This is a genomic window from Streptomyces violaceoruber, assembly GCF_033406955.1.
Lineage (GTDB): Bacteria > Actinomycetota > Actinomycetes > Streptomycetales > Streptomycetaceae > Streptomyces > Streptomyces violaceoruber.
In genome coordinates this window covers 5858386-6313941 of record NZ_CP137734.1, presented here as the reverse complement: position 1 = coordinate 6313941, position 455556 = coordinate 5858386, and the positions used below count along the sequence as shown (strand labels likewise).

Below are 455556 nucleotides of genomic sequence, written 5' to 3'. Positions count from 1 at the left end.
ACGCCACGGCGGCCGCGTCCACGGCGTCGTCGGTCCCTGGAACGGCGACGCCTGGCGCACCGCCCGGCCGGTCGCCCCGTACCACAAGGGCGACGGGCACGTCACCGACGACACCCTGATGACGCACGCGCTGGTGCGCGTCTACGGCACGGTGCGCGACCACCTCGACGCCTACGCGGTCGCCGAACACCTGGTCCCGGACCTGATCACGAACCCGCGCTGGATCCCGGAACTGGAGGCCGAGGCGCTGCCGCTCCAGCGGATCTTCCTCGCGGAGAAATGGCTGGTCGCGCGGATCCACTACGGCCACGTGGACCCGCGCGAGGCCGGCACCGGCAACATCGTCAACTGCGGCGCCGCGATGTACATGGCCCCGGTCGGCCTGGTCAACGCGGCCCACCCCGCGGCCGCCTACGCCGAGGCGCTGGACGTCGCGGGCGCGCACCAGTCGTCGTACGGCCGGGAGGCGGCCGGTGTCTTCGCGGCGGCGGTGGCCGCGGCCTGCGCGCCGGGCGCGACCCCGGACTCGGTGGTCGCCGCCTGTCTGGCACTGGCCAAGGACGGCACCCGGGCCGCGATCGAGGCCGTGTGCGAGGTGGCCGCACGCCACTCGGACTTCGAGTCGGCGCTGGCACCGCTGCGCGCGGCGGTGGCCCCGTACGACACGGTGGGACCCGACTACCGCGCCCCCTCGCTCGGCGCCCGCCGCCCCTCGCGCCTGCACGCGATCGAGGAACTGCCCGTCGCCCTCGGCATGCTGCTCGTCGCCGGCGGCGACTTCCGGCACGCGGTGCTCGGCGCGGTCAACTACGGCCGCGACTGCGACTCCATCGCCACGATGGCGGGCGCGCTGGCCGGGGCGCTGGGATCGCTGGTCCCGGAGGACTGGGCCAAGACCGTCGCGGAGGCCAGCCGCCTGGACCTGTGGGAACCGGCGGCGGTGCTCACCGCGGTCGCGCGGGAGGTCTTCGCGCGGGACGTACGGCGCCGCCGGGCCCACGAGGAGGCGTTCGCCGCGATCGGGGGCGTCGGATGCTCCGGCTGACCTGGGTCCAGCCCGAGGACCTGGTCGGCCACGAGCTGCGCCAGGCGCGGCTGGACGGCCGCGACGCGTCGGCGGTCGCGGCCCGCTGGCGGGCGGCGGGCGGCGGCGAGCCACCGGCCCGGGCGGGTGCCTCGCCCGGCCCCGCTTCCCCCCGCCTGAGCCGCCTGGCGGAAGACCTGCTGGACGAACTGGCCGGCCTGCCCAGTCCCCTGGCGGCGGCCGAGCCCACGGAACTCGACCGGATCAGGGCGCTGTGCCCCGACTGGCCCGCCCCGCGCCTCGGAGCCCGTGTGTCGCCCGGCCGGCTGGAGGCCGCCTGGCTCGGCCGCGCCGTCGGCTGCCTCCTCGGCAAGCCCGTCGAGAAGCTCCCCCTCACCGGTATCCGGCTGCTCGGCCGGGCCGCCGGGAACTGGCCTCCGACCGCGTACTTCACCGCCCGGGGCGTCCCCCGCGACCTGCTCACCGCACACCCCTGGAACCGCCGCTCCGCGCCGACCTCCCTCGCCGAGAACATCGACGGCATGCCGGAGGACGACGACCTCAACTACCCGCTGCTCGGTCTCCTGCTCCTGCGGCGCCACGGCAAGGCCTTCACCACCGGCGACGTGGCCCGCGTCTGGCTCGACGAACTCCCGCCCGGCCGCACCTTCACCGCCGAACGCGTCGCCCTCCGCAACCTCCTCACCGGCCTCGAACCCCCGCACACCGCCCGCCACCGCAACCCCTTCCGCGAGTGGATCGGCGCCCTGATCCGCGCCGACGTGCACGGCTGGACCAACCCGGGCGACCCGGGCGCCGCCGCCGAGCAGGCGCACCGCGACGCGACCCTCAGCCACACGGCCAACGGTGTCCACGCGGCGATGTTCGCGGCGGCCGTCGTCGCCGCCGCCGCCCCCGACGACGCACCCGACGTCCACGCCTGCCTGCGCGCCGGACTCGCGGTCGTCCCGCCCGGTTCCCGCCTCGCCGGCGCCGTCCGGCACGCCGTACGGCTCGCGGGCGCGCACGACGACTTCGACACCGTCGTGGACCGGCTCCACGCCGTCCACTCCCCGGCCCACCACTGGGTGCACGCGGTCCCCAACACCGCCCTGATCGCCGCCGCGCTCACCCACGCGGACGGCGACTTCACCGGCTCGGTCTCCCGGGCCGTCTCCGGCGGCTGGGACACCGACTCCAACGGCGCCACCGTGGGCGGCGTCGCCGGACTGCTGGCCGGTTCCCCCGCCGCGCTGCCCGCGCACTGGACGGCCCCGCTGAAGAACCGCCTCGCCACCTTCGTCGGCGACTTCGACGGCACCGGCTTCGACACCCTCGCCCACCTCACCCACCGGGAGGCCACCCGCCCATGCCCGAGCCCGCCGCCCCCGCCCCCGTCTCCCCTCCCCTGACCGGCCTGCGCGTCCTCGACCTCGCCACGCTCTTCGCGGGACCGCTCGCCGCCACCATGCTCGGCGACTTCGGCGCCGAGGTGATCAAGGTCGAGCACCCCACCCGGCCCGACCCCTCCCGGGGACACGGTCCCTCGAAGGACGGGGTGGGCCTGTGGTGGAAGCTGCTGGGCCGCAACAAGCACACGATCACCCTGGACCTGTCGAAACCCGCCGGGCGCACCACCCTGCTCCGCCTCGCCGCCACCGCCGACGTCGTCGTCGAGAACTTCCGGCCGGGCACCCTGGAGAAGTGGGACCTGGGCTGGGACGAGCTGTCCGCCGTCAACCCGCGCCTGGTCCTCACGCGGGTCACCGGCTTCGGCCAGTTCGGACCGTACGCGCGCCGTCCCGGCTTCGGCACCCTCGCCGAGGCCATGAGCGGTTTCGCCGCGATGACCGGCGAGCCGGACGCGCCGCCGACGCTGCCGCCGTTCGGCCTCGCGGACTCGATCGCGGCGCTGGCGACGGCGTACGCCGTGATGACGGCGCTGGCCGCCCGGGAGCGCACCGGCGAGGGCCAGGTCGTCGACATGGCGATCATCGAGCCGATCCTGACCGTGCTGGGCCCGCAGCCCCTCTGGTACGACCAGCTCGGCCACGTCCAGCCGCGCACCGGCAACCGCTCGCAGAACAACGCCCCGCGCAACACCTACCGCACCGCCGACGGCACCTGGGTCGCCGTCTCCACCTCGGCCCAGTCGGTCGCCGAGCGGGTGATGCGGCTGGTGGGCCGCCCGGAGCTGATCGACGAGCCCTGGTTCGCGACGGGCGCCGACCGGGCCCGGCACGCCGACGTGCTGGACGCGGCGGTCGGGGACTGGATCGCCCGGCACGGCCGGGCCGACGTGCTCGCCGCCTTCGAGAAGGCCGAGGCGGCGGTCGCGCCGGTCCAGGACGTGCGGGACGTGATGAGCGACCCGCAGTACCAGGCGCTGGACACGGTCACCACGGTCGACGATCCCGAGCTGGGCCCGCTGCGCATGCAGAACGTCCTCTTCCGGCTCTCCGCCACCCCGGGCGCGATCCGCTGGGCGGGCCGCCCGCACGGCGCCGACACCGAGGAGGTGCTGACCGGGCTGGGACTCACCCCGGCGGACGTGAAGGAGCTGCGTGAGGAGGGCGTCGTATGACCGCACCCCCGCTGACCTGGCTGTACGTGCCGGGGGACCGGCCGCGGGTGGTGGCCAAGGCGCTGGCCGCCGGTGCCGACGTGGTGGTCGTCGACCTGGAGGACGCGGTCGCCGCCGACCGCAAGGAGTACGCCCGCGACGCCACGGCCGAGCTGCTCACCGAGCCGCAGCCGGTGCCGGTGCACGTCCGCGTCAACGCCCTGGACGGTCCGCTCGCCGCCGGGGACCTGGCGGCGCTGGCCGCGCTGCCGGGGCTGTCCGGGCTGCGGCTGCCCAAGGTGACGGCGCCGGAGCAGGTGACCGGCGTCGCCGCGCTGACCGGCGGACCGCCGCTGTACGCCCTGCTGGAGACGGCCCTGGGGGTGGAGCGGGCGTACCGGATCGCCGCGGCCCATCCGGCACTGCGCGGGATCGCTCTCGGTGAGGCGGACCTCCGTGCCGACCTGGGCGTGCGCGGGGACGCGGGCCTGGACTGGTCGCGCTCGCGCGTGGTCGTGGCCGCGCGGGCGGCGGGCCTGGCGCCGCCGTCCCAGACGGTGCATCCGGACACCCGGGACCTGGAGGGCCTGGCGGCGTCCTGCGCCCACGGCCGCGCCCTGGGCTTCCTGGGGCGGGCCGCGATCCACCCGCGCCAGCTGCCGATCATCGAGCGGGCCTATCTGCCCACCGAACGGGAGCTGGAGGAGGCGGAGACGATCGTCAAGGCGGCCACGGTCCAGCCGGGTGCGCAGGCGCTGCCGGACGGCCGGTTCATCGACGCGGCGGTGGTGGCGACGGCCCGGCGGACGCTGTCGCTGGCCCGGCGGCCCACCCTGTCCTGAACCCCGGCCCCGGCATACGCCGAGGGCGCCCGGAGAGTACCGGGCGCCCTCGGCGGTGTGTCTTGCGGGCGGGTCAGCCCTTCTTGGCGGAGTCGGCGCCGTTCGTCACGCCCTCGGCGTCCTTCGCGGCGTCCGCTTCGTCCGCGCCCGACGTGTCCTCCGGGGCCTCGGTGGCGCCGGAGGCATCGGTCTTCTCCGCGCCGTCCTCGGCGCCCTCGGCGTCCTCGGCGTCCTTCGTGCCCTTGACGTCCTTGTCCGCCGCGGACCCGCTGTCACCGGCGGCGGTCTCCGCACCCGGCTCCACCACGGCCTCCCGGCCCGGCCGCTTCCGCGCCGAGAGCACGATGTACAGCACGGCGAGCAGGAACACGAACAGCGCGGTCCAGTTGTTCAGCCGGAGACCCAGGATGTGATGGGCGTCGTCGACGCGCATGTACTCGATCCAGAACCGGCCCGCGCAGTACGCCGCCACGTACAGGGCGAAGGCGCGCCCGTGGCCGAGCTTGAAGCGGCGGTCGGCCCAGATGACGAGCAGCGCGACGCCGATGCACCAGAGCGACTCGTACAGGAAGGTCGGGTGGTAGGTGCCCGGGACCCGTCCGTCGGCCGTCGAGGTGATCTCCACGGCCCACGGCAGGTCGGTCGCCTTGCCGTACAGCTCCTGGTTGAACCAGTTGCCCCAGCGGCCGATGGCCTGTGCGAGGGCGATGCCGGGGGCGACCGCGTCGGCGTAGGCGGGCATCGGGACACCCCGGCGGCGGGCACCGATCCAGGCACCCACCGCGCCGAACGCGATGGCGCCCCAGATGCCGAGGCCGCCCTCCCAGATCTTGAAGGCGTCGACCCAGTCACGGCCCTCGCTGAAGTACAGCTGGTAGTCCGTGATCACATGGTAGAGGCGTCCGCCGATCAGGCCGAAGGGAACGGCCCAGACCGCGATGTCGGCCACCGTGCCCGGCCGCCCGCCCCGGGCGACCCAGCGCTTGTTGCCGAGCCAGACGGCAACGAAGACGCCGATGATGATGCAGAACGCGTAGCCGCGCAGCGGGACGGGACCGAGGTGCAGCACCCCGCGCGACGGGCTGGGAATGAAGGCAAGTTCCATGGCAGGGTCGACGCTACCGTGTCGGACGGGGGGCGCGGCGGGCGGCCCGGCTACGGGTCCGTAACGAGCGGGCGCGCTACTTGTTGGCGTCCTCCACCATCTGCTTGAGCTTGGCCGGGGTCATGGAGCGGTCCTGGTAGATGTTCTTGCCGTCCAGGAGCACGGTCGGGGTGCCGCTGAAGCCGCCGTTCTGGAAGGCCTTGTTGGACTTCTCCACCCAGCTGTTGTGCTTGCCGTTCTTCACGCACTCCTGGAACAGGGTGGTGTCGAGGCCGTCGACCTTGCCCGCCAGGTCGAGCAGCTTGTTCTCGTCGGCGAAGGCGTCGTCGGTCTCCGGCGGCTGGTTGTCGTACAGCACGTCGTGGTACGGCGGGAACTTTCCGGCGTCCTGGGCGCAGGCCGCGGCGTTGGCGGCCTTGCGGGAGCCGGTACCGCCCATGTTGCCGTCGATGATGGTCGCCAGGTGGTACTCGACCTTGAGCTGCCCGGCGTCGGTCAGCTCGTGAATGGTGTTGCGGTACGCCAGCTCGAAGGCCTTGCAGGCCGGGCAGCGGAAGTCCTCCCAGACGGTGAGCGTGGACTTGGCGCTCTCCTCGCCGACGGGGATCGCGAGGCCGTCCTTGCCCTGCGCCCCCGAAGGGGCCACGACCGGGCCGGCCGACTCGCTGCCGTCGTCCTTGCCCGCGTTCGCGGCGACCACGCCGATCACCGCCGCGAGTCCCAGCACGCAGACCACGCTCGCGCCGACGATCAGCGCCCGGCGGCGCTTGTCCCTGGACCGCTGCTTCTCGCGCTCGGCCGCCAGCTTCTCGCGGGCGCCGCGCTTTCCCTGTCGGTTCTTCTCGCTCACACCCCGCAGAACGAACCGGGGAGGCGCAGCGCGCCTCCCCGGTCCCAGGTCCACTCGTACGAGGGACCTCCGTCATGTGCTCGTGCGTCCCACGGCGACGGTCAGGCCTGTCCGCGCACGCCCTTCGCCAGGTCGGCGGCGAGCGCGCGGACGCCCTCCAGGCCGGCCGCGTCGTCGGGCGCGTCCAGCATCCGCTTGACGAAGGCCGAGCCGACGATCACGCCGTCGGCGAAGCCGGCCACCTCGGCGGCCTGGGCGGCGTTGGAGACTCCGAGGCCGACGCAGACCGGGGTGTCGGTGGTGGCGCGGGTGCGGCGCACCAGGTCCTCGGCCTGCGCGCCGACCGACGCGCGGGTGCCGGTGACGCCCATGAGGGAGGCGGCGTAGACGAAGCCGCTGCCGACCGCGGTGATCTCGGCGAGGCGCGCGTCCCTGCTGCTGGGCGCGACCACGAAGACCGTGGCGAGCCCGTGCTTGTCCGCGTGCTCCCGCCACAGCGCCGACTCCTGGACGGGCAGGTCGGGCAGGATGCACCCGGCGCCGCCGGCCTCGGCCAGCTCGGCGGTGAAGCGCTCCACGCCGTAGCGGTCGATGGGGTTCCAGTACGTCATGACGAGGATCGGCTTGCCGGTGGCCTCGTGTGCCTCGCGGACCGTGCGCATCACGTCGGCGATCCGCACGCCGCCGCGCAGCGCGATGTCGTCGGCGGTCTGGATCACCGGGCCGTCGAGCACCGGGTCGCTGTGCGGCAGGCCCACCTCGACGACGTCGGCGCCGCCGTCGAGCGCGGCCTTGACCGCCTCGATGCCGCCCGTCACGGTCGGGAACCCGGCCGGGAGGTAGGCGATCAGGGCGGCGCGGCCCTCGGACTTCGCCGCGGCGAGGGTGTCGTTCAGCAGCTGTACGTTCCCGCTCACTTGGCGTCCCCCTCGATCTCCGCGGCGCCGGTCCCGTCGGCGGCGACCTCGGCGTCGGTGTCGTACAGCCCGAAGTAGCGGGCGGCGGTGTCCATGTCCTTGTCGCCGCGGCCGGACAGGTTGACGACGAGTAGCCCGTCCCTGCCCAGCTCCCTGCCGACCTCCAGGGCGCCGGCCAGCGCGTGGGCGCTCTCGATGGCCGGGATGATGCCCTCGGTGCGCGACAGCAGGCGCAGGGCCTGCATGGCGGCGTCGTCGGTGACCGCGCGGTACTCGCCGCGGCCGGAGTCCTTGAGGTAGGCGTGCTCCGGGCCGATGCCGGGGTAGTCCAGACCGGCCGAGATCGAGTACGGCTCGGTGATCTGGCCCTCGTCGTCCTGGAGGACGTAGGACCGGGAGCCGTGCAGGATGCCGGGCTCGCCCGCGGTCAGGGTGGCCGCGTGCTCGCCGGTCTCCACACCGTGCCCGGCGGGCTCGCAGCCGATGAGGCGGACGTCCGCGTCGGGGATGAAGGCGTGGAAGAGGCCGATGGCGTTGGAGCCGCCGCCGACGCAGGCGATCGCGGCGTCGGGCAGGCGCCCGGCCTGCTCCAGGAGCTGGCGCCTGGCCTCCACGCCGATGACGCGGTGGAAGTCGCGGACCATCGCCGGGAAGGGGTGCGGCCCCGCGACGGTGCCGAACAGGTAGTGGGTGCGGTCGACGTTGGCGACCCAGTCGCGGAAGGCCTCGTTGATCGCGTCCTTCAGGGTGCGGCTGCCGGACTTCACCGCGATGACCTCGGCGCCGAGCATGCGCATGCGGGCCACGTTGAGGGCCTGGCGGCGGGTGTCGATCTCGCCCATGTAGATGGTGCAGTCGAGGCCGAAGAGGGCGCAGGCGGTCGCCGTGGCCACACCGTGCTGGCCCGCGCCGGTCTCGGCGATGACGCGGGTCTTGCCCATGCGCTTGGTGAGCAGGGCCTGGCCGAGCACGTTGTTGATCTTGTGTGAGCCGGTGTGGTTCAGGTCCTCGCGCTTGAGGAAGATCCGGGCCCCGCCGGCCTCGGCGGCGAAACGGGGGACCTCGGTGAGGGCCGAGGGGCGGCCCGTGTAGTGGACGAGCAGGTCGTCCAGCTCGCGGGCGAACTCCGGGTCGGACTTGGCCTTGTCGTACTCGACGGCGACCTCGTCGACCGCCGCGACGAGGGCCTCGGGGATGAACTTGCCCCCGAAGGCGCCGAAGTAGCCCTCGGCGGAGGGGACTTGACCCTCCGGATCGGGGATGAAGAAGTTACTGGGCATGCGTGAACCTCACGGTGAGTGTCTGATGTGGACAGAATCGCCGTGGGGGCGGGGTGGATCAGACCGCTCCGGGCCGTGTGCGGCTGCTCGCGCACACACGACGGAGTCGCAGATTCAATACAGCCCCGCGCCCCTGATGGGGCGCTTGAGCCATCGCATGCCGTTGACCTGCCCGGGCTCGTCTCCGATGACGTACCGCACCCGGCGGCCGTGGACCCGGCGGGCGGGTGCGCGGCAGCCGCGGGGGCGGCAGCCGCGCGCCAGGCGCGCGTACGGGTCCCGGGCCGGGACGAGCGGGAGCGTCATGGGAGACAGCCTACCGGGGGTCAGCTCCGGCCGTGGCGGAGTGCGGGATGCTCGCCGGCCGCCACCAGGTCGGAGACCGCCGTCTTCGGGTCCCGGCCGGTGACCAGGGACTCGCCGACCAGCACGGCGTCGGCGCCCTCGTTGGCGTAGGCGATGAGGTCGTGCGGGCCGCGGACCCCGGACTCGGCGACCTTGACGATGTGCGCGGGGATCTCCGGGGCGACCCGCTCGAACGTGCCGCGGTCGACCTCGAGCGTCTTCAGGTTGCGCGCGTTGACGCCGATGACCTTGGCGCCCGCGTCCACGGCGCGCTCGACCTCGTCCTCGTCGTGCACCTCGACCAGCGGGGTGAGACCGATGGACTCGGCACGCTCGATCAGCGACTCCAGGGCCGGCTGCTCGAGGGCCGCGACGATCAGCAGCACGAGGTCGGCACCGTGGGCGCGGGCCTCCCACAGCTGGTACGAGGTGACGATGAAGTCCTTGCGCAGCACGGGGATGTCCACGCGCGCGCGGACCGAGTCCAAGTCGGCCAGCGAGCCGCCGAAGCGGCGCTCCTCGGTGAGGACGGAGATGACGGCGGCGCCGCCCGCCTCGTAGTCGGCGGCGAGCCCGGCCGGGTCGGCGATGGCCGCCAGCGCGCCCTTGGAGGGGCTGGAGCGCTTGACCTCGCAGATGACCTTGACGCCGTCGCCGCGCAGCGCGGCCACGCCGTCCTTGGCGGGGCGAGCCTTGGCCGCGCGCTCCTTGAGCTCGTCGAGGCTGACGCGCGCCTGCCGCTCCGCGAGGTCGGCACGGACTCCGTCGATGATCTCGTCGAGCACACTCACGCGAGCGGCCCCCTTTCAGACGGCAAAACGTGTGGTCACTGTGATGGTATCCGCAGCCGGGCACCGGTCCCGAATCCGGCCGATCCGGGTCCCACTACCTGGACGTTCCATGAATGATCAAGGGAGGAGCCAGCCGCCGAACGGCAGGTTCCGGACAACGGTGAAGACCAGCAGCAACGCCCCCAGCGTCCACAGGTGGACCGGCCCGAGGTCGACGCGTACGGGACGGCCCCGGGCCGTGCGGATCACCCAGACGGTCCACAGGACGGCGAAGCCCAGATAGGCGAGGACGGCGGGCGCGTTGGCGTGCAGCGCGGCCGTCAGGTCGCCGTGGACGAAGGCGTGGGCGCTGCGCAGGCCGCCGCAGCCGGGACAGTAGACGCCCGTGAAGCGCAGCAGGGGGCAGACGGGGTAGTGGCCGGGCTCGTAGGGGTCCACGCTCCCCACGTAGGCGAAGGCCCCGGCGACGGCCGCGAGCACTCCGGCCGGGACGGCGAGGCGCAGGGCCGCGCCGCGCGGCAGGGGGATGCTGGTCCGGCCGGGTTTCCCGCTCTCGACGTCCACTCCCGCATTCTGCCTCCGGCGGCCCCCGCACGCACGTGAGGGGCGGTCCCGGCACGGTGGTGCCGGTCCGCCCCTTCGGAGGTCCGTGACCGCCGCGCCCGGTCAGCCCTTGGCGCCGGCCTCGGCGCGCTCGCCCGCGACCTGGTGCACGGGGTGGTTCTGCTTCGGCTGGCCGAGGCCCATCATCTTCATGATGTAGCCGACGACACCACCGAGGAGCACGACCGCCATGCCGGCCCAGAAGCCCCACGGCTGGGCCGCCACCATGAACATGCCCGCGATGCAGAAACCGATGAAGGCGATGATGACACCGGTCCAGGCGGCCGGGGTGTGACCGTGGCTGCTGCCCGCCATTGCTTGCTCCTCGTTGCTGTGTGCCATGTCTGAGCAGGACGCTCGCACCCATTGTCCCGCACGGGGGCACGCGCCGTGAGCGGGGGTGCTCCAGTGGGTGGACGCGGGTCGGGACGCGGGTCGGGACGCGGGGCGGGAGGCGGGCCCGGGCGCCGGTCAGGCGCTGGTGGGGTCCTCGCCCCGGTCGATGGCCTTCCACAGGTCCTCGGGGCGGTCCGGGTCGACGGTCTGCGGCCTGCGCCGCGGGGCGCCGCTGCGTTCGTAGCGTCCGGACATCGCGGGCCACTGGCGGCCGTAGCGCAGCGCGAGCAGCCCGGCCAGCAGGAGCAGGGCGCCGCCCACGGCCGCGACGTACGGCCAGGCGGTGTGGGAGAGCGCGTCGACGGTGGCCGAGGTGTCGCCTGCCGCCTTCGCGGCCTGGTCGTCGAGCGCGGAGCTGTCGGAGGCGCCTGCCAGGGCGGCGGCGACGGTGCCCGCGCCGCTCAGCGCGAGCAGCGCGGCGACGGCGAAGCGGCCGGCCCGGCGGACGGCGAAGACGGCGACGAGCGCGGCGAGGCCGACTATGGCGAGCGACGCGGGTACGCCCGTGACGTCGCTGCCCTTGGCGGTCAGGGTGAACGCGCCGCCGGCCACCGTCGCGGTGCCCTCCGCCCACTCCTGCCGGGTGGCGAGCAGGGCGACGGCGGCGCCGAGCGCGCCGCACAGCAGGGCGACGGCGAGGCTCCGGCGGCCGGCCCGGGCGGGTCCTGCGGCTGGGGTACGGGGGTGAGGAACGGCTGTCACGTACTCCACTATCACCCGAACCCCGGGCGAACCGTCACCCGGGGTTCCCATTGAGGGCGTGAGAATCGCCCCACCGGTCCGACCGGTTGGCCCTATTGCGCCAGCCGGTTGGCCGTGTGTACGGCCCTCAGCACGGCCGCTGCCTTGTTGCGGCACTCGGTGTCCTCGGCGACCGGGTCGGAGTCGGCGACGACGCCCGCGCCCGCCTGGACGTAGGCGGTGCCGTCGCGCAGCAGGGCGGTGCGGATGGCGATGGCGGTGTCGGAGTCGCCGGCGAAGTCGAGGTAGCCGACGCAGCCGCCGTACAGGCCGCGCCGGGAGGGCTCGAGTTCGTCGATGATCTGCAGGGCGCGCGGCTTGGGCGCGCCGGAGAGGGTGCCGGCCGGGAAGCAGGCGGTGAGGACGTCGAAGGCGGTGCGGCCCGGGGCGACCCGGCCGGTGACCGTCGAGACGATGTGCATGACGTGCGAGTACCGCTCGACGGACATGAAGTCGACGACCTCGACGGACCCGGGCTCGCAGACGCGCCCGAGGTCGTTGCGGCCGAGGTCGACCAGCATCAGGTGCTCGGCGCGCTCCTTGGGGTCGGCGAGCAGTTCGTCGGCGAGGGACTGGTCCTCCCGCGGGGTGGCGCCGCGCGGGCGGGTACCGGCGATGGGGTGCACCATGGCGCGCCCGTCCTCGACCTTGACCAGCGCCTCGGGGGACGAGCCGACGACGTCGAAGCCGTCGAGACGGAGCAGGTACATGTACGGGGAGGGGTTGGTGGCCCGCAGGACCCGGTAGACGTCGAGGGCGCTCGCCGTGCAGGGCGTCTCGAAGCGCTGGGAGGGGACGACCTGGAAGGCCTCGCCCGCGCGGATGCGCTCCTTGATGTCCTCGACGGCGTCCTGGAAGTCGGGGCCGCCCCACAGCGCGGTGTACTCGGGCAGCTCGGAGGGGGGCAGCGCGGCCGGGGGCTGGGCGACGGCACGCGTGAGGTCGGCCTCCATGACGTCGAGGCGGGCGATCGCGTCGGCGTAGGCCTCGTCGACGCCGGTCTCCAGGTCGTTGTGGTTGATCGCGTTGGCGATCAGCAGGACCGAGCCCTCCCAGTGGTCCATGACGGCGAGGTCGCTGGTGAGCAGCATGGTCAGCTCGGGCAGCTTCAGGTCGTCGCGCTCCCCCGGGCCGACCTTCTCCAGGCGGCGCACGATGTCGTACCCGAGGTAGCCCACCATGCCGCCGGTGAAGGGCGGCAGGCCCAGGTCGTGGGCGAGGTCGCGCGGGGTGTGCAGGGCCTCGACGGTGGCGCGCAGGGCGGCGAGCGGGTCGCCGTCGGTGGGGACGCCGACGGGCGGGGTGCCCTGCCAGTGCGCCTGGCCGTCCTTCTCGGTGAGGGTGGCGGCGCTGCGGACGCCGACGAAGGAGTACCTGGACCAGGAGCGTCCGTTCTCCGCGGACTCCAGCAGGAAGGTGCCGGGGCGCGAGGCGGCGAGCTTGCGGTACAGCGCGACCGGGGTGTCGCCGTCGGCGAGGAGCTTGCGGCTCACCGGGATCACCCGGCGGTCGGCGGCGAGCTTGCGGAAGGTGTCGAGGTCCATGTCATGCGTGACGTCCATGACGGCAGACCCTACTGATCCGCGAGGAGCACGTCGGTGTCGAAGCAGGTGCGGGTGCCGGTGTGGCAGGCGGCGCCCACCTGGTCGACCTTGACGAGCACGGTGTCGGCGTCGCAGTCCAGGGCGACGGACTTCACCCACTGGAAATGTCCCGAGGTGTCGCCCTTGACCCAGTACTCCCCGCGGCTGCGCGACCAGTAGGTGCAGCGGCCGGTCGTCAGCGTGCGGTGCAGCGCCTCGTCGTCCATCCAGCCGAGCATCAGCACCTCTCCGGTGTCGTACTGCTGGGCGATGGCGGGCAGGAGGCCGTCGGCGCTGCGCTTGAGGCGGTCGGCGATCTCGGGGGCGAGCGCGCTGGGCCGCCCGGGGCCGCCGCCGGTGGGGGAGCTGCTGGTCATGCGCCCATTGTGCCGCGTGGGGCGGACACTCCCCCGGGATGTCCATTGGGCGGACCCGGCCGGCCGCCGTAGGCTGACCCCATGTCGACTTTCGCCAAGCGTGAACGACTTCTGCTCGCGGACCTGTTGGAGACGGCGGGTCCGGACGCCCCGACTCTGTGCGAGGGCTGGCGGACCCGTGACCTGGCCGCGCACGTGGTGGTGCGCGAGCGGCGTCCGGACGCGGCCGGGGGCGCCCTGATCAAGCCGCTGGCGTCCCGCCTCCACCGGGTGAGGGAGGAGTACGGCGCGAAGCCGTACGAGGAGCTGCTCCAGCTGATCCGCACCGGTCCGCCCCGCTTCTCCCCCTTCCAGCTCAAGCAGGTCGACGAGGCGGCGAACACGGTGGAGTTCTACGTCCACACCGAGGACGTCCGCCGGGCACAGGACGACTGGTCGCCGCGCGAGCTGGACCCGGTCTTCCAGGACGCCCTGTGGTCCCGCCTGGAGCGGGTCGCCCGCCTGATGGGCCGGGGCATCCCGACGGGCCTGGTGCTGCGCCGCCCGAACGGCCAGACGACGGTCGCCCACCGGGGTACGCCGGTGGTGACGGCGACGGGCGAGCCGTCCGAGCTGCTGCTGTTCGCGTACGGCCGGCAGGGCGCCGCGAAGGTGGAGCTGGAGGGCGAGGAGAACGCGATCGCCAAGCTGCGGGAGACGAAGCAGCTGGGCATCTGACCTCCGCCGCTCACTTCGGCAGCTCGGCCCGTCGTACGCCCGGCGCGCACAGGGCGACGACCCCGCCGAGGCCGCAGACCACGGCGCTGACGGCGAAGACCGGGCCGGTGCCCCAGAGGCCGATGGCGGCGGCGGACAGGGGCATGCTCAACGGGGCGATGCCCAGGCTGACGATCCCGGACACCGCCGTGACGCGGCCCAGCAGGGCGGGAGCGGACTGCGTCTGGAGCAGGGCCCCGCAGAGCGCGCCGCTGAGGCCCGCGAGCAGCCCGATGAGCAGCGCCGTCCCGACGGCCACCGGAAGGGCGGGTGCCTGCGCCAGCGCGCCGATCGCGACCGCGCCGGGGACGAGGGCGCCGGCGACGACGTACCCGGCGTGCGGCACGCGTCCCCGGACGGTCAGCAGCAGGGCGGCCGTGCCGGCGCCGGCCCCGAAACCGGCGAGTACCCAGCCCATGCCGGAGGCTCCCCAGCCGCGTTCGTCGGCGAGCAGGGTCAGGCCGATGTTGAGCGGGCCGACGAAGCCGAGGTCGCCGAGGGCGATGACCAGCATCAGCGGTCCGAGGACGCGGTGCCGGCGAATGTACCGGAGCCCGTCCCGCAGGTCCCGCCACGCGGTGCCGCCCTCGGCGGTGGCCGTGTCGTCGGGGGGCAGCTCGCGCATCCGTACGGAGACCAGCAGCGGCACCGACACGGCGATCAGCACACCGGCGAGGGCGAAGGCCGCCGCCGCGCCGCCGAGCGCCACGCCGAGGCCGCCGAGCGGGGCGCCCACGACGGAGGACAGGCGCACGGCGAGGCCGCGCATGCCCTGGACGCGGGCGAGCTGGTCCTTGGCGGTGATGCGCGCGGGGAGCGCCCCGACGGCGGGCATGAAGAGGGCGTCCACCGCACCGAAGACCAGGGCGAGCAGGGCCAGGAGCCACAGTCCGGGGTCGGTGGCGAAGAGCAGCGCGGCCACCGTGAGGACCGCCGCGCACCGTACGGCGTCGCTGCCGATGACGACCCTGCGCGGTCCCAGCCGGTCGACGACCACTCCGCCGCCGAGCATGAGCAGCGCACGCGGCACCGCGCTCACGGCCGTGACGATCCCGGCCTCGGCGGGGCTGCCCTGCCGCACGGCGGCCCAGGACAGCGCGAGGAAGAAGACGCTGTCGCCGAGCATCGACGCGGTGTAGGCCCCGACCCAGCGCAGGACGTTGCCGTCCCGGTGGGCGGGACGTGCCGGGTCGGCGACCGGGGGTGTGCGCGTGGCCGGCAGGGGCGTGGTCCGCTCAGACACGGAACGGGAACCCGTACACGTGGAGCGCGACGTTCTCGCGTGCCTCGGTGTCACCGGCGGCCTCGGCGGCGCGGCCCTTCTCGTCGTACTTCTTCGCCAGGGCGAGCAGTTCCTCGCCCAGTTCGCCCAGCTCGGCGGGGGTGAGCCGGAGCAGGGACTCGTTGTCGGGGGCGGCGGAGTTCCACTCGGGGCCCCAGGTGGGACGCTCGTCGAGGTAGCGGCGGTAGAGGTCGGCGCGCTGCTCGTGGAAGAGCCGGGTGGCCGCGAGGTGGGCCGCGGCGCGCTCGGGGGCGTCGCGGAAGTTCTCGTCGCGGATGCTCACCCCGTCCGAGGAGGGCTGCCACCAGCGCTCCCGGCCGTCCGCGCTCTGCGGGTCGGCCTGCTCGACCAGCCCGTGCTCGGCCAGCTTGCGCAGGTGGTAGCTGACCAGCGAGACGGCCTCGTCCACCTGCTCGGCGAGCTGCGAGGCGGTCGCGGTGCGCGCCACGCACAGCCCGCGGTAGAGCTGCATGCGCAGCGGATGGGCCAGGGCTTTGAGGGTGCCCAGATCGGTGATGGGGTGGTTCTCCTGACGCGGCATGCGGCCAGGCTAGATTACGAAAGAAAAATTGCGCAATGGATGTTGCGCAATTTTTCTTTCTCGAATCGCCGTCCGCTCCACCTCTACCTGACGGGGTGACCCGCCTCGCGCAGGGTGGTCTTCACCTCGCCGATCCGCAGGTCGCCGAAGTGGAAGACGGACGCCGCCAGTACCGCGTCCGCGCCCGCCTCGACCGCCGGGGCGAAGTGGGCGAGGCTGCCCGCGCCGCCGGAGGCGATGACCGGGACACTGACGTGCTTGCGGACCGCCGCCAGCATCTCCAGGTCGTAGCCGTCCTTCGTGCCGTCCGCGTCCATCGAGTTGAGCAGGATCTCCCCCGCGCCCAGCTCGGCGGCCCGGTGCGCCCACTCCACGGCGTCGATGCCGGTGCCGCGCCGGCCGCCGTGGGTGGTCACCTCGAAGGTGCCCGCCTCGGTGCGCCGGGCGTCGACCGACAGCACCAGGACCTGGCGGCCGAAGCGCTCGGCGATCTCACGGATCAGGTCGGGGCGGGCGATGGCGGCGGTGTTGACGCCCACCTTGTCCGCACCGGCCCGCAGCAGCTTGTCGACGTCCTCGGCGGTGCGCACCCCGCCGCCGACGGTCAGCGGGATGAACACCTGCTCGGCGGTGCGGCGCACCACGTCGTAGGTCGTCTCGCGGTTGCCCGACGAGGCGGTGATGTCCAGGAACGTCAGCTCGTCGGCGCCCTCGGCGTCGTACACCTTGGCCATCTCGACGGGGTCGCCCGCGTCGCGCAGGTTCTGGAAGTTGACGCCCTTGACGACCCGGCCGTTGTCCACGTCCAGGCAGGGAATGACTCGGACCGCCAGGGTCATGAATCCACGGCTCCTCTATACGCTTCCACTTCGACCGACACGAGGACCCGCGAGTCGATGAAGCCCTGCACGACCAGCAGGGTCGTGACCGGGCGCACGGAGTCGAACAACTCCTTGTGGGCGCGGCCCACCGCATCGACGTCTCGGGAATGTGCCAGGCACACACGGGTCCGGATCACGGACTCGATGCCGAGCCCGAACTCGGCGATCGCCTCGACGGCGGTGCCGAAGGCCACCTTGGTCTGTTCGTACGGGTCGCCCTCGCCGTAGAGCATGTCGCCCTTGAAGGCGGTGGTGCCCGCCACGATGACCCGATCACCCGCCGCCACGGCGCGGGCGAAACCGAAGGACTCTTCCCAGGGACTCCCGCTCTGCACGCGCCGCACGGCTTCGGATGTCATGACACGGTGTCCGATTTCACGACGTAGCCTCCAAGGCTTCTTCCAGGGTGAACGCCTTCGCGTACAGGGCCTTCCCGACGATGGCCCCCTCGACACCGGCCGGGACGAGCCCGGCGATCGCGCGCAGGTCGTCCAGGGAGGAGACGCCGCCCGACGCCACGACCGGGCGGTCGGTGGCCGCGCAGACGTTCTTCAGCAGCTCCAGGTTGGGGCCCTGGAGGGTGCCGTCCTTGGCGATGTCGGTGACGACGTAGCGGGCGCAGCCCTCCTTGTTCAGGCGGTCCAGCGTCTCGTAGAGGTCGCCGCCGTCGCGGGTCCAGCCGCGGCCGCGGAGCGTGGTGCCCCGTACGTCCAGGCCGACCGCGATCTTGTCGCCGTGCTCGGCGATGACCTTGGCGACCCACTCCGGGGTCTCCAGGGCGGCCGTGCCCAGGTTCACCCGGGTACAGCCGGTGGCGAGCGCGGCGGCGAGGGTGTCGTCGTCGCGGATGCCGCCGGACAGCTCCACCTTGATGTCCATGGCCTGCGCGACCTCGGCGATCAGCGCGCGGTTGTCCCCGGTCCCGAACGCCGCGTCCAGGTCCACCAGGTGCAGCCACTCGGCGCCGGAGCGCTGCCAGGCGAGGGCGGCCTCCAGCGGGGAGCCGTAGGAGGTCTCGGTGCCGGACTCGCCGTGCACGAGGCGGACGGCCTGGCCGTCGCGGACGTCGACGGCGGGGAGGAGTTCGAGCTTGCTCATCTCTACCGGGCTCATCTCTAGAGGGTTTCGATCCAGTTGGTGAGGAGCTGGGCTCCGGCGTCGCCGGACTTCTCGGGGTGGAACTGGGTGGCCCACAGCGCACCGTTCTCCACGGCGGCCACGAAGGGCTTGCCGTGGGTGGACCAGGTGACCCTGGGCTCGGCGATCAGCGGGTTGTGCGACTCCTGGGTCCACTCGTGGACGGCGTAGGAGTGCACGAAGTAGAAGCGGGCGTCCGCGTCCAGGCCGGCGAAGAGCTGGGAGTCGGCCGGTGCCTCGACCGTGTTCCAGCCCATGTGGGGCACGACGTCGGCCTCGAGGGGTCCGACCGTGCCGGGCCACTCGTCCAGGCCCTCGGCCTCCACGTCGTGCTCGATGCCGCGCGAGAAGAGGATCTGCATGCCGACGCAGATGCCCATGACCGGGCGCCCGCCGGACAGGCGGCGGTCGACGATCCAGTCGCCCCGGGCGGCCTTGAGGCCCTCCATGCAGGCGGCGAAGGCGCCGACGCCGGGGACCAGCAGTCCGTCGGCGTTCATGGCCTTGTCGTAGTCACGGGTGATCTCGACGTCGGCCCCCGCGCGCGCGAGGGCGCGCTCGGCGGAGCGGACGTTGCCGAAGCCGTAGTCGAAGACGACGACCTTCTTGGCGCGGCCGGTGGCGCCGGCGGGGACTGCGGCGGTCAACTCCAGACCTCCAGCCTCAGGACGCCCGCGAGCAGGCACATGCCCGCGCCGATGGAGAGCAGCACGATCAGGCCCTTGGGCATCTGCTGCTTGGCGAAGGAGTAGATGCCGCCGAGGAAGAAGAGGCCGACGACGATCAGTGCGGTGGACGTACCGTTCATGGGTTACAGCGCGCCCTTCGTGGAAGGCAGGATGCCGGCCGCGCGCGGGTCGCGCTCCGAGGCGTAGCGCAGGGCCCGGGCCAGCGCCTTGAACTGGCACTCCACGATGTGGTGCGCGTTGCGCCCGTAGGGCACGTGGACGTGCAGGGCGACCTGGGCCTGGGCGACGAAGGACTCCAGGATGTGCCGGGTCATCGTCACGTCGTACTCGCCGATCATCGGCGCCATGTTCTCGGGCTCGGTGTGCACGAGGTAGGGGCGGCCGGAGAGGTCGACGGTGACCTGGGCGAGGGACTCGTCCAGCGGGACCGTGCAGTTGCCGAAGCGGTAGATGCCCACCTTGTCGCCGAGGGCCTGCCTGAAGGCGGCGCCCAGCGCGAGGGCGGTGTCCTCGATGGTGTGGTGGGAGTCGATGTGCAGGTCGCCGTCGGTCTTCACGGTCAGGTCGAACAGACCGTGCCGGCCGAGCTGGTCGAGCATGTGGTCGTAGAAGCCGACGCCGGTGGCGATGTCGGTCTTGCCGGTGCCGTCGAGGTCGATCTCGACGAGGACCGAGGTCTCCTTGGTGGTGCGCTCCACGCGCCCTACGCGGCTCATGTGTGCTGCTCCTTCTTGACTTCACGTACCGCGTCGAGGAACGCGTCGTTCTCCTCCGGAGTGCCGGCGGTGACCCGCAGCCACCCCGGCACGCCGTTGTCCCGGACCAGGACGCCCCGGTCGAGGATCTTCCGCCAGGTCGCGTGGGAGTCCGCGAACCGCCCGAACTGCACGAAGTTCGCGTCGGACTCGGTCACCGCGTAGCCGATGGCGCGCAGTTCGGCGACCAGCCGGTCCCGCTCGGTCTTCAGCTGCTCGACGTACTTCAGCAGCGTGTCCGTGTGCTCCAGGGCGGCCAGCGCGGTCGCCTGCGTCACGGCCGACAGGTGGTACGGCAGCCGTACGAGCTGGACCGCGTCGACGACGGCCGGGTGCGCGGCCAGGTAGCCGAGGCGCAGGCCCGCCGCGCCGAACGCCTTCGACATCGTGCGGGAGACGACGAGGTTCGGCCGCCCGTCGAGCAGCGGCAGCAGCGAGGCGCCGTGGCTGAACTCGATGTACGCCTCGTCCACCACGACCATGGACGGCTTCGCCGCCTGGGCGGCCTCGTACAGGGCGAGGACCGTCTCGGCCGGGACCGCGGTTCCCGTGGGGTTGTTGGGGGTGGTGATGAAGACGACGTCCGGGCGGTGCTCGTCGATCGCCCGCGTGGCGGCGGGCACGTCGATGGTGAAGTCCTCGTGGCGCGGCCCGGAGATCCAGCCGGTGCCGGTGCCGCGCGCGATGAGGCCGTGCATCGAGTACGACGGCTCGAAGCCGATCGCGGTGCGGCCCGGCCCGCCGAAGGTCTGCAGCAGTTGCTGGATGACCTCGTTGGAGCCGTTGGCCGCCCAGACGTTGCTCACGTCCAGCGGGTGTCCCGAGGTGTCCGTCAGGTACCGGGCCAGTTGAGTGCGCAGCTCGACCGCGTCCCGGTCGGGGTAGCGGTTGAGGTCGCGGGCGGCCTCGCGGACCCGCTCGGCGATCCGCTCGACCAGCGCCTCGGGCAGCGGGTAGGGGTTCTCGTTGGTGTTCAGCCGTACCGGCACGTCCAGTTGGGGCGCGCCGTAGGGGGACTTGCCGCGCAGCTCGTCCCGTACGGGGAGATCGTCGATGCCGAACGTCACTTGCTCTCCGGGACCTTCCACTCGAACCTCGCCTTGATCGCCGCGCCGTGCGCGGGCAGGTCCTCCGCCTCGGCCAGCGTCACCACGTGCCGTGCGACCTCGGCGAGCGCGTCGCGCGTGTAGTCGACGATGTGGATGCCGCGCAGGAAGGACTGCACGGACAGGCCCGAGGAGTGGCAGGCGCAGCCGCCGGTGGGCAGGACGTGGTTGGACCCGGCCGCGTAGTCGCCGAGCGAGACGGGCGCCCAGGGGCCGACGAAGATCGCGCCGGCGTTCTTGACGCGGTCGGCGACGGCCGCGGCGTCGGCGGTCTGGATCTCCAGGTGCTCGGCGCCGTAGGCGTCCACGACCCGCAGGCCCTCGTCCAGGCCGTCGACGAGGACGATCGCGGACTGGCGGCCGGCCAGGGCCGGACGGATCCGGTCCTCGATGTGCTTGGTGGCCTCGACCTGCGGCTGGAGCTCCTTCTCCACCGCGTCCGCCAGCTCCACGGAGTCGGTGACCAGGACGGCGGCGGCCAGCGGGTCGTGCTCGGCCTGGCTGATCAGGTCGGAGGCGACGTGCACCGGGTCGGCGGTCGAGTCCGCCAGGACGGCGATCTCGGTCGGTCCGGCCTCGGCGTCGATGCCGATCTTCCCGGTGAAGAAGCGCTTGGCGGCGGCGACCCAGATGTTGCCGGGGCCGGTGACCATGTTGGCGGGCGGGCAGGACTCCGTGCCGTACGCGAACATCGCGACGGCGGTGGCGCCGCCGGCCGCGTACACCTCGTCCACGCCGAGCAGGGCGCAGGCGGCCAGGATGGTGGGGTGTGGAATGCCGCCGAACTCGGCCTGCGCGGGCGAGGCGAGCGCGATCGAGCCGACCCCGGCCTCCTGCGCGGGCACCACGTTCATGACCACGGACGACGGGTAGACCGACCGGCCGCCGGGCACGTAGAGCCCGACCCGCTCGACCGGGACCCACTTCTCGGTGACCGAACCGCCGGGCACGACCTGGGTGGTGTGCGTGGTGCGGCGCTGCTCGCGGTGGACGAGGCGGGCGCGGCGGATGGACTCCTCGAGGGCCGCGCGCACCTCCGGGTCGAGCCCCTCCAGGGCGCGGGTCAGCTCCTCGGCCGGAACGCGCACCCGCTCCAGCCGGACGCCGTCGAACTGCTCGGTGAAGTCGATCAGCGCCGCGTCCCCGCGATGATGCACGGCCTCGCAGATCGGACGCACCTTCTCCAGGGCGACCGAGACGTCGAAGTCGGCTCGGGGCAGCAGGTCGCGCAGGGCGGGGCCCTCGGGGAGGGCGTCGCCGCGCAGATCGATTCGGGAGATCACGGAACCAATTCTCTCAGACCCGCGTCCGGCACGGTCCGCGCGTATCAATGGCTGATACAGAACGCGACGGACCTCACGGCCCACGGTGAACTCGTGCGATCCGTGCTCACTTTGAGTGTTCGGACGGTCACGCAGTGGGCATGAACGGTTGTACGAAGAGTGAGCGACCGGCGAGTAGATGGGGAGGGAGGGAAGCACCGTGACCGAAGGGGCCGGCCACCGTGACGGAGAGCTGCCGGACGACCTGACCACGGCGGAGGCCGGCATGTGGCAGGCCTTCCGCAACGGCAGCGTGTACGACCTCAGCAGCGGCGACGCGCTCGTCGACGACCCGCACGGCGGGCATCCGTGGGGGCCGGAGCGGACCGTGCGGGCCCGCGTCGTGTGCTGGCTGCTTCTCGACGGCCCGCCGGCGCTCGCGGGCCGGGTGTCCTCGCTGCAACTGGTGGGGGTGCGGATCAGCGACACGATGGATCTGGCGGGCGGCACGGTGGTGCCCTACGTCGAGCTGCGCCGCTGTCGCTTCGAGCGGGAGGTGCTGCTGCCGGAGACCCGGTTCACGACGGTTCGGCTGGTGGACTGCGCGGTGCCGCGCCTGGAGGCGGCCCGGCTGCACACCGAGGGCGACCTGCACCTGCCGCGCTCCCGCTTCCCGGGCGGCATCCGGCTCACGGACGCGCAGATAGGCACCGACCTGCTGCTCAACCAGGCGATCGTGCACCGGGACCGCAGCGGGCGTTCCATCGCCGCGGACGGCATGACGGTGGGGCAGGACCTCCAGGCCGAGATGCTGGAGTCGCACGGCGAGGTGAGCCTGCGCAGCGCCCAGGTCGGCGTGTCGCTGAGCCTGCGCGGCGCCCGGCTCCTGAACCCGTACACGCGGCACGCGCTGAACGCCCCGCAGCTGACGGTGGAGCGCACGCTGTACCTGACCCCGGCGGGCCTGGGCAGCCCGCTGCTGCGCGGCACCACGCCCGCGCAGGGCACCAGGATCCAGCACTTCGAGTGCGAGGGCGGGGTGCGGCTCGACGACGGGCGGTTCGGCGACGCGCTCGACCTGGAGCACGCCCGGTTCACCTTCACCGACGACCAGGAGCTGTCGCTGCGCCGGGTGCAGACGCCCGAGCTGCGCTTCCTGGGCGAGCGTCCGGCGCGCGGGCGGGTGGTGCTGTCGGGGGCGCGGGTGGTCAACCTGATGGACCGGGCGGACAGCTGGCCGGGCCCCGGCCGGCTGCACATGGGCGGCTTCGCCTACGAGAACCTGGTGCCGCGCGGGCCGTTCCCGCTGGCCAAGCGGCTGCGCTGGGTGGGCGCCGCGACCGCCGAGTACCACCCGGAGCCGTACGAGCGCCTGGCTGCCGTGCTGCGGGCCGGCGGCGAGGACGAGGACGCCCGCGAGGTGCTGCTCGCCAAGCACCGCAGGCGCCGGGAGAGCCTGCCGGTCGCCGCGAAGCTGGTGGGCTACGCGCAGGACTGGACGGTCGCCTACGGGTACCGGCCGGGCCGGGCGGCGGTGTGGATGGCGGTCCTGTGGGCGGCCGGCTCCCTCGCCTTCGCCCGCGCGGACCCTCCCCCGCTGAAGAGCGGCGAACACCCGGACTGGAACCCGGCCCTCTTCGCCCTCGACCTCCTCCTCCCGGTGATCGACCTGGGCCAGGCCGGCTCCTGGCAGCTGCACGGCGGCTGGCAGTGGCTGTCGACGGCCCTGGTCCTGCTGGGCTGGGTCCTGGCGACCACCGTGGCAGCGGGCGCCACCCGCCTCCTCCGCCGAAGCTGACCCCTCCGGCCGCGGACACGCCCCACCCACGACGACAGGACCGGCTCCCGGCACCCCCCGGCTCCACCCGGCAGAGGCCCGGGCCTCGCCGCGAACCCGACGCTCCCGCGCGACCGGGCACGCGGTGCCGGGCGCCCGTCCTCACCCGTCCCTCGCCACGCAGGGCGCGCCCCCAACCGCCACCGGAACGCCGCCGACGGCGGGGCGAGCCGCCGGGGTCACCCGCACGAGTGGCGCGGGCGGTGCGGCCGGGAACCCGAACGGCCGATGGCGGAGCCCAGGCCGCACAACCATCCCGAACCCTCGGCCGTCGTACTGGCCATGCTGCGCGCGTTCCTGCGGACCGCGGCTGCCCGGGCCCGCTCCCGGGCGCCCCGGCCCGCCCAAGACGACGACGTGCTCCTCGACGCCCCCGACGACCGCCTCGCCCCGGCCCTCGTCGCCGCGGCCCACGGCGAGCACGGCCCCGCGGCACGCCTCCTCGCCGGTACCCGCGACGACTCCGAATGGGACCACCGCGACCGTTACGCGACCCGGCTCGCCGCCTTCGCGCGCTTCCGCTCCGAGTGGCTCGACACCTGGCGCGCCACCGCCCCGGACGATCCGGACGCCCTGCTGGTCGCGGCCCGCCTGGCGGTCCACCGCCACTGGGACTCACCGGCCCGCACCGAGCTCCTGCGCCAGGTGATCCCCAGCGTGGTCGCCGCCGCCGAAACCGCCGGCCCCGCCGACCCGGTGCCCTGGCGCACCGCGCTGGACGCCGCACGGGGCGCGGGCGCCGAACACGCCGAGTTCGAGCGCCTGTGGGAGCAGGCGGTCCGCCGCAGCCCGCACCACTACGGCAGTCACGTCGCCGCCCTGGAGTACCTGGCCGCCGCCTCGTCCGACGGCCACGGCGAGTGCCTCGACTTCGCGGAGACGGCCGCCCAGGAGGCGCCCGAGGAGGCGCTCGTACGGGCGCTGCCGCTGCACGCGGCCTTCACCTGTCTGACTGCCACCGGCACCGGCACCGGCACCGGCACCGACGCCCGCACCGGCGGCGCGACCACGGCCGCCGTGCGCACCCACCGCCCCCGTCTGGACGCCGCCGCCGACCGCGCGATCACCCTCTCGGCGGCCCACCCGGCGGCCGATCCCTGGGCGGCGGAACTGCGCAACCTGCTCGTCTACGTCCTCGTACGCCTGGAACGCCACCAGGACGCGGCGGAGCAGCTGCGGCTGACCGGCCCGTACGTCACGTCCTTCCCGTGGGACCGGGACACGGACGACCCGCTCGGCGGCTTCCTGCGGGTGCGCGCGGACGTCCGTGCGCACCCCGGGGAAGCGGCCGCCGCGACCGGTACGGCGGCTCCGGGGCGTCCGCGGAACGGGTACGGCGAACGCGTCCGCCCCGGCGACCATTAGGCTTCTGCGTCGTGACCACCGTCCGGCTCCCCCTCTTCCCCCTGAACTCGGTCCTGTTCCCGGGGCTGGTGCTCCCGCTCAACATCTTCGAGGAGCGCTATCGCGCCATGATGCGCGAGTTGCTGAAGACCCCCGAGGACGAACCACGCCGGTTCGCCGTCGTGGCGATCCGCGACGGCTTCGAGGTGGCCCAGACCGCCCCCGGCCTGCCCGACCCGACGGCCACCCTCGAGCGCGGGCCGACCGCCGGGTTCGGGACCGACCCGCTCAAGGCGTTCCACAAGGTGGGCTGCGTCGCGGACGCGGCGACGGTCAGGGAGCGGGCCGACGGCACCTTCGAGGTGCTGGCGACCGGCACGACCCGGATGCGGCTGCTCTCGGTGGAGGCCTCGGGACCGTTCCTGACGGCCGAACTGGAGCCGCTGCCCGAGGAGCCGGGCGACGAGGCGGGCGCCCTGGCGGAGGGCGTGCTGCGGTCCTTCCGGCAGTACCAGAAGCGGCTGGCGGGGGCCCGCGAACGGTCGCTGGCGACCGGCGCCGACCTGCCGGACGAACCGGGTGTGGTCTCCTACCTGGTCGCCGCCGCGATGATGCTGGACACGCCGACGAAGCAGCGCCTGCTCCAGGCCCCGGACACCGCCTCGCGGCTGCGGGACGAGCTGAAACTCCTTCGCTCGGAGACCGCCATCATCCGTACGCTGCCGTCCCTGCCCGCGCAGGAACTGACGCGCGGCCCGACGAGTCTCAACTGAGGTACTGGCCCGCATGGCGAAGAAGCCGAGCAAGGCGAAGAAGCAGCAGCCGGGCGGCACACCCGCGACGGTGGCGCTCACGGCGGCCGGGGTGACGTACACGGTCCACGCCTACGAGCACGACCCGGCCCACCCGTCCTACGGCGAGGAGGCGGCCGAGGCGATGGGCGTCTCGCCGGAGCGGGTGTTCAAGACGCTGGTGGCCGACGTCGACGGCGCCCTCACGGTCGCGGTGGTGCCGGTGGCGGGCCAGCTGGACCTCAAGGCGCTGGCGGCCGCGGTGGGCGGCAAGCGCGCGGCGATGGCCGACCCGGCCCTGGCCGAGCGCACCACGGGCTATGTGCGCGGCGGCATCTCCCCGCTGGGCCAGCGCAAGCGGCTGGCGACGGTCCTGGACGCGTCGGCCTCCGGGCACGCCACGATCTGCGTCTCGGCGGGCCGCCGCGGCCTGGAGGTCGAGCTGTCCCCCGACGACCTGGCCAGGCTCACGGACGCGGTTCTGGCGCCGATCGGGCGTGCCTGACCCGAGCGGACGTGCGGGCCCTCTCGACGGATGTCCCGTTGTCGGACCGTCTGACAGGACATGTCGAAGCGCACACGCACCCGCCGGTGGCGCACCGGGAGAGGCCGGGCGAACCACGGCCGCCGCCCGGCCTAGGCCGGCTTGTCCCCGTAGGGCACCGACGGGTACTGCCCCGGTGCGGGCCACGGATCCGGGTCCCGGGGCCCGAACAGTCCCGTCAGCCCCAGGTGGACCACCAGTGCCGCGAGCGACCAGGCCAGCAGCGCGCCCTTGGCGCCCAGCTTGAGCGGGGCGGAGAACGTCACCCCTTTGCCGACGTCCTTCGCGTGCGCGATCACGTCCTGCGCCGGCCCGAGCCACACCCCGAGCCGCCACGCCAGCAGCGATCCGAGCAGCCCGCCGACGCCGAGGGCCACCACCAGCGGCACGCCCCCGCGCCGCCGCAGCAGGAACACCACGACCGCGCTGAGCGCCCCGAACGCCAGCGCGAGCAGCGTGAACGTTCCGTCGACGCCGATCGCCTGCTCGCCCTCGGAGTCCTTGAGGTAGACGACCCAGCTGTCGTCGAGGATCTCACCCACCAGCGGCACGCTCGGTGCCAGCTTCCACCACAGCACGCCCAGCAGCGCACCGGAGAGCGCGACCGCCAGCGCGGTCACGGCGGCCTGCCGCACTTCGGTCAACATCCCGGGGCCGTCCTGTTCGCCGTACGTGCCGTAAGGGTCGTGGGAACCGCCGGGCGCGGCTCCCACCGCGTGGGCGCCGACGGGCGGCGGCACCGGCCCGCCCTGGTACGACGGGCGTTCGTTCGGCGGCGGTGGCGGGGTCAAGGGTGCGGTCACCGTGCCATCGTGCCAAACCCGCCTGTGCGGCGCGTCACCGGACGGCGGCCCGGCGGTACGCCCAGGTGGCCACGGCCAGCGAGATCACCCCGACCGCGGCGCACACGGCGAGGTCGCCGAGGACGAAGCCCCAGTCGGGGCGCTCGCCGAAGGTGCGCGCGAAGGCCTCCACCCCGTACGTGGAGGGCAGCAGGTCCCGGGCCAGGCGGACCACCTGGGGCATCCGTTCCGGGGGCAGAACGCCGAGCAGCAGGGCCGCCGACATGCCGAGCTGGCCGAGGAGGGTGGCGAACTCGGGCCGGGGGGCGAGCAGCCCCAGCGCCGCGCCCAGCCCCGCGAGGGCGGCGCCCGCCAGCGGGATCACGGCCACCAGCACCCACAGGTGGGTCATCGGCAGCCCGAACAGCAGACATCCGAACACCGCGGTCACCACGGTCCCGGGCACGGTGAAGGACGCGTAGGCGCCCGCCGCGCCCAGCACCACGGCGGCCGGCGGGACCGGCAGCGTCGCGTAGTGGTCGAGGCCGCCGCTGGCGCGCAGCTGGCCGAAGTACTGGGCGAGGAGGTTCAGCGCGACGAAGGCCACGACGAGTACCGCGGAACCGGCGACCACGGCCCGCGCCTCGCCGCCGCCGTCGACGACGCCGCGCATCAGGATCATGATGCCGACGGACTGGAAGGTCGCCACGAACAGCAGCGGGATGCGCGCGACCCGCGCCCGGGACAGCTGCGCCCGGTACACGGCCACCAGCGAGGGCCACAGCCGTGCCTTCGGCCCCAGCTCGGCCGGACCGGCCGCGCGCCGCCCCTCGGCGGCCGGGGCGGCACCCCGCAGGGCATCGGCGGGTACGACACTCACGTCGCGCAGCTCCCCTTCGCTCGGGTCGTTCGAAGCGGTCGCCCGGGCGGGGGCACTCGCCCCGACGGGTACGGATGCGGCAGCCGGTGTTCTCATCGCTCGCGCGCTCACGTCCTCACCAGCCCCTGCCGCGCGGCGCCGCCCAGCGCCAGGTACACGTCCTCCAGGCTGGGCGTGGCCAGGGTGAAGTCGTCCAGGGCGGCGAAGGCGGCGCCGCCGGTGACGGTGGCGACGACCGCGCGGGCCTCCTCGGGGGCGAGCCGCAGGGTCCAGCGGCGTCCCGACTCGACGACGCGGTCGCGCAGGGCGGCGACCTCCGGGACGTTCAGCGGCGCGCTCTCGCGCCACACCAGGTCGACGCGGACCTCTCCGGCGACCTGCTCCTTGAGCCCGGCGGGCGTGTCGCAGGCGATCACGCGTCCCCGGTCGAGGACGGCGACCCGGTCGAGCACGGTCTCGGCCTCGATGACGTTGTGGGTGACGAGCAGCACGGTGGCGCCGTGCTCGGCGCGCCGCCGGTCGACGGCCGACCACACCGCGCGCCGGGCCACCGGGTCCATGCCGGTGGTCGGCTCGTCCAGCACGAGCAGCGGCCGCTCCCCCACCAGGGCGGCGGCGAAGCAGGCCAGGCGGCGCTGGCCGCCGGAGAGCTTCTTGATCGGGCGGCCGGCGAGTCCGGTCAGGCCCAGTTCCTCGAGCACGGCGTCCCGCTCGGCGCGGGCCCGGCGCACCTCGAGGCCGCGCAGCCGCCCGGTGGTCTCGGCGGCGAGCGACACGGTCAGCTCGTCCAGGGCGCTGGACTCTTGCCCCAGGTAGGCGAGGATCCGCGCGGCCCGCTCCGGGTGGCGCACGATGTCGTGCCCGAGGATCTCCACGCTGCCGCCGTCGGGCCGCATCAGCCCGGTGAGCTGGCGGACGAGGGTGGACTTGCCGGCGCCGTTGGGTCCGAGCAGTCCGAAGATCTCACCGCGGCGGATGTCCAGGGTGACGTCGTCGGTGGCCCGCACCTCGGGGGCGGCGGGCACCCCGCGCCTGCCGCGCACCGCCGGATAGGTCTTGGTCAGTGAGCGCACCACGCACACGGCATCGCCACCGGGTCGAGGTGCCTGTGCCGCGCGCGTACTCACAAGGGAGGAGACTACGGGGTCGGTCCCCCCGGCCCGCTCCCGGGTCCGCCCATAAGTGTCGATTCAGCCGGTGTCGGTCCGGCCCGGGGAGCGCCGGGAAGCACCGGGAGCGCAGGGGCGTCTCACTCGGCGGCGGGCGTGCGTTCGGTCGCCGTGCGCACGTCGATCTCCCGCCAGAACCCGGCCCGGATGGCGTACCGGTCGTGCTCGTCGATCTGGTCGTCCTTGTGCGCGAGCAGTCCGAAGCGGGCCGCGTAGCGCAGCAGCTCGCCGTCGACGCGGTGCGGGATGCGCGGGTACATCCCGGACAGTTTCTGCAGGTGGCCGTGGTCGCCGAGCCGTTCCAGCCAGCGCCGGGCGAAGACCTGCCCCACCTCGTACGGGTCGCCGCCGACCGTGGTGATGTCCTCCTCGCGGTCGGCCCAGCGCTGCTCGGCCGTGGTGAGCTGGGCCAGCGTCGGCAGGGTGGCGGCCTCGGAGGGCTCGGCGGCGGGCCGGTCGACCCAGCCCTTGTCGGAGGACCAGCGCAGGGTGGCGTTGGCCGGCTGCGGGGCGGGGTGGGCGCCGGGGGCGCGCAGGGCGGCGAGGTCCTTGGGGGTGGGGACGCCCTTGGCGGGCGGTACCCGTTCCTCGGTGCCGGTCGGTCCCGCGGCGGCCGTGGTGGGGTGTTCGGGCGTCTCGGCGGGGCGCTGGGCGGCGGAGAGCGCGGACTCGGGCAGCGGCGCGGAGAGGATCGCGGCGATCTCGGGGCGGGGTACGGGCGGCGGCGCGCAGATGCCGCCGAGTTCCTTGGCGCGTACGGCCTTGGTGATCCACGTACGGTCCAGGACGCGGCGTTCGTCGGCCTCGGCGACCAGGTCCTCGGACTGGTTGTAGTCGCCGTCGGCAGCCTGCACGGCCCACAGGTGGACGGCGACGCCGTGCTCCTTGGCGGCCATCATCCCGGGCAGCAGGTCGCCGTCGCCGGTCACCAGGACGACGTCGGAACAGGCGCGGTTGCGGGCCAGTTCGGTCAGTTCGGCGTGCATGGCGGCGTCCACGCCCTTCTGCGCCCACCGTCCGTCACTGCGGGTGAGTGCGCCGAGCCGGACGGTGACCCTGGGCATCACGCGCAACCGCCGGTGCTCGGGCTGCGGGACGCGGTCGGGGGCGCCGTCGAACCAGTAGATGCGCAGCAGGGGCTGCTGGGTGTCGGACTCGGCGCGGTCGCGCAACCCCTGGATGAGGGCGGCGTGGTCGACGGTGATGCGCGAACGCGAGGGTTCCCCCGCCAGGAGACTCGCGGCGGCCCCCAGCAGATACCCGGCGTCCACCAGGACGATGCAGCGGTCCACGCGGTCCACCCTCTTTCCGGGAGGTTTGCTTCGGGCTTCCTTCGAGTCTGCCCGACCACGCGGAGGTTAACGGCCCGAACTCGATCTTCGGCGTGGCGTTTCGGCACCCCGTGTCCGCTCGGACCGCGTCACGGACGGTAATTGCCCGATATGCGTTCTTTGTTGGCCTATGTGAATCTGGTTCCGGCCCTGGCCCCTAGATCCCCCTCAGGAGGTAGATCACCATGGCCAAGAACAAGAACAACCGTGATCGTAAGCACCCGCAGGCCGAGCGCTCCCCGCAGGCCGCCGAGTCGGCCGTACTGGACCGCGAGGAGCAGCACTCCCCGCAGCTGACGACGCCCGGCGACGCGGCCGCCCGCAAGCGGAACAAGCGCTTCGGCCACAACTGACAGCCACGACGAAGGGCGCACCCGGCAACCGGGTGCGCCCTCGCTCGTCGTGGTCCGGGATGCCGCTCAGCCGGCCAGGCAGGACGGCCCGAGCAGCACCTTCAGGTCGCCGAACAGCGCCGGATCGGGCTTCACCCGGTGCCGGTCCAGGCGCAGCACCGTCGTCTTCGTGGGCCCCTGGAGCTTGATCCGCACCTCGCTGTCGCCCCGGTGGTGGGTGAGGATCTCACCGAGCCTGCTGACCATCGGCGGCGTGATGCGGGTCGCCGGGATGGTGAGGACGACGGGGGCGTTGGTGCCCGCGTTGGACAGGTCGGGAATCATCAGCTCCATCGCGACCAGCCGGGGCACGTCCTCCCGCTTGTCGAGGCGCCCCTTGACGAACACCACGGCGTCCTCGACCAGTTGCGTGGACACCAGCTGGTACGTCGCCGGGAAGAACATGCACTCCAGCGAGCCGGCCAGGTCCTCGACGGTGGCGATGGCCCAGGCGTTGCCCTGCTTGGTCATCTTGCGCTGGAGGCCCGAGATGATGCCGCCGATGGTGACGACCGCGCCGTCACCGAAGTCACCGCCGGTGAGCTGGGAGATGCCCGCGTCGGCCTTGTCGGACAGCACGTGCTCCAGGCCGAAGAGCGGGTGGTCGGAGACGTAGAGACCGAGCATCTCCCGCTCCTGGGCGAGCAGATAGGTCTTGTCCCACTCGTCCTCGCCGAAGACCACGTCGAGTCCGAAGCCGGGCTCGTCGCTCTGCTCGTCGCCCATGCCGCCGAAGAGGTCGAACTGGCCCTCGGCCTCCTTGCGCTTGACCGCGACCACGTTGTCGATCATCGGTTCGTACTGCGCGGTGAGGCCCTTGCGGGTGTGCCCCATCTCGTCGAAGGCGCCCGCCTTGATCAGCGACTCCGTCGTCCGCTTGTTGCAGACGACCGCCTCCACCTTGTCCAGGTAGTCGGGGAAGGACGCGTACTTCCCCTTGGCCTTGCGGCACTTGATGATCGACTCGACGACGTTGGTGCCGACGTTGCGCACGGCGGAGAGCCCGAAGAGGATCACGTCGTCGCCCTGCGCGGCGAAGTTCGACATGGACTCGTTGACGTTGGGCGGCAGCACCTTGATGCCCATGCGCCGGCACTCGTTCAGGTAGACGGCCGACTTGTCCTTGTCGTCCTTGACCGAGGTGAGCAGGGCGGCCATGTACTCGGCCGGGTAGTTCGCCTTCAGGTATCCGGTCCAGTACGAGACCAGGCCGTAGGCGGCCGAGTGCGCCTTGTTGAAGGCGTAGCCGGCGAACGGGACCAGGACGTCCCACAGGGCCTGGATGGCCTCGTCGCTGTAGCCGTTCTTCCTGGCTCCGGCCTGGAAGAGGACGAAGTTCTTCGCCAGTTCGTCGGGCTTCTTCTTGCCCATCACGCGGCGCAGGATGTCGGCCTCGCCGAGCGAGTAGCCCGCGATGATCTGGGCGGCCTTCTGCACCTGCTCCTGATAGACGATCAGGCCGTAGGTGACCGCGAGGACCTCCTGGAGGGGCTCCTCCAGCTCCTTGTGGATCGGCGTGATCTCCTGGAGGCCGTTCTTGCGCAGCGCGTAGTTGGTGTGCGAGTCCATGCCCATCGGGCCGGGGCGGTAGAGCGCGGAGACGGCGGAGATGTCCTCGAAGTTGTCGGGCTTCATCAGCCGCAGCAGGGAGCGCATCGGGCCGCCGTCGAACTGGAAGACACCGAGCGTGTCGCCGCGCTGGAGCAGTTCGAAGGTCGTGGGGTCGTCCAGCGGCAGCGACAGCAGGTCGAGGTCGATGCCCTTGTTGGACTTCACCATCTTGACGGCGTCGTCCATGATCGTGAGGTTGCGCAGGCCGAGGAAGTCCATCTTCAGCAGGCCGAGCGACTCGCACTGCGGGTAGTCCCACTGCGTGATGGTCACGCCGTCCGTGTGCCGGACCCAGATCGGGGCGTGGTCGACGATGGGCTCGCTGGACATGATCACGCCGGCCGCGTGCACGCCCATCTGCCGGACCAGGCCCTCGACGCCCTTGGCGGTGTCGATGACCTTCTTGACGTCCGGCTCGCTCTCGTACATCGAGCGGATCTCGCCGGCCTCGCTGTAGCGCGGGTGCGTCGGGTCGGTGATGCCGTTGAGGTCGATGCCCTTGCCGAGGACGTCGGCGGGCATGGCCTTGGTGAGCCGGTCCCCCATCGCGTACGGGTAGCCCAGCACGCGCGCGGAGTCCTTGATGGCGTTCTTCGCCTTGATCTTGCCGTAGGTGCCGATCATGGCGACCTTGTCGGCGCCGTACTTCTCGGTCACGTACCTGATCACCTCGACGCGCCTGCGCTCGTCGAAGTCGATGTCGACGTCGGGCATGGAGACGCGCTCGGGGTTCAGGAAGCGCTCGAAGATCAGGCCGTGCGGGATGGGGTCGAGGTCGGTGATGCCCATCGCGTAGGCGACGATCGAGCCGGCCGCGGAGCCTCGGCCGGGGCCGACCGCGATGCCCTGGTTCTTGGCCCACATGATGAAGTCGGCGACCACCAGGAAGTACCCCGGGAACCCCATCTGGATGATGACGTCCATCTCGTACTCGGCCTGCTTCTGGCGGTCCTCGGGGACGCCGCCCGGGAAGCGGCGCTCCATGCCGCGGCGGACCTCCTCCTGGAACCAGGTGATCTCCGTGAAGCCCTCGGGGATGTCGAACTTCGGCATGAGGTCGCGCTTCTCGAACATGCCGGTGGTGTCGATCATCTCGGCGATCAGGCGCGTGTTGGCACAGCCCTCCTGCCAGGCGTCGGAGGAGTCGATGGCGTACATCTCGTCCGTCGACTTCAGGTAGTAGCCGGTGCCGTCGAAGCGGAAGCGGTCCGGGTCGGAGAGGTTCTTGCCGGTCTGGATGCACAGCAGCGCGTCGTGGGCGGTCGCCTCGTGCGCGTAGGTGTAGTGCGAGTCGTTCGTCACCAGCGGCGGGATGCCGAGCTTCCTGCCGATCTCCAGGAGTCCGTCGCGGACCCGGTGCTCGATCTCGATGCCGTGGTCCATCAGCTCCAGGAAGTACCGGTCCTTGCCGAAGATGTCCTGGTAGTCGGCGGCGGCCTTCAGGGCCTCGTCGAAGTGGCCGAGGCGCAGCCGGGTCTGCACCTCGCCGGAGGGGCAGCCGGTGGAGGCGACGATGCCCTCGGACCACTGGCTGATGGTCTCCTTGTCCATCCGCGGCCATTTCTGCAGCCAGCCCTCGGCGTAGGCGTCGGAGGAGAGGCGGAAGAGGTTGTGCAGGCCCTTGCTGTTCGTCGCCCACATGGTCTTGTGGGTGTAACCGCCCGAACCCGAGACGTCGTCCCGCTTCTGGTGCGGCTGGCCCCACTGGATCTTGCGCTTGTTGCGCCGGGACTCGGGGGCGACGTACGCCTCGATCCCGATGATCGGGGTGACTCCGGCCTTCTTCGCGGAGTGGAAGAAGTCGTACGCCCCGTGCAGGTTGCCGTGGTCGGACATGGCGATGTGCGACATGCCCATCTCGTTGCACGCGTCGAACATGTCCTTGAGCCGCGCGGCACCGTCCAGCAGCGAGTACTGGGTGTGGACGTGCAGGTGCGTGAACGGCGGCTTTGACACGTGCGGCCTCCTGAGAAAACTGGGGACGACTGGCGGCGGTCGATCCGGGGGGTCAGCGTCGAAGTCTATGCCTCGGGACTGACACTCGAAGGCTCCCCACGCGTACCTTCTGGGGCGGGCACTCCCGCTCCCTTTCGAACGTTGGCCCGAGTGGAGATCCGCTCCATCCGTGAGGCACCACCCGCACCAGGAGGCACCAGGCATGTCGGTCCCGCAGCTCAACGAGGAGCACCGCGGCGAGGAGATCCTCGCCGTCTTCGACACCGCCTTCGGCCAGCTGCTGGCCGCGGATCCCGCGGCGTTCCGGGTGAAGTTCCGCAAGATGGCGGCCTCCGCCTTCGCGTTCTACCGCGGCACCGCAGGTCTCTTTTACCGCGATTTGACCGAGGATCCGGACTTCGGTGATCAGCACGGCGGCGCCTACCTGGACGAGCGGACCTCCCGGGTGTGGATCCACGGCGACCTCCACGCGGAGAACTTCGGCACGTACATGGACTCCACCGGCCGGCTGATCTTCAACGTCAACGACTTCGACGAGGCCTACGTCGGCCCCTTCACCTGGGACCTCAAGCGCTTCGCCGCCTCCGTCGCGCTGATCGGGTACGCCAAGGCGTTCAGCGACGAGCAGATCACCGAGCTGGTGCGGGTGTACGCGGGCGCGTACCGCGAGCGGATCCACGCCCTGGCCACCGGCGCCAAGAGCGACGAGGTGCCGCCCTTCACGCTGGACACCGCGGAGGGCCCGCTGCTCGGCGCGCTGCGGGTGGCCCGCTCGCTGACCCGCTTCGGGCTGCTGGACTCGATGACCGAGATCCGTGACTTCGAGCGCCGCTTCGCCCCCGGCGGCGGCTCCATCGAGCTGGACGCCGCCACGCGCTACAAGGTGCTCGCGGCCTTCGACGGCTACCTGGAGACGCTGCCCGAGTCCTCCCTGGCCCGCCCCGACTCCTACCGCGTGAAGGACGTCGTCGGCCGCCGGGGCATCGGCATCGGCTCGGCCGGCCTGCCGTCGTACAACATCCTCCTGGAGGGCAACAGCGACGCCCTGGAGAACGACGTCGTGATCTACATCAAGCAGGCCCAGACCCCGGCCGTCTCCCGGCACATCACCGACCAGGCGATCCGGGACTACTTCCGGCACGAGGGCCACCGCACGGTGATCTCCCAGCGCGCCCTCCAGGCGCACGCCGACCCGTGGCTGGGCTGGACCGAGCTGGACGGCGCCGGACAGCTGGTCGCCGAGGTCTCGCCGTACGCGGTCGACCTGGACTGGGGCGACATCGACGACCCGGAGGAGATCGCCGAGGTCGTCGCCGACCTGGGCCGGGCCACCGCGACCATGCACGCGGCGGCCGACGACCAGTCCGGGGAGTCCCTGGTGCCGTTCTCCACGGAGCGGGCCATCGACGCGGCCATCGCCGCCGACGAGGAGGGCTTCGCGCCGCTGCTGGTCGACTTCGCGCACCGCTACGGCGCACGCGCGCGTGCCGACCACCAGACCTTCGTCGACCTGTTCCGCAACGGCCGGATCCCGGGTCTGTGACCATTCCGGTTCGGTAACCGTCGGCCGTCTCACAGGAACCCTTTAGGGGTCCCTTACCGGACCCCGTGACACACTCTTCTACTGCTATGGACATATCCGGAACCCCGCTCAGAGCCGTACGCGCGGCGCTGTTCACGGCACTCGCCGTGACCCTCAGCACCGCGTCGCACGTGCTGCTGTCCGGGGTTCCGCTGCCGCTGCCCACGGTGGCCGCCGTCGCCGCCGCCGTGTTCCTGATCGCGTACGCCCTGGCCGGGCGGCGCGAGCGCGGTTTCGGGCGGATCGCCGCCCTGCTGATCCCGCTGGAGCTGGCCGCCGACACGGTCTTCACCACCGGCCAGCACGTCTGCTACGGCCGGGCGGGCGGCCCGGTCGCGGGCCCGCTGCGCTCGGTCGGCTTCGACGTGCTGTGCGGCGACGGGACCGGCGTCCACGCCGGGGTGACCGCGCCGCTGACCCGGGTGACCGGGGCGGAGACCGACCGGATGGCGTCGGTGCTGGCCCAGGCCGACCCCGGCACCGCCTGGCTGCTGCTTGCCGCGCACGTCGGGGTCGGGCTGCTGGCGGCGGCCTGGCTGCGGCGCGGCGAGCGGGCGCTGGCCCAGCTGCTCGGCGCGGTGGCCGCGACCACCTTCCGGCCGCTGCTGCTCGCCGTCGCGGCCGTGGGCGTACGCCGGGCCCCGGCGGTGCGTCGCCCGACGCCCCCGGCCCGCCGCACCACCGGTGCCCGTGAGCGGATCCTCACGCACTCCCTGGGACGTCGCGGACCGCCGTGCCCGGTGGCCACCCTCGTCTGACCCGGCACCGGCCGCGTCGTGCGAGCACCACCGAGCACCGCAGTCCCCCGTACGTACTTCCGCACACCCCCGTGTGCGCGTCCCCGGAGAGATCATCATGAGCAAGCGGAACAGCCAGGCGGCGAAGACGGCGGCCCGTGAGCGCCTGCGCCAGGAGCGCGAGCGCCAGGCCAAGCGCGACAAGGTCAGGCGCCAGGTCATCGTGGCCGCCTCCATCGTCGGCGTGCTGGCGATAGCCGGCGGCATCAGCTACGCCGTCGTGCAGGGCAACAAGCCCAGCGGCTGGGACAAGGCCGCCGAGGCGAAGGTGGTGGCCCCGGCCAACACCTCCGGCAAGGACGGCACCACCGTCGTCATCGGCGAGTCCAAGTCCGACCACGTCATCCACCTCTACGAGGACCCGCGCTGCCCCGGCTGCGCGGCGATGGAGCAGAGCATCGGCGAGACCGTCAACAAGGGCATGGAGGACGGCGACTACAAGCTCTCCTTCACCGTCGGCACCTTCCTCGACGGCAACCTGGGCGGCGAGGGCTCCAAGAACGCGCTGAGCGCGCTGGGCGCCGCGCTGAACGTCAGCCCCGAGGCGTTCGTCGACTACAAGACCGCGCTGTACTCCACGAAGTACCACCCCGAGGAGTCGACCGACGAGTTCGCCAAGGACGACTACCTGATCAAGGTGGCGGACTCGGTCGACGCCCTGAAGGGCAACAAGAAGTTCCAGGACGCCGTGGAGAAGGGCACCTACGACGCCTGGGCGATGCGGATGAGCAAGTCCTTCGACAAGGCCGAGGGCGTCGAGTCGACCCCGACCATCAAGATCAACGACAAGGTGGTCGAGACCCCGAGCACGCCCGACGCGTGGCAGAAGGCGCTGAAGGACGCGGGCGTCACCAAGTGACCCGGTGATCCCGCCGCCGGTCCCGGTGGCCGGCCCCGGTGGCCGGTTCCGGTGATCGCCGGCTGACGAGTGGGCGAACTTTTGCGAGTTCGCCCACTCGCGCGCGTACCGATCAGTAACCTGATCGGCCGTGACCAGTCGACACAGAGCCTCCGAGAACTCCCGCACCCCGAGCCGCCGTACGGTCGTCAAGGCCGCGGCGGCCGGTGCCGTGCTCGCCGCCCCGCTCGCCGCGGCGCTGCCCGCCGGCGCGGCCGACGCGGCCCCCGCCTTCCTGCACGGCGTCGCCTCCGGCGATCCCCTGCCCGACGGGATCCTGCTGTGGACCCGGGTGACCCCGACGCCCGAGGCCATACCGGGCTCCGGGACCGGTCCGGACACCGCGGTGAGCTGGGTGGTCGCCACGGACAAGGACCTCACGAACGTGGTCGCCAAGGGGTCCGTCACGGCCACGGCCGCCGCCGACCACACCGTCAAGGCGGACGTCCGCGGCCTCGCGCCCGCCACGGACTACTGGTTCCGCTTCTCCGCGGGCCCCACCGACTCCCCCGTCGCCCGCACCCGCACCGCCCCCGCGCACGACGCGGCCGTCACCGGCCTGCGCTTCGGGGTGGTCTCCTGCGCCAACTGGGAGGCCGGGTACTTCTCCTCGTACCGCCATCTCGCGGCCCGCGGCGACCTGGACGCCTGGTTGCACCTGGGCGACTACATCTACGAGTACGGCACCGGCGAGTACGCCAACCGTGACACCGTCGTACGCCCGCACGCCCCGGCCCACGAGATCCTCACCCTCGCCGACTACCGGATCCGGCACGGCCGCTACAAGACCGACCCCGACCTCCAGGCTCTGCACGCCACGGCGCCGGTGGTGGCGATCTGGGACGACCACGAGATCGCCAACGACACCTGGTCGGGCGGCGCCGAGAACCACACCGAGGGCGCCGAGGGGACCTGGGCGGAGCGGCAGAGCGCCGCCAAGCGGGCCTACTTCGAGTGGATGCCGGTGCGCCCGGCGATCGCCGGCACCACCTACCGGCGGCTGCGCTTCGGCAAGCTCGTCGACCTCTCGCTGCTCGACCTGCGCACCTTCCGCTCGCAGCAGGTGGCGCTCGGCGACGGCGAGGTCGACGACCCGGACCGCACCCTCACCGGCCGCGCCCAGCTCGACTGGCTCAAGTCGGGTCTCGCGTCCTCCGACGCCACCTGGCGCCTGGTCGGCAACCCGGTGATGATCTCGCCGTTCGCGGTCGGCTCACTCCCCGCGTCACTGCTCGGGCCGCTCGCCGAGCTGCTCGGGCTGCCGAAGGAGGGCATCGCCCTCAACACCGACCAGTGGGACGGCTACACCGACGACCGCCGCGAGCTGCTGGCCCACCTGCGCGCGCACGCGATCCGCAACACCGTGTTCCTGACCGGCGACATCCACATGGCCTGGGCCAACGACGTGCCGTACAACGCCGGGACCTACCCGCTGTCCGCCTCCGCGGCCACGGAGTTCGTCGTCACGTCGGTGACGTCCGACAACCTCGACGACATCGTGAAGGTCCCCGAGGGCACCGTCTCGGCGATCGCCGCGCCGGTGATCCGGGCCGCGAACCGGCACGTGCGCTGGGTCGACACGGACCGGCACGGCTACGGCGTGCTGGACATCACCGCGGACCGGGCGCAGATGGACTACTACGTGGTCTCCGACCGCACCGACCCGCGGGCCACCTCCGAGTGGACCCGCTCCTACCGCACCCGCAGCGGCACGCAGCGGGTCGAGCGCGTCTACTCCCCCGCCTGAGCCTCCTGAAGGGACTCGAGGAAGCCGAGCGCCACCCGCCAGGTGGCCTCGGCCGCCTCCGCGTCGTAGTCGTCCAGACCGGGGTCGGTGTACAGGTGTCCGGCGCCGGGGTATCTGTGCACCTCGACGTCGGCGCCGATCCGGCCCATCTGGAGGTACCAGGCGCTGAGCCAGTCGTCCGTCTCGAAGGGATCCGGCTCGGCCACGTGCAGCTGGACCGGCAGTTCGTCGACCGAGGCGTTCGGTGCGAGGTCCGAGGTGCCGTGCAGGAGCAGCAGCCCGCGCGCCCGGTGGTCGCCGAGGGCGAGGGTCTGGGCGATGGAGGCGCCGAGCGAGAACCCGGCGTAGACCAGTCCCCGCTCGGAATAGGGCGCGGCGGCCAGCACGGCCCGCTTCAGCAGCTCCTCGCGGCCGATCCCGTCCTGGTGGGCCATGCCCTCCTCGACCGTGTCGAAGGTACGGCCCTCGAAGAGGTCCGGGGTCCACACCTGGTGCCCGGCGTCGCGCAGCCGGTCGGCGGCCTGCCGCACCGCGGGCCTCGGGCCGAGGGTCGAGTGAAAGAGCACGATGTTCATGGGGCCATGGTGCCAGCCGGGTGTGACAGGCCCGCGCCCGGCGATACCCCGGGCGGGAGATACCTCACAGGTTCACAGCACCGCGCGGCCGGTTACGTTCGAGGGATGGAGACGATACTCCGCCCGCTGATCGTGGTCGGCGGCTCGGTGCTGCTGACCGTGGTCATCGGCTGGGCCACCGACCTGTTGCTGCGCAAGGCCGACGGACGACACCCCGAGACACCGCTGTGGGGGCTGCTGCGCCGTGCCCGCGTCCCCTACCAGATCGTGCTCTGCTCGGGCCTGCTGAGAGGGTCGTACGTCGAGGCCGGGGTGTTCCCGGAGCACCGCACCGGGGTCGGCCGGACGCTGACGTTGCTGCTGATCGGCTCGGTGGCCTGGCTGGTGGTCCGGATCGCCGCGGCGGTCGTCGAGACGTCCTACTCCCGTTACGCGCACGCCCACGCCGAGCGGGATCCGGCCCGGGTGCGCCGGGTGCGGACTCAGGTGTCGCTGATCATGCGGGTGGTCACGGCGGTCGTCGGCGTGGTCGCGGTGTCCTCGATGCTGCTGACGTTCCCGGCGATGCGGGCGGCGGGTGCCTCGCTGCTGGCCTCGGCCGGCATCATCGGCATCGTCGCCGGTGTGGCGGCCCAGTCCACGCTGGGCAATCTGTTCGCGGGGTTCCAGATCGCCTTCGGCGACATGGTGCGCATGGGCGACACGGTCGTGGTGGACGGCGAGTGGGGCACCGTCGAGGAGATCACGCTGACGTATCTGAGCGTGCGCACCTGGGACGAGCGCCGGATCACGATGCCGGTGTCGTACTTCACCTCCAAGCCGTTCGAGAACTGGTCGCGCGGCACCCCGCAGATGACCGGGACCGTGTTCTGGCACCTCGACCACTCGGCACCGATGGATTTGATGCGCGAGCGGCTGCGCGACATCCTCCGCGAGTGCCCGGCCTGGGACGGGCGCAACTACAACCTGACCGTCACGGACACCACCCCGACCACCATGGAGGTGCGGGCCCTGGTGACGGCGAAGGACGCGGACGACATCTGGACGGTGCGGGTCACGGTCCGCGAGGGAATGCTGCGCTGGCTGGCCGACGAGCACCCGTACGCGCTGCCGCGGGTCAATACGGCGGACGCGGCCCTGCGCCCGCCCCGCGCCGGCCTCCCGCACGCCCGCCACGCCCCGGACCCGGCCGCCGGCCGCTCCTCCGACGGGGACGCCCGCCGCTTCCCGGGCCGCCCCGCCAAGAGCCTGTGACCGCGCGGCCGCGCGCCAGGGTCAGCGCAGGCTGCGCACGTCCAGGTGGCGCAGCACCCGGTCGACGATCTCCGGGTCGGCGCCGGGCTCGCTGCGGGCGGCCAGCACCTCGTGCCGGGCGGCGCTGAGCATCTCGCCCTGGATGCGCCGGACCCGTTTGATCCGCCGCGCCCGCTGCTCCTGCGCCTCCCGCCGTTCCTCGTCGCCGAGGTCCGGGCTGATGCGTATGCCGATGTCGAAGGCGCGCCGCAGCATCTGCTCGGACAGCTCCTCCGGCAGCTCCTCCACCGACTCGATCTCCTTGAGCCGCTGTTTGGCCGCCTTGGCCGCCCGCAGCGCCAGGTCCCGCTCGAACTCCTGCTCCCGCTCGGTGTCCGCCCGCACCCCGAGCCGGCCCACCAGCCAGGGCAGCGTCAGTCCCTGCAGCAGCAGCGTGCCCATGATCACCCCGAACGCGATGAAGACGATCTCCTCCCGGTGCGGGAAGGCCGCCCCGTCGTCCGTCTCCAGGGGAATCGCCAGGGCCAGCGCGACCGAGGCCACGCCCCGCATCCCCGCCCACCACATGACCACCGTCTCCCGCCAGCTGGTCGGGATGTCCTCGTCCTGGTCGCGCCGGGCGTGCAACCGCTGGGTCAGCCAGGTGGCCGGCAGCAGCCACAGCAGCCGCACCAGGACGACGACGACGAGGATCGCCGCCGCCCAGCCGAGCAGTTCGGTCCACCGGCCGGAGGCGGTGCGCACGGCGTTGTGCAGCTCCAGTCCGATCAGGCCGAAGGCCACCCCGGTGACCAGGGTGTCGACCACGTCCCAGACGGTGTGGCCGCCGAGCCGCGTCATCACGTCGTCGGCGTCCGAGGCGTACTCGGCGAGGAACATGGCGGTGGTGAGTACGGCGAGCACGCCCGAGCCGTGCAGTTCGTCGGCGGCGACGTAGCTCACGAACGGCACCAGCAGGGTCAGCCCGATCTGGAGCGTCGGGTCGCCCAGCACGCTCATGAGCTTGTTGGAGCCCCAGCCCAGGACGAGCCCGATCGCGACGGCGACGACGGCGGAGAGCACGAGGTCGAACCCGGCCCGCCACGGCGAGAAGGAGCCGCCGACCGCCGCGGCGATGGCCACGTGGTACAGGACGATGGCCGTCACGTCGTTGAAGAGCCCCTCGCCCTCCAGGATGGACACCAGGCGGCGCGGCAGCCCCAGTTGCCCGGCGACGGCGGTCGCGGCGACCGGATCGGGCGGCGCCACCAGGGCGCCCAGCGCGAAGGCGGCGGCGATCGGCAGCCCCGGCACGATCGCGTGGGCCACCGAGGCCACGCAGACCATGGTGACGAAGACCAGGGCGACTGCCAGCAGGAAGATGGGGCGCTTGTTGGCCGCGAACTGCCGCCAGGACGTGCGCCGCACGGCGGCGTACAGCAGCGGCGGCAGCAGTCCGGGCAGGATCAGTTCGGGCGGGATGTCGACGTTGGGCACGAAGTCGAGCAGCGCCAGGACGATCCCGAGGAGCGTCATCAGCACCGGCGCCGGCAGCCCGAGCCGGGCGCCGATCGGGACGCTCAGCAGGGCCCCGAGCAACAGCATGAACAACAGGGCCAGCTGATCCACGGTCACCGCTCCGGTGGGGTCTCGGCGTTACACGGCGGACCTCAAGCGTGCCACGCGACCGGTCTCACCAGCCCGTTCGCCGCCCCGGCTACAGGGCTCGCCGCATCGCGCGGTGCGGAATCCCGGCGTCCGGGAACTCGGGTCCGTATGCCTCGTACCCCAGACGTTCGTAAAATCCCAGGGCGTGCGTCTGCGCGTGCAGGTCCACGGCGGTGAGTCCCCGTGCGCGCGCCGCCTCCTCGACGGCCCGGACCAGCGCGGCCCCGACGCCCAGGCCGCGGGCCGCGGCGGTCACCGCGAGCCGGCCCAGGGAGCCGACGGCCGGGTCGCCGTCGCCGTTCTTCGCGGCGGCGGCCGCGCCGTGCAGCAGCCGGCCGGTGCCGAGCGGCACGCCGTCCTCCCGGACGGCCAGGACGTGCACCGCGTCGGCGTCGTAGGCGTCGTACTCGATGTCCTCGGGGACCTTCTGCTCGGCGACGAAGACGTCCTTGCGCACGGCGAAGCACGCCTCGCGGTCGACGGGGTCCTCGGCGACGCGCACCTCGTAGGCGGCCGGGGCCCGGCTCGGCACGCTCATCCGTAGGTCTCCTCGCGCACCAGGTCGAGGGCCTGCTGGAGGTCGTCGGGATATTCGCTGGCGTACTCCACCCAGTCGCCGGTGCCGGGGTGCTCGAAGCCGAGCCGCACGGCGTGCAGCCACTGGCGGGTCAGCCGCAGCCGCTTGGCGAGGGTGGGGTCCGCGCCGTAGGTCAGGTCGCCGACGCAGGGGTGGCGGTGGGCTGCCATGTGGACGCGGATCTGGTGGGTGCGGCCGGTCTCCAGCTTCACGTCGAGCAGGGAGGCGGCGCGGAAGGCCTCGATGAGGTCGTAGTGCGTGACGGAGGGCTTGCCCTCGGCGGTGACGGCCCACTTGTAGTCGTGCTGCGGGTGGCGGCCGATGGGGGCGTCGATGGTGCCGCTGGTCGGGTCGGGGTGGCCCTGTACGAGCGTGTGGTAGCGCTTGTCGACCGTGCGCTCCTTGAACTGGCGCTTGAGCGAGGTGTAGGCGCGCTCCGACTTGGCCACCGCCATCAGACCGGAGGTGCCGACGTCGAGGCGGTGCACGATGCCCTGGCGCTCGGCGGCGCCGGAGGTGGAGACGCGGTACCCGGCGGCGGCCAGTCCGCCGATGACGGTCGGCCCGCTCCACCCCGGCGACGGATGCGCCGCGACGCCCACCGGCTTGACGACGACGACCACGTCCTCGTCGTCGTGCACGATCTCCATGCCCTCGACGGGCTCGGCGACCACCTGCACGGGAGCGGGCGCCTGCGGCATCTCGACCTCGAGCCAGGCACCGCCGTGGACGCGCTCGGACTTGCCGACCACCGATCCGTCGACCTGCACCTTGCCCGCCGCGGCGAGCTCCGCGGCCTTGGTACGGGAGAAGCCGAACATGCGGGAGATGGCGGCGTCGACGCGCTCGCCCTCCAGGCCGTCCGGCACGGGCAGGGTACGGATCTCGGGAATCGTGCTCACCCGTCGAGTATGCCGGACGGACCGGACACTCCCGAACGCGCGCCCGGTCCCTGTGGACAACCGGTCCTCGTGCCCAGCCGGTCCCTGTGGACAACCAGTCCCTGTGGACAGCCGGACCGGAGGGGTCAGTCCTTGTGGACGGTCCCGTCCGGGTCCAGGCCCCGGAAGGAGAGGATCACGATCAGGATGCCGCCGCACACGATCGCCGAGTCGGCGAGGTTGAAGACGGCGAAGTGCTTGGGGGCGATGAAGTCCACGACCGCGCCCTCGAAGACCCCGGGAGCACGGAAGATCCGGTCGGTGAGGTTGCCGAGGGCACCGCCGAGCAGCAGGCCGAGCGCGATCGCCCAGGGCAGGCTGTGCAGCTTGCGCGCGAGGCGGGCGATCACGACGATCACGGCAGCGGCGATCACCGTGAAGATGATCGTGAACGCCTCGCCGAAGCCGAAGGCCGCGCCCGCGTTGCGGATCGCGGCGAACCGCAGCCAGTCGCCGATGATCTCGATCGGCTCGTGGTGCTCCAGCTTGGCGACCACCAGCATCTTGCTGCCCAGGTCGAGCAGGTACGCGAACAGGGCGACCGCGAACAGCACGGCGACCCGCCGCTTGCCCCGCGTGCGCTCAGGAGCCTGCTCCTGCTCCTGCTGCTCAGGGTCGGCGTCGGGCCGCTCCTGCCCCTCCCCCGCCGCGTCCGGGATGTCCGGAGTACCGATGATGCGCTCCGCCTCTGCCACGTGAGTCCCTCAGCCTAGGTCCTTGACTGAGCACGAGGGTACGGCACACTTCCCGTCCCGGCTGCGGCTCAGTACCGGCGCTCCTGCTTCTGCTTGCACTCGACGCAGAGGGTGGCCCGCGGGAACGCCTGCATCCGCGCCTTGCCGATCGGGTTGCCGCAGTTCTCGCACAGGCCGTAGGTGCCCGCGTCCAGGCGGTCCAGGGCACGCTCGGTCTGGCTGAGCACGTCGCGCGCGGTGGCGGCCAGCGCCAGTTCGTGCTCGCGCGTGATGTTCTTGCTGCCGGTGTCCGCCTCGTCGTCGCCCGCGCCGTCGCCGGAGTCCCGCATCATGCCCTGCAGCGACCGCTCGGAGGTGTCGATCTCGGTGCGCAGCCGGTCGGCCTCGGACTGAAGCTCGCCGCGCGCCTCCTCGACCTCCTGCGGGGTCCAGGGTTCCTCGCCGGGGCGTACCGCGAGGTCGCCGGGGACCGCGGCGGTGCCGCGGGCCTTGGGAACAGCGGTCTTGGCCGCCGTGGCCGTGCCAGGAGTCTTCTTCGCAACCACCGTCGTGGCTCCCGTCTGCTCCGCGGCCTCGGCCGCGCCCACTTTCTTGGCCGTGCTCTTCTTCGCCGTGCTCTTCTTCGCCGCGGTCTTCTCCGCCGGGCTCTTCTTCGCCGCGGTCTTCCTTGCCGGGCTCTTCTTCGCCGCGGTCTTCCTTGCCGCCTTCTTCCTCGCCGGGTCCTGCTCGGCGGCGCTCTCCTCGGCGGCGCTCTGTTTCGCGGCCGTCGTCTTCTTCTTCGCCACCATGGCCGCGGCCCCTTCACATATTGTGATCTTGCGCGCGAATCGTGCTGGGACGATAAATCGACTCCGGTCCCGCGGCAACGGGGCACGCCGCCCGATTCGCCCGCCCACCGTGCGCCGCGCGGCGAGCATGCATGCGTTGTGCCCAGCTCCCCGCCCGGTAATCCGCCGGAACGCCCCCGGGCCGCACGTGCGGGGACCGACCCCCGGACGGCGGCATTCGGGTCACCCCGAAACCGGTCGGCCGTTGTCCGCGCGGCGCCGTACACTGGGCGCAGCGAACGGCATGGATGGGGACGAGTAGCGGCGTCAGCAGCCCAGAGCGACCCGGGGACGGTGTGAGCCCGGGGGCGAGCGCGACGTGAAGATCACCCCGGAGCCGCCGGAAGAAAGCCGTGGCAGGACAGTCACGGCGAGTAGAACCGGCTCGCGACCCCAATGAGGGGGCTCGCCGGAGCACACGACGCACCGGCCGGGCCAAGGAGGGTGGTACCGCGGGAGCACGGCTCTCGTCCCTCCGACGGAAGGCAGCACGTCCGCCGGAGGAAGCTCGCTGATGACAACGCCTCAGTACCGCCAGGTACCCGCCCAGGTCGACCTGCCCGCGCTCGAACACGCGGTGCTCGACTTCTGGCGCGAGCAGAAGATCTTCGCCAAGAGCCTGGAGCAGTCCGAGGGCCGCCCCGAGTGGGTGTTCTACGAGGGCCCGCCCACCGCCAACGGCATGCCCGGCGCCCACCACATCGAGGCCCGCGTCTTCAAGGACGTCTTCCCCCGCTTCCGCACCATGCGCGGCTACCACGTGGGCCGCAAGGCCGGCTGGGACTGCCACGGCCTCCCGGTGGAGCTGGCGGTGGAGAAGGAGCTGGGCTTCTCCGGCAAGCAGGACATCGAGGCGTACGGCATCGCCGAGTTCAACGCCAAGTGCCGCGAGTCGGTGACCCGCCACACCGACGCCTTCGAAGAGCTCACGACCCGCATGGGCTACTGGGCCGACCTCCAGGACCCGTACCGCACGATGGACCCGGAGTACATCGAGTCCGTCTGGTGGTCGCTGAAGGAGATCTTCAACAAGGGCCTGCTGGTCCAGGACCACCGCGTCGCCCCCTGGTGCCCCCGCTGCGGCACCGGCCTGTCCGACCACGAGCTGGCCCAGGGCTACGAGACGGTCGTCGACCCGTCCGTCTACGTCCGGTTCCCGCTGACCTCGGGACCGCTGGCCGGCGAGGCCGCGCTGGTCGTCTGGACCACGACCCCGTGGACGCTGGTCTCCAACACCGCGGTCGCGGCGCACCCCGACGTCACCTACGTCGTCGCCACGGACGGCGAGGAGAAGCTGGTCGTCGCGGAGCCGCTGCTCGCCAAGGCGCTCGGCGAGGGCTGGGAGACCACCGGGCAGTCCTTCACCGGCGCCGAGATGGAGCGCTGGACGTACCAGCGCCCGTTCGAGCTGGTGGAGTTCCCGGAGCCGGCCCACTACGTGGTGAACGCCGACTACGTCACCACCGAGGACGGCACCGGCCTCGTCCACCAGTCCCCCGCCTTCGGTGAGGACGACCTCAAGGTCTGCCGCGCGTACGGACTGCCCGTGGTCAACCCGGTCCGCCCGGACGGCACCTTCGAGGAGGACGTCCCGCTGGTCGGCGGCGTCTTCTTCAAGAAGGCCGACGAGAAGCTGACCGAGGACCTGGAGACCCGGGGCCTGCTCTTCAAGCACATCCCGTACGAGCACAGCTACCCGCACTGCTGGCGCTGCCACACGGCGCTGCTCTACTACGCGCAGCCGTCCTGGTACATCCGCACCACGGCGATCAAGGACCGACTCCTCCAGGAGAACGAGAAGACCAACTGGTTCCCGGACGCGGTCAAGCACGGCCGGTACGGCGACTGGCTGAACAACAACATCGACTGGGCCCTGTCCCGCAACCGCTACTGGGGCACCCCGCTGCCGATCTGGCGCTGCGCGGAGGACCACCTCACGGTCGTCGGCTCCCGCGCGGAGCTGACCGAGCTGTCCGGCACCGACCAGTCGTCCCTGGACCCGCACCGTCCGTTCATCGACGACGTGACCTTCACCTGCGCCCAGGAGGGCTGCTCCCTCGAAGCGGTGCGCGTGCCCGAGGTCATCGACGCCTGGTACGACTCGGGTTCGATGCCGTTCGCGCAGTGGGGCTACCCGTACAAGAACAAGGAGCTGTTCGAGAGCCGCTACCCTGCGCAGTTCATCTCCGAGGCCATCGACCAGACGCGCGGCTGGTTCTACACGCTGATGGCGGTCGGCACCCTGGTCTTCGACAAGTCGTCCTACGAGAACGTGGTCTGCCTCGGCCACATCCTCGCCGAGGACGGCCGCAAGATGTCCAAGCACCTGGGCAACATCCTGCAACCGATCCCGCTGATGGACCAGCACGGCGCCGACGCGGTCCGCTGGTTCATGGCGGCCGGCGGCTCCCCGTGGGCGGCCCGCCGGGTCGGCCACGGCACCATCCAGGAGGTCGTCCGCAAGACGCTCCTCACCTACTGGAACACGGTCGCCTTCCAGGCCCTGTACGCCCGAACCACGGGCTGGGCCCCGAGCGAGGCCGACCCGGCACCGGCCGACCGCCCGGTCCTGGACCGCTGGCTGCTCTCCGAGCTGCACGCACTCACCGACCAGGTGACGCAGGCGCTGGACGCCTACGACACCCAGCGGGCCGGCAAGCTGCTGTCCGCGTTCGTCGACGACCTGTCCAACTGGTACGTGCGCCGCTCCCGCCGCCGCTTCTGGCAGGGCGACAAGGCCGCGCTGCGCACCCTGCACGAGGTCGTCGAGACGGTCACCAAGCTGATGGCCCCGCTGACCCCGTTCATCACCGAGCGGGTCTGGCAGGACCTGGTCGTGCCGGTCACCCCGGGCGCGCCCGAGTCGGTCCACCTGTCCTCCTGGCCGGAGGCCGACCTGACGGCGATCGACCCGGAGCTGTCGAAGCAGATGGTCCTGGTCCGCCGCCTGGTCGAGCTGGGCCGTGCCACGCGCGCGGAGTCCGGCGTCAAGACCCGGCAGCCGCTCAGCCGCGCGCTGATCGCGGTGGCGGGCTTCGACACCCTCTCCCCCGAGCTGCACTCGCAGATCACGGAGGAGCTGAACGTGGCGTCCCTCGCCTCGCTGAGCGAGGTCGGCGGCTCCCTGGTCGACACGACGGCGAAGGCCAACTTCCGGGCGCTGGGCAAGCGGTTCGGCAAGCGGGTCCAGGACGTGGCGAAGGCCGTCGCGGCCGCGGACGCCGCCGCGCTGTCCCTCGCCCTGCGCGAGGGCACGGCCTCGGTGGAGGTCGACGGCGAGACGGTCACCCTCGCTCCGGACGAGGTGATCATCACGGAGACGCCGCGTGAGGGCTGGTCGGTCGCCTCCGACTCGGGCGCGACGGTGGCGCTCGACCTGGAGCTGACGGAGGAGCTGCGCCGGGCGGGCCTCGCCCGGGACGCGATCCGCCTGATCCAGGAGGCCCGCAAGAACAGCGGCCTCGACGTCGCCGACCGGATCGCCCTGCGCTGGACGGCCACGGACCCGGCGACGATCGCCGCCCTGACCGACCACTCCGGCCTGATCTCCGACGAGGTCCTGGCGACGGACTTCGCCCAGGGCGAGGCGGACGACTCGTACGGGGCGCCGTTCACGGACGAGGGCCTGTCCCTGGTGTTCCGCCTGCGCAAGCAGTAGCCACCTGGCAGCATCTGGGCCCGGCCTCCCTCGCCTGAGGGGCGCCGGGCCCCGTGCTTTCCGTCGCGGGGCACCTCCCAGGCCGTTCAGGCACTGGGGGAGGCACGACTGCCCGCAGCTGCATGGACACAAGGGCGGGCCCCGGGTTCAGAAACCCGGGGCCCGCCCTGAACGTTGCCGAAGGCTACGCCGTACTACAGATCAGTTGTCGTCCTCGTCGATCAGGAACCCGCGCATCGGCGAAGGCGCCTGCCCCATCGGCGACGGGCCCTGCGGCCGCACCGGTGCCATCGGCTGGGTCATCGCGGGCGACATCTGCTGCTGGCCGCCGTAGGACGGACCGGACTGGCCCGGGCCGCCACCCATCGACTGGTTGCCGCCGTAGGACGGAGCGCTAGCGCCGGCCGGTGCCATCGAGGGCGCCGGGGACGGCGGCAGAGAGGCGGTCGCGGGCGTGCGCGGCGGGGCGAGCGAGTCGTCGGCCTGGGTCTCCAACTGGCGCAGCTGCGACTCCAGGTACGACTTCAGTCGCGTCCGGTACTCGCGCTCGAAGCCGCGCAGGTCCTCGACCTTGCGCTCCAGCGTGGCGCGGGCGGACTCCAGGGAGCCCATCGCGACACGGTGCTTCTCCTGCGCGTCCCGCTCCAGGGCGTCCGCCTTGGCACGGGCGTCCCGCTCCAGACCCTCGGCACGCGAACGAGCCTCGCCGACGATCTTGTTGGCCTCGGAACGGGCCTCGGCGATCGCCTGGTCGGCGGTCTGCTGAGCCAGCGAGAGCACGCGGGCGGCACTGTCGCCGCCGGGGCCGCCCTGACCGGGCATGCCGGGACCACCGGGGCCACCGGGGCCCTGCGGGCCGCCCATGGGGCCACCCATCGGGCCGGGACCCATCTGGCCCTGCATCGGACCCGGACCCTGACCCATCGGCCCGGGACCCTGGCCCATCGGGCCGGGACCCTGCGGGCCACCCTGTCCGCCGGGGCCGGCGGGCAGCTGCGGGGCACCGCTCGGCAGCTGGGGCGGACCACCCATGGGGCCACCCATCTGCTGCTGCGGCGGGCCCGATATGCCGGCGGGCACCGGAGCGCCGGGACCTCGCATGCCCTGCTGCGGCATACCGCCCTGCTGCGGCGGGCCCTGCTGGTGCTGCGGCGGACCCTGCTGGTGCTGCTGATCCTGCGGAGGTTCCGGAGGCTTGCGCATGTTCTGCTGGTTCTGCGCGGCCGCACGCGTGGCCGCGGCCAGCTTGGCGCGCAGGTCCTCGTTCTCGCGGAGCAGTCGGGTCAGTTCGGCTTCGACCTCATCGAGGAAGGCATCGACCTCGTCCTCGTCATAGCCTTCTCGGAGGCGGACGGTCGTGAACTGCTTGTTCCGCACGTCCTCGGGGGTCAACGGCATCTCTTCACCTCAACGTTGTCGTCGGCATTCGGCAAGCCCGTATCTCTCTCATCGCTCACAGCTGGCTCACGATCGAGATCAGGATGTAGACGATGATCATCAGTACGAAGAAGGACAGGTCGAGCGCCACGCCCCCGAGACGCAGCGGCGGGATGAACCGCCGCAGAAGCTTCAACGGTGGATCGGTGACAGTGTAGGTGGCCTCCAGAACGACCACCATCGCCTTGCCGGGTTGCCACGAGCGGGCGAACTGGAACACGTAGTCCATGACCAACCGGAAGATGAGCACGATGAGGAAGCACATCAGCGCGATGTAGACGACATCCAGGACCACGCTCATGACCTGTGCTTCCCTCTCCCCTGAACCATCTCTCGGGCCCTGTCCCGGGCCCGTGTTCTTGCTCTGTACCGGTAGTGCGTCTCAGCTCTGGTTGAAGAACCCGCCCTCTGCGATACGGGCCTTGTCCTCCGCCGTGACATCGACGTTAGCAGGAGACAGCAGGAACACCTTCTGCGTCACCCGCTCGATACTGCCGTGAAGACCAAACACCAAACCGGCCGCAAAGTCGACAAGTCGCTTCGCATCTGTGTCATCCATCTCAGTGAGATTCATGATCACCGGAGTGCCCTCACGGAAGTGTTCCCCGATGGTACGGGCCTCGTTGTAGGTCCGGGGGTGAAGCGTGGTGATCCGGTAGGGCTCTCGTTCGGACACGACCTTGGGCATGATGACCGGTGCGCTCTTTTCCAGGCTTGCGCGTTCTTGTGTGATGGACGCCACGGGCGCGATGCGCGCCGGACGGCTCGATTCCGCCGCGAGCGAAGCGGCACGGGGCATCGGCTCGCGCTGCGCGGGCGGTTGTACGACTCGTACCTCTTCGTCCCTTTGGGACTGATGCGCACCATGCGACTGGTGCGCCGGTTCGTGGCGCCGGTGATCCCGCTCGGGTTCCGGGTCCAGTTCGGGTTCGAAGTCGTCGTCGGGGTCGAACCCCCGGCCGTCGTACCCATCGTCCTCCACGAGGCCGAGGTAGACCGCCATCTTGCGCATCGCGCCGGCCATGCTCTGAGTCCTCCGCTCTGTGGTGGATCTGCTGACGACTCCAAGTGCCTGCGATCCACGAGGTCGTTGCGTCCGCCTTTCGGCGGTAATGACCATATTTTCTGCTGTGGTCCGACTTCTTGGCGACGTTACCCGAGCCTGGGTCGGACTCCGAGTACCGCAGTGCCGACGCGTACATGTGTCGCTCCGGCGGCCACGGCCTGTTCGAGGTCCGCACTCATCCCCGCGGAGACCATGTTCGCAGCCGGATGGGTCCGGCGCACGCGGGTCGACAAATCCATGAGGTGCTCGAACGCCGCCTGTTGGCGTCCGGCGTACTCGCCGCTGAGCGGGGCCACGGTCATCAGTCCGTCGAGGCGCAGCCCCTCCGATCCGGCGACCAGGTCGGCCAACTCTTCGATTCCGGCGGGCGGGACACCGCCGCGCTCCCCGCGCCCGCCCTCCTCCGCGTCGAGGGCCACCTGGAGGAGACAGCCCACCTCACGTCCGGCCCGTACGGCCTCCTTCGACAGCGCCGTGACCAGCCGGGCCCGGTCGACGGACTGCACGACATCCGCGTAACCGACCACGGAACGCACCTTGTTCGTCTGCAACTGTCCGACGAAATGCCAGGAAAGCGGCAGATCCGAGCAGGCGGCGGCCTTGGGCGCCGCGTCCTGGTCGCGGTTCTCCGCGACGTGGCGCACCCCGAGTTCCGAGAGAATGCGCACATCGTCCGCCGGGTAGGTCTTGGTGACCACGATGAGGGTCACGTCCTGGCGCGGGCGGCCCGCGGCCGCGCACGCGTCGGTGATGCGCTGTTCCACTTTCGCCAGGTTCGCGGCGAGTTCGTGCTTACGGTCCGTCATGCCCCATCAGTCCAGCCACACATAGCCCGCGAGCCGCCCGGTGGTGCGGTCGCGTCGGTACGAGAAGTGGTCCGCCGACTCCCGGGTGCACACCGGCGACTGCGCCCGGTCGTGCACCCCGAGGCGCTCGAGCTGCGCGTGCACTCCGGCGCTCACGTCGAGGGCCGGAGTGCCCCAACCGGTCTCGGCGTACGCCGCCGGCTCGACGGCGGCCACCTCGGCGCGCATCTCCTCGGGCACCTCGTAGCACCGGCCGCACACGGCGGGCCCGGTGCGGGCGACGATCCTGGCGGGGTCCGCGCCGAGTTCGGCCATGGCCCGTACGGCGGCGGGGACGACCCCGGCGACCAGGCCCGGCCGGCCCGCGTGCGCCGCGGCGGCGACACCGGAGACCGGGTCGGCGAGCAGGACCGGCACGCAGTCGGCGGTGAGGACGGCGAGGGCGAGACCGCGCTCGGCGGTGACGACGGCGTCGACCCGCGGGACCGGGCGGTCCCCCCAGGGCGCGTCGACCACGGCGACGTCGGCCCCGTGCACCTGGTTCATCCAGACCACCCGGGCCGGGTCGACGCCCAGCGACTTGGCCGCCAGCTCCCGGTTGGCGGTGACGGCGCCGGGGTCGTCACCGACCGCGCCGCCGAGGTTGAGCTCCTCGTACGGAACGGCGCTCACTCCGCCCCACCTGTCGGTGAAGCCGAAGTGCGCGCCGTTCACGGTGTCGCGCTGTCCTATCACTTCAGGAAGTCCGGCACGTCCAGTTCCTCGGCCGCGCTGTCCGAGTAGGTGCGCGACGGCGGGACCGGCGGCGGGGAGACCGGCAGGTCGGCGACCGGCTCCGGCACGGGGGCCGGCTCCGGCTCCTCCTTCGGCTTGACGCTGCCGAGCGAGCCGAAGGACGGACGGCTCTCGGACGGCCGGGCCGGGGTGGGCTCCTCGCGCTTGGCCGAGGAGGACCCGAGGACGTTGTCCCGCTTGGACGGCGGCTGGCCCCCGTCGAAGCCGGCCGCGATCACGGTGACCCGCACCTCGTCGCCGAGGGCGTCGTCGATGACCGCGCCGAAGATGATGTTGGCCTCGGGGTGCGCGGCCTCGCTGACCAGCTGGGCGGCCTCGTTGATCTCGAACAGGCCGAGGTCGGAGCCGCCGGAGATGGAGAGCAGCACGCCGCGGGCGCCGTCGATGGACGCCTCGAGCAGCGGCGAGGAGATCGCCATCTCGGCGGCGGCCACCGCGCGGTCGTCGCCGCGGGCGGAGCCGATGCCCATGAGGGCCGAACCCGCCTCGGACATGACCGACTTCACGTCGGCGAAGTCCAGGTTGATCAGGCCGGGGGTGGTGATGAGGTCGGTGATGCCCTGCACACCGGAGAGCAGCACCTGGTCGGCGGACTTGAACGCGTCGAGCACGCTGACCTGGCGGTCCGAGATGGACAGCAGCCGGTCGTTGGGGATGACGATGAGGGTGTCGACCTCTTCGCGGAGTTCCGCGATGCCGTCCTCGGCCTGGTTGGCCCGGCGCCGTCCCTCGAAGGTGAACGGGCGGGTGACCACGCCGATGGTGAGGGCGCCCAGCGAGCGGGCGATGTTGGCCACGACGGGCGCGCCGCCGGTGCCGGTGCCGCCGCCTTCACCGGCTGTCACGAAGACCATGTCGGCCCCCTTGAGGACCTCCTCGATCTCCTCGCGGTGGTCCTCGGCGGCCTTGCGGCCGACGGCCGGGTTGGCTCCGGCGCCGAGTCCGCGGGTGAGTTCGCGGCCGACGTCGAGCTTGACGTCGGCGTCGCTCATCAACAGCGCCTGCGCGTCGGTGTTGATGGCGATGAACTCGACGCCCTTGAGACCGACCTCGATCATCCGGTTGATGGCATTGACACCACCGCCGCCGACACCGATGACTTTGATGACTGCGAGGTAGTTCTGCGGTGCTGCCACGTCGAAGGCCTCTCGCCTCGAGTTACGTGTCGCCCGGCCGCCGAAGCACTGATGCCCCCGCGACCCGACGACTGATGCCGATTGGGACGGTCCGTAGCGCCGACCCGAACCCTAACGCTGAAGTTTAGGGTTACCAGTGTGTCTGTTCCTTGGACTCTTCCGAACAGGACACTAAGTCGACAAGTGGCGCACGTTCAACGAACACGCCGAACCTCCCGTTTTTCTTTTCACCCTATGTGATCAGCCGTAGCGCTGCCCAACCAGGGTGCTGGCCTGCACGTATACCCGTCAACTCCCGGATGACGCCGGGGCGGTGGCAACACTCACGTCGAAGTGCCGCGCGTCGGGCGTCGCTTTCATGAGGGCGGTGAGTGCCCGGGCCTTCCGCACACCCTGCTCACCACTCCCCCACGACACGGTCCGACCGCCGCTCAACTCCAGCGAGATGTCGTCGTAGGAACGGACCTTGACGACCCGTGTGTCCCGGGCGACCTTGCCCGGGAGCCGGCCGGCCACCCGCACCGCCTCGCGCACCAGGCGGTCGTCGTCGAAGCGGCGCAGGCTCGCCGCGGCTGAGCCGGAACGGGCCGGTTCCAATTCCAGCGTGGGTACGTCTTTCGGGGCCTTGGAAACCGTGGCGAAACGGACGCCTTCATCGTCCACTTCCACGAAGTTTCGGCCCTTTTGCACAATCAGGACCGGAGTACGCTCCGTCACTTTCAGTCCGATTCCGTGCGGCCAGGAACGCTCCACGTCGACCTCGTCAATGCGGGGCAATTTCCGGCGCAGCCGGGCCTCGACCGCCTCCGTGTCGACCGAGACCAGCGGGTCCCCGACCGGCACGTCGGCGGCCTCGCGCACCTGTGCGGGCGTCAGGACATCCGTTCCCGAGACCGACACCCGTTCCAGACGTGTCCAGTTCGAGCCGTAGAGCACCCAGACGGTTCCGCCCGCGACGAGCACGAGGGCGACGGCGAGGATGATGATCGTACGAAGGCGGGGCCGGCGGAACCGGCGTACCCGGGGCGGGCCGGACGACTCCTGCTGGCGTGCACCGCGCTCGGCGGTGGTCGGTCCGGCCACGCTCCCTGCCTTCCGTCAGACGTGTCTAGCGGCGCGCACGGGCGGCGATCGCCTCGTACACCATGCCGACGAGGAGGTCGTCGGCGTCCCGGCGGCCGAACTCGGCGGCGGCGCGGGACATCTCGTACAGCCGGTGCGGGTCGGCGAGCACGGGCAGGACGTTCTGCTGGAGCCACTCCGGCGTGAGTTCCGCGTCGTCGACCAGCAGTCCGCCGCCGGCCTTGACCACCGGCTGGGCGTTGAGCCGCTGTTCGCCGTTGCCGATGGGCAGCGGGACGTAGGCGGCGGGAAGCCCGACGGCGGAGAGCTCGGCGACGGTCATCGCGCCCGCGCGGCAGAGCATCATGTCGGCGGCGGCGTACGCGAGGTCCATCCGGTCCAGATAACTTACCGGGATGTACGGGGGCATTCCCGGCATCTGGTGGACCTGCGGCAGTTCGTTCTTGGGTCCGACCGCGTGCAGGATCTGGATACCGGCCTGCTGAAGCCAGGGCGCGACCTGCTGGATGACCTCGTTGAGACGGCGGGCGCCCTGCGAGCCGCCGGTGACCAGCAGCGTCGGCAGGTTGGGGTCGAGACCGAACATCGCGCGGGCCTCGGGACGGGCGGCGGCCCGGTCGAGGGTGGCGATGGAGCGGCGCAGCGGGATGCCGATGTAACGGGAGTTGCGCAGCTTGCTGTCGGGAGTGGAGACGGCGACCTGTGCGGCGTACCGCGAGCCGATCTTGTTGGCCAGGCCGGGGCGGGCGTTGGCCTCGTGCACGACGATCGGCACGCCGAGCCGCTTGGCGGCGAGGTAGGCGGGCAGCGCCACGTAGCCGCCGAAGCCTGCTACCGCGTCCGCCTTGGTGCGCTCCAGGATCTGCTCGGTCGCCTTGATCGTCCCGCGCAGCCGGCCCGGGACGGTGATCAGCTCGGGGGTGGGCTTGCGCGGCAGCGGTACGGCCGGGATCAGCGCCAGCTCGTAACCCCGCTCGGGCACCAGGCGGGTCTCCAGGCCGCGTTCCGTGCCCAGGGCCGTGATCCCCACGGTCGGATCCTGCCTGCGCAGGGCGTCCGCGAGGGCGAGCGCGGGCTCGATGTGGCCCGCGGTTCCTCCGCCGGCGAGTACGACATGCACCGAAATTCACCGCTCTCCGGACGAACGCGCCGCCGAGGCGCGCCGTCGCATCGTGTTCCAACTCCCAGGGCTCCGCTTGGCCGCGGGTCCCCCGGCTCCCCGCTTTCTACCAAAGCGAGGTTGCCGCAGCGCAAGCGCCGCCCGCGCACCGGGTTCGTCACGCGCGAAGGCGATCAGCAGACCGATGGCGAACATGGTCGGCAGCAGGGCGGAACCCCCGTAGGAGAACAGCGGGAGCGGGACACCGGCGATCGGCAGCAGCCCGAGGACCGCACCGATGTTGATCACGGCCTGGGCCGTGATCCAGGTGGTCACGCCTCCCGCGGCATACCTCACGAAGGGGTCCTCCGTGCGTCCGGCCACGCGGATACCCGCATAGCCTAGAGCCGCGAACAGGGCGAGCACCGACAGCGTCCCCGCCAGGCCCAGTTCCTCACCGGTGACGGCGAAGATGAAGTCGGTGTGTGCTTCGGGGAGTTGGCCCCATTTCTCCACACTGGCACCGAGCCCGGAACCGAACAGTCCGCCGGAGGCCAGGGCGTAGATGCCGTGCACGGCCTGCCAGCAGGAGTCGCCGGGACCCGGGTCGGTGGCGCCGAGGCAGTTGAGCCGGGCCATCCGGTTCGCGCTGGTCTTGATGAGGATGAAGCCGAGCAGCAGGGCGATCGAGAGCACGCCCGCGAACAGCCGGGTGGGCGCGCCGGCCAGCCAGAGCAGGCCGAACAGGATCGCCGTGAGGATGATCGCGGTGCCCATGTCACCGCCGATCATGATCAGCCCGAGCAGCATGAACGCGGCGGGCACCAGCGGTACCAGCATGTGCTTCCACTGGGTCAGCAGCTTCTTGTCGTGCTTGCGGGCGAGCAGGTCCGCACCCCACAGCACCAGGGCCAGCTTGCCGAACTCGCTGGGCTGGATCTGGAAGGAGCCGCCCAGCGAGATCCAGTTCTGGTTGCCGTTGACCGCGACTCCTATCCCGGGCACCTGGACCAGGATCATCAGGAAGACGGCACCGGCGAGGATCGGGTAGGCGAGCGCCCGGTGCAGCTTGACCGGCATCTTCATCGCGGCGACCAGGAGACCGGCGCCGATGAGCGCGGCGAGGGCCTGCTTGCGGAAGAAGTACGAGCCGGGCAGCGACAGCTGGAGCGCGGTGATCTGGGACGCCGAGTAGACCATCACCAGGCCGAGCACGGTGATCAGCGCACTGCCGCCGAAGATCAGGTAGTAGGCGGTCAGCGGCCGGTCCCAGGCGCGGCGCAGCCGGTGGTAGAGGCGGAGCACGCCGTTGTCGTGCGGCGGCCCGGGTGCGGCGGGCCGCTTGACGGTCCGCTGCACGGGCGGACGTCCGGTACGGCTCTGGGGACTACCGGGCATCGCGGCCTCCGCTGTACGTCGGCATGGACCGTCCCACGCGTCCTCCCGAGTTCACCCGGCGGCAGGAGGCGGCCGGGTCAGGCGCCGAGTTCGCGAACGGCCTGCGCGAACGCGTCACCGCGCTGGTTGTAGTTGGTGAACATGTCCATGGAGGCACAGGCCGGGGCCAGCAGCACCGTGTCACCGGGCCGGGCGAGCCGCCGCGCCTCCTGGACGGCCTGGAGCATCGCACCAGTGTCGGTCCGGTCGAGGTCGACCACGGGTACTTCGGGCGCGTGTCGCGCCAGGGCTTCGCGGATCAGGGCGCGGTCGGCGCCGATGAGGACGGCGCCGCGCAGCCGCTTCGCCGCGCCCGCGACCAGCTCGTCGAAGGTCGCGCCCTTGGCCAGCCCGCCGGCGATCCACACGATCGACTCGTAGGCCGCCAAGGAGGCTTCGGTGGCGTGGGTGTTGGTGGCCTTGGAGTCGTCCACGTAGGCCACGCCGTCCACGTCGGCGACGTGCGCGATGCGGTGGGCGTCCGGTGTGAAGGCGCGCAGCCCGTCCCTCACGGCGGCCGCGGAGACGCCGAAGGCGCGGGCGAGACCCGCGGCGGCAAGGGCGTTGGCGATGTTGTGCGGGGCGGGCGGATTGACGTCGGAGACCTCGGCCAGTTCCTGGGCGTTCTTCTGCCGGTCCTCGACGAAGGCGCGGTCGACCAGCAGGCCCTCCACGACGCCGAGTTGCGAGGGGCCGGGGGTACCGAGGGTGAAGCCGATCGCCCGGCAGCCCTCCTCCACGTCGGCGGCGCGGACCAGGTCCTCGGTGGCCTTGTCGGCGACGTTGTAGACGCAGGCGACGTGATTGCCCTCGTAGATGCGGCCCTTGTCGGCGGCGTAGGCCTCCATGGAGCCGTGCCAGTCGAGGTGGTCCGGGGCGAGGTTGAGCACGGCGGCGGAGTGGGCGCGCAGCGAGGGCGCCCAGTGGAGCTGGTAGCTGGACAGCTCCACGGCGAGGACGTCGTACTCCTGCTCGCCGGTGACCGCGTCCAGGAGCGAGACGCCGATGTTGCCGACGGCGGCGGTGCGCAGACCGGCCGCCTTCAGGATCGACGCGAGCATCTGGACGGTGGTGGTCTTGCCGTTGGTGCCGGTGACGGCGAGCCAGGGCGCGGGCTTCCGGCCGTTCAGGCCGCGCAGCCGCCAGGCCAGTTCCACGTCGCCCCAGACCGGGACGCCGGCCTGTCCGGCCGCCGCGAACAGCGGCTTGGTGGGCTTCCAGCCCGGTGCGGTGACGATCAGCTCGGTGCCCTCGGGAAGCGTGTCCCCGTCCCCCAGGCGCACGGTGACGCCGAGCGGCTCCAGCTCCGCCGCCTGCGTCCGGGCCCGCTCGTCGTCGCCGTCGTTGACGACGGTGACCTGCGCGCCGAGCCCGTGCAGCACCTTGGCCGCCGGGACGCCGGAGACGCCGAGTCCGGCGACGGTGACGTGCTTGCCGCTGAATTCCGAAGGCACCGAGGAGGTCACTTGTCCGTTGCCCATCCCGCGTAGAAGAGGCCGAGTCCGACGATCACACAGATGCCCTGGATGATCCAGAAGCGGACCACGACAAGGACTTCGGACCAGCCTTTGAGTTCGAAGTGGTGCTGGAGTGGCGCCATCCGGAAGACCCGCTTGCCGGTGAGGCGGAAGGAGCCGACCTGGATGACCACCGACATGGTGATCAGCACGAACAGGCCGCCGAGGATGGCCATCAGCAGTTCGGTGCGCGAGCAGATCGCCAGACCCGCGAGCACACCGCCGAGCGCGAGCGAACCGGTGTCGCCCATGAAGATCTTGGCCGGCGAGGTGTTCCACCACAGGAAGCCGAGGCAGGAACCCATCAGCGCGGAGGCGACCACCGCGAGGTCGAGCGGGTCTCTCACCTCGTAGCAGGCACCCGGGTTGGTCAGGGTCAGCGCGTTGGCGCAGGACTCCTGGAACTGCCAGACGCCGATGAAGGTGTAGGCGCCGAAGACCAGGACGGAGGCGCCGGTGGCCAGTCCGTCCAGGCCGTCGGTCAGGTTCACGCCGTTCGACATCGCGAGGATCATGAACAGCGCCCAGACGACGAACAGCACCGGGCCGATGGTCCAGCCGAAGTCGGTGATGAACGACAGCTTCGTGGACGCCGGGGTGTTGCCCCGGTTGTCCGCGAACTGAAGCGAGAGCACGGCGAAGGCGATGCCGACGGTGAGCTGGCCGATCATCTTCGCCCTGGCCCGCAGGCCCAGCGAACGCCGTTTGACGATCTTGATGTAGTCGTCGAGGAAGCCGACCAGGCCCATGCCCACCATCAGGCCGAGCACCAGCAGGCCGGAGAAGGTCGGCCCCGCGTCGATGTCGGGGTCCAGGTAGCTGGTGATGCCCTTGGCGAGGAAGTACGCGGCGACCGTCGCCAGGATGAAGGCGATACCACCCATGGTCGGCGTACCGCGCTTGCTGGCGTGCTCGCGCGGTCCGTCGTCGCGGATGTACTGGCCGTAGCCCTTGCGGGCCAGGAGCTTGATCAGCAGCGGGGTGCCGACCAGCGTGAGGAAGAGGCCAATGACTCCTGCGAACAGGATCTGCTTCATCATCGGGCGGCAACCTCACCCTCGGCGCCGGTCTCGAGGAGCGCCGTGGCGACGCTCTCCAGACCCACCGAACGGGACGCCTTCACGAGCACGACGTCTCCTGGGCGCAACTCGCTGCGCAACAGGTCGACCGCCGCCTGTGCGTCGGACACGTGCACCGACTCCTCACCCCACGAACCCTCGTTATATGCGCCCAGTTGCAGCCATCGGGCTTCCCTGCCCCCGACCGCGACGAGCTTGCTGACGTTGAGCCGGACGGCGAGCCGTCCGACCGCGTCGTGCTCGGCGAGCGCCTCGTCCCCGAGCTCGGCCATCTTGCCGAGCACCGCCCACGTACGACGCCCCTTGCCCATGGCGACCAGCGCACGCAGCGCGGCCTTGGTGGACTCGGGGTTCGCGTTGTAGGCGTCGTTGACGACCGTCACGCCGTCCGGGCGCTCGGTGACCTCCATCCGCCAGCGGGAGAGGGAGCCCGCCTCGGAGAGCGCGGTGGCGATCTCGTCTGCGGACATGCCCAACTCGTGGGCGACGGCGGCCGCGGCGAGCGCGTTCGACACGTGGTGCTCACCGTACAGGCGCATGGTCACATCGCTTGCACCGGAGGGTGTGTGAAGGCTGAAGGAAGGCTGTCCGGTGTCCGTGAGTCGCACGTTCTCGGCGCGAACGTCCGCTTCGCCGGACTCTCCGAAAAGGATCACCTTCGCCTTCGTTCGGGAGGCCATGGCCCGTACGAGCGGGTCGTCCGCGTTGAGGATCGCGGCGCCGCCCTCCTCGGCCGGCGGCAGGGCCTCGACGAGTTCGCCCTTGGCCTGGGCGATCTGCTCCCGGCCGCCGAACTCGCCGATGTGCGCGGAGCCGACGTTGAGGACCGCGCCGATCTTCGGCGGGGTGAGTTCGGTGAGGTACCGGATGTGGCCGATGCCGCGGGCGCCCATCTCCAGGACGAGGAACTTCGTCTCGTCGGTGGCGGTGAGCGCGGTGAGCGGCAGCCCCACCTCGTTGTTCATGGAACCGGGCGTGAAGACCGTGGGCGCCTTGCGGCGCAGTACCTGGGCGATCAGGTCCTTGGTGCTGGTCTTGCCGGCCGACCCGGTGAGGGCCACGAGGGTGGTGCCGAGGCGTCGCACGACGTGCCGGGCGAGGGCGCCCAGGGCGGCCTGGACGTCGTCCACGACGATCGCCGGCACGCCGACGGGACGGGAGCCGAGGACGGCCACCGCACCCGCTTCGACGACCCGCGCGGCGAAGTCGTGGCCGTCGGCCCGTTCGCCCACGAAGGCGACGAAGAGGCTGCCGGGCCCGGCTTCCCGGGAGTCCCGGACGACCGGCCCGGTGACCTCGGCGGACGCGTCCGGTATGTCGTGCATCCGCCCGCCGACGACTTCTGCGATCTCGGCGAGTGAGAGGGTGATCACAAGTTCGTCCCCTGGATCAGGATCAGGATCGGCTGGATCGTTCGGGATCTCATCGGGATCTCATCCCTGGGTCTTCTTGATGGCTTCGCGCAGCACCTGGCGGTCGTCGAAGGGACGGACGACGCCGGCGATGTCCTGGCCCTGCTCGTGGCCCTTGCCCGCCACCAGCACCGTGTCGCCGGGCTCGGCCCGGGCGACGGCGGCGGCGATCGCGGCGGCCCGGTCCTCGAAGACCTGCACCTCGCCGCGCTCGTGCGCGGGCACGGACGCCGCGCCCTGGAGCATGGTGGCGAGGATCGCGAGGGGGTCCTCGGAGCGGGGGTTGTCGGAGGTCAGTACGGCGGTGTCGGCGAACCGGGCCACGGCGGCGCCCATCGGCTCCCGCTTGGTGGTGTCCCGGTCGCCGCCGCAGCCGAGCACGGCGTGCAGCTTGCCCTCGGTGACCTTGCGCAGGGCCCGCAGGACCGACTCGACGGCGTCGGTCTTGTGGGCGTAGTCGACCACCGCGAAGAAGGGCTGGCCCTCGTCCACGCGCTCCAGGCGGCCCGGCACGCCCGGTACGGCGGCGACGCCGTCGGCGGCGCTCTGCGGGTCGAGCCCGGCGGCGGCCAGGGCGACGATCGCGGCGAGGGTGTTCGCCACGTTGAAGGGTCCTGCCAGCGGCGACTTGGCGGCGATCCGCTCGCCCTTCGGCCCGAGCACGGTGAACGTCGAGTCCAGCGGGCCGACCTCGACCTCGTCGGCGCGCCAGTCGGCGTCCGGGTGGCCCTCGGCGGAGTAGGTGACGACCGGGACGGTGGCCTCCTTGGCCAGGCGGCGCCCGTACTCGTCGTCCACGTTGACCACACCGAGCCTGCTGCGCTTCGGGGTGAAGAGCTGCGCCTTGGCCTGGAAGTAGTCCTCCATGCCGGAGTGGAACTCCATGTGCTCCGGGCTGAGGTTGGTGAAGACGGCGATGTCGAAGACGCAGGCGTCGACGCGGCCGAGCACCAGGGCGTGGCTGGAGACCTCCATGGCGACCGCCTCGGTGCCGCGCTCGCGCATCACCGCGAACAGCGCCTGGAGGTCGGTGGCCTCGGGCGTGGTGCGCTCCGACTTGATGCGCTCGTCGCCGATGCGCATCTCGACCGTGCCGATCAGCCCGGTGGACTTCGCCGTGCGCAGGCCGCCCTCGACGAGGTAGGCGGTGGTCGTCTTGCCGGAGGTGCCGGTGATGCCGATCTGGAGCAGGTCGCGGCCGGGGTGGCCGTAGATCGTGGCCGCCAGCTCGCCCATCCGCGCGCGCGGGTCGTCGACGACGAGGGCCGGCAGACCGGCGGCGGCGGCCCGCTCCGCGCCGGCCGGGTCGGTCAGCACGGCGGCGGCGCCGAGACCGGCGGCCTGGGTGACGAAGTCGGCGCCGTGCAGGCGGGCTCCGGGAAGGGCGGCGTACAGGTCACCGGGGCGGACGGCGCGCGAGTCGTGGGTGATCCCCGTGATCTCGGCGGAGCCGTCCGGCGCGGCGACACCCAGCTGATCGGCGAGTTCCGCGAGGGGTGTGGCGGAGATCCGCACCGGCCGGGGCGGTCCCGGGTATGTCACGGGGTGGCCCTTCTGGGTGGTTTGGGACTGATCAGGGTGTGGCACGGCGGTGAGCGTACCGGCAGTACCCGCCTGGGGGCGAAGCGAGGGGGAAGGGCTGTTCTGGTTCCCGGGGTCGGGGGTGATCGTCGTCACGGATGGTTCCTGGTGGCTCGGTACTGAATCGGCGCTGGTTCGGTACGGCTCGGTGCGGCTCGGTGCGGCTCGGTGCGAGGGGGCGGTACGGCTCAGGGTTTGAAGGTGACCGGGAGCCTCGCGGGGGCGGCCCCGGTCGGCGGGACCTGAAGGGTCTTCAAGGCGAACTCCATGACCTGCTTGTAGATGGGGCCGCAGATCTGGCCGCCGAAGTAGCTGCCCTCGGTGGCGTTCTGGATGGCGCAGTAGACGGTGACCCGGGGCTTGTCGGCGGGGGCGAACCCGGCGAAGGACGAGGTGTAACCGTGGTACTTGCCGGTGGCCGGATCCACCCGGTTGGCCGTGCCCGTCTTGCCCGCCACCCGGTAGCCGGGGATGCGGGCCTTGGTGCCGGTGCCCTCCTCGTCGTCGACGACGGACTCCAGCATCTGCGAGAGGGTCTTCGCGGTCCTCTCGCTGGTCACGCGGGTCTTCTTGGGTTCCGGGGCCGGAGTGAAGCGTCCGTCGGCGCCCTTCGTACCGCGGACCAGCGTGGGTTCGATGCGGACGCCGCCGTTGGCGACGGTCGAGTAGATGGAGGCCGCCTGGAGCGCGTTCACGGAGACGCCCTGGCCGAAAGGGATCGTGTACTGCTGCGAGGTCGACCACTGGTCGGGCGGCGCGAGGATGCCCTTGGTCTCGCCGGGGAAGCCGAGCCCGCTGTAGCCGCCGAGGCCGAACTTGCGCAGGTAGGAGTAGAGCACCTTGTTGGCCTCGGCCTGGGTCTTGCCCAGCTCGCCGGTGGCCATGATCGTGCCGATGTTGCTGGACTTGGCGAGCACGCCGTTGAGCGTGAGGTACCAGGTCGGGTGGTCGATGTCGTCCTTGAAGAGCCGGTCGCCGCGCTTGAGCCGGTTGGGGACCGTGATGTGGGTGCCCGGCGTGGCGACGTTCTCCTCCAGCACGGCCGCCATGGACAGCACCTTGGCGGTGGAGCCCGGCTCGAAGGCGTCCTGGAGCGCGGCGTTGCCCAGCGCCGCGGGGTCGGCGTGGGCGAGGTCGCCCGGGTCGAAGCCGGGCGAGTTGGCCATGGCGAGGATCTCGCCGGTGGTGGTGTCCTGGACGATGACGTAGCCGCCGTCCGCCTTGGACTTCTCCACCTGCTCGCTGATGGCGTGCTGCGCGGCCCACTGGATGTCGCGGTCGATGGTCAGCTCGACGTCGCTGCCCGGCACGGCGGGCGTCTCGGTGGAACCGGCGGTGGGCACCTGGCGCCCCCCGGACTGGGCGTAGCGGATCTTGCCGTCCTCGCCGGCCAGCGTCGTGTCCAGCTTCCGCTCCAGGCCGCCGCCGCCCTTGCCGTCGGCGCCGACCCAGCCGAGGATGCCGGCGGCGAGGTCGCCGCCCGGGTACACCCGCTTGCTGCTGGGGTCGGCGAAGACGCCCGCGAGCACGTTGACCGTCGCCCTGTCGGTCTCCGCCTTCGCGGTGAGCGCGGTCTTCAGGTCCTTGATCTGGTTCCAGACCTGGGGGGTCTGCCGGCGCGCGAGGCGGACGTAGCGCAGTTCCCTGTTCTTCGGGCGGAGCACCTTGGCCAGCTGCTCCTGGTCCTGGCCGAGGATCGGTGCGAGGAGCGCCGCCGCCTGCTCGGGTCCGTCGTCGACCTTCAGCTGCTCGCGGGTGAACATCGTGGGGTCGGCGGTGATGTCGTAGGAGTCCACGGTGGTCGCGAGGGCGACGCCGTTGCGGTCGGTGATCCCGCCGCGTTCGGCGGGCAGGGTGTGCACGACGTAGCGGTTCTGCTCGGCCTTCGCCGAGTAGGTGCCGGCGTCGACGGCCTGCACCTGGAGGAGCCGTACGACGAAGGCGGCCAGCACCAGGGTCAGGGCGAGGCCGATCATGCGCAGCCTGGGGCGCGGACTGCCCAGCCGGAAGGCGCGGGGCGCCGGGCGGGGCGGTCCCGGCCTGCGGGCGGGCCGGGCGCCGGGTCCCGGGCGGCGCCCGCCGCCGGAGCGGACGGGCCTCGCGGGTCCGGGCACCCGGCGGCGCGGCGGTTCCCTGTCGGACACTTCCGTCACCTGCCGGGAGTCGGGGTCGGGGTGGGCGGCGCCGCGGTGGTGGGGGTGGCGGCCGTGCCGGACGGGGCCGCGGTGGGGGGCGGGCCGGAGGGCTCGCTGTAGGGGGACGGTGTGACCGTGGACGCGCCGGCGGACGTCGAGGCCAGCGCCTCGGGGGCGAGGACGAGCGGGGTGGCCGCGGCGGGGGCGGGGCTCGGCACGCCCTTGACGGTGCCGTCGGGGTCGAGGAAGGCGGGGTCGCCGCCGGGCACCATGCCCAGTTCGCGGGCGCGGCGCTGGAGGGCCCGGGGGGCGGAGTAGGCGTCGATGTCCCGCTGGAGCGCCTGTTCCTCGTCGGTGAGCTCCTTGGTCCGCTGCTTGAGGTCGTCCAGCTGGAAGGAGCCCTCGCTCAGGGCGGAGTTCAGCACGAGGAGCCCGATGAGGCCGCCGCCGAGGAGGACGACGACCAGGAGGACGAACGGCGCCCGGGCCGCCTGGCCCCGGGATCCGCCGGTGGGCAGGAGCCGGGCCAGCCGGGCCGCCCTGCCCTTCAGTTCGGGTTTCCTGCTCACACGCCCTCCCCTGGGGGGTGTCGTCTGGATCTTGCCGGGGTCGCGGGGGCCGCTCGGGTCCGCCACGAGGCACCGCCTCCCGGAGCCGGCCTGATCCGGACGACACCCCCTTGGGGCCGTCGTCCGCACCGGTGCCCGGCCTGCCTCGCTCGCTCCGCCCGAGGGACTCCCTTCACCCGAGGGACTCCCTGATGCGCTCGGCGCCGCGCAGCCGTGCCGGTGCCGCGCGGCGGTTCTCGGCGATCTCCTCCTCGGTGGGGAGTTCGGCACCGCGGGTGAGCAGCTTGAGCCGCGGTGCGTACTGCTCGGGGACGACGGGCAGGCCGGGCGGCGCGGTGTTGGCGGCGCCGGCCGCGAACACCTGCTTGACCAGCCGGTCCTCCAGCGAGTGGTACGACAGCACGGCGATCCGCCCGCCGACCGCGACGGACTCGACGGCGGCCGGGATCGCCCGCTCCAGGACGGACAGCTCGCCGTTGACCTCGATGCGCAGGGCCTGGAAGGTGCGCTTGGCCGGGTTGCCGCCGGTGCGCTTGGCGGCCTGCGGCAGCGCCGCGCGGATCAGCTCCACCAGGCGGGCGCTGTTGGTGAACGGCTCCTTCTCGCGCTCGCGCACGACGGCGGACACGATCCGCTTGGCCTGCTTCTCCTCGCCGTACGCCCGCAGGATGCGGACGAGTTCGCCGGGCGGGTAGGTGTTGAGCACCTCGGCGGCGCTCATGCCGGTGCTCTGGTCCATCCGCATGTCGAGCGGGGCGTCCTGGGCGTAGGCGAAGCCGCGGTCGGCCTCGTCGAGCTGCATGGAGGAGACGCCGAGGTCGAACAGAACGCCCTGGACGCGGGGGACGCCGAGCCGGTCGAGCACGTCGGGCAACTCGTCGTAGACGGCGTGCACGAGGGTGGCGCGTCCGCCGTACGGGGCGAGCCGCTCGCCGGACAGGCGCAGAGCCTCCTTGTCGCGGTCGAGGGCGACGAGCCGGGCCTCGGGGAAGCGTTCGAGGAGCGCCTCACTGTGCCCGCCGAGCCCCAGCGTGCAGTCGACGACCACGGCTCCCGGCTCCTGGAGGGCGGGTGCCAGCAGGTCCAGACACCGCTGGAGCATCACCGGGACGTGTCGACTCTGGCTCAAGTGGGGCGGCCTCTCAGGTCCGGCGCGGCGTCACGCACTGCCGGGTCCCCTCCCGCTCGCATCTGAAGGGGAGGCCTGCCGGCGCCAAAAGCGTCGGCCGGCCAGGAGCGGGAGGAGGCCGAGCCGTACGTACGCGCCGCGCACGTGGGGAGATCTGGCGGGACGTCGCCCAGGTCTCCGGGGAATTCAGTCCAGCAGGGAGGCCTCGCCTCCCGCTTCGCGCCACTTTAGTCCACGGTGTCGCCCGGTCAATCAACCGGCCTGCGCGTCGCGGACACCGGTGTCAGCAAACCGGCATCGCACGGCTTTTCACTCGTACGGCCGCAATCCCGCCACCCTGTGGGTTGGCTCACAACAAGCGTCGATGACGTTCTTTGTCCCGCTTCACAGCGGGCCACGGGCCGGGACGGCCAGTAACGTCATGGATATGACGACTTCTGCATCGGTACCCGCCGCCTCCGAATCCGCCACAGTGGCCGACCACACCGTCACCGACCGGCTCGTCGAGGCGAACGAACGCTACGCCGCGGCGTTCGCCGACCCGGGCATGGACGCCCGTCCCGTACAGCGCGTCGCCGTCGTGGCCTGCATGGACGCCCGCCTGGACCTGCACGCCGCGCTCGGCCTGAAGCTCGGCGACTGCCACACGATCCGCAACGCGGGCGGTGTCGTCACCGACGACGTGATCCGGTCCCTGACGATCAGCCAGCGGGCGCTCGGCACCCGCAGCGTGGCCCTCATCCACCACACGGGCTGCGGCATGGAGACCATCACCGAGGAGTTCCGGCACGACCTGGAGCTGGAGGTGGGCCAGCGTCCCGCGTGGGCGGTGGAGGCATTCCGGGACGCCGACCAGGACGTGCGGCAGTCGATCGAGCGGGTGCGCACCTCGCCGTTCCTGCTGCACACCGAGGACGTGCGCGGTTTCGTCTTCGACGTGAAGACCGGGCTGCTGCGCGAGGTCGACCCCGCCTGATCCGGCGGCCCGCCCCGACGATCCCGCCGTGCAAGCTCCGCAAAGGCCGTAAGCGCCGACATATCGCGGCCAGTTGTCCACAGGCGAGTGACACGAATCGGTAACGGCGGCAAGAATGCGGGAAGTGGTGTCGCGCGGAACTTTTTCGGCGCGGTGTCCGTGATTCGGGGTGGGCCGGTCCGCGGTGCGGGGCCGGCCGGCAAGTTGGGGTACCTCCACTTCCCAGGAAGTGCGGGGAAAGGCCGAGGAGGGCCGGGTGACGACCTATGACGATCAGGCGAGCCGTGGAGGCACCGCCGCGCGAGCGTACGGGAGCGTGGGGGAAGATCTGACCGCCGTGGTCGAGCGGGTCCGCGGTTCGGTGGAGGACGTGATCGAGGGCAAGCCCGAGGTCGTCCGGCTCTCGCTGACCGTGCTGCTGGCCGAGGGGCACCTGCTGATCGAGGATGTGCCGGGCGTCGGCAAGACCATGCTGGCCAAGGCGCTGGCGCGGTCCATCGACTGTTCCGTGCGCCGGATCCAGTTCACGCCGGACCTGCTGCCCTCGGACATCACCGGGGTGTCGATCTGGGACCAGCAGCGGCGGGACTTCGAGTTCAAGCCGGGCGCGATCTTCGCCCAGGTGGTGATCGGCGACGAGATCAACCGCGCGTCGCCGAAGACGCAGTCGGCGCTGCTCGAGTCGATGGAGGAGCGCCAGGTCACCATCGACGGCCAGACCTACGAGCTGCCCAGTCCCTTCATGGTGGTGGCGACGCAGAACCCGGTCGAGATGGAGGGCACCTACCCGCTTCCGGAGGCCCAGCGGGACCGCTTCATGGCCCGGGTCTCCATCGGCTATCCGAGCCCGGAGGCCGAGTTGCAGATGCTCGACGTGCACGGCGGGGCCAGCCCGCTGGACGACCTCCAGCCGGTGGCGCACGCGCACGACATCCTGAAGCTGATCGAGGCGGTCCGCGGCGTCCACGTGGCGGATCCGGTCCGGCGGTACGCGGTGGACCTGGTCGCCGCCACCCGCACCCACCCGGACCTCAGACTCGGCGCCTCGCCGCGTGCCACGCTGCACCTGCTGCGCGCGGCGAAGGCGTCCGCCGCCCTGAGCGGCCGGGACTACGCGCTGCCGGACGACGTGCAGGCCCTCGCGGTCGCCGTCCTGGCCCACCGGCTGCTGCCGACCGCGCAGGCCCAGCTCAACCGCCGCACCGCCGAGCAGGTCGTCCAGGAGATCCTGCAGCGCACCGCGGTGCCCGCGGAGCCGCAGCAGCAGACGGGCTTCGGCGTGGGCCGCGGCACGCCGGCGTACGGTCAGCAGCCGCCGCGGAGGGTGTGATGGACGCCGGGGGGACGGACCGGTCCGCGGCCGACGGGGGCGAGGGCGGCGGCATCCGGACCGCCCTTTCCGGTCTGACCACCCGAGGGCGCTCCTTCCTGGCCGCCGGCATCGCGGCCGCGGTCTGCGCGTACGTCCTGGGCCAGAGCGACCTGCTGCGGGTCGGGCTGCTCCTGGGTGCCCTGCCCCTGGTCTGCGCGGCCGTGCTCCACCGCACGCGCTACCGGGTCGCGGGCAGTCGCCGGCTCTCCCCCGGGCGGGTGCCCGCGGGCAGCGAGGCCAGGGTGCACCTGCGCGTCGACAACGTCTCCCGGCTGCCCACGGGTCTGCTGATGCTCCAGGACCGGGTGCCCTACGTACTCGGTCCGCGTCCCCGCTTCGTGCTCGACCGGGTGGAGCCGGGCGGTCGCCGCGAGGTGTCCTACCGGGTCCGCTCGGACCTGCGCGGCCGCTTCCCGCTGGGCCCGTTGCAGCTGCGGCTGACCGACCCGTTCGGCCTGTGCGAGCTGACCCGCTCCTTCTCGACGTACGACACTCTGACGGTGATCCCGCGGGTGGCGGCGCTGCCGCCGGTGCGGCTGAGCGGTGAGGCGAAGGGGTACGGCGAGGGACGGCAGCGCTCGCTCGCGCTGGCCGGTGACGACGACGTGATCCCGCGCGGGTACCGCTACGGCGACGACCTGCGCCGCGTGCACTGGCGCTCCACCGCGCGCTACGGCGAGCTGATGGTGCGCCGCGAGGAGCAGCCGCAGCGGGCCCGCTGCACGGTGCTGCTCGACACCCGGGTCGTGGCCTTCGAGGGCGCGGGCCCCGACTCGGCCTTCGAGTGGGCGGTGTCGGGCGCGGCGTCCGTGCTGGTGCACATGCTGGAGCGGGGCTTCTCCGTCCGGCTGCTCACCGGCAACGGCGACGCGGTGCCGGGCGAGGGCGCCGACGGCTTCGCGGGCGCGAGCCAGGGGACGGCCGACGCGGCCGGTCTGATGATGGACACCCTCGCCGTGATCGACCACTCCGACGACACGAGTCTGTCGCGGGCGTACGACATGCTGCGCGGCGGGAACGAGGGGCTGCTGGTGGCGTTCTTCGGCGACCTGGACGAGGAGCAGGCCACGGTGGTGGCGAAGATGCGGCAGCGGGGCGGCGGCGCCGTCGCCTTCGTCCTGGACAGCGAGACGTGGGCCCGGGAGCCGGCCGACGTGCCCGGCCCGCCGGCCGGGAGCGACGAGCGGCTGCGGATGCTCCGTGAGGCGGGCTGGACCGCCGTGGCGGTCCCCCGGGGCGCCACCGTGGAGGAAGTGTGGCGCATGGCCGACCACGAACGCACCACCCTCGCGGCGCCGGCCGGCGGAGAGGGGGCGTGATGAGCGGGCGCGCGCGGTTGGCGGTGTGTGCCTGGGCGGCCACGTTGATGGCGGCCTGTGCGTTGTTGCCGTTGGTCGAACCGGCCACGTGGATCCTCCAGGCGGCGGTCCTGCTGGCGGTGCAGTCGGGGGTGGGCGCGGTGGCCCGGCGGGTGCCGCTGGCCCGGCCGCTGACCATCGCGGCGCAGGCCCTGGTGACGCTGGTACTGCTGACCCTGGTCTTCGCCCGGCAGCAGGCGCTCGCCGGGCTGGTCCCCGGCCCGCAGGCCTTCCAGCGCTTCGCCGATCTGCTCCAGCAGGGCGGCGACGACATCGCCCGGTACGCGATCCCGGCGCCGCTGGAGTCCGACGGCATCCGGCTGATGCTGGTCGGCGGCGTCCTGGTGATCGGGCTGCTGGTGGACACGCTCGCGGTGACCTTCCGCAGTGCCGCCCCGGCCGGCCTTCCCCTGCTCGCCCTGTACTCGGTGGCCGCGGGGCTGTCCGAGGGCGGCGCCGACTGGTTCTGGTTCCTGGTCGCGGCGGTCGGCTATCTGATGCTGCTGCTGGCCGAGGGGCGGGACCGGCTCTCGCAGTGGGGCCGGGTCTTCGGCGGCTCCCCGCGCCCACCGGGCCCGGAGCAGGGGCGCGCCCTGGCCCCGGTCCGCACCGGCCGGCGCATCGGCGCCTTCGCGCTGGGCATCGCACTGGTGGTGCCGCTCGCCCTGCCCGCGATGGACGGCGGGCTGCTGGACGGCGCCGGCGGCGGCGTGGGCTCCGGCACCGGTGGCGGCGGCACGATCTCCGCGGTGAACCCGCTGGTCTCCCTGCGGGACAGCCTGAACGTCAACGAGGACCGCCAGGTCCTGTCCGTCCAGACGGACTCCGAGGACCTGTCCGACCTGTACCTGCGCATCGTGTCCCTGGACGACTTCGACGGCACCACCTGGAAGCCGTCCAAGCGGCGCATCACCGCCGTGCCGGACGGCACGTTCCCCACCCCGGTCGGGCTCGGTCCCGACATCAGGCGCACGGAGACCCGGGCCCTGATCTCGGCCGCGGACTGGTACGCGCAGGACTGGCTGCCGATGCCCTATCCGCCCAGCGGCGTGCGCGTCGCGGGCAACTGGCGCTTCGAACCCGTCGGCATGACCCTGGTCGGCGACCACGGCCAGAACACCCGCGGGCTGAAGTACGAGGTACGCAGCCTGAACGTGCAGCCGACGGCGGAGCAGCTCGCCGCGGCGCCGCCGCCGTCGGCGGCCCTCACGCGCGAGTACACGGAGCTGCCGGACTCGCTGCCCGACGTGGTCTTCCGGACCGCCCGCGAGGTCACCGCCGGCGCCGCGAACCCCTACGAGCAGGCGGTCAAGCTCCAGGAGTACTTCGCGGTCAACGGCGGCTTCGAGTACGACACCCAGGTCAAGGTCGGCAGCGGCTCGGAGGCGATCGCCCGGTTCCTGAAGGACAAGGAGGGCTTCTGCGTCCACTTCTCCTTCGCCATGGCGGCGATGGCCCGCTCCCTGGGCATTCCGGCCAGGGTCGCGGTCGGCTTCGCGCCGGGCTCCCCGCAGGCGGACGGCTCGGTGTCGGTGGGGCTGCGGGACGCGCACGCGTGGCCCGAGGTGTACTTCGAGGGCGTGGGCTGGACCCGCTTCGAGCCGACGCCGACGCGTGGCTCGACCCCGTCGTACACCATCACGGACCGGCCGGGCAGCTCGGTGCCGGACCCGGCCGTCCCGTCGCAGAGCGCGGAGGCGGAGCCGTCCGCGGCACCCTCGTCGAGCGACACCTGCGCCCCGCAGGACAAGAAGCTGGACGCCTGCCCCAACGAGTCCGCGGTGGCCGTGCCCGTCACCGGGGACGACGGACCGAAGTGGTACGCGCTGCCGGCCTGGGCCCTGGCCGGGCTTCTGGTGCTGCTGCTCCCGCTGGCACCGATGCTGTGGCGGCTGCGCGCGAGGGCGGTACGGCTCGGGGCACACGGCCGGGGGGCGGCGGACGTCGGCCCGCACACGCTCGCGGTGTGGCAGGAGCTGACCGACGCCGCGTGGGACCTCGGCATCCTGCCCCAGGAGTCGCAGACCCCGCGCAAGGCCGCGGCCCGCATCGTCCGGCTGGGCGGGCTCGAGCCGACGGCCGCACAGGCGGTGCACCGGGTGGCGGACGCCGTGGAGCAGGTCCTCTACGCGCCCCACCCGCGCCCGGCGGCGGGGCTGGCGGAGGATGTGCGGCTGGCGACCGCCGGGCTGCGGGCCGCGGTCGGCCGCGGAACGCGGCTGCGCGCACGGTTCGCCCCGCGTTCGGCCATCCGGGTGACCTGGACGGTGTCGGCCCGGTGGACGGCCCTGAAACGGCGGGCCGCGGCCGCCCGGCCCCAGTGGCGCAGGACATCGGACCAGCAGGGCTGAGCCGAACGGGCGCCGACCCCACGCGGGTCGGCGCCCCGGCCGGTGTCTCGGGGCGTCGACGGGCGCTCATGGGTACGCGTGAGGGGGTGACCACCCGGACGGTGGTCACCCCCTCACGCGCATGTGCTGGTGAGCGGCTGCTCGGACGGTGCTACTGACCGCCCTGCTGCTCGTCCCTGCGGCGCTGCCAGCGCTCGTCGATGCGGTCCATCATCGAGCGTTTCTGTCGTCCTTGGCGGCGCGCGGCCTGCGGTCCGGCACCGGCCGCCTGCTGCTGCTCGCCCGGTTTGGGGGCCTTGCGCCAGCCGGTCACGGCGAGTACCGCGCACCCCAGCATGACCAGGAAGCCCACCACGCTGAGCCACACCTGCTGGGCGACCATACCGGCCATGAGGAGCGCAATACCTACAAGGAAGCCCGCGACCGCCTGGTAGACCCGTCGCCGGGTGTACGTACGCAGCCCGCTTCCCTCGAGCGCTGTCGCGAACTTGGGATCTTCGGCGTACAGCGCTCGCTCCATCTGCTCGAGCATGCGCTGCTCGTGCTCCGAGAGCGGCACGGAGTCCTCCTCATCGTGCAGTCGCCGGGGCGACCCGGGGGGTCCCTTCAGGATAGGCAGGGAATCGCCCCCGTGAAACCCGCCCCTCTGCGCCAATTGACCAACCGGACTCCGTCATGGCCGTACCGGCTCGCTGAAGTTCCCATTCCCCAGCGGCCGACCCGTCATGCCGGGCCGTCTCCCTCGATCATACGGCGACTGCCCCCCGTTCGGGGGGCCTGTGGCGTACTCCATCTGCAGTCGCGTCCCTGATCAGCGCCTTACCCCACCGGACGCTCAGGCCTCGCCGGCCCCTCGCGTCTCGCCGAGCACATGGAGCTGGGTGGCCACGGAGTGGAACGCGGCGAGTTCGGCCGCCGCGGCCTCCAGCTTCAGCAGGGCGTCCATGGCACCGGGCTCGGTGTCCACCAGCACGCCGGGAACGAGGTCGGCGAAGACCCGTACCCCGTGCACGGCACCGATCCGGAGCCCGGCGGCCTCGACCAGCCCGGTGAGCTGCTCGGCGGTGAACCGGCGCGGCACCGGGTCACCCGTGCCCCAGCGGCCGTCCGGGTCGGCCAGGGCCTGCCGGGCCTCCGTGAAGTGGCCGGCGAGGGCGCGCGCGAGCACGGCCCCGCCCAGGCCCGCGGCGAGCAGGCTGAGGACGCCGTCCTCGCGCAGCGCCGCCACCGCGTTGCGGACGCCCTCCGCGGGGTCGTCGACGTACTCCAGGACGCCGTGGCACAGCACCGCGTCGTAGCCGCCGCGCTCGGCCACGTCGAAGAGGCCGCGGGCGTCGCCCTGGACGCCGCGCACGCGGTCGGCGACCCCGGCCTCGGCGGCCCGGCGCTCCAGGGCGAACAGGGCGTTGGGACTCGGGTCCACGACGGTGACGCGGTGGCCGAGTCCGGCCACCGGCACCGCGAAGTTGCCGCTGCCGCCGCCGGTGTCGAGGACGTCCAGCGTCGGCCGGCCCGTGGCCTTCACCCGGCGGTCCAGCGCGTCCTGGAGGACGTCCCAGACCACGGCGGTGCGCAGCGCGGCCCGGGAACGCGAGGGCTCGGAGCGCGAGACGGCCGTGTGCGGCCGGGGGTGGGAGGCGGGCGGGCGCATCGGGTCCGACACGGCAGTTGACTCCTCGGCGCGGCACCGCCTCGGACACGGGCGGAGCGAACGGGCTGCCGCCCCCGCCCGGTGCGGGGAGGGGGAGGCTTCAGGCGACTCCCACCCTATTGCCTGCGCCGCGGGCACCGGGCACCCGTACGTCTCCTGCTCAGCCGGCGTCCGGCAGGTCCCGGCCCGGGTGACCGGCGTCGGAACGGCGGGGCCGCTCGGAGCCCTGGCCCGGTGGGTCCGTGTCGGGGCGGGGCTGGGGCAGGACCGGCTGGAGGACCAGCATCCGCTCCACCAGGCGCAGGAACATCGCCACGTCGCGTATCAGGTCGTCGGCGTCCCGGCTGCCCGCCGCGCCCCGGATGCCCGCCTCGGCGCGCGCCCGGCGCGGCGCGCCGGAGGCGAACAGCGCGCTCCACTCGGACAGCTCGGGCGCGATCTCGGGCAGCACCTCCCAGGCGCTGCGGATGCGGGCCCTGGCCCGTGGGCCGGTCTCCGGGCGGCCGCGCGCGGCCAGCACCGCGGCGGCGGTGCGCAGGGCGGCGAGGTGGGCCGTCGCGTAGCGCTCGTTCGGCGTTTCGAGGGTGGTGGCCTCCTCCAGCCCGGCCCGGGCCTGGGCGAGCAGGTCGAGGGCGGCGGGCGGGGCGGTCGTCCGGCGGAGCACGGGGTGCACGTCGCTCGCCGGTCCGGTCAGTGAGGGTGCAGGGCCGGCGGCGCGGTGCCGCCGGGCGGCGGCTGCGGACGAGTGGGCCATGACGATCCTCCTGTCGTCTCCGTGACGGCACGTCCTGGCAGGAGGTGCCGTATGTGCCCATCGTGAGGTATGGCACTGACAATCCGTTCTGACCTGGACTTTCGATTCGATCGGCCGTTCGGTACGGGGCGTGCGCCGGCTGCGGTGACGCCGCCGTGCGGGGGTGCTGTGAGAATCGGGACCATGGAAAGCAGCAGCACCGCCTCGCAGAGCGGCAGCCGTCGCGAGGCCACCCGGCAGAAGCTCTACGAGGCGGCGGTCACCCTCATCGCCGAGCAGGGCTTCTCCGCCACCACCGTGGACGAGATCGCCGAGCGGGCCGGGGTCGCGAAGGGCACGGTCTACTACAACTTCGCCAGCAAGTCCGTCCTCTTCGAGGAGCTGCTGCGGCACGGTGTCGGCCTCCTGACCGCCTCCCTGCGGCAGGCCGCGGAACGGACCGCCCGGGAGGGCCGCGGCCGGGTCGACGCCCTGGACGCGATGATCCGCGCGGGGCTCGTCTTCATCGACCGCTACCCGGCCTTCACCCAGCTGTACGTCGCCGAGCTGTGGCGCACCAACCGGGCCTGGCAGTCCACGCTGCTGGTGGTCCGGCAGGAGGCCGTGGCGGTGGTGGAGGGCGTCCTGCGCGAAGGCGTGGCGAGCGGTGAGTTCAGCGAGGACATCGACGTGCCGCTGACCGCCGCCGCGCTGGTCGGCATGGTCCTGGTGGCGGCGCTGGACTGGAAGGCGTTCCAGCCGGAGCGCTCGCTCGACGACGTGCACGCCGCGCTGTCCCGGCTGCTCCAGGGACGCGTGAGCGGCCGGGGCTGAGCGGCCGAGGCGGAGCGGCCGGGGCGGAGCGGCCGGAGCCGGCCGGCGGGCGGGGAACGGCGGTGCACGAAGAACGCCGGTCCGTGGTGGCCGCGTCCCCCGCGGGCCGCCGTCGGACCGGCGCCTTCTCCTGCTCCCCCGTACGTCCCCGCGTCGGGACTCCCGTCACCGGTCGTCCCTCCGGGCTCCCCCGTGTCTCGCTCCCGCCGGCCCCGGCCGGCGGAAGGAGCGGATCGCGGGCCCGGCTCCGTTCCGGCGCCCCGTGCCGCCGGTACCGGAGCCGTGCCCCTCTCCGTGTCTCCACTCTCTCGTTCACGCAGGTCGCGGCCCATCCGCGCGCGTACTCATCTACCGCACTAGGTACGGCTACTCAGTCCTGCGCACCCGGCCCCACGGCGCGGCGCCGCCGACCGGTCACCTGGACGTCCGTTCCGGTGCTCAGCCCTCGCACGGGGTGCCGGTGGCGGCGGATAAAGTCCCTGGCATGGCACGGATTGCGGTGATCGGCGCCGGGATGGGCGCGATGGCGGCGGCCGCCCGGCTGGCCGTCGCGGGCCACCGGGTGGTGGTGTACGAGCGGGCGGGGACCTACGGCGGAGCACTGGGCCGTGTCGAGCGGGACGGGTTCCGCTTCGACACCGGCCCCGGCCTGCTCCCGCTGCCCGCGGTCTGGCGCGATCTGTTCGTGAAGACCGGCAAGGAGCCGCTGGAGTCCCGCGTCGAGCTGGTCCAGGTCGACCCGTCGTCCCGGCACGTGTTCGCGGACGGCACGGAGGTCGCGCTGCCGAACGCCTCGCGGGCGGGTGTCGTCGCCGCCCTGGACGCGGTGCTCGGTGCGGGCGCCGGGCGGCGCTGGGGCGACTTCCTGGTGCGGGCCCGGGAGACCTGGGACCGCACGCGCCGTCCCCTCCTGGAGGAGCCGCTGTGGCCCAACTGGCGGGTGCTGGCCGAGCGCGAGCCCTATCCGGCGGTCCCGCACAAGCGGCTGCTGCGCACCCGCCGGGCCGGCACGCTCGCCGAGGTCGGCGCGTGGGAGCTGCGTGACGCCCGGCTCGCCGCCCTGCTGGAGAGCCACGCGCTCGCCCACGGCCTGGATCCCCGCACCGCCCCGGCGAACGCCGCGGTCCTGCCGTACATGGAGTACGCGTTCGGAGTCTGGTACGTGCGCGGCGGCGGTCTGCGGGAGCTGGCGCGGGCGGTGTACGAGCGGTGTCTGGCCCGCCGGGTCGAGTTCCGCTTCGGGGCCGAGGTCACCGGGATCGTCGAGAAGGACGGCCGGGTGGCGGGCGTGGAGCTGGCCGAAGGGGCCGTGGCGGAGGCCGAGTTCGTCGTCTCCGGCGTGGCGCCGGGCGTGCTGGACCGCCTGTGCGGTGGGGCGCCGGTGCGCGGCGGGGGCGAGGTGCCGCCGCAGCGCGGTGGGGCGAGCCGGCTGACGGTGCTGCTGGCCCTGCGCGGCAGCCGCCCGGCGGGCACCGCGCACCGGACGGTGGTGCACGCGGCGGACCGCGAGACGGAGTTGGACCGCCTGTTCGGCGCCGCTCCCGGGATGGCCGCGCGGCCGACCGTCACCGTACTGCGGCCCGACGATCCTGCGCTGGTCCCCGACGCGGACCACGAGGCGGTGACGCTCAGCGCTGCGGTGCCCGCCCTGGACGGTGCCTCCGACCGGGCCACGACCGAGGTGTTCGCCCACTGGGCCGGGCAGTTGATGGAGGTCGCCGAGCGGGCCGTGCCCGGTCTGCGCGACCGTCTCCTGTGGCACGAGGTGCGCACCCCGGCCGAGGTCGCGGCGGACACCGGTACGGCGGACGGGGCGATTCCGGTGCCGTCGCTGGCGGGCGCCGACGGACGGCTGCTGCACCCGGCGAACGGCACGCGCACGGACGGCCTGTTCACCGTCGGCGGCTGGTCCCACCCCGGCGGGGGGCTGCCGCACGCGGGCATGTCGGGCGCGCTGGTCGCCGGACTCGTGGTGGAGGGGCCGGAGTTCCGCGGCTCCCAGTGAGCGGCTCCGGCTTCCTCTTCCTCAGAAGCGGTACTGCTCGTCGTAGCCCTGGCCCTGCGTCTGGCCGTCGCCCTGGTAGGGGTAGGGCTGCTGCTCGGGAGGGAGTTCGCCGCCGTAGGGGTCGTCGGTGCTGCGCTGCTGCGGCACCCACACTCCGCCGGCCGGGGTCTCGCCGCCGTAGCCGCCGGGCGCGCCGGGGGCGCCGGGGGCGTACTGGTCCTGCCCGTAGCCCTGCTGGCCGTAGTTCTGCTCACCGGTCGTGTCGTAGCCGCCGGTGTCGTACGTCCCGCCGCCGTAGGTGTGGGTGCCGATGTACGGGTCGGAGTAGGCGGCGTACTGCTGCTGGGCGCCGGTGTCGTAGCCGTACTCCTGCTGCTGGCCGTAGCCGGAGTAGTCGTAGGCGTACGCCTGGTCGGCGCCCGGCGCGGCGGCCGCCTGCTGCTGGCCGGTGCCGTAACCGGGGTCGGTGTAGACGCCGTACGAGTTGGTGTCGTCCGGCATGGGCTGCGGTTCGTAGACGGCGGTGGTCTCCGCGGCCGAGGGGTCGGCGGTGGGCCGGGCCGGGGTGAAGACGTCGTCGCGGTCGTAGTCGTCGTGCCCGTACGAGCCGGTGCCGTCCTGGCCCGGGGCGTGGCCCGGGGCGTGGCCCGGGGCGGGCTCGTCGTAGCCGTCGTGGTGGTCCTGGCCGCCCTCGGCGGGTTCGAGCCCGGAGACCTCCAACGTCGGTTCCCGGCGGCCCCGTTCGGGACGCCCGCGCTTGCCGACGAGGCTCGCCGGGGCGTTGACCGCCCAGCCGGCCTCGAAGCCGCGGCGGAACGACAGGGTGACGTAGGTCTGGCCGACCGCGAAGGCGGCGGCACCGACGCCGATGACGAGCACGTTCGACATCAGCACACCGGCCACGACGCCGACGAAGCCGGCGAAGGCCAGCAGCCGCCAGCGCAGCCGCGCCTTGTACTGCAGCAGCACCTCGCCGAGCAGCCACAGCGCGACGACGCCGAACGCGATGTAGAGGACCGTCCAGCCCATGTACGCCCCTCTCCCAGTGGCCGTTACGCAGTGTGTCGCAAATACGTGCGGCCGGTCTAGGCCCGCGGTGGGTGGTGCAGGCCCAGGTTCTCGTAGATTTCCAGCGTCGCCGTGGAGTTGTTGAGCGTGATGAAGTGCAGTCCTGGCACACCCTCGGCCAGCAGCCGCGCGCAGAACTCCGTGGCGAACTCGATGCCGATCGAGCGTACAGCCGCCGGATCGTCCTTGGCTGTGAGGATCCGCTCTTTCAGCTCCGCCGGGAACGAGGCGTTGCTGAGCTTCGGCAACCTCTCCAGCATCTTCACACTGGTCACCGGCATGACCTCGGGAATGACCGGGGTCGCGCAGCCGGCCGCGGCGACCCGGTCGCGCAGCCGGAGGTAGGAGTCGGGCTGGAAGAACATCTGGGTGATGGCGTAGTCGGCGCCGGCCCGGCACTTGTCGACGAAGTTCGTGACGTCCGTGTCCCAGTCGGCGGAGCGCGGGTGCATCTCGGGGAAGGCCGCGACGCCGACGCAGAAGTCGCCCGACTCCTTGATGAGCCTGACCAGTTCGGCCGCGTAGGTCAGGCCCTCGGGGTGCGCGATCCAGTCGGCGTTCGGGTCGCCGGGCGGGTCGCCGCGCACGGCCAGCATGTTGCGGATCCCGGCGTCGGCGTACTGGCCGATGATGTTGCGCAGCTCGGCGACGGAGTGGTCGACGGCGGTGAGGTGGGCCACCGGCGTCAGCGTGGTGTCGGCGACGATCTGCTGGGTCTCGCGGACCGTGCCGGCGCGCGTGGAGCCGCCGGCGCCGTAGGTCACGGAGACGAAGTCCGGGGCCACGGCCTCGACCCGCCGCAGCGCGCTCCAGAGGTTCCTCTCGCCCTTGGGCGTCTTCGGCGCCGAGAACTCGAACGAGTACGTCGTCTTGCCGGTGGCGAGGATGTCACGCACCGTGCGGGCGCGATCCGTCCTCGTGCTTGCGGTTCCGAGGGCCATATGGGCAGGTTAGCCAGGGTGCGGCGGTCACCCAACCGGATGCGGGACTTTTGTCCACATTGTCGAGTTGTTGTCCACCCTTTGGACACCTGCCCGCCGCAGACGACGGCCTGCGACGACGTCGGTGGCGAGGTGCGGCTACCCGTGTGCCGGAGCCTGCCGCAGCCGCCGGGCGAACTCGGCCGCCGCCGCGCCCGGGTCCTCGGCGGCGGTGATCGCGCGCACGACGACCACGCGCCGGGCGCCCGCCTCCAGCACCTCGTCCAGGTTGCCGAGGTCGATGCCGCCGATCGCGAACCAGGGGCGGTCGGTATCCAGCGCCGCCGTGCGGCGGACCAGGTCGAGGCCGGGTGCGTGGCGGCCGGGCTTGGTGGGGGTCGGCCAGCACGGGCCGGTGCAGAAGTAGTCCACACCCTCCTGGGCCGCGGCCGCGGCGGCCTCGGACTCGGCGTGCGTGGAGCGGCCGATCAGCACGTCGTCGCCGAGGATCGCGCGGGCGGCGGGCACCGGCAGGTCGCCCTGGCCGAGGTGGAGCACGTCGGCGCGGGCCGCGTGCGCGACGTCCGCGCGGTCGTTGACCGCGAGGAGCTTTCCGTGGCGGGCGCAGGCGTCGGCGAAGACCGCCAGGTGCTCCAGTTCCTCCGCCGCCTCCATTCCCTTGTCCCGCAGCTGCACGATGTCGACGCCGCCGGCGAGCACGGCGTCCAGGAACTCGGGCAGGTCGCCCTGGCTCCGGCGGGCGTCCGTGCACAGGTAGAGCCGGGCGTCGGCGAGCCGGGCGCGGGCGGCGGTCGGGGCGGTGTCGGGCATGCGGGTGTCCCCCGGTCGTTCGGTGGCGTGGGCCCAGGACGGACCCCGCGGTGGTGGCGTGGGCCCACGACGGACCCCGCCATGGTGGCGTACTGGCACGGCGCCCGGCGTGCGTGGCCGCACGCCGGGCGGTGTGGCGGATCGGCGGTGCGGGTCAGACGGCGAGCGCCTGGGCGCGGCGCTTCACCTCCGTACCGCGGTTCTCACTCAGTGCCTGGGCGGGGGTGCCGGGCAGGCTCGGGTCGGGCGTGAAGAGCCACTCCAGCATCTCCTCGTCCGTGAAGCCGTCGTCCCGCAGCAGCGTCAGGGTCCCGACCAGGCCCTTGACGACCTTGTCCTCGTCGATGAAGGCCGCGGGGATGTGCAGCGCGCGGTTCTCACCGCGGCGTACGGCGATGAGCTGGCCCTCCTTGATCAGCTGGCGTACCCGGGTCACCTCGACGCCGAGCATCTCGGCGATGTCGGGAACGGTGAGCCAGGCGGGCACGAGAGCATCGGTCTTTGCGTCAATCTCGGTCACGCCTCCAGCCTGCCACCTGGCACTGACAGTCGGAAACCTGGCTACGCCGTGGCCGCCGTCGCCGCCTTCAACGGCTTCGCCGGGTCGGCCAGCAGGTCCGGGTCCATCGGCGTGCCCGCCTGGATCAGGCGCCTGCCCTGCGCCAGGTCGCGGGGGCGGCCCACCGCGAGCAGGGCGACCAGGCGGCCCTCGCGCAGCCAGCAGACTGTCCACGCCGGGCTCGCGGGCTCGCCGCGCCACAGGGTGGTGTCGGCGGCGGTGTGGTGACCGGCGTACTGGACGAAGCGGCCGAACTGCTCGGACCAGAAGTAGGGCACCGGGTCGTAGGCCGCCGGGGTCTCGCCGCCCGGGGCGCCGACGATGTCGGCGGCGACCGTGCGCGGGCCCTGGAGGGCGTTGTCCCAGTGGTGCACCAGCAGCCGCTCGCCGTAGCGGGCAGAGGGGAAGGAGGCGCAGTCGCCGACCGCGTGGACGTCCGGCGCGGACGTGCGCAGGAGGTCGTCGGCCAGCACCTCGCCGTGCGCGCCGAGGGCGATGCCGGACCCGGCCAGCCAGCCGGTGGCCGGGCGGGCGCCGATGCCGACGACGACCGCGCCCGCGGCCAGCCGGGTGCCGTCGTCGAGGACGACCCGGCCGGACTCACCGGGGCCGCCGGACTCGACGCGCTCCACACGTGCGCGGGTGCGCAGTTCGGCGCCGGCGTCGGCGTACCAGGCGGTCATCGGCGCGGCGACCTCGGCGGGCAGCGCGTCGGCCAGCGGCCGGTCGGCGGCCTCCACCACGGTCACCGCGCAGCCCGCCTCGCGCGCGGCGGTGGCGAACTCGGCGCCGATCCAGCCCGCGCCGACGACCACGACGTCGTGCTGCCGGGCGAGTACCGGCCGCAACCGTTCCGCGTCGTCCAGGGTGCGCAGCAGGTGCACGCCGGGCACGCCCTCCGCGCCGGGGAGCCGCACCGGTTCGGCGCCGGTCGCCAGAACGAGGACGTCGTAGGGCACGGGCCCCTCGGAGGTGTCCAGGACGTGCTCCGCGGGGCGCACGCCCAGGGCCTCGCAGCCCAGCCGCAGGGTGATGCCGAGGGCCTCGAAGTCGACGTCGAAGGCGGAGCCCTCGGCGGTGCCGAGCAGGACGGCCTTGGACAGCGGGGGGCGGTCGTACGGCTGGTGCGGCTCCGCACCGATCAGGGTCACCGGGCCGGTGAAGCCCTGTTCCCGCAGGGCGACCGCGGTCTGCACGCCCGCCATCCCGGCGCCCACCACGACCACACGGCGCTCCGCGTCCGCCGCCGGCCGCCGTCCCCGTTCGCGTCGGTCCCGCTGTTCTCGTTCCCGCGTCTGCTCGCTCACCCGATCACCATAGACACCCGGCGTTTCGCCGGTCGGTGCCCGCACCCCGCGGGCTGCCCGGCGACGCCCCCGGCCCCGGGAGGCTCCCTTACAGGGGCGCCGCCCGGCGGGCTAGGGTGGCCGGAGCAAGGCACTCGCGGGAGCCCGGACGCACCGGGCTGAGAGGGAGGCTGGCGGCCTCCGACCGTACGAACCTGATCCGGGTCATGCCGGCGAAGGGAGGGGCTGGACGCCCATGTCGTCTCCATCACACACGCCTCCGCACACACCTCGTACGTCCCGTACGCCCGACGTTCTCGTCGTCGGCGGCGGGATCATCGGGCTCGTCACCGCCTGGCGGGCCGCGCGGCGCGGGCTGGTCACCGCCCTCGTGGACCCCGAGCCGGGCGGCGGGGCGGCCCAGGTGGCGGCCGGGATGCTGGCCGCCGTCACGGAGCTGCACTACGGCGAGGAGACGCTGCTCGCGCTGAACCTCGCCTCGGCCCGCCGCTACCCGGAGTTCGCGGCCGAGCTGACCGAGCTGACCGGCCACGACCTCGGTTACCGGCGGTGCGGCACACTCGCCGTCGCGCTGGACGCCGACGACCGCGCCCACCTGCGCGAACTGCACGCGCTCCAGCAGCGCTCCGGCCTGGAGTCCGAGTGGCTGTCGGGGCGCGAGTGCCGACGCCTGGAGCCGATGCTCGCGCCGGGCGTGCGCGGGGGGCTCCGGGTGGACGGCGACCACCAGATCGACCCCCGCCGCCTCGCCCGCGCGCTGGTCGCCGCCTGCGAACACGCGGGTGTGGTCTTCCACCGCGTGTGGGCCGAGCGGCTCACCGTCGGGCGCGGGGACCGGGCCACGGGCGTCGTCGGCGCCGACGGCACCGCCCTGGAGGCCGGGCAGGTGGTGCTGGCCGGGGGCAGCCTGAGCGGGCGGCTCGGGGGCGTGCCGGAGGCCGTGCTGCCGCCCGTGCGGCCGGTGAAGGGGCAGGTACTGCGGCTGACCATGCCGCGGACGCCGGGGCCGCTGCTGAACCGGACCGTGCGCGCCGTGGTGCGCGGCAACCACGTCTACCTGGTGCCCCGGGAGAGCGGCGAGCTGGTCGTCGGCGCCACCAGCGAGGAGCTGGGCTGGGACACGACGGTCACCGCGGGCGGCGTCTACGAACTGCTGCGCGACGCCCACGAGCTGGTGCCCGGCATCACGGAGCTGCCTCTGACGGAGACCCGCGCGGGTCTGCGTCCCGGCTCCCCGGACAACGCCCCGCTGCTCGGCCCGACCGCTCTGGACGGCCTGCTGCTGGCCACCGGTCACTACCGCAACGGCGTCCTGCTCACCCCCGTCACCGGCGACGTCATGGCGGAGGCCCTGACCGGCGGGGAGCTGCCGGACGTGGCCCGCCCCTTCGGCCCGAGGCGCTTCAGCGCCGTCCCCGCACGCTCGGAGCAGCCCGCATGAACATCTCCGTCAACGGCGAGCCGCGCGAGGTGGCTCCCGGCACCGCCCTGGACGCGCTGGTGGGCACGCTCACCGCGGCCCCGTCCGGAGTGGCCGCCGCCCTGAACGAGACCGTCGTCCCGCGCGCGCGGTGGTCCGCCACCGCCCTGGCCGACGGTGACCGTGTCGAGATCCTCACCGCCGTCCAAGGAGGCTGACCATGGCCGACGATCCCTTCGTCCTCGGCGGTACGACGTACGCGTCCCGCCTGATCATGGGTACGGGCGGGGCGCCCAGCCTGGACGTGCTGGAGCGCGCGCTGGTGGCCTCCGGGACGGAGCTGACGACCGTCGCGATGCGGCGGGTGAACGCCTCGGTGCACGGCTCCGTGCTGTCCGTGCTGGAGCGGCTCGGCATCCGGGTGCTGCCGAACACGGCCGGCTGCTTCACCGCCGGGGAGGCGGTGCTCACGGCCCGCCTCGCGCGCGAGGCGCTCGGCACGGACCTGGTCAAGCTGGAGGTCATCGCGGACGAGCGCACCCTGCTGCCGGACCCGGTCGAGCTGCTGGACGCGGCGGAGACGCTGGTGGACGACGGGTTCACCGTGCTGCCGTACACCAACGACGACCCGGTGCTCGCGCGGAAGCTGGAGGACGCCGGGTGCGCGGCGATCATGCCGCTGGGCTCGCCGATCGGGTCAGGCCTCGGGATCCGCAACCCGCACAACTTCCAGCTGATCGTGGAGCACGCGCGCGTACCGGTGATCCTGGACGCCGGGGCCGGTACGGCGTCGGACGTGGCGCTGGCGATGGAGCTGGGGTGCGCGGGTGTGATGCTGGCCTCGGCGGTGACGCGGGCGCAGGAGCCGGTGCTGATGGCTGCGGCGATGCGGGCGGGGGTGGAGGCGGGGCGGTTGGCTCGGCGGGCCGGGCGGATTCCGCGGCGGCATTTCGCCGAGGCGTCGTCTCCTGCGGAGGGCCTGGCGGTGCTGGACCCGGAGCGGCCTGCCTTCTAGCGGACCGGTGCTGGGGCTGGGGAGTGCGCGACCCGGCGTTGCGGGGTGCCGCTGCGCCCACCCGTGCCGCCCCAGCGACACGACTGCCCGCAGCTGGGTGCGTTGCGTACGTCACAGGTGCGCTGCAGTACCGGTCCCATTCCGCTCGGCGGCGCGGGGTGTCGGTGGCGGCTCGTACACTCACCTGCGTGGACACGACCCTTCAGGACCCTCTCGTCGGGCAGGTGCTCGACGGCCGGTACCGCGTCGAGGCGCGGATCGCGGTCGGCGGGATGGCCACGGTCTACCGGGCCGTGGACACCCGCCTGGACCGCGTGCTCGCGCTGAAGGTGATGCACCCGACGCTCGCGACCGACGCCACCTTCGTCGAGCGGTTCATCCGCGAGGCCAAGTCGGTGGCCCGGCTCGACCACCCCAATGTCGTCCAGGTCTTCGACCAGGGGGCCGAGGGGGCGTACGTCTACCTGGCGATGGAGTACATCGCGGGCTGCACCCTGCGGGACGTGCTGCGCGAGCGCGGGGCGCTCAGGCCGCGGGCGGCGCTGGACATCCTGGAGCCGGTCCTCGCCGCGCTCGGCGCCGCGCACCGGGCGGGGTTCGTGCACCGGGACATGAAGCCGGAGAACGTGCTGATAGGTGACGACGGCCGGGTCAAGGTCGCCGACTTCGGCCTGGTCCGGGCCGTGGACACCGTGACCAGCACCACCGGCGCCGTCCTCGGCACCGTCTCCTACCTGGCGCCCGAGCAGATCGAGCACGGCACCGCCGACCCCAGGGTCGACGTGTACGCGTGCGGTGTCGTGCTGTACGAGATGCTGACCGGCGCCAAGCCGCACGACGGGGACTCCCCCGCGGCGGTGCTCTACAAGCACCTCCACGAGGACGTGCCGCCGCCCTCGGCCGCCGTGCCGGAGCTGGCGTACGAGCTGGACGAGCTGGTGGCCGCGGCGACCGCGCGGAACCCGGAGATCCGGCCGCACGACGCCGTGGCGCTGCTCGCGCGGGCCCGCGAGGCGCGTGAGTCGCTGAGCGCGGCCCAGCTGGACGCGGTGCCGCCGCAGGCGCTCGCCGCGGAGCACGACAACGCCGAGGACCGCACGAGCGTGATCCCGCGCGCGCTGACGATGCCCCGGCCGCTGCCCGTCAACGAGGACGACGGGTCCGCCGGCCCGGACGGCCGCTTCGCCTCGGACGGCGGGTTCGGCGCGGACGGGGTCAACCGCACCAGCCGGCTGGCCGCTCCCCCGCCGGCCCCCTCCCCGTCCCGGCGGCTGCGCCTGCGCCGCGGGCCGCTGACGATCGTCGTGGCCGTCCTGCTGGTGTTGGGGATCGGCACGGGCGTCTGGTACATCAACTCCGGCCAGTTCACCAAGGTGCCGCCGCTGCTGTCCAAGACCGAGGCGCAGGCCCGGGACCGGCTGGACGACGCCGGTCTCGACGTCGGCAAGGTGCGGCACGCCTACAGCGACACCGTGGAGCGCGGCAAGGTCATCAGCACCGACCCCGGGGTGGGCGACCGCATCCGGAAGAACGACTCCGTGTCCCTCACGGTCTCCGACGGCCCCGACACCGTGAAGCTGCCGGACGTGACGGGCTACAAGCTGGACAAGGCCCGCACGCTGCTCGAGGACGAGGGGCTGGAGCCGGGCATGGTGACCCGGGCGTTCAGCGACGAGGTGGCCAGGGGCTTCGTGATCTCCACCAAGCCCGGGTCGGGCACCACGGTGCGCGCGGGCTCCGCGGTCGCCCTGGTCGTCAGCAAGGGCAGCCCGGTCGACGTCCCGGACGTCACGGGCGACGACCTGGACGAGGCGCGGGCCGAGCTGGAGGGGGCCGGCCTGAAGGTGAAGACCGCCGACGAGCGGGTGAACTCGGAGTACGACAGCGGCCGGGTGGCCCGGCAGACGCCGGAGCCGGGCGGCCGGGCCGCCGAGGGGGACACGGTGACGCTCACGGTGTCCAAGGGGCCCCGGATGATCGAGGTCCCGGACGTGGTCGGGGACAGCGTGGACGACGCCAAGCAGAAGCTCGAGGACGCGGGCTTCGAAGTGGACGAGGACCGCGGTCTGCTCGGGCTGTTCGGCGACACCGTGAAGAAGCAGTCCGTGGACGGCGGGGACACGGCTCCCGAGGGGTCGACGGTCACCATCACGATTCGCTGATCCGGCCCCGGCCCCGGCGCCGGACGCCGGACCGGCCGCCGCGCGCGGCAAGCGGCCGGTCGGGGCCTGCGGTGGCGGGCGGGGAGGCAGGGCCTCTTGACGGCGGCAGCGCCGGTGCGCCGGTACACCAGCGCGGTCCTACCCTGGTCCGGGGTCCGTCCACACGTCCTGGCATCCTTGGTGCCGACATGAGCACCGCATCCTCCTCCTCTTCCCTGCCGCGCAATCCCGTCGGCGGCCACGTCCCCGTGGCCGGCGGGCTGCACTCCGTCGGCCTGTCCTACGCCCGCGAGCTGAAGGCGGAGGCCGTGCAGGTCTTCGTCGCCAACCCGCGCGGCTGGGCCACCCCGGCCGGCAACCCGAAGCAGGACGAGGCCTTCCGCGAGGCCTGCGCGGCCGGGTCGGTCCCGGCGTACGTGCACGCGCCGTACCTGATCAACTTCGGCTCGCACACCGAGGCGACCGTGGAGCGGTCGGTCGAGTCGCTGCGGCACTCACTGCGCCGCGGGCGCGCCATCGGGGCACTCGGCGTGGTGGTGCACACCGGGAGCGCGACCGGCGGACGGGAGAGGCCGGTGGCGCTGAAGCAGGTGCGCGAGCACATGCTGCCGCTGCTCGACGAGCTGACCCACGACGACGACCCGTACCTGCTGCTGGAGTCGACGGCGGGGCAGGGCGCCTCCCTGTGCTCGCGGACCTGGGACTTCGGGCCGTACTTCGAGGCGCTGGACGCCCACCCGAAGCTGGGCGTGTGCCTGGACACCTGCCACATCTTCGCGGCCGGCCACGACCTGACCGGACCGTCCGGCATGCACCAGACGCTCGACCTGCTGGTGGACACCGTCGGCGAGGGCCGGCTGCGGCTGATCCACGCCAACGACTCCAAGGACGTGGCCGGCGCGCACAAGGACCGGCACGAGAACATCGGCGCCGGTCACATCGGCGAGGATCCGTTCCGCGCGCTGATGACGCACCCGGCGACCGACGGCGTGCCGCTGGTCATCGAGACGCCCGGCGGCAAGGAGGGGCACGCGGCGGACGTGGCGCGGCTGAAGAAGCTGCGCGACGGCTGATCCGCGAGGGCCCGCGACGGCTGACCCGCGCGGGCCGTACGGCGGGTCACGGCTCGGGGCCGTCCCCCGGCTCCTCCTGGTAGGAGTAGCGCTGCTCCCGCCAGGGGTCGCCGATGTTGTGGTACCCGCGCTCCTCCCAGAAGCCGCGCCGGTCGGCGGTCATGTACTCGATGCCGCGCACCCACTTCGGGCCCTTCCAGGCGTACAGGTGGGGCACCACCAGCCGCACCGGGAAGCCGTGCTCGGCGGTGAGCAGCTCGCCGTCCTTGTGGGTGGCGAAGAGGGTGCGCTCGGCGGCGAAGTCGGACAGCCTGAGGTTGGAGCTGAAGCCGTACTCGGCCCACACCATCACGTGGGTGACGGCGGGCGCGGGCGGGGCCAGCTCCAGGATCGTGGTGGCCGGGACGCCGCCCCACTCGGCGCCGAGCATGCTGAACTTCGTGACGCAGTGCAGGTCGGCGACGACCGTGGTGTAGGGCAGGGCGCCGAACTCGTCGTGGGTCCAGCCGTGCTTCTCGTCGTCGGTGGTGGCGCCGAAGACCCGGAACTCCCAGCGCTCGGGGCGGAACTTGGGAACCGGTCCGTAGTGCGTGACGGGCCAGCCGCGCTGCAGCCGCTGGCCGGGCGGGAGCTCGGACCATGACGCTCCTTGCGAACCGTCTTCTCCCGATCCGTGTTCCACCGGCTGACCCATGCCTCCATCCTGACAGACCCGGACCGATGCCCCTGACCCACCCCACTTACATTCGGGCGAAAGCCCGCAATACCGACTAAACCGACTAAGCCTGCACTTACTCACTAAGTCTAGACTTACTGGACGATCTTCGACGCCGGTGCAATCATGCCGCGCAACACGCCTGTTCCCGTTCGAAGGAGCGTCAAGCGATGCAGGGCGACCCGGAAGTCATCGAGTTCCTCAATGAGCAGCTGACCGCCGAGCTCACGGCCATCAACCAGTACTTCCTGCACGCGAAGCTGCAGGACCACAAGGGCTGGACCAAGCTCGCGAAGTACACGCGCGCGGAGTCCTTCGACGAGATGCGCCACGCCGAGGTGCTGACCGACCGCATCCTGCTCCTGGACGGCCTGCCGAACTACCAGCGGCTCTTCCACGTGCGGGTCGGCCAGAGCGTGACCGAGATGTTCCAGGCCGACCGGGAGGTCGAGCTGGAGGCGATCGACCGGCTGCGCCGGGGCATCGAGGTGATGCGGGCCAAGCACGACATCACGTCGGCCAACGTCTTCGAGGCGATCCTCGCCGACGAGGAGCACCACATCGACTACCTGGAGACCCAGCTCGACCTGATCGAGAAGCTGGGCGAGTCGCTGTACCTGTCGACGGTCATCGAGCAGACCCAGCCGGACCCGTCGGGACCGGGCTCCCTCTAGAGCCGGACATACGGGGCTAGGCCGCCTCGGGAAGCTCCGCGAGGACCGGGGCGCCCTGGTCGGCCAGCTGCCGGCGGGGGCAGGCGCCGCGCCCGAGCAGGGCCTGGATGCGGCGTACGCAGCCGCCGCAGTCGGTGCCCGCCTTGCAGGCGGAGGCGATCTGCCGGGGCGTGCACGCACCGGCCTCCGCGTGGCTCTTCACCTGTTCCTCGGTGACACCGAAGCAGCTGCAGACGAACACGCGGTTCACCTCCCGGGCGGGGTACAAGGTCGTGCCGTACCGACGACCGGAGGGCCCGACTGGTCGGTGAGGCAAACCTAACCTTACCCATGGCGCAAGGTCGGCAAAAGTGCGAGGGGCGCGGATCCCGTGTGACCCGCGCCCCATTTCACCGCCCCGCGATCATGCCCGCGGGGTCGGACCGTCACTGGTCCCGGTACATCTCCGCCACCAGGAACGCCAGGTCGAGCGACTGGCTGCGGTTGAGCCGCGGGTCGCAGGCCGTCTCGTAGCGCTGGTGCAGGTCGTCCACGAAGATCTCGTCGCCGCCGCCCACGCACTCGGTGACGTCGTCGCCGGTCAGTTCCACGTGGATGCCGCCCGGGTGGGTGCCGAGCGACTTGTGCACCTCGAAGAAGCCCTTGACCTCGTCGAGCACGTCGTCGAAGCGGCGGGTCTTGTGACCGGAGGCCGCCTCGTAGGTGTTGCCGTGCATCGGGTCGGTGATCCAGGCGACGGTGGCGCCGGAGGCGGTGACCTTCTCCACCAGCTCCGGGAGCTTGTCGCGGATCTTGTCCGCGCCCATCCGGACGATGAAGGTCAGCCGCCCGGGCTCGCGCTCCGGGTCCAGCCGCTCGATGTACTGCAGCGCCTCCTCGGCCGTGGTGGACGGGCCGAGCTTGATGCCGATCGGGTTGCGGATCCGCGAGGCGAACTCGATGTGCGCGTGGTCCAGCTGCCGGGTGCGCTCACCGATCCACACCATGTGGCCGGAGACGTCGTACAGCTGCCCGGTGCGCGAGTCGACGCGGGTGAGGGCCGACTCGTAGTCGAGCAGCAGCGCCTCGTGCGAGGAGAAGAACTCGACGGTCTGGAACTCGGCCGGGTCCGTGCCGCAGGCCCGCATGAAGTTCAGCGCGTTGTCGATCTCCCGGGCGAGCTGCTCGTAGCGCTGGCCGGAGGGGGACGACTTCACGAAGTCCTGGTTCCAGGCGTGCACCTGGCGCAGGTCGGCGTAGCCGCCGGTGGTGAAGGCGCGCACCAGGTTCAGCGTGGACGCCGAGGCGTGGTACATGCGCTTGAGCCGCTCGGGGTCCGGGATCCGGGCCGCCTCGGTGAAGTCGAAGCCGTTGACGGAGTCGCCGCGGTAGGTCGGCAGCGTCACGCCGTCGCGGGTCTCGGTCGGCTTGGAGCGGGGCTTGGAGTACTGCCCGGCGATCCGGCCGACCTTCACCACGGGCACGGACGCGGCGTAGGTGAGGACGGCGCCCATCTGGAGGAGGGTCTTGAGCTTCGCCCTGATGTGTTCGGCGGACACGGCGTCGAACGACTCGGCGCAGTCGCCGCCCTGGAGGACGAACGCCTCCCCCCGGGCGACCGCGGCCATGCGGGCACGCAACTGGTCGCACTCTCCGGCGAACACGAGCGGCGGATACGATTCGAGCTCGGCGATCACATCGCGCAGAGCCTCGGCATCCGGGTACTCGGGCTGCTGCGCCGCGGGCAGGCTTCGCCATGTCGCCTGAGCGGCGACGCTTCGGGAATCAGCGTTCACGGTCACGCGCTCAACAGTACGCGGTCGGCCGGAGCGTCCATTACCACGCCCAGTCCGTGAGACGGGCGTACCCCGTCGGCGGGGTACGCCCGTCAGCCCCGTGCGTGCGGGGAGCAAACCGCGCCCGTCTGCAGCAGTGTCGTGAGCTTCGGGCCATCCCCGCACGAGCGGGGAGCACGACGGGACCGACGACGCGTCGGTGCTCCGCGACACGGCTTCTCGCCTGGCACGACAAGCGAGACGCACCCCCGGCGCGGGCCGCCTCGACCGGCTTGGTAACCTCACCCGCCTTCCGAGTTCGCGTCACAGCCGACTCGCGGACATATTCATATCGAGCGCACACCGGGGTGGGGTTTTGAGCGCGGAGCACCGAAGAAACCGCAACAAGAAGAGACTGCTCGTCTACGGCGTCGCCTCGGCGGTGGTCGTGGCCGCCACGACGGGCACCCTGGCCCTGGCCTCGCCGGGCCTCCTCGGCCTGGACGCCGACCAGGCCGCGGCCGCGCCTGCCGGGGCCCGGCTGCAGAGCGAGTTCGAGCAGGCCGCCGAGGAGTTCGACGTTCCGCAGAGCGTGCTGATGGCGGTCTCGTACCGGCAGACGCGCTGGGAGGACCACGACGGGCTGCCGAGCACCACCGGCGCGTACAACGTCATGGGGCTCACGGACGTCGACGCGGACAGCCTGGAGAACGACGGCGCCGCCGAGGAGCGCGAGCACCGGCTCGAGCACATGAACCGCAGCGGCGACCCGGTCGTCGAGAAGCACTTCGACGCCGACAAGGCGCTCGAGAGCCTCGACGAGAAGCCCGTCGACACCGACGACCCGCGGCTGCACACCCTGGACGAGGCGGCCGGCCTCATCGACGCCTCCACCGAGAAGGTGCAGAGCGACACCGGCGAGAGCATCCGGGCGGGCGCCGCTCTGCTGGCCCAGTACCAGAAGGACGCCACCGGCTCGCTGCCCGAGGACCCCGGCGCGTGGTACCCGGCCGTGGCCCGCGCCAGCCAGGCCCCGGACACCAAGGGCGCGCAGCTCTTCGCGCAGCGCGTGTTCGAGTCGATCAAGACCGGTGAGCAGCGCGTCACCGTGGACGGCCAGGCCCTCACCCTGCCGGCCGACCCGGCGGTGAAGCCGAAGAAGACGACGGACCTGGAGCTGGCCGCGGCCTCCGCCGCCCCGGCCCCCGAGTGCCCGTCCGGCCTGAACTGCGACTTCCGTCCCGCCGCCTACAAGCAGAACGGCGGCATCGACGACTGGGGCAACTACAACGTCGCGAGCCGCCCCACGGCCGGCCACGAGATCACCTCGATCGTGATCCACGACACCGAGGGCAGCTACAGCAGCGCGCTCGGCGTCTTCCAGAACTCCCTGTCGTACGCCAGCGCCCACTACCTGATCCGCGCCTCCGACGGTCTGGTCACCCAGATGGTCGAGACGAAGAACGAGGCCTGGCACGCGGCCAACAAGACCCTCAACATGCACTCGATCGGCATCGAGCACGAGGGCTACGCGATCAAGGACGGCAGCTGGTACACCGAGCCGCAGTACGAGTCCTCGGCCGCGCTGGTGAAGTACCTGGCCGGCAAGTACGACATCCCGCTGGACCGTGAGCACATCCTGGGCCACGACGAGGTCCCGGGCGTCCTGGACGGCAACGTGAAGTCCCAGCACTGGGACCCGGGCCCCTTCTGGGACTGGAACCACTACATGGGCCTGCTGGGCGCGCCCACCGGCGCCGGTGGCGCGGGCGGCCCGTACAAGACGGGGCAGGTGATCCGCGTCGTCCCGCCGTTCACCACGGCGAACCAGCCGAAGATCACCAACGGGGGCTCCTCGGTCCCCGCGCAGCCCGCGAACTTCACCTACCTCTACACCTCTCCGTCCACCGGCTCGGCCACGCTCACCGACCCGTACCTGGGCAGCCAGACCTGGACCGAGGGCTGGAACTGGGGCAACAAGGTCCTGGCCGGCGGCGAGTACGTGGTCGCCGAGGCACGGCGGGACTGGACGGCCATCTGGTACGGCGGCAAGAAGGCCTGGTTCTCCAACCGGAACGGCGGCTTCGCCACCGCCGTCGGCACCCCGGACGTGGTCACGGCCAAGGCGGGAGCCAGCTCGGTCCCGGTGTACGGACGCGCCTACCCCGAGGACGGCGCGTACGCCGGCACCGGAGTGCCGGTCCAGAGCAGGAACAACGAGTCGCTGACGAAGTACGGCGTCCTCGCCGGGCAGAAGTACGCCCTGGCCGGCGGCGCCATGAAGGGCTCCTACTACAACAGCGGCAACATCGACGGTTCGGGCGAGGGTTCGCGCACGGTGGTCGTGGGCGACACCTCGTACTACCCGATCCGCTTCAACCACCGCATCGGCTACGTCCGCACGGCCGACGTCCAGCTGGTCAAGGGCACCGCGCCCGACCCCGGCACCGACCGGTACAACCTCCTCGGCCGGGACGCGTCGGGCGTGCTGTGGCAGTACCAGGGCACCGGCAGCGCCTCCTCGCCGTTCTTCGGCCGCTTCCGCGTCGGCGGCGGCTGGGACACCTACAACGCGATAACGACGCTGACGGCGCTGCGCGCCGACGGCACCGGCGACATGGTGGCCCGCGACAAGAGCGGTGTGCTCTGGTACTACAAGGGCAGCGGCAACCCGTCCGCGCCGTTCGAGCGCCGCACCAGGGTCGGCGGCGGCTGGTCCGTCTACGACGTGATCACCGGCGCCCGGGACATCACGGGTGACGGAAAGCCGGACCTGATCGCCCGCGACAAGAGCGGCGGGCTCTGGCTCTACCAGGGCACCGGCAACGCCTCCGCCCCCTTCCGGACCAAGTCCGCCATCGGCAGCGGCTGGAACACGTACACCGCGCTGACCGACACCGGCGACCTCACCGGCGACGGCAGGCCCGACCTCGTCGCCCGCGACAAGAACGGTGTCCTGTGGCTCTACAAGGGCAAGGCCAACGCGGCGTCCCCGTACGAGCGCCGCACCAGCATCGGCAGCGGCTGGAACACCTACAACGTGCTGCGCGGCCCCAGCGACCTGAACCGGGACGGCAGGCCCGACCTCGTCGGCCGTGACAAGAACGGCGTGCTCTATTTCTACAAGGGCACCGGCAGCGCCTCGGCGCCGTTCGAGCGCCGCACCACGATCGGCACCGGCTGGAACACGTACGGCCTGATCATCTGAGGCGTCCGCCGGTGATCCACCGGCGATCCGGCGCACCGTCCGCGGCGTCGCGGCCGTCCCGCATCGCGGGATGTGCCGCGGCGCCGCGCGCGCATGCGCTAGGGTCGGCGGCATGTTCGCGCACTCGACCCGGAACTGGTGGTGGACCGCTCACCCGGCGGCCCACTGACTGCGCGCGACTCAAGACTCGCGAAGGCCGCCCGAGGGGCGGCCTTCGGTGTTTTCGAGCCCGGGTCCGTTCCTCCTCACCGACGAACCGAGAAGGACACGGACCCATGACACCGCTCGACAGCCTGCTGACCGGCACCCGACCCTTCGCCCTGCTGCGCCGCCGCGCGCCCGGCCGCGACCACGACGTCGTGGAACTGCTCCTCGGCCCGGTCACGGAGCACGGCAGACTCGCCGACCTGCCCGACGAGGGGCTGGCGCTCGTCCCCTTCCGGCAGATCCGCGAGCGCGGCTTCGACGTCCGCGACGACGGCACCCCCCTGCTGGTGCTCACCCCCGAGGAGCGCCACGACATCCCGCTCGGCGAGGCGTTGGCGCAGCTGCCCGCGCACGAGGTGAGGGTCGAGGGCGGCGGCTTCGACGTCGGCGACGAGGAGTACGCGCGGATCGTCGGCCGGGTGCTCGACGAGGAGATCGGCCGCGGCGAGGGCGCCAACTTCGTGATCCGGCGGACGTACGAGGGGCGGATCCCCGGGTTCGGGCGGGCCGACGCCCTGGCCCTGTTCCGGCGGCTCCTGGCGGGCGAACGGGGCGCGTACTGGACGTTCGTCGTGCACACCGGGGACCGCACGCTGGTGGGGGCCAGCCCGGAGGTGCACGTGCGGATGTCCGGGGGCACGGTCGTCATGAACCCGATCAGCGGCACGTACCGCTACCCCGCCGAGGGGCCGACGCCCGAGCACCTGCTCGACTTCCTGGCCGACGGCAAGGAGATCGAGGAGCTGTCGATGGTCGTCGACGAGGAACTGAAGATGATGTGCACGGTCGGCGACATGGGCGGGGTGGTGGTCGGCCCGCGGCTCAAGGAGATGGCGCACCTCGCGCACACCGAGTACGAGCTGCGCGGGAAGTCGTCCCTGGACGCGCGGGAGGTGCTGCGGGAGACCATGTTCGCGGCGACGGTCACCGGCTCGCCGGTGCAGAACGCCTGCCGGGTCATCGAGCGGCACGAGACCGGCGGGCGGGGCTACTACGCGGGCGCGCTCGCGCTGCTGGGCCGGGACCCGGGTGACGGGCCGGGGCAGCCGGGCCCCCAGACCCTGGACTCCCCCATCCTGATCCGCACCGCCGACATCGACGCGGCCGGGCGGCTGCGGGTGCCGGTCGGCGCCACGCTGGTGCGCGGCTCGGACCCGGCGGGCGAGGTCGCGGAGACCCACGCCAAGGCGGCCGGCGTGCTGGCGGCGCTGGGCGTACGCCCGTCCCGGCCGCGTACGGAGGCCGGGCGTCCGCGGCTGGCCGACGACCCCCGGGTGCGGGCCGCGCTGGACGGGCGCCGCGCCTCCTTGGCCCCGTTCTGGCTGCGGATGCAGGAGCCGTCGGCCGAGCTGTCCGGGCACGCCCTGGTCGTCGACGCGGAGGACACCTTCACGGCGATGCTCGCGCACGTGCTGCGCTCCTCGGGGCTCGCGGTGAGCGTACGGCGGTACGACGAACCGGGGCTGCGCGAGGCGGTGCTCGGGCACCAGGGCGGTCCGGTGGTGCTGGGGCCGGGTCCCGGTGACCCCTCCGACCCGGCCGACCCGAAGATGCGCTTCCTGCGGTCCCTGACCGCCGAGGTGCTCGGGGCGAACCGGCACGGCGTCCTCGGCGTCTGCCTCGGGCACGAGCTGATCGCGGCGGAGCTGGGGCTGGACATCGTCCGCAAGGAGGTGCCGTACCAGGGGGCGCAGACGGAGATCGACCTGTTCGGGCGGCCGGAGACGGTCGGCTTCTACAACAGCTTCACCGCGCGCTGCGACGACGGAACGGCCCGGGAGCTGGCCGCCCGCGGCATCGAGGTGAGCCGCTCGGCGGCCGGCGAGGTGCACGCGCTGCGGGGCGGCGGCTTCGCGGGCGTCCAGTTCCACCCCGAGTCGGTGCTGACCCTGAACGGCACCGCGATCGTGCGGGAGCTGGCCGGTCAGCTGCGCGGTACGAGCACGTTCTCCGAGCGGCGGCCCTCCCGGTAGTCGAGGACGTTGCGCACCGTCGTGCCGACGATCTGGCCGACGGCGTCCTCGGTGTAGTAGGCCTGGTGCGAGGTGACCAGGACGTTCGGGAAGGTGACGAGGCGGGCCAGGGTGTCGTCCTCGACGGCCTCCAGGGACTTGTCGAGGAAGAACAGGCCCGCCTCCGCCTCGTACACGTCCAGGCCGACGCCGGCGAAGCGGCCCGCGCGCAGTTCGCCGACGAGGGCCGCGGTGTCGATCAGGCCGCCGCGGCTGGAATTGATCAGGATGGCGTCGTCGCGCATCGCCTTCAGGGCGGTCGCGTCGATCAGGTGCCGGGTCTCGGCCATCAGCGGGACGTGCAGGGTGATCAGGTCGGAGCGGGCCAGCAGCTCGTCCTTGGCGACGTAGCGCATGCCCAGTTCGGCGCAGGCCGGGTTCTCGGCGACGTCCCAGCCGAGCAGCCGCATGCCGAAGCCGTGGGCGATCCGGGCGAAGGCCTCGCCGATCTTGCCGGTGCCGAGGACGCCGGCGGTGCGGCCGTGCAGGTCCCGGCCCATCAGTCCGTCGAGCCGGAAGTCGAAGTCGCGGGTGCGGATGGAGGCGCGCACGATCCGCCGGTTGACGGCCATGGCGAGGGCCCAGGCGAACTCGGCGACCGAGTGGGGCGAGTAGTACGACACCCGGGCGACGGTCATGCCGAGCCGGTCGGCGGTGTCCAGGTCGACGTTGTTGAAGCCGGTGGAGCGCTGGGCCACCATCCGGGTGCCGCCGGCCGCGAGGATCTCCAGAACGGCCGCGCCGAGGTCGGCGTTGACGGACGTGGAGACGATCTCGTGGCCGGCCGCGATGGGGGCGGTGTCCTCGTTGAGGAAGACGTCCAGGCAGCGGACGTCCTCGTGGTCGCGGAAGGCCCGCTCGATCAGGGGCTTCTCGTCGGCCTGGACGCCGAAGGCAAGGATCTCCATGACCGCTCCCGTCGTGGTGGGCTCCGGGCCGAATATACGGCCCTCGGACCGCCGTCGCCGGTCAGCGGCCGTTCCGCCGGACGTCAGCCGAAGAACACGCCGACCTCCTCGTACAGCGCCGGGTCGACGGTCTTCAGCCGGGCCGTGGCCTCGGCGATCGGGACGCGGACGATGTCCGTGCCGCGCAGGGCGACCATCTTGCCGAAGTCCCCGTCGTGCACGCAGTCGACGGCGTGCAGTCCGAAGCGGGTGGCGAGCCAGCGGTCGAAGGCGCTGGGCGTGCCGCCGCGCTGGACGTGGCCGAGGACGGTGGTGCGGGCCTCGTTGCCGGTGCGCTTCTCGATCTGCTTGGCCAGCCATTCGCCGACCCCGGACAGCCGGACGTGCCCGTAGGAGTCCAGCGACTCGTCCTTGAGCACCATGTCGCCGTCGCGCGGCATCGCGCCCTCGGCGACGACCACGATCGGGGCGTAGGAGGCCCGGAACCGGGAGGTCACCCAGGAGCACACCTGCTCGACGTCGAAGCGCTGCTCGGGGATGAGGATGACGTTGGCGCCGCCGGCCAGGCCCGAGTGGAGGGCGATCCAGCCGGCGTGCCGGCCCATGACCTCGACGACCAGGACGCGCATGTGGGACTCGGCGGTGGTGTGCAGCCGGTCGATGGCCTCGGTGGCGATGCCGACGGCGGTGTCGAAACCGAAGGTGTAGTCGGTGGCGGACAGGTCGTTGTCGATGGTCTTGGGGACGCCGACGCAGGGCACGCCGTACTCGTCGGCGAGGCGGGTGGCGACGCCGAGGGTGTCCTCGCCGCCGATGGTGATGAGGGCCTCGACGCCGAGTGCGGCGAGGTTGTCCTTGATGCGCCGGATGCCGTCCCGCTGCTTGAGCGGGTTGGTGCGGGAGGAGCCGAGGACGGTGCCGCCGCGGGGCAGGATGCCGCGGACGGCCGGGATGTCGAGCGGGACGGTGTCGCCCTCCAGGGGGCCGCGCCAGCCGTCCCGGAAACCGGTGAAGTCGTAGCCGTACTCCTGGACGCCCTTGCGGACGACGGCCCGGATGACGGCGTTGAGCCCGGGGCAGTCGCCGCCTCCGGTCAGTACTCCGACCTTCATCGCACAACCCCTTTGCCAGGGTGGGTGGTTGAGGCCAATGTCCCGCGTGGGTCAGGCGTCGTCCAGACCCCGTTCGATCGCGTACCGCACCAGCTCCACCCGGTTGTGCAGCTGGAGCTTGCCGAGGGTGTTCTGGACGTGGTTCTGCACGGTGCGGTGGGAGATGACGAGGCGTTCGGCGATCTGCTTGTAGCTCAGGCCCTTGGCGACCAGGCGCAGCACCTCGGTCTCCCGGTCGGTGAGCCGGGGCGCGCCGGGGTCGTCGGAGCCCGCGGCGGGGGCCGGTTCGGAGGCCAGGCGGCGGTACTCCCCGAGGACCAGCCCGGCGAGCCCGGGGGTGAAGACCGGGTCGCCCGCGGCCGTGCGGCGCACCGCGTCCCTCAGTTCCTCGGTGGAGGCGGACTTCAGCAGGTATCCGGTCGCGCCGGACTTGACCGCCTCCAGTACGTCGGCGTGCTCCCCGCTCGCCGAGAGCACGAGCACGCGCAGCTTCGGGTCGGTGCCGACGGCCTCCTTGCAGACCTGGACGCCCGGCCTGCCGGGCAGGTTGAGGTCGAGGACGAGGACGTCGGGGGCGGCGGCCCGGGCGCGGCGCACCGCCTGGTCGCCGTCGCTCGCGGTGGCGACCACGTCGAAGCCGGACTCGGCGAGGTCCCGGGCGACCGCGTCGCGCCACATCGGGTGGTCGTCGACCACCATGACCTTGATCGGGTCCCGGCGGCCGGGGTCCCGCCGCTCGGGGTCGTGTCGTTCGGGGTCGTGTCGTTCACTCATGGTCCGCTGCCTTCCCCCGCGCGGTGGTACCGGCGTTCTTCTTCGGTGCCTTCAGTTCGACCTCCGTGCCCTGTCCGGGCACCGAGATCAGCTCGGCCGTGCCGCCGAGGTCGCGCAGCCGCCCGCGGATCGACAGGGCCACGCCGAGCCGTCCCTCGCCCTCGGCCTCGGCGAGCCGCCCCGGCGGGATGCCCGGCCCCTCGTCGCGGACGGTGACGATCACCTCGTCCGGTTCGTCCTCGACCAGGATCCAGGCGCGGGCCCGCTCGCCGACGTGCTCGCGGACATTGTCCAGCGCGGCGCCCACGGCGGCGGCCAGTTCCCGCGCGGCACCCGGAGCCAGGAGGACCGGGGCGCCCGGATCGGCGAGGTTCACCAGGGAGCCGGCGTACGGGGCGAGCAGGGCACGCAGGTCGACGGGACCGTCCGGGTCCGTCCCCTCCCGTTCCTCGACCACCCGTACGAGCGCGCCGTCGGCGGCGTCCTCGGAGACCCGGGAGACGGGCACCAGGCCGCCGGAGACCAGGGTGCGCAGGGCCACCTCCTGCTCACCGGCCAGCCGGCCCAGCTCGGCCGCCTCGCCGCCGATGACGGCGCCCCGGCGCTGCACCATCGCCAGCACCTGGAGGACGCTGTCGTGGATGTCCCGGGCCAGCCGCTCGCGTTCCCTGGTCGCCGCCTCGATCTCCAGGGCGCGGGCGAGGGTGCGCTCGGAGGCGCGGGCGACCTCGACGACGTAGCCGATGGCGATGGAGGCGACCCAGACGAGGATGACGTTGTGGACGGTGTCGCGGGCCGGGGTGCCGCGTTCGACGAGGTTGGCGACGGCGACGAGGGTGGAGGCGACGGCCGCCCAGCGCCAGCCGCCCTTGACGGCGAAGGCCAGCACGGACCCGGCGGTCCATATCGACGGCAGGGTCGGGCCGCCGTCCGCGACGCGTTGGTGGGCGTCGGCGAAGGGTGTGAGCAGGATGCCGGCCAGCGCGATGGTGAGGTCGGCGGTGAGGAAGCGCTTGGTGCAGCTCGCCGCGTTGGCGAGCTTGGGGAGGGTGGCCAGGGTCCACACGAAGAGGACCGCGTAGTAGGCGACGGCGAGCCAGGGGCGGGCGAAGCCGGAGTAGGCGGTGGCGAAGAAGCCGATCGCGTACAGCATGGTGAGCACGCGGTAGCCGGCGAGCGCGCGCCACAGCGGCTGCTCGACCGACATCCTCATGACTCTCTCGCGCCTGGCCATGTCCCCCCCTCCCCGGGCCCCCGTGTCCGGTGCCGTCCGAACTACGTGCCGGCCCGGTCCGTCCCGGCCTTCGCCGCCTTGTCGTTCTTGGCCGCCTTGTCGTTCTTGGCCGCCTTCTCGGCCTTCGCCGCCTTCTCGGCCTTCGCCGCCTTCTCGGCCTTCGCCGCCTCCGCGAGCTGCCGCTTCATGGCGGTCGCGTACATGTCGACGTACTCCTGGCCGGAGAGCTTCATGATCTCGTACATGACCTCGTCGGTCACCGCGCGGAGTACGAAGCGGTCGTGCTCCATGCCCTGGTAGCGGGAGAAGTCCAGCGGCTTGCCGATGCGGATGCCGGGCCGCATCAGCTTCGGCATCACCTGGCCGGGCGGCTGGATCTTCTCGGTGTCGATCATGGCGACCGGGACGACGGGCGCCCCGGTGGCGAGGGCCACGCGGGCCAGCCCGCCCGGCTTGCCGCGGTAGAGGCGCCCGTCCGGGGAGCGGGTGCCCTCGGGGTAGATCCCGAACAGCTCGCCGCGCTCCAGGACCTCTATGCCGCTCTTGATGGCGGCCTCCCCCGCACCGCGCGCGCCGGAGCGGTCCACCGGGAGCTGGCCCACGCCCTTGAAGAAGGCGGCGGTCAGCCGGCCCTTGACCCCGGGGGTGTTGAAGTACTCGGCCTTGGCGATGAAGGTCACCTTGCGGTCGAGGACGGCCGGCAGGAAGAACGAGTCGGAGAACGACAGGTGGTTGCTCGCCAGGATGGCGGGTCCGTCGGCCGGGATGTGCTCCAGGCCCTCCACCCAGGGCCGGAAGGCGAGCTTCAGCGACCCCCCGACGGTGACCTTCATCGCGCCGTACAACAACCCAGTGCCTCCCGTGTCCGTGGGTCAGACCTTATCCCGGGACACCGTCAATGGCCCCGACGGCCCTGGTCGGTGTCCGTGCGGTCGCGTACGGTGAAAGACCCGCGAGTACCCCTGACGACAGGAGACCGAGACGTGTCGGTCCTGCCCGGAGCCGAGCCGTTCCGCCACGAGGGCGGTGACGTCGGCGTCCTCCTCTGTCACGGTTTCACCGGTTCCCCGCAGTCGCTGCGCCCCTGGGCCCGGTACCTTGCCGCGCGCGGCCTGACCGTGTCGCTGCCGCTGCTGCCCGGGCACGGCACGCGCTGGCAGGACATGCAGGTCACCGGCTGGCAGGACTGGTACGCGGAGGTGGACCGCGAGCTGCGTGCCCTGCGCGAGCGCTGCGAGCGCGTCTTCGTGGCCGGTCTGTCCATGGGCGGCGCGCTGGCACTGCGGCTGGCCGCCAAGCACGGGGACGCGGTGTCGGGCGTCGTCGTCGTCAACCCGGCGAACAAGATGCACGGCGTCGCCCAGCACGCCCTTCCGGTCCTGCGCCACCTGGTGCCCGCGACGAAGGGCATCGCCAGCGACATCGCCAAGCCGCTCAGCACGGAGCTGGGGTACGACCGGGTGCCGCTGCACTCGGCGCACTCGCTGCGCGCCTTCTTCCGGCTGGCCGACGGCGACCTGCCGCAGGTGACCCAGCCGCTGCTGCTGCTGCGCAGTCCGCAGGACCACGTGGTGCCGCCGGCCGACTCGGCGCGGATCCTGGGCCGGGTGTCGTCGACGGACGTGACGGAGATCCTGCTGGAACAGAGCTACCACGTGGCGACGTTGGACCACGATGCGGACCGGATCTTCGCTGAGAGCGTCGCGTTCATCGGCCGGCTCGCGCCCGGTTCCGTCGGGGAACCGGAGTCCGGTCTCGGCAAGGAAGGGACGGCCGCAGGTGGCTGAGCACGACTCCGACCGCGAGGACCGCGAGGAGCGGGACCTGGAGCGGGAGCACCGCGAGGGACGGGAGCGCGCGGCGGACGGCGGGCCCGAGGCGCAGGACGCGCCGTTCGACGAGGACGCCGCCTGGGCCTCGATCGTCGCCGGGTACGGGGAGGAGCCCCCGGACCCGCCGGGCGCCAAGCCGTTCAAGTCGGTCGAGGACCTGGCGCTGCTCGAACCCGAGGTGAACGACGAGAAGCCCTCGGCGGACCGGCCCTCCTCGGACCGGCCGCTGGGGAGTTCCGTCGCGTTCGCCCCCGGCGTCGGCCCCCGCGACCACGCGCCCGCAGAGCCGTCCGACGACGACTTCGACGCGGACGACGAGGGCCACTTCGTGCCGCCCGAGCCGCCGCCGCTGCCCGAGACCGATCCCACCTCGAAGTTCGCCTGGCTGGGCGTGCTCGGCGGCCCGGTGCTGCTCCTGCTGGCGGTGGTGCTCGGCTGGGACATGACCTGGTGGCTGACGACCCTGAGCATCGGCGGTTTCCTCGGCGGCTTCGCCACCCTGGTCGTGCGGATGCGGACGGGCGACGAGGACGACGACGATCCGGGGCGGGGCGCGGTGGTGTAGCCGGGTGGCCGGCCGGACCCCGGGTCAGGCGGTCGCGGGTACGCGGAGGGCGGTCAGGACCGGAAGGTGGTCCGTGGCCGCCCTCAGGTCGTCCTCGGCCACCCCGGCCAGTCCCGACGGCACTCCGCAGCCCAGCACCTCGATGCCCTCGGTGACGAAGACCGCGTCGATCCGGCGGTCCGGGGCGGTCGCGGGGAAGGTGTACTCGCCGCCCCAGGGCGCGGCGGTCCAGCAGTCGCGCAGCCCTTCGCCGAGCCGCCGGAAGGTGCGGCCGCCGGGGCGCTCGTTCAGGTCGCCGCCCGCCACGGCGTGCTTCACGCCGAGGGCGGCCAGGTGGTCGAGGAGCAGCCCGGCCTGTTCGTGGCGCTCGTCCGCGTCCAGGGACAGGTGGGAGCTGAGTACGCCGATGCGGGCGCCGCCGATCCGGACCACGGCGGCGGCCATGCCCCGGCGGTGCCGGCCGGGGGTGAGCGGGAGCAGCACGTCCTCGGTGCGCTCCACGGTGGCCCGCAGGGAGCAGAGCAGCGCGGGGCCGGCGGCGGTTCCGCCGCCGGAGAGCAGGACCAGATCGCCGGCGGCGGCGAGCCGGGTGATCTTCTTGCGCCAGCGGAAGAAGCGGGGGGCCTCCTGGAGGAGGACCAGGTCGGGCGCGCAGGCCTTGATGACGCGGGCGAGGGCGTCGGTGTCGTCGCGCAGTGAGCGGATGTTGTAGCTCAGGACGCGGATGACCGCGGAACCGTCGGGTTCCGTGCGGGAGTTGGGGAGCGCCGGGAGGGATGTTGCCATGCCGTCAATTTACGGGAACGCATGATCAGGCGCCTCATGGGTCGGGGCGCGGGGTTCCTGGGCGACTGCCGGTTCGTCGTGGCTGGTCGCGCAGTTCCCCGCGCCCCTCGGGTGAGCGCAGCTCCCGGAGTCGGGAAGTGATCGTCACATGATCGGGTCGGGTTCTCTCGCCAGGTCGGCGGCGCCGACCAGGCCGGCCTTGTTGCCGAGTTGGGCGGCGATCACGTCGGCGACCGGGCGCCAGTTGCCGCCGACCAGCCAGCGCTTGTAGGACTTGCGGATCGGGTCGAGGACCAGGTCGCCCTCGTCCGAGAGGCCGCCGCCGACGATGAAGGCGGACGGGTCGAAGAGCGAGGCCAGGTCGGCGAGACCGGCCCCGGCCCAGCGGGCCAGCTCCCGGTAGGAGTCGACGGCGACCGGGCAGCCCTGGCGGGCGGCGACCGAGATGTGCTTGCCCTCGATGCCGTCGGGGGTGCCGTCGCCGAGGGCGAGCAGCACCTCGGCGCGCTCGGGGGTGGCGTTGGCGCGCTGCTTGGCGTACCTCACCAGCGCCCGCCCCGACGCGTACTGCTCCCAGCAGCCCTGCGAGCCGCAGCCGCACAGCAGGCCGTCCGGCACCATGCGGATGTGGCCGAACTCCGCGGCCACGCCGAAGTGGCCGCGGCGCAGCTTGTTGCCGATGATGATGCCGCCGCCGAGGCCGGTGCCCAGGGTGATGCAGATGACGTTGCGGTGGCCCTTGCCGCCGCCGAACTTGTACTCGCCCCAGGCCGCGGCGTTGGCGTCGTTCTCCACGACGACCGGGAGGCCGACGCGGGCCTCGACCTTCTCCTTGAGCGGCTCCTGGCGCCAGTCGATGTTGGGCGCGAAGTAGACCGTGGAGCGCTGGCGGTTGACGTATCCGGCGGCGCCGATGCCCACTGCGACGATCTCGTGCCCCACTCGCGCGCCCTCGACCGCGGAGGCGATGGCGTCCACGATGGCCTCGGGTGTGGTGGGGGTCGGCACCTTGTGGGTCGAGAGGATGTTGCCTTCCTCGTCGACCACGCCGGCCGCGATCTTCGTGCCGCCGATGTCGACGCCGATGGTGAGTCCCATGAATCCCTCAGTTCGGTCGAGCCCCGCTAAGGGCAACCGTACCCGAGGCAGGACTCAGTCCAGGTCGATGCGCTGCCCCGGGCCGGTGCCTCCGTCGCCCTCGTCGCGGCCGTCGGTGCCGCGTTCGTCCAGGTCACGTGGGTCGCTCGGGTCCTTGGGCGCGGTGTCCCCGGTGGTCCAGCGGCGTTCCTGGTTCTGGACGGCGGAGCGGTAGGCGGCGAGCAGTTCACCACCGGCGGCGGCGAGGTGGTCGAACAGGTCCGGGTTGCGCTCGATGACCGGTTCGACGGCGGCCTTGGCCTGCTGGACGACCTGCCGGACCACCTGCTGGGCGGCGGGTCCGGCGACCTGGCCGAGCAGGGGGGACTGGAGACCGGACAGCTTGTCCGCGACGGTGTCGACGAGCCGGCGCAGCTCCTCGGCGGCCGAGCCGGGCGGAGGCCCGTACGCGGCCCGGCGGCGGGCCTTCTCGGCCTCCAGGTCCTCGGCGCACGCGGTCGCCCAGGCGTCGGCGTCGCTCGCACCCGGCTCCTGTGCCGCCCCGCGCGTCTCGCCGGTCGCTCGCGTCTCGCCGGTCGCTCGCGTCTCGTCGGTCGCTCGCGTCTCGTCGACCGCGTCGGCCTCGTCGGGGCGGGGGGCCTCGGACGGGGGGAGCTCTTCGCTCATGACGGACTCCTGACTACGGTTCGTCCTTACGACGTTACCCGAACGGGCCCGCGCTCCGGGGCTCCGCGGGTCATCGCCCCCGCGGCCACAGTTCCGGGTCGGGCGCGAACCGGACGGCGAGCGTGCCGTCGCGCAGGGCGGCCCCGTCTACGGTGCAGCGGCGCAGCGCCGACGGCAGCGGGACGGTGCGGCGGAACGGCCCGGCGGCGACGGCCAGTTCGTCGCCGCGGCGGACCAGGTCGAGCTCCTCGCGTACGGCGCCGGGCAGCGGGATGTGCCAGACCAGCACGCCGTCCTCGGCCAGCCGGTCGGTGACGGGCCACTCGACCGGGGAGGCGTCCGGGTTGACGCCCGGCACGGCGAGGGCCGCGAGGTCGTCCGTGCCGCGCGGGTCGTGGCCGAGATGGGCCACGGCGCGGACGTCGTACGCCCCCCGCCACTCCTCCAGGGTCTTGCGCTGCTGGGCGAGGGGGCCGCTGAGCCAGCTGTCCGCCGGGGTGTCCTCGGGCAGCACGCGGTTGGCGACGAGCAGGTCGGTGCGCAGTCCGCGCAGGGCCAGGCCGAGGGTGGTGGTGCGGACGGCGTCGGCTCCGGCGGGTCCGGGCTCGGCGACCAGCCGTACCACGGTGTTCCGGTCGGCCAGGACGGATTCGGCGGCGGCGAGTTCCAGGTCCCAGCGGGCGGCGGCCTCGTACAGCGCCTCGGTCGGCATGGGGACGCCGGCGAGCCGGCCGAGGACCGGGCGCAGGGCGCGGGCGGCCTGCCGCTCGGGCGGGAGCAGGCGGCGCAGGGCGCGGCGCAGTTCCTCGGGGGCGGCGAGCAGGGCGAGGGCGCGCGGGGCGGGCGGCAGGTCGACGACGAGGAGGTCGTGCGCCTCGGCGAGGGCGGCCTCGCGCAGAGCACGCAGCAGGGCGAGGTCGTCGGCCCCGGGCAGCGGGGTGAGTTCCTCGGGGTCGAGGCGGGCGGCGCCGAGGAGGTCGAGCGCGGAGGCGGCGCGGTCCTGGAGGGCGGCGAGGGCGTCCCGGAAGCCCTGGGCGGCGTCGGGGCGCCAAGCGGTGAGGCCGGGTTCGACGGAGGTCGGGGCCGGGCCGGTGCGCACGCCGAGTGCGGCGCCGAGGGTGTCGTCGCGGTCGGTTCCGAGGACGAGGGTGCGGGTGCCCTGCCGGGCCGCGGTGAGCGCGGTGGCGGCGGCGACGGTGGTACGGCCGGTGCCGCCGGGGCCCGTGATCAGGAGGGTGCGCATGGGGGTGAACGGTACCGGTGCGTCGGCGGTGCCGGGGTGCCGCTGCGGAGGAGGGTTCGCAGCCCGGCGGCGCGGGGTGCCGCTGCGGCCCACCCGCGCCACCCCCGGGGGTGCCTCCCGGGCCGCTCAGGCGCTGAGGCAGGCCCGACTGCCCGCAGCTACGGCGGGCTCGGCCGCCCGCGGTTGCGTCGGCGGCGGCGGTCCGCGGCCGCGTTACTTCGACTCGACCCGCTTCTTCAGGCCTGCCAGGGCCCGGTCGATGATGACCTTCTCCGCCTTGCGCTTGATCATGCCGAGCATCGGGATCTTGACGTCCACCGTGAGCCGGTAGGTGACCTCCGTGCCGGTGCCCGCCGGGCGGAGCAGGTAGGAGCCGTCGAGGGAGCGCAGCATCTGGGACTTCACCAGCGTCCAGGACACCTCGTGCTCACCGGTCCAGGTGTACCCCAGCGTCTGGTCGTCCTTGATCGCTCCGGCGTCCATGACGAGCCGGACCTGCTCGGCACGCCCCTGTTCGTCGGTCGCGAGGACCTGCGCCTCCTTCACCTCGCCGGTCCAGTCCGGGTAGCGGGCGAAGTCGGCGATCACCGCCATCACGTCGGCCGGTGCCGCCTCGATGGTGATGCTCGAGCTGGTGTGTTCCGCCATCGCCGTGGCTCCTCCGGATGCGGGCCGCTACTGAGGTCGTCGTGCGCCCGTCGCGCGCACGTGTGTGCCGCGTGAAGGCTATCGCGCACGGGGAGGCCGCATGCCACCACCCACCTGCGCGGCTGAACCGCACCCGGTCACCACTCCAGCGCCCACGGCCGCCCGCTCGACGCGAAGTGGCCGACGTTCACGCATTCGGTCGCCCCGACGCGCATCCGCCGTACCAGCGGCTGGTGGACGTGCCCGAACAGGGCGTAGCGCGGGCGGGTGCGGCGGATGGCGTCCAGCAGCGCGCGGCTGCCCCGCTCGAAGCGCCGGGCGACCGTGTCGTAGACCAGTTCCGGCACCTCGGGCGGGATGTGGGTGCACAGCACGTCCACCTCGCCGACGGCCTCGATCTTCGCGGCGTACTCCTCGTCGCTGATCTCGTACGGCGTGTTCATCGGGGTCCGCAGGCCGCCGCCGACGAACCCGAAGACGCGGCCGCCGATCTCCACCCGCTCCCCGTCGAGCACGGTGGTGCCGGGCCCGGCGTACTCGGGCCACAGCGGGGGCACGTCGACGTTGCCGTAGGTGGCGTACGTCGGGGTGGGGAAGGCGGCGAACAGCTCGGCGTACTGCTTGCGCACCGCCCGCTCGATCAGCTCGCGCGGCTCCCCGCCGGCCTCCGCCCACAGCCGCCTGCCGAACTCCCGCGCCTCCTCGAAGCGGCGGGCGGTGCGCAGCGCGACGATGCGGTCGGCGTTCGCGACGCCGAACAGGTCGGGGAAGATGCCGCGCGAGTGGTCGGCGTAGTCGAGGAAGAGGACCAGGTCCCCGAGGCAGATCAGGGCGTCGGCGCCGTCGCCGGCCCGGGCCAGGTCGCGGGCATTGCCGTGGACGTCGCTGACCACGTGGACGCGCGTGCTCGTGTTACGGGGCGGTGTGGGTGCCATGGCGATCAAGCGTAAGCAGCGCGCGCGTGCTGTGAACAGTGGCGGTCGGACCTGCGGTTACTGGCTGGTCCGTTGATCCGTCGACTACTGTGCGCAAAGCAAACCCCGTCCGTGTGACGCAGCGAACATCTCGCGGGGACCCCCTGTCGGAGAACGTATACCGGCGGGTAACGTCCGGGCAGTCCAGTCGTGCTCTGGATTTCAACATGTGAATCCCGCATGAGTCCTCCGGAGCCACAGCCCGAGCCTTGGACCGCACCGTCGCATCGCACAACGTCGTGGCGCCGGCGCCTTATGAGGAGCAGCAGTCTTGCGCGAGTTCAGCCTTCCGGCCTTGTACGAGGTCCCCACGGACGGAAACCTGACCGACATCGTCCGCAGAAACGCCGCGCAGCATCCCGATGTCGCCGTCATCGCCCGCAAGGTGGGAGGCGTCTGGCAGGACGTCACCGCGCGCGCCTTCCTCGCCGAGGTGCACTCCGCCGCCAAGGGGCTCATCGCCTCCGGTGTCCAGCCGGGCGACCGGGTCGGCCTGATGTCCCGCACGCGCTACGAGTGGACGCTGCTGGACTTCGCGATCTGGAGCGCGGGCGCGATCACCGTGCCGGTGTACGAGACCAGCTCGCCGGAGCAGGTGCAGTGGATCCTCGGCGACTCGGGCGCCACGGCGTGCGTGGTGGAGTCGGCCGGGCACGCCGCCGCCGTCGAGTCGGTGCGCGAGCAGCTGCCCGCCCTCAAGAACGTCTGGCAGATCGACGCCGGCGCCGTGGAGGAGCTGGGGCGGCTGGGCCAGGACGTCACGGACCGCACCGTCGAGGAGCGCGGCTCGATCGCGAAGGCGGACGACCCCGCGACCATCGTGTACACCTCCGGCACCACGGGCCGCCCCAAGGGCTGCGTCCTGACCCACCGCAGCTTCTTCGCGGAGTGCGGCAACGTGGTGGAACGACTGCGTCCGCTCTTCCGTACCGGTGAGTGCTCGGTCCTCCTCTTCCTGCCGCTCGCCCACGTCTTCGGCCGCCTGGTCCAGGTCGCGCCGATGATCGCGCCGATCAAGCTGGGCAACGTCCCCGACATCAAGAACCTCACCGACGAGCTGGCCGCCTTCCGGCCCACGCTGATCCTCGGCGTGCCCCGCGTCTTCGAGAAGGTGTACAACTCGGCGCGCGCCAAGGCCCAGGCGGACGGCAAGGGCAAGATCTTCGACAAGGCCGCCGACACCGCGATCGCGTACAGCAAGGCCCTGGACGCCCCGTCGGGCCCGTCCGTCGGCCTGAAGATCAAGCACAAGGTCTTCGACAAGCTCGTCTACAGCAAGCTCCGCACGGTCCTCGGCGGGCGCGGCGAGTACGCCATCTCCGGCGGCGCCCCGCTCGGCGAGCGGCTGGGTCACTTCTTCCGCGGCATCGGCTTCACGGTCCTGGAGGGCTACGGCCTGACCGAGTCCTGCGCGGCCACCGCCTTCAACCCCTGGGACCGGCAGAAGATCGGCACGGTGGGCCAGCCGCTGCCCGGCTCGGTGGTGCGTATCGCGGACGACGGCGAGGTGCTGCTGCACGGCGAGCACCTGTTCAAGGAGTACTGGAACAACCCGGGCGCGACCGCGGAGGCGCTGGCCGACGGCTGGTTCCACACCGGCGACATCGGCACCCTGGACGAGGACGGCTACCTGCGGATCACCGGCCGCAAGAAGGAGATCATCGTCACCGCCGGCGGCAAGAACGTCGCCCCGGCCGTCATGGAGGACCGCATCCGCGCGCACGCGCTGGTCGCGGAGTGCATGGTGGTCGGCGACGGGCGGCCCTTCGTGGGCGCGCTGGTCACCATCGACGAGGAGTTCCTCGGGCGCTGGTGCGCGGAGCACGGGAAGCCGGCCGGCTCGACGGCGGTGTCACTGCGGGAGGATCCGGAACTGCTCGCGGCGATCCAGGACGCGGTCGACGACGGGAACGCGGCGGTGTCCAAGGCGGAGTCGGTGCGGAAGTTCCGGGTGCTGGGGGCGCAGTTCACCGAGGACTCGGGGCATCTGACTCCGTCGTTGAAGCTGAAGCGGAATGTCGTCGCGAAGGACTATGCCGACGAGATCGAGGCGATCTACTCCAAGTAGGGGCGCCTTCCGGGGTGCCGGGTCCGGTTCGTCGGCGGCCCGACGTTGTCCGTGGCTTGTCGCGCCCGCGCGGCGGAGCCGCACATGTCACAGCCCCGCGCCCCTGGCGGAGCCGCCCTGCAGCAGCGTTCTCAAGTGCTCTGCCAGTAGGTCCCAGCGCCATTTCTCCTCCACCCAGGCCCTGCCCCGCTCGCCCATCCGGCGGCGCAGTTCCGGGTCTGCGAGGAGGGTGGTGATGCGGTCGGCGGACTCGTTCGGGTCCTCGCCCCGGACCACCCAGCCCGTCTCGCCGTCGAGTACCGCGTCGGGTGCGCCGCCCGAGTCGCCGGCGACGACGGGCAGGCCGGTCGCCGAGGCCTCCAGGTAGACGATGCCGAGGCCCTCCACGTCGAGGCCGCCCCGGCGGGTGCGGCAGGGCATGGCGAAGACGTCCCCGGCGCCGTAGTGCGCGGGCAGTTCGGACCAGGGCACGGCGCCGGTGAAGTGGACGGCGGCGGCGACGCCGGTCTCCTCGGCGAGGCGGCGCAGGTCCTTCTCGTAGGGGCCGCCGCCGACGATCAGCAGGACGGCGTCCGGCTCGGCGGCGAGGATGCGCGGCATCGCCCGGATCAGGGTGTCCTGACCCTTGCGCGGGACCAGGCGGGAGACGCAGACCACGACGGGGCGGTCGGTGAATCCGAGGCGGGCGCGCACCTCGTCGCCGCCGCTGGCCGGGTGGAAGGTCTTCTCGTCGACGCCGGGCGGCAGTTGCACCATCCGGGCGGCGGCCCCGGGGGTGAGCGCGCCCGCGATCCGGGAGCGCGTGTACTCGCCGAGGTAGGTGATCGTGTCCGTCGACTCCCCGATCCGGCGCAGCAGTTGCCGGGTGGCGGGCAGCTGGGCCCAGCCCGCCTCGTGGCCGTGGGTGGTGGCGACCAGCCGCTCGGCGCCCGCCCTCCGCAGGGCCGGGGCCATCAGGCCGAGGGGCGCGGCCGCCCCGAACCACACCGAGGTGCAGCCGTGCTCGCGCAGCAGGCCCACTGCCCGCCGGGTGGCGCCCGGCGTCGGCAGCAGCATCGTCGTGCGGTCCCGTACGACGGTGAAGGGCTGCTCGGCGTCGAAGGCGGCGGTGGCCTCGATGCCCTCGCGGCCGCGCTTCCAGGTGGAGGCGTAGACGACCAGCCGCTCGGGGTCCAGGCGCAGCGCCATGTTGTGCAGGAAGGCCTGGATGCCGCCCGGGCGGGGCGGGAAGTCGTTGGTCACGATCAAGGTCTTGCGCACGCCGCCGACCCTACCGAACCGGCCGCCGGGAGCCTGGCCCGGCCGCCTCCTGTGGCACGCCCACAGGGGTCCGGGTCATCATGGCCGCACCGGGGGACAAGCGGGTACGAGGCGGGGACAGGCAGGTGCGGGCGGGCACGGACGGGCAGGGAGCACGTGGAGACGAGGGACGCGGGGCGGTCACGGATGTGGCTGCCGACGGTCTGGGGCGCCACCCGGCTGGTGCTGCTGCTGTTCGTGCTGAAGGTGCTGGTCTTCCCCGGTCCGGACGTCACCGGCGACGTGTCCGTCATCTACCGGGACTGGGCCGACGTGCTGCGCACCGGAACGTTTCCGCTGAACGACGTCACCTGGCAGTACCCGCCGGCGGCGGCCTTCGCGGTCCTCTCCCCCGGCCTGCTGCCCTTCCTGGAGTACGCGACGGCCTTCTTCGTCCTCGCGTGGGTCACGGACGCCGCCGTCCTGGCACTGCTGTGGCACGCCGGCCGGGGGACGGGGCGGTCGCCGCGCGGGGCGTGGGTGTGGGTGGCGGGCGTACCGCTGCTCGGCCCCACGGTGTACGCCCGCTACGACGTGATGGTCACGGCCGTCGCGGTGGCCGCACTGCTCGCCGCCGGGCGGCATCCGCGCGTGGCGGGGGCCCTGGCGGCGGTCGGGGCGCTGCTGAAGGTGTGGCCGGCGCTGGTGCTCGTCGGGATGCGGGGGCGCGAGCCCTGGGTCGCCGCCGCGGTGAGCGGGGCCGGGCTGGCCGCGCTGTTCGCCGTGTCGATGCCCGGGGCGTTCGCGTTCCTGACGTTCCAGCGCGAGCGGGGCGTCGAGGTGGAGTCGCTGGGCTCGCTGGTCTTCCACGTCGCCCGGCACTTCGGCTGGGAGGGCGGGGTGCTGCTGAACTACGGCTCGATGGAGTTCCTGGGCCCGCACGTGGACACCGTGGGCACGGTCTCGCTGGGGCTGAGCGCGGTGGCGTTCGGCTGGCTGCTGCTGTGGCGGGTGCGGGCCTCGCGGTCGGCGTCCCACCGGTTCGCGGCGCACACGGCGGCGGACGCGGCCTTCGTGGCGGTGCTGATGTTCACGGTGACCAGCCGGGTGATCAGCCCGCAGTACCTGGTGTGGCTGGTGGGCCTCGGCGCGGTCTGCCGGTGCTTCCGGGCGAGCCGGATGCGGGTGCCGGTCGCCCTGGTGCTGGCGGCGACCCCGCTGACGGCGCTGGAGTTCCCGCTCCTGTTCGCGGACGTGGTGGCGAGCACCCCCTTCGGCATCACGCTCCTGTCCGTCCGCAACGGTCTGCTGGTGGCCGCCACGCTCCTCGCCGCCCGCGCGCTGTGGCGGGGCACGGTGCGCGGCGGGACCCCGGCCCCGGCCGGACAGCCCGCCCCCCTCACCCGAGCCGCACCCGCGGACACACCCACCGGCGCGCCCTGAAGCCCTCCGGCGGCGAGCCCGCGCGGCTCATCCGAGCCGGGTCCGCAGGTACGACCGCCAGCGGGCCGTGAAGTCGTCCGGTGTCGTTCCGAGCACCTCGTGCAGCGCGGCTTCCACCGCGCCCGCGCGGTCGTCGTGGGTGCCCACGGAGCGGTAGAACGCGTCCAGCCGGTCCTCGCCCCACTGCTCGGCGATCATCCGGCAGGCCAGCCAGCCGCCCTCGTAGGCGCGGGCCAGTGCCTCAGCGTCGGCGGTGAAGCCGAAGTCCTCGTCGGTCGGCAGCCGGGCGGGCGCCCGGCCCTCGGCGACCGCGCCGGCCAGTTCGGGGGCGGCCTGGGCGGCGGTGCGTCCGCTGCCGCGGTAGCCGACCCAGTCGGCGTAGCCCTCGGAGAGCCACAGCGGGGTGGCGGAGGTGGTGTCGGCGCGGGTGGCGACGTGGGTCGTCTCGTGGGTGAGCACGACCTGCTTGCCCAGGCTGCCCAGCAGGCCGTACGCGTCGGGGTTGACGATGATCCGGTCCGCGGGGGCGTGTTCCCGGCCGCCCGTCTCCCCGGTGGTGACCGCGGCGATGCCCCGGTAGGACGAGGCGGGCGAGCCGAGCAGGCCCGCCATGCCCTCCAGCGACCGGGGGACGACCACGACCACCCGGCGGGACCAGTCGCCGTCCCAGGCGTCCGAGACGGCCGGCACCGCGCGGTCGGCCAGGTCGGCGAAGCGGCGCAGGGCGGTGGTGGACTGCCCGACGCCGAGGACGAGGCTGTGCGTGCCGCGCACGACCCGGACCGCGCCCTGGTCCCAGGGCTGCTGGCCGGACTCCTTGGCGGGGCGGTCGGAGTCGACGGTCCAGGTCCCGGCCGTGCCGTCCCGGCTCAGCCGCACGGTGCGGCCCGCGGAGACGGGGCCCCGGTCGTAGCCCCGGACGCGGTAGCGCAGCTCGACGTCGGCGGTGGCGGTGTCGCCGCTGCGCTCCACGCCCCGTACCCGGTAGGACCAGGCGGCGAGCGGGATCGCGCTCAGGTTGCCGAAGCCGGTGGCGGTGCCGGTGCGCGCGTAGGCGGCCGCGTCGTGGGCGAGGACGGCAGCGGCCCGCCGGTCGAGCACCCGCTGGACGTCGGTCGAGGACGGGTCGGTCGCGGTCCGGCCGCCGCAGCCCACGAGCGCGACCAGCAGCAGGCACAGCGCCACCACCGAGAACCCCGACACCCGCCTTCGACCAGCCACGTTCCCGATCGTACGGGCGCCGGGCCGCGGAAGGCAGCGGGCGATGCGGACGCGGCGGAGGCGGCGGGCCGAAGGGGCCGGGGAGTCACACCCTGGTGATCGAGGAGATCGGCATCATGCCGACCGGGTCGTAACGCACCGGCGCGCCGGGGTAGGGCGCGTGGATCACCTGGCCGTTGCCGGCGTACATGCCGATGTGGCTGGCGTCGTCGCGGTAGGCGACCAGGTCGCCGGGGCGGGCCTCGGCCAGGGACACGTGCCGCCCGGCGCCGGTCTGCGCCTGGGAGGTGCGCGGGATGCCCACTCCGGCCTGCGCGTAGGACCACTGGGTCAGGCCCGAGCAGTCGAAGCCGGAGGGGCCGTTGGCGCCCCAGACGTAGGGCTTGCCGAGGGCGGAGCGGGCGGCGGCGAAGGCGGCTCCGGCCCGGCCGGAGGCGGGCGCGGCGGCACCGGCGAGGGCGGTCAGGTCCTCGCGGCCGGAGCGGGATCCCCGCTGGTAGGCGGTGCGTTCGTCGTCCGGCAGGGCGGCGAGCAGCGCGCGGGCCTTGGCCAGCTTGCGCTCCACGGTCTTCTTGTGGGCGGCCACGGCCTTGCGGCCCCGCTCCAGCTCGGTGAGTTTGCGGGCCGCCTCGGCACGGTCCTGGGCGAGGTCGCGCATCGCCTGCTGGAGTTCCCTCAGCTCACCCGCCTGGCGGGTGGTGATCCGGTCGAGCACGGAAGCCCGGTCGAGGTAGTCGTCCGGTTCGGCGGAGAGCAGCAGCGCCAGCGACGGGTCGATGCCGCCGGAGCGGTACTGCGCACCGGCCAGCGAACCGAGCGCGTCCCGCATGGTGTTGACGCGTTCCTGCTGCCGGGCGATGGACTCCTGAGCGGTGGTGACCTCCTCGCGCAGCGCGTCGGTGCGCGCGTCGGCCTTGTTGTAGGCCTCGGTCGCCTGCTCCGCCTCGGTGTGGAGCCGGTCCACCTCCGCCCGCCGGTCGTCGTGCGGGGCGGCCGTGGCCGGTACGGCGCCCAGCAGTGCGGCGACCACGGAGAGCAGGCCGACGGCGGCGGTGGAGCCACGGTCGAACCCGGATGGTGCAAGGCGGCGATGGGACCCCACGGGAAGCCGCACTCCTTCCGCTGGCGGACGGGGAAACGCGGCAGACAGTAACCCTCCGGCGGGGCACCGGCCAACGACCTCCGGCGCCGCGCAACACGACGCCCCGCCGCTGACGCAGGTCACCGGCGGGGCGGGGGTCACAGGGCCCGGACGTGATTCGCCCGAACGGGCGGCACGGCGGGGGTGACTTCGGGTGGCGCGGGTCGTCCGGGCCGACCCCGGACGCGGGGCACGGTCAGACCCGTACGCCGAACATGAACGGACCGCCGATGGTGCTCATCGACTCGTAGCGGACGTTCGTGCCGGTGCGCGGCGCGTGCAGGACCTGGCCGTTGCCGGCGTAGAGGCCGACGTGGTGCAGGTCACTGAAGAAGAAGACGAGGTCGCCGACCTGCAGCTGGCTCGACGACGAGATGCGCGTGCCGTAGTTGGCCTGCGCCTGGGAGGTGCGCGGGATGCCGACGCCGGCCTGCGCGTAGGCCCAGGAGGTCAGGCCGGAGCAGTCGAAGGAGGACGGGCCGGTGGCGCCGTAGACGTAGGGCGTGCCTATCTTGCCCTGGGCGGCGGCGAAGGCCGCCCCCGCACGGCCGGAGGCGGGGGTGGACTTGCCGCCGGTGAGGACCTGGCGCTCGCTGGCGCGGTTGGAGCGCTGCTCGTCCTGCTGGAGGGCGGCCTTCTCCTGCGCGGTGAGCGTGTTGAGCAGCTTCTGCGCGGAGGAGAGCTTGCCCTGGACTTCCTTCTTCTTCTTGCCCAGCTCGGTGCGGGTGGCGGAGAGGTCCTTGAGCTTCTCGGAGGCCTCGGAGCGCTGCTGCGCGAGGTCGCGCTGCTTGACCTGGATCTTCTTCAGCGCCTCGACCTGCTGACCGCTCAGCTGGTCGAGGGTGGAGGCCTTGTCCAGGTAGTTGTCCGGATCGGCGGACAGGAAGAGCTGGAGGGAGGGGTCGATGCCGCCGGAGCGGTACTGGGCGCTGGCCATCGAACCGAGGCCGTCGCGCAGCTCGTTGAGCTCCTCCTGGCCGCGGGCGACGTTGTCCTGGATGGTGGAGATCTCCTTCTGGAGCTTCTCCTGCTTCTCCTTGGCGCCGTTGTACTTCTCGGTGGCCTGCTCGGCCTCCTCGTAGAGCTTGTCGACCTTGGCCTTGACCTCGTCCTTGCTCGGCTTCTCGCTCGGGGCGGCGTTGGCGGCCTGGGAGCTGAGAACGACAGCGGCGGCGGCAGCGGTGGTGAGCACGGTCACGCGCGTGCGGCTCGGCTGCTTGGGACGACGGTGGGACGCCACGGAGACGAGCTCCTTCTTGAGAGGGATCACCCGTTCGAGGGTTCGAAGGGTGACCCTAGTGACCCACTCGTGATCAGTTCAAATCCTCCGCCGAAAAATCACGGTTACGCACCGCGTTTTCCGCCACAACTCACCTGCAGTGACGCCTTCCTGACACCACGTTGCGTGACGGTTCCGTCAATTCGGGCATAGGGTGCCTACGTTGCGGTTGGTACGGAAGTGAGTGAGGGGCTAGGAAAGCCGCTTGAGGAGCACCACGGACGCCACCGGGCGTGCGCCCGCGCGCGCCACTCCGTCGGCGACCTCGCGGTCGGTGGAGACGACGATGACCGGACGGCCCGGCGGCTCGGCCCGCACCAGCTGGCGGATCAGCTCGTCGGCGGTGACACCCGGCTTGGAGAACAGCACCCGCACCCCGCGCGGCGGCGCGAGCAGCACCGGCGCGACGAGTTCGGCCCCGTCGAAGACACAGGTCATCTCGGCGCCGGTCTGCGCGGCGAGCTGGGAGAGCTGGCCGAGCAGCCTGAGCCGCTGCTTCTCCAGGGGCATCTGCGGATAGCCGGTCTTGGTCACGTTGTAGCCGTCGACGACCAGATGCGCCTGGGGCAGCGCCAGCAACTGGTCGAGGATCGCCGGGTCGTTCTCGGACAGGGCCCGGTTGGCGATGTCCTTCGGCGTCATCCGGCCGGGCTCGACCGCGTCCACGGTCTCGGCGGGCCGCACGGACACCGGGGGCAGCGCCAGCTCGCGGCGCAGCCCCTGGGTGGCGTCGAGGAGGGTGTCAAGCAGCAGCCGTACGCGCATGTCCTCGACGCTGCGCCCCTCGCGGGCGGCCCTGCGGGTGGCCTCCAGGGCCGCCTCGGCCTCCCCCAGGCGGGCCTTGAGCCGCCGGGTCTCGCTCTCGGCCGCGGACACCTGGGTCTGCCCCTCGGCCCGTACGGCGTCCAGCTCGGCCTGGACCTTGCGCAGCGCCGCCTCGCCGCGCTTGACGTCGCTGAGGGCGGAGCGCAGCTTGCGGTGCAGCGACTCGGTCTCCCGCTTCGCCGCGTCCAGCTCGCCGCGCAGCCGCTCGGTCTCGGTCCTGGTGTGCTCCCGGGCCCGGGACAGCTCCTCGTGCAGCCGCTCCAGCTCCGCGCGGCTCTCCTCGTCGGCGCGCTCGGCGTCCGCGCGCTGCGCCTCCTCACCGGCGGCGGTGACCAGCTTCACCCAGCCGTGCGGGCGCAGTACGTAGGCCGCGGCGGCCACGTCCAGCGGGTCGGCGGCCGGCAGCGCGGACCCGGCGTCCAGCGCGTCCGCCAGCTCGGACTGGGCGTCGCGGAACTTCTCGCCGATGCGCTGGCGGAAGAGCGGGTCGGTCTCCACCGCGGTGGCCATGGCGTTGCCGGCGAACTTGATCCGGCGGTTCGGGGCGAACCTGGCGTACTGCCTCAGCTGTGCGGGCAGCTCGCCGAGGGTGAGCGAGCCGAAGCCGTCGGACACGATCTGCACGACCCGGCGGCGCACGCCGTCGGGCAGCGGGCGGTCGAGCACCTCAGCGGCGCCGTCGCCCGGCCCCCCGCCGTGTGTCTCCACCATCCGTCACCCCAATGTCTCAGGGCGATCCCGGGCCGGAATCGCCTGGTGCGGGGCCGCTTCCCTCAGGAGGCGGCACCCGGCCTGTCCACGAGTTCCACCTGGTCCACGGCGTTGCACCAGCGGCACCGCACCGACTCGACGGTCTCACTGAGCACCTCGCGCTCCTCGACCGTCGGCTCGCCGGCCAGGTCGAGGTGGACGTACTCGACGACCTTCGAGGCCCGGGTCACGTCGAAGCGGGTGAGGTTGCCGCAGAGGGTGCAGCGCCACCGCGTCGTGTCGGTCGGCAGGGGAACCGTCATCGTGGCTGTTCACTCTCTTCCAGTGTCGGTGACGCGCCGGGCTCCCCCCGGTGCGTGTGGCACGTAACCCTACGGCCTGGCGGGTACCCGACGCCCGCGTGTCCACGGCGGCGAGGCGCTATGAGCCCTCGCGCCCGTTACGTCATGCTCTGTGTCCATGATCCGCAACTGGAGCACGGCGGTCCGCAGAACGGTCACGGCGGTCGGCGGGCTGGTCACGGCCCGCCCGTCCCGGCGCCGGACGGCGCCCGTGACGTACACGCTGATCACGCTGTGCTGTCTGCTGTTCCTGATCAGCCCGGCGGCGGGCCTGAATCCGGTGTACGGCACCGGGGAGGAGGTGCTGGCGGCGCAGCGCGCCTACTTCCGGCGCTGGGGCGTGATCCCCGCAGAACTGTTCGAGGACTCCCCCGGGTCGGCGCTCACCCCGGCCACGGCGCTGTTCGTCCACGGCAGCTGGGTGCACCTGCTGGGCAACATGCTCTTCCTCTACGTCTTCGGCGCCATGACCGAGGAGCGGATGGGCCGGCTCCAGTTCGCCCTGTTCTACCTCGGCTGCGGCTACCTGGCCCTGGTGGGCTACGCGGGCGCCAACGCCCACTCCCAGGAGTCCCTGGTCGGCGCCTCGGGGGCGATCTCCGCCGTCCTCGGCGCGTTCCTGTTCCTCTTCCCGCGGGCCCGCGTGACCAGCCTGCTGCCCTTCCTCTTCTTCCTGCCGCTGCGCTTCCCGGCCTGGGTCGTGCTGCCGTTCTGGGTTTCCCTTCAGTGGCTGGCCGCCGGGCGGGCCGGTGACGGGCCGGGGGTGGCGTACCTGGCGCACCTGGTGGGCTTCGGCCTGGGCTTCGCCTTCGCCTGGGTGCGGTTCGGACGTACGACTAGAGTTGGTGGCGTTCCAGTGGCGGCGCCCGAGGGAGAGAACCAGCCGTGATCAGCGCGATCGTCCTCATCAAGACCAGCGTGGACCGCATTCCCGAGATCGCGGAGCAGATCGCCGCGCTGGAGAGCGTCAGCGAGGTCTTCTCCGTCACCGGCACCTACGACCTGATCGCCATGGTGCGGGTGAGCCGGCACGAGGACCTGGCCGACGTCATCCCCGGCCGGATCAGCAAGATCCCGGGCGTGGAGGGCACCGACACCCACGTGGCCTTCCGCACCTACTCCCAGCACGACCTGGAAGCGGCGTTCGCCATCGGCCTGGACAACTGAGACACCGCGAGTCGGACGCGCCCCCAAAGGGGCGCGGGGAACTGCGCGACCAGCCACAGCGGACCCGCAGCAGTCCGACGACGGGCAGATGAAGCCTTCTTCATCCAGAACTCATCGGAACCGCCGGGTACCGGACCCACCATCGCGGCATGGTCTTCTCCCGCCGCATGGCGGCCCTCGCGGCCGTCGTCCTGATCCCCCTCGGCATCGCCGCGACCAGCTTCGCCCTGACCGACAGCCCGCAGGAGCCCAAGGTCCCGGCCAAGGTGGAGCTGGAGAGCGGCTCCCCCACCCCGGCGCCGACCTCCTCCTCGCCCGAGCCGACACCCAGCGACCAGGTGGTGACGCGGCCGCCGGTCACCGACGGCCCTTCGGATGACGACGATGACGACGACCGGGGCGGCCGGGACGCCGGAGAGTCCGCGGACTCCGCGGACGACGCGGCCGGGGACGACGGGCCCGGCGACGGGTGAGCGCGAGCGCCGCCGGATCTCGGCCCGGGTCCGCATCCTGCTGTGGCTGCTGCTCGTGATGGCGGTCGCGCTGGCCTCGGTGGCGGCCACCACCCGCTCGATCCTGCTGCGCGACACCGACCAGCGGATCAACGGCCTGCTCGCGCAGGAGGCGGGCGAGTTCGCCAACTTCGAGGAGCAGGGCTTCGATCCGGAGACGGGCCGTCCGTTCACCGACCCGGGCCGGCTGCTGCGGGTGTTCCTGGAGCGGCAGTACGCCGACCTGGACGAGGAACTGGTCGGCCTGGTCGGCGAGGTGGGCAGCCGGCCCACGCAGATCATCCAGCAGCGGGAGATCCCGGTCGGCCGGCCCCTGCACGAGGACGCCGACGCCCGGCGCCGCATCTACGCCTCCCCGGACTCCACCGGCACCCTGGAGCGGCCGGAGGGCGAGATCCGCTGGGCCAAGGTCACCGTGGCCCGCTACGGCGGCGAACCGGCGGCCGCCTTCGTGGTCGCCTTCCACCCGGGGCGCGAACAGGCGCGCGCGGACGAGGTGTTCCGCGTCCTGCTCGCCATCTCCGGCGTCGCCCTGCTGATGACGACCGGCATCGCCTGGGTGGTGGCGGGCCGCATCCTGAAACCGGTGCGGCTGGTGCGCACGACCGCCGCCCAGCTCACCGAGCAGGACCTGACCCGGCGCATCCCGGTGCACGGCCACGACGACGTGGCGGCCCTCGCCGAGACGTTCAACGCCATGCTGGACCGGCTGGAGCGCGCCTTCGCCACCCAGCGCAGGTTCGTCGACGACGCGGGGCACGAACTGCGCACCCCGATCACCATCGTGCGCGGCCATCTGGAGCTGATGGGCGACGATCCGGCCGAGCGCGAGGAGACCGTCCGCCTCGTCACCGACGAACTGGACCGGATGAGCCGCATCGTCGAGGACCTGCTGCTGCTCGCCAAGGCCGAACGCCCCGACTTCGTCACCCCCGAGCCGGTGCAGCTCGCCGAACTCACCGCCGACGTCTTCGTCAAGGCCCGCACCCTGGGCGAGCGGGAGTGGGTGCTGGACGGGGTCGCCGACCGGGAGGTCCACCTCGATCCCCAGCGCATCACCCAGGCGATGGTGCAGCTCGCGCAGAACGCCGTGCAGCACACCACGGCGGGCCAGCGGGTCCGCATAGGGTCCCGCGCCGACGGTTGGCGGATCGAGCTGTACGTCGCCGACTCGGGACCCGGCGTCCAGCCGCAGGACGCCGAGGTGATCTTCGAGCGGTTCCGGCGCGGCACGGCCCGGCGCGGGGTGCGCGGCACGGGCGCGGGGCTCGGGCTGTCGATCGTGCGGGCGATCGCCGAGGGCCACGGCGGCCGGGTCGACCTGCGCACCACCGCCGGCGGCGGCGCCACCTTCGTACTCACCCTGGAAGAGGCACGACCATGAACCGCATCCTCATCGTCGAGGACGAGGAACGCATCGCCTCCTTCGTCCAGAAGGGCCTGCGCGCCAACGGCTTCACCACCACCGCGGTCGCCGACGGCGACGCCGCCTACGAGTACGCCCTCACCGGCGGCTTCGACCTCGTCGTCCTGGACATCGGACTGCCCGGCCGGGACGGCTTCACGGTCCTGCGCGAGCTGCGCGAGGCCCGGGTGACGACCCCGGTGATCGTGCTGACCGCACGGGACTCGGTACGGGACACGGTGGCCGGCCTGGAGGGCGGCGCCGACGACTGGATGACCAAGCCGTTCCGCTTCGAGGAGCTGCTCGCCCGGGTCCGGCTGCGCCTGCGGACGGCGGCCAGGGCGCCGGAGGTGACGGTGCTGAGGTCGGGGCCGCTCAGCCTCGACCTGCGCACCCGCCGCGCCCGGTCCGAGGGCCGCACGGTGGACCTGACGGCGCGTGAGTTCGTGCTCCTGGAGCTGTTCCTGCGCCACCCGGGGCAGGTACTGTCCCGCGAGCAGATCCTGTCGCACGTGTGGGGCTACGACTTCGACCCGGGCTCCAACATCGTGGACGTCTACGTGCGGGCCCTGCGCAAGAAGCTCGGCGCGCGGCAGGTGGAGACCGTGCGCGGGATGGGGTACCGGCTGCCGACCTGGTGAGGCCCGCGTCCGGCGCGCCCCGGTGAAGTTTCCTTCATGTGACCCTCATTGAGGGCTCACCGCGCCCGTGGACGCTCGAGGGCGTGACGTTGAACCTCCGCCTCGCGGCGGCCCTGTGCGCGGCGCTGTCCCTGTGCGCCGTGCTGGCGGTCCCCGCCAACTTCCCCGCCCTGGGCGGCGACGCGCGCCTGACCCTCGCCGTGTTCGCGCTGGCCACCTGTGCCTGGATCGGTACGCCGATCGACGACACGTACATCGCGCTGGGCGCCGGGCTCGCGCTGACCGCGACCGGTGTCATCAGCAGCGACACCCTGTTCGGCACCCTCGGTGAGGACACGGTGTGGCTGCTGATCTGCGCCTTCGTGCTGGCCGCCGCGGTCGCCAGGACCGGGCTCGCGGGGCGGGCGGCGGCGTTCCTGGTGGGCGGGGCGCGCACGGTGCGGCAGCTGGTGCACCTGACGACGGCCGCGCTGGTCGTCACGGCCTTCGCGATGCCGGCCACCTCCGGCCGGGCGGCGCTGGCGCTGCCGGTGTTCCTCGCCCTCGCCAAGGTGCTCGCCGACCGGAAGCGACTGGTCGTGATGCTGGCGCTGCTGTTCCCGACCGTGATCCTGCTGTCGGCGGTGGCGACCCTGATCGGAGCCGGTGCGCATCTGATCACGGTGTCGGTGCTGTGGGAGGCGACCGGGGACCGGATCGGGTTCACCCAGTGGCTGCTGCTCGGCCTGCCGCTGGCGGTCGCCTCCTCCCACCTCGCCGCCGAGACGGTCCTGCTGACGACCACGCGGCGCGCGGACCGCGCGGGCCCGGTCCGCATCACCGCCGAGGAGATACAGCGGCACAGCGAGAGCCCGGTCACCGGCCCCTGGACGCAGGCCGAGAAGCGCTGCGCGCTGCTGCTGGCCACGGTGGTGGCCCTGTGGTGCAGCGAGCCCCTGCACCGGGTCTCCCCCGCAGTGGTGGCGCTGATCGGCGCGGTCGTCGCCTCCTCCCCCGCGCTGGGCACCGTACGGCTCAAGGACGCGCTGAAGACCGTGCCGTGGTCCCTGCTGCTGTTCATGGCGGCGACGATGGCGATGGGCGTCGCGCTGGCCGACTCCGGTGCGGCGGGATGGCTGGTGTCGGGCCTGCCCGCGGACGTCGCCCCGGCCGTCTTCCTCGGCGTGGTGGTCGCGGTGAGCACGACGGCCCACCTGGTCCTCCAGTCCCGTTCCGCCCGCTCCTCGGTGCTGGTCCCGCTGGTGATCGCCGCGGCCGTCGGCGCCGGGGTCAACCCGGTCGCCGCCGCGCTCGCCTCGACGGCGGCGGCCGGGTTCTGCCACACGCTCCCGGCCTCCGCCAAGCCGGTCACGCTCTTCTCCGACGTGCCCGGCGTCCCCACCTACACCCCGCGCGACCTGCTGCGGCTGTCCGCCGTGCTGGCGCCGCTGACCGCCCTGCTCGTGCTGTTCTTCGCCGCCGCGGTCTGGCCGCTGCTCGGCGTGCCCGTGACCCGCTGAAGGAGCCCACCATGTCTCATCCGTCCCCCGTGCTGAACCGAGTGGTCGTGGCCCCCAGCGGATTCAAGGAGTCCCTGTCCGCCCGCGCCGCCGCCGACGCCATCGCGGCGGGCGTCCGCCGGGTGCTGCCGGACGCCGAGATCGACCGGATCCCGCTCGTGGACGGCGGCGAGGGCACCGCCGTCGCGCTGGCGTCGGCGACCGGCGGGCGGCTGGTGGCGCTGGCCGCCACCGGTCCGGTCGGCGACCGGGTCGGCACCCACTTCGCGCTGCTCGGCACCGGGGACACGGCGGTGGTGGAGATGGCGGCCGTCGCGGGCCTGTCCCTGGTCCCCCGCGCTCTGCGTGACCCCGGCGCCACCACCACGTACGGCGTCGGCGAGCTGATCCGCGCCGCTCTCGGCACCGGGGTGCGGCGCGTGCTGGTCGGCTGCGGCGACTCGGGGACGTCCGACGGGGGCGCGGGCGCGCTCCAGGCGCTCGGGGCCCGGCTGCTGGACGCGGACGGCTTCGAACTCGGCCCCGGCGGACGGGAGCTGGACCGCCTCGTCCGCATCGATCCGTCCGGTCTCGACGCCCGGCTGAAGGACACCGAGCTGCTCGTCGCCTGCAACCCGTACAACGTGCTGTGCGGCGAACGGGGCGTGGCCCGGGTGTTCGGCCCGCAGAAGGGGGCGACGCCCGCGCAGGTCGAGGAGTTGTCGGCCGGGCTGGAGAACTGGGCGCGCGTCCTCACCCGCGACCTCGGCGTCGTCGGCACCGACCTGCGGACGGGGTCCGGCACCGGCGCCTCCGGCGGTCTCGGCGCGGGGCTCGCCGCCGTCGGGGCCCGGCTGCTGCCCCGCTTCGACGTGCTCCTCGGCCACCTCGACCTGGACGCCCGGCTCGCCCGGGCCGACCTGGTGCTCACCGCCGAGGGCGCCCTGGACCACCAGACGCCGCGCGGCAAGGTCCCGGCCGAGGTGGCCCGGCGCGCCAAGCTCTCCGGCAGGCCCGTCCTCGCCCTGGCGGGCACCCTCGGCGAGGGCGCGCACGACGTGCCGGGGGTGGACGCCTGCCACGGGATCATGCCGGCGCCGATGGCCCTGGCGGACGCGTTGCTGCGCGCCTCCGAGCTCCTCACGGACGCCACGGAACGGGCGCTGCGGATGGTGCTGCTGGGGGCCCGGTTGCCGGCCGGAACGGCTCAGGCGGCGGTGCCGGTCACCGGTGCCGTCCCGCGGGACGCCGGGTCGCCGGACGCGTGGTCGCCGGACGCCGTGTCGCCGGACGCCGGGTCGGGCACGCAGCGGCCGTCCTCGGTGCGGTAGTTCCAGCGGGCGCCGTCGCTCACCAGCTCCCGGACGGCGCTCACGAACCGCTCCACGTGCTCGTCCGGGGTGCCCGCGCCGAAGCTGACGCGGATGGCGTTGAGGGACTTCTCGCCGGGTGCCGCCTCGGGCGCGCCGCACTCGCCCTGCGTCTGCGGGTCGCTGCCGAGCAGGGTGCGCACCAGCGGGTGGGCGCAGAACAGGCCGTCGCGCACGCCGATGCCGTACTCGGCGGAGAGCGCGGCGGCGAAGTGCGAGCTGTTCCAGCCCTCGACGACGAAGGAGAGCACCCCGACGCGCGGCGCGTCGTCGCCGAAGAGGGACAGGACGCGCACCTCGGGCACCTCGGCGAGGCCCTCGCGCACCTTCCGGATCAGGTACTCCTCGCGGGCGACCAGCGAGTCGAATCCGGCCTCGGTGAGCGCCTTGCAGGCGGCGGCGATCGCGTAGGCGCCGATGACGTTGGGCGACCCGGCCTCGTGCCGGGCGGCGCTGTCGTGCCACCGCACGTCCACGCCGCCGTCCGCGCGCCGGGAGACGCTGCGGCTGGCGCCGCCGCCGGCCAGGTACGGCTCCGCCTCGCGCAGCCAGTCGGCGCGGCCGGCCAGCACGCCGGAGCCGAAGGGCGCGTACAGCTTGTGCCCGGAGAAGGCGACCCAGTCCACGTCCAGGTCGCGCACGCTCACCGGGTGGTGCGGGGCGAGCTGGGCGGCGTCCAGCACGATCCGGGCACCGTGCGCGTGCGCGGCGGCGGCCAGCTCCCGCACCGGCCACAGCTCGCCGGTGACGTTGGAGGCGCCGGTGACGCAGACCAGGGCGGGCCCGTACGGCTCGCGGGCGGCGAGGGCCCGCTCCAGGGTCTCGACGGCCTCGGCGGGGGTGCGCGGGGCGTCCAGGTAGGTCACGTCCGCAGCCCGCCAGGGCAGCAGCGAGGCGTGGTGCTCGGTCTCGAAGACGAAGACCCGGCAGTGGGCGGGCAGCGCGGCGGCGAGCAGGTTCAGGGAGTCGGTGGTGGACCGGGTGAAGACGACCTGGTCGTCGTCCCGGCAGCCGAGGAACCCGGCGACGGTCCCGCGGGCGTTCTCGAACAGGTCGGTCGACAGCTGCGAGAGGTACCCGGCGCCCCGGTGGACGCTGCCGTAGTACGGGGCGTAGGCGGCCACGTCGTCCCAGACCCGCTGGAGCGCGGGCGCGCTGGCGGCGTAGTCGAGCGCGGCGTAGGCGACCTGACCGCCGGTGACGAGCGGCACGGTGACGTCCCGGCCGAGGACGGGCAGCGGGGTGGCGACAGCGGTGGGTACGGACATGGCGGACTCCCGTGAGGACCAGCGCGCGGCAGGGCGCTGTGAAAGAGAAGAAAAGGGGTGTGCGGAGGCGGGGCTCTGCGGCCAAGGGCCTGTCCTACGGACCGGCCCTATCGCATTCGCTGGTTCACGGGAGACTCCCTCGGACGACCCAGGACCCCTGGACCCACACTCTTGGAAGCGTGCGAGGGGTCCGCGCTTGCCGTGGACCTTGCTGTCCACGACCTGGTCTTCACCCGGGGCACCCCGCCACGGACGGAGGGTTGCCGGACAGTCGGCCGGGGCCTCATGACTGTCACTCATGACCTGTCGAAAAACCTAGGGGAAATGATCGGCGTCCCGCAACCCGGGTCCGGATCGCGGGACGCACGTCACATGTACTGCCTGCCGTACTGCCGCTCAGGCGTTGCTGACGGCCACCCAGCGCTCCAGCACCCGCCGGGCCGCCCCGGAGTCGATCGCCTCGGCCGCCCGGTCCATCCCGGCCCGCAGCCGCTCGGCCAGCGCCCCCTCGCCGGGCTCCAGGGCCTCCAGGGCCGCCGCCGAGTTCAGCAGGACCGCGTCCCGCACCGGACCCTTCTCGCCGGCCAGCAGGCGGCGGGCGACGTCGGCGTTGTAGGAGGCGTCGGCCCCGCGCAGCGCCTCGACCGGCACCAGCTCGATGCCGACGTCGCGCGGGTCGAAGGTCTCCTCGGTCACCCGGCCGTCGCGCACGACCCAGACCCGGGAGGTGGAGGTCGTGGTCAGCTCGTCGAGTCCGTCGTCGCCGCGGAAGACCAGGGACGAGTGGCCGCGCTCGGCGAAGACACCGGCGACGATCGGCGCCATCCGGGCGTGGGCGACCCCGACCGCCTGGGCCTTCACCCGGGCGGGGTTGGTCAGCGGACCCAGGAAGTTGAACACCGTACGGATGCCGAGCTGACCGCGGGCCGTCGCCACGTGGCGCAGCGCCGGGTGGAACTTCACGGCGAAGCAGAAGGTGATGCCGGCTTCCTCGGCGACCTCCGCCACCCGCTGCGGCGTCAGCTCCAGGTTGACCCCGAGCTTCTCCAGGACGTCGGAGGCCCCGGACGCCGAGGAGGCGGCCCGGTTGCCGTGCTTGACGACCTTCGCCCCCGTGCCGGCCAGGACGATCGCCGACATGGTGGAGATGTTGACCGTCTTGGCGCCGTCGCCGCCGGTGCCGACGATGTCGACGGTCTTCCCCGGCACCTCGATCACGTTGGCGTGTTCGTACATGGTGCGGACCAGTCCGGAGATCTCCTCGACCGTCTCCCCCTTGAACCGCAGGCCCACCGCGAACCCGGCGATCTGCACGTCGGTCGCCTCGCCGCGCATGATCACGTCCAGCGCCCAGGCGGTGTCGTCCGCGCTCAGGTCGCGGCCGTCCAGCAGTCCGTTCAGCAGGGCGGGCCAGGAGCGGTCCGCCGTGGTGTCGCCTCCAGCGGGGGTCACAGCGCTCATAGCCGCTCCTGAATCGTGTGGGTCGTCGACGGGGATCGTGCTCCCACCCTATCCAGCCCCGGACACGGCGAAGGGCCCCGTCCGCAGAACGGAACGGGGCCCTTCGACCGTGGTGTGGCGACGCTGGAGGGTCAGTGGTGGCCGTGGCCGCTCGTGATCTCCTTGTACTCCTCGACGGTCGGCTTCGGAATCTGCGACTCCTCGCCGTAGTACGACTCGCTGAGCTTGGCACGGAGCTTCTGCGTGCCGCTCACCTTGCGCTCGACGCCGTTCTCGTCGACCGTCGGGCCGATCTCCGCCGGCTGGTACTGCTCGTGCGCCGTGAGCGTGTGCAGCTGCTCCTGGCTGAGCGGCTCGTGCACCTCGATGAACTCACCGTGCGGCAGGCGCTTGATGATGCCGGACTCGCGTCCGTGCAGCACCTTGTCCTTGTCCCGGCGCTGGAGGCCGAGGCAGATCCGCTTGGTGGCGATGAAGGCGACGACCGGTCCGACGAAGAACGCGATGCGGACGAACCAGGTGATCGCGTTGATCGACAGGTGGAAGTGGGTGGCCCACAGGTCGTTGCCGCCACCGATCAGCAGCACGAAGTAGACGGTCAGCCAGGCGACACCGAAGGCCGTACGGGTCGGGGCGTTGCGCGGGCGGTCCAGGATGTGGTGCTCGCGCTTGTCGCCGGTGACCCAGGACTCGATGAACGGGTAGACCGCGATCGCCGCCAGGACCAGCGGGAAGATCAGCAGCGGGACGAACACGCCCAGGACGAGTGTGTGACCCCAGGCGTTGATCTCCCAGCCGGGCATCACCCGGATCAGGCCCTCGGAGAAGCCCATGTACCAGTCCGGCTGGGCGCCGGTGGAGACCTGGTCGGGCCGGTAGGGCCCGATGGCCCAGATCGGGTTGATCGTGGCGATGGCCGACACGACGGAGATCACACCGAAGACCAGGAAGAAGAAGCCTCCGGCCTTCGCCGTGTACACCGGCAGCAGCGGCATGCCGACGACGTTCTTGTTGGTCTTGCCGGGACCCGCGAACTGCGTGTGCTTGTGGTAGAAGACCAGGATCAGGTGGCCCACCAGCAGCCCGAGCATGATGCCCGGCAGCAGCAGGATGTGGATCGAGTAGAACCGGGACACGAAGTCGTGGCCGGGGAACTCGCCGCCGAACAGGAAGAACGAGATGTACGTGCCGACGATCGGCACGGACAGGATCGCGCCCTCCATGAAGCGGATACCGGTGCCCGAGAGCAGGTCGTCCGGGAGCGAGTAACCGGTGAAGCCGGTGAACATGCCGAGGACGAGCAGCAGGAAGCCGAACAGCCAGTTGACCTCGCGCGGCTTGCGGAACGCGCCGGTGAAGAAGACGCGCATCATGTGCACGAACATGCCGGCCAGGAAGATCAGCGCGGCCCAGTGGTGGATCTGCCGGATCAGCAGACCGCCGCGGACGTCGAAGCTGATGTCCAGAGTGGAGGCGTAGGCCTCACTCATCATCTGGCCCTGCAGCGGCACGTACGAGCCGTGGTACTCGACCTCGGCCATCGACGGGTGGAAGAACAGCGTCAGGTACACACCCGTGAGGATGATGATGATGAAGCTGTAGAGGCAGACCTCACCCAGCATGAACGACCAGTGGTCGGGGAAGATCTTGCGCATGTTGGCCTTGGCCAGGGAGTAGATCCCCAGCCGGCCGTCGGCCCAGTCGGCGACGCGCTCGCCGGCCGGTGCCTTCCCGCGCGAGCGGGACGGTTCGTTTGCTGCAGTACTCATCCGCGCTCCCAGTAAGCAGGACCGACGGGCTCCTCGAAGTCGCCGAGCGCTTCGAGGTAACCCTCGTCGTTCACGCCGATGCGCAGCTGCGGCAGGGCGTGACCGGCGGGACCGAAGATGACCCGGGCACCGTCGGCAAGGTCGAAGGTGGACTGGTGGCAGGGGCAGAGCGCGTGGTGCGTCTGCTGCTCGTACAGGGAGATCGGGCAACCGACGTGGGTGCAGATCTTCGAGTACGCCACGATGCCCTCGTGCGACCACTCGAGCTCGCGCTTGTCCTTGATGGAGTCCGGCTCCAGCCGGATGATCATCAGGGCGGCCTTGGCGATCTCGTTCTGGAAGTCCTCGTCGTGCTCCTCCAGGCCCTCGGGCATGGCGAAGGTGAGCGAGCCCACCGCGACGTCGGAGGGACGCAGCGGCTCGTTGGTGTTCATGTTGACGAGGAGCTTGCCCTTGGACCACAGGGTGTGGCGGAGCTTGGTCCCGGGCAGCGGACCGAGGTCGCGCAGCAGGACGACGCCGGAGAGCGGCACCAGGGTGAGCGCGCCCAGCATCGTGTTGCGGATCAGCTTGCGGCGCCCGATCACGGACTCCTTGGCACCCTGCTTGAAGTCCGCGTGGACCTTGGCACGGACCTCGGGGGACGCCTCGATCGGGTGACGCTCGTCGGCGACCTCCTCGTCGGACATCAGGGTGCGGGCCCAGTGGACCGCGCCCGCGCCGATGGCGAACAGCGCGACGCCGAGCGTCATGCCGAGCGCGAAGTTCAGCGCACTGATGTGACCGAGCGGGAAGATGTAGACCGACTTATCGACGTCGATCGCCACGAAGGCGGCGATGAAGGCGATGGTGGCCAGCATCGACAGCGTGAACAGCAGGGCGACCGTGCGCTCGGACCGCTTGGCGGCCCGCTCGTCGACGTCCTGGACCCGCGGCTCGTGGGGCGGCAGACCCGGGTCGGCGAACGGGTTGGTCTCGTCCGCGGGCCGGGCGGCCGCGCCGTGCGGGCGGTCCTGCTCTGCCGGCAGGTTCTCTTCTGGAATGTCTTGGCTACTCATGACTTCTTGGCCTTTGCGGTCCGAGCGGCGACCCAGACGGCGACGGCGATCAGCGCGCCCAGTCCGAACACCCAGGCGAACAGACCCTCACTGACCGGGCCGAGTCCGCCGAGGCTGAGACCACCGGGGCTCTCGGTGTCGTCACCGTTGACCGCGTCCAGGTAGGCGATGATGTCCTTCTTGTTCTGCTCCGACAGCGTGGTGTCGGGGAAGGAGGGCATGTTCTGCGGGCCGGTCTGCATGGCCTCGTAGATGTGCTTCGGGTCGACACCCTCGAGGCTCGGCGCGTACTTGCCGTGCGTCAGGGCGCCGCCCTTGCCGGTGAAGTTGTGGCACTGCGCGCAGTTGGTGCGGAACAGCTCACCACCCTTGGCGATGTCCGCGCCCTCGGGGCCGTACTTCTCCTCCGAGGGGATCGCCGGACCGGCGCCCAGCGACGCGATGTACGCCGCGAGCTGGTCGATCTCCGCCTGGGAGTAGATGACCTTCTTCTTCGGGACCTGCGCGCCGGGCTGCTGGGCCGGCATGCGGCCGGTGCCCACCTGGAAGTCGACGGCCGCGGCGCCTACGCCGACCAGGCTCGGACCGTCACTGGTGCCCTGCCCTCCGGTGCCGTGGCAACTGGCACAGCCGACGGCGTAGAGCTTCTTGCCCTCGTCGATGGCGAGGGACTGGGCGGATTCATCGGCCTGCGCCTTGCTCGCGGGTGCGAACGCGGCGTACAGCCCCCCTGTGCATGCCAGCGCGAGGAGTAGGACGACGAGGGCCGCCAGCGGATGGCGTCGTCGTGCGGAGAGCTTTTTCACGGATTACCCCGGTGTCAGGATCTTCTGCGTCGATGCTGTCGATGCTTCTGGTGTTGCGCGGGTGCGCGCCGCGACTACTTGATCAGGTAGATCGTGGCGAACAGGCCGATCCAGACGACATCGACGAAGTGCCAGTAGTAGGACACGACGATGGCGGCGGTCGCCTGCTCGTGGGTGAACCTCCGGGCCGCGTAGGTGCGGCCGAGGACCAGCAGGAAGGCGATCAGTCCGCCCGTCACGTGCAGTCCGTGGAAGCCGGTGGTCAGGTAGAACGCCGAGCCGTACGGGTCGGACGAGAGCGAGATGCCCTCGTGCTTGACCAGCTCGGTGTACTCGAACACCTGACCGCCGATGAAGATCGCACCCATCACGAAGGTGACGATGAACCACATCCGGAGCTTCTTCACGTCACCGCGCTCGGCCGCGAACACGCCGAGCTGACAGGTGAGGGAGGAGAGCACCAGGATCGTGGTGTTCGTCGCGGAGAACGGGATGTTCAGCGCGTCGGCCTTCTCGGACCAGAAGTCCGGGCCGGTCACCGATCGCAGGGTGAAGTACATCGCGAAGAGGGCCGCGAAGAACATCAGCTCGGAACTCAACCAGATGATGGTTCCGACGCTGGTGAGGTTCGGCCGGTTGACCGACGGGTGCGCGTGCCCGGTTTCTACTGTCGTTGCTGTCGCCACGACCGACATTATGTCGGTCGCTTATCCCGCCCTCACCCCGGGGGGTGCCGTTCGGTGTGTTCCCCCTGCTTGTACGGCCCGGATGGCCCATCGAACGGCCCGTCGGAGGCCTGTCGAAGGCCTGTCCGAACCAGTGCTGACGGGACGTTCGAGGGAGTAGCATCCGCCCCAACGGGCTACGACAGCCTTCACCGGTCTCACCGCGTATCGGAGGAAGCATGCAGGCGACCGCCACGGTGCTGGTCTACAGCGACGACTCCAACACCCGCGAACAGGTGCGGCTCGCGACCGGCCGCCGGCCGGCTCCGGACGTGCCCGTGGTCGAGTTCGTGGAGTGCGCCACCCCGGCCGCCGTGCTCAAGGAGCTGGACCGGGGCGGGATCGACGTCTGCGTCCTGGACGGCGAGGCCGTGCCCATGGGCGGCATGGGCATGTGCCGCCAGATCAAGGACGAGGTCTTCCAGTGCCCGCCGGTGCTGCTGCTCATCGCCCGGCCGCAGGACGCGTGGCTGGCCACGTGGAGCCGCGCGGAGGCGGCTGTGACGCTGCCGGTGGAGCCGGTGGAGTTCGCGTCCGCGCTGGCCGCGCTGCTGCGGGAGAAGCGGCTGCAGAGCGCCTGAGAGCTCGGCTCTCGACGTCGTTCGGCGGCTGCCGGCCGGTGGGGGTTGCTCGCGCTCACGCGGCGGAGCCGCACATCGGTGCGGCCCCGCGCCCCTTTCGGGGCGCTACACCGCCGTCGGTCGCAGCCTTGCCGTCTCCTGATTGTCCGACGCGCCCGCGGTGCCCGTCAGGGCGCTGCCCGTGCGCCATTTGGTCCAGTCCATGTTCCAGTCGCCGAAGCCGTTGCCGAAGGGTTCCATCGTTTCGCCGCCGGAGTTGACGACCTCGACGAGGTCGCCCTCCTGGACCGTGTTGAAGAACCACTCCGCGCTGTCGGTGCTCATGCCGACGCAGCCGTGGCTGACGTTGGCGATGCCCTGGGAGCCGACGGACCAGGGGGCGGCGTGCACGTACTCGCCGCTCCAGGTCACCCGGGTGGCCCAGTAGACCGGCAGGTCGTACGCCTCCGAGGAGCCCTCGGCGATGCCGACGGTGCTGCTGCGCATGCGTACGAAGGATTCCTTGCCGAGGACGACCTTGACGCCGTTGCGGGTCTCGAAGCCGGGCTTGCCGGTGGTGACCGGGATCTCCCGGATCGCCTCGCCGTCCTGGTAGACCGTCAGGGTGTGCGCGGCGGCGTCGGTGACGGCCACCACCCGGTCGTCCGTGGTGATCTTCAGGGGCTTGGCCTTGCCGCCCCACATCCGGTCGCCGATCTTGATGCCGTCCAGGGTGCTGTGGACCTTGACGGTGGCGTGGGCGGGCCAGTACTCCTCGGGCCGGTAGTGGAGCTTCTTGTCGTCCACCCAGTACCAGGCGCCCCGCACGGCGGGCGTGGAGTCGACCTTCAGGGCGCGCTCCACTATGGCCCGCTGCGCCGGGTCCCGGACCGGCTGGCTCAGCTCCGCCGTGATGGGCTGCCCGACGCCGTACGCGCCCGCCTTGGGCCCGAAGGCGACGTCCAGGGTCTTCTTCGCGCCGGGCTTGCCGGTCTCGAAGGTGAGCACCTTGCGGCCGGGCGCGCCGTCGCCGTCCTCGGTGCTGACCCGCACCGTGTAGCTGGCGTTGGCCGCCAGCGGCGAGGTGCTGTGCCAGCGGGCGCCGTCGGCGGACAGCTCGCCCGCGACGTGGCGTCCGGCCGCGTCCATGGCCGTGACGTCCGTGATGCGCCCGTCGGCGCCCTCGGCGACCACCTCCAGGGGTTTGTCCGGGTCGGCCTTCTTCCCGGCCTCCGTGGGGCCGTTGAAGGAGATCTGGCCGGCCGCGTCGTAGGGCGTGGCCGACAGCGGGTTGTCGTCGTCGCCGAGGCAGGCGGTGACGCTCGCGCCGAGGGCGATCACCAGCAGGGTGCAGCCGACGACCGTACGCCCCCGCGCCTGGAAGTGAACCGTGTTGCTCATGGCCTCACGCTAGGGAGAGACGTCAGCGGCGGCGCGGTGGGTAAGCCGGAAGGGTGAGCGGCCGTACGGCAGACGAAGGGGCCCGGACGCTCCTGGCGGAGTGTCCGGGCCCCTTCGTGCTCGACGCGTGCTACTGGGTCCGCGCGCTACTGGGTGCGGTTCTCACCGCGGTAGTACTCGAAGACCCAGCCGAACAGGCCCACCATGAGGATCGGTGCCGAGAAGTACATGACCCACCAGCCGACGGCGATGCCCAGGAAGGCGAGGGCGCCGCCGACGGCGAGGGACAGCGGCTGCCAGCTGTGCGGGCTGAAGAACCCGACCTCGCCGGCCTCGTCCGCGACGTCCGCCTCCATGTCGTCCTGCGCACCCGCGTCGACCCGCCGCGCCGTGAAGGCGAGGTAGAAGCCGATCATGATGGCCAGGCCGAAGGCCAGGAAGAGCGCCGTGGTACCGGCCGGCTCCTTGGACCAGTAGCCGTAGACAACCGCCACGGCGAGGATGAAGACGCTCAACCAGATGAACATCTTGCCCTGGATCTTCACTTCCCGGCCTCCTTGCCGCCGGCGAGGGCCTTCTCACCGTGGCCGACGTTCTCCAGCTGGTCGATCGCGGAGATCTCGGGGTGGTGCAGGTCGAAGGCGGGGGATTCACTGCGGATGCGCGGCAGCGTGAGGAAGTTGTGCCGCGGCGGCGGGCAGGAGGTCGCCCACTCCAGCGAACGGCCGTAGCCCCACGGGTCGTCCACCTCGATCTTCTTGCCGTACTTGGCGGTCTTCCAGATGTTGTAGAAGAACGGCAGTATCGACATGCCGAGCAGGAACGAGCTGATCGTCGAGATCGTGTTCAGGGCGGTGAAGCCGTCGGCTGCCAGGTAGTCGGCGTAACGCCGCGGCATGCCCTCGGCGCCCAGCCAGTGCTGGACCAGGAACGTGCCGTGGAAGCCGACGAACAGCGTCCAGAAGGTGATCTTGCCCAGGCGCTCGTCCAGCATCTTGCCGGTGAACTTCGGCCACCAGAAGTGGAAGCCGGCGAACATCGCGAACACCACGGTGCCGAAGACCACGTAGTGGAAGTGCGCCACCACGAAGTACGAGTCGGAGACGTGGAAGTCCAGCGGCGGCGAGGCGAGGATGACACCGGTCAGACCACCGAAGAGGAAGGTGATCAGGAAGCCGGTGGACCACAGCATCGGTGTCTCGAAGGACAGCGAGCCCTTCCACATGGTGCCGATCCAGTTGAAGAACTTCACACCGGTCGGGACCGCGATCAGGAAGGTCATGAAGGAGAAGAACGGCAACAGCACGCCGCCCGTGACGTACATGTGGTGGGCCCACACCGTCACCGACAGACCCGCGATCGCGATCGTCGCGCCGATCAGACCCATGTAGCCGAAGATCGGCTTGCGGGAGAAGACCGGGATGATCTCACTGACGATGCCGAAGAACGGCAGCGCGATGATGTACACCTCTGGATGCCCGAAGAACCAGAACAGGTGTTGCCACAGCAAGGCCCCGCCGTTGGACGAGTCGAAGATGTGGGCACCGAACTTGCGGTCGGCCTCCAGCGCGAACAGGGCCGCGGCCAGCACCGGGAAGGCCAGCAGGACCAGCACACCGGTCAGCAGCACGTTCCAGGTGAAGATCGGCATGCGGAACATGGTCATGCCGGGCGCGCGCATGCAGATGATCGTGGTGATGAAGTTGACCGAGCCGAGGATGGTGCCGAAGCCGGAGAAGGCCAGACCCATGATCCACAGGTCTCCGCCGATGCCGGGCGAGTGCACCGCGTCGGACAGCGGCGAGTAGGCGAACCAGCCGAAGTCGGCCGCGCCCTGGGGGGTCAGGAACCCGCCCACCGCGATGGTCGAGCCGAACAGGTACAGCCAGTAGGCGAACATGTTCAGCCGGGGGAACGCCACGTCCGGCGCGCCGATCTGCAGCGGCATGATCCAGTTCGCGAAGCCCGCGAACAGCGGCGTCGCGAACATCAGCAGCATGATCGTGCCGTGCATCGTGAACGCCTGGTTGAACTGCTCGTTCGACATGATCTGCAGACCAGGTCGAGCCAGCTCGGCGCGCATGAAGAGCGCCATCACGCCGCCGATCACGAAGAACGCGAACGACGTCACCAGGTACATCGTGCCGATCGTCTTGTGGTCAGTGGTCGTGAGCCACTTGATCACGACGTTGCCGGGCTGCTTGCGCCGTACCGGCAGCTCGTTCTCGTACGAGTCCTCCGCTGCCGAGGCACCCTGGGGTTCGTTGAGGATGCTCACAGGTTGTTCGTCTCCCGGTTCTTCTCGTGGCTCGTCTGAGCGATGCCCGCGGGAACGTAACCGGTCTGCCCCTTCTTCGCGAGGTCCTGGAGGTGCTGCTCGTAGCGCTCCGGGGAGACGACCTTGACGTTGAACAGCATCCGGGAGTGGTCCACGCCGCACAGCTCGGCGCACTTGCCCAGGAAGGTCCCCTCCTTGTTGGGGGTCACCTCGAAGGCGTTGGTGTGGCCCGGAATCACGTCCTGCTTCATGAGGAACGGCACCACCCAGAAGGAGTGGATGACGTCACGCGAGGTCAGGACGAAGCGGACCGTCTTGCCCTTGGGGAGCCAGAGGGTCGGGCCGGGGTTGCCGGTCTGCGGGTTCTCCGTACCGGGGGTACCGCAGTCGTAGACACCGCCGGCGTTGGCCGGGAAGTCCTCGATGAACCGGTCCGGGATGCCGGCCAGTTCCTTGGAGGTCTTGGCGTCGCCGGTGGAGCCCGGGACGTCCTCGATGTGGTTGAAGCACCAGCTCCACTGGAAGCCGACCACGTTGACCGTGAGGTCGGGCTTCTTGTTGAGGCTCATGAGATCGGACTCGTCACGCGCGGTGAAGTAGAACAGCACCGAGACGATGACGAGCGGAACCATGGTGTACAGCGCCTCGATGGGCAGGTTGTACCTGGTCTGTGGAGGGACCTCGACCTTGGTGCGGCTGCGCCGGTGGAAGAAGACACTCCACAGGATCAGGCCCCACACCAGCACGCCGGTGGCCAGCGCGGCTGCCCATGAGCCCTGCCACAGGGAGAGGATCCGCGGAGCCTCTTCCGTGGTGGGGGTGGGCATGCCGAGGCGGGGGAAGTCCTCGTATGTGCAACCGGTGGCGGTCGCCAGGACCAGGCCCGCGGTCAGTGCCTGCAGCAGCTTCCGCCGCATCGGGCGCCGCGGCGAGCGGTCGGAGCCGTTGGGACTCACGTAGCGCCTTCCCGAGAGTCTCGCCCGCGCGGTTGGCTGCGGCCTGCCTTCTCGCTGGTCGGTCGCCGCCCTGCGTCGGGCAGGGGTTTGATGTTTATGCGGACCAAACCCTAGCCGACGCCCTCCGGGGGGTCGCGGGGAGGGTGGCATACGCGCCGGGGGTCACTCCCAAGGGTGCGGTCGGGCGCCTACGGGGGTGGATGCCAGGGGTTGTTCGGCGGCTGACGGTTCGTTGTGGTGACTCGCGCCCACGCGGCGGAGCCGCACATGTCACAGCCCCGCGCCCCTTGGCGGCGCTTTCCTGCCCTGCGTCATAGCGTTGGGCTGTGGCCTACTTCGACGCTGCTTCCGCTGCTCCCCTTCATCCCGTTGCCCGGCAGGCGCTGTTGGCGTCTCTGGACGAGGGGTGGGCCGATCCCGCTCGGCTGTACCGCGAAGGGCGGCGGGCGCGGTTGCTGCTCGATGCCGCCCGGGAGGCGACGGCCGAGTGTGTGGGGTGTCGGCCGGACGAGTTGGTGTTCACTCCTTCGGGGACGCGGGCGGTGCATTCAGGGGTGGCGGGAGCACTGGCCGGGCGGCGGCGCGTCGGACGCCACCTGATCGTGTCAGCCGTCGAACATTCCTCCGTCCTGCATGCGGCCGAGGCGCACGAGGCCGGCGGCGGGAGTCTCACGCAGGTGGGCGTGGACCGCGCGGGCGCGGTGGATCCCGCGGCGTACGCGGCGGCCCTGGGCGAGGACACGGCGCTGGCCTGTCTCCAGTCGGCCAACCACGAGGTGGGCACCGAACAGCCGGTGGCCCGGGTGGCGGAGGCCTGCCGGGCCGCCGGTGTGCCGCTGCTGGTGGACGCGGCCCAGTCGCTGGGCTGGGGCCGGGTCGAGGGCGACTGGTCGTTGCTGACGGGCAGCGCCCACAAGTGGGGCGGGCCCTCGGGGGTGGGGCTGCTCGCCGTGCGCAAGGGTGTCCGGTTCGCGCCCCAAGGGCCGGAGGACGAGCGGGAGTCGGGGCGGGCGCCCGGTTTCGAGAACCTGCCGGCGATCGTGGCCGCGGCGGCGTCGCTGCGGGCGGTGCGGGCGGAGGCGACGGCGGAGGCGGCCCGGCTGCGGGAGCTGACGGAGCGGATCCGGTCCCGGGTGCCGGAGCTGGTGCCGGACGTGGAGGTGGTCGGCGATCCCTCTCGGCGGCTGCCCGGGATCGTCACCTTCTCGTGTCTCTATGTCGACGGGGAGACCTTGCTGCACGAGCTGGACCGCGCCGGTTTCTCCGTGTCGTCCGGTTCGTCCTGCACCAGCAGCACGCTGACGCCGAGCCACGTCCTGCGGGCGATGGGGGTGCTCAGCGAGGGCAACGTCCGGGTGTCGCTGCCGCCGGGGACGGCGGCCGAGGACGTCGAGCGGTTCCTGGAGGTGCTTCCGGGCACGGTGGCCGCGGTGCGCGAGAAGCTGGGGGCGCCGGCCGCGACGGAGAACGTCCGCGCGGCCGGCCCCGGCCTCGTGGTGGACGCGCTGGGCCGGCGCTGCCCCATTCCGGTGATCGAACTGGCCAAGGTCATCGGCGACGTCCCCGTCGGCGCCACCGTCCGCGTCCTCTCCGACGACGAGGCGGCCCGCCTGGACATCCCGGCGTGGTGCGAGATGCGGGGCCAGGAGTACGTGGGAGAGGAACCGGTGGAAGGAGGAACGGCTTACCTGGTCCGCCGGACGAGGTAATGCCGATAAGGGGCCGCGGGGCTGTGTCGATTCGCGGCTCCGCCGCGCGGGCGCGACAAGCCCCGACGCACCCGCACACGACTCCGCTCGTCAAGGGGCGCCTCGGTGGTCGCCCCCTCCGCTTCAGCCCAGGTGCGCCTGGACCTCCCCCGCGGCCTCGTCCCCGTACGCCTTCGTGAACCGCTCCATGAAGTGCCCGCGCCGCAGCTGGTACTCCTGTGTACCGACCGTCTCGATGACGAGGGTCGCCAGCATGCACCCGACCTGCGCGGCCCGCTCCAGCGACACGCCCCACGCCAGTCCCGACAGGAACCCCGCGCGGAAGGCGTCGCCGACGCCCGTGGGGTCGGCCTTGCGCTCCTCGTCGGGGACGCCGACCTCGATGGTCTCCCCGCCGGCCCGCTCGATGCGCACGCCCCGCGCGCCGAGGGTGGTGACGCGGTGGCCGACCCGGTCGAGGATCTCGGCGTCGCTCCAGCCGGTCTTGGTCTCGATGAGCCCCTTCTCGTACTCGTTGGAGAAGAGGTAGGTCGCCCCGTCCAGCAGTATCCGGATCTCGTCGCCGTTCATCCGGGCGATCTGCTGGGAGAAGTCGGCGGCGAAGGGGATGGACCGCGCGCGGCACTCCTCGGTGTGCCGGAGCATCGCCTCCGGGTCGTCCGCGCCGATGGAGACCAGGTCCAGGCCGCCCACCCGGTCGGCGACGGTCTTCAGCTCGATGAGGCGGGCCTCGCTCATCGCGCCCGTGTAGAAGGAGCCGATCTGGTTGTGGTCGGCGTCGGTGGTGCAGACGAAGCGGGCGGTGTGCAGGGTCTCGGAGATACGGACCGAGTCGGTGTCGACGCCGTGCCGGTCGAGCCAGGCCCGGTACTCGTCGAAGTCCGAGCCGGCCGCGCCGACCAGGACCGGACGGGTGCCGAGCTGACCCATGCCGAAGGCGATGTTCGCGGCTACGCCGCCCCGGCGTACGTCCAGCTGGTCGACCAGGAAGGAGAGCGAGACCGTGTGCAGCTGGTCCGCGACGAGCTGGTCCGAGAAGCGGCCGGGGAAGGTCATGAGGTGGTCGGTGGCGATGGAGCCGGTGACTGCGATGCGCACGGCGTGGACTCTCTCCTGAGGGGAGGCGGGTTGACGGTTCACGCTACCCGGCGGTGCCGCCAGGCTGAAGCAGGCGAAACTACCCGGTAGTACAACTTTCTTCGCGGCGCGGGACGTGCCTACGGTTCTGTTATGACGAACCCGAGGACCGTCGACCCCGCTCCGGCCGACCTGGACGGCGACCTGGCGTCGCTGCGCGGTGACTGCGCCCGGATGACTCCGCGCTGGTCGGCTCCGGCCGACGCCTCCGCCCGGCCGGTGCCGCTCGCGCTCATCCACGGCGTCCGGGTGCCGCCGGCCTCGGCCCGGTTGCTGGACGCGATGTCCGACTACGGCGACTGAGCGCCGCCGCCGGGCGGCCGCACGGCCGTTCGGGCGACGCGCGCCGTCACCGGGAACCGGATCCCGGCCCGCCGCGTCTCATCGCTGTCCCCAGGAGCAGCCGAAGGAGCGATGCGGTGAACACCGAGCGACCCGACAACGACGACGCCGCCGACGAGGCCGGCGGCGGGCGTCCCGCGCGGCGGCGCCCCCGGGCGGTCGCGGTCGCGTCGGTCGCCGCCGCCGTGCTGCTGATGGGTGGCGGCGGCGCCTACCTGGCCACGTCCGCCACCGGCGACGACGCGGACGGCGGTACGGCGTCCGGGGCCCCGGGCGACGACACTCCCCCGCCGCTCCCGCTCGACGACCACGGGGCGTCGTCCCCGGAGGGCGGCCCGAACGGCATCGCGCCGGGCGAGCCGGACCCGCACGGCGTCACCTACCGCGCCGACGGGCCGCTCCCCGAGGGCCCCGGCTCGGCGCCCGTGTACCGGGCGAAGGGCGACGTCACGGAGGCCGAGGTGGCCCGGCTGGCCGAGGCGCTGGGCGTCGAGGGCGCGCCCCGTACGCAGGGCGAGGCGTGGAAGGCCGGCAACGCGAAGGACGGTTCCGGGCCGCTGCTCACGGTGAGCCGTCGGGCGCCGGGCACCTGGACCTTCCACCGCTACGCACCCGGCACCGACAACTGCAAGAAGGGGCCGGTCTGCAAGGCTCCCTCCGCCGACGGGACCCCGGTGGGCGAGGCGGCCGCGAAGAAGGCGGCGGCACCGGTGCTGAAGGCGCTGGGGCAGGACGACGCCAAGCTCGACGCGAGCCAGGTGATGGGCGCCGGACGCGCCGTGAACGCGGAACCCGAGGTGGGCGGGCTGCCCACGTACGGCTGGACGACGGGGATCGTCGTCGGGGCGCAGGGCGAGGTGATCGGCGGCAGCGGCCGGATGAAGGCGCCGGTCAAGGGGGACGCGTACCCCGTCCTGAACGCGGAGGAGACGCTGGCGCTGCTGAACGCGCCGGGTGCCGGTTCCGGCGCGGACGCCGGGGGCGTCGGTGGTGTCGGGGGCATCGGCGGCTGCGCGAGTCCCGTACCGCATCAGGACGGGGCGGACACGCCCTGCGGGCCGCCGACCGGTGCTCCGGAGCGGCCCGGGGCGGGGAAGAGGCAGACCGCCACGGTCGAGGACGCGGTGTTCGGCCTGGTCGCGCATCCGGTGCGGGGGCAGCAGACGCTGGTGCCGTCCTGGCTCTTCCAGGTGCGGGCGCCGGGGGCGCGGGACGCGGTGACGGTCACGTACCCCGCGGTCGAGCCGAGGTTCCTGACCACGGCGGCCCCCGCCACGCCGCCCACCTCCCCGTCGGCCCCGGACGAGCCGACCGCCGGGCCCGGGGAGCCGCGGGACGTCCGCGTGAGCGGCTACACGGCCGCCGACGGCGAGCTGACCGTGCACTTCACGGGCGGGGTGTGCTCCGACTACGACGCGAAGGCGAAGGAGAGAGGCGGGAAGGTGACCGTCACGGTGACCGAGACCCCGCATCCGGACCAGGTGTGCATCCTGATCGCCAAGGAGTACGAGCGGACGGTGCCGCTCGACGAGCCGCTCGGCGACCGGACGGTCGTGGGCTCGGACGGCAAGGACGTCCCGGTGCACAAGCCGGGCGCGCGGCTGCCGGCCCCCTCCGGGGCCGGGTGACACCGCACCGAGGCATGGCAGAAGGGCGGTGGCCCGGGGACGAACCCCGGGCCACCGCCCTTCACGCGCACTCGGACGCGGCGCGACTCCGCCTGCCGGCTGTCAGCTGAAGGAGTCGCCGCAGGCGCAGGAGCCGGTCGCGTTCGGGTTGTCGATCGTGAAGCCCTGCTTCTCGATGGTGTCCACGAAGTCGACGGTGGCGCCGCCCAGGTACGGGGCGCTCATGCGGTCGGTGGTGACCTTCACGCCACCGAAGTCCTTGACCACGTCACCGTCGAGGGAACGCTCGTCGAAGAAGAGCTGGTACCGCAGGCCGGAGCAGCCGCCGGGCTGGACGGCGACGCGCAGCGCCAGGTCGTCACGGCCTTCCTGGTCGAGCAGGGCCTTGACCTTGGCCGCGGCGGCGTCGGTCAGGATGATGCCGTCGGTGACGGTGGTGGTCTCGTCCGATACGGACATCTACATCTCTCCCGGGTTGTACGGAGACTGCTTGCCGACGGTTCCAACCGGCGGGACCGCGGATTCATTCCGGGACGGGCCCGTGTCTTGCCCCTCGGCCTTCCCTTCATGCTCGCACACGCCGCGGGGAGCGGACAGCGCCTGTGGACGGAGGCCGTGCACGGGGCTTGCGCAAGGGGCTGTGCATGGGCGCCGGGCGGAGCGCCCTGCGGGGCCGCTCGGGCACCGGGATTCATGTCACACCGACACTATGAACATCGTCAAAGTGACGTGAACCGGTTATGATATATAGCGTCAGTTCGACGAAAAGGGTCGACGAGAGTAGAAAGGGTGCGTGTCGTGACCACCGCCCAAACCCAGGAGCTCGACGTACAGCCGACGCCCCTCGCCCTGCTGCTGCTCGGCCGCGAGGCCGACCCGAGGAGCGAGCGCGGTGTGGAGTGTCCCGGTGACCTGCCCTCGCCCTCCGACCCGGACCTGGTCGCACGCGCCCGTGCGGCCAAGGAGAAGCTCGGTGACAAGGTCTTCGTGCTCGGTCACCACTACCAGCGCGACGAGGTCATCCAGTTCGCCGATGTCACGGGCGACTCCTTCAAGCTGGCCCGGGACGCGGCGGCGCGCCCGGAGGCCGAGTACATCGTCTTCTGCGGTGTGCACTTCATGGCGGAGTCGGCCGACATCCTGACCTCGAACGACCAGAAGGTGGTCCTGCCCGACCTGGCGGCCGGGTGCTCCATGGCCGACATGGCCACGGCCGAGCAGGTCGCCGAATGCTGGGACGTGCTGACCGAGGCCGGAATCGCCGAGCAGGTCGTGCCCGTGTCGTACATGAACTCGTCGGCGGACATCAAGGCGTTCACCGGCAAGCACGGCGGCACCATCTGCACCTCCTCCAACGCCGAGCGCGCCCTGAACTGGGCGTTCGAGCAGGGCGAGAAGGTCCTCTTCCTGCCCGACCAGCACCTGGGCCGCAACACGGCGGTGCGGGACCTGGGCATGTCCCTGGAGGACTGCGTCGTCTACAACCCGCACCGGCCGAACGGCGGGCTGACGGCGAAGGAGCTGCGCGACGCGAAGATGATCCTGTGGCGGGGTCACTGCTCGGTGCACGGCCGCTTCAGCCTCGACTCGGTCAACGACGTGCGCGAGCGCATACCGGGCGTGAACGTCCTGGTGCACCCGGAGTGCAAGCACGAGGTCGTCGCCGCCGCGGACTACGTCGGCTCGACCGAGTACATCATCAAGGCCCTGGAGGCGGCCCCGGCCGGTTCCAAGTGGGCCATCGGCACCGAGCTGAACCTGGTCCGCCGCCTGGCGAACCGTTTCGCCGCCGAGGACAAGGAGATCGTCTTCCTCGACAAGACGGTCTGCTTCTGCTCGACCATGAACCGCATCGACCTCCCCCACCTGGTCTGGACGCTGGAGTCCCTCGCCGAGGGCACCCTGGTCAACCGCATCGAGGTGGACCAGGAGACGGAGGCCTTCGCCAAGCTGGCGCTGGAGCGGATGCTGGCGCTGCCGTAGGCGGTTCCCGCGGCGCGAGAGCACTGAGGGTGTCCCCACCGAGCGGTGGGGACACCCTCCTGCGTTCTGCCGCCGCCGTCAGACCTGCGCCGGCTCCGGCTCGTCCGACGCCGCCGGCTGCGGCGGCACGTCGCCGCCGCCCTTCTTCGCGGCCCGCTTCTTCGCCCGGCGCTCCTTGCGCAGCTCCAGCATGGCGTAGAGGGTCGGGACCAGGAGGAGGGTCAGCAGGGTCGACGTGATCAGGCCGCCGATCACCACCACCGCGAGCGGCTGGGCGATGAAGCCGCCCTCGCCGGTGACGCCCAGCGCCATCGGGAGCAGGGCGAAGATCGTCGCCAGGGCCGTCATGAGGATGGGGCGCAGTCGGTGGCGGCCGCCCTCGACGACGGCCTCGACGACGCCGTAGCCCTGCTTGCGGTACTGGTTGATCAGGTCGATCAGCACGATCGCGTTGGTGACCACGATGCCGATCAGCATCAGCATGCCGATCATCGCCGGGACGCCCATCGGGGTGCCCGTGGCGATCAGCAGGCCGATCGCGCCGGTCGCCGCGAACGGGATGGACACCAGCAGGATCAGCGGCTGGGCCAGCGACCGGAAGGTGCCCACCAGCAGCATGAAGACGATCGCGATCGCCGCGAGCATGGCCAGGCCCAGGTTGACGAAGGCATCGTCCTGGTCCGCGGTGACGCCGCCGATCTCGGCGGTGGCGCCGGCCGGCAGGTCCAGGCCGTTGATCTTCGACTGGAGGTCCGCACCGACCGCGCCGGTGTTGTCGCCGGTCGGCTTGGCGGTGATGGTCGCCGCGCGCTGGCCGTCGATGCGGGTCATCGAGACCGGGCCGTCCACCAGCTGCACGGTGGCGATGTCGCCGAGCTTGGCCGCGCCCAGGTTCAGCGCCTTCAGCTCGGCCATCGTCCGGGCGGGCTGCGCCGACTTGATGACGACGTCGCGCTCGGTGTCGTTCAGGGTCGCCTTGGCCGCCGGGGTGCCGCGCACCGCCTGGGCGACGGCCGCGCCGAGCGTCTGGTCGGTGAACCCGGCGTCGGCGGCCTTCGCGTTGGCCTTGACCGAGATGCGCGGGACGCTCTGCGCCAGGTCGCTGGTGACGTCGGTGACGTCGTCGAGGCCGGCGACGGTCTTGCGGACCTGCTCGGCGGCGTCGCGGAGCACCTGCGCGTCGGCCGCCTTGACGACGACGCTCAGGTCCTGGCTGCCGAAGCCGTCACCGGCGGCGAGGGTGGTGGTGCCGATGCCGTCGCCGAGCTTGGCCAGCCCGTCCTCGATGTGGTCCTGGACGTCGTCGGCGTTCGCCGAGTCCTCCAGCATCAGCTGGTACGAGGCCTGGTTGGTGTCCGTGCCGCCGCCGAAGGCGGCCATGAACCCGGACGAACCGATGGTGACCTGGTAGTCCTTGACGCCCTCGGTGTCGCCGAGCAGCTTCTCGACCTTCTTCACCTGCTCGTCGGTCGCGCCGAGGCTGGTGCCGGGCTTCAGCTCCTGCTTGACGCTGAGGACCTCCTGCTCGCCCTGGTCGAAGAAGTTGGTCTTCAGCAGCGGCGCCATGCCGAAGGTGCCGACCAGCACGACGATCGCGATGGCCACACTGGTCAGCCGACGACGGGTGGCGAAGCGCAGGACGGGGACGTAGAAGCGCTGGAGGCGGCTCCTGGCCTCCTTCTCCTCGGCGAGGCGGCGGGCCTCGGCCGCGTCCTGAGGCGTGCCCTTCGGGGGCCGCAGGAACCAGTACGACAGCACCGGGACGACCGTCAGCGACACCAGCAGGGAGGCCAGCAGCGCCGCGGTGACGGTGAGGCTGAAGGAGCCGAACAGCTCGCCGACCATGCCGCCGACCAGACCGATCGGCAGGAACACGGCGACCGTGGTGAGGGTGGACGAGGTGACCGCCCCGGCGACCTCGCGGACGGCGTTCAGGATGGCGTCCTTGCGCTCCTCGCCGTAGCCGAGGTGCCGCTTGATGTTCTCCAGGACCACGATCGAGTCGTCCACGACGCGGCCGATGGCGATGGTCAGCGCGCCCAGGGTCAGCATGTTGAGCGACAGGTCGCGCGTCCACAGCACGATCAGCGCCAGCACCACCGACAGCGGGATGGAGACGGCGGTGACCAGGGTGGAGCGGATCGACGCCAGGAAGACCAGGATGACCAGGACGGCGAAGAGCAGACCGAGCCCGCCCTCCGTGGTCAGGCCGGAGATGGCCTTGGAGACGGCCGGGCCCTGGTCGCTGACGACGGTGAGGGTCGCGCCGGAACCGAGCTGCTCGCGCAGGTCGGGGAGCTTGTCCTCGACGGCGTTCGAGATGGAGACCGCGCTGCCGTCGTGGTCCATCGTCACGGCGACCGCGAGGGACGGCTTGCCGTTGGTACGGGTGAGGGAGTCGGCCTTGGCCTCCTCCTCCTTGACGGTGGCGACGTCGCCGAGGCGGACCGGCTCGTCGACGCCCTCACCGGTGACCATGAGGTCCTGGATCTGCTTGACCGAGGTGAAGCCGCCGCCGACCTGGACGGTGCGGTTGGCGCCCGCCTCGTCGAAGGAACCGGCCGGGACGGTCGCGCCGCCCGCCTGGAGGGACTGGGCGAGCGCCTGCGGGCTCACCTTGGCCGCGGCCAGCTTCGCCGGGTCCGGCGTGACGGTGACCTGGACGTCGCGGACGCCGTCGACGACGACCTGGGCGACGCCGTCGATGTCCTTCAGCTCGGAGACGACCGTCTTGTCGAGCTGGTCGGCCAGCGCCTGCTGGTCCTTGTCCGAGGTCACGGCGAGGACGACGGTCGGGATGTCGTCCGTCGAGCCGGAGATGACCTGCGGGTCCACGTCGTCCGGGAGCTGGGCGCGGGCCCGGTTCACGGCCTGCTGGACGTCGGCGACGAGCTGCTGGTTGTCCGGGCCGTAGTCGAAGGACGCCATGATGACGGCGTTGCCCTCGCTGGCCGTGGCGGTGACGCCCGAGATCCCGTCGACGGCCTCGAGGCTGTCCTCGATCGGTTCGACGACCTGCTTCTCGACCACGTCCGGCGAGGCGCCCTGGTACGGAGCCAGCACGGACACCATGGGCAGTTCGATGGTGGGCAGCAACTGCTGCTTGAGCTGGGGGATGGCGATCGCGCCGAAGACGAGCGCGACGATCGACACCAGGCCTATCAGGGCCCGTTGCGCGAGGCTGAATCTCGACAGCCAGGACATGGGTCAGGGTCTCTCTTCTGTGGCCGAGCGGGGGACGGGGCACATGGCAGCGCCGGTCGCGGGCACACAGCTGAGCGCCCACCCCAACACCCTGGGCCATGCGGGACCCCGTATCCCTAGGCCCCAGGTCCATTTCCTTATCCCGCGCCTACTCCCTCCGCAGTACACGCGGGCGGAGGTCACTCCACCCTTGGACGGACCAGCCCGGATTCGTAGGCGATGACGACCAGCTGGGCCCGGTCGCGGGCGCCCAGCTTGGCCATGGCCCGGTTGACGTGGGTCTTCACGGTGAGCGGGCTGACCTCGAGGCGCTCGGCGATCTCGTCGTTGGAGTGCCCGCCGGCCACCTGGACCAGGACCTCGCGCTCGCGCACGGTCAGCGACTCGAGGCGCTCCGCCCGGGCCGGGTCGCGGTCCTCGTCGGTGGTGTCCTGCTGGGCGAGGAAGCGGGCGATCAGCCCCTTGGTGGCGGTCGGCGACAGCAGCGCCTCGCCCCCGGCCGCGACCCGGATCGCGCTGAGCAGTTCCTCGGGCTCCGAGCCCTTGCCGAGGAAGCCGGAGGCCCCGGCCCGCAGCGACTGCACCACGTAGTCGTCGACCTCGAAGGTGGTCAGTATGACCACGCGGACGTGGGCGAGGGAGGGGTCGGCGCTGATCATGCGGGTGGCGGCGAGACCGTCCGTGCCGGGCATCCGGATGTCCATCAGCACCACGTCGGCCCGCTGCTCGGCGGCCAGCCGCGCCGCCTCCGCGCCGTCGGACGCCTCCCCCACCACCTCCATGTCGGGCTCGGAGTCGACCAGCACCCGGAAGGCGCTGCGCAGCAGCGCCTGGTCGTCGGCGAGCAGGACACGGATCGTCATACGGGGTCCCCCGTGGCTTCGGTGGCTTGGGCGGCGGCGTCGGCGCGGCTCTTGACCGGAAGGATCGCATGCACGCGGAAACCGCCGCCGTAGCGGGGACCGGTGGTGAGGGTGCCGCGCACGGCGGTGACGCGCTCGCGCATGCCGAGCAGCCCGTGTCCCCCGCCCTCGGTGGTGCCGTCGGGGACCTCGCCGTCGGCGGTGCCGTCGTCGAGGACGGTCACCTCGATGTCCGGCCCGACCCGTACGACGCTGACCTCGGCCTTCGCCTGCCGTCCCGCGTGCTTCTGCACGTTGGTCAGCGCCTCCTGGATGATGCGGTAGGCGGCCAGGTCGACGGCGGCCGGCAGCTCGGTGCCCTGGTCGGTGCGGGCCACCTCGACCCGCAGTCCGGCGTGGTGGAAGGTGGCGACGAGTTCGTCGAGGCGGGCGAGGCCCGGGGCGGGCTCGGTCGGTGCCTCCGGATCGCCCGACTGGCGCAGCAGGCCGACGGTGGCCCGCAGCTCGTCCAGCGCGGAGCGGCTGGCCTCCCGTACGTGGGCGAGCGCCTCCTTGGCCTGGTCGGGCCGCTTGTCCATGACGTGCGAGGCGACCCCGGCCTGCACGTTGACCAGGGCGATGTGGTGGGCGACCACGTCGTGCAGGTCGCGGGCGATGCGCAGCCGTTCCTCGGCGACGCGGCGGCGGGCCTCCTCCTCCCGGGTGCGCTCGGCCTTCTCCGCCCGGTCCCGGATGGCCTGCACGAAGGCGCGGCGGCTGCGGACGGCGTCCCCGGCGGTGGCACCGATGCCGGTCCAGGCGAAGACGGCGAGGTTCTCCTGCGCGTACCAGGGCAGCGGGCCGGCCAGCATGGCGGCGCCGGTGAGCACGGTCATGGTGAGCAGGCCGACCCGCCAGGTGGTGGGCCGGTCGGTGGAGGCGGCGACGGTGTAGAGGGCGATGACGGCCGACATGACCACCGGGGCGCGCGGGTCGCCGGTGATGCTCTCGACGACGGAGACGCAGCCCGTGACGACGAGGACCGCCATCGGCTGGCGGCGCCGGAAGACGAGCGCGGCGGCGCCGGCGGTCATCAGGGCGAGGCTGAGCGCGTCGGGGGTGCGCAGCCCCCAGCTGACGCTCTCCGGGCCGTGCGGGTCCACGAAGGAGCCGGCGACCATGCAGACCAGGACGACCACCGCGAGGACGGTGTCCATGGCGGAGGGGTGGGCGCCGAAGACGCAGCGGGCTCTCGCGAGGGTGCTCACGGTCTTTTACGGTAGCCGGAGTACGGGTCTCCCATGAGCGGGCCTGCGTTTCAGTGATCGTTGGCCGGGGGCTGCGGCCCCCGGACCTCCGCTTCGGCCCTGAACGGGCCTCGTCCTCAAGCGCCGGACGGGCTGTTCGTCGCCTGCCTGCGAAGCAAGGCGCCGTCACGCACCGCCCGGAATGAGGCCGTCGTCGCTCAGGAGCTCCTGGACCTCCTCCAGGGTGGCGTCCGGGGACGGGAGGATGAGGTCGGACGGTTCCAGGGTGTCGTCCGGGAGGGGCTCGCCCAGTTCGCGGACCTTGGCCAGGAGGGCCTGGAGGGTCGCGCGGAAGCCGGGGCCGTCGCCGTTCTCCATCTCGGCCAGGAGTTCGTCGTCCAGCTTGTTCAGCTCACCGAGCCGGCCGTCGGCCAGCGTCAGCTGTCCCTCCCCCATGATCCGTACGATCATGTCGGCCCTCCTAGCCGTGGGCTACTGCTTGTCGAAGCGCGGGGTGTCCTGCGGCTGCTGGGACTGCGACGAGGCCTGGCCCTGTCCCTGGCCGCCCTCGATGGCCTGGCGGTCGGAGGTGGAGCCCCCGGCCAGCTCGGCCTTCATCCGCTGCAGTTCCAGCTCTACATCCGTACCACCGGAGAGCCGGTCCAGCTCGGCCTGGATGTCGTCCTTGTGCATGCCGGACTGGTCGTCGAGGGCGCCGGAGGCGAGCAGCTCGTCGATGGCGCCGGCCCGGGCCTGGAGCTGGGCGGTCTTGTCCTCGGCCCGCTGGATGGCCAGGCCGACGTCGCCCATCTCCTCGGAGATGCCGGAGAACGCCTCGCCGATGCGGGTCTGCGCCTGGGCCGCCGTGTAGGTGGCCTTGATGGTCTCCTTCTTCGTGCGGAAGGCGTCCACCTTGGCCTGGAGGCGCTGAGCCGCAAGGGTGAGCTTCTCCTCCTCGCCCTGGAGGGTGGCGTGCTGCGTCTCCAGGTCGGTGACCTGCTGCTGGAGCGCGGCGCGCCGGGAGAGCGCCTCGCGGGCCAGGTCCTCGCGGCCCAGCGCCAGCGCCTTGCGGCCCTGGTCCTCCAGCTTGCCCGACTGGGACTGGAGCTGGTTGAGCTGCAGCTCCAGCCGCTTGCGGCTGGTCGCCACGTCGGCGACGCCGCGGCGCACCTTCTGCAGCAGCTCCAGCTGTTTCTGGTACGAGTAATCGAGGGTCTCGCGCGGGTCCTCGGCCCGGTCAAGGGCCTTGTTGGCCTTCGCGCGGAAGATCATCCCCATACGCTTCATGACACCGCTCATGGGCTTCGCGCGCCCCCTTCTGACCGACTCCAGCTCCAGCGACTGCAACAGAACCCACAGTACGGGCCCTGCATCCATTACCGCACTGTTCGGGGACGGATGCGCTCATCCCCAAGGACGACTGCGTACGTTCCCCGTCCGGCGCAGGGAGTAGGTGCTCCCCGGGTTGTCCGGAAAATCCCGGTGTCCGGGGCTGTACGCGGCATCCGCTCCGTACATCCGCTCTGTCCCCATACAGACGACCGGCGTTGCCGGATCGTTCCCCACCGGACTGGGGTCCACACCCCCGCACCCCGTACCCTTGGGTTTTGTGTTCCGTAGCCGTGCCAAGGATGAGAAGGCCCAGAGCGCCGTCAGCGCGCAGGTGACCGACTCCAATCAGCCCCGTGACCCGCAGGCCCCGAAGGGCAGGCCCACACCCAAGCGCAGTGTGGCCCAGTCCCAGCGCCGCAGCGTCGCCAATACGCCGATGACCCGCAAGGACGCCGCCAAGCGGCAGCGCGAGGAGCGGCGGACCGCGATGGCCCGGCAGCGCGAGGCGCTGGCCAAGGGCGACGAGCGGTACCTGCCGGCCCGCGACAAGGGCCCGGTCCGCAAGTTCGCGCGCGACTTCGTCGACTCGCGGTTCAACATCGCGGAGTACTTCCTGCCGATGGCCGTGATCATCCTCGTGCTGAGCATGATCCGGGTGGCGTCGTTGCAGAACGTCGCGCTGCTGCTGTGGCTGGTCGTGATCGTGCTGATCGTGCTGGACTCGATCGTCACCGGCTTCCGGCTGAAGAAGCGGCTCGCGGAGCGCTTCCCGGACGAGCGCCGCCGCGGCGCGGTCGCGTACGCGCTGATGCGCTCGCTCCAGATGCGCCGGCTGCGGCTGCCCAAGCCCCAGGTCAAGCGTGGGGAGCGGCCCTGAGCACGACGCCGTTCACCGAGGGCGCGGCCGAGGCCTGGACAGCGGGACTGTCCGGGCTTCGCAACGTCGTACGGCAGGAGCTGGTGGCCCGGCAGCTGGACGAGCAGATAGCCGGGCGTTTCGCCGTGGGGCGGCGGCTGCGCGTGCTCGACGTCGGAATGGGCCAGGGCACCCAGGCGCTGCGGCTGGCACGGGCCGGGCACCAGGTGACCGGCGTGGAGCGGGACGCGACGATGATCGCCGCCGCGCGTGACGCCCTGGCCGGCCAGCCCGAGGGCATCCGGGAGCGGATGCGGATCGTCGAGGGCGACGGCCGGGACACCGGCGTGCACTTCCTGCCGGGCAGCTTCGACGTGGTGCTGTGCCACGGCGTGCTCATGTACGTCGAGGAGCCCGACCCGCTGCTCGCGGGACTGGCCCGGATGCTCGCGCCCGGCGGCCTGCTGTCGCTGGTGGTGCGCAACGGCGACGCGCTCGCGCTGCGCCCGGGCCTGCACGGCGACTGGCCGGGCGCGCTGGCCGCCTTCGACACCACGAGCTACCGCAACCGCCTGGGCCTCGACGTCCGCGCGGACCGGCTGGCGACGCTGACGGCGAAGCTCGCGGGCATCGGCGCGCCGCTGCACACCTGGTACGGCGTGCGGGTCTTCACGGACACGGCGCCCGACGGTGCCCCGCCCCCCGCCGACCTCGATGCCCTGCTGGCCGCCGAGGAGCGGGCCGGCCGGACGGACCCGTACCGCTCGGTCGCGGCGCTGCTGCACCTGTGCGGGGTGCGCGGCTAGCTGTCGCCCCACCCGGCCCGGTGCCACCACCCGCCCGGCCGCGGCGCCCGTTCGGGTGTGCACGGGGCGCCGGGCGCCGGGGACGCGGTGAGACTCGGGCCATGGACACTTCCCGCACCCGTCTGCGCCGTCTGCTCGCTCCGGTGGCCGTACCGGCCTGCGTCCTGTTGCTGGCGACCGGCTGTTCCGACGCCGGTGCGGGGACCGACCGGGGTTCGGGGAGCGCGCGGGAGGGCGACACGGCGCAGGCCGCGGCGCCGCGCGCGGCCAGTGAGCTGGAGGCCGACTACGAGCGGGTGATCAAGGACGTACTGCCGTCGGTGGTGCAGATCCAGGCGGGCGACTCCCTGGGGTCGGGGGTCGTGTACGACGACAAGGGCCACGTCGTCACCAACGCGCACGTCGTCGGGGACGCGAAGTCGTTCCGGGTGACGACGGCCCGCACCGAGGGCGCCCTGACCGCGAAGCTGGTCTCCTCCTACCCGGAGCAGGATCTGGCGGTCATCAAGCTCGACAAGGTGCCCGAGGGCATGAGGGCGGCCCGCTTCGCGGACTCCGCGAAGGTCGAGGTGGGGCAGATCGTGCTGGCGATGGGCTCGCCGCTCGGCCTGTCCTCCAGCGTGACGCAGGGCATCGTGTCGGCGACCGGGCGCACCGTGACGGAGGGCAGCAGCGGCGGCGGCACGGGCGCGACCATCGCCAACATGGTGCAGACGTCGGCGGCCATCAACCCGGGCAACAGCGGGGGCGCCCTGGTGAACCTGGACGGGCAGGTGATCGGCATCCCGACGCTGGCGGCGACCGATCCGGGCCTCGGCGACAGCGCGGCGCCCGGCATCGGGTTCGCGATCCCGGCGTCGATGGTGACGACGGTGGCCGGGCAGATCGTCCGGGACGGCAAGGTCACCGACTCGGGCCGGGCTGCGCTGGGCATCACCGCCCGCACGGTCGTGGACGACAGCTACCGCCCGGCCGGGGCGGCCGTCGTCGAGGTGAGCGACGGCGGGGCCGCCGACGACGCCGGCCTGCGCCCCGGGGACGTCCTCGTGAAGCTCGGCGACACGGACATCACCACCATCACCTCGCTGTCCGAGGCGCTGGCGTCGATGCGGCCGGGCGACCGGACGAAGGTGACCTACACCCGGGACGGCAAGGAGCACACGGCCGAGGTGACGCTCGGCGAGCAGTGACGGGGGCGGGGCCGCCCCCGCCCCCGGGCCTCAGGCCTCGGTCCCCGCCTCGGCCTCGGCATCGGCCTCCGCCTCCTCGGCGTGCAGGCTCATCGGGCCGTAGATCTCGGTGGAGTCCTCGAAGAGCCGCACCTGGTCGGTGCCGCCCGCCCGGAGGTCCTTCCACTGCTCCCCGATCCAGGACTCGGCGTCCCCTTGCGTGGTGAACTCCTCGGGCTGCACCGCGGGCTGGACCTCCGTCCCGTCGGCCGTCTCGAACCGCCACGTCCATGCCGCCATGTACGCCTCCAAGGTGTGAGCACATGCAGAGCGGAAGCCGGACCTTGATCCGTCCTCCGCCCGCAGCCTATGCGCTGAACCGGGCGCACCGTAGAAGGCCCGGGGAGAAGGCCCCGCAGGGGGCCCCGGGGGCGGGAACGGTCGCGGCATCCGCCCCTCGGGGGGACTCGGGCGCGCAGGTCGCCGGGTGACCGGCGAAAATCGGTGCGTGGACGTGACTCTGCTCGGCACCGGTGCCCCCGCGGGACTCCCCCGCCCCGACTGTCCCTGCGCGGCCTGTGCCGCGGCACAGGGCGAGGACGCGCGTGCGGCGACCGCGCTGCTGGTGGACGGCGCGCTGCTGCTCGACCTGACGCCCGGCGCCGCGTTCGCCGCCGCGAGGGCCGGGCACTCCCTGTCCGGCGTACGGCAGGTGCTGCTCTCCCACCCGCACGACGGCCCCGCCGTGGAGGTGCCGGCCGGGCTGCCGCAGCCGGGCCGGGTGCCGGACGGCCGGGAGCTGGCGCTGCTGACGGGGCACCGGGTGCGGGCGGTGGCGCTGGACGCGCCGGGCACGGGCTACGCCGTGACGGGACCCGACGGCCGGCGGCTCCTCTACGTGCCGCCGGGCGGCGCCCCGGCGGGCCTGGAGGAGCCCGTGGAGCCGTACGACCTGGTCCTCGCGGACGTCGTGGGGCGGCCGGACGCGCTGGCGCGGCTGCGGGCGGTGGGTGCGGCGGGCCCGACGACGGACGTCGTCGCCGTCCACCTGGACCACGACGCGCCGCCGGGCCGGGAGCTGGCGCGGCGGCTCGCGGCGGCGGGCGCACGGACGGTGCCGGACGGCACGACGCTGGCGGTGGGCTCGTACGAGGACGTGCCCGACGTCCCGCGGCGCACCCTGGTCCTGGGCGGCGCGCGGTCGGGCAAGTCGGTGGAGGCGGAACGCCGCCTCGAGCCCTTCCCCGACGTCCTCTACGTGGCCACCGGCGGCTCCCGCAACGGCGACACCGAATGGGCGGCCCGGGTCGGCGCGCACCGGGAACGCCGCCCCGGTTCGTGGCGGACCGCCGAGACCTGCGACCTGGTCCCCCTCCTGAAGGACGAGGGCCCGCCCCTCCTCGTCGACTGCCTGTCCCTGTGGCTGACGGACGCGATGGACGCGGTCGGCGCGTGGGACGACGAGGAGTGGGCCGACGGCGGCGAACGGGCGCTGAGGGACCGGGTGCGGGAACTGACCCAGGCGGTCCGCGGTACCCGCCGCACGCTGGTGGCGGTGTCGAACGAGGTCGGTTCGGGCATCGTCCCGGCCACGGCGTCCGGCCGCCGCTACCGTGACGAACTCGGCCGCCTGAACGCGGCGTTCGCGGCCGAGTGCGAGCAGGTGCTGCTCGTGGTGGCGGGCCAGGCGCTGGTGCTACGGGGCTGAGCCGTCCTTGCGCGCGACGACGCGGTGCCCGCGGGAGCCGGTCAGGATCGTGCAGCCCTGGGCCACGAGTTCGGCGCCCAGTCCGAGGGGGTGGACGGGCAGCAGGCGACGCGGGTCGGCCACGTCGACGAGCAGATGCCCGCCGGGCCTCAGCACTCGCAGCGCGGCCCGCAGTTCCGCCCGGGGGTCCACAACCCGCTCCAGATACTGGAAGAGGCTCACGACGTCGTAGCGTTCCCGCAGCCGGGCCGCGATGTGCGGATCCGTCAGCCGCCCGACGAACGCCTCCTCGACCCGTTCGACGGCGCGGGCCCGCAGCACGCGGTGGGTGGCGTCCAGGCCGTCGAACGCGGTGTACGGGAAGTGCGTACGGGCGGCCCGGGGGAATTCGGCGTCGCCGGTGCCGACGTCCAGCCAGCTCTCGGGCTCGGGACAGTGGCGGTACAGCGCCCGGGCGGCCAGCCGGTGTCTGAACCGGACACCCGCCCGGACCAGGGGATGCTCCGGGCCGGGGGTGAGCGGCGGGTTCCGGAAGACGTGGCGGCAGTCCGCGCACCGCTCGACCGGAGACCGGTGGGGTGCCCCCTGCCGCGGCCCGTCACCGCGCAGCCGGGCCCGCAGCCGCCGCGAGCCGCACCAGGGGCAGTCCTCGCGGTACGGCCCGTACGGGGGGACGGGAGGCACCGAGGGGGCGGAGGTTGCGGACACGAGCGGCTCCCGACACGAGACGTACGCGGGCACGTAAGACATTCAAGGCAAAACGTTACGTAGGTGAACGCGATCCGGGGCGCAACGACGCCGCCCGGACGTGCCGCCCACGGGCCCTCCTTCGCGTTCGACCGGGGCCGGTACTGTTCGGCGAATGAGCTCGCTGAATCTCGACGACTTCACCGACCTGATCGAGCGCCCCGACGGCGGGGTACGTCGCGACGCGGAGGCGCGCCGGGAGCGTCAGGTCGTCCCGCCCGGATCGCTGGGCCGCCTCGACGACCTGGGCGAGTGGCTGTCGGCGGCCCAGTCCGCCGTACCGGTACGCCCTGTCGTACGCCCCCGGGTGGTGCTCTTCGCCGGCGACCACAAGGTCGCCGAGCTGGGCGTGTCGGCGCGGCCCGCGGGCAGTGCCGGTGAGCTGGTGCGCGAGGTACTGGAGGGCGGCCGGCCGGTGTCGGTGCTCGCCAGGCGCCTGGACGTACCGGTGCGCGTCGTCGACATGGCCCTGGACTGCGATCCGGAGACGTTGCCGGCCGAGGTGGCGGGACACCGGGTGCGGCGCGGCGGCGGCCGCATCGACATCGAGGACGCGCTGACCCCCGAGGAGGCGGAGGCCGCCTTCCGCGCCGGGATGGCGGTGGCCGACGAGGAGGCCGACTCGGGCACCGACCTGGTGGTGCTGGGTGACGTGAGCGTGGGCGGTACGACGGCGGCGGGGACGCTGGTGGCCGCGCTGTGCGGGACGGACGCGTCGGTCGTCACCGGCCGGGGCGGGCTGCCGATCGACGACCTGGCCTGGATGCGCAAGTGCGCGGCGATCCGCGACGCGCTGCGGCGCGCGCGACCGGTCCTCGGCGACCAGCTGCAACTCCTCGCCACGGTCGGCGGCGCGGACCTCACCGCCATGACGGGCTTCCTGCTGCAGAGCGCGGTGCGGAAGGTGCCGGTGATCCTGGACGGCGTCGTGACGGCCGCGTGCGCGCTGGTCGGGCAGCGGGTCGCGTTCCGGGCACCGGACTGGTGGCTGGCCGCGCACGACAGCGGGGAGCCGGGGCAGGCGAAGGCGCTGGACCGGATGGCCATGGAGCCGCTGCTGACCCAGGGCGTGAAGGTGGGCGAGGGCGCGGGTGGACTGCTGGCGCTGCCCCTGGTCCAGGCGGCGGCGTCCTTGGCAGCGGAGCTGCCGACGACCGCCGACGGCGAGGCCGTGACCGACGGCGAGTAGCCCCGGTCCGGTGGACCGGGGTGGCTTGGTTCCCCGGCATGGGTGCGGGCGCGAGGGGGGACGCGGCCCGGCGTAACGGGGTGCCGCTGCGCCCACCCGTGCCGCCCCAGCGGCACGACTGCCCGCAGCTGCGGCGGCGTGGCGGCGGCGGCCCGCAGCCGGGGCGGGGACGGGCGGTCAGCCGCGTACGGCGAGAAGCGGGACGCGGAGCGAGAGCGGGCCGCAGCCGCGTACGGCGAGGAGGGAGACGCGGAGCGAGGGCGGGGAGAGCCGCGTACGGCGAGGAGGGGGCGTGTCGGGGGGTGTCCGCCCGCAGCGGTTGGCGCGTCAACGGAGTTCGCTTCTGCGGCCGACCGATTCCGCGCCGTTCCGAGGACGGACACCCCCCGGCGCGACCCCGACCCACCCACCGCACCCACCGCGCAACGCGCACCCCCACCGCACCCGCACAGGCCGCCGCAGGCATCCTCACCGCGGATCCGGGCGCCCGCCGATCCAGTCCTGGACGACCCGGCGCGGTCCGGACCAGCGGCGGTCGTGGCGTTCGGCGCGCAGCCGGGCCCGAGCGCGGGCCCGCGGCCGGCGGGCGTAGAACCGGCGGGCCCACGGAGAGCCCGGCCGGGCCAGGCGAACCGCGCCGACCAGAGCGATCAAGGGCACGATGACCCCGAAGATCGCCAGCCGTGCCTTGCCCTTGGCCAGGGCGAGGAGGGAGAACAGGAAGTTCCCCGCGACGGTCGCGATGACGTTCGCGCGGTCCTGCAACTCGTCCTGGGACATCCCGTCGACACCGAACGGCGTGAACCCCGCCAGCACCAGCCCGACCAGCGCCGCGGTGAGCACCACGGCCTCCACGCTCTTGCGCCCCGCCTCGCTCCAGTACACGTCGTCGAGGTGCAGGATCAGCGCGAACTCGTCCAGGACCAGCCCCGCCCCGATACCGAAGACCACCGCCGCGAGAGCCGACCAGACCCCGTGCCGGCCCCCCGCGACCGCGCCGAAGCCGCCGACGACGGTGAGCACGACCCCCGGGACGACGTGGTGGATGTGCACCCCGCCCGCCTTGACGTTCCCGAAGGGCCCCTTGCCCGCCCGGATCAGACGGGTGATCACCCGGGTGACCGCGAACGTCAGCACGAACGCCGCCAGCGCGAGGAGCAGCGGCAGCTTGCCCGGCTCCATGATGTTGCGCTGCCACCAATCTCCCATATGCGCACTTTATCCCCAGCACCCGCCCGCACCCCGCCGACCGCCGGGTAGTCTGCGCCGGTGCTCAGGACCCCCTCCCCCGACGGCCTCCGTTTCGCCTTCGGCACCCTCACCGTGCTCCCGGTCAAGGTGACCCGCTGGGACCGGGACGCCGCGCGCGGCGGCATGCTGTGCGCGCCGCTGGCCGGGCTGGCCGTCGGTGCCGCCGCCGCGGCCGCCGGGCTCCTGCTGCTCGCCCTGGGCGCCGGGACCCTGCTCGCCGCGGTCGCCACGGCCGCCGTCCCCGCCGTACTCACGCGCGGACTGCACCTGGACGGACTGGCCGACACCGCCGACGGACTGGGCAGCGGCAAGCCCGCCGAGGACGCCCTGCGGATCATGAAGCAGTCGGACATCGGACCGTTCGGCGTGCTCGCCCTGCTGTTCACGCTCCTCGCCCAGGTGGCCGCCCTCGCGCAGGCCTACGACGGCTCGTGGGCGCGGGGCGCGCTCGCCGCCGTGGTGTCGGCGACCGCCGCCCGGCTGGCGCTCACGACGGCGGCCCGCACCGGAGTGCCCGCCGCCCGCCCGGAGGGCCTGGGCGCGGCGGTCGCCGGGGTGGTACCGGCCGGCGGGGCGCTGGCCGCGACGGCGGCCGTCACCCTCGCCGGCGCGGCGGCGGGCGCGTACCTGGGCCCGTACGACGCGCTGCGCACGGCGCTCGCCGTGGTGTGCGCCGTCGCGGTGGCCGAACTCCTCCTGCGCCACTGCGTCCGCCGCTTCGGCGGGGTCACGGGCGACGTCTTCGGCGGCGTGGCGGAGACGGCGGCCACCACCGCCCTCGTGGTCCTCGTCCTCGGCTGAGCCGCGGGCTCACGGGCTCAGCAGGCCTCCCGCCACGCGTCCAGTTCGTACTTCTTCAGCATCGAACTGAGCCGCAGCTCGCGGGAGTCGGCGCAGAAGCGCTCGGTCGGCAGCTCGTACTCGACGTGGAACACCGCCTTGTCCGCGTCGACGAACGGCCGGTTGTCGGCGCACTCGCCGTACTGGGCGCACTGTTCGTTGACGGCGAAGTCGAAGTCGTCGACCAGGTCCGGGATCTGGTCCAGGTCGTTCTTCAGCCCGACGGCCATCCCGCGGTCGTGGGCGAGCTTCGCGATCAGCCGGTTGTAGCGGAGCTGGTCGTCGCCGGTGAGCGGGAAGCCGGTGTCGTTCTTGTAGCCGTCCATGTTGTCCGGCTCCACGGCGTCGAAGCCCTTGTCGCGGCACATGTCGAGGCGCTCGGCCATCAGCGGCTCCAGGACGTCCGTCGCGCGGATGTCCAGCCACCGCTCGCCCTCCCAGCCGTTGCCCTTGCCCAGCACCTTCTTGGGGAACGCGTCGGCGTCGGGCCGGAAGTCCTCCCAGGCGCCGGTGGAGACGTAGCAGATGACCTTGCGCCCGTCGTCGTGCAGGCCGGCGACCGTGGCTTCGTCGTGGTCGAAGCCGTCGATGTCGTAGACCGGTACGTCGACGGAGGTGTCCAGCCTGCCGCTGAGCTGCCACTGCCAGGCGGTGCCGGGCGTCGGCCGCCAGTGGCCGGCGGTCGCGCCGACGCCGCCGTCACCGCCCTCACCGCCCTCACCGCCGACGCCGCCGACGCCGCCGTCACCACCGGGTGCCGACGTGCAGCCGGCAAGCAGCAGCAGGAGAAGGGCTGTCGGCAGGACCGGACGTCTCACGGGAAGTGCTCCAGAGTGCGGAAGGGGGGTGGGCGGCATGCCCCCCGGAATGATCCCCCACCCGCACAGCCGCGGGGAAACCACGGCCCCGCGGGAGGGAGCGCGCCCGTGCGCGAGCGTAGGCTCGTGCCGAGTGTTCGCCTGCCCAGGCGAGGACCGCATCGCAGGAGGGATCTAGGGTCGGATGTCGGGCCCGGTCGACCCACCCGCATTCGGCCACACCAGACTTCATACGGAAGCGAGATTTCACCACCGTGACTGCTCTCACTCTCTCCACCGCCGCGGCGCCCGGCCTGCGGGCCGACGCGATCGTGATCGGCGTCGCCAAGGGCGCAGGCGGCCCGTCCGTCGCCCCGGGCGCCGAGGCCGTGGACAAGGCGTACGACGGCCGGCTCGCCGCCGTCCTGGAGACCCTCGGCGCCTCAGGTGCCGAGGGCGAGGTGACGAAGCTGCCCGCTCCGTCCGGCTTCAAGGCTCCCGTCGTCGTGGCGGTGGGCCTCGGTGCCGAGCCCGAGAAGGACGCCGGTTTCGACCCCGAGGCGCTGCGCCGGGCCGCCGGCGCGGCCGCCCGCGCCCTGGCCGGCGCCAAGAAGGCCGCCTTCGCCCTGCCGCTCGCCGAGGCCGCCGACGCCGGTGTCGTCGCCGAGGGCCTGCTGCTCGGCGCGTACTCCTTCGACGCGTACAAGGCGTCGGCCAAGGAGGCCAAGGAGGCCAAGGGTGCCAAGGCGAAGGCCAACGGCAACGGCAAGGCCCCGCTGGCGGAGGCCGCGCTGCTCGGCGGCAAGCCCCGCGACAAGGCGTACAAGGCGGCGATCGAGCGTGCCACGGCCGTCGCCGAGGAGCTGAACCGCGCCCGCGACCTGGTCAACACCCCGCCGAACGACCTCGACCCGGAGGCCTTCGCGGCGGTGGCGCAGGCGGCCGCCAAGGAGCACGGCATCAAGGTGCAGGTGCTCGACGAGAAGGCGCTCGTCAAGGGCGGCTACGGCGGCATCCTCGGCGTCGGCGCCGGTTCGGCGTCGGGTCCGCGGCTGGTGAAGCTGTCGTACACCTCGCCCAAGGCGAAGAAGTCCCTCGCCTTCGTCGGCAAGGGCATCACCTACGACTCGGGCGGCATCTCGCTGAAGCCGGCCGGCCACAACGAGACGATGAAGTGCGACATGGCCGGCGCCGCCGCCGTGTTCGCCGCGGTGGTCGCCGCCGCGCGGCTCGGCCTGGAGGTCAACGTGACCGGCTGGCTGGCGCTGGCCGAGAACATGCCGTCGGGCTCGGCGACGCGCCCGGGTGACGTGCTGCGCATGTACAGCGGCAAGACGGTGGAGGTGCTCAACACCGACGCCGAGGGCCGGCTGGTGCTCGCCGACGCGCTGTGGGCGGCCTCGCAGGACGAGCCGGACGCGATCATCGACGTGGCGACGCTGACGGGCGCGATGATGCTGGCGCTGGGCAGCCGCACGTACGGGATCATGGCGAACGACGACGCGTTCCGCTCCGCGGTGCACGAGGCGGCGGAGGAGTCCGGCGAGCCGGCCTGGCCGATGCCGCTGCCGGAGCACCTGCGCAAGGGCATGGACTCGCCGACCGCGGACATCGCGAACATGGGCGAGCGGATGGGCGGCGGCCTGGTGGCCGGTCTCTTCCTGCGGGAGTTCGTCGGCGAGGGCATCACCTGGGCGCACCTGGACATCGCGGGTCCGGCCTTCAACGAGGGCGGGCCCTTCGGGTACACGCCGAAGGGCGGTACGGGGACGGCGGTGCGGACGCTGGTGCGGGTTGCCGAGCTGGCGGCCGCGGGTGAGCTGGGCTAGCCGGGCCGGAGGCGCCTGAGGGGTTGCCGGGCGCGGGTGACCGTGCGGCCGCGGGTCCGTCGTGGCTCGTCGCGCGGTTCCCCGCGCCCCTGACGGGGTGTCCTGGCGTGGGTGACAAGTGCAGCCTGCTGTTCCGCTCACGTGAACGTGGGGTGTCTCACACCCCGGCCCCACGTCTCGTTCGCCTCTCACAAGTGCGAAGATGGAGCCCGGCAGGACAGGGCCCACCCAAGGGCCGAGAACAATGAGCGGCCGGACACCAGCCGCCGACCGGTCACTGGAGACCGGCGTGGCGCACATGCATGGAGGACGTGACGTGGCGAACGACGCCAGCACCGTTTTCGACCTAGTGATCCTCGGCGGTGGCAGCGGTGGTTACGCCGCGGCCCTGCGCGGGGCGCAGCTGGGCCTGGACGTCGCCCTGATCGAGAAGAACAAGCTCGGCGGCACCTGCCTTCACAACGGTTGCATTCCCACCAAGGCCCTGCTCCACGCGGGCGAGGTCGCCGACCAGTCCCGCGAGAGCGAGCAGTTCGGCGTCAAGACGTCCTTCGAGGGCGTCGACATGGCCGGCGTGCACAAGTACAAGGACGAGGTGATCGCCGGCCTGTACAAGGGCCTGCAGGGTCTGGTCGCCTCCCGCAAGATCACCTACATCGAGGGTGAGGGCCGGCTCTCCTCCCCCACCTCGGTGGACGTCAACGGCCAGCGTGTCCAGGGCCGCCACGTCCTGCTGGCGACCGGCTCCGTGCCGAAGACCCTGCCGGGCCTGGAGATCGACGGCAACCGGATCATCTCCTCGGACCACGCCCTCACGCTCGACCGCGTGCCGAAGTCCGCGATCGTGCTGGGCGGCGGCGTCATCGGCGTCGAGTTCGCCTCCGCGTGGAAGTCCTTCGGTTCCGAGGTCACGGTCATCGAGGGCCTCAAGCACCTCGTTCCGGTCGAGGACGAGAACAGCTCCAAGCTCCTGGAGCGCGCCTTCCGCAAGCGGGGCATCAAGTTCAACCTGGGCACCTTCTTCCAGAAGGCCGAGTACACCCAGGACGGCGTCAAGGTCACCCTCGCCGACGGCAAGGAGTTCGAGGCCGAGGTCCTGCTCGTCGCCATCGGCCGCGGCCCCGTCTCGCAGGGCCTGGGCTACGAGGAGAACGGCGTCGCGACGGACCGCGGCTTCGTCCTCGTCGACGAGTACATGCGGACCAACGTCCCGACCATCTCCGCCGTCGGTGACCTCGTTCCCACCCTCCAGCTCGCGCACGTCGGCTTCGCCGAGGGCATCCTGGTGGCGGAGCGGCTCGCCGGCCTCAAGACCGTGCCGGTCGACTACGACGGCGTGCCGCGGGTGACGTACTGCCACCCGGAGGTCGCCTCCGTCGGTCTCACCGAGGCCAGGGCGAAGGAGGTCTACGGCGCGGACAAGGTCGTCTCGATCAAGTTCCCGCTGGGCGGCAACGGCAAGAGCCGCATCCTGAAGACCGCGGGCGAGATCAAGCTGGTCCAGGTCAAGGACGGCGCCGTGGTCGGCGTCCACATGGTCGGCGACCGCATGGGCGAGCAGGTCGGCGAGGCGCAGCTGATCTACAACTGGGAGGCGCTGCCGGCCGAGGTGGCCCAGCTCATCCACGCCCACCCGACGCAGAACGAGGCGCTCGGCGAGGCCCACCTGGCGCTGGCCGGCAAGCCGCTCCACATGCACGACTGACCGCTTCGGTCTTCGGGCGCGACGACACAGACTTCCGCAATTTCGTAAGGAGCAACCGAAACCATGGCGGTTTCCGTAACCCTTCCGGCGCTCGGCGAGAGCGTCACCGAGGGCACCGTCACCCGCTGGCTGAAGGCCGAGGGTGAGCGCGTCGAGGCCGACGAGCCGTTGCTCGAGGTCTCGACCGACAAGGTCGACACCGAGATCCCGGCCCCCGCCTCGGGCGTGCTGTCCTCCATCAAGGTCGCCGAGGACGAGACCGTCGAGGTCGGCGCCGAGCTGGCGCTGATCGACGACGGCAGCGGCGCCCCCGCCGCCGCCCCGGCCCCGCAGGCCGAGCAGGTCGCCGAGCCGGCCCCCGAGCCCGCCCCGGCCGCCCCTTCCACCGAGCAGGCCGCCCCGGCGCCCGCCCCCACCGCCGACGCCGCCGCCGGCGGCTCCGCCGAGGGCACGGACGTGGTCCTGCCCGCGCTCGGCGAGTCCGTCACCGAGGGCACCGTCACCCGCTGGCTGAAGTCGGTCGGTGACAGCGTCGAGGAGGACGAGCCGCTGCTCGAGGTCTCGACCGACAAGGTCGACACCGAGATCCCGGCCCCCGCCTCCGGCACCCTGCTGGAGATCGTGGTCGGCGAGGACGAGACGGCCGAGGTCGGCGCCAAGCTCGCCGTCATCGGTGCGGCGGGTGCCGCCCCGGCGGCTGCCCCGGCCGCCCCCGCGGCCCCGGCCCAGGAGGCCCCGGCCGCCCCGGCCCAGCCCGAGCCCACCCCGGCTCCGGCGGCTCCGGCCCCCGCTCCCGCGCAGGCCGCTCCGGCTCCGGCCCCGCAGGCGCCGGCGGCTCCGGCCCCGCAGCCCGCCGCTCCGGCGCCCGCGCCGGCCCCGGCCGCCGCTCCGGCTGCCCCGGCCGCCGCCCAGCCGGTGGACGACGGCGCCTACGTCACCCCGCTGGTGCGCAAGCTCGCCGCCGAGAACGGCGTCGACCTGTCCACCGTCAAGGGCACCGGCGTCGGCGGCCGCATCCGCAAGCAGGACGTCGCCGCCGCCGCCGAGGCCGCGAAGGCCGCCGCCCCGGCTCCGGCCGCCGCCCCCGCCGCGCCCGCCGCGAAGAAGGCCCCCGTCCTGGAGGCCTCCCCGCTGCGTGGCCAGACCGTCAAGATGCCGCGCATCCGCAAGGTCATCGGCGACAACATGGTCAAGGCGCTGCACGAGCAGGCCCAGCTGTCGTCGGTCGTCGAGGTCGACGTCACCCGTCTGATGAAGCTGCGCGCCCGTGCCAAGGACGCGTTCGCGGCGCGCGAGGGCGTCAAGCTCTCCCCGATGCCGTTCTTCGTCAAGGCCGCGGCCCAGGCCCTCAAGGCCCACGCCCCGGTCAACGCCAAGATCAACGAGGCCGAGGGGACCATCACCTACTTCGACACCGAGAACATCGGTATCGCGGTGGACTCCGAGAAGGGCCTGATGACCCCGGTCATCAAGAACGCCGGTGACCTGAACCTGGCCGGCATCGCCAAGGCGACCGCCGACCTGGCGGGCAAGGTGCGGGCCAGCAAGATCAGCCCGGACGAGCTGGCCGGTGCGACCTTCACCATCAGCAACACCGGTTCGCGCGGCGCGCTGTTCGACACGATCATCGTGCCGCCGGGCCAGGTCGCCATCCTCGGCATCGGTGCCACGGTCAAGCGTCCGGCCGTCATCGAGACGGAGGACGGCCCGGTCATCGGCGTCCGCGACATGACGTACCTGACCCTGTCCTACGACCACCGTCTGGTGGACGGCGCCGACGCCGCCCGCTACCTGACGGCGGTCAAGGCGATCCTGGAGGCGGGCGAGTTCGAGGTCGAGCTCGGCCTGTAGTCACCCTCGCCAGTGGGCCTGTACGGTGCCCCCGCCCGGAAGTTCCCGGGCGGGGGCATCGCCGTGTTTCGACCGGGGCACGCTGTGTAAGTCTCGTCTCACCTGCGTCAAAGCGCCCCCGTGCGCCCTTCCCGCCCCCCGTGACGGCCGTATTGTCTAAACGTCAGTCCCCCAGGGGGCCGAAGGGGCCCTCTCCCGAAGGAGCTCTCATGACCGCGCCCGTCGTCCACTCGCTGCGCGAACAGATCCGCGAGCACATCCTGGAAGGGATCATCAGCGGGCGCTGGCAGCCGGGCGAGCGGATCGTGGAGCGGCGGATCGCGACCGAGCTGGAGGTCAGCCAGACGCCGGTGCGGGAGGCACTGCGGGAGCTGGAGTCGCTGCGGCTGATCGAGTCGGCGCCGAACAAGGGCGTGCGGGTGCGCAACCTGACCGCCGCCGACCTGGAGGAGAGCTACCCCGTCCGGGCCGGTCTGGAGGCCATCGCGGCCGAGCTGGCGGCGGACCGGCTCGCCCTGGACTGCTCGGCCCTGGAGCCGCACGTCGCCGCGCTGTACGAGGCCGACCGGGTCTCCGACGGCACCGGCCAGGTGCGGCACACGGTGGGCTTCCACCGGGAGCTGGTGCGGGCGGCGGGCAACTCGGTGCTGCTGCACACCTGGGAGGGGCTGGGGATCGAGGTGTTCACGGCGCTGTCGATACGGTGGCTGGGGACGGTGCAGCAGTCGTACGCGGAGGAGCACGAGGAGCTGGTCGCCGCGTTCCGGCGCCGCGACCCGCGCATCCCGGAGATCGTGAAGTCCCACGTCCTGGGCTGCGCACCCCGCCCCTGACGGCCTCCTTCGCCCCGTTCCCGCGCAGTTCCCCGCGCCCCTGGAGAAGGGCTGCGGACACCACTCGGCCGGCCCCCGAGCTCATCCGCGCCCACCCCCTCTCACCTGCACATATCCCCGACGGGACCGTCACCCCGTGCCACCGCCGGAGGCACCCCGTGCCGACTTTCTCGTGATCAAGAGGTTTTGCCCCTCAACCCTTTGATCGATCATCGATCAACGAGTTACAGTCACAGACGGGCTTCCACCCAAGCCCCAGCCCTGTCCTGCCAAAGACCTAGGGCACCCCCGAACCCTTGCCGATGAGGGAACCCCCTTCGACTGAGGAAGGCGGCGACATGACGACCGACCCGAAAGCCATCCAGCCGAGCGAGCTCGACCAGCTCCCGGACCGCGACCCCGAGGAGACCGCCGAGTGGCAGGCCTCCCTGGACGCCGTCACCCAGGCGGCCGGGCCGCACCGTGCCGCGTACCTGATGCGCCGCACGCTGGAGCGCGCCGAGGGCGCGGGCCTGGCGCTGCCCAAGCTGCTGGAGACCGACTACGTCAACTCCATCCCGACCGCCGACGAGCCCACCGTGGACGGCGACGAGGCGATGGAGCAGCGGATCACCGCCTGGAACCGCTGGAACGCGGCGGCGATGGTGACCCGCGGCAGCAAGTACGGCGTCGGCGGCCACATCGCCACCTTCGCCTCCGCGGCCTGGCTCTACGAGACCGGCTTCAACCACTTCTTCAAGGGCAAGGAGGGTGACGGCTCCGGCGACCAGCTCTACATCCAGGGCCACGCCTCCCCCGGCATCTACGCCCGCGCCTTCCTCGACGGCCGCCTGAACGAGGAGCAGCTGGACAACTTCCGCCGCGAGGCCGGCGGCAACGGCCTGCCGTCCTACCCGCACCCGCGCCGCCTGCCCTGGCTGTGGGAGTTCCCGACCGTCTCCATGGGCCTCGGCCCGATCTCCGCGATCTACCAGGCGCGGTTCAACCGCTACCTGACCAGCCGCGGGATCAAGGACCTGACCAACTCCCACGTGTGGGCGTTCCTCGGCGACGGCGAGATGGACGAGCCGGAGTCCACCACCGCGCTCACCCTCGCCTCCCGCGAGGGCCTGGACAACCTGACCTTCGTCATCAACTGCAACCTGCAGCGCCTCGACGGTCCGGTCCGCGCCAACTTCAAGATCGTGCAGGAGCTGGAGGCCCAGTTCCGCGGCGCCGGCTGGAACGTGATCAAGTCGCTGTGGGGCACGGCCTGGGACGAGCTGTTCCAGCTCGACACCACCGGCGCCCTGGTACGCCGCCTGCGCGAGGTACCGGACGCCCAGGTCCAGACGTACCAGACCCGCGACGCCGCCTACATCCGCGAGGACTTCTTCAACAAGGACCCGCAGCTCGCCGAGATGGCGAAGCTCCTGTCCGACGACAAGATCCTCGACTGCTTCCACTTCTCCCGCGGCGGTCACGAGTCCCGCAAGGTGTACGCCGCCTACCGCGCCGCGCTCGCCCACAAGGGCGCGCCCACCGTGATCCTGGCCCAGACGGTCAAGGGCCACACCCTCGGCCGCGGCTTCGCCTCCAAGAACGCCAACCACCAGATGAAGAAGCTCTCGGTGGACGAGTTCAAGGACATGCGCGACCTGCTCGGCCTGCCGATCGCGGACAGCGCCTTCGTCGACGGCGTGGTCCCCTACGGCCACCCGGGCGCCGACTCCCCCGAGGTGCGCTACCTCCAGGAGCGCCGCGCCGCCCTCGGCGGTCCCGCCCCGGCCCGCCGCGTGCACCCCCTCGCACCGCTGCCCGCCCCGGCCGACAAGGCGTTCGCGTCCTTCGACAAGGGCTCCGGCTCGCAGAACGTCGCGACGACCATGGCCTTCGTCCGCCTGGTCAAGGACCTGGTCCGCGACAAGGAGACCGGCAAGCGCTGGGTGCCGATCGTCCCCGACGAGGCCCGCACCTTCGGCATGGAGAGCCTCTTCCCGTCCCTGGGCATCTACTCGCCCAAGGGCCAGACGTACGAGCCGGTCGACCGCGACCAGCTGATGTACTACAAGGAAGCCAAGAACGGCCAGATCCTCAACGAGGGCATCACCGAGGCCGGCTCGATGGCCGACTTCATCGCCGCGTCCACCGCGTACGCGACGCACGGCGAGGCGATGATCCCGTTCTACATCTTCTACTCGATGTTCGGCTGGCAGCGCACGGCCGACCAGATGTGGCAGCTCGGCGACCAGCTCGGCCGCGGCTTCCTGGTGGGCGCCACCGCGGGCCGCACCACCCTCACCGGTGAAGGCCTTCAGCACGCGGACGGCCACTCCCCCGCCATCGCGGCGACCAACCCCGCCGCCCTCTCCTACGACCCGGCGTTCGCGTACGAGATCGCGGCGATCGTCAAGGACGGTCTGCGCCGCATGTACGGCGAGGCGGCCCCGGGCGAGGACCCGAACGTCTTCTACTACCTGACGGTCTACAACGAGCCGATGCCGCAGCCGGCCAAGCCGTCCGGTGTGGACGAGGGCATCGTCAAGGGCCTGTACCGCTTCAACACGGCGGAGACGGCGGGCCTGACCCCGGCCGCGAACGCCCCGCGCATCCAGCTGCTCGGCTCCGGCACGGCGATCCACTGGACGCTCAAGGCGCAGCGGCTGCTCGCCGAGGAGTGGGGCGTGGCCGCCGACGTGTGGTCCGCGACCTCCTGGACGGAGCTGCGCCGGGACGCCATGGACGCCGACGCGGCGCTGCTGCGCGGCGAGGACCGGGTGCCGTACGTCCGCCGGGCGCTGCAGGGCGCCGAGGGCCCGGTGCTCGCGGTCTCCGACTACATGCGCCAGGTCCCGGACCAGATCGCGCAGTGGGTCGAGCAGGACTACTCGTCGCTCGGTGCCGACGGCTTCGGCCTGTCGGACACCCGGGACGCCGCCCGCCGCCACTTCGGCGTGGACGCCGAGTCCATCGTGGTCGCGGCGCTGGCCCAGCTCGCCCGGCGCGGCGAGGTCAAGGCGACGGCCGTGAAGGAGGCGCGCGAGCGCTACGGCCTGTAGAGGCACGTCACGACGAACGGAAGGCCCCCGCCCCGGCGGGGGCCTTCCGCGTCTCCTGCATCATGTGGGAATGCGCGCTGCCCGCCTCATCAAGATGGTGCTGCTCCTCCAGTCCCGCCCGACCATGACCGCCGCCGAGCTGGCCCGGGAGCTGGAGGTGTCGGAGCGGACCGTGACGCGGGACGCGCAGGCACTGTCGGAGGCGGGCGTGCCGGTGTACGCGGAGCGCGGCCGGGCCGGCGGCTACCGCCTCGTCGGCGGCTACCGCACCCGCCTGACCGGCCTGGCCCGGGGCGAGGCCGAGGCTCTGTTCCTGTCCGGAGTCCCCGGGGCGCTGCGCGAGATGGGCCTGGAGGACGCGGCCTCGGCGGCCCGCCTGAAGGTGTCGGCGGCCCTGCTCCCTTCCCTGCGGGACGCCTCCCGTACGGCGGCCCAGCGCTTCCACCTGGACGCGCCGAACTGGTTCCGCGAGCCGGAGACGCCCGAGCTGCTGCCCGCGGTGGCGGACGCGGTCTGGGACGACCGGCGCGTCGCCGCGCGCTACCGGCGCGGGACGGACGAGGTCGTCCGGGAGCTGGAGCCGTACGGGCTCGTACTGAAGGCCGGGGTCTGGTACCTCTGCGCGCGGGTCGCCGGGACGGCGGGCGACGGACCCTTCCGCGTGTACCGCATCGACCGGTTCACGGCGGTGGAGGCGGGCGAGGAACGTTTCGTCCGGGACGACGGCTTCGACCTGCCCGCGTTCTGGGCCGAGCGGGCCGAGCAGTTCGCGCGGTCGATCCTGCGGGCCGAGGTGGTGGTGCGGCTGTCGGGGCGGGGGGTGCGTGGGCTGCCGTACGCGGTCGACGCGCTGTCGGCCCGGGAGGCGCTGGAGGCCGCGGGGGCGCCGGACGCGGACGGCTGGGTGACGGTGGCGCTGCCGGTGGAGTCGGAGGAGGTCGCGCACGCGCAGCTCAGGGGGCTCGGGCCGGAGGTGGAGGTGCTGGCGCCGGCGGCGCTGCGGGAACGGTTCGCGCGGGAGGCGCGGCGGTTGGCGGAGCTGTACGGGGGGTGAGTGCGGGGTGCCGCGGGCCGGCGTGGTCCGGGGGGTGGGTCACGTGACCCGGCGTGGTCTTGGCACCCGGGGTGGGTGCGGGCGCCAGAGGGACGCGGCCCGGCGTTGCGGGGTGCCGCTGCGCCCACCCGTGCCGCCCCAGCGGCACGACTGCCCGCAGCTGCGGCGGCGTGGCGGCGGCGGCCCGCAGCCGGGGCGGGGACGGGCGGTCAGCCGCGTACGGCGAGAAGCGGGACGCGGAGCGAGAGCGGGCCGCAGCCGCGTACGGCGAGAAGCGGGACGCGGAGCGAGAGCGGGCCGCAGCCGCGTACGGCGGGGCGGGGGACGCGGAGCGTGGGCGGGGAGAGCCGCGTACGGCGAGGAGGGGGCGTGTCGGGGGGTGTCCGCCCGCAGCGGTTGGCGCGTCAACGCCCCGAGCCTTTTCAAGTGACCGATTCCGCGCCGTTCCGAGGACGGACACCCCCCGGCGCGCCCCCGACCCACCCACCGGACAAGCCGCGCTACGCGCACCCCCACCGAACCCGCACAGGCCGCCGCAGGCATCCTCACATAACGATCCGCCGCACTCCGCGTGCGCCGCCCCCGCCCAGGGCCGATGCTGGACCCGTGATGGACGAGACGGAGTTCTGGGAGCTGATCGACGCCGCCCGGCAGCGCGCCGACGGCGATTCCGAGGACCAGGCCGACCTGCTCGTGGAGCGGCTGCTCGGCATGGACCCGGACCTGGTGCTCGACTTCGCCCGCCACTTCGAGGCCCGCTACAACCGCGCCTGCACCTGGGACCTGTGGGCTGCCGCGTGGGTGCTGCTCGGCGGGGCGAGTGACGACGCCTTCGACTTCTTCCGGTGCTGGCTCATCGGCCAGGGCCGTGAGGTGTACGAGGGCGCGGTGCACGAGCCCGACTCGCTCGCCGAGCTGCTGGACGACTTCGACGAGGAGCTGGACGGCGACGGCGAGGAGCTGGGCTACGCGGCCGACGAGGCCTACGAACAGCTCACCGGCACCGTCGCCCCGGACCTGGGCATCGCGCCCGCGCCCCCCGAACCGCTGGGCGTACCGATCGACCTGGAGAACGACCGCGCCCTCGCCGAGCGCCTGCCCCGCCTGTGGGCGAGGTTCGGACCGGAGTGACGCGCGGACTCGGGCGCACCGCCCGCCCGGGCGGTCAGGCCCGGCCCTGGAGGCGGGCCGCCGTGTCCCGGATGTCCGCGAGGCGGGCGGAGAGAGCCGCGCCCGGGCAGCTGGTCTGGTAGCCGTCGTCGTGCCCCGCGACGGCGGGCAGCATGGCGGTGGCACCCGCGGCGTACCGGCTGAGGCCGTTGCTGGAGACCAGGGCGACCTTCGCCCGCGGGTCGGTGCCGGTCTCGCCCAGCTTCCAGGCTGCCACGGCGGCGATCGCGTCGGTCAGCTCGTCGGGCACGGGCACCCCGGCGGTGTAGGTGCCGAGGGCGGCGATCCCGGTGGTGCGGTGGTTGAAGCCCTGGGTGTGGGCGCCGGTGACGGGCCGGTCGATGCCGCCGGCGCGGCCCTCGTAGACGGTGCCGCAGCGGTCGACGACGAAGTTGTAGCCGATGTCGTCCCAGTCCCGGGCTCCGGTCTGGCCCTGGTACACCCCGCGGAGGATGGCCGGCACGTCGGCGCAGTCGTAGCCGTTGGGCGTGTCCGTGTGGTGGACGAAGACGGCGACCACCTCGTCGTCGTAGCGGGGGGCGGGCTGGGCGCGGGCGGCGTCGCCCAGCCAGACCGACCGGGGCACGATGTCGGGCCGGGGCGCGGCGTACCGGTCGGTGGCGGCGGCCGGAACGGCCTCGGCGTCGGCGTCGGCCGCCCGTTCCACCCCGTTCGCGCACAGGAAGAGCGCGGCGACGGCGGCCAGCCCGGGCAGGGCGCCGAGCAGCGCCCGTGCCGCGGTCGGCATGCGCACGGCGCCGGGTATGCGGGCGGCCCGTCGCTCCCGGGCCCGGCGCGGTCCTCGGAAGACTCGCATGGTCCCACTGTCCGGCGGATCCGCTCTGTCCGCGATGTGTGCTGTGCCACCCGGTGGAACCATCGTCCCGGTGCACGGCGTTTCACCCTTGACCGGCCCGCACACACTCGCTCGCCCAGGTGGCCGTTTTCCGGACAGTCGTGCGCACCGGGCTGATCACCGGCCCGGTACGGCACGTACTGGGGGTCCCGGGCCCGGCAGAAAGGCGGTTCGCGCGTGGACCTGCTCGACATCGTGCTCGCGCTGGTGGTGCTGGCCTACGCCGCCTCCGGCTACCGGCGCGGCCTGGTGGCCGGCTGTGTGTCGCTGGCGGGCTTCGTGGGCGGTGCGGCACTCGGCGTGTGGGTCCTGCCGTGGGTGATGGACCTGGTGGAGCGGGGCTCGACGGCGGCGACGGTGGTCGCGGTGGTCACGGTGCTGCTGCCGGCGATGGCGGGCCACGAACTGGCGGGACGCCTCGCGCTGCGGCTGCGCGGCGAAATGACCGCGGGCCCGCTCCGGGTGGCCGACGGGGTCGGCGGCGCGGTCGCGAACTCGGCGGCGGCGCTGATCGTGGCGTGGGTGGCGGCGAGCGTGCTCGCGGCCTCCTCGTCCTCGCTGCTCACCTCGGCGATCCGGGACTCGACGCTGCTGGGCGCGGTGCAGCGGGTGATGCCGGACACCACCCCGGCGTGGTTCTCCCGGGCGACGTCCGCGCTGGCCGACGCCGGGTTCCCGCAGGTCTTCAACCCGTTCGAGAACGAGTCGGCCGCCGAGGTCGCCGAGCCCTCCGGCGACAGCGTCACGCCCGCGGCCACCCGTGCGGCCCAGCTCAGCACGGTGAAGGTGGAGGGCGTGAGCGGCACCCAGGGCCGGGAGGGCAGCGGCTTCGTGTACGCGCCGGAGCACGTGATGACCAACGCCCACGTGGTGGCCGGCATCGACGACCCGAGTGTCCGGGTGGGCGGCGTGGGCCCGGCGTACGACGCGCGGGTGGTGCTGTTCGACCCGGACAAGGACGTCGCGGTGCTGTACGTCCCGGACCTGAGCGCGCCGGTGCTGCGGTTCGACGAGGACGCCGCGCGGGGCGACGCCGCGGTGGTGGCGGGCTATCCGCAGAACGGCGACCTGGATCTGCGGGCGGCGACGGTGGCCAACCGGGTCCGCGCCACCGGCCAGAACATCTACAGCGACGAGAGCGTGACCCGGGAGATCTACTCGATCCGCTCCACGGTCCGCCCCGGCAACTCGGGCGGACCGCTGCTGACCACCGACGGCCGGGTGTACGGGGTGGTGTTCGCCCGTTCCACCTCCGACGCGGAGACCGGCTACGTGCTGACGGCGGCCGAGGTGGCCCCCGAGGCCCGCGACGCGGCGGACGCCACGCGGGCGGTGGACACGGGCGAGCCGGTCACGTCGTGAGCGCGGTCACGAGGTGAGCGTGGTCACGACGTGAGCGCGGTCAGCATCTGTCCCATCAGCACGTCGTCGACGTACCGGCCGTCGAGGTGGAACTCCTCGGGCTGTACGCCCTCCACGACGAAGCCCTCCGACTCGTAGAGGCCCCGGGCGGCCGTGTTGTGGCCGAGGACCCGCAGGGTGATCCGGCGGAAGCCCTCGTGCCGGGCCTCGTCGACGGCGGCCCGGACCAGTGCCCGCCCCACGCCGTGGCCGCGGGCCGCGCCGGCGACGGCGAGGCCGCGGATCTGCCGGACGTGGGTGTTGGAGGCCAGCGGAGTGGGAAACCCGAGGCGGACGTAGCCGACGACGGCACCGTCGAGTTCGGCGACCAGGTGGGCGTCGGGGCCGCAGGTGTCCCGGAAGAAGGGGTCGTCCGGTCCCGGTGGGGGCGAGACGGCGTGCAGGTAGGACCAGGTCTCGAGGTCGATCCGGCGCAGCGGGTGCTCGTCCTCGGACCTGGCGCGGCGTATGTGCGGGGCTGGCATGGCGATCACTGTACGACGCGGTGTCGGAGACCGGTCCGGGGTTTTTCCGGGGTCACCCGGCAGGATGGCCCCCTGGAGGACGGCCACGTGGGCGGCGGGCACGTGGCCGCCGGTCACATGGGCGGCGGGCACCTGGGCGGCAGGCACATGGCCGCCGGACACATGGGCGGCAGGCACATGGACGACGGACACACGGACGGCGGACGGGACGGCAGGCACATGGGCGACAGGCACATGGACGACGGACACACGGACGGCGGGCACACGGACGCCCGACGCACACACAACGGACGCACGAACAACGGACGCCCGCCCAGGGACCGTCCCCGCATCGTGGTGGCCGGCGCGTCCGGTCTGATCGGCGGCGCCCTGGCGCGGTCCCTGACCGCGGACGGGTACCGGGTGGTGCGCCTGGTGCGGCGCGCGCCCGAGGGCCCGGACGAGGTCCGCTGGGACCCCGAGAACGGGCGGGTGGACGCCGCCGGACTGGAGGGCTGCGACGCGGTGGTCAACCTGGCCGGGGCCGGGGTGGGCGACCGCCGCTGGACCGACGCGTACAAGACCCGCATCCGCAGCAGCCGGGTGCACGGCACGACGGCGCTCGCGGAGGCCGTCGCCGCGCTGGAGCGGCCGCCGCGGGTCTTCGTGAACGGCAGCGCGATGGGTTACTACGGGGAGACCGGCGACCGTCCCGTGGACGAGAGCGCCCCGCCGGGCGAGGGCTTCCTGCCGGGCCTGTGCGTGGAGTGGGAGGCCGCGGCGGCCCCCGCGCAGAAGGCGGGCGTGCGGACGGTGTTCACGCGCACCGGCCTGGTCGTCGCGCGCGGGGGCGGTGCCTGGGGACGGCTGTTCCCGCTCTTCCGGGCGGGGCTCGGCGGGCGGCTGGGCGACGGGTCGCAGTACTGGTCCTTCGTCGCGCTGCACGACGAGGTGGCGGCGATCCGGCACCTCCTGGACCGGGACGACCTCTCCGGCCCCTTCAATCTGACCGCCCCTCAGCCGGTGACGAACCGTGAGGTGACGGTGGCCATGGGCCGGGTGCTGCACCGCCCGACGCCGTTCGCCGTGCCCGCACCGGTCCTGCGCGCCGCGCTCGGTGAGATGGCGGGCGACGTCCTCGGCAGCGCCCGGGTGCTCCCCGCCCGCCTCATGGAGTCGGGCTTCCGCTTCGCGTTCCCGGAGATCGACGGGGCGATCCGGGCGGCACTGTGATCCACGCGCCGCCACGCGCCGCCACCCGCCGCCACGCGTCACCGCACTCCGACCACTCGATGGCCATATCGCACCCGCATGCGACCGCTGTGCGACCGTGTGCCGCCCCCGGGTGATTCCCGTTGACCGTTTCGCACCCTAACCTCGTCTCGAACTCGAGTATTCCTCAAGCCTGTTGGGGGCATGACGTCTCCAGCGGCCGCGCAACCTCGAGGAGGGGCACGTGCTTGAGCCCGCGTACCAGGCGGACGTCGTCGTCGTGGGGGCCGGGATCGCCGGACTCGCCGCGGCGCAACGGCTGACCAGCGCAGGAGTGACGACCACGGTCCTGGAGGCCGCCCATGCGGTGGGCGGCCGGATGGCCACCGAGAAGGTCGACGGTTTCCGGCTCGACAGAATCGGACAGCTGCTGTCCACGGCGTATCCCGAACTGCGCCGCACCCCCGGGCTCGACGGTCTCGCGCTGCTGCCCTTCGCCCCCGGGGTCCTGCTGCACAGCGAGGGCCGCCACCATCACGCGGGCGCCCCGTCGGGCGTACGGAGCGCACGGGGCGCACTCCATGCGGTGCGCGCCCTCGCGAGCGCCCCTCGCTCGATGCCCGCGCCCCGGCGCACGGTGAACGCGCCCGGCACGTCCGGCAGGCCGGCCGCCGCGCCCCGCAGCCGCGCCGGCGCCCCGCTCGGCACCGCCGTGGACCAGGCCCGGCTCGGTGCCGCGCTGGCCCGGCTCGCGCACACGCCGGCCGAACGGCTGCTGGCCCGGCCGGAGCTGCCCGCCGCCCGGGCGCTGGCGGCCCGCGGGCTGCCGGCCCGCACGATCGACGGCTTCCTGCGCCCCCTGCTCGCCGCCCTGCTGTACGACCCGGACCTCACGACGTCCAGCCGGTGCGCGGACCTCGCGCTGCGCGCCTTCGCCGGCGGACGGCTCACGCTGCCCGAGGGCGGCGCCGAGGCCCTGCCGGAGCACATGGCGCGGTCGCTGCCGCCGGGCACCGTGCACACCGGAGTCCGCGTCACCTCGGTCGCGACCAACGCGGTGACCACCGCGGAGCACGGCGTCATCCGCTGCCGGGCCGTGCTGGTGGCGACCGACGCCCGCGCGGCGGCCGAGCTGCTGCCGGGCCTGCGGGTGCCGGACTTCCACCCGGTGACGGTGGTCCACCACACCACCGACGAGCCGCCGACGACCGGCGCGGCCCTGCTGCTCGACGCCGACCGGGGCGGCCCGGTGGCCCACACGGCGCAGGTCAGCCAGGTGGACCCGTCCCGCGCGCCGGCCGGCCGCACCCTGGTCTCCTCGACGGTCCTCGGCCCTCCCCCGCCCGACCTCGACACCGCCGTACGCATCCACCTGTCCCGCCTCTACGGCACCCCGACCACCCGCTGGGAGACCCTCGCCGTGCACCACACGCCCGAGGCGGTGCCCGCGATGCGCCCGCCGCACGATCCACGCAGGCCGGTACGGCTGCTGGCCGGGCTGTACGTGTGCGGCGACCACCGCGACACCAGCACCGCCCAGGGCGCCCTGCACTCGGGCCACCGGGCCTCGGCGGCGATCCTGAGGGACCTCGGCGCGGGCCGTCCGATGCACTCGGCGGAGCCGGCGCCGACGGCCCACGCGGCCTAGGACCGGGCCGTTCGGGGCCGTTCGGGGCCGTTCGGGGCCGTTCCGATCCGGTCCGGGCCGGCGCCGCCGCTACCCCAGGGCGGCGACCTTGTCCCGGTACCCCCGGACCGGGGCGGCGTCCCGGTACGGCTCCAGGCGGCGCTCGAAGTCGCGGACGTACTCCGCGGCGCGCACCGAGCGCATCTCGGCCGCCTGCCCCGCCGCCTCGGCGGCCAGCTGGCAGGCCTGGTCGAGCTCGCCGAGGCCGAGCCGGGCGGTGGCGAGGACGACCCGGCAGAAGAGCCGGCTGCGGGCGTAGACGGGGGCGCGCAGTTGCAGCGAGCGTTCCGCGTGCTGGGCGGCGGCGCGGAACTGCTGCAGGTCGCGGTGGCAGTGCCCGAACTCGTCGGCGAGCTGCGCCTCGTCGAAGAAGCGCGCCCAGTGCGGCACCTCGTCGCCGGGCCGGGCGGCCTCCAGCGCCCGCTCGGCCCGCACCAGGGCCGCGGTGCAGGCCCGCACCTCGCCGAGCAGGCCGTGCGCCCGCGCCTCGGCGGCGTGCAGCAGGGTCTGCACGACCGGCGGCGCGGAGGTCCCCACGCCCTGCTGCGCCACCCGCGCGAGCTGCACGGCCTCGCGCCCGTGGCCGAGGTAGACGGCCTGCCGGCTCATGGTGACCAGCACGTACGAGCCGTACGCCCGGTCCCCGGCCGCCTGCGACAGCCGCAGCGCCTGCACGAAGTAGCGCTGGGCGAGGCCGTGCGCGGCGATGTCGTACGAGGTCCAGCCGGCGAGCCGGGTCAGGTCGGCGGCGGCGGCGAAGAGGCGGCGGCCGGTCTGCTCGCCGTAGGTGCCGCGCAGCATCGGTTCCAGTTCGTGCTCCAGGTAGCGCACGAGGGCCTGGCGGGCGTGTCCGCCTCCGTAGCGGTCGTCGAGGCTGCGGAACAGCTCGCCGACGGAGCGCAGCGCGGCGAGGTCGCCCCCGCTGACCTTCTGGCCGGGGCCGCGCTCGGCCGGGGCCCGGCGCCTGGACGGGTCGAGCGGGACGGCGAGCCGCGGGGTCGCCGGGCGGCCCTGCGCGGGGATGCGGACCGGCACCTCGGCGCGGGCCACCTTCTCGTCGGGGCGGCCGATCAGCCAGTCGCGGCTGGGTACGACGAGCCCGGCCGGGGTGAAGGCGATCTTCCGCAGCTCGGCGTGGCTGCCGGAGTCCTTGCGCCACAGCCCGCCGACGATGTCGACCGCCTCCTCCGGGCTCCCGGCGAACTCCAGGCCCGCGTAGACGGGCGCGCAGGCGTCCAGGCCGAGGTCCTGGGCGGTCAGGCGGCGGCCCAGGCGCCGGGTGAAGACCTCGGCGATCAGGGCCGGGGTGGTGCCGCGGGGCTGCTGACCGCGCAGCCACCGGGTGACGGACGTCTTGTCATATCTCAGGTCCAGGCCGTGTTCGAGTCCGAGCTGGTCGACGCGACGCGCGAGACCCGCGTTCGAGAACCCCGCTTCGGCGATGAGCGCGGCGAGCTGGCGGTTGGGGGTGCGCTGCGCGGGTCGTTCCGTCATGGTGCGGTGCGGTCTCCTGCCTTCCGGGCGTTCGATTGCCCGGAGCGCCTGTGAGCAGCCCTTATGGCCTCGTGAACGGCGTGAATGTAGCGGAGAGTAAGCACCCGATCGCACAATTCGCCCGGCATTCATCCGATCGTGTGAGAATTGCCCGCCCGGCTGACGACGCGCGGACGGTCGTACAGTGGCGTGGGCACGCTTCGTGCCTTACGACCTTGCAGGGAGGCACGTGCCGTGAGTGAGCTGCGCTTCGTCCGGATGGGGTTCGGTGCCGATCGCGTCGAGTACCAGGAGGCGTGGGACGAACAGCGCCGGGTGCACGCCGCGCGGTTCGTCGACGAGGTCCCCGACACCGTGCTGCTCCTCGAACACCCCCCGGTCTACACCGCCGGCCGGCGCACCGAGGACAGCGAGCGTCCGCTGGACGGCACCCCGGTGATCGACGTGGACCGCGGCGGCAAGATCACCTGGCACGGCCCGGGCCAGCTGGTGGGCTACCCCATCCAGAAGCTCCCGCGCCCGGTCGACGTGGTGGCCCACGTCCGCCGGCTGGAGGAGGCCCTGATCCGCACCTGCGCGGAGTTCGGCCTGGAGACCTCCCGAGTGGAGGGCCGCAGCGGTGTCTGGGTCCTCGGCGACCCGGTAGAGCAGCGCCCCGTGCTCGGCGGCCTCTCCCTGGACTTCGACCCCCGCCTGAGCGACGACGAGTTCGACCCCCGCCTCAACGGACCCGAGTACGCCCCGTCCAACGCGGGCCAGCGCCGCGAGGACCGCAAGATCGCCGCCATCGGCATCCGGGTCGCCAAGGGCGTCACGATGCACGGTTTCGCACTGAACGTGAACCCCGACAACAAGTGGTTCGACAAGATCATCCCCTGCGGCATCCGCGACGCGGGCGTCGCCTCCCTGGCGAACGAACTCGGCCGCGACGTGACCATCGAGGAGGTCCTCCCGGTCGCCGAACGCCACCTGAGGGACGTCCTGGAGAACGCGGAACTCAAGCCCCGGGTCATCGAGAAGACACCGGCATAAATCCAGCCTGTCCGGCGTTTGGGGACAAGGCCCGTTCAGGGCCGAAGCGGGGGCCTGGGGGCGGCAGCCCCCAGAGCCAGCACCCTCGCCGGGCATTCAAATCCACGGGCGTACGCTTAAAGGCGCCGAAGAATCAAACGCTAGGGAGCCGGTCGTGTCCGCAGTCGCACCCGACGGACGCAAGATGCTGCGCCTGGAGGTCCGCAACAGCCAGACCCCCATCGAGCGCAAGCCCGAGTGGATCAAGACCCGGGCGAAAATGGGCCCCGAATACACCAAGATGCAGAACCTCGTGAAGAGCGAGGGCCTGCACACGGTCTGCCAGGAAGCCGGCTGTCCCAACATCTACGAGTGCTGGGAGGACCGCGAGGCGACCTTCCTCATCGGCGGCGACCAGTGCACCCGGCGCTGCGACTTCTGCCAGATCGACACCGGCAAGCCCGAGGCGCTCGACCGCGACGAGCCGCGCCGCGTCGGCGAGTCCGTGGTCACCATGGACCTGAACTACGCCACCATCACCGGCGTCGCCCGCGACGACCTCCCCGACGGCGGCGCGTGGCTGTACGCGGAGACGGTGCGCCAGATCCACGAGCAGACCGCCGGCCGCGAGGCCGGCCGCACCAAGGTCGAGCTGTTGGCCCCGGACTTCAACGCCGTTCCGGAGCTGCTCCGGGAGGTCTTCGAGTCCCGCCCCGAGGTCTTCGCGCACAACGTCGAGACCGTCCCGCGGATCTTCAAGCGCATCCGCCCGGGCTTCCGCTACGAGCGCTCCCTGAAGGTGATCACCGACGCCCGCGACTTCGGCCTGGTCACCAAGTCGAACCTGATCCTCGGCATGGGCGAGACCCGCGAGGAGATCAGCGAGGCGCTGAAGCAGCTGCACGAGGCCGGCTGCGAGCTGATCACCATCACGCAGTACCTGCGCCCGTCCGTGCGCCACCACCCGGTGGAGCGCTGGGTCAAGCCGCAGGAGTTCGTCGAGCTGAAGGAGGAGGCCGAGCAGATCGGCTTCTCCGGCGTGATGTCGGGCCCTCTGGTCCGCTCGTCGTACCGGGCCGGACGGCTCTACGGAATGGCCATGGAGCAGCGCCGGTCCGCCACCGTGTGAAGTCCCGCACAAGTCACTACTGGCCAGTAACGGCCGATACGCCGCGGCTCCGACCGTCCTCGCTGATGAGGGCACCGGTCGGGGCCGCGAGTCCGTTCCAGGACCCGGCGACGCGACTTCATGTGCGTTTGACCGGCGGGTCACGCCCTGGTAACACCAATCAGTGACCCTGGAATCACAGCACGTACACCATCACGTACACCCGTCTCCGTACCCGGAGCCGTACCGAGGGGGGACCTCCACGATGCAGGCCGCGCCCGTTCGCCCCACCACCGTCCGCGCCACCGCCATCCCGTCGTTCACCACCGCCCTGCGGGCCGTCGAGTCGCTGCTGATGAGCGGCGGCCAGCGCACCGCCCGGCGCAACGCCTGGAACTCCGTCCTGGAGGACCGTCGCCGCGCCAAGGACCGGATCGAGACCGAGCGCGCGCTGCGGCAGTCCGTCGCCGGCCGCCCCTGACCGCGTCCCGCCCGCCCCCCGACGGGCACGGCCGGGCACTGCCGTCGTCGGCGCTTTCGGGGACACGTAGACTTCGTGCCATGGCGAGGAAGGAACCTGCAGCGGACGCTGCGAATCCCGGGCGACTGAAGCAGATCGCTCTGACCTACAAGATGACCCGCAAGGCCGACAAGAAGATCGGTCTTGTGCTCGCGGGTGTCGGCATCGTCGTCTTCGGTGTCCTCCTCGCGATCGGTTTCTGGATCGGTCACCCCATCTATCTCGGCATCCTGGGCCTGCTGCTCGCCTTCCTCGCGACGGCGATCGTCTTCGGGCGCCGGGCCGAGCGGGCGGCCTTCGGGCAGATGGAGGGACAGCCCGGCGCCGCGGCGGCCGTGCTGGACAACATCGGCCGGGGCTGGACGACGACCCCCGCGGTGGCGATGAACCGCAACCAGGACGTGGTGCACCGCGCGGTCGGCAAGGCCGGCATCGTGCTGGTCGCGGAGGGCAACCCGAACCGGGTGAAGTCACTGCTGGCGGCCGAGAAGAAGAAGATGAACCGCATCGTCGCCGACGTCCCCGTGCACGACCTGCTCGTGGGCACCGGCGAGGGGCAGGTCGAGCTGAAGAAGCTGCGCACGACCATGCTCAAGCTCCCCCGCGTCCTGAGCGGCCCGCAGGTCACCGTGACCAACGACCGGCTGCGCGCCCTGGGCGACCTGATGAGCAACATGCCGCTGCCGAAGGGCCCGATGCCGAAGGGCATGCGGATGCCCCGCGGCGGCAACCCCAAGCAGCGCTGACCCGCAGGACTCCGGAACGCCGGTACGGCGAGGGGGGCGGCCCGATCACTCGGGCCGCCCCCCTCGCCGTACCGGCGTCGTACCGCGCGAGACGTGCGGCGCGCGGCGGGTCAGATCCGGACTTCCACGGTGCGCGCCAGCCGGTCGTGCAGGCCCCGGCCGTCGCGGTCCCAGATCAGGGCCGGGAGGGCGAGGCACAGCAGGACCGAGCGGAGCAGGGCGCGCAGCGGGCTGGGGCGGCCGGTGGCGAGGTCCACGACGCGCAGGCCGAACAGGCGCTTGCCCGGGGTGAAGCCGACCGTGCCGACGGTCAGCACGCTCAGCACGAAGAAGATCAGCAGGGCCCAGTTGCTCGCCGTCTGCCCGTAGCTGCCCGTGATCAGGCCGTATGCGATCAGGGAGCACAGGGCCCAGTCGACGGCCAGGGCGCCGAGCCGCCTGCCCGGGCGGGCGATCGAACCCGGTCCCTCCTCGGGCAGGCCGAGCTGTTCGCCGCGGTGTCCGAAGTCGGCGCCGGCCTCTTCCACGGCCGCGCGGGGGCCGGAGAGCCACGATCCGATTGCTTGCCTGTTGTCCACCCGAACACGGTACTGCGCCCGTATACGTACCGGGAAAGGCGGGGTGTGCGGGCCCCCGATCCGGCCTAGGCTGGGGAGGGAGCCGGTTAACTTCTGCGAAACAAATGGGTCACGCCCGAGAAATCACCCGTCCCTAGGGTCGAGGAAGCGTGTGCCACCCGCACTGGCCGCACGAACGATCTACCAACCCGGCGGGACGGTCGGGAGTAGGAGGAGCTGGATGTTCCAGAACGCCGACGACGTCAAGAAGTTCATCGCGGACGAGGACGTCAAGTTCGTCGATGTCCGGTTCTGCGACCTGCCGGGCGTCATGCAGCACTTCACGCTGCCCGCCACGGCGTTCGACCCCGACGCCGAGCAGGCCTTCGACGGATCCTCGATCCGCGGCTTCCAGGCCATCCACGAGTCGGACATGTCCCTGCGCCCCGACCTGTCCACCGCGCGCGTCGACCCGTTCCGCCGGGACAAGACCCTCAACATCAACTTCTTCATCCACGACCCGATCACGGGCGAGCAGTACTCCCGCGACCCGCGGAACGTGGCGAAGAAGGCCGAGGCGTACCTGGCCTCCACGGGCATCGCCGACACGGCGTTCTTCGGTCCCGAGGCCGAGTTCTACGTCTTCGACTCCGTCCGCTTCGCCACCCGCGAGAACGAGTCCTTCTACCACATCGACTCCGAGGCCGGCGCCTGGAACACCGGTGCGCTGGAGGACAACCGCGGTTACAAGGTCCGCTACAAGGGCGGCTACTTCCCGGTCCCGCCGGTCGACCACTTCGCCGACCTGCGCGCCGAGATCTCCCTGGAGCTGGAGCGGTCCGGCCTCCAGGTCGAGCGCCAGCACCACGAGGTGGGCACCGCGGGCCAGGCGGAGATCAACTACAAGTTCAACACGCTGCTCGCGGCCGCGGACGACCTCCAGCTCTTCAAGTACATCGTGAAGAACGTGGCCTGGAAGAACGGCAAGACGGCGACCTTCATGCCGAAGCCGATCTTCGGTGACAACGGCTCGGGCATGCACGTCCACCAGTCGCTGTGGTCGGGCGGCGAGCCGCTCTTCTACGACGAGCAGGGCTACGCCGGCCTGTCGGACACCGCCCGCTACTACATCGGCGGCATCCTCAAGCACGCCCCGTCGCTGCTGGCCTTCACCAACCCGACGGTGAACTCGTACCACCGCCTGGTGCCGGGCTTCGAGGCGCCGGTGAACCTGGTGTACTCGCAGCGCAACCGCTCGGCCGCGATGCGGATCCCGATCACGGGCTCGAACCCGAAGGCCAAGCGCGTCGAGTTCCGCGCCCCGGACGCCTCCGGCAACCCGTACCTGGCGTTCTCGGCGCTGCTGCTGGCGGGCCTGGACGGCATCAAGAACAAGATCGAGCCGGCCGAGCCGATCGACAAGGACCTCTACGAGCTGGCTCCCGAGGAGCACGCGAACGTGGCGCAGGTCCCGACCTCGCTGGGCGCGGTCCTCGACCGCCTGGAGGCCGACCACGAGTTCCTGCTCCAGGGCGACGTGTTCACGCCGGACCTGATCGAGACGTGGATCGACTTCAAGCGCGCCAACGAGATCGCGCCGCTGCAGCTGCGTCCGCACCCGCACGAGTTCGAGATGTACTTCGACGTGTGATCGGCTCACCGGGGGTGACCAGGGATGTTCTCATTCCGGGTCACCCCCGGTCCGCACAGAGTCCGCAAGACTAACGATCTTGCCGTTCATGGCGCGCTCGACTGCGGTCCGCGTCGACTCGTCGGAGTCGGGCCACAAGTGCCCGTAGGTGTCGAGCGTCGTCTTCGCCGAGGCGTGCCGCAGCCGGTGCTGCACGACCTTGACGTCCGCGCCGGACGCGATGAGCAGCGACGCGTAGAAGTGCCGCAGGTCGTGGAAGCGGAACCCCGCTGGCAGACCGGTGACCTTCCCCCGGATGCGCCGCATCTCCCGCTCGACCTGCCACGGCCCGAGCTGGGCGCCGTCCTCGTCGACCAGGACGTGCGCGCGGTCCGCGCACAGCGGCTTCAGCACCGTGACGAGACTGTCCGGGATCGGTACCGTCTCCCCGCTCATCTCCGTCTTCAGCGGCGCCGCCGGGTACTGCACCGCCGGCGTGATGGCACGGCCCTCGAGGTCGACGTCCTGCGGCCGTAGCCCGCACGCCTCCGCCGTCCGCAGACCGACGAACGCGCCCAGCAGCAGCGCCGGACGGAACGGCGCGCCTGCCCGCTCGTACAGCTCCCACAGCTGCGCCTCGGTCGCGACGTAGGCCCGCGGCTTGCCCGCGCCCGGCGACGTCCGCCGCGAGCACGGATTCGCCGGCACCTTCCGGTCGATGACCGCGTCCTGCATCACCTGCGACAGGCGGGAGTGCAGCGCGAACAGGTACGACGCCGAACGCCCCTCGTTCCGCAGGCGCGCGAGCCAGGCCCGGACCATGGACGGCTGCACCGCCGTGAGCGGCAGCGGCCCGAACTCCTGCCGGATGCGCGCCAGATGCACGCGGGCCTGCCGCACGGTGGACGGCCGGTTCGAGGCGTAGCCCTCAAGCCAGGTGTCGCACCACTCGTCGACCGTGGTCTTCCGGGCCTGCGGGTCGACGTACTGGCCGGTGACGATGCTCGCCGTCTCCTCGTCGAGCCACCGCTGCCCGTCGACCTTCCGCTCGAAGTGCCGCGCGTGCTCGCGGCCGGCCGCGTCCCGGTAGCGGGCGCGCCATTTACCGTTCGGGCGCTTCTTCAGGCTCGCCACCGTGCCCCCTTCCGACGATGTCGGGGTTGCCGTAGCCGCCGTATCCGGCGCGTGCCCACTTGTGCAGGTCCCCGATGGGGGCGTCCGGGTCGGCGTCCTTACTGACCAGGACCCATCGGTGCCCCCATTCCCAGGCCGGCACTTCCGAGAAGAAGGTGCGCAGGTCCGTACCGGGGAGGTTGGCCAGTCCGCGGATCCACGCGCGGGCCTGGTAGCGCGGAACGGTCTCACCGGGCGTTACGTCGTAGGGGAGCGCGGCCTGGTCGTCCGCGTCGGGCCCTGGCACTTCCGGCTCGATGAGCAGATGCACCGGGGCGACGTCGAGGACGCGGGCGAGGGCCAGCCATTCGACCAGGGTCACGTTCTGCCGGCGCCCCGTTTCGAGTTTCGTCACGGTCGCGCGGTCCCACGGCACCCCGACGTCCCGGAGTCGGTCGGCGAGTTGCTGCGCTGTGATCTCGCGGCGGGAGCGTACCTGCCGCACCCGGCGGGCTAGGACGTCGACCGGGGCCGACGGGCTTGGATGTTCCATGAGGGAACCATATGAGCACGTTGCGGAACACGCAAGCGTCGTGCATCATCGGGCTTACTCGGAACTCTCATGGCACCTGATGTGCCATTGAAGAACATTCGGTACTCAGGGAGATCGCATGTCCCGTCGCCCACTCGCCACCCTCGAACAGATCGCCGCGTTCACCGGCCTGCCGAAACGCACTCTCTACGACCAGCGGCACCGCGGTGTCGGCGTCGGCGCGCTCGCCTTCAAGGTCGGCACGCAACTCCGCTGGGACTGGGCAGACGTCGACGCCTGGGTCACCCAGCAGAAGGGGCAGGCCGCGGCATGAGCGCAAAGAAGAACGCCCCGGCGGCAACCGGGGCGCACAACGACCAGCAGGCGGGCGGGTCTGAAGCCACTGTAGCGACCGGCGACCCGATCGCGCTCTGCCGCGCGAAGGACACCCGCACCATCGGCGGCGGGCACGTGTGGCTCCTCGTCGTCCGACGCTGCCCGCACTGCCGCCGCTCGCACACCCACGGCGGCGGCTCCGGCGACGAACCGTTCTACGGCCACCGCACAGCCCACTGCACCACCGCACGCCCGGGCGCCGGCTACTGGCTCCAGCCCGCCGAGGAGCCCCAGTGAACGCCGACGACATGACCACGCTGTGGGCAGAGCAGCAGGTAACCAACCTCCTGCCGGACGACGTCGCCGTACCGGTCTACGGCACGCGCGAGTGGCTGCTGCTCCCCGCCGGTGACGCACGGAAGGCCGCCGCCCTGATCACGGCCGCCGAGATGTGGCGCCGCTACGGCGACGAGCAGGCCCTCCTCGACTGGTTCCGCGAAGCGCACCGCGCCCGCCCGGCCATCGCCGACCGCAGGACGCGCGCCGAACTGGACGCCGCAGCAAAGCCGCATCCCCCGCACCAGCTGCGAGCCACGCCCGGCTGGCCGCCGATCGCCGTCCCCGGCCAGCCCGGCCGCTATCTCGTCGCCCAGGAGACCGCCGCATGACGACTGACAACCTCGCCCAGCAGCTCACGGGCGGCCCCATGGACGCTGATGACGACCCGTTGGCGTACATCCCCGACGACGGCCCCGCCGAGGACGACGACAAGAAGGGCCGCGGACCCTCGCAGGCCGCCCAGCTCGTCGCCATCGCCCGCAAGCGGTACGAACTGTTCATGTCCGAGGACGGCCGCCCCTACGGCGTGAAGACCGACGGCGCGAACATCGCCCTCCCGCTCCGCGGAAAGGCCGGCCTGCGCTCCCAGCTCGCCCGCATCTACAACGACGAGCACAAGGGCGCCGTGCCGTCGCAGGGCGCCCTTTCCGACGCCATGACCGTGCTGGAAGGCGTCGCCCAGGACGCCGACCCGCGCGTCCCGCACGTCCGCGTGGCCCGGGACGGCGCCCGCATCGTCGTCGACCTAGCGGACGCCGACGGCCGGTGCGTCGTCATCCGCCCGGACGGGTGGGAGCGCGTCGCCCGCTCCCCCGTCCTCTTCCGCCGCTCCGGCGCCATGAAGCCGTTGCCCGCGCCGGTCCGCGACGGCGACGGCCTGGCCAAGCTGCAAGCACTGCTCAACACCGACGAGGACGGGTTCCGTCTCCTCGTCGCGTGGCTCGTCGCCACGTTCATTCCCGACCTGCCGCACCCCATCCTCACGTTCCGGGGCGAGCAGGGCACCGGAAAGTCGTACTCCGCGAAGATGGTCATCGGCATCGTCGACCCATCCGGGGCGCCGAAGCGCACCGCGCCGCGGGACGTGAAGTCGTGGGCTACGCAGGCGTTCAACTCGTGGGCGCTGTGCCTGGACAACGTGTCGATCATCCCGGATTGGCTGTCCGACGCACTGTGCCGCGCGGTCACCGGTGACGGCATCGTCGACCGCGCCCTGTACACCGACGACGATGTCGTCGTCCTCGAGTTCCGCCGCGTCCTCGCCATGACGACGATCGACGCGGGCGCGCTCGCCGGGGACCTGGCCGAGCGGCTGCTGACCATCGAACTGCACACCATCCCGGACCGCCGGCGCCGTGAGGAAGCCGAGTTGGACGCGGCCTACGCCGAAGCGCACGCGTCCATCCTGGCCTCGCTGTTCGATCTCCTCGCCGACGTCCTGGCCGTCCTGCCCGACGTGCAACTGGCCGAACGCCCGCGCATGGCCGACTTCGCACGCGTCCTCGCCGCGGTCGACAAGGTCAAGGGATGGAACACCCTGGACAGCTACAAGGCGACCGCCCGCGACGCGGTGGCCGACGTCCTGGACGGCGAGCCGTTCGCCCAGGCCGTCGTGGCGCTCGTCGACCGCGCGGGCGCCGACGGCATCACCCTGACCGCCTCCGAGTTGCTGGAGCGGGTGCCCGCTCCCGAGCGGCTGCCGAAGAAGTGGCCGAAGGATCCGACGCGCGCCGGCGGACAGCTCAAGCGGCTCGCCCCGGTGCTGCGGTCGATCGGTATCGAGGTGGACGACAGCAAGCGCACCCCGGACGCGAAGCGTAAGCGCCTGTACACGCTGACCGCGCTTGCGGAGAGAAGGTACGAGACAGCGTCCGCAGCGTCCGCAACCGACCCCGGCACGGTGTCTGACCAGGGGAAACAGGGTGGACGCTGGGGGGTGGACGCTAGCGTCCGCAACCCGACCGGGCCGGACGCTGCGGACGCTGCACCGGACGCTACGAACGTTGCAGCGTCCGGTGTGCTCACCCTGCCTGACCAGGGTGAACGCCAGCGTGCGGACGCTGCGGACGCTGCGGACGCTGGAATGCAGCCACTCTCCGGCCCGAACGTCGGCCCGTGCGTCCAGTGCCGCAAGCCCACCATCCGCTACGGCCAGCACGGCGCACCCCGCTGCCCCGACTGCCGCACCACCACCCCCTGACCCCCTGGGAGGCCCCTGTGCCCACTGCCCGCGTCGCGCTCTGTCCGGCCTGTCGATGCGAACGCGTCACCCGACGAGTCGGCGGCGCCACTGTCCATGGTCAGCCGCAAGATCTCGTGCAATGCCCCGACCCCGCATGCGAACTCATATGGGCAGTCCGACCCGACCACACCCCCCGCCTACGGGCCGCCTGACCACACACACCACGCCGCTTGGCCTGCGACACGTCGTCGCAGGTCAGCGGCGTTTTTGGTGAGCGCTCAATCCCTACCCCGCGCCCCCCTGCCTTTTTTCTCTCCCCGGACCGATCGCGACGGGGTGATCATGGCGGGCGCCGTGCCGGTGCACACCTGTGCACCCGTTCGCCTCCCGCGTGCCGCCTACCCGAGTACAATTCACCACATGATGAATTACTCCGGTGCGTGCGCTCAGTGCGGCCGGTCGCTGCCCGCCCGGTCCGGCCCCGGCCGGCCTCGCCGGTACTGCGGCCGGCGGTGCAGCAGCGCGGCGGAGCGGGAGCGGATGGCGCGCCGGCTGCTGCTGGGCGCGCTCGTCGAGCAGCGGACGCTGAACGAGGAGGACGGGAATGGCTGAGGTACTGGTGACCCTGCAGGAGATCGCGACGGCGACGGGCCGGAAGGCGGACAAGGTCCGCGAGGAGTGCGCCGCCCTGGGCGTGACCGTGCGGGACGATTGGGCGGGGCGGCCGGCCGTCTCCGTGGACGACGCGCGAGGGCTGGCGTCGGGGTCGACGCGGCGGGCGCGGGAGCATGCGGACGAGCAGGCGCGGGTGAAGGCGGCGTGCAAGCAGTGGGTGGAGGACCGCAAGGCGGCCGCCATGGCCGGTGCGGACGCGGCCGAGGAGAAGGTGAAGCGGGGCGGGGTCCGGTCGTTCCTGCCGGGCGCGTTCGTGCGGCAGGGGGAGGTGTCCCCAGGCGAGATCCACGCGGCGCGCCGTGAGGGCTACCAGCATGCGGGGGCGCAGTTCGAGCGGCGCAACCGGCGGCCCGGCCCGTATGTCGGTCTGGTCTTCGTCGACGAGGGCGAGGAGGGCTCGCTGATGGCGTCCGCGGTGGGGGCGCTGCGCGGTCCGGCCAAGGCGCAGGCGCCGGTGCGGGAGGTGGCGTGATGGCTGGAGACGTCGAGCAGTCGGAGATCGGCCGCGGAATGGGTGTCTTCCCGACGGAGTGGGGGGTGCCCGCGGGAAGCCAGTTCTCCGAGGAGCGGAAGCGGTGGGTGGCGGCGCGGGTGCAGGAACACAGCTCCCTGCAGCGGCTGCGCCGCAAGGCCGCGTCGATGGCCTCGCGCAGCGGCGGGACGAGCGACGGTTCCGCCGCGCGGGCGCGGGTCGAACTGCTGGGCAAGCGCTGGTGATACGCGGATAGACTGACTCCTGGTCGACCGGGGCGCATACAGCACCGAACCGGTCGCCATGGGGTTGGAGGGGTCCGCCGGCAGTCCACCGGCGGGCCCTTTCGCTTGCCGTGCCCGTAGAGGGCCCCCGCTACGCCGGTAGCGGGGTGGGTAGTGCCCTCCGACCTGCGCGGTAGTGGGGGTAGAGGGGGTGCGGACGCCACCCCCGAAACCCGAAACTTCGCAGGCCAGCCCCGACACCGGGGGCGAAACCGGTTTCGGGTGGAGGCGATACCGGTTTCGCCTGACGTCGCCTGACGTCAGGGCTGGCCTGACACCCGTTGCCCTAGGCGGGAGCGGGTGTCACGGGGGCTGACGGCGGGCGTGACGTTGCCCTGACGTCAGCAGTGAGGCAGTGACTTTCCACTGGTTGCTTCACTTCGTCGGGTCACTGGCCGTGGCCTGCGGGAACGACCGCTTCAGTGACCCAGTGAGGTGGTCATGTCGCGGCCCGCCGAGGTGGTCATGCGGGCCTGCGGGCGGGGGCTCACTGCCTCACTCACTGGCTGGCGGATTCGCGGGGAGCGCGATCACGAACACGCCTTTCCCCTGCACCCCCTGCACCAGGCCCTCGTCGGCGAGCACCTCGAGGGCGGTCTTGATGGTGCGGCGCGAGACGGCGCCGCCCGTCTCCGCTTCCAGTTCGGACTGGGAGGGCAGGCGCCGGCCTACCGGAATCTGCCCGTGCCGGATGCGGTCGCGGAGCACGTTGGCGAGCTGCACGTACATCGGCGTCATGGCGTCCCGGTCCAGCTCGATCATGCTGTGACCGTAAGAGCGCCTCATGGGCTGGCATAGATCTGCCTAGGCCGTCCGAGGACGTACCAAGACGTACTAAGTTGCCGTACAGTCCCGGACACAGAGAGCCCCCGCGACCGCGCGAACGGCCCGGGGGCTGGCCGACGCTTCGAGGGAGCACCGACATGACCGAGAGTACGCAGAACGACGACGCCACCGACACCCCCATGAGTTACGGGTTCTGTTCGTGGCACAACCGCTTCGCCGCCGACGTGCGGCTGATCGTGGTCATCGAGCAGGGATCCGGGCCCGGCGGCGCGCAGTACGCGTGCCGCCCGTGCCGCGAGGAGCACCGCCTGGTGCCGTTCGCCGATCGGCCGTGACCGCCGAGCTGCCCGACGCCGCGTCGCTGCCTCGTGACCGCTACTCGGGGTGGGCGTGCGTCTGGTGCGGCGCCTCGCTCGCGGTGACGGGCGGGGTGTCCGCCGGCCGGGCACGGGGGCGGTCCGGTGTTCACGTCCTGGACGTCGAGGTGTACGAGTGCGCACCGAAGTGCCCGCGTCGGCCGGCCAGCCTGAACGCGTGAGACCGTGTGTCCGGCACGGTCGGCGCGTCTGCGCGAGGTGCGCCACCCCCGCCCGGATGGCGGGGCCCGGCCACACAGCCGCCCCCGACCCGATTCTGCGGGTCGGGGGCGGCTCCTTGTACGGCCCGGGGAGGCGGGGAGTTCTCCCTACTGCCTCCCTCCGGCGCCTCCCCGTGGGCGACCTGCGCCTTTACCCCGCGAGGGAGGCGAGGGAGGTACCGGCGGGCGGCGCCTGAACGGCCGCCGGGGCGGTGTTCGCCTCCCTCACGGTGGTTCCCTCCCTCACCTGGACGAGCAGCAGCCACACCAGCGGCCACGGGAGGCTGTCGGCCTTCGCGTTGTTGCACCCCTCGCAGGCCGGCACAAGATTCTCGATCTCCCAGGCGGGCCAAATCCGGTACGGGATGTAGTGGTCCAACGTCCTCCGGCGGAGCCGGGTCTTCCCGAAGTTCCGGCGGCAGTAGAAGCAGCGCTTACCGTGCAGCTCCTTCAACCGGCAGTGGAGGAAGCACCGCACGTCGGTCGGCAGGTCCTCGCGGCGACTCATCGGACCCCCCGGCGACTGCGACCGTCGGCGCGGGCCTGCCACGCGCGCACGTGGCGTGCGGCCTGGTGGACCGCGAAGCGTGCTGCGTCCTCCGGCCGCGCACCGTATGCGGCCGTGAGCACGGCCAGGTCGCCGCGCAGCTGCGCGCCGTCGGGCAGCAGCAGACCGGACGCAACCGGCGCCGCAGGCTCGTCGGCGACGGCAGGTGCCGGCGGTGCGCCGTCCCGCAGGTCCCTGCGCACGGTGTCGGCGGATACGCCCAGTTCAGCGGCGATCTCCTGCGGGCTCATGCCGCGGTCGGTGAGGTGCGCGACGATGACGCGTCGCGTAGCACGGGACAGTGCAGCCATCACGCACCACCCTCGTGGGCGTCCTGGCCGTCCTCGCGGAGCAGCGCGGCCAGTCCCTCGTCGACGGCGCGCGCGTGCCCGGCCCGCGCCTTCACCAGGTGCTCGCGGGCAACCCGCAAGGCGCCGGTGTACTCGTCGAGGGCGAGCAGCAGTTCGTCGACCTGGTCGACGTCGAGGCCCGGCCAAGAGCCGTCCCCGAAGAACGCGAGCTGCGGCTGCTCGCCGTCCCAGTGGGCGAGCTCGAACGGCAGCAGCGGCTCGTCGACGAACGAGACGCGCAGGCCGCGTTCGGGCCCGTAGTGCACCCGCTCGCACCCGGTCTGGCAGTCCTGCCCGCGGCACTGCCTGTCGAGGGCGGGGCAGCCGGTGACCTGCGGCGCATCAACGCGCATCAACGGCGCATCAACGGCGGCCGGGGCGTCGTCGGTCTCCTCCGGCTCTCCCGCGTTCCACGCGGCGAGCAGCGCGGCCTCAAGCGGGTCCGGTCGGCGGTATCCGACGGAGTCGTCCGGACGGTGGGGCTGTACGTTGTCCTGCATGGTCGGACTTCCTTGTCGCTGAAGGGGTCTGATCCAGGCGCCGTTCCGGTGGTGACACACCGGGCGGCGCCGTCCTGCTTGAGGGGTGCGGTGCGCAAGGCGGGGGGCCTCGCGCGGTCCGCACACGGTCCGCAGGACAGTCAGAAACCGCCGCCAACGGCCGGTAATGGCCGGTAGGGAATCCGCAGGTCAGACGGCATACGCCGAACGTTTGTGCAGGTCGCAGATGTGCCCGTTTAGTTCGAGATGTACTTCGACGTGTGATCGACGGGTCACGCCGATCCGACCGGCGCCCCCGTCCCCGTTTCCCGGGGGCGGGGGCGCCGTCGTGCGTGGCCGAAAACCCTTCACAGGGTGCGGGCGGGCCGGGATCATGTGTACTGACACGGTTGTTCGAGTCAGGTTGACGCCGGGGGACGGGGAGAGTGCCGGAGATGCCGGATCGCGACGACGAGGAGCGCGAGTACGACCTGAGGTGGGCGGAGGGTGCCGAGCACAAGGAGCCCTCGGCGCGCGCCCGGATGCTCGCCGCGCGCTGGAAGGAGAACCCGCCCGGCCCGGTCCCCTTCCGCGCCGACCCCGACCACGTGGGCTCACGGCGCCGGTCGTCGTGGGTGTCCACCGTCGTGGTGCTCGGCTGTGTGGCCGCGGTGATCGTGCTGCTCGGTTACGTCAACTTCCGGGCGCCCTACTAGTACCGCCCCGCCCGCTGGTACCGCCCCGCCCGCCCGGGACCGCCGCCCCTCAGCGGAACGCGTCGGCGTTGCGGGCCGCCCAGTCGGCGAAGGGCCGCGGGGCCCGGCCCAGGACCCGCTCGATGTCCGGGCTGACGCGCAGCTCGGCCGGACTCGGGTTGCCGAGGATGTCGAGGGTGTCGTCGGCGAGCTCCGCCGGCATGCTCCGGGCCATGGCGGTCCTGGCCTCCTCCCGGGTCAGCTCGTGGAAGGCCACGGGCGCGCCCAGTGCGGCGGCGATGGCCTCCGTCTGCCCGCGCGGGGTGATCACCTCCGGGCCGGTCAGCTCGTAGGCCCCGCCGGTGTGCCGGTCCTCCAGCAGGCAGGCCGCCGCCACCGCGGCGATGTCCGCCGGGTCGACGACCGGCACTCCGACGTCGCCGAAGGGGGCGGCGACGACCCGTCGCGCGCGGACGGACTCGGCCCACCACAGCGCGTTGGAGGCGAAGCCGCCCGGCCGCAGGACGGCCCATTCCAGGCCGGACTCCCGCAGCGTGTCCTCCAGCTCGCGCATCGCGATCCGGGTCGCCCCGAAGGGCCTGGTCACCACGCCGAGCGTGGAGAGCAGGACGACGCGGCGGACCCCGCTCCGCGCGGCTTCGCCGATGAGGTCGGCGGGGTTGGCGCCGAGGGCGTGCAGGTCGCCGGACAGCAGCAGGAACAGCGACTTGGCCCCGGTCAGCGCGGGCCGCAGCCCGGCCGGCTCGGCGAGGTCGGCCACCAGGTGGCGCACGCCGTCCGGTACCGCCGCCGGGTGCCGTGACACCGCCGTCACCTGCTCGCCCGCCTCTGCCAGCGCCCGCGTCAGCGGGCGGCCGATGTTCCCGGTGGCCCCGGTCACGACGATCATGATGAGCTCCTTGTCGGATGTCCTCTGTGGATCTTCACGCTAGGAGCACCGGCTAACTCTTGGTAAGGGCATACCTGAAGGTAAGCTCATGACATGACAGAAGGTTTGCAGCCCGGACGGGTCGAGCCCGGCGCACGGTATGACGTGTTTCACACCGACTGCCTGGCGCGCGACATGGTCGACCACGTGACCAGCAGGTGGGGCATCTGGGTGCTGATCGCCCTGCGGCGCAACGACCTCCGGTTCTACGAGCTGCGCGAGAGCATCCAGGGCATCAGCGAGAAGATGCTCGCCCAGACCCTGCGCGTGCTGGTCGAGGACGGCCTGGTCTGGCGGGAGGTCGAGCCGACGACACCGCCCCGGGTCACGTACGGGCTGAGCGAGTTCGGCCGGGACATCGGCGAGCCGCTGACGGAGCTGTTCGACCGCATCACCCGCCGGCTGGCGCCGTTCGACACCGCCTAGCCTCCGGGGTGCCTGGCCTCCGGGGTGCCGGGTGCACACTGGACAGCGGGACGAGTGCCCGACTGCGAGGTGGTACAGATGCAGAGCCGCTTCCGGAGCGACCGGCGGTTGACCGTGCGCATGGGGGTCACCCTCTTCCTGCTCGGCCTGTTGTACGTGGGTTTCGTCGCCGCGCTGATCGCGCTGCTGAAGTCCTGGGTCCTGGTCGTGGTGATCGTGGCGCTGGTGTTCGGGGCGCAGTACTGGTTCTCCGACCGGATCGCGCTGTTCGCGATGCGCGGCCGGGTCGTGGAGCGGGAGGAGTATCCGGAGCTGCACGGGGTGGTGGACCGGCTGGCGGCGATGGCCGACATGCCGAAGCCGGTGGTCGCGGTGTCGGAGATGGAGATGCCGAACGCCTTCGCCACCGGCCGCAATCCGGACAACGCGGTGGTCTGCGTCACGACCGGGCTGCTGCGGCGGCTGGAGCCCGCGGAGCTGGAGGGGGTGCTGGCGCACGAGCTGTCGCACGTGGCGCACAAGGACGTCGCGGTGATCACGGTGGCGTCCTTCCTCGGCGTGATCGCGGGCCTGATCGTGCGGTTCGCCTTCTACTCCCAGCTCTTCGGCGGGCGCCGGGACCAGAACACGCTGGCCGTGCTGGCGGTCGTGATGGGCGTCTCGGCGGCCGTGTACGCGCTCAGCTTCCTGCTGATCCGCGCCCTGTCCCGGTACCGGGAGCTGGCGGCCGACCGGGCCGCGGCCCTGCTCACCGGACGCCCCTCGGCGCTTGCGTCGGCGCTCACCAAGGTCACCGGCGACATCGCCCGCATCCCGACCAAGGACCTGCGCACGGCCCAGGCCTTCAACGCCTTCTACTTCACCCCGGCCTTCGGCAGCGACCCCGGCCTCGGCCGGTTCTTCGCGACCCACCCCAGCCTGGAGCAGCGGCTCGACCAGCTGGGCCGGATCTCCACCGAGCTGGGCGAGGCACCGGCCCCCGGCAAGGCCTGAGGCGCGGGCATGGGACTGCTGGACATCCTGCTCGGCCGCTCCAGGGCCGTGGGCCCGGATCTGGACCGGCTCTTCGCGCTGCCCTCGGCGGCGGTGGGCCTGGAGGCCGCCGCCGGGTTCCGTCCGACCGGGCAGGGGGCGGTGTGCTTCGCGACGGTCGAGGGCGCCGCCTTCGAGCGCACGCACCGCGAGATCCGCGCCCTGCTGGACGCGGACGCCGGCCGCACCCCGGTGGAGCCGACCCACGACTCCTACGGCTACTCCTGGCTCGTCTCGCAGCGTTCCCCGGACGAGCTGCCCCTCCTGGTGAACGACCTGCACGCGGTGAACAGCACCCTGGAGGCGGGCGGGTTCGGCCCGCGGCTGCTGTGCTCCCTGGCCGGTTTCGTGGACGACGACGGGCGGCGGCTCGCCCTCGTCTACCTCTACAAGCGCGGCACCTTCTACCCCTTCGCGCCCCTGCCCGGCGAACGGCGACGGCGGGACAACGCGCTGGAGCTGCGGGTACGTGCGGTGCTCGGCGACGAACTGCCGGTGGAGGGCGACTTGGGCCGCTGGTTCCCGGTGTGGGGCGCGCCCGGACTCTGACCGCCGTGCGCCGCCGCCTGTCAGTGGGGTCGGGCACGATGTCCGTACCGAGGACGCTACGGACGTGAGGACGGGCGGAGGGCCCCATGAACGACGCCGGACGACGGCACATCGGGACGGCCGAGCGGCGGCACCGGCTGGCCCTGCGGCAGCGGCTGGCGGGCGCCGCGCGGGCGGGGAGCCCGGAGGAGATCGCCGACTCGCTGGTGGCGCTGCACGGCACGGACCCGGCGGCGGTGCACCTGGCCGTGGGCGCACGGCTGGCGGACGCGACGAAGACCGTGGGCGAGACGGAGCGGGCGCTGTACGAGGACGGGGCGCTGGTCCGGATGCACGGCATGCGGCACACGGTGTTCGTGTTCCCCACCGGGCTGACGGCGGTCGTGCACGCCTCCACCGGCCGCACCGTCGCCGCCCGGGAGCGGGCCAGACTGCTCAAGAACATGGCGGCGGCCGGGGCGCCGGACGCCGCCTGGCTGACCGATGTGGAGGAGTCCGCGCTGGCCGCGCTGGCCCGGCGCGGCCAGGCCACGGCGGCCGAACTGGCCCGCGACGAGCCGCGTCTCAAGGAGCAGTACGTCTACGCGGCCGGGAAGAGCTACGAGGGGGTGCACACCGTCTCCACCCAGCTGCTGAGGGTGCTGGGCGTGGAGGGCAAGGTGGTGCGGGGGCGGCCGCTGGGCTCGTGGACGTCCAGTCAGTTCCGCTGGGCACCGGCGCCGGACCATCCCGAGCTGGACCCGGGCGAGGCCCAGGCCGAGCTGTTGCGCCGGTGGTTGACGGCATGCGGTCCGGCGACCGAGGACGACCTCAAGTGGTGGACCGGGTGGCGGGTGACGGAGGTGCGCCGGGCGCTGACCGCCATCGGCGCGGAGGCGGTCTCGCTGGACGAGGGCACCGGATACGTCGTCTCCGGTGACACCGGCCCGGTCGCCGGGCCCGCCGAGCCGTGGGCGGCGCTGCTGCCCGCGCTGGACCCCACCGCGATGGGCTGGCAGCAGCGGGACTGGTACCTCGCCCCCGAGCTGCGGCCGATGCTCTTCGACCGCAGCGGCAACGTCGGACCGACCGTGTGGTGGAACGGCCGCGTGGTCGGCGGCTGGGCCCAGCGCGCCGACGGCGAGATCGTCTGGCGGATCCTGGACGACGAGGGCCTCGGTCGCGAGGCGGAGAGCGCGATCGCGGCCGAGGCGGCGCGCCTGGCGTCCTGGGTGGGCACGGCCCGGATCACCCCCCGCTTCCGGACGCCGCTGGAACGGGAGCTGGCGGCGTAGCGCAGGCCCTCGAACGCCGGGCGCCCGCAGAGGAGAGGGCACCCGGCGTCCCGCTCACCGCGAGTACCGCATCAACGCCCGCACCATGTGGCACGTGGTGTCCGACGGCGGGTGGACCCCGATGGTCAGGGCAGCGCTCCGTATCCTCTCGTTGCGCGCCTGGTTGGGCAGGTAGACGCCGGAGTCGAGCAGGGCGATGGCGAGCCGCATCGCCTTGAGCCGGCGGTTGTGCGTCACGTACCACTCGCGGGGGCGGCCCGCCGGCAGCGGACGCTTCTCCACGGGTTCGTACGGCAGGTCGAGCAGGACGGGCCGCTTGGCGGTGGACTGGGTGGGCAACGGCTTCGGCTTCAGTGCGGCAGCGGGCACAGGCATCCTCCTGTCGCGGTCGGGGCGCCGTCCGGACCTCCCGGCGACACTCTCGAACACTGCTTCTATTTTACTGCCCACCACTGACAAAAGCCCCTGCCCACAAGGCCTTTCGGGGCCGCTGGGACCCACGTGGTGAACGAGTTTCGGCACCCTCCGGCTACCGTGTCCGGCATGGAGATCTGGATCAATCCGGCCTGTTCGAAGTGCCGCAGCGCCATCAGTCTGCTCGACGCCGAGGGGGCCGACTACACCGTCCGCCGCTACCTGGAAGACGTGCCGAGCGCGGACGAGATCCGCGAGGTGCTCACCCGGCTCGGACTCGAACCGTGGGACATCACCCGTACCCAGGAGGCGGCCGCCAAGGAACTGGGCCTGAGGGACTGGTCCCGTGACGAGGCGTCACGCGACCGCTGGATCACCGCGCTCACCGAGCACCCGAAGCTGATCCAGCGCCCGATCATCACGGCGGACGACGGAACGGCCGTGGTGGGCCGCACCGACGAGGCGGTCCGGGACGCCCTGTCCCGGTAGACCGGGGCCCGGCGGTGTGACGCAGGTTACGTGCGCGCGTCGGCGCGACCGGTGAGCAACTCCGTTCGGTATCTCGTACATAGCGGCGTACGCTCCCCTACCTCTTCAGGAGGCGCGCATGTCGCGCAGGAGAACTCTCGGTACGCAGAAGAAGATCGCGCTGCTGGTCGGCGCCGCCGCGGTGGCCGGTGGCGGCGCCTTCCTCGCGGCGACCGCGTCCAACGCCGCGCAGACCACCCCGGAAGCGCGGACCAAGGCCGCCCAGGACTCGGGCGTCTGCCAGGGCCTGGCCACCGCGCTCGGCAACAACCAGCGGTTCATCGAGGGCCAGCGGGCCGATCCCGACGCGCAGTCGCAGGCCCGGATCGAGAACCGCGAGGCCGTCGTCGCGGAGATCGAGCGCAAGCAGGCGGCGTCCGGGTGCGCGGTCGGGGAGTCGGCTCAGGACCCCCGGGCCGCGCAGCCGCCGCAGTCCGGGCAGGACACCGGGGACCAGGCCGGTGACCAGTCCGGTGACCAAGCCGGTGACCAGGCCGGACACCAGACCGGTGACCAGGCCGGGGGCGCCGCACAGGCCGGGGAGCAGGCCGGCGAGCAGGTCTGCGCCGGTTCCACCGTCACCCTCTCCGGCGAGGGCGGCGCGCCCGCCGCCTCCAGCGACCGGTTCCCGGTGGGCACCAAGCTCAGGGTGACCAACCTCGACAACGACAAGTCCACGACCGTGGAGGTGAACTCGGTCTCGGGAAGCTGTGCCCTGCTCAACAACGCGGCCTTCGAACAGGTCCGTGAGGAGGGGAAGTTCCTGATCCGGCGGGCGCTGATCGAGAAGGTCGGCTGAGCTCAGCCGGCGGGCGCGGTCAGGAAGTCGCCGAGGCGGCGGCCGAGGCCGGGCGGCGCGGACTGGGGCAGCGCGTGGTGGGACACGTCCGCCAGGACCTCCGTCTCCACGTGCGGCAGCAGGGTCCGCGCCCGGGCCGCCACCTCGGCGGCGTCGTGCGTCCTGCTGTTCTCGGCCAGGAGCAGCAGGACCGGCACCTCCAGGGCGCGCAGCGCCTCCGGGGCCGGGCGCGGTCCGGTGACCGGCCTGCGCTCCGGGAAGCCGACGGCGGCCTCCTGGAGGGCGACCCAGTCCGCGTCGAGCGGGGTCGCGCCGGTCTCCCACTCCAGGAAGGCGCGGACCCGGCGGGGCGTGGGCCGCAGCAGCATCGGCAGCGCGCGCAGCAGGTAGGCCGCCTCGAACCCGGCGAAGCACTGGGTCGGGTCCAGGAGGAACAGGCGGCGTACCCGGCCGGGCGCGTGCAGGGCGTGGTGCAGGGCGATCCAGGCGCCGTAGGAGTGCCCGCCGAGGTCGGTCTCCGCGATGCCGAGGCCGTCGAGGAGCGCGTCCAGCCAGCCGGCCAGGTCGGCGACCGTACGGGGGTGGCGGTCGCCGGCCGGGGTGCTGCGGCCCGGCGCGCCGATCAGGTCGACGGCGTGGACGCGGTGGGTGCGGGACAGCTCGGCGGCCTGGGCGTACCAGGACGCGGAGGTCGCCGCACCGCCGCCCGGCAGCAGCACGAGGGGGCGACCGTCGGCCGGGCCGGTCAGGTGGACGTGCGTCGCGCCGAAGGGGGTGGGGACGGTCACCGACTCGGTTTCCGCGGGCCACTTGGCCATGACCTTGTCGTAGGCGTCGTGGAAACGGCCGGCGTCGTACGGACCGCGAGCGCTCATGAGCGGTGCCCCCTGTTTCGCTTGCTCCCTGTTCCTGACTCTCCGCTATCATCTCGCTGAACGAGATACTTGTCGAGCGAGGCGATCGTCGCAGAGGCGGAAGAGCCGGAAGTGCCGGAAGTGCCGGAAGAGATGGCAGAGCCGGAAGAGACCGAAGGGAGCACCCGCATGTCCGACCCGGAACCGGAGCTGGAGATCGTCCATCTCCTGCGCGCGGTCACCGTCGAACTGGGCGCGCACAGCGCGCGGTTCGCGCAGCGCAACGGCATGCACCCCACCGACGTCCGCGCACTCATCGCGCTCATGGACGCCGCACGGGCGGGCGAGGCGACGACCGCCGGGCACCTGGGCGCCGCCCTCGGGCTGAACTCCGCGGGCACGACGGCGCTGGTCGACCGGCTGGAGCGGGCCGGTCACGTGCGCCGGGTGCGCGACGAACGCGACCGGCGCAGGGTCACCGTGGAGGTGGACGAACGGGCCGTGGCGCTGGGCTGGTCCCACTTCGGACCGCTGATCGGGCGGGCGGTGGAGCTGCTGCGCGGCTACGACGAGCGGGAACTGGCGGCGATCCGGGGCTTCCTGACCGGCGTGCGGGAGGCCGCCGCGGACGACGGGCGTGAGCCGCGCCACAACGAGCCCGGGTAACACGGGGTTCACCTACGGGCAACGGCCGGGAAATCGCCCGTTGGCACGCTGCACGGCAGTAGACGCGGCACCCCTGCCGCCCCCGCGCCGCCGCACCCGCACGTGCGCCGAGACCCACCCCGAAGGATGTGGCCCCGTGACCTTCAAGGCCGAGTACATCTGGATCGACGGCACCGAGCCGACGGCCAAGCTCCGTTCCAAGACGAAGATCATCACGGCTGCCCCCGCGGGTCTGGACGCCCTGCCGGTCTGGGGCTTCGACGGCTCCTCCACCAACCAGGCCGAGGGCAGCTCCTCGGACTGCGTGCTCAAGCCGGTCTTCTCCTGCCCCGACCCGATCCGCGGCGGCGAGGACATCCTGGTGCTGTGCGAGGTCCTGGACACGGACATGACGCCGCACCCGAGCAACACCCGTGCCGCGCTGGCCGAGCTGTCCGAGCGCTTCGCCACGCAGGAGCCGGTCTTCGGCATCGAGCAGGAGTACACCTTCTTCAAGGGCACCCGCCCGCTCGGCTTCCCCGAGGGCGGCTTCCCGGCCGCGCAGGGCGGCTACTACTGCGGCGTCGGCTCGGACGAGATCTTCGGCCGCGACGTCGTCGAGGCGCACCTGGAGAACTGCCTGAAGGCCGGACTCGGCATCTCCGGCATCAACGCCGAGGTCATGCCCGGCCAGTGGGAGTTCCAGGTCGGCCCGCTGGCGCCGCTGGAGGTCTCCGACCAGCTGTGGGTGGCCCGCTGGCTGCTCTACCGCACCGCGGAGGACTTCGAGGTCTCCGCCACCCTCGACCCCAAGCCGGTCAAGGGCGACTGGAACGGCGCGGGCGCGCACACCAACTTCTCCACCAAGGCGATGCGCGAGGGTTACGACGCGATCATCACGGCCGCCGAGTCCCTCGGTGAGGGCTCCAAGCCGATGGACCACGTCAAGAACTACGGCGCCGGCATCGACGACCGACTCACTGGCCTGCACGAGACCGCCCCGTGGAACGAGTACTCCTACGGCGTCTCCGACCGCGGCGCCTCGGTGCGCATCCCGTGGCAGGTCGAGAAGGACGGCAAGGGCTACATCGAGGACCGCCGTCCCAACGCCAACGTGGACCCGTACGTCGTGACGCGCCTGCTCGTGGACACCTGCTGCACGGCGCTGGAGAAGGCCGGCCAGGTCTGAGCCCGGGCCACCGCCGCCCGGCCGCGTTGTCAGTGGCCCGTGCGAGGGTGGGGACATGGAGATCGACGGTGTCCCCCCTCAGGGTCGAGACGGAGAACGGGCAGTCGCACGCCCGGATCCGGGCGGCGGAGCTGCGGGAGCTGGTGTTGCGCATCGGCCACGCCGGCGACCACTTCCTGGTGGTGCAGCGGATACCGGACATCCCCGACGTGTTCGCGCAGGTGTGGCACGAGGAGGGCGGGGAGTACCGGCTGGAGCACCGGGCCGCCGCCGACGCGTTCTTCGGGACCGACCTCGACGACGCCCACCGCGTGGCCGACCTCATGACCGGCTGGGCCCGCCAGGAGCCCGGCTGGGACGCGGGCGTCGCCTGGGAGCCGATCGACCTGGGACCCCGGAAGGACGTTCCGGAGCTGCCGGACGAGGTCGGGCAGCAGATCGAGCGGCTGATCCGGGAGCGGCTGCGCTGCGGGTACGACGGCCGCAAGGCGCTGGTCCGGGCCGCCCAGGAGCACCTCGTCGGCGGCGAGTACGGCGAGCGGCCGGTGTCCCGGGCCCAGGCCTGGCGGTCGGTGGACCGGCTGTGGCGGGAGCGGCTGGCCGAGCAGGCGGCCTGGGGCGAGGAGACCACCGACCCGGACCGCCTCACCCGGGTCTTCCAGGCCCTGGACGCGGCCGGTGTCACCGCCCGGGAGAACTTCACCTGCTGCCGGGTCTGCGGCACCGCGGAGATAGGCGCCGAGCGCGAGGGCGCCCGCGGCTTCGTCTTCTTCCACCGGCAGAGCACCGAGGCCGCCGCCGAGGGACACGGGCTGATGCTGCACTACGGCGGTTTCGACGGCTCCGAGGAGACGACGACGGCCGTCGGGCACGAGGTCGTGGCGGCCTTCGCGGGGTCCGGACTGTCCACGGAGTGGACCGGCGACCCGGGCAGCGCGATCGCCGTATCCCCGCTGAACTGGCGCAAGAGGCTGGAGGGTTGACCGCCGCGGCGGCCGGTTCCGGCCAGTCGGCGTCCACGCACTGAGAGGAGTCTCCTCTCCCCCGCCGCCGTCTGCTTCAATGAGCCCATGGCCAGCTTCCGGAAGTACGCAGCGACGGGTCGCCATGACCTCGAGCCCTTCTGGCCTTCCCGTCAGCACGACGACTTCGACCGGGTGTGTTGCCGCGCGACGACCGCGCCGGCCCGCTAGAAGCCCCGCCTCACAGGCCTTCTGCGCCTGCCGCCGGTGCGCACGACGTACGTCCCGCGACGCGCCCGACCACGAACTCGCGCCCGTCGCCCCTCCCGACGAACCTCTCGCGCGAAAGAGCTGACGTCTCATGGCGACCCCCCGTTCCCTGTCCACCGTCACCCTCGACTCCCCCACCGCCCGCCCCGACTCCGGCGGCCCCCGGCACCGGCTGCGCGCCGTCGCCCCGGACGAGGTGGCGGACGTCGTGGACCTGCTGCCACCGGGCACCACCTGGCTGCCCGCGCCCGCGCACACCCTGCCGGCACTGCCGGGACACCCGCCGATGGTCGGCTACCTCGTCCTCGTCCCCGCCGACCAGCAGCCGCCGTTCCGGGACCCGGACCGGGCCCAGGACCCCGGCCGCGACGGGGCGGAGAACCCGCTCGTCCGGATCGACCCCGCCCGGCGCACCGCCACCGTGGACGGACGCGAACTCGACCTGACCTACCTGGAGTTCGAGCTGCTCGCCCACCTCGTCGCGCATCCGCACCGGGTGCACACCCGCGACCGGCTGGTCACCACGGTGTGGGGCTACGGACACGTGGGCGACGGCCGCACCGTCGACGTGCACGTGGCCCGACTGCGCCGGAAACTCGGCGCGCAGCACCGGCAGACGATCCAGACCGTGCGGCGCGTCGGCTACAAGTACACGCCGCCCACCGGGCGCTGAGCCCGTGCCGCCGCTCTGCCGACGGCAGAGCGGCGTTCCCTCCGGCCGCCGCGCCCGGCACAGTGGCGGCATGAGGCTACTGGTGCTGGGCGGTACGGAGTTCGTGGGGCGGTCCGTGGTCGAGGCGGCGCTCGGACGCGGCTGGGAGGTGACCGTCCTGCACCGCGGACGGCACGCCCCGCCCCCCGGAGCGCGGGCGCTGCACGGCGACCGCACCGCGCCCGACGGGCTCACCGCCCTGACCGGGGCCGAGGACACGTGGGACGCCGTCGTCGACACCTGGTCGGCGGCGCCCCGCGCGGTGCGGGACGCGGCCCGGCTGCTGCGGCAGCGCGCCGGACGGTACGTGTACGTGTCGAGCTGCTCGGTGTACGCCTGGGCCCCGCCCGCCGGGTACGCCGAGGACGCCCCGCTCGTCGAGGGCGCCTCGGCGGACGCCGGGCAGCGCGACTACGCCCGCGACAAGCGGGGCGCCGAGCTGGCCGTGCTGGACGCCTTCGGCGCGGACCGCTCGGTGCTCGTGCGGGCCGGGCTGATCCTCGGCCCCTACGAGAACGTCGGCCGCCTGCCCTGGTGGCTGAACCGCCTGGCCCGCGGCGGCCCGGTCCTCGCGCCGGGCCCACGGGACCTGCCCCTGCAGTACATCGACGTACGTGACCTCGCCGACTGGGTGCTCGGCGCGGTGGAGCGGGAGCTGAGCGGGCCGTACAACCTGGTCTCCCCGCCGGGGCACACCACGATGGGCGGCCTGCTCGAAGCCTGCGCGACGGTGACGGGCGGCACCGCGGAGCTGCGCTGGACCTCCCCGGAGACCGTCCTCGCCGCCGGCATCGAGCCGTGGGTGCAGCTGCCGGTGTGGACGCCCCCGGGCAGCGACCTGCACGACGCGCTGCACACCGCGGACGTCTCCCGGGCCCTGGCGACGGGCCTGGTCTGCCGGCCCGCCCGCGACACCGCGGCCGGCACCTGGACCTGGCTGCGGAACCTCGGCGGCACGGCACCCCGACGCCCGGACCGGCCACCGGTCGGCCTGGACCCGGAGACGGAGGCGAAGGTCCTCGCCGCCGACGGACCCGGCGGGGGTGTATCTGACACCACCCCGTGATCGGGGTGCCCGGCCCCGTGCCCCGTGCCGTCGCCTCGGCGAGACTGACGCCATGAGCATCGAGACGCAGAGCAGCACACAGGGGCCACGGACACGGGGGCGAGCGGGGAACGTCGCCCTGTCGGGCGCACGGGGACTGGCGCTCATGTTCATCTCCCTGCCCGGCGCGGTGATCTGCTTCTGTTTCACCCTCGTCTCCATCGCCCTGATCCCGATCGGCGTCGGCATCGTCACCACGCCGTGGGTGCTGGCGGGGGTACGGTCCTTCGCGGACCGGCGGCGGCTGCTCGCCGCCGAGTGGGGCGGGGTGCGGATCCCGCGGGCGTACCGGCCGCTGCCCGAGGACGCCAATCCGTGGGCCCGCACCTTCGGGATGCTCCGTGACCCGGCGACCTGGCGGGACATCCGGTGGCTGCCGGTCGACATGACGGCGGGCTTCGTCACCGCGCTGGTCGCCTTCGCCCTGCCGCTCTACCCGCTGGAGGGCTTCGCCATCGCGGCCGGGCTGTGGCGGGTGCTGCCCGACGGGTACTGGTACGGCTTCGTCAAGGTCACCGACCAGACCTCCGCCTTCTACGCCGCCGGGCTGGGCGCCGTACTCCTCGTCGCCGCCCTCTGGCTCGCCCCGCTGCTGCTGCGCGCCCACTTCCGGCTCACCGGTGCGGTGCTCGGCTCCGGCCAGGGCGAACTCGCCGAGCGGGTGCGGGTGCTGACCGAGACCCGGCGCGACGCCGTCGACACCTCCGCCGCCGAACTGCGCCGCATCGAGCGGGACCTGCACGACGGGGCGCAGGCCCGGCTGGTCGCCATGGGCATGGACCTGGGCACCGTCGAGGCGCTGCTGGAGAAGGACCCGGACAAGGCCAGGGAACTGCTCGCACAGGCCCGGCGGTCCTCCGCCGACGCCCTGACCGAGCTGCGCGAACTGGTGCGCGGCATCCACCCGCCGGTGCTCGCCGAACGCGGCCTGGGCGACGCGGTGCGGGCCCTGGCGCTGCGGCTGCCCGTCACCATCGAGGTGGAGGTGGACCTGCCCGGCCGCGCCGAGGCACCCGTGGAGTCGGCCGCGTACTTCGCGGTCAGCGAGATCCTCACCAACGCCGTGAAGCACTCCGGCGCCGACCGGATCTGGATCGACATCCACCACGGCGAGGGGCTGCTGCGCGTCTCCGTCACCGACAACGGCAAGGGCGGTGCGTCGATCGGAGCGGGCTCGGGCCTGGCCGGGGTGGAGCGCCGACTGGGTACATTCGACGGCGTCCTGGCCGTCAGCTCGCCCGCGGGCGGCCCCACCATGGTCACCATGGAGATCCCTTGCGTGTTGTCCTAGCCGAAGACCTGTTCCTGCTGCGCGACGGACTGGTCCGGCTCCTGGAGGCCCACGACTTCGAGATCGCCGCGGCCGTCGAGACCGGCCCCGAGCTGTCCCGGGCCCTGGCCGAACTGCGGCCGGACGTCGCCGTGGTCGACGTGCGGCTGCCGCCCACTCTCACCGACGAGGGCCTGCAGTGCGCGTTGCAGGCCCGCCGCGACCGGCCCGGACTGCCGGTGCTGGTCCTCTCCCAGCACGTGGAACAGCTGTACGCGCGCGAGCTGCTGGCCGACGGGACCGGCGGGGTGGGCTACCTGCTCAAGGACCGGGTGTTCGACGCGGAGCAGTTCGTGGACGCCGTACGGCGGGTGGCGTCGGGCGGTACGGCGATGGACCCGCAGGTCATCCAGCAGCTGCTCAGCCGGCGCGCGGCGGAGGACCGGCCGCTGGAGCGGCTCACCCCCCGCGAGCTGGAGGTGCTGGAGCTGATGGCGCAGGGCCGGACCAACGCGGCGATCGCGGGCAGGCTCGTCGTCACCGAGCGGGCGATCGCGAAGCACACGGCGAACATCTTCGCGAAGCTGAGTCTGGAGGTCTCGGACGACGACAACCGCCGTGTCCTGGCGGTTCTGGCGTATCTGGACCGCGGCCGCTGACCCTGTGACGCGTCCCGGGGGCCCCACCGGCCCCAGCAATTCGCACGTCGGATGAACACCTCTGGAGCGGCTTCCGTATGGATGGGAGCCGCTTCACTCCTGTCGGGCGCCCTCGATGCCCCGCAAGCGATGCCCCCGCAAGGAAGTTTGAGGAGTTCCATGGGACGCAACACAAGAAAACGCCGTACACCGCTGGCGACCAAGATCGTAGCCGGGGCGGCGGCCCTGGCGGTCGGCGGGGGCGGGCTGGTCTGGGCCAACTTCTACGCTTCGGCGCACGAGGATCACGGGGGTCACAACCGGACCAGGTCGGCCGGCGCGCAGGTCGCGACGATCGACTGCCCCGACGTCGGCCAGAAGATCCGTGACGTGCCGGACCGGGCGCGCGGGGAGGTGGACGGCGAACTGGCCACGATGGACAGCCAGATCACCAACGCCTACCAGCGCCTGGCCACCACCCGGCGGGCGCAGGCGGGTGACTCGCAGTTCGTCCAGAACACCATTCTGGGCCCGCTCAAGGACCGGCGGAAGGCGATCATCGACCGGATCCAGCTGGAGATCAACCGGGCCGGCGGCAAGGCCGACGACAACCTGGACGAGCTGGCGGGCTGCCAGGGACGTCCCGCGGACCAGCAGAACGGCGGCGGCCAGAACGGCGGCCAGGACGACGGCGGTCAGGACGACGGCCAGAACGGCGGCGGTCAGGACCAGGAGGGCAACGACGACAACGGCAACGGCGTCGCGGGCCCGGTCGCCGAGGACTTCGTCGACATCAACGACGTCCGGCCGAACTCCCGCGACAGCCGCAACGGTCTGGCCGCCGACGGCGACGGCGGTTCCACCGGCAGCTTCACCACGGACTGCGGCGTCAACGAGAACAACCTGTTCAACAGCGACAACCTGATCGCCGCCCCGGGTGTCGACAACGGCGCGCACCACACGCACGACTACGTCGGCAACCAGGACAACGACGCCTTCTCCAGCGACGAGGATCTCGCCAACGCGGACACCTCGTGCCAGAACCAGGGCGACAAGTCCACCTACTACTGGCCGGTGCTGCGCCTCCAGGACGGTACGCAGGAGTTCGACGCCAACGACCAGGGCGGTGGCGCCGAGGGCAACATCGGCAAGATCCTCAAGCCGGCCGAGGCCCAGATCAGGTTCGTCGGCAGCCGGCAGGGCGACGTGGTCGCGATGCCGAAGTTCCTGCGCGTCATCACCGGTGACGCCAAGTCCTTCACCAACGGTGACGCCAACGCCAACAGCTCGTGGAGCTGCTCCGGCTTCGAGGACCGGCAGGTGACGGACAAGTACCCGCTGTGCCCCGAGGGCAGCCAGGTGCTGCGCACGGTCAACTTCCAGAGCTGCTGGGACGGCCAGAACATCGACAGCGCCAACCACCGGGACCACATGGCGTTCGTCCAGGAGGACGGCAGCTGCGCGAACGGCTTCCAGGCCGTGCCCCAGCTCCAGATCCGCCTCGCGTACGACATCCCCGCCCCGACCGTCGAGAACGGCCAGGTGCGGAACCCGTACGCCGTGGACAGCTTCCCGGAGCAGTTGCACAAGCCGATCACGGATCACAACGACTTCATCAACGTCATGGACGAGAACCTGATGAACGAGGTGGTCGACTGCATCAACCGCGGCGAGGACTGCCAGTAGCGGTACCGGCCCGGTGGCAAGGAGGGGGCCGGTGGCGGATGTCCGTCACCGGCCCCCTTCGCGCGTCCGCGTCCGGTCAGCCGGAATGCCCGGCGTGCTCGCCGTGCCCGGCCGGGTGCCCGGCGCCGCCGCCCCCGTGCTGGACGCCCTGCTCCAGGGTTCCGCCGAGGGTGCCGCGCAGGTCGGCCACCACGTCCTCGTGGCCGACGGCGACCCATTTGCGGCCGACGAGGTAGTAGCCGCCGTAGTCCTTGGCCGTGTTGATCCACTCGCGCTGGCCGCGGTCGGTGGAGAAGGTGGCCAGGACGTACTTCCCGGCGCCCTTTCCGCACAGGGCCTGGCGGATGGTGTCGGCGTCGGTCTGCATGTCCGGGGTGCACTCGGCCTCGGCGGCCAGGTGTTCCAGGCTGCCGGTCGCCGTCGCGGGCACGGTGTCCGCACCGTCCCCGCCGGCGCCGCAGCCCGTCAGCGCCAGCACCGCCGCCAGGGCGGCCGGTGCGAGCATCGGTCGGGTCAGCCTCATGTGTTCCTCCGGTCCGCTGGGGCGACATGCCGCACGGAGCCCCGGCGAGGGGCCCCGTCATCGATACGGGCGCGGGGCGCGAAGTACTCAGGAGTCCGGGTGCCGTTGTGCGGTCGCCGTGCGAGAGTGGGCCCGTGGACCAGGACTGGGAAGAGCGTGTGAGAGCCGCCTGGGCGGCGTTCGACGACTACGCCGAGGAGGACGCGGCCGACTTCCGGGCGGTCGTCGACGCCCTCGCCGACGAGTTGCCCGCGGACAGCCCCCTCGGCCTGTTCGAGCGGGCCTGCGCCTGGGACTCCACGGGCCACTCCGACCGGGCCGTGCCGCTGTACCGCGAGGCGCTGAAGCGCGGGCTCGGCGAGGCGAGCGCCTACAAGGGGCGGCGGGCGAAGATCCAGCTCTCCAGCTCGCTGCGGAACACCGGGCACCCGGAGGAGGGCGTGAAGCTGCTCTCGCCGGAACTGGTCGCCCCGTCGGACGAGTTGGACGACGCCGTGCGCGCCACGCTCGCGCTCTGCCTGTCGAGCATGGGCCGCGACCGCGAGGGCCTTTCCCTGGTGCTCGGCGCGCTGGCACCCCATCTGCCGCGCTACCAGAGGTCGATGGCCACCTACGCGCGGCTGCTGGTGGAACCGGAGGAATAGCGCACCCCCGCACCCCGGGGCGGCGCTCGTACGGTGACCATCGCCCCGTTCGCTCGTTCTGCTGAACGTGCAGCCACAGGATGTCGCCCCGCGCCCCGCACCGTCCTCCGCCTCCTCGGCCGACCCGGTCGTCGACGTCGAGCAGGCCGAGGCCGCGCTCGTCGAGCACTATCCGCGTCTGGCGCGGCTGGCCTATCTGGTGCTGCCGCCGGGCCTCGGCCGGGGCCGCCGCGTCCTGTCCGCGCACGCCCTCACCCAGCGCGCCCTGCCCCGCAACCGGACGACCACGCCGGTGATCCCGGCCCAGTCGACCGGCCGCGAGGTCGACCCCGGGTACGCGCTGGTCCGGCTGCGGGTGGTGCGTACGGCGCTGGAGGCGGGGCTCCCGTTGCGTCGGCGGGCGTGGCCCCGGCGGTCCCAGTTGCCGCCGCTGCTGCCCCACGTCAGGGGCCTCAAGCTCTTCCCGCGCTCGGGCGGCGCGGACGAACTCGCCCTGGACCAGCGGCTGTCCGCGCTCTCCGGGCCGGGCCGGGCGGCGTACGTGCTGCGCGGTCTCGAGCGGCTCCCCGACGACGGGGTGCGGCAGGTGCTGCGGGCCGCCGGCGTCGCCGACCCGGACGCCGCACTGCGCGAGGCCGACGGGGTGCCCGGTCAGTACGGGCTGCTCGGCTCCCCCGAGTTCGACCCCTGCTCGTTGCAGGCGCGGCCGACCGATCTGCTGCGCCGGCGGCAGCACACGAAGGCCGCGCTGGTCGCGGGAGCGGCGCTGGTGGTGTGCGGGGCGCTCCTCGGCCTGCCCGGGGACGGCTGGGGCCCGGACGGTGCCGCGGCGCCGCCGTACGCGCAGAACCCGGCGGCCGAGGCCGCGCTCGATCCGGGCAGGCTGACGAAGGCCGCGCCGGCCGCCTGGGAGACGTCCGCGCGCACGGACTTCTCGGTGTGGCCGGCCCGGGGCGGCCTCACCGGCGACGAGGAGCTGCTGCGCCGCGCCCTGGCCGTCTGGGCCCGGCCCGGGGAGAGCGTGGGGGTGTCCGCGACGCCGGGGACGGCGACCGGCGGTCCGGCCGGTCCGCCGCAGCTGCTGTACGCGGGGGAGGTCGACACCGCGCGGGTGGTGGTCCTGCACGACGGTCTGCGCCTGGTCCGGTACGCGGAGCCGAAGGACGGTTCCGCCGGTGCCGCCCTGGACTTCGCGCGGACCGACGGGGCCGGCCGGGCCGCGGCGACCGCGGTGGTGCTGGGTCGCGCCGACGGCAACGTGCGGTATCTGACGGCGCCCTGGGTGACGAAGGCGGCGGCGCGCGATCTCGTCGAGCCGGACTCCGGGGCCAGGGAGCTGACGCTCTCCGACGGTGTGACGTCCCCGTTGGCCAGCCCGGTGCAGCAGCGGTCCGGGGCCTGCACGTCGTGGAACGCGCTGGAGCTGACCGACGGTTCGGACACCCGGGTGGTGACCGACCTGGGCGAGCTGGTGCCGGCCCGGCTCACCACCGGGCGTCCCGGTGCGGCGAAGGACGCCTCGGGGGCGAAGGCGCTGGACGCCTGGGCGCCGTACGCGTGCTCGCTGGGCGCGGTGCGCGGGCAGGGGGTGCGGTCGGTGAACGCCTGGGAGTTCGCGACGCAGCCGCTGCCCGACGGGACGGGGTCGGGCGCCTGGGTGTGCACCCGCGCCGAGACCTGGCGCGGCGAGGGGGCCCGGGTACTGGCGCAGTTCCGGACGCCGGGCGGCGTGCAGGGCGCGGTGGCGGCGAAGGCGCAGGACGTGCCGGCCTGCGGCGAGCGTGATCCGCAGGTGCTGGCCGGGGTGCTGTGGAAGTCGGAGGGCGGGCACTGGTACCTGCTGGCGGCGGGCGGCCCCGACACCGAGTCGATCGAGGCCACGGGCGGCATCAGCGACTCCGCCGACGGCAACCTGCTGACCGCCAAGGCCGAGCAGGGCGCGCGGGCCGAGCTGAAGGGCACGCTGGGCGGCGGGCGGACGATCGGTGGCCTGCGCTAGGGCCCGCCCTCGCGTGCTCCCTCTCCACCGCTAGCTGACACTGGCGTCAACAAGTACCGGCAGGAGGGTTCCGCCGGACCGTACCCGTCAGTACATTGACGCCATGTCTAACAAGCATGTCCCGCTCAAGGCGCGGAAGGTGTCCTTCGCCTGGGAGGACACCCCGCTGCACTGCCCGCCGGGGAGCGGTGGTTCGTGCACGTCTACAAGCAGGTCCTGCCGTACATCCGGGACGAGCGGCTGCGCGAGGACGTCATCGGGTTCATCGGGCAGGAGGCGATGCACTCCCAGGCCCACGACGAGGTGCTGCCGCACCTGCGGGACCAGGGTCTCGATCCGACGCCGTACACCGCGCAGGTCGACTGGCTCTTCGAGAAGCTGCTCGGCGACCGCACCCTGCCGCCGGGCCGCCCGCTCCGCTGGTGGCTGATGGAGCGGGTGGCGCTGATCGCGGCCATCGAGCACTACACGGCCTTCCTCGGCGACTGGGTGCTGAACGCCGAGGCGCTCGACCGGCGGGGCGCCGATCCGACCATGCTGGACCTGCTGCGCTGGCACGGCGCCGAGGAGGTCGAGCACCGGTCCGTCGCCTTCGACCTGTTCGTGCACGTGGACGGGGACTACGCGCGGCGGGTGCGGACCTGGGCGACCGCGTTCGCCGCGCTGGTGTTCCTCTGGCAGCGCGGGACCCGGTTCTTCATGGCGAACGACCCGACGCTCGTCGACGGCAGGGCCACCTTCCGGGACTTCCACCGGCGCGGCCGGCAGGGCCTGCTGCCGTCCACCGGCGCGATCACCCGTTCCATACCCGGCTATCTGAGCCGCGCCTACCACCCGTCCAAGGAGTGCTCCACCGAGCAGGCCGTCGCCTACCTCGCCACCTCCCCCGCCGCCGTGGCCGCCTCGGCCGCCGAGAAGTCCCAGGAAGGTGCCGCATGAGCCCGAACCCGAGCCCGAGGCCGACTCCGAAGCGGACGACGGCCCTGCTCCTCGCCGCCGGTACGGCCGGTGCCGCGCTCGTCGTCCGCCGGGCGCTGCGGCGCCGCGTCCAGGGCTCGCCGCTGTGGCCGCTGCCCGCGCTGGACCCGCCGGTCTCCGGGCGGCCCCGCTCCCGCGCGCTGACGCTGCTGGTGACCGCGCACGAGCGGCTGGCCGACGGGGTGGTGCGGCTGCGCCTGGAGGGGACCGACCTGCCGCGCTGGGAGCCGGGCGCCCACCTGGACCTGGTGCTGCCCTCGGGGCTGGTACGGCAGTACTCGCTGTGCGGCGACCCGGAGGACACCTCGTCGTACACCGTGGCCGCGCGGCTGGTCGAGGACGGGCGGGGCGGCTCGCGCGAGGTGCACGAGCAGGTGCAGGAGGGCACCGAACTGGAGGTGCGCGGACCGCGCAACCGCTTCCCGCTGGTCGAAGCGCCCGCCTACGCGTTCGTCGCCGGGGGCATCGGCATCACGCCCCTGCTGCCGATGCTGCGGGCCCTGCCCGAGGGCACCGACTGGCGGCTGCTGTACGGCGGGCGGACGCGGGCGTCGATGCCGTTCCTGGAGGAGATCGAGAAGCTGGACCCGGACGGCGGGAGGGTCGTCCTCGTCGCCGAGGACGAGGACGGGCGGCCCGGGCTCGACGCCTTCCTGGCGGACCTGCCCGAGGGCGCGGCCGTGTACTGCTGCGGTCCGGAGGGCCTGATGGCGGCCGTGGAGGAACGCCTCCCGGCGGGCGCCGCACTGCACCTGGAGCGGTTCGCGCCGCGTACGACGGCCGACGGCGACGCGGAGTTCGAGGTGGAGCTGCGCCGCAGCGGGCGCACCCTGACCGTGCCCGGCGACTCCTCGGTGCTGGCCGCCGTGCGCACCGAGCTGCCGAACACCCCGTACTCCTGCGAGCAGGGCTGGTGCGGGACCTGCCAACAGAAGGTGCTGGAGGGCGAGATCGACCACCGGGACGAGTTGCTGACCGACTCGGAGCGCGGCGACTCGATGCTCATCTGCGTGTCCCGGTGCCTCGGCACCCGGCTCGTGCTCGACATGTGAACGCCGATGAAGGCCGATGCCCGGTCCGGCCCGTTCGGGGCCGGATTCGATCGGTAAGGTGTTCGTATGACTACCGGGGTGCGCCGCAGAATGGGCGTCGAGGAGCGACGGCAGCAGCTGATCGGCGTCGCGCTCGATCTGTTCAGCCGCCGCTCGCCCGACGAGGTCTCGATCGATGAGATAGCGTCGGCGGCGGGCATCTCGCGCCCGCTGGTCTACCACTACTTCCCCGGCAAACTCAGCCTGTACGAGGCCGCGTTGCAGCGTGCCTCGGACGATCTGGCGGACCGGTTCGTGGAGCCGCGCCAGGGCCCGCTGGGCGCGCGGCTGCTGCGCGTGATGGGCCGCTACTTCGACTTCGTCGACGAGCACGGCCCGGGTTTCTCGGCCCTGATGCGCGGCGGCCCGGCCGTGGGCTCGACCACGACCAACGCGCTGGTGGACTCCGTACGGCAGGCCGCGTATGTCCAGATCCTTTCGCACCTGGACGTCACCGAGCCGCCCGCGCGGCTGGAACTGGTCGTCCGCTCCTGGATCTCGCTCGCCGAGTCGACCGCGCTGCTCTGGCTGGACGGGCGCCGCATCCCGCGCGCCGAGCTGGAGACGCAGCTCGTGCACGACTTCGCCGCCCTGATGGCGGTGAGCGCCGCCTACGACGAGGAGATGGGCGCCCTCGTCCGCCGGGTCCTGGCCGACGAGCCGGAGGACGGCCCGTTCGGGGACCTGGTGGACCGGCTGCTCGCGCTGTCGGCCCGGTGAGCACCGCGCCGGCGTGGGGGCTGGTCGTGGAGACGACCATGGGCACCGGGGAGCGCAAGCACACGGAGGCCCAGGTGGTGGCGCACGTCGCCGGGTCCCGCGAGGAGGCGCTCGCGGAGCTGGAGCGGCGGGCGCGGAGCTACTCCCCGCCCCACCCGCTCAGTCCCCGGCGCCGTCGCCTGCTGCGGGTCGGCGACGGGTTCCTGCTCGTCGTGGACGGGGCCTGGCAGTCGTTCGTCACCCGGTTCACGGTGGCGGAGCTGCTGACGGACTCCGCGGCCCCGCGGGCACCCGAGCCGGAGCCGGAACCCCGGCCCGAGCCGGCACCCGAGGCCGAGGCGGCCCCGGAGCCGGTGGCCGCGGCGGCCCCGACCGCCCCCGCCGACGCGCGGGGGCCCGAGCTGGACGCGGACGGGGTGCCGGTGCGGCCGGCCTGGCTGGGCCGCCGCGACCTGCCGTGAGGCCCGGCGCCCGTCCGGCTACTCGGTCTCGAACTTCCGGTACGACGGGTCCAGGTCGCGGACCTCGGCGGAGGCGTGCAGGGCGAGGCCGTCGCCCGGCTTGGCGTACTGCCGCAGCAGTTCCAGGACGGCCTCGGTCAGCCGCACCTTGGTCTCGTCGGTGCGGCCGGCGAGCAGCCCGAGCGTGACGTGCACGACGGCGTGCCCCTCGGCGTCGGGGCCGACCACGGTGTCCTCGGTGCGGCGGAACTGGGTCTTGCAGGCCGGCGGCTTCGCGGCCGCGATCTCGACGACGGCCTCGTGCAGGGCCCGCGCGAAGCCGGGCCGGTCGAAGTCGCCGGCGAGCCGGCCGGAGTAGTCGACGGTGATCTGCGGCATGAGCCCTCCCGTTGTGTGAACAGCAGGGCTCACCCTAACCGCAGACCTGGCGCCGTCAGCCGGCCCGCTGGAAGACGGCGACCGTACGGGCCGGCACGGTGAACGTGCCGGTCTTCGCCGCGTACGCCGACTCCTTCACCACCGCGTCCGCGCCCGCCGCCTGCACCGGGTGCAGGCGGTAACCGGTCCCGGCCGCGGCGCCGACGCGCTGCTCCTGCCGCTCGGGCGTGGCGTTGAAGACGACCACGAGGTCCCCGAGGCGCATGGTGATCACGCCGGGGGTCTCGTCCTCGCCGGAGAGCGGGAAGGAGAGCCGGGACTGCACCCGCGCCGCCGTGGCGAGGGAGAAGTCCTGCTCACCGCTGCGGATCCTCAGCAGGTCCCGGTACGCCGCCGAGGCGCCGGTGATCTGCGGGCAGCCGACCTCGACCGCGCCCAGCAGGGGCTTGGCGTAGGGCCACTTGTCCTGGTTGTCGGCGGCGGGCGGCAGGCCCCGGCCGAAGCCGTTGCCGTCGGCGCAGTTCCAGTGCAGGGCGTTGAACCAGTCACCGCTGTCGTAGGAGTTGCGGTCCAGCGACTTGGAGCGCAGCAGGTCGGTGCCCGCCTGGGAGAGCGCCGGTCCCTGCGAGAGGGTGGCGGTCGCCATGGCGAGGACCTGCATGCGGGCCCGGTCGTCGGCGGAGGTGTCCTTGGGCAGCTTGAAGGTGAGCGCGTCGAAGAGGGACTCGTTGTCGTGCGCGTCGGCATAGGCGAGGGCGTCGCCGGGTGCCGCCGCGTATCCGGCGGGGGCGCCGTTGTAGTCGACCTCGGAGCCCTTGACCTCCTTGCCGTGGGTGTCGGTGAAGGAGTAGTCGGCGAGGTTGCCGGTCAGCCCGACCTTGATCAGGTCCTGGTAGTGCAGCAGGCGGGCCTTCTGCTCGGCCTCGGTGCCGTTGGCCGTCGAGGAGTTCGGGTCGGTGTAGAGGCCGGAGGCGAAGCCCTGGACGCCGGGGTCCTCGTCGAAGGGGCCGCCGCCGCGCACGGCGTCGCGGGCCCGGTCGGAGAAGGTGGCGATGCCGGTGCCGGCCATGTTCTTCTGGGTGGCCTGGACGAAGCGCGCGTCGTCGGCGACCTCGCCGAAGTTCCAGCCCTCGCCGTACAGGACGATCTTCTTGCCGTCGACGCCGTCCTTCCTGAGCGTCAGCTCGTCCAGCGCCTTCCTGACCGCGAGGATGTTGGCCTTCGGGTGGTGGCCCATGAGGTCGAAGCGGAAGCCGTCGACCTTGTACTCCTTGGCCCAGGTGACGACCGAGTCGACGACGAGCTTGCCCATCATGGCGTTCTCGGTGGCGGTGTTCGAGCAGCAGGTGCTGTTGGCCACCGACCCGTCGGCGAGCAGCCGCTGGTAGTAGCCGGGCACGATCCGGTCGAGGACGCTGGTCTTGGCCTGGCCGCTCGCGGCCGTGTGGTTGTAGACGACGTCCATGACGACGCGCAGGCCGTCCTCGTTGAGGGCCTTGACCATCTTGCGGAACTCGACGGTGCGCTCGGTGCCGTCCGGGTCGGTGGCGTAGGAACCCTCGGGGACCGTGTAGTGGTACGGGTCGTAGCCCCAGTTGAAGGCGTCCTTGGCGGCGGCCTTCGTCACGCACTCCTGCTGCTTCTCGGAGCCGGCCGGGAGGGCGGCGAGGTCGCAGTCGGGCGTCGTCTGCTCGGACTTCCTCTCGGGGATGGTGGCGATGTCGAAGGCGGGCAGCAGGTGCACGTAGGAGGTACCGGCCTCGGCCAGCTCGCGCAGGTGCCTGGAGCCGTCGCTCTTCTTGTCGGTGAAGGCGAGGTAGGTGCCCCGGTGGTCCGCGTCGGCGGTCCGGTCGGCGACGGAGAAGTCGCGGATGTGCAGTTCCTGGATCTGTGCGTCCTGCAGCGGTACGGCCTCGGGCTTGCGGTAGTGCTCCCAGCCGCGCGGGGCGAGGGAGCGGTCGTCCAGGTCGACGACGAGGCTGCGCTCGGAGTCGGTGGTCAGGGCGAGGGAGTAGGGGTCGGTGACCTTGTTGGTGACGACCTCGCCCGCGGTGGGCGCCCAGACCTTCACGGCGTACCGGTAGGCCTTGCCCTTCCAGGACTTCGGGCCGGTGACGGACCAGACGCCGGTGGCGTCGTCGCGGCGCATCCGCACGGTGCGGTCGCCGATCTCCAGCTTCACGTCCTGCGCGGTCGGCGCCCACACGGAGAGGGTGGGCCGCCCGTGCCGGAAGACCGGGCCGAGGTCGGCCCTGGTCGCCCGGTCCGCGTACAGGTCGTCCAGGGCGCCCGCGGTCTGTACGCCCGTCGCGGCGAGCAGGGCGCCGGTGGCGGTGCGCTGGGCGGCGACGACCTGGCCGCGCAGGGCCTCGCGGACCCGGTCGCGGTCGCGCGGGTCGACGGACCAGGCGGTGGACTCCTTCAGGTGCGGGAACTTCGCCTTCTGGGCGTCGGTGAGGGCGCTCTTGGTGAGGCGGAGCCACTGCTGGTCGTCGCCGGTGAGCCGGCCGCCTTCGGCGGTGATGGAGCCGGTGCGGGAGGCGAGCAGCTGGGTGGAGGCGGCGCCGTCGGAGCCGTTCCAGGCGACGGTGTTCCGGTCGATCCAGACCGCCTTGGAAGTGGTGAGGTCCACGGCCGCCGCCGAGCCCGCGGGCTGCGGCAGCAGGTGGTCCTCCTGCCCGCTCAGCAGCCACACCTCGTGGCCGTCGGCCTTGAGGTCCAGGGCCTGGTCGGTGGGCAGGTCCTTCTCGTCGCCCTTGTGGACGATGTAGCTGAGGCTGCTCGCGCCGTCGGTGAGGGGCACCTCGAAGACCGCGCCGTAGGGGTCGGTCCTGACCGGCTGGAGGGGCTTGGCCCAGTCGGTGGGGTTCGCGGCGTCGCCCCAGACGTGCAGGCCCCAGCCGTCGTAGTTCCCGTCGGCGCGCTTGTAGTGCAGTACGGCCTTGGTGGTGTCCTGGGCGGGGTACTCGGGCCGCTCGGTGACGAGCTGCTCCTCGCCCTGCTCGATCCACACCTCGCCGGTCTCGGTGACGTCGATGGTGCGGTCGGCGGCGACGTCCTTGTTGCCGTCCTTGTCGATGACGAGGAAGCCGACGGTGGAGGCGCCGGGCTTGAGCTTGACGTAGGCGAAGGCGCCGTAGGCGTCCCGGCCGGTGAAGGGGTGGGTGCCGGGCCAGGTGGTGGCCTCGCCGTCGGCGAGGTCGCCCCAGGCGTACAGGCCCCAGTCGTCGTAGTTCCCGTCGGCGCGCTTGTAATGGACGACCGCGTAGTCCCGGGAGGCGGCGGTGGGCACCTCCTCGGCGGGCGGGGTGCCGGTGGTGGAGGCGGCCGTGGCGCTCGCGGTGCGGCCGCCCGAGTCGACGACGACCGCCTTGTAGCGCAGGGCGGTGCCGGCCGGGGTGTCCGCGTCGACGGTGTGGGTGGCCTTGTAGGGGGCGTGGTCGGCGGTGCCGAGAGTGCGCCACTTGCCGTCGCCGGTCTGGGCGGCGAAGACGACCCGGTTGAGCTGTCCGCCCGCGACGTCGGCGCTCAGCTCGACGGTGCCGGTGGCGCCGGGGTCCGGGGCGTGCAGGCTGATCGTCGGCTCGGCGGCGGGCGCGGCGAGCCGCCCCGCGGCCTTGAGGACGACGGCCGACCGGGCCGGGACGGTGACGGTGACCTTGCTGTCGGCGCCCGACTTCACGGTGGCGTCGGTGCCGTAGAGGCCGCGGAAGGTCATGCCGGCGGAGCCGGTGGCGAAGGCGGCGCTCTTCTCGGTGCCGGCGTTGTTGAAGGCGACGACGTACTCGGTGCCGGTCTTCGCGTCGGTGCGGGAGAAGGCGTAGATCCCGGCGCCGTCGGCCGCGTAGCGCTCGGTCTGGACGCCGTCGGCGAGGGCCGGGTTGGCCTTGCGCAGCTCGGCGAGGGCGCTGATCTGCCGGTAGAGCGGGGCGCTCGTGTCGTAGGCGGCCTCGGCGTGGGTGCGGTCGGTGCCGAGCTGGTCGTCGTCGAGGTAGTCGGCGGTGCGGGAGGCGAACATCGGCTGGCGGGCGTCCTTGTCGCCGCCGGCGCCGGTGAAGCCCTGCTCGTCGCCGTAGTAGATCACCGGGTTGCCGCGGCTGAGGAACATCAGCTCGTTGGCGAGCCGGTCCTTCTTCAGCAGTTCGGCGTCGCCGGCCTCCGGAGCGTCCTGCTTCAGGAAGGTCCCGATGCGGCCCATGTCGTGGTTGCCGAGGAAGGTGACCTGCTCGTACGCGTTGGCCTTGTCGGTCGTGTACTTGTAGTCGTCGCCGAAGACCGCGGCGAGCTTCCGGGCGCTGCCGCCCTGGGAGGCGTAGGCGCGGGCCGCGTCCTGGAAGGGGAAGTCCAGGGTGGAGTCCAGGCGGCCCTGGGTGACGTAGGGCGCGGTGACGGAGGTGTCGGCGGAGTAGACCTCGCCGAACATGAAGAAGTCGTCGCGGCCCTTCTTGGCGGCGTAGGCGTCCAGCGCGGTCGCCCACTGGGTCCAGAACTCCATGTCGACGTGCTTCACGGTGTCGATCCGGAAGCCGTCGATGGCGAAGTCCTCGACCCACCGCTGGTAGATCTTCTCCATGCCGCCGACGACCTCGGGACGCTCGGTCCACAGGTCGTCGAGGCCGTTGAAGTCGCCGTAGGTGGCGGACTCGCCGGCCCAGGTGGAGTCGCCCCGGTTGTGGTACATCGCCGGGTCGTTGAGCCAGGAGGGGACCTTGAGGTTCTTCTTGGCGGCCGGGACCGTCGGGGTGCGCGGGAAGGAGCCGGAGTCCACGCGGGGGAAGCGGCGCTCGCCGTCCGCGTAGTCGGCGTCGTCGAAGGGCTGCCCGTCCTTGGTCAGGTACGGGAAGGCGCCCTTGGAGAGGTAGTCGTAGGACTTCTCCTCGTAGTCGACGACGTCGGCGGTGTGGTTGGTGATGACGTCGAAGAAGACCTTCATGCCCTTGGCGTGGGCCTTGGAGATGAGGTCCTTGAGGTCCTTGTTGGTGCCGAAGTGCGGGTCGACCTGGGTGAAGTCGGTGATCCAGTAGCCGTGGTAGCCGGCCGAGGCGTCCTTGCCGGTGCCCTGGACGGGCTGGTTCTTGAAGATGGGCGCCATCCAGATGGAGGTGGTGCCCAGCCCCTTGATGTAGTCGAGCCTCTCGGTCAGCCCCTCGAGGTCGCCGCCCTGGTAGAAGCCCTTGTCGGTGGGGTCGTAGCCGGTGGTGAGCCGGGTGCCGGTCAGGCCGCCGCGGTCGTTCCCGGCGTCCCCGTTGGCGAAGCGGTCCGGCAGGACGAAGTAGAACTGCTCACGCGTCAGGTCGTGGCGTGCGGCGGTCTTCGCCAGCTTCGCGTCGGACGGGGGCGCCGGCGGGGTGTCGGCCCGTGCGGCGAGCGGGGGAAGCAGGGCGGCGGCGAGCGCGGTCACGGTGACGGCCGCGACCCGTCTCACTCGTGCGGTACGGCGCGTGGCAGGCACCGGCCATCTCGGTATCACAGGCGTGAGCTCCTTGCGAGTACGGCTCGTTCGGGTCCGACCCCGGCGAGACCGTAACGCCGCCGCAAGACTTGCGGCAAGGGTCGTGAAAGTATCGGCAAGAACTTTCACGACCGTCGGTCGTGCCGCCGCTCGGCGTCCGGGGCGGTGGTCCACAACTCCTCGTCGTCGTGCACCTCTTCGCTCGGTTCCATGCCCAGCGACCGGGCGATCCCGGCCGACGCCCGGTGATCCGGGTGCACATGGGCCACGAATCGCGCCACTCCCCGCTGGCGCAGCCACCGCGCCATGACGGCGGCGGCCTCCTTGCCGTAGCCCTCGCCCTGGAAGTCGTGACCGACGACCCAGGCCAGCTCGGCCTCGACCCGGTCGGGGCCGGTCCGGTGGAGCGTTGCCTGCACGGTGCCGACCAGTTGGCCGTCGGTGTGCCGGCGCAGCATCCAGTTCAGCCAGCCCTGCCGGCCGTCGGGCGAGTGGCCCACGGCCTGCCGTCGATAGCGCCGCCGCAACTCCTCGCGGGTGGGCGGCGAACCGCCGATCCACCGGTGCAGGCGGACGTCGTCGAGGAAGTCCACCGCTTCGCGGGCGTGTGCGACCGTCAGGGGTTCCAGCCGCAGTCGGGCTCCCCGCAACGGGGCGGCGACCGGCCAGGAGTACGTCTCGGACATGGGGTGTGTCTACCGCACACCGGTCGCCGAGGGCCCGCCACTTCCTCGTCCGGCGAGTGGCGGGCCCTTGGGCGGTGCGGGCGGGGGAGCGTCAGGCGCGGGTCCACCACACCGTCGTGTCCGCCGGTACCTTCGCCTCGCCGGCCGCCTCGGTGATCTCCCCGCTGGCCAGCAGGACGCGTCCGTGTGCGGGCACCGCCACCGACTCGCCGGTGGTGTTGGCGACGCACACGAAGTCCCCGCGCCGGAATGCGACGACGCCCTCCGGGGCGCGCAGCCACTCGACCGCGTCGCCCGCGCCGAGGTCGGCGGTGGAGCGGCGGACGGCCAGGGCCTCGCGGTACAGCTCCAGGGTCGAGCCGGGCTCGCCGGTCTGCGCCTCGACGCTCAGCTCGCCCCAGCCCGCCGGCTGCGGCAGCCAGCTGCCGCCGTCACCGAAGCCGTACGAGGAACCCTCGCGGGTCCACGGGATCGGCACCCGGCAGCCGTCGCGGAAGCCGTCCTGGCCCGCGCCGCGGAAGTAGGCCGGGTCCTGGCGGACCTCGTCGGGCAGGTCGACGACGTCCGGGAGGCCCAGCTCCTCGCCCTGGTAGACGTAGGCCGAGCCGGGCAGGGCCAGCATGAGCAGGGTCGCGGCGCGGGCGCGGCGCAGGCCCAGGGCGCGGTCGCCGGCCAGGCGGATCTGGGTGCCGAGGCCCGCCGGGTTGGCGAAGCGGGTGGCGTGCCGGGTGACGTCGTGGTTGGACAGGACCCAGGTGGCGGGGGCGCCGACGGGACGCATGGCGTCGAGCGTCCGGTCGATGACCGTGCGCAGCTCCTCGGCGTCCCAGTGGGTGCCCAGGTACTGGAAGTTGAACGCCTGGTGCAGCTCGTCGGGGCGGACGTAGTTGGCGGTGCGCTCGACGGTCGGGGTCCACGCCTCGGCAACGAAGATGCGCTCGCCGCTGTACTCGTCGAGGATGCGCCGCCACTGGCGGTAGATCTCGTGCACGCCGTCCTGGTCGAAGAACGGCATGACATCGTTGCCCAGCAGCTTCAGCTGCTCGTGGGATCCGAGGTCGGGCAGGCCCTCCGCCTTGACCATGCCGTGGGCGACGTCGATGCGGAAGCCGTCCACGCCCATGTCCAGCCAGAACCGCAGGATGGAGCGGAACTCGTCGCCGACGGCCGGGTGCTCCCAGTTGAAGTCGGGCTGCTCGGGGGCGAACAGGTGCAGGTACCACTCCCCCGGCGTGCCGTCGGGCTCGGTGACCCGGGTCCAGGCGGGGCCGCCGAAGATGGACTCCCAGTCGTTGGGCGGCAGTTCGCCGTTCTTCCCCTTGCCGGGGCGGAAGTGGTAGCGGTCCCGGGAAGGGGAGCCGGGGCCCTCGGCCAGCGCGCGCTTGAACCACTCGTACTGGTCGGAGGAGTGGTTGGGCACCAGGTCGACGATGATGCGCAGGCCCAGCGCGTGGGCGTCGCGGATCAGCGCGTCGGCGTCCAGGAGGGTGCCGAACATGGGGTCGACGGCCCGGTAATCGGCGACGTCGTAACCGGCGTCGGCCTGCGGGGAGGCGTAGAAGGGGCTGAGCCACACGGCGTCCACGCCCAGGTCGCGCAGGTACGGCAGGCGGGTGCGGACACCCTCCAGGTCGCCCATGCCGTCGCCGTTGCTGTCGGCGAAGCTGCGCGGGTACACCTGGTAGATGACCGCGTCCCGCCACCAGTCGTGGCGCTCGGAGACGGTGGCGACGGCGGAGGTGGGGGCCGGTGCGGCGGAAGGCTGCTGGCTCATGTCGTCCTTGGTACGTAGCGAAACGAAGCGAAACGGAGCGGTACGGAGTCGAGGCGTCGGTGGCGGAGGAGGCGGCCGGCCGCGGTGCAGCGGGGTCGGATGGGCACCGCGGCCGGACGATTTCCGGGTGGGGCGGTCAGCCCTTCGTGCCGCCCGCGGTGAGGCCGGTCACCAGGTTCTTCTGCACCAGGTAGAAGAACGCGGAGACGGGTATCGCGACGAGCACGGCGGTGGCCGCCATCAGGTTGCGCTGGGCGTCGTGCTCGCTGACGAAGCTCTGGAGTCCGACGGCGAAGGTGTACTTCGTGTCGCTCAGCATGAACGTCGAGGCGAAGGCGACCTCGCCGAACGCGGTGATGAAGCTGTAGAAGCCGGCGACCGCGAGGCCCGGCCGGGCCAGCGGCAGGATCAGCCGGAAGAAGGTGCCGAACGGCGTCAGCCCGTCCACCCGCCCGGCCTCGTCGATCTCGAACGGGATGGTGTCGAAGTAGCCCTTGAGCAGCCACGCGCAGTACGGCACCGCGGTCGAGCAGTAGACGAGGATCAGGCCGAAGTAGTTGTCGATGAGCTGGAGCTTCGACAGGATCTGGTACATCGGCACGATCAGGACCGCGATGGGGAACATCTGCGTGACCAGCAGGACCCACATGAGCTTCCTGTAGCCCGGGAAGCGCATCCGCGAGACCGCGTAGCCGGTGGTGGCGGCGACCATGACGCCGATGACCGTGGTGCCCAGCGAGACGATCAGCGAGCTCTTCAGCCAGTCGAAGAAGTTGGTGTCCTGGAGCACGAACGCGTAGTTGTCGAAGGTCATCTTCGACCAGATGCGTCCGGGGTGCAGATAGTCGTTCTTGTCCGGGCCGAGGGACAGGTAGACCAGCCAGGCGACCGGGAAGAGCGCGACGAGGCTCGCGAGGGTCAGCACGCCGTGGGAGGCGAGGGACGCGGCGCGGCTGCGTTCGCCGCGGCCGCGGACCTTGCGCGGCGGCGCGGTGGGTGCGGCGATCTGCTCGGCGGGGGCCTTGGTGGGCGCGGTGCTTGTACTCATGGCGGCTCCTGCCTCAGTTCGCGAGCTGCTGCTCATTGCGGTTCAGCCAGCGGCGGTAGAAGGAGGTGAAGACGATCAGGATGGCCAGCAGCAGGATGCCGTAGGCCGCGGACTGCGCGAAGTCGCGCGGCTGCTGTCCGAAGCCGAGCTGGTACGCCCAGGTGACGAGGATCTGCGCGTCGGGGGCGGTGTTGCCGAACAGCAGGAAGATCACGGCGAACTGGTTGAAGGTCCAGATGATGCCGAGCAGGACGACCGTGGAGCTGACCGAGCGCAGACCGGGGAGCGTGACGTAGCGGAAGCGCTGCCAGGCGTTGGCGCCGTCCATCTCGGAGGCCTCGTAGAGGCTGTTGTCGATGGACTGGAGGCCGCCCAGGAGCGAGACCATCATGAACGGCACACCGCACCAGGTGTTGACCATGATCGCGGAGAAGCGCTGCCAGAAGGTGTCCTCGAGCCACGCGGGCGTCGGCAGGTGCAGCCAGTCCAGGGCGGAGTTGATGATGCCCTGGTCGGCGAGCATGAAGCGCCAGCCGAAGACGGTGACGAAGGTGGGCACGGCCCAGGGCAGGACCAGGATCAGCCGGTAGAAGGTGCGGCCGCGCAGCTTCTGGTTGAGCAGCAGGGCGAGCCCGAGGCCGATGAAGAAGTGCAGGCCGACGCAGACCGCCGTCCACACGATGGTCCAGATGAAGTGCGACCAGAAGCGGTCGTAGGCCGTCGGGCCCCACAGGATGTCGGCGTAGTTGTCCAGGCCGACGAACTTGTAGGTGGCCTCGATCTCGTTGACGCCGATGGTGCGCGCGCTGTTGAGGCTGTTGGCGTCGGTGAGGGTGAGGTAGAGGCCGTAGCCCAGCGGGTACAGCACGAGGACGCCGATCACGACGGCCACCGGCGCGATCATGGCGTAGGCGTACCAGTGCTTCTGGTAGCCGTCTTTCAGACGCCGGCCGAGGCCGGGCCGCGGGGTGCGGTCACCGCGGCGCTTGCCGGTCGCGCGGTCGATGGCGACTGTCATGGTTCGACACCTTCGGGAGCATCGGGAAGGTCAGGGGTCTGCGGTCGGGGTGCGGCGCACGGCCGGTGACCGCCGGGCCCCTCCCCCGGTGCGGGGGCCCGGCGGTCGGTGCTGCTACTTGCTGAAGTCCGGCACCAGCTTGGCGATCGCGGTCTCGGCGTCGCCCAGACCCTCGTCCAGGGACTTCTTGCCGCCGGCGATCTGGGGCAGCTCGTCGTCCAGCGGCGTCCACAGGGAGCTGTACTCGGGCAGCGCCGGGCGCGGCTGGGCGGCGGGCAGGACCGTCTGGAAGCCGGCGATGCCCGGGTCGGCCTTGACCTTCGCGGTGTAGGCGTCGTCGCGGGTCGGCAGCGTGGAGTTCTTCAGGGCGACGGTCTCCTGGGACTTCGCCGAGGTCATGAAGTTCACGAACTTCAGCGCCGCCTCCTGGTGCGCCGTGTCCGAACCGGCGTAGACCGAGAGGTTGTGGCCGCCGGTCGGGGCGCCCGCCTTGCCGGTGGAACCGGCCGGGACGGTGGCGATGCCGAGGTTGTTCTTGTCCTTGAACGCCGTGCCCTTGTAGAAGTTGGTGATCTCCCACGGGCCCTGGATGATCGAGGCGACCTTGCCGCTGACGAACGCCTCCTGGATGTGGGCGTAGGCGTCGGCGGTGGTGTCGGCCTTGTGCAGGCCCTTGCCGTCGAAGAGGCTCAGCCAGGTGCCGTAGCCCTTCTTGGCCGCGGCGGCGTTGACGGTGACCTTCTTGGCGTCGGCGTCGACCGTGTCGGTGCCCTCGCCGTACAGGAACGGCTGCGCGTAGTAGCCGGCCGTGGAGGCCCAGTAGCCGTCTACGCCGGTCTTGTCCTTGACGGTGGCGGCGGCCTTCTTCAGGTCGTCCCAGGTCTTGGGGGCCTCGACGCCGGCCTTCTCGAACAGTTCCTTGTTGTAGACGAAGGCGAGGGTGTCGGTGACCAGCGGCACGCCGTAGGTCTTGCCCTCGTACTTGGCCTGCTCGATCAGGTTGGGCTGGAACTTGTCCTGCTCGGCGAGGGCCTCGGTGCCGTCCAGCGGCAGGAAGAAGCCCTTCTTGGCGAAGGCGGGCGTCCAGCCGACCTCGGAGCGCAGCACGTCCGGGGCGCCCTTGGAGCCTGCGGCGGTGTCGAACTTGTTCTGCGCCTGGTCGAAGGGCACGTTGACGAAGTTGACCTTGACGCCCTTGTTGGCGGCCTCGAACTCCTTGACCAGGGCCTTGTAGGTCGGCGCCTCGTTGGTCGCGTTGGAGGTGTCCCAGTAAGTGATGGTGACCGGTCCGCCCGACTCGCTGTCGCTGTCGCCGTCTCCGCCGCACGCCGTCGCCGCCAGGGCGAGGGACGCCACCAGCGCGGTGGCCGCTATGCCACGCCGCATGAGTTCTCCTTGAGGGTGAAAGCCCGTGTGGTGCAGGGTGCGGGCCCGTCCGCCGCTCCTGCCGACCGCCGACCGCTTCGTTGCTGCCGTCGGGCGACGTGAACGTAACAGCGTTGAAAGCCTGGCGAAAGGTCTTGCTGCAAAAATGTGCAAGAGATCTCCGAAGTTATCCGGGCGTGACCTCTCGGCGACCGTCGTGAGACGCTTGTTTACGGGGCCCGAGCGGTATCGGGCGGGTTGTGCAAGACTCTGCAAGCTCTTGCCGCCACTTTCTCGAGGGAGCGCGATGACGCAGCAGCCCGCGCCGGGCCGTCCGACGGGCCGTCCAACAGGCCGCCCACGGCGCCCGATCGGTGTGCAAGGGAGCGGCCGACAGGTACAGTCCACCCCTGTGACCACACGGCTTGCCGACATCGCCGCCCAGGCGGGGGTGAGCGAAGCGACCGTCAGCCGCGTCCTCAACGGGAAGCCGGGCGTCGCCGCCACCACCCGCCAGTCCGTGCTCGCCGCCCTCGACGTGCTGGGCTACGAGCGCCCGGTGCGGCTGCGGCAGCGCAGCGAGGGCCTGGTGGGCCTGATCACCCCGGAGCTGGAGAACCCGATATTCCCGGCGCTGGCCCAGGTCATCGGGCAGGCGCTGACCCGCCAGGGCTACACGCCCGTCCTCGCCACCCAGACGCCGGGCGGGTCCACGGAGGACGAGCTGACCGAGATGCTGGTCGACCGCGGGGTGGCCGGCATCATCTACGTCTCCGGGCTGCACGCCGACACCACCGCCGACATGCAGCGCTACGAGCGGCTGCGCGCGCAGGGCGTGCCCTTCGTCCTCGTCGACGGCTTCTCGTCGCAGGTGCAGGCGCCGTTCATCTCCCCCGACGACCGGGCCGCGATGAGCCTCGCGGTCACCCACCTCGTCTCGCTCGGCCACACCAGGATCGGACTGGCCCTCGGGCCGAAGCGGTTCGTGCCGGTGCAGCGCAAGATCGAGGGCTTCGTACGCACCGTCCAGGACCAGTTGGGGCTGAGCGCCGAGACGGTGGAGAAGGAGCTGGTCCAGCACTCGCTGTACACCCTGGAGGGCGGCCAGGCGGCGGCCTCCGCGCTCATCGGGCGGGACTGCACGGCGGTGGTCTGCGCCAGCGACATGATGGCGCTGGGCGCGATACGCGCGGCCCGGCAGCTGGGCCTGGACGTGCCCAAGGACGTCTCGGTCGTCGGCTTCGACGACTCGCCGCTGATCGCCTTCACCGACCCGCCGCTCACCACGGTCCGCAAGCCGGTCCCGGCGATGGGGCAGGCGGCGGTGCGCACGCTCCTGGAGGAGATCGGCGGGACGCCCGCGCCGCACAGCGAGTTCGTGTTCATGCCGGAGTTGGTGGTGCGCGGTTCGACGGCGTCGGCGCCGGGCGAGCGCGGCCGCCCCTGATTCCCGTCGGGGGCCGACTCCGGGGCGGATGCGGGTCGGTTCCACCTGAGGGATGATCGGTGGAAGAAGGCTTTTCTGGCAGACTTCATGCCTATGGGTGACGCGACCGTGAGGACTCGGGAACGCCTGGAGGACGGCGTTCCGCACCCCGTCGCAGGGACGACGGGGAGGAGCCTCCTGTCCCGGCTGCGCACCCCGCGCCGGCCGCGCCTGTGGTTCGAGATCCTGCTGATCGCGCTCAGCTACTGGACGTACTCCATCGTCCGCAACGCGGTGCCGGAACAGCGGACCGCGGCCCTGCGCAACGCCGACTGGATCTGGCGCGTCGAGCAGCAATTGGGCATCGCCGTCGAGGAGTCCGTCAACCATGCGGTCAACTCGGTGACTTGGCTGGTCGTGGGCATGAACTACTACTACGCCACCCTGCACTTCGTGGTGACTCTGGGTGTCCTGGTGTGGCTCTTCCGCAGCCATCCCGGCCGCTACGCGGCGACCCGGCTGGTGCTCTTCGCGACCACGGGTGTCGCCCTCGTCGGCTACTACCTGTATCCGCTCGCCCCGCCCCGGCTGATGGACGGCGGACACTTCATCGACACGGTGATGGTCCACCAGACGTGGGGGTCGATGGCGTCGGGCGACCTGAAGAACATGTCCAACCAGTACGCCGCGATGCCGTCGATGCACATCGGGTGGTCGGTGTGGTGCGGGCTGACGATCTTCGCGCTGGCGTCGGTGCCGTGGGTGCGGGTGCTGGGGCTGGTGTATCCGGCGCTCACGCTGGTGGTGATCGTGGCGACGGCGAACCACTTCTGGCTGGACGCGGTGGGGGGTGTGCTGTGTCTGGCGTTCGGGTTCGGGGTCGCTGCCGCCTGGTACGGGAGGCTGCCTTACGCGTTGCCTCGTCTGGTGCCGGACGCTGCGCGACGGCGGAGGGTGTGGTTGCCGGGGCGCGCGTAGCCGCGGGCAGTCGTGCCTCCCCCAGTGCCTGAACGGCCTGGGAGGTACCCCCAGGCGGCACGGGTGGGCGCGGCGGCACCCGGCAGGCGCCGGGCACGCGACCCCCAGCCCCAGCAGCGGTGACGCCGGGCGGCGGAGGCACTCCGGCGGCAGCCGTTACGCGTAGAACAGCTCCTCCACCACCGTGCGGGCCCTTCTGGCCGTGCGGCGGTATTCGTCGAGCATGTCGCCCGCGTGGCCCGAGCCGTGGCCGAGGTAGCGGCCCACGGCCGCCAGCTCGCGCGGGTCGGTGGGGAAGGTGTCCCCCGCCCGCCCCCGCACCAGCATCACCGCGTTGCGGACCCGGGTCGCCAGCACCCACGCCTCGTCGAGCGTGGCGGTGTGCTCCTCCGAGATCAGCCCGGCGTCGCGGGCGGCGGCCAGCGCCGTGCGCGTCCGGGTGGTGCGCAGCCCGGCGATCTCGTGGCCGTGGCGCAGCTGGAGCAGCTGCACGGTCCACTCCACGTCGGAGAGACCGCCCGGCCCCAGTTTGGCGTGCAGCTTGGGGTCGGCGCCGCGCGGCAGCCGCTCGGACTCCATGCGGGCCTTGAGCCGCCGGATCTCCCGTACGGCGTCCTCCCCGAGCCCGCCCTCCGGGTAGCGCAGGGGGTCGATCAGCTCGATGAAGCGCCGCCCCAGCTCCTCGTCCCCGGCGACGAACTCGGCCCGCAGCAGGGCGTGCGACTCCCACCCCAGCGACCAGCGCCGGTAGTAGGCCTCGTACGACTTCAGGGTCCGCACCAGCGGCCCGGACCTGCCCTCGGGCCGCAGGTCGGCGTCGATCAGCAGCGGCGGGTCGGCGCTCGGCACCTGGAGCAGGCGGCGCATCTCGGAGACGACCTTGTTGGCGGCGTCGCCCGCCTCCCGCTCGGCCACGCCGTCGCGGGGTTCGTGCACGAACAGCACGTCCGCGTCCGAGCCGTAGCCCAGCTCGTGTCCGCCGAAGCGGCCCATGCCGATGATGGCGAACCGGGTGGGCAGGACGTCGCCCCACTTCTCCCGCACGACCGCCCGCAGCGTGCCCGCGAGCGTCGCCGACGTCAGGTCGGACACGGCGCCGCCGACCAGGTCCACCAGGGCGCCCTGGTCGGCCTCGACGGGCTGGGCCTCGGTGCCGTAGGAGCCGACGATGTCCGCGGCGGCCGTGCGGAACAGCTCCCGGCGCCGTACCCCGCGCACCGCGGTGACGGCCTGGACGGCGTCGTCGGCGCGGCGGACCGCGGCGAGGGTCTCCTGCTCCAGCTGGGCCCGGTCGCGCGGCCGCAGTCCCCCGGCGACACCGTCGCCGAGCAGCGCGACGGCCTCCGGGGCCCGCATCAGCAGGTCGGGGGCGAGCCGCCCGGCGGAGAGCACCCGGGCGAGGTTCTCGGCGGCGGCGCCCTCGTCGCGCAGCAGCCTGAGGTACCACGGGGTGGTGCCGAGCGCGTCGGAGACCTTGCGGAAGTTGAGCAGCCCGGTGTCCGGGTCGGCCGAGTCGGCGAACCAGCCGAGCAGCACGGGCAGCAGGGTGCGCTGGATGGCGGCCTTGCGGGTGACGCCGGACGCCAGCGCCTCCAGGTGCCGCAGGGCGGCGGCCGGGTCGGCGTAGCCGAGGGCGACCAGGCGTTCCCGAGCCGCCTCGGGGCTGAGCCGGGCCTCGCCGGGGGCGAGCTGGGCGACGGCGTCGAGCAGCGGCCGGTAGAACAGCTTCTCGTGCAGCCGGCGTACGACGGAGGCGTGCCGCTTCCAGGCGCGCAGCAGCCCGGTCACCGGGTCGGTGCGCAGGCCGAGCGAGCGGCCGAGGCGGCGCAGGTCGGCCTCGTCCTCGGGCACCAGGTGGGTGCGGCGCAGCCGGTGCAGCTGGATGCGGTGCTCCATGGAGCGCAGGAAGCGGTACGCCTCGTCGAGCTGGGCGGCGTCGGTCCGGCCGACGTAGCCGCCCGCGGCGAGGGCCTCCAGGGCGTCCAGCGTCGTGCCGCTGTGCAGGGAGGTGTCGGCCCGTCCGTGCACCAGCTGGAGGAGCTGCACGGCGAACTCGACGTCCCGGAGGCCGCCGGGCCCGAGCTTGAGCTGCCGGTCGACCTCGGTGAGGGGGATGTTCTCCACCACCCGGCGGCGCATCTTCTGCACGTCCGGGACGAAGTTCTCGCGGTCGGCGGCCTGCCACACCAGGGGCTGGAGGGCGGCGACGTACTCGGCGCCGAGACCGGGGTCGCCGGCCACCGGGCGGGCCTTGAGCAGCGCCTGGAACTCCCAGGTCTTGGCCCAGCGCTGGTAGTAGGCGACGTGGCTGCTGAGGGTGCGCACCAGGGGGCCGTTGCGGCCCTCGGGGCGGAGGTTGGCGTCGACGGGCCAGATGGAGCCCTCGACGGTGGTCTCGGAGCAGATCCGCATCATGTGCGCGGCCAGCGAGGTCGCGGCCCGCATCGCCTTGGCCTCGTCGGCGTCGGGGCCCGTGTCCGCCGCCTCCCCCACGAAGATGACGTCCACGTCGGAGACGTAGTTCAGCTCGTGTCCGCCGCACTTGCCCATCGCGATCACCGCGAGCCGGCACCGCGCGGCGTCCTCGGGTGCGGCGGCCTCGGCGAGGGCCAGGGCGGCGCGCAGCGTGGCGATGGCGAGGTCGGCCAGCTCGGCGGCGGTCTCGGCGACGTCGATGGTGCCGCACACGTCGCGGGCGGCGATGGACAGCAGGCAGCGCCGGTAGGCGACCCGCAGGGTGACCGGGTCGGTGGCCTCGGCGAGCCCCCGCTCGAACTCCTCGACGCCGCGGTGCAGGTCGCGCGGCTCGTACGTCACGAGGGTCTGCCAGTCCCCGGCGTGCCGGGCGAGGTGGTCGGCGAGCGCCTCGGAGGCGCCGAGCACGCCGAGGAGACGGTCGCGCAGCGGCTTGGCCGCTATCAGGGTGTCCAGCAGCTCCTGGCGGGCGGTGGCGTCGGGCTGCGCCTCCAGGAGCCGTACCAGTCCGTGCAGGGCGAGGTCCGGGTCGGCGGTGGCGCCCAGCGCCTCCAGCAGGACGGGATCGGCGCGCAGCTCGGCCAGCCCGGCCCCGTCAAGCAGCCGTTCGGCGGCCGACGGATCGGTGAAACCGTGCCGCAGCAGTCGCGTGAAGGTACTGCTCCTGCGCCCCGGCGTCATCTCGGCCTCCTGTCGGGCTGCGGGGCACGTGGGCCCGGTCGGATCAAGGTCGTACGGGCTGAGCGTAGCCGGGGAACGGCGTGCGGGCGCCGGGACGTACCGCTCCCGCTTTCCGGTGGACCGTCCCAGACTCGTACGATATCTTGTACCAGCCGAGGAAGGGAGGCACTGGTATGTCCATCACCGCCAGCGAAGCCCGTCAGAATCTGTTCCCGCTGATAGAGCAGGTCAACGAGGACCACGCCCCGGTGCACATCACCTCCCGCAAGGGGAACGCCGTGCTCATGTCCGAGGAGGACTTCACGGCGTGGACGGAGACGGTGCATCTCCTGCGCTCGCCGAGGAACGCCCGCCGTCTGCTCGACTCCATCGCGGAGGCCGAGGCGGGCGACGCAGTTCAGCACGACCTGATCGACCCGGACGCGGAGCGGGCGTGAGGATCACTTTCACGTCCCACGGCTGGGAGGACTACGTCCACTGGGCCGAGAGCGACCGGAAGGTGACCAAGCGGATCAACAGACTGATCGCCGACATCGCCCGTGACCCGTTCAAGGGCGTCGGCAAGCCGGAGCCGCTCAAGGGCGACCTGTCCGGCTACTGGTCACGGCGCATCGACGACACGCACCGTCTTGTGTACAAGCCCACCGATGACCAGCTGGTCATCGTCCAGGCGCGCTACCACTACTGACACCCGCCGGTACGGACACGACACCCGCGACCGGCGAATGCCGAAGCCGAAGGAGTCACGCCATGGACTTCACGCTCGAAGTCATCCCGCTCCCCGTCACCGACATCGACCGCGCCCGGGACTTCTACCGCGACAAGGTCGGCTTCCACGTCGACATCGACCAGGAGGTGATGCCGGGCATGCGGATCGTCCAGCTGACGCCTCCGGGCTCCGGCTGTTCGGTCGCCCTCGGCGACGCCATCTGGGACATGGCGCAGGGGCAGACCCGGCCGGAACCGGGCTCCTACCAGGGCCTCCAGCTCTGCGTCGCCGACATCAAGGCGGCCCACGCGGAGCTGACCGCCCGTGGTCTGGAGGTCTCGGAGCCGGTGCAGTACGCCCCGGACGACGGCGCCACCTTCATGTACTTCAAGGACCCGGACGGCAACGGATGGGCGATCCAGGAGTACCGGCGCCGGGTGGCGGAGCCGCTGCACAAGGTGCTGGCCGACCTCCGGCACAAGGCCTAGCCGGTCTGCGGGCCCCGCCGCCTCAGCGGCTCTCCCGCCAGCGGTTGGTGACCGGCAGGCGGCGGTCCTTGCCGAAGCCCTTGGGCGAGATCTTGGTGCCCGGCGGGTACTGCCGCCGCTTGTACTCGGCGGTGTCCACCATGCGCAGCGTCCGCGTCACCAGCTCCCGGTCGTACCCGGCGGCCACGATCTCGTCCGCGCCCCGGTCCCGGTCGACGTACAGGGCGAGGATCGCGTCCAGCACCGGGTAGTCCGGCAGCGAGTCCGTGTCGACCTGGCCCGGGCGCAGCTCCGCGCTCGGCGGCTTGGTGATCGAGTTCTCCGGGACCGGCGGGGTCTGCCCCCTGGCGGCCGCCGCGCGGTTGCGCCACTCGGCGAGCCGGAAGACCGACGTCTTGTACACGTCCTTGATGGGCCCGTAGCCGCCCACCGAGTCGCCGTACAGCGTGGAGTAGCCGACCGCCAGCTCCGACTTGTTGCCGGGGGCCAGCACGAGGTGGCCCTCCTGGTTGGAGAGCGCCATCAGCAGCGTGCCGCGCAGCCGGGACTGGAGGTTCTCCTCCGCCAGGCCGGTCAGCTCCAGCGCACCCGTGTACGCGTCGAACATCGGCTCGATGGACACGGTGCGGTAGTGCAGGCCGGTGCGGCGGGCCAGCTCGGCCGCGTCGTCCCTGGAGTGCCCCGAGGAGTACTTGGAGGGCATGGAGACGCCGTACACGTGCTCCGCGCCGAGCGCGTCGCAGGCGATCGACGCGACCAGCGCGGAGTCGATGCCGCCGGACAGTCCGATCAGCACCGAGCGGAAGCCGTTCTTCGCGACGTACGCGCGCAGGCCGGTGACGAGTGCCGAGTAGACCTCCTCGTCGTCGTCCAGCGGCTCGGCGTGCCCGCCCGACAGCCAGGGCTCACCGGCGGGCAGCGGCTGCTCCCGCCCGGCCTCACCGGGGAGCACCACCCGGTCGATGCGCAGTCCGTCGTCCACGACGCCCGTGGGCGGGTCCGCGTCCGCGGCGGGCAGGTCGAGGTCCAGCACCATGCAGCCCTCGGTGAACTGCGGCGCCCGGGCCAGGACGGTCCCGTCCCGGTCGACGACGATCGAGTCGCCGTCGAAGACCAGCTCGTCCTGCCCGCCGGTCATGGCCAGGTAGGCGGTGGTGCACCCGGCCTCCTGCGCTCGCCTGCGCACCAGCTCCAGCCGGGTGTCGTCCTTGTCGCGCTCGTACGGGGAGGCGTTGACGGAGAGCAGCAGTCCGGCCCGCGCCGAGCGGGCGGCGGGCACCCGGCCGCCGTCCTGCCACAGGTCCTCGCAGATGGCCAGCGCCACGTCCACGCCGCGCACCCGCACCACGGGCAGGGTGTCGCCGGGCACGAAGTAGCGGAACTCGTCGAAGACGCCGTAGTTCGGCAGGTGGTGCTTGGCGAAGCTCAGCGCCACCTCGCCGCCGTACAGCACGGCCGCCGCGTTCTGCGGGGCGCCGGCGGGCTGGCCGTACCTGGGCTGCGCGGTCGCCGAGCGGTCGAGGTGGCCGACGATGACGGGGACGGTGCCGAGGCCCTCGTCCGCCAGCCGCGCCGCGAGCGAGCGCAGGGCGGCGCGGGAGGCCTCGACGAAGGAGGACCTGAGGGCCAGGTCCTCCACCGGGTACCCGGTCAGCGTCATCTCCGGGAACGCCACCAGGTGCGCTCCCCGTTCGGCCGAGTGCCGGGTCCAGTGCAGGACCGACTCGGCGTTGCCGTCGATGTCGCCGACGGTGGAGTCGATCTGGTTGAGGGCGAGTCGTAGTCGGGGCACGGCCCCACTGTAATCGTCAGAACGACGCAATGGGGCGACGGGCGTGTTACCGCCTGATGTCCGAGACCTCACGCACGCCGTCTCAGCTCCGCGGTTTCGCGCCCCGCTCGGCCAGCAGGTCGGCCATCAGCCGGATCTCCGACTCCTGGGACTCCACCATCCCGCGGGCCAGCCGCTTCTCCACGCCGACGGTGCACCTCTCGACGCACCCCTTCGCCATGTGGACGCCGCCCCTGTGGTGTTCGGTCATCAGCTGGAGGTAGTAGACCTCGGCCTGCTTCCCGTCCAGCGTCCCGAGCTTCTTCATCTCGGCGTCGGTGGCCATTCCCGGCATCAGCGACCCCTCCCCGGCGGAGGGCGCGTCGCCCATGCCCATCCAGGTCATCGGCGGGTCGGACGACACCTTGGGCAGCGCCCACAGGTCGAGCCAGCCGATCATCATGCCGCGCTGGTTGGCCTGGGTCTGCGCGATGTCGTACGCGAGCCGCCGCACCTCCTCGTCGTCGGTGCGGTCGCGCACGATGTACGACATCTCCACGGCCTGCTGGTGGTGGACCGACATGTCCCGGGCGAACCCGGCGTCCGCGGAGTCGGCGGCCGGGATCCTGCTCCCGCCGTCGTCCCCGGCGACCGCGTAGGTGATCCCGCCGGCCGCGAGGAGCACGGCGGCCGCGGCCCCCGCGATCCAGCCGGCCCGTTTCGCGGTCACTGGGACAGCCCGTTGGTGCACGCGGCCCCCGGCTCGGGGGTCTGCTGTCCCTGCACGAACTTCTCGAAGAACTTGTCCACGTTCGGGTCGTCGGCGCCGGTCACCGTGCGCTGGTGCCCCCACGCGGACAGCACGATCGGGTCCTTCTGCTTGTCGTCGGGGCTCATCAGCGAGTACGGCGTCTTCTTGACCTTGGCGGCCAGCTTCTCGACGTCGGCCTCGGGCGCCTTGTCGGTGTACGTCACCCAGACGGCGCCGTGCTCCAGGGAGTGCACGGCGTTCTCGTTGTTCAGCGGCTTGGTGTAGACGTCGCCGTTGCAGTTCATCCAGACCTGGTTGTGGTCGCCGCCGACGGGGGGTTCGACGGGGTAGGTCACCTTCTTGGTGACGTGGTTGCGCCCCAGGTCGCCCTTCCAGGTCCGTACGCCGTCCGCACCGGTCTCGAACTTGCCGGAGGTCTTGCCGTCGGACGCCGTGTCGCCGGAGGAGTCGTCGGACTGCGACCGGACGAGGAAGACGCCGCCGACGACGAGACCGGCGACGACCACGGTGCTGAGCGTGACCGTGAGGATCCGGTTCCGGCGGTTGCGGGCCTCCTCGGCACGCCGCATCTCGGCTATGCGGGCCTGTCGCGCCGTGTTGCTGCTCTTCTTGGCGGAACCCATGGGGTGTTGCCCTTCTGGGAAGGAATCTGGGGAACGGACGACCGTGAGGTCCGCTGATCGTAATGGCGCGGGGCCCGTCCTTCGTAGGGCGGGCACAGGATCCGTCCCGGCCCGATCCCCGGAATGGCCCGATCGAACAGGTGGCCTCTACGCTGCGGTCACGGGGTGGGCCGGCCGACGGAGGTCCGCAACGCACACGTAACGGCGCTGTGGTGTGATGCTCAAGTGCCCGACCGCCTCCCGCCGTACCGGAGACAGGCGGCCTGACCAGCAAGGATGGGGAAGCGGAAGATGGACAAGCAGCAGGAGTTCGTGATCCGGACGCTGGAGGAGCGCGACATCCGGTTCGTACGCCTGTGGTTCACGGACGTGCTGGGCTTCCTCAAGTCCGTCGCCGTGGCCCCGGCCGAGCTGGAGCAGGCCTTCGACGAGGGCATCGGCTTCGACGGCTCCGCGATCGAGGGCTTCGCCCGGGTCTACGAGTCCGACATGATCGCCAAGCCGGACCCGTCGACGTTCCAGGTCCTGCCGTGGCGCGCGGAGGCCCCCGGCACGGCCCGTATGTTCTGCGACATCCTCATGCCGGACGGCTCGCCGTCCTTCGCGGACCCGCGCTACGTGCTCAAGCGGGCCCTGGCCCGCACCTCCGACCTGGGCTTCACCTTCTACACCCACCCGGAGATCGAGTTCTTCCTGCTGAAGGACAAGCCCGTCGACGGCTCGGTCCCGACCCCCGCCGACAACTCCGGCTACTTCGACCACACCCCGCAGAACATCGGCATGGACTTCCGCCGCCAGGCGATCACCATGCTGGAGTCGATGGGCATCTCGGTGGAGTTCTCCCACCACGAGGGTGCCCCCGGCCAGCAGGAGATCGACCTGCGCTACGCGGACGCGCTCTCCACGGCCGACAACGTCATGACCTTCCGCCTGGTCATGAAGCAGGTGGCCCTCGAACAGGGCCTCCAGGCCACCTTCATGCCGAAGCCGTTCTCGGAGTATCCCGGCTCGGGCATGCACACCCACCTCTCCCTCTTCGAGGGCGACCGCAACGCGTTCTACGAGTCCGGCGCGGAGTACCAGCTCTCCAAGGTGGGCCGCTCCTTCATCGCGGGCCTGCTGCGGCACGCCGCCGAGATCTCCGCGGTCACCAACCAGTGGGTGAACTCCTACAAGCGCATCTGGGGCGGCACCGAGCGCACCGCCGGCGCGGGCGGCGAGGCCCCCTCCTACATCTGCTGGGGCCACAACAACCGCTCGGCCCTGGTCCGGGTCCCGATGTACAAGCCCGGCAAGACCGGCTCGGCCCGCGTCGAGGTCCGCTCCATCGACTCCGGCGCCAACCCGTACCTCACCTACGCCGTCCTCCTCGCCGCCGGCCTCAAGGGCATCGAGGAGGGCTACGAGCTGCCGCCGGGCGCCGAGGACGACGTCTGGGCCCTCTCCGACGCGGAGCGCCGCGCCCTGGGCATCGAGCCCCTCCCCCAGAACCTGGGCGAGGCCCTCGCCCTGATGGAACGCAGCGACCTGGTCGCCGAGACCCTGGGCGAACACGTCTTCGACTTCTTCCTCCGCAACAAGCGGCAGGAGTGGGAGGAGTACCGCTCCCAGGTCACGGCGTTCGAGCTGCGGAAGTCGCTGCCGGTGCTGTAGGGCGGCTGTGCCGGCCCGGCGGACCCCGAGGGCTCAGGTGAGGGCGGTGGCCAGCAGGGCGAAGGCCGCGCCGATGACGGCAAGGCGGACGTAGTGCCAGCGCAACCAGCGCTGCGTCTGCTCCTTCCAGTCCTCGGGCCGGTTCTCGGGGGTCCATGTCTTGTTCCGGTTGTTGATCGGGACGAGCAGCAGAATCGACATGACCACGCTGAGGATCAGCAGTGCGCCGGCGATGACGACGAGGCCGGTGCCGTGGTGGTGCCGTCCGAGCGCCGCCCATATGGCGACGAGCACGAGCGAGCCGATGTACCAGACCGGCATCACGGCGCCGAGCATCCGGCCCCCGTGCGCGTGGCCGAGTTGACGGCTGTCCTCCGGGAGGGCGTTGAGGATCGGGTTCATGACGAAGGCGACGGCGAACTCCACCCCCACCATCACGCCGACGACGACCGTGGTGACGACCTCGAGTGCGTTGAGCATGACGACCCCTTCGGAATCTAGTGTTGCTAGCCGATGAGGCAACGCTAGTACTGCCAACGCTTCGTTGTCTAGCAATGCTAGGATCGAATCATGTCGGTACAGGAACGCAAGCAGCGGGAACGGGCGGAGCGCGAGCGCCTCATCGTGGCGACGGCCCGTGAACTCGCCGAGCAGCAGGGCTGGGACGCGGTCACCACCCGTCGGCTCGCCGAGCGCATCGAGTACAGCCAGCCCGTCCTCTACAGCCACTTCCGCGGCAAACGCGAGATCATCGGCGCCGTCGCCCTCCAGGGCGCCACCGAGATGGCCGTGGCGATGCGGGCCGCGACCGCCGCCGCCGACGGCCCGCGCGCCCGGGTGCACGCCCTCGCCCGCGCCTACCTCGCCTTCGCCGAACGCAACCCGGCGGTCTACGACGCCATCTTCCAGCTCGACGGCGGCCTGGCGTACGCGCGGGAGGACACCCCCGAACCCCTCAAGGACGCCTTCGCCGCGCTGCTGGAGAGCCTCGGCGAGGTCGCCGGGGACGGCGTCGAACCGGGGCTGTTCACCGAGGTGTTCTGGGCGTCCCTGCACGGGGTGACGACCCTGACCCGGTCGGGCCGGCTGCCGCCGGAGGAAACCGAGCGGAGGGTGCAGCTGCTGGTGGACCGGCTCCCGGTGGTCTGATCCGGGGGCAGGGGGCGGGCACGCTCAGTGAGCGGTCTTCGTCGGGACCTTCCACAGCCGGACACCGCTGTCCTTGGCGGCGTCGGCCTCGGTGGTGCCCGGGGCGGCGGTCTCCTCGGGGGCGCCGCCGCCGGTGGTGGTGCCCGCGAGGAACCGGCCGTCCGGGCTGAAGGCCAGCTCGTTGATGTCGGCGCCGAACCCGGTCTCGTCGTCGGCCAGGATGGCTCTGGGCTTGCGGTCGGCCAGGTTCCACAGGAGTACCCGGCCTTCGGCGGTGACGGCGAGCGTGCTGCCGTCGGGGCTGAACGCCAGGTCGCGGGCCTCAGTGACGAACTTGTGGGTGAGGGTGGCCTTCGGGCGGCCGGTGGCCGCGTCCCACAGCCGTACGCCGCCGCCCTGGCCGCCGGTGGCGAGGGTCTTGCCGTCGGGGCTGAAGGCGACGGCGTAGACGACGTCCTCCAGGGCGAGGTTGTGGCGCGGGTCGCCCTGGCCGTAGGGGCGCGGGTCGAGCCGGGTCAGGTCCCACAGCTTGGCCGGCTCGTTCTCCACCTGGTAGCGCTGGTCGGAGAAGTCGCCGACGGAGGCGAGCGTCCTGCCGTCCGGGCTGAACGCCAGGTCCGTCGCGTGCAGGTTCTGCGACAGGTGGGCCCGCGGGTCCTCACCGCGGCGGCCGAGATCCCACAGGTTGGCACCCGCGCTGTCGCCCAGGGCGATCCACTTGCCGTCGGGGCTGAGGGCGAGGGAGTATGCCGATTCCTCGATACGGCGGACCTCCCGGCGCCGGGCCACGTCCCAGACGCCGACCAGGTGGGTGCCGGTCCTCGTGACCAGGGTCTTCCCGTCGGCGCTGAACGTCACGCCGACCACGCGGCTCGGACCGTACCAGCCCTTCTCCACGAGCGTGGCACGCACCTTGCGCGTGGCGGCGTCCCACAGCCGCACCTTCCCGTCCTGGCCGCCGGTCGCGAGCGTCTCACCGTCCGGGCTGAACGCGACGCCGCTGGTCCCCCTGGCGAAGATGGCGGTCGCCGCGACCACGGGGTAGGGCTGCTTGCTCTTCGGGGGCTTCCCGGACGAGGGCAGCAGCGTCACGACCAGGACGACGACCAGCGCGATGGCAGCGACGACGCCGAGCAGGGCGGCGTACGGCGGTGTGGACGGGGTCTCGGGCTCGGCGTCCGGGGCGGGGGTGCGCGCCGGGGCGGTGGCGGTGGGCGCGTCCGGGCCGGTCGCCGGGGGCGTGGAGACGACGGTGGGGGTGCGGCCGTCGTCGAAGTCCCCGTTCGCGGCCCGGCCGCAGAGCCGGACGATCTCGGCGGGCGTCGGCCGCCGGGCCGGGTCCTTCTCCAGGCAGAGCGCCACGACACCGCGCACGGACTCGGGGCAGCCGTCGAGGTCGGGGGCTGCTTCCAGGATCCGGTACGCCACGCCGTGGTCACTGCCGCCGCCGAACGCGAGCCGTCCGGTGGCGGCGAAGTGGGCGACGAGGCCGAGCGCGAAGACGTCACCGGCCTCGGTGACCTCCTGCCCCCGGATGTACTCGGGTGCCATGTAGGCGGGCGTCCCGGCGCGCATGCCCGTGGCGGTCAGGGCCGTGACGTCCGCGGCGCGGGCGATGCCGAAGTCGATGACCTTGGGTCCGTCGGCGGTGAGGACGATGTTGGAGGGCTTCAGGTCGCGGTGGATCACCCCGGCGGCGTGGATCGTCTCCAGCGCCTCGGCGACCCCGGCCGTCAGCGCGAGCACCTCGGCGGCGGGCAGCGGCCCCCGTTCGCCGACGGCCTGCTGGAGGGAGGGCCCGGGGGCGTAGGCCGTGGCCAGCCAGGGCTCGTCGGCGTCCAGGTCCGCCGCGACGACGGGCACGGTGTAGAGACCCTGCACGCGCCGGGCCGCCGCGACCTCCAGCGCGAACCGCCTGCGGAACTCCGGGTCGGCGGCGTACGCCCGGTGGACGACCTTGACGGCCACGGCGCTCCCGGCGGGCGTGCGTCCGAGGTAGACGCGGCCCATCCCGCCCTCGCCCAGCAGCCCCTCCAGCCGGTAGGGACCGATCTCGGCCGGTATGCCACTGGCGGGGCGGGACATGCGGTCCGTCATTCCGCGAGCGTCCCGGCGACGAACATCGTCCAGGTCACCGAGTCGACGGCGAGGCGGGGGCCGTCCGGACGCTTGGAGTCGCGGATGTGGACGGCGGCCGGCGTTGCCGCTACCTCGACGCAGTCGCTGGGCTCGCTGGTGTCGCTGTAGCTGCTCTTGAACCATGCCAGGTCGGCGGGGTGTACGGGTGTGTCCTTACCGGTCATGTCTCCCCCAGCAGTTGTTGGATGAAGGCCACCGACTCCCTGACGGGCAGCGCCTCGGCCCGGATACTGCCATACCGCAGTTCGAGGATGCGCAGCTGCCGGGGGTCCGTGACCGGCCGAGCGCCGAACAGGTCGTCGGCCCGGCCGACCGCGGTGCCGTCGTCGAACTTGAGCACCTGCATCCGCCCGCCTCCCGGATGGTCGCCGCGAGACGTCGGCATCACCTGGATCTCCACATGCCGCAACTGCTCCACTTCCAGCAGGTGTTCGAGCTGGCGCCGCAGAACCATCATGCCTCCCACCGGGCGCCTGAGGGTCGCCTCCTCCTGGACAAAACTGAGTTCCGGAGCCGGGTCCCGTTCGAGCATCGCCTTGCGGCCCATCCGCGCGGCGACGGCGCTCTCCACCTCGTCATCGGTGAGGGCCGGTCGCCGCCTGCCCAGTAGTGCCCGTGCGTACTCCTCGGTCTGGAGAAGCCCGTGCAGGCTGTAGCTGCCGTACGAAAGCGACTCGACCGCTCGCGACTCCAGCTTCGCCAGGTCCCGCACCTGCTTGGGGTACCGGACCTTCTTCACGTCCTCCCAGGCCGCGGCGATGAGACCGTCCGCCCGCAGCACCTGGTCGGCCTTCTCCAGGTACTCCCGCCGGGGGATCCGCTTCCCGCCCTCCACCTTGTAGACGAGATCCTCCCCGTAGCCGACCGCCACCCCGAAGTCGCCCGCCCGCAGGCCCACCGCCTCGCGGCGCAGTTTCAGCTGCCTCCCCACGGTGGTGAGGACGGCCACGCCCCACTCGTCGTCCGGGTCGACCTCCCAACCCGGCTCGTCCGCCTCGCCGTTCACCGACATCCGCACCCCTCCGTCGTACGCGTCGTACCGGGACGGGCGTCACGCTAGAGGCGGAGGACCTGCTCAGTGCCGGGATACGGCCACTGTGTCACTCGGACGTGCGGCGCGGTCCCCGTTGCGCCGGACAGCGTCAGCGGCTCCCCCGTGCGCGGGCGCTCGGAAATTCGGTCGCGCGGCGGCGTCGCGGGGATTAGCCTGTCCGGGATTTCGCGTGGCAGGTTCTCTGCCGCCCCGCTCGGCGCGCTCGGCGTCGACACGCACCGCGTGCCCTGCCCGGAAGGAGGCGAGAGACATGGACCGTGCCGAATGCGTTGCGGCCATAGTTGCCTCCGGCCGTGTGCCCTCCCTCCTCTGCGGCGCGCGGTAACCCTTCCCCCTTCTTGTTTCCCGTCGTCGGCATCTCCCCGAGATGTCGCCTCACGAGACGTCCTGACCTGCGCGGTTCGCCGCCGCGCGGGCCGCGGGGGGTGTGTCGCGCCAGCATCCACTGCGCCACCCCGAAGGACCCTTCATGAAACCCCTGACCGAGCACGACATCCGCACCTCGTTCGTCAACTGCTCCAAGGGCGCGGCCAAACGCCTCCCCCTGCCCAAGAACCTGGCGGACCTCGACCACTGGGACGACCTGGACTTCCTGGGCTGGTCCGATCTGTCCGCGCCCGATCGCAGCTATCTCGTCTTCGAGCGCGCCACCGGACTCGTCGGCCTGTCCCTGCGCTCCCCCTCCGGCAACCGCGGCTTCCTGCGTCGCAGCATGTGCTCGCTGTGCCTGACCACGCATCCCGGCAACGGCGTCTCCCTCACGACCGCGGCCAAGGCGGGCCGGGCCGGCCGTGAGGGCAACTCGGTGGGCCTCTACATCTGTGCCGACCTGGACTGCTCGTTGTACGTGCGGGGCCGCAAGAAGGCGGCACCGGGCGGGCGTATCGAGGAGTCGCTCACCGTCGAGCAGCAGATCGAGCGGCTGCGCGGCAACCTCGACGCGTTCGTGGAGCGGATCCTCCGCTGAGGCCGACGGGGGTGCTGATGTGTCACACCCCCTGAGGCGGGGCCCGGCCTCGGATCGGTCCCGGAAAAGCCGTGAATCTCCACAGCGTTCATCACTCGGTCGCAGGGTCGGGGCGCGGTCCCCGGCCGCTGGGCGGACCGCGCGCGCCGGGGGCACGGGAGAGCCCTGTGCCCCCGGGGATGGCGTGAAGATCCAGACGCTTTCCCTGACCGCATTCACACACTGGTGAAGTCGGCGGCGCCGGGCGGCGGCGGGCAACGGCTCGCCGATGGTGGGCGGTTCGGCCCCGTGCTTTGATCGGTGCGCGGCACGCCGGTGGCCCGTACCGGAACCCCCACTCCGGACATCGGGCGTGCGTACCGCACCGCTCCCCTTCCCCACGAAAGGAAAGACCTGCCATGAACACTGTCCCCCAGGTCGAAACGGCCGAGATCTCCGACGCGGCCCTGGACCGGGTGTCCGGCGGCATCGGCCTCACCGCGAGCGCGGCCCTCGTCGCGGGCGACGGCGCGTTCGGCGCCGGTCTCCACGCGGAGTCCGGCCCGTTCGCCCTCACCGGCGGCCTCGGCGTCTCGGCCCCCTTCGGCGGCGCTTCGGCCCAGGGTCAGGCCCACACGACGAGCGTCTGAGCCGACCGCAACCCCGCACCACACCCGGGCCCCGGACCAGCGCGTCCGGGGCCCGGTTCGCGCGCCGGGCAACCGGGTTGTCCAAAGGGCTGCGTTGCCCGAGTGTCCGGAACTACCGTCTCGGCAAGAGTGTGCGGGCCGATGTGAGGAGACCTCATGCTGACGCCGGTCGCGGACGGTGTGCTGGTACACCAGAGCGAGTTGCTGCGGAACAACACCGTTGTCGTGCGGGGTGAGGCGGGTGTGCTGGTCGTCGATCCCGGGTTGACGACCGGCGAGATGGGCTGTCTGGCGGAGGACCTTCGCCAGTTGGGTCAGCCCGTCGTGGCAGGTTTTGCGACGCATCCGGATTGGGATCACGCGTTGTGGCACGCCGAACTCGGGCAGGTGCCGCGTTACGGCACGGCCCGCTGTTCGGCGTACCTGCGAGAGCTCCGCTCGGAAGAGGGGTGGCAGGCTCGCGTCGCAGAAGGGCTGCCGCCGGAAATCGCCGACGAGACACCGTTGGAACTGTTCGGTCTCATCGTGGGGTTGCCCGCCGGAGCAGAGCTGATTCCGTGGAACGGGCCTGAGGTACGGGTGATCGAACATCCGGCTCATGCTCCGGGCCATGCGGCGCTGCTGGTCGAGGACCGCGGGGTGCTCGTCGCCGGCGACATGCTGTCCGATCTCTTCATTCCGATGCTCGACGACACGGAGCATCCGGTCGAGGACTATCTCACCGGGCTACGGCTCCTGGAGAAGGTGGCGGACGACGTCGAAGTGCTCGTGCCGGGGCACGGATCCGTCGCCACGGCCGATCAGGTCCGGGTGCGGATCGGCCGGGACCGGGAGTATCTGCACGCGCTGAGGGACGGCCGCGCTCCGGACGACCCGAGGCTCGGGTCTTCGGTCGAGCCCGACTGGGAGTGGGTGAACGACATCCACGAAGGCCAGGCCGCGAGGATGGCGCGACGAAACGAACAGAACGGCGTGGAAGGCTAGTTGGCGGGGTCCGTTCGGCGCGGCGGCCGGGGGAAGGGAACTCGTGGTGCGGGAGTGCTGGTTCTGCGGCGAGGCCGCCCCACCGTCGTGGCACGACCATGTCCTGGGGTTGCACAAGGACGCGGACACCACCATGACCCCGTTCATCATCGTCCTGCGCTCCACCTGGCGGATGGAAATCGTGTCCGTGCCACGCTGCGCCCGCTGCCACACTGGACACCAGTTGGAGCGGACAGCGGCGGTGCTCGCCCTGGCCGCGTTGATCGCCTACGCCGCCAGTGGCCAGCTGGACCGGCTGCTCGGCATCCTGTCGTCCTCGACCGGGGAGCGGGTGGTCGCGGCGGTCTGGGCGGCCGTCGCCTGCCTGCCGGGGCTCGCCTGGATCGCGATCCGCCTGGGCCGACTGCCGTGGCAGCGCCTGGCGCCCCGTCGCAGGGGCTACGCCCGCCACCACCCGGAGTACGTGGAACTCCGGGCGGACGGCTGGAAGCCCAGGGCGGGACCTCTCCACTACTGGCGAAGCCCGCCCAACCCCCATCACCCTCCGCCCGCGAATCGCCCCCGGCGGCTGATCGGTGGCTCCTTCGAGCTGCTCGGGGCAGCCTGCGGGCTCGCCGTCCCCGTCGCCTATTTCACCGGTTACGAAGAACTGGCCGGAGTCCTCATCGCGGCAACGGCCGGGCTGCTCTTCGTGGCCTCGAAGGTCAAACCCGAGGACTGAGCGCGCCCGGCCAGGCCACGAACGTCGTCCACGTCGCCGATTCGACGGCGAGGCGGGGGCCGTCGGGGCGCTTGGAGTCGCGGATGTGGATGGTGGCGGGGGTTATCGCGACCTCGACGCAGTCGTTGCCGTCTCCGCTGCTGCTGTAGCTGCTCTTGAACCAGACGGGACCGGGGGCTTCCGAGGCTGAGGTGACGCTGTTCATGACTCTCCAAGCATCTGCTCGATGACGGCCCGCGACTCTCGGGGCGTGAGAGCCTGGGCCCGGATCATGCCATAGCGCAGCTCAAGGATCCGGAGCTGCTTCGGGTCGGACACCGGCCGCCCGTTGAACGCCCCTTCGGAGCGCCCCACCGCCGTACCGTCCGGAAACTTCAGGACCTCGATCAGGCCGCCCGTGCCGAAGTGCTCCTCGCAGTCGGTCGGCATCACCTGAATCGAGACGCTTCGCAACTCGCCCAGCTCAAGCAGTCGTTCGAGCTGCCCACGCCACGCCATTCTGCCCCCTACCGGCCGGCGAAGCGTCGCCTCCTCCTGGACAAAACTGAGGGTCGGCGCCGGGGACCGCTCGAACACCGACCGGCGTGCCAGTCGTGCCGCAACCATGCTCTCGGTCTCTTCCTCGGTGTACGCGGGCAGCCACGTGTCGAAGAGCGAGCGCATGTGTTCCTCGGTCTGCAACAGCCCGTGGATGTTGTGGTTGGCGTACAACGAGACCTCCACCGCTGTCGCCTCCAGCTTGGCGAGTTCCCGCACCTGCTTGGGATACCGGACCCTCTTCACGTCCTCCCAAGCCGCAGCGATGAGACCGCCCGCGTCGAGGACCTGGTCCGCCTTCTCCAGGTACTCCCGCCGGGGGATCCGCTTCCCGCCCTCGACCTTGTAGACGAGATCCTCGCCGTAACCGACCGCCACCCCGAAGTCGCCCGCCCGCATCCCCACCGCCTCGCGGCGCAGCTTCAGCTGCCTCCCCACCGTGGTGAGGACGGCCACACCCCACTCGTCGTCCGGGTCGACCTCCCAACCCGGCTCGTCCGCCTCGCCGTTCACCGACATCCGCACCCCTCCGCCGTACGCGTCCTATCGCGACGTACGACAAGATAGACGGGCGGACTACGCCGAGTGACGGAATGCGGCCACTCTGTCACCCGGACGTGCCGCACAGTCCCCGCTCCACCGCATCCGTCACCCTGCGCTCCGCCTCCTCCGCCTGCGGCGGACGCAGGCCGCGCAGGGGCCCGTCGGTGAGGAGTACGGCCATGCCGTGGACGGTGGACCAGACGAAGTACTCAGCGTCCGGGCGGTGTTCGGGGGGCAGGGCGCCCGCGGCGGCGAGATCGTCCAGGGCCTCGGTGAGGAGGCGGTAGGCGGTCCGGCCCTCGGCCCCGGCCGCTTCCTCCGTGTCGGTGTCGGCCATGCCGGTGGTCGCGAACGCGGCGCGGAACAGGCCCGTTTCGGCCTGGGCGAAGGCGAGGTAGCCGCGGGTCAGGGCGCGCAGGCGGGCGCGGGCCGGAGAGCCTGTCACCAACTCGCGTTCCATCGTGCGGGCCAGTTCCGCCAGGCCCGCCTGCGAGACCGCGGCCAGCAGGGCCCGGCGGTCGGCGAAGTGGCGGTAGGCCGCGTTCGGGGCGACGCCCACCCGCCGGGTCGCCTCGCGCAGGACCACCGCGTCCGGGCCGCCCTCGCGGGCCAGTTCGACACCGGCCGCGATGAGCGCGTTGCGCAGGTCGCCGTGCCGGTAGGTGTCCCGTGGCGCCATCCGTGCTCCTCTCTCCGCAGTCCTCCCGCCCCCGCGATGTGGACGGCGTTCACATCGGCGGCTAGTCTACGACGCGTCGAGGATGTGGACGGCGTCCACATATGGGCGATCGAGGGGGAGCGGGCGGGATGAGGGACGACGACGCGGTGCGGCTCGAGGCGCTGACCAAGCGGTACGGATCGGGGCGGACGGAGGCGACCGTGCTCGGGCCGGTCGACCTGGGGTTCGAGCGGGGGTGTTTCACCGCCGTGATGGGGCCCTCGGGGTCCGGCAAGTCGACCCTGCTGCAGTGTGCCGCCGGGCTCGACGGGCCCAGTTCCGGACGCGTCCTGCTGGACGGGACGGACCTGACCTCGCTGAGCGAGACCCAACGGACCCGGTTCCGCCGGACCGCCACCGGGTTCGTCTTCCAGGCGTACAACCTGCTGCCCTCCCTCACCGCCGAGCAGAACGTGGCGCTGCCCCTGCGGCTCGCCGGGCGGCGCCCGGCGCGCGGGGAGGTGCGGCGGGCGCTGGAGCAGGTGGGGCTCGGCGACCGGGCCGGGAGCCGTCCGCATCACCTCTCCGGGGGCCAGCAGCAGCGAGTGGCCGTCGCCCGGGCGTTGGTGACCCGCCCTGCCGTCCTCTTCGCCGACGAGCCGACCGGGGCGCTCGACCTGACGACGGGGCACGAACTGCTGCGTGTCCTGCGGGATCTGGTGCACTCCCCCGGTGAACGGGAGGCGGGGACCGTCGTGATGGTCACGCATGATCCGCAGGTCGCCGCGTTCGCCGACCGCGTGGTCTTCCTCGCCGACGGGCTCCTCGCGGGAGAGCTGCGCTCGCCCACCGCGGAAGCGGTCGCCGAGCGGATGACGGCGCTGGGCCGCCCCGCGGCGGAGGAGACGGCGGGTGCCCCGTGCTGAGGATCGCGCTGGGCACGCTTCGGCTCCGCTGGGTGTCGTTCCTCGGGACGGTCGTCGCGCTCGTCCTCGCGGTGGCGCATTTGACCGCTCTCGGTGTCGTACTGATGTCGGCGGCGGAGCCCGCGCAGCGGCCCCCGCACCGGTTCGCCCACGCGCCCGCCGTCGTCCTGCCCGCCGATCCGCACTGGGACTCCGCACAGCACGATCTGGGCGTACGGTCGCCCGCCGCCGCCCGCGGACTGTCCTCGCGGTTGATAAGGGACGTGTCCGCGACGGGTACCACGGTGGTCGACCGGGCCTTCTACGCGCAGCTCGCGGACGGCGGAACGAAGAAGCAGGTCGGCCACCCGTGGCCGGTGGCCCAGTTCGGCGGGTACGCGCTGCGGCACGGGCGGGCGCCGCGCGCGGGGAACGAGATCGTCGTCCCCTCCGGCCGAGCGCGCACCGGGGAGTCGGTGACCGTGCTGACGGCCGACGGGCCGGGGCGCTACACCGTCGTCGGCACGGTGACGCCGGTCGGCTGGGAGGACGCCGTCTTCTTCAGCGCGGCGGAGGCGGAGCGGCTGTCGCCCCGCGTCGACGCCCTGGTCGCGCTGGGGCCGGTGGAACGGGTGCGCGCGCTGGTCCCGGACACGGCCGAGGTGCTCACCGGGGCCGACCGGCACCGCGCCGACGCGGACGCCGCCGACGACCGGGAGGCCCTGGACAACACCCTCACCCTGCTGCCGGTGATGGCCGCGGTCGCCGGTACCACGGCCGTGTTCGTGGTGGCCTCCACGTTCGCCTTCGCGGTGGTGCAGCGGCGCCGGGAGATCGCCCTCCTGCGGACCGTGGGCGCCACCGGACGGCAGGTGCGCCGTATGGTCCGCGCCGAGGCCCTGCTGGTGGGCTGCCTCGCGTCAGCGCTCGGCGGGGCGTTGGGACTGCTGGGCACCCGGCCGCTGACCGGCCTGCTCATCGCGATGGACATCGCACCGCCCTGGTTCGCGGTGGAGATCTCCGCGCGCCCGGGAGTGCTCGCGCCGCTCGGGGCCGCCGTCCTGACGGGGCTGCTCGTGGCCCTGTGCGGTGCGGTGGCCGCCGCGCGCCGGGCCTCCCGGGTGCGGCCGGTGGAGGCGCTGCGGGAGGGTACGGCCGAGGACACGGCGGTGCCGTCCGGCCGGGCCGCCCTCGGCCTCGTGGGGCTGGCCGGCGGGGCGGGGACGGCGTGCTGGATCGGGCTCGCCGCGCCCCGGACGGTCCTCTCCCCCACCGCGTACGTGGTCTCGCTGCTGGTGCCCGTCGTCGCGATCGCCGCGCTGGCACCGCTGCTCGTGGGCCCCGTCGTCCGGGTGCTGACGCGGCCGTTGCGGCGGCTGCGCGGCCCGGCCGCCCTCCTCGTGCGGCAGAGCGCGCTCACCTCGCGCCGGCGTACGGCGGCCACCGCGGCGCCGGTGCTGCTGACGGTCGGGCTCGCCCTGTCCCTGCTCACGGCCACCGACTCGCTGGGGGCCGCCCGGGACGCGGGGTTCCGGGCGGGGGTCGGGTCGCCGTACGCCGTCGTGCCGGAGGGCGGGGCACCCGGGTTCAGCCCGCGGGTGGCGGAGCGGGTGGCCCGGGTGACGGGCGTGCGGGTGGCCGCGCCCGTGCTGACCACCGTCTACTTCCCCGACGGGGACGGGCGGCTGGCGGAGAACGACGGGCTCGCGGTGGACCCCGAGGCCCTGCGCCGGTCGTCCCGCCTCGAGGTCGTGCAAGGGTCGCTGGACGATCTGGACGAGCGGAGCATGGCCGTTGCCCAGCGGTGGGGAATGGAGGTCGGCGACCGGGTGCGTACGAGGCTCGCGGACGGCCGCGAGGTCACCCTGCGGGTGGCCGCCGTCTACGCGGCGCTGCCCGGCGAGGACGTGGCGTACCTTCCGGAACGCTTCGCCGGGACGGGCCCGTTCGCCCGCGACGGCCTGGTCCGCCGCGCCGCGCTGTCCCTGGCCCCGGGGACGGACCGTCCAGCGGCCCTGGCGCGCGTACGGGCGGTGCTCACGGACAGCGGGGCGCGGCTCACCACCCGGGACGGACTGGTCGCCGCCGAGGCCGCGCAGGCGCGCCGGCTCACCGAGACCCGGCAGCGGTCCACCGCCGTGATCGTCGTGCTGTTCTGCTTCGTGGCGATCCTGAACACCCTGCTGATGGCGACCGCGGACCGGCGCCGCGACGTGACCGTCCTCGGCCTGGCCGGGGCCACACCGCGCCAGGTCCTGCACTTCTTCGTCGCCGAGGCGCTGCTGGTCACGGCGGTCGGGGTGACCCTGGCACTGCTCGCCGCCGGGGTGAACATCCTCGGCCTCGGCGCCGCCCTCCACCAACTCTTCGGCACGGCGCCCATCGTCGTTCCGTGGGCGGCGGTCGGCGCGGTCACGGCCGCCTCGGCCTTGCTGGCGGTACTCGGCACGGTGGTACCGGTGGCGTCCGCGCTGCGGCGTCGCGCCGCCTGAGCCGTCGGCCGGATGCGCGGAGACGCCGGGCACCGGCCCACCGCCGCGCCCCGGTCACCGCCGTACCGCCTCCACCGGCTCCGGCACGTGCCCCGCGACCACCCGCTCGCGCCCGGGAACCGGGGCGAGGACCGCGCGACGCCGGTCCACCGTCCACGCCGTGGCCGCGACCGCGAGGCCGAGGACCGCCAGGGCCGCGCCCGCCGTCGCCGGGGAGGTGGCCCCGAATCCGGCGGCCAGGGCCAGGCCGCCGATCCAGGCGCCGCCCGCGTTGGCGAGGTTGAAGGCGGCCTGGTTGGCGGAGGAGGCCAGGGAGGGGGCCGCGGCGGCCTTCTCCATGACCATGAGCTGGAGGGGCGAGCCGGTGACGAAGGCGGCCATGCCGAGCAGGGCCACCGACGCGGCCGCCGTGACCGGCGTACGCATGAGGAGGGGGAACAGCGCCAGGACCACGACGAGAGAGGCGAGGCCGCCGAAGAGGGTGCCGCGCAGGGAGTGGTCGGCCAGGCGGCCGCCCAGCAGGTTGCCCGCGGTGGCGCCGACGCCGAAGAGGGCCAGCAGCAGCGTCACGCTGCTCTCGGCGAACCCGGCGGCGTCGGTCAGCATCGGCGTGATGTAGCTGTAGGCCGCGAAGAGCGCGCCGAAGCCCGCGACCGTCGTCCCGAGTGCCAGCCAGACGGGCAGGGAGCGCAGGGCGGCCAGTTCGCCGCGCAGGCCCGTGGTGGGGGCGGGGGCGCTGTCGCGCGGGATGAGGAAGGCCAGCGCCGCTATCGCCGCCACGCCGATCGCGCTCACGCCGAGGAAGGTGGCCCGCCAGCCGAGCTGCTGGCCCATGGCGGTGGCGGCCGGGACGCCGACGATGTTGGCGACGGTGAGGCCGAGGAACATCAGGGAGACGGAGCGGGCCTTGCGTTCCGGCGCGACCATGCCGGTGGCCACGACCGCGCCGACGCCGAAGAAGGCGCCGTGCGGCAGGCCGCTGACGAAGCGGGCGGCGAGCAGGGAGATCTCGCCGGGGGCGACGGCCGACAGGGCGTTGCCCACCACGAACAGCGCCATGAGGGCGATCAGGACGGCGCGGCGGGACATCCGGGTCGTCACCGCGGCGAGCAGCGGGGCGCCGATGACGACGCCGAGCGCGTAGGCGGAGACGAGGTGGCCGGCGGTGGGGATGGAGATGCCCAGGTCGTCCGCGACGTCGGGCAGCAGGCCCATCATCACGAACTCGGTGGTACCGATGCCGAAGGCGCCCACGGCAAGGGCGAGCAGGGCCAGGGGCATGAGGGGGTCTCGCCTTTCGAGAGCGGGGTTGCGTACGGGAGGCCGGGAGGGCCGGGCGGGGACGACTGTATGTTCCCGTACGGAACAAAGACTCTCAGGGCGGGTATTCCGCAGACGAATTCTAGGAAGCCGTTGTGTCGACCTTCACACGCGCGGCGATCGGCAGGTGGTCGCTGCCGGTCGCCGGGAGGGTCCAGCTGGTCATCGGTTCCACGCCGGTGACCAGGATCTGGTCGATGCGGGCCATCGGGAAGGACGCCGGCCAGCTGAAGCCGAAGCCGTCGCCCACGGCGCCCTGCGGGGAGCGCAGCTGGGAGGTGATCGCGGTGAGCGAGCGGTCGTTCATGGTTCCGTTGAGGTCGCCCAGCAGGATCTTGCGGGGCAGCTTCTCGTGGGAGATGGCCTCGCCGAGGGCGTCGGCGCTCTTGTCCCGCTGCCGCGCGGTGAAACCGGCCTCCAGCTTCACCCGTACGGAGGGCAGGTGGGCGACGTACACCGCGATCGGCCCGGAGGGCGTGGTGACGGTGGCGCGCATCGCGCGCTTCCAGCCCAGCTCGATGTCGACCGGCTTCACCCCGCTGATCGGGTACTTGCTCCACAGCCCGACGGTGCCGACGACCGCGTGGTGCGGGTACTTGGCCGCCAGCGCCTTCTCGTACGTCGGTACGGCGGACGCCTTCAGTTCCTCCAGGGCCATCACGTCCGCACCGGCGGCGGCGACGGCACGGGCGGTGCCCGCCGGGTCGGCGTTGTCGGCGTTGACGTTGTGCGTGGCCACGGTGAGGTCGCCGCCGGAGCCGGTCTTGTCGAAGAGCAGGCCGCCGAAGAGGTTGAGCCACACGCTCACCGGCACCACCAGCGCGATCAGCGCCGTCGCCGACTTGCGGACCAGCGCGATCACCAGCAGGACCGGGATCAGCAGACCGAACCACGGCAGGAAGGTCTCGGTGAGGCTGCCGAGGTTGCCGATGGCGTTCGGGATGTGCGAGTGGGCCGCCATGACCGCCGACAGGAGCAGTGCGACCGCCGCCGTGACCAGGCCCCGGCGCCAGATCCGCCGGTCGCCGCGCCAGCCGCTGACCGCCCGGTCGAACAGGCGCCGAATCCGGTTCTCCCGGCGCTCGGGGTCCGAGCCGCCGCCGTCCGTCTCCGTCATGTACGCCTGCTGCGCCATACCGTTGCCTCACTGCCTGCTGTGCACACCGTCGCCCCCTGTGACTCAGCACCATAGGGGATGATCGGTTCCGATCCCGCCGCCCTGGACGGCCGTACGGGGACGAGGACGTACGGGCCGTCCCGCGGAGTTCCGCACTGTGCCGGGACGGGCGGCTCTGTGACACAACGGGCACATTTGACCCCATGAGTCGCTCTCTGCTCCTTGACGGGGTACGTGACGGGGGTCCCCTAGCCGCCGGGGCGCGACAAGTGCCACCATGGAAGGGATCCGGGGACGCCGTCAGGGCGCCTCGAGATGACATGAAGGAGCCGTTGCCATGACGCAGCTTTCGGCTGCCCAGACGCCGCAGCCCAAGCCCGCCGACGGGAACAGGGCGCTGTACGGGGGCAAGATCAACCGCCGTATCACCGTCCGGGACATCACCGCCGCCAAGGAGCGCGGCGAGAAGTGGCCCATGCTCACCGCGTACGACGCGATGACCGCCTCCGTCTTCGACGAGTCCGGCATCCCGGTGATGCTCGTCGGCGACTCCGCGGGCAACTGCCACCTCGGCTACGAGACCACCGTGCCCGTCACGCTGGACGAGATGACGATGCTCTCGGCCGCGGTAGTCCGGGGCACCAGCCGCGCCCTGATCGTGGGCGACCTGCCCTTCGGCTCCTACCAGGAGGGCCCGGTGCAGGCGCTGCGCTCGGCGACCCGGCTGGTCAAGGAGGCCGGGGTCGGCGCGGTCAAGCTGGAGGGCGGCGAGCGCTCGCACCGGCAGATCGAGCTGCTGGTGGAGTCCGGCATCCCGGTGATGGCGCACATCGGCCTCACCCCGCAGTCCGTCAACTCCATGGGCTACCGGGTGCAGGGCCGCGGCGAGGAGGCGGCCCAGCAGCTGCTGCGCGACGCCAAGGCGGTCCAGGACGCGGGCGCCTTCGCGGTCGTCCTGGAGCTGGTGCCGGCCGAGCTGGCCGCCGAGGTGACCCGGACGCTGCACATCCCGACGGTCGGTATCGGCGCGGGCCCGGACACCGACGCCCAGGTGCTGGTGTGGACCGACATGCTCGGGCTGACCGGCGGGCGGATGCCGAAGTTCGTCAAGCAGTACGCCGACCTGCGCAAGGTCATGGGCGACGCGGCGAAGGCGTACGCCGAGGACGTCGTCGGCGGCACGTTCCCCGCGGACGAGCACTCCGTCCACTGACCTCCGTCCACTGACCTCCGCTCACCAGTAGGCCATCGCGGTACGGCCACCGGCCCCGCCGATCTTCCCCCGTCGGCGGGGCCGCGTGGTTTCCCGGACGGGCCGTCGGCGGGATGTCGGTGGCACCGGCCGGCTGTCGGTGGGATGTCGGTGCTTTGTCGGTGCCCCCTGCCATCGTCTGGGGCATGAAGCGAATCGACGACATCCCCCGGGCCGCGGACAGCGCGGTCACCGTGCGGGGGCTGGTCAAGCACTACGGCGAGACCAAGGCGCTGGACGGCGTCGACCTGGACGTGCGCGAGGGCACCGTGATGGGCGTGCTCGGTCCGAACGGCGCCGGCAAGACCACCCTCGTACGCATCCTGTCCACCCTCATCACCCCCGACTCCGGCCAGGCGCACGTCGCCGGGTACGACGTCGTGCGGCAGCCGCGGCAGCTGCGCCGCGTCATAGGGCTGACCGGGCAGTACGCCTCCGTGGACGAGAAGCTCCCCGGCTGGGAGAACCTCTACATGATCGGCCGGCTGCTCGACCTGTCCCGCCGGGACGCGCGCACCCGCGCCGACGAGCTGCTGGAGCGGTTCTCGCTCACTGAGGCGGGCAAGCGGCCCGCGTCCACCTACTCCGGTGGCATGCGGCGCCGGCTCGACCTGGCCGCCTCCATGATCGGGCACCCGGCCGTGCTGTTCCTGGACGAGCCCACCACCGGTCTCGACCCGCGCACCCGCAACGAGGTGTGGGACGAGGTCAAGCGCATGGTCGGCGACGGTGTCACCGTGCTGCTCACCACCCAGTACATGGAGGAGGCCGAGCAGCTCGCCTCCGAGCTGACCGTCGTGGACCGCGGCAAGGTCATCGCGAACGGCGGCATCGAGGAGCTGAAGGCCAAGGTCGGCGGCCGCACCCTGCGCATCCGCCCGGCCGACCCGCTGCAACTGCGCCCGCTCGCCGCCTACCTGGACGAGCTGGGCATCACCGGGCTCGCCAGCTCCACGGTGGACACCGAGCGCGGGACCGTGCTGGTGCCGATCCTCAGCGACGAGCAGTTGACGGCCGTGGTCGGCGCGGTCACCGCACGCGGCATCACCGTCTCCGCCGTCACCACCGAACTCCCCAGCCTGGACGAGGTCTTCCTGTCCCTCACCGGCCACCGCGCCAGTGCCCCGCAGGACCCCGCCCCCGTCACCGACGACACCCGCGAGGAGGTCGCCGTATGAGCGCCGCCACGTACGCCCCCGACACCCTGACCACCCCGGACGCGCGGATCACCCCGCGCGCCCACCTCCGGCACACCAGCGCGCTGATCCGCCGCAACCTGCTGTGGATCCGGCAGGACCCGGAGTCGATGTTCGACGCCATCCTCTTCCCGATCGTCTTCACGCTGCTGTTCGTGTACGTGTTCGGCGGCTCCATCGGGCAGTCCCTGGGCGGCGGCCAGCAGGCGTACGTGCAGTACGTCATCCCCGGCCTGATGGCCATGATGGGCATGAACATGGCCCAGGGGGTCGGCACCGGCTTCAACCAGGACTTCAACTCCGGTGTCATGGACCGCTTCCGGTCGCTGCCGATCGGCCGCGGCTCGGTGCTGTTCGCGAAGATCGCGGTGGAGCTGCTGCGGATGCTGTTCGCGACCGCGGTGCTGATGGTCGTCGCCGTCCTGGTCGGCTTCGACATCACCGACTGGGCGGGGCTGCTGGCCTCGGTGGGGCTGTCCGCGGTGTTCGGCTCGGCGCTGATGTGGGTGTTCCTGACCCTCGGCGTGGTCATGAAGAACGCGCAGTCCGTGCAGGCGATGGGGTTCCTGGTGCTGATGCCGTTGCAGTTCGGTTCGTCGATCTTCGCGCCGACCGACTCGATGCCGGGATGGCTGCAATCGTTCACGGACTACAACCCTCTGTCCTCGCTGGCGGACACCGCGCGCGGGCTGATGTTGGGCGGTCCCGTCGCGCACGACCTGTGGGTGACGCTGGCCTGGTCCGCCGCACTGACGGCGGTGATGGCACCGATCGCCATCCACAAGTTCCGTACGAAGTCCTGATCCGCGCCCGTGTGGCAGGCGTCAGACGAGGGCGACGGCCTCCTGCGGGGAGAGCCGGCCGCCCTCGGCGTACGCGGCGTCGTACGCCTCGCCGCCGAGCGCCCCGCGGACCCGTTCGACGGCCCGGCCGCGCGCGTCGCGCTCCATGCCGGTCGACACGTGCCCCGGCGGCAGCATCGCCTCGGCGGCGCCCAGGCACCGGGCGCCGTCCGCGGCCCGGTCGCCGCCGTCCAGGCGGGCCAGGGCCATCGCGGCGATGGTCAGGTACGCCGAGCGCATGTGCGGGGCGATGGCCGCGGACAGCGGGTCCTCGGCCCGCGCCAGCGACTTGCGGATCCGGGTCAGGCACTCCTCGTGCCGGTCCTCCAGCGTGGCGAGCCACGCCTCGGCGGCGAGGATGAAGGCGTCGAAGACCACGAAGTGCGCGATGGAGAACTCCTCGCGCAGCAGCCGCAGCTGCTCGCCCGCCTCGGCCGTACGCCCCGTCATGCCCAGGTGCCCGGCGAGGAACAGCCGGGCGGCGGGCATCGCGCCGTTGTGGCCGGTCCCGGCCGTGCGGTCGATCACGTCGCGCAGGACGCGCTCGCCCCGCTCCGTGTCGCCCGCCTCCAGGAGCACGCTGCCGAGGCGGGCGTCGAGGATGTCCACCTGGGCGTGGGCGCCGATCCGCTCGGCGTGCTGCGCGGCGGCCCGGTAGTCGGCGGCGGCCAGCCGGTACTCGCCGACGCGCTCGCGGGCCTCGGCCCGCCCGGAGAGCGCCTCGGCCATGCCCCAGGCGTCGCCGAGCCGGTCGTAGATCTCCAGGGACTCGTCGGCGTCGCGGACCGCGTCGCCCGCCCAGTCGGTGCGGTTGGCGAGCATGTTGGCGCGCATCTGAAGACCGCCGGCCAGCTCCCACTCGTAGCCCGGAGTCTCCCGGCAGGTGCGCACGGTGGCGTCCATGATCCTGCGCAGCCGGTCCATGTCACCGGTGAGCATCACGGAGTAGAACCAGAGCAGGCCGGGGCTGGAACAGGTCTGCGGCATCCCCGGCTCGTAGGTGTCCGCGATGACGCGCAGCTTGCGCTGGGCCGCCGGGTTCTGCCACGCGTCCAGCTCCGTGTCCATGCACGCCAGATGGGCCAGGTGCACCCCGCGCCGGGCCTCGGCGAGGACCTCGCCGGTCATCGGGGGCGGGGCGGACGTGCACCGCTCCCACACCGGCCGGGCGGGGGTGCCCGGTTCGGCGAAGGGATCCGGGCCGAGTGCCATCACCTCGACGAACCAGTTCCGGGCCTCCACCCGCAGGTCGCGCATCTGCCAGTACCAGACCAGCGACAGCGCCAGGCACAGCGCCTCCTGCTCGTCGCGCTCGGCGACGGCGTGGCGCAGGGCGGTGCGCAGGTTCTCGTACTCGCGCTCCAGCCGCTCGATGGCCGCGAGTTGCCGCGGACCGCGCAGCAGCGGGTCGGTGGTGCGGGCGAGTTCGCGGTAGTACGTCAGGTGGGCGCGGGCCGCGGCGGCGCGTCCGCCGGCCTCGTCGAGGCGCTCGCCCGCGTATTCGGCGACGGTCTCCAGGAGCCGGTAGCGCATGCCGTCGCCGGACAGGCGGTCCGTCACCGGCGCGGCCACGACGAGGGACTTGTCGACGAGGGAGCCGAGGGCGTCCAGCGCGGCGGGCCCGCACACGGCCTCGGCGGCGGCGAGGTCGCAGCCGCCCGCGAAGACGGACAGCCGCCCCAGCACCTCGCGTTCGTCGGCGTCGAGCAGGTCCCAGGACCAGTCGACGACCGCACGCAGCGTCTGCTGGCGGGGCAGGACGGTACGGCTGCCGGAGGTGAGCAGGCGGAAGCGGTCGTCGAGCCGGTCGGCGATCTGGCGCGGGGTGAGCATCCGGAGCCGGGCGGCGGCCAGTTCGATGGCCAGCGGCAGTCCGTCGAGGCGGCGGCAGATCTCGGCGCAGGCGGCGGCGGTCTCCTCGTCGGCGTCGACGCGGAAGCCGGGGCGGGCGGCGGCGCCCCGGTCGGCGAGCAGCCGCAGCGCGGCGGGTTCGGGCAGCGGTTCCACGGGGCGCAGCGACTCCCCCGGCACGCCGAGGGGTTCGCGGCTGGTGGCGAGGACGGTCAGGCGGGGGCAGCGGGCGAGGAGTTCCTCGGTGAGGCGGGCGGCGGCGTCGACGACGTGCTCGCAGTTGTCGAGGACGATCAGCATGCGGCGCCGGCCGCAGTGCTCGACGAGCCGCTCGACGGCGGTGTCCTGCCCCTCGGAGGCGGTGGCGGCCCGCATCTCCTCGGCACCGGCGCGGTAGAGCACGGTCTCGCGGGCGCCGACGGCCGTCAGAACGGCCTCCGGTACGTCGGCGGGGTCGTCCACGGGGGCCAGCTCGGCCAGCCACACGCCGTCGCGCGCGGCGTCCCCGGCCCCTTCCGCGGCCTCCTGCGACAGCCGGGTCTTCCCGGCGCCGCCGGGCCCGAGGAGGGTGACGAGCCGGGTGGCCGCCAGGTCGGCACGCAGTCTCTCCACGTCGCCGTCCCGCCCGACGAAGGAGGTGAGCCGGGCGCGCAGGTTGCCGCGGGGGCGGGGTCCCTCCGGGGCGGGCGAGGGGGCGGACCCGGCCGACGCCGCGGCAGCGGCTTCCGGCGGCGTCGCGGCCCCGGGCCCCGTACCGGACGCGGGACCGGCGACCGGCCGCCGCCCGTCGACGGGCTGCGGACCGGGGGCGGGGGCTGTGCCGGGGGCGGGGGCTATGCCGGGGGCGGGCGTGGAGCCCGGGGCGGGGGCCGTGCCAGGCGCCGGCGTCGTACCCGCGACAGGTGCCGTACCCGGGGCGTACGAGGTGTCACGGGCGGGGCCCGCCGTACCCGGGGCGGGCGTGGAGCCCGGGGCGGGGGCCGTGCCAGGTGCCGGCGTCGTACCCGCGACAGGTGCCGTACCCCCGGCGGGCGAGGTGCCAGGGGTGGAGCCCGCCGTACCCGGGCCGGGGGCCGCCGTGCCCGGGGCGGGCGCCGTGCCGGGGGCAGAGGTCGGGCCCGGGGCAGGCGCCGTATCAGCGGCGGATGCCGTGTCGTGGGGCGGCGCGGTTGAGCTCCCCGGCGCCGTGCCGGGAGCGGGCCACCACCCTGGGGCAGGTCCCCCACCGGAGCCGGGCGCGACGGCGGGTCCCGAGGCCGGACCGGATGCCGGGTCAGGACCAGACGCAGCCCCCGCGCCGGACGCAGGACCGGGGCCCGACGCAGGACCGGGGCCCGACGTCCAGCCCGGGGTGCGGCTCCGGCCGGGCGTCGGGGTGGGAGAGGGGCTGAGCAGCTCCGCGTGGAGGGTCCGCAGTTCCGGGCCGGGATCCGTGCCGAGCCGGTCGGCGAGGAGGCGGCGTACGGCCTCGTAGGCGGCCAGTGCCTCGGCGGTGCGGCCGGAGTCGCGCAGGGCGCGCAGCCGCAGCGCCTGGAGGGGCTCGTCCAGGGGGTGGCCGTCGCACAGGGCGGTCAGCTCGGGCAGGGAGTGCTCGGCCTGGCCGAGGTCCAGGGCGGCGGTGTGGCGGGCGCGCAGGGCTTCGAAGTGCCGGGTCTCCCAGCGGGCCGCCTCGGCGGTGCGGTCGGGCAGGTCGGCGAGGACGGGCCCGCGCCACAGCGCGAGCGCGTCGTCGAGCACGACGGCCGCCTTGGCGGGGTCGCCGTCGGCGAGGGCGCGGGTGCCCTCACCGGCGAGCCGGTCGAAGCGGTGCAGGTCGACGTCGTCGGGGGCGGCGGCGAGCCGGTAACCGCCGTCGGCCGAGGCGACCGAGTCGGCGCCCAGCGCCCGGCGCAGCCGCCCGACCAGCGCTTGCAGGGCGCCCGTCGCGTCGGCGGGCGGGTACCCGGCCCAGACCTCCTCCACCAGCAGCCCCGCGGGGACGGCGCGGCCGGCCCGGAGGGCGAGCACGGTCAGCAGGGCGCGCAGCCGCGCCCCGCCGAGCGGGACGGCCGTGCCGTCGGGACGGAGTACCTGTGTGGTGCCGAGGATGCGATAGCGCACGGGACCATTGTCCCCGCTGCCGTCGGAGCCGGTCACGGGGTTTTGTCCGCGCGGCGTGGCCGACCGCCGGTTCCGCTCCGGAACGACCGCCGCCCGCGAGACGTTTCCCCCGTGCGCCCGGTACGGTCGGGCGGTCCCGCACCCCCCGCGGGTGTCGTCACGCGTGCCCGACAGTCAGGGAGTTCCATGTCCACCGCCACCGCCCGTCCCAGCGACCGGAGGATCAGTCCCGTCTTCCTCGGGATCGTCGCCGTCGCCGCGGTCACGGGCTGGGCCACCTGGACCGGCTTCGCCGAGCAGCCGGGTCTCGCCGTGTTCCTGTTCGTCACGGCCGCGTGGGTCGTCTCGCTGTGCCTGCACGAGTACGCTCACGCCCGCACCGCGCTGCACAGCGGCGACATCTCGGTCGGCGCGAAGGGCTACCTCACGCTGAACCCGGTGAAGTACACCCATGCCCTGCTCAGCATCGTCCTGCCCGTCCTCTTCGTGATCATGGGCGGGATCGGGCTGCCCGGCGGCGCCGTCTTCATCGAGCGCGGACGGATCAGGGGGCGGTGGCGGCACAGCCTCATCTCGGCGGCGGGGCCGCTGACGAACGTGCTGTTCGCCGTCGTGTGCACGGCGCCGTTCTGGCTGGACGCGCTGGACGGCGTGCCGCGCGACTTCCGGCTGGCGCTGGCGTTCCTCGCGCTGCTCCAGGTCACGGCCGCGATCCTGAACTTCCTGCCGGTGCCGGGCCTGGACGGCTACGGCGTGATCGAGCCCTGGCTGTCGTACAACGTGCGGCGGCAGGTGGAGCCGCTCGCGCCGTTCGGGCTGCTGATCGTGTTCGCGCTGCTGTGGATCCCGGCGCTCAACGGCGTGTTCTTCGACGCGATCGACGCGCTGCTGCGGGGCCTGGGGATCGGCGAGGTCGACACGTACTGCGGCTTCGAGCTGTACCGCTTCTGGCAGACCGACCCGCTGTGCACGCCGGGCGGATGAGGCCGCTCAGCCGGTGACGGACGTGGACGAGGCGGCGCGGCGGGCGTCCCGGCCGCGCTTGGCGTAGTACCAGCACATGTTCGACGACAGCCCCGACAGCAGCACCCACACGACGCCGATCACGACGCTGCCCTGCACGAAGGAGACGACGGCGGCGGCCACGGCGAGTACGCAGACGACCAGGGCGTAGAGGGCGAGGCGGGGCATGGGAACGGCTCCTGTCGGGGGGACACTGGTACCGACCAGTGTCCCCCATCGCCTCATACGTCCGTGACGCGGAGCCCGGCGTGCGCCTTGTAGCGGCGGTTGACGGAGATCAGGTTGGCGACCAGCGACTCGACCTGGTGGGCGTTGCGCAGCCGCCCGGCGAAGACGCCGCGCATGCCGGGGATGCGGCCCGCGAGGGCCTGCACGATCTCCACATCCGCCCGCTCCTCGCCGAGCACCATCACATCGGTGTCGATCTCGTCGATCTCCGGGTCCTGAAGGAGGACCGCGGAGAGGTGGTGGAAGGCGGCGGCGACCCGGCTGTCCGGCAGCAGGGCGGCGGCCTGCTCGGCGGCGCTGCCCTCCTCGGGCTTGAGCGCGTAGGCGCCCTTCTTGTCGAAGCCGAGCGGGTTGACGCAGTCGACGACGAGCTTGCCGGACAGTTCCGCGCGCAGGAATTCGAGGGTCTTGCCGTGGCCGTCCCACGGTACGGCGACGATCACGACGTCGCTGCGGCGCGCGGTCTCGGCGTTGTCGGCACCCTCGACGCCGTGCCCGATCTCCTCGGCGGCGGCCGCGGCGCGCTCGGCGGCGCGGGAGCCGACGATCACCTTCTGGCCGGCCTTGGCGAGGCGGTACGCGAGGCCCTTGCCCTGCGGGCCGGTGCCGCCGAGCACGCCGACGACCAGCCCGGAGACGTCGGGCAGGTCCCAGGGGTCCTTGGCCGGTGCCTTGGCGGGGGCCTTCTGTGCAGCACTGTCGGTAGAGGTCATGGGCCGACCCTACGTCCGCGACGGCCTGCCCAGGGGTAGGGGTCCCGCCCGCTGGAAGGGGGTCCCCGGGCCGGGTGAATCCGGGGCGAACGCCGGACCGCGCGGAGGGGGTTGCGGCAGGATGCGACCGCATGGACGCCGTACGGGTCGCGCTGCTGCGGGAAGTGCTCGCCGGGACCGAGTGGCTCGGGGCCACCCGGCGGTTCGCGGGGGCGCTGCGGGGGTCGGTGGTGCCGCACGGGGGCGGGTTGCTGCTGGTGGGCACCCCCGAGTACGAGCCCTGGCACCTGGCGGCGCACCTGGTGGACGAGGCCGCATGGTCGGGGACGCCGGAGCTGGCGCCGACGCTGGTCCGGCACGGGGCGCGCCCCTCGGACCCGGCGCATCTCGCGGTCGGCCTCGGGCGGCTGGCGGCGGCCCGGCGCGGGGAGACGCTGCTGGTGGTCACGCCCGAGGACCCCGGTGCCCGGCTCCTGGAGCGGGTGCACGACGCCCGCCGGGCGGGTGCGACGGTGCTGGCGCTGGGCACCGACCGCGCCCCGGGCGAGCGGGAGCTGACGGCGATGGCGCACGAGACGCTGACCGTCCCGGACGGCGCCGAGCTGGACCTGGACACGGTGCAGCACCTGGTCAGCGCGTCGGCCGGGGAGAACGCGGTGCCGCCGCCCCGGGGCCGCCGCCGCTTCCGCGACCGCCTCTCCCGCCTCGCCGACCACCTGACGGCACCACCACCGTCCGGCTGGTGACGACTGCCGACCGCTCCTGTTCAGCCGGCAACGCCACACCCCGGCCGAATCCCCCGTCACCGTCCAGCCATCGGCCGCGCCCCCGACGACCAACCGCCCCGGCCGCCCGGCGCCCTCCGTACGGACCGCGCCCGGACGCCTGCCACCGCCGTCCGGCCGCGACCGACCGCGCCCCGGCACCCGGCACCCGGCACCCGGCACCCGGCCGCCGCAAGCCCGGCCCATGACCGCCGCAGTCCCGCCCGCGGCTGCCGCCTCCCTGCCAACCGCGGCCCGGCCGGCCGGGACCGGCGTGGGCCGGTCGTCCGTCGCCGCCGGGAAAACCGGTTGCCCGTGCTCGTCCCGCCGCCGGACGATGACCCCTCGTGACCGACACCTCCTCCGCCGACGCTCCCGTCGGCAAGGGCGCCGACGTGCCCGACGAGCCACCCGGCGGCCTGCGTGCCCTGCTGCCCGACCTGTCGCCCTGGCGGGCCTCCCCGGACTTCCGGCGGCTCTGGGTTTCGGGGCTGATCACGAACTTCGGCAGCTTCCTGACCTTCGTCGCGCTGCCGGTGCAGATCAAGGAGCTGACGGGCTCGGCGGCGGCGGTGGGCGCCATCGGTGCCGTGGAGCTGGTGCCGCTGGTGGTGTTCGGGCTGTACGGCGGTGCGCTGGCCGACGCCTGGGACAAACGGCGGCTGATCCTGTGGACCGAGGCCGGTCAGGGCGTGGCGTGCGCGGCGCTGCTGGTCAACGCGCTGGTGCCGAGCCCGGCCGTGTGGCCGCTGTACGTGATCGCCGCGTTCACCTCGGCGCTCGGCGCGGTGCAGCGCCCGGCCCTGGACTCGCTGATCCCGCGGATCGTGGCCCACGAGCACCTGCCGGCGGCCGCCTCGCTGAACGCGCTGCGCTGGCAGGTCGGCGGGATCGCCGGACCGGCGCTGGCGGGCGTGGTGGTGGCGTACGCGGGGCTCGGCTGGGCGTACGCGGTCGACCTGGTCACCTTCGCCGCCTCGGTGGCCCTGGTGGTGGGGCTCGCCTCCTCGCCCGCCTCGCACGAGGCGCGCAGGCCGTCGTGGGCGGCGATCGCCGAGGGCGCCCGGTACGCGTGGAGCCGCAAGGAACTGCTGGGCACCTACGCGGTCGACCTGGCGGCGATGCTCCTGGCGATGCCGCTCGCGGTACTGCCGTTCCTGGCCGACGAGTTGGACGCCGAGTGGTCGCTCGGTCTGATGTACGCGGCGATCCCGGCGGGCTCGCTGCTGGTGAGCGTGAGCAGCGGGTGGACCTCGCGGGTGCACCGGCACGGGCGGATGGTGGTGCTCGCGGCGGCCGGGTGGGGCGTGGCGATCGCCGCCGCGGGCTTCGCCGGGAACGTGTGGCTGGTGCTGCTGTGCTTCGTGCTCGCCGGTGCCTGCGACATGGTCAGCGGGGTCTTCCGCAGCGCGATGTGGAACCAGACCATCCCGGACGAGCTGCGCGGCCGGCTCGCCGGGATCGAGCTGCTGTCGTACTCGGTGGGTCCGCAGCTCGGCCAGGTCCGGGCGGGCGGCACGGCCGCGCTCACCGGGGTGCGGGCGTCGGTGTGGTCGGGCGGGCTGCTGTGCGCGGGCGCGGTGGGGGTGCTGGCGCTGTGCCTGCCGACGATGATGACGTACGACGCGCGGACGAACGAGCACGCGGTGCGGCTGCGCGAGAAGCGCGCAGCCGACGCCGCGAGCGGCTGATCAGTCGTCCCGGTCGCCGTCGGCGCCTCCCGCGGAGGGGGCGTCGTGCCACCTGGGGTCGTTCTCCCATTCGAGGTTGCGCTCGCGGGCGGTCTGCATCGCGTGCTCGGCCTCGGTCCGGGTGGCATACGGCCCGAAGCGGTCCTTGCCCGGGCAGTCCGGGCCCTCCTCGACCTTCTGGTGCTCCAGGCAGTAGAACCACTCGCCCGGTTTGCCGACCGTGCGCTTCTTGAACAGGGCCATGGGACAGCTCCTCTCGCCACCGACATGTTCCCCCATGGCCGCTGGTTAGACTCGCCGCATGTCTGGCCAGTCACTGCTCGTCCCAGGGGAGCTCTCCCCCACCCGTTCCGTGCCCGGAAACATCCGCCGGCCCGAGTACGTCGGCAAACCCGCGCCGACGCCGTACACCGGCCCGGAGGTGCAGACGCCCGAGACCGTCGAGGCGATGCGCGTGGCCGGGCGGATCGCGGCGCGGGCGATGGAGGAGGCCGCGAAGCACATCGCGCCCGGTGTGACGACGGACGCGCTGGACCGGGTGGCGCACGAGTACATGTGCGACCACGGCGCCTACCCCTCGACGCTCGGCTACCGGGGCTACCCCAAGTCCCTGTGCAGCTCGGTCAACGAGGTCATCTGCCACGGCATCCCCGACTCCACGGTGCTGCGCGACGGCGACATCGTGAACCTGGACGTGACGGCGTACATCGGCGGGGTGCACGGCGACAACAACGCGACCTACCTGGTCGGCGAGGTGGACGAGGAGAGCCGGCTGCTGGTCGAGCGGACCCGGGAGTCGCTGACCCGCGCGATCAAGGCGGTCAAGCCCGGCCGGCAGATCAACATCATCGGCCGGGTCATCGAGTCGTACGCCAAGCGGTTCGGGTACGGGGTGGTGCGGGACTTCACCGGCCACGGCATCAACACGTCGTTCCACTCGGGGCTCATCGTCCCGCACTACGACAGCCCGCACGCGACGACCGTCATCCAGCCCGGGATGACCTTCACGATCGAGCCGATGCTGACGCTCGGCACCCACGAGTACGACATGTGGGACGACGGCTGGACGGTCGTGACGAAGGACCGCAGGCGGACCGCGCAGTTCGAGCACACCCTGGTGGTGACGGACTCGGGCGCGGAGATCCTCACGCTGCCCTGACCCCTGACCCCTGACCCTGACTCCCGACCTCTGACCTCTGATCCACGTCGCGCGACGGCCCGCTCTCCCCGGAGGGCGGGCCGTTTCGCGTCCGGGTGGGTACGCTTTTACCGACAGCCCGTCGGCAAGCCTATTGACTTAGGTAAGCCTAACCATAGAAAATCATGCGCATGGACTCCTCCTTCTCGACGCTCATCCGCACCGCCTCCCACCAGCAGCACGTGGAGGCGGAGACCTCGACGTTCATGAGCGACCTGCTGGGCGGAGGGCTCGGTGTCGACGCCTACGCGCGCTACACCGAGCAGCTGTGGTTCGTCTACGAGGCCCTGGAGGCCGCCGCCGGGCGGCTGGCGGCGGACCCGGTGGCCGGGCCGTTCGTCCGGCCGGAGCTGCTGCGGCTGGCCTCCCTGGAGCGGGACCTGGCGCACCTGCGCGGCGCCGACTGGCGCACGGGGCTGACCGCCCTGCCCGCCACCGAGGCGTACGCGGCCCGGGTGCGCGAGTGCGCCGAGGAGTGGCCGGCGGGGTACGTCGCGCACCACTACACGCGCTACCTGGGCGACCTGTCGGGCGGGCAGATCATCCGGGACAAGGCCGAGCGGACGTGGGGCTTCGCCAGGAAGGGCGACGGGGTCCGGTTCTACGTCTTCGAGGAGATCTCCAACCCGGCCGCCTTCAAGCGGGAGTACCGCGACCTGCTCGACGGCATCCGCGCCGACGACCTGGAGAAGCAGCGGGTCGTCGCCGAGTGCAAGCGCGCCTTCGCGCTGAACACGGCGGTCTTCCGGGCGCTGGGCGAGGAGTTCCCGCTGTCCGCCTGAGTCTGCCCGCCTGAGTCAGCGCTCCAGGCGTACCCGGCCGCCGATCTCGACCCAGCCCTCGGGCTGCGGTGCGGTGAGGATCTGGGAGCCGACGCCCTGGGTGATGTTGAGGGCGCGGCCCAGTCGTCCGGTCAGCAGCAGCGCCGCCGCCCCCGTGGCCTCGTCCTCGTCGATGCCGTCGTCGCGCCCGGGGAAGGCGCGGGCCCGCACCCGTCCCGCCGCCTCGTCCTCCCACGCCCAGGCGTAGACCCACTCCCCCTTCGGCGGCACCGCGAGGTCGTCGACCTCGGCGACGGTGGCGTACTGGCGCAGGGTGCGCGGCGGCGCCCACTCGGGGCGGGCCTCGATCCAGCTGAACTCCCCGTCCAGCCGGGCGCCCACCACCCCGGCCCGCGTGACGAGTTCGGGCACGTCGAGCAGCCAGGCGGTGCCGACGCAGGGGTGCCCGGCGAAGGGCAGGCGCAGGGTGGGCGTGTAGATGTCGACGACGCCGCGCTCGGGGTCGTCGACGAACACGGTCTCGCTGAAGCCGAGTTTGGCGGCCAGCTCCTGCCGCCGCTCGGGCTCCGGCAGTACGGATCCGTCCCGGACGACGCCCAGTTCGTTGCCGTATCCGCCGTTCGGCGCGCAGAAGACCCGCAGTACGTCGTAGTCGGTCACCGGGGCATTCAAGCATCGTCCGCGGGCGGCCAGAGCGGGGTGGGGGCCTCGTCGTAGGGGAGGCCGGCGAGCGCGTCCGCGTACCCGCGTTCCAGGGCGGCACGTTGCCGTTCGGTCCCCGGTCCGGCGGGGCGCTCCGACAGCCGGGACATCCGCTCCGCGTGCCCCTCGGCGACCGCGTCGGCGGTCCGGCGCCACTGCGCCTCCTCCGGCAGCCGGGCGAGCACCGTGCAGGGCGGTTCGGCGCCCTCCGCCAGCGCCGCCACCGCCCGGTCGTGCCCGTCCAGGATCAGCCAGCCGTCGAGGAAGGACACCCACCACAGCAGGACCGGGGCGAGGGTGCCGTCCCGGGCGTGCTTGCGGTACGCCGTCACGCGCGGCGCGCCGGGCGGGGAGAGCGGGCGCAGGGGCAGGACGCCGTGCCAGCCGCCTCCGCAGAGCAGTGCGAGGACGGCGTCGGGCCAGTCCCGTACGAAGTCCTCGGTCCAGATGCCGGGAGCGAACGACGCGCGTGCGGTGACCGACCAGCGTCCGTCGTGCAGCGGGCCGTGGGGGGTGTCCTCCAGCCACCGGGCGCAGCGGTGGCGCCAGTCGGCGTCCGGGGTGCGCATCGACGCGGCGCGCAGGGGCGGCAGCGGGGAGCGGTGGCCGGGCAGGCGGCGCAGGTGCAGCTCGCGGCAGCAGCCGTCGCCGTGCCACCGTGCCCGGGTGAGGGGGCGGTCGCCCAGGTGGAGCGTGGGCGGGCCGCCGTCCCGGGCTCGTACGAAGCGCAGCGGCGGTGGGCCGGGGCGGCCCCGGACGTCCAGGATCAGGGGTCCCGGAGTCGCTTCCCGCACCGCCCGTTCCATCCGGACAGTATCGGGCGCGGACCGCCCCGGCCCGCAACGGATTACCCGGCGGACCGCGCCTGGGTCCGCCGCCTGCGCGTCGCGTACACCGCGCCCGCGCCGACCGCGACCGCGGCACCGGCCGCCGCGCCCAGCGCCGGGCCGGGTATGTCCGAGCCGGTGGAGGCGAGGCTGCCGCCGCCGATCGAACCGCCGGTGGTCGTTCCGGTGCCGCCGACGGTGGATCCGGTGCCTCCGGCGGTGCCCGTGCCCCCGCCGGTGGAGCCGCCGGCCGTGCCGGAGCCGCCGCCCGTGCCGCCGGACGTGTCCGAGCCGCCGCCGTCCGGCAGTTGGGCGTCGTCGCTCAGCGCCACCGAGAGGCCGACCGGGTCGAGGGCCGTGCCTGCCGGGTAGTTGCCGAAGACCTTCGCACCGGCGTCGGTGACGGTGGCGGCGATGCCGTCGACCGTGATGACGTTCTTGTCGGCCTTCAGGTCGCCGGACTTCGCCTCGAGGTCGGCCAGGACCACGCCCTCGGTCCGCGTGCCGAGGCTGTTCACGTCGGCGGTGAGCTTGCCGGTGCCGCCGTCGAGGGTGGCCTTGAGGTTGCTCAGGGTCAGGTCGAGGCCGTAGGTGCCGCCCGACTCGTGGCCCTTGAAGTTGACGGCGCCCTTGAAGGCGGCGGTCAGCCTGTCGGCGTCCGTGTCGTAGGTGCCGGTGGCGTCCTTGAAGGTGAACGCGCCGTTCCCGGCGGCCTGGCCGGCGCCGCCGGAGACGGTGACCCGGCCCTTGGCGATGTTGCCGACGACGTAGGCGCGGAAGGACTCCTTCACGCCCCAGCCGAGGGTGCCGTCGGCGATCTCGCCCCTGGTGGGGGCCGTGCTCGCGGGGGCCGAGGGCGAGGCGCTCGTGCTCGTCGCGGGGCCCGGGCCCTGGGTGGCGGGCGTGGTCTGCGGGCCGGTCGGCCCGGGTCCGGTGGAGTCCGTCCCGGTCGGCTCCGGGCCGGTCGGGCCGGTGGAGGGCTCCGTGCTCGGCCCGGTGGTGGGTTGCGTGGTGGGGCCGGTGGTCGGCTCCGTGCTCGGCTCCGGCGTCTTCCTGACCACCGTCAGCGGGTCCCCGGCCGCGCCCGCGTAGCTCGCGCTGCCGAGGTACTCGCCCGCCTCGGTGGTGAGGGTGGTCGCCATGTCCGTCATCGCGCGGGTCACGGCGACCTTGGCGAGCGGCACGTCGTCGCCCTTCTTGGTGGGCGTCGCGCCGGAGGTGTCGACCGTCGTCACGTCGGCGGTGATCTCACCGGCGCCGCTGTCGAAGCGCACGTCGGTGAGCGTGACCTCGAACCGGTGCGCGGCGGAGGCGCTCACCAGCTTGCCCTTGAAGCCGAGGTCGACGGCGTTCGTCGTGTGGTCGTAGGTGCCGGTGCCTCCGGTGAAGGTGAAGGCACCGTTGCCGGCGGCCTGGCCGGCGCCCTCCGACGCGGTGAAGCTGCCGAACATGCCGACGTACGTCCGGTAGGACTGCTTGATGCCCCACGTCAACTCGTAGTCCGAGAGCGGCGATCCGGCGGCCGAGGCTGCGGTGGCGCCGCCCAGCGCGGCGAGGGCGGTCGTGCCGAGGGCGGCGGCCGTGGCGACGGCGGCGGCGAGTGCGGTGGGGCGGCGTCGTCTGACGGGCATGGCTCGGTTCTCCTGGGGTGTCGGGGGGTGTCGGGGGTGTTCAGCCCTGCTCCGGGTCCGCGGGGGACGCGGCGGGCCGGGCGCGGTTGCGCCTGCGCTGGGCGACGGTCACGAGGGCCGCGGCCGCCAGCAGCAGGGCGCCGGCCGCGAGGGAGACGGGAAGTGCGGGGAAGTCGCCGTCGTCGGTGGTTGCGGCGGCGGGGGCGGCGGAGGGGTCCGCGCCGGTCTGCTCGGGCCGCGGGCTCGCACTCGGCGCGGGCTCGCTGCCGAGGTCGGGCAGGGCGGGCAGTTCCGCGTCGGCGGTGAGGGCGACGGCGAGGGACACCGGGTCCATCTCGGTGCCTGCCCGGTACATGCCGCCGAAGGCCTTCGCACCGCGCGCGGTGAGCTTGGCGGGGGCCTCGGTGACCTTCACCAGACCGCCGGCCGGTTTCGGTTCGCCCGCGGTGAAGGTGACCAGGGGCACCTTCGCCTCCTTGACGTCCGGGCTCGTCACGTCGGCGTACAGCGTGCCCCGGCCGTCCTCGACGACGGTCCGTACGTTGCCGAGGCTCAGGTCGAGGCCGTGGGCGCCGGTGAAGCGGACCGTGCCCCGGAAGGCGGCGCTGAGGTCGCCGTCCTCGTACGTCCCCTCACCGCCGGGGAAGCGGAAGAGCGCGCCGCCGTCCTGGGCGCCCGCGGTGAGGGCCCACTCGCCGTCGGCGATGTCGCCGGTGACGTACTCGCGGAAGGTGCGGCGCACGCCCCAGTCGACGGCGCCGTCCTGGAGCGTGCCGCCCGGCGTCTGCGCGGGCTTCGGCGACTCGGCGGACGGTGCGGGGGTGTCCGCCGGCCGCGTCTGCCGCTTCGGCGCGGGCGCCTTCACGTCGGCGGACAGGCTCACCGGGTCCAGTGCGGTGCCGGCGGTGTAGTACCCGGCGAAGGACTGGGCGCCCTCGGCGGTGAGGGTGGCGGGGAGGTTGTCCAGGGCGACGGTGCCGCCGCCGCCCCGCATGTCGATGCCGCCGAGGGAGAGGGAGGCGAAGGGCACCTGACGGGACGTCGTGACCGCCCCGGTGTCCTTCGCCCTGCTGACGACGTCCAGGTGGAGCGTGCCGGTGGAGCCGGAGATGCTCACGGTGGGACGGCTGAGGGTGAGGTCGAGCTGGTGGGCGCCGGTGCTGGTGCGGTGGCCGAGGAAGTGGACGCCACCGGAGAAGGCGGCGCGGAAGGCACCGGTGTCGCCGTCGTAGGTGCCGGTCGCCGAGTGGAAGCGGAACGAGCTGCCGCCGACGGTGGCCGCACCCCCGTTGAGGGAGTAACCGCCCTTCGCCACGGGCCCGGTGACATAGGTCTGGAACGAGGACTTGATGCCCCAGTCGAGCCGTCCGCCCTGCACGGTCCGGCTCTCGGCGTGTGCGGCGGCCGCGGGGAGCAGCGCCGCGAGGACCGCCGCGCACAACACGGTGACCAGGGCGCGAAGACGGGCGGGCATGCGAAGTCCTCCGGGTCGGGGGGCCGGTAGCGAACAAAGGTAAGGCTAACCTAAGCTCAAGCCGACTGACACTGGCGGTCGACCCGAGAGGACGGACGGAAAAGTGCGACGCTTGCGAGACCGACTGGCGGGAGCACTGCTGTCCGCGCTCGCCCTCACCCTGACCGCGACCGGATGCGCGGGCTCCTCCGACGCCTCGTCCGACGCCTCGTCCGGCGCCGGTTCCGGCGCGGCGGCCCCCTCGGCGGCGGAGCCCGTCGCGAACCGGGTCGAACCACTCGGCAGGAGACCCGAGCCCCGGCTTCCCGTCACCGTCCGCTCCGCCGACGGCGAGCGCGTGACGGTCGGTCGGGCCGAGCGGATCGTCCCCCTGTCCGGCAGCCTCAGCGAGATCGTCTTCACGCTCGGGCTCGGCGACCGGGTCGTCGCCCGGGACGTCACCGCCACCTTCGAACAGGCGGCGAAGCTCCCGGTGGTCACCCGGGGCCACGACGTCTCCGCCGAGAGCGTGCTCTCCCTCAGGCCCGACCTGGTGATCGCCGAGACCACCACGGGCCCCGAGGAGGCGGTGGGCCAGATCCGCGCCGCCGGGGTCCCGGTGCTCTTCGTCGAGGCGGCGAAGGGGCTGGCCGACGTGGGCCCGCGCATCGGGGCGGTCGCCGACGCGCTCGGCGTACCGGCGGCCGGGAAGGAGCTGACCCGGCGCTCGGAGCAGCGGATCGAGGCCGTGCGCAAGGGCGTTCCGCACGGGAAGGAGCCGCGGGTCGCCTTCCTCTACCTGCGCGGCTCGGCCTCCGTCTACCTCATCGGCGGCGAGGACTCCGGCGCCGGGTCGCTGATCGAGGCGGCCGGGGCGGTGGACGCCGGGGCCGCCTCCGGCCTCGGCAAGGACTTCACCGCCATCACCAGCGAGGCCCTGGCCGAGGCCGCGCCGGACGCGATCCTCGTGATGAGCAAGGGACTCGCATCGGTCGGCGGCGTGGACGGCCTGGTGCGGATCCCCGGCGTCGCCCAGACCCCGGCCGGGATGGACCGCCGGATCGTCTCCGTCGAGGACGGCGTACTGCTCAACTACGGCCCGCGCACCGACCAGGTGCTGAAGTCGGTCGTGGCGCAGCTGTACGGCGAGGCGGGCGCCAAGTGACCGTACGGGACAAGCCGGTCCGCGCACCGGCGCCCGCGGACCCCGCCGCCCCCCGCGCCCGGCGCACCACCGCCTGGCTGCTGACCGCCACCCTCGCCGCCGGCCTGCTGGTCCTCGTCCCGGTCGCGGCCGGTACCGGCGCCTACCCGATCCCGGTCGGCGACGTGCTCGGCTCGCTGCTGCACCGGGCGGGGCTCGGCGGCACGGAACTGGACCGGGTGGCCGAGTCGGTGCTGTGGAACGTGCGGTTCCCCAGGATCGTGCTGGCCCTGCTGGTCGGCGCCTCACTCGGGTGCGCGGGCGCGCTGATGCAGGGCGTGTTCGGCAACCCGCTCGCGGAGCCGGGCGTCATCGGCGTCTCCTCGGGCGCGGCGGTCGGCGCGGTCGGCGCCATCGCCTTCGGCCTGAACTTCCTCGGCACCTGGACGGTGTCCGTCTTCGCCTTCGCCTCCGGTCTGGTCACCGTCCTGGTCGTCTACGCGATGTCCCGCTCGGGCGGCCGCACGGAGGTCGTGACCCTGATCCTCACGGGCATCGCGGTGAACGCCTTCGCGGGGGCGCTGATCGGGCTGTTCCTGTTCTTCGCGGACACGGCGGCGGTCAACCAGATCACCTTCTGGCAGCTGGGCTCGCTCGCCCAGGCGACCTGGCCGAAGGTGCTGGCGGTCCTGCCGTGCGCGGCGCTCGGCCTCGGGCTGGCCCCGCTGTACGCCCGTCGCCTCGACCTCCTCGCGCTCGGCGAACGCCCGGCCCGCCACCTGGGGGTGGACGTGGAGCGGCTGCGGATCGTCCTGGTCCTGGTGATCGCCCTGCTGACCGCGGCGGCGGTGAGCGTGGCCGGTGTCATCGGCTTCGTCGGGCTCGTCGTCCCGCACCTGCTGCGGATGACGGCCGGGCCGGGCCACCGGTTCCTGATTCCGGGCAGCGCGCTGCTCGGCGCGCTGGTCCTGCTCGCCGCCGACCTGGCCGCCCGCACCGTCGCGGAGCCGGCCGAACTGCCGCTCGGGGTGCTGACGGCGCTGCTGGGCAGTCCGTTCTTCTTCTGGCTGCTGCGCCGCACCCGGCGCAGGCAGGGAGGCTGGGCATGAGAGGTGTGAAGCTGCCGCGGCTGGTGCCGTCCCGTCCGGTGCCCCCGCCCCCGGCCGCCCCCGGTGAGGTCCTCGCCGCCGCCGAGGGACTGCGCGTGCACCTCGGCGGCCGGCCGGTCCTCGACGGGGTGGACGTGGAGGTCCGCGCGGGCGAGGTGCTCGCCCTGGTCGGCCCCAACGGGGCGGGCAAGTCCACCCTGCTGGGCGCGCTGGCCGCCGACGTCCCGGCCGCCGAGGGGGTCGTACGCGTCCACGGGCGCCCGGTGTCGGACTGGTCGGCGCCCGAACTCGCGCTGCGCCGGGCGGTGCTGCCCCAGTCGGCGTCGCTGTCCTTCCCGTTCGCGGTGGAGGAGGTCGTCCGGATGGGCCGGGCGCCCTGGGCGGGCGGCGACCGGGCGGACGAGGACGAAGCGGCCGTGGCCGAGGCGATGGCACGCACGGAGGTGGCCGGATTCGCCGGGCGCCCGTTCTCCGCGCTCAGCGGCGGCGAACGGGCCCGCGTGGCCCTCGCCCGCGTCCTCGCCCAGCGCGCTCCCCTCCTGCTGCTCGACGAGCCGACCGCGGCCCTGGACCTGAGGCACCAGGAACTCGTGCTGCGGCTGTGCCGGGAGCGGGCGCGGGCCGGGGACGCGGTGGTCGTCGTCCTGCACGACCTCGCGCTGGCGGCGGCGTACGCGGACCGGGTGGCGCTCCTGCGCTCGGGCCGGATCGCGGCCGGGGGCCCGCCCTCGGAGGTGTTCGCCGAGGGGCTGCTGTCCGAGGTCTACGACCAGCCGGTGGAGGTGTTCCCGCACCCGCGCACGGGCGCGCTCCTCGTCGTCCCGCACCGCTCGCCGTGACGCCCGCCCCGGCGATTTCCGCCCCCGGGAGAGGCCCGTCTTTGACGCACCTTTGACCTCCCCATGAGCACTTGATTGAGCCACCGTGACCGGCCCGTGCCCATACACCGTCCATGAGATTCGGATCACCGCATGGACGGGTTTTGCTTAGGAAATCCTTAGGTATGTTAGGCCAGCCTCACCTTCCCTGCGAGGCCCGTCACGCGCACTTTCGGCCATCCCTTGGAGCCCGCATGCGAGCCGCCAGACTCTCCCTCGTCACCGCCGTAGCCACCGCCGCGGCCCTGGCCGCCGTCACGGGGTGCACGGAGAAGAGCGGCGCCGAGGACGGCGAGCACGTCGTCACGGTGACGGCGACGGACGACAAGTGCGAGGTGTCGAAGGTCCGGTTCCCGGCCGGACACGTCGAACTCGCCATCGAGAACAAGGGCTCCAAGGTCACCGAGGTCTACCTCCTCTTCCCCGACGACCGGGTGGTCACCGAGCGGGAGAACATCGGCCCCGGCACCAGGCAGCGGGTCACCGCCGAGGTGAAGGCCGGCGACTACCGGATCGCCTGCAAGCCCGGCATGAAGGGCAAGGGCATCCGCCAGGACGTGCAGGCCACCGGCGGCAAGGCCGCCGCGCGCGACCCGCGCCTCGACGAGGCCGTGGCCGCCTACCGCCAGTACGTGCAGCAGCAGGCCGACGAGACCCTGCCGAAGGCGGAGGCGTTCGCGAAGGCCGTCAAGGCCGGCGACCTGGCGGCCGCGAAGAAGGCGTACGCCCCCTCCCGCATCGGCTGGGAGCGCACCGAGCCGGTCGCGGAGTCCTTCGGCGACATCGACCCGCAGGTCGACGTCCGCGAGGACGGTCTGGAGGACGGCCAGGACCCGGCGACCGACTGGACCGGCTGGCACCGCCTGGAGAAGGCGCTGTGGCAGGACGGGAAGATCGGCGACCGGGAGAAGGAGCTGGCCACCACCCTGGTCACCGACCTGAAGGACTGGCAGAACCGGGTCGGCAAGGCCGAGATCACCCCCACCTCCATGGCCAACGGCGCCAAGGAGCTGCTCGACGAGGTCGCCACCGGCAAGGTCACCGGCGAGGAGGAGCGCTACTCGCACACCGACCTGGTCGACTTCAAGGCCAACGTGGAGGGCGCGCAGCAGTCGTACGCGCTCCTGAAGCCGGTCGCGAAGGAGAACGACGCGGCGCTGACGACGGAGCTGGACCGCCAGTTCGCGGCGCTGGACAAGCTGCTCGACCGGTACCGCCCGAGCACCTCCTCCTACGAGTTCACCTCCTACGACAAGGTCGGCAAGGCGGACCGCAAGGAGCTGTCGGACGCGGTCAACGCGCTCGCGGAGCCGCTGTCCAAGCTCGCCGCGGCCGTGGTCACGAAGTAGGCGTGGGAGACGAGATGACGGACACCGACTCCCCCGCACCGGCCCCCTCGCCCTCCCGGCGGTCGCTGATCGGCTGGGGCGGCGCGGGCCTCGCGCTCGGCGCCGCCGCGGCGGCCGGCGGGGCGGTGGCGATGGACCGCGCCGGTGCCGACGCGGACCCGGCCGGTGCCGACGCGGGCTCCGCCGTGCCCTTCCACGGGGCGCACCAGGCGGGCATCGCCACGCCGGTGCAGGACCGGCTGCACTTCGCCGCGTTCGACGTGACGACCGAGGACCGCGCCGCCTTCGTGGCGCTGCTCAAGGAGTGGACGGCGGCGGCCCGCCGGCTGACCGCCGGTCACGCGGTGGGCGAGGGCGCCTACGGCGGCCTGCCCGAGGCCCCGCCGGACGACACCGGCGAGGCCCTGGGCCTCAAGCCCTCCCGGCTGACCCTCACCATCGGCTTCGGGCCGTCCCTGTTCACGAGATTCGGCCTCGCCGACCTGCGCCCCGAGGCCCTGGCCGACCTGCCGAAGTTCCCCGGGGACAACCTCGACAGGGCCCGCAGCGGCGGCGACCTGTGCGTCCAGGCCTGCGCCGACGACCCCCAGGTCGCCGTGCACGCGATCCGCAACCTCGCCCGGATCGGCTTCGGCAAGGTCGTCGTGCGCTGGTCGCAGCTCGGCTTCGGCAAGACCTCGTCCACGACGCCCGACGAACAGACCCCGCGCAACCTGCTCGGCTTCAAGGACGGCACCCGCAACATCGCGGGCACGGAGAAGGACCGCCTGGACCGGTTCGTCTGGGCCGCCGAGAAGGACGGGACACCGTGGATGACGGGCGGCTCCTACCTCGTCGCCCGCCGCATCCGCATGCACATCGAGACCTGGGACCGGGCCTCCCTCCAGGAGCAGGAGGACGTGTTCGGCCGCGACAAGGGCGAGGGCGCGCCCGTCGGCAAGGCCAAGGAGCGCGACGAGCCGTTCCTGAAGGCGATGAAGCCCGACGCGCACGTCCGGCTCGCGCACCCCGACTCCAACGGCGGGGCGACGCTGCTGCGCCGCGGCTACTCCTTCACCGACGGCACGGACGGCCTGGGCCGCCTGGACGCCGGCCTGTTCTTCCTCGCCTACCAGCGCGACATCCGCACGGGCTTCGTCCCGGTGCAGCGCAACCTGGCGACGGACGCGCTCAACGAGTATATCCAGCACGTGGGTTCGGCGGTCTTCGCCGTGCCGCCCGGCGTCCGCGACGCGGACGACTGGTGGGGCAGCACGCTGTTCGGCAAGGAGGCGTAACGGTGTTCTCCAACTACCTGATCGGACTGCGCGAGGGCCTGGAGGCCTCACTCGTCGTCTGCATCCTCATCGCCTATCTGGTCAAGACGGACCGCCGGGACGCCCTGAAGCCGATCTGGGCGGGCATCGGCGTGGCGGTCGCGATCGCGCTCGGCTTCGGCTGCGCGCTGGAGTTCGGCTCGCAGGAGCTGACGTTCAAGGCACAGGAGGCGCTGGGCGGTTCACTCTCCATCCTGGCCGTCGTCCTGGTGACGTGGATGGTCTTCTGGATGCGCCGCACCGCCCGCCACCTCAAGACGGAGCTGCACGGCAGGCTGGACGCGGCCCTCGCCATGGGCACCGGGGCCCTGGTGGCCACCGCGTTCCTGGCGGTCGGCCGGGAGGGCCTGGAGACGGCGCTGTTCGTGTGGGCGTCGGTGCACGCGGCGAGCGACGGCACCCCGCGCCCGCTGATCGGCGTGGCCCTCGGGCTGGCCACCGCCGTCCTGCTGGGCTGGCTGTTCTACCGGGGCGCGCTGCGCATCAACCTGGCCCGGTTCTTCACCTGGACCGGCGGCATGCTGGTCGTCGTGGCGGCGGGCGTGCTGGCCTACGGCGTGCACGACCTCCAGGAGGCCGACCTGGTGCCGGGCCTGACGAACCTGGCCTTCGACATCAGCAGCACGATCGACCCGTCGAGCTGGTACGGCACCCTGCTCAAGGGCGTGTTCAACTTCCAGCCCGATCCGACCGTCCTCCAGGTCACGGTGTGGCTGCTGTACCTGGTCCCGACACTCGCGCTCTTCCTCGCCCCGGTAGGGTTCGCCTCCGGGAAGGGGAAGGTGAAGGAACCTGATGAGCCAGGATCGCGGCCCTCGAAGGCCCCGCAGGCTTGAGAAGTGCGCGCTCATATCCGCCTCGGCGACCGTTTTGTCGCTGACGGCGAGCGGCTGCGTGGTGGTGCACGGTGAGCGCGAGGTACTCCCCTCGGCCACCCGGGCCGAGGCCGCGAAGGCGCTCGAGCGGTTCACCACCGCGTACAACAAGGCCGACAAGGCGTACGACGCCTCCCTGGACGCCGACCACACCACCGGCGCCCTCGCCGCGATCGACTCGGCGCGGCTGAAGGCGGGGGCGGCCAACCACCCGGACGGCAATCCGGCGCACGAGCCGCTGGAGCTGACCGACGCGAAGTTCACGATCCCGAAGAAGGCGGGCTGGCCGCGCTGGTTCGTCGCGGACACCAAGGCCAACAAGGGCGGCACGGCACGCTGGCTGCTGGTCTTCACCCGGGACGGCCTGGAGGAGACCTGGGAGGCGGCGTACCTGACGCTGGTCGCCCCCGGCAAGGTGCCCGAGTTCAAGACCGACCAGGACGGCTGGGCCGAGGCCGTGCCCGCGAACGCCACCGACGTGAGCGTCCCGCCGGCCGGTCTGAGCAAGGACTACACGACGTACCTTCAGGACGGCGGCAAGACCTTCGCGGACGGTGTGCACACCAGCTCCTGGCGCGCACTGCGCGAGAAGCGCTCGACCCGCCCCGGCCTGGTCACCCAGTACATCGACGAGCCGCTGACGAACGGCGACTACGCGCCGCTGGCACTGCGCACCGAGGACGGCGGCGCGCTGGTGTTCTTCACCTCGCGCCACTTCGAGAAGCAGACCGCCGCGCGGGGCGCGTCCGTGCCGACGCCGAACAAGGACGTGCTGGCCCTGACGGACGGCGAGATCAAGCAGTCGCTGACGATGGAGTTCGTCTCCAACGAGGTCGCGCTCGATCCGGCGGACGGGCAGGTGTCGGTACTGGGCCGGGTCCAGGGTCTCACTTCGGGCAAGGGCGAGTAGGAGAGCCCGGGGCGCTCAGCGGCGCAGCGGCCAGGAGGCTCCCTCGTGGTCGCCCTCCGCACCGGCGTGCCGGGCGCAGGCGTCGGTGAGGGTCTCCAGCAGGGTCAGCGGATCCGGCAGCGGATGCTCGGGGCCGCGCACCCAGCGCACCGTGCGGTGTTCCCCGGGCAGCCGGGCCGGCGGTACCAGCACATAGGAACCGCGGCAGTGCCAGCGCAGCCCCGGATGCTCGTCCATGGTCTCGGGGTGGCAGTCCAGCTCGCAGGGCCACCACTCGTCCTCGTCCTCGGGGGTGCCCCGGGTGAGGGTGAACAGCAGCATGCGTCCGTCGTCGCTCTCGGCGACCGGCCCAACCTCGACACCGGCGGCGAGCAGCCGCTCCACCGCCTCCCGACCGGCCTCCAGGGGCACGTCGAGCACGTCGTGCACCATGCCGGTCGCGGTGATGAAGTTGGCCTCGGGCTGATGCCGGGCCCAGCGCTCGATCTGGGCGCGGTCGGTGGTGGACTGCGTCTGCCAGGCGAACGACACCGGGTGCCGGGCGGGGGTGGGACAGCCCACGCGGTCGCAGGAGCAACGGTATCCGGCGGGGTGCGCGGCGGGCGCCAGGGGCAGTCCGGCACCGGCGGCGGCGAGCAGCAGGTCCTCCCGGCCACCGTCTCCGGCGGCCTCCTTGGGGCGGCGTCCGCGCAGCCACGAGGAGAGTTTGCCCTGCAGACCGCTCCGACCGCCGAACTCCGCGCTCATCTATCCCCTTGCCTCGCCGTCGTGCGCACCAGCATGCCCTATCGTCGCACCATTCCCCGCTTCGGGGTCGCGAAGGGACAAACTTCCCTGGTCAGGCCTCTTCGGTCACCGCGGGGCGAGCCCGTGCAACGCGTAGTCGACGAGGGTGTCGGTGTAGGCGTGGGAGAACGGTCCCGTGTGCTGGAGCCAGCGCTGCGCGAGCGGGGAAACGAACAGCTCCAGCGCGATCCGCAGGTCGATGTCCTGCCGTACCTGGCCCGCCTCCTGGGCGGCCCGCAGCCGGTCGGCGTGCAGCTGGAGCGACGGCTCCAGAAGCCGGCTGACGAAGGTCCGGCCCAGCTCCTCGTTGACGACGCCCTCCGCGGCCAGCGCGCGATAGGGCGCCTCGAACCTCGGATCCCGCAGTTCGTCGACGGTGGCGCGCAGTACGACCTTGAGGTCGGCGGCGACGTCACCCGTGTCCGGGATGGTGTACGCCTCCTCACCGGCGGCCTCCACGAGCCGCTCACCCAGGTCGAGGAAGGCCTCCAGCAGGACGTCCGCCTTCGAGGACCACCAACGGTAGATGGTCTGCTTGCCGACGCCGGCGCGGGCGGCGATGCCCTCGATGGTGGTCTTCGGGTAGCCGACCTCGCCGACCAGGGCGAGGGCGGCGTCGTAGATGGCCTGGCGGGACCGCTGGCTGCGCCGGGTGGCGTCGGGGTGCGGCCGCTCGGCGGCGGGGTTCGTGATGCGTTTCCGGGTGGTGGCCATGCCCCGAAGCTACCAGCCCGACAAGACGGAACGTCTCGCGCCGGCCGTGGGCGGCGCTTCGCTCAGTGGCGTGGCGCCCGCGCGTTCTCCAGGTAGTGCAGGACGGCCGCCACCCGCCGGTCGACCTGGTCGGCCGGGGACAGGTCGAGCTTGGCGAAGATGCTGCGGATGTGCTTGTGGACGGCGCCGTCGGTGACCACGAGCCGCCCGGCGATGGCGCTGTTGCCCAGGCCCTCGGCCATCAGGGCGAGCACTTCCCGCTCCCGCGGGCTGAGCCGCTCCATCCGGGTGTCCTGCCGCGTCCGGGTGAACAACTGGGCGACGACCTCGGGATCGATGGCGGTGCCACCGCCCGCGACCCGCCCGAGCGCGTCCATGAACTCCTCCACCCGGCCGACGCGCTCCTTGAGCAGGTACCCCAGACCGCCCACCCCACCGGTCAGCAGGTCGGTGGCGAAGGACTGCTCCACGTAGGCGGACAGCACCAGGACGGCGAGTCCGGGGTGCCGCCGCCGCGCCTCGACGGCCGCGCGGACCCCTTCGTCGGTGTGGGTGGGCGGCATCCGCACATCGAGGATGGCCACGTCGGGCGCGTGCTCGTCGATGGCCGCGAGCACCGACTCCGCGGTGTCCGCGGTGGCGACCACGTCCAGGCCCTCGGCCCGCAGCAGCAGGGCGAGCCCCTCGCGCAGCAGCGGATCGTCCTCGGCGATCACGATCCGCAGGGCGGGCCGCACGTCACGTTCCACTTCTTCCTCAGTCCTCCCCGGGCGGCCAGGGGTCGCCCCAGGCAGCGTCGCGGGCCGCCTTGTACAGGTCGCCGTGCCGCTTGGTGACCGTACTCCGCCGCAACCGCTCGTCGGATGCACACAGGTCCAGCAGCACCTGGCCCTTGCGGATCTGCGGACGCCGGACCACCCGGGAGGCGGCGGGTTCGACGGGGAGCCGGGTGGCGGCGACGTAGCTGAACTTCTCGTCCTCGTACGCGAGGGACCCGCTCTTGACCTGCCGGTGCAGACTGGACCGGCTGACACGCGCTGCGAAGTGGCACCAGTCCGTGCCGGCCTCGATGGGGCAGGCGGCACTGTGCGGGCAGGGCGCGGCGACCCGGAACCCGGCGGCGATCAGCCGGTCGCGGGCCTCGATGACGCGGGCGTACCCGGCGGGGGTGCCGGCCTCGACGATCACGACGGCGCGCGCGGCGCCGGCGGCGGCGTCGACGAGGGCGGCGCGGTCGGAACCGGTCAGCTCGTTGAGTACGTAGGACACCGTGACGAGATCAACGCTCTCGATGTCGAGCGCCGCTCCGATCCGCGAACGCCGCCAGCGGGCCTCGCGCAGGGCGGGCAGCGAGGCGGCGATCTCCTGGCCGAGGACGAGCGCGGGTTCGGCCCAGTCGAGCACGGTCACCGAACGCGTCCCGCCCCAGGTGTCGCTGACGGCCCAGGTCGCGGCGCCGGTCCCGCCGCCCACGTCCAGGTGGCTGCCGGGCACCCAGTCCGGCACGGCCTCGGCGAACGCGGTCAGCGCCGAGCGCACGGCGGCGAAGGTGGCGGGCATGCGGTAGGCGGCGTAGGCGACGACGTCGGCGCGGTCGCGCAGGATGGGGGCGTCGGTGGGGGTGTCCCCGCGGTAGTTGGCGATCAGCCGCTCCACGGCCCGGGCGGCCTGTCGGGGCGGCAAGCCGTCGACGAGGTCGGCGAGGGTGGCGCGCAGGGTGTCGGCGGGGTCGTTCACCCGGAGATTGTACGAGGCACTCCGTGGGTGGGGCGGGGGCCCGGGGTTGCCTGGTGCCCGAGGTGGGTGCGGGGCGGGTCGTGCGGCCCGGCGTCACCCGGCCCCCCCGGGGTGGGTGCGGGCGCGAGGGTGACGCGGCCCGGCGTTGCGGGGTGCCGCTGCGCCCACCCGTGCCGCCCCAGCGGCACGACTGCCCGCAGCTGCGGCGGCGTGGCGGCGGCGGCCCGCAGCCGGGGCGGGGACGGGCGGTCAGCCGCGTACGGCGAGAAGCGGGACGCGGAGCGAGAGCGGGCCGCAGCCGCGTACGGCGAGGAGGGAGACGCGGAGCGTGGGCGGGGAGAGCCGCGTACGGCGAGGAGGGGGCGTGTCGGGGAGTGTCCGCCCGCAGCGGTTGGCGCGTCAACGCCCCGAGCCTCCGTAGCCAACCGATTCCGCGCCGTTCCGAGGACGGACACCCCCCGGCGCGCCCCCGACCCACCCACCGGACAAACCGCGCTACCCGCACCCCCACCACCCCGCACAGGCCGCCGCAGGCACCCGCCCCCGCGGACGATCAGGCCCGCACCGCCCGCGCCACCCGCGTGCACAGCGCCGCGCGGGCCCGGTTGTCCGGGGCGCGGCGGCGCGGATGGACCGTGTTGGCGAGGAGGATCGCGAAGGTGTCCGTCACCCGGTCGAGGACCAGCATCGTGCCGGTGAACCCGGTGTGCCCCGCCGCCCCGCGCCCCGCCAGCTCGCCCATGAACCACGGCTGGTCCAGGGCGAACCCGAGCCCCGGTTCGGCCAGGAGCAGTTCCACGAAGTCCGGCCCGAGGATGCGCGCGGGTCCGTGGGAGCCGCCCGCCAGCAGCGTCCGGCAGAAGACCGCCAGATCCCGCCCCGTGGAGAACAGCCCCGCATGACCGGCCACCCCGCCCAGCGCCCACGCGTTCTCGTCGTGGACGACCCCGCGCAGCATCCCCCGGTCCGCCTTGGCCCACGGCCGCCGCTGGTCCTCCGTGGCCGCGGCGCCCGGACACGGCCCGAAGCCCGTCGCCGTCATGCCCAGCGGCCGGGTGATCCCGTCCCGGACGAGGACGTCGAGCCCCCGCCCGGTGATGCGCTCCAGCACCTGTTGCAGGAGCAGCATGTTCAGGTCCGAGTAGCAGTACGTGCCCGGCACCCCCACCGGCGGCTCCGCCCGCAGCCGCCGCAGCCGCGCCTCCTTGTCGGCGAAGGCGCCGCTGTCGTACAGCGGGAGTTCGGGCCGCAGCCCGGAGGTGTGGGTGAGCAACTGCCGTACGGTGACGCGGTGCTCGGCCGCGGCCCGGAAGTCCGGCAGGTAGGCGCCGACCTCCGCGTCGATGCCGAGCGTGCCCCGCTCGATCTGCTGCACGGCCGCCACCGCGGTGAACAGCTTCGTCAGCGAGGCGAGGTCGAAGGGCGTGTCCACGCTCATCGGCACCCGCGAGCCCTCCGGCAGCTCCACGCCCGCGTCGGTGTGCGGGTCGTAGGAGGAGTAGCGCACGGCCCAGCCCGCCGCGGCCTCGGCGGCGAGCACGGGCCCGCGTCCGACGGCCACGACGGCGCCCGCCGCCCAGGGGCGTTCACCGGTGGTGAGGTCGTGCACCTGGGCGACGGCACGACGGAGCTGCCCGGGGTCGAGTCCGGCCCGCTCCGGGGTGTCGCTGCGCAGTCTCGGAGCGCTCAGTTGTCCGCTCCCTTGCCTGCTCTCTGCCCGCGGCACATGGTCACGAGGAAGCCGAGCGCCACCACCGCGGCCGTCAGCTGGACCACGGCCATCGGTACGGCGGTGTCCTCCCCCGCGATCCCGACCAGCGGCGAGGCGACCGCACCGATGAGGAAGGAGGACGTGCCGAGCAGCGCGGAGGCGGAACCGGCGGACTTCTTCACCCGCATCAGCGCCAGCGCCTGGGTGTTGGGCAGGCTGAGCCCCATCGCCGACATCAGCACGAACAGCGCGGCGGCGACCGGTCCGAGCCCGACCTCGCCGAAGACGCCCAGGGACATCAGCAGCAGCACCGTCGCCGCGGCGATCACGACGACGAGGCCGAGGCCGAGCACCCGGTCCAGCCTGACCCGTCCGACGAGGACCTTGCCGTTGATCTGCCCGACCACCACGAGGCCGATCGAGTTGAGGCCGAACAGCAGGCTGAACGTCTGCGCGGAGGCTCCGTAGATCTCCTGCACGACGAACGGCGACGCCGCGACGTAGGCGAAGAGCGAGGCGAAGGCGAAGCCGCCCGCGAGCATGTACCCGGTGAAGGCCCGGTCGGCGAGCAGGCCGCGCATCGCGCGCAGGGTGTCGCCGACGCCGCCCGCGTGCCGCTCCTCGACGGGCAGCGTCTCCGGCAGCCGGGCCCACACGACGACGCCCAGCACCACCCCGACCACCACGAGGACGACGAACACGCCCCGCCAGTCCGTCACGCGCAGGATCTGCCCGCCGATGAGCGGTGCGACGACCGGCGCGACGCCGGAGATCAGCATGAGGGTGGAGAAGAAGCGGGCCATGGCCACGCCGTCGTACAGGTCGCGCACGACGGCCCGGGCGATGACGATCCCGGCGGCGCCCGCGAGTCCCTGGACCAGCCGGAAGGCGACGAGGAGTTCCACGTTCGGCGCGACGGCGCACAGCGCGGTGGCGACGACGTAGACGGCGAGCCCGGCCAGCAGCGGACGCCGGCGCCCCCACTTGTCGCTCATCGGGCCGACGACGATCTGCCCGAGGGCCATGCCGGCCAGGCAGGCGGTGAGCGTGAGCTGGACGGTCGCGGCCGGTGCGCCCAGGGACCGGGTGACCTCCGGGAGGGCGGGGAGGTACATGTCCATCGCCAGCGGCGGCGTGGCGGTGAGGCTGCCGAGTATGAGCGTGACGAGAAGACTGATGCGCCGCCCGGCGGGCGGCGTTCGCGCTATGTGCGACGACTGAGACGTTTGCGGCGTTTGCGTGGACGGCCCGCGCTCGGGCATGTGATGTGCCCCTCCCTCTTCTGTAGATCCGCCACCTATGCTCTCAGCTCGTACGGACTTGAACGAACAAACCCGAACGACGAACGAACCTGAGCGAGGGTGGGGCAGGGTGTCAGCGGTGACCGGGCAGAAGGTGCGCTGGGGGATTCTCGCGACCGGCGGGATGGCGGCGCGATTCACGGCGGATCTGGTCGATCTGCCGGACGCGGAGGTCGTGGCGGTCGCGTCGCGGACCGAGGCGTCGGCGAAGACGTTCGCGGAGCGGTTCGGGATACCGCGGGCGTACGGCGGCTGGGAGACGCTGGCGCGGGACGAGGACGTCGACGTGGTGTACGTCGCGACGCCGCACTCGGCGCACCGGACCGCGGCCGGCCTGTGCCTGGAGGCGGGCCGGAACGTGCTGTGCGAGAAGCCGTTCACACTGAACGCGCGCGAGGCGGCGGAACTGGTCGCGCTCGCCCGCGAGAACGGCGTCTTCCTCATGGAAGCCATGTGGATGTACTGCAATCCGCTGGTGCGGCGCCTGAAGGAGCTGGTCGCCGACGGCGCGATCGGCGAGGTCCGCAGCCTCCAGGCGGACTTCGGCCTCGCGGGCCCCTTCCCGGCCGCGCACCGGCTCCGCGACCCCGCGCAGGGCGGCGGCGCGCTGCTCGACCTGGGGGTGTACCCGGTGTCGTTCGCGCAGCTCCTGCTCGGTGAGCCGACGGACGTCGCGGCGCGGGCGGTGCTCTCGGAGGAGGGCGTCGATCTGCAGACGGGCGCGCTGCTCTCGTACGAGAACGACGCGCTCGCCTCGATCCACTGCTCCATCACCGGCGGCACGCCCAACTCCGCCTCGATCACCGGCTCCGAGGGCCGCATCGACGTACCGAACGGCTTCTTCTTCCCGGACCACTTCGTGCTGCACCGCACCGGCCGGGACCCGCAGGAGTTCCGGGCCGACCCGGCCGACGGGCCCCGCGAGAGCCTCCGGCACGAGGCCGAGGAGGTGATGCGGGCCCTGCGCGCCGGGGAGACCGAGTCGCCGCTGGTCCCCCTGGACGGCACGCTGGCCGTGATGCGGACGCTCGACGCGATCCGGGACCGCGTCGGCGTCCGCTACCCGGGAGAAGCGGGATCGACGGCACAGGGAGAAGCGGCGGACCCGGTCGTCACACCGGCTTGAGCCCCGGCTCCCCCGCCTCCGTCACGAAGGACCCGGCGGTCGTGAGCGGCGCGCCCTCGGTGCCGACGTGGGACACCGTCTTGAAGTCGGCGCGCGCCGACTCGCGGCCCAGGGACACCGTGGCGTAGCCGCGCCGCCCGTTGAAGAACCTCAGGTGCGGGTTGGCGGCCATCAGGGTGTCCCAGTTGGACGGCTTCTCCGTGCCGTCGCCGCCGCTGGTGACGGACGTGGTGACGATCTCCGTACCCAGGGTCCGGGAGTCCGGGTCGTCGAAGTCGCGCTTGATGTCGAAGCCGTAGGAGACGTGCACGTCGCCGGTGAGGACCATGAGGTTCTCGATCCCGGCGGCCTGCGCGCCGGCCAGCACCCGCTCGCGGGAGGCCGGGTAGCCGTCCCAGGAGTCCATGGAGACCTTGGACGGCGTGCTCGTCGAGTTGTACCGCTGGGAGAAGGTGACCTGCTGGGGCACCACGTTCCACAGGGCGTTCGACCGGTGCCAGCCGTTGATCAGCCAGCGCTCCTGGGCGTCGCCGGTGAGCGTGCGGCCCGGGTCCTCGGACTCGGGCCCGGGGAACTGCCAGCCGTCGCCGTAGGCCTGGTTGGAGCGGTACTGCCGGGTGTCGAGGACGTCGAACTGGGCGAGCCGTCCCCAGTGCAGCCGGCGGTAGAGCTTCAGGTCCGGGCCGTCGGGCAGTTGCGGGCGGCGCAGTGGCATGTTCTCCCAGTAGGCCCGGTAGGCGGCGGCCCGGCGGATGAGGAACTCCTCGGGCGGGACGCTGTTCTCCGGTGTCTCGTCGGCGTAGTTGTTCTCGGTCTCGTGGTCGTCCCAGGTGACGACGAAGGGGTGCGCGGCGTGCGCGGCGCGCAGGTCGGGGTCGGACTTGTAGAGGGCGTACCGCAGGCGGTAGTCCTCCAGCGTCACCGTCTCGTGGTTGAAGTGCGCGGGCAGGGTGCCCGCGGGGTAGGCGCGGGAGCCGCCGGTGGCGTTCACGGCGTACTCGTACAGGTAGTCGCCGAGGTGGAAGACGACGTCCACGTCCTCCTGGGCCAGGTGCTTGTAGGCGGTGTAGTACCCCTGGTCGTACTTCTGGCAGGAGACGAGACCGAAGGCGAGGCCGGACACCCGGCTGTGCTGCGCGGGCGCGGTGCGGGTGCGGCCCACCGGGCTGACGTACCGGCCGGCGCGGAAGCGGTAGTGGTAGACGTGGCCGGGCGCGAGGTGGTCGACCTCGACGTGCACGGTGTGGTGGAACTCGGGGTGGGCGGTGGTCCGGCCTCTTCTGACGACACGGCGGAACCGTTCGTCCAGGGCCAGCTCCCAGCTCACCTCGACGCGTTTGGCGGGCAGCCCGCTGTCGGCCTGGTACGGCACCGGGGCGAGACGCGTCCACAGCAGCACCGAGCCGGGCTGCGGGTCGCCCGAGGCGACGCCGAGGGTGAAGGGGTCGGCGGTCAGCTGCGCGGCGTCCAGCTCGGCGGCGCTCGCGGTGCCGGCGGCCGGCAGGTTGACGGCGAAGGCGAGCGCGGCGGCGGCGCCGGTGACGGTCAGGAAGCGGCGGCGGCCCAGGCTGCGGGCGGCGGCGCGGAGTTCGGGCGCGTGCGAGGACTGCGACGGGGCCGGGCTCGGCGCCGAGGTCGGGGCCTGGTGGTTCGCGGGTGTCATCCGTTCCTCCCCTTGCGGTGGTTGCAAGGGGCATTCGAAGCGCCGGGAACGACCCCGGTTTGGCACGGACATGGCGATCGCGTGTCGGACGGATGAGTTCCGGATGTTCCGCGACCCGTACGCTGCCGAGTCATGAACACCGTGAGAACCACCGACGAGGAAAGCGCCGGCGCGCGGAAGGTCGCCGTCGTCACGGGTGCCGGATCCGGCATCGGCCGGGCGGTCGCCGTCGAACTGCTCACCGCCGGCTGGTCGGTCGCCCTGGCCGGCCGTCGCCCCGAGCCCCTGGCCGAGACGGCCGCGGCGGCACCGGCGGGCGGCGGCACGGCGCTCACCGTCCGCGCCGACGTGTCGCGCCCGGAGGACGTGGCGGCTCTGTTCGGCGCGGTGCGCGACCGGTTCGGGCGACTGGACCTGCTGTTCAACAACGCGGGGACGTTCGGTCCCGGCGGCTTGCCGGTCGAGGACCTTCCTTACGAGGCCTGGCGGCACGTGGTGGACACCAACCTCAACGGGGCGTTCCTGTGCGCGCAGGCGGCGTACCGGCAGATGAAGGAGCAGGACCCGCGAGGCGGCCGGATCATCAACAACGGCTCGATCTCGGCGCACACGCCGCGTCCGCACTCGGTGGCGTACACCGCGACCAAGCACGCGCTGACGGGTCTGACCAAGTCACTGTCGCTGGACGGCCGCCCCTACGGCATCGCGGTCGGCCAGATCGACATCGGCAACGCGGCGACCGAGATGACGGCCGGGATGCAGACCGGCGCGCTCCAGGCCAACGGGGAGACGGCACCCGAGCCCGTGATGGACGTCGCCGACGTGGCGCGCACGGTGCGGCACATGGCTGAGCTGCCCCTGGAGGCCAACGTGCAGTTCGCGACGGTCATGGCGACGGCGATGCCGTACGTGGGGCGCGGCTGAGCGCGGGCCGCGAACACACACGCGGACACACACATCGATTCATACATCGATTCATACAATCGGAATTTCAAGGTCCGCCGTATTGCGGCCGGTGGCGGACGTATGCTCAAATCTCCTTCACCAGACTTTCACATATGAGGCGTTGGACATCCACAACGCCCCACATGCCATACCGAGGGGGGAGGCGGCAGCCGTTCCGCCACACCGGTCGCACCGGTGGGCGGAACGGCTGCCGCACCGTTTCCCGGCTACGCCTGCCCGGTCTCGAAGCGGGCGATCCGCCCGTCCTCGTCGACGGTGAAGTCCCACCGGGTGCGCATCTCGCCCCAGGTGTCGTTGCGGTAGCGGGCGATGAGGGCGCGACCGCCGTTCGACTCGTTGTCGACCTCCATGTGGCCGTTGGAGGAGAAGATCTCCTGGTCGATCCACTGGTCGAGGTTCCGGTCGTCCCCGTCGTCGGCCATGGTGGCGCCCGGCGCGAGCAGCGCGCGGAAAGCCTCGCGGTCGTGGGCGTTGACGGCGGCGACGAAGGCGCGGACGGCCGGGTCGCTGAGTCGCGTGGTCTGAATGGTCATGGCGGCAGCGTCACACCGGCTCCACGTCCCCGCCACCGGGCGTCCCGCCCGCCGTCGCCCGCCACCACCCGAACGGCGCCCGGCGACGGGCCCGGACGCCGCGCACGGGCGACGGTGGGCAGATGAGCCGCCACCGTCCGCGAGGGAGTCGACGTGAAGTGCTGTGACCGGCGGGATCTCGGACTGCTGCTGCTCCGCCTGGGAACCGGCGGGGTGCTGGCCGCGCACGGCACGCAGAAGCTGCTCGGCTGGTTCGGCGGCGGCGGCCTCGGGGAGACCGGTCGGGCCATGGAGGCCATGGGCTACGCGCCGGGCCGGGCCAGCGCCACCGCGGCGGGTCTCGCGGAGGCGGGCGGCGGGACGCTGCTGGCGCTGGGGCTGGCCACTCCGGCGGCGGGTGCGGCCGCGGTCGGCGCGATGGCGGGCGCCGCCGCGGTGCACGCCCCCAACGGCTTCTTCGCCCAGGCGGGCGGCTACGAGTACGCCGTCTCCCTCGGCCTGACGGCGGCGGGACTCGCGGTCTCGGGCCCCGGCCGGCTCTCCCTCGACCACGCCCTCGGCCACGCGGTCAACCGGAACTGGATGGTCCCGGCCGCCTTCGCGGTGACGGCGGCGGCCGCGACGGCGGTCGTGGGGGCGCGGAACAGGCGGCTGCGCAGGGCGGCCGAGGGGCGGCAGGAGACACTCTTCGACTGACGCCCGCGGGAACGTGGCACGCTGCTCCACATGAGCGACAACCCGGACGGCGCGCGGGCCGACGACCTCTGGAACACCGTCGACGCCCTGTGGAAGTGGCTGGAGGCGGACCAGCCCGTCGGCGGCAGGGAGGGCCTGCTGCTGCGCATGCTGAAGCTGTCGGAGGAGGTCGGCGAGGTCGCCGAGGCGGTGATCGGCGCGACCGGCCAGAACCCGAGGAAGGGTGTCACGCACACCTGGGACGACGTGGAGGCGGAGCTGTGCGACGTCGTGATCACGGCGATGGTGGCCCTGCGGACGCTGACGCCCGAGGCGCGCGAGGTGTTCGGGCGGCATCTGGCGCGGGTGGCGGGGCGGTCGCTGGGTGAGTGAGTGACCGAAGGTCCGTACCCGTGGGCCTCGTCCACGGGTACGGACCCGAGGGGTCCGGGCTCGGTCAGCCCGCAGTACAGGACACGCTGGGCCAGGTCCAGTTGCCGTTGGCCTGGATGGTGGCGCCCCAGTTGTTGCCGCTGCCGTTCGACCTGGCGGTCAGCGTCTGCGCACTGGGATAACTGGCGTTGACGTTCCAGGTCGACAGGACCTTCGCCGGGGACGGCACGTTCATCGTCACCGTCCAGTCACTGGCACCGCTGACGGAGACGTTGAGGTTGTACCGGTCCCCCCACCGCTGCCCGGCGGACAGCGTCGCGGTGCAGGCACCACCGCCTCCCCCGCCGCCGTCTCCCCCGCCGCCACTGCCGTCGGGAGCGACCGCGCGGCCGGTCTGCGGCGAGATCATGCCGGAGCACAGCCCCTTGCCCGCCAGGGTCTGCGCGATGCGCGGGATGGCCGCGAGCGTGTTGGCGGGCCAGTCGTGCATGAGGATGACCTGGCCGTTGCCGAGCCGTGAGACGGCCTGCACGATCGCGTCGGTACTGGCGTTGTTCCAGTCCTGCGAGTCGACGTCCCAGATCACCTCGGTCAGCCCGTACTTGGCCTCGATCGACCGGAGCGTCGCGTTGGTCTCGCCGTACGGCGGCCGGAACAGCTTGGGCGTCCCGCCGCCGGCGCCCGCGATGGCCTGCTGGGTCCGGGAGATCTCCGAGTCCATCTGGGCCTGGCCGAGCTGGGTCATGTGCGGGTGGGTGTAGCTGTGGTTGGCGACCCACATGCCGGCGTCGACCTGGGCCCGGACCAGGGACGGGTTCTGGGCGGCGTTCTGCCCCTGGTTGAACATGGTGGCCCGCAGCCCGTTCTGCCTGAGCGCGTTGAGCAGGGACTGGGTGCTGCCGGAGGGGCCGTCGTCGAAGGTGAGCCCGACGTAACCGTTGCAGGCCGCGGCCTGGGCCGGGGCGGCGCCGGCCGCCACCGTGCCCGCGGCGGCGAGCGCGGTGACGGCGACGCCGGCGACCAGGCTGTGCAGGGGACGCGACGAGGGACGTGGTCTGGTGCGCATACGTGGTTCCTCCTCTCCGCTCTGGTGGGTCAGCCCGCGCTGCAGGACACGCTGGGCCAGGTCCAGTTGCCGTTGGCCTGGATGGTGGCGCCCCAGTTGTTGCCGCTGCCGTTCGACCTGGCGGTCAGCGTCTGCGCACTGGGATAGCTGGCGTTGACGTTCCAGGTCGACAGGACCTTCGCCGGGGACGGCACGTTCATCGTCACCGTCCAGTCGCTGGCGCCGCTGACGGAGACGTCGAGGTTGTACCGGTCGCCCCACTTCTGCCCGGCGGACACCGTGGCGGTGCACCCGCCGCCACCGCTCCCGTTGTCGCCGCCGCCGTTGTCGCCGCCGCCGGTCCCGCCGACGTTGATGCTGGAGCTGCCGCTGCTCTGGTAGCCCTCGGTGGCCATGATCATGTAGTAGCTGAAGTTGCCGAGCGGCATCCCGGCCCGGGCCCACGCGTCGAAGTGGTTGCCGGTCGTGATGGTGCCGCCGGTCCGCTTCGCCTGCCGGACGCTCCAGTACTGGTCGAAGGTGCGGGTCCCCTCGACGGAGGGCTTGTTGACGCGGGTCGTCTTGTAGATGTCGTAGGTGCCGCCGTCGCTGGTGACGGTGCCCTTGTACTCGCCCGTGGGCCGGTAGGTGCCCCAGTTGTCGACGATGTAGTACTCGACGAGCGGGTTCGACGTCCATCCGTAGAGCGCCAGGTACGCGTTGCCGGAGGGGTTGAAGCTGCCCGAGTACTGCACGGTCCGGCGGCCGCCGTTGGCCCAGCCCTTGCCCGCGACGAAGTTGCCGGTGTTGCGCCACGAGGTGCTGTACTGACCGCCGGAGCCCATGTTCATGGAGACGGTGCCCTGGCTGTCGGTCCAGAACGAGTAGTAGTAGCCGTTGTTGGTGCCCTCCTGGTTGGTCGTGACGACCGTGTCGGCCTGGGCGGTGCCCGGCAGCATCAGCGCGGCGAGCGCCGCCAGCGCGACGGCCCACGCGCTCCTGACGAGCAAGGTGACCGGACCGCGTCTGCGACGCCTCGGCTGGACGAGCAGGTTCATGGGGGGTGTTCCTCTCCTGCGGGTTCGGACAACGGCGACAGTGTTGACCTGCACCCATCAAGCGTCAACAGTTTCGGTAGAAGTTTCGAAACCTTCGACGTTCCAGAGGATGCCGCCCGGGAAAGGAAATTGCAGATCACGCACCACTCAATCCGCGTCGACACGCGGAACCCGGAATCCACTCACCGTGCCTGCCGGAAAGAAGAGGCAGCACTTCCGAAAATTTCGAAGCCACGGTCTCTGGATAGCCGCAGCGCGGACCCGCATCCTCTGGCTCTTCTTCGCGGCGGCCGCATACGGGTCCGCGACATCATGCAGCTGACCTACGGACGCTGCTGGGGGGCCTCTTCCACCTGATCACAGGGCAACGCCGCGGGGGGGCGGCAGACGAGTCGGGCTGTACGCCGGGTTCTGTTCCGACGGGGCCTCGCGGTCCCGTCGGCGACGGCCATCCATCTAGGACCGGCGTTGCCACCGGCCTCCAGCGGTCTACCCGCGGACTCGGGCGGGCAGCCCTCGAACGTCCGCGCAGAAGCACCGGGGTGCTTCCTTCTTGACCTTGCTCCGGGTGGGGTTTACCTAGCTGCCCAGGTCGCCCTGGGCACTGGTGGTCTCTTACACCACCGTTTCACCCTTACCGGGGGCCGAAGCCTCCGGCGGTCTGCTTTCTGTGGCACTGTCCCGCGGGTCACCCCGGGTGGCCGTTAGCCATCACCCTGCCCTGTGGAGCCCGGACGTTCCTCGGGAAGTCCCGTGAGGGACTCCACGCGGCCGCCCGCCCGGCTCGTCTGCCGTGTCGACCATGGTACCCGGCGAGCCTCCCGCCCCGGACCGGCCGCCGCCGTCGCGAGGACCGAGCCGGCCAGGATCAGGGTGAAGGCGACGCCGATGCCGAGGGTCAGCTCCTCGTCCAGGAGGAGGGCGCCCGCGGCGACGGCGACCGCCGGGTTGACGTAGGTGATGACGCCGGCCCGGGTCGGGCCGACCTCCTTGATCAACTCCAGGAAGGCCACGAAGGCGATCGCGGTGCAGACGAGGCCGAGACCGGCCAGGGCTGCCAGGGCCTCGCCCGAGGGGAGGGTGGCGGGCCGGGTCAGGAAGGCGGCGGGGGCGTAGACGACGGCGGCCAGGGTGAGGCAGGGGGTGATGAGCTGGAGGGTGGGGACGTCCTTGAGGTGGCGGGCGGCGATCAGGGGGGCGGTGGCGTAGCCGACGACCGTCACCAGCACCTCGGCCAGCGAGCGGGCGTCGCCGCCGGTGAGGTGCGGGACGGTGAGGACGGCGACGCCCGCGAGGCCGAGGCCGAGGCCGGTGATCCGGCGGGCGCCGACCCGTTCCTCGGCGCCGAAGAAGCGGGCCAGGAGGACGGCGACGATCGGCACGCCCGCGATCAGCAGCCCTGCGGTGGAGCTGGACAGGTGCCGTTCGGCGTCCGTCAGGGTCCACCAGGGGCCGATGATCTCGATCACGGCGAAGGCCAGCATCGGCTTCCACCGGCGCCGTACGGTCCCGAGGAGGTCTCCCTTGCGCAGGGCGAAGGGCAGCAGGAGGGCCGCGCCGAGCGCGCACCGCGCGAACACCACCCCGGACGGGGACACCTCGTCCACCGCCACCTTGATCATCAGGTAGGGGACGCCCCAGACCACTCCCATCAGGGAGAACAGGAACCAGCCGCGTGCAGTCATGCGGCGAGTCTCGGCCGCCTCACCCGGTGCGGTCTTGAACGCTGTTGCGGTACGCGGCCGGGGTCACCCCGAGGACCCGCCGGAACCAGCGGGTCAGGTGCGCCTGGTCGGCGAAGCCCACCAGCGCCGCCACCTCGGCGGGGCGCAGACCCGCGTCCAGGAGCCCGCGCGCCCTGGCCACCCGGTGCTGGGCGAGCCAGGCGTACGGCGGCATCCCCGTCGACGTGCGGAAGGCCCGCAGGAGTTGGTAGCGGGACAGGCCGAGGTCGGCGGCGAGGGCCGCCAGGGACGGCGGGGCGAGGAGTTCGTCGGCGAGCCGGTCGCGTACGACGCGGGCGACACGGCCGGCGCCGGGGACCGTGTCGTCGGCCGCGCGGGCCGTGGAGTGGCGGCGGGCCAGCGCCGTGAGCAGCCAGGGCAGACGGGACTCCGCCTCCAGCGGGTCGGGGCAGCGGGCCAGGTCCGTGTGTGCGGCGCGCAGGGCGGCGGCGAGTTCGGGATCGTCGAGGACGGGCTCGCGGAAGTGCGGGAGGACCGTGTCCGTCCGGGTGCCGTCGGTGAGGAGGTTCGGGGCGGCGTACAGGGCTCGGTAGGAGTAGCCCTCGGGGGCAGCGGGGCCGCCGGTGTGCACCTCGCCGGGTTCCAGGACGACGATGGAGCCCGGCCCGGAGTGGATGTGACCGCCCCGGTAGGCGATGACCTCGAGTCCGCCGACGGTGACGCCGACCGTGTACTCGTCGTGGGCGAGCGGGGCGTAGACGTGCCGGTCGAAGCGGGCGGTGAGGAGATCGAGGGGCGGGCCGCCCCGTCCCAGCCGGGCCCTGCTCCACCGTGCCTGCTCGCGCGCGCCCGCCATCGCTGCACACCCCCCTCTCCTCCCAGACGATCAGAGGAATCCCGCGGTGTCCAGGGCCGCGGAGCCCGTCCGCTTGACCCTGTCGCAACGTCAACGTTTCTACTGGGGGCATGCGGATCGGAGAACTCGCCGACACCGTCGGCGTCACCACGCGGACCGTGCGGCACTACCACCATCAGGGCCTGCTGCCCGAGCCGGAGCGGCTGGCCAACGGGTATCGGACGTACACGTTGCGGCACGTCGTCGTGCTGGCCAGGATCAGGCGGCTGACCGAGTTGGGGCTCGGCCTGGCGGAGGTGCGGGACGTACTGGCGGACGACGCCGGGAAGGACCTCGCCGAGGTGCTGGAGGAGCTGGACTCGGATCTCGCACGGCAGGAGGCGGCGATCCGGGAGCGCCGGACGCGGTTGCGCGCGCTGCTGGGGACGGAGGGCGGGGTGCCGCCCGAGGGGCCGGTCTCGCCCGAGCTGGCCGAACTGTTCGCCGGGATCGGGGACGTGTCCGGCTCGCCGATGGCCCTGCGGGACCGGGAGATGCTGGTGCTGCTGGAGAGCACCGTCGCCCCGGAGGAGCGGGCGGGGCTGCTGGCCGCGATGCGCGGGGCCCTGGGCTCGCCGGAGGCGGCGGCACGGGCCCGGCGTACCTATGAGCTGCTCGACGAACTGGCCGACGCCGGCGCCGACGACCCCCGGGTGGCGGAGGCGGCCCGCGTACTCGCCGACTGCATGCCCGCGGAGCTGCTGCCCGAGGAGGGTTTCGACCTCGACCCCGGCCACGGCCTGCTGCGCGCCCTGTACGCCGACTTCGCGCCGGCCCAGGCGGAGGCGGTCCGGCGGGCCATGGAGATCGCCGCCCGGGGACGGCGGTCGTGAGAGCCACCGGTCCCGCCGCGTTTCCGTACCGGCTCGCCCGGCACGAGCTGCGGCTGTGGGCGAGTCTGTGGCTGTGGGCGGCCCGGCGTACGCACGACTCGGCGGCCGGCGGGGCGGCCTTCGGGTACGCGCGGGGGCAGGGCGCGATGATGTTCGGGCTCGCGTTCGTGTGCGTCGTCGAGTCGGTGACGATGTCCGTGCTGCTGCGGGACTGGCCCGCCGCACACCATGTGGTGCTGGTGCTGGACGTGTACACCGTCGTGATGGTGGTCGGGCTGCACGCCGCGTCCGTGGTCCGGCCGCATGTCCTGGACGCGGCCGCCGGGACGCTGCGCGTCCGCCGGGCCCTCCACGTCGACGTGCGGATACCGCTGGAGCGGATCGCGTCCGTCCGGCGCGAGCTGCGCACGACGCACACCCCTGCGGACGGGGAGCTCGATCTCGCCGTGGGGTCCCAGACCTCCGTCACCGTCGAACTCACCGAGCCCGTCGCCCACCTCTCCTTCTTCGGGCGCCGGCGCGAGGTGCGCGTGGTGCGGTGCCACGCGGACGATCCGGGGGCGTTCGTCCGGGCCGTCGAGCTGGCACGGGAGGGGCACGCCGTACCCTGACCGGGGGCTGGGGAGTCAGCTCGATGTGAAGGAGTACGTGTGCTTGTCCTGCTGCCGCCGTCCGAGGGGAAGGCCGCGTCCGGCCGGGGCGCCCCGCTGAAGACCGGGTCGCTGTCCCTGCCGGGGCTCACCGCGGCCCGGGAGGCCGTCCTCGGCGAGCTGGTCGAGCTGTGCGCCGGTGACGAGGAGAAGGCGCGCGAGGTGCTCGGGCTGAGCGAGGGGCTGCGCGGCGAGGTCGCCAAGAACACGGAGCTGCTGACGGCGGGTGCGCGTCCGGCCGGGGAGATCTACACCGGTGTGCTGTACGACGCGCTGGACCTGGCCTCGCTGGACGCCGCCGCCAAGCGGCGGGCGGCCAGGTCGCTGCTGGTGTTCTCGGGACTGTGGGGTGCCGTGCGGATGACCGACCGGATTCCGTCCTACCGGTGCTCGATGGGCGTGAAGCTGCCCGGCCTGGGGGCGCTGGGCGCGCACTGGCGGGCGCCGATGGCCGAGGTGCTGCCGGAGGCGGCCGGGGACGGGCTGGTGCTCGACCTGCGGTCGGCGGCGTACGCGGCGCCGTGGAAGCCGAAGGGCGAGGTCGCCGCGCGGACGGCGACCGTGCGGGTGCTGCACGCGCCGACCCGGAAGGTGGTCAGCCACTTCAACAAGGCGACCAAGGGGCGGATCGTCCGGAGTCTGCTGGCGACCGGGACCGCGCCCGAGGGACCGGCGGAACTGGTGGAGGCGCTGCGGGACCTGGGGTACGAGGTGGAGGCGGAGGCGCCCGCGAAGGGCGGGCGGCCGTGGTCGCTGGACGTGCTCGTGCACGAGGTCCACTGAACCGTCGCCCGCAGTCGTTGCGTCTGCTGCAACGGCGATTGCAGGGAGTGCGTTTCGGCGGCACGATGAGGGCATGAGTTCTCCGCTGCCCTCCTCCCCCGCCGCTTCGGTGCTGGATCTCGCCCCCGTCGTGCCCGTCGTGGTCGTCGACGACCTCGCCGACGCCGTGCCGCTCGCCAGGGCGCTCGTCGCCGGCGGGCTGCCCGCGATCGAGGTGACGCTGCGGACGCCGGTCGCCCTCGACGCGATCCGGGCCATCGCCGGTGAGGTGCCGGACGCGGTGGTCGGCGCGGGCACCGTCGTCACGGCGGAACAGGTCGGTGAGGTCGTGGCGGCCGGGGCGCGGTTCCTGGTCAGCCCGGGGTGGACGGACACGCTGGTGGAGGCCATGCGCGGGTCCGGGGTGCCGTTCCTGCCGGGGGTGTCGACCGCCTCGGAGGTGGTGGCGCTGCTGGAGCGCGGGGTGCGCGAGATGAAGTTCTTCCCGGCCGAGGCGGCGGGCGGCACCGCCTACCTCAAGGCGCTCGCCGCGCCGTTGCCGCAGGCGCGCTTCTGCCCGACCGGCGGCATCACCCCGGCCTCCGCGCCGGAGTACCTGGCCCTGCCCAACGTCGGCTGCGTGGGGGGCAGTTGGATGCTGCCCAAGGACGCGATCGCCGGGCGGGACTGGGCGCGCGTGGAGGCGCTGGCCCGGGAGGCGGCCGCGCTCAGCGCAGGTGGGACGTCTCGTTGAACAGGCGCACGCTGGCACCGCCGTCCGCGTAGTACGCCACCGCCGACAGCGACGCCGCCGAGAGTTCCATCCGGAACAGCGACTCGGGCGGGGCGCCCAGGGCGAGGCGCACGAACGTCTTGATCGGCGTCACGTGGGAGACCAGCAGCACGGTGCGGCCCGCGTACGCCGCGACGAGCCTGTCGCGGGTGGCGGCGATCCGGGTGCCGGTGGCCGCGAAGCTCTCGCCGCCGCCGGTCGGCTCCGCGTCCGGGGAGGCCAGCCAGGCGTCCAGGTCGGCGGGGTGGCGCTCGCGCACCTCGCCGAAGGTGAGCCCCTCCCACGCGCCGAAGTCGGTCTCCCGCAGCCCCTCCTCGATGGCCACCTCCAGGCCCAGGCGGGCGGCGACGATGCCTGCGGTCTCGCGGGTGCGGGCCAGGGGCGAGGCGACGACCGCCTCGATCGTGCCGCGCCGGGCGAGGCTCGCGGCGACCCTCTCGGCCTGTTCCCGGCCGACGGGCGACAGGGACGGATCGCTGCCGCCGCTCCCGGAGAACCGCTTCTGCGGGGTGAGCGGCGTCTCCCCGTGCCGCAGGAGGACGAAGGTCGCGGGGGCGCCCATGTCGGGCGGCCCCCAGCCGGGCGAGGCCACGACCTTCGCGGCCCGCACGTCGGCCTCGCCCGAGGTCTCGGCGGCGACACCGAGGCCGGGAGCACCGGTGGCGGGTGCGCCGGTACCGGGAGCACCGGTGGCGGGTGCCCCGGCGCCGGAAGTGCCGGTGGCGGATGCGCCGGTACCGGAAGTGCCGGTGGCGGATGCGCCGGCACCGGGAGCACCGGTGGCGGGTGCCCCGGCGCCGGAAGTGCCGGTGGCGGATGCGCCGGTACCGGTAGCGGCGCGCGTCCCCGCACCGAGCGACGCGGCGTCGACGCGGTCCCGGCCCGCCCGCGCGAGGGGCTCGCCCGCCGCCGCTCCGCCCCCGTCCGGGGCGGGCTCCCCGCCGTCGCCGCCTTCGGTCCCGGCGGGAGCGACGGCCGACGCGGCCCCGGTCCGGCGGGATCCGGCCGTACGACCGGCGGGTGCGGCGCGGTCGGCGGCGGCCGCGTCCAGTTCCGCCGTCGAGTCGGACGGGGACCACGCTTCGCCGCGCGCACCCGCGTCCATCGCCTCGTTGGCCAGGCGGTCGGCGTGCTTGTTGCTCGCGCGGGGGATCCACTCGTACGTCACGCGGCCGGGCGGGAAGACGCGGGCCGCCTCGGCCGCCAGCGGCTTCATGTCGGGGTGCTTGATCTTCCAGCGCCCCGACATCTGCTCGACGACGAGCTTGGAGTCCATGCGGACGTGCACCGTGGCGTCCGGGTCCAGTTCCGCGGCCGCGTGCAGGCCGGCCAGCAGGCCCCGGTACTCGGCCACGTTGTTCGTGACGACGCCGAGGTACTCGGCGGCCTCCACCAGGGCCTCCCCCGTCACCGGGTCGAGGACCACCGCGCCGTAGCCCGCGGGCCCCGGGTTGCCCCGCGACCCGCCGTCGGCCTCGACGACGAACTCCCGCGCGGGGCGGGGCGCCTGGTCAGCCACCGGACCGCCGCCTACAGCCCGGAGTCGGCCGTGCGCACCAGGATGCGTCGGCAGTTCTCGCAGCGTACGACCGTGTCGGGGGCCGCGGAGCGGATCTCGCTCAGCTCGGTGATGGCCAGCTCCTGGCGGCATCCCTGGCAGCTGCGCTGGTACAGCTTGGCCGCGCCGACGCCGCCCTGCTGCTCGCGCAGCTTGCCGTAGAGCGTCAGCAGGTCGTCCGGGACGGAGCCCGCGACGACCTCGCGCTCCTTGGTCACCGAGGTGATCTCGGCGTCCAGCTCCTCGACGGCAGCGTCCCGGCGCGCGGTGGCGTCGTCGATCTTGCCCTGGACCGCGCCGACCCGTTCGGTCAGCTCGGCGACCCGCTCCTGCGCGGACTCGCGGCGCTCCATCACCTCCAGGACGACGTCCTCGAGGTCGCCCTGGCGCTTGGCGAGGGAGGCGATCTCGCGCTGGAGGTTCTCCAGGTCCTTCGGGGAGGTGACGGCACCGGAGTCCAGGCGCTGCTGGTCGCGGCCGGCGCGCTGGCGCACCTGGTCCACGTCCTGCTCGGCCTTGGTCTGCTCGCGGGCGCAGTCGCTCTCCTCGGTCTGCGCGGCCACGAGCAGGTCGCGCAGCTGGGTGTGGTCCTTGGTCAGCGACTCGATCTCGGCGTGCTCGGGCAGGGACCGGCGCTTGTGCGCGAGCTGCTGGAGCCGCGTGTCGAGGCCCTGGACGTCGAGGAGTCGGATCTGGTCGGCGGGCGCGGCTTTCAGTTGGGGGCTCCCATTGCGCTAGAGGTAGGGGCGGACGCCACGTGGGCGGTCCAGGGGTCGGTGACCGTCTTCGAGACGTGGACCCGGAGGTCCCAGCCGTGGCGGTCGGAGATCTCGTCGAGCTGGGCGGCGCCCAGCTCGCACCAGGGCCACTCGGTGGCCCAGTGCGCCGCGTCGAGCAGCGCCAGGGGGCTGTGGGCGCGGGCTTCCGAGACCGGGTGGTGGCGCAGGTCCGCGGTGAGGAAGGCGTCGACGCCGGCCGCCCGCACGTGGTCGAAGAGGCTGTCGCCGGAGCCGCCGCTGACGGCGACGGTGCGCACGGTCGCCTCCGGGTCGCCGGCGACGCGGATGCCCTGCGCCGTGGCGGGCAGCAGCTCGGCGGCACGGGCGGCCAGCTCGCGGACCGTCAGGGGGTGCGTCGGCTCGCACACCCGGCCCAGGCCGCGGCGCCCCTCGGGGTCGCTCGGGTCCGGCACCAGGGGCCGTACGACGTTCAGGTCGAGGGCGCCGGCCAGCGCGTCGGAGACGCCCGGGTCGGCGGTGTCGGCGTTGGTGTGGGCGACGTGCAGGGCGATGTCGTTCTTGATGAGCGTGTGCACGACGCGGCCCTTGAAGGTGGACGCCGCGACCGTCGTCGTCCCGCGCAGATACAGCGGGTGGTGGGTGACGAGCAGGTCGGCGCCCAGCTTCACCGCCTCGTCGACGATCTCCTGGACGGGGTCCACCGCGAACAGGACCCGCGTGACCTCCTGGTCGGGCTCGCCCACGACGGTGCCGACCGCGTCCCAGGACTCGGCCCGCTCGGCGGGCCACAGGGCGTCCAGCGCGGCGATGACTTCTGACAGACGGGGCACGCGTGCAAGGCTACCTGGAGGTTCTGCGCCGTTGTACCCGCGGACGCACTCCCCGCCCGCGCCCGCGACCGGCCGGTCCGGCGCAGCACACACCGTGCCCTTCCCTCAGGCGAATCGTTCCTGTGACACACGTATGTGTGATGGGGGCCGCTCCGGTCCCCCGCCCGTGCGTACGAAAACTAGCTTCGTCGCCGGAGGTGACCGAACGATGACGGCCTGTGCGATCGAGCCCTCGGCGGACCCCGGGAACAGCGGGGCCCCGCGGGCGGGCTGCAGCATCACCGCGGCGGGTGCCTACGCCGCGCGTCTCGCCCGGAGCGGGCAGGACGGCGACTCCTGGTACCCGGAGCGCTGGACCCTGGACGGCCCCGAGCCGTACGCGGTGCCGCTGCCGGGCAACCAGCCCGAGGAGGCGGGCACCGAGGTGCAGCCGATGGGCGACGGACGGGTCCTGGTCCACCGCGTCGCCGCCGGGCGGCACGTCTTCGCGCTGCTGTACCCGACCGGGCCCGGCACCGGCGAGCTGCCGCTCGGCGCGGTCGAGTGCCCGGCGGACACCACCGGACCGCGGTTGCTGCCGCCGGCCCCGGGCGGCGAGCGGGCGTACGCCCTCGCGGCCGGTCCCCGTTCGACGGTGCTGTGGGAGGTCGCGGGCGGCGCCTTCGGACCGGAGCGGGTGGCGGAGATCCCCGGCCGCTGCTCGGGCGGGGTCTGGCTGGACCGCACGGGCCGGATGCTGGCGGTGGACCAGGAGACCGGCGGGCGCACCAAGGCGGTCGTGGTGGACCTGGAACGGGGCGGCGAGGTCTCGCCGCTGCTGCAGATCGCCGCGGACAGCGACGACCGGCTCCTGCTGGCCGACCCCGACAGCGGGCTGGTGCTGATCGGCTCGGACGCCCCCTCGCCGGGGCGGCAGCGGCTCGGCTGGGGCGTGCTCGGCAGCACGCTGCCGGTGCGCTTCCCGGAGTGCCTGCGCATGCCGGACTGCGTCGTGACGCCGTTCGCGATCCAGCCGGGCCAGGTGCTGACCCCGGAGCGCTGTGCGGTGGCCCTGCGGGTGGACGGCGCGTTCGGCAGCTGGGTCGGGGTGTGGCGGCCCGCCGATCGGCGGGTGCGGCATCTTCCCGCCCCCGAGGGCTGGTTGACGGGCGCCGGGCTGTGGACCCCGGACGGGGAGCTGCGACTGCCCTGCTCCACACCGCAGTCGCCGTGCGGCGTGGCCCGGCTGGCCGCACCCGACGCGGGCGGTGGACGGACGGAGGGGGCGAACGACGCGGGGGACGAGGGAGACCCGGGAGGCCCTGGGGATGCTGCGGACACCGCGGATACGGAGGATACGGAGGAATCGGCTCATGACGGGTCCGGTGACCCCGCCGCAACGGGCCCGTCGACGCACGCCTCCGCACCCGGTCGGCCTTGCCCCGTGCCACTGCAACAGGCCCCGCTGGCACGGCTTGTAACGAAGTAGTGCCGGTTGGCGTGGCCGCCTGGATTCGGCCCGAGGTGTGCCGGTTAGACTCGCCCGGCTGTAGGAAAGATCATGTTGACGGGGTGAATTCCTTCCGATGAACGACGCCAGCACGACCCAGCCGATGCAGGCCGCCGGTGCCGACGTTTCCGAGACCGACACCGGCCACGGCAAGCACCGCGGACCGGTCTCCAGCCAGGAGGGCGTGGTGACTCCCCAGGGCCGCCACCGCAAGCCGGCCGAGGAGTCCAAGACGGCCGCCTGACGGCCCGCGCGAGGACAAGCACAGGCACAGGCACACACGAAAGCAAGCGGCTCCGGCCCCGTTCGTCGCATCCGGCGGACGGGGCCGTTGTCGTCATCCGGTTGTCGTCATCCGGTTGTCGTCAACCGGCTGCCGTCATCCGGCTGCCGTCACCCGTACCGGACGACCGTTTCGGTGAGGACGGGCGCGTCGTCGCGCTCCACGGCGTTCACCGCCACCCGCGCCTCCCCCGTCCGGGCGCCGCCGGCCCCGGCGCCCCCCGTTCCGGCGGTCCGCCACATCCGCACCCGCAGCGTCTCCCCCGGGTACACCACTCCGGCGAACCGCGTGCGGTAGTCGCGCACCCGGGTCACGTCGCCGTCCAGCAGTGTGTCGACGACCGCCTTGAGTGTGGCGCCGTAGGTGCACAGGCCGTGCAGCACGGGCCGTTCGAAGCCGGCCCGCGCCGCGAACTCCGGGTCGGCGTGCAGGGGGTTCCAGTCGCCGGAGAGCCGGTAGAGCAGCGCCTGGTCCTCCCGTACGGCCCGGTCCACGATCTGGTCCGGCGGGGCGGCGGGCGGTGGCGAGGGGCGTCCGGACGGGCCCCGCTCACCGCCCCAGCCGCCTTCCCCGCGGACGAAGACCTCGGCCTCGTCGGTCCACAGCGGCCCGTCCGCGTCGGTGACCTCGGTGCGCAGTACGAGTACGGCCGCGGTGCCCTTGTCGTACACGGCGACGATGCGCGAGGCCGCGCTCGCCCGGCCGCGCACCGGGACGGGCCGGTGCAGGCGCAGACGCTGCCCGCCGTGCAGGACGCGGGCGAGGTCGACGTCGACGCCGGGCGCGGACAGGGTGCCGATCACCCCCGGGGCGCCGCCGCCGGCCACCGTCGCGAAGCTCGGCAGGACGTGCAGCCGGGACTCCAGGGTGTAGCGCAGCTCACGCGGGTCGGTGGCGGGCCGTCCGGCGCCGATGCCCAGGTGGTAGAGCTGGACGTCCTTGTGGTCCCAGGCGATCTCACGGACCCGGGGTGCGGCGGCGAGCGCCCCGGCTGCGTCGACGGGCATGGCCCTCCTGCTCCTCCCGGACACGACGACGATCACGGACACCCCGACCGTACGGGACGCCGGCCGCCCATGACATTTGTCATCGCCAACTCCGGACAACCGCCTCTGCCGCCCGTCCGGGCCGGCTCCGTAGCGTCACCGGTATGAGACCGACAGAGGGCACCACCCCCGCCGTAGCCTTCACGGGAGCGGCCAAGGCCTACGGTGACGTCCGCGCCGTCGACGGCGTGGACCTGCGCATCGGGTGCGGCGAGACGGTCGCGCTGCTCGGCCGCAACGGCGCGGGCAAGTCGACGACGATCGCGCTGCTGCTCGGCCTGTGTCCGCCCGACGCGGGCACCGTGGAGCTGTTCGGCGGGCCTGCGGAGCGTGCCGTGCGCGCCGGCCGGGTGGGCGCGATGCTCCAGGAGGCGCGGGCGGTGCCCCGGGTCACGGTGGGCGAACTGGTGGCCTTCGTGGCCGGCCGTTATCCGGCGCCGATGCCGGTGGGGCAGGCCCTGGAGCTGGCCGGGATCGCGCAGTTGGCCGGGCGGCGCGTGGACCGGCTGTCCGGCGGGCAGACCCAGCGCGTGCGGTTCGCGCTCGCCCTGGCCGGCCGCCCCGACCTGCTGGTCCTGGACGAACCGACGGCGGCCCTGGACGTGGAGGCCCGGCACGCCTTCTGGCACTCGATGCGGGCGTACGCCCGGCGCGGCAGCACGGTCCTGTTCTCCACCCATTACCTGGAGGAGGCCGAGGCGCACGCCGACCGGATCCTGGTCGTCGACCGGGGACGGATCGTCGCGGACGGCACCGGTGACGAGCTGCGCCGGGCGGCGGGCGGCAGCCGCGTCTCCTTCGACCTGGCCGGCCGGGCCACCGAGGACCTGACGCTGCTGCCCGGGGTCCGCTCGCTGGAGGTGCGCGGGGACCGCGCGCTGCTGCGCACCGAGGACTCCGACGCGACCGTGATCGCCCTCGCGCGGCTCGGCGCGATACGCGGCCTGGAGGTCGCCCCCGCGTCCCTGGACGACGCGTTCCTGGCCCTGACGACGGCGGCACCGGTGCCGGAGAAGGAGAGCGTGCGATGAGGGACTACCTGATCCTTGAGACGCGCCGCACCCTGCGCGACCCCGGCTTCGTGGTCGGCGGTGTCGCCATGCCGGTGCTGATGTACCTGCTGTTCACCAACCTCGGGGGCGACGCGGGCGAGTGGAAGACGGGCGCGATGGTCGGCATGGCCGCGTACGGCGCGGTCGGCTCCGCCCTCAACACCGGCGGCGGGGTCGCCGAGGACCGTGCCATCGGCTGGCTGCGGCAGTTGCGGGTGACTCCGATGCGCCCCCACCAGGTGGTCGTGGGCCGCGCCCTGACCGCCTCGGTCACCGTGCTGCCCGCGATCACGGCGGTGCTCGCCGCGGGCGGTCTGCTCAACGGCGTACGGCTGGACGCCTGGCAGTGGGCGGCGCTGGCGCTGCTGCTGTGGTTCGGGTCGGTGCCGTTCACGCTGCTGGGGCTGGGCAACGGCTACCGGCTGACCGGGCAGACCACGGGTGTGGCGAACATGGTGGCCAACCTCGGTCTCGCGGTGCTCGGCGGGCTGTGGTTCCCGCTGGTGCTGTTCCCGGAGTGGCTGCGCACGGTGTCGGCGTACACCCCGACCAACCGTTTCGCGCAACTGGGCACCTCGGTCGCCACGGGGCACGCGCCCGACGCGGGTGCCATTCTCGTCCTGACGGGGTGGCTGCTGGCCTTCGGCGCGTACGCCGTCCTGTCCTACCGCCGCGGCACGGCGAACGACTGAGCGCCGCGGGCGCCGGAGTGGAAGGGAGCCGAGACCCATGACCGGGACCCGAGGGCGGCTGCGCGGGATGTCGTGCCGTCTGGACGCGTGGCAGCTGGCACGGCAGCCGGATCCGGCCGGGGCGGCGGGGGCGGGGGCGGGGGCGGGCGAGCAGCCGGAGCGGATGGGGCCGCCGCCCACCGGTTTCACGCTGCTGCCGTGGCTGCTGATGGGCCTGGGCAGCCTGGCGAACATCTTCCAGGGGAACAGCGCCAACCCCTGGATCGGCGGCCTCGGCCTGTTCGTCTTCAACTCGCTCTACATCTACGTCGCCTTCCGCTCCTTCGACAAGGAGTTGCGCCAGTCGCCGTCCACGCGGCTGGCGCTGGCCGCCATGGCGCTGGTGACCTGTGGTCTGGCTCTTGCGTACGGGGGCAGTTGGCTGCTCTTCTTCCCGCTGCTCGGCCTGGCCGCGGGGGCGGCGCTGCGCGGCCGATGGCTGGGCCGGTGGGGCTGGTCGCTGGCGGTGGTGGCCGGTGCGGTGGCGGGCATCAAGGACGGCTGGACGGGCCTGAACATCGCCTACGGGACCTTCCTGTCGACGATGGTGACGGCCGCGATCCTGAGCCTGTCCGACGCCGTACGGCAGTTGCGGGCCGCCCGGGAGGAACTGGCCACGCGGGCGGTGGCCGAGGAGCGGCTGCGGTTCTCGCGGGACCTGCACGACCTGCTGGGACACACGCTGTCGGTGATCGTGGTCAAGTCGGAGGCCGCCCGGCGGCTGGCGCCCCGCGACCTGGACGCGGCGCTGACCCAGATCACGGACATCGAGTCGGTCGGCCGCCAGGCGCTGACCGAGGTCCGCGAGGCGGTCACCGGCTACCGGGAGGGCAGCCTCGGCACCGAGCTGGACCGGGCCCGCTCCGCGCTGAGCGCGGCGGACGTGGACCCGGTGGTGCGCCGCTCAGGACCGCCGCTGCCCCCGCAGGCGGAGGCGCTGCTGGGGTGGGTGGTGCGGGAGGCGGTCACCAACGTCGTACGGCACAGCGGGGCGAGCCGGTGCGAGATCGCGGTCGCGGGCAGCGCGGACCGGGTCCGGCTGACGGTCACGGACGACGGCACGGGCGCCGCCCTCTCCCCGCAGGGGCCGGGCACCGGTCTGACCGGGCTCAGGGAACGCCTCGCCGCGGCGGGCGGGTCGCTGACGGCGGGGGTGGCACCGCGGGGCGGGTTCTCGGTGACGGCGGAGCTGCCGGTTCCGGCGGAGGGGGAACCGGTGCGCGCACCGGCGTAGCACCCGTGCCGTGCGAGGCGCCGGGCCTCCGGTGCGCCTGCCCTCCGGTGCGTGTGCCCTCCGGTGCGTGTGCCCTCCGGTGCGTGACCTCCGCCCGATGCCCTCCGACGCCTGCCCCCTCTACCCTTTCCCCGTGACCGACGAGACGCCCCGCGCCCACCCCGTTCGCGTCCTCCTCGCCGAGGACCAGGGCATGATGCGGGGCGCGCTCGCGCTGCTGCTCGGGATGGAGGACGACATCGAGGTGGTCGCTCAGGTGTCGGCCGGGGACGAGATCGTCGCCGCCGCGCTCACGCACCGCCCCGACATCGCCCTCCTCGACATCGAACTGCCGGGCCTGAGCGGCCTGGACGCCGCCGCCGAACTGCGGGAGCGGGCGCCCGGCTGCCGGGTGCTGATCCTGACCACGTTCGGCCGCCCCGGGTACCTGCGGCGGGCCATGGAGGCGGGCGCCGCCGGTTTCCTCGTCAAGGACGGCCCGGTGGAGGAGCTGGCCGGGGCGATCCGTCGGGTGCTGGGCGGCGAGACGGTCGTCGACCCGGCGCTCGCCGCCGCCGCGCTCAGCGCGGGTCCCAGCCCGCTCACCGCGCGGGAGTGCGACGTCCTGCGGGCCTCGGCGGACGGCGCGACGGTCGCCGACATCGCCGGCGCGCTGCACCTGTCCGAGTCCACGGTCCGCAACTACCTGTCCGCGGCGATCGGCAAGACCGGCACGCGCAACCGTGCGGAGGCGCTGCGCGCGGCGCGGGGGCAGGGGTGGCTCTAGGTCCGGCCCCGGGGTGAGGGTCCGTCGGGCACGGGCGGGCGTGGTTCGTCGGCCGCGGGCCGGTGGGGGTTGCTCGCGCAGTTCCCCGCGCCCCTTTGAGGGGCGCTCCAGGAACCCGGCGAGACAGGGTGCCCCGGGCAGGCCCGGGCGGGCGCGGATTGTCGGCCGCGGGCCGGTGGGGGTTGCTCGCGCAGTTCCCCGCGCCCCTTAGGGGCGCTCCAGCAGCCCGGCGAGACGGGGTGTCCCGGGCGGGCGCGGGCGGGCGCGGATTGTCGGCCGCCGGCCGGTGGGAGTTGCTCGCGCAGTTCCCCGCGCCCCTTTCAGGGGCGCTCCGGCAGCCCGGCGGCAGAAGGGGCCCCTTGGGGTGGTCAGTCTGTGCTGTGGGCCTTCAGTTCGGGCTTCGGGCGTCCTGCCGGGAGCCACGTCCACATCAGCAGGGCCGCGGCGACCAGGACCACCGCCGCCGTGCGGAAGACCAGCGCGTAGCCGTCCGTCAGGGCCACCGGGCCCGCGTCCTCGCCCCCGGCCCGAGTGGCCGCGATCGTCGACATCACCGCGAGTCCCAGCGAACCGCCCATCGTCCGGGAGGTGTTGATCAGCCCGGAGACCAGTCCGGCGTCCCCGGGTGCCGCGCCGGAGATGGCCAGCGAGGCCAGCGGGGTCGCCGCGATGCCCGCGCCCAGCATCATCAGTACGCCGGGGATCATGATCGCGGTCAGATAGCCGCCGTCGGCGGTCATCGTGGACTGCCAGCCGAAACCGACCGCCGCGACCAGCGTGCCGAGCACGGCCACGTTCCGGGCCCCGAGCACCGGCATGAACCGCGGGGCCGCCTTCGAGCCGAGGATCACCGCCAGGGAGCTGGGCACCAGGGCGACTCCGGCCTCCAGCGGCGAGTAGCCCAGCACGTTCTGCGCGTACAGGGTCATGAAGAACCACATCGAGAACATAGACGAGCCGGACACCAGCATCGCCACGTTCGCCGACGCCACCGACCGCAGCCGCAGCAGCCCGAGCGGCATCAGCGGCGCCGCCGTCCGCGCCTCGACGAGGAGGAAGAGCCCGAGCAGCGCGAGTCCGGCCGACAGCGGCACCAGGGCCGCCGGCGCCGCCCACCCCTCGGACTCGGTCTGCGAGATGCCGTAGGCCAGCGTGGCGAGACCGGCGGTCACCAGCAGCGCGCCGGGCAGGTCGAGCCGGCGCCGCGGACCGCCCGTGCTCTCGGCCAGCCACAGCGCGGCACCGGCCAGCACGACCGCGCCCACCGGCACGTTGATCAGCAGCACCCAGCGCCAGGACAGCCCGTCCACCAGGGCACCGCCCACCAGCCCGCCCGCGGCGCCGCCGCCCGCGCCCACGGCGGTCCAGGTCGCGATCGCGCGGGCCCGCGCCGCGCCCTCCGGCACCGCGGCGGTCAGGATCGTCAGCGTCGAGGGGGCGAGTACGGCCGCTCCGAGCCCTTGCAGGGCGCGCGCGACCAGCAGCTGCCAGCCCTCCTGGGCGAGGCCGCCGCCCAGCGAGGCCAGCGTGAAGAGCCCGAGCCCGACCAGGAACATCCGCTTGCGCCCGTAGAGGTCGCCGGCCCGCCCGCCGAGCAGCATGAACCCGGCGAAGGCGATGGCGTAGGCGTTGACCACCCACTGGAGCCCCTGCGCGCTCAGGCCGAGGTCGGCCCGCATCGAGGGCAGGGCGACGTTGACGACGGACACGTCGAGCACGACCAGGAACTGTCCGGCGCAGGCGAGCGCCACGACCAGCCAGGTGGGCGGAGTACGGCGCGGGGATATCCGCGCGGTGGCGGAGGCGGGGGAACCGGTGGCTTCGAGCATGAGTGTCATGGTCTCAACCCCGACCTGACCCTTGCATCGGTATTTCGACCCCCGACCGGCCTAGGTCTCACGACCTAGCCGCCTCCCTCGGTCTCTCCCCTGTGTCTGCGTCCGTCCCCCGCGTCTCTCCCGCCCGCCCCCTCCCGTGAACGCCAAGAGAAGGTCAAGAATTAGTTAGGGACTCGAAGCAACGGAATAGTTGCCCCGGCGCACGAGGTTCAGTCTGCACGTATCACGATCACGCTCACGCTCCGCACCCGCCAACTCCGGCCTGGAGGCCCCACCCCATGTCCCACACGACGACCGACGAGCCCGCGCGGCGAGCGAGCGGGGCCACCGTCCCGGTGCTCGCGTTCGCGGGCATCGTCGTCGCGGTGATGCAGACCCTGCTGGTCCCGGTCATCAAGGACCTGCCCCGACTCCTGGACACCTCGCCCAGCAACGCGAGCTGGGTCCTCACCTCCACGCTCCTGTCCGGAGCCGTGGCCACGCCGATCATGGGCCGGCTCGGCGACCTCTTCGGCAAGCGCCGCATGCTGATCGCCAGCCTGTCGGTGATGGTCGTCGGCGCGCTGCTCAGCGCGCTCACCGACGCCCTGATCCCGATGATCGTCGGCCGTACGCTCCAGGGCGTCGCGATGGGCGCGATACCCCTCGGCATCGGCCTGATGCGCGACATGCTGCCCCGCGAGCGGCTCGGCTCGGCGATGGCCCTGATGAGTTCCTCGATCGGCGTCGGCGGCGGCCTCGCGCTGCCCGCCGCGGCCCTGGTCGCACAGAACACCGACTGGCACGCCCTGTACTACGGCGCCGCCGGCCTCGGTGTCGTCTCCATCGCCCTGACGCTGCTGGTCGTGCCCGAGTCCCCGCTGCGCGCGAAGGGCTCGTTCGACCTGCCGGGCGCGTTCGGTCTGACCGCCGGTCTGATCCTCTTCCTCCTGCCGATCAGCAAGGGCAGCGACTGGGGCTGGTCCTCGCCCACCACGCTCGGCCTGTTCGCCGCCGCCGTCGTCGTGCTGCTCCTGTGGGGCCTGATGGAGCTGCGCGTCGCCGCCCCGCTGGTCGACCTGCGCACCACGGCCCGCCGCGAGGTGCTGCTCACCAACCTCGCCTCGATCATGGTCGGCGTCTCCTTCTTCGTCATCTCCCTCGTCCTGCCGCAGCTCCTCCAGCTGCCCTCCGAGACCGGCTACGGCCTGGGGCAGTCGATGGTCGTCGCGGGCCTGTGCGTGGCCCCGCTGGGCCTGACGATGATGTTCACCGCGCCGGTCTACGCCCGCCTGTCCGCCCGCTACGGCCCCCGCACCACCCTCATCGTCGGCCTGGTGATCATCGGCATCGGTTACGCCGGCGGTCTCGGCCTGATGAGCGCCGCCTGGCAGACCGTCGTCACCTCGGTGCTGATCGGCGCGGGCATCGGCCTCGCCTACTCCTCCCTGCCCGCCCTGATCATCAGCGCCGTCCCGGCCTCCGAGACGGGCGCCGCCAACGGCCTCAACACGCTGATGCGGTCCATCGGTACGTCGGTGTCGAGCGCCGTCATCGGCATGGTGCTCGCCAACACGGCGAACGACGTGGGCGGCGTCGCCGTCCCCACCCTGCACGGCTTCCGCGTCTCCTTCATGATCGCGGCGGGCGCGGTCGCCGTCGGCCTGGTCCTGGCCTTCTTCCTCCCTCGCCGCACCCCGGCGGCGGTGTTCCAGCTGCGCGCGAGCAGCGAGGAGGACGCGAACCTGGCCCGCGCCGAGCAGGCGCTCGCCGGGGCCGGGCAGCACCCGCTCGGCTTCCGGGGCCGGGTGCTGGCCGCCGACGGCGCCCCCGTCGCGCGCGCCAAGGTCACCCTGATCGACCGGCACGGACGGCAGGCGGGCGCGACCCTCTCCGCGGGCGACGGCAGCTACGCCCTCGCCGTGCCCGCCCAGGGCCCGTACGTCCTGGCCGCCCGCGCCGCGGGCCACGCCCCGCTCGCCCACGCGGCCACCCACGGCGGTGACCGCCCGGTCGACCTGGACCTGTCCCTGCCGGGCGAGACGGTCCCCGCCTGACCCTCGCCCCGTCCTCCCGGCCCCCGTACCCCCCTTTCGCGGAACGCGACCGGGGGGTTGGGAACTGCTGGCCGTTGACTGCGTACGAATGTGCTCTGGCGCGAAGGGGTGAGCACGGTGGTGGGGCGGGAAGGCTCTACCTCCGAGCAGGAACGAAAGTTCGCCTGCCGAATACGTGACCTTAGGCGAGGGCGTTCGTTGAGGGTGGTGTGCAAGGTCGCCGCGGCTGATCGGGGGTGCGGGATGGGTAGTCTGCGAGGGCTTGCGACGCCGTTCGTCGCGCTGGGCCCGTCGGGAGTGGCGGTACGTACCCGGCTGGGTCAGCTCACCACCACCGACGTGGAGGTACTGCGGCAGGTCGGCGCACATCTGGGCAAGTTGGCGTCCCGTGACCTGAGGGCGCGTTGTCGTGACGGGCTGGACCATGATGCCGGTGCGTGGGCGGTGCGCAAGCGGGAGCTGACGCCCGAATCGTCAGCCCGGTGGGCGGGTGCGATCACCAAAGCCACACACGATCAGTGGGCGCTGGCCCGCCGTGGCGCCCACGCGCACGTCCAGTCCCTGGAGGCGGGAGTGCGGACGCTGGAGCACCGGCTGTCGCTGCCCCTCGGCCAGAAGGGGACGAAGCACGCGCCGGGTGGATACAGGAGTCGGCGGGAGTGGCATGCCAAGGCCCGGCGCCTGCACGTCCTGGAGGACCGGCTCGCGCGTGCCCGCGCGGACCGGGAAGCCGGGCGGGTGCACGTGGTCCGGGGCGGCAAGCGCCTCGCCCACGCGCGGCACCACCTGACCGATGCCGGACTCACCGAGGCCGAGTGGCGTGAGCGGTGGGAAGCCGAGCGGTGGTTTGTGCAGGCGGACGGGGAGTCCGGGAAACGCTTCGGGAACGAGACGATCCGCGTCACCCCGGACGGCGAGGTGTCCCTCCGGCTCCCGGCTCCGCTCGCTCATCTGGCCAACGCGGCGCACGGCCGGTACGTCCTGACCGGCCAGGTGGTATTTGCGCACCGGGGGCAGGAGTGGGTCGACCGCGTCGCCGCGCACCGGGCCGTCGCCTACCGCATCCACCACGACACGATACGTGCCCGCTGGTACGTGACCGCGTCCTGGCAGAAACCAGTCACCCGCACCGTCCCCCTGGCGACAGCACTGGCCGAGGGGGTGATCGGAGTCGACATGAACGCCGACCACCTCGCCGCCTGGCACCTCGACCTCCACGGCAACCCCGTCGGCAATCCGCGCCGCTTCTCATACGGCCTCACCGGCCCCGCCACCCACCGCGACGCCCAGGTCCGCCACGCCCTGACCCGGCTCCTGCACTGGGCCACCACCTCCGGCGTGAAAGCCATCGCCGTCGAGGACCTCGACTTCACCGCCGACAAGACCCGCGAGAAGCACGGCCGCCGGAAACGCTTCAGGCAGCTGATCTCCAGCATGCCCACCGCACGGCTCCGCGCCCGCTTGACCTCCATGGCCGACGCAACCGGCATCACGATCATCGCCGTCGACCCCGCCTACACCTCCCGCTGGGGCGCCCAGCACTGGCAGAACCCCCTCACCAGCACCACCCGCAAGACGACCCGGCACGATGCGGCGAGCATCGCGATCGGGCGACGCGCCCAGGGCTATCCCATCCGGCGTCGGACGGCACCGCCCCGCACCCACCAGAGCGATGGATGCGGGCATCGGACCATCCAGGCCGGACCGGAGACTTCTGGGCGTGAGGGACCCCGCCCCCGTATCCCCGGACCACGGACACGATCCGTGCCACCGGACACGGCACGAACGCGGGCAACCAGGACACCCAACACCGTTCGGGATGTCCGCAGTGAGCAGGAATGGGTCCAAGACCCACTCCTGCTCACTGAATAGGAACGGTACGGCAGCATGGGGCACACCCGATACGACCACCGAAAGGCCCTCATGACTGCGGCCCCGGCCTCTACCCCTGCCCCCTCCCAGGAAGTCCTGGCCGCCTTCGAGGCCGCGAAGGGGTTCATGCCCGCGCACGAGGGCCGGGCGCTGTACGCCGCCGCCGTGGAGGCGGGCGGGCTCGGGCTGCCGCTGCTGGAGGTCGGCACGTACTGCGGGCGTTCCACCGTGCTGCTCGCCGACGCGGCCCGCCGGGCCGGGGTCACCGCGCTCACCGTCGACCACCACCGGGGCAGCGAGGAGCAGCAGCCGGGCTGGGACTACCACGACCCCGGGACGGTCGACCCGGAACTGGGCGTGATGGACACCCTGCCCACCTTCCGCCGCACCCTGCACCGGGCCGGCCTGGAGGAGCACGTGGTCGCCCTCGTCGGCCGCTCCCCCCAGGTCGCGGCGGTCTGGAACTCCCCCCTCGGCCTGGTCTTCGTCGACGGCGGCCACACCGACGAGCACGCGAACGCCGACTACGAGGGCTGGGCCCCGCACGTGGCCGACGGCGGTCTGCTGGTCATCCACGACGTGTTCCCCGACCCGGCCGACGTGTTCACCGGCCAGGCCCCGTACCGCGTCTACCTCAGGGCACTGGCGTCCGGCGCGTTCACCGAGGTCTCCGCGACCGACTCGCTGCGCGTCCTGCGGCGAACCGGCGCGGGGATCCGAGGGCGCGGTTAGAGTCGCTGACGTGTCGTACACAGGCCCGGACTTCGAACCTTCCCAGCCCCGCCGCTCCCCGCTGCGCCGCGCGCTGACCGTGGCGGTGGCCGCGCTGGTGCCCGGGGCGCTGCTCGGGTGGGGGGTGTACGCGGCCGTGGGCGGCCCCGGCGAGGGGGACGGGGGCGGCTCCGGCCGGGCGGGCGGTGCGGGGACGCCGGCGGCGCCGTCGTCCGGCGCTCCCGCCTCCGGTGCTCCCGCGTCGTCCCCGGGCGACGGCGACGGCAAGAAGCCCGCGGGTTCGTCACCCGCCCCCACCTCGAAGGCACCGTCCGCGTCCGGCCCCGCACTCCCCGCCTCCGGCCCCCTCACGGGCAAGGTCGTCGTCATCGACCCGGGGCACAACCCCGCCAACTTCCGGCACGCGTCCGAGATCAACCGCAAGGTGAACGTCGGCACGCACTGGAAGGAGTGCGACACGACGGGCACGGCCACCAACGCGGGCTGGCCCGAGGCGAAGTTCACCCTCGACGTGGCCCACCGGCTGCGCACCCTGCTTCAGGAGCAGGGCGCGACCGTGAAGCTGACGCAGGACGGCGACCGTTCGTTCGGTCCCTGCGTGGACGAGCGGGCCCGGATCGGCAACGAGGCGAAGGCCGACGCCGCGATCTCGATCCACGCCGACGGGTCGGGGGCGGGCAACCGGGGCTTCCACGTGATCATGCCCGGCTCGGTGCACGACGGAGCCGCCGACACCCGCGCGATCGTGGCGCCCTCCGCCGAACTGGGCGAGCGCGTCGCGGGCGCCTTCGTGCGCGTCACGGGCACCGCGCCCTCGAACTACCTCGGCGACGGCACCGGTCTGGTCACGCGCACGGACCTGGGCGGTCTCAATCTGTCAACGGTTCCCAAGGTGTTCATCGAGTGCGGCAACATGCGCGACCGCACGGACGCGGCCCTGCTGACCAGCGGCAGTTGGCGGCAGAAGGCGGCGCAGGGGATGTCTGAGGGAATCGTGAGTTTCCTGCGCGGGTAGTGACCGGCGTCCCGATCCCTGCGGACAGCTCCGAGGTCCGGACGATAGTGTCGTCCGTACGATGAGGGGCCACCCCCGCGCTTCACACCGGAACCTTTCGGCGCCGTCGTGACAGCGACGCCTCTACCGACGACGAGACGACCTACGAAGGACCTGAAGTGAATATCCGCTCGCTCACTCGAGGCGACGGCGTGGTGATCGGAGCAGCGGTGTTGCTGTTGATCGCGTCGTTCCTCGACATCTACTCGATCGACGGTGCGCCGGACAGCGCCGACATCCCCAGCCTGTGGGGCAGTGGCTCGGTCGTGCTCGGTGTCGTCCTGGCGGGCGTCATCGGCGCCGCGCTCGTCGTCGTGAACCGCGCCATGCCGCAGCCGAAGAAGGTGGCGGGTCTCGACCTCGGCCAGTTCGGCATCGCGTTCACGGTCTTCGCCGCCTGGTGCGCGCTCGGCAACATCTTCGACCCGGCGGGCGCCTTCGACAACGACGGGGGTGCGAGCGGCATCGGTGCCGGGATGGGCCTGATCCTCGCTCTCATCGCCACGCTGGTCATGGCCGCCGCGGCCGTGGCCACGCCGCTGCTCCCGGCCCTCAAGGGCACCCTGATCCCGGCCGCCCGTCCGGCCGCGCCGCAGCCCTACGGCGGCCAGCCCCAGGGTGGTTACGGCTACCCGGGCGCCCAGCAGCAGCCGTACGGCGGCCAGCCGGGCCAGCCCGGACAGCCGGGTCAGCCCGGTCCGTCCTTCGGCGGCCAGCCGCAGCCGGGGCAGCCGCAGCCCGGTCAGCCCCAGCCCGGCCAGCCGCAGGCTCCGCAGCAGGCGCAGGCGCAGCCGGCCGGGGACTTCGCCCCGTTCTGGTTCGCCGTGCCGGTGCCGCGTCCGCTGTTCGCGGAGGACGGCTCCCCGACGCCGATCGCCGAGCTGGCCCCGGGTACCTGGTACCTGGCCGTCGAGCAGCGCGGCGCCAACCTGGTCGCCCAGACCCAGGACGGCCGCCGCGGCGTCCTCCAGGACACCTCGGGCATCCAGCGCGGCTGACCGGCCCCGCTCACCCGTTCACCTCAACGGCCCCTCGCCCACCGGTACTTCCGGGCGAGGGGCCGTAGGTTTCGAACGCGCTTTCCGGGCCAGACGGAAGACATGTCCCCTCGAACGCGCAGTGGCTCCCACTCCGCCGGAACGGCCGTCGCGGTGATCGCGGACATCATGGCCTTCATCCTCGGACTGTGGATCCTGATGTATCTGTTGGACGCCAACCGGGCCAACGACCTGGTGCGGTTCGTCCATGACGCGGCCAACTGGCTGGCCGGCTGGTCGCACGACCTCTTCACCTTCGACGAGGCCTGGGCCCGTGTGGTCGCCGGCTACGGACTGGCCGCGGTCGTCTACCTCTTCGTCGGTCACGCCGTCGCCAACCGCCTGCACCGGGGCTGACGCCGGGCGGCCCTCAGACGCAGCAGTCGGGGTCCAGGCCCCGCGGCAGCCGCTCGCCCGCGAAGACCTGGCAGGTGGCCTCGTGGCCGCCGAGCGCGGCGACGGCCAGGAGCAGGGAACCGGCCGTCCAGGCGGTCAGTTCGCGGGGCCAGACCGTCTCGTCCTCGAAGACGTAGCCCGTCCAGTACAGGCCGCTGTCCGGGTCCCGCAGGTGCTGGATGGACTGGAGGATCTCCAGGGCGTGGTCGGACTCGCCCACCGCCCACAGGGCGAGCGCGAGTTCGGCCGATTCGCCGCCCGTCACCCAGGGGTTGGGGACGACGCAGCGCACGCCGAGGCCCGGGACCACGAAGCGGTCCCAGCTCTCCTGGATGCGGGACCTGGCCTCCGTGCCGGTCAGCGCGCCGCCGAGGACCGGGTAGTACCAGTCCATCGAGTAGCGGCCCTTGTCCAGGAACCGCTCCGGGTGGCGGCGGATGGCGTGCCGCAGCGCGCCTGCCGCCAACTCCCAGTCGGGCTGGGGTTCTTCACGCTGCTCGGCGATGGCGAGCGCGCAGCGCAGGGCGTGGTGGACGGAGGAACTGCCGGTCAGCAGCGCGTCGGTGGTGTCCGTACCGTCGTCGCCCCGGCGCCAGCCGATCTGCCCGCCGGGCTGCTGGAGGCGCAGCACGAACTCGACGGCCGCGTGGACGACCGGCCACATCCGCTCCAGGAACAGGTCGTCGCCGGTGGCGAGGTAGTGGTGCCAGACGCCGACCGCGACGTAGGCGACGAAGTTGGTCTCCCGGCCGCGGTCGGTGACGTCGGCGAAGTCCCCGTCGGCGTAGGCGGCGTACCAGGAGCCGTCCTGGTTCTGGTGCCGGGCCAGCCACGCGTAGGCCCGCTCGGCGGCCTCGTGCTCGTCGGCCGTGTCCAGGGCCATCGCCGCCTCGACGTGGTCCCACGGGTCGAGGTGGTGGCCGCGGAACCACGGGATCGCGCCGTCCTCGCGCTGGACGGCGAGGATGCCCCGGACGGTCGCGGCGGCCTCGGCGGCGGTGAGGACGCCGGGCAGGACGAGGTGTTCGGTGCGCGGGGTGCGCGGTGTGCCGGGGGTGCGGGGCGCGGTCACGCGGCGTCCACCGGCGGCAGGTGCGGCTTGGTCGCGTAGGCGACGAAGCTCTTGCCGATCAGCGGGTTCAGCGCCTGCTCGGCGACCCGCGTCGCCAGCGGCTTCTTCATGATGTCCCACACCAGCAGCTTGTGGTACGCGCGCACCGGCAGCGCCTTGTCGTTGTCGACGCCGAACGCGCACTTCAGCCACCAGTACGGCGAGTGCAGCGCGTGCGCGTGGTGGGTGCCGTACGGCTTGAGTCCGGCCTCGCGGATGCGGGTGAGGAGCTGGTCGGCCCGGTAGATGCGGATGTGGCCGCCCTCGACCTCGTGGTAGGCGTCGGAGAGGGTCCAGCAGACCTTCTCGGGGCCGTAGCGCGGCACGGTGATCGCGATGCGGCCGCCGGGCTTGAGGACGCGGACCATCTCGGCGAGGACGCCCTTGTCGTCGGGGATGTGCTCCATCACTTCGGAGATGATGACGACGTCGAAGGACTCGTCGGGGAAGGGCAGGGCGAGCGCGTCGCCCTCCATGGCGGTGGCGGTGGCACCGGCCGGGGCCTCACCGGCCTCCTCCATCGCCGCGAACCACTTGGCGACCTCGCGGATCTCCTCCGCGTTCTGGTCCAGCGCGACGACCCGTGCCCCGCGCCGGTAGCACTCGAACGCATGCCGGCCGGCGCCGCAGCCGAGGTCCAGGACGCGGTCGCCGGGGGCGAGCGGGAACCGGGAGAAGTCGACGGTCAGCACGTGGCCCTGCTTTCGGGATAGACGCCGGTGTCACTGGTGGTCGAGGTCGGGGTCGGGGCCGGCGCCGGGGCCGGCTTCTGGCCCGCCGGCACGGCACTCGGGGTGCTCGCGGCACTCGGGGTGCTCGGGGCGGAGGGGCGGCGGCCGATGGCCTCGCGGTAGCGGGCGACGGTGCCCTCGGCGGCGCGGGCCCAGGTGAAGTGGCGCAGCACGCGCTCGCGTCCGGCGGCGCCGAGCCTGGCCCGCAGTGCGCGGTCGCCGAGCAGCCGGTTCAGCCCGGCGGCCAGCGCGTCCGCGTCGCCCGGCGGCACCGCGAGGCAGGTCTCCCCGTCGGGCCCGGCGACCTCGGGAACGGCCCCGCCGGTGGTGGCGAGCAGTGCCGTGCCGGTCGCCATGGCCTCGGCGGCGGGCAGCGAGAACCCCTCGTACAGCGACGGCACGCAGGCGACCTCGGCGGACCGCACGAGGTCGACCAGCTCGGCGTCCGAGATGCCCTTGACGAACTCGACGGCGCCTGCGAGGCCGTACCGCTCGATCGCCTGGGCGACGGGCCCCTCGGCGGGCCGCTTGCCGACGACGACCAGGTGGGCCCGCGGATGCTCCGTGCGCGCCTTGGCCAGCGCCTCGACGAGGAAGACGAGGCCCTTGAGCGGTACGTCCGCGCTGGACGTCGTCACGATCCGGCCCGGCACCCGCGGCACCGACGGGTCGGGCGAGAAGAGGTCGGTGTCGGCGCCGATGTGGACGACGTGGATGCGGTCGTCCCGTACGCCGAGGTGGTCGACGATCTCCTGGCGGGAGGTGCCGGAGACGGTGAGCACGGAGGGCAGGCGGCGCGCGACGCGCTTCTGCATCCGGGTGAAGGCGTACCAGCGGCGGACCGAGTAGCGGCGCCCCCGGCTGTCGGCGGCGTCGAGTTCGAGCTGCCGGTCGACGGTGATGGGGTGGTGGATGGTGGTGACGAGGGGCGCGCCCACGTCGCCCAGGAGGCCGTAGCCGAGGGTCTGGTTGTCGTGGACGACGTCGAAGTCGCCGCGGCGGGCCCGCAGATGGCGGCGGGCGCGCAGCGAGAACGTGAGGGGCTCGGGGAAGCCGCCGGTCCACATCGTGCCGACCTCGAGCGCGTCGATCCAGTCCCGGTACTCGCCCCGCTTCGGAGTGCGGAAGGGATCGGGCTGGCGGTAGAGGTCGAGGCTGGGCAGCTCGGTGAGCGAGAGCCGGTCGCCGACGAGGGGGCCGTCGTCGAGGACGGGGTAGGGCTGGGCGCCGATGACCTCGACGCGGTGGCCGAGGCGGGCCAGTTCGCGGGAGAGGTGGCGGACGTAGACGCCCTGGCCGCCGCAGAACGGGTTCCCCTTGTAGGTGAGGAGGGCGATGCGCAGCGGTGGCAAGCCGTCGGCGGCTGGCTCCGGACGGGGACCCGTCTGACTGGCCTCGGCGGTCACTCTGGGCCCCCTCCTCACTGCGCTGTCCCGCGACACTACGTCGGGAGGTTAATCTAGAACAAGTTGCAGACTTGATCGTCAGAGGCTCCGAATCTACCGGCAGGTAGAGACCCTGTGCCGAGTGGATCAGGTGATTCACGCCACGGCACGGCACACGGTCGCGCCGGGCTCGGGGAGATCCGGACGCGGGACCCGGGGAAGCAGGTGACCAAAGTGGACAACCCGACGGCGACGGCGCCCGGTCCGGCGCACCGCTCCACCGCCCCGCCCCTCACCGAACGGCAGCGGGAGCGCCGTCGGCGCATCCTGCACGCGACCGCCCAGCTGGCCTGCCGGGGCGGCTTCGAGGCGGTGCAGATGCGGGAGGTCGCGGAGTCGTCGCAGGTGGCCCTCGGCACGCTGTACCGGTACTTCCCGTCCAAGGTGCATCTGCTGGTCGCGACCATGCACGACCAGCTGGAGCGGCTGCACGGCACCCTGCGCAAGAGCCCGCCCACCGGTGAGACGGCCGCGGACCGGGTGGCGCAGACCCTGATGCGGGCCTTCGGCGCGTTGCAGCGCGAGCCCCGGCTGGCCGAGGCGATGGCCCGTGCCCTGACCTTCGCCGACCGCAGCGTCTCCCCGGAGGTCGACCAGGTCTCGCGGCAGACCACGGCGATCATCCTGGACGCGATGGGCGGCCTGGAGAACCCGACGCCCGAGCAGTTGTCGGCGGTCCGGGTCGTCGAGCACACCTGGCTCTCGACCCTGATCACCTGGCTGGCCGGCCGCACCTCCCTCGCCCAGGTGCGGGTGGACATCGAGACGGTGTGCCGGCTGATCGACCTGACGGAGGCCGGGACGGGAGAGGCGGCGGCGCGCCCCTGAGGGCGCCGCCGGTCAGTCCAGGCGGGAGCGGATCAGCGCCTCCGCGGCGGGCAGCAGGCCCACCTCGTCCCGGCTCATGGTCGGGTTGGCCGCCCGGCGCCGCAGCGCCTCGGCGAGTCCGTCCGGCGTGAGGGCGCGGGGATCGGCGAGCAGCGCGGCCAGCGCGCCCTCGACGGGCCCGGACACCGGTCCGCCGGCGGCCGCCACCTGGGCGAGGATCACCGCGGTCATGCCCCAGTCCAGCCCGGGGTCGCCCTCCTCGGCGTTGGACCAGTCGATCACCCGGGGCCCGTCCGCCGTGAGGATCACGTTGTCCGGGTGCAGGTCCAGGTGGAGAACGCGCGCGCCCGGGTCGGCGCTGCGGTACGCGGGCACCCGGTGCAGGCGCCGCAGCAGCCCGGCGAGCATGCCGCCCGCCTCCTGGGGCGTCAACGCCCCGTCCTGCCACGCCCGCAGCATCGTCGGCCCGGTCAGCCGCTCCATGACCAGGTCCGTGCGCGGTGATTCCGTCACCCCGGGCCACACCCGTGGCACGGGGTAGCCGTGCTTGCGCACGTGTTCCATCACCGCGCCCTCGGCCACCGCGTCCCCGACGCCCTCCCGGTCGCGCCGCAGCACCCGTCCCGCGTCCGCCTCGTACACGTCGGCCGAACGCCCCGCCCCGATCAGTCTCCCCGTCCGCATGCCCGGGAACGTATCCCCCGGCCGTCGTCCCCGTCCCGGCCGCCCCTCGGCCCGGACCCGGGAGACGGGTAAAGTGGCGGCGTCGTCATCACCCGTACGGGGGGAAGCCGGTGCAATTCCGGCGCTGACCCGCAACCGTGAGCCGCCCGCCGAGCCTCCCCGAGACTCCCGGACGGTGAGCCGGACTGCCCCGCACGGATGTGACCGGCTCACGTGCCCGGCACCCGCCGGGGCACGGGCACCGTCGAGGCATACGGGGCCGAGCCGCCGGGGGTGCCCCGTGCTGCCGGACCCCGCACAGGGAAAGGCACCCGCCGATCATGAACGTCCGCCGTCGCAGCAGCGCCGCGGCTCTGGCCGCCATAGCCGTGATCGGCGCCGCCACCGCGCCCGCGGTCGCCGCCGATCCGTCGCCGTCCTCCTCCCCGTCCACGACCGCGCCGTCCGGGCTGTACGGGAGCACCGACCCCCAGTACGACGGTGTCTGGCGCCAGTCCCTCGCGCTGCTCGCGCAGGACACGGCGGGCGTGATCCCGTCCTCGACGGCCGTGAAGTGGCTCACGGACCAGCAGTGCGCGAACGGCGCCTTCGCCCCGTTCCGCGCCGACCCGGCCAAGGCCTGCGACGCCAAGACGCCGGTCGACACCAACAACACGGCCGCCGCCGTCCAGGCCCTGTGGGCCGTCGGCGGGCACGGCGACGTGATCGAGGAAGCCCTCGGCTGGCTGAAGTCCGTACAGAACGAGGACGGCGGGTGGGGCTACGTCCCCGGCACCCCCAGCGACGCCAACTCCACCTCCGTCGTCATCGGTGCCCTGACGGCCACGGAGACGGACCCCGCGAAGGTCGTCAAGGACGGCAAGTCCCCCTACGACGCCCTGCTGACCTTCGCCCTGCCCTGCGCCAAGGACAAGGGCGCGGGCGCCTTCGCCTTCCAGCCCGACAAGGACGGCAAGCTGCTCCCCAACGCGGACGCGACCGCCGCGGGTGTCCTCGGCACGCTCGGCGAGGGCCTGGTCGCCGAGGCGGGCAAGAAGACCGGTGCCGCGTCCTGCGCCGACGCGGACCAGCCCGACCGCGAGCGCGCCGCCGCCAACGCCGCCGCGTATCTCACCGACACGCTCGCCAAGGACGGCCACCTCGTCTCCGCCCTCGGCGGCTCCGCCGACCAGCCGGACTACGGCAACACCGCCGACGCGGTCGTCGCCCTCGCCGCACAGGGCGGCGCGGACAAGGCGGCCGAGCCACTGGCCTGGCTGAAGAAGAACGCCGCGAAGTGGGCCGGGGAGAGCGGTCCGGCCGCCTACGCCCAGCTGATCTTCGCCGCCCACGCCACGGGCACCGACCCGCGCGACTTCGGCGGCACGGACCTGGTGGCGAAGCTGAACGCGACGGGGCCCGCTCCGCAGGGCACAACAGCGAAGGACACCGCGACCGCGAGCGACGACGACAAGACGAAGGACGAGAAGAAGGACGACGACTCCCCCTTCGGCGTCTGGTGGTTCGTCGGCGTCTGCCTGCTCTTCGGCGTCGGCATCGGCTTCCTGCTGAGCAACCGCAACAAGAAGCAGCAGCCGTGACACCCCGCCGCATCGTCCCCCTCCTCCTGGCCGCGTTCCTGCTGATCGGGACCGCGGGCCAGGCGCAGGCCGCCGGTTACCGCTACTGGTCCTTCTGGGACCGCGACGGTGCGAAGTGGGTCTACGCCACCCAGGGCCCGTCCATGGCCCACCCCTCCGACGGCGACGTCCAGGGCTTCCGCTTCGCGGTGAGCGAGAACTCGGGCGACGCGGCCCAGCCGCGCGGCACGGCGGACTTCGCGTCGATCTGCGCGAAGACGCCGGCCGAGGACGGCACCAAGCGGGTGGCACTGGTCCTCGACTTCGGCACGGCCCCCGACGCCCCGTCCGGCGAGACCCCGCCCGCCCCGCGCACGGCCTGCGCCCGGGTCTCCCCCGACGCGACCACGGCCGACGCCCTGGCCGCCGTCGCCGGCCCGCTCCGTTACAACACCACCGCCCTGCTGTGCGCGATCGCGGGCTACCCGAAGTCGGGCTGCGGCGAACAGGTGTCACGGACGGAGAAGAAGCAGGACTCCACGGCAGCCCCGGAGGCCGCGGAGGACAAGGGAGACGAGGACGGCCCGTCGATCGGCCTCTACGCGGGCATAGCGGTGGTGGCGGCCCTGGCCGGCGCGGCAACCTGGCAGGCAAGGCGGCGCAGGAATGCCACCCGCTAACGCCGCGTCGACTGCGGGCAGTCGTGCCGCTGGGGCGATGGGGGTCCCCCCGCGCGAGCGAAGCCGAGCGTGGGGGAGGGTGGGCGCAGGCGGCACCCCGTCAGCGCCGGCAAGCGTCCCCACCCCCGCCCGCCACCAGCGCCGGGGCGCCCTGCACCCCGGCGCCTGGTGGCTCTGGGCGCTGGGCCTCGGCACCGCCGCCACCCGCACCACCAACCCCCTCCTCCTCACCCTCCTCGTCACCGTCTCCGCGTACGTGGTGGTCACCCGCCGCCCCCACGCCCCCTGGTCCCGCTCCTACGGCGCCTTCGTCAAGCTCGCCCTCGCCGTCCTCCTCATCCGCCTCCTGTTCACGACCCTCCTCGGCTCCCCCATCCCCGGCACCCACACCCTCCTCACCCTCCCCGAAGTCCCCCTCCCCGACTGGGCGCAGGGCATCCGCCTCGGCGGCCGGGTCACCGCGGAGGGCCTCACCTTCGCGCTGTACGACGCGATGAAGCTGGCCACCCTCCTCATCTGCGTCGGCGCCGCGAACGCCCTCGCCAACCCCGCCCGCCTCCTCAAGTCCCTTCCCGGCGCCCTGTACGAGATGGGCGTCGCCGTGGTCGTGGCCCTCACCTTCGCGCCGAACCTCATCGCCGACGTCCAGCGCCTGCGCGCCGCCCGCCGCCTGCGCGGCCGCCCGGACCGGGGCGTACGGGGCCTGCTCCAGGTGGGGCTCCCCGTCCTGGAGGGCGCCCTGGAGCGCTCCGTCGCCCTCGCCGCCGCGATGGACGCCCGCGGCTACGGCCGTACCGCACACGTACCGGCCCCCGTCCGCCGTACCACCGCCGCCCTCACCCTCGGCGGCCTGCTCGGCGTCTGCGCGGGGACGTACGGACTGCTGACCGCCGCGGGCGGCACGTACGGCATCCCCGTACTGCTGGCCGGTGTCGCCGCCGCCGTCGCGGGACTGTGGCTCGGCGGCCGTCGCACGGTCCGCACCCGGTACCGGCCCGACCGCTGGGACGCCCGCGCCTGGCTGGTCACCGCGTCCGGCGCGACGGTCGCCGCACTGCTCTTCCTCGCCGCCGCCCGCGACCCGGCGGCGCTGCACCCGGGCGTGGTCCCGCTGGAGGCCCCGACCCTCCCCCTGTGGCCGGCGGCGGCCGTACTCGTCGGCCTGCTCCCGGCGTTCATCACCCCCGCACCCGAGGCCGCCGTGAAGGAGCCGTCGTGATCCGCTTCGAGGACGTGTCGGTCACGTACGACGGCGCCACCGAACCCACCGTCCGGGCCGTGGACTTCGAGGTCCCGGAGGGCGAACTGGTCCTGCTCGCCGGCCCCTCCGGCGTCGGCAAGTCCACCGTCCTCGGCGCGGTAGGCGGCCTCGTCCCGCACTTCACCGGCGGCACCCTGCGCGGCCGGGTCACCGTGGCCGGCCGCGACACCCGCACCCACAAGCCGCGCGAACTCGCCGACGTGGTGGGCACGGTCGGCCAGGACCCGCTCTCCCACTTCGTGACGGACACCGTCGAGGACGAACTGGCCTACGGCATGGAGTCGTTGGGACTGCCCCCCGACGTGATGCGCCGCCGCGTCGAGGAGACCCTCGACCTGCTGGGCCTCTCCGACCTGCGCTCCCGCCCCATCGCCACCCTCTCCGGAGGCCAGCAGCAGCGGGTCGCCATCGGCTCGGTCCTCACCCCGCACCCGGACGTGCTGGTCCTGGACGAGCCGACCTCCGCCCTGGACCCGGCCGCCGCCGAGGAGGTCCTGGCCGTCCTCCAGCGCCTGGTCCACGACCTCGGTACGACGGTCCTGATGGCCGAGCACCGCCTGGAGCGGGTGATCCAGTACGCCGACCAGGTCGTCCTGCTCCCGGCCCCCGGCGAGGCCCCGCTCATCGGCGCCCCGGCGGAGGTGATGGCGGTGTCTCCCGTGTATCCGCCGGTGGTGGGCCTGGGCAGGCTGGCGGGCTGGTCCCCGCTGCCGCTGACGATCCGGAACGCCCGCCGCCGGGCCGCCCCGCTGCGCGAACGCCTGGCCGGCCGGGAGATCCCGGACCACACCCCGCCGCCGTCCGCCCCGCTCCCGGCGCCACCCGCCCCGCGCCCCGTCACCTCCCGTTGGCGCCGCCGCGGGAAGCGCCCGGAGAACCCCTCGGCCCCCACCCCGTACGCCGCCGAGGTCCGCTCCCTCGCCGTGCGCCGCGACCGCGTCCAGGCCCTGCGCCACGTGGACCTGACCGTCTCCCCCGGCGAGACGGTCGCCCTGATGGGCCGCAACGGCGCCGGGAAGTCCACCCTGCTCTCGGCCCTCGTCGGCCTGGTCGAGCCGTCGGCCGGTTCGGTCCGGGCCGGGGACGCGGTACCGCACCGTACGGCCCCCCGCGACCTCGTACGCCGGGTCGGCCTGGTCCCGCAGGAGCCGCGCGACCTGCTGTACGCCGACACGGTCGCCGCCGAGTGCGCCGCCGCCGACCGGGACGCGGACGCGGCCCCCGGCACCTGCCGCGCGCTGCTGTCGGAGCTGCTCCCCGGCATCACGGACGACATCCACCCCCGCGATCTCTCGGAGGGCCAGCGCCTCACCCTCGCCCTGTCCGTGGTCCTGACCGCCCGTCCTCCCCTTCTCCTCCTGGACGAGCCTACCCGCGGCCTGGACTACGCGGCGAAGGCCCGGCTGACCGGCATTCTGCGCGGCCTGGCGGCCGAGGGCCACGCGATCGTGCTGGCCACGCACGACGTGGAACTGACCGCCGAGCTGGCCCACCGCGTGGTGCTCCTCGCCGAGGGCGAGGTGATCGCCGACGGTCCGGCGGCGGACGTGGTGGTGGCCTCGCCGTCCTACGCCCCGCAGGTCGCCAAGGTGCTGGCGCCGCGCAAGTGGCTCACCGTGGCCCAGGTGCGGGAGGCCCTGTCATGACCGGCGGCCCCGCTCCCCAGCGCCAGGCCCGCGCCGTGCGCCTCGGCCCCCGCTCGATCGCCGCCCTCGTGCTGGTCAGCGCGGTGGGTGTGGCGGGCTTCGGGTGGCCCTTCCTGGCACCGCCGGACGCCTCGCTGAACGCGCACGCGCAGGACGCGCCGTGGCTGTTCGCGGGCGTTCTGGTGCTGCTGGTGGCGGTGGTGGCGGCGACGATCTCGGAGTCGGGGCTGGGCTCGAAGGCGGTGGCGATGCTCGGCGTGCTGGCGGCGGCGGGTGCGGCCCTGCGCCCCATCGGAGCGGGGACGGCCGGCCTGGAGCCGATGTTCTTCCTCATGGTGCTCAGCGGCCGGGTCCTGGGCCCCGGCTTCGGCTTCGTCCTCGGCTCCGTCACGATGTTCGCGTCCGCGCTGCTCACGGGCGGGGTCGGTCCGTGGATGCCGTTCCAGATGCTGGCGATGGGCTGGTTCACGATGGGCGCGGGCCTGCTCCCGGGCCCCGACCGCCTGCGCGGCCGCGCGGAGCTGCTGATGCTGGCGGCGTACGGCTTCCTGGCGGCCTTCGCCTACGGCACGGTGATGAACCTGGCGGGCTGGACCTTCATGAACACCCTCGCCTCGAACATCGCCTTCGACCCGGACGCGTCGATCGCGGACAACCTGGCCCGCTTCCTCGCCTACTGCCTCGCCACGTCGCTCGGCTGGGACGGCGGCCGCGCCGCCATGACGGTCGTCCTGACCCTCGCCCTCGGCACCCCGGTCCTGAAGGCACTGCGCCGGGCGACCCGCAGGGCGGCCTTCGAGACACCGGTCACGTTCGAGAAGCCCGACGAGGTGAGCCGCCCCACGTGAGCGGCTTCACCTACGAAGCGGGTTCGTAGGTGGAGGGCGGGCGGCGGACCGGTCACCCGGCCCCCGGGGCCGGGGCCTCGGCGCCCCACCTGCGACCACCTACGACCGCGGATAGCAAAAGCGACGATTGCGGACGACTGCCCCGCCTGTTTTTCTGAACCGGTCGCCAGGCGCCGACGCCCTCGCGGGCAGCGGCGCCGACGCATGCCGGGCCGGTGTGCGCCGACGCCCCTGTCCCCGAAGGAAGGCCCTCCGTTGACCGCCGCTTCCCTCCTCCGTACCGTCGCCACCCCCAAGAAGGCCCTCGCGGGTGCCGCCCTGGCCGCGGCCACCTGCGGCTCGCTGATCGCCGCCGCGCCCGCGCAGGCCGCGACGCCGGCCTCCTCGGCACAGGCGACCGCGAAGAAGATGATCGGCGACTCGGCCGAGTTCCAGTGCTTCTCGAAGATCGTCGACCACGAGAGCGACTGGAACATCCACGCCACCAACACCTCCAGCGGCGCGTACGGCCTGGTCCAGGCCCTGCCGGGCTCGAAGATGGCCTCGGCGGGCGACGACTGGAAAACCAACGCGGCCACCCAGATCGAGTGGGGCCTGGATTACATGAAGGACCGCTACGGCAGCACCTGCGACGCCTGGACCTTCTGGCAGTCCAACGGCTGGTACTGACCCGGCTGGTGTCCCCGGCGTCAGCGGTTCAGGTCCAGCACGGGCAGCCCGCGCTCCTCGTACGCCTTCGGAGCGACCGTGGCGATCAGCGCGTCGGCACCCCACTCGGGCAGGTGCCGAGCGGCGTGGATCGCCGCGCCGATCCCTGGCGGCACTCCGTCGCGGCTCAGCTGTGCCACCGCAAGCACTGCCGGGTAGTCGAGGTCGACGGTGTGCATCACGTCCAGCTGCCCGACGTGCTCCGTGATGCCGAGAAGCTCACGCTCCGCCTCCAGCACGGAAAGGGCCGGCACCCACAAACGGGTCTCCGTCTCGAAGTTCGCGCGGTGGATGAGAGCGGACACCTGCCGATTGCCCGACAGCGCCACGAGCGTGGGCGCGTCGAGGACTAGGTGGTGAAGGATCACGCGGCATCACTCTGCTGCCGGGCGAACGCCTCCCGGAGCCTGCGTCCCATCACCGCGCTCTCCTCGTCGTCCACCTCGACCCCGAAGTTCTCGGCCAGGTAGGCGCGCGTCCGCTCAGCCCGCTCCCGACGCTCTTCCTCCGTCAGCGTCGACTCCGCGAACTCCTGCACCAAGGATCGAATCGACGTCCCCCGCGCCTCCGCGATCACTGCCAACCGGTCCCGCACCTCGGCGGGGACCCGGATCATCGCATCGCTCATGCCCGCAGTATACGTCCGTGTATACACCGGGACTGGATGAGCTGCCCGACGAGAGGCTCCACCCTCCGCCTTGCCGTCAAGCACGGCAGCAGCCCCACCAGAAGGAATTTCCAGTGGCGCTGCTACACGTCAATCTCTCATTCCTACTCCCCTACAAACCAAAGGAATCGGTGAGGTCGCAGCAGACACTCACGACACAGCGCCACCAGCTTGTCCGCAAATTCCGATGAGATGATTTCCTGATTTGTTCTCACCTCGGAAATCTCTTCCACCAACGATTCCACTTGAAGGCGATTCAGCACCGTATCGCCATACGGATCCAAGTGACCGAGGATCGGATACCTCTTACGGTCCACTCCGCTGAGAACTGGATCAAACTCCGAGTCTGCGGCAACCGATGCCACTCGATCCCCCTTTCCTGACCTCACGTCGACTCTAATCATCAGGGTTCCAAGTCGCGCGGGAGCCCTGGATGCATGGTAATCAATTCCCCATCTCTTCCTTCACGAACGATCGTGTAGGTCTTCGTAGGAAGTCCGCGCCGATCAGCCCCCACGATTTTCTTTCCTGTAATGACGTACCGAATGTTCCCGGTGGCGGCCTGATAGCGGCCGATCTTTCCGGCGCTCCCCGCAGCCAACTCCCCGAGGTCTACGCCATCGTCAAACAGAGACTTCGTTGCATCTGCTTCCGCACCACCTCGCGTGTGACGAGGAATGACGTGGTCTTCGATGGCGTAGACGTCCTCGGCACAGCCGCTGTTATGAACCAATACCGACGCGTCTCCCGCCAGTACATAGTACGTGTGCAGGTCCGAAACACTGAGGTTGTACATGTCGGCCGAGCCAGGGCGGTTCCTGACATCGGTGACCGAGACGTGGGTGTCCGCGGCGGTGTTGAGCAGGTGACCCGATTGCAGGTCGGCGGCTCGGACCCAGGCATGGAGTGTGTCGTCCCAGAAGGGGTGGCGGGAGGTCGCCTGAATCGTCGACGTCTTACCGTCGGCGGTGCGCACGGTGACGTCAACGAGGTCGTTGTCGCGGTGCACGATGAGTGCCGTGACCGTTCTCGAACCCTCGCGGTCACCGGTGCGGGGGTCGCCCGTGGCGACCTTGTCACCCTTCTCTATCTCCCCGATGGGTTTGGTCTCTCCGGACTCCAGCAGAACCGGCGTAGCGGGGTCGAAGCTGCATGCCTCTCTCAGCAGCAGAGCGACCGCGCTCTCCTCGGCTTCCGCGGCGACGGAGCGTGAAGCCCCTCGGGCCGAAAGAGACTTGCCGACGGATCCGAAGGCCATGGTGGCCACGGTGATGATGTCGGAGACGATCGCTTCACCGCAGTCGCCCCGACCAGTAAGGCAGTGCCAGGTGGCTTTCGCACCCCACGGGTCGTTCGCGCTGCTGTGCGGGTCGGTCAGCACACCGGCGCGTGCCGCCGTGTCACAGAAGCCCTGTACCTGGGCAGTGGATGTCCTGTTGTAGCACTTGCGATCCGCCCACTTGGTCAGCATCTGGTTGTACGTGGCGGATTCGGGGTAGCCGCCGGCGAGTCCCATGGCACGGAGTTCCTTCTCCGCAGGAATCCGGATCCCGTCGACGATCGGCTGACCGTCGCCCGCGTACGTCGTGGAGGTGGTGTTGGTCCCGCCTGTGTCAGCCGTTCCACCATCGCTGTCCGGGACCTGGTGTTCGTCGGTGATACCGCCGTTCCCGCCGGGCCCGCACTCGTTCCAGCCGCCCTCGCAGGCGGCCAGCCTGGTGCCGGTGGGGTCGGACAGGGTGGTGGGGTTGTTGGCGGCGTAGCTGTAGCCGTTGAGTGTCTGTGCCTTGTCGGCTTCGAGCAGGGGGTCGACGCTGACGAACTGGCCGATGCTCGGGTCGTATTCACGGGCGTCGACGTGGGTGAGACCGGTGTTGGTGTCCCTGGTCTTGCCGAGGAAGCCCTTGTCGTCGGGCCAGGGCCCGTACTGCGTCTTTCCCCGGTCCTCGCCGAAGGGCGTGGTGTAGCGCTTGCTGAGCTGCTGGTCGGCTCGGTCGACACTCAGGTGCGAGGTGCCGTGGTGGTCGCCGACGAGGAAGGTGACCTTGTCCGTGCCGGTCTGGTTGGAGCGCATGGCCGGGGTGAGGTCGGCGGCCGCGTAGTAGCGCTGGGCCCAGGTGGTGCCGTTGGGCCGGAGGTGGAGTTCGGTGGCGCCGGCGTAGAGGACGCGTTCGCCGTTCTCTGTGGCTCGGACGAGCAGGGCGCCGTCGGCACCATAGACGTAGTCGGTGGACTGGTCGTCCTCGGTGAGGCGGGTGAGCCTGCCCTCCTCGGACCAGGTCAGGTTCTGTTGAGTGTCCGCGGCGACGCCCGGACGTGCGGTGGTGTTGCCGAGGGTGTCGTAGGTGTAGGTGCGCTCGGGCGCGGCGCAGTCGGTCGTGGTGGTGCCGGAGAGCGTGTGGGGCTGGTCCGTGTTGGTGTAGCAGTAGGTGGTCTTGCTCGACGTGCCGTCGGTGTGCTCCGTCTCCGTGGTGCGTTGGCCGGCGGCGTTGTAGGTGTAGCTGGTCCAGTACGGTGCCGGTCCCGACAGCGAGTCGGCGCCGGGTGCGTCGGCACATTTCTGGGAGGCGGGGGTCCAGGCCTCGGTCAGACGCTGGTGTGCGTCGTGGGTGAAGCACTGGGTCTCGGCGCTGCTGGTGCCGCCGAGGGTGGTGGGGTCGGCGATGGAGGTGACGTTGCCGGCCTGGTCGTAGCCGTAGTGCAGGTCCTGCAACTGGTAGGGGTGCGTCTCGTCCTGGGTGTAGCTGCGGGTCAGGCGCCTCGTGCCCGCCTCGAAGGTGTTGGCCACGTAGACGCTGTCGTCGCCGGTGCCCAGCGTCAGCATCTGCGGTTCGGCCAGGGCGGAGTAGTCGACGTCGGTCAGGTAGGTGCCGATGTCGGTGAGGTTGCCCAAGGCGTTGTAGTCGTAGCCGACGGTTTCGGCGGCCAGGCCGCCGAGAGCGGGGTCCTTGGCCTGCTTCAGCGTGCCGTCGATGTTGAAGTGGGACTCGAACGCCAGCGTTGCGGGCTGACCGGCCTTGACGAACGGGTCGCTGTCCGGCAACCGCAGTTCGGTACCGGTGGGGCGGCCCATGGTGTCGTACGCCGTGACCGCCTGTGTGTAGGCGGCGCCGGCTTTGCCGCCGAGGTAGCGGGTGGAGTCGGTGGGCAGGCCCTTGAGGAGGGTGTCGTAGGTGTAGCCGGTGAGCTGGTTGGCGTCCGTCTTCGAGCCCGCCCAGGTGCCGGTGGGACGACCCAGCTCGTCGTAGGCGCTCAGGACCGACTTCCCGCGGGAGTCGGTGGCCTTGACGATCTGGTCGAGAGCGTTGTACCCCGTGGTCGTCCGACCCTTGTCCGGGTCGTCGGCGCTGGTCTGGCGGCCGAACAGGTCATAGCCGTAGGACCACTTCGCACCGTCCGGACCGGTGATCGTCCGCTGCTTGCCGCCCGCCGTGTAAGTGAACTTCGTCGAGGTGTAGGAGGTGCCGGGGCCGGTGCCGAAGTCCGCGTCGGCCGGGCTCTCACCGGCATAGTCGCGGGTCTCGATCGTGAGACCTCGGACGTCGGTGATCGTGCGCTGCGCCGAACCGCCGTCCAGAGCGGTCGTGGCCGTGGAGTCACCGGTGTAGCTCGCGCTGGTGGCCCACTTCTTCACGCCACCGACGTACAACGTACTGGTGGTCGGGCGACCCGCACCGTCGAAGACGACCTCCGTCTGGGTGGGGGCACGGCCGAACTCGGCACGCGTGTAGGTGCCGTTCGGAGCGCTGGCGCTGTCGAACATGTCGGCGAACGTTTCGTAGGCCAGACCGCGGGTGTCGTAGTGCGTGTCCGTCAGCAGCCGGCCGCCCTGCGGTGTCGGCGCCTGCTTCTGGAGGGGCCGCAGCAGGGAGTCGTACACGGTGTAACTGGTGGTGTAGCTGCCGTCGTTGGTGAGAGTGGCGGTGGACACCCAGGACGGTTTGGCCTTGTCGATGTGGTAGGTGAACTTGACGTTCGCACTCTGGCTGGCGCTGGAGCGGTTGGGCAGCCACACCTCGGTGAGCCGGCCGAGCGCGTCGTAGTGCTGCTCGGTCTTCTTGAGGTTGATGTCGTAGCTGCGCTCCACCTGCCCGCGTCGCGGGTCGAGGAAGTTGACCGCTCGATAGCCCTTCGGGTCGGTCGAGGTCGTCTTGGTCAGGGGCCCCGTGTCGGCGGGCGTGTAGGCGGTGGAAGCCTTGTGCCCTGCAGTGTCCGTGACGGTGAGGGAACGGCCCAGGGCGTCGTACGTCGTGGTGGTGCCGGTTTGCCAGCCGGACGGCAGACGCTCTCCGTCGCTCCCTGCCGTCGCGGCGTAGCCGGTGGCACGGCCGGTCCAGGTGGGCTCGCCCTTGGTGGGCTTCTGCGTGGCCTGCCAGGTAGTGGTCCCCGCCTTGTCGTAGACGGTGGCGGTGTCGGCGAGGACGTCACCGGAAGTGGCGCTGGTCGCGGGCAGGTTCAGGGCCGAATCCGTGACCGAGCACTGCTTGGCCACGGTGCGGGTGCGGGAGACCAGGCTGGTGATGCCCAGGTCGGGGTTGCGGGCGTACCAGGTGCGCGTGCAGGTCTCGTCGCCACCCAGGCCCGCCTGTCCCCAGTCGTCGGCGGCGTACACCATGCCCAGGTCGTCGTACTTCTGGCCGGTGGTCCGGGTACGCCAGGTCTTGGAGCCGGTGAGGTAGGTGCTGGTGTAGGTGGAGGAGTTGCGCACCCACAGGGCGGCGTGGTCGGTGGCGTCGGGGACGGTCTGGGTTGCGGTGTTCTTGTAGGTGTAGTTCTTGAAGACGCTGCTGATGGGCTGGCTGCCGTTGTAGGTGACCTGCTGGCGAAGTGCTCCCTTGTACCGGTCGCTGTCGGTGGCGGCGGAGAAGTCGACGTCCGTGTCGAGCAGCGGGGGCACGGTGACGGACTTGGTGGTGCCGTCCTTCTTCTTGTCGCCGTGCATGCCCTGCATGTACAGCGAGACGGTCTTGGACCGGGTCTCGCCGACCCTGCCGGTGTAGGCGGTGACCTGACGGTAGCCGCGCCAGTCCGACCAGGTCCGCTCGTCCTTGGAAGTGAACGGGTCGTCGTTGTAGTGCCAGGCCGCACCGCTGTAGGAGTAGGCGTACTCCACCGCGGGGTTGATGGCCTGCGCGTCATGTGCCCCGACCGCGGTCACCCGGTACTTGTGGAACCAGTCGATCGCCGCGTCCTCGGCGCCGTTGATGTGCCAGTACTGCGGGAAGCAGGAGCGGGTGTTGGTGTCCGGCGCCGCGTTCAGGACCTCGCTGCGCACGCACTCCGGCGCGGACAGCGTCACCTCCGTGATCCCCCCGGTCTCCGAGGTGATGGTGGAGATGCGCGGGCGGGTCAGCGGCAGGATGTCGTCGGTGGCGTCGACCCGGTTGGGTCGCATCTGGTAGGTGAACGCGACCGGGTCGACCGTGATGGCCGTGTCGCCCGCCTTCGCCACGCGCTTGAGCGAGGTCAGGGTCAGCACCTGGTCGGAGCTGTCACCGATGTCGCCGCCGTCCAGGTACTTCTGGGTCAGGTCCCAGGAGTCCACCGGGTCGTGGGCATTGCTGTCGGCGTTGTAGGAGAAAGTGTCGATGCCGGTCAGACGCTTGCGGGTGAAGAAGGACGGGCCGGCCGCGTCGCACTCGTCGTCGTCCTTGGAACAGATCGCGTCGAACGGCACGTCCGGCCAGTTGTCCGCCGTGTCCTCGGTCAGGCTGTCGCAGTCCGAGGCGGTGCAGCGTTCTGCATAGGAGAAGGTGACCTTGGCGTCCGGCTTGTCGGTGAACAGGGCGCCCTTGCGCAGACCGTACTCGATACGGTTCAGGTAGCCGCCCCGGGTGTAGCCGGTACTGGCCTTGTCCGCCTTGTTTTTCTTGTAGTAGTTCGATTCCTTGGTGTACCAGTACGTCGCCGCGTTGCCGTGGGTGTCCTCGACGTAGTCGAGGTTCCAGCGCCAGGCCTGGACCAAGTCGCGGTCGGCGAATGCGTTTCCGCCGCCGTAGCCGGGTTCACCCGAGTCGTCGCCGAAGACCGGAGCGGTCCAGGTGGAGTTGGTGCGCTGGTCACCGGCACCCTCGAGCTTGTTCTTGCCGAACACGTACTTGGTGCCGTCACCCGTGACGACGGTCCAGTACTCGCCGTTGTCGTCCCCGTTGTCCGCCCCGGTGGACCGCGTCACCTTCGAGGCGTCGTCGTCCGCCAGATGCCAGACGCCGCTGTCGTCGTCCTTGACCAGACGGGTCGACTTGCCGTTCAGGACCAGGCTCGCGTTGTCGTACTTCCAGCACTGGTCGTAGACCTCGTCGTGACCGTCCTCGTCACACGAGCCGTAGGCGCGGGTGACGTAGGACTCCGTGAGGGCGAAACCCTCACCCACCGACGTGGTCTGGTTGTTCGTCGTCGCCGTGCGGCCGTCCACACTGCCCGAGTCGTACGACAACGACAAGGGCGGCACCGGACCGGCCGCGGCCGGCGGCATCGTGAAGTCGTAGGACCACGTGAACGAACCCGAACTGCCCCCCGCCTGCCAGGACGAGGACTCCGCCAGCTTCGTCGCCGAGTAGTCACCGGCGCCCTTGGGAGACTGCCCCGAACCCGCCGCCGCGGCCGTGACCGCCAGCACCGTCGCCCCGGAGGACGCGGCACTGCCCGCTTCCCCCAACAACTGAGTCGAGGTCCCGCCCGAAGCCTCCTCCAGCGAGACCGTCGCCGAGACCGTCTGGTCGTTGAGGTCGTTGGCCGAGGAGGCCAGCGGCGTCTGCTTGCGGCACTCCTCCTTCTCCGGAGTCGTCAGCGCACACGCCGGCAGCCGCACCAGCCGCAGCCGCTGCGACCAGCCGCCACCGATCGCCGAGGCGAAGCCTCCGTAGTCCACGCGCACGTTCGCCGTGCCGGCGCCTTCCGCCTCGGCCGTCAGCAGCACGCCGGTGACGCCTGCCCTGCGGGCCGCCTTCTGGCCCAGCACCGTGACCCGGGCCTCGCCCGACGCCGCGGCCGACGCTTTCGACCCGGCCGCCGGGCTCAGCGTCACCGGGACACCGGCCGGCTTGCCCGTGCCGTCCGCCTTCGGCTTCAGCGGTACCTTCGCCGTGCCCCCGCCCGGCCAGTCCGCGTCGCGTTCGGCCGTCGCCCGCTTCGCCTGCTCCGCGTTGGCCTTCCCTTCCTCGGCGACCTTGGCCCGCGCCTTCTTCGCTCCGTCCGCGTCGAACGGCTTCACCTTGGTCACCAGGGATTCGGGCACGTCGGGACGGCCCAGCCCGTCCTGCTCCACGGCCTGTGCCACCTGCGCCAGCCCCGTGGGCACGATCAACGCCAGGGCCAACGACTGCGCCAGCAATCGCCCCGTTCGGTGCCGGGTCCCTCCACCCCATTGCCTTGAGGTGCCTATGCCAAGTGCCATGGTTCTTGTCCCACCCAGTTCCCTTGTGTGAAGAAGAAGGCCCGGACACCGTGTGTCCGTTCGCCGCGGTGTCCGCCCGCGCCGGGAGTGAGGGCGTTCGCCGCGACGACCGCCCTCACCCCGGCTCACCCGTCGTCAGTCGCCGACGGCCTCGTCGATCTGTTGTGCGGTCGCCATCGCGCCGGTCCACAGCCGTACGTCGGCGATCCGGGCGGGCAGGTAGTGCTGCCACGTCCCGTCCGTGCTGCCCTTGCCGAGGGCGAGGTCGCCCGAGCCGGTCTTCGCCGTGTACGCCTGCGCGTCACCGTTGACGACACTGCCGAGGTAGAGACGGACCGTGCCGTCCCCGGTGTCGTAGACACCCGTCAGCCGGACCATGCCGTCCACCGAGGCACTCTCCTCGGAGGCCACCCCGCTGAACTCGCCGTCGGCGTCGAACCGGCCGAAGTACCAGAAGCCCTCCGGAACGGTCTTCTCCTCCAGCGTCTCCTCGTCCAGAACCGTGGCGCTGCCGGTCCGCTTGTACCACAGGCCCCACGCCGATCCGTCCGCCGTGCGCTGTCCCACGACCTGGCCGACGTAGCCGACGGGCTTGGCGAGGACCTTGTCCGCGTCCAGCGCCGCCAGCGCCGTGACCGTGAACGAGCCCGTGTCGTCCACCACCGGTCCCGAGGCTGTGGCCGCGTCGTCCGCACCGTCGAGGACGATCGCCCCGTCGTCCAGCGCGGCCCCGCCGGCCAGGGTCAGGGACCTGCCGTAACCCGAAAAGGCGTCCGGGACCGTGGTGCCGCTGCCCCGCTCCGGCGACCAGTCCGCGACCAGCTCCACCGCCGCGTGGTTCGGCGAGTTCATGAGCCGGGCATCGTCGGCGACCAGTTCGTCGGTCAGGGCCTGCTGCCAGACGGTGACCTCGTCGATCGAGCCGGCGAAGTAGTCGGTGTAGGCGTCCCGCCACAGGACGCGGCCAATCTGCAGACCGTCCTCCGCCGCCCAGGCCGCGGACACGGTGTCACTGCCCTGCAGCCGGCCGTTCACATACAGCCGGATCTGCTTCTTGTCCGCGTCGTACACGGCCGCAAGATGCGTCCACACACCCTTTGCTGCGGGCTGGGTGGCCGTCACCTTCTGCTCGGTGATGTTGCCGTCGGTGGCGTCCTTGGGGGACGTGCTCAGCGTCCATGTCCCCTCGGCCTCGCGGTAGGTGAGGTAGAAGCCGCTGTAGAAGCTGCCGTTCTGGCCCAGCACCGTCTGGTTGTGCGTCACGCCCGGCTTGAGCATGGCCCATGCCGAGACGGTGTAGGAGGCTCGGGTGTCCACCACGGCCGTGCTGGTGGCCGCGTAGTCGCTGGTGCCGTTCAGAGTCAGACCCTGGTCCGTGACGGGCGTCCCGAGCGCGTTGCCCTCGGCATCGTGGGTGATCAGGCCGCGGCGACCGCGGTCGTCCCGTGCCGCCCCGTACAGGGCCGCGTCGTCACGGCCGTCCACGGTGGCGGAGTCGAGGGCCGCTCCCGTGGTCTCGTCGAAGTGGTACCGGCCGACCGGGCCCGCGCCGGAGTCCACCAGGAAGTCCGTCACGGACTGCTCGCCCCAGCCCAGCGTGTCCTTCGCCCGCACGTACACGCGGTGCAGGCCCCCACGGGTGGGTGTGACCTTCGTCGTGGCGGTGGCGCCCTTCAGTTCGGACGACCACGCGGCCTGCGAGGACAGTTTGTACTGATAGGAGACGTTCGTGTCACCGGACGCCGGCTTGAACGTCAGCGTCGCCACCTCACCGGGACCGCCGGAGGCCGCGCAGGCGTTCGTCGTGCACTCCGTGTACGGCGAGGAGAGCGTCACCTGCGGGGCCTTGGGCCGGGTGGAGTCGATACGGAAGTAGCAGAAGCCGTCGGAGGCGGCGCTGCTGAGGTGGCTGGAGCCGTAGTACGACCAGGTCCAGGCGTGGTACCGGTACAGCTTGCCGTCGGCCAGGGACGACCACTTCAAGGACACCGCCCTGTCGTCGTCGACGTACCCGGTCGACGGGCCGAGGGAGCCGTTGCCCGGGTTGACGTCCGTCCAGGAGCCGTCGGCGTTCTTCACGTCGATGTCGAAGTACACCCGCAGTTGGGCGGTGTCGTCGTTGCCGCCCGCCTTGGTCTGCGCGGTGGCCTTCAGCGTGGGCGCCGGGTACGAGACGATCGACGCATCGGCCTCACGCTTGTCGCACACCGGGGCGGTACTGCTCCCGCCCCCCTGGATGCCGACGGCGGACGGCTTGTCCGGCAGACCCACGTACTTCACGGCCAGGACCGCGTCGTTCTTGAACCGCTTCCACGCCGAGGTGTCACCCTCGTCGTGCGCCCGGACCTCCAGCGTGAGCCGGGAGAACTTGCCCGCCGCGAAGCTCGCCACGGTCGGGGTCAGGTTCTCGTTGCTCTCCTCGGGATTGTCGTTGAACTCGATCGGCGCGTCCGGCGAGTCGGGGTCGCACAGCGAACCCCGACCGGCCGACACATACCGGTCGACCATCCAGTCCAGTTCCTTGGGCCGCGACGACCACGTAGTGGACGAGGAGATGTTGTTCGTACGGACCAGATCCACCCAGCGCGGATCACACTGGAACGCCCACGGCTCCGTCACCCGGAACGTGGCGTCCAGCACCTTCTTGCCCCGCAGACTCGACGGCGAGAACTCGTAGTACAGCTTCTGCACATAGCCCGGACCGCAGTAGTAGCCGCTCCAGGAACCGCACTTGCCAGCTCCCTTGCCCCGGTCGTCGTCCCCGTTGCCCCAGCCGTAGGACTCATAGCCGTCACTGCGCAACAGGGTGCGCTCCGACTCGCCCCACGTCACCGTCGGGTCGATGAACACCGGGAAGGCGTCCGCGTCGGTACCGGCCAGCATGTCCGCGTCCGGAACGACCGACAGGCTGCCCTTGCCCACCTCGACGTCCATCCGGGCCACCGTGTCGCCCTGCCCCGGCTCCAGACCGGAGCCGGACGGAGCGCCTTCCGCCGGGTCCGCCGGCTCACCCGTCGTTCCGTCCCCGCCCACCGCCTGCGACAGCTGCGCCTGCGACTTCGACAGCGACGACTCGGTCGGCGACGACTTCGACTGCTGCCGGGCCCCGTCGGAATCCGCCGCTCGGCCCGCCGAGTCCCACATCCGCGCCGGAGGCGCCCGGAACACCGTGGCACCGTTGCCGTCGATCGCCGCGAGCGCACCCGACGCGCCCTCACGCACGGACAGCCCTTCCGTCTCCAGACCGAACGTGAGCTCCTTCAGCTCCTCACTCGCCGCCGCCTCGGGCGTCTTGACCACCAGCACATGCTGGAAGCTCTCCGGCGTCGCCGTCACCTTCAGGTCGACACCCGGCAGCACCTCCGCATACACCGCACTCGAACCCTCGAGTCGCGGAGCAGGCAGACCGCCCGGCCAGTCCAGAGCCAACGAACGGCCCTCGTCCTCGATCCGGGCCAGCGGAGCGCCGTCTCCGCCGCCGGAGAACGCCATCCCCACCGCGGCGCCCTTCGGACCGACCGACCCGTCCGCCCGCTTCACCAGCGTCGCGTCCGGCGTCTGCCAGCCACCCCCCGACGCCCGCACCCGGACCGGGACCGCCGACTCCTCCAAAGTGAACGTGGCGCCGTCCGGGTTGGCGAAGACCGTCGTCCGCTCCGTCCGCTGTCCTGGCACCTCTACCCGCTCACCGGACTCCCGCGCCGCGTCAAGAGCCTTCTGCCCCTCCGACGACGACGCAGCCGGCGCCTCCTCGTCGGCCGCGTACGCCATCGGTCCCGGGACCACCGCGGCGATCACCGCCGCACACACCACCGCGACCAGGCCCGAGGACCCGCCCCGCAATCGGTTCCACATTCCCGCCGCACCCCACCCAATACGTTCACAAGATTTGCCGGAAGTAACTAATGCCTCAACGGGACGGCACGTCAACTGGTTGAAAAAGGACAACACCTCGTCAAGTTCCGCAAGCACACGTGAGGAACGCGACGTTTACCGACGGTTGTATCGACAGCGATCAAGCTTTGATCTCGTTTTCGACGACAGAAGATCAACACCGACCGGAGACAGCCACGGGTGGGCTTCTCCGCGACGGGTCGAAACCGCTCTCCGCAGGACTTGCTGCTCCATCAGCTTTCAGCCGGTGCATTAGCTTGCCGACACCCCTGAAGCGACTGGAAGGACCACCCATGCCCCGGGAAGCGCCGTACCTCGCACTGGCCGACGCGCTGCGGAGACGCATACGCGCGGGAGAGTGGGAGATCGGCGCGCGACTCCCGTCGCGAGCGCGGCTCGCAGAGGAGTACGGGGCGGACGCAACGTCGTACAGCGGGCCGTGGACCAGCTGATCATCGACGGGCTCCTGGAAGGACGTGCGGGCTCGGGCACGTACGTCCGCAGGCCGCGACGCCGGCTTCCTCGGCGCAGGCGACCGCGAAGAAGATGATCGGCGACTCGGCCGAGTTCCAGTGCTTCTCGAAGATCGTCGACCACGAGAGCGACTGGAACATCCACGCCACCAACACCTCCAGCGGCGCGTACGGCCTGGTCCAGACCCTGCCGGGCTCGAAGATGGCCTCGGCGGGCGACCACTGGAAGACCAACGCGGCCACCCAGATCGAGTGGGGCCTGGATCACATGAAGGACCGCTACGGCAGCACCTGCGACGCCTGGACCTTCTGGCAGTCCAACGGCTGGTACTGACCCGGCCGGTGTCCCCGGCGTCAGCGGTTCAGGTCCAGCACGGGCAGGCCCCGCCCCTCGTACGACTTCGGGGCCACTGTGGCGATCAGCGCGTCCGCGCCCCACTCGGGCAGGTGACGGGCCGCATGGATCGCCGCGCCGATCCCTGGCGGCACTCCGTCGCGGCTCAGCTGTGCCACCGCAAGCACGGCCGGACAGTCGAGGTCGACGGTGTGCATCACGTCCAGCTGCCCCACGTGCTCCGTGATGCCGAGAAGCTCACGCTCCGCCTCCAGCACGGAAAGGGCCGGCACCCACAAACGGGTCTCCGTCTCGAAGTTCGCGCGGTGGATGAGAGCGGACACCTGCCGATTGCCCGACAGCGCCACGAGCGTGGGCGCGTCGAGAACGAGGTGGTGCAGGATCACCCGGCATCACTCTGCTGCCGGGCGAACGCCTCCCGGAGCCTGCGTCCCATCACCGCGCTCTCCTCGTCGTCCACCTCGACCCCGAAGTTCTCGGCCAGGTAGGCGCGCGTCCGCTCAGCCCGCTCCCGACGCTCTTCCTCCGTCAGCGTCGACTCCGCGAACTCCTGCACCAGAGAACGAATAGAAGTCCCCCGCGCCTCCGCGATCACCGCCAACGGGCCGCGAGATGATCGCGCCATGACCGAGATCGTTCTGATGTCCGACCCGAAGGTCGCCGCCGTGCCCGTCCAGGAGTGCGGCGAACGACTCGTCGACGTTCTGCGGGACAGCCCGCTGCTGGTCGACCGGCGCAAGTGGCAGGACTCCGCGGGCGCCTTCGCCCACCTGCGGGAAGGCGTGCTCGCCCGGCTCCTCGAAGCCCAGGCGCAACTGCCGCCGGGACTGCGGCTGCTCTTCGTCGAGGGATACCGCCCACCCGCCCTCCAACGCCGCTACTTCGACGAGTACGCGACCCGGCTGCGCACCGAAAACCCCGAGTGGTCCCCCGACCGGATCCGCTCGGCGGCCAGCCGTTACGTCTCCCCGCCAGAGATAGCCCCCCACAGCGCGGGCGCCGCCGTCGACTTGACGCTCGCGGACCTCGACGGCCGCGAACTCGACCTGGGCACGCGCATGAACGCGACCCCGGAGGAGAGTGCGGGCGCCTGCTACACGCACGCCGACAGCATCAGCGACGAGGCCCGCTCCCACCGTGCCGTGCTGGGCACCGCACTCACCGCGGCGGGCCTGGTCAACTACCCGACGGAGTGGTGGCACTGGTCGTACGGAGACCGCTACTGGGCCCTGGCGACGGGCGCGGGCGCCGCGTGCTACGGCCCCGCGGAACTGGGCTGACTCAGGCCGCGCCCGTCCGGAAGCGGCGCCGGTACTCGGTCGGGGTCGTGTCGAGTCTGCGGCGGAAGGCTCTGACCAGGGTGTCGACGGTGCCGAAACCGCAGGCCGACGCGACGCGTTCCAGGGTCGCGTCGGTGGATTCCAGCTGCTGGCGTGCCGCCTCCACGCGCGCCGACTCGACGTAGGCGTACGGGGTCGTGCCGAGTTCGGTCTTGAAGATGCGGGTGAGCTGCCGGTCGCTGACGTGGGCGTGGGCCGCGAGGTCGGCGACGGTGAGCGGTGCGGCGATGTTGCCCAGGATGTGGTGGCGGAGGTCCTCGACGCGCCGGGTCGTGGAGACCTGCTCCAGCGGCACGCTGAACTGGCTCTGCCCGCTCGGCCGCTTCAGGTACATCACGAGCTGCCGGGCCACCCGGAGCGCCACCGCCTCGCCGAGATCGTCGGCGACGAGGGCGAGGGAGAGGTCCAGGCAGGAGCTGATGCCCGCGCCGGTCCACACGTCGCCCTCGCGGATGAAGATCGGGTCGGCGTCGACCTCGACCGCCGGATGCTCGTCGGCGAGCTGCCGCGCGGTCGACCAGTGCGTGGTGGCGCGCTTGCCGTCGAGCAGCCCGGCGGCGGCCAGGACGTGCGCCCCGACGCAGACGGACGTGACCCGCCGGGTGCGTGCCGCGAGGCGCCGCACCCACTCGACCACGACGGGGTCGGTGACCGCCCGGACCCGGCGCCGGCCGTCGATCTCGACCGCGCCGGGCACGATCAGGGTGTCGATGCGCCGCGCGGACAGGTGCTCGAAGGTGGCGTCCGGCAGGACGCGGACTCCGGCGGCGGTGGTCACCGGGTCCATGGTCACGGCGGCGAGGACCACCTCGTAGCCCGCCGCGTCCTCCGTCTCGCGCCGGGCGAGGGAGAACACCTCCGGCGGCCCGGTGACATCGAGCAGGTCGACGCCCTCGAAGAGCACGACGACGATCAGTCGTCCGACGGAGTTCACGGTTCCTCCCGCTGTCCCACGGCCATGTCGGTATCTGCAGGTTAGACGACATTGCCGACATCACCGGGCGAGCCCTAGCGTCGTAGGAGCAGGCCGACGGCCTTCACCCACACCCGGATTCGAGGAGTTCCCATGCCCAGAACCACGCTGCGCCGCCTCAGCGGGCTCGACGACACCCCCGCGAAGCTCGCCGACTCCACGCTGGTCCTCGTCGACTACCAGAACACCTACACGACCGGCGTGATGGAACTCGACGGCTGGCAGGCCGCGCTGGACGCGGGCGCCCGGCTGCTGGCCCGCGCCCGCCGGGAGGGTGCCAGGGTCGTCCACGTCGTCCACGACGGCGGCGAGGGCAGCCCGTACGACCTCGGGGCCGAGATCGGGCAGATCCACCCGAGCGTCGCCCCGGTCGACGGCGAACCCGTCGTCACCAAGAAGGCGCCGGACTCCTTCTTCGGCACCGACCTGGGCGAGCACGTCGACGCGGCAGGCAACAACGACCTCGTCGTCGTCGGCTTCATGACCCACATGTGCGTGGCCTTCACCGCCCAGGGCGCCTTCCTGCGCGGCAACCGCCCCACGGTCGTCGCCGACGCCTGCGCCACCCGCGCCCTGCCGGTCGCGGACACCGAACTCGACGCCCGCCAGGTGCACTACGGCGCCCTCGCCACTGTCGCCGACATGTACGGGGTCGTCGTGCCGTCGCAGGAGTCCCTGACCTAGGGGCCCTCGGTCAGGTCCCGGAGCGCGCGCAGCAGTTGCGCCCGCTGCTCCTCGCCGAGAGGTGCGAAGAGGTCCCGCAGGACGCCGGTCGCCAACTGCCGCCCTTCCGCGAGTGCCGCCCGCCCGGACTCGGTGAGCGCGTGATCGAGGCGTCGCCCACGGCCTGCGGACCGGGTGATGAGCCCGCGCTCCACGAGCCGGTTCGCGAGGGTGCCGAACGCCTGGTCGCTCTGGAACGTCGCGACGGCCAGTTCGTGCCCGGAGGCTCCGGGCATCCGCTCGATGGCGCGCAGTGCGTCCCACTGAACGAGGCTGACCCCGGTCTCGCGCAGTGCGGCGTCCATCGCGCGGTGGTTGCGGTACTGCGCACGTTTGATCGCCTGCCCGAGGACTTCCAGGTCGGTCGCCATGGTGTTAGCGTATCAACACTCGTATATAAACATGTTGATACGAAGCCAGCAGGAGCGTCATGAACATCTCTCTCGTCCAGGGCCTTCCCGCCCTCCGGGCCGGCTCCCCCGCAGCAGCACGCACGGCACTCGTACTGCACGGCGGCGGCGGACCCCGGACCGTCGCGCCCCTCGTGGGGCATCTCGCGGCCACGATGCACGCGTTCGCGCCCACGCATCCCGGCTGGGAGGGCACGACGCGCCCCGACTCCATCGCCTCGGTCCCTCAGCTCGCGGCCGCCTATCTCGCGCGCCTGCGCGAGATAGGCGGCCGAGACGTCGTGCTGATCGGATCCTCGATCGGCGGGTGGGTGGCTCTCGAGATGGCCGTGCAGGCCGCCGCCGACGACCGTTGTGCGGGAGTGATCGGGGGCGTGGTCGTCATCGACGGCGTCGGCGCGGTGGTGGACGGCGAACCCGTCGCGGACTTCTTCGCCCTGGACGCCCGTGGACTCGCCGAGGCCGCCTGGCACCACCCGGAGCGCGGTTACGTCGACCCCGCCCGCCTCACCGACGAGCAGCGCGCGATCCAGCAGGCGAACGGCCGCACCATCGCCGCCGTCGCGGGCCGGAGCATGAGCGATCCGACGCTGCTCGGCCGGCTCGACACGGTGGACGTCCCGGCACTCGTGGTGTGGGGCGAGAGCGACCGCATCGTCACGCCTGTCTACGGGCGAGCCGTCGCACGCGCCATACCCGGCGCGCGGTTCGTCGAGGTCCCGGAAGCCGGGCACCTCCCGCACCTCGAAGCCCCGGACGCGACCTGGGCGGCGATGGAACCTTTCCTCGCAAAGCTCTAGCCGGGCCGGTGCGGAACCGCCCCGCACTCGAACCACACCGTCTTGCCGCCCTTCGGCCCCGCCACGCCGCCGTCGCCGTCCGCGACTCCAGAACCCCGTCGGGCCGGGGACTCACCCTGACCCCCGCCGCCTTCACCGCCTTCGTCGGCTGGGCGACCGCCACCGCCGGGTAATCGGGCCCGGTCCGGGCCAACGTTTCCGTTCGAATTATCGTCTTCGCACGTGTGTCCACACCGGGCACCCTCGATGACCTCGAACGGAAACCCCGACCGTGGCCCCTGCCGAACTCACCGTCACCCGGACCGAACAGCGTCAGGACAGACGTCCGGGTGACGCCCTGCGCGCCTTCGGGCGCCGGCATCGCGTGCCGCTGCTCGCCACGCTGCCCACCGTTCCGCTGTACGTGGTGTGGTGGGCGTTTCTCGCCACCGGCGGCGGTGACCTCGCCGCGCAGGAGGCGTGGGCGGACTTCGCGTCGCGGCACGGGGGTTCGGCGTACGGGCTGTTCTGGTACGGCGGGATGCACACCGCCAACTACAGCGTCATCTCCCCGTACTTGATGGCGCTGGTCGGTGTCCGCACGGTCACGGTCGTGTCCGGGCTCGCCGCCTCCTGGCTGGCGGCCGTGCTGGTCGTGCGGTGCGGGGTGCGCCGGCCGGTGTGGCCCGCGCTGCTCGCCTCGCTCGCGCTGTGGTGCGACGTCGCCTCGGGCCGGGCCACCTTCGCGCTCGGCGTCGCGCTCGCCCTGGCGGCCTGCGTGCCGCTGGTGCGGGAGCGGCGGCTGTGGCTCGCCGCCGGGTACGCGGCGCTGGCGACGATGGCCTCGCCGGTGGCCGGGCTCTTCGTCGCCGTCGTGGGGGCCGCGTTCCTGCTCGTACGGGACTGGGGGCGCGCCCTCTGCCTGCTCATACCCCCGGCGGCCGTGGTCGGGCTGACGACGCTGTTCTTTCCCTTCACGGGGGAGCAGCCGATGGCGTTCGCCCGCATCTGGCCGCCGGTCCTGCTCGGCCTCGCCGTCACCGTGCTGGCCCCGCGTACCTGGCGGGTCGCCCGGTGGAGCGGGGCCGTTTACGCGCTCGGGACCGTGCTGACGTATCTGATCGCCTCGCCGGTCGGGACGAACGTCGAACGGTTCGCGGAGCTGTTCGCGCCCGCCGTGCTGCTGGCGGCCCTGCTCACCGCCCCGCCCGCGCTCACCGCGGACCGGGTGCGGCGGCTCGCGCGGGGGCTGCTGGCCGTCGCGCTCGCCTACTCCGTGTGGTGGGTGGGCGGCAAGACCGTCTCCGATCTGCGGGTGTCCACCGTCGTGCCCGCCTGGGCCGCCGAGACGGACGGTGTCGTGGCGGCCCTGCAAGGGCTCGGCGCCGACCGCACGCGGGTGGAGGTGGTGCCGGCCCGCAACCACCGCGAGGCCACCCTGCTCGCCCCGCACGTCAACCTGGCCCGCGGCTGGAACCGGCAGCTCGACGTGGAACGCGGCCGCCTCTTCTACGACGGCAGCTTCTCCGCGGCCACCTACCGGGAGTGGCTGGACCGGTGGGCGGTCGGCTTCGTCGTCGTTCCGCTCGGCAGGCCGGACGGCCCGGCCAGGGCGGAGGCGGAGCTGGTACGGGACCCGGAGCTGCGGCCCGACTGGCTGGAGCCCGTCTGGCGGGACCCGCACTGGCTGGTCTTCCGGGTGCGGGACGCCGTACCGCTCGTCTCCGCGCCCGGCACCGTCGTGTCCACCGGCCCCGCCGACCTCGTACTGCGCGTGGAGCGGCCCGGCGCGGTGACCGTGCGGGTCGCCTGGTCGCCGTGGCTGCGCAGCGACGGCGGGTGCCTGAAGCAGGACGGCGAGTTCACCCGGCTGACCGTCGGGGCGCCGGGCGAGTACCGGATCAGCTCCCGGTACGGTCCTTCGCCGGGGCCGGGGGATCGCTGCTGACGCCGGGCGCGGGCGCCGCGACCTCCTTCGCCGCCGCCGTCCGGGCCCGCGGGCCCTGGAACCAGTACGTCAGACCGAAGCCCGCCGCGACCACCGCCGCGCCGCCCACCGCGTCCAGGACCCAGTGGTTTCCGGTCGCCACGATCGCCGAGACGGTGAAGAGCGGGTGGAGCAGGCCCAGGGCCTTCATCCACATCCTCGGCGCGATGATCGCGATCGCCACGCCGCACCACAGGGACCAGCCGAAGTGCAGTGACGGCATCGCCGCGTACTGGTTGGTGAGGTGCGTCAGCGTGCCGTAGTCCGGCTTGGAGAAGTCCTGCACGCCGTGCACGGTGTCGATGATCCCGAGCCCTGGCATCAGCCGCGGCGGGGCCAGCGGGTAGAGCCAGAAGCCGACCAGGGCCAGCAGGGTGGCGAAGCCCAGGGAGGCACGGGCCCAGCGGTAGTCGACGGGCCGGCGCCAGTACAGGACGCCGAGGACGGCCAGCGGGACGACGAAGTGGAACGACGTGTAGTAGAAGTCGAAGAAGTCCCGCAGCCAGCCGACCTCGACCACCGCGTGGTTGATCGCGTGCTCGATGTCGATGTGCAGGAACCGCTCGATGTCGTGGATCTGCGTGCCGTGCTCCTCGGCGCGCGCCCGGCCGGCCGAGTTGCTGCCGCCGGTCGCCGCGAGGCGGACCTGGGAGTAGGCGGCGTAGGTGACCCGGATGAGGAGCAGTTCCAGGAGGAGGTTGGGGCGGGTGAGGACCCGGCGCAGGAACGGCAGCAGCGGGACGTGCTTGAACCGGGTCGGGACGGGGGGCGCGTAGGCCGTGGGGACCGGGGTGTCGAAGTAGGGCGACGTGCGCGGCAGGAAGGGCACGGCGACGGCGGCGGCCAGCGCGGCGAGCAGGACGACGTTGTCCCGCAGCGGGTACAGGGCCGACATGTCCGGCAGCATCATCTTCGCGGGCAGCGTCATCACCAGGACGACGGCGACCGGCCACACGTACCGGTCCGAGGCCCGCCTGCCGACCCGGCCGACGACCGCGGGCAGCACCCACAGCAGCTGGTGCTGCCAGGTGGCCGGGGACACGGCCACGGCCGCGCAGCCGGTGACGGCGACGGCGAGCAGCAGCTGGCCGTCGCGGGCGTAGCGCACGGCGCGGCGCAGCGCGAGGACGGCGACGGCGGCGCCGAGCAGGAGGAAGAGGGCGATCTCCAGCGGGCCGTTCAGGCCGAGGCGGAGGAGCACGCCGTGCAGCGACTGGTTGGCGAGGTCGTCGGCCTCGCCGCCCAGGCCGACGCCCGCCATGTGGTGCACCCAGTACGTGTAGGAGTCCTGGGCCATGGCCGCCCAGGCGACGGCCGTGCAGGCGGCGAACGTGATCCCGGTCGACACGGCGGCGCGTCTGCGGTCGGTGAACCACAGCAGCGGGACGAAGAGGAGAACGGTCGGCTGGAAGGCGGCGGCGACACCGATCAGCACGCCGCCCGCCCGGTCGCCCTGGGCCCCGCGTACGGCGAAGCAGCCGAGCAGGACGAGGAGGACCGGGATGATGCTGGTCTGGCCGAGCCAGAACGCGTTGCGCACCGGGAGCGACAGCATCAGCAGGCTGATGGCGACCGGCGCCGCCAGCAGCGCCGTACGGCGTCCGACCGGCTGGGGCAGGGCGCGGGCGGCGACCAGGCCGAGGGCGACGACCAGCAGCAGCGAGCCGAAGGTCCAGCCCCAGCCGAGGGCCTGCTCGGCGGCGCGGGTGAAGGGTTTGAGGACGAGACCGACGAACGGCGTCCCGGTGAACTGGGTGGAGTCGTAGAGGGACCCCTCCACGTGCAGGACGCCGTGCTCGCCGACCCAGGTCTCCAGGTCCGTCAGGCGTTCCCCGCGCGGGGTGCCGAGGACCGCGGCCACCTGTCGTACGGCCAGCACGGCGGCGATCAGCCACAGGCCGAGGCGTGCGACGCGCCATCGTGCTCTGGTCACGTCGGCGGCCGAGGCTCCGAAGGACTCCGCCGGTCGCCCACTGTGCTCCGCATTCGCCACGCCTCGTCGGCCTCCCGCCCCGTTCGTACCGTACGTACCGCGCTCGTGGACGCGGTGTGCCGTCCCTGCGAACCCTATGAGGCTCGCACCACCCCCGGAGGAAGACGCGAGCGCCCCCCACTCAACCTGACAGCCGCCCGCTTCTCGACCCGGGGAGCGAGAAGGATCACAGAGCGCGGGTGGGGGAACGGCACGCGGCGCGCGCATGTCCCCTGCGTGTACGCCATTTTGGTGCACAGTGCAACGAAAAGCATACCGGGCGTAAACGGCGCATCAGCGCCTATGGTCGCTTTTCCGCCCGTGGCCGAGTGCCGTGGGCTCTTTCCGGCCCGGCGACAGCGCCGCCGTGCGGGTCGTGGCGTTTCCCCCGCCTCCGTCCCCGTCCCCGTCGAAAGCAGGCGAGCGTAGTTTTGTCGGCCGCCCCCGTCGCCACTCCCCCGTTCCGGACCACCCCCGCATCCGCCGTGCCGCGTGCCCCCGGCGCGCCCACCGCCACCGATCCCGCCCTCGTCCGGCGTGCCGTCAAGGCGGCGGCGCTGGGCAACGCGATGGAGTGGTTCGACTTCGGCGTCTACAGCTACATCGCCGTGACGCTGGGCAAGGTCTTCTTCCCGTCGGGCAACCCGACCGCGCAGCTGCTCTCCACGTTCGGCGCCTTCGCGGCGGCGTTCCTGGTGCGCCCCCTGGGCGGCATGGTCTTCGGCCCGCTCGGGGACCGGGTCGGGCGGCAGAAGGTGCTCGCCGTGACGATGATCATGATGGCGGCGGGCACGTTCGCGATCGGCCTGATCCCGTCGTACGCGACGATCGGTGTCTGGGCGCCGGTGCTGCTGCTGGCCGCCCGGCTGGTGCAGGGGTTCTCCACCGGCGGTGAGTACGCGGGCGCGTCCACCTTCATCGCCGAGTACGCGCCGGACAAGCGGCGCGGGTTCCTCGGCAGCTGGCTGGAGTTCGGCACGCTCGCCGGGTACATCGGCGGCGCCGGTCTGGTGACGCTGATGACGGCTCTGCTGTCGGACGGCGACCTGATGTCGTGGGGCTGGCGCATCCCGTTCCTGATCGCGGGCCCCATGGGCATCGTCGGCCTGTACCTGCGGATGCGGCTGGAGGAGACCCCGGCGTTCGCGGCCGAGGTGGCGAAGGCGGAGACGGCGCGGGTGAAGGTGCCGCTGCGCGAGATGGTCACAGGTCAGTGGCGGGCGCTGCTGCTCTGCGTCGGCCTGGTGCTGGTCTTCAACGTCACCGACTACATGCTGCTGTCGTACATGCCGAGCTATCTGACCAGCGAACTGAAGTACGACGAGACGCACGGGCTGCTCGTGGTGCTGGGCGTGATGACGCTGATGATGGTCGTCCAGCCGTTCGCGGGCGCGCTGACCGACCGGGTCGGGCGGCGGCCGGTGATCGCGGCGGGCTGCGCGGGCTTCCTGCTGCTGTCCGTCCCGGCGCTGCTGCTGATCCGCGAGGGCAGCCTGCTCGCGGTGGCCCTGGGCATGGGTGCGCTGGGCCTGCTGCTGGTCTGCTTCACGGCGTCCATGCCGTCGGCGCTGCCGGCGCTGTTCCCGACGCGGGTGCGGTACGGCTCGCTGTCGATCGGCTTCAACGTCTCGGTGTCGCTGTTCGGCGGGACGACGCCGCTGGTGGTGACGGCGCTGATCGGGGCGACGGGCGACATGATGATGCCCGCGTACTACATGATGGCCGCGGCCGTGGTCGGCGGCGTGGCGGTGTGGTTCATGACGGAGTCGGCGGGCCGCCCGCTGCCGGGCTCGGCACCGGCGGTGGAGCAACGGCGCTGACCGCCCTTGTCTGCGAGACTGCCAGGATGATGGTCAGACTCGCCGAGGAGCGAGACTTCCCCGGCTTCCTGGGCCTGGCGGGCCAGGTGGAGCACTGGTTCGGCCCGATGGTCGAGGACGCCGGATTCCACGACGCGGTGCGCGAGCACATCCGCCGGGGCGCGGCCCTGGTCGCCGTCGCCCCGGACCCGGACACCGACGCCGGCCCGGGTGCGGGTACGGGCACGGAGCTGCTCGGTGGGCTCCTGTTCGGCACGGACACGGACGCGGACGCGCCGGTCCACCACGTCCACTGGCTGGTCGTGTCCCGGCAGGCCCGCGCGGGCGGCGTCGGCCGTGCGCTGATGCGGGACGCGATGCGCAGGTGGGTGCGGGAACCGGCCGGCATCGAGGTGGTCACCTTCGGCGCCGACCACCCCGGCGCCACCGAGAGCGGCGCCCGCGCCTTCTACGAGCGCCTCGGCTTCACCCCCGCCGAAGTCGTCGCCCCCGGCCCGGAGGGCGGCTCCCGCCAGCTCTTCCGTCGCGGGGCACAGGTCCGGCCCACACGCGGGGAACACGTCACGACGTACACGGGAGGCCCCGCATGAGCGAGTCGCAGGTCTGGGACGACGTCGACGCCTACTTCGTCACCCACCTCGCACCGGACGACGACGCCCTGGCGGCCGCCCGCCGGGAGAGCGACGCCGCCGGGCTGCCCCCGGTGAACGTCGCCGCCAACCAGGGCAAGCTCCTCCAGCTCCTCGCCCAGATCCAGGGCGCCCGCACCATCCTGGAGATCGGCACCCTGGGCGGCTACAGCACCATCTGGCTGGCCCGCGCCCTGCCCGCCGAGGGCCGCCTGGTCACGCTGGAGTACAGCGCCCGGCACGCGGAGGTCGCCACCCGCAACATCGCCCGCGCCGGACTCGACGCGCTCGTCGACGTACGGGTGGGTCCCGCGCTGGAGTCCCTGCCGAAGCTCGCCGACGAGAACCCGCCGCCCTTCGACCTGGTCTTCATCGACGCCGACAAGGGCAACAACCCGCACTACCTCGAGTGGGCCCTGAGACTCACCAGCACCGGCAGCCTGATCGTCATCGACAACGTGGTCCGCGGCGGCCGGGTGGCCGACGCCGGCGACACCGGCGACGACGTACGCGGCACCCGCGCCGCCATCGAGCTGATCGGCAGCCACCCCCGGCTCAGCGGCACCGCCCTCCAGACGGTCGGAACCAAGGGGTACGACGGGTTCGCGCTGGCGCGTGTGCTGGCCTGAGCTTCCGACCCGGGCACGGGGGGGCGGGCGGCCGACCCAGGCGCGGGGGCCGGGCCTACACCTCGTGGTAGAAGCCGACGTTGACGCTGCGCGGCTCGGCGCGGTCCTGCACCACCACCTCGCCGCTGCCGCCCCGGGGCAGCGGCACGGTGCCGCCGTACGGCAGAGCCTGCCGGTGTTCGCCGATGGTCAGCCGGACCTCGCTGGAGGGGTCCGCCTGGGAGCCGCGCAGCCAGCTCAGCCGCCAGGTGCCGTCGGCTCCGCAGCGGAACTCGAGATGGACCCGGGAGACGAACAGCCAGTCGTCCGGCGTCGACAGCCGGCACACGGACTTGTCCCTGCCCACCCGCAGCACCGCGTCCGGCTCGCTGGGCGCGTCGGCCATCTGCATGCCGGCCGTGGCGCCCGCGTCCGCCGCGGTGACGGCGGCCATGGTGAGTTCGAGCACGTGCGCTCCTTCGAGGTCCGTTGCCTTGTCGCCGCCGCATGATAGATCGACCGGTGAAGCCGTGTCCGGCGTCCGGCACAATGGGGTCATGACCGAGCGAAAGCCACCTGGCGTCGACTTCGAGTCCTGGGTCGACAAACAGATCCGTGATGCGGACGCGCGCGGCGAGTTCGCCGAACTGCCCGGCGTCGGCAAGCCCCTGCCGAGCGAGATGGACAGCACCTACGACGAACTGTGGTGGGTCAAGCGGAAGATGGCCCGCGAGGGATTCTCCGTACTGCCGCCCACGCTGGCCCTGCGCAAGGAGGCGGAGGACGCCCTGGAAGCGGCGGCGAAGGCACCGTCGGAGCGAGTGGTCCGCCGCATCGTCGAGGAGATCAACGTCAAGATCCGCGACGTCATGTTCAAGCCGCCGCCCGGCCCCCCGCTGGGTCTGAAGCCCTACGACGTCGAAGAGGTCGTACGGCAGTGGCGGGAGGGCCGGGCGGAGCGGTGACGCCCGTCGTTCACAGGCGCATCAGCCGGTCCGCCAGCTCGCGGTAGTCCCGCAGGGCCAGGCGGAGTTGCTCGGTGTCCGTGCTCGGCGTGCCCCGGTCCTTGTCGGCCTCCTGCCAGGAGGTGCGCAGGGTCCGGCGGCGGTGCGCCACGGCGTCCGCGAAGCGGGCGGCGATCTCCTCCAGGACCCGGTCGGCCTCCTCCACGGAGGCCCGCGGCGCGTCGACGAACCCGGCCACGGCGTGGTGCAGCCGCTCACCGAGTCGGTCGGACTCCCCGGGCGGGAGGAGCGAGCGGGCGGCCACCGGGGCCGTTTCGCCGGTGACACCGGGCTCGGTCGGGGTGCGGGGCTCGGTCGGGGTGCGGGGCTCGGTCGGGGTGCGGGGCTCGGTCGGGGTGCGGGGCTCGGTCGGGGTGCGGGGCTCGGTGGGGGTGCGGGGTTCGGTCGTCGCGCCGGGCCCGGCGCTCGTGCCGCGCTCCGGGATCACGCCGGGCTCGGGGGCCGCGCCGACACCGGCAGCGGTGCCGGGCTCGGCCAGGGTGCGGGCCTCGGTCGGGGTGCGGGGCTCGGTCGGGGTGCCGCGTTTGCCTGTCGTGTCGGACATTGCCTCAGCTCTCCTTCGGCCGGCGCTTGCCGAGCGACCATGTGTGGGACGTGCGGGCGGGCTGCGCGGGCGACGCGTCGGCTTCCGTACCGGCCCGCTGTCGGCCGTGGTCGTGGCGGTCCTGGCGTACCAGGGCCTCGAACAGCGCCCGGGCCTCGACGAGGGCCTCACGCATCTCCTCCGTGCCCGCACCCCCGTCCCGCGCGTCGTCCACGCGGGTGTGGGTCACGCGGTGCACGCGGCGGTAGCCCTCGACGTGGTGCGCGTGGTGCACGGACAGCGCCGTGAGCTGCTCCTCGTACTGGCCGCCGTCGGGGAAACCGCGGGCGCCGGCGAGTTCCGCGAGCAGCCGGTCCGCCTCGCCGACCGCCTCGCGCGGGGAGTCGACGAAGCGCTCCTGGACCGCGGCCCAACGCGCCTCGAAGCGCTCACGCTCGGCGGGTTCGAGGGGACGCGTGTGCAACGACCCGTGCCGCCGCACCCGTTCGGCCAGTTCGCGTTCGGCCGCCTTGGTGTCGCCGTCGTGCCGTGCCACGGCCAGGTCGTACTCGGGCCCGAAGCGCCGCTTCAGGCTTCCGCCGTGCTGGGGGCCCCGCGCGCGCAGGGCAAGGACGGCCGCGACGACGAGCACGACCGCCACGATCACGATCAAAGCGATGATCACGCCTGTGGACATGAGTGCCTTCCGGGATTGTCGGCCTGCCGTCTCTACGAGCGGGCCGGTTCGCCGTTCGTGTTGCCCCGCAGTCCGCGCTCAAACGGCGCACGGCGTGCGCCGACGGCACACCGGTGGGAAAATGCGCTTGCCCGGGATGCCGGTCCCCGGCCGACAATGCGGGTCATGACCTGGACCGTCGACCCGGAACCGTACGACTCCCCCGTCGCCGCCGCCCTCTGGCGCGCGTACTACACGGAGGTGAGCGACCGCTGGTACCGGCTCCACGAGGGCCGTGCGACCGACCCCGACGAGCTGGAGCGGGAGATCGCCGCCTACCCCGGTGCCGACCTCGTACCGCCCCGCGGACGCCTGCTGGTCGCGCGCTACGGCGGTGAACCGGCCGGCTCCTCGGGCGTCCGGCTGCTGGACCACACCACCGCCGAGCTGACCCGGGTCTTCCTGTACGGCCCGATGCGCGGCCGGGGCGGCGCCGCGCTGCTCGTGCGGGCCGCCGAGGACGCGGCACGGGCGCTCGGGGCGGAGCGCATGGTCCTGGACACGCGGGGCGACCTCGTCGAGGCCCGCGCCCTGTACGCGCGCCTCGGCTACACCGAGACCGAGGCGTACAACGAGAGTCCGTACGCGGAGCACTGGTTCGCCAAGCGGCTGCGCTCCGACCGCGACTACCGACGCCCGCGCTCCGACCGCGGATCCTGACGGCCGCGCTCCGACCGCGACTCCCGACGGCGTCGCTCAGCCTGCCCGCGCGGGCGTCCGCCCCTCGTGCGGGCGCTCCCGCTCCGAGCCGCACAGTTCCCCGGTCAGCTCCCGCACCAGCCGCACCAGGTCGGTCGGGCGGTCCGGCCCCCACCAGTCGCCGAGCAGTTCGGCAAGCGATTCCTCGCGGGCCAGCGCCAGCCGTTCGGCGACCTCGCGGCCCTGGCGGGTGAGGACCAGGTCGGGGCCCTCGCGGACGGCGAGATGCCGCTCCTCCACCTGCCGGGCCGCCGCCATCACGGCGGCCAGCGGGACCGGGCTGCGCTCGGCGAGCTGGGCCGGCTCGACCCGGCCGTACTTCCTGACCCGCAGCAGCATCCAGCTGGACGCGGGCAGCAGGTCGTAGCCCGCCCGCGCGGTGATCCTGCGGTAGATCTCCCGGCGGCCCTCCCGGGTGCCGAGCACCGACAGGGCGCGGCACACCTCGTCGTGCGAGGAGCGTTCCACCGGGTTGCTGGCCAGGGTCTGGGTGGCGTCCGGTGCCGTGACCGAGCCGCGCAGCCGGTCCTCCTTGAGCAACCAGGCCAGCAGGAAGGCGAGCAGGGCGACGGGGGCGGCGTAGAGGAAGACGTCGGTGATGGAGGAGGCGTAGGCGTGGATCGCCTCGGGGCGCAGCGCGGGCGGCAGGGCGCCGATGCCGCGCGGGTCGGCCTTGAGGGTGTCCACGGAGACGCCGGGCGGCAGGGCGGCGCCCCGGAAGGCGTCGGTGAGCTGGTCGCCGAGGCGGCTCGCGAAGATCGTGCCGAAGATGGCCACGCCGAACGACGCGCCGATGGACCGGAAGAAGGTCGCACCGGAGGTGGCGACGCCCAGGTCCTCGTAGGCGACGGCGTTCTGCACGATGAGGACGAGGACCTGCATCACCAGGCCGAGGCCCAGGCCGAAGACGAAGAAGTAGGCGCCCATCTCGGCGGTGGCGCTGTTCTCGTCGAGCTGGTGCAGCAGGAGCAGCCCGAGGGTGGTGACGGCGGTGCCCGCGACGGGGAACACCTTCCAGCGGCCGGTGCGGCTGACGATCTGCCCGGAGACGGTCGACGACAGCAGCAGGCCGAACACCATCGGCAGCATGTACACACCGGACATGGTGGGCGTGACGCCCCGCACGACCTGCAAGAACGTCGGCAGGTACGTCATCGCGCCGAACATCGCGAAGCCGATGACGAAGCTGATGACGGCGGAGAGCGTGAAGGTGCGGACGCGGAAGAGCTTGAGCGGCAGGACGGGCTCGGCCGCCCTGCGCTCCACGGCCACGAAGAGCACGGCCAGGACGACGGCGAGCACCGCGAGGCCGATGATCTGCGGGGAGCTCCAGGCCCAGGTCGTGCCGCCGAGCGAGGCCACCAGGACCAGGGAGGTGGCGACGGAGGCGATGAGGAGGGTGCCGAGGTAGTCGATGACGTGCCGGGTGGTGCGGCGCGGGATGTGCAGGACCGCGGCGATCACGGCGAGCGCGACGACGCCGATGGGCAGGTTGATGTAGAAGACCCAGCGCCAGCTCAGGTGCTCGGTGAAGACCCCGCCGAGCAGCGGCCCGAGCACACTGGTCGCACCGAAGACCGCGCCGAACAGCCCCTGGTAGCGGCCGCGTTCACGGGGTGGGACCAGGTCGCCGACGATCGCCATCGACAGCACCATCAGCCCGCCGCCGCCCAGGCCCTGGAGGGCGCGGAAGGCGATCAGCTGGCCCATGCCCTGCGCGATGCCGCACAGCGCGGAACCGACCAGGAAGATCCCGATCGCCAGCTGGAACAGCTTCTTGCGCCCGTACTGGTCGCCGAGCTTGCCCCACAGCGGGGTCGCGGCGGTGGCCGCCAGGAGGTACGCGGTGACCACCCAGGACAGGTGCTCGAGTCCGCCGAGATCACTGACGATGGTCGGCAGTGCCGTCGACACGATGGTCTGGTCGAGTGCGGCGAGCAGCATGCCGAGGAGCAGGGCTCCGATGGAGACGAGTACGCCGCTGGAGACCTGCTCCCGCTCCCCCGGTGCGGCGGGCCGCGCCGGGTCCGGCTCCGACTCCGTCGCCTCGCGCACGTCTCCGGCCATCCCGACCTCCACAGGTGTCACGGTCCATCCTGGTCGGTGTGACCAGTTATGGCCGTTTCAGTCCTCCGGGAAGCCGGTATTCCGGGGGCGTGTGCGCCGAAGTATGGAGAAGATCTGCATAATCTCTGGAGGTCGCGAGGGGGTCGCGAGGGGAGGGACGAACGCGTGGATCAGCAGAAGGAGCCGTCGCAGGACCGGCCGGCGGGGGCCGCCTGCCCGGAGTGCGGCACACCCAGGGCGGCGGACAACACCCCGTCGTGCGCCTGCGGAACCAGGGCGTCCGACGCCCTGCGCGACGCCCGCACGGCCCAGGCGGCAGCGGCGGAGGACTTCGATCCGCTGCGCATACGGCCGTACGTCGAACTGGACGGGACGGCCGGGGACCCTTCGGGCGCGCCCGACGCGTCCGACGCAGCCGGCGCGTCCGGCGAGCACCTCGTCCCGCCCGCGTCGCCCACACCGCCCGCATCCCCCGTACCGCCCGCATCCCCCGGGTCCGACCCGGACGCCACGATGACGCTGCGCGCCGTCGGCGCCGGAGCCGGTGCAGGTGCCGGTGCAGGTGCAGGTGCCGGTGCCGGTGCAGGTACCGGAGCCGCCTCCGGCAGCGACCCGCGCGACGGGGACATGGAGGCGGCCTCCGCGCTGCCGACGCCCCTGGCCCCCTCGGCCGGCTCCCCCAGCGCGCACGACCTGCGCCTGTTCGATGCCTCCGCCACCACACCCCTCCCCCGGGCGGACCCGGGCAGGGGAGGCGCGGGCGGCGACGGCGGGCCGCCGCGGAGGCGGCGCAGGGGCGTCCTGCTGAGTGCCGCCGGAGCGGTCGTGGTCGTGATCGGCGCGGCGGGCTTCGCCAGCGGCCTGTTCTCGTACGACACCCCGTCGCGGGACGGGGCGATGCCGGACGAGGTCCGGGCGAGCGTGCCGGATCCGTCGACCGGCGAGTCCTCGCCGAGTGCGGAACCGAGCGCGTCCTCCGCCTCCCCGTCGCCCTCCGCCTCCGCCTCCCCGTCCGCGTCCGCCTCCCCGTCGGCCAGTGACAGCGCCTCGGCCTCGCCGTCCCCGTCGGCGTCGGCGTCGAGCGCCTCGCCCACACCGTCCCGGTCGGCCGAGCCGTCGCAGAGCACGACGACGCCTGCGGACGACGCCCCGCAGGAGTCCGGGGACGACGACAGCCCCGACGGCGGCACGCTGAGCCGCGGGGACCAGGGCCCGGAGGTCGTCGAACTCCAGCAGCGCCTGAAGGAGAAGTGGATGTACTGGGGCGACCTCGACGGCGACTACGACCGCCAGGTCGAGGACGCCGTCCGCCAGTACCAGTGGGAGAACCGCATCCGCACCGACAGGGTCGGCGTCTACGGCCCGGACACCCGCCGCAAGCTGGAGTCGGAGACCCGGGAGCCGTAGGGGCGGCGGGCCGCTCGGCAGCCCCCGTCAAGCCCCCGTCAGCCGATGTGCAGGCGCAGCCCGCCGTCCGCGCCGGCCTCGACACGCACCCGCGTCAGGTCCTCCACGACCACGTCCGGCCCGTGGAACCCGGCGCGCGGTCCTACCCCGACGACCCGCATCCCGGCGGCGCGCCCGGCCGCGATGCCGGCGCCGGAGTCCTCGAAGACGACGCAGTCGGCGGGGGCGATGCCCAGTTCGGCGGCGCCCTTGAGGAAGCCCTCCGGGTCGGGCTTGCTCGCGCCGACCGACTCGGCGGTGACCCGGACGTCCGGCTGCGCGAGCCCGGCGGCGGCCATCCGCGCGGTGGACAGGGCCACGTCGGCCGAGGTCACCAGGGCGTGCGGCAGCCCGCGCAGCGAGGCGAGGAACTCCGCGGCGCCGGGGATCGCGACGACGCCCTCGGTGTCGGCGGTCTCCTCGGCGAGCATGCGCGCGTTGTCGGCGTGGTTGTGCTCCATGGGCCGGTCCGGCAGCAGCAGCGCCATCGAGGCGTAGCCCTGCCGTCCGTGGACGACCTTCATGACCTCGTCGCCGTCCAGTCCGTGCCGGTCGGCCCAGCGCCGCCAGACGCGGTCCACGGCGGCGTCCGAGTTGACGAGGGTGCCGTCCATGTCGAGCAGCAGGGCGCGGGCGGGCAGAACGGTGCTGGCGGTGGCCGTCATCGGCATACTCCAAGGGACAGGGAGGAAACAAGGCGGCCCCGCCCGCCGGTCAGGGAGAACGGGCGGGAGCCACTTTGTTCATCCACGGTACAAAATAGAGCGGCTTCGCGCCACCGGCACGCACCCACGCGCACCCGCCGCCGGCCGCTCAGCCGGCGATCGCCTCCCACAGGCTCCATACGCCGAGGCCCAGCATGAGCACGGCCGCGATCTTCGTGATCAGCCCCAGCGGCACCCGCTTCATCAGGGCCTTTCCACCGACGATGCCGAGCCCGGCCACCGCCCACAGCGCGAGTACCGCGCCGAGGCCGACGGAGAGCGGGTCGTCGTAACGGGCCGCGAGGTTGGCCGTCATGATCTGCGTCAGATCGCCGAACTCGGCGACCAGGATGAGCATGAAGCCCGCCCCGGCGACCTTCCAGAAGGACTGGTCCTCCGGCTTGCGGATCTCCTCGTCCTCGTCGTCCTTCTTCATCAGCAGCACGGCGGCGCCACCCAGGAACAGCACACCGGTGATCGCGTGCACGAGCTGCTGCGGCAGCAGGGTCAGGACGCTGCCGGCCGCGACCGCCAGCACGACGTGCAGCAGGAAGGCGGCGGCGACGCCCGCGAAGACGTACGAGGCGCGGTAGCGGGTGCCGAGGACGAGGCCGGCGAGGGCGGTCTTGTCGGGCAGTTCGGCGAGGAAGACGACACCGAAGACGAGCGCCGTCACGGTCAGGCTGATCAAGATTCCTCAATCGGTCGGGGCCACCCCACCGAGAGTGCTGATTGCGCGGACCTCACGATCTGCGCGACGCGCGACACCTCGGCACGGCAGCACACGGATCCACCCCTGCCGTACGGCACGGGCGTGCACTGCTTGCCGAAGGTCTCGCTGGCCCGCCTCGCGTACGAGGCCTGCCTCCGGGCGCCGGCTCAGGCGGGCTGAGCAGTATGTCGACGGTCCGGCGAAGAGCTACTCCCCTTCTGCGCCGTCCATAGTACGCGAACCTCCGGACGGCACCGAGGGCCGAAAGTCCCGCGCCGAGACCCGCCGGATCCCGCGCCGAGACCCGCCGGGTCCCACGACGAGGCCCGCCGGGTCCCACGACGGCACTCGTCAAAGTCCTGTGACGAGTCCCGTCGCACTCCTAGACGCGCCATGCACACGTCACTAACTTCTTACCGACCGCACACCTGTGCGCCATGCGGCGTCGCGAGCATTCCCCTGCCCGCGTCCCAACACCCCCACACCCCAAGGGAGTTCGCATGCCGAAGTTCTACGCGCGTCGACGGCTCGGTTTCCTCGCCGCGTTCACCGGGCTCATAGCCTCCGCCGGGCTCCTCAACGGCCCGGCCGCCTCCGCCGCCCTCCCCACCCCGGTCAGCGCCGCCACCGCCCGCACCTACCTCGCCTCCCTCACGGTGGCCACCGAGGACCGCACCGGCTACGACCGCGACCTCTTCCCGCACTGGATCACCCAGTCCGGCACCTGCAACACCCGCGAGACGATCCTCAAGCGCGACGGCACGAACGTCGTCACCGACTCCTCCTGCGCCGCCACCAGCGGCAGTTGGTACTCCCCCTACGACGGCGCCACCTGGTCCGCCTCCTCCGACGTCGACATCGACCACCTGGTGCCGCTCGCCGAGGCCTGGGACTCCGGCGCCGACTCCTGGACCACCTCGCGCCGGCAGTCCTTCGCCAACGACCTGACCCGGCCCCAGCTGCTCGCGGTCACCGACAACGTCAACCAGTCCAAGGGCGACCAGGATCCGGCCACCTGGATGCCCTCGCGCAGCGCCTACCGCTGCACGTACGTGCGCGCCTGGGTGCAGGTGAAGTACTACTACGACCTCTCGGTCGACTCGGCGGAGAAGTCCGCGCTGCAGGGCTACCTCGCCAACTGCTGACGCCCCGTACACCGTACGTTCGGCGCGGAACCTCCCCGCCGGCCTCCGTCGTTCCGTACCGTACGGGGCGACGGAGGAGAGGATCATCATGGCGGAACTGCGCCTTGGCCCACTGCTGAGGTACACCGACGGTTCGTGCGCGACCGTCTGGGTCGAGACGGACCGCCCCTGCACCGCCGAGGTGCGCTGCGCCGACGGCGCCCGGGGCACGGCCCACAGCTTCCGGATCGCCGACCACCACTACGCCCTGGTCCCGGTCGGCGGCCTGACCCCCGGCACGGCGACGGAGTACGAGGTGCTGCTCGACGGCACGGGCGTGTGGCCGCCGCCCGACTCCCGCTTCCCGCCCTCGGTGATCGCCACGCCCGGGGACGACGACGGCATGCGCGTCGCCTTCGGCTCCTGCCGCTGGGCGGCGCCGCCCTCGGGAGGCAAGGGCAGGGTGGGTCCCGACGCCCTGGACACCCTCTCCGCCCGCGTCGCGGCCGATCCCTCAGGCACCCGCCCGGACGTGCTGCTGCTGCTCGGCGACCAGGTGTACGCCGACGAGATCTCCGACGCCACGCGTGAGTGGATCGCCGGCCGCCGCGACGTGACGGCGGGCCCCGGCGACCAGGTCGCCGACTACGAGGAGTACACCCGCCTCTACTACGAGTCCTGGCTCGACCCCGAGGTGCGCTGGCTGCTGTCCACCGTGCCGAGCTGCATGATCTTCGACGACCACGACGTCATCGACGACTGGAACACCTCCGCCGCCTGGCTCGCCGACATGCGGGCCACCGACTGGTGGCAGGAGCGGGTGCTGAGCGGGCTGATGTCGTACTGGGTGTACCAGCAACTGGGCAACCTCTCCCCGGACGAACTGGCCGCCGACCCGCTCTACACGACCGTGCGCGAGGCGTCCGACGGCACCGACGCCGTGCGGGAGTTCGCCGCACGGGCCGACGCCGATCCGGCCTCCGTCCGCTGGAGCTACCGGCGCGACTTCGGGCGCACGAGACTGCTGATGGTCGACTCCCGCGCGGCCCGCGTCCTGGACGAGGACCGCCGCACGATGCTCGACCCGGGCGAGGCCGCCTGGCTGCGCGAGCAGGTCATGGAGGGCCGGGGCGACGGCGACAGAGACGGCGACAGAGACGGCGGCAGTGACAGCGGCAGTGACAGCGACGGCGCTTACGACCACCTGCTGATCGGCACCTCCCTGCCCTGGTTGCTGCCCCATCTGGTGCACGACGTGGAGGCGTGGAACGCCGCGATGTGCGGCGGCGAGCGGGGCGCCCGCTGGGCACGGGCCGGGGAACGGATACGGCGCGGCGCCGACCTGGAGCACTGGTCCGCGTTCCCCTCGTCCTTCGACGCCCTCGGCGACCTGATCGCCGACGCCGGTACCGGGCCCGGGGCGCCCGCGTCGGTGAGCGTGCTGTCGGGCGACGTCCACCACGCCTACGTGGCCGAGCCGTCGTGGCCGGGGCGCACGCCCGACGCGCGGGTGGCCCAGCTGACCTGCTCCCCCGTCCACAATTCGGTGCCGCTCTCGATCCGCCTCGGCTTCCGTTTCGGCTGGAGTGCTCCGGCGCGGGCCCTCGGGCGGCGCATCGCCCGGCACGGACGCTGTGCGCCGCCGTCGGTGAGCTGGCGCAGGACCGGCGGGCCCTGGTTCGGGAACCAGATCATGACGCTGACCCTGCGGGGGCGGTCGGCCCGGCTGCGCCTGGAACAGGCCCGCGCGGACCGGGACGGGACACATGTCCTGCGGACGGTCGCGGACCGGGAGTTGACGTAGCCGTATGGCGTTGTTCCGGCAGGAGTCGGTGAGGGCGGGACGGGGTATGAATCGAGTCACATCGGCGGGCCGCACCGCGGGTGTGGGAGCGCTCCCACCTGGATCTGCGGCAGCGTCGGGCAGGTGACCGCACGTCAGGTTATGGCGGAATGTTGAACTTGCAAGTACTCATTAGGCTCACCTAACGTGGGCAGCCCACTCGGTTCCGTCCCCCACCGGCCCGCCCCGGCCGGCCGACCGAAGGAGCACCCCCGCATGCCCGCACGCCTCAACAGCACCAGCGCCCAGCCGTACGTTCTCGGCCTGTTCCGCATAGTCGTCAGCCTGCTCTTCGCCTGCCACGGCGCCGCCTCCCTCTTCGGCGTCCTCGGCGGCGCCGCGATGACGGGCGGCACGATCGACGCGGGCACCTGGCCGGGCTGGTACGCGGCCGTGATCCAACTGGTCGGCGGCGGCCTCGTCCTGCTGGGCCTCGGCACCCGCCCGGCAGCGGTCATCTGCTCCGGCTCCATGGCCTACGCCTACTTCAAGGTGCACCAGCCGGACGCCCTGTGGCCTATGGAGAACGGCGGCGAGGCCCCCGCCATGTTCTGCTGGGCCTTCCTGCTGCTCGCCTTCACCGGTTCCGGCGCCTTCGGCCTGGACCGTCTCCTCGCCCGGCGCGCGTCCGAGCCGGAAGAGTCCGCCCCCGAGCGGCAGACGCCGGTCGCCGCCTGAGCGGACCGCCGCGGGCCCCCTCCCCCGTGTGAACGCCCTGCGTCGATCACACAAGCCCCCTGTGAACCCTCTGTCACACCCCGGGCGTACGCTGTATGGCTGTCATTGGCCGCTCCTGCCGTCCCCGCGTCTCGCGGCATGGCCCGGCCCACGGGGGAGTACCGGGGAGTTGTCGTGGTCGAAGGTCTGGGAAGTATCGGGTCGCTGGTCAGCAGCCCATGGATCTATGTGCTGGTGGGCGCCTCGGTGCTCCTCGACATCTTCCTGCCGGTGCTGCCGAGCGGGGTCCTGGTGATCACGGCGGCGACGGCGGCGGCCGCGGGTTCGGGAGCGGCGGCTGCCGGACGGGTCCCGGAGGACGTCCCCGACATCCTCGTCCTCACGCTCTGCGCGGCGACCGCGTCCGTCGTCGGCGACCTGGCCGTCTACCGCCTCGCCTGGCGCGGCGGGGCACGGCTGGACCGCGCGATCGCCCGTTCCCGGCGGCTGACCACCGCGCAGGAACGTCTCGGCGGTGCCCTGGCCCGCGGCGGCGGCGCCCTCGTCGTCCTGGCCCGCTTCGCCCCGGCCGGCCGCTCGGTGGTCTCACTCGTCGCCGGCTCGGCCCATCGCCGGGTCCGCGAGTTCCTCCCCTGGTCGGCCCTGGCCGGCCTGGCGTGGGCCGCGTACAGCGTCGCCCTCGGCTACTTCGGCGGCCAGTGGCTGGGCGCCACCTGGCTGGCGACGGGAGTGTCACTGGTGGCGCTGTTCGGCGCGGGCGCGGCAGCGGCATACCTGATGCGCCGCCAGCCGCGAACGACCGAGGCCTCGTAGCGCGGGCGGCACGGAGCGCGGGCGGCTCGGAGCGGCGGAGGCTCGTAGCGGCGGTGGCTCGTAACCGCGCAAACCTCGGCAGCGAGGCTTCAGGAAGCCTTTCGCGCTCCGCCGCCTCCCCGTATCTCCAGGTCGGCCAGCAGCTCGGTCGTGGCCGCGGTGACGGCCTCGACGGCGCGGTCGAAGACCTCCTGATTGTGCGCGGCGGGCGCACGGAATCCGGAGACCTTGCGTACGTACTGAAGGGCGGCGGCCCTGATCTCGTCCTCGGTGGCCTCCTCGGCCAGCACGGGCGGACGCAGGGTCTTGATGCTGCGGCACATGACGTCAGTCTCCTCCCTCGAGGTCCACCCGCCAGTCGTTCGACCTGATCCGGCGGCCCTTCGGATACTCGGCGTCGACCTGCCCGAGGAGCGTGAACCCGGCCCCTCGGCAGACCGCGTTGGAAGCGGCGTGGCCGACACCCGGGAAGGCGTGCAGATACCGGTGGGTCCCGGTGGTGCGGGCAACCTCCCGGACCGCGCGGGCCGCCCGCACGGCCAGCCCCCGCCCCTGGAACTCCGGCAGCACGCCCCACCCGGTCTCCCACACCTCGGTGTCCCGCCAGGTCCGCTGCCAGTACCCGACGGAGCCGACGGTCTCACCGCCGTCCGCCAGCGTCACCCGGTACATCTGCCCGGGTGCCGGCTCCACGTACCGCCGGTGCCGGGCCAGGAGCCGCTCCTCGCTCTCCGGGCCGCCGAGGTGCACGGTCATCTCCGGGCTGTTGGTCCTGCGCAGCAGCCACAGGTCCCCCTCCGCCCAGGGGACCAGGCACACCCGCTCCCCGCCCGGCGCGTTCCGCTCGTCCATGCCGTCCATGTCTTTCACGGTAGGGCAGGGGTCTGACAGTCGGGCCGGGCCGCGGGCCACCCGTTCGCGTGAACCACCGAAGGGAACGCGCGCCTCAAAATCGAACAGGCGTATCATTGGAACGTGGCTACGACCTATGATTTCCCCAGTGATCTCCTCGCCGGTCAGGAGGAACTGCATCAGGTCCGGGCCGAGCTGTCGGCCCTGCTCAAGAGACTTCCCTGGTCCGTCGAACCGCTCGACGGCTTCAGTGACGACAACGGCTGGCGCAAGGTCGAACGCCCGGCCTCCCCCGGCTGGTCGGCGGACGAGCAGGCCGAGGTCGAGAAGCTGCGGCAGCGCGAGCGCGAGCTGGCCGTGTTCGTCAGCACCCATCGCTACTGGTCGGAGATGACCGGTCCCGACCAGGTGAGCGCCCGGTCGGAGCTGAAGCACGCTCATGAGGGCCCGCACGCGTAAGGCCCCCGGAAGATCTCCGGGGGCCTTGGCTCCGACGACGGCGCCGGTCCTGGTGGGCGCGGACGGTTTCGAACCGCCGACATCCTGCTTGTAAGGCAGGCGCTCTACCCCTGAGCTACGCACCCAGGACGAGTCGACAGCCTACATGGCCCGGGGCGCTGCCCGGCAAACGCGTTCCCGCCGTGCTCACCCGGGGATCGGGGGTTAACCCCACCCTCGATCCGGTAGCGGCCCGGATCCCCGCGGGAGCGCCCGCTCCGTACGGTCGAAGAGCCTCACCGAGAAGGGCTCCGCCGGCGCGGATGGCCCCGGGTGCGGCGCCTCGTCGTCCGTTCCAGGGGGAGACCGCCATGCCCGCCCGTACCGTTCCCGTCCGCGCGTTCGCCGCCGTCGGCGCCGTCGCCGTCCTCGTCGCGGGCCTCAGCGCCTGCGCCTCCGCCTCGGACGACAACGCCCCCGAGCACCGGTCGTTCGCCCTCCAGGGCCGCACGCTCACCGTCGACTCCGACGACTCCGCCCTGGAGATCGTCGCCTCGGACGACCACGCCTCCGGGAAGGTCCAGGTCACGCGGTGGTTCTCCGGGTCGGTCGCCCTCGGCTCGGACCCCGAGGTGACCTGGAAGATGGACGGCGACCGGCTGGTGCTGCGGATGCACTGCTCCGGCGTGGTCGCCGACTGCGCGGCCAAGCACCGCATCGAGGTGCCGCGCGGCGTCGCCGTCAAGGTGAGGGACGGGGACGGCAGTGTGCGGGCGAGCGGGTTCGAGGACGCGCTGAACATCCGCACCGGCGACGGCTCCGTGCACGTCACCGACTCCTCCGGGCCGCTGGAACTGCGTACCGACGACGGTTCCGTACGGGCCGCGGTCTCCTCCCGCCGGGTCCGGGCGCAGACCGGCGACGGCTCGGTCCGGCTGGAGCTGGGCACCGTCCCGGACCAGGTGGAGTCCCGCACCGGCGACGGCTCCGTGACGATCTCGCTTCCCCGGGCCACGTACAAGGTGTCCACCGACACCGGTGACGGCTCGGTCGACGTGTCCGTGCCCACCGACGACACCAGCGCGCACGTCGTCGACGCCCGGTCCGGTGACGGCGGAATCACCGTGCGAACCGCGAACTGACCGGCCCGTGTGTTCGTCCCTAACGGGTGGGAGAATGAACCCGGGCAGGACGGACGACACGGGAGAGTGATGTGACGGCGACGCCATCGCAGCCGTACTCGCCGATGGTGGCGCGCGCCCAGCGCCTGCCGCACCGCTCGCGTCGGCGCCGGGCCGGCGCGGTCACCAGCACGCTCACCCTGATGGGTCTGCCCCTGCTCGCCGTGATCGCGCTCCCCGCGGCGTTCGCCGGGGGCGGTACCCGGCGCTGGTTCGGCGGGCGGGCCGAGAGCCAGCGGGCGGAGGCCCAGACCGCCAAGGACGACGCGGCCGCCGCGTTCTACGAACTGGACACCGCCCAGCGGGACCTGCGGATCTCGATAGAGACGATCGCTGCCGTCGACTCCTCCCCCGCCGCCCGGCGCGCGGTCACCGACTTCGATGCCCTGGGCCGGCGCATCGACGAGGTCAGCCACCAGTACATCAGCGCCGTCGACGCCCACGACCTGGACCGGGACGACCTGGAAGCGTCCGCCGCCGCCCACGCCCGCACGGAACTGACCGCCGCCAGGACCGAGCTGGGCCGGGTCAAGCAGGAACTCGACCACTTCGCCGAGGGCCTCGGCCCCCTGCTCGGCAAGGCGGAGACCCAGTTGGCCCGGCTGGCGCCCGCCGTCGAACGCGCCCGGCAGGCTCTGCTCGCCGCCTCCAACGCCCTGGACGCCGCACGCGGCTCCGGTCTGCGGGCGGACGACCTCGCCACCCGTCTCGCCGCCCTCGGTCCGGAGCTGACCCGGCTGAACCAGGGCGCGGGACAGCACGGCGTGCCCCAGACCCTCGAGCGGGCCGAACGGGTCACCCGTGAGGCCGAGGCGGTCCGCGCCGAGGCCGAACGACTGCCCGAGCGCGCCGCCGAGATCGGCCACCGCCTGGTCTCCCTGCGCACCCGCGCCCAGGCGCTGACCACCCGCACCGAGCAGGTCGAGCCGGTGCTGAGCGAGCTGCGGCGCCGGTTCACCGCCGCCTGCTGGCAGGACCTCCAGCACGTGCCGGACCAGGCCACCGAATCGGTCCGGCAGGCCGAGCGGAAGCTGGCCGAGGCCCAGGCCGCCCGCGACGAACAGCGCTGGCCCGACGCCACCGCCCTGCTGTCGACGGTCCGAGCGCTGCTGAACTCCACCGACGAGGCCGTATCGGCGGCCGGCGACCGGCTGCGGCAGCTCAACGCCGTGCAGAAGGACCCGCAGCAGGAGATCGAGCGCACCCGCTTCGCCATCCGCGACGCCCAGCGCCTGGCCATGGCCGGCCGCAACACCCCCGAGGCCCGTCACGCGCGTCCCCTGGACGAGGCCGTGGCCCGGCTGGAACGGGCGATCACCACGCTGGAGGGGCGGCACCCCGACTACTGGCACTTCCTCACGGAGACGGAAGCGGTCCGGCAGACGGTGGCCCATGTGGTCGCCCAGATCCGCGAGGAGCGCGGGGCCGGTCACTGATCACCGAGATCGGCCGACCGGGACCCGGGGCCGGCCCTGCCGGTTAATCTGTGCCCATGCCTCGCTACGAGTACCGCTGCCGCAGCTGCGGCGACACCTTCGAACTGAGCCGTCCCATGGCCGAGTCCTCCGCTCCCGCCGCCTGCCCGGCGGGTCACGACGACACGGTGAAGCTGCTGTCGACGGTCGCGGTCGGCGGCTCGGCCTCCGCACCGGCGCCGTCGTCGGGCGGCGGTGGCGGTGGGGGTTGCTGCGGCGGCGGCTGCTGCGGCTGAGCCCGGCGCCCTTCCGCTCCTGCCGGGTCCCCCTCGGCTCCCGTCAGCTCCCCAGGTAGCGCAGCACCGCCAGCACGCGGCGTGAATAGCCCTCCCCTCCGGTCAGCTCGAGTTTGTCGAAGATCGCGTTGGTGTGCTTCTCCACCCCGCTCTGCGAGATGTGCAGCCGACGGGCGATCGCCGCGTTGGTGTGGCCCTGCGCCATCTCGGCCAGCACGTCCCGCTCCCGCACGGTCAGCCGGGCGAGCAGGTCGGTGTGCGTCGTCCGGCCGAGCAGCTGACGGACGACCTCCGGGTCGAACGCGGCGCGTCCGGCGGCCACCCGCTCCAGCGCGTCGAGGAACTCGTCGACCTGGACCACCCGGTCCTTGAGCAGGTATCCGACTCCTTCCGTCTCCCCGGTGAGCAGCTCGGTCGCGTACCGCTTCTCGACGTACTGCGAGAGCACCAGCACTCCGACCCCTGGCCACCGCCCGCGTATCTCCAGGGCCGCGCGCAGGCCCTCGTCCGTGTGTGTGGGCGGCATCCGGACGTCGGCGACGACCACGTCCGGCGGGTCCTCGGCGACCGCCTTCAGGAGCAGCTCGGCATTGCCGACGGCCGCGAGGACCTCGTGGCCCTCCTCCGCCAGCAGCCGCACCAGCCCCTCCCTGAGCAGGGTCGAGTCCTCGGCGAGGATCACCCGCATGGCAGCTCCGCGGCCACGAGGGTCGGCCCTCCCGGGGGGCTGTCCACGCTGAGGCTGCCGTCGAGGGCGGCGACGCGCCGGGCGAGCCCGAACAGTCCGCTGCCCGCGGCGTTGGCCCCGCCGCAGCCGTCGTCCCGCACGCTCACGTACATCCGTTTCTCCTCCGCTCTGACCGCGACGCTTATACGGGTCGGCGCCGCGTGCTTGACCGCGTTGGTGACCGCCTCGCAGACGACGAAGTACGCGACGGTCGCCACGGCCTGCTCGGGCTCCTCGGCCAGCGCGTACTCCACTCCCACCGGTACCGACGCCCGCTCGGCGACCGTTTCCAGGGCCGCGCGCAGCCCCGCCTCGTCCAGCGTGGTCGGGTAGATCCGCCAGGCCACCTCGCGCAGCTCGTCCAGGGCCCGGCGGCTCTCGTCGTGGGCCTGGCCCAGCAGGCGGTCGCGGCGGTCGGCGTCCTGGCTGCGGCGGGCCCGGCCGAGCAGCATGCCGAGGGCGACGAGGCGCTGCTGCACTCCGTCGTGCAGGTCGCGCTCGATGCGGCGCCGTTCGTCGTTCACCGCGTCGACGACCGCGGCGCGGCTGGCGGACAGCTCGGCGATCCGCCGCTCCAGCTCCTCCTGGTGGCGCGGGCCGAGGAAGTGCCGGGCCAGCTGCCCCTCCAGTCCCACCACACCGAATATTCCCTGCACGGTGAGGAACACGAGGAAGAAGCCGCCCAGACTGCCCAGGACCAGCGAACCGGGGTTGCGTATGCCGTCCAGCAGGAGCCAGCCGTACACCCCGAAGGTGCCGTACGCCAGACCGATGGCGGCCGTCAGCATCACGACCCCGCCCAGGACGCCCAGGGCCCAGTGGCAGGCGACGTACCGCAGCGCCCGCACGTCCTCGTACGCGGGTGTGACGCGGAGGTCGAGCCACATCCGCAGCCGGCCCCGCTCCAGCTCCGCCAGGATCCGCGCGCCCGCGAGGACCGGGCGCAGTACGGCACGGCGCCCCTTCGGCCAGGCGGCCACCGGCAGCAGGGCCACGCCGGCCAACAGGGCGAAGAGCAGCTCGACGGCGGCCGCGGCGGTCCCCAGGATGAGGCCCGCCCCGCACCGCACTAGACGTCGCGCCATGACTCGCATGATCGTGAGGCTAGTCGGGCGCGGTGGGCGGGCACACTGCGGAAAACCGCAATTCCCGCCTGCGGTACACCGCAATCGATCATGCGGTCTTCCTCAGGGTCCCTTCAGCCGCGATTTTCTAGCGTGGTCGTCATGACAGCCATCGCAGCGCAGCCGGCCGTGGACAGCGGCGCGGCACCGCAGTGGATCAACGACCTCATGGACGCCCTCGGCGCCCCCGGCGCCGGTCTCGCCATCGCTCTGGAGAATCTCTTTCCTCCCCTGCCGAGCGAGGTGATCCTGCCGCTGGCCGGGTTCGCGGCGAGCTCCGGCCGGATGAGCCTGATCGCCGTCCTGCTGTGGACGACGGCGGGTTCGGTGATCGGCGCGCTCGCCCTGTACGGGATCGGTGCCCTGCTCGGCCGGGACCGCACGGTGGCGATAGCGGGGAAGCTGCCGCTGGTGAAGGTGTCCGACATAGAGAAGACGGAGGCGTGGTTCCTCAGGCACGGGACCAAGGCGGTGTTCTTCGGCCGGATGATCCCCATCTTCCGCAGTCTGATCTCCGTGCCGGCGGGTGTGGAGCGGATGCGGCTGCCCGTCTTCCTCGCCCTGACGACGCTGGGCAGCGCGATCTGGAACACCGTGTTCGTGCTCGCGGGCTACGCGCTGGGGGACAACTGGTCGGAGGTCTCGGGCATCGCCTCCACCTATTCGAAGGTGATCCTCGCGGCGGCCGCCCTGGCGGTGGTGGTCTTCGTCGTCATGCGGCTGCTGCGGCCGGGGGCCGGTCACCGTCGGCGGGGCCGCGGCGACGACGGGCGGCAGGACATACGGCCGCCGGCCGACGACGACGGCCACCCCGGCACCGGGGGCGGTGCCGGGGACGGGGACGGCGGGTTCAGCGAGCCGGGCGCACCGCGCGCAGGAACTCCCGGAGGATCCGCTCACCGGCCAGGACGCCGCGCTCGGGCAAGGCGCTGATCGTCGGAGCCGTCCATCCGGAGTCGGCCAGTTCGCCGTGGCCCGGGCGCCAGCCGCGGTCGGCGGCGAGGAGCAGGTCGGCGTCGAGGAGCGAGTCTCCGGCGGCGAGGGTGAGTTCGGCGCCGGTGCGGCGGGCGACCTCGTGCATGGCGGCGCTCTTGGTGAGCGGCTTGGGCACGGCGTAGATCTTGCGGCCCTGGAGGGACACGGTCCAGCCGCGGTTCTCGGCCCACACGGCGAGTTCCTTCACCCAGTCCTGGGGCAGCAGGTCGCGTTCGACGACCAGGTAGGCGAAGAGGTCCTCGGCGACCCGGTGCTTGCGCACCCACAGCGGGTCGGCGGTGTTCGTCAGGTGGTCGCGGACCTCGGCGAGCGAGGCGCATTCGTCGGCCAGCCGCGCGGTCACCCGGGCGTGCCAGCCGGGGTCGGAGACGCCGTCCACCAGCAGGTGGCCGCCGTTGGCGCAGATCGCGTACTTCGGCGCAGGGCCCGGGAGGTTGATCCGCTGGTACTGCTTGCGGGTCCGGGTGGTGGTCGGCACGAAGAGGGCCGAGTCGCCGAGGTCGGTCAGCAGTTGGGCGGCCGTCTCGGTCAGGTAGGAGAGGGGCTTGCTCTCGTAGACCTCCACGCACAGCAGGCGGGGTGCCCGCAGGTCGGGCATGGTCAGTCCGAGGGCGGCCGCGGAGTAGATGAGCGTGCGGTCGAGGTCGCTGGCGACGAGTACGGGCATCAGAGCGTCACCGCCTTGCCGTCGGCGCCGGTGGCGCCCCGCGTGTACTGGGGGTGGATCAGCCCGACACAGGTGTACGGGAGGTCGGCGACCTCCTCCACGGGCACGCCCCGCTGTTCGGCCAGCAGGCGGACGTGGTCCAGGTCGGCGCCGGCGCCGGTGCGGGCCAGCACCTTCCACGGGACGCGGCGCAGCATCACCCGCGTGGTCTCGCCGACGCCGGGCTTGACGAGGTTCACGTCGTGGATGCCGTACTCCTCGCTGATGCGCTCGACGGCGGCCCAGCCCTCCCAGGTCGGGGTGCGGTCGGCGGAGAGGAGGTCCTTCGCCTGGGCGTCGACCGTGTCCGTGACGTCGGGGAAGCGGGCGGAGACGGCGTCGAGGAAGTCCGGTGACAGGTCGACGGCGGCGAGTTCGCGGTAGAACTTCGCGCCGTGGAAGTCGTGCGGGCCGACCAGGTCGGCGCGGAGCACGGTGCGGGATATCAGGCCGGAGACGGTGGAGTTGAGGCAGGCGGAGGGGATGAGAAAGTCGTCACGGGTGCCGTAGGTGCGTACGCAGGAGCCGGGATCGGCCAGTACGGCGATCTCCGGGTCGAAGCCGGTGATGCCGTCGGTGGCCTCGAATGCGCGCAGGGCGGCGGCGAGTTCGCGGGTGATGGCGCCCTTGCCGGTCCAGCCGTCGACGAAGACGACGTCGGCGGGGTCGTGGTGGTCGGCCAGCCAGCGCAGCGCGTTGGCGTCGATGCCGCGGCCCCGGACGATCGACACGGCGTAGTGGGGGAGGTCGAGACCATGGCGGAACTGCGCCCAGCGGCGCATCAGGACGCCGACCGGGGTGCCCGCGCGGGCGAGGGAGACCAGGACGGGGCGGGGCGACCGTTCCGCGAGGACGATCTCGGTGACGGCGCCGACGGCGCGCGCCAGCCGGGCCGCGGACGTCTCGAGCGCCGCGTGGAACAGGTCCTGGTACTGCTCGCTGGGCTGGTACTCCACGGGCAGCGACTCGGCGTAGTGCGCGCCGCCGCTCTGGATGGCCTCCTCGCGTTCCTCGGTCGGTGCCTCCAGCGTCACGTCCGAGAGGTCCTGGAGCAGCCAGCCGACCTCGTCGGGCGCGTACGAGGAGAAGTCGGGGCCGCGCAGGGGCTCGGGCAGCATGGAGGGCCTTTCGGTGGCGTGCGGGGGGCGCGGGACGTACGACGGCACGACCGCGAGCAGGACGTGCGGGACGTGGGCGGCGAGCCGGGCCGGCAGTCCGTCCGGGGCGTGCAGCGCGGGGGTGTCGGCGGCCGAGTCGACGACGGCGACGACGGCGTCGAAGCCGCCGCCCGCGACGTTGTAGGCGTAGCGCTCGCCAGGGCCGTCGGCCGGGTCGTCGTGCGCGGGGAAGACCAGACGGGTGCGGATGGCGTAGCCGGGGTCGTCGACGGCGAGGACGGGAGAGCGGGTGGTGGTGGAGTAGCGCACGTCGACGTCGGCGCCGACGGTCTGCTCCAGCGCGTGGGCCAGGCGGAGGGGGGCGTACATGAGCTCCTCGAAGCCGAGGACGAGCACGCGTCGGGCGCCGGCGGGGAGCGCCTCGGCGATCCGTGCCGCCATGGCGGGCAGGGCGGCCTCCAGCCGGGCCCGGTGGGCGGCGGTGAATCCGTGCCGTCCGCCGTCGGGCACGTCGTGCGGCCAGCGCAGCCGGACGCGCTCGACGGATCCGGCCGGTGGCGCGGCCGGAGCGGGGCCGGTCGGCTCCGTGGCCGTCGCCTCGTGCCGGGCGACCAGCTCCTGCCCCTTCTCCAGTACGCCGGGCGGCAGCCGGACCGTGCCGGAGGCGGTGGTCACCAGGTCCACGCGGGCGCCGATCTCCCGGGCGAAGTCGTCCAGCCGGCCGGCGTCCGCGGGCGAGCGCATGTCGACCAGGGCGACCACGACGTATCGCTTGCGGGGGTAGCGCTCGTGCAGGGCGCGGACGGTGTTGAGCACCGTGTTGCCGGTGGAGAACTCGTCGTCGACGAGGACCAGCGGCCCGTCTCCGGCGAGCAGCGCCGGGTCCTCGGGCAGCAGGAGGTGGGAGGTCGCGTGCGAGTGGGACTCCTCGAAGCCGCCCGCCCGGGGGACGTGGGCGACCGGACGGCGGGTGGAGTGCAGATAGGGCGCGGGGCCCAGGCCGTCGGCGACGGAGTGGCCGAGTCCGGTGGCGGTCTCCGCGTAGCCGAGGACGACCGCGCGTGCGGTCTCCTCGGCGCCGAGCAGGTCGCGGACGCGTCGGCCGAGGGCGACGCCGTGGCCGTAGACGACGGCGGGCGACTGCGGGACGTGCTTGCCGAGCACGTTGGAGACGAGCAGGTGCGCCCGCTTGGGGTTGCGTCGCAGGGCGAGCCCCAGCAGGCCGGTCAGCGCCTCGTCGCCGGTGAGTCCGACGCCGAGCCGCTCGGCGACCCAGCTGCCGGACCAGACTCCGGCGTGCCCGTCGGCGTGCTCTCCGGCGTCCTTGTCGGCGTGCCCCTCGGCGTGCGCCCGCTCGGTCATCTACTCGTGCCTCCCGTTGTCCGCCGCGGCGTGGGCCCGGCGTCGGTTGTGGATCGCTTGCGTCCGGTCGCCCGGCGTTCAGTCGGAGAGTCCGGCGGCGAGCAGCTCCACGAAGCCGACGTCCTCGTTCGCCACCCCGAAGACCTCGCCGCGCAGCAGGGTCCGCTCGGCCCAGGCGCGGTGCGGCTTCACCTCGTTCATCTTGTTCGTGTAGGCCGACCTCATCACGCCTCCGCCGCAGCGTTCGGGCCGCAGGATGTCCTGGGCGTCGCTGAACTCCTCGTGGCTGACCACGGACAGTGCGTGCACGGGGAGCACGTGCGAGGGGTGGATGCAGGTCTTGCCCAGCAGGCCGTTGGCCCGGTCCAGGGAGATCTCGCGCAGCAGGCCGTCCATGGAGTGCTCGATGAGCTTCTGGCGCAGTTCGACGGCCTGCCCCTCCAGGAAGGGGCTCTGCCGCAGTTGCGGTTTGAACATCCTCTCCTGGACGCGGAAGTACTCCCACACCGGTCCGGTCACCGTGAATCCGGTGCCGTCGGCGCGGGCGAGCATGTTGACCACGTCGGCGATCACGGAGGCGACGATCTGGACGTCGTAGGCCGTCATGTCGGGGCCTCGGCGCAGCCCGTAGGAGGAGCAGAAGTCGGTCACGCCGAGCCGCAGGGCCAGCACGCGGTCGCGGTACTTGTCGACCGCCCGGGAGATGCCCTCCAGCGTCTGGACCCGGGACTCCCGGTACAGCAGGTCCGGGGACTCGAGCACGGGCATGGCGAAGAGCCTGCGGCCGCTGGTGGCCTCGGCGGCGGCGAGCGCCTCCAGGAAGGGCATGCCGCGTTCCTCGGTGAACTTCGGCAGTACGAACCCGGACAGCAGCCGCACGGCGGGGCCGAGGCGCCGTACGAGGTCGGGTATCTGCTCGGGGGTACGGACCCGGACGAACAGCAGGGGGACATCGTCGCCGGAACGTTCCGCCAGGTCCGTGAGCTGCCGTACGAGGTTCTCCTCGCCGACGGGGACGTCGGCGTCGTCGATCGAGTCCTCCAGGCACAGCACCATCGACACCAGTCCGCGCGCGCTCTGTTTCAGGATGTCGTCGGCGAGGCTGGGGCGGGTGGCCGGACTGTAGAGCGTGGCACCCAGGGCCGCGGACAGCAGCCTGGCCGGGGACTCCGCCGTGAAGGAGCAGGGCTCCTGATGAAAGAGACGCTTCCGCACATCAGGGGCTATCTGTCCGAAATGACGCATTTAAACTCCCCCGTGGTGTCTGGGCGACCTGGAATCGTCGAAAGGTGGCCGGTAATAGTACGTAGGTAGTGATGTCGGAGGTTCCCACCGGGCATGAATTCCAGGTAACCCGGCCGTGTCGGCGACGGCGACCCGGGGCGGGCGGGCACAAGCCGAGTACCCGCCCCCGCGTTGTCGTGACCAGGACCGAGAGGGCAGGATGACGACATGACGCACGCGATGCTGAAGGGGTCGAACGTCCCGCTGCAAGCCACCACGGTACGCGCCGTGCTGCGCTGGACCCCCGGGCAGGGGGTTCCCGACGTCGACGCCTCCGCGCTGCTGCTGGGGCCGGACGACCGCGTGCGTTCCGACGAGGACTTCGTCTTCTACAACCAGCCACGGCATCCCTCCGGCCAGGTCTGGCGGCTCGGCAAGAAGCGGGTCGCCGAGGGCCTGACCGACACGATCCAGACGGATCTCTCCGGCGTCGAGCCCTCGGTGGGCCGGATCCTGCTGGTCGCGTCGGCGGACGGCGTGACCTTCGACCGCGTCCGGTCGCTGCGCATCCTGCTGCACGACGCGGCGGCCGACGCGGAACCGCTGGCGTACTTCGACGTCACACCGGAGACCGGCCAGGAGACGGCGCTGATCTGCGGCGAGCTGTACCGGCGCGGGGAGGGCTGGAAGTTCCGGGCGCTGGGCGAGGGCTACTCCAACGGGCTCAGGGGCCTGGCGACCGACTTCGGCATCTCGGTGGACGAGTCGGAGGGCGCGAACGACCCCATGTCGGCCCCCCGGCCCGACGCCGCGTCGACGTCCCCCGCAGCCGCTTCCGCCGCCTCCTCGTCCGCCCCCTCGCAGGCCACGCCCGACCAGCCGACGCCTGCCCGGTCCATCCCCGCCCCGCCGGTGGTCGGCCCCGACCACCCGACGGCCGTGCAGCCGCTTCCGGGGCCCTCGCGCCCCCTGCCGCCCGAGCAGCCCACCGGCGTACCGGCGCAGCCCGCGTACGGCTATCCGCAGCAGCCGGCGACGGCCCAGCCCGCCTACGGCTACCCCCAGCCGGACGCCGGCCGGCCCGGGTACGGGTATCCGCAGGCGCCTGCGGCGGCCGGGGCCACGGGAGCGCAGTCCGGCTACGGCTATCCGCAGCCGGTCACCGGGGCGCCCGATCCGGATTTCCGGCTGCCCCCGCAGGGCCCGCAGTTCGTCGGCCGGTAGCCCCCGCGGACGGCGGCCGGTGGCGGGGGCTCAGCGCTCCGCCTTGCTCTTGTGCCCCCGGCCCCATTGCAGGCCCCAGCCGTACAGCCGGTCCAGCTCGCCCTGGAAGCCGTAGACGAACTTCACCTCGCGGCGGACGAGGATCTCGTCCTTGACGTTCTCGATCATCACCACGGCACAGGACCGGGCCTGCGGATGCCGCTCGTCGAGGCCGATCTCGATGCGGGGCCCGTTGCTCGGGTAGAGCGTGACGACGGCGTGCGTCCGGTCGAAGGCCGGGGTCTGGTCGTAGATGTAGGCGAAGAGCAGCAGGCGCTTGATCTCGTCCTTGTGGTCGAGGTTGACGTAGAGCGTCTCGCCGGAGGCCGAGCCGAAGCGGTCGTCGCCGCTGAGCTTGACGTACGGCGGGGCGTTGACGTCGCCCAGGAAGCCGCCGAGCGGCTGGACCACCCCGCGGGTGCCGTCCTTGAGTTCGTAGAGGCAGCCGAGGTCGAGGTCGACGTTGACCATGCTCTGGCTGTGGCCGACGACCTCGGGGGGCTTGAGCGCCTTGAAGGGGTGCCGCAGCAGGCTCTCCCGCTGGACGCCCGAGATGTCGGAGGTCCGCATCCGCCAGGAGAGGTTGACACGGAGATTGCCGGTCGCCGCGCCCTGCTTGGTCAGGGATACCTGACTGTGCCGTTTGGTCAGCTGTATGGAGTTGGTCGCCGCACTGCCCGAGTCGAACTCGGACTCGCGGCCGCGCCACAGCCCGTCCAAGAAGCCCATTCCCGCCCCACCTTCGCGTCACCGCCGACGGGGCGGCCCCGAGGAGTCGTCCTCGTCGGCCGCCCCGCTCAGAGCGTTCCTCGTCCGGGCCGGGTTCACACCAGGGGTGCGGGCGCACCGGGGGCGCGCCCCGGCCCGGGGATCAAGGGTTTCACACCCCGGAGGAGACCTCCGCCTTCTCCTGGTCGCCGTCTCCTCCGGCCGCCGCCAGTGCGCGGTTGCGGCGCACCGAGGAGAAGAAGGACCAGCCGATCAGGGCGACACCGACGAGGCCGGTGATGATCTCGTGGATCTCGTACTGGATGGTGACCAGCAGGATCACGGCGAGGGCGCCGATGGCGTAGTGGGCGCCGTGCTCCAGGTAGACGTAGTCGTCAAGGGTGCCCTGGCGGACCAGGTAGACCGTGAGCGACCGGACGTACATGGCGCCGATGCCCAGGCCGAGGGCCATCAGGACGATGTCGTTGGTGATGGCGAAGGCGCCGATGACGCCGTCGAAGGAGAAGGAGGCGTCCAGGACCTCCAGGTAGAGGAACATGAAGAACGCCGCCTTGCCCGCCAGCCTGACGGCCGACTTGGGCTTGCCGGTGCGCGCGGCTTCCTCTTCCTCCTCGTGCTCCCGTTCCTCCTCCTCTTCGAGTTTGTCCTCGAAGTAGCCGGAGAGACCACCGACGATCATGTAGGTGATCAGGCCCGCGATGCCCGCGAGCAGGACCGTCTCCGCCTTGTCGGCATGGGCGCCGCCGTGCTGGTGGGCGTGGGCGCCGAAGGTGATCGCGGAGACGAGCAGCACGACCAGGGCGATGCAGACCGACAGCATGTCGACCTTGCCGAGCTTGGCCAGCGGACGCTCCAGCCAGGCCAGCCACTTGATGTCCCGGTCCTCGAAGATGAAGTCGAGGAAGATCATCAGAAGGAACATGCCACCGAAGGCGGCGATCGACGGATGGGCGTCCGTCACCAGCTCCTGATAGCGGTCCTTGTCGGTGAGCGCGAGGTCGACCGCCTCGATCGGTCCGAGCGACGCGCTGATCGCCACGATCACGACCGGGAAGACCAGGCGCATGCCGAACACGGCGATGAGGATGCCGATGGTGAGGAAGATCTTCTGCCAGAAGGCATTCATCTTCTTCAGGATCCCGGCGTTGACCACCGCGTTGTCGAAGGACAGCGAGATCTCCATGATGGAGAGGATCGCCACGATGCCGAAGGCGGTCCACCCCCCGTAGAAGACCGCCGCGACCAGGCCGAGCGCGGTGACCGCGAACGACCAGCCGAAGGTTTTCAGAAGCACTGGCTACCCAATCGTGTGTGTACGGGGCTCCCCCGCGCCGTACTCGGCTTTACGAAACGTTGACTCCGAAGTCTAGAGCGATGCCGCGAAGCCCAGACGCGTACCCCTGCCCCACTGCACGGAACTTCCACTCGCCCTGGTAGCGGTAGAGCTCGCCGAAGATCATCGCGGTCTCCGTGGAGGCGTCCTCACTGAGGTCGTAGCGGGCCAGCTCCTGGCCGTCGGCCTGGTTGACGACCCGGATGAAAGCGTTGCTGACCTGGCCGAAGGTCTGTCCGCGCTCGTCGGCCATGTGGATCGAGACCGGGAAGACGATCTTGTCGCAGTGGGCCGGCACCTTGGAGAGGTCGACCAGCAGCGACTCGTCGTCGCCGTCGCCCTCGCCCGTGAGGTTGTCGCCGGTGTGCTCGATCGAGCCGTCCGGGCTCTTGAGCTGGTTGTAGAAGACGAACCACTCGTCGCCGAGCACCCGGCCGCTGCTGCACACGAGTGCACTGGCGTCGAGGTCGAAGGGTGCTCCGGTGGTGGAACGCGCGTCCCAGCCGAGCCCGACCAGTACCTGCGTGAGGTTCGGTGCGGCCTTGGACAGGGAGACGTTGCCGCCCTTGGCAAGCGTGACGCCCATGGTGATGGTCCCTCCCCGGGTGATGGTTCCTGTTTCCTGCGCGTCCGGCGCCGCACGTAAACCGTGCGGCGCCGGACGTGTCGAGACCGTGGCCTCACCGGACGACAGGGGGCGTCGCCCCCGCCGTCCGGCCGATCGGTCGATCGGTCGATCGGTCGATCAGACGTTGACGCCGAAGTCCTGGGCGATGCCGCGCAGGCCCGAGGCGTAGCCCTGGCCGATGGCGCGGAACTTCCACTCCGCGCCGTGGCGGTACAGCTCGCCGAAGACCATGGCGGTCTCGGTGGAGGCGTCCTCGCTCAGGTCGTAGCGGGCGATCTCGGCCTCGCCGGCCTGGTTGACGACGCGGATGAACGCGTTGCGCACCTGGCCGAAGGACTGCTGGCGGTTCTCGGCGTCGTAGATCGAGACCGGGAAGACGATCTTCTCGATGTCGGCGGGGACCGTGGCGAGGTTGATCTTGATCTGCTCGTCGTCGCCCTCGCCCTCACCGGTGATGTTGTCGCCGGTGTGCTCGACCGATCCGTCCGGGCTCTTCAGGTTGTTGAAGAAGATGAAGTGCGCGTCGCTGGCGACCTTGCCGCCGCTGTTCAGCAGCAGTGCGCTGGCGTCGAGGTCGAAGTCGGTGCCGGTCGTGGTGCGGATGTCCCACCCCAGACCGACGATGACCGCGGTCAGGCCGGGGGCCTCCTTGGTCAGCGAAACGTTGCCGCCCTTGCTGAGGCTGACTCCCACGAGTCCTCCATTGGTGTCCAGGGGCGGGGTGCCCCGTAGTGCGTGGATATCGGATCAACGAGTTGATCCTAGTGACGGGTTCCCGCGCCCCGCAGTCCCCGGAGCCGACCAATCACGTGGTGTCGGCACCCGGCGTGGCCACGCGGGGCCGGCCGGCGGGGGCGCCGGTCACAGGGCGTCGAGCGCCTTCACGTACTCGGCCAGGTCACGGGCGTCCGGCAGAGCGTTGACCACGGTCCAGCGCACGACGCCCTCCTGGTCGATCACGAAGGTGCCGCGGACGGCGCAACCCTTGTCCTCGTCGAAGACGCCGTAGGCGCGCGAGACGTTGCCGTGCGGCCAGAAGTCGGACAGCAGCGGGTACTCCAGGCCCTCCTGCTCGGCGAAGACGCGCAGGGTGTGGATGGAGTCGTTGGAGACGGCGAGCACCTCGGTGTCGCGGTCGGAGAACTGCGGCAGGTTGTCGCGCACCTCGCACAGCTCGCCGGTGCACACACCGGTGAAGGCGAAGGGGTAGAAGAGCAGCACGACGTTCTTCCGGCCGCGGAACTCGGACAGCCGGACGGTCGCTCCGTGGTTGTCCTTGAGTTCGAAGTCGGGGGCCTTGTCGCCGACCTGGATCGCCATGTCCCGTTCGTCCCTTCCGTAGGAAGATCTCCGCGGGAAGATCTCCGTGGGTGATTCGCTGGAAACACCCTACGCAGGGACGGTCGCGGACCCGCGGACGGGCCGACAGCCGTCGGCCGTCGACCCGCCCGGAGTCCGGAATGTCACGGAGCCCGGTCGGGCTACCGCTTGGACTTGGCGGCCTTGGGCGTCGCCAGCCGGCTGCCGCTCCAGTCCTTGCCGACGCTGACGCTCTTGGACGCCGTCAGTCCGGCGGTCGTCGAGGCCTCCGAGATGTCACTGGCCTCGACGTAACCGTCACGGCCGGTCTTCGGCGTGAGAAGGAGGATCGACCCGCCCTCTTCGATGTACGTGGTGGCATCCACCAGCGCATCCGTCAGGTCGCCGTCGTCGTCACGGAACCACAGCACGACGGCATCGGCCACGTCCTCGTAGTCCTCGTCCACCAGCTCGCCCTCGACGGCGCCCTCAATGGCCTCGCGGAGCTCCTGGTCGACGTCGTCGTCGTAGCCGATCTCCTGGACCACCTGCCCGGGCTGGAAACCCAGCCTGGCGGCAGGGTTCGTCCGCTCCTCCGCGTGGTCCGCGGTCGCGCTCACGGGTTGCCTCCTGATCATGTTTCGGTAGATGTCTTCAGCCACGCGCGTGCGCGAGGCTTGGCCGTAGTCCACACGGGCGGGACGGATCGCGCAAGTACCCGGCGTCTGGGACCGCCGAAACGGTGACGATCCCGGCTGTGTCGCCGCAACTCCAACCATGCCGTCCAGCCCGAAGGTGACGTACACCACACCTATCTGCCCCGTTTGCGTATTTGGGAACCATGTGTGGGTACGAGACTCGAATGAACGTGCCCCCGATCCTCACGGGAGGACCGGTTACCCCACGGTACAGATGACGATTGCCCCCGCGAGGTACACGATGGGGAACCGGCGGGGGAATCGGCGCAGAAACCCGGGAGGAACCCGGGGAGAAACCGGGGAGAAACCCGGAAAAACGGCCCTCTGACAGCGAAGGAACAGCGTGGCTTCCGCATCCGATCGCAGTGATCGCAGTCCGATCATCATTGGCGGCCTTCCCAGTCAGGTTCCTGACTTCGACCCCGAGGAAACCCAGGAGTGGCTCGACTCGCTCGACGCCGCCGTCGACGAGCGCGGCCGGGAACGGGCCCGCTACCTGATGCTGCGGCTGATCGAGCGGGCCCGCGAGAAGCGCGTGGCCGTGCCCGAGATGCGCAGCACGGACTACGTCAACACCATCCCGACCAAGAGCGAGCCGTTCTTCCCCGGCAACGAGGAGATCGAACGCAAGATCCTCAACGCCACCCGCTGGAACGCGGCGGTGATGGTCTCGCGCGCGCAGCGGCCCGGGATCGGCGTCGGCGGCCACATCGCGACCTTCGCCTCCTCCGCATCCCTGTACGACGTGGGCTTCAACCACTTCTTCCGGGGCAAGGACGAGGGCGACGGCGGAGACCAGGTCTTCTTCCAGGGGCACGCCTCCCCCGGCATCTACGCGCGCGCGTACCTGCTGGACCGGCTGAGCGAGCAGCACCTGGACGGCTTCCGCCAGGAGAAGTCCAAGGCGCCGTACATGCTGTCGTCGTACCCGCATCCGCGGTCGATGCCGGACTTCTGGGAGTTCCCGACGGTCTCCATGGGCCTCGGTCCGATCGGCGCGATCTTCCAGGCGCGGATGAACCGCTACATGCACGCGCGCGGGATCGCGGACACCTCGAAGTCGCACGTGTGGGCCTTCCTCGGCGACGGCGAGATGGACGAGCCGGAGTCGCTGGGCCAGTTGTCCATCGCCGCCCGGGAGGGCCTGGACAACCTGACCTTCGTGGTCAACTGCAACCTCCAGCGCCTGGACGGCCCGGTACGCGGCAACGGCAAGATCATCCAGGAGCTGGAGTCGGTCTTCCGGGGCGCCGGCTGGAACGTGATCAAGCTGGTCTGGGACCGGACCTGGGACCCGCTGCTGGCCCAGGACCGCGACGGCGTGCTGGTCAACCGCATGAACACGACGCCGGACGGCCAGTTCCAGACGTACGCCACCGAGTCCGGCGCCTACATCCGCGACCACTTCTTCGGCGACGACCACCGGCTGCGCGCGATGGTCGAGAACATGACCGACGACCAGATCCTGCACCTGGGCCGCGGCGGTCACGACCACCGCAAGATCTACGCGGCGTACAAGGCGGCGCTGGAGCACAAGGGCCAGCCGACGGTCATCCTGGCCAAGACGATCAAGGGCTGGACGCTGGGCCCGAACTTCGAGGGCCGCAACGCCACGCACCAGATGAAGAAGCTGACGGTCGACGACCTGAAGCGCTTCCGCGACCGGCTGCACCTGCCGATCTCCGACAAGGAGCTGGAGTCCGGCCCGCCGCCGTACTACCACCCGGGCCGGGACACGGAGGAGATGCAGTACATGCACGACCGGCGCCTGGGCTGCGGCGGATACGTGCCGACCCGGGTCGTGCGGTCGAAGCCGCTCGCGCTGCCGGACGACAAGACGTACGCGACCGTGAAGAAGGGGTCGGGCCAGCAGTCCATCGCGACGACGATGGCCTTTGTGCGCCTGTTGAAAGACCTCATGCGGGACAAGGAGATCGGCAGGCGGTTCGTGCTGATCGCGCCGGACGAGTACCGCACGTTCGGCATGGACTCGTTCTTCCCGAGCGCGAAGATCTACAACCCGCTCGGCCAGCAGTACGAGTCGGTGGACCGCGATCTGCTGCTCGCCTACAAGGAGGCGCCGAACGGGCAGATGCTGCACGACGGCATCTCGGAGGCGGGCTGCACGGCCTCGCTGATCGCGGCGGGCTCGGCCTACGCCACGCACGGCGAGCCGCTCATCCCGGTGTACGTCTTCTACTCGATGTTCGGATTCCAGCGCACCGGTGACCAGTTCTGGCAGATGGGTGACCAGCTGGCGCGTGGTTTCGTGCTGGGCGCGACCGCCGGCCGTACGACGCTGACCGGTGAGGGCCTCCAGCACGCGGACGGACACTCGCAGTTGCTGGCCTCGACCAACCCGGCGTGCGTGGCGTACGACCCCGCCTTCGGGTTCGAGATCGCGCACATCGTCAAGGACGGGCTGCGCCGGATGTACGGCGGCGACGAACAGCACCCGCACGGCGAGGACGTCTTCTACTACCTCACCGTCTACAACGAGCCCATCCGGCACCCGGCCGAGCCCGAGAACGTGGACGTCGAGGGCATCCTCAAGGGCGTCTACCGCTTCAGCGAGGGCACCGGCGGCTCGATCCCGGCACAGATCATGGCGTCCGGCGTAGCGGTGCCGTGGGCCGTGGAGGCGCAGCGGATCCTCGCCGAGGAGTGGAACGTGCGCGCCGACGTCTGGTCGGCGACCTCCTGGAACGAGCTGCGGCGCGAGGCCGTGGCCTGCGAGGAGCACAACCTGCTGCATCCTGAGGAGGAGCAGCGGGTGCCCTGGGTCACGCGGAAGCTGGCGGGGGCTCAGGGGCCGTTCGTGGCGGTGTCCGACTGGATGCGGTCGGTGCCGGACCAGATCGCGCGGTGGGTGCCGGGGACGTACCAGTCGCTGGGCGCGGACGGGTTCGGCTTCGCGGACACCCGGGGTGCGGCGCGCCGGTTCTTCCACATCGACGCGCAGTCGATCGTGGTGGGCGTGCTGAGCGAGCTGGCCCGGGAGGGGAAGGTCGACCGGTCGGTGCTGAAGCAGGCGATCGACCGGTACCGGCTGCTCGACGTGACCGCGGCCGACCCGGGGGCGGCCGGCGGGGACGCCTAGGACGTACCTCCCCACCCCGCCCACGTGCCCCCGCACGGGGTACCCGGCCGGGGTGGCACATGGCTCACCCCCGTCCGTAACGGGCGGGGGTGGGAACATCCGGGCGACAGGTGATGCCGCGGTACGGCTAGAACATGCCGTGGCCCGGAGTCGTCGCTCCGATGAGCCCGATGAGTGCCAGGAGCGTGTCGATGGCTCCCAGGACCACGGCGACCACGGCCGGCACCGAGCGGGAACCCGCCCAGGTGCGGCCCATCGCGAGCCAGCCGCAGACGGTCGCCACGGGGCCGAGGACGATCCCCAGCGCGAAGAACCCGGCGACCGCGCAGACGACTCCGACGATCGCGAGTGTCGCGCGATCCGGCCCGGTCCGTGACCACGTCCGGCCACGTGAGCGGGGGTGCCTGCGCGATCCCTGTCCGAAGCTCGCCATCATCAACTCCCTGAACTCTCCGTGAAGTTCGGGTACCCGCGTACGGCGTGTCATGCCTGCTTCGAACGTGCTGCCTGCGCGCCGCCCCCCTCCGGCAGCGCGCCGCAGCCGCACGCCCTCCGTGCCCTGCGGAGGACGTGACCCACTGTGACCTGCGCGGTCTGACGGAGGGGAGGGTTCGCGGCCCCTGTCACCCTGATGGACGAAACGGGGACGGGGCCGGCCAACTCCGCGGGCCGGATCAGATGTGGCCCACGCCGGCGCCCGCCTCCGCGTTCTCGCCGCGCTTGGTCAGGAAGGCGACGAACACCGCCACGACCGCGACCCCGGCGGCGACCAGCGAGGCCAGGCTCATGCCGGAGATGAAGGTGTCGTGGGCGACGTCGGTGATCTTCCCGGCGACCTCGGCGGGGGTGCCGGGCGCGACCGGCGGGACACCGACCCGGACCGCCTCGGAGGCCTGGTCCGCCTGTTGCGGCGTCAGCTCGGGCAGCCCCGCGTCCTTCCAGTTGCCGGCCAGGTCGCTGTCGACCTTGGAGGCCATCACGGCGCCCAGCACGGCGGTGCCGAGGCTGCCGCCGATCTGCATCGCCGCCTGCTGGAGACCGCCGGCCACGCCCGAGAGCTCCATCGGCGCGTTGCCGACGATGACCTCGGTGGCGCCGACCATGACGGGCGCGAGGCCGAGGCCGAGGAGGCCGAACCAGATCGACATCAGACCGCTGCCCGTGTCCGTCTCCAGCGTGGAGATGCCGAACATGGCGACGGCGGTGCACACCATGCCGCCGGCCAGCGGGATGCGCGGGCCGACCTTGGTGATCATCGCGCCGGCCAGCGGCGAGGCGACGATCATCATGCCGGTGAGGGGCAGCAGGTGCAGTCCGGCGTCGACGGGGCTCATGCCGTGGACGTTCTGCAGGTAGAAGGTGACGAAGAACAGGCCGCCCATGAAGGCGATGGCCATCAGGACCATCAGGACCACACCGGCCGACAGCGGCACCGAGCGGAACATCGCCAGCGGGATCAGCGGCTCCTTCACCTTGGTCTCCCACACGGAGAACAGGACGAAGCCCACCACCGAGCCGCCTATGTACACCCAGGTCTGGCCGGAGCCCCAGCCCCACTCGGGGGCCTTGATCAGCGCCCAGACGAGGGCGAACATCGAGGCCGACAGCAGCACGATGCCGACGACGTCGAAGGAGCGCGGCGCGTTCGCGGCCCGGTGGTCCAGCAGGATCATGACGCCGAGCACGACGGCGACGATGCCCACCGGCACGTTGATGAAGAACACGGACTGCCAGTTGACGTGCTCGACCAGCACGCCGCCGAGGATCGGGCCGCCCGCGGTGGAGGCGCCGATGACCATGCCCCAGATGCCGATGGCCATGTTGAGCTTCTCGGCCGGGAAGGTGGCCCGCAGCAGACCGAGCGCGGCCGGCATCAGCAGCGCGCCGAACAGGCCCTGGAAGACGCGGAAGACGATGACCGCGGCGATGCTGCCGGACAGTCCGATGGCGCCGGAGGAGGCCGCGAAGCCCGCCACGCCGATGAGGAAGGTCTGCCGGTGGCCGAAGCGGTCACCGAGCTTGCCCGCGGTGATCAGGGCGACCGCGAGCGCGAGGAAGTAGGCGTTGGTGATCCACTGGACGTCCGCGAGGCTGGCGTCCAGGTCGTCCTGGATGGCCGGGTTGGCGATCGCCACGATGGTGCCGTCCAGGGCCACCATCATGACCCCGACCGCGACGGTGACGAGGGTGACCCACGGATGGCCGCGCCATCCCTTGGCGGGCGCCGAGCCCGCCGGGCTGCCGTCACCCGGTCCCGGCTTGTTGATGGTGGTCTGACTAGTCATACCGCCGAGGCTAATGACAGCCGCTGACAGTTGACAAACCAATTCACGAGTCAGTAACTGACAAGACATCCCCCATATAGCCTGAACTGGGGAAACCGCACGAAGGAGACGACTTTTGAAGGTGGCCGGCACGTCGGCGCCGCCGGAGACCGCACCCGCGGCCTCCCGCCCTGGCCTGCGCGAACTCAAGAAACAGCGCACCCGGGACCTGCTGCTGCGCTCCGCCCTCGAACTCTTCACCGAGCGCGGTTACGAGGAGACGACCGTCGACGACATCGCCGAGGCCGCCGACGTCTCGCAGCGCACCTTCTTCCGGTACTTCGCCTCCAAGGAGGACGCGGCGTTCTTCGTGGCACGGCTCGCGGAGTCGCACTTCGTCCGGGCCGTGCTCGCCCGCCCGCCCGAGGAGGCGCCCCTGGACGCGCTGCGCCGGGCGCTCGCGGAGAGCTGGAGCACCATCGGCGAGGCCGTCGAGCAGCTGGTCCCGCTCGAGCTGCACATGCGCTTCTACCGGGTGATCGAGTCGACGCCCGCGCTGCTCGCCGCGCACCTGCGACGCGCGACGGAGCTGGAGGAGGAGATCGCCCGGGTCGTCGCCGTCCGCGAGGGCCTCGACGTGGACACCGACCCGCGCCCACGGGTGGTCGTGGCCGTCTTCGGAGCGGTGATGCGGGTCACCGAGCGGATCTGGTCGGCACGCGACGACGCCAGCCTGGCGGCCCTGCGGGACCTGACGGCCGATTACCTCGACCAGGTGGCGCCCGCGCTCACCGGGAACTGGCGCCGCGCCGAAACGTGATCCGTGTCACTGGATTCACGCGAGACCGGCCCGTTCTCCTAGTGTGTCCTCCCAGTGACTTCCTTCGACACCTCCCCGCAGCTGAACGTCTGGCGCGTACTGCTCGCCCTGGCCGTGGTGTTCGTGATGCTGGCGACCACCGGCTGGACCGCCCTGCGCGACCAGCGGGGCCCCACCGCCCTCGAAGCGTCCGTCACGGCCTGGGAGCACGGCCGGATCGACGGACGGCGGCTGCCCGACGCCCGGGCGACGCCCGCCCGGCTGGCCCGCTTCTTCGCCTCGCTCACCGCATGGCAGCGCACCAGCCTGGCCCACCGTTATCCGCTGGCCGTCGGCAACATGAACGGCGCCCCCGTCCAGCTGCGCTACCTCGCCAACCGCTCCGCGCTGGAGAAGGCGCGGTCGGTGGAGCGGGAGCGCACGCACGACAAGCGGCTGTCCCCGGCCGGGCAGCGCGAGGCCGACAGACGGATGCACAACTACGAGGCGCTGCTCGCCCCCGGCCGGCACATCCTCGCCTTCGACCCGGCGGGCTCGGGCCGGGTCGCCGAGGTCTTCGGAAACCTGGACCGCGCCGAGCGCGTGTCCGTCGTCGTGCCCGGCGTGGACACCGAACTGCTCACCTTCCAGCGCACCGACCGCAAGAGGTACGCGGCGCCCGTCGGCATGGCGAAGTCGCTGTACGCGGCCGAGCGCGCGGCGAGCCCCGGCACCGGCACGGCCGTGATCGCCTGGGCCGACTACACCTCGCCCAGCGGCCTCGGCATGGAGGCGGCCACCGCGAACCGCGCCGCGCACGGGGCCGTACGGCTGAACGCGCTGCTGCGGGCGCTGCCCGGCAGGTCCCCGGTCTCCCTCTTCTGCCACAGCTACGGCTCGGTGGTGTGCGGCCTCGCCGCCGACACGCTCCCCTCGCGGGTGACCGACATAGCGGTGGCCGGCAGTCCCGGCATGCGCGCCGAGAACGCCGCCCGCCTGGACACCTCCGCCCGCGTGTGGGCGATGCGGGACGCCGACGACTGGATCCAGGACGTGCCGTACCTGGAGGTCGGCGGCCTCGGGCACGGCGCCGATCCGGTGTCCGCCGGGTTCGGGGCGCGAGTGCTGTCCGCGCGGGACGCCCAGGGCCACAGCGGCTACTTCGTGCCGGGCACGGACAGCCTGCGGAACTTCGCGGGGATCGGTGTTGGCGCATACCGCACGGTCGCCTGCGCCGGCGAAGACGACACATGCCGGGCGGGTTTGTCCGCGGCGACGGCGGCCGGACGCGCGTAGAGGCGCAGAAACTCCGGTTTGCACGGGGAGGGGACGGGAAGGCTCGTGCCGCATACGATGAGCCGCATGGGTGACGTACTGGCCGGATTTCATGCCGCCTGGGAGTTCGAGTCCGACTCCGTGCTCATCCGCTACGAACGGGGGATTCGAACACCCAAGCTGTTCCAGGCCCTGGGGGAACGCCGGGTGCCCCTGGAGGCCATCGAGGGTGTGACGCTCACGCCCGGCAGGCGCGGCACCGTCGTGCTGCGCGTCGAACCGCGCGCGGGCGCCGATCCCCTGATCGAGGCGGCGGCCGGACAGCTGAAGGAGGGCGGCGACCCCTACCGGCTGGTGCTGCCCGCCGACCGGGAGACGCTCGCGGAGTACTACGCCGACGAGCTGCGGGCGCTGCTGACCGAGTCCGGCAGGACCGAGCGCTACCTGGTCGCCCCGCCCGAGGCACCGCTGCACTTCAAGGCCTACGACGGGAAGGCGTCCTTCGACGGGAAGGCCGTGTCCTTCCGGTGGTCCTGGACGGGCGCGTCGTCGGCGAAGTGGAAGGCCGGCGACCAGAGCTTCCCGGTCGCCGACCTGGGCGGGGTGGAGTGGCGCTCCCCCGAGATGTTCGAGGGGTACCTGCGGCTGCTGCCGCGCGACGCCGACGCGTCGGCCGCCGGTGCGGCCGCGGGGGCCGCGCCGGCCGTCCCCCAGGCCGACCAGGATCCGGCGGCGGTCGTGTTCGGGCTGGGGTACGGGCCGGTGCACGAGTCGCTGCCGTTCGCGGCGGCGGTGCTGGCGGCGGTGCGGGAACGGGGCGCGAGCGCCCCGGTGCCGATTCCCGTGCCGGCGCCTCGGCGGGACCCGGCCGACATCGCCGAGCGGATCCGGCACCTGGGGGAGCTGCATCAGCAGGGGCTGGTGACGGACGAGGAGTTCTCGTCGAAGAAGGCGGAGTTGCTGGCGGAGCTTTGAGCGTCTGTTTCTACTCCCGTCCGGCGGAAGCGAACGTCATGTCCGCGTAGCGGTCCCCCGCGACCTTCTCCGCGATCGGCTCCAGCAGGGACAGCTCGGCCTCCGTCAGGACGAGCCGGGTCGCCGCCGTGTTCTCCTCCACCCGGGCCGGCTTGCGGGTGCCCGGGATCGGGATCACCGGCAGGCCGTGGACCTGGGCCCGCTGCTGGACCCAGGCCAGGGCGATCTGGCCGAGGGTGGCGTCGTGGGCCTCGGCGACCGCCCGGACCGGGGTGAGAAGGGCCGCGTTGACCGCCGCGTTGTCGCCGGTGAACCGGGGCTGCTGACGGCGGAAGTCACCGTCGGTGAGGTCCTGTTCGGCGTTGGCGAAGGAACCGGTGAGGAAGCCCCGGCCGAGCGGGGAGTACGGGACGAGGGTCACGCCCAGTTCGCGGGCGGCCGGTACCACGCCCGCCTCGATGTCCCGGCTGAACAGCGACCACTCCGACTGCACCGCGGCGATGGGGTGCACCGTCTGCGCGGCCCGCAGCTCGTCCCCCGTCACCTCGCTCAGCCCGAGCTGCTTGACCTTCCCCTCGCGGACCAGGTCGGCCATGACGGCGACGGTCTCCTCGATCGGCACGTTCACGTCCCGCCGGTGCATGTAGTAGAGGTCGATCACGTCGAGGTCCAGACGGCGCAGGCTCGCCTCGACGGCCTCCCGGATGTAGGGCGCGTCGTTGCGGATGATCCGCTTGGTCGGGTCGTCCGGCGGGATGGACAGGGCGAACTTGGTCGCGACGACGACCTCGTCGCGGTGGGCCTTGAAGAACGGTGCGAGGAACCGCTCGTTCTCGCCGGCGCCGTACGCGTCCGCGGTGTCGTAGAGCGTCACGCCCAGCTCCAGCGCCCGCTCCAGGGTGGCGCGGGAGGCCTCGGTGTCCGTGGGGCCGTAGGCGAAGCTCATGCCCATGCAGCCCAGGCCCTGGGCGCCGACCTCCGGGCCGTCCGTGCCGAGCCGGGCCGTCGGGATCCTGCTGTCGGTCATCGGTTCCCCTCCCCTTCACGGGCACGGCCGGCGTCCCCGTAGAAACTGATCTTGCGGTCGAGTACGGCGACGGTGTCCTGGAGCTCGGCAATCCGCGTCAGCACGTCGCGCCGGGTGGACTCCAGCAGCTCCCGCCGGTCGAGGTAGGTGCTCTCGCCCTCACGCACCATCTCGGCGTACCGCACCATGTCGGCGACCGGCATGCCGGTCATCCGCAGCTTGCCGACGAAGCCGAGCCAGTCCAGGTCGCGGTTGCTGTAGCGGCGCTGCCCGGTATGCGAGCGGTCGATGTGCGACATCAGGCCGATCCGCTCGTACCAGCGCAGCGTGTGGGCCGTCAGGCCGGTGAACGCGACGACCTCGCTGATGGTGTAGCTGTCCTGCCCGTCGGGGCGCGGGTGGCGCGGGGGCGGGGCGGAACAGACGTCCGTTCCGGTGGCGTCACTGGTGGCGTTCGGCACGAGGGTCCCGGCCGTGGTCTGCATCACCGTCATGACCGTAACGCTATGACCTTGGAGTGCACTCCAGGCAAGCGCCTCCGGCCGGAACCCGCCGTCGGGAAATCCGCGGGACACACGAGCCGGCGGGTCACTAGCGTGCGGGCATGAGTCTCGTACGCCGTGCCGTGGCCGAGGACGCGGAGGAAGTGCTCCGCCTCCGACAGGTGATGATCGCTTCCGTGAGCCCCGACGCTCCCACCGACTGGCAGGCGGGATCACTGCCCGGCCTGCGGTCGAGACTGGCCGATCCGGGCGGGGACTTCGCGGCGTTCGTGGTCGACCACCCGGACCGGCCGGACGCGCTGGCGGCGCTGGTGGTGGGGACGCTGGAGTACCGGATCGGCGGTCCTAACAGGCCGGGCGGGCTGCTCGGGTACGTCTTCAGCGTCGCCACCGACCCGGACGCCCGGCGCCGCGGGTACGCGCGGGCGTGCATGGACGAGTTGCTGGCGTGGTTCCGCGAGCGCGGCGCGGGGCACGTCATGCTGACGGCCTCCCCCGACGCCGAACCCCTCTACGCGTCGATGGGCTTCACCCGCGACGCGACCCCCTCGATGCGGCTGTACCTCTGAGCCGCTTAGGCTCGGTGCCATGTCCTTGAAGAGCCTCGCGTCGATCGAGAACTGGCCGGTCCCCACCGCCGCGGCGGGCGTCGTACGGGCCGACGGCACCGTCCTCGGCACCCACGGCCCGGCCGCGCACCGCTTCCCGCTCGCCTCGGTCACCAAGCCGCTGGCGGCCTACGCGGCGCTGGTGGCGTACGAGGAGGGCGCGATCGAGCTGGACGAGCCCGCCGGTCCGCCCGGGGCGACGGTCCGCCACCTGCTCGCGCACACCTCGGGCCTGGCCTTCGACGAGCACCGGGTGACGGCCCCGCCCGGGGACCGCCGGCTGTACTCCAACGCCGGTTTCGAGCAGCTCGGCGACCACATCGCGAAGGCGGCGGACATGCCGTTCGCCGAGTACGCGCGGCAGGCGGTGCTGGAGCCGCTGGGCATGGCGCACACCTCCCTCGAGGGCTCCCCGGCGAAGGACGGCGTGTCGACGGTCGGGGACCTGCTCCGCTTCGCCGCCGAGGTCCAGGCGCCGCGCCTGCTGGACCCGCGCACGGTCGCCGAGTCGATGACGGTCCAGTACCCGGGCACGAAGGGCGTGCTGCCGGGCTACGGCCACCAGAACCCCAACGACTGGGGCCTCGGCTTCGAGATCCGCGACGGCAAGTCCCCGCACTGGACGGGCTCCGCCTCCTCCCCGCGCACCTTCGGCCACTTCGGCCAGTCCGGCACGTTCCTGTGGATCGACCCGGACACCGCCCTGGCCTGCGTGGCCCTCACCGACCGCGCCTTCGGCCCCTGGGCGGTCGAGGCGTGGCCACCCTTCACCGACGGGGTGCTGGCGGAGGCACGGGGCTGACGCGCTATACCGGGCTGGACAGGCAACACCAGGCGCGTGCCAGCACTTGACGTCCGCCGCCTGTGGACCGGCTACGTGATTCACACCACAGAACCGTGACGGACTGCGTACGCTCGGCTACGCACGGAGGTGAATGCCGCGAGGTGTTGCCGTCCGCAGTCCCCGCAGTCCCGGAGTGAGGTGCCGCAGTGGCCAACATCCAGTCCCTCGACCCGACCGCCTCCCCACTCGACTACTACGGCTGGGAGCTGCGCCGCCAGCGCGAGGCCCACGGCCTCAGGCAGGGCCAGCTCGGCGACATCATCTTCTGCACCGGCTCCTTGGTCGGCCAGATCGAGACCACGAAGAAGGTCCCGACGCGGGACTTCTCCGAGCGGGTGGACGCCGCGCTGGGCACGGACGGCTTGTTCTCGCGGTTGATCGGCCTGGTGCTGCGCAGCCAACTTCCCACGTGGTTCCAGCCGTACGCGGAGATGGAGGCGAAGGCGGCGTACATCTCGACGTACCAGGCGCAGTTGGTCTACGGGCTGCTGCAGACGGAGGAGTACGCGCGGGCGGTGTTGGGCGTCGAGGGCGGCAACGTGGACGAGATGGTCGCCGCCCGGCTGGAACGCCAGCGCATCCTCCAGCGAGACCAGCCTCCCGCACTGTGGGTCATCCTGGACGAGGCGGCACTGCTGCGCGAGATCGGTGGGCCGGAGGTCATGCGCGACCAGCTCGCCCACTTGCTGGGGTTCGCGGCTGCCCCCTGGGTTCAGATCCAGGTTCTTCCCCTTGCCGTGGGCCAACACGCGGCCATGATGGGTACGTTCAATCTGCTGAGGTTCGACACCGACCCCGATCTCTTCTACATGGACGGCTACGACCGTGGGCACATGACCGCCAGTCCGGACGTGATCAAGGAACGCTCATTCGGCTACGCTCGACTGCAAGCCTCAGCCCTCTCCCCCGAGGACTCGGCGAGACTGATCACCCGCGTGATGGAGGAACGCTATGCGGTCCCGCACAGCACTGAGCAATGTTGAGTGGCGCAAGTCCAGTTACAGCGGAAGCAACGGCGGCGACTGTGTCGAGGTCGCCGAGAACCGCCCTACCGGCACCGTCCCCGTGCGCGACAGCAAGAACCCGGCCGGTCCGGTCGTCACCCTCGGCGCACACGCTTGGCAGGCGTTCGTCGACGGCCTGCGTTAGTCCGCACAGCACCTGTCGGCCGACGGGTACCGAGAGGCACATTCGGGTCAACCTCCATCAGTCGAATCCACCGACCGGGACAGCGTCGCCCCAGGTGACACACAGAATCCACGCGTAATCACCACTACTTCTCCACAATTGCGTTTCAGCCGGACGCCGTTCGCGATCTTGTGACGTGATCATGGCGCATGCCTACAGTGACCCGGCGTGCCGGGTGGGGAGCCCCTCCTCCGGTGCGCGGTCACAGGACGGCCGTGGACTGCCGCAGGCGTGGTGACGGGTTTCGTCGTGCCTTCCGTTCCTTCGTCCGGGGCGTCTTCGTCCGTCTCCGTCATCGACGAAGGATGCTCCTGTGCGTCTCAGACGCCCCCGCAGACCATCTGACGGCCCGCCCGGCAGATCCGGTGCCCGACGACTGCGTGTCGCCTCCGCGCCCCTCATACCCCTAACGGTGATCGGCGCCGTGGTCGCCGGACTCATCGGCCCCGAACCCCCTTCCGACGGCCCTCTGCCCGGCACCAGTGCCGTCGCCGACAGCTACGACGGTTTCGACGCCGACGCCGCCGAGCAACTGCGGCAGGACCAGTGCCTGATGGCCGGTGCGCTGCGGCTCGGCGGTCCGGAAATGGGCGGCATCGCCCAGACAGCCCTGAACCAGACTCCCGAACAACTGCACGTCGCAGCAGACCAGGAGTATTGGAACGACACCCCCCTGGCGTTGGCCTATGTCAAGGACAGGGAGCTCATCGACCAGGAGAGCGCGACGCTGGACCCGCGCGTGCAGGCCTGGCAGGACACGCTGTCCGGTCTCTCGACTCCGGGCGGCTTCAAATCCGTGACCGACTTCAGTTGGCCGCCCGGCTCCGGCGGCGGTGCTGACTTCTTCGACCAAGTCGGCTACTCGACATGGCTCGGAGAGCAGTGGTGGAAGGAGGAGGCCCGCTTCTACGAGGATCCCTCCGCCAAGGCCGACGAAGCGACCGTCAAGGCGGTCACGGACCTGGGCACCCCGCTCTACGGCGACGCCGTGTACGACCCCTCGATGTCGTCGGAGGAGTGGGCACTGGCCGTCGAGCAGGAACATGCCTTCGACGAACTGCTCACCGGTGACCTCTTCTCCGGCATGCGCGAGGACGACGCCCGGATGTTCCTGTCCGTCGGCGGTTTCCCCAGTTCCGCTCCGGAGCCCGGAAGTCTGGCGTTCCGTCTGGCTGTCGAGGACTTGAAGACACGGTTCGCGGCCTGCACGTGGACCAATCCGGTCGACCCCGGCAAGGTCCTCGGCCAGGAAGTGGCGACGGCATCGGTGGAGTGGCAGCGGGAGGTCGCCGAGCAGGCCATTCCGCGCAACCAGATCATCGACGCCAACCGGGACGCGACGAAGGCGTTGGCCACGGGCGCGAAGGCGCTGGGCGAGATGCTGGGCCAGTCCTGGACTGCCGACCACCTCGCGCGCTGGCAGGACTACTGGTCGCCGGGTGGAGCGGGCTGGATCGGGGACAGCCCGATGATCGTCCACATCCACGCCGCCTCCGACAAATGCCTGGAGGTCGCGGGCAACTCGAAGGCCGACGGCGCCGTGGTGCAGATGTACACCTGCAACGGCGGCGCCAACCAGAAGTGGCGGGTCGACGGCGACTCGCTGGTGAATGTCAACTCCGGCAAGTGCCTGGACGTGAACCGCGACGGGACGGCCGACGGCACCCGCATCCAGCAGTGGACGTGCAAGCAGAACGGTGCCCAGGGGTGGGAGTTCACCCCCAACCGCACCACCCAGCTGCGGAACACGGGCAGCGGCAAGTGCCTGGATCTGCACACCTACGCCAACAGCCAGGACGCGTGGCTGTGGCAGTGCAACGGCACCGACCCACAGAAATTCGACATCGTGGCGTCCGGGCACAATGGGACGGACGCTCTGGACTACCCGACATCCGGTCAGTTCACCCAAGCGACCAAGGGCATCACGAACGCCCGTGCCAAGGCCGCCGAGCAGCTTGGCGTGATCAGGCGGCAGGCCCAGATCGCGGGCATGGCGGCAGCGGACTCCGAGGAGTCCCTGAACACCGCTTACGGCATCGCCGACAGCATGGGAGCGCCCCGGGGCCGGGCTCTGCTCGTCGGCCAGCAGAAGGACCAGGTCACCAAGGCGTCCTCCGCCGCGCTGAACGCGATGATCAAGGCCGGTGAAACGGCGTTGTCCGCCACCAAGGCCTCCGCCGGTGACAGCGCGTCGATCGCCGCACGGGCAGTGACGCAGGCGGCCGGTACGCAGGCTGCCTTCCGTACCGCCGCCGCCCGGGCGGCCAAGGAACAGGCGAAGGCCGCAGCCGACGCCGCAGCCGTCCAGGCGAGCAACGCCAAGGCCGCCCGCGACACCGCGAAGGCCAAACTCACCGAGACGCAGAACGCCGAAGCCGACGCGAAGGCCGCCGCGGCCACGGCCCACGCCAAGCGACTCGCCGCGGAGAAAGAGGAGGCCACCGCCAAGGCCGAGAAGGAGACCGCGGCACAGAAGCAGGCCGAGGCCGCGGAGCACAAAACCAAGGCCCAGCAACGCGCGACCGAGGCCAAGGACGCCAAGGAACGGGCGGAGACCGCCGACACCACGGCCACCGAGAAGCGCAAGGGCGCGGAGGCCGCCCGCGACAAGGCCAAAGCCCTGCGCGACGACGCCTGGGACGCCGAGCAGAAGGCGAACGCCGCCCGGGCCAAGGCCGATGCCAAGGAGGCCTATGCCCAGGCGTCCGCGTCCGAGGACAATGCGCAGGAGGCCCGGAAGGCGGCCAACGACGCCGACGCGGCCGCCGACGACGCGGAGACGGCGGCCGTCGCCGCACGTTCCGAGGCGGACAAGGCGACCAAGGCAGCAGCCGATGCCGACGCGGCGGCCACTCGGGCGGAGGCCGCGGCGAAGCGGTCCCGGGCCGACTCCGACGCCGCCCAGGCCGCCAAGCTGACGGCGGACGCCGCGGTGAGGACCGCGACCAGTGCGGCGGCGGATGCCATCAAGGCGTCCAAGACCGCCGCGACGGCGGCCCGTACGGCGGTGGAGTTGGCCGACGACGCCGAGCAGCACGCCGCCGACGCCAAGAAGGAGGCGGACGCGGCCAAGGCCGAGGCGGTCACCGCGCTCGCCGGTGCCAACGAGTCCACGGGCTACGCCTACACCACCGCGCAGGCCGCGGTGGATGCCGGCAACTCGGCCGCGCAGGTAGCCGCACCGGCCAACGACGCCATCCAGCTCGGATCGCCGTATGTCACCACCGACTCGGCCGCCGGACTCGCCGTACTGACCGGACAGTCGTCGAAGACGATCGCCGAACAGCAGCAGGCCGTCGCTGAGGCGCACGCGCAGAACGCGGAGGAGTCGGCCGCCCAGGCACAGAGCGTGGCCAACGCGGCGAGCGGTGACTCCAAGGCCGCCTACACACTGGCCGCCGAAGCCCTCGGCTACGCGGCGGACGCGCGCAACTCTGCCAAGGAAGCCTTGGGGTACTCGGCAGAAGCAGCCTCGTACGCGACCCAGGCCGCACAGTCACTCACCCGCACCATCGCCTACGACACCCAGGCCACCAAGGACGCGGCAGCGGCCGACAGCGCGGCCGGCCGGGCCGAGGGCCACGCGGAGGACGCCCGCGACTCCGCCGATGCCGCAGCCCTGGACGCCGAGGCCGCCCGCAGTGCTGCGGACACGGCGGAACAGGCGGCCGAGGACGCCCGGGACGCCGCCGACCACGCCGCCACCGAGGCCGCGGCGGCGGAGGAGGCCGCCAAGGACGCCCAGAAGTACGCCGAATCGGCTCAACAGGCGGCCGAGCAGGCCGAGAAGGAGGCAAACGCCGAACAGATCGACAAGGGAACGGTGGTCGACCAGACCGGAGCTCCCATCGGCGACGTGTTCTACGTGGTCGACCACATCGAGAAGATCGGCGAACCGGAGGTCGTGAAGCAGTCGGACGGCTGCGAGGGCTGGATCGACGAGCTCTTCTACAACGGCGACTGCACCCTCACCACGAAGCTCCGCTACAAGGAGGTGTTCGACCTCTACCTGTGCACGGCGGAGGATCTGGACGCCTCGCAGTACATGTGCCCCTCCGGCGCGACGCTCTACCTCGGTGAGTACACCTCCGACGAACTGTCCACCGAGGTCACCCACACCATCACGATCGCCGAGTACCAGAAGGGCGTCGACCCGGTCGACATCCTCTTCGGCAGCTGGATCAAGTGCGCCCAGAAGATCGCCCCGGGCGGCGCGAGCGGCAGTTGGGGCGGCTGCGCCTGGGCGGGCGTAGACGTCGCGAGCCTGTTCGCAGGCAAAATTATCCGGCCCATCGCGGACGCAGTCAAAGCAGTCGACGCCGCCGCACGAACCGGCATCGGCTTCGCCGACGCCTACAAGGCCCTTCGCACCCTCGGTCTCCCTACAGACGCCGCGTTCCGCATCGGGGTCAAGGGACTCGACGGTTTCGTCAAAACCTGTACCAGGACACGTGGGAAACTGACCGCACGGGCTTCCACAGCCGTCGGCGGTTGCCCCGTGGGGTTGGTCGCTTACAACAGTGAAGAGATGAGCCACTGGGCATACCGGTACCGGACGGAATCCGAGTATTTCGAAGGCGATCACAACGTCGCCGTCGCCAAGGTGCCGGGCTGGAACGACCCCAGGACAGGCGACTTCATCATCGCCAACAGCAAATTTTCCGGTCATTCCGAAACCGAGATCCTCGGCAAGTTGGAAGCGAAGGGTTTCACACCCGGCCAGATCACGGCCCTGTACACGGAGCGGCAGCCCTGTCCCGCCTGCGCTTCCGTCCTGACCGGCTCCCTGAAGGAGGGGACCCCGGTAACCTGGTCGGTCCCCTACCACCCCGACTACGCGAAGGAGTCGAGAAGTCTGCTGGACTCGTACGTCAGGCAAGCCAACGGGCAGCAAAGGGCGCGACCGACAACGACCCAACGACTCACCGAGGGGAACGAGGCGCATGACTGAGCACGCGTTCGACCTGCCGCCAAAGGCTTCGCCGGCCGTCCTCGTGGAGCGAAACGCTCTGGCTGACGAGGTCTGCCGGGAACTGGCTCGATCGGGACTGGCCGCCTATCGGGCAGACCTCGAGGAAGGGGGCCCGCGCCCCGGGGCCGCCGTGCACGTGGATCCCGGTCTCGACGGCGGGGTGTTCGTGGACTGGCGTACAGAGGCAAAACTGCGAGACGCCGCCCTCACGCTCTTCGCGCGGGGCATCGACTACGCGAACCCGCCCGCGGTCGTCCTCCACCACAAGAACATCAACGACCGCATGCAGGTTGCCCTGCTGGCGATCCTCGACTCAGCCGGATTCCGAGTGGAGGAGCCGGACGGACACGCCTACGGGAGCGCGGTGTATGTAGCGGGCCGTCGGCCCTGACCCATCCGTCACTGGGGGCGTCACCGCCCCGCCATCTCCCACACCAGCACCTCGGCCCGCGTCACCGCCACCGCGTCCAGCGCCTCGGCGTCCGTGACGCGGGCCGCGTCGCCCGGGCCCAACCGCTCACCGTCCAGGTCCACCTCACCCCGCACCACGTGCACGTACACGTACGCCCCGTCCGGCACCGCGGTCCGCTCCCCCGCCGCCAGGCGGCGTACGTGGAGCATCGCGCCGGCCGCGGGGACGGCGTACGGGGTGGAGTCGGCGATGCCGCGGACGATCTCGTAGGCGGGGTCGCCGCCGGGGTCGTGCGGGGCCAGCCACATCTGGACGAAGGTGAGGGGGACCGACGCGTCGTTGCGCTCGACGTGGCGGACGCCGCCCGCAGCGCTGAGGCGTTGCACGTCCCCGGCGCGGACCACCGTCTCGTGGCCCGTGCTGTCGCGGTGGGTCAGCTCGCCCTCCACCACCCATGTGACGATCTCGGTGTGGCTGTGCGGGTGCTCGTCGAAGCCCGCGCCGGGGGCGAGGCGCTCCTCGTTGCAGGCGAGCAGGGCCCCGAAGCGCAGGTTGTCGGGGTCGTAGTGGGGGCCGAAGGAGAAGGCGTGGCGGGAGGTGATCCCGGCTGCCGGATCACCGCCCGGGTAGCGCTCGTCGGCGCGGTGTACGTCCATCACGTCGTTCACGGTAGCCCCGGCGGCACACCCGCCCGGCCCGATAAGGCAGTCTTGTCCCCGTGCCCGAACCCGAAACCGGTAAGCCCGACGCCCCCGCCCAGCCCGCCCACCCGCATACCGCGACCCTGAAGCGGCTGGAGCAGTCCTCCGGTTCGCTCGCCGCGCAGGCCATCGCGCGCATGGACGAGACGCTGCCGTGGTACCGGGCCATGCCACCGGAGAACCGTTCCTGGATCGGGCTGGTCGCCCAGGCCGGCATCGCCGCGTTCACCGAGTGGTTCCGGCAGCCGGACGCGCCCCAGGCCATCTCCACCGACGTCTTCGGGACCGCGCCGCGCGAGCTGACCCGGGCGATCACGCTGCGGCAGACCGTGGAGATGGTGCGGACCACGATCGAGGTGATGGAGTCCGCGATCGACGAGGTCGCCGCCCCCGGTGACGAGTCGGTGCTGCGCGAGGCGCTGCTCGTGTACGCCCGGGAGATCGCGTTCGCGACCGCCCAGGTGTACGCGCAGGCCGCCGAGGCACGCGGTGCCTGGGACGCACGCCTGGAGTCGCTGGTGGTGAACGCCGTGCTCAGCGGCGAGGCCGACGAAGGGGCCGTGTCCCGGGCCGCCGCCCTCGGGTGGAACTCGCCCGAACATGTCTGTGTCGTGCTGGGGACCGCTCCCGACGGGGACTCCGAGCTGACCGTGGAGGCCATCCGGCGGGCGGCCCGGCACGCCAAGCTCCAGGTGCTGACCGGGGTGCTCGGGGACCGGCTCGTGGTGATCGCCGGGGGCCGCAACGACCCGCTGGCGGTGGCGAAGTCGCTGATCGGGCCGTTCGCGCAGGGGCCGGTCGTCGCCGGGCCCGTGGTGCCGGACCTGCTGGCCGCGACCCGGTCCGCGCAGGCCGCCGCGGCCGGGCTGAAGGCGTGCACCGCCTGGCAGGACGCGCCGCGTCCGGTGCTCGCCGACGATCTCCTGCCGGAGCGCGCGATCGCCTCCGACCCCTCGGCCCGTGAGCAACTGGTGGAGGAGATCTACAGACCGTTGGAGGAAGCGGGAGCGGCGCTTCTTGAGACGCTCAGCGTCTATCTCGAACAGGCGAGCAGTCTGGAGGGCGCCGCCCGGATGCTCTTCGTTCACCCGAACACCGTGCGCTACCGGCTCCGACGTGTGACTGACGTCACCGGATGGTCACCCTCTGATGTACGGTCTGCGTTCACACTGCGGATCGCGCTCATCCTGGGGCGTCTGGCCGACGGAGATCCGCAACTCTAAGATTTTGTGCAGGGTCCACAAAACCCGCTCCTGTTCTTCGTCCCTGTCCCCACGGGCGGTCGTGGCCGTCCTCAAGAGAGAGTGTGAGAGTGCTCGTACTCGTCGCTCCCGGCCAGGGCGCCCAGACGCCCGGCTTCCTGACTGACTGGCTCGCCCTCCCCGGCGCCGCTGACCGCGTCGCCGCCTGGTCTGACGCCATCGGACTCGATCTCGCCCACTTCGGCACCAAGGCCGACGCGGACGAGATCCGAGACACGTCGGTGGCCCAGCCGCTGCTGGTCGCCGCCGGAATCCTCTCCGCCGCGGCACTCGGTGACATGGCCGAGATCGCGCCCGGCGCGGTCGCCGGTCACAGCGTCGGCGAGATCACCGCCGCCGTCTTCGCGGGCGTCCTCGACGACACCGCCGCGCTGTCCCTCGTACGCCGTCGCGGTCTGGCCATGGCCGAGGCCGCCGCCGTCACCGAGACCGGCATGTCGGCGCTGCTCGGCGGCGACCCCGAGGTGAGCGTCGCGCACCTGGAGCGGCTCGGCCTGACCCCGGCGAACGTGAACGGCGCCGGTCAGATCGTGGCGGCGGGCACCATGGAGCAGCTGGCCGCGCTGAACGAGGACAAGCCTGAGGGTGTGCGCAAGGTCGTCCCGCTGAAGGTGGCCGGCGCGTTCCACACCCGCCACATGGCCCCCGCCGTGGACAAGCTCGCCGAGGCCGCCAAGGCGCTGACGCCGGCCGACCCGAAGGTGACGTACGTCTCCAACAAGGACGGGCGGGCCGTCGCCTCCGGCACCGAGGTGCTGGACCGGCTGGTCGGCCAGGTCGCCAACCCGGTGCGCTGGGACCTGTGCATGGAGACGTTCAAGGAGCTGGGCGTCACCGCGATCATCGAGGTGTGTCCGGGCGGCACGCTGACCGGGCTGGCCAAGCGGGCGCTGCCCGGTGTGAAGACGCTGGCCCTGAAGACCCCTGCCGACCTCGACGCGGCCCGCGAGCTCGTCGCCGAGCACACCCAGGCCTGACAAGGAGCGCGAGAGCATGTCGAAGATCAAGCCCAGCAAGGGCGCCCCGTACGCGCGCATCCTCGGCGTCGGCGGATACCGTCCGACCCGGGTGGTGCCGAACGAGGTGATCCTCGAGAAGATCGACTCGTCCGACGAGTGGATCCGCTCGCGCTCCGGCATCGAGACCCGGCACTGGGCCGGGCCCGAGGAGACCGTCGCGGCGATGTCGGTGGAGGCCTCCGGCAAGGCGCTCGCCGACGCCGGGGTCGACGCCTCGCGGATCGGTGCCGTGGTCGTCTCGACCGTGTCGCACTTCAGCCAGACCCCGGCCATCGCCACCGAGATCGCCGACCGCCTCGGCACGGACAAGGCCGCGGCCTTCGACATCTCGGCCGGCTGCGCGGGCTTCGGCTACGGACTGACCCTGGCCAAGGGCATGGTCGTCGAAGGTTCGGCAGAGTACGTGCTGGTCATCGGCGTGGAGCGGCTGTCCGACCTGACCGACCTGGAGGACCGGGCCACGGCCTTCCTGTTCGGCGACGGCGCCGGCGCGGTCGTGGTCGGCCCGTCCCAGGAGCCGGCGATCGGCCCGACGGTCTGGGGCTCGGAGGGCGACAAGGCCGAAACGATCAAGCAGACGGTCTCCTGGGACCGCTTCCGGATCGGCGACGTCTCCGAACTGCCCCTCGACTCCGAGGGCAACGTCAAGTTTCCTGCGATCACGCAGGAGGGCCAGGCGGTGTTCCGCTGGGCCGTGTTCGAGATGGCGAAGGTCGCGCAGCAGGCGCTGGACGCGGCCGGGATCAGCCCGGACGACCTGGACGTCTTCATCCCGCACCAGGCCAATGTGCGGATCATCGACTCGATGGTGAAGACACTGAAGCTGCCGGAGCACGTCACGGTCGCCCGTGACATCCGCACCACCGGCAACACCTCGGCCGCCTCGATTCCGCTCGCGATGGAGCGGCTCCTGGCGACCGGCGACGCGAGGAGCGGCGACACCGCGCTCGTCATCGGCTTCGGGGCGGGTCTCGTCTACGCCGCGACGGTCGTTACCCTCCCCTAGGCACTCCGTGCCGGATCACCCCGGTCCGGAACGGAGAGCAGCACCGCCCGCCGCCGACGCGGCGGGCCGCCACACCCTCTGGACAACAAAGAAGGAGCGCCGTCATGGCCGCCACTCAGGAAGAGATCGTCGCCGGTCTCGCGGAGATCGTGAACGAGATCGCCGGCATCCCGGTCGAGGACGTCAAGCTGGACAAGTCCTTCACCGACGACCTGGACGTCGACTCGCTGTCCATGGTCGAGGTCGTCGTCGCCGCCGAAGAGCGCTTCGACGTCAAGATCCCGGACGACGACGTCAAGAACCTCAAGACGGTCGGCGACGCGACGAAGTACATCCTCGACCACCAGGCCTGATCCGCCGATACTCGGGCATGACCCGGGTACCGGGCAGATCCGGGCAGACTGCCCCGCCGCCCGGCGGTGGCGCCGTACGAATCCGTATCCCGTTGGAGAAAGAATTCCCGTGAGCTCGACCAATCGCACCGTGGTCGTCACCGGTATCGGCGCAACCACACCGCTGGGTGGCGACGCAGCCTCGACCTGGGAGGGTCTGGTCGCCGGCAGGTCCGGCGTCCGGCCCCTGGAGCAGGAGTGGGCCGCCGACCAGGCGGTCCGTATCGCCGCGCCGGCCGCCGTCGCCCCCTCCGAGGTCATCCCGCGGCCGCAGGCCCGCCGCCTGGACCGCTCGGCGCAGTTCGCGCTGATCGCGGCGCAGGAGGCCTGGAAGGACGCCGGGTACGCCGGCAAGGCGGGCGAGAGCCCCGCCGAGGACGGCGCGGCCCACGTCGACCCCGACCGGCTCGGTGCGGTCATCGCCTCCGGCATCGGCGGCGTGACCACGCTGCTCGACCAGTACGACGTGCTGAAGGAGAAGGGCGTCCGCCGCGTCTCCCCGCACACCGTCCCCATGCTGATGCCGAACGGTCCCTCCGCCAACGTCGGCCTGGCCGTGGGCGCCCGCGCGGGCGTGCACACCCCGGTCTCGGCCTGCGCGTCGGGCGCCGAGGCCATCGGCTACGCCATCGAGATGATCCGCACCGGCCGCGCCGACGTCGTCGTCGCGGGTGGCACGGAGGCGGCGATCCACCCGCTGCCCATCGCCGCGTTCGGCAACATGATGGCGATGTCCAAGAACAACGACGACCCGCAGGGCGCCTCCCGCCCCTTCGACACGGCGCGCGACGGCTTCGTCCTCGGCGAGGGCGCCGGCGTCCTGGTCCTGGAGTCCGCCGAGCACGCCGCCGCGCGCGGCGCCCGCGTCTACGCGGAGGCGGTCGGCCAGGGCATCTCCGCCGACAGCCACGACATCGTGCAGCCGGAGCCGGAGGGCCGCGGCATCTCCGCCGCCCTGCAGAACCTGCTGGACGGCAACGACCTGGACCCGGCCGAGATCGTGCACGTCAACGCGCACGCCACCTCGACGCCGGCCGGTGACATCGCCGAGCTGAAGGCGCTGCGCAAGGTCCTCGGCGACGACGTCGACCACATGGCGGTCTCCGGCACCAAGTCGATGACCGGTCACCTGCTCGGTGGCGCGGGCGGCGTGGAGTCCGTGGCGACCGTGCTCGCGCTGTACCACCGGGTGGCGCCGCCGACCATCAACGTCGAGAACCTCGACCCGGAGGCCGAGGCCAACGCGGACATCGTCCGCGGGGAGGCCCGCAAGCTCCCGGTGGAGGGCCGTATCGCCGCGCTGAACGACTCGTTCGGCTTCGGCGGGCACAACGTGGTGCTCGCGTTCCGGTCGGTCTGAGCGACCGCCGTACGCACGTGAAGGGCCCCCACCGGACGGTGGGGGCCCTCTGCGTGTGCCCACTGCGGGTGCCCTCCGCGTGCGCCGGGGCGGGCGGGGTGTCACACCACCTGGTGCAGCCAGCGGACCGGGGCGCCCTCGCCGGCGTGGCGGAAGGGCTCCAGTTCGTCGTCCCAGGGCTTGCCGAGGAGCTTGGCGATGTCCGACTCGAGGTCGGTCTCGCCGCGCTGGGAGCGGACCAGGGCGGCGCGCAGCCGGTCCTCGGGGATCATGATGTCGCCGTGGATGCCGGTGACGGCGTGGAAGATGCCGAGGTCGGGGGTGCAGCTGTAGCGCTCGCCCTCGGCGTTCGCGGAGGGTTCCGCGGTGACCTCGAAGCGCAGCAGCTGCCAGCCGCGCAGTGCCGAGGCGAGCTTGGAGGCGATGCCGGCCTGCCCCTGCCAGGAGAACTCCGAGCGCCAGGTGCCGGGCGCGGCGGGCTGCCGGATCCAGTCCAGGCCGACGCGCGTGCCGAGCACCCCGGCGACGGCCCACTCGACGTGCGGGCAGAGCGCGCGCGGCGCGGAGTGCACGTACAGGACTCCACGTGTCGTCACCGGAACCTCCGGGCTGAGCGGGACATCTCGGAACGGGTGGAACGGCCGTGACCGGGCGGGCCACGTTGATGGCGAGGCTACCGTGCGGCGGGGCAAGGAGTGTGACGTACCGTCGGTCCCGCCGCCGACAAACCTCCGCCATTCACCCGGCAGGACGCTTGTACGGGTGTGAGACGTTGCATCGCCGCCCTCGGGAACCCTCGCGCGGTGTCATGGGTTGAGCACGGTGGAGGCACGAGCCGAGGGGTGGGACCGGTATGGGTCGAGGGACGGACCAGCGGACGCGGTACGGCCGTCGCCGGGCGCGTGTCGCGCTCGCCGCCCTGACCGCCGCCGTCCTGGGCGTGGGCGTGGCGGGCTGCGACTCCGTGGGCGGCGACTCACCCGCTCCTTCCGGCAGCCCGTCGAAGCGGACGAGGACGGCGCCCGCCTGGGACACCAGCCCGGCGTCCGTCGCCGCCGTGGGCGACTCCATCACGCGCGGCTTCGACGCCTGTGCGGTGCTGTCGGACTGCCCGGAGGTGTCGTGGGCGACCGGCAGCAGCGCGAAGGTCGACTCGCTGGCCGTACGGCTGCTGGGGAAGGCGGACGCGGCCGAGCACAGCTGGAACTACGCGGTCACCGGGGCCCGGATGGCGGACCTGACCGCTCAGGTGACGCGGGCGGCGCAGCGCGAGCCGGAGCTGGTGGCGGTGATGGCCGGGGCGAACGACGCGTGCCGGTCCACGACCTCGGCGATGACGCCGGTGGCGGACTTCCGGGCGCAGTTCGAGGAGGCGATGGCCACCCTGCGCAAGAAGCTCCCCAAGGCGCAGGTGTACGTGTCGAGCATCCCGGACCTCAAGCGGCTCTGGTCCCAGGGCCGCACCAACCCGCTGGGCAAGCAGGTGTGGAAGCTCGGCCTGTGCCCGTCGATGCTGGGCGACGCGGACTCCCTGGACTCGGCGGCGACCCTGCGGCGCAACACGGTGCGCGACCGGGTGGCGGACTACAACGAGGTGCTGCGGGAGGTCTGCGCGAAGGACCGGCGGTGCCGCAGCGACGACGGCGCGGTGCACGAGTTCCGGTTCGGCACGGACCAGTTGAGCCACTGGGACTGGTTCCACCCGAGTGTGGACGGCCAGGCCCGGCTGGCGGAGATCGCCTACCGCGCGGTCACCGCGAAGAATCCCTGACCCGGCCGCTGACCTGGGCGTGTCCTAGAGTTCCGCACATGAGCGAACTCTTCGGCACACTTTCCGACGGCACCCCGGTACACCGCTGGACCCTGGAGCGGGCCGGCGTCCGGGTACGGGTCCTGTCGTACGGCGGGATCGTGCAGTCGGCCGAGGTGCCGGACCGGGACGGTCACACCGCCGACGTGGTCCTGGGGTTCGCGGACCTGGACGGCTATGTGGCGCACCCGGAGCCGTACTTCGGCGCGCTGGTCGGGCGGTACGCCAACCGGATCGCGGGCGGGCGCTTCCCGCTGGACGGCCGGACGTACGCGCTGGCGCCCAACGAGGGGCCCAACACGCTGCACGGCGGCACCCGGGGCTTCGACAAGCGCGTGTGGGACGTGGCGGCGGTCGAGGAGGGCGTCCGGCTGAGCCGGGTCTCCCCGCACGGCGAGGAGGGCTTTCCGGGGCGGCTGGAGATGTCGGTGACGTACACGCTGGACGGGTCGGGCGCGCTGCGGATCGCCTACGAGGCGGTCACGGACGCGCCGACCGTGCTGAACCCGACCAACCACAGCTACTTCAACCTGAGCGGCTCCGGGCACGCGGGCGGGCACGAACTGCGGCTGGCCGCCTCCCGGATCACGCCGGTCGACGCCGGCCTGATCCCGACCGGCGGCCTCGACGACGTGACGGACACGCGCTTCGACTTCCGGCGGGCGCGCAAGGTCGGCTCGGGCTACGACCACAACTACGTCCTGGACAAGGGTGTGACCGAGGCCGCCGAAAAGGTCGCCGAGCTGTACGACCCGGCGTCGGGACGGGTGCTCACGGTGGCGACGACCGAGCCGGGCCTCCAGCTGTACACCGCCGACCACCTGGGCGAGCCGTTCGCCCCCGGGGACGGGATCGCGCTGGAGACCCAGCACTTCCCCGACTCCCCGAACCGGCCCGGCTTCCCGAGCACGGTGCTGCGGCCGGGCGAGGTGTTCCGCTCGGAGACGGTGTACGGCTTCTCGGTGCGGTAGCGGTAGCCGTAGGAGGCGGGCGGCCGGGGTGGCCGAGCCCCGGCCCGGCCGTCAGGTCCCGGACCGGGGCTGTCCACGGGGACGGCGCGCTCGCGGGCGTCCCGGGTCAGACGTTAATCGCCGCGCCGATCCGGCGGTCCGCGATCGGGCGTCCGATCAGGAGTTCGTACGAACCCTTCACAAACAGCCACGAGTCGGTCTGCCGGGCGCCATGGCGCGTACCCCTTCCGTCACGCGATACTGCCGCCGTTCCGGCAGCACCCCACGGCGACGGAAGGACCTGGACTCCCTTGAGACCCATACGTGTTCGGATCGGTGTACTCGGACTGGCCCTGGTGGCGGGGCTCGCGGCCCCCACGACGGCGACGGCGGCTCCCGGGGCGGGCGGTGCCGCCCCCGCACCGACCGTGGAGGAGCGGCGGCTCGACGGGGAGGTGCCCCAGGAGATCCTGCGCCGCTCCGGATTCGCCGCGGTGGCGCCGGCGTTCGCCCGGGGACTCGGGCGGGCGGACTCCTACCGCGAGGCGCGTGCCGTCGTGGCGCGCGAGGGCGCGGCGTTGTGGCGGCGGGCGGTGGACCGGGTGCAGGGGCGCGGTCCGGCCCGCGGGGACCTCAGCCGGGACGACGACCGGCCGCTGTACTGGGCGCGGCTCGGGATGACGCGCGAGCTGCGCACCTGGGAGCCCGGGTTCGGTCTGGGCGAGCGGCAGCGGGCCGCGCTGCTGACGGAGCTGGAGCGCACCTCGCGCGGCCAGGCCGACCTGCGCCTGCCGCGCGGCCACCGTGACGGGCACGGCGGGCACGGCAAGGGCGTCAAGCGGGTGCTGCTCACCGGCTTCGACCCCTTCACGCTGGACCGGGAGGTCCGGATCTCCAACCCCTCCGGCGCCGTCGCGCTCGCCCTGGACGGCACGGTGATCGACACCCCGGACGGTCCCGCCCGGGTGGAGACGGCCGTGTTCCCGGTGCGCTGGACGGACTTCGCGCAGGGGACGGTGGAGCGGGCGCTGCGGCCGTACCTGCCGCGGGTGGACCTGTTCACCACGGTGAGCCAGGGCCGGGTCGGCCGGTTCGACGTGGAGCGGACCAACGGCGCCTGGCGGGGCGGCTTCCCGGACAACGACAACGTCTCCCGCACGGAGACGGTCCCGGTGGCCGACCCGGCCTCGCAGCCGCAGTGGACGACGACCACGCTGCCGTACGCGGCGATCACGGCGGCGGACACCGGGCGCTTCCCGGTGTACGACAACACGGCCGTGACCGAGATCCCGGCGGGCGGCGACGAGCCGGTCGTACGGCCGGACGGGCCCACGCCCGGGTCGACGGCCCGGGAGGGCGGCGGCGGCAACTACCTCTCCAACGAGATCGCCTACCGCGCGACGCTGCTGCGGGACCGGCTCGGGCTGCACGGCACGCTGCCGGGCGGGCACGTGCACACGCCGGTGCTTCAGTTCGGGACCGGGAACACCGATCCGGCGACGGGGGCGGTCACCGACCCGGAGTTCGTGCGCAACAGGCTGGACATCGTGGCGCAGGCGCGGGCGATCGTGGCCGTGGCGGTCAGTGCTCCGGGGACGGACCGGGGCTGACCGCCGGGGCGGCGGCACCGCCCTCGGACGGCTCGCCGGCGCCGTCGCGGATCTCCTCGCCCAGCAGTTCCCGGGCGAGGAGCGTGGCGCCGGCGACCGCGCCCGGCATCAGGAACACGGCGACGAACGGCACCAGGAAGGACACGCCCAGCGGGGTGCCGAAGCCCCAGACCAGCATCCGGCGGGAGCGCAGCAGGGCGAGGCGTTCGCGCAGTTCGACGCCGCGGCGCTGGAGCGCGACGGAGGCCAGTTCCTCGGTGAGGAAGAAGCCGGTGACGAAGAAGCCGATCACCGGCACCACGGTCTGGCCGACGACCGGGATGAAGCCGAGCGCGAAGAGCAGCACGCCCCAGAGCAGGGCGCGGACGAGGATCCGCAGGCTGTCGCGGCCGGAGATCCACAGCTCGCGCCAGAGCGGCAGGGGGGACTCGGGCGCCGTGCCGTCCGGGGAGACGTCGCGGTCGACGCGTTCGGAGAGGGCCTCGTAGAAGGGCTGGCCGACCAGCAGGGTCACCGCGGTGAAGGTGAGGACGGCGAGGAGCAGGGCGAGGGCGAACAGCACGGCGGTGAGGAAGCCGCGGAAGAGTCCGAGCCAGGGACTCGACCAGTCGTCGGCGAAGGGGGTCACCCACGCGACGAAGTCCTCGCCCCACAGCGCGAGCGCGACCAGCACGCCCACGTACAGGACCAGGGTGATCAGGCCCGGGACGAGCCCGAAGCCGTAGCTCCTGCCGTGCCGGGCCACCCAGCGCTGGCCCTTCAGCAGATGGCCGAACCCCGCCCCAAGATCACGCATGGGCGGCACTCTACCGGTCGGCGCGCCGGCCCGTTCCAGGGTCGGGGTCGCGGTCGCGGTCGCGGTCGCGGTCGCGGTCAGGCGAGCGTCACCGTGATGTTGCCGCGGGTCGCCTTCGAGTAGGGGCAGACCTGGTGGGCCTTCTCCACCAGCGACCGGGCGGTGGCGGCGTCGACGGTCGGGATCTCGGCGGAGATCTCGACGATGATGCCGAAGCCGTCGTCGTTCTTGCCGATCCCGACCTTCGCGGTGACGGTGGAACCGGAGATGTCGGCGCCCTCCTGGCGGGCCACGACACCGAGGGCGCCCTGGAAGCAGGCGCTGTACCCGGCGGCGAAGAGCTGCTCCGGGTTGGTGCCGGCGCCGTTGCCGCCCATCTCCTTGGGCGGGTTGACGACGACGTCGAGCCTGCCGTCGTCGGTGGCGACCCGGCCGTCGCGCCCGTTCTCGGCGGTGGCGACGGCGGTGTAGAGGACTTCGGACTGCTGGATGGGCATACGGGTGTCTTCCTCCTAGGTCCGCCGTGACTCGCGCCCACGATCACGGCGGATTTCGGAATGACGCTACCGCATGCCGGAAGTCCAGTGAAGCCCGCTCCTTCCTCGCCGGAGGGTCAGAGCTTGACGATCATCTTGCCGGTGTTGTCGCCGCGCAGGACGCCGAGGAACGCCTCCAGGTTGTTCTCGATGCCCTCGACGACGGTCTCGCGGTACTTCAGCTCGCCGGTGCGGACCCAGGGGCCGACCTCCTCGACGAACTTCGGCTGGAGGTCGTAGTGGTCGCCGACCAGGAAGCCCTCGATGCGGCCGCGGGTCTGGATGAGGCGGGCGAGGTTCTTCGGGCCGGGCGCGGGCTCGGTGTTGTTGTAGACGGAGATCGCCCCGCAGATGGCGATGCGGCCGTTCAGGTTGAGGGAGCCGATGGCGGCCTCCAGGTGGTCGCCGCCGACGTTGTCGAAGTAGACGTCGACGCCGTCCGGGGCGGCGGCGCGCAGCTGCTCGCTCACCGGGCCGTTCTTGTAGTTGAAGGCGGCGTCGAAGCCGTACTCGTCGAGGAGCAGCTTGACCTTCTCGTCCGAGCCGGCCGAGCCGATGACCCGCGAGGCGCCCTTCAGCTTCGCGATCTGCCCCACCTGGCTGCCGACGGCGCCCGCGGCGCCCGAGACGAAGACGGAGTCGCCCTCCTTGAAGGAGGCGGTGCGCAGCAGGCCGGCGTAGGCGGTGAGCCCCGTCATGCCGAGCACGCCCAGGTACGTCGACAGGGGCGCCGCGTCCGGGTCCACCTTGACGGCGCTCTTCGCGTCCACGGCGGCGTACTCGCGCCAGCCGAGGAAGTGCAGGACGTGGTCGCCGACGGCGATGCCCTCGGCGTTGGAGGCGACGACCTCGCCGACCGCGCCGCCCAGCATGGGCTTGCCCAGCTCGTAGGGGGCGGCGTAGGACTTGGCGGCGCTCATGCGCCCGCGCATGTACGGGTCGACGGAGACGTACAGGTTGCGCACCAGCACCTGCCCGTCGCCCGGGGTGGGGACCTCCGCCTCGACGAGCGCGAAGTCCTCGGGCTTCGGCCAGCCGACCGGGCGGGTGACCAGGTGCCATGCGCGGTTGACGGCGGGGAGGGCGGGGGAGTCGGTCATGGGGCACCTTTCCTGGGGCTTGCTCGGACTTGGCCGGGCCGCCGAGAATGTTTCATGCTCTGAAACAACCATGCGGCTGAACATTTCAGCTTGTCAAACAAATGGGTACCCTGGATTCCATGGCCACACCACGCGACACCACGCGCCGACCCGACGCTCTCACCCTTGAAGTCGTCGAACTGATCGGCGAGGTCGTGGCCCGCTTCCACGCGGACTACGAGGAGGCGGCGGCGGAGCGCGCCCTGACCGGGGCGCAGGCCAAGCTGCTGAGCCTGCTGTCACTGGAGCCGCTGCCGATGCGGAAGCTGGCCCAGAAGCTGAAGTGCGAGCCGTCGAACGTCACGGGGATCGTGGACCGGCTGGAGGCGCGGGGCCTGGTCGAGCGCCGCCCCGACCCCGGCGACCGCCGGGTGAAGGTCGCGGCGGCGACGGAAGAGGGACGCCGGGTGGCCCGGGGGCTGCGGGAGTCACTGCGGTTCGCCCGGGAGCCGCTCGCCGGCCTTTCGGAGGGGGAGCGGGTGGCACTGCGGGACGCGCTGCGGCTGATGGTCGGTGAGGGCTCGCCGGAGGGCTGACCGCCACCGCGTCCCGAACCGATCCGGCGTCGCCGTCCGCGCGGCCTGGGATCATGCGGCATGCTTCCGGACGACTGGTATCCCACTCACGACGTCGACGGCTTCCTCGGCCGGGCCGGCGGTTTCCTGTCCTCGCGTCCCGCCCTGCACAACACGGCGCTGACGGACATCGAGAAACTGCGGAGCCGCGGGGCGGCCGAGCAGGACGCCGAGGCCGGTGTCTTCGGCCGGCTCGAGGCAGGCGGCGAGGTGCGTGCGGTCTTCTATCTCACTCCGCGCGGTCGGCTGGGCCTCACGCCCCTCTCCGCGGAGCAGACCGACGCCCTCGCCGCCCGTCTGGCAGGCCTCGGCCACTCCCCCGCCAACGTCGTCGCGGACCGCGACACCGCCGGTGCTTTCGCCGAGTCGTGGCGGCGGCACACGGGCGCGGTTCCGGAGCTCTTCTGGCGGACGCATCTCTACCGTCTCGGCACGCTCACCGCGCCGCGGCCGTCCCCGGAAGGCCGGGGGCGCCGCACGAGCGGCAAGGACCGTGCGCACGTCGTGCGCTGGTGCCGTGAGTTCTGCGTGGACGTCGGGGAGCAGCACTCCATCGACCTGATCGACGCCGGCTCCTGGGACGACTCGCGCTTCGGCGACCGGCACTTCACGTTGTGGGAGACCCCGCAGGGCACCCCCGTGGCGATGGCGGCCGCGACCCCGGCCGTCGGCGGCATGGTCCGGGTGGACCCCGTCTACACCCCGGCCCACCTTCGCGGCCGCGGCTACGCCGGAGCCGTGACGGTCGAGGTGAGCGGCGCCGCGCTGGCCGCGGGGGCGACGGACGTCGTCCTGTTCACGGACCCGGACAACCCCACCAGCAACGCCCTCTACCGGCGCATCGGGTATGTCCACGTCGCCGACTTCGCCGGGTACCGGTTCGCCCCGCCGGCGCGTCGATGAAGGGGTGGGTTCTTACGTGCACCACCACAGGAAGCGGTCGCAGGTTTCCGTCGGGGTCGGGTCCGGGGGCTCCGGCGGGGAGGGGGTCGTCGTGGGAGGCGGATCGTCGTCGGACTCGGGGGCGGACGGGCCCGGGTCAGCGGGACCGGTGGGGCCGGGGGAGGAAGGGCTGGAGGCCGACGGGGAGTCCGGCCCGGTCGCCGTCGGGGACTCCGTGGCCTCCGGGGACTCCGACGCGGACGCCGACACCGTTGTCGACGCCGATGCGCCGGGGGACGGCGTGCCCGAGGTCGTGGTCGTGGTCGCTGCCGGGGCGTCGCCGACCGGGACCGCCGACGCCTCGCCCACCTCCCTGGTCGCCTCGCCGTCCGTCGTCTCGCCGCCCGCGGCGGCCGGTTTCTCCGGGGAGTGCGGGGCGTCCATGCCGAGTTCGGCCAGGCTCAGTCCCCCGGCCGCCAGGACGAAGCCCGCGGCGACGAGCAGGGTGCGGCGGCGGCGCCTGCGGTGGGCGGCGGCCTTGCGGTCCCGGCGGCTGGACCGGCCGCCGGGAGCGGCGTCGTCCGCACCCGCGTCCCCACCCTCGTCGAGGGCTTCCTCGGGGGTCTCGGCGTCCGCCGCCGCGTCGCGCGCAGGCCGGGCCGGGTTCTTCTCACCTGCCGTCAGATGGCCCTCCGGCGCTGGGAGTTCGTGGCAGGGCGTGCCGCAGCCCGGGCAGGCGAGGGCGCCGTTGAGGTGCCGTCGGCACGGGTGGCAGTAGTCCATGACGCGGGAAGGTTAAGTTCCGGGAAGGGTGCGTTCCTAGAGGCCACTGTGAAAGTTGTGTGGGGAAGCGGGCGAGGGCGCCTCTCCCCCACCCGTGAAACTGCCGAAACCGTTATGTGTCCGACCCATTGACACTCCCACCACCTCGTCCTTACTGTCACGCCAACATTTCGAACGAGTGACGAAATATCGAACACAGTGAAGGGCAGCCGCCGTGCGCATCACCGGAATCAGCACACACGTGGTCGGGACGCCGTGGCGCAACCTGACCTACGTCCAGGTGCACACCGACGAGGGCCTCACCGGAGTCGGCGAGACCCGGATGCTGGGGCACACCGACGCTCTCCTCGGCTACCTGAAGGAGGCCGAGGCCAACCACATTGTCGGTTCCGACCCGTTCGCTGTCGAGGACCTGGTCCGCCGCATGAAGTACGGCGACTACGGCCGCGCGGGCGAGATCGTGATGTCCGGCATCGCGGTCGTCGAGATGGCGTGCTGGGACATCAAGGGCAAGGCCCTCGGTGTCCCGGTGTGGCAGCTGCTGGGCGGGAAGGTCACCGACAAGGTCAAGGCGTACGCCAACGGGTGGTACACCACCGAGCGGACGCCGGAGGCGTACCACAAGGCCGCGCAGGGGGTCATGGAGCGCGGGTACCGGGCGCTGAAGATCGACCCGTTCGGCACCGGGCACTTCGAGCTGGACCAGCAGCAGACGAACTACGCGGTGTCGCTGATCGAGGCCGTGCGGGACGCCATCGGGCCCGACGCCGAGCTCATGCTGGAGATGCACGGCCGGTTCTCGCCCTCCACCGCCGTCCGGCTCGCGCGCGAACTCGCGCCGTTCAGGCCTGCCTGGCTGGAGGAGCCCGTCCCGCCGGAGAACCTCAAGGCGCTGAGGAAGGTCGCCGAGAAGGTCGACATCCCGGTCGCCACCGGTGAGCGCATCCACGACCGGATCGAGTTCCGCGAGCTGTTCGAGGACCAGTCGGTGGACGTCATCCAGCCCGACGTCGGCCACATCGGCGGCATCTGGGAGACCCGGAAGCTGGCCGCGACCGCCGAGACGCACTACACGCTGGTCGCCCCGCACAACGTCGGCGGGCCCGTGCTCACGGCGGCCTCCCTCCAGGTCGGGTTCACCTCCCCGAACTTCAAGATCCTCGAGCACTTCAACGACTTCGCCGACGCGGAGATCAAGAAGGTCGTGAAGGGGGCGCCGCGGGTGGACCCGGAGGACGGGTGCTTCCACCTCTCCGACGCGCCCGGTCTCGGCGTCGAGCTGGACACCGACGCGGCGGCCGAGTTCCCGCAGCAGCAGGCCCGGTTCGACCTGTGGGCCGAGGGCTGGGAGAAGCGGGCCCCCAAGGGGACCGGGGCATGAGCGGCGCCGTCGTCGTCGAGGCGCCGGGGGTGCACCGGCTCGTGCCGCACGAGCCGGGTGAACCGGGGCCCGGCGAGGCGCTGGTGCGGGTGCACGCCGCCGGGATCTGCGGCAGCGACCGCGAGGTCTACCAGGGCAACCGGCCCGAGGGGTACGTGCGTTACCCGCTCACCCCCGGGCACGAGTGGTCCGGGACCGTGGAGCGGGTCGGCGCCGGGGTGCCGGGCTCGCTCGTCGGCCGGAAGGTGGTGGGCGAGGGCTTCCGCAACTGCCAGGTGTGCGACCGCTGTCACGCGGGCGAGACGACGCTGTGCACGGCCGGGTACGAGGAGACCGGGTTCACCCAGCCGGGCGCCATGGCCCCGACGCTGACTCTGCCCGCCCGGCTGCTGCACGCCCTGCCCGACGACGCCGATCTCACCGCGGCCGCCCTGCTGGAGCCCGCGGCCTGCATCGCCGCCGCCGCGCTGAAGGCGAACGCCCGGCCGGGCGAGCGCGTCGCCGTGGTCGGCACGGGCACGCTCGGCATGTTCGCCGTGCAGTTCCTGCGCGCCGCCTCCCCCGCCGAGCTGCTGGTCGTCGGTACGCGCGGGGACCGGGAGGCGCTGTCGCGACAGTTCGGCGCGACGGACTTCCGGACCAAGGACCGGCCGCTGACGGACGACTTCGACGTCGTGATCGAGACCGCCGGGTCCGCGGACGCCGCGCGTACGGCCGCCGCGCTGCTGCGCCGGGGCGGGCGCCTGGTGCTGACCGGCATCCCGGCGCCGGGCGCCGGCGGCCTCGACCCGACCGACCTGGTCGTACGGCAGCTGGAGGTGCACACCGTCTTCGGGGCGCCGCCGGACGCCTGGGCGCACACGGTGCGGGTCTTCGCGGCCGGTCTGCTCGACCCGCGGCCGCTGGTGACGCACGAGCTGCCGCTCGCGGAGTTCTCGGAGGCCATCGAGCTGGTGGGCTCCGGCGACCCGAAGGTCGGCAAGGTGCTGCTGCGCCCGGACGCCCTCCCCTGAGCCGTACGCCGGTGCGGGGGCGACCTGACGGCCTCCGCACCGGCGTACACCCACCGGAACGGACGTCGCGTGCCCACGCCACCCACGCCCACGGCCGCGAACTTCGTCCGACATATCGAACACTAAGGAACGCTTGTGACCGACGCTCCCGCCACGGCCGCCGCACGCAGGCCCGGCGAGCAGGCCCTCACCGCCCTCGGCCTGGCCGCGCCCGCCCCCGACCCCGCCGACGCCTCGCCGCACTCCTTCCCGGGCGGCGGCCGCTGGCGCACCGAGATCCCGTCCTGCGAGGGTCCGGAGGCGCTGGGGGTGGTGCTCAAGGAGTCCTCGCGCCTCGACGTGCCGATCCACCGGATCAGCCAGGGCAGCGGCGTGTGGATGCTGACCGACGCCGAGATCACCGAGATGGTCGAGGCCACCGCCGAACGCGACATCGAGCTCTGCCTGTTCACCGGCCCGCGCGGCACCTGGGACATCGGCGGCTCCACCCGGACCGACTCGGGCGGCGCGGGCCTGAGGGCGCGCGGCCACGCCGCGGTCGCCGGGTGCGTCGAGGACGCCGTGCGGGCGAGCGAGCTGGGCGTCAAGTGCCTGCTGGTCGCCGACGAGGGCGTGCTGTGGACGCTGCACCGGGCCCGTGCGGCCGGCATCCTCCCCGCCGACACCACGCTCAAGCTCTCCGCGCTCGTCGGTCCGGTCAACCCGGCCTCGTACGCGGTCTACGAGCGGCTCGGCGCCGACTCCATCAACGTGCCCAGCGATCTGACGCCGGATCACCTGACCGAAATACGGCGGGTTTCGGCCGCGCCGATGGACATGTACATCGAGGCTCCCGACGACCTCGGCGGCTATGTCCGCATGTACGAGGTCGCCGAGCTGGTCCGGCGCGGCGCCCCGCTGTACCTGAAGTTCGGCCTGTCCAAGGCGCCCGGGATCTATCCGTACGGCCATCACCTGCGGGAACTCACGCTGGCCACCGCGAAGGAGCGGGTGCGCCGCGGTCGGCTCGCCCTCGATCTGCTCGCCCGGCACGGGGCGGACGGCGACATGGCGCCGCTCGGCACCCGGCTGCCGGGTCCGCTCAACCGGTTCGAGATCTCGTCATAACGTTCCGGAAACTCCCTTCTCAAAAGACGACACGACCGCGCACAATCCCACACACCTGCCTCGCCGCCCAGCCCTCACCTCAAGGATGATGACCATGCGCAACCGCAGAGCCGCACTCGCCGCGATAGCCTCGGCCGCCTCGCTCGCCCTCACCCTGACCGCCTGCGGCCAGAGCGGCGAGGGTGGCAGCGAGGAGAACAAGTCGGGCAGCGACGGCGCCACCGTCGGCATCGCGATGCCGACCAAGTCGTCCGAGCGCTGGATCACCGACGGCGCCAACGTCGAGAAGGAACTGAAGGCCAAGGGCTTCAAGACCAAGCTGGTCTTCGGCGAGGACGACCCGGACCAGCAGGTCTCGCAGATCGAGAACATGATCACGCAGGGCGTGGACGCCCTGATCGTGGCCGCGATCGACAACAAGTCCCTCGGCAACGTCATGCAGCAGGCCAAGGACGCCGACATCCCGGTCATCTCCTACGACCGGCTGATCCTCGGCACGGAGAACGTCGACTACTACGCCTCGTTCGACAACGAGAAGGTCGGCGAGCTCCAGGGCGGCTACATCGTCGACAAGCTCGGCCTGAAGGCGGGCAAGAAGGGCCCCTTCAACATCGAGCTGTTCGCCGGCTCCAACGACGACAACAACACCCGGTACTTCTTCAACGGCGCGATGAAGGTCCTGAAGCCGTACATGGACAAGGGCCAGCTGGTCGTCCGCTCCAAGCAGACCGACCTCAACCAGGTCACCACCCTGCGCTGGGACGGCGGCACCGCCCAGAAGCGCATGGACGACCTGCTCACCTCCAGCTACCGCAGCGCCCGGGTCGACGCGGTGCTCTCGCCGTACGACGGCATCTCCATCGGCATCCTGTCCGCCCTGAAGTCGGACGGCTACGGCTCCGGCAGCAAGGCCATGCCGGTCGTCACCGGCCAGGACGCCGAGATCGCCTCGGTGAAGTCGATCAAGGCGGGCCAGCAGACCCAGACCGTCTTCAAGGACCTGCGCGAGCTCGCCAAGGTCGCCGCGAGCATGGTCGACGCGGTTCTGAACGACAAGAAGCCCGAGGTCAACGACACCAAGTCGTACGACAACGGCTCCAAGGTCGTCCCCGCCTACCTGCTGCAGCCGGTCAGCGTCGACAAGAGCAACTGGGAGAAGATCCTCGTCGACGGCGGCTACTACTCCGCGGACAAGCTCAACTAACCGGGCCCCCTCAAGGATTGGAAGGCACGACCATGGCGGGACCCGTCCTGGAAATGCGCTCGATCGTCAAGACCTTTCCCGGTGTCAAAGCGCTGTCGGACGTCACGCTCACCGTTCGCCAGGGCGAGGTCCACGCCATCTGCGGGGAGAACGGCGCCGGCAAGTCGACCCTGATGAAGGTCCTCTCCGGAGTCCACCCGCACGGCAGTTACGAGGGAGACGTCCTCTTCGAGGGCGAGACCTGCCGGTTCAAGGACATCCGGGCGAGCGAGCAGCACGGCATCGTGATCATCCACCAGGAGCTGGCCCTGGTGCCGTACCTGTCGATCGCGGAGAACATCTTTCTCGGCAACGAGCAGGCGACGCGCGGCGTCATCAGCTGGAACGAGACTCTGCGCAGGGCCACCGAGCTGATGCGCCGAGTCGGTCTCCACGAGCACCCGCAGACCCGGGTCGCGGACATCGGCGTCGGCAAGCAGCAACTCGTGGAGATTGCCAAGGCGTTGTCGAAGAAGGTGAAGCTACTCGTCCTCGACGAGCCGACGGCCGCGCTCAACGACGAGGACAGTGCCAAACTCCTGGAACTGATCCTGGAGCTGAAGTCGCAGGGGATGACCTCGATCATCATCTCCCACAAGCTCAACGAGATCCGCACGGTCGCCGACTCCGTGACCATCCTCCGGGACGGCCGCACCATCGAGACCCTCGACGTGAAGAACGGGGAGACCACCGAGGACCGGATCATCAGCGGCATGATCGGCCGCGACCTCGACCACCGTTTCCCCGAGCGCACCCCGCACCGGGCGGAGGCCGGCGCAGCACCGGCACTGGAGATCCGCGACTGGACCGTCCACCATCCGATCGACCAGCAGCGCAAGGTCGTCGACGGAGTGTCGATCAACGTACGGCGCGGTGAGATCGTCGGCATCGCCGGGCTGATGGGAGCCGGCCGCACCGAACTCGCGATGAGTGTCTTCGGTCGCACCTACGGCCGGTACGCGGGCGGAACGGTTCTCAAGGACGGCCGTGAGATACGGACGAAGACGGTGCCGGAAGCGGTCGCGCACGGTATCGCGTACGTCACCGAGGACCGCAAGCACTACGGGCTCAACCTGGACGACACCATCGGTCGCAACATCTCGCTCAGCGGACTGGGCAAGGTGGCCCGGCGCGGGGTCGTCGACGAGCACGAGGAACGCATGGTCGCCGAGCGGTTCCGCGAGTCCATGAACATCAAGACACCCAATGTGGCGGAACGGGTGGGCAAGCTGTCCGGCGGCAACCAGCAGAAGGTCGTCCTCAGCAAGTGGATATTCGTGGGACCGGACGTGCTGTTCCTGGATGAGCCGACCCGCGGTATCGACGTGGGTGCGAAGTTCGAGATCTACACGGTCATCGACAAGCTGGCCGCCGAAGGCAAGGCGGTCCTCTTCATCTCCTCCGAGCTCCCCGAACTGCTCGGCATGTGCGATCGCATCTACACCATGGCCGCGGGGCGGCTGACGGGCGAGTTCTCCCGGGCCGAGGCCGCACAGGACGTGCTGATGCGCCAGATGACGAAGGACAAAGAGGTAACACGATGAGCACCGACGTGACTGCCAAGAACCCGGCGCCCGCGCCACCGGGTGGCAGCAGAACGGGCGAGGCCGACGGCCTGCTCAGGCTGCTGCTGGACGGTATGCGGCAGAACATGCGGCAGTACGGCATGCTGATCGCGCTCGGCGTGATCGTCGCGCTGTTCGCCGTATGGTCCGGGGGCGACCTGCTGCTGCCCCGCAACGTCTCCAACCTGGTTCTGCAGAACAGCTACATCCTGATTCTGGCGATCGGCATGATGATCGTCATCATCGCCGGACACATCGACCTGTCGGTCGGTTCGGTCACCGCCTTCACCGGCGGTGTGGCTGCCGTGCTGATGGTCCAGCACGACATACCGTGGCCGTTGGCTGTGGTGCTCTGCCTGGCCATCGGCGCGGTCGCGGGTGCGGCGCAAGGCTTCCTGATCGCCTACGCGGGCATGCCGTCCTTCATCGTCACCCTCGCCGGCATGCTGGTCTTCCGCGGTCTGACCGAGGTCTTCCTCAAGGGCCAGACACTCGGCCCCTTCCCTGAGAGCCTGCAAAAGATCGCCAACGGGTTCCTGCCCGAGGTCGGTCCGAACACCAACTACCACAACCTCACGGTGCTGCTCGGGATCGTGCTGATCGGCTTCGTGCTCTGGCAGGAGGTCCGCGACCGCAAGCGCCAGCAGCAGTACTCGCTGGACGTCCTGCCGGCCAAGCTGTTCGCGGTCAAGCTGACGGCTCTGACCGCCGTCGTAGTGATCTTCACCCTGCTGCTCGCCAGCTACAAGGGCGCTCCGGTGGTACTGCTCATCCTGGCCGGGCTCCTGGTCGGCTTCGGCTACCTGATGCGCAACGCGATCGTCGGCCGCCACGTCTACGCCATCGGCGGCAACCTGCCCGCGGCCAAGCTGTCGGGCGTGAAGGACAAGAAGGTCACCTTCCTGGTCTTCCTGAACATGGGCATGCTCGCGGCCCTGGCGGGCCTGGTCTTCGCCGCCCGCTTCAACGCGGCCTCGCCCAAGGCGGGCCTCAACTTCGAGCTGGAGGCGATCGCCGCCTCGTTCATCGGCGGTGCCTCGATGAGCGGCGGCGTCGGCACGGTACTCGGCGCGATCATCGGTGGGCTCGTCCTGGGCGTGCTGAACAACGGCATGAACCTCGTCGGCATCGGTACCGACTGGCAGCAGGTCATCAAGGGGCTGGTCCTACTGGCGGCGGTCGGGTTCGACGTGTGGAACAAGCGCAAGGTCGGTTCGTAACGGATCTCGGGCCCCGCCACCGACGGCGGGGCCCGCTTCTTCTCACGGAAGTACAGGAGCCGCACGTATGGAACTGAGCAGACGAACGGTCATCGCGTCGGCGGCAGCGGCCGGCGTGGCCGCCACCGCGGTCGGCGGCACGGCGCACGCCTCGGGAGGCAGGAAACCCGTGAAGGAACTCTTCGGCAGGCTCGCCGACGGGACGAAGGTGTACCGCTGGTCGCTGGAGAACGGCGGCACGCGGATGAAGGTGCTGTCGTACGGCGGCGTCGTGCAGTCCCTGGAGATCCCGGACCGCCGGGGCCGCTACGCCAACGTCTCGCTGGGCTTCGACAACCTCGACGACTACGTCGCCCGCAGCCCGCACTTCGGCGCCCTGATCGGGCGGTACGGCAACCGCATCGCCAAGGGCCGTTTCACCCTGGACGGCAAGGAGTACCAGCTCTCCGTCAACGACGGGGAGAACTCCCTGCACGGCGGCGCCCTCGGCTTCGACTACCGGGTCTGGGACGTCGAGCCCTTCACCCACGGCTCGGACACCGGCCTGGTGCTCCACTACACCAGCGTCGACGGCGAGATGGGCTACCCGGGCACGCTCCGGGCGAAGGTGACGTACACCCTCACCCGGCGCGGCGACTGGCGCATCGACTACGAGGCCACCACCGACAAGGCCACCGTCGTCAACCTCACCAGCCACGTCTACTGGAACCTGGCCGGCGAGGGCAGCGGCACGATCGAGGACCACGAGCTGTCGATCGCCGCCTCCCGCTTCACCCCCACCGACGCGGGCCTGATCCCCACCGGAGAACTGGCCCGGGTGTCCGGCACGCCCTTCGACTTCCGCCGGGCCAAGCCGATCGGCCGGGACATCCGGGACGCCCACCCGCAGCTGGTCACCGCCAAGGGCTTCGACCACAACTGGGTGCTCGACAAGGGCATCACCGACCGCCCCGAGCACATCGCCACCCTGCGCGAGAACGCCTCCGGCCGCACCCTGCGCATCGCCACCGACCAGCCCGGACTCCAGTTCTACTCGGGCAACTTCCTCGACGGCACCCTGACCGGCACCGGCGGCTCCCTCTACCGCCAGGGCGACGCCCTGTGCCTGGAGACGCAGCACTTCCCGGACTCGCCGAACCAGCCGTCGTTCCCGTCGACCGTGCTGCGGCCCGGCGAGACCTACCGGACGTCGACGGTGCACTCCTTCGACGCCTAGGCGACGACAGGGGCGCGGGCACACTTTCTTCACACCCGTTGAACGGTGCCCCGTCCGCCTCCGTATACAGGGGCGGCCCGTGTCCCCCACGCGGGCCGCCCACTTACGGAGGTCCACTTGTCCGGGAACGTCACCTCGTTGTTCCGCAGCACCGCGGCGCACAGCCCCTCGATGGCGGCGCTGGCGCGGGAGAGCGGCGAGGCGGCGGGCGCGGGACCGGTGGACTTCTGCATCCCCTGCAACCCGTACTTCCCCACCCCGGCGATGTTCGACGAGCTGGCCGACCGGCTGCGCGACATCGTCACGTACTACCCGAGCAGCGCCGACACCATCACCGCCGAGCTGTGCAGTCTGCTCCAGCTCCCGCCGCAGTGCGTGGCGATGGGCAACGGCTCCACGGAGCTGATCACCTGGATCGACCATCTCCTGGTCCGGGAGTCCCTCGCCGTCCCCGTCCCCACCTTCGGCCGCTGGACCGACCAGCCCATGGAGACCGGCAAGCGGGTCGACATGTTCCCGCTCCAGGAGGCCGGCGGCTTCGCCCTCGACCTCGCCCGGTACGGCGAGTTCGTCCGCGCCCGGGGCACCCGGGCCGTGGTCGTCTGCAACCCCAACAACCCCGACGGCGGCTATCTGCACAAGCAGGCGCTGGTGCAGTTCATGGACGCGATGGCCGACCGGGACCTCGTCGTGATCGACGAGTCCTTCCTGGAGTTCGCCGACGCGGAGGCCGAACCCAGCGTGGTCCAGGAGGCGATGCTGCGTCCCAACGTCGTCGTGCTGCGCAGCCTCGGCAAGAACTTCGGGCTGCACGGCATCCGCTTCGGCTATCTCGTCGCCAACCCGGCGCTCGCGGGCCGGGTGCGCGCCATGCTGCCCAAGTGGAACCTCAACTCCTTCGCGGAGCATGTGGTGTTCATGCTGCGCGACCACGGTCCCGAGTACGCGCGGAGCCTGCACCAGGTGCGGCGCGACCGCCTGGAGATGGCCGCCCAGCTGTCCGCGCTGCCCGGCCTGACCGTCTACCCGTCCCAGGGCAACTTCCTCTTCGTCCGGCTTCCGGTCGGCGCGGAGGGCACCGCCGTGCGCGACCGCATGCTCACCGAGCACCGGGTACTGGTCCGGGAGTGCGGCAACAAGATCGGTTCGTCCAGCCGCTTCCTGCGTCTCGTGGTGCGCCCCCAGGTCGATGTTCGTCGTCTGGTGTCCGGCCTGGAACAGGTGCTCTACGGGGCCGGGAGGGGAGCCGCCGTGCCCGGGCCGGCCACAGGGACCGGCTACAGCTCGGGCACGGCGGCGGTGGACCGCCTGATGTACGAGACCAACGGCTCCGGCATGCGCGCGATCACCGCTCAGGCCGCCGGTGCCGGTGACCCGGGGCTCGCCGCCGCTCCGGCCCCCGCCACCGGCACCGGCACCGGCACCGGTATGCCGCTCCCCCCTGCGGTGCCGGTGGCTCCGGCGGCGGCCGCCGTGCCCGGCCCCGCGCCGGTGCCCCAGCCGGTGCCGGTCCCCCAGCCGGTGCCGTATCCCGGGCCGGTGCCGGTGCCGGTCCCCCACCCGGCACCGGCCCCGCAGCCCATGCCAGCCCCGGCTCCGGCACCCGCCCCGGCCGCCGCCGCGTACCCACCGCCGTTCGGGCCCACCCCGCCCGGCGTCCCGGCCCGCGGCGGTCTCACGGCCGCCCAGGTCAGGGGCACCAACGGCCTGGAGTCGGTCCCGGCGACGGGCTGGCCGAACGCGGCCGGGATGGGCCGGGCGGGCTGACCCCGTGGCCGGACCGCCCGGCCGCCCCTACCCGGCCGAGGTGCCCGGTGCCGGTGCGGTGTCCGAGGGACTCGGGCAGGGTGCGTCCGTCGGGGAGGCCGTGGGGTCGGGGGACGCGGTTCCCGGTTCCGCGGTGCAGTCGTCCGTGGGGGTGGGCGAGGGGCTCGCACCGGTCGGGTCCGGCGAGGGCGCCGGGGTGTCGGTGGGGGTCCCGCCGGGAGACCCGGTGGGCGTCTCGGTGGGGGTTTCGGTGGGTGGCTGGGAGGGGTCCTGGCTCGGCGAGGGCGCCGGCGGGGTGGACGGACCGGGGCTGCCCGGCGTGGTGCCCGGGTCCGGGCCGATGACGATGCCGCCGTCCCCACCGCCCTCGGCGTTCCCGTGGCCCCCGCCGCCCGCGCCGTCGACGGGCTCGGTCGCCCGGGTGTCGCCGCCCGCGCCGGGACTCCTCGGGAGGACGCCCTCGCCGTCGGGGACGGGGTGGACGCCGCGGCTGTAGAACTCCAGCCAGTACCTGACCAGGCGCAGATAGGTGCGGGAGTTGTTGTAGCTGAGGACCGCCCGGTCCAGGTCCGCGGCCCGGCCCAGGTCCCGGTCGCCGACGCACAGGTAGTGCCCGGCCGCCAGCGCCGCGTCGAAGACGTTGTTCGGGTCGGCGCGGCCGTCGCCGTTGCCGTCCGCACCCCAGCGGGCCCAGGTCGACGGCAGGAACTGCATCGGGCCCACCGCCCGGTCGTACACCGTGTCGCCGTCGTGGGCGCCGCCGTCGGTGTCCCGGATGAGGGCGAAGCCCCGCCCGTCGAGGGGCGGTCCGGTGATCCGGCCGAGGGTCGTACCGTTGCGGTCCACCGCGCCGCCGCGTGCCTGGCCGGACTCGACCTTGCCGATCGCCGCGAGCAGTTCCCAGGGCAGCCGGCAGCCGGGGTCCGTCCTGCCGACGGCCGTCTCGGCGGCGCGGTAGGCGCGCAGCACGGTGGCCGGGATGCCCGACTGGGCGCGGATCTCCGGCCCGAGTGCGGGCGGGACCGGTCCCCCGCCCTTCCGCGTCCTCAGGGGCGGGAGTTCGGTGTGGTAGGAGCCGTCGCCCGGTGGCGCGAGCGCGGCGAACGGTCCGTCCGCCGTCGGCAGGCCCAGGTCGTCGGCGGCCGGCCCGGCGTGGCTGTCCTCGGCGTCCGGGGTGAGGCCGGGGGCCTGGGAGGCGGTGAGGGCCGCCATGGCCGCCACCGCGAGCGCGGTCGTGCGCAGTCCCTTGCGGGCCCGGCCGGAGTACAGGCGTCGGGCACGGCGTACGGACATGGTCGTCACTCCTGTCGGATCCGTCGGAGATGCGGGGGCGGGGAGGTGGCCCACGAGGGCGGTCGGTCGGTCGTCCGGCTCAGCGGCCGAAGGTGTCGAGGGCGGAGACCAGCCAGCGTCCGTCGCGGTGCACGACGTCGACGGCGAGCATGGCCGCCGCGTACACGCCCTCGTCCTGCGCGGCCGCCCCGTCCGTCTTGCTCTCCTTGTCCGTCGCGGCCTTCTTCCCGGTGGTGGCGACGCTGCTCTGGTCGGCGTAGACGAGGACCCGGGCCCGGTCGCCGTCGAGGCGTTCGACGGCGCTCTCGGTGACCGTCGTGGTGATCACCGCCTTCTGCTCGTCGGCCCGTGCGCGGACGTCGGCGAGCAGGTCGCGGTGCTGGTCGGCGGCCTTGCCCGTCAGGAGGTCCCGCGCCGCCTTGTCGAGGGCGCCGGGGTCGGCGTGGTCGTAGGAGAAGAGGCGGTCGACGGCCTTGGCCACCTGGCCCTTGATCTCGCTGGTGCGGGCGAGATCGGTCAGCGCGGTGTTGCTCCGGGCGGGTTCGGACCTGAGCCCCTCGGCCTCCGCGTGCGCCCAGCCCGCGAAGCCGCCGAGGAGCACCGTCAGCGCGCAGAGCAGCACGAGGACCGCGGGGCGGCGCGACCGGGCGGGGGCGGCCTTCTCGTCCCCGGCGGCGGGCGGGTCGGCGGGGTCGGCGCCGACGGGCGTCAGGACGGTCGTGGCGCCGCGCCCGCCGGTCCGGACCGGCGTACTCTGCGGGCGCCCGGCAGGGGCGGCGGGCCGGGTCTCGCGGGCCTGGCGGCGCCGCTGGCGGTTGATGTGGTGACGGGTCGTCGACATGGTGCTGTCCTCCTCGCTGCGGCCGGCTCTCGCGGTACGGACCGGCTCAGCCGGTCGACGTCCCGCCGACGGGCGCCTGGCCCAGGGCGCTCAGCTTCCACCGGCCGTCGGTCCGGGTGAGTTCGCCGAGCATCCGGCTGTCCTTGTCGCTCTTCGCTCCGTCGGCCGCCTCGACGGTGACGCGCAGGGCGACCAGCACCCGGGCGCGTCCGGCGCGGTCGTCGAGTTCGGTGACGGCGCCGGACAGCACCCGGGCCGTGCTGACCGTCTTCGCCTCCTTCATCTGGGCGGTGAACTCCTCCCGACCCGAGGCGAGTTGTTCGTGCAGTTCGCCGGTGGTGGACGACTCCCACAGGTCCAGGCCGCGCTTCAGCTCACGGTGGTCGAGCGTGTTGAGGTTCTGCACGGCCTGCTCGCCGGCGGAGAGTGCCGCGTCCCGCTGTGCGGCGTACGCGGCCTGCTCGTCGTGGGCCGCCCGGTACCAGTCCTGCCCGGCCCAGGCGGCGAAGCCGCCCGCGACGAGGGTGAGGGCCAGAGCCAGGGCCAGGGCGGGCAGCGGCCGGGAGCGACCGACGCCGAGGAGGCGGACCGCGCGTTTCATGGGCTGCTCCAGTCTCCCGCGCATGGTCAGCGGGCCTTGATGTCGACGATCCGCCAGCGGTCGTCGTCGAGCCGTGCGGTGACGGTGAGCTGGGCCGCCGCGGTGGTCGCCGCGGCGTCGCCCTTGTCCTTGCCCGGGTCGCGGTGGGAGGTCTGGTCGAGGAAGACCAGCAGGCGGGCCCGGTCGCCGTCGAGTTCGATCACTCCGGTGCGTACGGCCCGGGTGCTCAGGGTGACGCGCTGCTCGGTGAGGTCGTCGCGGACCCGGGCGAAGAGGGTCTCGTACTGGCGGGCGGCGCGGCCGTCGAGGACGGTGCTCGCGGAGCGTTCGGCGGCCGCGGTGCCGTCCGGGGTGTAGGAGAAGATCCGGGCGAGGGCGTTGCCGACGTCGCCCGCGACGCGGGAGGTGGCCTCGGCGTCGGTGAGCGCCTGGTTCCGTGCGGGCGCCTGCGACCTCAACTGGTGGGCCCCGTAGAAGAATCCGCAGCCGCCGAGGACGAGGACGACGGCGGTGCCCGCCAGGACCGCTGTGCGCAGGCGTCCGTTCGGCGGACGGGTGGCGGGGGACTCCGGCTCGGCGGCCTCGGGCTCGGCAGGGGCGTCCTCGGCGTCCGTGCCGGGGGCCGTTTCCTCCACCGTGCCGGGCTCCGGTGCGGCGCTCCTGCGCAGCAACCACGTCGGGGTCATCGCTCCTCGCCCTTCTCCTCGGCCACCGGTACGGCGCTCAGTGCCCGTACCTTCCACTCCCCCTCGCCCGTGCGGGCCAGGACCGCCTCCAGGCGCTTGCGGTCGGTGGACGGCTTCTTCGCGCCGCCGGGGGTGACCTCGACGCGCACGGTGGCGATGAGCTTGGCCGTGCCCGACCGGGTGTCGAGCGCGGTGACGGCGGCCTCGGTGACGGTGCCCCGCGCCGAGGTCCCGGCCGCCGCCTCGGTGCCGCCGAGTTCCTCGCGCAACGGCCCGGTGGAGACGGCACGCCAGTCCCGGATGCTCCGCTCCGCCCGCTCCCGGGTGGCGGCGTCGAGCGTGGTGAGTACGGCGATGCCGTCCCTCCCGTCGGCGAGCGCCTCGTCCCGTTCCCGGCCGTACGCGAGCCCGTCGTCGGTGCGGGCCTGCGTGTACGTCCACGCGCCGGTGCCGCAGACGCCGAGGGCCAGCACGAGCCCCGCTCCCGCGAGGATCCGGGCCCGCCTCATCGCGCACCCCCGGCGGCCGGGGCGAGGAGACCGGTCAGGCCGGCCGGTGCCTCACCGCTCTGTCCGGGCAGGGCGAGGGCACCGGGGAGGGCCGTGGAGCCGTCCCTGGCCGGGGAGCCGCCCCCGGCCGGGGTGGTCCGGCCGCCGCCCGAGGGCAGGGAGCCGGGGGTGGCCGGGTCGGGGACCGCGCCGCTCTTCGGGGCGTTGGCCGAGCCGCGTACGTTCTTCCCGCCCGACGCCGGGGCGGTGCAGGCGGCGTCGGTGTTGAGGGCGGGCGCGGTGCCGAGGTCGAGGCCGTTGCGGTAGCGGGTGCCGCCGTAGCCGTCGGTGCAGGGCAGGGGGCTGAAGAAGGTGACGGCCAGGCCGAGGTCCAGCTTGCCCCCGTCGACGGCGGTGGCACCGGCGGAGACGGCCGCCGGGTACTTCACGAGGAGTTCCTCGATGCCGCGCTGCCGGGTGACGGCGACCTCGGACGTGGTCAGGAGGTTGGCGAGGACCACCCCGAGGCTCGGGTCCAGGTCCCGCAGCAGGCCGCTGACCTGGGTGGCGGCCTCGGGGGTGACCGCGAGCAGGCGGCGCAGGTCGGCGTCGGAGCCCTTGAGGGCGGCCGCCAGGTCCTTCGCGCCGACGGCGAAGTCGCGGATGGCCCGCGCCTCCTGGGCCTGGGTGCGCAGGACGGTCTCGCCGTCGTGGATGAGCAGCGTGGTGGACGGCAGGGCGCGGTCGGCGGCCTCGACGAAGTCGCTGCCGCTGTCGAGCAGCACCTGGAGGTCGTCGCCGTGTCCTTCGAAGGCCTTGCCGAACTCGTCGACGACCGTGCGCAGGTCCTCCAGCGGCACGGAGCTCGCCAGGTCGTCGACGCTGGTGAGCACGTCGGTGACGGGCGCCGGCACCTCGGTGTCGGCCTGCTCGATGCGGGTGCCGTCGGCGAGGTAGGGGGAGCCGTCGCTCTCGGGCCGCAGGTCGATGTACTGCTCGCCGACGGCGGAGAGCCCGGCGACCACGGCCTTGGTGTCGGCGGGGATGCGGGGCGCGGACTTCTTGATGCGGAGTTCGGCGACGACGCCCTCGGCGGTGAGGTCGATCGGGCCGACGCGGCCCACCGACACGCCCCGGTAGGTCACGTCGGAGTGGGTGAACAGTCCGCCGGTGCGCGGGAGGTGCACGTCGACGGTGTAGTAGTCGGCGACGCCCACGTAGCGGCCCAGGTCGGCGTAGCGGATGCCGAGGAAGGAGAGGGCGAGGACGGCGATGAGGAGGAAGGCGAGGTTCTTCAGCCGTACGGCGAGGGTGATCACCCGTGTTCACCTCCGGACGCCGGCCCGGCCCCGGAGACGGAGGGCAGCGGCAGCGGCGAGGCGGAGCCGCGCTGTCCGGAGGACCGCTTCCGCGAAATCGGGTTCTTCGCGGCCGGGTTCTTCGCCGCCGGGTCCGGTCCGTCCTGCGCCGTCGCGGACGCGGTCGGCCCGGGCGTGTCCCCGTCCACCAGCGGCGGGATCACCTCGGTCCCGGGCACGGCGACCATGCTCAGGTACGTGTTGAGGTAGTCGCCCTTCACCCCGCGCAGCACCTCGTCGGTGAACGGGTACGTCAGCAGCACCTGGAGCGAGTCGGGCAGGTCCGTGCCCGCGTCGGCCAGGGCCCTCAGCGTCGGCGCGACGGCCTTGAGGTCCGCGATCATGTCGTCCTTGCTCGCGTTGATGGTGGAGACGGCGACGCCGGACAGCGTGTCGAGGGAGCGCAGCATGGTCAGCAGGGAGCCGCGCTGCCTCTCCAGCGTCTTCAGTCCGGGCGAGAGGTCGGTGAGGACGGTGCCGACGTCGTCCTTGCGGGTGGCGAGGGTCGAGGAGAGCCGGTTGACGGCGTCGAGGGCGTCGGTGATGTCCCCGCGGTGGTCGTCGAGGTCGCCCACCAGGGTGTTGACCCGCTTCAGCATCGAGCGGACCTCGGGTTCGCGGCCGCCGAGCGCGGCGTTGAGCTCCCGGGTGATGGTCTTGAGCTGGTTGACACCGCCGCCGTTGAGGAGCAGGGACAGCGCGCCGAACACCTCCTCGACCTCGGTGTTGCGGCTGGTGCGGGCCAGCGGGATGACGCTGCCGTCGGTGAGCCGGCCGGTTCCGGTCTCCTTGGCGGGCGCGACGAGCTGGACGTACTTCTCGCCCAGCAGGCTGGACTGTTCGAGGCGGGCGGTGGCGTCGGCGGGCAGCCGCACCTCGCCGTTGATCTCCATGGTGACGCGGGCCGACCAGTCGTCCTCGCCGAGTTCGATGCCGGTGATCCGGCCGACGGCGACGTCGTTGACCCGTACCGCGGAGTGCGGGACGAGGCTGAGCACGTCCTGGAGTTCCGCGGTGACGGTGTAGGGGTGGTCGCCGAGGTCGGCGCCGCCGGGCAGCGGCAGGTCCTCGATCCCGTCGAAGCCGCTCGGTACGACGCTCACCCCGCCGAGGGTCAGGGCGAGGGCGAGTCCGACGGCGGCCAGTGAGCCGGCGGTGAGTCCGGCCACCCGGCCCCTGGGGAGCGTTGCGCGCTTCATCGCCCCTCCCCCTTCTCCGTCCCGGCCACGGGCAGCGGCAGCAGCGGGCCGCCACTGCTGATCTCGTTGAGGTTGGCGCGGCCGTCGAGGGTGCGGGTGTCGGGGTTGTAGGCGTTCACGACGTTGTCGGCGGCCAGCGGCGCCACGTCCAGCGCCTCGGCCAGCGAGGCGCGTTGCTCGACCAGGGTCCGCGTGATGGGGACGAGCCGGTCGACGTTCTTCTTCAGCTCGCCCCGGTTGTCCTCGATGAAGGTCTTGACCTGGCCGAGGGCCTTGCCGAGTTCCTCCAGGGCGCCGGTGAGGTCGTCCTTGTTGTCGGCGAAGAAGCTGACGACCTCGTCCAGGCGTTCCTGGGCGGTGCGCACGTCGGTGTCCTTGTTCTTCAGCATGGTGGTGAAGGTCTGGAGGCTGGAGAGCGTCTCGAACAGGTCGCCGCTGCTGCCGTCGAGGGTCTTGGCGGCCTTGCCGAACTGCTCGACGCCGTCGCCGATGGCCTCGCCGTTGCCGTCGAGGTTGTCGGCGCCGGTCCTCAGCAGCTCGGACAGGGCACCGTCGGCGTTGGCGCCGTCCGGGCCGAGGGTGTCGCCGAGTTCGGTGATCGAGTCGTAGATCTGGTCGATCTCGACGGGCACGTGGTTGCGGGAGGCGGGCAGCACGGCGCCGTCGGCGAGGGCGGGGCCCGTGCGGTAGGCGGGGGTGAGCTGCACGTAGCGGTCGGCGACGACGCTCGGCGCGACGACGACGGCCCGCGCGTCCTCGGGGACCTTGATCCCGTCGTCCAGGCGGAGGCCGACGCGGACCCGGGTGCCCTCGGGGTCCACCGACTCCACCTCTCCGACCCGCACCCCGAGGATGCGCAGGTCGGACCCGGCGTAGACGCCGATGGCGCGGTCGAAGTAGGCGGTGACGCGGGTGCCGCCGGGTCCGAGGGCCCGGGCCGCGGCCAGGCCGCCGGCGGCGAGCACCACGAGGGCGAGCACCCCGGTGAGGATCTTTCGGCGTCGGGTCATCGCGCACCGCTCCCCTGGGCCGCCGCGGGCTGTTTCGGCGGCAGGCATCCGGTCGAGGGCTGGGAGGTCTCGGGCAGGTAGTCGCGGGGCACGACGCCGCACAGGTAGCTGTCGAACCAGCGGCCGTTGCCCAGGGTGTTGCCGACCAGGCGGTAGTACGGGCCGACCAGGGCGAGGGTCTCGCCGAGCCGGGTGTTGTTCTTCTCCAGGACGCTGGTGACCCGGCCGAGCGCTTTGAGGGTGGGGCCGAGCTGCTTCTCGTTGTCCTCGACGAGGCCGCCGAGTTCGGTGCCGAGGTCCTGGCTGCCCTTGAGCAGGGCGTTGATGGCGGTGCGGCGGTCGCGGAGTTCACCGAGCAGCGGGCCGCCGTCCTCGATGAGGGTCTCGAAGCTGGACTTGTTGTTCTCCAGCGTCTTGGTGAACCGCGCGCTGCCCTTCAGGAGTTCGGAGAGCTTCGCGTCGCGCTTCGAGATCGACTTGGACAGGTCGGACAGGCCGGTGGCCGCCTTGCGCACGTGCGGCGGGGAGTCCTTGAAGGTGTCGGAGATGGTTTCGAAGCTCTCCGCGAGCCGTCCGGTGTCGATGTCGTCGACGGTGCCGCTGAGGTCCTGGAAGGCCTGGGTCACGTCGTAGGGGGAGGTGGTGCGGGCGAGCGGGATGCGGGCGCCGGGGTCCTGGCGGCCGGAGCCGAGCGGGTCGAGCGCCAGGTACTTGTCGCCGAGGACGGTCTTGATGGCGATGGCGGCGGTCGTCCGGTCGCCGATCCAGGCGTCCTCGACCTCGAAGGTGACCTTGACCTTGGCGCCGTCGAGCGCGACTCCGGTGACCTGGCCGACCTTGACGCCGGCGATGCGCACCTCGTCGCCCTCGTCGAGGCCGGCGGACTCGGAGAAGTCGGCGCTGTAGGTGGTGCCGCCGCCGAACGGCAGCCGGTCTACGTTGTAGACGAGCAGGGCGACCAGGGTGAGGACGAGCAGTCCGGCGACGCCCACGGCGACCGGGTTGCGCTCCTTGACCGGCTTGAACAGCGGCTTTCCGCGTGGGCGCTTCATCCGCGGCACCTCGATTCGGTGATCGCGATGCCGGTCGGCGGCTCCGAGCCGTCGGAGGTGCTCACTCCGCTCACGCGCGCCTCGCAGAGGTAGAGGTTGAACCACGAGCCGTAGGAGGACAGGCGGGCCAGAGCGGTCATCTTGGCGGGGCTCTTCTCCAGGAAGTCCTCGATCTGCGGGGTGTGCTCGCCGAGGCCCGCCGAGAGCCGGCCCAGTTCGCGGACGTCCTTCTTGAGGGGGGCGCGTCCGTCCTCCAGGAGTCCCGCGGTGACGGTGGTCAGGTCGCCCATGGCGGCGACGGCCTCGCCGAGCGGTTTGCGGTCCTGGTTGAAGCCGGTGACGAGCTTCTGGAGGGTGACCACGAGGTCGTCGAAGCCGTCCTCGCGGTCGTTGAGGGTGTCCAGGACGGTGGTGAGGTTCTCGACGACCTCGCCGATCACCTTGTCCTTGGCGGCGACGGTCGTGCCGAGCGAGCCGACGTGGCGGATCAGGCTGTCGACGGTGGCGCCCTCGCCCTGGAGCACCTGCACGATCGATCCGGCGAGGTCGTTGACGTCCTTCGGGGAGAGGCCCTCGAAGAGCGGCTTGAAGCCGTTGAAGAGCAGGGTCAGGTCGAGCGCGGGCGTGGTGCGGTCCAGCGGGACGGTGCCGCCCTCCGGCAGGGTGCCGGCGAGGTCGCCGCTGCCGCGGCCGAGGGAGACGTAGCGCTGGCCGACCATGTTGAGGTACTTCACGGCGGCGGTGGTCGAGCGGGGCAGCGTGCGGTCGTCGCGGACGGTGAAGGTGACCTGCGCGGTGCGCCGGTCGACGACGCGTACGTCGGTCACCTCGCCGACCGTCACCCCGGAGATCCGCACGCTGTCGCCGTCGACGAGCCCGGTGACGTCGGTGAACAGGGCCTTGTAGGTGCTGGTGCCGGTGCCGGAGTCGACACTGGTGCCGGCGACGCTCAGGCCGAGCACGGTCGTGGCGAGGGCGGTGACCACCACGAAGACGAGGGACTTGACCAGCGGTCCGGTCAGCGGACGGCGCCGGGTGTGCGCGTGGTCGGCGCCGGTCATCCGAGGGTCACCTCCGTGCCTCGGTAGACGGGGCCGACGAGCAGGCTGCTCCAGTCGGGCAGGTCACCGGGGCTCTTCCCGGCGGCGGGGGCCAGGAGTTCGTTGACGAGGTCGTTCTCCTGCGGGGAGTTGGCGGGCCCGAGGTCCTGCTCGGCCGCGGGGGCGGCGGTCCGGGCGGTGGGCCTGGGCAGCGCGCCGAGGTAGGGCACCGAGGGGCAGCGGGGCCCGCCGCCGGAGTCGTAGACCGGGGTGTCGCGGCCGGGTCGGTAGGCCCCGCGCGAGGCGACGCTGGTGACGTCCACGTGGATGCCGGGCCGGTCGGTGCCCTTGCCGAGCGCCTTGTCCATGGCCGGCACGAACTCGGCGAGGGTGCGCAGGGTGCAGGGGAAGGCCGGGGAGTACTCGGCGAGCAGTTCCAGGGTGGGGCGGCTGGTGTCGCCGAGCCGGATGATGTTGTCCTTGTTCTTGTGCAGGAAGGCCGTCACGTCCTCGGCCGTCCGGGTCGTGGCGGCGAGGGTGGCGGCGAGGTCCGCCTCCTGCTCGGCGAGGGTGCCGCTGGTGGTGGTGAAGTCGGTGAGCGCCGTGATGACGTCGGGCGCGGCGTCCGCGTAGACATGGCTGACCTTCACGAGTTCCTTGAGGTCACGGTTGAGGGCGGGCAGGTTGGGGTTGAACTCCGCCAGGTGATCGTCCAGCAGGGTGAGCGTGTCGCCGAGCCGCTCCCCGCGGCCTTCGAGGGCCTGCGAGACGGCGGACAGGGTGGCGGAGAGCTTCTGCGGCTGGACGGCGGTGAGCATCGGCAGGACGTCGTCGAGCACCTGCTGGAGCTCGATGGCGTTGGCCGACCGGTCCTGGGGGACCACGGCCCCGGCCGCCAGGGGCTCGGGCGAGGGGTTCGCGGGCGGTACGAGGGCCACGAACCGCTCGCCGAACAGGGTGGTGGGCAGCATCTGCGCGCGGACGTCGGAGGGTACGTCGTCCAGCGTGCCGGGCTTCATGGCGAGGGTGAGCCGGGCGCCGTCGCCGGTGGCGTCGATGGCGCGGACCTCGCCGACGACCACGCCGCGCAGCTTCACCTCGGCACCGGGGTGCATCTGGTTGCCGGCGCTGCCGGTCTCGACGACCACCGGGTCGGAGTCGGTGAACTTCTTGTCGTAGACGGCGACGGCCAGCCAGATCAGCAGGGCGGGCACCAGCACGAAGACGACCCCGGCGAGCCGGCGGCGCAGTGTGTGTCCTTCCGGTCGGCTCATCTCACCCCGCCACCTTCACGGTCGTGGTCGCGCCCCACAGGGCCAGCGACAGGAAGAAGTCGGTGACGCTGATCAGCACGATGGCGTTGCGCACCGACCGGCCGACGGCGACGCCGACACCGGCCGGGCCGCCGGAGGCGCGGTAGCCGTAGTAGCAGTGGGCGACGATCACCATCACGCTGAAGATCAGCACCTTCAGGACGGAGAGCAGCACGTCCGTCGGGGAGAGGAAGAGGTTGAAGTAGTGGTCGTAGGTGCCGCGGGACTGCCCGTTGAACAGGACGGTCACGTAGCGGGAGGCGAGGAAGGAGGAGAGCAGCCCGATCGCGTAGAGCGGGATGATGGCGACGACGCCGGCGATGATGCGGGTGGTGACGAGGTAGGGCATGGAGCGGATGCCCATGCCCTCCAGCGCGTCGACCTCCTCGTTGATGCGCATCGCGCCGAGCTGGGCGGTGAAGCCGGCCCCGACGGTCGCGGAGAGGGCGAGTCCGGCGACGAGGGGCGCGATCTCGCGGGTGTTGAAGTAGGCGGAGACGAATCCGGTGAACGCCGACGTGCCGATCTGGTCGAGGGCCGCGTAGCCCTGGATTCCGACGACAGTCCCGGTGAAGAGCGTCATCGCGATCATCACGCCGATGGTGCCGCCGATGACGCCGAGGCCGCCGGAGCCGAAGGCCACCTCGGCGAGGAGGCGCTGCACCTCCTTGAGGTAGCGGCGCAGGGTCCGCGGGACCCACAGCAGGGCCCGGACGTAGAAGAGCAGTTGGTCACCGGAGCGGTCGAGCCAGACGAGCGGGGAGGCCATCGGACCTCAGCCTCCCTTCGGCGGGACGATCTGGAGGTAGACGGCCGTCATCACCATGTTGACGAAGAAGAGCAGGAGGAAGGTGATGACGACGGACTGGTTGACGGCGTCGCCGACGCCCTTGGGGCCGCCGCGCGGGTTGAGTCCCCGGTAGGCGGCGACGATGCCCGCGATGAACCCGAAGACCAGCGCCTTGAGTTCGCTGACGTAGAGGTCGGGCAGCTGGGCGAGGGCGGAGAAGCTGGAGAGGTAGGCGCCGGGGGTGCCGCCCTGCATGATGACGTTGAAGAAGTAGCCGCCGAGGATGCCGACGACGGAGACCAGGCCGTTGAGCAGGACCGCGACGCCCATCGCGGCCAGCACCCGGGGCACGACCAGGCGCTGCACCGGGGAGACGCCCATGACCTCCATGGCGTCGAGTTCCTCCCGGATCCTGCGGGAGCCGAGGTCGGCGCAGATGGCCGAGCCGCCGGCGCCGGCGATGAGCAGCGCGACGATGAGCGGGCTGGCCTGCTGGACGACGGCGAGGACGCTGGCGCCGCCGGTGAACGACTGGGCGCCGAGCTGCTCGGTCAGGGAGCCGACCTGGAGCGCGATGACGGCTCCGAAGGGGATCGAGACCAGGGCGGCGGGCAGGATGGTCACGCTGGCGACGAACCAGAACTGCTCGACGAACTCGCGGAACTGGAAGGGTCTTCGGAACACGGCCCGGACGACTTCCGCCGCGAGCGCGAAGAGCCGCCCGGTCTGCCGCAGGGCGCCGGTGATCACGCGCCGCTCCCGGCGGCGGGCATCGGCAGCGTGGCCGCCTCGGAGTCCCTGGCGTAGGTGTCCCGGATGGCGGACCGCGCGGCGGGCGGCAAGGTGTCGATCATGCCCATGACGCGCTTGCGTCGGCGGGCGACGGCCCGGCGCGGCGGCAGGCCGGGCGAGGGCTCCAGCTGCGGCACGATCACCCGGGGCGCGGCGGGGGCGGCGGGGGCGGCGTCCGCCTCGGCGGCGAGGGTGGCCGCGTCCTTCTCCTCGGACATCCCGATGGGCCCCTCGCGCCGGCCGCCCAGGAACTGGGCCACGACCGGCTCGTCACTGGTGAGCAGCACCTCGCGCGGGCCGAAGGTGACGAGTTGGCGCAGGAAGAGCATCCCCATGTTGTCCGGCACGGTGGCCGCGATGTCGAGGTTGTGGGTGACGATCAGCATCGTCGCGTCCAGCTGGGCGTTCAGGTCGATCAGCAGCTGGGAGATGTAGGCGGTGCGGACCGGGTCGAGACCGGAGTCCGGTTCGTCGCAGAGGATGATCTGCGGGTCGAGGACCAGCGCGCGGGCCAGTCCCGCCCGCTTGCGCATGCCTCCGCTGATCTCTCCCGGCAGCTTTCCCTCCGCGCCCAGCAGCCCGACGACCTCGATCCGCTCCATGACGATGCGGCGGATCTCGGACTCCTTCTTGCGGGTGTGTTCGCGCAGCGGGAAGGCGATGTTGTCGAAAAGGGACATGGACCCGAAGAGGGCGCCGTCCTGGAACATGAGACCGAACAGTTTCCGGGTCTCGTAGATGTCTCTTTCCGGACTGTTCACCATGTCCACCCCGTTGATGAGGACACGGCCCTTCTCGGGTTTGAGCAGCCCGATGAGCGACTTCAGGAAAACGGTCTTACCGGTTCCGGACGGGCCCAGCATCACGCTGACCTCTCCCGCCGGAAGAGTGAGTGACACGTCCCGCCAGATGCTCTGCTTACCGAAGGACTTGGTCAGGCCCTCGACCACCACTTCGATTCCCATATCACCTCCAGCGGACGCCAATCGGATACGCGCTGCGGGCCCGCACGTTAAGTCGGCCCGAAGCGCACTGACAACGGGTGCGGCACGGATCTTCGGCACCCCCGCGGAACTTGTCACCGCGCTGACAACCTCCCCGCCCCGTACTTGTCTCCGGGGAGACAGGGCAGGGTCTCGCGGTTCCGGGGGGTGTGGATCCCGCGGGACCCCGCCGGCGGACACCCGGGCCCGATGGAGGGTGGGCCGGAACGCGTCCGCCATGGCTCCGGCCGACGGGGGCCACCGACCTGGAACCGAGCACCGCACCGGCACGTTACGGCCGAGTAACCTCGGCGGGCAACACCGGGTCAGGAGTTTTCCGGGATACCGACTTCGGCCATCCGGAACCTGTCACGGAAGGCACAAGAACCCGCCGACTACTTGTCATCGAGTGAGTATCGGGACCCCCTCGCGTGGGACGGTGACGGAGCAGGAGCACCGCGAGCCGAACGCTTCGACCTTGGCATCGGATGACTAAGCCGAATCGCGTTTCACTCACCCCGGAAACAGCTTGTTCCCCTTTTCAAAGAATCATGGACGGCCGCATTGTTCGCCTATGTTTCCGACGAGTAACGTCACGGCCCAATCCCGGTCAACCCTCAAGGAGAGTCCGAGTCATGAAGAAGAACATGAGAAGGTCGGCCCTCGTGGTGTGTGCGGCCGCGTCGGCGCTCGGCCTCGCCGCCGTCCCCTCCTCGGCGGTGCCCTCCACGGTGTGGACGGTCAACCCCTCGCCGGCCGCCTTCAAGGCCGTGAACGTCGGCAACATCGTGCTCACCGCCACCATCCCCATGACGTGCACGACCTCGACGGCTGCCGGGACGATGGCGAGCGCCACCGGCAACCCCGGGGACGTCGCCGACATCACCACCATGAACTTCGGTGCGTCCGGCTCGCCGTGCACCAGCGTCCTGGGCAACGTCACCACCACGTCGGTCACCCCCTGGGACGTCATCGCGCTGGACTACAACTCCTCCACCGGTGTCACCAAGGGCTACGTCGGCAACGTCAAGGCCAACGTCACCGCCGGCGCCTGCAAGTTCACGGTGACGGGCAAGGCCTCCGGCACGTACACCAACTCCACCGGCATCCTGGCGATCAACAGCACCGCCGGTGAACTGGCGGTCAGCAACCCGGTCAACTGCGGTGCGATCGTCACCCCCACCACCAAGCCCACCTTCAAGGGCAACTACGCCGTCACGGTGGCGAGCACCGGCGCCATCCCCACCATCGTCGGCTCCAACCCGTAGGCCGCCGACCAGCCCCGCCCGCCCGGCCGGTACCCCGGCCGGGCGTTCGCGGGCCCCGTGCCGCGCGTTCGCGGGCCCCGTGCCGCGCGTCCGAGCAGACCGGCGCGCCTTGTCCGAGCCATCCGAGCGGAGTCGTATGAAAGCCACGCCAGCCGCCGCCCCGCGGCCGTCCCGGGCCCGCGCCCGGACCACGTCGATCGCCGCGTTCGTCGTGCTCGCCGCCCTGGTCCCGACCACCGCCTCGGCCTCGGGCACCCAGGAGGTCGAGGCCGAACTCCCCTATGTCTGCACCCTCCCCTCGGGGCAGCTGCCCGCGACGGTGCGGGTCTCGGCGGAGTTCCCCGAACGGGCCGGGGCGGGCGAGGCGTTCACGCCGTCCGACGTCACCACCACCGTCGAACTCCCGGCGGAGGCGGTCGCGGACCTCACCGCGCGCGACGCGGCCGAGGTACGGGCGGCCACCTCGCTCGCCGTCGGCGTCGCCCAGAACACGGCCACGGCGGCGGCGACCTGGCGGGGCAGCGCCGAGCCCGTCGCGCTGCCCGGGTCGGGGCCGCTGACGCTGGTGACGCGGGGAGACGTCCCCTCGGTGGCCGGCCGGAGCGACGGCGACCTGACGTTCTCGGCGGGCGCTCTCGCGATCGACCTGGCGCTCGGGGCGGCCGATCCGGCCACCGCGGACCCCGGCTCGCTGACCGTCGACTGCACCCTCGCCGAGGACGCGCCCGGCCAGGGGCTGCTGGCCACCGTACCGGTCGGCACGGACGGGCAGGCACCGAGCGGTTCGCCGTCCTCGTCGGGGCCGGCCGGGTCCTCCGGGGCGCCGGACGACGACGGACGGCAGGACGGGCCGGGAGACCGGCGGCCGGAGCGGCAGTCCGAGCGCTCGCCGAAGGTGCTGGAGAACACCCCCGGCGCCGCCGCGGACCGCGACGACGTCCCGCCCTGCCGCTACGACGAGCAGCACCCTCCCACCGACGTCTCGCTCAACGCCTATGTCACCGGCTACGCCAACGTGAAGAAGATGAAGGGCGCCGCGTACCTCCCGCCGTCCTGCGTGCTGATCGAGCAGGGGCTGCCCGTACCGGGCCCGCCGGACCCGGAGTACCTGATCTTCGACACGCTGTCGTACGCGAACTTCCACTACCGGGAGCGCAAGCAGACCCCGCCCTTCGAAGCGACGTTCCTGTCCTTCGACTTCGCCCCGGTGAAGGCCACCATGGTGCTGGAGCAGACGGGAACCATGCGGATCGACTCGCGCATGAAGATACGGCTGTCCGACTTCACCACGATCACCGACACCTACGTCCGGGCCCCGCTGGTCCTGCATGTGCTGGACCTCGAGGTCAACGGCACACCCCTGGACGTCGGTTCGGAATGCCGGACCGAGACGTCCCTCACCTCCGAGGACCCGGACCCCGCGAACTTCCCCGGTGACCACCTGGTGCTGTACGGCCGGGGCGAGCAGCTCATCGGCCTGCCGGCCACCGGCTACCTGCTGCTGAGCGGCGGCGCGCTGTCCGGCGAGGCGACCATCCCCGCCTTCACCGGCTGCGGCAGCGACGGTGAGGACCTCGACCGCCTGCTCACCGCCTCCGTCTCGGGTCCGGGCAACTACATCAAGCAGGTCCAGGGCCAGACGTGCGCGATCGCCGCCCCCGTCTTCCCGAGCCCTGAGAACGAAGGCCAGTGCACCGAGGACCTCCAGCCCTACGAGATCCCCGTCGCCGAGCGCTGATCCCCGTCCCACACCTCCACGGAAGGCCACCACCATGCCCCGGATCTCCACCCGCACCCGGCTCGCCACCGTGTCCGCGCTGACCGCGCTCGGCGCCTTCGCCTCCCTGGGCACGGCGACCGCCGCCGAACCCGCGCTGAACGGCGAGTGGGCCCCCTTCACCCGCTGCCCCGTGGACGCCCCGGCGATGCTGGCGGCCGACGGCTTCGACAAGACCCCGCAGTGTGTGGTGTCCACCTCGGCGAGCGGCTCCATCAAGCTGGGCGACACCACCGTGACGACCGGCAGGACCAACCTGCAGATGGGCATCGTCCAGAACGCGGACGGCACCAGCAGCGTGGTCGCCCCCGCCTCCGGCGCGCTGGTCGCCGAGCCCGCCACCGTGCCCGGCGGACTGCTCGGCCTGATGTGCCCGAGCGACATCTTCGTCATCACGGGCATCTGCGAGTCGCTGGAGAACTCCAGCCTCAACAAGATCACCGCGACCATGGAGTCGGTCGGCGCGCCCTACGCCTTCGACCAGACCGCGGGCGTCCTCACCGACATGCCCATCGTCGCCCTGCCGGTCCGCATCCACCTGGAGAACCCGCTGCTCGGCGACAAGTGCTACATCGGGACGGCCGCCAAGCCGATCGTGCTGCGCCCGGAGAACCGCGACTACCCCGAGGCCGGCCTGAGCTTCTTCCAGGGCGACGGCACCGCCGACCCGGCGGGCGAGATGAGCCGGATCAACCTCACCGGCGCCACCCAGAACGACAGCACCTTCGCGGTGCCCGGCGCCACCGGCTGCGGCCTGAACGTCGGTCTGATCAACCTCGCGGTGAACGCGAAGACCGGGCTGCCCTCCGCCGCCGGGAACAACAGTCTCACCCTGAACGACACCCGGACCCACCTCACCGGGCTCAACGCACCGGGGACCGTCGTCCCCGACGCCGGCAAGGTCCTGGCCGAGAACTGGCACTCCGCCGTCGAGTAACAGCCAAAAGCACACACAACCGGGACACGATTCCTCCCCAAGAGATGTACAACACAACAAAGTTGATTTACCTTCAGCTCTGCCAGACCGGTGAACACCCAGTGGCCCGGTCCGGGCTCCGCCCGCCGAGGGCGGGGCCCGGTCGGCCCACCCCACCGGACATGTCGACGGCAAGGGATCACTCATGCCCTCAATCGCGCGTCCTTCGGTGCTCGGTGAACCGCTCGACCCCCTGCCCAAGAAGTTCGCGGCCTTCATGCGTCCGCTGCTCCCGGGGCTGCTGAACGAGATACGCACCGAGGTCACCCGCAGCTATCCGGTGTACGGCAGGCTGCTCAACGGCCCGGACGGGGACGCGATCCGCCAGGGCGTCGAGCAGGCGCTGACCGCCTTCGTGGACCGGGTGGCCGACCCCTCCAGCAGTTCGGAGCTGCGGGACGAACTGCTGCGCAGGTTCGGCCGGGTGGAGGCCTACGAGGGCCGCGACCTGGAGGTCCTGCAAGGGGCCTACCGGCTCGGCGCCCGTATCGCGCTGCGCCGGGCCAAGACGCTGGGCCGGCAGTACAGCCTCTCCCCCGCGCTGATCCTCGCCTTCGCCGACGCCCTCTTCGCCTACGTCGAGGAGCTGGAGGCGATCACCCGCGAGGGATACGCGGAGGTCCGGGAGCGGGCCGCGTCCGAGGAGTCCGCGTTACGAAGACAGTTACTGCACTTCCTGCTCGCCGCCTCGCCGCTGCCCCGGACGGCCGTCTCCGAACTGTGCAAGGCCGCCGCCTGGGAGCTGCCCCGGTCCTGCTTCCTGGTCGCGCTCCAGTCTCCGGCGCCGGAGCACATCCAGGCGGCGCTCGACCGGGACGTCCTCGCCGACCTCGACATACCGCAGCCGCACCTGCTGGTGCCCGGGGACCTCACCCCCGCCCGCCTCGACATGATCCGCACGGCCCTGGCCGGCACCCGCGCCGCGCTGGGTCTGACCGTGCCGGTCGGCCAGGCCGCCGACTCCGTCCGCTGGGCCCGCCGCGTGCTGCAGCTCGTTGACGACGATGTCATACCCGACGCCCCGCTGATCCGCTGCGAGGATCACCTGACGACCCTGTGGCTGCTGTCCGACTCGGCCCTGGTCGACCGGGTCGCGGCCCGTGAACTGGCCCCGCTCGACGAGTTGCCGGCCAGGCGGCGCGACCGGCTGGTGGAGACCCTGCGCGTGCACGTGTCCACCCGGGCGCCGGCGGAGCAGGTCGGCGAGATGCTGGGCGTGCACGCGCAGACCGTCCGCTACCGCCTGCGGACGCTGGACGCCTACCTGGGCGACCGGCTCGCCGACCCCGACCACCGCTTCGCCATCGAGGTGGCCCTGCGCTCGCTGCACCTGCGGGGCCACGACGACCCGGAGTGAGGACCGGGGCCCCGGCGCGCGTGCGTACCGGCCGGCGGCTCAGTACGCCACGGGCCAGCCGCTGCTCCAGTCCAGGAGGTTGATGCCGAGCTTGGGTGTGCCGTTGTCGTTGCCGTCGTAGTAGTGGTAGACGATCAGGTCGCCGTCCACGTCGTTCATGATCGACTGTCCGCCGGGGCCGATGACGCTGCCGTGCGACTCCAGCACCGGCGTCCCGCCGTTGTCCGTCATCGCGACGCCGTTCCGGTCCCGGTAGGGCCCGGTGACGCTCGTCGCCCGGCCGACCTTCACCTTGTAGGTGGAGCCGGTGCCGGCGCAGCAGGTGTCGTAGGAGGCGAAGAGGTAGTAGTACCCGTTCCGCTTGACGACGTACGGCGCCTCGACGGCCTTGGTGCCGGTCGGGCGGGAGGCGAGGGAGCGGCGGGCGGTGTCGGAGGCGAGCTGCTTGCCGGTGGCCGGGTCGATCCGGATCATCTTGATGCCGGTCCACCAACTGCCGAAGGACAGCCACCACGTGCCGTCGTCGTCGACGAAGAGGTTCGGGTCGATGGCGTTGTAGTCGCTGGCGGAACCGGAGGTGTAGACGATGCCGTAGTCGCTCCAGCTGCCCGGCGCTCCGGTGGTGGAACCCGCGAGTCCGATGGCGGAGGTGTTGGAGCCGAAGGACGAGACGGAGTAGTACATGAGGTACTTGCCGCCGTGGTACGAGATGTCCGGCGCCCAGGCCTCCGGGACGGACGAGTACCGCGACCACCAACCGGGCCGGGAACCGAAGGCGTCGGCGCCCGCGGAGAAGGCGGTGCGGTCCGAGGACGCCTTGCTGCTGATGCCGCCGCCGGTGGCGTAGAGCCGGTACTGCCCGGACGAGGTGCGGATCATGGTCGGGTCGTGGGTGACGACGGAGCCGGTGACCCGGCCGGGGTTCGGGTAGGCCGACGCCGTGGAGGGGACGAGGGCGAGCAGTGCGGCGGTGGGGAGGGCGAGGAGTGCGGCTCGTCTGCGACGCATGGGGGGCTCCTGTTCCGTTGACTCGTTGACTCGGTGCTCGGTGCTCGGTGCTTGTTGCGTCGTTGCTCGTTGCTTGTTGCTCGTTGCTTGTTGCTCGTTGCTTGTTGCTCGTTCAGAATTTCGAACAACATTCGTGATGTCGCACGTGACGCAGTGACGGAACCTAGAATCGAAGCGCTTGCGCGTCAATGCCCCCGGCACCGACGGCGGTTGATGTCCGGAAAACAGCGGGTGCCGAAGGTGGCCGGCGCGTGAATTCGAGCCGTGGAGTCACCGGAGTCACGCCCCCTCCCGCCCCTCCCCCGCCACCATGGCCTCCCGTGTCACCGTCCTGAGGGGGAGCCGGACGTGAGTCTGTCCTGGGGGTCCTTGGCCGCCGTCCTGGGTCTGGCCGTGCCCGTGGCGGCCGCGCTGTGGGAGTTCGTGCTGGCGGGCCGCAAACGGCTCGGCTACCGCGTCCAGCTGGACACCACGATCCGGGACTCGGCGGCCTCGGGGCCCGCCACCACGGTGCTCCAGCGCATGCAGTGGGACGGTACGAACCTCAGCGACCCCTCGGTCGTCCTGCTGCGCATCGAGAACGCCGGCTGGAGCCCGGTCGTCGCCGCCGACTACGTCGCTCCCGCCAGCGACCCCGTGGGCATACGCATCGCCTTCCCCGGCCGCCGCGTCGTCGGCATGACCGTCACCGAGCGCAGCCCCCAGGTGCCGCCCACCTTCTTCGTGCCGGGGGCCGAGGGCTTCGAGACCACGGGCCGGGAGGTCAAACTGCCCAAGGTGATCCTCAACCGCCGGGCGCACTACAAGGTCCTGGCCGTCCTGGACCGCGAGGAGGGCTTCACCGAGCCCGAGTTCCCCGAGCCCGAGGTCACCGCCGGGATCGTCGGCGGGGTGCGCGGCGGGAACATCAGGAAGACCGCGTACTACCCCTTCGCCTCGCGCCAGGTCCGCTGGCTGCTCGCCTCGCTCATCCTGGTCAGCGCCACCCAGTCGGCGTTCACCCTGGCCGGGGGCGAGGACACCGCCGCCCCGCTGGACTGCGCCGCCGGAACCCTGCACCTGTCGGGCTCCACGGCCTTCGCGCCGGTGCTGCGGGAGGCCGCGGAGCAGTACGAGCGGACCTGCCCGGACGCCCGCATCCCGCTCACCGCCACCTCCTTCAAGGGCAGCGTCGACGGGCTCGACACCCTCGCCGCCGCCGGTGCGGCCGCCCGGCTCCCGGACGGCCGGGGCCTCGGCGACAGACTGACGTTCAGCGACGGACCGAAGTCCGACGGCCGCCCGCGGCTGCTGCCGAGGCCCGTCGCGCTGTCCCTGTTCACGCTGGTCGTGCACAAGGAGGCGGGGGTGGAGGACCTGTCCCTGAAGCAGGTACGGGACGTCTACGCCGGGCGCGTCACCAACTGGAGCCGGGTGGGCGGCAACGACGTCCCCATCCACCTGGTCAGCCGGAACCCCGGCTCGGGCACCCGGACCACGCTCGAACGGCAGGTCCTCGACGGCCGCCCCCTCCCGGCGGTCACCACGCCCGACTGCGCGGGGCTCGACCGCGACCGGCCGGGCCGCTGCGAGGTGGGCGGCACCGGGACGCTGCTGGACACGGTGGCCTCGACCCCGGGGGCCCTGGGACACAGCGAGGTCGGCGCCGCCGCCGCGCACGACGACGTCCGGCAGATCCGCATCGACGGCTACCCGGCCACCCTGGAGGGCGCCGACCAGGGGGCGTATCCGTACTGGCAGACGGAGATCGCCTACACCTACGGCGAACCGCCGGCCGACTCGATCGCGGCGGGCTTCCTGCGCTACCTCGCCGACGAGGTGGGCAAGGACATCGTCCGCGCCAGGGGCCACCGCCCCTGCGCCGAGCTGGACAAGCCGCTGCTGTGCCGGCCGGACGGTGCGCCCGCCGCGAGGTGACGCCCCGGAGGGAGCCCGCGGCGGCCCGGTCAGGACTCCGGGCACTCCTTCCACGCCAGGTGGTACACCGTGCTGATGTCACCGTCCGTGGAGTCCATCGTCATGAAGCTCACCTCGTCCGGGTCGGAGGTCCCGGTGCTCACCCGCAGCTCCGTGTTGATGTTGAAGTTGCGCTGGACCCCGCAGGGCGCCCAGACCAGCTGCGCCCAGTCGGTGCTGTCGGTGGCCTGCCAGTTGTCGTCGTAGGGGCCGGCGAAGGGGTGGGTGCGGTACTCCGTGTTCGGGGAGCCCTGGAAGTAGTACGAGGCCCGCTGGGTGCCCTTCGCGCCGGGCTGGAGGGCGGCGAAGCCCCGGTAGTCCGCGCTGGCGACGGCGTAGGTGAAGCCCTGCGGGACATGGACGAGCAGGTTGAGCTGGCAGTTCTTGCGGAAGTCGGTGGGCGCGGAGTCGCCGCCCGCCTGGGCGAGGTAGTCGCTGTAGGTGACGGTGAACGCCGTGTTGTCCCCGGAGACGGCGACCGCCGCCGTGCCCTGCGGACAGCCGGAGCCGTTCACGGTGGCGACCTTGATGACGATCTTGTCCGGCGGCGGGTCCTCGAACCCGCCGGAGGACTGGTGCTGCTGCGCGGGCAGCACGGAGGTGAGGAGCGCGGCGATCGTGCCGCTCAGGAGCAGGCCGGTGGCCATGGGTCTCCCATCCCGGTCGGTGGGGGGTGAATGTGGTTGAATGCGTCCGCCATCTACACGTGGTGTGCACATGACATCCACGGAACGGTCGCATCGTAGGAAGCCCCGCCGAGGGCGGACAGGCACTCTCCCGGCCATTCACATCGGCCGGTTCCCACCACCCGGGCCACCCGGGCCGAGGTCCGGCGGGTCCTCCGCCACCCGGGCCGACGGTCGGCGGTTCTCCGTAACCCGGGCCACGGCCTACGGGTTCTCCCTGCCGGACGGCCGGTTTCGGTACCGCGCGTGCCGCGTAGCCCGCACGCGCCGAGATCCTCGTGCCGACCATTGCGGCATCCGCTGGGACAATGGCCCGGCACAGGCGGTCCCGCGCAGGCGGCGGGACCGGAGACACGCGCGCTACAGGAGAGGCTCCCTTGGAGCTCAGCAGGCCCAGCAGGCTCGGCAGACGAGCGTTCAGCGCCCTCGCGGGCACCACCGTCCTCGGTCTCGCGCTGGGCGGCAGCACGGCGCTGCCCGCCTCCGGCTCCGCGGGTCCCGCGCCCAGCGGGCCGCCGCCCGGCCCGCCCGGCGCCGACGGCGCGCGCCACCGGGTCACGCTGAAGGGCGACTCGCTGCTGGTGGACGGCAGGCGGCTGGCCCTGTGGTCCGGCGAGCTGCACCCCTTCCGGCTGCCGAGCCCGTCCCTGTGGCGGGACGTGCTCCAGAAGATGCGGGCCTACGGCCACAACGCGGTCGACGTCCGCCTCGCCTGGAACCAGCACTCCCCCGCCCCCGGCGCGTACGACTTCACCGGTGTCCGCGACCTCGACCTGTTCCTGCGCACGGCCGCCGAGTGCGGTCTGTACGTCGTCCTGCACCCCGGCCCGCACATCGGCGCCGACGTGGACGCCGGGGGCCTGCCCGGCTGGCTGACGACCGTCGGGGGCCGGGCCGGGAGCACCGGCCCGGCGTACCTGCGCCACGCCGACGAGTGGCTGGGCCGGGTCGACGCCGTCGCCGCCCGGCACCTGTTCACCCGGGGCACCGGCACGGTGCTGCTCTACCGGGCCGACGCCCCCGGGCGCGCCGGTCTGGACCTCCTGCGCACGAGGATGCGCGCCGACGGCATCGACGTGCCCCTGCTGCACGGTGGCACGCCGCTCGCCCGGGAGGACCAGGGGCCGGTCCGGGACGCCGCCGAGGCGCGGCGGGTCCACTTCGACCGCCTGGCGCGGGGGGTCGCCCCGCACCGCGTCCGGATGGCGTTCGGCGGCACCTCGTGGGGCTGGCTGCCCGCACCCTCGGCACCCTCACCGACCTACGCCCCGAACGCGGCGATCGACGAGGCGCGACGGCCGACGGACCAGCTCGCGCCGCTCCACCAGCTCGGGCAACTCCTGCGCCACGTACCGGACTTCACCGGAATGACCGAGGCGGAGGCGGTCCGGGCCACCGACGCCCGGATCCGGGTACGGCACCTGGCCGATCCGGACACCGGGGCGCACGCCTACGTCCTGCGCAACGACTCCGCCGCTAACGTCACCTCGACCCTCCCCATGGGCGGGGCCGACGTGGAGGTCACGGTGCCCGCCCGGGACGCCAAGCTCTTCGCCACCGGCCTGCGCCTGGGCTCGGGGCGCAAGCTGGCGTACGCCACGGTGCAGCCCATGCTGGCCATGAGCGTCGGGCGGCTGGACATCGCCGCGTTCGTGGGGCGGGCCGGCGAGATGGCGCACCTGGTCCTGGACTGCCCGGACGAGCCGTGGCCGACCCGGCTGGACGAGGAGGCGGCCTGGGCCTTCGACCGCGGGCGGCTGCACGTGACGGTGCCGCTCCGGGAGGACCGGCTGACCCGGGTGCGGGTGCGCAGCGGCGGCACCGACCGCACTCTGCTGCTGATCGTCGCCGACGACGCCGCCTCGCTGCGGCTGTGGCCGTACGAGACCCCGTCGGGCCGGGTCCTGGTGCGCGGACCGGAGCTGCTGCGCGAGGCCGCCCTGGACGGTGCGACGATCCGGCTGACCGGTGACACGGTCGCCGAGCGCGAGCTGGAGGTGTGGGCGCCGCCCGGCATCACCGACGTCACCTGGAACGGCGAGGCGGTGCAGTCGGGACTGGGCCGCGCCCTGAGCCTGATGGCCGTGTGGCCGCTGCCCGGCGTGCCCGGCCTGGTGCTGCCCGCGCTGGACGGCTGGCGCCGGCGCGCGGAGAACTTCGAGTCCCGGCCCGACTACGGCGACGAGGGATGGACGGTCGCCGACCGGCGCACGACGCACAGCACGACCCCGGTCCCCGACGGCCGGCCGGTGCTCTTCGCCGACGACTACGGCTTCCACTACGGCGACGTCTGGTACCGCGCCCGCCTCACCGGCGCCACGGGGCTGGAGCGGGTGTCCCTCTCGTACAGCACGGGCGCGGACGGCCTGCTGATGGCCTGGCTGGACGGGGTGCCGCTGGGCAGCCACCAGCCGGACGGGGCGGGCGACGGGAAGGGCACGTGGACCGGCACGGCCGCGTTCGGGCTGCCGGAGGACCTGCGCGCCGCACTGCGCCGGGCCGCCGGGAGCAGGGCGGGCGGGGGGAGCAAGGGCGGCGAAGGGGACGACGGCCCCGTCCTGTCCGTCCTGGTGCGGCGCACACAGCACGGCCAGGACGCGTACCGGGAGGCCCGCGGGCTGACGTCGGCGGCGTTCGAGGGCGCCTCGCCCGAGGTGCGCTGGCGGATCATGGGCGCGGCCGCCCCCGACCCGGTGCGCGGGCCGCTCAACAACGGCGGGCTGTACGGGGAGCGCCACGGCTGGCACCTGCCCGGGTACGACGACGGCGGGTGGGAGCGGGTGTCCCCGGCGGCGCTGCCCGGTGGGGACCGGCGCCAGGGCGTGACCTGGTACCGGACCACGTTCCGGCTGGACGTCCCGCCGGAGATCGACGCCTCGGTGGGGCTGCGCCTGGACGGAGACCCGGACCGCGGCGCCGGTGCCCACCGCGTCCAGGTCTTCCTGAACGGCTGGAACCTGGGCGCGTACGTGGGCGGCCGCACGGGTGCCCCGCACACCTTCGTCCTGCCGAACGGCATCCTGCGCACCCGGGCCGCCGCCAACACCCTGGCCCTCGCGGTCCTGTCCGGCGACGGCGCGCCGTCGGGTCCGGGCGCGGTGCGCCTGGAGCTGCTGGGCGGCGCGGCCGGAGGAGTGCCGGTGAAGCCCGTCCCCTCCCCCGGCCGGCGCGACGGCTGACCCGGGGCCGGGTCAGCGCAGCCGGATCACGTTCCAGGACAGCGGTTCCAGGGCGGCGGTGAGCCGGCCGTCCCTCAGGGAGGTGCCGTCGACCGGGTGCGGGACGACGCGCTCGGGCTCGGCGAGGGTGTTGCGGGCGTCGGGGTCGGCGTCCGCGAGGGCGCTGTGCTCGACGACCTCGGTCAGCTCCAGGCCGCTCAGGGCGACCTCCAGCGGGAGGGCCCCGGTGCGCGAGCGGTTGACGGCGAAGACGGTGACCGAGCCGTCCTCGGCGCGCACGGCGGTGGCGTGCAGCAGGTCGGCCTCGCCGTACTTCGCGGTGTCGTACGTCGGGGAGTCCACGCGGACGTCGAGGACCTCGCCGCGGCCGTACTTCGAGGCCTGGGAGAAGGGGAAGAACGTCGTCTGGCGCCAGGCCGGGCCGCCCGGCTCGGTCATGATCGGCGCGATGACGTTGACGAGCTGCGCGAGGCAGGCCACGGTGACGCGGTCGGCGTGCCGCAGCAGGGCGATCAGGAGCGAGCCGAAGACGACCGCGTCCATGACGCTGTAGTTGTCCTCGAGCAGGCGGGGCGCCTCGGGCCAGTCCAGGGCGCTGACCTCGGCCTGCGTCTTGGTCATGTACCAGACGTTCCACTCGTCGAAGGAGAGGTTGATCTTCTTCTTCGACTTGAGGCGGGCGCCGACGTGGTCGCAGGTGGCGACGACGTTCTCGATGAACGACTCCATGTCCACGGCGGAGGCGAGGAAGGAGTCGACGTCCCCGTCGTGCGGCTCGTAGTAGGCGTGCAGCGAGATGTGGTCGACCAGGTCGTAGGTCTCCTTCAGGACCGTCGCCTCCCACTCGGCGAAGGTCTCCATGGACTGCCCGGACGACCCGCACGCGACCAGTTCGACGTCCGGGTCGATCTGGCGCATGGCGCGGGCGGTCTCGGCGGCGACGCGGCCGTACTCCTCGGCGGTCTTGTGGCCGGTCTGCCAGGGGCCGTCCATCTCGTTGCCCAGGCACCAGAGCCTGATGCCGAAGGGGGCCTTGTCGCCGTGCTCGGCGCGCAGGTCGGACAGGGCCGTGCCGGAGGGGTGGTTGGCGTACTCCTGGAGTTCGAGCGCCTCGGCGACGCCGCGGGTGCCGAGGTTGACCGCCATCATGGGCTCGGCCTGCGGGCCGATCTTCTTCAGGAAGGCGATGTACTCGGAGAGGCCGAAGCGGTTGGTCTCGGTGGAGCGCCAGGCCAGGTCGAGGCGGCGCGGACGGTCCTCCACCGGGCCGACCGAGTCCTCCCACTTGTAGCCGGAGACGAAGTTGCCGCCGGGGTAGCGGACGGCGGTGACGCCGAGTTCCCGGACCAGCTCCAGCACGTCCTGGCGCAGGCCCTCGGCGTCCGCGGTGGGGTGGCCGGGCTCGAAGACGCCGGTGTACACGCAGCGTCCGAGGTGTTCGACGAAGGAGCCGAAGAGACGGGGGTTGACGGCGCCGACGGTGAAGGCGGGGTCGAGGGTGAAGCGGGCGGTGCGCATCTTTTCCTTTCGGGACGGGGTGAGGGGCTACTGGCCGGCCAGGCCCGTGTGGGCGACGCCCGCCACGATCTGGCGCTGGAAGAAGACGAAGACGACGATCAGCGGCAGGCCGGCCATCAGGCCGCCGGCCATGAGCTGGGCCCACTGGATGCCGTAGGAGTTCATGACGGTCGCGATGCCGTTCGGCATGGTCATCAGGTCGGGGTTGTTGGTGACCATGTAGGGCCACAGGAAGTTGTTCCAGGAGCTGATGAAGGTGAAGATGCCGACCGCCGCGAGCGAGGG

The 455556-nt window shown here is 72.4% G+C and carries 420 protein-coding genes, 1 tRNA gene, 1 other RNA gene, 5 pseudogenes and 2 riboswitches (2 of these 429 cut by a window edge); of the genes and pseudogenes, 209 read left to right on the top strand and 218 right to left on the bottom strand.

From position 1 onward, the window contains the following. The 4 genes in view from R2E43_RS28215 to R2E43_RS28200 are tightly spaced (each overlapping or abutting the next) and all read left to right on the top strand, a layout consistent with a single transcriptional unit that may run on beyond the window. Positions 1–1045: the 3' portion of an ADP-ribosylglycohydrolase family protein gene (locus tag R2E43_RS28215; RefSeq protein ID WP_003976785.1), read on the top strand. The gene continues 134 nt to the left of window position 1, outside the view; only the last 1045 of its 1179 coding nucleotides appear in the window; its start codon lies beyond the left edge, outside the window; the stop codon is at positions 1043–1045. Beyond that, the gene (locus R2E43_RS28210; RefSeq protein ID WP_189283753.1) at positions 1033–2436 is read left to right on the top strand and encodes an ADP-ribosylglycohydrolase family protein; all 1404 of its coding nucleotides are present in this window, start codon (positions 1033–1035) and stop codon (positions 2434–2436) included. The genes R2E43_RS28215 and R2E43_RS28210 overlap by 13 nt, the downstream gene beginning before the upstream one ends. Continuing rightward, positions 2394–3608: a CaiB/BaiF CoA transferase family protein gene (locus R2E43_RS28205; protein ID WP_003976783.1), complete on the top strand. Its 1215-nt coding sequence runs from the start codon at positions 2394–2396 to the stop codon at positions 3606–3608. The genes R2E43_RS28210 and R2E43_RS28205 overlap by 43 nt, the downstream gene beginning before the upstream one ends. Next, on the top strand, positions 3605–4429 hold the full coding sequence (locus R2E43_RS28200) for an HpcH/HpaI aldolase/citrate lyase family protein (protein WP_011028109.1): 825 nt from the start codon (positions 3605–3607) through the stop codon (positions 4427–4429). The genes R2E43_RS28205 and R2E43_RS28200 overlap by 4 nt, the downstream gene beginning before the upstream one ends. Before the next feature lie 73 nt (positions 4430–4502). On the opposite strand, the gene lgt is transcribed toward R2E43_RS28200, so the two are convergent. The 11 genes from lgt to hisI form a co-directional block, all read right to left on the bottom strand. Continuing rightward, a complete protein-coding gene (gene lgt / locus R2E43_RS28195) occupies positions 4503–5534 on the bottom strand; it encodes a prolipoprotein diacylglyceryl transferase (RefSeq protein WP_003976782.1) in 1032 nt (343 codons plus the stop codon). A 76-nt stretch (positions 5535–5610) separates the two neighbouring features. Continuing rightward, a complete protein-coding gene (locus R2E43_RS28190; protein WP_016325992.1) occupies positions 5611–6384 on the bottom strand; it encodes a DsbA family protein in 774 nt (257 codons plus the stop codon). Positions 6385–6485: 101 nt separating this feature from the next. Beyond that, entirely contained in the window at positions 6486–7301 is an 816-nt protein-coding gene (trpA, locus tag R2E43_RS28185) for a tryptophan synthase subunit alpha (protein ID WP_003976780.1), read from the bottom strand. After that, positions 7298–8581, bottom strand: a complete 1284-nt coding sequence (gene trpB, locus R2E43_RS28180) for a tryptophan synthase subunit beta (RefSeq protein WP_003976779.1) — start codon at positions 8579–8581, stop codon at positions 7298–7300. The genes trpA and trpB overlap by 4 nt, the downstream gene beginning before the upstream one ends. 114 nt (positions 8582–8695) lie before the next feature. Next, positions 8696–8887 (bottom strand): tryptophan biosynthesis modulator TrpM, encoded by a 192-nt coding sequence (gene trpM / locus R2E43_RS28175; protein ID WP_003976778.1) that lies wholly within the window; start codon positions 8885–8887, stop codon positions 8696–8698. A 20-nt stretch (positions 8888–8907) separates the two neighbouring features. Next, positions 8908–9717 carry an indole-3-glycerol phosphate synthase TrpC gene (gene trpC / locus R2E43_RS28170; RefSeq protein WP_011028110.1) on the bottom strand — a complete coding sequence of 270 codons (810 nt, stop codon included), beginning with the start codon at positions 9715–9717 and terminating at the stop codon, positions 8908–8910. A gap of 117 nt (positions 9718–9834) precedes the next feature. Next, the gene (locus R2E43_RS28165; protein ID WP_011028111.1) at positions 9835–10281 is read right to left on the bottom strand and encodes a DUF2752 domain-containing protein; all 447 of its coding nucleotides are present in this window, start codon (positions 10279–10281) and stop codon (positions 9835–9837) included. 102 nt (positions 10282–10383) lie between these two features. Further along, positions 10384–10635 carry an HGxxPAAW family protein gene (locus R2E43_RS28160; RefSeq protein ID WP_011028112.1) on the bottom strand — a complete coding sequence of 84 codons (252 nt, stop codon included), beginning with the start codon at positions 10633–10635 and terminating at the stop codon, positions 10384–10386. A gap of 156 nt (positions 10636–10791) precedes the next feature. Then, positions 10792–11427 (bottom strand): TIGR02234 family membrane protein, encoded by a 636-nt coding sequence (locus tag R2E43_RS28155; RefSeq protein ID WP_011028113.1) that lies wholly within the window; start codon positions 11425–11427, stop codon positions 10792–10794. A gap of 83 nt (positions 11428–11510) precedes the next feature. Further along, the gene (locus R2E43_RS28150; RefSeq protein WP_161270477.1) at positions 11511–13001 is read right to left on the bottom strand and encodes an anthranilate synthase component I; all 1491 of its coding nucleotides are present in this window, start codon (positions 12999–13001) and stop codon (positions 11511–11513) included. Between the two features lie 29 nt (positions 13002–13030). Further along, on the bottom strand, positions 13031–13417 hold the full coding sequence (gene hisI / locus R2E43_RS28145) for a phosphoribosyl-AMP cyclohydrolase (protein WP_003976772.1): 387 nt from the start codon (positions 13415–13417) through the stop codon (positions 13031–13033). A gap of 81 nt (positions 13418–13498) precedes the next feature. On the opposite strand from hisI, the gene R2E43_RS28140 reads away from it, so the two are divergent. Beyond that, positions 13499–14134 carry a TIGR03085 family metal-binding protein gene (locus R2E43_RS28140; protein WP_011028115.1) on the top strand — a complete coding sequence of 212 codons (636 nt, stop codon included), beginning with the start codon at positions 13499–13501 and terminating at the stop codon, positions 14132–14134. 10 nt (positions 14135–14144) lie between these two features. Here the strand turns inward: R2E43_RS28140 and R2E43_RS28135 are convergent, their stop codons facing one another. The 10 genes from R2E43_RS28135 to hisD all read right to left on the bottom strand — a co-directional run bounded on the left by R2E43_RS28135 (position 14145) and on the right by hisD (position 21847). Then, complete coding sequence (locus R2E43_RS28135) at positions 14145–15416, bottom strand: MFS transporter (RefSeq protein ID WP_381973831.1); 1272 nt, start codon at positions 15414–15416, stop codon at positions 14145–14147. After that, complete coding sequence (locus R2E43_RS28130) at positions 15409–15996, bottom strand: ArsR/SmtB family transcription factor (RefSeq protein ID WP_003976769.1); 588 nt, start codon at positions 15994–15996, stop codon at positions 15409–15411. Before R2E43_RS28130 ends, R2E43_RS28135 begins: the two co-directional genes overlap by 8 nt. Positions 15997–16079: 83 nt before the next feature. Next, complete coding sequence (gene hisF, locus R2E43_RS28125; protein WP_003976768.1) at positions 16080–16835, bottom strand: imidazole glycerol phosphate synthase subunit HisF; 756 nt, start codon at positions 16833–16835, stop codon at positions 16080–16082. Next, positions 16832–17236, bottom strand: a complete 405-nt coding sequence (locus R2E43_RS28120) for a RidA family protein (RefSeq protein WP_003976767.1) — start codon at positions 17234–17236, stop codon at positions 16832–16834. Before R2E43_RS28120 ends, hisF begins: the two co-directional genes overlap by 4 nt. Positions 17237–17252: 16 nt before the next feature. Then, a complete protein-coding gene (gene priA, locus R2E43_RS28115) occupies positions 17253–17975 on the bottom strand; it encodes a bifunctional 1-(5-phosphoribosyl)-5-((5-phosphoribosylamino)methylideneamino)imidazole-4-carboxamide isomerase/phosphoribosylanthranilate isomerase PriA (RefSeq protein WP_003976766.1) in 723 nt (240 codons plus the stop codon). 17 nt (positions 17976–17992) lie between these two features. Further along, positions 17993–18661, bottom strand: a complete 669-nt coding sequence (gene hisH, locus R2E43_RS28110) for an imidazole glycerol phosphate synthase subunit HisH (RefSeq protein WP_003976765.1) — start codon at positions 18659–18661, stop codon at positions 17993–17995. After that, positions 18658–18822 carry a hypothetical protein gene (locus R2E43_RS28105; RefSeq protein WP_003976764.1) on the bottom strand — a complete coding sequence of 55 codons (165 nt, stop codon included), beginning with the start codon at positions 18820–18822 and terminating at the stop codon, positions 18658–18660. The genes hisH and R2E43_RS28105 overlap by 4 nt, the downstream gene beginning before the upstream one ends. A 3-nt stretch (positions 18823–18825) precedes the next feature. Next, entirely contained in the window at positions 18826–19419 is a 594-nt protein-coding gene (hisB, locus tag R2E43_RS28100) for an imidazoleglycerol-phosphate dehydratase HisB (RefSeq protein WP_003976763.1), read from the bottom strand. Beyond that, positions 19416–20525, bottom strand: coding sequence for a histidinol-phosphate transaminase (locus tag R2E43_RS28095; protein ID WP_003976762.1), 1110 nt, complete (start codon positions 20523–20525; stop codon positions 19416–19418). The genes hisB and R2E43_RS28095 overlap by 4 nt, the downstream gene beginning before the upstream one ends. After that, positions 20522–21847 (bottom strand): histidinol dehydrogenase, encoded by a 1326-nt coding sequence (gene hisD, locus R2E43_RS28090; protein WP_030866593.1) that lies wholly within the window; start codon positions 21845–21847, stop codon positions 20522–20524. The genes R2E43_RS28095 and hisD overlap by 4 nt, the downstream gene beginning before the upstream one ends. Before the next feature lie 199 nt (positions 21848–22046). On the opposite strand from hisD, the gene R2E43_RS28085 reads away from it, so the two are divergent. The 4 genes from R2E43_RS28085 (at position 22047) to ybaK (ending at position 26303) form a co-directional block, all read left to right on the top strand. Continuing rightward, entirely contained in the window at positions 22047–23624 is a 1578-nt protein-coding gene (locus R2E43_RS28085) for a hypothetical protein (protein ID WP_030866590.1), read from the top strand. A 267-nt stretch (positions 23625–23891) separates the two neighbouring features. Then, positions 23892–25028 (top strand): hypothetical protein, encoded by a 1137-nt coding sequence (locus R2E43_RS28080; protein ID WP_332056688.1) that lies wholly within the window; start codon positions 23892–23894, stop codon positions 25026–25028. An 11-nt stretch (positions 25029–25039) separates the two neighbouring features. Next, on the top strand, positions 25040–25780 hold the full coding sequence (locus R2E43_RS28075) for an LON peptidase substrate-binding domain-containing protein (protein WP_011028120.1): 741 nt from the start codon (positions 25040–25042) through the stop codon (positions 25778–25780). 13 nt (positions 25781–25793) lie between these two features. Further along, positions 25794–26303: a Cys-tRNA(Pro) deacylase gene (gene ybaK, locus R2E43_RS28070; protein WP_003976757.1), complete on the top strand. Its 510-nt coding sequence runs from the start codon at positions 25794–25796 to the stop codon at positions 26301–26303. 131 nt (positions 26304–26434) lie between these two features. Here the strand turns inward: ybaK and R2E43_RS28065 are convergent, their stop codons facing one another. The 4 genes from R2E43_RS28065 to R2E43_RS28050 all read right to left on the bottom strand — a co-directional run bounded on the left by R2E43_RS28065 (position 26435) and on the right by R2E43_RS28050 (position 30465). After that, entirely contained in the window at positions 26435–27145 is a 711-nt protein-coding gene (locus tag R2E43_RS28065) for an AAA family ATPase (protein WP_332056687.1), read from the bottom strand. Between the two features lie 34 nt (positions 27146–27179). Continuing rightward, the gene (locus R2E43_RS28060; protein WP_030866579.1) at positions 27180–28004 is read right to left on the bottom strand and encodes an ABC transporter permease; all 825 of its coding nucleotides are present in this window, start codon (positions 28002–28004) and stop codon (positions 27180–27182) included. A 107-nt stretch (positions 28005–28111) separates the two neighbouring features. After that, positions 28112–29086 carry an ABC transporter ATP-binding protein gene (locus tag R2E43_RS28055; RefSeq protein ID WP_011028123.1) on the bottom strand — a complete coding sequence of 325 codons (975 nt, stop codon included), beginning with the start codon at positions 29084–29086 and terminating at the stop codon, positions 28112–28114. A gap of 167 nt (positions 29087–29253) precedes the next feature. Next, on the bottom strand, positions 29254–30465 hold the full coding sequence (locus R2E43_RS28050; protein WP_011028124.1) for an NYN domain-containing protein: 1212 nt from the start codon (positions 30463–30465) through the stop codon (positions 29254–29256). A gap of 224 nt (positions 30466–30689) precedes the next feature. Here R2E43_RS28050 and R2E43_RS28045 point away from each other — a divergent pair, with 224 nt between their 5' ends. After that, the gene (locus R2E43_RS28045) at positions 30690–30857 is read left to right on the top strand and encodes a hypothetical protein (protein ID WP_003976752.1); all 168 of its coding nucleotides are present in this window, start codon (positions 30690–30692) and stop codon (positions 30855–30857) included. Between the two features lie 66 nt (positions 30858–30923). On the opposite strand, the gene dnaE is transcribed toward R2E43_RS28045, so the two are convergent. Beyond that, positions 30924–34463 carry a DNA polymerase III subunit alpha gene (gene dnaE / locus R2E43_RS28040; RefSeq protein WP_003976751.1) on the bottom strand — a complete coding sequence of 1180 codons (3540 nt, stop codon included), beginning with the start codon at positions 34461–34463 and terminating at the stop codon, positions 30924–30926. A gap of 202 nt (positions 34464–34665) precedes the next feature. On the opposite strand from dnaE, the gene R2E43_RS28035 reads away from it, so the two are divergent. The 4 genes from R2E43_RS28035 to R2E43_RS28020 all read left to right on the top strand — a co-directional run bounded on the left by R2E43_RS28035 (position 34666) and on the right by R2E43_RS28020 (position 39487). Further along, entirely contained in the window at positions 34666–36006 is a 1341-nt protein-coding gene (locus R2E43_RS28035) for a DUF2252 domain-containing protein (RefSeq protein WP_003976750.1), read from the top strand. 86 nt (positions 36007–36092) lie between these two features. Further along, positions 36093–36803: a hypothetical protein gene (locus tag R2E43_RS28030; RefSeq protein ID WP_003976749.1), complete on the top strand. Its 711-nt coding sequence runs from the start codon at positions 36093–36095 to the stop codon at positions 36801–36803. A gap of 97 nt (positions 36804–36900) precedes the next feature. Beyond that, positions 36901–37701 carry a DsbA family protein gene (locus R2E43_RS28025; protein WP_003976748.1) on the top strand — a complete coding sequence of 267 codons (801 nt, stop codon included), beginning with the start codon at positions 36901–36903 and terminating at the stop codon, positions 37699–37701. Positions 37702–37831: 130 nt separating this feature from the next. After that, positions 37832–39487, top strand: a complete 1656-nt coding sequence (locus tag R2E43_RS28020) for an alkaline phosphatase D family protein (protein ID WP_003976747.1) — start codon at positions 37832–37834, stop codon at positions 39485–39487. On the opposite strand, the gene R2E43_RS28015 is transcribed toward R2E43_RS28020, so the two are convergent. Continuing rightward, the gene (locus R2E43_RS28015) at positions 39472–40062 is read right to left on the bottom strand and encodes a dienelactone hydrolase family protein (protein ID WP_003976746.1); all 591 of its coding nucleotides are present in this window, start codon (positions 40060–40062) and stop codon (positions 39472–39474) included. The two genes, R2E43_RS28020 and R2E43_RS28015, sit on opposite strands and share 16 nt — an antisense overlap. Positions 40063–40167: 105 nt before the next feature. On the opposite strand from R2E43_RS28015, the gene R2E43_RS28010 reads away from it, so the two are divergent. After that, positions 40168–41316 (top strand): mechanosensitive ion channel family protein, encoded by a 1149-nt coding sequence (locus tag R2E43_RS28010; RefSeq protein WP_003976745.1) that lies wholly within the window; start codon positions 40168–40170, stop codon positions 41314–41316. 21 nt (positions 41317–41337) lie between these two features. Here the strand turns inward: R2E43_RS28010 and R2E43_RS28005 are convergent, their stop codons facing one another. The 5 genes from R2E43_RS28005 to R2E43_RS27985 all read right to left on the bottom strand — a co-directional run bounded on the left by R2E43_RS28005 (position 41338) and on the right by R2E43_RS27985 (position 45964). After that, positions 41338–42924 carry a Na+/H+ antiporter gene (locus tag R2E43_RS28005; RefSeq protein WP_011028126.1) on the bottom strand — a complete coding sequence of 529 codons (1587 nt, stop codon included), beginning with the start codon at positions 42922–42924 and terminating at the stop codon, positions 41338–41340. A gap of 88 nt (positions 42925–43012) precedes the next feature. Beyond that, positions 43013–43501, bottom strand: a complete 489-nt coding sequence (locus R2E43_RS28000) for a GNAT family N-acetyltransferase (RefSeq protein WP_016325999.1) — start codon at positions 43499–43501, stop codon at positions 43013–43015. Further along, positions 43498–44442 (bottom strand): RluA family pseudouridine synthase, encoded by a 945-nt coding sequence (locus R2E43_RS27995; RefSeq protein WP_003976742.1) that lies wholly within the window; start codon positions 44440–44442, stop codon positions 43498–43500. Before R2E43_RS27995 ends, R2E43_RS28000 begins: the two co-directional genes overlap by 4 nt. Before the next feature lie 125 nt (positions 44443–44567). Next, a complete protein-coding gene (gene lspA / locus R2E43_RS27990; protein WP_003976741.1) occupies positions 44568–45176 on the bottom strand; it encodes a signal peptidase II in 609 nt (202 codons plus the stop codon). Between the two features lie 68 nt (positions 45177–45244). Further along, positions 45245–45964: a TraR/DksA family transcriptional regulator gene (locus R2E43_RS27985; protein ID WP_003976740.1), complete on the bottom strand. Its 720-nt coding sequence runs from the start codon at positions 45962–45964 to the stop codon at positions 45245–45247. Between the two features lie 553 nt (positions 45965–46517). On the opposite strand from R2E43_RS27985, the gene ileS reads away from it, so the two are divergent. Beyond that, entirely contained in the window at positions 46518–49661 is a 3144-nt protein-coding gene (ileS, locus tag R2E43_RS27980) for an isoleucine--tRNA ligase (RefSeq protein ID WP_003976739.1), read from the top strand. A gap of 201 nt (positions 49662–49862) precedes the next feature. On the opposite strand, the gene divIVA is transcribed toward ileS, so the two are convergent. From divIVA to rsmH, 16 genes are all read right to left on the bottom strand, one after another. Then, positions 49863–51059: an apical growth/hyphal branching protein DivIVA gene (divIVA, locus tag R2E43_RS27975; protein ID WP_003976738.1), complete on the bottom strand. Its 1197-nt coding sequence runs from the start codon at positions 51057–51059 to the stop codon at positions 49863–49865. Between the two features lie 55 nt (positions 51060–51114). Continuing rightward, entirely contained in the window at positions 51115–51399 is a 285-nt protein-coding gene (locus R2E43_RS27970; RefSeq protein WP_003976737.1) for a YggT family protein, read from the bottom strand. Positions 51400–51480: 81 nt separating this feature from the next. Further along, positions 51481–52122 carry a cell division protein SepF gene (locus tag R2E43_RS27965; RefSeq protein WP_003976736.1) on the bottom strand — a complete coding sequence of 214 codons (642 nt, stop codon included), beginning with the start codon at positions 52120–52122 and terminating at the stop codon, positions 51481–51483. A gap of 128 nt (positions 52123–52250) precedes the next feature. Continuing rightward, a complete protein-coding gene (locus R2E43_RS27960; RefSeq protein WP_011028129.1) occupies positions 52251–52970 on the bottom strand; it encodes a YggS family pyridoxal phosphate-dependent enzyme in 720 nt (239 codons plus the stop codon). Positions 52971–52976: 6 nt separating this feature from the next. Then, positions 52977–53705 (bottom strand): peptidoglycan editing factor PgeF, encoded by a 729-nt coding sequence (pgeF, locus tag R2E43_RS27955; RefSeq protein ID WP_011028130.1) that lies wholly within the window; start codon positions 53703–53705, stop codon positions 52977–52979. Further along, positions 53702–54901: a cell division protein FtsZ gene (ftsZ, locus tag R2E43_RS27950; protein WP_003976733.1), complete on the bottom strand. Its 1200-nt coding sequence runs from the start codon at positions 54899–54901 to the stop codon at positions 53702–53704. The genes pgeF and ftsZ overlap by 4 nt, the downstream gene beginning before the upstream one ends. A 288-nt stretch (positions 54902–55189) precedes the next feature. Further along, positions 55190–55984, bottom strand: a complete 795-nt coding sequence (gene ftsQ / locus R2E43_RS27945; protein ID WP_093455914.1) for a cell division protein FtsQ — start codon at positions 55982–55984, stop codon at positions 55190–55192. 25 nt (positions 55985–56009) lie between these two features. Then, positions 56010–57104, bottom strand: coding sequence for an undecaprenyldiphospho-muramoylpentapeptide beta-N-acetylglucosaminyltransferase (gene murG / locus R2E43_RS27940; protein WP_003976731.1), 1095 nt, complete (start codon positions 57102–57104; stop codon positions 56010–56012). A gap of 6 nt (positions 57105–57110) precedes the next feature. Then, on the bottom strand, positions 57111–58481 hold the full coding sequence (ftsW, locus tag R2E43_RS27935) for a putative lipid II flippase FtsW (RefSeq protein WP_003976730.1): 1371 nt from the start codon (positions 58479–58481) through the stop codon (positions 57111–57113). Between the two features lie 77 nt (positions 58482–58558). Continuing rightward, complete coding sequence (murD, locus tag R2E43_RS27930) at positions 58559–59974, bottom strand: UDP-N-acetylmuramoyl-L-alanine--D-glutamate ligase (protein ID WP_093457867.1); 1416 nt, start codon at positions 59972–59974, stop codon at positions 58559–58561. 8 nt (positions 59975–59982) lie between these two features. Then, on the bottom strand, positions 59983–61074 hold the full coding sequence (mraY, locus tag R2E43_RS27925; protein WP_003976728.1) for a phospho-N-acetylmuramoyl-pentapeptide-transferase: 1092 nt from the start codon (positions 61072–61074) through the stop codon (positions 59983–59985). Next, positions 61074–62489 (bottom strand): UDP-N-acetylmuramoyl-tripeptide--D-alanyl-D-alanine ligase, encoded by a 1416-nt coding sequence (locus tag R2E43_RS27920; RefSeq protein WP_003976727.1) that lies wholly within the window; start codon positions 62487–62489, stop codon positions 61074–61076. Before R2E43_RS27920 ends, mraY begins: the two co-directional genes overlap by 1 nt. 60 nt (positions 62490–62549) lie before the next feature. After that, positions 62550–64070 carry a UDP-N-acetylmuramoyl-L-alanyl-D-glutamate--2,6-diaminopimelate ligase gene (locus R2E43_RS27915; RefSeq protein ID WP_011028131.1) on the bottom strand — a complete coding sequence of 507 codons (1521 nt, stop codon included), beginning with the start codon at positions 64068–64070 and terminating at the stop codon, positions 62550–62552. A 227-nt stretch (positions 64071–64297) separates the two neighbouring features. Then, positions 64298–66262, bottom strand: a complete 1965-nt coding sequence (gene ftsI, locus R2E43_RS27910; protein ID WP_189283764.1) for a cell division protein FtsI — start codon at positions 66260–66262, stop codon at positions 64298–64300. Beyond that, positions 66259–66813 (bottom strand): FtsB/FtsL family cell division protein, encoded by a 555-nt coding sequence (locus R2E43_RS27905; RefSeq protein ID WP_161270016.1) that lies wholly within the window; start codon positions 66811–66813, stop codon positions 66259–66261. The genes ftsI and R2E43_RS27905 overlap by 4 nt, the downstream gene beginning before the upstream one ends. 172 nt (positions 66814–66985) lie before the next feature. Then, entirely contained in the window at positions 66986–67942 is a 957-nt protein-coding gene (gene rsmH, locus R2E43_RS27900) for a 16S rRNA (cytosine(1402)-N(4))-methyltransferase RsmH (protein ID WP_078653284.1), read from the bottom strand. Between the two features lie 427 nt (positions 67943–68369). Here rsmH and R2E43_RS27895 point away from each other — a divergent pair, with 427 nt between their 5' ends. From R2E43_RS27895 to R2E43_RS27880, 4 genes are all read left to right on the top strand, one after another. Then, entirely contained in the window at positions 68370–68918 is a 549-nt protein-coding gene (locus tag R2E43_RS27895) for a beta-class carbonic anhydrase (protein WP_003976722.1), read from the top strand. Positions 68919–69174: 256 nt separating this feature from the next. Beyond that, positions 69175–70248: an AAA family ATPase gene (locus R2E43_RS27890; RefSeq protein ID WP_016326008.1), complete on the top strand. Its 1074-nt coding sequence runs from the start codon at positions 69175–69177 to the stop codon at positions 70246–70248. Beyond that, positions 70248–71609 (top strand): DUF58 domain-containing protein, encoded by a 1362-nt coding sequence (locus R2E43_RS27885; RefSeq protein WP_003976720.1) that lies wholly within the window; start codon positions 70248–70250, stop codon positions 71607–71609. Before R2E43_RS27890 ends, R2E43_RS27885 begins: the two co-directional genes overlap by 1 nt. Beyond that, positions 71609–73999 carry a transglutaminase TgpA family protein gene (locus tag R2E43_RS27880; RefSeq protein WP_332056686.1) on the top strand — a complete coding sequence of 797 codons (2391 nt, stop codon included), beginning with the start codon at positions 71609–71611 and terminating at the stop codon, positions 73997–73999. The genes R2E43_RS27885 and R2E43_RS27880 overlap by 1 nt, the downstream gene beginning before the upstream one ends. A gap of 151 nt (positions 74000–74150) precedes the next feature. On the opposite strand, the gene R2E43_RS27875 is transcribed toward R2E43_RS27880, so the two are convergent. From R2E43_RS27875 to R2E43_RS27865, 3 genes are all read right to left on the bottom strand, one after another. Beyond that, positions 74151–74558 (bottom strand): spore wall synthesis complex protein, encoded by a 408-nt coding sequence (locus R2E43_RS27875; RefSeq protein ID WP_011028137.1) that lies wholly within the window; start codon positions 74556–74558, stop codon positions 74151–74153. A gap of 276 nt (positions 74559–74834) precedes the next feature. Further along, on the bottom strand, positions 74835–75662 hold the full coding sequence (locus R2E43_RS27870; protein WP_030869367.1) for a methyltransferase: 828 nt from the start codon (positions 75660–75662) through the stop codon (positions 74835–74837). A 148-nt stretch (positions 75663–75810) separates the two neighbouring features. Further along, entirely contained in the window at positions 75811–76404 is a 594-nt protein-coding gene (locus tag R2E43_RS27865) for an SAV_6107 family HEPN domain-containing protein (protein ID WP_030869371.1), read from the bottom strand. A gap of 183 nt (positions 76405–76587) precedes the next feature. On the opposite strand from R2E43_RS27865, the gene R2E43_RS27860 reads away from it, so the two are divergent. Together R2E43_RS27860 and R2E43_RS27855 are read left to right on the top strand one after the other, a co-directional pair. Next, positions 76588–77217 (top strand): TetR/AcrR family transcriptional regulator, encoded by a 630-nt coding sequence (locus tag R2E43_RS27860; RefSeq protein ID WP_011028140.1) that lies wholly within the window; start codon positions 76588–76590, stop codon positions 77215–77217. Positions 77218–77701: 484 nt separating this feature from the next. Continuing rightward, positions 77702–79222, top strand: a complete 1521-nt coding sequence (locus R2E43_RS27855; protein WP_332056685.1) for a phytoene desaturase family protein — start codon at positions 77702–77704, stop codon at positions 79220–79222. A gap of 21 nt (positions 79223–79243) precedes the next feature. Here the strand turns inward: R2E43_RS27855 and R2E43_RS27850 are convergent, their stop codons facing one another. From R2E43_RS27850 to R2E43_RS27830, 5 genes are all read right to left on the bottom strand, one after another. Next, entirely contained in the window at positions 79244–80251 is a 1008-nt protein-coding gene (locus R2E43_RS27850) for an SCO2102 family sporulation regulator (RefSeq protein ID WP_332056684.1), read from the bottom strand. A gap of 56 nt (positions 80252–80307) precedes the next feature. Then, positions 80308–81231, bottom strand: coding sequence for a methylenetetrahydrofolate reductase [NAD(P)H] (gene metF / locus R2E43_RS27845; protein WP_011028143.1), 924 nt, complete (start codon positions 81229–81231; stop codon positions 80308–80310). Between the two features lie 138 nt (positions 81232–81369). Beyond that, positions 81370–82041 (bottom strand): thiamine phosphate synthase, encoded by a 672-nt coding sequence (thiE, locus tag R2E43_RS27840; RefSeq protein WP_093455918.1) that lies wholly within the window; start codon positions 82039–82041, stop codon positions 81370–81372. Between the two features lie 154 nt (positions 82042–82195). Next, the gene (locus R2E43_RS27835; protein ID WP_003976711.1) at positions 82196–82561 is read right to left on the bottom strand and encodes an Rv2175c family DNA-binding protein; all 366 of its coding nucleotides are present in this window, start codon (positions 82559–82561) and stop codon (positions 82196–82198) included. A 41-nt stretch (positions 82562–82602) separates the two neighbouring features. Then, positions 82603–83907 (bottom strand): NAD(P)/FAD-dependent oxidoreductase, encoded by a 1305-nt coding sequence (locus R2E43_RS27830; protein WP_408649122.1) that lies wholly within the window; start codon positions 83905–83907, stop codon positions 82603–82605. Positions 83908–84033: 126 nt separating this feature from the next. Beyond that, a riboswitch (TPP riboswitch) is annotated at positions 84034–84145 on the top strand. Between R2E43_RS27830 and thiO the strand changes: the two genes are divergently transcribed. From thiO to R2E43_RS27805, 5 genes are all read left to right on the top strand, one after another. Beyond that, positions 84143–85348: a glycine oxidase ThiO gene (gene thiO / locus R2E43_RS27825; protein ID WP_016326016.1), complete on the top strand. Its 1206-nt coding sequence runs from the start codon at positions 84143–84145 to the stop codon at positions 85346–85348. Its footprint overlaps the riboswitch before it by 3 nt. Then, complete coding sequence (thiS, locus tag R2E43_RS27820) at positions 85345–85545, top strand: sulfur carrier protein ThiS (protein ID WP_003976708.1); 201 nt, start codon at positions 85345–85347, stop codon at positions 85543–85545. Before thiO ends, thiS begins: the two co-directional genes overlap by 4 nt. 2 nt (positions 85546–85547) lie before the next feature. Beyond that, positions 85548–86342, top strand: a complete 795-nt coding sequence (locus tag R2E43_RS27815; protein WP_003976707.1) for a thiazole synthase — start codon at positions 85548–85550, stop codon at positions 86340–86342. A gap of 188 nt (positions 86343–86530) precedes the next feature. Beyond that, positions 86531–88504, top strand: coding sequence for a Stk1 family PASTA domain-containing Ser/Thr kinase (gene pknB / locus R2E43_RS27810; RefSeq protein WP_030869390.1), 1974 nt, complete (start codon positions 86531–86533; stop codon positions 88502–88504). Between the two features lie 188 nt (positions 88505–88692). Then, the gene (locus tag R2E43_RS27805) at positions 88693–89577 is read left to right on the top strand and encodes a deoxyribonuclease IV (protein WP_319128783.1); all 885 of its coding nucleotides are present in this window, start codon (positions 88693–88695) and stop codon (positions 89575–89577) included. A gap of 46 nt (positions 89578–89623) precedes the next feature. On the opposite strand, the gene R2E43_RS27800 is transcribed toward R2E43_RS27805, so the two are convergent. Then, positions 89624–90271: a sulfite oxidase-like oxidoreductase gene (locus tag R2E43_RS27800; protein WP_003976704.1), complete on the bottom strand. Its 648-nt coding sequence runs from the start codon at positions 90269–90271 to the stop codon at positions 89624–89626. A gap of 191 nt (positions 90272–90462) precedes the next feature. On the opposite strand from R2E43_RS27800, the gene bfr reads away from it, so the two are divergent. Next, the gene (gene bfr / locus R2E43_RS27795) at positions 90463–90966 is read left to right on the top strand and encodes a bacterioferritin (protein WP_003976703.1); all 504 of its coding nucleotides are present in this window, start codon (positions 90463–90465) and stop codon (positions 90964–90966) included. A gap of 16 nt (positions 90967–90982) precedes the next feature. Here bfr and R2E43_RS27790 read toward each other — a convergent pair whose 3' ends face one another. Together R2E43_RS27790 and R2E43_RS27785 are read right to left on the bottom strand one after the other, a co-directional pair. Beyond that, entirely contained in the window at positions 90983–91216 is a 234-nt protein-coding gene (locus R2E43_RS27790) for a (2Fe-2S)-binding protein (protein WP_030869393.1), read from the bottom strand. A gap of 175 nt (positions 91217–91391) precedes the next feature. Continuing rightward, entirely contained in the window at positions 91392–92747 is a 1356-nt protein-coding gene (locus tag R2E43_RS27785) for a class II 3-deoxy-7-phosphoheptulonate synthase (protein WP_030869397.1), read from the bottom strand. Positions 92748–93096: 349 nt separating this feature from the next. Here R2E43_RS27785 and R2E43_RS27780 point away from each other — a divergent pair, with 349 nt between their 5' ends. The 3 genes from R2E43_RS27780 (at position 93097) to R2E43_RS27775 (ending at position 98108) form a co-directional block, all read left to right on the top strand. Then, positions 93097–95928 (top strand): N-acetylmuramoyl-L-alanine amidase, encoded by a 2832-nt coding sequence (locus R2E43_RS27780; RefSeq protein ID WP_332056683.1) that lies wholly within the window; start codon positions 93097–93099, stop codon positions 95926–95928. A gap of 70 nt (positions 95929–95998) precedes the next feature. Then, entirely contained in the window at positions 95999–96097 is a 99-nt protein-coding gene (locus R2E43_RS39035; protein WP_078653289.1) for a trp operon leader peptide, read from the top strand. A gap of 106 nt (positions 96098–96203) precedes the next feature. Then, positions 96204–98108, top strand: a complete 1905-nt coding sequence (locus R2E43_RS27775; protein WP_011028148.1) for a phenazine-specific anthranilate synthase component I — start codon at positions 96204–96206, stop codon at positions 98106–98108. Here R2E43_RS27775 and R2E43_RS27770 read toward each other — a convergent pair. The 5 genes from R2E43_RS27770 to R2E43_RS27750 all read right to left on the bottom strand — a co-directional run bounded on the left by R2E43_RS27770 (position 98060) and on the right by R2E43_RS27750 (position 103008). Then, the gene (locus tag R2E43_RS27770; RefSeq protein ID WP_003976697.1) at positions 98060–99055 is read right to left on the bottom strand and encodes a 2-hydroxyacid dehydrogenase; all 996 of its coding nucleotides are present in this window, start codon (positions 99053–99055) and stop codon (positions 98060–98062) included. The genes R2E43_RS27775 and R2E43_RS27770 overlap by 49 nt on opposite strands. 83 nt (positions 99056–99138) lie before the next feature. Continuing rightward, complete coding sequence (locus R2E43_RS27765; protein WP_003976696.1) at positions 99139–100167, bottom strand: 6-phosphofructokinase; 1029 nt, start codon at positions 100165–100167, stop codon at positions 99139–99141. Positions 100168–100218: 51 nt separating this feature from the next. Next, entirely contained in the window at positions 100219–100941 is a 723-nt protein-coding gene (locus R2E43_RS27760) for a response regulator (RefSeq protein WP_332056682.1), read from the bottom strand. After that, positions 100934–102175, bottom strand: coding sequence for a MacS family sensor histidine kinase (macS, locus tag R2E43_RS27755; protein ID WP_003976694.1), 1242 nt, complete (start codon positions 102173–102175; stop codon positions 100934–100936). The genes R2E43_RS27760 and macS overlap by 8 nt, the downstream gene beginning before the upstream one ends. A gap of 41 nt (positions 102176–102216) precedes the next feature. After that, positions 102217–103008, bottom strand: a complete 792-nt coding sequence (locus R2E43_RS27750) for a lysophospholipid acyltransferase family protein (RefSeq protein ID WP_003976693.1) — start codon at positions 103006–103008, stop codon at positions 102217–102219. A 150-nt stretch (positions 103009–103158) separates the two neighbouring features. Between R2E43_RS27750 and R2E43_RS27745 the strand changes: the two genes are divergently transcribed. Both R2E43_RS27745 and R2E43_RS27740 read left to right on the top strand, forming a co-directional pair. Beyond that, positions 103159–103962, top strand: coding sequence for an alpha/beta hydrolase (locus R2E43_RS27745; protein ID WP_003976692.1), 804 nt, complete (start codon positions 103159–103161; stop codon positions 103960–103962). Then, on the top strand, positions 103955–104572 hold the full coding sequence (locus tag R2E43_RS27740; protein WP_003976691.1) for a hypothetical protein: 618 nt from the start codon (positions 103955–103957) through the stop codon (positions 104570–104572). The genes R2E43_RS27745 and R2E43_RS27740 overlap by 8 nt, the downstream gene beginning before the upstream one ends. A 24-nt stretch (positions 104573–104596) precedes the next feature. On the opposite strand, the gene R2E43_RS27735 is transcribed toward R2E43_RS27740, so the two are convergent. The 6 genes from R2E43_RS27735 to R2E43_RS27710 all read right to left on the bottom strand — a co-directional run bounded on the left by R2E43_RS27735 (position 104597) and on the right by R2E43_RS27710 (position 109906). Next, positions 104597–105358 carry an endonuclease/exonuclease/phosphatase family protein gene (locus R2E43_RS27735; RefSeq protein WP_332056681.1) on the bottom strand — a complete coding sequence of 254 codons (762 nt, stop codon included), beginning with the start codon at positions 105356–105358 and terminating at the stop codon, positions 104597–104599. 144 nt (positions 105359–105502) lie between these two features. Next, the gene (locus R2E43_RS27730; RefSeq protein ID WP_003976689.1) at positions 105503–106456 is read right to left on the bottom strand and encodes an ROK family glucokinase; all 954 of its coding nucleotides are present in this window, start codon (positions 106454–106456) and stop codon (positions 105503–105505) included. 54 nt (positions 106457–106510) lie between these two features. Beyond that, on the bottom strand, positions 106511–107122 hold the full coding sequence (locus R2E43_RS27725) for a carbon catabolit repression protein (RefSeq protein ID WP_136208127.1): 612 nt from the start codon (positions 107120–107122) through the stop codon (positions 106511–106513). Positions 107123–107192: 70 nt separating this feature from the next. After that, positions 107193–108365 carry an ArsA family ATPase gene (locus R2E43_RS27720; RefSeq protein WP_030869408.1) on the bottom strand — a complete coding sequence of 391 codons (1173 nt, stop codon included), beginning with the start codon at positions 108363–108365 and terminating at the stop codon, positions 107193–107195. A 213-nt stretch (positions 108366–108578) separates the two neighbouring features. Further along, a complete protein-coding gene (locus tag R2E43_RS27715; protein ID WP_003976686.1) occupies positions 108579–109013 on the bottom strand; it encodes an SRPBCC family protein in 435 nt (144 codons plus the stop codon). Positions 109014–109150: 137 nt separating this feature from the next. Then, the gene (locus tag R2E43_RS27710; RefSeq protein WP_016326024.1) at positions 109151–109906 is read right to left on the bottom strand and encodes a metallophosphoesterase family protein; all 756 of its coding nucleotides are present in this window, start codon (positions 109904–109906) and stop codon (positions 109151–109153) included. Between the two features lie 352 nt (positions 109907–110258). Here R2E43_RS27710 and R2E43_RS27705 point away from each other — a divergent pair, with 352 nt between their 5' ends. Continuing rightward, positions 110259–112055 (top strand): AMP-dependent synthetase/ligase, encoded by a 1797-nt coding sequence (locus tag R2E43_RS27705; protein WP_030869411.1) that lies wholly within the window; start codon positions 110259–110261, stop codon positions 112053–112055. An 87-nt stretch (positions 112056–112142) separates the two neighbouring features. Here the strand turns inward: R2E43_RS27705 and R2E43_RS27700 are convergent, their stop codons facing one another. Then, positions 112143–113315 carry a glycosyltransferase family 4 protein gene (locus R2E43_RS27700; RefSeq protein ID WP_030869415.1) on the bottom strand — a complete coding sequence of 391 codons (1173 nt, stop codon included), beginning with the start codon at positions 113313–113315 and terminating at the stop codon, positions 112143–112145. Positions 113316–113471: 156 nt separating this feature from the next. Between R2E43_RS27700 and R2E43_RS27695 the strand changes: the two genes are divergently transcribed. Continuing rightward, positions 113472–114737, top strand: coding sequence for a glycosyltransferase 87 family protein (locus R2E43_RS27695; protein ID WP_401693406.1), 1266 nt, complete (start codon positions 113472–113474; stop codon positions 114735–114737). 27 nt (positions 114738–114764) lie between these two features. On the opposite strand, the gene R2E43_RS27690 is transcribed toward R2E43_RS27695, so the two are convergent. From R2E43_RS27690 to R2E43_RS27670, 5 genes are all read right to left on the bottom strand, one after another. After that, positions 114765–115958 (bottom strand): hypothetical protein, encoded by a 1194-nt coding sequence (locus tag R2E43_RS27690; protein ID WP_191849156.1) that lies wholly within the window; start codon positions 115956–115958, stop codon positions 114765–114767. An 85-nt stretch (positions 115959–116043) separates the two neighbouring features. After that, complete coding sequence (locus R2E43_RS27685; protein WP_332056680.1) at positions 116044–117060, bottom strand: C40 family peptidase; 1017 nt, start codon at positions 117058–117060, stop codon at positions 116044–116046. Between the two features lie 235 nt (positions 117061–117295). Continuing rightward, positions 117296–118339, bottom strand: coding sequence for a C40 family peptidase (locus R2E43_RS27680; RefSeq protein ID WP_003976679.1), 1044 nt, complete (start codon positions 118337–118339; stop codon positions 117296–117298). Positions 118340–118570: 231 nt separating this feature from the next. Beyond that, complete coding sequence (locus R2E43_RS27675) at positions 118571–119914, bottom strand: NYN domain-containing protein (RefSeq protein ID WP_030869428.1); 1344 nt, start codon at positions 119912–119914, stop codon at positions 118571–118573. A gap of 62 nt (positions 119915–119976) precedes the next feature. Next, complete coding sequence (locus R2E43_RS27670) at positions 119977–120216, bottom strand: hypothetical protein (RefSeq protein ID WP_003976677.1); 240 nt, start codon at positions 120214–120216, stop codon at positions 119977–119979. Between the two features lie 157 nt (positions 120217–120373). Here R2E43_RS27670 and R2E43_RS27665 point away from each other — a divergent pair, with 157 nt between their 5' ends. The 7 genes and pseudogenes from R2E43_RS27665 to R2E43_RS27635 form a co-directional block, all read left to right on the top strand. Then, the gene (locus R2E43_RS27665) at positions 120374–121144 is read left to right on the top strand and encodes a rhomboid family intramembrane serine protease (protein WP_011028161.1); all 771 of its coding nucleotides are present in this window, start codon (positions 120374–120376) and stop codon (positions 121142–121144) included. Then, positions 121141–121422, top strand: a complete 282-nt coding sequence (locus R2E43_RS27660; RefSeq protein ID WP_003976675.1) for an Lrp/AsnC family transcriptional regulator — start codon at positions 121141–121143, stop codon at positions 121420–121422. Before R2E43_RS27665 ends, R2E43_RS27660 begins: the two co-directional genes overlap by 4 nt. A gap of 149 nt (positions 121423–121571) precedes the next feature. Continuing rightward, positions 121572–121895, top strand: coding sequence for a hypothetical protein (locus R2E43_RS27655; protein ID WP_003976674.1), 324 nt, complete (start codon positions 121572–121574; stop codon positions 121893–121895). A gap of 58 nt (positions 121896–121953) precedes the next feature. Continuing rightward, positions 121954–123318 (top strand): sensor histidine kinase, encoded by a 1365-nt coding sequence (locus R2E43_RS27650; RefSeq protein WP_011028162.1) that lies wholly within the window; start codon positions 121954–121956, stop codon positions 123316–123318. Continuing rightward, a complete protein-coding gene (locus R2E43_RS27645) occupies positions 123315–123980 on the top strand; it encodes a response regulator transcription factor (protein WP_003976672.1) in 666 nt (221 codons plus the stop codon). The genes R2E43_RS27650 and R2E43_RS27645 overlap by 4 nt, the downstream gene beginning before the upstream one ends. An 83-nt stretch (positions 123981–124063) precedes the next feature. Next, complete coding sequence (locus R2E43_RS27640; protein WP_332056679.1) at positions 124064–125479, top strand: SLC13 family permease; 1416 nt, start codon at positions 124064–124066, stop codon at positions 125477–125479. A gap of 11 nt (positions 125480–125490) precedes the next feature. Beyond that, positions 125491–126576, top strand: a pseudogene (locus tag R2E43_RS27635) (glycerate kinase); the annotation flags it as partial. Positions 126577–126665: 89 nt separating this feature from the next. Here the strand turns inward: R2E43_RS27635 and R2E43_RS27630 are convergent. The 6 genes from R2E43_RS27630 to ctaE form a co-directional block, all read right to left on the bottom strand. Next, entirely contained in the window at positions 126666–128096 is a 1431-nt protein-coding gene (locus R2E43_RS27630; protein WP_136208128.1) for an aminotransferase class V-fold PLP-dependent enzyme, read from the bottom strand. A gap of 187 nt (positions 128097–128283) precedes the next feature. After that, positions 128284–128400, bottom strand: a riboswitch (SAM riboswitch). Between the two features lie 92 nt (positions 128401–128492). Further along, entirely contained in the window at positions 128493–129557 is a 1065-nt protein-coding gene (trpD, locus tag R2E43_RS27625; RefSeq protein ID WP_003976668.1) for an anthranilate phosphoribosyltransferase, read from the bottom strand. A 131-nt stretch (positions 129558–129688) separates the two neighbouring features. Next, positions 129689–131326 carry a cytochrome bc1 complex cytochrome b subunit gene (gene qcrB, locus R2E43_RS27620; protein WP_011028167.1) on the bottom strand — a complete coding sequence of 546 codons (1638 nt, stop codon included), beginning with the start codon at positions 131324–131326 and terminating at the stop codon, positions 129689–129691. Further along, the gene (gene qcrA / locus R2E43_RS27615; protein ID WP_003976666.1) at positions 131323–132384 is read right to left on the bottom strand and encodes a cytochrome bc1 complex Rieske iron-sulfur subunit; all 1062 of its coding nucleotides are present in this window, start codon (positions 132382–132384) and stop codon (positions 131323–131325) included. Before qcrA ends, qcrB begins: the two co-directional genes overlap by 4 nt. Further along, positions 132381–133190 carry a cytochrome bc1 complex diheme cytochrome c subunit gene (gene qcrC / locus R2E43_RS27610; protein WP_003976665.1) on the bottom strand — a complete coding sequence of 270 codons (810 nt, stop codon included), beginning with the start codon at positions 133188–133190 and terminating at the stop codon, positions 132381–132383. Before qcrC ends, qcrA begins: the two co-directional genes overlap by 4 nt. A gap of 74 nt (positions 133191–133264) precedes the next feature. After that, the gene (ctaE, locus tag R2E43_RS27605; RefSeq protein WP_003976664.1) at positions 133265–133885 is read right to left on the bottom strand and encodes an aa3-type cytochrome oxidase subunit III; all 621 of its coding nucleotides are present in this window, start codon (positions 133883–133885) and stop codon (positions 133265–133267) included. 209 nt (positions 133886–134094) lie between these two features. Between ctaE and R2E43_RS27600 the strand changes: the two genes are divergently transcribed. Continuing rightward, positions 134095–134496, top strand: a complete 402-nt coding sequence (locus tag R2E43_RS27600; RefSeq protein ID WP_121712748.1) for a response regulator — start codon at positions 134095–134097, stop codon at positions 134494–134496. Positions 134497–134601: 105 nt separating this feature from the next. Here R2E43_RS27600 and R2E43_RS27595 read toward each other — a convergent pair whose 3' ends face one another. From R2E43_RS27595 to ctaC, 4 genes are all read right to left on the bottom strand, one after another. Next, a complete protein-coding gene (locus R2E43_RS27595; RefSeq protein WP_332056678.1) occupies positions 134602–135876 on the bottom strand; it encodes a L,D-transpeptidase in 1275 nt (424 codons plus the stop codon). A 146-nt stretch (positions 135877–136022) separates the two neighbouring features. Next, entirely contained in the window at positions 136023–136421 is a 399-nt protein-coding gene (locus R2E43_RS27590; RefSeq protein WP_003976661.1) for a cytochrome c oxidase subunit 4, read from the bottom strand. After that, positions 136418–138154: an aa3-type cytochrome oxidase subunit I gene (gene ctaD / locus R2E43_RS27585; RefSeq protein ID WP_003976660.1), complete on the bottom strand. Its 1737-nt coding sequence runs from the start codon at positions 138152–138154 to the stop codon at positions 136418–136420. The genes R2E43_RS27590 and ctaD overlap by 4 nt, the downstream gene beginning before the upstream one ends. Then, complete coding sequence (gene ctaC, locus R2E43_RS27580; RefSeq protein WP_011028168.1) at positions 138151–139110, bottom strand: aa3-type cytochrome oxidase subunit II; 960 nt, start codon at positions 139108–139110, stop codon at positions 138151–138153. Before ctaC ends, ctaD begins: the two co-directional genes overlap by 4 nt. A gap of 326 nt (positions 139111–139436) precedes the next feature. Between ctaC and R2E43_RS27575 the strand changes: the two genes are divergently transcribed. Further along, positions 139437–140819, top strand: coding sequence for a cysteine desulfurase/sulfurtransferase TusA family protein (locus R2E43_RS27575; protein ID WP_210984807.1), 1383 nt, complete (start codon positions 139437–139439; stop codon positions 140817–140819). Between the two features lie 123 nt (positions 140820–140942). Here R2E43_RS27575 and R2E43_RS27570 read toward each other — a convergent pair whose 3' ends face one another. Continuing rightward, positions 140943–141917: a carbohydrate kinase family protein gene (locus tag R2E43_RS27570; protein WP_016326033.1), complete on the bottom strand. Its 975-nt coding sequence runs from the start codon at positions 141915–141917 to the stop codon at positions 140943–140945. 132 nt (positions 141918–142049) lie between these two features. Here R2E43_RS27570 and R2E43_RS27565 point away from each other — a divergent pair, with 132 nt between their 5' ends. Together R2E43_RS27565 and R2E43_RS27560 are read left to right on the top strand one after the other, a co-directional pair. After that, positions 142050–142259: a hypothetical protein gene (locus R2E43_RS27565; protein WP_003976656.1), complete on the top strand. Its 210-nt coding sequence runs from the start codon at positions 142050–142052 to the stop codon at positions 142257–142259. A gap of 116 nt (positions 142260–142375) precedes the next feature. Further along, complete coding sequence (locus tag R2E43_RS27560; protein ID WP_332056677.1) at positions 142376–143926, top strand: hypothetical protein; 1551 nt, start codon at positions 142376–142378, stop codon at positions 143924–143926. 102 nt (positions 143927–144028) lie between these two features. Here the strand turns inward: R2E43_RS27560 and R2E43_RS27555 are convergent, their stop codons facing one another. Continuing rightward, positions 144029–144385: an iron-sulfur cluster assembly accessory protein gene (locus R2E43_RS27555; RefSeq protein WP_003976654.1), complete on the bottom strand. Its 357-nt coding sequence runs from the start codon at positions 144383–144385 to the stop codon at positions 144029–144031. A 339-nt stretch (positions 144386–144724) separates the two neighbouring features. On the opposite strand from R2E43_RS27555, the gene nadA reads away from it, so the two are divergent. Continuing rightward, entirely contained in the window at positions 144725–145909 is a 1185-nt protein-coding gene (nadA, locus tag R2E43_RS27550) for a quinolinate synthase NadA (RefSeq protein WP_030869444.1), read from the top strand. Positions 145910–145987: 78 nt separating this feature from the next. On the opposite strand, the gene R2E43_RS27545 is transcribed toward nadA, so the two are convergent. From R2E43_RS27545 to R2E43_RS27525, 5 genes are all read right to left on the bottom strand, one after another. Next, positions 145988–149113 carry an efflux RND transporter permease subunit gene (locus R2E43_RS27545; protein WP_003976652.1) on the bottom strand — a complete coding sequence of 1042 codons (3126 nt, stop codon included), beginning with the start codon at positions 149111–149113 and terminating at the stop codon, positions 145988–145990. A gap of 179 nt (positions 149114–149292) precedes the next feature. Beyond that, positions 149293–149976, bottom strand: coding sequence for a response regulator (locus tag R2E43_RS27540; protein ID WP_003976651.1), 684 nt, complete (start codon positions 149974–149976; stop codon positions 149293–149295). Next, positions 149973–151223 carry a sensor histidine kinase gene (locus R2E43_RS27535; protein WP_319120555.1) on the bottom strand — a complete coding sequence of 417 codons (1251 nt, stop codon included), beginning with the start codon at positions 151221–151223 and terminating at the stop codon, positions 149973–149975. Before R2E43_RS27535 ends, R2E43_RS27540 begins: the two co-directional genes overlap by 4 nt. A gap of 165 nt (positions 151224–151388) precedes the next feature. Beyond that, positions 151389–151673, bottom strand: a complete 285-nt coding sequence (gene pspAA / locus R2E43_RS27530) for a PspA-associated protein PspAA (protein ID WP_003976649.1) — start codon at positions 151671–151673, stop codon at positions 151389–151391. Between the two features lie 21 nt (positions 151674–151694). Further along, on the bottom strand, positions 151695–152489 hold the full coding sequence (locus tag R2E43_RS27525; RefSeq protein ID WP_265699407.1) for a PspA/IM30 family protein: 795 nt from the start codon (positions 152487–152489) through the stop codon (positions 151695–151697). Between the two features lie 244 nt (positions 152490–152733). Here R2E43_RS27525 and R2E43_RS27520 point away from each other — a divergent pair, with 244 nt between their 5' ends. From R2E43_RS27520 to R2E43_RS27510, 3 genes are all read left to right on the top strand, one after another. Then, positions 152734–153411 (top strand): DUF3043 domain-containing protein, encoded by a 678-nt coding sequence (locus R2E43_RS27520; protein WP_063628660.1) that lies wholly within the window; start codon positions 152734–152736, stop codon positions 153409–153411. A gap of 83 nt (positions 153412–153494) precedes the next feature. Beyond that, complete coding sequence (locus R2E43_RS27515) at positions 153495–154196, top strand: class I SAM-dependent methyltransferase (RefSeq protein ID WP_011028174.1); 702 nt, start codon at positions 153495–153497, stop codon at positions 154194–154196. A gap of 101 nt (positions 154197–154297) precedes the next feature. Beyond that, positions 154298–155386, top strand: a complete 1089-nt coding sequence (locus tag R2E43_RS27510; RefSeq protein WP_011028175.1) for a S1C family serine protease — start codon at positions 154298–154300, stop codon at positions 155384–155386. Positions 155387–155416: 30 nt separating this feature from the next. Here the strand turns inward: R2E43_RS27510 and R2E43_RS27505 are convergent, their stop codons facing one another. Beyond that, on the bottom strand, positions 155417–155665 hold the full coding sequence (locus tag R2E43_RS27505) for a hypothetical protein (protein ID WP_003976644.1): 249 nt from the start codon (positions 155663–155665) through the stop codon (positions 155417–155419). Between the two features lie 208 nt (positions 155666–155873). On the opposite strand from R2E43_RS27505, the gene R2E43_RS27500 reads away from it, so the two are divergent. After that, complete coding sequence (locus R2E43_RS27500) at positions 155874–157073, top strand: bifunctional adenosylcobinamide kinase/adenosylcobinamide-phosphate guanylyltransferase (RefSeq protein WP_319120560.1); 1200 nt, start codon at positions 155874–155876, stop codon at positions 157071–157073. Here R2E43_RS27500 and R2E43_RS27495 read toward each other — a convergent pair. Further along, a complete protein-coding gene (locus R2E43_RS27495; protein ID WP_319120562.1) occupies positions 157062–157781 on the bottom strand; it encodes a class I SAM-dependent methyltransferase in 720 nt (239 codons plus the stop codon). The two genes, R2E43_RS27500 and R2E43_RS27495, sit on opposite strands and share 12 nt — an antisense overlap. 154 nt (positions 157782–157935) lie before the next feature. Between R2E43_RS27495 and cobT the strand changes: the two genes are divergently transcribed. Continuing rightward, positions 157936–159009, top strand: a complete 1074-nt coding sequence (cobT, locus tag R2E43_RS27490; RefSeq protein WP_011028178.1) for a nicotinate-nucleotide--dimethylbenzimidazole phosphoribosyltransferase — start codon at positions 157936–157938, stop codon at positions 159007–159009. A 468-nt stretch (positions 159010–159477) separates the two neighbouring features. Here cobT and R2E43_RS27485 read toward each other — a convergent pair whose 3' ends face one another. Next, positions 159478–160218 (bottom strand): hypothetical protein, encoded by a 741-nt coding sequence (locus R2E43_RS27485; protein ID WP_011028179.1) that lies wholly within the window; start codon positions 160216–160218, stop codon positions 159478–159480. Between the two features lie 60 nt (positions 160219–160278). Here R2E43_RS27485 and R2E43_RS27480 point away from each other — a divergent pair, with 60 nt between their 5' ends. Beyond that, entirely contained in the window at positions 160279–161061 is a 783-nt protein-coding gene (locus R2E43_RS27480; RefSeq protein WP_011028180.1) for an adenosylcobinamide-GDP ribazoletransferase, read from the top strand. Positions 161062–161078: 17 nt separating this feature from the next. Here the strand turns inward: R2E43_RS27480 and R2E43_RS27475 are convergent, their stop codons facing one another. Beyond that, a complete protein-coding gene (locus R2E43_RS27475) occupies positions 161079–161918 on the bottom strand; it encodes an endo alpha-1,4 polygalactosaminidase (RefSeq protein ID WP_136209498.1) in 840 nt (279 codons plus the stop codon). A 254-nt stretch (positions 161919–162172) separates the two neighbouring features. On the opposite strand from R2E43_RS27475, the gene R2E43_RS27470 reads away from it, so the two are divergent. The 7 genes from R2E43_RS27470 to R2E43_RS27440 all read left to right on the top strand — a co-directional run bounded on the left by R2E43_RS27470 (position 162173) and on the right by R2E43_RS27440 (position 173338). Further along, positions 162173–163726, top strand: a complete 1554-nt coding sequence (locus R2E43_RS27470) for a leucyl aminopeptidase (RefSeq protein WP_011028182.1) — start codon at positions 162173–162175, stop codon at positions 163724–163726. 316 nt (positions 163727–164042) lie between these two features. Continuing rightward, positions 164043–165431, top strand: a complete 1389-nt coding sequence (gene lpdA / locus R2E43_RS27465) for a dihydrolipoyl dehydrogenase (RefSeq protein ID WP_030873385.1) — start codon at positions 164043–164045, stop codon at positions 165429–165431. Positions 165432–165494: 63 nt separating this feature from the next. Then, on the top strand, positions 165495–167282 hold the full coding sequence (gene sucB, locus R2E43_RS27460) for a 2-oxoglutarate dehydrogenase, E2 component, dihydrolipoamide succinyltransferase (RefSeq protein WP_093455937.1): 1788 nt from the start codon (positions 165495–165497) through the stop codon (positions 167280–167282). Positions 167283–167491: 209 nt separating this feature from the next. After that, complete coding sequence (locus R2E43_RS27455; RefSeq protein WP_003976633.1) at positions 167492–168115, top strand: GntR family transcriptional regulator; 624 nt, start codon at positions 167492–167494, stop codon at positions 168113–168115. Between the two features lie 338 nt (positions 168116–168453). Then, entirely contained in the window at positions 168454–171153 is a 2700-nt protein-coding gene (aceE, locus tag R2E43_RS27450) for a pyruvate dehydrogenase (acetyl-transferring), homodimeric type (protein WP_003976632.1), read from the top strand. Positions 171154–171223: 70 nt separating this feature from the next. Continuing rightward, positions 171224–172207 (top strand): helix-turn-helix transcriptional regulator, encoded by a 984-nt coding sequence (locus tag R2E43_RS27445; RefSeq protein ID WP_265699388.1) that lies wholly within the window; start codon positions 171224–171226, stop codon positions 172205–172207. Between the two features lie 609 nt (positions 172208–172816). Continuing rightward, positions 172817–173338, top strand: coding sequence for a DUF4240 domain-containing protein (locus R2E43_RS27440; protein WP_030870944.1), 522 nt, complete (start codon positions 172817–172819; stop codon positions 173336–173338). A gap of 34 nt (positions 173339–173372) precedes the next feature. On the opposite strand, the gene R2E43_RS27435 is transcribed toward R2E43_RS27440, so the two are convergent. Then, a complete protein-coding gene (locus tag R2E43_RS27435) occupies positions 173373–174299 on the bottom strand; it encodes a peptidoglycan recognition protein family protein (protein ID WP_030870941.1) in 927 nt (308 codons plus the stop codon). Positions 174300–174410: 111 nt separating this feature from the next. On the opposite strand from R2E43_RS27435, the gene R2E43_RS27430 reads away from it, so the two are divergent. Next, entirely contained in the window at positions 174411–175595 is a 1185-nt protein-coding gene (locus R2E43_RS27430; RefSeq protein ID WP_030870938.1) for a MarP family serine protease, read from the top strand. A 23-nt stretch (positions 175596–175618) separates the two neighbouring features. Here the strand turns inward: R2E43_RS27430 and R2E43_RS27425 are convergent, their stop codons facing one another. Beyond that, on the bottom strand, positions 175619–176119 hold the full coding sequence (locus R2E43_RS27425; protein ID WP_210985149.1) for a GNAT family N-acetyltransferase: 501 nt from the start codon (positions 176117–176119) through the stop codon (positions 175619–175621). Positions 176120–176338: 219 nt separating this feature from the next. On the opposite strand from R2E43_RS27425, the gene R2E43_RS27420 reads away from it, so the two are divergent. Continuing rightward, a complete protein-coding gene (locus tag R2E43_RS27420; RefSeq protein ID WP_374105159.1) occupies positions 176339–177331 on the top strand; it encodes a TIGR01777 family oxidoreductase in 993 nt (330 codons plus the stop codon). Positions 177332–177554: 223 nt separating this feature from the next. Next, on the top strand, positions 177555–178958 hold the full coding sequence (locus R2E43_RS27415) for an NAD(P)/FAD-dependent oxidoreductase (RefSeq protein WP_011028190.1): 1404 nt from the start codon (positions 177555–177557) through the stop codon (positions 178956–178958). Between the two features lie 69 nt (positions 178959–179027). On the opposite strand, the gene R2E43_RS27410 is transcribed toward R2E43_RS27415, so the two are convergent. Then, entirely contained in the window at positions 179028–180491 is a 1464-nt protein-coding gene (locus tag R2E43_RS27410; protein WP_011028191.1) for a hypothetical protein, read from the bottom strand. Between the two features lie 234 nt (positions 180492–180725). Here R2E43_RS27410 and lipB point away from each other — a divergent pair, with 234 nt between their 5' ends. The 4 genes from lipB to R2E43_RS27390 all read left to right on the top strand — a co-directional run bounded on the left by lipB (position 180726) and on the right by R2E43_RS27390 (position 183876). Beyond that, positions 180726–181523 carry a lipoyl(octanoyl) transferase LipB gene (gene lipB, locus R2E43_RS27405; protein WP_003976622.1) on the top strand — a complete coding sequence of 266 codons (798 nt, stop codon included), beginning with the start codon at positions 180726–180728 and terminating at the stop codon, positions 181521–181523. Between the two features lie 154 nt (positions 181524–181677). After that, entirely contained in the window at positions 181678–182631 is a 954-nt protein-coding gene (gene lipA / locus R2E43_RS27400) for a lipoyl synthase (RefSeq protein ID WP_003976621.1), read from the top strand. A gap of 244 nt (positions 182632–182875) precedes the next feature. Next, entirely contained in the window at positions 182876–183091 is a 216-nt protein-coding gene (locus R2E43_RS27395; protein WP_003976620.1) for an SCO2195 family GlnR-regulated protein, read from the top strand. Between the two features lie 80 nt (positions 183092–183171). Then, the gene (locus R2E43_RS27390) at positions 183172–183876 is read left to right on the top strand and encodes a DUF4191 domain-containing protein (protein WP_003976619.1); all 705 of its coding nucleotides are present in this window, start codon (positions 183172–183174) and stop codon (positions 183874–183876) included. Between the two features lie 110 nt (positions 183877–183986). On the opposite strand, the gene R2E43_RS27385 is transcribed toward R2E43_RS27390, so the two are convergent. After that, positions 183987–184454, bottom strand: a complete 468-nt coding sequence (locus R2E43_RS27385; protein ID WP_003976618.1) for an RDD family protein — start codon at positions 184452–184454, stop codon at positions 183987–183989. Between the two features lie 220 nt (positions 184455–184674). Here R2E43_RS27385 and glnA (R2E43_RS27380) point away from each other — a divergent pair, with 220 nt between their 5' ends. Then, positions 184675–186084 (top strand): type I glutamate--ammonia ligase, encoded by a 1410-nt coding sequence (gene glnA, locus R2E43_RS27380; protein ID WP_003976617.1) that lies wholly within the window; start codon positions 184675–184677, stop codon positions 186082–186084. Between the two features lie 30 nt (positions 186085–186114). Here the strand turns inward: glnA (R2E43_RS27380) and R2E43_RS27375 are convergent, their stop codons facing one another. Further along, positions 186115–187197, bottom strand: coding sequence for a tyrosine-type recombinase/integrase (locus R2E43_RS27375; protein ID WP_332056676.1), 1083 nt, complete (start codon positions 187195–187197; stop codon positions 186115–186117). Beyond that, complete coding sequence (locus R2E43_RS27370; protein ID WP_332056675.1) at positions 187166–187729, bottom strand: helix-turn-helix domain-containing protein; 564 nt, start codon at positions 187727–187729, stop codon at positions 187166–187168. Before R2E43_RS27370 ends, R2E43_RS27375 begins: the two co-directional genes overlap by 32 nt. Positions 187730–187847: 118 nt before the next feature. Between R2E43_RS27370 and R2E43_RS27365 the strand changes: the two genes are divergently transcribed. From R2E43_RS27365 to R2E43_RS27335, 7 genes are all read left to right on the top strand, one after another. Next, positions 187848–188042, top strand: a complete 195-nt coding sequence (locus R2E43_RS27365; RefSeq protein ID WP_332056674.1) for a helix-turn-helix transcriptional regulator — start codon at positions 187848–187850, stop codon at positions 188040–188042. Next, positions 188039–188341, top strand: a complete 303-nt coding sequence (locus R2E43_RS27360; RefSeq protein WP_332056673.1) for a hypothetical protein — start codon at positions 188039–188041, stop codon at positions 188339–188341. Before R2E43_RS27365 ends, R2E43_RS27360 begins: the two co-directional genes overlap by 4 nt. Then, the gene (locus R2E43_RS27355; RefSeq protein ID WP_332056672.1) at positions 188338–188712 is read left to right on the top strand and encodes a hypothetical protein; all 375 of its coding nucleotides are present in this window, start codon (positions 188338–188340) and stop codon (positions 188710–188712) included. The genes R2E43_RS27360 and R2E43_RS27355 overlap by 4 nt, the downstream gene beginning before the upstream one ends. Further along, positions 188709–190583, top strand: coding sequence for an ATP-binding protein (locus R2E43_RS27350; RefSeq protein WP_332056671.1), 1875 nt, complete (start codon positions 188709–188711; stop codon positions 190581–190583). The genes R2E43_RS27355 and R2E43_RS27350 overlap by 4 nt, the downstream gene beginning before the upstream one ends. Positions 190584–190985: 402 nt before the next feature. Then, positions 190986–191177: a hypothetical protein gene (locus R2E43_RS27345; protein ID WP_332056670.1), complete on the top strand. Its 192-nt coding sequence runs from the start codon at positions 190986–190988 to the stop codon at positions 191175–191177. Then, complete coding sequence (locus R2E43_RS27340) at positions 191170–191712, top strand: hypothetical protein (RefSeq protein ID WP_332056669.1); 543 nt, start codon at positions 191170–191172, stop codon at positions 191710–191712. The genes R2E43_RS27345 and R2E43_RS27340 overlap by 8 nt, the downstream gene beginning before the upstream one ends. Beyond that, positions 191712–191957 carry a hypothetical protein gene (locus R2E43_RS27335; RefSeq protein ID WP_332056668.1) on the top strand — a complete coding sequence of 82 codons (246 nt, stop codon included), beginning with the start codon at positions 191712–191714 and terminating at the stop codon, positions 191955–191957. Before R2E43_RS27340 ends, R2E43_RS27335 begins: the two co-directional genes overlap by 1 nt. Positions 191958–192491: 534 nt before the next feature. Here R2E43_RS27335 and R2E43_RS27330 read toward each other — a convergent pair. Continuing rightward, on the bottom strand, positions 192492–192758 hold the full coding sequence (locus R2E43_RS27330; protein WP_332056667.1) for a GntR family transcriptional regulator: 267 nt from the start codon (positions 192756–192758) through the stop codon (positions 192492–192494). Between the two features lie 161 nt (positions 192759–192919). Here R2E43_RS27330 and R2E43_RS27325 point away from each other — a divergent pair, with 161 nt between their 5' ends. After that, on the top strand, positions 192920–193117 hold the full coding sequence (locus R2E43_RS27325) for a hypothetical protein (protein ID WP_332056666.1): 198 nt from the start codon (positions 192920–192922) through the stop codon (positions 193115–193117). 393 nt (positions 193118–193510) lie between these two features. Here the strand turns inward: R2E43_RS27325 and R2E43_RS27320 are convergent, their stop codons facing one another. The 3 genes from R2E43_RS27320 to R2E43_RS27310 are packed head-to-tail and all read right to left on the bottom strand — an operon-like array spanning position 193511 to position 194756. Continuing rightward, on the bottom strand, positions 193511–193867 hold the full coding sequence (locus tag R2E43_RS27320; protein WP_332056665.1) for an HNH endonuclease: 357 nt from the start codon (positions 193865–193867) through the stop codon (positions 193511–193513). Then, a complete protein-coding gene (locus R2E43_RS27315) occupies positions 193864–194217 on the bottom strand; it encodes a winged helix-turn-helix domain-containing protein (protein ID WP_332056664.1) in 354 nt (117 codons plus the stop codon). Before R2E43_RS27315 ends, R2E43_RS27320 begins: the two co-directional genes overlap by 4 nt. Then, positions 194217–194756 (bottom strand): hypothetical protein, encoded by a 540-nt coding sequence (locus R2E43_RS27310; protein WP_332056663.1) that lies wholly within the window; start codon positions 194754–194756, stop codon positions 194217–194219. Before R2E43_RS27310 ends, R2E43_RS27315 begins: the two co-directional genes overlap by 1 nt. A gap of 434 nt (positions 194757–195190) precedes the next feature. Between R2E43_RS27310 and R2E43_RS27305 the strand changes: the two genes are divergently transcribed. After that, the gene (locus R2E43_RS27305; protein ID WP_016326052.1) at positions 195191–195451 is read left to right on the top strand and encodes an SCO2583/SCO2584 N-terminal domain-containing protein; all 261 of its coding nucleotides are present in this window, start codon (positions 195191–195193) and stop codon (positions 195449–195451) included. Between the two features lie 49 nt (positions 195452–195500). On the opposite strand, the gene R2E43_RS27300 is transcribed toward R2E43_RS27305, so the two are convergent. Continuing rightward, on the bottom strand, positions 195501–196340 hold the full coding sequence (locus R2E43_RS27300; protein WP_003976615.1) for an SDR family oxidoreductase: 840 nt from the start codon (positions 196338–196340) through the stop codon (positions 195501–195503). Positions 196341–196433: 93 nt separating this feature from the next. Between R2E43_RS27300 and R2E43_RS27295 the strand changes: the two genes are divergently transcribed. The 4 genes from R2E43_RS27295 (at position 196434) to R2E43_RS27280 (ending at position 199660) form a co-directional block, all read left to right on the top strand. Next, positions 196434–196805, top strand: a complete 372-nt coding sequence (locus R2E43_RS27295; RefSeq protein WP_003976614.1) for a winged helix-turn-helix transcriptional regulator — start codon at positions 196434–196436, stop codon at positions 196803–196805. Positions 196806–196883: 78 nt separating this feature from the next. Next, positions 196884–197798 carry a zinc metalloprotease HtpX gene (htpX, locus tag R2E43_RS27290; protein WP_332056662.1) on the top strand — a complete coding sequence of 305 codons (915 nt, stop codon included), beginning with the start codon at positions 196884–196886 and terminating at the stop codon, positions 197796–197798. A 9-nt stretch (positions 197799–197807) separates the two neighbouring features. Continuing rightward, entirely contained in the window at positions 197808–198386 is a 579-nt protein-coding gene (gene pspAB, locus R2E43_RS27285; RefSeq protein ID WP_003976612.1) for a PspA-associated protein PspAB, read from the top strand. An 86-nt stretch (positions 198387–198472) separates the two neighbouring features. Next, on the top strand, positions 198473–199660 hold the full coding sequence (locus R2E43_RS27280) for a winged helix DNA-binding domain-containing protein (RefSeq protein ID WP_003976611.1): 1188 nt from the start codon (positions 198473–198475) through the stop codon (positions 199658–199660). Between the two features lie 54 nt (positions 199661–199714). Here the strand turns inward: R2E43_RS27280 and R2E43_RS27275 are convergent, their stop codons facing one another. Continuing rightward, complete coding sequence (locus R2E43_RS27275; protein ID WP_003976610.1) at positions 199715–200029, bottom strand: hypothetical protein; 315 nt, start codon at positions 200027–200029, stop codon at positions 199715–199717. Positions 200030–200203: 174 nt separating this feature from the next. On the opposite strand from R2E43_RS27275, the gene R2E43_RS27270 reads away from it, so the two are divergent. Both R2E43_RS27270 and R2E43_RS27265 read left to right on the top strand, forming a co-directional pair. After that, positions 200204–200563, top strand: coding sequence for an arsenate reductase family protein (locus R2E43_RS27270; RefSeq protein ID WP_189283784.1), 360 nt, complete (start codon positions 200204–200206; stop codon positions 200561–200563). A 118-nt stretch (positions 200564–200681) separates the two neighbouring features. Next, positions 200682–201401: an RlpA-like double-psi beta-barrel domain-containing protein gene (locus tag R2E43_RS27265; protein WP_191849147.1), complete on the top strand. Its 720-nt coding sequence runs from the start codon at positions 200682–200684 to the stop codon at positions 201399–201401. A gap of 2 nt (positions 201402–201403) precedes the next feature. Here the strand turns inward: R2E43_RS27265 and R2E43_RS27260 are convergent, their stop codons facing one another. Next, positions 201404–202276 (bottom strand): alpha/beta fold hydrolase, encoded by an 873-nt coding sequence (locus tag R2E43_RS27260; protein WP_003976607.1) that lies wholly within the window; start codon positions 202274–202276, stop codon positions 201404–201406. 168 nt (positions 202277–202444) lie between these two features. Between R2E43_RS27260 and R2E43_RS27255 the strand changes: the two genes are divergently transcribed. The 8 genes from R2E43_RS27255 (at position 202445) to R2E43_RS27220 (ending at position 210732) form a co-directional block, all read left to right on the top strand. Further along, positions 202445–202921, top strand: coding sequence for a MarR family transcriptional regulator (locus R2E43_RS27255; protein ID WP_030870904.1), 477 nt, complete (start codon positions 202445–202447; stop codon positions 202919–202921). A gap of 136 nt (positions 202922–203057) precedes the next feature. Then, positions 203058–204089: a glutamine synthetase gene (gene glnII / locus R2E43_RS27250; RefSeq protein WP_003976605.1), complete on the top strand. Its 1032-nt coding sequence runs from the start codon at positions 203058–203060 to the stop codon at positions 204087–204089. A 68-nt stretch (positions 204090–204157) separates the two neighbouring features. Then, complete coding sequence (locus R2E43_RS27245; protein ID WP_408649121.1) at positions 204158–205072, top strand: DUF6891 domain-containing protein; 915 nt, start codon at positions 204158–204160, stop codon at positions 205070–205072. Positions 205073–205412: 340 nt separating this feature from the next. Further along, on the top strand, positions 205413–205994 hold the full coding sequence (locus R2E43_RS27240) for a winged helix-turn-helix domain-containing protein (protein WP_003976602.1): 582 nt from the start codon (positions 205413–205415) through the stop codon (positions 205992–205994). A gap of 70 nt (positions 205995–206064) precedes the next feature. Continuing rightward, entirely contained in the window at positions 206065–207099 is a 1035-nt protein-coding gene (locus R2E43_RS27235; RefSeq protein ID WP_003976601.1) for an SDR family oxidoreductase, read from the top strand. Between the two features lie 52 nt (positions 207100–207151). Continuing rightward, positions 207152–208429, top strand: coding sequence for a sensor histidine kinase (locus R2E43_RS27230; RefSeq protein ID WP_003976600.1), 1278 nt, complete (start codon positions 207152–207154; stop codon positions 208427–208429). Continuing rightward, the gene (locus tag R2E43_RS27225; RefSeq protein WP_003976599.1) at positions 208414–209067 is read left to right on the top strand and encodes a response regulator transcription factor; all 654 of its coding nucleotides are present in this window, start codon (positions 208414–208416) and stop codon (positions 209065–209067) included. The genes R2E43_RS27230 and R2E43_RS27225 overlap by 16 nt, the downstream gene beginning before the upstream one ends. A 159-nt stretch (positions 209068–209226) precedes the next feature. After that, the gene (locus R2E43_RS27220) at positions 209227–210732 is read left to right on the top strand and encodes a DUF1996 domain-containing protein (protein ID WP_016326057.1); all 1506 of its coding nucleotides are present in this window, start codon (positions 209227–209229) and stop codon (positions 210730–210732) included. A gap of 76 nt (positions 210733–210808) precedes the next feature. Here R2E43_RS27220 and R2E43_RS27215 read toward each other — a convergent pair whose 3' ends face one another. Next, positions 210809–211255 carry a lipoprotein gene (locus tag R2E43_RS27215; RefSeq protein ID WP_003976597.1) on the bottom strand — a complete coding sequence of 149 codons (447 nt, stop codon included), beginning with the start codon at positions 211253–211255 and terminating at the stop codon, positions 210809–210811. Positions 211256–211413: 158 nt separating this feature from the next. Here R2E43_RS27215 and R2E43_RS27210 point away from each other — a divergent pair, with 158 nt between their 5' ends. The 6 genes and pseudogenes from R2E43_RS27210 to R2E43_RS27185 all read left to right on the top strand — a co-directional run bounded on the left by R2E43_RS27210 (position 211414) and on the right by R2E43_RS27185 (position 217148). Further along, positions 211414–211899, top strand: a complete 486-nt coding sequence (locus R2E43_RS27210) for a tetratricopeptide repeat protein (RefSeq protein ID WP_332056661.1) — start codon at positions 211414–211416, stop codon at positions 211897–211899. Positions 211900–211966: 67 nt separating this feature from the next. Beyond that, entirely contained in the window at positions 211967–213898 is a 1932-nt protein-coding gene (locus tag R2E43_RS27205) for a hypothetical protein (RefSeq protein WP_011028207.1), read from the top strand. A 103-nt stretch (positions 213899–214001) separates the two neighbouring features. Next, positions 214002–214837, top strand: a pseudogene (locus R2E43_RS27200) (metal-dependent hydrolase). Further along, positions 214834–215928, top strand: a complete 1095-nt coding sequence (locus R2E43_RS27195) for a PDR/VanB family oxidoreductase (RefSeq protein WP_011028209.1) — start codon at positions 214834–214836, stop codon at positions 215926–215928. Before R2E43_RS27200 ends, R2E43_RS27195 begins: the two are co-directional and overlap by 4 nt. A gap of 66 nt (positions 215929–215994) precedes the next feature. Further along, positions 215995–216687: a TetR/AcrR family transcriptional regulator gene (locus R2E43_RS27190; protein WP_003976592.1), complete on the top strand. Its 693-nt coding sequence runs from the start codon at positions 215995–215997 to the stop codon at positions 216685–216687. After that, positions 216684–217148 carry a hypothetical protein gene (locus R2E43_RS27185; protein WP_011028210.1) on the top strand — a complete coding sequence of 155 codons (465 nt, stop codon included), beginning with the start codon at positions 216684–216686 and terminating at the stop codon, positions 217146–217148. The genes R2E43_RS27190 and R2E43_RS27185 overlap by 4 nt, the downstream gene beginning before the upstream one ends. An 18-nt stretch (positions 217149–217166) precedes the next feature. Here R2E43_RS27185 and R2E43_RS27180 read toward each other — a convergent pair whose 3' ends face one another. The 7 genes from R2E43_RS27180 to R2E43_RS27150 all read right to left on the bottom strand — a co-directional run bounded on the left by R2E43_RS27180 (position 217167) and on the right by R2E43_RS27150 (position 228890). Beyond that, complete coding sequence (locus R2E43_RS27180) at positions 217167–217526, bottom strand: 5-carboxymethyl-2-hydroxymuconate Delta-isomerase (protein WP_003976590.1); 360 nt, start codon at positions 217524–217526, stop codon at positions 217167–217169. A 55-nt stretch (positions 217527–217581) separates the two neighbouring features. Next, positions 217582–222996, bottom strand: a complete 5415-nt coding sequence (gene pulA, locus R2E43_RS27175) for a pullulanase-type alpha-1,6-glucosidase (protein ID WP_332056660.1) — start codon at positions 222994–222996, stop codon at positions 217582–217584. Between the two features lie 107 nt (positions 222997–223103). Further along, a complete protein-coding gene (locus R2E43_RS27170; RefSeq protein WP_332056659.1) occupies positions 223104–223664 on the bottom strand; it encodes a GNAT family N-acetyltransferase in 561 nt (186 codons plus the stop codon). Between the two features lie 91 nt (positions 223665–223755). Then, a complete protein-coding gene (locus tag R2E43_RS27165; protein ID WP_003976586.1) occupies positions 223756–225438 on the bottom strand; it encodes a glycoside hydrolase family 13 protein in 1683 nt (560 codons plus the stop codon). A gap of 136 nt (positions 225439–225574) precedes the next feature. Further along, complete coding sequence (locus tag R2E43_RS27160) at positions 225575–226486, bottom strand: sugar ABC transporter permease (protein WP_319130286.1); 912 nt, start codon at positions 226484–226486, stop codon at positions 225575–225577. 13 nt (positions 226487–226499) lie between these two features. Continuing rightward, the gene (locus R2E43_RS27155) at positions 226500–227504 is read right to left on the bottom strand and encodes a carbohydrate ABC transporter permease (RefSeq protein ID WP_003976584.1); all 1005 of its coding nucleotides are present in this window, start codon (positions 227502–227504) and stop codon (positions 226500–226502) included. A 114-nt stretch (positions 227505–227618) separates the two neighbouring features. After that, complete coding sequence (locus R2E43_RS27150; RefSeq protein WP_332056658.1) at positions 227619–228890, bottom strand: extracellular solute-binding protein; 1272 nt, start codon at positions 228888–228890, stop codon at positions 227619–227621. A gap of 391 nt (positions 228891–229281) precedes the next feature. Between R2E43_RS27150 and R2E43_RS27145 the strand changes: the two genes are divergently transcribed. Together R2E43_RS27145 and R2E43_RS27140 are read left to right on the top strand one after the other, a co-directional pair. Beyond that, on the top strand, positions 229282–230316 hold the full coding sequence (locus R2E43_RS27145; RefSeq protein ID WP_003976582.1) for a LacI family DNA-binding transcriptional regulator: 1035 nt from the start codon (positions 229282–229284) through the stop codon (positions 230314–230316). Positions 230317–230409: 93 nt separating this feature from the next. Continuing rightward, positions 230410–231273, top strand: coding sequence for a phosphatase PAP2 family protein (locus tag R2E43_RS27140; protein WP_408649120.1), 864 nt, complete (start codon positions 230410–230412; stop codon positions 231271–231273). A 156-nt stretch (positions 231274–231429) separates the two neighbouring features. Here the strand turns inward: R2E43_RS27140 and R2E43_RS27135 are convergent, their stop codons facing one another. Then, on the bottom strand, positions 231430–234429 hold the full coding sequence (locus R2E43_RS27135; protein WP_003976579.1) for a bifunctional [glutamine synthetase] adenylyltransferase/[glutamine synthetase]-adenylyl-L-tyrosine phosphorylase: 3000 nt from the start codon (positions 234427–234429) through the stop codon (positions 231430–231432). A 173-nt stretch (positions 234430–234602) separates the two neighbouring features. Here R2E43_RS27135 and R2E43_RS27130 point away from each other — a divergent pair, with 173 nt between their 5' ends. From R2E43_RS27130 to R2E43_RS27120, 3 genes are all read left to right on the top strand, one after another. Then, entirely contained in the window at positions 234603–234866 is a 264-nt protein-coding gene (locus R2E43_RS27130) for a type II toxin-antitoxin system Phd/YefM family antitoxin (RefSeq protein WP_030870867.1), read from the top strand. Next, on the top strand, positions 234863–235117 hold the full coding sequence (locus tag R2E43_RS27125) for a Txe/YoeB family addiction module toxin (RefSeq protein WP_003976577.1): 255 nt from the start codon (positions 234863–234865) through the stop codon (positions 235115–235117). Before R2E43_RS27130 ends, R2E43_RS27125 begins: the two co-directional genes overlap by 4 nt. Before the next feature lie 62 nt (positions 235118–235179). After that, the gene (locus R2E43_RS27120; protein ID WP_030870862.1) at positions 235180–235626 is read left to right on the top strand and encodes a VOC family protein; all 447 of its coding nucleotides are present in this window, start codon (positions 235180–235182) and stop codon (positions 235624–235626) included. A gap of 22 nt (positions 235627–235648) precedes the next feature. On the opposite strand, the gene R2E43_RS27115 is transcribed toward R2E43_RS27120, so the two are convergent. The 3 genes from R2E43_RS27115 to R2E43_RS27105 all read right to left on the bottom strand — a co-directional run bounded on the left by R2E43_RS27115 (position 235649) and on the right by R2E43_RS27105 (position 238792). Beyond that, entirely contained in the window at positions 235649–237418 is a 1770-nt protein-coding gene (locus R2E43_RS27115; protein WP_162495144.1) for an NAD+ synthase, read from the bottom strand. Between the two features lie 82 nt (positions 237419–237500). Continuing rightward, positions 237501–238127, bottom strand: coding sequence for a DUF305 domain-containing protein (locus R2E43_RS27110; RefSeq protein WP_011028217.1), 627 nt, complete (start codon positions 238125–238127; stop codon positions 237501–237503). Next, positions 238124–238792 (bottom strand): DUF3105 domain-containing protein, encoded by a 669-nt coding sequence (locus R2E43_RS27105; protein WP_003976573.1) that lies wholly within the window; start codon positions 238790–238792, stop codon positions 238124–238126. Before R2E43_RS27105 ends, R2E43_RS27110 begins: the two co-directional genes overlap by 4 nt. Before the next feature lie 291 nt (positions 238793–239083). On the opposite strand from R2E43_RS27105, the gene glnA (R2E43_RS27100) reads away from it, so the two are divergent. After that, entirely contained in the window at positions 239084–240445 is a 1362-nt protein-coding gene (gene glnA / locus R2E43_RS27100; RefSeq protein ID WP_003976572.1) for a type I glutamate--ammonia ligase, read from the top strand. 33 nt (positions 240446–240478) lie between these two features. On the opposite strand, the gene R2E43_RS27095 is transcribed toward glnA (R2E43_RS27100), so the two are convergent. Next, positions 240479–240925: a DUF1772 domain-containing protein gene (locus tag R2E43_RS27095; RefSeq protein WP_189283795.1), complete on the bottom strand. Its 447-nt coding sequence runs from the start codon at positions 240923–240925 to the stop codon at positions 240479–240481. A 90-nt stretch (positions 240926–241015) separates the two neighbouring features. On the opposite strand from R2E43_RS27095, the gene R2E43_RS27090 reads away from it, so the two are divergent. Continuing rightward, positions 241016–241594 carry a TetR/AcrR family transcriptional regulator gene (locus R2E43_RS27090; RefSeq protein ID WP_003976570.1) on the top strand — a complete coding sequence of 193 codons (579 nt, stop codon included), beginning with the start codon at positions 241016–241018 and terminating at the stop codon, positions 241592–241594. A gap of 24 nt (positions 241595–241618) precedes the next feature. On the opposite strand, the gene R2E43_RS27085 is transcribed toward R2E43_RS27090, so the two are convergent. Genes R2E43_RS27085 through R2E43_RS27075 form a run of 3 tightly spaced genes read right to left on the bottom strand, consistent with a single transcriptional unit; the run spans position 241619 to position 244745 of the window. After that, positions 241619–243691 carry a WD40 repeat domain-containing serine/threonine protein kinase gene (locus tag R2E43_RS27085; protein WP_332056656.1) on the bottom strand — a complete coding sequence of 691 codons (2073 nt, stop codon included), beginning with the start codon at positions 243689–243691 and terminating at the stop codon, positions 241619–241621. Then, positions 243688–243897 carry a DUF397 domain-containing protein gene (locus R2E43_RS27080; RefSeq protein ID WP_003976568.1) on the bottom strand — a complete coding sequence of 70 codons (210 nt, stop codon included), beginning with the start codon at positions 243895–243897 and terminating at the stop codon, positions 243688–243690. The genes R2E43_RS27085 and R2E43_RS27080 overlap by 4 nt, the downstream gene beginning before the upstream one ends. Next, positions 243894–244745 carry a helix-turn-helix domain-containing protein gene (locus R2E43_RS27075; RefSeq protein WP_016326067.1) on the bottom strand — a complete coding sequence of 284 codons (852 nt, stop codon included), beginning with the start codon at positions 244743–244745 and terminating at the stop codon, positions 243894–243896. Before R2E43_RS27075 ends, R2E43_RS27080 begins: the two co-directional genes overlap by 4 nt. A 511-nt stretch (positions 244746–245256) precedes the next feature. Between R2E43_RS27075 and R2E43_RS27070 the strand changes: the two genes are divergently transcribed. From R2E43_RS27070 to R2E43_RS27055, 4 genes are all read left to right on the top strand, one after another. Then, positions 245257–245754, top strand: coding sequence for an FBP domain-containing protein (locus R2E43_RS27070; protein ID WP_003976564.1), 498 nt, complete (start codon positions 245257–245259; stop codon positions 245752–245754). Positions 245755–246152: 398 nt separating this feature from the next. Beyond that, positions 246153–246383, top strand: coding sequence for a hypothetical protein (locus R2E43_RS27065; protein ID WP_003976563.1), 231 nt, complete (start codon positions 246153–246155; stop codon positions 246381–246383). A gap of 156 nt (positions 246384–246539) precedes the next feature. Then, positions 246540–247367 (top strand): MBL fold metallo-hydrolase, encoded by an 828-nt coding sequence (locus R2E43_RS27060; RefSeq protein ID WP_332056655.1) that lies wholly within the window; start codon positions 246540–246542, stop codon positions 247365–247367. 43 nt (positions 247368–247410) lie between these two features. Further along, entirely contained in the window at positions 247411–248088 is a 678-nt protein-coding gene (locus R2E43_RS27055) for a hypothetical protein (RefSeq protein WP_332056654.1), read from the top strand. On the opposite strand, the gene R2E43_RS27050 is transcribed toward R2E43_RS27055, so the two are convergent. From R2E43_RS27050 to R2E43_RS27040, 3 genes are all read right to left on the bottom strand, one after another. After that, positions 248072–248293: a DUF397 domain-containing protein gene (locus tag R2E43_RS27050; RefSeq protein WP_332056653.1), complete on the bottom strand. Its 222-nt coding sequence runs from the start codon at positions 248291–248293 to the stop codon at positions 248072–248074. The genes R2E43_RS27055 and R2E43_RS27050 overlap by 17 nt on opposite strands. Next, positions 248290–249144 (bottom strand): helix-turn-helix domain-containing protein, encoded by an 855-nt coding sequence (locus R2E43_RS27045; RefSeq protein ID WP_332056652.1) that lies wholly within the window; start codon positions 249142–249144, stop codon positions 248290–248292. The genes R2E43_RS27050 and R2E43_RS27045 overlap by 4 nt, the downstream gene beginning before the upstream one ends. A gap of 88 nt (positions 249145–249232) precedes the next feature. Further along, on the bottom strand, positions 249233–249847 hold the full coding sequence (locus R2E43_RS27040) for a TetR/AcrR family transcriptional regulator (RefSeq protein ID WP_332056651.1): 615 nt from the start codon (positions 249845–249847) through the stop codon (positions 249233–249235). Between the two features lie 128 nt (positions 249848–249975). Here R2E43_RS27040 and R2E43_RS27035 point away from each other — a divergent pair, with 128 nt between their 5' ends. Together R2E43_RS27035 and R2E43_RS27030 are read left to right on the top strand one after the other, a co-directional pair. Further along, complete coding sequence (locus R2E43_RS27035; protein ID WP_332056650.1) at positions 249976–250752, top strand: ABC transporter ATP-binding protein; 777 nt, start codon at positions 249976–249978, stop codon at positions 250750–250752. After that, entirely contained in the window at positions 250746–253223 is a 2478-nt protein-coding gene (locus R2E43_RS27030; protein WP_332056649.1) for an ABC transporter permease, read from the top strand. Before R2E43_RS27035 ends, R2E43_RS27030 begins: the two co-directional genes overlap by 7 nt. Before the next feature lie 54 nt (positions 253224–253277). On the opposite strand, the gene R2E43_RS27025 is transcribed toward R2E43_RS27030, so the two are convergent. Both R2E43_RS27025 and R2E43_RS27020 read right to left on the bottom strand, forming a co-directional pair. Further along, complete coding sequence (locus R2E43_RS27025; protein ID WP_332056648.1) at positions 253278–254504, bottom strand: MFS transporter; 1227 nt, start codon at positions 254502–254504, stop codon at positions 253278–253280. A 121-nt stretch (positions 254505–254625) separates the two neighbouring features. Next, on the bottom strand, positions 254626–255678 hold the full coding sequence (locus tag R2E43_RS27020; RefSeq protein ID WP_016326071.1) for an endonuclease/exonuclease/phosphatase family protein: 1053 nt from the start codon (positions 255676–255678) through the stop codon (positions 254626–254628). A gap of 319 nt (positions 255679–255997) precedes the next feature. Here R2E43_RS27020 and panB point away from each other — a divergent pair, with 319 nt between their 5' ends. The 3 genes from panB to R2E43_RS27005 all read left to right on the top strand — a co-directional run bounded on the left by panB (position 255998) and on the right by R2E43_RS27005 (position 258911). Then, complete coding sequence (gene panB / locus R2E43_RS27015) at positions 255998–256873, top strand: 3-methyl-2-oxobutanoate hydroxymethyltransferase (protein WP_003976556.1); 876 nt, start codon at positions 255998–256000, stop codon at positions 256871–256873. 185 nt (positions 256874–257058) lie between these two features. Continuing rightward, positions 257059–258090, top strand: a complete 1032-nt coding sequence (locus R2E43_RS27010) for an ATP-binding cassette domain-containing protein (RefSeq protein ID WP_003976555.1) — start codon at positions 257059–257061, stop codon at positions 258088–258090. Next, entirely contained in the window at positions 258087–258911 is an 825-nt protein-coding gene (locus R2E43_RS27005; RefSeq protein WP_003976554.1) for an ABC transporter permease, read from the top strand. The genes R2E43_RS27010 and R2E43_RS27005 overlap by 4 nt, the downstream gene beginning before the upstream one ends. 21 nt (positions 258912–258932) lie before the next feature. Here the strand turns inward: R2E43_RS27005 and R2E43_RS27000 are convergent, their stop codons facing one another. Further along, on the bottom strand, positions 258933–262901 hold the full coding sequence (locus R2E43_RS27000) for a BTAD domain-containing putative transcriptional regulator (RefSeq protein ID WP_408649119.1): 3969 nt from the start codon (positions 262899–262901) through the stop codon (positions 258933–258935). Between the two features lie 186 nt (positions 262902–263087). On the opposite strand from R2E43_RS27000, the gene R2E43_RS26995 reads away from it, so the two are divergent. Continuing rightward, positions 263088–263885: a site-2 protease family protein gene (locus R2E43_RS26995; RefSeq protein WP_003976552.1), complete on the top strand. Its 798-nt coding sequence runs from the start codon at positions 263088–263090 to the stop codon at positions 263883–263885. 6 nt (positions 263886–263891) lie between these two features. On the opposite strand, the gene R2E43_RS26990 is transcribed toward R2E43_RS26995, so the two are convergent. Then, positions 263892–264092 (bottom strand): hypothetical protein, encoded by a 201-nt coding sequence (locus R2E43_RS26990; protein WP_016326075.1) that lies wholly within the window; start codon positions 264090–264092, stop codon positions 263892–263894. A gap of 53 nt (positions 264093–264145) precedes the next feature. Then, positions 264146–264865, bottom strand: a complete 720-nt coding sequence (gene npdG, locus R2E43_RS26985) for an NADPH-dependent F420 reductase (protein ID WP_332056646.1) — start codon at positions 264863–264865, stop codon at positions 264146–264148. Between the two features lie 131 nt (positions 264866–264996). Between npdG and R2E43_RS26980 the strand changes: the two genes are divergently transcribed. Together R2E43_RS26980 and R2E43_RS26975 are read left to right on the top strand one after the other, a co-directional pair. Next, positions 264997–265611 (top strand): hypothetical protein, encoded by a 615-nt coding sequence (locus R2E43_RS26980; RefSeq protein ID WP_003976549.1) that lies wholly within the window; start codon positions 264997–264999, stop codon positions 265609–265611. A 413-nt stretch (positions 265612–266024) separates the two neighbouring features. Continuing rightward, on the top strand, positions 266025–267320 hold the full coding sequence (locus R2E43_RS26975) for an MFS transporter (RefSeq protein WP_011028234.1): 1296 nt from the start codon (positions 266025–266027) through the stop codon (positions 267318–267320). On the opposite strand, the gene R2E43_RS26970 is transcribed toward R2E43_RS26975, so the two are convergent. Then, positions 267321–267563: a hypothetical protein gene (locus R2E43_RS26970; protein WP_003976547.1), complete on the bottom strand. Its 243-nt coding sequence runs from the start codon at positions 267561–267563 to the stop codon at positions 267321–267323. A 58-nt stretch (positions 267564–267621) separates the two neighbouring features. Between R2E43_RS26970 and map the strand changes: the two genes are divergently transcribed. Then, complete coding sequence (map, locus tag R2E43_RS26965; RefSeq protein WP_003976546.1) at positions 267622–268479, top strand: type I methionyl aminopeptidase; 858 nt, start codon at positions 267622–267624, stop codon at positions 268477–268479. Positions 268480–268643: 164 nt separating this feature from the next. Then, positions 268644–269300, top strand: a complete 657-nt coding sequence (locus R2E43_RS26960) for a biliverdin-producing heme oxygenase (RefSeq protein WP_408649118.1) — start codon at positions 268644–268646, stop codon at positions 269298–269300. Between the two features lie 15 nt (positions 269301–269315). Here the strand turns inward: R2E43_RS26960 and R2E43_RS26955 are convergent, their stop codons facing one another. Genes R2E43_RS26955 through R2E43_RS26940 form a run of 4 tightly spaced genes read right to left on the bottom strand, consistent with a single transcriptional unit; the run spans position 269316 to position 273934 of the window. Continuing rightward, the gene (locus R2E43_RS26955) at positions 269316–269960 is read right to left on the bottom strand and encodes a PhzF family phenazine biosynthesis protein (protein WP_003976544.1); all 645 of its coding nucleotides are present in this window, start codon (positions 269958–269960) and stop codon (positions 269316–269318) included. An 8-nt stretch (positions 269961–269968) separates the two neighbouring features. After that, positions 269969–270808 (bottom strand): hypothetical protein, encoded by an 840-nt coding sequence (locus R2E43_RS26950; protein WP_038534900.1) that lies wholly within the window; start codon positions 270806–270808, stop codon positions 269969–269971. 41 nt (positions 270809–270849) lie between these two features. Continuing rightward, positions 270850–272460, bottom strand: a complete 1611-nt coding sequence (locus R2E43_RS26945; protein WP_038534897.1) for an HtaA domain-containing protein — start codon at positions 272458–272460, stop codon at positions 270850–270852. 40 nt (positions 272461–272500) lie between these two features. After that, entirely contained in the window at positions 272501–273934 is a 1434-nt protein-coding gene (locus R2E43_RS26940; RefSeq protein ID WP_332056644.1) for an HtaA domain-containing protein, read from the bottom strand. 103 nt (positions 273935–274037) lie between these two features. Between R2E43_RS26940 and R2E43_RS26935 the strand changes: the two genes are divergently transcribed. The 7 genes from R2E43_RS26935 (at position 274038) to R2E43_RS26905 (ending at position 281494) form a co-directional block, all read left to right on the top strand. Beyond that, entirely contained in the window at positions 274038–275078 is a 1041-nt protein-coding gene (locus tag R2E43_RS26935) for a heme/hemin ABC transporter substrate-binding protein (RefSeq protein ID WP_016326081.1), read from the top strand. Beyond that, on the top strand, positions 275075–276166 hold the full coding sequence (locus R2E43_RS26930; RefSeq protein ID WP_003976540.1) for a FecCD family ABC transporter permease: 1092 nt from the start codon (positions 275075–275077) through the stop codon (positions 276164–276166). Before R2E43_RS26935 ends, R2E43_RS26930 begins: the two co-directional genes overlap by 4 nt. Continuing rightward, on the top strand, positions 276163–277005 hold the full coding sequence (locus R2E43_RS26925) for a heme ABC transporter ATP-binding protein (RefSeq protein WP_332056643.1): 843 nt from the start codon (positions 276163–276165) through the stop codon (positions 277003–277005). The genes R2E43_RS26930 and R2E43_RS26925 overlap by 4 nt, the downstream gene beginning before the upstream one ends. Positions 277006–277238: 233 nt before the next feature. Beyond that, positions 277239–278393, top strand: coding sequence for an iron uptake system protein EfeO (gene efeO / locus R2E43_RS26920; protein WP_011028244.1), 1155 nt, complete (start codon positions 277239–277241; stop codon positions 278391–278393). 14 nt (positions 278394–278407) lie between these two features. After that, positions 278408–279670 carry an iron uptake transporter deferrochelatase/peroxidase subunit gene (efeB, locus tag R2E43_RS26915; protein WP_011028245.1) on the top strand — a complete coding sequence of 421 codons (1263 nt, stop codon included), beginning with the start codon at positions 278408–278410 and terminating at the stop codon, positions 279668–279670. A gap of 2 nt (positions 279671–279672) precedes the next feature. Further along, positions 279673–280545, top strand: coding sequence for an iron uptake transporter permease EfeU (gene efeU / locus R2E43_RS26910; protein WP_003976536.1), 873 nt, complete (start codon positions 279673–279675; stop codon positions 280543–280545). After that, positions 280505–281494 carry a hypothetical protein gene (locus R2E43_RS26905; RefSeq protein ID WP_003976535.1) on the top strand — a complete coding sequence of 330 codons (990 nt, stop codon included), beginning with the start codon at positions 280505–280507 and terminating at the stop codon, positions 281492–281494. The genes efeU and R2E43_RS26905 overlap by 41 nt, the downstream gene beginning before the upstream one ends. A gap of 15 nt (positions 281495–281509) precedes the next feature. On the opposite strand, the gene R2E43_RS26900 is transcribed toward R2E43_RS26905, so the two are convergent. The 6 genes from R2E43_RS26900 to R2E43_RS26875 form a co-directional block, all read right to left on the bottom strand. Beyond that, on the bottom strand, positions 281510–282241 hold the full coding sequence (locus R2E43_RS26900; RefSeq protein ID WP_003976534.1) for a bifunctional DNA primase/polymerase: 732 nt from the start codon (positions 282239–282241) through the stop codon (positions 281510–281512). A gap of 105 nt (positions 282242–282346) precedes the next feature. After that, the gene (locus R2E43_RS26895; RefSeq protein WP_003976533.1) at positions 282347–282994 is read right to left on the bottom strand and encodes a TetR/AcrR family transcriptional regulator; all 648 of its coding nucleotides are present in this window, start codon (positions 282992–282994) and stop codon (positions 282347–282349) included. A 62-nt stretch (positions 282995–283056) separates the two neighbouring features. Next, positions 283057–283719: a response regulator transcription factor gene (locus tag R2E43_RS26890; protein WP_030871500.1), complete on the bottom strand. Its 663-nt coding sequence runs from the start codon at positions 283717–283719 to the stop codon at positions 283057–283059. A 31-nt stretch (positions 283720–283750) separates the two neighbouring features. Beyond that, positions 283751–284731: a small ribosomal subunit Rsm22 family protein gene (locus R2E43_RS26885; protein ID WP_030871499.1), complete on the bottom strand. Its 981-nt coding sequence runs from the start codon at positions 284729–284731 to the stop codon at positions 283751–283753. A gap of 553 nt (positions 284732–285284) precedes the next feature. After that, positions 285285–286457 carry a serine hydrolase domain-containing protein gene (locus tag R2E43_RS26880; protein WP_173943938.1) on the bottom strand — a complete coding sequence of 391 codons (1173 nt, stop codon included), beginning with the start codon at positions 286455–286457 and terminating at the stop codon, positions 285285–285287. Further along, positions 286418–287704, bottom strand: a complete 1287-nt coding sequence (locus R2E43_RS26875) for a multidrug effflux MFS transporter (RefSeq protein ID WP_189283820.1) — start codon at positions 287702–287704, stop codon at positions 286418–286420. Before R2E43_RS26875 ends, R2E43_RS26880 begins: the two co-directional genes overlap by 40 nt. 118 nt (positions 287705–287822) lie before the next feature. Between R2E43_RS26875 and R2E43_RS26870 the strand changes: the two genes are divergently transcribed. Then, complete coding sequence (locus R2E43_RS26870) at positions 287823–288869, top strand: Gfo/Idh/MocA family protein (RefSeq protein ID WP_168715519.1); 1047 nt, start codon at positions 287823–287825, stop codon at positions 288867–288869. On the opposite strand, the gene R2E43_RS26865 is transcribed toward R2E43_RS26870, so the two are convergent. Continuing rightward, entirely contained in the window at positions 288856–290532 is a 1677-nt protein-coding gene (locus R2E43_RS26865; protein ID WP_106517792.1) for an alkaline phosphatase D family protein, read from the bottom strand. The two genes, R2E43_RS26870 and R2E43_RS26865, sit on opposite strands and share 14 nt — an antisense overlap. Positions 290533–290664: 132 nt before the next feature. On the opposite strand from R2E43_RS26865, the gene R2E43_RS26860 reads away from it, so the two are divergent. Further along, positions 290665–291456, top strand: coding sequence for an SDR family oxidoreductase (locus R2E43_RS26860; protein ID WP_030871493.1), 792 nt, complete (start codon positions 290665–290667; stop codon positions 291454–291456). A gap of 248 nt (positions 291457–291704) precedes the next feature. Here the strand turns inward: R2E43_RS26860 and R2E43_RS26855 are convergent, their stop codons facing one another. Next, on the bottom strand, positions 291705–292031 hold the full coding sequence (locus R2E43_RS26855; protein ID WP_003976525.1) for a hypothetical protein: 327 nt from the start codon (positions 292029–292031) through the stop codon (positions 291705–291707). A gap of 153 nt (positions 292032–292184) precedes the next feature. On the opposite strand from R2E43_RS26855, the gene R2E43_RS26850 reads away from it, so the two are divergent. Beyond that, positions 292185–292727: a DoxX family protein gene (locus tag R2E43_RS26850; RefSeq protein ID WP_003976524.1), complete on the top strand. Its 543-nt coding sequence runs from the start codon at positions 292185–292187 to the stop codon at positions 292725–292727. 30 nt (positions 292728–292757) lie between these two features. After that, positions 292758–293099 (top strand): MazG-like family protein, encoded by a 342-nt coding sequence (locus tag R2E43_RS26845; RefSeq protein WP_011028253.1) that lies wholly within the window; start codon positions 292758–292760, stop codon positions 293097–293099. A 64-nt stretch (positions 293100–293163) separates the two neighbouring features. Here R2E43_RS26845 and R2E43_RS26840 read toward each other — a convergent pair whose 3' ends face one another. The 5 genes and pseudogenes from R2E43_RS26840 to R2E43_RS26825 all read right to left on the bottom strand — a co-directional run bounded on the left by R2E43_RS26840 (position 293164) and on the right by R2E43_RS26825 (position 297743). Continuing rightward, positions 293164–294165, bottom strand: coding sequence for a polysaccharide deacetylase family protein (locus R2E43_RS26840; protein WP_093455966.1), 1002 nt, complete (start codon positions 294163–294165; stop codon positions 293164–293166). Between the two features lie 29 nt (positions 294166–294194). Continuing rightward, on the bottom strand, positions 294195–295202 hold the full coding sequence (locus tag R2E43_RS26835; protein ID WP_093455967.1) for a glycoside hydrolase family 11 protein: 1008 nt from the start codon (positions 295200–295202) through the stop codon (positions 294195–294197). A gap of 384 nt (positions 295203–295586) precedes the next feature. Then, an RNA gene (gene rnpB / locus R2E43_RS26830) (RNase P RNA component class A) lies at positions 295587–295989 on the bottom strand. Between the two features lie 70 nt (positions 295990–296059). Beyond that, a pseudogene (locus R2E43_RS39030) lies at positions 296060–296824 on the bottom strand (DMT family transporter); the annotation flags it as partial. A gap of 82 nt (positions 296825–296906) precedes the next feature. Then, complete coding sequence (locus R2E43_RS26825) at positions 296907–297743, bottom strand: AraC family transcriptional regulator (RefSeq protein ID WP_332056642.1); 837 nt, start codon at positions 297741–297743, stop codon at positions 296907–296909. Positions 297744–297853: 110 nt separating this feature from the next. Between R2E43_RS26825 and R2E43_RS26820 the strand changes: the two genes are divergently transcribed. The 4 genes from R2E43_RS26820 (at position 297854) to eda (ending at position 300781) form a co-directional block, all read left to right on the top strand. After that, the gene (locus R2E43_RS26820; protein WP_011028258.1) at positions 297854–298615 is read left to right on the top strand and encodes a MerR family transcriptional regulator; all 762 of its coding nucleotides are present in this window, start codon (positions 297854–297856) and stop codon (positions 298613–298615) included. Next, positions 298612–299226: a hypothetical protein gene (locus tag R2E43_RS26815; RefSeq protein WP_093456048.1), complete on the top strand. Its 615-nt coding sequence runs from the start codon at positions 298612–298614 to the stop codon at positions 299224–299226. Before R2E43_RS26820 ends, R2E43_RS26815 begins: the two co-directional genes overlap by 4 nt. A 39-nt stretch (positions 299227–299265) precedes the next feature. After that, positions 299266–300048: a peroxide stress protein YaaA gene (gene yaaA, locus R2E43_RS26810; RefSeq protein WP_093456049.1), complete on the top strand. Its 783-nt coding sequence runs from the start codon at positions 299266–299268 to the stop codon at positions 300046–300048. Between the two features lie 73 nt (positions 300049–300121). Beyond that, a complete protein-coding gene (gene eda / locus R2E43_RS26805) occupies positions 300122–300781 on the top strand; it encodes a bifunctional 4-hydroxy-2-oxoglutarate aldolase/2-dehydro-3-deoxy-phosphogluconate aldolase (RefSeq protein WP_011028260.1) in 660 nt (219 codons plus the stop codon). Here eda and R2E43_RS26800 read toward each other — a convergent pair. Genes R2E43_RS26800 through R2E43_RS26790 form a run of 3 tightly spaced genes read right to left on the bottom strand, consistent with a single transcriptional unit; the run spans position 300756 to position 303948 of the window. After that, entirely contained in the window at positions 300756–302339 is a 1584-nt protein-coding gene (locus R2E43_RS26800; protein ID WP_332056641.1) for a bifunctional RNase H/acid phosphatase, read from the bottom strand. The genes eda and R2E43_RS26800 overlap by 26 nt on opposite strands. Positions 302340–302350: 11 nt before the next feature. Further along, positions 302351–303094, bottom strand: a complete 744-nt coding sequence (locus tag R2E43_RS26795; protein ID WP_003976513.1) for a zinc ribbon domain-containing protein — start codon at positions 303092–303094, stop codon at positions 302351–302353. Further along, entirely contained in the window at positions 303091–303948 is an 858-nt protein-coding gene (locus tag R2E43_RS26790; RefSeq protein WP_191849127.1) for a Nif3-like dinuclear metal center hexameric protein, read from the bottom strand. Before R2E43_RS26790 ends, R2E43_RS26795 begins: the two co-directional genes overlap by 4 nt. A gap of 208 nt (positions 303949–304156) precedes the next feature. Here R2E43_RS26790 and R2E43_RS26785 point away from each other — a divergent pair, with 208 nt between their 5' ends. Both R2E43_RS26785 and R2E43_RS26780 read left to right on the top strand, forming a co-directional pair. Further along, the gene (locus R2E43_RS26785) at positions 304157–305416 is read left to right on the top strand and encodes a hypothetical protein (protein ID WP_003976511.1); all 1260 of its coding nucleotides are present in this window, start codon (positions 304157–304159) and stop codon (positions 305414–305416) included. A 97-nt stretch (positions 305417–305513) separates the two neighbouring features. Then, on the top strand, positions 305514–305681 hold the full coding sequence (locus R2E43_RS26780) for a hypothetical protein (RefSeq protein ID WP_003976510.1): 168 nt from the start codon (positions 305514–305516) through the stop codon (positions 305679–305681). Between the two features lie 149 nt (positions 305682–305830). Here R2E43_RS26780 and R2E43_RS26775 read toward each other — a convergent pair whose 3' ends face one another. Beyond that, positions 305831–306727, bottom strand: coding sequence for a MaoC/PaaZ C-terminal domain-containing protein (locus tag R2E43_RS26775; RefSeq protein WP_332056640.1), 897 nt, complete (start codon positions 306725–306727; stop codon positions 305831–305833). 143 nt (positions 306728–306870) lie between these two features. On the opposite strand from R2E43_RS26775, the gene R2E43_RS26770 reads away from it, so the two are divergent. From R2E43_RS26770 to R2E43_RS26755, 4 genes are all read left to right on the top strand, one after another. Beyond that, positions 306871–307797, top strand: coding sequence for an ABC transporter ATP-binding protein (locus tag R2E43_RS26770; protein ID WP_332056639.1), 927 nt, complete (start codon positions 306871–306873; stop codon positions 307795–307797). After that, complete coding sequence (locus tag R2E43_RS26765; protein ID WP_011028267.1) at positions 307794–308510, top strand: ABC transporter permease; 717 nt, start codon at positions 307794–307796, stop codon at positions 308508–308510. Before R2E43_RS26770 ends, R2E43_RS26765 begins: the two co-directional genes overlap by 4 nt. 37 nt (positions 308511–308547) lie before the next feature. Then, entirely contained in the window at positions 308548–309783 is a 1236-nt protein-coding gene (locus tag R2E43_RS26760) for a sensor histidine kinase (RefSeq protein WP_332056638.1), read from the top strand. A 133-nt stretch (positions 309784–309916) separates the two neighbouring features. Then, complete coding sequence (locus R2E43_RS26755) at positions 309917–310549, top strand: response regulator transcription factor (protein ID WP_003976505.1); 633 nt, start codon at positions 309917–309919, stop codon at positions 310547–310549. 368 nt (positions 310550–310917) lie between these two features. On the opposite strand, the gene R2E43_RS26750 is transcribed toward R2E43_RS26755, so the two are convergent. Beyond that, complete coding sequence (locus tag R2E43_RS26750) at positions 310918–312378, bottom strand: MFS transporter (protein WP_003976504.1); 1461 nt, start codon at positions 312376–312378, stop codon at positions 310918–310920. Positions 312379–312665: 287 nt separating this feature from the next. Between R2E43_RS26750 and R2E43_RS26745 the strand changes: the two genes are divergently transcribed. The 6 genes from R2E43_RS26745 to R2E43_RS26720 all read left to right on the top strand — a co-directional run bounded on the left by R2E43_RS26745 (position 312666) and on the right by R2E43_RS26720 (position 319475). Then, complete coding sequence (locus tag R2E43_RS26745) at positions 312666–314423, top strand: MFS transporter (protein WP_030871462.1); 1758 nt, start codon at positions 312666–312668, stop codon at positions 314421–314423. A 243-nt stretch (positions 314424–314666) separates the two neighbouring features. Beyond that, entirely contained in the window at positions 314667–316295 is a 1629-nt protein-coding gene (locus R2E43_RS26740; RefSeq protein ID WP_191849126.1) for a transposase, read from the top strand. A gap of 51 nt (positions 316296–316346) precedes the next feature. Continuing rightward, entirely contained in the window at positions 316347–317027 is a 681-nt protein-coding gene (locus R2E43_RS26735) for a class I SAM-dependent methyltransferase (protein WP_030871458.1), read from the top strand. A gap of 10 nt (positions 317028–317037) precedes the next feature. Then, complete coding sequence (locus tag R2E43_RS26730; RefSeq protein WP_030871455.1) at positions 317038–318042, top strand: N-acetylmuramoyl-L-alanine amidase; 1005 nt, start codon at positions 317038–317040, stop codon at positions 318040–318042. A 158-nt stretch (positions 318043–318200) separates the two neighbouring features. Continuing rightward, positions 318201–319079 (top strand): DUF5336 domain-containing protein, encoded by an 879-nt coding sequence (locus tag R2E43_RS26725; RefSeq protein WP_003976499.1) that lies wholly within the window; start codon positions 318201–318203, stop codon positions 319077–319079. Between the two features lie 102 nt (positions 319080–319181). Beyond that, positions 319182–319475 (top strand): hypothetical protein, encoded by a 294-nt coding sequence (locus R2E43_RS26720; RefSeq protein WP_003976498.1) that lies wholly within the window; start codon positions 319182–319184, stop codon positions 319473–319475. A gap of 13 nt (positions 319476–319488) precedes the next feature. On the opposite strand, the gene R2E43_RS26715 is transcribed toward R2E43_RS26720, so the two are convergent. The 3 genes from R2E43_RS26715 to R2E43_RS26705 are packed head-to-tail and all read right to left on the bottom strand — an operon-like array spanning position 319489 to position 322762. After that, on the bottom strand, positions 319489–320586 hold the full coding sequence (locus R2E43_RS26715) for a prenyltransferase/squalene oxidase repeat-containing protein (RefSeq protein WP_011028275.1): 1098 nt from the start codon (positions 320584–320586) through the stop codon (positions 319489–319491). Further along, on the bottom strand, positions 320583–321317 hold the full coding sequence (locus tag R2E43_RS26710; protein ID WP_003976496.1) for a class I SAM-dependent methyltransferase: 735 nt from the start codon (positions 321315–321317) through the stop codon (positions 320583–320585). Before R2E43_RS26710 ends, R2E43_RS26715 begins: the two co-directional genes overlap by 4 nt. After that, on the bottom strand, positions 321311–322762 hold the full coding sequence (locus tag R2E43_RS26705) for a glycosyltransferase family 4 protein (protein ID WP_332056637.1): 1452 nt from the start codon (positions 322760–322762) through the stop codon (positions 321311–321313). The genes R2E43_RS26710 and R2E43_RS26705 overlap by 7 nt, the downstream gene beginning before the upstream one ends. Before the next feature lie 204 nt (positions 322763–322966). Here R2E43_RS26705 and R2E43_RS26700 point away from each other — a divergent pair, with 204 nt between their 5' ends. Then, entirely contained in the window at positions 322967–323629 is a 663-nt protein-coding gene (locus tag R2E43_RS26700) for a TetR family transcriptional regulator (protein WP_003976494.1), read from the top strand. A 12-nt stretch (positions 323630–323641) separates the two neighbouring features. Here R2E43_RS26700 and R2E43_RS26695 read toward each other — a convergent pair whose 3' ends face one another. Further along, the gene (locus tag R2E43_RS26695) at positions 323642–324313 is read right to left on the bottom strand and encodes a phosphotransferase (protein WP_106517782.1); all 672 of its coding nucleotides are present in this window, start codon (positions 324311–324313) and stop codon (positions 323642–323644) included. A gap of 320 nt (positions 324314–324633) precedes the next feature. On the opposite strand from R2E43_RS26695, the gene R2E43_RS26690 reads away from it, so the two are divergent. The 6 genes from R2E43_RS26690 to R2E43_RS26665 all read left to right on the top strand — a co-directional run bounded on the left by R2E43_RS26690 (position 324634) and on the right by R2E43_RS26665 (position 330976). Next, complete coding sequence (locus R2E43_RS26690) at positions 324634–325893, top strand: prenyltransferase/squalene oxidase repeat-containing protein (protein WP_003976492.1); 1260 nt, start codon at positions 324634–324636, stop codon at positions 325891–325893. Further along, on the top strand, positions 325890–326552 hold the full coding sequence (locus R2E43_RS26685) for an SCO2322 family protein (RefSeq protein WP_030871441.1): 663 nt from the start codon (positions 325890–325892) through the stop codon (positions 326550–326552). Before R2E43_RS26690 ends, R2E43_RS26685 begins: the two co-directional genes overlap by 4 nt. A gap of 79 nt (positions 326553–326631) precedes the next feature. After that, positions 326632–327771 carry a CbiQ family ECF transporter T component gene (locus R2E43_RS26680; protein ID WP_189283835.1) on the top strand — a complete coding sequence of 380 codons (1140 nt, stop codon included), beginning with the start codon at positions 326632–326634 and terminating at the stop codon, positions 327769–327771. Then, positions 327768–329459, top strand: a complete 1692-nt coding sequence (locus R2E43_RS26675) for an ABC transporter ATP-binding protein (RefSeq protein WP_332056636.1) — start codon at positions 327768–327770, stop codon at positions 329457–329459. Before R2E43_RS26680 ends, R2E43_RS26675 begins: the two co-directional genes overlap by 4 nt. Further along, a complete protein-coding gene (locus R2E43_RS26670) occupies positions 329456–330307 on the top strand; it encodes an ECF transporter S component (protein WP_332056635.1) in 852 nt (283 codons plus the stop codon). The genes R2E43_RS26675 and R2E43_RS26670 overlap by 4 nt, the downstream gene beginning before the upstream one ends. A gap of 255 nt (positions 330308–330562) precedes the next feature. Further along, a complete protein-coding gene (locus tag R2E43_RS26665; protein WP_168715237.1) occupies positions 330563–330976 on the top strand; it encodes an aggregation-promoting factor C-terminal-like domain-containing protein in 414 nt (137 codons plus the stop codon). 20 nt (positions 330977–330996) lie between these two features. On the opposite strand, the gene R2E43_RS26660 is transcribed toward R2E43_RS26665, so the two are convergent. The 4 genes from R2E43_RS26660 to R2E43_RS26645 form a co-directional block, all read right to left on the bottom strand. After that, positions 330997–331383, bottom strand: a complete 387-nt coding sequence (locus tag R2E43_RS26660; RefSeq protein WP_003976486.1) for a PIN domain-containing protein — start codon at positions 331381–331383, stop codon at positions 330997–330999. Then, the gene (locus R2E43_RS26655; protein WP_003976485.1) at positions 331380–331643 is read right to left on the bottom strand and encodes a hypothetical protein; all 264 of its coding nucleotides are present in this window, start codon (positions 331641–331643) and stop codon (positions 331380–331382) included. The genes R2E43_RS26660 and R2E43_RS26655 overlap by 4 nt, the downstream gene beginning before the upstream one ends. A 442-nt stretch (positions 331644–332085) precedes the next feature. Further along, positions 332086–339078, bottom strand: a complete 6993-nt coding sequence (locus tag R2E43_RS26650; protein WP_332056634.1) for a polymorphic toxin-type HINT domain-containing protein — start codon at positions 339076–339078, stop codon at positions 332086–332088. 135 nt (positions 339079–339213) lie between these two features. Next, positions 339214–342933, bottom strand: a complete 3720-nt coding sequence (locus tag R2E43_RS26645; protein ID WP_093456062.1) for a LamG domain-containing protein — start codon at positions 342931–342933, stop codon at positions 339214–339216. Between the two features lie 332 nt (positions 342934–343265). Between R2E43_RS26645 and R2E43_RS26640 the strand changes: the two are divergent. Both R2E43_RS26640 and R2E43_RS26635 read left to right on the top strand, forming a co-directional pair. Next, positions 343266–343519 (top strand): annotated as a pseudogene (locus R2E43_RS26640) (winged helix-turn-helix domain-containing protein); the annotation flags it as partial. After that, positions 343477–343779 (top strand): annotated as a pseudogene (locus tag R2E43_RS26635) (aggregation-promoting factor C-terminal-like domain-containing protein); the annotation flags it as partial. The pseudogenes R2E43_RS26640 and R2E43_RS26635, both read left to right, overlap by 43 nt. Positions 343780–343799: 20 nt before the next feature. Here the strand turns inward: R2E43_RS26635 and R2E43_RS26630 are convergent. Both R2E43_RS26630 and R2E43_RS26625 read right to left on the bottom strand, forming a co-directional pair. Beyond that, the gene (locus tag R2E43_RS26630; RefSeq protein WP_332056633.1) at positions 343800–344186 is read right to left on the bottom strand and encodes a PIN domain-containing protein; all 387 of its coding nucleotides are present in this window, start codon (positions 344184–344186) and stop codon (positions 343800–343802) included. Then, entirely contained in the window at positions 344183–344356 is a 174-nt protein-coding gene (locus tag R2E43_RS26625) for a hypothetical protein (protein WP_259334335.1), read from the bottom strand. Before R2E43_RS26625 ends, R2E43_RS26630 begins: the two co-directional genes overlap by 4 nt. 67 nt (positions 344357–344423) lie before the next feature. Here R2E43_RS26625 and R2E43_RS26620 point away from each other — a divergent pair, with 67 nt between their 5' ends. Further along, positions 344424–345080 (top strand): M15 family metallopeptidase, encoded by a 657-nt coding sequence (locus tag R2E43_RS26620; protein ID WP_003976477.1) that lies wholly within the window; start codon positions 344424–344426, stop codon positions 345078–345080. 1 nt (position 345081) lies between these two features. On the opposite strand, the gene R2E43_RS26615 is transcribed toward R2E43_RS26620, so the two are convergent. Beyond that, entirely contained in the window at positions 345082–346074 is a 993-nt protein-coding gene (locus tag R2E43_RS26615) for a GlxA family transcriptional regulator (protein ID WP_326653093.1), read from the bottom strand. Positions 346075–346206: 132 nt separating this feature from the next. Here R2E43_RS26615 and R2E43_RS26610 point away from each other — a divergent pair, with 132 nt between their 5' ends. After that, positions 346207–346797 carry a cysteine hydrolase family protein gene (locus tag R2E43_RS26610; RefSeq protein ID WP_011028285.1) on the top strand — a complete coding sequence of 197 codons (591 nt, stop codon included), beginning with the start codon at positions 346207–346209 and terminating at the stop codon, positions 346795–346797. Here R2E43_RS26610 and R2E43_RS26605 read toward each other — a convergent pair. Next, the gene (locus R2E43_RS26605; protein WP_011028286.1) at positions 346794–347207 is read right to left on the bottom strand and encodes a MarR family winged helix-turn-helix transcriptional regulator; all 414 of its coding nucleotides are present in this window, start codon (positions 347205–347207) and stop codon (positions 346794–346796) included. The two genes, R2E43_RS26610 and R2E43_RS26605, sit on opposite strands and share 4 nt — an antisense overlap. A 59-nt stretch (positions 347208–347266) precedes the next feature. Between R2E43_RS26605 and R2E43_RS26600 the strand changes: the two genes are divergently transcribed. The 3 genes from R2E43_RS26600 (at position 347267) to R2E43_RS26590 (ending at position 349973) form a co-directional block, all read left to right on the top strand. Further along, the gene (locus tag R2E43_RS26600; RefSeq protein WP_093456064.1) at positions 347267–348046 is read left to right on the top strand and encodes an alpha/beta fold hydrolase; all 780 of its coding nucleotides are present in this window, start codon (positions 347267–347269) and stop codon (positions 348044–348046) included. An 8-nt stretch (positions 348047–348054) separates the two neighbouring features. Continuing rightward, positions 348055–348219, top strand: a complete 165-nt coding sequence (locus tag R2E43_RS26595; RefSeq protein WP_093456065.1) for a DUF397 domain-containing protein — start codon at positions 348055–348057, stop codon at positions 348217–348219. A 98-nt stretch (positions 348220–348317) separates the two neighbouring features. Further along, positions 348318–349973, top strand: coding sequence for a hypothetical protein (locus R2E43_RS26590; protein WP_332056632.1), 1656 nt, complete (start codon positions 348318–348320; stop codon positions 349971–349973). On the opposite strand, the gene R2E43_RS26585 is transcribed toward R2E43_RS26590, so the two are convergent. After that, the gene (locus tag R2E43_RS26585) at positions 349927–352005 is read right to left on the bottom strand and encodes a bifunctional glycosyltransferase 87/phosphatase PAP2 family protein (RefSeq protein WP_161270029.1); all 2079 of its coding nucleotides are present in this window, start codon (positions 352003–352005) and stop codon (positions 349927–349929) included. The two genes, R2E43_RS26590 and R2E43_RS26585, sit on opposite strands and share 47 nt — an antisense overlap. A 410-nt stretch (positions 352006–352415) precedes the next feature. Here R2E43_RS26585 and proP point away from each other — a divergent pair, with 410 nt between their 5' ends. The 3 genes from proP to R2E43_RS26570 are packed head-to-tail and all read left to right on the top strand — an operon-like array spanning position 352416 to position 355062. After that, positions 352416–353804, top strand: a complete 1389-nt coding sequence (proP, locus tag R2E43_RS26580) for a glycine betaine/L-proline transporter ProP (RefSeq protein WP_189285467.1) — start codon at positions 352416–352418, stop codon at positions 353802–353804. 26 nt (positions 353805–353830) lie between these two features. Further along, positions 353831–354394: a GNAT family N-acetyltransferase gene (locus R2E43_RS26575; protein ID WP_332056630.1), complete on the top strand. Its 564-nt coding sequence runs from the start codon at positions 353831–353833 to the stop codon at positions 354392–354394. Then, positions 354391–355062, top strand: a complete 672-nt coding sequence (locus tag R2E43_RS26570; protein WP_003976466.1) for an O-methyltransferase — start codon at positions 354391–354393, stop codon at positions 355060–355062. The genes R2E43_RS26575 and R2E43_RS26570 overlap by 4 nt, the downstream gene beginning before the upstream one ends. A 55-nt stretch (positions 355063–355117) precedes the next feature. On the opposite strand, the gene R2E43_RS26565 is transcribed toward R2E43_RS26570, so the two are convergent. Continuing rightward, positions 355118–355510, bottom strand: a complete 393-nt coding sequence (locus R2E43_RS26565; protein ID WP_016326109.1) for an FHA domain-containing protein — start codon at positions 355508–355510, stop codon at positions 355118–355120. Positions 355511–355598: 88 nt separating this feature from the next. Between R2E43_RS26565 and R2E43_RS26560 the strand changes: the two genes are divergently transcribed. Beyond that, on the top strand, positions 355599–356006 hold the full coding sequence (locus tag R2E43_RS26560) for a DnaJ family domain-containing protein (protein ID WP_003976464.1): 408 nt from the start codon (positions 355599–355601) through the stop codon (positions 356004–356006). A 10-nt stretch (positions 356007–356016) separates the two neighbouring features. Here the strand turns inward: R2E43_RS26560 and R2E43_RS26555 are convergent, their stop codons facing one another. Continuing rightward, complete coding sequence (locus R2E43_RS26555; protein WP_332056629.1) at positions 356017–356610, bottom strand: hypothetical protein; 594 nt, start codon at positions 356608–356610, stop codon at positions 356017–356019. A 4-nt stretch (positions 356611–356614) separates the two neighbouring features. Beyond that, complete coding sequence (locus tag R2E43_RS26550) at positions 356615–357286, bottom strand: hypothetical protein (RefSeq protein ID WP_003976462.1); 672 nt, start codon at positions 357284–357286, stop codon at positions 356615–356617. 165 nt (positions 357287–357451) lie between these two features. On the opposite strand from R2E43_RS26550, the gene R2E43_RS26545 reads away from it, so the two are divergent. Further along, complete coding sequence (locus R2E43_RS26545) at positions 357452–357985, top strand: GNAT family N-acetyltransferase (protein ID WP_003976461.1); 534 nt, start codon at positions 357452–357454, stop codon at positions 357983–357985. A 36-nt stretch (positions 357986–358021) separates the two neighbouring features. On the opposite strand, the gene R2E43_RS26540 is transcribed toward R2E43_RS26545, so the two are convergent. Beyond that, a complete protein-coding gene (locus tag R2E43_RS26540; protein ID WP_016326112.1) occupies positions 358022–360091 on the bottom strand; it encodes an MDR family MFS transporter in 2070 nt (689 codons plus the stop codon). Positions 360092–360256: 165 nt separating this feature from the next. On the opposite strand from R2E43_RS26540, the gene R2E43_RS26535 reads away from it, so the two are divergent. Further along, on the top strand, positions 360257–361498 hold the full coding sequence (locus tag R2E43_RS26535) for a peptidoglycan-binding domain-containing protein (protein WP_161270031.1): 1242 nt from the start codon (positions 360257–360259) through the stop codon (positions 361496–361498). 38 nt (positions 361499–361536) lie between these two features. Here the strand turns inward: R2E43_RS26535 and R2E43_RS26530 are convergent, their stop codons facing one another. Next, positions 361537–362202, bottom strand: coding sequence for an HAD-IA family hydrolase (locus R2E43_RS26530; RefSeq protein WP_332056628.1), 666 nt, complete (start codon positions 362200–362202; stop codon positions 361537–361539). A 148-nt stretch (positions 362203–362350) separates the two neighbouring features. Then, complete coding sequence (locus tag R2E43_RS26525) at positions 362351–362932, bottom strand: TMEM165/GDT1 family protein (protein WP_003976457.1); 582 nt, start codon at positions 362930–362932, stop codon at positions 362351–362353. A 521-nt stretch (positions 362933–363453) separates the two neighbouring features. On the opposite strand from R2E43_RS26525, the gene R2E43_RS26520 reads away from it, so the two are divergent. From R2E43_RS26520 to R2E43_RS26505, 4 genes are all read left to right on the top strand, one after another. Further along, positions 363454–364098, top strand: coding sequence for an HNH endonuclease family protein (locus R2E43_RS26520; RefSeq protein ID WP_003976456.1), 645 nt, complete (start codon positions 363454–363456; stop codon positions 364096–364098). 88 nt (positions 364099–364186) lie between these two features. Next, entirely contained in the window at positions 364187–365881 is a 1695-nt protein-coding gene (locus R2E43_RS26515; protein ID WP_030871388.1) for an alkaline phosphatase D family protein, read from the top strand. A 255-nt stretch (positions 365882–366136) separates the two neighbouring features. Continuing rightward, the gene (locus R2E43_RS26510) at positions 366137–366598 is read left to right on the top strand and encodes a DoxX family protein (RefSeq protein ID WP_003976454.1); all 462 of its coding nucleotides are present in this window, start codon (positions 366137–366139) and stop codon (positions 366596–366598) included. 138 nt (positions 366599–366736) lie between these two features. Continuing rightward, positions 366737–367411 (top strand): DedA family protein, encoded by a 675-nt coding sequence (locus R2E43_RS26505; RefSeq protein ID WP_051815150.1) that lies wholly within the window; start codon positions 366737–366739, stop codon positions 367409–367411. 89 nt (positions 367412–367500) lie between these two features. Here R2E43_RS26505 and R2E43_RS26500 read toward each other — a convergent pair whose 3' ends face one another. Both R2E43_RS26500 and R2E43_RS26495 read right to left on the bottom strand, forming a co-directional pair. After that, positions 367501–367734, bottom strand: coding sequence for a DUF2277 domain-containing protein (locus R2E43_RS26500; protein ID WP_011028299.1), 234 nt, complete (start codon positions 367732–367734; stop codon positions 367501–367503). 4 nt (positions 367735–367738) lie between these two features. Next, positions 367739–368272 carry a GNAT family N-acetyltransferase gene (locus R2E43_RS26495; RefSeq protein ID WP_030871381.1) on the bottom strand — a complete coding sequence of 178 codons (534 nt, stop codon included), beginning with the start codon at positions 368270–368272 and terminating at the stop codon, positions 367739–367741. A 114-nt stretch (positions 368273–368386) separates the two neighbouring features. Here R2E43_RS26495 and R2E43_RS26490 point away from each other — a divergent pair, with 114 nt between their 5' ends. Beyond that, the gene (locus R2E43_RS26490; protein ID WP_011028301.1) at positions 368387–368722 is read left to right on the top strand and encodes a hypothetical protein; all 336 of its coding nucleotides are present in this window, start codon (positions 368387–368389) and stop codon (positions 368720–368722) included. Positions 368723–368772: 50 nt separating this feature from the next. Here R2E43_RS26490 and R2E43_RS26485 read toward each other — a convergent pair. Beyond that, positions 368773–368847: transfer RNA gene (locus R2E43_RS26485), tRNA-Val, on the bottom strand. A gap of 225 nt (positions 368848–369072) precedes the next feature. Between R2E43_RS26485 and R2E43_RS26480 the strand changes: the two genes are divergently transcribed. From R2E43_RS26480 to R2E43_RS26470, 3 genes are all read left to right on the top strand, one after another. After that, positions 369073–369843 (top strand): DUF4097 family beta strand repeat-containing protein, encoded by a 771-nt coding sequence (locus R2E43_RS26480; RefSeq protein ID WP_319130483.1) that lies wholly within the window; start codon positions 369073–369075, stop codon positions 369841–369843. A gap of 71 nt (positions 369844–369914) precedes the next feature. Then, the gene (locus tag R2E43_RS26475; RefSeq protein WP_011028302.1) at positions 369915–371318 is read left to right on the top strand and encodes a hypothetical protein; all 1404 of its coding nucleotides are present in this window, start codon (positions 369915–369917) and stop codon (positions 371316–371318) included. A 56-nt stretch (positions 371319–371374) separates the two neighbouring features. Beyond that, the gene (locus R2E43_RS26470; RefSeq protein WP_011028303.1) at positions 371375–371593 is read left to right on the top strand and encodes an FmdB family zinc ribbon protein; all 219 of its coding nucleotides are present in this window, start codon (positions 371375–371377) and stop codon (positions 371591–371593) included. A 43-nt stretch (positions 371594–371636) separates the two neighbouring features. On the opposite strand, the gene R2E43_RS26465 is transcribed toward R2E43_RS26470, so the two are convergent. Then, positions 371637–372281: a response regulator transcription factor gene (locus tag R2E43_RS26465; protein WP_016326115.1), complete on the bottom strand. Its 645-nt coding sequence runs from the start codon at positions 372279–372281 to the stop codon at positions 371637–371639. Next, entirely contained in the window at positions 372272–373414 is a 1143-nt protein-coding gene (locus R2E43_RS26460; RefSeq protein WP_332056627.1) for a sensor histidine kinase, read from the bottom strand. The genes R2E43_RS26465 and R2E43_RS26460 overlap by 10 nt, the downstream gene beginning before the upstream one ends. A 132-nt stretch (positions 373415–373546) precedes the next feature. Here R2E43_RS26460 and R2E43_RS26455 point away from each other — a divergent pair, with 132 nt between their 5' ends. Next, the gene (locus R2E43_RS26455; RefSeq protein ID WP_037897986.1) at positions 373547–374377 is read left to right on the top strand and encodes a DedA family protein; all 831 of its coding nucleotides are present in this window, start codon (positions 373547–373549) and stop codon (positions 374375–374377) included. On the opposite strand, the gene R2E43_RS26450 is transcribed toward R2E43_RS26455, so the two are convergent. The 3 genes from R2E43_RS26450 to R2E43_RS26440 form a co-directional block, all read right to left on the bottom strand. Then, complete coding sequence (locus tag R2E43_RS26450; RefSeq protein ID WP_011028306.1) at positions 374295–375107, bottom strand: HAD family hydrolase; 813 nt, start codon at positions 375105–375107, stop codon at positions 374295–374297. The two genes, R2E43_RS26455 and R2E43_RS26450, sit on opposite strands and share 83 nt — an antisense overlap. Then, positions 375107–377626 carry a phosphoribosyltransferase gene (locus R2E43_RS26445; RefSeq protein ID WP_319216080.1) on the bottom strand — a complete coding sequence of 840 codons (2520 nt, stop codon included), beginning with the start codon at positions 377624–377626 and terminating at the stop codon, positions 375107–375109. The genes R2E43_RS26450 and R2E43_RS26445 overlap by 1 nt, the downstream gene beginning before the upstream one ends. Positions 377627–377704: 78 nt before the next feature. Next, positions 377705–378871, bottom strand: coding sequence for an HpcH/HpaI aldolase/citrate lyase family protein (locus R2E43_RS26440; RefSeq protein WP_011028308.1), 1167 nt, complete (start codon positions 378869–378871; stop codon positions 377705–377707). Between the two features lie 207 nt (positions 378872–379078). On the opposite strand from R2E43_RS26440, the gene R2E43_RS26435 reads away from it, so the two are divergent. Beyond that, a complete protein-coding gene (locus R2E43_RS26435) occupies positions 379079–380074 on the top strand; it encodes a TerD family protein (protein WP_003976440.1) in 996 nt (331 codons plus the stop codon). Between the two features lie 30 nt (positions 380075–380104). On the opposite strand, the gene R2E43_RS26430 is transcribed toward R2E43_RS26435, so the two are convergent. The 6 genes from R2E43_RS26430 to R2E43_RS26405 all read right to left on the bottom strand — a co-directional run bounded on the left by R2E43_RS26430 (position 380105) and on the right by R2E43_RS26405 (position 384722). Next, complete coding sequence (locus R2E43_RS26430; RefSeq protein WP_003976439.1) at positions 380105–380842, bottom strand: TerD family protein; 738 nt, start codon at positions 380840–380842, stop codon at positions 380105–380107. Between the two features lie 151 nt (positions 380843–380993). Next, the gene (locus R2E43_RS26425; RefSeq protein ID WP_003976438.1) at positions 380994–382136 is read right to left on the bottom strand and encodes a DUF475 domain-containing protein; all 1143 of its coding nucleotides are present in this window, start codon (positions 382134–382136) and stop codon (positions 380994–380996) included. A gap of 49 nt (positions 382137–382185) precedes the next feature. Continuing rightward, positions 382186–382761: a TerD family protein gene (locus tag R2E43_RS26420; RefSeq protein WP_003976437.1), complete on the bottom strand. Its 576-nt coding sequence runs from the start codon at positions 382759–382761 to the stop codon at positions 382186–382188. 159 nt (positions 382762–382920) lie between these two features. Beyond that, a complete protein-coding gene (locus tag R2E43_RS26415; RefSeq protein ID WP_003976436.1) occupies positions 382921–383496 on the bottom strand; it encodes a calcium homeostasis/redox stress adaptation protein in 576 nt (191 codons plus the stop codon). Between the two features lie 168 nt (positions 383497–383664). Next, entirely contained in the window at positions 383665–384123 is a 459-nt protein-coding gene (locus R2E43_RS26410; protein WP_003976435.1) for a peroxiredoxin, read from the bottom strand. A 161-nt stretch (positions 384124–384284) separates the two neighbouring features. Next, positions 384285–384722, bottom strand: coding sequence for a DUF3052 domain-containing protein (locus R2E43_RS26405; protein ID WP_007449195.1), 438 nt, complete (start codon positions 384720–384722; stop codon positions 384285–384287). A 421-nt stretch (positions 384723–385143) separates the two neighbouring features. Here R2E43_RS26405 and aceE (R2E43_RS26400) point away from each other — a divergent pair, with 421 nt between their 5' ends. After that, positions 385144–387900 carry a pyruvate dehydrogenase (acetyl-transferring), homodimeric type gene (gene aceE, locus R2E43_RS26400; RefSeq protein WP_003976432.1) on the top strand — a complete coding sequence of 919 codons (2757 nt, stop codon included), beginning with the start codon at positions 385144–385146 and terminating at the stop codon, positions 387898–387900. 127 nt (positions 387901–388027) lie between these two features. Here aceE (R2E43_RS26400) and R2E43_RS26395 read toward each other — a convergent pair whose 3' ends face one another. Together R2E43_RS26395 and R2E43_RS26390 are read right to left on the bottom strand one after the other, a co-directional pair. Further along, positions 388028–388336 carry a hypothetical protein gene (locus tag R2E43_RS26395; RefSeq protein ID WP_011028310.1) on the bottom strand — a complete coding sequence of 103 codons (309 nt, stop codon included), beginning with the start codon at positions 388334–388336 and terminating at the stop codon, positions 388028–388030. A 238-nt stretch (positions 388337–388574) separates the two neighbouring features. After that, positions 388575–390185 (bottom strand): MFS transporter, encoded by a 1611-nt coding sequence (locus R2E43_RS26390; RefSeq protein WP_003976430.1) that lies wholly within the window; start codon positions 390183–390185, stop codon positions 388575–388577. 115 nt (positions 390186–390300) lie between these two features. Here R2E43_RS26390 and R2E43_RS26385 point away from each other — a divergent pair, with 115 nt between their 5' ends. The 3 genes from R2E43_RS26385 to R2E43_RS26375 all read left to right on the top strand — a co-directional run bounded on the left by R2E43_RS26385 (position 390301) and on the right by R2E43_RS26375 (position 393213). Then, positions 390301–390984 carry a TetR family transcriptional regulator gene (locus R2E43_RS26385; RefSeq protein WP_016326121.1) on the top strand — a complete coding sequence of 228 codons (684 nt, stop codon included), beginning with the start codon at positions 390301–390303 and terminating at the stop codon, positions 390982–390984. A gap of 54 nt (positions 390985–391038) precedes the next feature. After that, the gene (locus R2E43_RS26380; RefSeq protein ID WP_193485117.1) at positions 391039–392259 is read left to right on the top strand and encodes an alpha/beta hydrolase family protein; all 1221 of its coding nucleotides are present in this window, start codon (positions 391039–391041) and stop codon (positions 392257–392259) included. Between the two features lie 66 nt (positions 392260–392325). Then, positions 392326–393213, top strand: coding sequence for a DUF4429 domain-containing protein (locus R2E43_RS26375; RefSeq protein ID WP_191849343.1), 888 nt, complete (start codon positions 392326–392328; stop codon positions 393211–393213). 10 nt (positions 393214–393223) lie between these two features. Here R2E43_RS26375 and R2E43_RS26370 read toward each other — a convergent pair whose 3' ends face one another. Both R2E43_RS26370 and R2E43_RS26365 read right to left on the bottom strand, forming a co-directional pair. Beyond that, entirely contained in the window at positions 393224–394240 is a 1017-nt protein-coding gene (locus R2E43_RS26370) for an aldo/keto reductase (protein WP_332056626.1), read from the bottom strand. Further along, positions 394237–394734 (bottom strand): MerR family transcriptional regulator, encoded by a 498-nt coding sequence (locus R2E43_RS26365; RefSeq protein ID WP_332056625.1) that lies wholly within the window; start codon positions 394732–394734, stop codon positions 394237–394239. Before R2E43_RS26365 ends, R2E43_RS26370 begins: the two co-directional genes overlap by 4 nt. Positions 394735–394844: 110 nt before the next feature. Between R2E43_RS26365 and R2E43_RS26360 the strand changes: the two genes are divergently transcribed. From R2E43_RS26360 to R2E43_RS26335, 6 genes are all read left to right on the top strand, one after another. Continuing rightward, the gene (locus tag R2E43_RS26360; RefSeq protein ID WP_093456074.1) at positions 394845–395312 is read left to right on the top strand and encodes a GNAT family N-acetyltransferase; all 468 of its coding nucleotides are present in this window, start codon (positions 394845–394847) and stop codon (positions 395310–395312) included. 19 nt (positions 395313–395331) lie between these two features. Continuing rightward, a complete protein-coding gene (locus tag R2E43_RS26355; protein ID WP_332056624.1) occupies positions 395332–396153 on the top strand; it encodes a serine hydrolase domain-containing protein in 822 nt (273 codons plus the stop codon). A 188-nt stretch (positions 396154–396341) separates the two neighbouring features. After that, positions 396342–397178: a helix-turn-helix domain-containing protein gene (locus tag R2E43_RS26350; protein WP_011028316.1), complete on the top strand. Its 837-nt coding sequence runs from the start codon at positions 396342–396344 to the stop codon at positions 397176–397178. Next, positions 397147–397344, top strand: coding sequence for a DUF397 domain-containing protein (locus R2E43_RS26345; protein WP_011028317.1), 198 nt, complete (start codon positions 397147–397149; stop codon positions 397342–397344). Before R2E43_RS26350 ends, R2E43_RS26345 begins: the two co-directional genes overlap by 32 nt. A gap of 352 nt (positions 397345–397696) precedes the next feature. After that, a complete protein-coding gene (locus R2E43_RS26340; protein ID WP_011028318.1) occupies positions 397697–402334 on the top strand; it encodes an RICIN domain-containing protein in 4638 nt (1545 codons plus the stop codon). Then, complete coding sequence (locus tag R2E43_RS26335; protein WP_011028319.1) at positions 402327–402746, top strand: hypothetical protein; 420 nt, start codon at positions 402327–402329, stop codon at positions 402744–402746. Before R2E43_RS26340 ends, R2E43_RS26335 begins: the two co-directional genes overlap by 8 nt. 20 nt (positions 402747–402766) lie before the next feature. Here R2E43_RS26335 and R2E43_RS26330 read toward each other — a convergent pair whose 3' ends face one another. Continuing rightward, the gene (locus R2E43_RS26330) at positions 402767–403423 is read right to left on the bottom strand and encodes a pirin family protein (protein ID WP_332057134.1); all 657 of its coding nucleotides are present in this window, start codon (positions 403421–403423) and stop codon (positions 402767–402769) included. A gap of 62 nt (positions 403424–403485) precedes the next feature. On the opposite strand from R2E43_RS26330, the gene fasR reads away from it, so the two are divergent. From fasR to R2E43_RS26305, 5 genes are all read left to right on the top strand, one after another. Then, positions 403486–404691: a fatty acid biosynthesis transcriptional regulator FasR gene (gene fasR / locus R2E43_RS26325; RefSeq protein ID WP_030863943.1), complete on the top strand. Its 1206-nt coding sequence runs from the start codon at positions 403486–403488 to the stop codon at positions 404689–404691. A gap of 89 nt (positions 404692–404780) precedes the next feature. Then, positions 404781–405707 (top strand): ACP S-malonyltransferase, encoded by a 927-nt coding sequence (locus tag R2E43_RS26320; RefSeq protein ID WP_030863940.1) that lies wholly within the window; start codon positions 404781–404783, stop codon positions 405705–405707. Positions 405708–405723: 16 nt separating this feature from the next. After that, on the top strand, positions 405724–406755 hold the full coding sequence (locus R2E43_RS26315) for a ketoacyl-ACP synthase III (RefSeq protein ID WP_030863937.1): 1032 nt from the start codon (positions 405724–405726) through the stop codon (positions 406753–406755). A gap of 104 nt (positions 406756–406859) precedes the next feature. After that, positions 406860–407108 carry an acyl carrier protein gene (locus R2E43_RS26310; protein ID WP_003976417.1) on the top strand — a complete coding sequence of 83 codons (249 nt, stop codon included), beginning with the start codon at positions 406860–406862 and terminating at the stop codon, positions 407106–407108. Positions 407109–407217: 109 nt separating this feature from the next. Beyond that, entirely contained in the window at positions 407218–408507 is a 1290-nt protein-coding gene (locus tag R2E43_RS26305) for a beta-ketoacyl-[acyl-carrier-protein] synthase family protein (RefSeq protein ID WP_003976416.1), read from the top strand. A 101-nt stretch (positions 408508–408608) separates the two neighbouring features. Here the strand turns inward: R2E43_RS26305 and R2E43_RS26300 are convergent, their stop codons facing one another. Then, positions 408609–409103 carry a DUF3145 domain-containing protein gene (locus R2E43_RS26300; protein ID WP_003976415.1) on the bottom strand — a complete coding sequence of 165 codons (495 nt, stop codon included), beginning with the start codon at positions 409101–409103 and terminating at the stop codon, positions 408609–408611. Between the two features lie 257 nt (positions 409104–409360). Between R2E43_RS26300 and R2E43_RS26295 the strand changes: the two genes are divergently transcribed. The 3 genes from R2E43_RS26295 to R2E43_RS26285 all read left to right on the top strand — a co-directional run bounded on the left by R2E43_RS26295 (position 409361) and on the right by R2E43_RS26285 (position 412877). Beyond that, a complete protein-coding gene (locus R2E43_RS26295; protein WP_003976414.1) occupies positions 409361–410278 on the top strand; it encodes an SGNH/GDSL hydrolase family protein in 918 nt (305 codons plus the stop codon). A 38-nt stretch (positions 410279–410316) separates the two neighbouring features. Then, on the top strand, positions 410317–411288 hold the full coding sequence (locus R2E43_RS26290) for an aldose epimerase family protein (protein WP_011028324.1): 972 nt from the start codon (positions 410317–410319) through the stop codon (positions 411286–411288). A 290-nt stretch (positions 411289–411578) separates the two neighbouring features. Further along, positions 411579–412877 carry a C15 family peptidase gene (locus R2E43_RS26285; protein WP_030863934.1) on the top strand — a complete coding sequence of 433 codons (1299 nt, stop codon included), beginning with the start codon at positions 411579–411581 and terminating at the stop codon, positions 412875–412877. On the opposite strand, the gene R2E43_RS26280 is transcribed toward R2E43_RS26285, so the two are convergent. From R2E43_RS26280 to R2E43_RS26270, 3 genes are all read right to left on the bottom strand, one after another. Further along, complete coding sequence (locus R2E43_RS26280) at positions 412849–413673, bottom strand: EI24 domain-containing protein (RefSeq protein WP_011028326.1); 825 nt, start codon at positions 413671–413673, stop codon at positions 412849–412851. The genes R2E43_RS26285 and R2E43_RS26280 overlap by 29 nt on opposite strands. 77 nt (positions 413674–413750) lie before the next feature. Continuing rightward, positions 413751–414170 carry an organic hydroperoxide resistance protein gene (locus R2E43_RS26275; RefSeq protein ID WP_003976410.1) on the bottom strand — a complete coding sequence of 140 codons (420 nt, stop codon included), beginning with the start codon at positions 414168–414170 and terminating at the stop codon, positions 413751–413753. 116 nt (positions 414171–414286) lie between these two features. Further along, a complete protein-coding gene (locus tag R2E43_RS26270) occupies positions 414287–415309 on the bottom strand; it encodes an NADP-dependent oxidoreductase (RefSeq protein WP_030863931.1) in 1023 nt (340 codons plus the stop codon). A 119-nt stretch (positions 415310–415428) separates the two neighbouring features. Here R2E43_RS26270 and R2E43_RS26265 point away from each other — a divergent pair, with 119 nt between their 5' ends. Both R2E43_RS26265 and R2E43_RS26260 read left to right on the top strand, forming a co-directional pair. Beyond that, positions 415429–415884, top strand: a complete 456-nt coding sequence (locus R2E43_RS26265) for a MarR family winged helix-turn-helix transcriptional regulator (protein WP_003976408.1) — start codon at positions 415429–415431, stop codon at positions 415882–415884. A 60-nt stretch (positions 415885–415944) separates the two neighbouring features. Then, entirely contained in the window at positions 415945–416826 is an 882-nt protein-coding gene (locus R2E43_RS26260) for a GNAT family N-acetyltransferase (RefSeq protein ID WP_030863928.1), read from the top strand. Positions 416827–416838: 12 nt separating this feature from the next. Here R2E43_RS26260 and R2E43_RS26255 read toward each other — a convergent pair whose 3' ends face one another. After that, on the bottom strand, positions 416839–417588 hold the full coding sequence (locus tag R2E43_RS26255; protein WP_030863927.1) for an SCO2400 family protein: 750 nt from the start codon (positions 417586–417588) through the stop codon (positions 416839–416841). Positions 417589–417802: 214 nt separating this feature from the next. Here R2E43_RS26255 and R2E43_RS26250 point away from each other — a divergent pair, with 214 nt between their 5' ends. The 8 genes from R2E43_RS26250 (at position 417803) to R2E43_RS26215 (ending at position 428100) form a co-directional block, all read left to right on the top strand. Beyond that, positions 417803–418969 (top strand): mandelate racemase/muconate lactonizing enzyme family protein, encoded by a 1167-nt coding sequence (locus tag R2E43_RS26250; protein ID WP_011028331.1) that lies wholly within the window; start codon positions 417803–417805, stop codon positions 418967–418969. Continuing rightward, entirely contained in the window at positions 418966–419982 is a 1017-nt protein-coding gene (locus R2E43_RS26245) for a zinc-dependent alcohol dehydrogenase (protein WP_003976404.1), read from the top strand. The genes R2E43_RS26250 and R2E43_RS26245 overlap by 4 nt, the downstream gene beginning before the upstream one ends. A gap of 135 nt (positions 419983–420117) precedes the next feature. Next, positions 420118–421089, top strand: coding sequence for a hypothetical protein (locus R2E43_RS26240; RefSeq protein WP_011028332.1), 972 nt, complete (start codon positions 420118–420120; stop codon positions 421087–421089). Between the two features lie 94 nt (positions 421090–421183). Further along, entirely contained in the window at positions 421184–422293 is a 1110-nt protein-coding gene (gene chvE / locus R2E43_RS26235) for a multiple monosaccharide ABC transporter substrate-binding protein (protein WP_003976402.1), read from the top strand. A 32-nt stretch (positions 422294–422325) separates the two neighbouring features. Then, a complete protein-coding gene (gene mmsA / locus R2E43_RS26230; protein WP_030863924.1) occupies positions 422326–423876 on the top strand; it encodes a multiple monosaccharide ABC transporter ATP-binding protein in 1551 nt (516 codons plus the stop codon). Beyond that, positions 423873–425117, top strand: a complete 1245-nt coding sequence (gene mmsB, locus R2E43_RS26225; protein ID WP_030863909.1) for a multiple monosaccharide ABC transporter permease — start codon at positions 423873–423875, stop codon at positions 425115–425117. Before mmsA ends, mmsB begins: the two co-directional genes overlap by 4 nt. Before the next feature lie 67 nt (positions 425118–425184). After that, positions 425185–426333 (top strand): aldose epimerase family protein, encoded by a 1149-nt coding sequence (locus R2E43_RS26220; RefSeq protein WP_016326127.1) that lies wholly within the window; start codon positions 425185–425187, stop codon positions 426331–426333. Positions 426334–426450: 117 nt separating this feature from the next. Next, the gene (locus R2E43_RS26215) at positions 426451–428100 is read left to right on the top strand and encodes a pyridoxal phosphate-dependent aminotransferase (protein ID WP_332056623.1); all 1650 of its coding nucleotides are present in this window, start codon (positions 426451–426453) and stop codon (positions 428098–428100) included. Between the two features lie 27 nt (positions 428101–428127). On the opposite strand, the gene R2E43_RS26210 is transcribed toward R2E43_RS26215, so the two are convergent. From R2E43_RS26210 to R2E43_RS26145, 14 genes are all read right to left on the bottom strand, one after another. Beyond that, entirely contained in the window at positions 428128–429393 is a 1266-nt protein-coding gene (locus R2E43_RS26210) for a lytic transglycosylase domain-containing protein (protein ID WP_011028335.1), read from the bottom strand. Between the two features lie 79 nt (positions 429394–429472). Further along, positions 429473–430234: a membrane protein gene (locus R2E43_RS26205; RefSeq protein WP_011028336.1), complete on the bottom strand. Its 762-nt coding sequence runs from the start codon at positions 430232–430234 to the stop codon at positions 429473–429475. A gap of 46 nt (positions 430235–430280) precedes the next feature. After that, the gene (locus R2E43_RS26200; RefSeq protein WP_011028337.1) at positions 430281–430835 is read right to left on the bottom strand and encodes a nuclear transport factor 2 family protein; all 555 of its coding nucleotides are present in this window, start codon (positions 430833–430835) and stop codon (positions 430281–430283) included. Positions 430836–430861: 26 nt separating this feature from the next. Further along, the gene (locus tag R2E43_RS26195) at positions 430862–431521 is read right to left on the bottom strand and encodes a hypothetical protein (RefSeq protein WP_332056622.1); all 660 of its coding nucleotides are present in this window, start codon (positions 431519–431521) and stop codon (positions 430862–430864) included. After that, positions 431518–432030 carry a hypothetical protein gene (locus tag R2E43_RS26190; protein ID WP_003976393.1) on the bottom strand — a complete coding sequence of 171 codons (513 nt, stop codon included), beginning with the start codon at positions 432028–432030 and terminating at the stop codon, positions 431518–431520. Before R2E43_RS26190 ends, R2E43_RS26195 begins: the two co-directional genes overlap by 4 nt. Continuing rightward, positions 432027–433328 (bottom strand): MlaD family protein, encoded by a 1302-nt coding sequence (locus R2E43_RS26185; protein ID WP_319121241.1) that lies wholly within the window; start codon positions 433326–433328, stop codon positions 432027–432029. Before R2E43_RS26185 ends, R2E43_RS26190 begins: the two co-directional genes overlap by 4 nt. Beyond that, positions 433325–434566, bottom strand: a complete 1242-nt coding sequence (locus tag R2E43_RS26180; protein WP_011028341.1) for an MCE family protein — start codon at positions 434564–434566, stop codon at positions 433325–433327. Before R2E43_RS26180 ends, R2E43_RS26185 begins: the two co-directional genes overlap by 4 nt. Next, a complete protein-coding gene (locus R2E43_RS26175; protein ID WP_319216865.1) occupies positions 434563–435576 on the bottom strand; it encodes an MCE family protein in 1014 nt (337 codons plus the stop codon). Before R2E43_RS26175 ends, R2E43_RS26180 begins: the two co-directional genes overlap by 4 nt. Beyond that, positions 435573–436628 carry an MCE family protein gene (locus tag R2E43_RS26170; RefSeq protein ID WP_332056621.1) on the bottom strand — a complete coding sequence of 352 codons (1056 nt, stop codon included), beginning with the start codon at positions 436626–436628 and terminating at the stop codon, positions 435573–435575. The genes R2E43_RS26175 and R2E43_RS26170 overlap by 4 nt, the downstream gene beginning before the upstream one ends. Then, entirely contained in the window at positions 436625–437689 is a 1065-nt protein-coding gene (locus R2E43_RS26165) for an MCE family protein (RefSeq protein ID WP_121710660.1), read from the bottom strand. Before R2E43_RS26165 ends, R2E43_RS26170 begins: the two co-directional genes overlap by 4 nt. After that, a complete protein-coding gene (locus tag R2E43_RS26160) occupies positions 437686–438942 on the bottom strand; it encodes an MCE family protein (protein WP_332056620.1) in 1257 nt (418 codons plus the stop codon). Before R2E43_RS26160 ends, R2E43_RS26165 begins: the two co-directional genes overlap by 4 nt. A gap of 1 nt (position 438943) precedes the next feature. Continuing rightward, on the bottom strand, positions 438944–439750 hold the full coding sequence (locus R2E43_RS26155; protein WP_003976386.1) for an MlaE family ABC transporter permease: 807 nt from the start codon (positions 439748–439750) through the stop codon (positions 438944–438946). 6 nt (positions 439751–439756) lie between these two features. Beyond that, positions 439757–440521 (bottom strand): MlaE family ABC transporter permease, encoded by a 765-nt coding sequence (locus R2E43_RS26150; RefSeq protein WP_003976385.1) that lies wholly within the window; start codon positions 440519–440521, stop codon positions 439757–439759. Next, positions 440518–441528 (bottom strand): ABC transporter ATP-binding protein, encoded by a 1011-nt coding sequence (locus R2E43_RS26145; RefSeq protein WP_016326134.1) that lies wholly within the window; start codon positions 441526–441528, stop codon positions 440518–440520. Before R2E43_RS26145 ends, R2E43_RS26150 begins: the two co-directional genes overlap by 4 nt. 653 nt (positions 441529–442181) lie before the next feature. Here R2E43_RS26145 and R2E43_RS26140 point away from each other — a divergent pair. From R2E43_RS26140 to R2E43_RS26125, 4 genes are all read left to right on the top strand, one after another. Beyond that, on the top strand, positions 442182–442814 hold the full coding sequence (locus tag R2E43_RS26140; RefSeq protein WP_003976383.1) for a hypothetical protein: 633 nt from the start codon (positions 442182–442184) through the stop codon (positions 442812–442814). A 136-nt stretch (positions 442815–442950) separates the two neighbouring features. Continuing rightward, positions 442951–444552, top strand: coding sequence for a DUF6801 domain-containing protein (locus R2E43_RS26135; RefSeq protein ID WP_003976382.1), 1602 nt, complete (start codon positions 442951–442953; stop codon positions 444550–444552). A gap of 34 nt (positions 444553–444586) precedes the next feature. Continuing rightward, positions 444587–445528: a hypothetical protein gene (locus R2E43_RS26130; RefSeq protein WP_003976381.1), complete on the top strand. Its 942-nt coding sequence runs from the start codon at positions 444587–444589 to the stop codon at positions 445526–445528. Positions 445529–445712: 184 nt separating this feature from the next. Further along, on the top strand, positions 445713–446924 hold the full coding sequence (locus tag R2E43_RS26125) for a helix-turn-helix domain-containing protein (RefSeq protein ID WP_003976380.1): 1212 nt from the start codon (positions 445713–445715) through the stop codon (positions 446922–446924). 39 nt (positions 446925–446963) lie between these two features. Here R2E43_RS26125 and R2E43_RS26120 read toward each other — a convergent pair whose 3' ends face one another. Next, positions 446964–447932 (bottom strand): arabinan endo-1,5-alpha-L-arabinosidase, encoded by a 969-nt coding sequence (locus R2E43_RS26120; RefSeq protein WP_003976379.1) that lies wholly within the window; start codon positions 447930–447932, stop codon positions 446964–446966. A gap of 348 nt (positions 447933–448280) precedes the next feature. Here R2E43_RS26120 and R2E43_RS26115 point away from each other — a divergent pair, with 348 nt between their 5' ends. Continuing rightward, entirely contained in the window at positions 448281–449849 is a 1569-nt protein-coding gene (locus R2E43_RS26115) for a substrate-binding domain-containing protein (protein ID WP_210983806.1), read from the top strand. A gap of 29 nt (positions 449850–449878) precedes the next feature. Here the strand turns inward: R2E43_RS26115 and R2E43_RS26110 are convergent, their stop codons facing one another. Next, complete coding sequence (locus tag R2E43_RS26110; RefSeq protein ID WP_011028347.1) at positions 449879–450535, bottom strand: DUF4360 domain-containing protein; 657 nt, start codon at positions 450533–450535, stop codon at positions 449879–449881. 416 nt (positions 450536–450951) lie between these two features. Here R2E43_RS26110 and R2E43_RS26105 point away from each other — a divergent pair, with 416 nt between their 5' ends. Then, positions 450952–453753, top strand: coding sequence for a beta-galactosidase (locus R2E43_RS26105; protein WP_332056619.1), 2802 nt, complete (start codon positions 450952–450954; stop codon positions 453751–453753). A 12-nt stretch (positions 453754–453765) separates the two neighbouring features. Here R2E43_RS26105 and arfA read toward each other — a convergent pair whose 3' ends face one another. Both arfA and R2E43_RS26095 read right to left on the bottom strand, forming a co-directional pair. Then, on the bottom strand, positions 453766–455271 hold the full coding sequence (gene arfA, locus R2E43_RS26100) for an arabinosylfuranosidase ArfA (RefSeq protein WP_332056618.1): 1506 nt from the start codon (positions 455269–455271) through the stop codon (positions 453766–453768). Positions 455272–455298: 27 nt separating this feature from the next. Then, a protein-coding gene (locus R2E43_RS26095) for a carbohydrate ABC transporter permease (protein ID WP_003976374.1) crosses the window boundary here: on the bottom strand, positions 455299–455556 show its end. The gene runs 606 nt beyond the window's last position; only the last 258 of its 864 coding nucleotides appear in the window; the start codon falls outside the window, past its right edge; it ends in the stop codon at positions 455299–455301.

Coding starts and splice junctions, on each gene's coding strand:
- R2E43_RS26440 (WP_011028308.1), bottom strand. CDS start 378,871: ATGCGTCATTTCGGACAGATAGCCCCTGATGTGCGGAAGCGTCTCTTT.
- R2E43_RS26200 (WP_011028337.1), bottom strand. CDS start 430,835: ATGAAACGCGCGGTCCGCCTCCTCGGCGTCGGTCGCTCCCGGCCGCTG.
- ftsW (WP_003976730.1), bottom strand. CDS start 58,481: ATGCCCGGTAGTCCCCAGAGCCGTACCGGACGTCCGCCCGTGCAGCGG.
- R2E43_RS26820 (WP_011028258.1), top strand. CDS start 297,854: ATGCGGATCGGAGAACTCGCCGACACCGTCGGCGTCACCACGCGGACC.
- R2E43_RS27970 (WP_003976737.1), bottom strand. CDS start 51,399: ATGAGCGTGGTCCTGGATGTCGTCTACATCGCGCTGATGTGCTTCCTC.
- R2E43_RS27190 (WP_003976592.1), top strand. CDS start 215,995: ATGACTACCGGGGTGCGCCGCAGAATGGGCGTCGAGGAGCGACGGCAG.
- R2E43_RS26360 (WP_093456074.1), top strand. CDS start 394,845: ATGAGTCTCGTACGCCGTGCCGTGGCCGAGGACGCGGAGGAAGTGCTC.
- R2E43_RS27305 (WP_016326052.1), top strand. CDS start 195,191: ATGCCGGATCGCGACGACGAGGAGCGCGAGTACGACCTGAGGTGGGCG.
- R2E43_RS27160 (WP_319130286.1), bottom strand. CDS start 226,486: ATGAGTACAAGCACCGCGCCCACCAAGGCCCCCGCCGAGCAGATCGCC.
- R2E43_RS27105 (WP_003976573.1), bottom strand. CDS start 238,792: ATGGGTTCCGCCAAGAAGAGCAGCAACACGGCGCGACAGGCCCGCATA.
- R2E43_RS27760 (WP_332056682.1), bottom strand. CDS start 100,941: ATGAGTGAACGACACGACCCCGAACGACACGACCCCGAGCGGCGGGAC.
- R2E43_RS27170 (WP_332056659.1), bottom strand. CDS start 223,664: ATGTCCGAGACGTACTCCTGGCCGGTCGCCGCCCCGTTGCGGGGAGCC.
- R2E43_RS26825 (WP_332056642.1), bottom strand. CDS start 297,743: ATGGCGGGCGCGCGCGAGCAGGCACGGTGGAGCAGGGCCCGGCTGGGA.
- R2E43_RS27770 (WP_003976697.1), bottom strand. CDS start 99,055: ATGGAGATCCTTGCCTTCGGCGTCCAGGCCGACGAGAAGCCCCTGATC.
- R2E43_RS26610 (WP_011028285.1), top strand. CDS start 346,207: ATGCCCAGAACCACGCTGCGCCGCCTCAGCGGGCTCGACGACACCCCC.
- R2E43_RS27315 (WP_332056664.1), bottom strand. CDS start 194,217: ATGGCTGCACTGTCCCGTGCTACGCGACGCGTCATCGTCGCGCACCTC.
- R2E43_RS26605 (WP_011028286.1), bottom strand. CDS start 347,207: ATGGCGACCGACCTGGAAGTCCTCGGGCAGGCGATCAAACGTGCGCAG.
- R2E43_RS26875 (WP_189283820.1), bottom strand. CDS start 287,704: ATGCCCGAGCGCGGGCCGTCCACGCAAACGCCGCAAACGTCTCAGTCG.
- R2E43_RS28030 (WP_003976749.1), top strand. CDS start 36,093: ATGGACATATCCGGAACCCCGCTCAGAGCCGTACGCGCGGCGCTGTTC.
- R2E43_RS27855 (WP_332056685.1), top strand. CDS start 77,702: ATGGCACGGATTGCGGTGATCGGCGCCGGGATGGGCGCGATGGCGGCG.
- qcrA (WP_003976666.1), bottom strand. CDS start 132,384: ATGAGTAGCCAAGACATTCCAGAAGAGAACCTGCCGGCAGAGCAGGAC.
- R2E43_RS27025 (WP_332056648.1), bottom strand. CDS start 254,504: ATGCCCCTGGCCCTGCTCGCCCTTGCCGTGGGCGCCTTCGGCATCGGT.
- R2E43_RS27880 (WP_332056686.1), top strand. CDS start 71,609: ATGAGCGGGCGCGCGCGGTTGGCGGTGTGTGCCTGGGCGGCCACGTTG.
- mraY (WP_003976728.1), bottom strand. CDS start 61,074: ATGAAGCAGATCCTGTTCGCAGGAGTCATTGGCCTCTTCCTCACGCTG.
- R2E43_RS27360 (WP_332056673.1), top strand. CDS start 188,039: ATGAGCGCAAAGAAGAACGCCCCGGCGGCAACCGGGGCGCACAACGAC.
- R2E43_RS28045 (WP_003976752.1), top strand. CDS start 30,690: ATGGCCAAGAACAAGAACAACCGTGATCGTAAGCACCCGCAGGCCGAG.
- R2E43_RS26570 (WP_003976466.1), top strand. CDS start 354,391: ATGAGCGAGTCGCAGGTCTGGGACGACGTCGACGCCTACTTCGTCACC.
- R2E43_RS26160 (WP_332056620.1), bottom strand. CDS start 438,942: ATGAGCCGACCGGAAGGACACACACTGCGCCGCCGGCTCGCCGGGGTC.
- hisF (WP_003976768.1), bottom strand. CDS start 16,835: ATGACCCTGGCGGTCCGAGTCATTCCCTGCCTGGACGTGGACAACGGC.
- R2E43_RS26900 (WP_003976534.1), bottom strand. CDS start 282,241: ATGAGCGCGGAGTTCGGCGGTCGGAGCGGTCTGCAGGGCAAACTCTCC.
- R2E43_RS26210 (WP_011028335.1), bottom strand. CDS start 429,393: ATGTCCGTACGCCGTGCCCGACGCCTGTACTCCGGCCGGGCCCGCAAG.
- R2E43_RS27280 (WP_003976611.1), top strand. CDS start 198,473: ATGAACGACGCCGGACGACGGCACATCGGGACGGCCGAGCGGCGGCAC.
- R2E43_RS26785 (WP_003976511.1), top strand. CDS start 304,157: ATGACGGCCTGTGCGATCGAGCCCTCGGCGGACCCCGGGAACAGCGGG.
- R2E43_RS26970 (WP_003976547.1), bottom strand. CDS start 267,563: ATGGCCCTGTTCAAGAAGCGCACGGTCGGCAAACCGGGCGAGTGGTTC.
- R2E43_RS26520 (WP_003976456.1), top strand. CDS start 363,454: ATGCCGAAGTTCTACGCGCGTCGACGGCTCGGTTTCCTCGCCGCGTTC.
- R2E43_RS26365 (WP_332056625.1), bottom strand. CDS start 394,734: ATGACGGTGATGCAGACCACGGCCGGGACCCTCGTGCCGAACGCCACC.
- hisB (WP_003976763.1), bottom strand. CDS start 19,419: ATGAGCCGCGTAGGGCGCGTGGAGCGCACCACCAAGGAGACCTCGGTC.
- R2E43_RS26855 (WP_003976525.1), bottom strand. CDS start 292,031: ATGACCATTCAGACCACGCGACTCAGCGACCCGGCCGTCCGCGCCTTC.
- R2E43_RS26840 (WP_093455966.1), bottom strand. CDS start 294,165: ATGCGCACCAGACCACGTCCCTCGTCGCGTCCCCTGCACAGCCTGGTC.
- R2E43_RS28000 (WP_016325999.1), bottom strand. CDS start 43,501: ATGAGCGTGCCGAGCCGGGCCCCGGCCGCCTACGAGGTGCGCGTCGCC.
- R2E43_RS27040 (WP_332056651.1), bottom strand. CDS start 249,847: ATGGCGCCACGGGACACCTACCGGCACGGCGACCTGCGCAACGCGCTC.
- R2E43_RS27815 (WP_003976707.1), top strand. CDS start 85,548: ATGGCCGACGATCCCTTCGTCCTCGGCGGTACGACGTACGCGTCCCGC.
- htpX (WP_332056662.1), top strand. CDS start 196,884: ATGCAGAGCCGCTTCCGGAGCGACCGGCGGTTGACCGTGCGCATGGGG.
- R2E43_RS26515 (WP_030871388.1), top strand. CDS start 364,187: ATGGCGGAACTGCGCCTTGGCCCACTGCTGAGGTACACCGACGGTTCG.
- R2E43_RS27050 (WP_332056653.1), bottom strand. CDS start 248,293: ATGAACAGCGTCACCTCAGCCTCGGAAGCCCCCGGTCCCGTCTGGTTC.
- panB (WP_003976556.1), top strand. CDS start 255,998: ATGACGCAGCTTTCGGCTGCCCAGACGCCGCAGCCCAAGCCCGCCGAC.
- aceE (WP_003976632.1), top strand. CDS start 168,454: ATGACGACCGACCCGAAAGCCATCCAGCCGAGCGAGCTCGACCAGCTC.
- R2E43_RS27555 (WP_003976654.1), bottom strand. CDS start 144,385: ATGTCCGTATCGGACGAGACCACCACCGTCACCGACGGCATCATCCTG.
- R2E43_RS26950 (WP_038534900.1), bottom strand. CDS start 270,808: ATGGAACGGGCGGTGCGGGAAGCGACTCCGGGACCCCTGATCCTGGAC.
- R2E43_RS26765 (WP_011028267.1), top strand. CDS start 307,794: ATGAGGGACTACCTGATCCTTGAGACGCGCCGCACCCTGCGCGACCCC.
- R2E43_RS26560 (WP_003976464.1), top strand. CDS start 355,599: ATGACCGAGCGAAAGCCACCTGGCGTCGACTTCGAGTCCTGGGTCGAC.
- R2E43_RS27335 (WP_332056668.1), top strand. CDS start 191,712: ATGGCTGGAGACGTCGAGCAGTCGGAGATCGGCCGCGGAATGGGTGTC.
- R2E43_RS27650 (WP_011028162.1), top strand. CDS start 121,954: ATGGCGGTCGCGCTGGCCTCGGTGGCGGCCACCACCCGCTCGATCCTG.
- R2E43_RS27310 (WP_332056663.1), bottom strand. CDS start 194,756: ATGCAGGACAACGTACAGCCCCACCGTCCGGACGACTCCGTCGGATAC.
- R2E43_RS26370 (WP_332056626.1), bottom strand. CDS start 394,240: ATGACCGACAGCAGGATCCCGACGGCCCGGCTCGGCACGGACGGCCCG.
- R2E43_RS26905 (WP_003976535.1), top strand. CDS start 280,505: ATGAGCCAGGATCGCGGCCCTCGAAGGCCCCGCAGGCTTGAGAAGTGC.
- R2E43_RS26980 (WP_003976549.1), top strand. CDS start 264,997: ATGGACGCCGTACGGGTCGCGCTGCTGCGGGAAGTGCTCGCCGGGACC.
- R2E43_RS28080 (WP_332056688.1), top strand. CDS start 23,892: ATGGCGGAGCCCAGGCCGCACAACCATCCCGAACCCTCGGCCGTCGTA.
- thiO (WP_016326016.1), top strand. CDS start 84,143: ATGTCGTCTCCATCACACACGCCTCCGCACACACCTCGTACGTCCCGT.
- R2E43_RS27730 (WP_003976689.1), bottom strand. CDS start 106,456: ATGGGACTCACCATCGGCGTCGACATCGGCGGCACGAAGATCGCGGCC.
- R2E43_RS28105 (WP_003976764.1), bottom strand. CDS start 18,822: ATGAACGGTACGTCCACCGCACTGATCGTCGTCGGCCTCTTCTTCCTC.
- R2E43_RS27805 (WP_319128783.1), top strand. CDS start 88,693: ATGAGCACCGCATCCTCCTCCTCTTCCCTGCCGCGCAATCCCGTCGGC.
- R2E43_RS27485 (WP_011028179.1), bottom strand. CDS start 160,218: ATGGGAGATTGGTGGCAGCGCAACATCATGGAGCCGGGCAAGCTGCCG.
- R2E43_RS26895 (WP_003976533.1), bottom strand. CDS start 282,994: ATGGCCACCACCCGGAAACGCATCACGAACCCCGCCGCCGAGCGGCCG.
- R2E43_RS26500 (WP_011028299.1), bottom strand. CDS start 367,734: ATGTGCCGCAGCATCAAGACCCTGCGTCCGCCCGTGCTGGCCGAGGAG.
- R2E43_RS27255 (WP_030870904.1), top strand. CDS start 202,445: ATGTCCGACCCGGAACCGGAGCTGGAGATCGTCCATCTCCTGCGCGCG.
- R2E43_RS27715 (WP_003976686.1), bottom strand. CDS start 109,013: ATGGCGGAACACACCAGCTCGAGCATCACCATCGAGGCGGCACCGGCC.
- R2E43_RS26220 (WP_016326127.1), top strand. CDS start 425,185: ATGGAACTGAGCAGACGAACGGTCATCGCGTCGGCGGCAGCGGCCGGC.
- R2E43_RS26420 (WP_003976437.1), bottom strand. CDS start 382,761: ATGGGCGTCACGCTTGCCAAGGGCGGCAACGTCTCCCTGTCCAAGGCC.
- R2E43_RS26480 (WP_319130483.1), top strand. CDS start 369,073: ATGCCCGCCCGTACCGTTCCCGTCCGCGCGTTCGCCGCCGTCGGCGCC.
- R2E43_RS27545 (WP_003976652.1), bottom strand. CDS start 149,113: ATGTCCTGGCTGTCGAGATTCAGCCTCGCGCAACGGGCCCTGATAGGC.
- R2E43_RS26120 (WP_003976379.1), bottom strand. CDS start 447,932: ATGCGTCGCAGACGAGCCGCACTCCTCGCCCTCCCCACCGCCGCACTG.
- R2E43_RS27070 (WP_003976564.1), top strand. CDS start 245,257: ATGAAACCCCTGACCGAGCACGACATCCGCACCTCGTTCGTCAACTGC.
- R2E43_RS26275 (WP_003976410.1), bottom strand. CDS start 414,170: ATGCCCATCCAGCAGTCCGAAGTCCTCTACACCGCCGTCGCCACCGCC.
- mmsB (WP_030863909.1), top strand. CDS start 423,873: ATGAGCACCGACGTGACTGCCAAGAACCCGGCGCCCGCGCCACCGGGT.
- R2E43_RS27350 (WP_332056671.1), top strand. CDS start 188,709: ATGACGACTGACAACCTCGCCCAGCAGCTCACGGGCGGCCCCATGGAC.
- R2E43_RS26835 (WP_093455967.1), bottom strand. CDS start 295,202: ATGAACCTGCTCGTCCAGCCGAGGCGTCGCAGACGCGGTCCGGTCACC.
- priA (WP_003976766.1), bottom strand. CDS start 17,975: ATGAGCAAGCTCGAACTCCTCCCCGCCGTCGACGTCCGCGACGGCCAG.
- map (WP_003976546.1), top strand. CDS start 267,622: ATGTCTGGCCAGTCACTGCTCGTCCCAGGGGAGCTCTCCCCCACCCGT.
- R2E43_RS26735 (WP_030871458.1), top strand. CDS start 316,347: ATGACTGCGGCCCCGGCCTCTACCCCTGCCCCCTCCCAGGAAGTCCTG.
- R2E43_RS28205 (WP_003976783.1), top strand. CDS start 2,394: ATGCCCGAGCCCGCCGCCCCCGCCCCCGTCTCCCCTCCCCTGACCGGC.
- R2E43_RS27080 (WP_003976568.1), bottom strand. CDS start 243,897: ATGACCGGTAAGGACACACCCGTACACCCCGCCGACCTGGCATGGTTC.
- R2E43_RS26505 (WP_051815150.1), top strand. CDS start 366,737: ATGGCCCGGCCCACGGGGGAGTACCGGGGAGTTGTCGTGGTCGAAGGT.
- R2E43_RS27410 (WP_011028191.1), bottom strand. CDS start 180,491: ATGACGGAACGACCCGCGCAGCGCACCCCCAACCGCCAGCTCGCCGCG.
- R2E43_RS27395 (WP_003976620.1), top strand. CDS start 182,876: ATGCAGGCCGCGCCCGTTCGCCCCACCACCGTCCGCGCCACCGCCATC.
- R2E43_RS27725 (WP_136208127.1), bottom strand. CDS start 107,122: ATGAGCGAAGAGCTCCCCCCGTCCGAGGCCCCCCGCCCCGACGAGGCC.
- ileS (WP_003976739.1), top strand. CDS start 46,518: ATGACAACGCCTCAGTACCGCCAGGTACCCGCCCAGGTCGACCTGCCC.
- R2E43_RS27645 (WP_003976672.1), top strand. CDS start 123,315: ATGAACCGCATCCTCATCGTCGAGGACGAGGAACGCATCGCCTCCTTC.
- R2E43_RS26110 (WP_011028347.1), bottom strand. CDS start 450,535: ATGGCCACCGGCCTGCTCCTGAGCGGCACGATCGCCGCGCTCCTCACC.
- thiE (WP_093455918.1), bottom strand. CDS start 82,041: ATGCCCGACACCGCCCCGACCGCCGCCCGCGCCCGGCTCGCCGACGCC.
- R2E43_RS26410 (WP_003976435.1), bottom strand. CDS start 384,123: ATGGCGATCCAGGTCGGCGACAAGGCCCCCGACTTCGAACTCAAGGAC.
- R2E43_RS26860 (WP_030871493.1), top strand. CDS start 290,665: ATGAACACCGTGAGAACCACCGACGAGGAAAGCGCCGGCGCGCGGAAG.
- R2E43_RS26125 (WP_003976380.1), top strand. CDS start 445,713: ATGCCCTCAATCGCGCGTCCTTCGGTGCTCGGTGAACCGCTCGACCCC.
- R2E43_RS28150 (WP_161270477.1), bottom strand. CDS start 13,001: ATGGACCTCGACACCTTCCGCAAGCTCGCCGCCGACCGCCGGGTGATC.
- R2E43_RS26170 (WP_332056621.1), bottom strand. CDS start 436,628: ATGAAGCGCCCACGCGGAAAGCCGCTGTTCAAGCCGGTCAAGGAGCGC.
- R2E43_RS27345 (WP_332056670.1), top strand. CDS start 190,986: ATGATGAATTACTCCGGTGCGTGCGCTCAGTGCGGCCGGTCGCTGCCC.
- R2E43_RS26600 (WP_093456064.1), top strand. CDS start 347,267: ATGAACATCTCTCTCGTCCAGGGCCTTCCCGCCCTCCGGGCCGGCTCC.
- R2E43_RS26175 (WP_319216865.1), bottom strand. CDS start 435,576: ATGACCCGACGCCGAAAGATCCTCACCGGGGTGCTCGCCCTCGTGGTG.
- R2E43_RS28015 (WP_003976746.1), bottom strand. CDS start 40,062: ATGAACATCGTGCTCTTTCACTCGACCCTCGGCCCGAGGCCCGCGGTG.
- R2E43_RS28210 (WP_189283753.1), top strand. CDS start 1,033: ATGCTCCGGCTGACCTGGGTCCAGCCCGAGGACCTGGTCGGCCACGAG.
- npdG (WP_332056646.1), bottom strand. CDS start 264,865: ATGACCTCTACCGACAGTGCTGCACAGAAGGCCCCCGCCAAGGCACCG.
- eda (WP_011028260.1), top strand. CDS start 300,122: ATGAGTTCTCCGCTGCCCTCCTCCCCCGCCGCTTCGGTGCTGGATCTC.
- R2E43_RS26940 (WP_332056644.1), bottom strand. CDS start 273,934: ATGCCCGCCCGTCTTCGCGCCCTGGTCACCGTGTTGTGCGCGGCGGTC.
- sucB (WP_093455937.1), top strand. CDS start 165,495: ATGGCGGTTTCCGTAACCCTTCCGGCGCTCGGCGAGAGCGTCACCGAG.
- R2E43_RS27540 (WP_003976651.1), bottom strand. CDS start 149,976: ATGACGATCCGTGTCCTGCTCGCCGACGACCAGGCGCTGCTGCGCAGC.
- R2E43_RS27455 (WP_003976633.1), top strand. CDS start 167,492: ATGACCGCGCCCGTCGTCCACTCGCTGCGCGAACAGATCCGCGAGCAC.
- R2E43_RS27075 (WP_016326067.1), bottom strand. CDS start 244,745: ATGTCGGTGAACGGCGAGGCGGACGAGCCGGGTTGGGAGGTCGACCCG.
- R2E43_RS26155 (WP_003976386.1), bottom strand. CDS start 439,750: ATGGCCTCCCCGCTCGTCTGGCTCGACCGCTCCGGTGACCAACTGCTC.
- R2E43_RS26470 (WP_011028303.1), top strand. CDS start 371,375: ATGCCTCGCTACGAGTACCGCTGCCGCAGCTGCGGCGACACCTTCGAA.
- divIVA (WP_003976738.1), bottom strand. CDS start 51,059: ATGCCGTTGACCCCCGAGGACGTGCGGAACAAGCAGTTCACGACCGTC.
- R2E43_RS27445 (WP_265699388.1), top strand. CDS start 171,224: ATGCGCGCTGCCCGCCTCATCAAGATGGTGCTGCTCCTCCAGTCCCGC.
- R2E43_RS27020 (WP_016326071.1), bottom strand. CDS start 255,678: ATGGCGCAGCAGGCGTACATGACGGAGACGGACGGCGGCGGCTCGGAC.
- R2E43_RS26260 (WP_030863928.1), top strand. CDS start 415,945: ATGCTTCCGGACGACTGGTATCCCACTCACGACGTCGACGGCTTCCTC.
- efeO (WP_011028244.1), top strand. CDS start 277,239: ATGCGAGCCGCCAGACTCTCCCTCGTCACCGCCGTAGCCACCGCCGCG.
- R2E43_RS26645 (WP_093456062.1), bottom strand. CDS start 342,933: ATGTGGAACCGATTGCGGGGCGGGTCCTCGGGCCTGGTCGCGGTGGTG.
- R2E43_RS27735 (WP_332056681.1), bottom strand. CDS start 105,358: ATGGCAACATCCCTCCCGGCGCTCCCCAACTCCCGCACGGAACCCGAC.
- R2E43_RS26315 (WP_030863937.1), top strand. CDS start 405,724: ATGTCGAAGATCAAGCCCAGCAAGGGCGCCCCGTACGCGCGCATCCTC.
- R2E43_RS26695 (WP_106517782.1), bottom strand. CDS start 324,313: ATGCGGACGGGGAGACTGATCGGGGCGGGGCGTTCGGCCGACGTGTAC.
- R2E43_RS27720 (WP_030869408.1), bottom strand. CDS start 108,365: ATGCGCACCCTCCTGATCACGGGCCCCGGCGGCACCGGCCGTACCACC.
- R2E43_RS26690 (WP_003976492.1), top strand. CDS start 324,634: ATGAACGTCCGCCGTCGCAGCAGCGCCGCGGCTCTGGCCGCCATAGCC.
- R2E43_RS27505 (WP_003976644.1), bottom strand. CDS start 155,665: ATGGCGGCATGGACGTGGCGGTTCGAGACGGCCGACGGGACGGAGGTC.
- R2E43_RS26550 (WP_003976462.1), bottom strand. CDS start 357,286: ATGTCCACAGGCGTGATCATCGCTTTGATCGTGATCGTGGCGGTCGTG.
- R2E43_RS27220 (WP_016326057.1), top strand. CDS start 209,227: ATGGGACGCAACACAAGAAAACGCCGTACACCGCTGGCGACCAAGATC.
- R2E43_RS28035 (WP_003976750.1), top strand. CDS start 34,666: ATGTCGGTCCCGCAGCTCAACGAGGAGCACCGCGGCGAGGAGATCCTC.
- R2E43_RS26130 (WP_003976381.1), top strand. CDS start 444,587: ATGCCCCGGATCTCCACCCGCACCCGGCTCGCCACCGTGTCCGCGCTG.
- R2E43_RS27850 (WP_332056684.1), bottom strand. CDS start 80,251: ATGGGCTGGACGGTCCTCTACATCGCGTTCGGCGTCGTCGCGCTGTGG.
- R2E43_RS27215 (WP_003976597.1), bottom strand. CDS start 211,255: ATGAGGCTGACCCGACCGATGCTCGCACCGGCCGCCCTGGCGGCGGTG.
- R2E43_RS26995 (WP_003976552.1), top strand. CDS start 263,088: ATGTCCACCGCCACCGCCCGTCCCAGCGACCGGAGGATCAGTCCCGTC.
- R2E43_RS28140 (WP_011028115.1), top strand. CDS start 13,499: ATGTCGACTTTCGCCAAGCGTGAACGACTTCTGCTCGCGGACCTGTTG.
- ctaE (WP_003976664.1), bottom strand. CDS start 133,885: ATGTCGGTCGTGGCGACAGCAACGACAGTAGAAACCGGGCACGCGCAC.
- R2E43_RS27775 (WP_011028148.1), top strand. CDS start 96,204: ATGACACCGCTCGACAGCCTGCTGACCGGCACCCGACCCTTCGCCCTG.
- R2E43_RS26265 (WP_003976408.1), top strand. CDS start 415,429: ATGGCCACACCACGCGACACCACGCGCCGACCCGACGCTCTCACCCTT.
- R2E43_RS27510 (WP_011028175.1), top strand. CDS start 154,298: ATGGACACTTCCCGCACCCGTCTGCGCCGTCTGCTCGCTCCGGTGGCC.
- R2E43_RS26545 (WP_003976461.1), top strand. CDS start 357,452: ATGACCTGGACCGTCGACCCGGAACCGTACGACTCCCCCGTCGCCGCC.
- R2E43_RS26770 (WP_332056639.1), top strand. CDS start 306,871: ATGAGACCGACAGAGGGCACCACCCCCGCCGTAGCCTTCACGGGAGCG.
- R2E43_RS27630 (WP_136208128.1), bottom strand. CDS start 128,096: ATGTCCGTACCCACCGCTGTCGCCACCCCGCTGCCCGTCCTCGGCCGG.
- R2E43_RS27230 (WP_003976600.1), top strand. CDS start 207,152: ATGAGCATCGAGACGCAGAGCAGCACACAGGGGCCACGGACACGGGGG.
- R2E43_RS28120 (WP_003976767.1), bottom strand. CDS start 17,236: ATGACATCCGAAGCCGTGCGGCGCGTGCAGAGCGGGAGTCCCTGGGAA.
- trpB (WP_003976779.1), bottom strand. CDS start 8,581: ATGCCCAGTAACTTCTTCATCCCCGATCCGGAGGGTCAAGTCCCCTCC.
- R2E43_RS26180 (WP_011028341.1), bottom strand. CDS start 434,566: ATGAAGCGCGCAACGCTCCCCAGGGGCCGGGTGGCCGGACTCACCGCC.
- R2E43_RS26925 (WP_332056643.1), top strand. CDS start 276,163: ATGAGAGGTGTGAAGCTGCCGCGGCTGGTGCCGTCCCGTCCGGTGCCC.
- R2E43_RS26290 (WP_011028324.1), top strand. CDS start 410,317: ATGAGCGAACTCTTCGGCACACTTTCCGACGGCACCCCGGTACACCGC.
- R2E43_RS26945 (WP_038534897.1), bottom strand. CDS start 272,460: ATGCCCGTCAGACGACGCCGCCCCACCGCACTCGCCGCCGCCGTCGCC.
- R2E43_RS26165 (WP_121710660.1), bottom strand. CDS start 437,689: ATGACCGGCGCCGACCACGCGCACACCCGGCGCCGTCCGCTGACCGGA.
- R2E43_RS27235 (WP_003976601.1), top strand. CDS start 206,065: ATGAGGCTACTGGTGCTGGGCGGTACGGAGTTCGTGGGGCGGTCCGTG.
- R2E43_RS27330 (WP_332056667.1), bottom strand. CDS start 192,758: ATGATCGAGCTGGACCGGGACGCCATGACGCCGATGTACGTGCAGCTC.
- R2E43_RS26775 (WP_332056640.1), bottom strand. CDS start 306,727: ATGCCCGTCGACGCAGCCGGGGCGCTCGCCGCCGCACCCCGGGTCCGT.
- R2E43_RS26310 (WP_003976417.1), top strand. CDS start 406,860: ATGGCCGCCACTCAGGAAGAGATCGTCGCCGGTCTCGCGGAGATCGTG.
- R2E43_RS26750 (WP_003976504.1), bottom strand. CDS start 312,378: ATGCTCGAAGCCACCGGTTCCCCCGCCTCCGCCACCGCGCGGATATCC.
- R2E43_RS27525 (WP_265699407.1), bottom strand. CDS start 152,489: ATGAAGCGTATGGGGATGATCTTCCGCGCGAAGGCCAACAAGGCCCTT.
- R2E43_RS26845 (WP_011028253.1), top strand. CDS start 292,758: ATGAGCGACAACCCGGACGGCGCGCGGGCCGACGACCTCTGGAACACC.
- R2E43_RS27295 (WP_003976614.1), top strand. CDS start 196,434: ATGACAGAAGGTTTGCAGCCCGGACGGGTCGAGCCCGGCGCACGGTAT.
- R2E43_RS26740 (WP_191849126.1), top strand. CDS start 314,667: ATGGGTAGTCTGCGAGGGCTTGCGACGCCGTTCGTCGCGCTGGGCCCG.
- R2E43_RS26745 (WP_030871462.1), top strand. CDS start 312,666: ATGTCCCACACGACGACCGACGAGCCCGCGCGGCGAGCGAGCGGGGCC.
- R2E43_RS27120 (WP_030870862.1), top strand. CDS start 235,180: ATGGACTTCACGCTCGAAGTCATCCCGCTCCCCGTCACCGACATCGAC.
- R2E43_RS27370 (WP_332056675.1), bottom strand. CDS start 187,729: ATGGAACATCCAAGCCCGTCGGCCCCGGTCGACGTCCTAGCCCGCCGG.
- glnA (WP_003976617.1), top strand. CDS start 184,675: ATGTTCCAGAACGCCGACGACGTCAAGAAGTTCATCGCGGACGAGGAC.
- R2E43_RS27085 (WP_332056656.1), bottom strand. CDS start 243,691: ATGACGGACCGCATGTCCCGCCCCGCCAGTGGCATACCGGCCGAGATC.
- R2E43_RS26335 (WP_011028319.1), top strand. CDS start 402,327: ATGACTGAGCACGCGTTCGACCTGCCGCCAAAGGCTTCGCCGGCCGTC.
- chvE (WP_003976402.1), top strand. CDS start 421,184: ATGCGCAACCGCAGAGCCGCACTCGCCGCGATAGCCTCGGCCGCCTCG.
- R2E43_RS27155 (WP_003976584.1), bottom strand. CDS start 227,504: ATGACAGTCGCCATCGACCGCGCGACCGGCAAGCGCCGCGGTGACCGC.
- R2E43_RS26530 (WP_332056628.1), bottom strand. CDS start 362,202: ATGACGGCCACCGCCAGCACCGTTCTGCCCGCCCGCGCCCTGCTGCTC.
- efeB (WP_011028245.1), top strand. CDS start 278,408: ATGACGGACACCGACTCCCCCGCACCGGCCCCCTCGCCCTCCCGGCGG.
- R2E43_RS26255 (WP_030863927.1), bottom strand. CDS start 417,588: ATGGACTACTGCCACCCGTGCCGACGGCACCTCAACGGCGCCCTCGCC.
- R2E43_RS27140 (WP_408649120.1), top strand. CDS start 230,410: ATGGGTGACGCGACCGTGAGGACTCGGGAACGCCTGGAGGACGGCGTT.
- R2E43_RS27130 (WP_030870867.1), top strand. CDS start 234,603: ATGTCCATCACCGCCAGCGAAGCCCGTCAGAATCTGTTCCCGCTGATA.
- R2E43_RS27655 (WP_003976674.1), top strand. CDS start 121,572: ATGGTCTTCTCCCGCCGCATGGCGGCCCTCGCGGCCGTCGTCCTGATC.
- R2E43_RS27180 (WP_003976590.1), bottom strand. CDS start 217,526: ATGCCGCAGATCACCGTCGACTACTCCGGCCGGCTCGCCGGCGACTTC.
- R2E43_RS26460 (WP_332056627.1), bottom strand. CDS start 373,414: ATGCGAGTCATGGCGCGACGTCTAGTGCGGTGCGGGGCGGGCCTCATC.
- R2E43_RS26390 (WP_003976430.1), bottom strand. CDS start 390,185: ATGACTAGTCAGACCACCATCAACAAGCCGGGACCGGGTGACGGCAGC.
- R2E43_RS26450 (WP_011028306.1), bottom strand. CDS start 375,107: ATGCCCGTACTCGTCGCCAGCGACCTCGACCGCACGCTCATCTACTCC.
- glnA (WP_003976572.1), top strand. CDS start 239,084: ATGGACAAGCAGCAGGAGTTCGTGATCCGGACGCTGGAGGAGCGCGAC.
- R2E43_RS27565 (WP_003976656.1), top strand. CDS start 142,050: ATGACGAACCCGAGGACCGTCGACCCCGCTCCGGCCGACCTGGACGGC.
- R2E43_RS28025 (WP_003976748.1), top strand. CDS start 36,901: ATGAGCAAGCGGAACAGCCAGGCGGCGAAGACGGCGGCCCGTGAGCGC.
- R2E43_RS26190 (WP_003976393.1), bottom strand. CDS start 432,030: ATGAGGCGGGCCCGGATCCTCGCGGGAGCGGGGCTCGTGCTGGCCCTC.
- R2E43_RS27195 (WP_011028209.1), top strand. CDS start 214,834: ATGAGCCCGAACCCGAGCCCGAGGCCGACTCCGAAGCGGACGACGGCC.
- R2E43_RS27670 (WP_003976677.1), bottom strand. CDS start 120,216: ATGACGGTTCCCCTGCCGACCGACACGACGCGGTGGCGCTGCACCCTC.
- R2E43_RS27005 (WP_003976554.1), top strand. CDS start 258,087: ATGAGCGCCGCCACGTACGCCCCCGACACCCTGACCACCCCGGACGCG.
- R2E43_RS28130 (WP_003976769.1), bottom strand. CDS start 15,996: ATGCCGCGTCAGGAGAACCACCCCATCACCGATCTGGGCACCCTCAAA.
- R2E43_RS27750 (WP_003976693.1), bottom strand. CDS start 103,008: ATGAAGGTCACCGTCGGGGGGTCGCTGAAGCTCGCCTTCCGGCCCTGG.
- R2E43_RS26195 (WP_332056622.1), bottom strand. CDS start 431,521: ATGACCCCGACGTGGTTGCTGCGCAGGAGCGCCGCACCGGAGCCCGGC.
- R2E43_RS27595 (WP_332056678.1), bottom strand. CDS start 135,876: ATGAGCAACACGGTTCACTTCCAGGCGCGGGGGCGTACGGTCGTCGGC.
- R2E43_RS27800 (WP_003976704.1), bottom strand. CDS start 90,271: ATGGGTCAGCCGGTGGAACACGGATCGGGAGAAGACGGTTCGCAAGGA.
- R2E43_RS27065 (WP_003976563.1), top strand. CDS start 246,153: ATGAACACTGTCCCCCAGGTCGAAACGGCCGAGATCTCCGACGCGGCC.
- R2E43_RS26345 (WP_011028317.1), top strand. CDS start 397,147: ATGCGGTCCCGCACAGCACTGAGCAATGTTGAGTGGCGCAAGTCCAGT.
- R2E43_RS27895 (WP_003976722.1), top strand. CDS start 68,370: ATGACGACTTCTGCATCGGTACCCGCCGCCTCCGAATCCGCCACAGTG.
- R2E43_RS27765 (WP_003976696.1), bottom strand. CDS start 100,167: ATGAAGGTCGGAGTACTGACCGGAGGCGGCGACTGCCCCGGGCTCAAC.
- R2E43_RS27265 (WP_191849147.1), top strand. CDS start 200,682: ATGTCGCGCAGGAGAACTCTCGGTACGCAGAAGAAGATCGCGCTGCTG.
- R2E43_RS27665 (WP_011028161.1), top strand. CDS start 120,374: ATGATCCGCAACTGGAGCACGGCGGTCCGCAGAACGGTCACGGCGGTC.
- R2E43_RS27440 (WP_030870944.1), top strand. CDS start 172,817: ATGGACGAGACGGAGTTCTGGGAGCTGATCGACGCCGCCCGGCAGCGC.
- R2E43_RS27865 (WP_030869371.1), bottom strand. CDS start 76,404: ATGGCCCACTCGTCCGCAGCCGCCGCCCGGCGGCACCGCGCCGCCGGC.
- R2E43_RS26865 (WP_106517792.1), bottom strand. CDS start 290,532: ATGACACCCGCGAACCACCAGGCCCCGACCTCGGCGCCGAGCCCGGCC.
- R2E43_RS27960 (WP_011028129.1), bottom strand. CDS start 52,970: ATGACGGACCGTAAGCACGAACTCGCCGCGAACCTGGCGAAAGTGGAA.
- R2E43_RS27325 (WP_332056666.1), top strand. CDS start 192,920: ATGACCGAGAGTACGCAGAACGACGACGCCACCGACACCCCCATGAGT.
- R2E43_RS26295 (WP_003976414.1), top strand. CDS start 409,361: ATGGGTCGAGGGACGGACCAGCGGACGCGGTACGGCCGTCGCCGGGCG.
- R2E43_RS27095 (WP_189283795.1), bottom strand. CDS start 240,925: ATGCTCAACGCACTCGAGGTCGTCACCACGGTCGTCGTCGGCGTGATG.
- R2E43_RS26465 (WP_016326115.1), bottom strand. CDS start 372,281: ATGCGGGTGATCCTCGCCGAGGACTCGACCCTGCTCAGGGAGGGGCTG.
- R2E43_RS27885 (WP_003976720.1), top strand. CDS start 70,248: ATGGACGCCGGGGGGACGGACCGGTCCGCGGCCGACGGGGGCGAGGGC.
- R2E43_RS27365 (WP_332056674.1), top strand. CDS start 187,848: ATGTCCCGTCGCCCACTCGCCACCCTCGAACAGATCGCCGCGTTCACC.
- bfr (WP_003976703.1), top strand. CDS start 90,463: ATGCAGGGCGACCCGGAAGTCATCGAGTTCCTCAATGAGCAGCTGACC.
- R2E43_RS26575 (WP_332056630.1), top strand. CDS start 353,831: ATGATGGTCAGACTCGCCGAGGAGCGAGACTTCCCCGGCTTCCTGGGC.
- R2E43_RS26960 (WP_408649118.1), top strand. CDS start 268,644: ATGCGCATGGACTCCTCCTTCTCGACGCTCATCCGCACCGCCTCCCAC.
- R2E43_RS26245 (WP_003976404.1), top strand. CDS start 418,966: ATGAGCGGCGCCGTCGTCGTCGAGGCGCCGGGGGTGCACCGGCTCGTG.
- R2E43_RS26540 (WP_016326112.1), bottom strand. CDS start 360,091: ATGGCCGGAGACGTGCGCGAGGCGACGGAGTCGGAGCCGGACCCGGCG.
- R2E43_RS27340 (WP_332056669.1), top strand. CDS start 191,170: ATGGCTGAGGTACTGGTGACCCTGCAGGAGATCGCGACGGCGACGGGC.
- R2E43_RS27260 (WP_003976607.1), bottom strand. CDS start 202,276: ATGAGCGCTCGCGGTCCGTACGACGCCGGCCGTTTCCACGACGCCTAC.
- trpD (WP_003976668.1), bottom strand. CDS start 129,557: ATGAGCGCTGTGACCCCCGCTGGAGGCGACACCACGGCGGACCGCTCC.
- R2E43_RS26760 (WP_332056638.1), top strand. CDS start 308,548: ATGACCGGGACCCGAGGGCGGCTGCGCGGGATGTCGTGCCGTCTGGAC.
- R2E43_RS26330 (WP_332057134.1), bottom strand. CDS start 403,423: ATGGACGTACACCGCGCCGACGAGCGCTACCCGGGCGGTGATCCGGCA.
- trpM (WP_003976778.1), bottom strand. CDS start 8,887: ATGACGCTCCCGCTCGTCCCGGCCCGGGACCCGTACGCGCGCCTGGCG.
- R2E43_RS39035 (WP_078653289.1), top strand. CDS start 95,999: ATGTGCCGCGGCGCCGCGCGCGCATGCGCTAGGGTCGGCGGCATGTTC.
- R2E43_RS27390 (WP_003976619.1), top strand. CDS start 183,172: ATGGCGAGGAAGGAACCTGCAGCGGACGCTGCGAATCCCGGGCGACTG.
- R2E43_RS26140 (WP_003976383.1), top strand. CDS start 442,182: ATGAAGAAGAACATGAGAAGGTCGGCCCTCGTGGTGTGTGCGGCCGCG.
- R2E43_RS27300 (WP_003976615.1), bottom strand. CDS start 196,340: ATGATCGTCGTGACCGGGGCCACCGGGAACATCGGCCGCCCGCTGACG.
- R2E43_RS27860 (WP_011028140.1), top strand. CDS start 76,588: ATGGAAAGCAGCAGCACCGCCTCGCAGAGCGGCAGCCGTCGCGAGGCC.
- R2E43_RS26455 (WP_037897986.1), top strand. CDS start 373,547: ATGACAGCCATCGCAGCGCAGCCGGCCGTGGACAGCGGCGCGGCACCG.
- qcrB (WP_011028167.1), bottom strand. CDS start 131,326: ATGAGTACTGCAGCAAACGAACCGTCCCGCTCGCGCGGGAAGGCACCG.
- lgt (WP_003976782.1), bottom strand. CDS start 5,534: ATGGAACTTGCCTTCATTCCCAGCCCGTCGCGCGGGGTGCTGCACCTC.
- R2E43_RS26670 (WP_332056635.1), top strand. CDS start 329,456: ATGACCGGCGGCCCCGCTCCCCAGCGCCAGGCCCGCGCCGTGCGCCTC.
- R2E43_RS27010 (WP_003976555.1), top strand. CDS start 257,059: ATGAAGCGAATCGACGACATCCCCCGGGCCGCGGACAGCGCGGTCACC.
- R2E43_RS26205 (WP_011028336.1), bottom strand. CDS start 430,234: ATGTCGACGACCCGTCACCACATCAACCGCCAGCGGCGCCGCCAGGCC.
- arfA (WP_332056618.1), bottom strand. CDS start 455,271: ATGCGCACCGCCCGCTTCACCCTCGACCCCGCCTTCACCGTCGGCGCC.
- R2E43_RS28160 (WP_011028112.1), bottom strand. CDS start 10,635: ATGGCGGGCAGCAGCCACGGTCACACCCCGGCCGCCTGGACCGGTGTC.
- pspAB (WP_003976612.1), top strand. CDS start 197,808: ATGGGACTGCTGGACATCCTGCTCGGCCGCTCCAGGGCCGTGGGCCCG.
- pspAA (WP_003976649.1), bottom strand. CDS start 151,673: ATGATCGTACGGATCATGGGGGAGGGACAGCTGACGCTGGCCGACGGC.
- ybaK (WP_003976757.1), top strand. CDS start 25,794: ATGGCGAAGAAGCCGAGCAAGGCGAAGAAGCAGCAGCCGGGCGGCACA.
- R2E43_RS28010 (WP_003976745.1), top strand. CDS start 40,168: ATGGAGACGATACTCCGCCCGCTGATCGTGGTCGGCGGCTCGGTGCTG.
- cobT (WP_011028178.1), top strand. CDS start 157,936: ATGAGCTCGCTGAATCTCGACGACTTCACCGACCTGATCGAGCGCCCC.
- hisI (WP_003976772.1), bottom strand. CDS start 13,417: ATGACCAGCAGCTCCCCCACCGGCGGCGGCCCCGGGCGGCCCAGCGCG.
- R2E43_RS26720 (WP_003976498.1), top strand. CDS start 319,182: ATGTCCCCTCGAACGCGCAGTGGCTCCCACTCCGCCGGAACGGCCGTC.
- R2E43_RS26990 (WP_016326075.1), bottom strand. CDS start 264,092: ATGCCCCGCCTCGCCCTCTACGCCCTGGTCGTCTGCGTACTCGCCGTG.
- R2E43_RS26375 (WP_191849343.1), top strand. CDS start 392,326: ATGGGTGACGTACTGGCCGGATTTCATGCCGCCTGGGAGTTCGAGTCC.
- R2E43_RS26395 (WP_011028310.1), bottom strand. CDS start 388,336: ATGATGGCGAGCTTCGGACAGGGATCGCGCAGGCACCCCCGCTCACGT.
- R2E43_RS26445 (WP_319216080.1), bottom strand. CDS start 377,626: ATGACCGAGCGGGCGCACGCCGAGGGGCACGCCGACAAGGACGCCGGA.
- R2E43_RS27425 (WP_210985149.1), bottom strand. CDS start 176,119: ATGCCAGCCCCGCACATACGCCGCGCCAGGTCCGAGGACGAGCACCCG.
- R2E43_RS26650 (WP_332056634.1), bottom strand. CDS start 339,078: ATGGCACTTGGCATAGGCACCTCAAGGCAATGGGGTGGAGGGACCCGG.
- R2E43_RS27320 (WP_332056665.1), bottom strand. CDS start 193,867: ATGAGTCGCCGCGAGGACCTGCCGACCGACGTGCGGTGCTTCCTCCAC.
- R2E43_RS26280 (WP_011028326.1), bottom strand. CDS start 413,673: ATGCGTGATCTTGGGGCGGGGTTCGGCCATCTGCTGAAGGGCCAGCGC.
- R2E43_RS26270 (WP_030863931.1), bottom strand. CDS start 415,309: ATGACCGACTCCCCCGCCCTCCCCGCCGTCAACCGCGCATGGCACCTG.
- R2E43_RS27675 (WP_030869428.1), bottom strand. CDS start 119,914: ATGGTGGAGACACACGGCGGGGGGCCGGGCGACGGCGCCGCTGAGGTG.
- R2E43_RS27150 (WP_332056658.1), bottom strand. CDS start 228,890: ATGCGGCGTGGCATAGCGGCCACCGCGCTGGTGGCGTCCCTCGCCCTG.
- thiS (WP_003976708.1), top strand. CDS start 85,345: ATGAACATCTCCGTCAACGGCGAGCCGCGCGAGGTGGCTCCCGGCACC.
- R2E43_RS26780 (WP_003976510.1), top strand. CDS start 305,514: ATGAACGACGCCAGCACGACCCAGCCGATGCAGGCCGCCGGTGCCGAC.
- R2E43_RS27060 (WP_332056655.1), top strand. CDS start 246,540: ATGCTGACGCCGGTCGCGGACGGTGTGCTGGTACACCAGAGCGAGTTG.
- R2E43_RS27420 (WP_374105159.1), top strand. CDS start 176,339: ATGGGCGACAGGCACATGGACGACGGACACACGGACGGCGGGCACACG.
- R2E43_RS26620 (WP_003976477.1), top strand. CDS start 344,424: ATGACCGAGATCGTTCTGATGTCCGACCCGAAGGTCGCCGCCGTGCCC.
- R2E43_RS27035 (WP_332056650.1), top strand. CDS start 249,976: ATGAGGGACGACGACGCGGTGCGGCTCGAGGCGCTGACCAAGCGGTAC.
- R2E43_RS26435 (WP_003976440.1), top strand. CDS start 379,079: ATGACGCACGCGATGCTGAAGGGGTCGAACGTCCCGCTGCAAGCCACC.
- R2E43_RS26655 (WP_003976485.1), bottom strand. CDS start 331,643: ATGAGCGATGCGATGATCCGGGTCCCCGCCGAGGTGCGGGACCGGTTG.
- macS (WP_003976694.1), bottom strand. CDS start 102,175: ATGGCCAGGCGCGAGAGAGTCATGAGGATGTCGGTCGAGCAGCCGCTG.
- R2E43_RS27270 (WP_189283784.1), top strand. CDS start 200,204: ATGGAGATCTGGATCAATCCGGCCTGTTCGAAGTGCCGCAGCGCCATC.
- R2E43_RS27090 (WP_003976570.1), top strand. CDS start 241,016: ATGTCGGTACAGGAACGCAAGCAGCGGGAACGGGCGGAGCGCGAGCGC.
- R2E43_RS27165 (WP_003976586.1), bottom strand. CDS start 225,438: ATGAGCCAGCAGCCTTCCGCCGCACCGGCCCCCACCTCCGCCGTCGCC.
- R2E43_RS26355 (WP_332056624.1), top strand. CDS start 395,332: ATGTCCTTGAAGAGCCTCGCGTCGATCGAGAACTGGCCGGTCCCCACC.
- R2E43_RS27045 (WP_332056652.1), bottom strand. CDS start 249,144: ATGTCGGTGAACGGCGAGGCGGACGAGCCGGGTTGGGAGGTCGACCCG.
- R2E43_RS26135 (WP_003976382.1), top strand. CDS start 442,951: ATGAAAGCCACGCCAGCCGCCGCCCCGCGGCCGTCCCGGGCCCGCGCC.
- R2E43_RS26555 (WP_332056629.1), bottom strand. CDS start 356,610: ATGTCCGACACGACAGGCAAACGCGGCACCCCGACCGAGCCCCGCACC.
- R2E43_RS28200 (WP_011028109.1), top strand. CDS start 3,605: ATGACCGCACCCCCGCTGACCTGGCTGTACGTGCCGGGGGACCGGCCG.
- R2E43_RS27135 (WP_003976579.1), bottom strand. CDS start 234,429: ATGACGCCGGGGCGCAGGAGCAGTACCTTCACGCGACTGCTGCGGCAC.
- R2E43_RS27600 (WP_121712748.1), top strand. CDS start 134,095: ATGCAGGCGACCGCCACGGTGCTGGTCTACAGCGACGACTCCAACACC.
- R2E43_RS26510 (WP_003976454.1), top strand. CDS start 366,137: ATGCCCGCACGCCTCAACAGCACCAGCGCCCAGCCGTACGTTCTCGGC.
- mmsA (WP_030863924.1), top strand. CDS start 422,326: ATGGCGGGACCCGTCCTGGAAATGCGCTCGATCGTCAAGACCTTTCCC.
- R2E43_RS26145 (WP_016326134.1), bottom strand. CDS start 441,528: ATGGGAATCGAAGTGGTGGTCGAGGGCCTGACCAAGTCCTTCGGTAAG.
- R2E43_RS27240 (WP_003976602.1), top strand. CDS start 205,413: ATGGCGACCCCCCGTTCCCTGTCCACCGTCACCCTCGACTCCCCCACC.
- R2E43_RS27965 (WP_003976736.1), bottom strand. CDS start 52,122: ATGGCCGGCGCGATGCGCAAGATGGCGGTCTACCTCGGCCTCGTGGAG.
- R2E43_RS26430 (WP_003976439.1), bottom strand. CDS start 380,842: ATGGGCTTCTTGGACGGGCTGTGGCGCGGCCGCGAGTCCGAGTTCGAC.
- R2E43_RS26495 (WP_030871381.1), bottom strand. CDS start 368,272: ATGGACGGCATGGACGAGCGGAACGCGCCGGGCGGGGAGCGGGTGTGC.
- metF (WP_011028143.1), bottom strand. CDS start 81,231: ATGGCCCTCGGAACCGCAAGCACGAGGACGGATCGCGCCCGCACGGTG.
- R2E43_RS27985 (WP_003976740.1), bottom strand. CDS start 45,964: ATGGTGGCGAAGAAGAAGACGACGGCCGCGAAACAGAGCGCCGCCGAG.